Genomic DNA, 455,863 nt, shown 5'->3' with positions numbered 1-455,863 from the left:
CGCTCAGCTCGACGTTGATGCCCTTGACCTGCTTGATGACCTTCTTGATGACCTGGCGGTTGTCACCGCGTCCGAACGCGGCGTCGAGGTCGACCAGATGCAGCCACTCGGCCCCCTGGTTCTTCCAGTCGTCGGCCGCCGCGACCGGGTCGCCGTAGCCGGTCTCGCTGCCCGCCTCGCCCTGGGTCAGGCGGACGGCCTGACCGCCGGAGACGTCGACGGCCGGGAACAGGGTCAGGGACGGGGTGGTGCAGAAGTCGCTCATGTCGTCTCTCTCGCGGCGGTGCCGCGCGGATCGCGCCGGGAGCCTGCCGGGTCGCAGGCTCGGGTTCGGGAGTGTCAGAGGGTGCCGAGCCAGTTCGAGAGCAGGCGGATGCCCGGCCGCCCCGACTTCTCGGGGTGGAACTGAGTCGCCCACAGGGGGCCGTTCTCGACCGCGGCGACGAAGCGACCGCCGTGATCAGCCCAGGTGACGTGGGGCTCGGGGAACGGCGGGATCACGTCGAGGGTCCAGGACTGGGCCGCGAACGAGTGGACGAAGTAGAAGCGCTCGTCGGCCACACCCTCGAACAGGGTGCTGCCCTCGGGGACGTCGACGGTGTTCCAGCCCATGTGCGGCAGGACGTCGGCCTTGAGCTCGTCGACCACGCCGGGCCACTCGCCGAGACCGCCGGCCGTGGCACCGCGCTCGACACCGCCCTCGAAGAAGACCTGCATGCCCACGCAGATGCCCATGACCGGCCGCCCGCCGGCGAGACGCCGGTCGATCAGCTCACCGCCTCGGACCGCCTCGAGAGCGCTCATGACCGCGCCGAACGCACCGACCCCCGGGACGAAGAGACCGTCGGCCGCTTGCACTCGAGCGCGATCGGCCGTCAGCTCGACGTCGGCGCCGGCGAGCTCGAGGGCCTTGACCGCCGAGTGCACGTTGCCGCTGCCGTAGTCGAGGACGACCACCGAGGGGCGGGCCGTCACAGGGCGCCCTTCGTCGACGGGATGCCCACCACGCGCGGATCGGGCTGGACGGCCTGCCGCAGCGCTCGCGCGAACGCCTTGAACTCCGCCTCGGCGATGTGGTGCGGATCGCGGCCGCCGAGAACCCGGATGTGCACGGTGATGCCCGCGTTGTAGGCGATGGCCTCGAAGACGTGACGCACGAGCGAGCCGGTGAAGTGCCCGCCGATGAGGTGCAGCTCGAAGCCCTCCGGCTCGCCCGTGTGGACGAGATAGGGCCGACCGGAGATGTCGACGACGGCCTGGACCAGCGCCTCGTCGAGCGGCACGAGGGCGTCGCCGTAGCGGGCGATGCCCTTCTTGTCGCCCAGCGCCTGCCGCAGCGCCGTTCCGAACGCGATGCCGATGTCCTCCACGGTGTGGTGCGCGTCGATGTGGGTGTCTCCGCTCGCCGCGACCTGGAGGTCGACGAGCGAGTGCTTCGACAAGGCGGTGAGCAGGTGGTCGAAGAAGGGCACGGACGAGTCGATCGTCGACGAGCCGGAGCCGTCGAGGTCGAGGGACAGCGCGATGCGCGATTCGCTCGTCTCGCGCTCGAGGGAGGCCACGCGCCTCGGGGTCTGTTCGGTCACGAGGAGAGCCTAATGTCGCGCAGCGCCTCGAGGAACGCGGTCGTCTCGGCCTCGGTGCCGGCGCTCACCCTCAGGTGGTTCGGGATGCCGAGGTTCCGCACGATGATGCCGCGGGCGAGGAGGCGCTCGAACACGTCGGTCGGGTCGTCGACGCCGCCGAAGAGCACGAAGTTCGACCACGTGGGCCAGGGCTGGTAGCCGAGCTCGGTGAGGACCTGCACGATGCGATCACGCTGGACGGAGATCTCGCCGACCATGGCGAGCATCTCGTCGGCGTGGGCGAGGGCGGCGACCGCCGCCGCCTGGGTCAGCGACGACAGGTGGTAGGGGAGGCGCACCAGACGCAGCGCATCGGCGACCGCCGGGTGCGCCGCGAGGTATCCGACCCGCGCCCCCGCGAACGCGAACGCCTTGCTCATCGTGCGCGACACGATCAGGCGCGGGCGGCCGTCGAGCAGGGTCAGAGCCGTGGGCTGCCCCACCGGCATGAACTCGGCGTAGGCCTCGTCGACGAAGACGATGCCGTCCGTCGCGTCGTACGCGGCGCGGACGGTCTCGAGGTCGAGAGGAGTCCCCGTGGGGTTGTTGGGACCGCAGAAGAAGACGACATCGGGTCTCGTCCGACGGATCTCGGCCACGGCGGTCTCCGGCGAGATGCCGAACCCGGGATCGCGGGCCCCCTCGACCCAGACGCTGCCCGTGCCCGCCGCGATGATCGAGTGCATCGAGTAGGTGGGAGGGAAGCCGAGCACGCGCCGGCCCGGCCCGCCGAAGGCCTGCAGGATCTGCTGGATGACCTCGTTCGAGCCGTTGGCCGCCCAGATGTTGTCACGAGTCAGTCCGTGGCCGAGGTACCCGGCGAGAGCGTCTCGGAGGAGGGTGAACTCGCGGTCGGGGTAGCGATTGACCTGCAGCACCGCCTGGGCGATCGACGCCACGATGTCGCGAGCCACGTTCTCGGGGATGGGATGCGTGTTCTCGTTGACGTTGAGCGCGACGGGCACCTTCTTCTGGGGTGCGCCGTAGGGGGTCAGGCCGCGCAGATCGTCGCGGAGGGGGAGGTCGTCGAGACTGAAGGACACGCCACCATGCTAGATCGCGGACGGGTGGTGATCGAATCGCCGCTCGGCAGCGCCCGGGCCCGGGCCCGGGAAGTCAGTTCGAGTACTGAGCGGGGACGGCGAGGGACTGACCTACCGCCACCTCGGTGCTGCCGAGGTTGTTCAGTCGGACGATGTCGCTGATCACGTCACGAGGGTCTTTCGTGGGGGCGATCTCGGAGGCGACCTGCCAGAGCGTGTCGCCCCCGTCGACGGTGACGTACTCGAAGGAGGCGGAGCCGGCCGTGTCGGACGCCTGCGCGCCGGGCCCGGCGAGCAGGACGCCGCCGACGACGCCGGCGACGAGAAGTGTCACACCGGCGCCGACGACACGACGACCCCGGCGCGTGATCCGGAGGCGGACGCGCGGTGTCGCGCCGATGGGCGCGTTCGACGAGGTGGCGTTGCGGGAGATCGTGGTGGCGCTCATGAGGTGGTCCTTTCACCGCTAGAGAAGACGTCCGTGTTCGTGCCCGGCGATCGGCCGGGAACACCGGGCACGAAGACGTGTTCCGAACATATCTTCGATTGAGGGCGATATCAAGCCCGATGTTCGATTTTTCCGGACCCGATCGGCGACACACTCGAACATGTGTTTCGCCGAGCGGCACCCATCGGATACGGTTTGGCTCGGTGGTCCGAGTACAACACCGACCACCGACATCGACGGCAGGAGAGACATGACCGACCCGCAGCCCCGACGGTCCACGGACACGGGAACGGTCGCGCGCAAGGAGCTGACGGCCAAGCAGAGCTCGATCCTGACCGCGATCCAGCAGAGCATCGGTCAGCGCGGCTACCCGCCGAGCATGCGCGAGATCGGCGACGCCGTCGGCCTCAAGTCGCTCTCGAGCGTGACGCACCAGCTGAACCAGCTGGAGCTCGCCGGCCGCATCCGCCGGGACCCCAATCGCCCCCGGGCTCTCGAGGTCCTCAGCACCGAGGCCGCGCCCTCTGCGCCGGTGACGAACATCCTGACGACGAGCGACGACGGCGACACCGCCCACGTCCCCATGGTCGGGCGGATCGCCGCCGGGATCCCGATCACGGCCGAGCAGCAGGTCGAGGACGTCATGCCGCTCCCCCGCCAGCTCGTGGGCAAGGGGGAGCTCTTCATGCTCCGTGTCGTCGGGGACTCGATGATCGACGCCGCCATCTGCGACGGGGACTGGGTGGTCGTCCGCCAGCAGAACTCGGCCGAGAACGGGGACATCGTCGCCGCGATGCTCGATGACGAGGCGACCGTCAAGGTCTTCCGGCAGCGGGACGGCCACACCTGGCTGCTCCCCCGCAACAGCGCGTTCGAGCCGATCGTCGGTGACCACGCGCAGATCCTCGGCAAGGTCGTGGCCGTCCTGCGTTCCGTCTGAGTCGCTCGCGCACGACGAAGCCCCTCGCCGATCGGCGAGGGGCTTCGTCGTGACCCGGTGGTCTCAGCGGGACACGGCCGCGCGCGAGACGAACGGGGTCAACCACGCGACGTCGCTCGGGTACACGCGTGCGTGCACACGGGTGCCCTCCTCCTCGTAGGACGACTCGACCACCCGGCCCGAGTCGTGGAGCTGCGACACGACGTCGCCGCGGTCGTAGGGCACCAGCAGCTCGAGCTCGACGTCGGGAGTGGGGAGCGAACCGGCGATCCGCTCGAGGAGCTCGTCGATGCCCTCTCCGGTCCGAGCCGACACGAAGACCGCGTCGGGCACGAGCCCCTGGAGCACGAGACGCTGATCGGGATCGACGAGGTCGCTCTTGTTGAAGACCACGATCTCGGTGATGCCAGCACCATCGACCTCGCTCACGACCTGGCGCACGGTGGCGAGCTGCGCCGTCGGATCCGGGTGCGAGCCGTCCACGACGTGGACGATGACATCCGACGCCGCGACCTCCTCGAGAGTCGATCGGAACGCCTCCACCAGCTGATGGGGGAGATTGCGGACGAAGCCGACCGTGTCGGAGTACGTGAACGGGCGGCCGTCGGTCGTCGTGCTCTTCCGCACGGTCGCATCGAGGGTGGCGAACAGGGCGTTCTCGACCAGGACGCCGGCGCTGGTCAGCCGGTTGAGCAGACTGGACTTGCCGGCGTTGGTATAGCCCGCGATCGCGACGGAGGGGACCTCGTTGCGGTCGCGGTTCGCCCGTTTGGCGTCGCGCGCCGGCTTCATCTCCTTGATCTGGCGACGGAGGCGCGCCATGCGGGTGTGGATCCGCCGACGGTCGAGCTCGATCTTCGTCTCACCCGGACCGCGGCTGCCCATGCCGGCCCCCGCCCCGCCGACCTGACCACCGGCCTGACGCGACATCGAGTCGCCCCAGCCACGGAGCCGCGGAAGCAGGTACTCGAGCTGCGCGAGCTCGACCTGGGCCTTGCCCTCGCGGCTCTTGGCGTGCTGACTGAAGATGTCGAGGATGACGGCGGTGCGGTCGATGACCTTGACCTTGACCACGTCCTCGAGCGCGCGCCGTTGGCTCGGCGCCAGCTCGGTGTCGGCGATCACCGTGTCCGCGCCCAAGGCCGCGACCGTCATGCGGAGCTCCTCCGCCTTGCCGCTGCCGAGATAGGTGCTCGGATCGGGGTTGGGCCGCCGTTGCAGCAGCCCGTCGAGCACGACGGCACCGGCCGTCTCGGCCAGGGCGGCGAGCTCGCGGAGGCTGTTCTCGGCATCCGCGAGGGACCCCTGGGAGTAGACGCCGATGAGCACGACGTTCTCGAGCCGGAGCTGTCGGTACTCGACCTCGGTGACGTCCTCCAGCTCGGTCGAGAGACCGGCGACGCGACGGAGGGCCTGTCGGTCGTCACGGTCGAACTGGTCGCCGTCGGAGCCGGAATCGTGCAGGGACCGCGTCTGGATCGCTTGAGCGGGTGAGAAGACGGTGTAGGCGGATGCCCGGGACGCCGCACGGTCGAGCACGCGCGCGACGACGTCGTCGCCCTGCTCGGAACGCTCGGCATCGAGCGGGTTCGTGGGGAGGTCTGTCATCGGAGTGATACTAGCCCTTTCATCAGGCGAGGAGCGGGGAGCCGATTCGGCCCCCCTGGGGTTTGTCGATAGGTTGTCGCCATGGCGAGCGAGCACTACTTCTCTTCGGATCCGGAGAGCCGGATGCGGCGCCGGACCATCACGGTGACCCTGGCCGGTCGCGAGCTCGCGCTCACGACCGCCGCCGGGGTGTTCAGCCCCGATCGGGTGGACGCCGGGACGGCCGTGCTGCTCGCCGGCGCACCGACACCGCCGGCGACGGGTCATCTGCTGGATGTCGGGTGCGGTTGGGGCCCCATCACCGTGAGCCTCGCGTCAGCGTCACCCGACTCGACGGTCTGGGCCGTCGACGTGAACAAGAGAGTCCTGGAGCTCGTGCGCGAGAACGCCCGGGCCGCAGGCCTCGAGAACGTCAACGCCGTGGAGCCCGACGATGTTCCCGACGATTTGCGTTTCTCGACGATCTGGTCGAACCCTCCGATCCGCGTCGGGAAGAACGAGCTGCACGGGCTCCTCACCCGGTGGCTGCCTCGTCTCGAACCCGGCTCGGACGCGTGGCTCGTCGTCCAGAAGAACCTCGGTGCCGACTCGTTGCAGAAGTGGATGAACACCGAGCTGGCGGACGTCGTCGACGTGACCCGCGCCTCCACCAGCAAGGGCTACCGCCTGCTGACGGCCCACCGGCGCTGACGACCGAGTCGGTCTCGGACGACCGGGGCTCAGAGCTCGAGCGCCCCGTTGAACACCAGCTCGGCCGGGCCGCTCAGAGAGACGTGCTCGCCGTCGACCCCGGGGACGACGAGGACTCCCACCGTGCCGCCGGGGACCTCCACCCGCCACTGATCGGGCGCACCCGCTCCGGCCCAGTGGCGTGTCGCGAGAGCGGCCGCGGCCGCACCGGTGCCGCAGGAGAGCGTCTCACCGCTGCCCCGTTCGTGCACGCGCATCCGGATGTGCCCGATCCCGTCGACGACGAGGGGATCCGCCGGGACGACGAACTCGACGTTGGCTCCGTCGACCGGCTCCGGATCGAGCACCGGCAGGTACGTCAGGTCGAGCGCCTCGAGCTCGTCGTCGGAGGCGAGGGCGACGACGACGTGGGGATTGCCCACCGAGAGAGCGAGACCCGGGCGGGCCGCGTGGAGCTCGCGCGCCCTGACCGTCGGAGCGGCATCAGCCAGGGACCACGGACCGAGATCGACCTGGAACCCGGTGAGGCTGCGCTGCACGTGCCGGACACCGGCCCTCGTGCCGATGGAGAGGGTCTCCCCCGGCTCGAGCGTCGCGAGCCCCCTCTCGGTGAGATAGCGGACGAAGACCCGGACGCCGTTGCCGCACATCTCGGCGACGCTGCCGTCGGCGTTGTGGTAATCCATGAACCACTCGGCCGACGGGTCGACCTCGAGGACGCCGTGCCCGTCCGGCAGGTTCTCGGATCGGACCGCACGGATCACGCCGTCTCCGCCGACGCCGAAGTGCCGGTCGGTCAAGGCGCGGATGGTCGCCGGGTCGAGCACGAACTCGCCGTCGGGGTCGGAGAACAGCACGAAGTCGTTGCCCGTGCCCTGGCCCTTGGTGAACTGGAGAGTGGTGGTCACCCCTCGAGTGTATCGAGGGCCTCCTCGAGGCTCCGAGGGTCCCCCGACCGCACCCAGTGCGCATCCTGATACCGACGGAACCAGCTCACCTGGCGCCGTGCGTAGCGCCGGGTCAGCGCCGCCGTGGTCTCGACGGCCTCCGCCTCGGAGAGCTCGCCCCGCAGCTGCGCGGCGGCCTGGGCGTAGCCGATCGCCCGACTCGCCGTGACCCCGCGCTCGAGACCGTCGGCGACGAGACCGCGCACCTCGTCGAGGAGCCCGGCGGCCCACATGCCCTCCACCCGGGCGTCCAGTCGTGCGACGAGGTCGGCGCGCTCGTCGTGCACGCCGACGATGACCGACGGACGCCACCGCGGAGCCTCGTCGGGCAGGCGTGCCGAGAACGGCTCACCCGTGATCTCCCCCACCTCGAGGGCCCGGACCAGCCGGCGCACGTTGGTCGATCCGATCCTCTCGGCCGCGACGGGATCACGCTCGCGCAGGAGCCGGAAGAGCGCGCCCGGTCCGTGCTGCTCGGCCGCCGCCTCGTACCGGGCACGGACCGCCGGATCCGTGCCGGGGAATCGCAGATCGAACAGCACGCTCGACACGTAGAGACCGGAGCCCCCGACGAGGATGGCGTCGCCGCCCCGCTCATCGATCTCGTCGATGACGGAGCGAGCCCGGCCCTGATACCACTCGACGCTCGCCTCGTCGGTGACCTCGAGCTCGTCGAGCAGATGATGCGGCACACCCCGGCGCTCGGAGACGGCCAGCTTGGCCGTGCCGATGTCCATGCCGCGGTAGAGCTGCATCGCGTCGGCGTTGACGATCTCGACCGGGCGCCCCCGGGCACGCAGCCGTTCGGCGAGGTCGAGCGACAGCGCCGACTTGCCGGTGCCCGTGGCACCGACCAGAGCGATCAGCATGTCAGCGGAGACCGTCGCCGGCGTCGTAGATCGGCGTGGTCGACACCCGCAGCATCGGAAGCCCCAGAGACACCCGCGGAGCCCCGGAGGCGCGGGTCGATCCCGTCGAGGAGGCCGGCGCCCCGCAGGAAGCCGCCTGAGCCGCATCCCAGGCATCGCCGGCGCGGGTGCGACGGACCTCGAAGACCGAGCCCGGTGCCGCCTCGGCGAGGAGGTGGAACGGCGCGGCACCCGTGATGTCGACCGTGACGACATCACCGGGCCGAGGGGCCGTCCGCCCCTCGGGCACGTCGAGATGCACGAGCCGGCTGTCTTCCGCACGCCCGGAGAGCCGATGGGTCTCGGAGTCCTTCCGACCCTCGGCGGCCGCGATCAGCACCTCGACGCGGCGCCCGATCAGCGCACGGTTCTCGTCGAACGAGATGGAGTCCTGGAGCGCCGTGAGGCGCTCGTACCGCTCTTGCACGACCTCCTTGGGGACCTGGTCGGGCATGTCCGCAGCAGGCGTCCCCGGCCGGATGGAGTACTGGAAGGTGAAGGCGGAGGCGAATCGCGCCTCTGCCACGACTCGCAGCGTCTCGGCGAAGTCCGCCTCGGTCTCGCCGGGGAACCCCACGATGATGTCCGTGGAGATGGCCGCGTCGGGCATCGCGGCCCGGACACGGTCGATGATGCCCAGGAACCGGGCGCTGCGGTAGCTGCGACGCATGGCACGGAGCACCTGGTCGGAGCCGGACTGGAGCGGCATGTGCAGCTGCGGCATCACCGCCCGCGTCTCGGCCATCGCGTCGATCACGTCGTCGGTGAAGGCGGCCGGGTGAGGGCTGGTGAATCGGACGCGTTCGAGGCCCTCGATCTCTCCGACGGCGCGGAGGAGTTTGCCGAACGCCAACCGATCGCCGAACTCGACACCGTACGAGTTGACGTTCTGGCCGAGCAGCGTCACCTCGACGGCCCCCTCGTCGACGAGCGACCGCACCTCGGCGAGGATGTCACCCGGCCGCCGGTCACGCTCCTTGCCCCGCAGAGTCGGCACGATGCAGAAGGTGCAGGTGTTGTTGCAGCCGACCGAGATCGAGACCCAGCCGGAGCTCAGCGAGTCCCGCTTCGCCGGCAGGGTGGACGGGAAGACGTCGAGAGCCTCGAGGATCTCGACCTGGGCCTCGTCATTGTGCCGAGCGCGTTCGAGGAGGGTCGGGAGCGCTCCGACGTTGTGCGTCCCGAAGACCACATCGACCCAGGGGGCGCGATCGAGCACGGCTTCTCTGTCTTTCTGCGCGAGGCACCCGCCGACGGCGATCTGCATGCCCTGGCGACCGCGCTTCACACCCGCCAGACGCCCCAGGGTGCCGTACAGCTTGTTGTCCGCGTTCTCTCGGACGGCGCACGTGTTGATGACGACGACATCGGCCTCCTGGCCGACCGCCGGAACATAACCCGCCGCCTCGAGCGAGCCGCTCAACCGCTCGCTGTCGTGGACGTTCATCTGGCACCCGAACGTGCGCACCTCGTAGGTACGACGCTCGGGGAGGGAGTCGGCCGCTGCGCGACCCTCCGAGACCGGGGCGGGGAGAACCGTCGACATAGACGCAGAGTCTACGGCCGCCGCCCCGGACCACCGGTCACTCGAACCGGACGCCGCCCCGCGAACCGCCGCCTCGCGGAAGGGCCTTCTCCACCGCACGCCGGATGGTCTCGGAACGGTACCCGCGTCGCATGAGATAGCCGTTGAGGCGGCGTTCGGCGGTCGCCCGGTCGAGACCCTGCAGGGACGAAGAACGCTTGCGCGCCCATTCGTCCGCCCGAGCCTGCTCGTCGTCGTCGTCGATCTCGGCCATCGCCTGCTCGATGAGCTCGGGAGCGATACCGCGGCTGCGCAGCTCGCTCGTGACGGCGCCACGGCCCAGGCCCTTGCGCTCCTGCTTGGCCCGCACGAGGTTCTCGGCGAGCTCTCGGTCGTTGAGGAGCCCCACGCCCTCCAGGCGCTCGACCTCGTCGCGGACCACCTGAGCGTCGAGGTCTCGGGAAGCCAGGAGCGACGCCATCTCGGACGATGAGACACCGCGTCGGGACAAGGCGTGCATGCTCACGTTCTCGGCCCTGCTCCGCTGCGCCTCCAGGCCCTCGGGCTCCGGTTCGTCGTCGGCACCGCCATCGAACGACGTCTCGAGGGATGCGACGGCTCGGGGGCCCGCCCAGTGATCGCTGATGGCGGCCAAGGCGGCGGCCGTCGCCTCGACGGCGGCGGGGCGCTCCGCCGCCCGGTGGGAGTCGACCACCGGAGCTGTTCGAGACTCCGGACGTGGGGTGGCGGTCGCGACCGGCGCTACAGCGGGCGCCGCCTCGGTGTGCTCCGCCGTGCGGGGCTGCGCGGCGTCATCGCCTGGCGCGTCGTGCGCCTCGTCATCGACCCACGCGTCTTGAGGAGCAGCACCACCGTGCTCGGACTCGCCGTCGGCAGGGACCGGATCGGCCTCTGCTGCATCGCGACCAGCCACCTGCCGGCCCGCCCCGCGGCGCCCGAAGAGGGGCGTCACGGGCGCGAGGTCGTCAGACGACGTCATGCGCCCTTCCGTGCCGCGATCTTGGTCTCGATCGACGCCACGGGCTCTTCGACGGTCTTGGCCCCGCCGACACCGAGCTTGGCGAGGATCTTGTGCTCGATCTCGTCGGCGATCGGCTTGTTGTTGAGGAGGAAGTTGCGCGAGTTCTCTTTGCCCTGACCGAGCTGGTCGCCTTCGTAGGTGTACCAGGCACCCGATTTACGGACGATGCCGTGCTCGACGCCGAAGTCGATCAGGCTGCCCTCACGAGAGATGCCGACGCCGTACAGGATGTCGAACTCGGCCTGCTTGAAGGGCGGCGCCATCTTGTTCTTGACGACCTTGACGCGGGTCCGGTTGCCGACCGCGTCGGTGCCGTCCTTGAGGGTCTCGATGCGGCGGATGTCGAGGCGCACCGACGCGTAGAACTTGAGCGCCTTACCGCCGGCCGTCGTCTCGGGGCTGCCGAAGAACACGCCGATCTTCTCGCGGAGCTGGTTGATGAAGATCATGGTGGTGCCGGTCTGGCTCAGACCACCGGTCAGCTTGCGGAGGGCCTGCGACATGAGCCGCGCCTGCAGACCGACGTGCGAGTCGCCCATCTCGCCCTCGATCTCGGCACGGGGCACGAGCGCCGCCACGGAGTCGATGACGATGAGGTCGATGGACCCGGAGCGGACGAGCATGTCGGCGATCTCGAGGGCCTGCTCTCCGGTGTCGGGCTGCGACACGAGCAGAGCGTCGATGTCGACTCCGAGCTTCTTCGCGTACTCGGGATCGAGCGCGTGCTCGGCGTCGATGAACGCCGCGATGCCGCCGTTGCGCTGTGCGTTGGCGATGGCGTGCAGCGTCAACGTGGTCTTGCCGGACGACTCGGGACCGTAGATCTCGACGATGCGGCCGCGGGGGATGCCCCCGATGCCGAGCGCGACGTCGAGTGCGATCGACCCCGTCGGGATGACGGCGACAGGAGCACGCTCGTCGCTGCCGAGGCGCATGACGGCGCCCTTGCCGAACTGGCGGTCGATCTGGGCGAGCGCGGTCTCGAGGGCCTTCTCGCGGTTCTCTGCTGACGGCATGGTGTTCTCCTTCGTGGTGGTCGTTCGTGCGCCTATAGGCTGTCGCGTCGCCGTCGACCGATGGAGCAGGGTCGTCGCCGCTACGACAAGGCTGGTGCCGCCGGTGACTCCGGCGGCGGGAACGTCGATACGAGAAAGCTACGGGCGACCACCGACATCGGAGCCGGTACGGCAGGAGCCTGTGGCGTTCTCGGACCGATCAGGCCCTGTGGAGGACGCTATCACCGGTGCGAACACATGTTCGACCGTGGACGCGCGGCGTGTCGAACATCCGCGCGAGTCGGACGTCGAGGCCGGCGACCGGGCCGGGCCTCAGCGCTTGGGAGTCGGGAGCCCCGCACCATGACGACGGGACTCCGGCACGCCCTCGGCGTCGCACAGCGCGAGCCAGACGTCCCGGGGCGGGACGCCCGCCGACAGTGCCTGCTCGGCGGTCCGCTCGCCCACGGCGGACATGACCAGATCTCGGAGCAGGACACGGCCGTAGGCCTCGCCGAACTGGTCGTCGACGGCCCGGGCGAACTCGCTCTTACGCATCACCGGAGGCTACCGCGTGGTCGAGGTGGGCGGTGCGGATCACGAGCACGCGCCTCCTCGGAGCCGGGCAGCTGCCCGGACGCCGAACGCCCCCGGCGGAGGACCGGAGGCGTTCGGGACGAGGGTCGGGTCAGCGGACCGCGAGATCGGTGTCGAACTCGGCGACGAGGTCGTCGGGGAGCGTGTCGGGGATCGGATTGAGCCCCTCGATGACGGCCATCCGGTCGCCCACCTCTCGCATGATGACCGAGATGGGGGTCTCGAGAGCGTCGGCGACCGAGGCGAGGATCTCGGAGCTGGCCTCTTTCTGACCACGCTCGACCTCGCTCAGGTACCCGAGAGCCACGCTGGCCTTGCTGGCGACCTGTCGGAGCGTGCGCCCCTTCTGCAGGCGGAAGTCGCGGAGGACGTCACCGATTTCTTGTCGAACCAGAACCATGGGACCCTCCTCCGTACGAACGCCCACCCTGACGGGATTATCTGAGGTGGGATGGTGACACTGAAGCGCAGTTGGCTGTAACTGTAACCAGCAGGGACTGTGCGACTCTTGTGAACCTGTCAGATGTAACGAGACCGAAACGCGGACTATTCCCTCGTCTCGACGAGCCAGGAATACAGCGCCGAGAGTGATTCGGAGACGGTCGCCCGTCGGATGGCCTCGCGGTCGCCGGACAGGTCGAGTGCGACCACACGGCTCTCGTCGCCCCACGAGAGCCCCACGAAGACGACGCCGGGATCGTGGCCGCTCTGCGGTTCGGGCCCGGCGACCCCGGTCGTCGCCAGACCGATGTCGGTGCGGGTTCCGCCTGTCTCGACCGCTCGGCGCACGCCGACCGCCATGGAGCGGGCGACCTCGGGATCGACCGGGCCGCGAAGATGGAGCAGGGCCTCGTCGACGCCGAGGAGCGTGTGCTTGAGCTCCGTCTGGTAGGCCACGACGCCTCCGCGGACGACCGCCGACGCCCCGGGGACCGAGATGAGCTCCGCGACGAGGAGCCCGCCTGTCAACGACTCGCTCACTCCGAGAGTGAGCCGACGACGCGTCAGCTCGGCGACGATGTCGCTCGCGACGGTCACGACGAGCGACCGTGCTTGGCGGCGACGCGCAGGTAGTCGAGCCCCGAGACGACCGTCGCGACGACCGCGGCCGTCATGAGGACCCCGTTGACCCAGTGCATGCCCTCGCCGAGGAGGTTCCAGAGGGGGAAGAGCGCCAGGGTGACCGCGACGGCCTGGAGGACGGTCTTGAGCTTCCCCCCTCGCGAGGCAGGGATGACGCGGTCCCGGATCACGGCGAACCGGAAGACGGTGATGCCGATCTCGCGGACGAGGATCAGGACGGTGACCCACCAGGGCAGCTCGCCCAGGATCGAGAGCGAGACGAGGGCGCCCCCGATGAGGACCTTGTCGGCGATCGGATCGACGATCTTGCCGAAGTCCGTGACCAGGTCCAGCCCTCGCGCCAGCATGCCGTCGAGGCTGTCCGTGAGGATGGCGACCACGAAGAGGATCGCCGCGGCGATGCGGAGGGAGCCATCGGCCCCGTCGTCGACGAGGAGCCACGCCATGAAGAGCGGCGCCATGAGGATGCGCACCACGGTGATGATGTTGGCGATGTTGGCCGTGCTGGCGGGGCCCGGCCCCTTGCTGGCGATGCGCCCGCGGAAGGGGAAGGTCGCGCCTCGCGGTGCGCCGTCGGTGCGGTCGTCGTGGGTCACGTCAGTCTCGTCCCGTCAGGTTCCAGGCGTCTTCCGACCCCTCGTCGTCGTCGACCTCGGCGTACCCGCGCGTCATCGCCTCGACCGGATCGTCGTCGATCGCCGAAGAGGACGAGGAGGCGCCCGGGCGCCCGTGACCGCTCGGACCGGAGTCGCCGCCACGGATCTTCGCGAGCACGCCGGGCAGCTGCTCGGTGGTCACGAGGACGTCGCGCGCCTTCGAGCCCTCGGAAGGTCCGACGATGTCGCGGGACTCCATGAGGTCCATCAGGCGGCCGGCCTTGGCGAAGCCGACCCGGAGCTTGCGCTGCAGCATGGACGTGGAGCCGAACTGCGTGCTGACGACCAGCTCGGCCGCCGCGAGCAGGAGTTCGAGATCGTCGCCGATGTCGCCGTCGATCTCCTTCTTCTCGACGACGGCCGCGACGTCGGGTCGGTAGTCGGGTCGGGCCTGACGCGTCACGTGGGCGACGACCTGGGCGATCTCGCTCTCTTGCACCCAGGCCCCCTGGACGCGCATGGCCTTGGAGGCGCCCATGGGCAGGAAGAGACCGTCGCCCTGGCCGATGAGCTTGTCGGCGCCCGGCTGGTCGAGGATGACCCGGGAGTCGGTGACGCTCGACACGGCGAAGGCGAAGCGGGAGGGCACGTTGGCCTTGATGAGCCCCGTCACGACGTCGACGGAGGGGCGCTGCGTCGCGAGGACGAGGTGGATGCCCGAGGCCCGGGCCAGCTGGGTGATGCGGACGATGCTGTCTTCGACGTCGCGGGGCGCGACCATCATGAGGTCCGCCAGCTCGTCGACGACCACGAGGAGGTACGGGTACGGCTTGAGGGTCCGCGCGCTGCCGGCAGGCAGGACGATCTCGTCGTTGACGACGGCTCGGTTGAAGTCGTCGATGTGACGGAACCCGAAGCTCGCCAGGTCGTCGTACCGCATGTCCATCTCTTTGACGACCCACTGGAGGGCCTCGGCGGCCTTCTTGGGGTTCGTGATGATGGGCGTGATGAGGTGAGGGACGCCGGCGTAGATCGACAGCTCGACCCGCTTCGGGTCGATGAGGACCATGCGGACGTCGGCGGGCTTGGCCCGCATCAGCAGCGAGGTGATCATCGAGTTCACGAAGCTGGACTTGCCGGAGCCCGTGGCGCCCGCGACGAGGAGGTGCGGCATCTTCGCGAGGTTCGCGACGACGTAGCCGCCCTCGACGTCCTTGCCCACGCCGATGGTCATCGGGTGCGTGCTCTTGGCGGCTGCGGACGACCGGAGCACGTCGCCGAGCGCCACGATCTCCTTGTCGGTGTTCGGGATCTCGACGCCGATGGCGCTCTTGCCGGGGATCGGCGACAGGATGCGGACCTCGTTCGACGCGACGGCGTAGGCGAGGTTCTTCGTCAACGCCGTCACCCGCTCGACCTTGACCCCGGGGCCGAGCTCGATCTCGTAGCGGGTCACGGTCGGACCGCGCTTGAGGCCGGTCACCTTGGCGTCGACGTTGAACTGGTCGAGCACGGATGTGATGGAGGCCACGATGGCGTCGTTGGCCTCGCTGCGGGCCTTGGCCGGCTCGCCGACCGCCAGGGTGGTGACGGCGGGCAGCCGGTACGGTTCGACGTCGGCGGAGGAGGGGTCGGCCGTCTCGAGCGACGGGGGCGCGGCCTCGTCGGGGTCGGGAGCGAGGAACTCGGATGCGGCGTCGCTCTCGCCCTCGACCGGCAGCACCCCGGGGACGGGGAGGACGGTCGTGGCGGTGGGCTCCGGATCGAGGGGGATGTCGATCCCCTGGGCACGGACGGCCTCTTCGGCACGGTCGAGATCGGCGAGGAGATCCGTCGAGAAGACGTCGGTCTCGGCCGTCGCCGGGGAGTCACGGGGGGCCCTGGCCTCGGCGGGCGACGCGGGTTCGGCCTCTTCGAAGACGGGTCTGCGCTTCTTGCGACGCCCCAGGGTCTCGGTGGGAGCGGTGGCCGCCGCCGGACGGACGAGCGGAGTGTCGTAGGCGGGGTCGTCTTCTCGCTGGCCCGGGTTGCGCCGCCACCACGGCAGGGACTCGGGTTCGCCCTCGGCGTCGCCCGAGTCCGCGGCCTGCGCCGCCGACCGCTCGTCGACGGTCTCGCCGAAGAGATACCCGTACAGCTCGCCGAGGCGACGACCGATGCGGTTCGGCGGCGTCTTCGTGATGATGAGGATCGAGAACGCCAGGAGCACGACGACCAGCGGCACCGCCACCCACTCGGTCGCGAGGGCGACGAGCCACGACGCGACCACCCAGCCGAGGACCCCGCCGCCGGTGGCCAGAGCGGGCATCCCCTCGGACGCCTCGGGCTGACCGCCGAAGATGTGGCAGAGCGCGCTGATGGACACGAGCGAGAGGCCGAGGCCGATGCCGATGCGGGTGTTGTCGTGAACCGACGACGGGTGGCGGAACAGCCATCCCGCGAAGAGGATCATGATGACCGGGAGGGCGTACGCCACCCGCCCGAAGAGACCGCCGAAGGTGTAGGCGTCGAAGCCCATGGCGACGGGGCTCGTGGGGTTGAGCCATTCGACGACCCCGCCCGCGATCGCGAGCAGGACGAGGAAGAACGGCACGCCGTCGCGGCGCTCGCTCTTGTCGAGGGTCTCTCTGCCGAGGAGCCGGAACGCGGCGCCGGTCATGTGGGCGAGACCCATCCAGGCCGATGCGAGGGGGTTGGGCCCCTCTCGGACCGGAGCGGGAGCCGGGGCGGCGGGGAGCTTCTTGGTGGCCTTGGTCGCGTCACGCGCCGAGGACGCACGGGAGCCCGAGCGGGTGCGCGGGGTCGACTTCGTGGGCGTGGCCATGGGCTCCACGGTACAGTCCCCCACCGACGCCGGTCGGATGCGGTCGCGTGTGTCAGCCACGGGGCCCGCCCGCCGCGGCTCCGCCGGGGCCGTCGACCGGCTGGGCCGCGACCGGCCACGGCCTAGGCGCTGATGACCACCGGCACGATCATCGGGCGACGGCGGTGCTGGGTGTTGACCCACCGACCGACGGTCCGTCGGACGACCTGGCTGAAGGCGTGGGTGTCGCGGGTCCCGTTCTCGGCCGCCTCGGCGAGGGCGGCGACGATCTTCGGGGCGACGTCATCGAAGACCCGCTCGTCTTCGGCGAAGCCCCGGGACTGGATCTCGGGTCCGACGACCACTCGCCCGGTCGCCGCGTCGATGGCCACGAAGACCGAGATGAAGCCCTCCTCGGCGAGGATCCGCCGGTCTTTGAGGTCGGCGTCCGTGATCTCGCCGACGGTCGACCCGTCGACGTACACGTAGCCCAGATCGAGCTGACCCACGACACGGGCGACGCCGTCTCGCAGATCGACCACGACGCCGTCCTGCCCCAGGATGGTGCTCGCCTCGGGGACTCCCGTCCGGACGGCGAGGGCCGCGTTGGCGTACAGGTGCCGGTGCTCGCCGTGGACCGGCATGACGTTCTTCGGCCGCAGCACGTTGTAGCAGTAGAGGAGCTCGCCCGCCGAGGCGTGCCCGGAGACGTGCACCTTGGCGTTGCCCTTGTGCACCACCTTCGCGCCGAGCTTCGTCAGCCCGTCGATGACGCGGTAGACGGCGTTCTCGTTGCCGGGGATGAGACTCGAGGCGAGGATGACGGTGTCGTCGGCGCCGATCTCGATCTGGTGCTCGAGGTTCGCCATGCGGGCGAGGACGGCCATCGGCTCGCCCTGCGACCCCGTGCTCATGTACACGATGCGGTCGTCGGGGAGGTCGCGTGCCTTCTTGGCGTCGATGAGCACGCCGTCGGGCACGCTCAGGTAACCGAGATCGGCGGCGATGGCCATGTTGCGCACCATGGACCGGCCCATGAAGGCCACGCGCCGACCGTTGGCGTGGGCCGCGTCGAGGACCTGCTGCACCCGGTGGACGTGACTGGAGAAGCTCGCGACGACGACCCGCCTCGGAGCGCGCCGGATGACGTCGTCGAGCACGGGCCCGATGTCTCGCTCGAGGGCCGTGAAGCCCGGCACGTCCGCGTTCGTCGAGTCGGGCAGGAACAGGTCGACGCCCTCTTCGCCCAACCGGGCGAAGGCACGAAGATCGGTGATGCGCCCGTCGAGGGGCAGCTGGTCCATCTTGAAGTCGCCCGTGTGCAGCACGAGACCGGCGGAGGTCCGGATCGCGACGGCGAGGGCGTCGGGGATCGAGTGGTTCACGGCGACGAACTCGAGCTCGAAGGGGCCGAGGGTCTCGCGCCCGCCCTCCGCGACGGTCAGCGTGTAGGGGCTGATGCGGTGCTCTTTGAGCTTCGCCTCGATGAGGGCGAGCGTCAGCTGCGACCCGATGAGCGGGATGTCGGCGCGCAGTCGCAGGAGGTAGGGCACGGCTCCGATGTGGTCTTCGTGCCCGTGCGTCAGGACGACCGCGAGGATGTCGTCGAGGCGGTCTCGGATGGGCGAGAAGTCGGGCAGGATCAGATCGACGCCCGGCTGGTGCTCTTCGGGGAAGAGCACGCCGCAGTCCACGACCAGGAGCTTGCCGTCGATCTCGTAGACGGTCATGTTGCGACCGATCTCGCCCAGACCCCCCACGGGGATCACCCGCAGCGTTCCGCTCTCGAGCGCCGGCGGGATCTGGATCGTCGTGGACATCTGTTCCTTCGATGATGGGGAGAGGATCGCACCCGACGGGACGACGGGACCGAGGAGGCGCGGCTCAGCGGGTCGTGCCGTGCACCTTCGGCAGCGCCCCGCCCGCTGCGGCGTTGCGATCGGGTCGGAAGCGGCTGAGGTCGAGACCCGGGATGGCGCCCACGTGCGACAGCTCGTCTTCGATCAGCGCGGCCTCGCTGTCTTCGGGACCGACGAGCGGGAGGCGGACGCGCGGGCTCGAGATGCGGCCGAGGCCGTGGAGGATGTACTTGGCGGCGACGGTCCCGGGCACGTGCGTCATGACGGCGCGGACGAGCGGCTCGAGCATCTGGTGCGCCTGCGTGGCCGTGTGCAGGTCGCCGGCGTTCACCGCGTCGATGATCGTGCGGTACGGGGCGGCGGCGATGTTGGCGGTGACGCCGATGAGGCCCGACGCGCCGATGGCGAGATGCGGCAGCACGTTGGCGTCGTCGCCGGAGAAGTACAGCAGGTCGGTCTGGTTCAGCACCCGGCTGACCTCGGCGAAATCGCCCTTGGCGTCTTTGACGGCCACGATGTTGGGGTGCTTCGCCGCCCGGAGCAGGGTCTCGTACTTGATCGGGATGCCCGTGCGCCCGGGGATGTCGTAGAGGATGACCGGCAGGTCGGTCGCGTCGGCGATCATGCGGAAGTGGGTGAGAACGCCGGCCTGGGTCGGCTTGTTGTAGTACGGCGTGACGATCATGACGCCGTCGGCCCCGGCCTTCTCGCTGGCCTTGTAGAGCTGGATCGCATGGGCGGTCTCGTTCGACCCGCCCCCCGTGATGATCTTGGCGCGGCCGGCGGCCACCGACTTGCCGACCTCGACGAGCCGGAGCTTCTCGGGGTCGGTCAGCGTGCTGGTCTCGCCGGTGGTGCCCGTCACGACGATGCCGTCGGCCCCGGCCGTGATGCAGTCGTCGATGTGCTTCTCGACGGCGGGCCAGTCGACCTCGCCGTCGGCGGTGAAGGGGGTGACGAGGGCGACGAGTACTTGACCGAAGGGGTTGCTGATGTTCGACACGGAGACAGCGTACTGGCTCCGGTCGGACGACCGGCGGGTGCGGGCCGGTGCGTCGGCCCGCCCCCGCCGGGCCGGGTGTCAGGGTGCGACGCGTCCGTTGGTGCCGAAGGCCGCGTAGGTCAGGGGCATGAGCTCCGCCCAGATGTCCTCCATCTTCTCGGCGCACATCTCGATCTCGCGCTGGGGGAACGACGGGAAGTGCGTGCCCTCGCGCTTCGTGCGGAGACTCAGGAAGTTCATGAGCGAACGCGCGTTGACCGTCACGTACATCGACGAGTAGATGTTCAGGGGCAGCACGATGCGCGCGACCTCACGGGCGACGCCCGCGTCGAGCATGCGCTTGTACGAGGTGTACGCCTCGCGCGACGTCCGCTCGGTCTCGGCGCGGACCAGCGCGCTCTGCTCGGGCGTGCCGGGCAGGAAGTCGTAGGCGCCGGGCTTGCCGACCTGCTGCAGGTTGCGGTGCTCGGAGGGCACGTAGAAGACCGGGTTCAGCTCGCGGTAGCGCCCGCTCTCCTCGTTGTAGCTGGCCATGCGGTGCCGCATGAACTCGCGGAAGACGAAGATCGGCGCCTGGACGTAGAACGTCATCGAGTTGTGCTCGAACGGCGAACCGTGGCGATCGCGCATCAGGTAGTTGATGAGCCCGGCGCCCTTGGTCGCCTGAGCGCCGTCGGCGGAGGCCTGAGCGCCCTCGAGGGTCAGCTCCCCCATGGTCGACACGCGCGCGGCGAAGAGGACGTCGGAGTCGTGGGCGCTCGAGCGAACCAGCTCGACGGTCACGTCGGAGCGGAACTCGACGGCGGGCTCGGGGGCGGACGGGGCGAGGGGTTCTGCATCGGTCACGGCGTCGACTCTACAACCGGACCCGGGACGGGCCGGTGGCGCGCGAGCGACCGGCGCCGCGCCTCCTCGGCACCCGGTCGTCACCGAGGAGGCGCGCCTAGGCTCCCGAGGAGGGCGCGCCCGTGCGCCCCGCCGATCGAGAGCAGGAACCATGAACGACGCCCCCCGGACGGTCCTCGTCGCCGGAGCCTCCGGCCTGATCGGCACGGAGCTCGGCGCCCAGCTGCGCGCCGCCGGTCACACCGTGCTCTCACTGGTCCGCGGCGAGCCCCGAGACGAGTCGCAGTTCACCTGGATCCCCTCCGCCGGCGTGATCGACACGACCCTCCTCGACCGCGCCGACGTCGTCGTGAACCTGTCGGGCGCCTCCCTCGGCCGTCTGCCGTGGACGCACGGCTACAAGAAGCAGATCGCCGGATCGCGGGTCGACGCCACCCGCACCCTCGTCGCCGGCATGCGGGCGGCCTCGACGCCGCCCGCGACCTTCCTGAGCGGATCAGCCGTCGGCATCTACGGTGATCGCCCGGGCGACCGGCTGACCGAGGCGAGCGCCCGCGGGACGGGGTTCCTCAGCGACGTCGTCGACGAGTGGGAGCGCACCGCGCACACGGCGCCGGACGGCGTCCGCGTCGTCACCCTGAGGACGGGTCTCGTGGTGGGCCCCGGCGGCGCCCTCGCGCCCCTCCTCCCGCTCACCCGCCTCGGACTCGGGTCCCGTCTCGGCACCGGCGACCAGTTCTGGCCGTGGATCAGCCTCCACGACGAGGCCGCCGCGATCGTCCACCTCATGACCTCCGACCTCGCCGGGCCCGTCAACCTCGCCGGACCCACCCCCGCCACGAGCGACGCCCTCACCCGTCGCCTCGCGCACGATCTGAAGCGGCCCTACGCCTTGCGGGTGCCGGAGTCCGTCATCTCGACGGCGATGCGGGAGGCCGGACGCGAGCTGCTCCTGCCCAGCCAGCAGGTCGTCCCCGAGAAGCTGCTGGCCGACGGGTTCGCGTTCCGGCACACGACGGTCGACGAGGCCGTCGACGCGCTCACCGCTCGTCTCTGACCCGACCCGGTCCGCCGTCGTCGGACCCGAGGAGGCGCGGATCGCGACGACCCCGACCGGGGGGCCGACGCGTCAGGAGGGCCCGCGACGCCTCAGCGTCAGCGACCAGCGGATCGCCTGCCGTGCCCGGCGGCGGTCGCCGCAGGCGTCGTAGGCGAGACCGAGCCGGAACCACGCGCGGTAGTCGTCGGGAGACTCCTCGACCGCCTCGCGATAGGCCGGGAACGCGGCGTCGGCGGCGACCCGGTCGTAACGGCCGGACGGTCGCCGGGGGACGTCGTCGACGGGCAGCTCGCCGGCGTCACGCAGCTCGCGCACCATCGACTGCGTCGCGAGACCGAAGCGGATCTCGGCCACCAGGGCGAACACCCCGAGCAGCGGCAGGATGACGAGACCGACGCCCAGACCGATGGCGACCCCCTCTCCGGTGGCGAAGAGCGCCAGGGCGCGCTGACCGACCAGCACGATGTAGAGCACCAGCAGCGCGGCCATCACCAGGGCGCCGATACGACCCTTCACCGGGTGGCCTGCGGGGAGGCGAGCGCCGTCATCGGTCGAGCGGCAGCACGCTGTCGAGGCCGACGACGACCCCGCTGACGGAGGGGGCGGCACCCATCGCGACGAGCAGACCCTGCTCGTAGGCACGCTGCGAGAGCGTGTCGTGCGTGAGGGTGAGGGTCTCCCCCTCGCCGCCGAAGACGACCTCCTGACGAGCGGTCACGCCGCGCAGGCGGAGGCTGTGGACGGGGACGCTCGCGACCTGCTGTCCGCGGGCGCGCTGATCGGACGAGGGGGCCGACACCGGCCCGAGGTCGCGACGCGCCTCGGCGATCAGCTCGGCCGTGCGGACGGCCGTGCCCGAGGGCGAGTCGGCCTTCGCCGGGTGGTGGGTCTCGACGATCTCGACCGACTCGTAGAACCGGGCCGCCATCGTCGCGAAGCGGGTCGCGAGGACCGAGCCCAGCGAGAAGTTCGGCACGACGAGGACGCCCGGGCCCGCGACGTCCGCCACCACGGTGCGGAGTCGGGCGATGCGTTCGGCGCTCCACCCCGACGTGCCGACGAGCACCGGCAGCCCCGCGCGCACGACGTGCTCGACGATGCCGGGGCTCACCGCGGGGTGGGTGACGTCGACGACGAGATCGGCCCCGACGACGAGGTCGAGATCGTCTCTCGACGAGAGCCCGGCGTGGAGTTCGAGATCGGGCGTCCGCTCGATCAGATCGACGATGAAGCCGCCGAGCGTGCCCGTGGCCCCGACGACGGCGATGCGGGAAGTCATGAGCCAAACCTACCGGCGCGACGACCGCCGGGCCGTCGAATACGATCGGGGGATGCCTCGATTCCGCGAGATGCCCGTGAGCTCGACCACCGCCTCCTCGCTGCTGTCGGAGTACTTCGCCGAGCGCGCCGCGACGTTCCCGGTGACGCAGGGCAGCTATCACACGGCGAACCCGGTCAATGCGACCTTCACTCCCCCGGCCGGCGTCTTCGTGGTCGTGACGACCGACGACGACGCCGAGGCGCCGGACGAGGCCGTCCGCGCCCTCGCGTGCGGCGGCGTCCGCCGTCTCGAGAGCGGACCCGACGGACGCGTGCGCTACGAGGTCAAGCACCTGTTCGTGCGTCCCGACGCCCGCGGGCGCGGACTCGGTCGCCAGGTGCTCGTCGAGCTCGAGCGACGTGCGATCGCCTTCGGGGCCGACGAGCTCGTCCTCGACACGAACGACAGCCTCGAGGCGGCCGGCGGACTGTACCGCGCCGCGGGCTACTCGCTCATCGAGCCCTACAACGACAATCCGAACGCCACGTCGTGGTACGGCCGGCCAGTCCGCTGACGGGTCGCTGACGGACCGCCCGCGACGGGGTCAGATGGACTGATCGACCGGGAGGCCCGTGCGGAGCTCGACGGGCAGATGGCCGAGGTCGTTGTGGGTGACGAGCTCCGGCGGCTTGGCCGAGCGGACGCGGATGATGGTCAGACCGGCATTGGCCTGGTTGACGCCCATCCACCGCCAGGCCGGAGCGCCGAAGACCTCTCGGACGAACCAGCCGATGACGAAGTTGTGCGTGATCAGCAGGTCGTGACGGTCTTCGCGGGCCGGGGTCAGCCACTCGGAGACGGCGTCGGCCATCTGCGCCTGACCCGCCTCGATCTCCTCTTCGGTCACCCCGCCGAAGAACGGCTTGTACGACGAGGGCATGTCGGGGGTCGGCCCGGACGGGACGCAGTCGAACAGGAGCGTCGAGGGCTGCGACTCGAGCGCCGGGAGGCGCTCGGTCATGATGCGGGCCGTCTCGGCGGCGCGCTCGAGGGGCGAGTGCCAGGCTGCGTCGAAAGGCACCCCGCCGAGGCGCTCGGCGATCAGCCGCGCCTGCCGCTTGCCGCGTTCGGAGAGCGGACCGTCGGGCAGCCCGTGCTCGGCGTCCTGCTGTTCGCCGTGACGGACGAGGTAGAGGTAGTGGGACACCGTTGTCTCCTGATTCATGGAAGGACGGACGACGAGGCGGACGTCGTCGCGGGCACGGGCAGCGTCGACTCGTCGACCTCGCCCACGACCACGGTCGACAACGGCCCCGATCGCAGCGTGGCCGCCAGATCGCGGACGTCGTCGAGGGCTACGGCCGCGAGTCGCGTCAGGGAGGCGTCGAGGTCGACGAACTCACCCATCGACAGCTCGGCGCGCCCGAGGCGGTTCATGCGGGTGTCGCTGTCTTCGAGCGCCAGAGCCGCAGCACCGCCCAGCTGACCGAGGGCCCGACGGTGCTCGTCGGCGGTGATGCCATCGGTGGCGACGGCGTCGAGCTGCTCGAGCATGAGACGCGCGACGTCGCCGACGTTGGCCGGCGCGCACCCGGCGTACAGGCCGAACAGACCCGCGTCGGAGTAGCTGGGAGCGAACGAGTAGACGGAGTAGGCCAGACCGCGACGCTCGCGCACCTCTTGGAACAGGCGCGACGACATGCCGCCGCCGAGGACGGAGTTCAGCACGGCCATCGCCGAGCGGCGCTCGTCGGTCACGGGCAGACCCGGGACGCCGAGGAGGAGCGTGGTCTGCTCGAGGGGTCGACGCACGACGACGAGCGGCTCGCCCTGGCGGGGAGCCGCCTCGCCACCGGGGTCGGACGCCGATCGCCGCGCCACCGGGGAGGCGGCGTCGGTCGACCAGTCGGAGCGGGTCATGGCGACGCGGAGGCGATCGACGAGGCGGTCGTGGTCGACGGCCCCGGCGACCGTGACGACCAGGTCTCGGGGTCGGTAGGTGCGCAGGTAGTGGCGGTGCACCTCGTCACGCGAGGCCGCCCGGATGCTCTCGGGCGACCCGCCGATGGGTCGACCCAGCGCGTGGTCGCCGAAGACCGACTCGAAGAGACGCTCGCCGCCGACGTCGCTCGGGTCGTCGTCGGCCATCGCGAGCTCGTCGAGGATGACCCCGCGCTCGGTCTCGAACTCGCCGGGATCGAGGACGGACGAGGTGACCATGTCGGCGAGCGCGTCGACGGCGTCGTCGAGGTCGACGTCGCGGACCCTCGCGTAGTAGCAGGTGCTCTCTTTGCCGGTCGCGGCGTTGTGCTCGCCCCCGACCGACTCGAAGGCCACGGCGATGTCGAGCGCCGACCGGGTCGGGGTGCCCTTGAAGAGGAGGTGTTCGAGGAAGTGGGTCGACCCGCGGTCACCCTCGCCCTCGTCGCGACTGCCGACGGCGACCCAGAAGCCGACGGTCGCGCTGCGGGCCCCGGGCATGCTCTCGCTCAGGATGCGCAGCCCCGTCGGGAGGACGGTCCGTCGGACGAGGGAACCGCCCGTCGCGTCGAAGGAGAGCTCGACCTCGTCGAGGGGCAGCGGGACCGGTCCGTTCATCGGTGCGAGCCTACCGCTCGCCCCTGACACCCGAAGTGGGGGACGTGATGCGGACAAACAGACGGGTGCGTCTGTCCTCATCGGTGTTACAGTCGTGTCTACCGCGGTCGACCCGTCCCCCCACGAGAGACGACCGCGGCGGCTGGTCGGACATGTCATGCGGTCCGGAGCGCGCGTCCCCCACGCGGCTCTAAGCCGATATGTCCCAAGGAGCCACGCTGTGACGGTCGATTCCCCCCAACCGGCCGTCCAGCGTCTCCCTGGCCGCCCTCGTGCCGACCAGACGACTCCCGGCGCTCGGGCCCGCGTGCTCACGACCGCCGACCGCCTCTTCTACGACGAGGGCATCCGCGTGGTGGGCGTCGACCGTCTGATCGCCGAGTCGTCGGTGACGAAGGCCACGTTCTACAAGCACTTCGGCGCGAAGGACACGCTCGTCCTGCAGTTCCTGGCCGTCCGGCACGAACGCGACGTCGAGACCCTGGCGGCCATCGTCGCCTCGGCGGGCGACGGGGTCGACGCCGTGCGCCGCCTCGTCGACGCGTCCGCCACCCGTCTCCAGGATCCGCGGTTCCGCGGCAGCGCCTACGCGAACGCGGCCGCCGAGTTCAGCGACCCGACCCACCCCGTCCGGATCGCGATCAACGAGCATCGGGAATGGCTCACCGACGCACTCGTCGAGCTCTTCAAGAGCGCCGGCCACCCGATGCCCGGCGACGCCGCCGACGACTTCCAGCTGGCCCTCGACGGCGCCGAGGTCGGCGCGTACGCCGGTGACGCGATCGCCGCCTCCGCGGCCCTGAGGCGCACGGCGGAACGGCTGCTCTCCGCCTGACGCGCTCCGCGCCTCCTCGGCCCGCCCCGCTCCTACGCCGAGGCGCGATCGAGGTCGAGGACCTGGAGGCGCGTCAGCTGCACGCGCACGGCCTGCGTCAGCTCGAAGACCTGCTTGGCGTTGGTCGCGCTCGCGACCGGCGCGACGACGTTCGGCTTCGTCAGCAGCCACGCCAGCGAGATCGCCGCCGTCGACACCTCGTGCACCGAGGCGATGCGGTCGAGCTCGTGGAGGACCCGGAGTCCGCGCTTGTTCAGATGCTTCGCGAGGTCGGGACGGCGCTGCGAACCGGCGAAGTCGGCTCGTGTGCGGTACTTGCCCGACAGGAATCCGCTGGCCAGCGCGAAGCGCGGCATGACGCCGAGACCGAGCTGAGCGGCGACCCGGGCGAGGCCCTTCTCGTACTCGCCCCGGTTCAGCAGGTTGTACTGGTTCTGCAGCGCGACCATCGGCGCGACGCCGAGCATCCCCGCGGCGATCCGCGCCTCGTAGAGACGGTTGCCGGAGTGGTGCGATCCCCCGAAGTACCGGACCTTGCCGGCCCGGATGAGGTGGTCGACGGCGAGGAGGGTCCTCTCGAACGCCACCTCGGTGTCGTCGACGTGGAGGTAGAGCAGATCGATGCGATCGGTGCCGAGACGCTCGAGGGAGGCCTCGACGGCCCGCTCGATCGCCTTCGGCGTGAGCCCGGGGTGGTCGGCGCTCTTGCCCACCTTGGTCGAGACGACCATGTCGTCGCGGGACCGGCGCTCGCGCATCCACGAGCCGATCATGATCTCGCTCCGGCCGCCGGCGTACGAGTCGGCCGTGTCGACGAAGTTGCCGCCCAGATCGAAGTAGGTGTCGAGCACGGACCGCGTCTCGGTCTGATCCGCCGTCCAACCGAAGACGTTGCCGCCGAGCGCCAGGGGGAAGACCCGGAGATCGGACGTGCCGAGGCGACGGCGGGGCTGGATGACGCCGAGATCGACGGGCACGGTGGCCTGATCGACCGCGGGCGGTCGGCCGGGCGCCTGACCGCGGCTCGTCGCGACGGAACGCCCCGCGGCAGCCGCCTGCGCGGACGTGGCCGTCGAGTCGGTCACCGACGCTCCTCCTCCGCTGGCGCACCCCGATCCGTCTGAGCTGGACGGGCGCCGGGGTCTGCACCTCATCGTCAGAGTACGGCTCCGGCGCGCATCGCGTCCGTCGCCGCACCGAATCGTTACGCGAAGGATCGTCCGCGCCGCAGGGCGCCGGCCGGCCGGCCCGGTCGGCGCCCCGGACGCCGACGAGCCCGCCGCGACACGAGGTCGCGACGGGCTCGTCGGAGGGATGGACCCTAGATGTCGACCGAGGTGTCGTTGGACTCCTCGGCGGCACCGCTGGAGTCGGTGTCGGCCGTCTCGGCGATGACCGGGGCGAGCGACAGCTTGCCGCGGTCGTCGGTCTTCGTGATCTCGACGAGGATCTTCTGACCCACGCCGAGGACGTCCTCGACGTTCTCCACGCGCTTGCCGCCGGCGAGCTTGCGGACCTCGCTGATGTGCAGCAGGCCGTCCTTGCCGGGGAGCAGCGACACGAAGGCACCGAACGAGGCGATCTTGACGACGGTTCCGAGGAACTGCTCGCCGACCTCCGGGTTGGTGGGGTTCGCGATGGCGTTGACCTGGGCACGGGCCGCCTCGGCCGAGGGGCCGTCGACCGCACCGATGTAGACGGTTCCGTCTTCTTCGATGCTGATGTCGGCGCCGGTGGTGTCCTGGATCGAGTTGATCGTCTTGCCCTTCGGGCCGATCAGCTCGCCGATCTTGTCCTGAGGGATCTGGACCGAGATCACGCGGGGCGCGGTCGGGGCCATCTCGTCGGGCGCGTCGATGGCCGAGTTGAGCACGCCGAGGATGGCGGTGCGCGCCTCCTTCGCCTGCTTCAGCGCGGCGTCGAGGACGGCGGTCGGCAGACCGTCGAGCTTCGTGTCGAGCTGGATGGCCGTGACGAACTCGGACGTGCCGGCGACCTTGAAGTCCATGTCGCCGAGGGCGTCTTCCGCGCCGAGGATGTCGGTCAGCGCGGCGTAGCGCGTCTGGCCGTCGACCTCGTCGGAGACGAGACCCATGGCGATGCCGGCGACGGGGGCCTTGAGGGGCACACCGGCGTTCAGCAGCGACAGGGTGGAGGCGCAGACGGAGCCCATCGACGTCGAGCCGTTGGAGCCGAGGGCCTCGGACACCTGGCGGATCGCGTAGGGGAACTCCTCGCGGCTCGGCAGCACCGGCACGAGCGCGCGCTCGGCCAGGAAGCCGTGCCCGATCTCGCGACGCTTCGGCGAACCGACCCGGCCGGTCTCACCGGTCGAGTAGGGCGGGAAGTTGTAGTGGTGCAGGTAGCGCTTCTTGGTGACCGGGCTCAGCGAGTCGATCTGCTGCTCCATCTTGAGCATGTTCAGCGTGGTGACGCCCATGATCTGGGTCTCGCCGCGCTGAAAGATGGCGGAGCCGTGCACGCGCGGGATGACCTGGACCTCGGCGTCGAGCGGGCGGATGTCGGCGAGGCCGCGACCGTCCATGCGGATCTGCTCGGTGAGGATGCGGTCGCGGACGACCTTCTTCGTCGCCGACTTGTAGGCGGCGCCGACCTGGCCGTTGGCCGACTCGGGCAGCTCGCCCGCCGTGACCTTCGCCGCGATGGCGTCCTTCACGGTGGCCTTGAGCGCGTCGTCGGCGTCCTGGCGCTCGATCTTGCCGGCGATCTTGTAGACCTCGGCGAGCTCGGTGCCCGCGGCGGTCGTGACGGCCTCGAGGACCTCGTCGGTGTAGGGCAGGAAGACCGGGTAGTCGGCGATCTCCTTGGCGGCCTGGGCGGCCATCGTGGCCTGGGCCTCGACGAGCTGCTTCAGGAACGGCTTGGCGGCCTCGAGACCCTGGGCCACGACGGCCTCGTCGGGCTTCGTCGCGCCGCCCTGGATGAGACCCCAGGCGTGCTCGGTGGCCTCGGCCTCGACCATCATGATCGCGACGTCGTCGTTGCCCGCTGCATCGGTGACGACGCGACCGGCGACCGTGAGGTCGAAGACGGCGTCGGCCAGCTGCGAGGCCTTCGGGAAGGCGACCCACTGGTCGCCGATCAGCGCGAGGCGGACGCCCGCGATCGGACCCGAGAAGGGCAGACCGGAGATCTGGGTCGAGGCGCTGGCCGCGTTGATGGCCAGAGCGTCGTAGAACTCGTCGGGGGCGATGCTGAGGACCGTGATGACGACCTGGACCTCGTTGCGGAGACCCTCGACGAACGAGGGACGCAGGGGCCGGTCGATGAGACGGCAGACGAGGATGGCCTCGGTGGAGGGGCGACCCTCACGACGGAAGAACGAGCCGGGGATCTTGCCCGCGGCGTACGAGCGCTCTTCGACGTCGATGGTCAGCGGGAAGAAGTCGAAGTTGTCCTTCGGCTTCTTGCTGGCGCTGGTGGCGGACAGCAGCATGGTGTCGTCGTCGAGGTAGGCGGCGACGGCTCCCTGGGCCTGCTGGGCGAGACGGCCGGTCTCGAATCGGATGGTGCGCTTGCCGAACTTGCCGTTGTCGAGCACGGCTTCGCCGAACTTGATCTCTGGACCCTCCATGTGGGGGTTTCTCCTCTTTGTTTTGAATCGATGCCCCGTGTGGGCCTCGATGTCGTACCGGGAGCGGGCGGCGTGGACGGCATGAGGACATGCACGTGCAGCAACGCGACGGAGGCGGTGGCACGTCTGGCCAACAGTGAAGACGGTCGGACCCCGCCTCCGATCGCGACTCGATGCGCTGATCGGGGCATTCCGCCTGCCACCACCGGTGACCAGCAGCCGTACCGGCCTGCTCCGAGCGCGATCCTAGCACCCGGGCATGACGGGACCGCGGCTGCCGGCCGGGCGCGCCGGGGCGCGCCGACCGTCCGTCGACCGGCCCACGGCCCCGGAACGAGAGAACGGCCCCTCTCCGTGTACGGAGAGGGGCCGTCGTCGAGACGTACGGAGCGCGAAGACTAGCGGCGCAGTCCGAGGCGACCGATGAGCGTGCGGTAACGCTCGATGTCGACCTTGGACAGGTAACCCAGGAGTCGGCGGCGCTGACCCACGAGGAGCAGCAGACCACGACGCGAGTGGTGGTCGTGCTTGTGCTCTTTGAGGTGCTCGGTGAGGTCGAGGATGCGCTGCGTCATCATGGCGACCTGGACCTCGGGGGATCCGGTGTCGCCGGGGTGGGTCGCGTATTCTTCGATGATCCGGGTCTTGACGTCAGGTGCGAGTGCCATGGAGGGATCCCCTTTCAGTTCGTTGCGCGGTGCCCGTCACCGGATGTGCGAGCTCTCTTGTTCCGCGGCCGTTCAGACGGCAACCTGAGGAGCTTACCAGACGGGGGCCGCGGAACGGGCTCGGGACGCCCGACGACGACGGCCCGGTAGCGCCAGCCCGACGAACGCGGCGCCGATGACCGCACCCAGCGTGTTCATCACGAGATCCTGCGGGTCGGAGAACCGGGTCGCCGAAAGATACGTCGCCTGGTACCACTCGATCGCCACGGTCGCGGCGAAGCCCACGACGATGCCGGACCACCAGAGGCGCTTGGGCAGCAGCAGGGCAGGGAACATGCCCATCGGCACGAACATCGCGACGTTCGCGGCCGCCTCGACGCGGGCGAAGGTGATCCACGACGTCTCGTCGTGCCGGGCGAAGACGTCGAGCGCCCGCCAGAGCAGCTCGCTCGTGCCGGACCCGTACACGCTCGGCCGCAGGGTCATCCAGGCGACCCCGGCCAGATAGACGAGGGTGAGCAGGAGGAGGACGGCGCGACGCATGACCCCATGGTGACGGATGCGACCTGAGGAGCCGGGGTCCGCGGCGGGAGATCATCCCCGAGGACGACCCGGACGGACCGGGGGGTGGAGACGCGGACCGTGGGAGGCGCGGTGTCGGCGGGGCGCGCACCGCGCCTCCTAGGCTCGTCGCGTGGACCTCGTCACCGACCTCTGGACCCGCATCGCCCTCGTCGCGCCGCCGCTGCCCCTGCCGTGGCTGCTCGCGTCCGTCGCGGCCGGCCTCGTCGCCGTGCTCGTCCCCGGCGTCTGGCGGATTGTGCGGCACGCCGTCACCGTCGTGCACGAGGGCGGGCACGGTCTCGCGGCGGTGCTGACCGGTCGGCGGCTGTCCGGCATCCGCCTGCACTCGGACACGTCGGGGCTGACCGTCTCGAGCGGGCCGCGCACGGGTCCGGGCATGGTCGTCACCCTGCTCGCCGGCTACACCGCGCCGGCCCTCGCCTCGCTCGGGGCCGCCTGGCTGCTCTCGGCGGGGTACTCGGCCGGACTCCTCTGGGCGCTCCTGCTGCTGCTCGCCCTGATGCTCGTGCAGATCCGCAACTGGTTCGGACTGTGGGTGGTGCTGGTCGGGGTCGCGCTCGTCGTCGGGGTGACGTTCGCGGCGACGCCGCCGTGGCAGAGCGCCTTCGGGGTCGCCCTGACGGCTGTGCTCGGCTTCGGCGCCCTGCGCGCCTGCCTCGAGCTGCAGCGCAGCCGGCGACGATCGCGCACGACCGGGTCGGACGCCGATCAGCTCGCCGCGCTGACCCGGGTGCCCGGCGTGGTCTGGGTGGGCGTGTTCGTGCTCGTCTCGCTGGCCTGCCTCGGGGGCTCGGCGGCGCTGCTGTTCCCGCAGACCCTGGAGCTCGCCCGGTCGTTCGGCTGACGCGAGCGGATCAGGCGGGCGCGGATCCGAGCGCGTGGACGGGGAGGCGCGGGGCCAGCCGGTCGCGTCCGCCCAGACCGTCGAGCTCGAGGAGGACGGCCAGGCCGACGACCTCGTATCCGGCTCGCTCGAGCAGGGTGACGGTCGCCTCGGCGGTCCCGCCGGTGGCGAGGACGTCGTCGACGACGAGCACGCGGGTGCCCGCGGGGAGCTGACTCGGCCGCAGCTCGAGGGTCGCCTCGCCGTACTCGAGCGCGTAGCTCTCGCTGAGCACCTCGCCGGGGAGCTTGCCCGCCTTGCGGACGGTCAGCACGCCGACGCCCTGCTCGATGGCGATGCCGCCGGCGAGCGCGAAGCCCCGGGCCTCGATGCCGGCGACGGCCTGGAACGACCCGTCGAAGGGCTCGCTGAGCGCCGTGGTCACGGTGGCGAACGCGTCGGCGTGCGAGAAGAGCGGCGTGACGTCGCGGAAGAGGATGCCCGGCTTCGGGAAGTCGGGGACGACGGCGATGAGGTCGTCGAGGAGGGCGGAGACGTCGGAGGAGGACATTCGTCCGAGAGTACCGGGCGCGCTGTCGGTGGCCGGTGCCAGGGTGCTCCCATGACGCGCTTCATCGTTCCCCCGTATCTGCTCGCCCACCTCGCTGCGGCGGAGTCGCCGCGCCTGCACCGCGCACCCCGCGCCGCGCGGAACGGCCTGCTCGCGATGTCGGGGGTCGATCGCAACGCCGCTCCCCCGGTCGTCCGCTCGGCCGTCGACGCGCCGGGCAGGGCCGACGGACTCGACCGCTCGATCTCGGACGCCGAGGGCGCCGAGGAGCTGCCCGGACGCCGGGTGCGCGACGAGGGCGGGCCCGCCACCGGCGACGTGGCCGCCGACGAGGCGTACGACGCTCTCGGCGCGACGTACGCCCTCTTCGACGAGGTCTACGGGCGGTCGTCGATCGACGGCCGGGGACTGCCCCTCGACGCCACGGTCCACTACGGCCGGGATTACGACAACGCCTTCTGGAACGGCGAGCGCATGGTCTTCGGCGACGGCGACGGCGAGGTGTTCGGGCGCTTCACGGCGTCGGTCAGCGTGATCGGGCACGAACTCGCGCACGGCTTCACGCAGTACACGGCGAACCTCGTCTACCAGGGCCAGTCGGGCGCCCTCAACGAATCGGTCAGCGATGTCTTCGGCGCCCTCGTCGAGCAGCACCTGTTCCGCCAGACGGCCGACGAGGCCACGTGGCTGATCGGCGAGGGGCTGTTCCTGCCCGACGTGCAGGGTCGCGCTCTGAGGTCCATGAGCGCCCCGGGGACCGCGTACGACGACGACGTCCTGGGTCGCGACCCGCAGCCGGCCCACCTCGACGACTACGTCGACACGACCGACGACGACGGGGGCGTGCATCTGAACTCGGGCATCCCCAACCGGGCCTTCTTCCTGACGGCGCAGGCGCTCGGCGGCTTCGCCTGGGAGCGCGCCGGTCGGATCTGGTTCGACTCCCTCACGGGCGGCGGGCTGCCTCCGACGGCCACGTTCGCCGTGTTCGCGGCGGCGACCGTGACGGCCGCCGAAGCGCGTTACGGCGTCGACTCCTCCGAGGCCGCGGCGACCATCTCGGGGTGGCGCGGGGTGGGGGTCGAGCCCGTCGCGTGAAGGGCGGCGCCGCCCCGGCGGGATCCCCGACCCGGCGGAGTAGCATCGCGCCATGATCGTGACCGTGCAGCGCACCGGCGGCTTCGCAGGTCTCACCCGGACGTGGCAGGTCGACGTCGAGGCCGAGCCGGACACGGACGCGTGGCTCGTCCTGCTCGACCACGTGCCGTGGTCGTCCGCGGGCTCCCGGGTCGCCGGCGTGCAGCCCGATCGGTTCGTCTACCTGATCTCGGCCGACACGCGTCCGCGCCGCAAGGCGAGACTGCCCGAGAGCGAGGTGACGGGCCCGTGGCGCGAGCTCGTCGACCGGGTGCAGCAGACGGCGTCCGTCGACGCCGCCCGCCCGGAAGGCCGCTGAGCATGGTGGCGTCGGCCCGGGTGCTCGGCCTCGTCGCGGCGCTCGCGCTCGTGGGCGGCGGGGTGTCCATCGCGGTCGCGCAGTCGGGCCTGCCGAACCGGGTCTCGGGATCGGAGACCGCGCCTCCCTGGCCCGTCCCCGCCGTCGCGGACCGCCCCGAGCGCGCCGCCGAGGCCGGCCTGACGAACGTCTGGGGCGAGGATCTCGCGATGCACGTCCACAGCCACCTGTCGATCACGGTCGACGGCGAGTCCGTCACCGTGCCCGGCGACATCGGCCACGACGCCGACACGCGCTTCGCCGCCCCGCTGCACACGCACGATACGACGGGCATCGTGCACGTCGAGTCGCCTCGTCGTGAGACGCTCGTGCTCGGTCAGCTGTTCACCGAATGGGACGTCCACCTCGACGCGACGAGCATCGGTTCGCTCGGCGCCGACGACGGCTACACGCTGACCACCTTCGTCGGCGGCTCGCGCTACGGCGGCGATCCGGCCGGCATCCGCCTGGGCGACTTCGACGACATCGCGCTGGTTCTCGCCCCGACGGGCGAGGCCGTGACCGCGCCTCCCGCCTTCGACTGGCCGGACGACTACAGGTAGCGGTCGCCGGTCCCGTCAGAGACCGGCGGGCCAGCGCACCGGCACCGGGAGACGGAGGGGCGTCGACTCGGGCGGGGCGCCCGACGCGATCGCCGCGACGAGGCGCGACGCCGCCACCCGGCCCAGGTGCTCGCCGTCGACGTCGATCGCCGGGACGCCCTCGAGGCCGAGCGCGTCGACGACCATCCTCTCGGAGCTGATGATCACCGGGCTCGGGCCGCCGGGGCCCCGGCCCGTCGCCCCCTCCGGCGACCGGCCCCGGAGGACGAACATCAGCCCGAGACCGATCGCGGTGGCGTAGGGCACGACGACGTCGACGCCGGACGCGATCACCTCGGCCGCCGCACGCACCCCCGCCTCGAAGGTGGCCGGGTAGGGGCCGAGGACGATCAGCTCCGCCCTCCCCCGGGCGGCCTCGACGACGGCCGCCGTCCGCTGGAGGTTCTGCCACGAGCCGTCGGGCCCTCCGAGATAGGCGATGCGGCTACGGCCGTCGTCGACGAAGCGCGAGACGAGCGAGCCGAAGGCCGTGGCCGTGTCGGCGACCACCGAGGAGGCGCCGGTCACCTCCCGGTCGACCAGCACGGTGGGCTTGTGCGCGATGGCCGCCCGCACCACGTCGTCCGGCCCCCGGGGCGCGACGACGATGAACCCGTCGACCTGGTGCGACAGCCGCTCGAAGGCCGTCAGCTCGTCGACGCCGGCCAGCGGGTGCACGGACACCGTCAGCTGCAGGTCGGCCTCGCCCGCCGCCGCCTGCGCGCCGGCGATGATCGGGGTGAAGAACGCGTTGTCGAGGGTCGGGACGACGACGGCGACGACGCCGGTGCGACCCCTGGCCAGCTGGCGGGCGGCGCGGTTCGGCACGAAGCCGAGCTTCTGAGCCGCCGACAGCACCCGGGCGGCGGTCTCGGGCGCGACGAGCTCGGGGCGGCTGAGCACCCGCGACGCGGTCGCCTTCGAGACGCCCGCGAGCAGCGCCACGTCGGCGAGGGTCGACGACCGCCCCGCGCCGCTCATGCCCGGCCCTCGTCGTCTGGTCGGCACCCCGTCGTCATCCCGTCAGCCTAGGGCGTCGGGTGAAACCGGTCTCGCGGATCGTGCGGCGCTTTTTACATGTTGTTTACACGGACCGACCTGTTCGGTCGTCGAGCGCCCGTAGGGTCGATGTAACCGGTTTCACCCGATGGGGCCGGTCGGCGATCCGAACCCGCCGCCCCGATCGGAGGCACACCGTGACGTCCCGCAAGCCCGCGCTGCTCCTGCTGCTGCCGGGCCTCCTCCTGCTCGTCGTGGGGTTCGCCGTGCCGTCCCTCGCGATGCTGTTCGCGCCTCCCGGGGTCACCGCCGGCGAGATCGTCGGCCGGCTCGGACAGATGCTCACCGACCCCTTCGACCTCCGCATCATCGGCCGCACGGTCGGTCTCGGCCTGATCGTCACGGCGATCTGCGTCGCCCTGGGGTTCCCCGTCGCCTACCTCCTGGCGCGCTCGACGTCGCGGTGGTCGGGGGTCCTCCTGGCGCTGGCGATCTTCCCGCTGCTGCTCAGCAACGTCGTCCGCACGTTCGGATGGCTCGTGCTGCTCGGCAGGAACGGCGCGATCGGCCAGCTGCTCGTCGCCGTCGGCCTCGTCGACGAGGCGCCGCAGCTGCTCTACACCGAGCTCGCCATCGTGCTCGGTCTCACTCAGCTCTTCCTGCCGCTCGCGATCATCTCCTGCTACTCGGCCGTCGCCCAGGTCGACCCCGGGCTCGACGACGCCGCCCGCGGTCTCGGCGCCAGCCGGACCCGCACCTTCTGGAGCATCGTCGTCCCGCTCTCGCTGCCCGGCGTCGTCGTCGCCGCGACCCTCGTGTTCGCCGGATCGGTCACGGCGTACACGACGCCGTACCTGCTCGGGGGCTCCGGTCAGCGGATGCTCGCCACGCAGCTGTTCTCGTACTCGAGCGTCACGATCGACTGGGCCGGCGCCTCCGCGACCGCTCTCGTCATGACCGTGCTCGTGTTCGCCGTCTCGGGTCTCTCGAGCCTCGTCGCCCGGAAGGGAGCCACCTCGTGAGAACCCGCCGCCCCGTCGCCGGCTCCCTCGCCGTCGCCGGCTACGTCGTCATGATCGTCCCGATCCTGTTCGTCGTCGCCACCGCGTTCACCTCGGGCAGCACCCTGCGGTTCCCGCCGCAGGGCTTCTCGCTCCGCTGGTTCGAGGCCGCGCTCGGCTACGACCCCTTCGTGTCGGCCCTGCTGTCGAGCCTGCAGCTGGCCCTCGTCGCGACGGTGCTCGCCCTGGCCGTCGGGGTGCCGGCGACCCTGGCCATCCACCGCGGACGGCTGCCCGGCAAGGGCCTCGTCGAGGGGCTGTTCCTCTCGCCCCTCATCGTGCCCGAGCTCGTCGTCGGTCTCGCCCTGTACCAGCAGCTCGTCATCGGGTTCCGGCTCGACAACTTCCCGGTGCTGCTGATCGGGCACACCGTGCTGATGCTGCCCTACGCAGTCCGGGTGACCGGCGCCTCCCTCGCTCTGGCCGACCCCGCGCTCGAGGAGGCCGCCCGCGGACTCGGCGCCTCGCCGCTGCGCGCCTTCTTCACCGTGACGCTGCCGCTGCTGCGCCCCGGCATCTTCTCGGCCGCGCTGCTCAGCTTCGTCACCTCGTTCAACAACGTGCCCCTGTCGCTGCTCCTTCAGAGCCGCGACTTCCGCACCCTGCCCGTCACGATGCTCGACTACGTGCAGCAGAGCTACGACCCCATGGTCGCGGCGATGGCCACGCTCATCCTCGCGGGGACCGTCGTCATCGCCGTCATCGCCGAACGCACCGTCGGCTTCGCCAAGATCTTCGGAGGCATCAACAGATGAGCACCGCAGCAGAATTCGTCGCCGTGAGCCAGGTCTTCGGCGACTTCACCGCCGTCGACTCGATCGACCTCGCGATCGCCGAGGGCAAGCTCACCACCCTGCTCGGGCCGAGCGGCTGCGGCAAGACGACGAGTCTCCGCATGCTCGCCGGGTACGCCGCTCCGACGTCGGGCACGATCCGCATCGACGGCGTGGACAGCACCCGCACCCCGCCCGAGAAGCGCGACCTCGGCATGGTGTTCCAGTCGTACGCGCTGTTCCCGCACCTCTCGGTCGCCGACAACGTCGGATACGGCCTGAAGCTGCGCGGCGTCGACACGGCCGAGCGCCGGCGCCGCGTGATGGAGACGCTCGACCTGGTCGGTCTCGCCCACCTCGCGTCCAGCCGACCGAAGAAGCTCTCGGGGGGCCAGCAGCAGCGCGTGGCGCTCGCCCGCGCCATCGCGATCCGCCCGAAGCTCCTGCTGCTCGACGAGCCGCTGTCGAACCTCGACGCGCGCCTCCGCGTGCAGATGCGGGCCGAGATCCGGCGCATCCAGGGCGAGACCGGCCTGACCGTCGTGCTCGTGACCCACGACCAGGACGAGGCGCTCGAGATGAGCGACGACATGGTCCTCATGCGCGCCGGACGCATCATGCAGCAGGGCGCCCCGCAGCACGTGTTCCCGAACCCCGCCAACCGGTTCGTCGCGGAGTTCCTCGGCTACGAGAACTTCGTCACGACCGCCGACGGCACGGCGCTGGCCGTCCGCCCCGAGCACCTCACGGTCGCACCGGGCGCCCCGTCAGGAGGCGCGGCGCACGACGGCCTGCAGCTCGCGGCCCGCGTCACCGACGTCGCCTACCGCGGGGTCGACCTCCTGGTGACCGTGCAGGCCGTCGACGCGGCCGGTGCCGAGGTGCGCCTCGTCTCGGACGTCCGCAGCACCGGGGTCGAGTCGATCGCGATCGGCGACGCGGTGACCGTGGAGGCTCCGGCCGCACGGCTCGTCACCGTCGCCGACTGACCGCGGCCCGACGAGGCCGACCCGCGCCTCCTCGGCCGCTCCCCCTCGCCTCAGCAGCATCACCCTCCCGACCGGTCTCGCCGAGACCGCCCCGAAAGGACACCATCATGACCACGACCATCCGCACCCGCCTCGCGCTCGTCGCCGGCGTCGCCGTCACCACCCTGGTGCTCGCCGGCTGCTCGTCGAGCAGCGGAGAGGCCGACGCCGACACGATCACCGTGAGCACCTTCCCCTTCGGGGTCGAGGAGTTCCAGGAGGCGGTCATCGACCCGTTCACGGAGGAGACCGGCATCGAGGTCGTCGTCGACACGGGCTCGAACTCGGACCGCCTCTCGCAGCTGCAGCTCGCAGGCGGCGAGCCCGAGGTCGACGTGATGCTCATCTCGGACTACTACGCCGCCCTGGGCCAGGAGGACGAGCTCTTCCAGCAGGTCGACGCCTCGGACGTCCCGTCGCTCGACGAGATCGCGGACTTCGCGACCGAGGAGGAGTACGTCGGACCCGCCTACAGCTACCAGCTGAACGGCACCCTCTACTCGACCGACGAGCTCAGCGCCGACGAGGCCGCCTCGTGGAGCCTCTACGGCGACGACGCCCTCGCGGGCCGTGTCGCGTTGCCCGACATCTCGGTCACCGCGGGCCAGCTCATGGTCTCGGGCGTGGCCGACGAGTACGGCGACGGCCCGTACGACATCGACGCGGCCCTCGACCAGCTGGGCGAGTGGGCCCCCGGCGTGCTGCAGTTCTACAGCTCGTCGACCGAGGTCACGAACCTGCTGACCCAGGGCGAGATCGTCGCCGCGGACTCGCTGAGCGGCTTCGCCACCGACCTCGTCGCCTCCGGCGAGCCCGTCGCGTGGACCGCTCCCGAGACCGGCCGCTACATGGCGACCAACCGCGCCATGATCCCGACCGGCGCCGCGAACGTCGACGGCGCCGAGAGGTTCATCGACTACCTGCTCTCGGCCGAGGCCCAGACCGCGTCGGCCGAGATCGTGGGCGATCTGCCCGTCAACCCGGCGGCCACCGTGCCCGACACCATCGAGGCGGTCGTGGGCGACATCGCGGCCGACCCGGTCGCCGCCGGCTACTCCACGCTCGACCCGACCGAGCTCGTCCCCACGCGCTCGGAGTGGGTCGACCGCTTCGCCCGCGAGGTGACGTCGCGCTGATGGGCGACGAGACCACGACCGGTTCCGCCCTGCCCGGGGCGTACCTCGACCGGCTGCCGAAGGCCGATCTGCACTGCCACCTCATCGGCACGGTGCGGGCCGCCACCTTCGCCGAGCTGGCCCGTCGCGAGGGGCTCGCACTGCCCGACGAGCCCGAGCGGATCTTCGCGGACATCAACTCGCTGCCGCCCGACCCGGCGCTCTACCGCGACACGCGCATCCCCGTGCCGCAGGGGCGCAGCGCCGACGAGCCCGCGGTGTCGTACTCGCTGTTCCAGGCGTCGAACTGGGTGGTCGACGTGCTCCGCGACGCCGACGATCTGACCCGGATCGTCTACGAGGCGTTCGAGGACGCCCACAGGAGCAGCAGCACCCGCCACCTCGAGCTGTTCTTCGACGGCGTGCCCCCGCACCTCGAGTCGCTCGGCTACGTCGGCTCCGTCGAGGCGTACGCGGAGGGCATCCGGATGGCCGAGCGGGACTTCGGCATGACGGGTCGGATGATCCAGGGAATCGACCGCAGCCGGAGCGGCGAGCACGCCCTCGGTCTCGTGCGGCAGGTCGTCGACCACCCGCACGAGTACGTCGCGGGGATCGGCCTCGACAACCTCGAGACCTCGGGCCCGCCCGAGCGCTTCGCGGACGCCTACCGCCTCGCGGGCGAGGCCGGGCTGGGCCGCACCGCGCACTCGTCGGAGCACGCGCCGACGGCCGTGAACACCGTCACCTGCCTCGATCTGCTCGGCTGCGATCGCATCGACCACGGCTATTACGTGCTCGAGGACGACGAGGTCGTGGCCCGGATGCGCGATGAGCAGGTCGCGTTCACGGTCGTGTCGACGACGTCGCGGCGCTCCTGGCGGCCCTGGCGTCGCGCCTCCATCGAGGCGATGCTCGACGCCGGGCTCCGCGTCATCCCGGCGTCGGACGACCCGGGCATGTTCCCGACGACGCTCGCCGCCGAGTACCGCATCGTCCACGAGCGGATCGGCGCGACCGCGGAGCAGGTCCGCTCGATGGCCCTGGCCGGGGTCGACGCGAGCTGGCTGCCCCCCGCCGAGAAGGCGGAGCTGCGGGGTCGGTTCGAGTCCGAGATCGCCGCGCTCGACGCGGAGTTCGGGCTGACCCGCTCCTGAGCCGCGGGTCAGCCGACCAGCGTGAGCCGCTGGGTGGGGCGCGTCATCGCGACGTAGAGACTCGCGTTGCCGCGCTCCGACCCGGTGCGGATGCGCTCGGGGTCGACCACGACGACCGAGTCGAACTCGAGACCCTTCGACGTCGCGGGGCTCAGCACGGAGACGGGCCTGGTCAGGGACGACGTGCCGGCGGCCACCAGACCGGGGAAGGCCTCGGCCAGCGCGTCGACGAGCGCGCCGACCGCCTGCGCGGGCGCGATCACGGCGAGGGTCCCGTCGGAGTCGATCGCACGGTCCGCCCGGACGGCCTCGACCGTCGCGCGGACGAAGTCGTCCCGCGAGGAGGCGCCCGTCACCTCGCGCACGGGCCATTCGCTCGACCGCACCGAACGACTGGGAGTCACGTGGAGCCCGGAGGCCACGGCGATGCGCTCGGCGTACTCGACGATCTGCGTGGGAGTGCGGTAGTTGACCGTCAGCTCCTCGAGGGTCCAGGGTGCGCTCGTCGGCGCCTCCGTCCCCCGGCGGCGCCGCCCGAGGAGGCTCTGCAGGGCGCGGTCCCATGAGGTGGCCGAACCGGGGCTGGACGCCTGGGCGATGTCGCCGACGACCGTGAACGACCGCAGGGGGCAGCGCCGCGACAGCAGACGCCACTGCATCGGCGAGAGCTCCTGCGCCTCGTCGACGACCACGTGCCCGAAGGCCCAGGTGCGATCGCCCGCCGCTCGCTCCGCCGTGGTCATCGAGGCGGCCCGCTCGGCGAAGCCGCCTGCGATCTGCTCGGCGGACACCATGCCCTCGACCCCCATGTTCTCGATCGCGCGCTCCGCGTTCTCGATGTCGCGCTTGCGCTGCTGCTTGCGCGCCAGCTTGTCGGGGTCGACCCCGGCCTGGAACTCGCCGAGCAGCTCGGCCGCCTCGTCGAGGAGCGGGACGTCCGAGATGGTGAACTCCGACCCGCGGGGTCGCTGCAGCAGCGCGCGCTCGGCCGGGCTCCACCGCGGGGTCAGCGAGGCGAGCCAGTTCGGGCGCGCGAAGAGGTCTTCGACGAGCTTCTCGGCCGAGAGGGGCATCCACGCCGTGTTGAGCAGCACCCGGACGTCGTACGACTGCCGGATGTCCTCGCGGAGGACCGCCTCGTCGGACTCGTCGACGGTGGTGCCGTGCTCGCGCATCTGCGCGACGAGCAGTCGCGTGAGCGCCGACAGCGCGGCCTTGTTGAAGGTCACACGGCCCTCGTTGTGCGGCTTGCTGCGCTCCTGCGCCCGGCGCATCGCGTCGCCGATCAGGTCGGGGTGCACGACGAGCCGCTCGCCGTTGATGTCGATGGTCGTGGCCTCGGTCGGGCGGATCTGACGCGAGCGCACGGCGCGGCGGATGAGATCGGCCATCTCGGCCCGGCCCTTGACGGCCGCCGTCGCGGGTGCGTCGTCGAGCTGCGTCTCGAGCCCCGGGTAGAGGCCGCCCAGACTCGAGAGGACGACTCCGCTCTCGCCGAGCGACGGCAGGACCTGCTCGATGTACCGCAGGAACGACCGCGACGGCCCGACGACGAGCACGCCGGACCCCCGGAGGCGCTCACGGTGCGAGTAGAGGAGGTACGCGGCCCGGTGCAGGGCGACCGCGGTCTTGCCCGTGCCGGGTCCGCCCTGGACGACGAGGACCCCGTCGAGACCGGCGCGGATGATGCGGTCCTGCTCGGCCTGGATGGTCGCGACGATGTCGGTCATGCGGCCGGTCCGCTGCGCGGTGAGCGCCGCCATCAGCGCGCCCTCGCCCTGCAGCTGGACGTCGTCGCGGTCGAGGAGGTCGGGATCGAAGACCTCGTCCTCGAGTCGCGTCACGGTGCGCCCGTCGAGCGTCAGGTGACGGCGCGCACGCACGCCCTGCGGAGTCGCGGCCGTCGCCTGGTAGAACGCCGCAGCCCCCGGGACCCGCCAGTCGAGCAGGATCGGGTGGTGCACCCGGTCGCGGAGCCCGATGCGGCCGATGTACCGGTACCGGCCCCCGCCCCCGTCGCCCGCGGGGGCGTCGGGGTCGCCGCTCTGCCCGAGCTCGTCGGGGTGCTCGAGCTCGAGACGGCCGAAGGCGAGTCGCTCGTCGACGGCGCCGAGCTGCGCGATGGTGTCCTCGTACAGCCGCGCGTAGGCGTCCCGCTCGCTCCGGCTCTGGTGGTTGCCGCCGACGGTCTCGCGTCGCACGGTCTCGAGACGCCGTCGAGCGTCGGCTTTCAACTCGTCGAGTCGCGAGTAGAGCGTGCCCACGTAGGCGCGTTCGCGGTCCAGCTCAGAAGACAACAGTCACTCAACCCTTCGGGAAAGTCGGCGTGTCAGTCTACCCGTCGCCGACCGACCGAACGCCCCCCGCCGTGAGGCGAGGGGCGTCCGGGGGATCCGGCGAGGGTCGCTCAGAACTCCTCGTGGGTCTCGGGGTCGCCGTCCCACAGTCGTCCGCGTTCGAGACCGCTGATGGCCTCGACCTCGGCCGTCGTCAGCTCGAAGTCGAAGACGTCGAGGTTCTCGCGCTGCCGCCCGGCGTCCGCCGACTTCGGCACCGGCACGGCGCCCAGCTCGACGTGCCACCGGAGGACGATCTGCGTCGGTGTCCTGCCGTGAGCCGCCGCGATGTCGGTGACGACGCCCTCGGTGAGCAGCTCGCTCTGCTTCGCCAGCGGGCTCCAGCTCTCGGTCACGATGCCCATGCGCTCGTGGACGGCCCGGAGCGCCGCCTGCGGGAAGTACGGGTGCAGCTCGACCTGGTTCACCGCCGGCACGACCCCGGTCTCGTCCGCCAGACGCTGGAGGTGCGCCTCGGTGAAGTTCGAGACGCCGATGGACGACACGAGGCCCTCCTCCTGCAGCGCGACGAACGCCCGGAAGGCGTCGACGTACTTGTCGACGCGCGGCAGGGGCCAGTGGATGAGGTAGAGGTCGACCCGCTCGAGCCCCAGGTTCCCGAGACTCTCGCGGAAGCTGGCGAGGGTCTCGTCGTACCCGTGATGACGCCCGGGCAGCTTGGTCGTGACGACGAGCTCGTCGCGGGGGACGTCGACCCGGCGGATCGCCTCGCCCACGGCGCCCTCGTTGCCGTAGTTCAGCGCCGTGTCGATGAGGCGGTAGCCCGACTCGATGGCGGTCGCGATCTGCCCGGCCCCCTCGGAGCCGTTCATCCCGTAGGTGCCGAGTCCGAGAGCCGGGAGCAGGTGACCGTCGTTCAGTCCGATCGACGGAACCGGCATCAGCTGACGCCGAGCAGGTCGATGACGAAGATGAGGGTCTTGCCCGAGAGCGAGTGCCCTCCGCCGGCGGGGCCGTAGGCGAGGTGCGGAGGCAGGACGAGCTTGCGGCGACCGCCGACCTTCATGCCGGGGATCCCCTCCTGCCAGCCGCGCACGAGGGCGGCCAGGGGGAAGTTGATGGGCTCGCCGCGGTTCCACGACGAGTCGAACTCCTCGCCGGAGTCGTACTCGACGCCGAGGTAGTGGACGTTGACGGTCGAGCCGGCCTGCGCCTCGTCGCCGTCTCCGACGGTGATGTCGGTGATCTGCAGCTCGCTGGGCGCGGGGCCCTCGGGAGCGTCGATCTCGGGCTTGGTGCTGGAATCGTGAGTCATGTCGACCATCCAACCACCCGTCGCGTGCGGGTCGACCGGTCGAGCACCCCGCGGCCCCCGCCGAAGAAGGCGGGTCGACCGCTCGCGTCCTCCCTGCGAGGCCCGAGTGGTCGACCCACCGTCCATCCGCACCGAGATCCACTCATCGATGCGAACGAATGGACGATACCTCCGGTGCCGGGTCGTGCAAAATCGGCGATGATGGAGGCTTGTCCACTCCTCCCGGCTCCGCTCGGCGACCGCTCGTCGTCGATCTCTCGCCGCTCCGCGCCAGCCCGGCCTTCGCCCGTCTGTTCGTCGGCAACACGGTCAGCGGGATCGGCACGCAGCTCACCGTCGTGGCCGTGGGACTCGAGGTCTACGACATCACCCGGTCGACCTTCGCCGTCGCCCTCGTCGGCGCCTTCTCGCTCGTCCCGATGATCATCGCCGGGCTCTACGGCGGCATGCTGGCCGACGCCTTCGACCGCCGGAAGGTCGCCCTGATCGCCGCCGTCTTCGCCTGGCTCTCGACCGCCGCCATCGCGCTGCACGCCTGGCTGGGGATCCGGGAGGTCGCGCTGCTGTACGTGCTCGCCTGCGTGAACGCCGTCGCGGGGACGATGATCTCGACCTCCCGGGCGGCCATCGTGCCCCGCCTGCTGCCCCCGCGCCTCCTGCCCGCCGCAGCGGCCCTCGGCGGCATCGGCACGGGGCTCATGCTGACCGTCGGCCCGGCCCTCGCCGGCATCCTCGTCGCCGGCGTCGGGTTCCCCCTCACCTACAGCGTCGACGTCGTGCTCTTCTCCTTCGCCTTCGTCGGGATCCTCACGCTGCCGCCGATCCGACCCGAGGGTGCGACCAGCCGGCCCGGATTGTCGTCGCTCGCCGAGGGGATGCGGTTCCTCCGGCGCTCCCCCAACATCCGCACGACGTTCGTCGTCGACCTGATCGCCATGACCTTCGGGCAGCCGCGGGTGCTCTACCCCGTGGTCGGGACGCTGGTGATCGGAGGAGGCGCGGTGACGGTCGGAGCCCTCACCGCCTCCTTCGCCGTCGGATCGCTGCTCAGCAGCGTGTTCTCCGGCCGACTCGGGCAGGTGCGACTGCAGGGCCGCGCCGTCAACCGGTCCGTCGCGGTCTACGGCGCGTTCGTCGCGGCGTTCGGGCTCGTGCTGGCGCTCACCCCCCTGCGACCGGGAGGCGGTCTCGACGACGGGCTCGCCGCGGCCCAGCCCGTCGCACTCGTCGCTGCGGCCGTCGCCCTCGCCGGCGCGGGTGCGGCCGACAACGTCAGCTCGATCTTCCGGTCGACCATCCTGCAGGCCGCGGCTCCGGACTCGATGAGGGGGCGCCTCCAGGGGATCTTCATCGTCGTCGTGACCGGCGGACCGCGCCTCGGCGATCTGTTCGTCGGCCTCGTCGCGGCCGTCGGGGTCTTCTGGCCGCCGCTGCTCGGCGGGGCGCTCGTCGTCGTGCTGGTCGGCGTGGTCGCCCGGCTCACCCCGTCGTTCCGCCGCTACGACGCGGAGGCGCCGACTCCCTGAGCCGCCCGGCGGCCGGCGCCCGGCGTCCGGCGCCCGGCCTCACCACTGGGGCGGCAGCGCCCGCCCCCACTGGTCGTACATGACCGGGCGTCCGACCGCCTCCGGGGCGTCCCCGTCGTACCCGCCGCCCGTCGGCCGGCCCGAGCCGTCGACCCGGGGGGCGCCGTCGGGCCTCGGCGCATGCCCGACGAACGCGGTGGGCGGAGCCTGCAATGCGGCGCGACTCGCGCCGAGCGCCTGCAGCAGGAGGGCCTCGTCGCGACCGGCGACGGCGTCCATCTCGCGCCGCCCCTTGAGCATCCGCTGCCGCGTCGCCGCGAGTCGCGTGGCGTCCGACACGAACCGCCTCATGGCCGGGCCGAGCCCGTTCGCGGCGGCCCACCGACGTGCTCGGCGGCGACCCGCCGACGTCGACAGCATGGCGACCTCGTCGGCGCTGAACCAGCCGACCGCCGCGTACTCGGCGAGTCGCGCATGGGTCGTCCGCCTCTCGCTGCGTCGCAGGAACACCACGAGACCGACCATCGCGGCGAAGATCGGCACCTGCACGAGCAGGTAGTAGGCGAAGAACGCCCCGCCGACCACGATGAGCGCGCCGTTCCAGAGCGCGTGCAGGGCGATGGCGGGAACGAGCCCGACGAAGAAGAAGCCGATGGCGCCGAACGGCCCCGTGCGCCGCGCGGCGTAACCGAGCGCGACACCCGTGCAGGCGGTGTACATGACATGCGCGAAGGGCGACATCAGCGCCCGCACCAGGAACGTGAAGACGAGCCCCTGGCTGCCCGTGGCGAGGTCGTCGGCGACCTGCACGGCGAAGTACTGGATGTTCTCGACGAAGGCGAACCCGGCCGCCACGGTCGCGGCGTAGACGATTCCGTCGACCGGTCCGTCGAAGTGCCGTCGGAAGATCCAGAGGACGAGCAGCACCCCGAAGCCCTTGGCGCCCTCCTCGACGAGCGGGGCCTGCACCACGGCGCCGAAGAGATCGGCCGAGTCGCCGTCGGCGAGACCGACGACGGCGCGGATGTTGCCGACCACCACGTCGACGACGAGCGCCGTCCCGACCGCGACCGCGGCGCCCCAGAGGAACGCGAAGAGCAGCGCGACCCTCGGCTCGGGCTCCCAGCGGTCGACGAGCCAGATGCCGACGAGCACGATCACGAGCGGCACGAAGGCGAGGAGGGCCCCGGCGGCGATGAGCGAGGGCCGCAGGAAGATCAGGAAGTACACGACCACGGCGAGCGCGAACACCCCGATGACGGTGAAGCCGACCGCGAGCGCGACGGTGCTGGCGACGCGGGGCCGAGGAGGCGCGGGTCGGCTGAACACCGGCTGCACCGGGTACCACACCGGCTGCGGGTTCGGAGTGACGGTCGACGATCGGCGGGGATCGTGGCCGCGGGGCTCGTTCCAGGTCATGTCATGACCCTAGAGCCAGCCGTCGGCGGCCGACCGGGCGGGAGCCGCGCCTCCTCGGCGGTACCCTCGGCAGATGCCCTCGACCCGGTCCCTGCCCGAGGACCCGACGATGGTCCGCTACGTGGTGATGCGCGTCTGGCACGACTTCCTGCGGCATCGCACCATCGACGCCGCCGCGTCGCTGACCTTCTTCTCGCTGCTGGCGCTCGTGCCCACCGCGCTCGCCCTGGTCTCGGGCGTCGCCCTGTTCGTCGGCGACGGCGGCGACGCGGTGACCGACATCCTGGGGGTCGCCCGGTACGTCCTGACGGCGAACGCGGTCGAGTCGCTGCGGGGGCCGCTCGAGCAGATGCTCAGCCTCTCGAACCCCGGCGTCGCGTTCGGCATCGGCCTGTGGCTGACGCTGTGGTCGCTGTCGGCGTACGCGACGGCGTTCGGCCGCGCGATGAACACCGCCTACGAGGTCGAGGAGGGGCGGCGCATCTGGAAGTTCCGCGGGCACATGATGATCGTTACCGTCGTGCTGATGGTGTCGCTGGCTCTCATCGCCGTCATCCTGCTCGTCACCCCGACCCTCGTCGAGGCCATCGCGGGCCGGGTCGGCATCGGCCGGCCGTGGACCGATCTCTACAACGTGCTGAAGTGGCCGGTGCTCGTCGCACTCGCCGTGCTGTCGGTCGCGGTGCTGTACTTCTTCACCCCGAACGTGCGCCCGCCGCGCCTGCGGTGGGTGTCGTACGGCGCCATGGTCGCCCTCGGCGGCTGGGCCCTCGCCACCGCCGGGTTCGCGACGTACGTGCTGACGGTGTCGAACTACGACCGGTTCTACGGCTGGGTCGGCGGGGTCGTGGTCGTGCTGCTGTACGCCTACATCAGCAACTTCGTGCTCGTGATCGGCGGGGAGCTCGACAGCGAGATCCTCCGCATGCGTCAGCTCCGGCGGGGGGTCCAGGCCGAGGAGGTCATCCCGCTGCCGATGCGCGACACGGCCCGCAATCACATCCTCGCCCGGAACACCGCCTGGGACGTCCGGGTCGGCCGTGCGATCCGCGAGCGGTCGCTGCGCGAGAACGGCGGAGTGCTCGACCCGGACGAGTTGCGGCGGCTGCACGTCCGCACCATCAGCGACCGGACGGGCGACGAACGCGAGCGCGCGGCCGAGCGCTCCGAGCAGGTCGACCCCACCAGCCACGCGCCCTCGGCCCCCTGACGGCCGCCGGCGCCGAGGGCTGACGGCGAAGGAGGCGCGGTGCCGGTCGCAGCGGCGCCGCGCCTCCTCGACGGTCGGGCTCGCGTGTCAGCCGGCGGTCTCGTCGGCGGGGTTCCGCGCCCCGGCCGAGTTGGCCGCCCGGGCGACGGCGGCGGCGGGGTCGTCGACGTCGATGACGGGGATCGAGCTCGTGACCGCCTCGAGCCCGGAGAGACGGGCGGGCGAGAGGACCTTCTGCACCTGCGACTCGCTCATGAGCCCCGCCGCGACGACGAGCGCCGAGATCGAGCCGTTGGTCGTCAGCGCCGTGTGGGCGATCGCGGCCGCGGCCGCGTAGCCGATGTAGGGCGTCAGGGCGGTGACGCTGCCGACGTTGGTGTCGACCTGCTGACTGAGTCGCGCCCGGTTCGCCTCGATCCCGTCGACGCAGTTGACCCGGAGGGTGCGGCAGGCGTAGGTCATCCACTGCAGGCTCTGCATGACCGAGTGCGTGATGACGGGCTCGAACGCGTTGAGCTGCAGCTGCCCGGCCTCGGCCGCCATCGTGACGGTGAGGTCGGCGCCGGCCACCGAGAACGCGACCTGGTTGACGACCTCGGGGATCACGGGGTTGACCTTGCCGGGCATGATCGACGAGCCGGCCTGCCGCGGCGGGAGCGTGATCTCGCCGAGCCCCGCCTGCGGACCCGACGACAGCAGCCGCAGGTCGTTGCAGATCTTGGAGAGCTTGATGGCGCTCCGCTTGAGCGCCCCGCTGAGCGTCATGAAGACGCCCGTGTCGCTGGTCGCCTCGATCAGGTCGGGTGCCGTGACGAGCTCCATGCCCGACAGCTCGCCCAGGTGACGACGGACGGCCTCGGCGTACTGCGGGTCGGCGGTGATGCCGGTGCCGATGGCGGTCGCGCCGAGGTTGATCTCGCCGAGCAGGGGGATGACGTCGCGGAGTCGCTGCACGTCTTCGCCGAGGGTGTGGGCGAAGCCGACGAACTCCTGGCCGAGGGTCATCGGCACGGCGTCCTGCAGCTGCGTGCGACCGACCTTCAGCACGTCGTGGAACTCGGCGCCCTTCGTCGCGAACGCCGTCGCCAGGAGGTCGAGCTCGTCGAGCAGCCGACGGAGCGTGAGCACCATGGCGATCTTGACCGACGTCGGGTAGGTGTCGTTGGTGCTCTGGCTGCGGTTGACGTCGTCGATCGGGTGCAGCCGGGCGTAGTCGCCCTTGTCGTGGCCGAGCAGCTCGAGGGCCCGGTTGGCGATGACCTCGTTGCTGTTCATGTTCGTCGACGTGCCGGCGCCGCCCTGGATGACCCCCACGGCGAACTGGTCGTGCAGGGCCCCGCCGCGGATCTCGACGCAGGCGCGCTCGATCGCGTCGGCCTTGACCGGATCGAGCACGCCGATCTCGACGTTCGCCCGAGCGGCCGCCTGCTTCACGAGGGCGAGGCCGATCACGAGGTCGGGGTACACCGAGATGGGCCGCTGCGAGATCGGGAAGTTCTCGAGGGCCCGGGAGGTGTGGATGCCCCAGTAGGCGTCGGCCGGCACCTCCCGGCTGCCCAGCGAATCGGTCTCGGTGCGGGTGGCTGCTGTGTCGGTCGTCACGGGTGGTGCGCCTCCGGTCGTCAGTCGGGCCCGGTCGTCGTCGGCCGGGCGATGCCCTCGACCCTACCGGCGTGAGCGGGCGCGGGCCGGTCCGCCGAGGAGGCGCGGAGCGACGCCCGCAGGCCGCCTCAGCTGTGGAGGGCGGGGACGATCAGGTAGATGCCGAAGAGGACGCCGACGGCGCAGAGGACGAAGCAGGCCCAGCCGGCTGCCGTCCGGCCCGTCGTGCGGTCGTCGACGGTCAGCAGGCGGAGGCCGAGCGAGTAGAGCGAGACGAGCGCGGCGGCGGAGCACAGCGACACCAGCGCCACGACGAGGAAGGCGGACCAGTCGATCATGAGCGCACCTCGTCGTCGGGGGTGGAGCCGCCGCGGGTCGGGGCGGGGGCCGGCGGATCGTCCATCCGCACGAAGGGGGCCTCGACGCCGGCCGCCGGCGTGTCGACCCGGCCTCGGCGCTCGGCACGACGGGCGCGACGACGCGAGAGGACGGACGTCGCGGCGAGGTCGACCTCGATGGCCGCGCCCTGGTCGTGAGGACGACGGCGCGAGATCAGGAAGATGCCCCCGATGACCGCGACGCCGACGACCGCGTCGATCACGAGACCGACGACGCCGACCGAGGCGATGAGCGCCGCCAGGGCGCCGACCGCGGCCGAGGCCGGCAGGGTGATGAACCAGGCGACGACGATCTTGCCGGCCGTGCCCCACTGGATCTTCGAGCCGCGGCGCCCGAGCCCGGCGCCGATGATGGACCCGCTGGCGACCTGGGTCGTCGAGAGCGCGAAGCCGAGGTGGCTGGACGCGAGCACCGTGGCCGTCGTCGACGCCTCGGCCGAGAACCCCTGGGTGGGCTTGACCTCGGTCAGACCGCCGCCCATGGTCTGGATGATGCGCCAGCCGCCGGTGTAGGTGCCGAGCGCGATCGCGAAGGCGCACACGACCACGACCCAGAACGGCGGACCGGAGTCGGGGGTCAGGAGTCCGCCCGCGATGAGCGTGAGCGTGATGACGCCCATGGTCTTCTGCGCGTCGTTCGTGCCGTGGGCGAGCGCGACGAGCGACGACGTGAAGATCTGCCCGTACCGGAACCCCCCGCGCTCGCTCTTGTCGTCGCGGCGGCGGGTGATCGTGTAGGCCAGCCGCGTCGCGGTGTAGCCGACGACCCCGGCGATCAGCGGTGCGAGGAGGGCGGGCAGCACGACCTTCGACAGGACGACCCCGAAGTCGACCGAGCCGAGGCCCGCCCCGACCAGCGCGGCGCCGATCAGCCCCCCGAACAGCGCGTGCGACGAGCTGGACGGCAGACCGCGGAGCCACGTGAACATGTTCCACACGACGGCGCCGATGAGCCCGGCGAAGATCATCTCGGGGGTGATCAGCACGCCGCCGTCGCCCTCGCGGATGATGCCGCCGGAGACGGTCCTGGCCACCTCGGTGCTGAGGAACGCCCCCACGAGGTTCAGCACGGCGGCGACGGTGACGGCGACCTTGGGCTTCATCGCCCCGGTCGCGATCGGGGTCGCCATCGCGTTCGCGGTGTCGTGGAAGCCGTTGGTGAAGTCGAAGAAGAGGGCCACCGCGATGACCAGGACGACGATGAGCGTGATATCCACCGGCCTGAGTGTCACAGGTAGGTGAACGGCGGTCAACTCGGAGGGGGACGGCGGGTGTCCCGCCGGCGTCGCCCCGGGGTCGCCCCGCGTCAGACGTGGGGCACGAAGTCCTGCCAGGCGCGGCGGCGCTCGCCGCGCGGATCATGCTCGACGCGGTCCTTCGCGTCGATGATGAGGGTCCGGCGGCGGAACGGGTCGTAGGTCGGCCAGCCCTCGACCGAGCCCGTCCGGACGAACTCGAGCCACCGAGCCCGGGTGCGGGCCGATGCCCGGACGAAGGCGCGCCTCCCGCCCAGCAGGCTGAGCGCCCAGCCGAAGGGGGTCCGCATCCGGTCGTAGATGCCCCAGAGCTCCAGCCCGTGGAAGGCGTCGATGCCGGCCACCCGCAGGATGCGCGTGGCCGCGTCGAACCGGTAGAACCGGACCGGCTGATGGACGGCGTGACGCTCGGCCACCTTGACGCTCGGGTACCAGAACGCGAAGTCGCCGCCGAAGTCGAGCGCGGCCGGTCGGGCGGGCAGGCCGGGGTAGTGCTTCTTGATCTCGCGTCGGGCCTTCTTCCTCGTCGCGGCGAAGATGGCCCGGATGCGCGGCTTCGTCGTCGCGAGGATGTCCCGGCGACCGGTGAACACGGAGCCCTCGCGGTCGTTCGTCCCGATGATCAGCGGCACGGGGTGCGCGCGCCCGGCCTTGAACGCGTCGAGCGGCCGCTCGGGCAGGAAATCGCCGTCGATCACCGGGCTGAAGCAGATCGTCCCCGGATCCTCGTCGGGGATCCGGAGCTGCAGCCGGCTCGCGGCCCGGACGATGGCCGACGTGGGAGCCCGGACGAGCAGCTCCGCCGCGTCGTCGACCGAGGTCGATTCGAGGTCGTCGTCGTGCAGCGCGTGCGTCAGGATCTCGAGGAACTCCCCCGCCCACCGCTCGGTGACGTCGGGTGCGTAGATCGCGTTCGGCGGAGCGCTCTGGGCGATGGCCCCCGAGAACAGCCCCCGCGCCCGGGGCACGGTCATGAGCGTGGTGACGGCGTTGCCGCCGGAGCTCTCGCCCGACAGGGTCACCCGACCCGCATCGCCGCCGAACGACCTCACGCAGTCGCGCACCCACTCGAGCGCGGCGACCTGATCACGGAGCCCGAGGTTCGACTCGAGCGGGTGCTCGTCGGTGGCCCAGTGCGTGAAGTCGAGGTAGCCGAACGCCCCCAGCCGGTAGTTGAAGCTCACGTAGACCACACCGCCCTCGCGGACGAGCGTCTCACCCTGACGCGGGTGCTCGCGAGACGATCCGACGCTGTACGCCCCGCCGTGCACGAAGACGAGCACGGGGAGGTCGTCGCCCGGCCCGCTGCCCTCGGGCGCGACGACGTTGATCGTCAGGCAGTCCTCGCTGAGCGGCGTCGTGGCGTCGACCCCCACGAACTGCACGCGATCCTGCGGGGCCGCCGGGCCGAACCGCGTCGCGTCGCGGACGCCCGACCAGCCGGCGGCGGGCTGCGGCGCTCGGAACCGGAGGGGACCCACCGGAGGCGCGGCGAAGGGGATCCCGCGCCACGCGACCACACCGCGCTCGCGCAGGCCGCGGACCCGCCCCTGCGGGATGGTTCGGACGAGGTCGTCGGCGGGTGCGCTCACCCGATGATGCTACGAGCGTCACGCCTGACGGTCCGCCGCGTTCACCCGACGTTCTCCTAGCGCCGCGCTGCGAAGATGGAGGCGACATCTTGCAGTCGCTGCACCCGGCGCGACTGCCCGACACGACGGGACGCCACACGCCGCATGGAACTCGCCGAGCTCCTCATCATCCTCACCGGGTCGCTGATCGTCACGGCCTTCGCCCGGTGGCGGGGTCTGCCGGCCCCGCTTCTGACGGTCGGCGTCGCCCTGCTGGTGTCGCTCATCCCCGGCGTCCCCGACATCGAGATCGACTCCGAGGTGATCCTCACCGTCGTGCTCCCGCCGCTGCTCTACTCGGCGGCCCTCGACGTGTCGCTGCTGAACTTCCGCGAGAGCCGCGCGCAGATCGCCCGTCTCGGCGTCGGCGCGGTGGTCGTGACCGCCTTCGCGGTCGGCGGCGTCGCGTACGTGATGATCCCCGACATGTCGCTTCCCGCCGCGCTGCTCGTCGGGGCCGTGGTCGCGCCTCCCGACGCCGTCTCCGCCGCCGCCATCGGCCGGAGGCTCGGCCTGCCCCGCAAGGTCATGACCGTGCTGTCGGGCGAGAGCCTCATCAACGATGCGGCGTCGCTCACGCTCGTCAAGGTGTTCCTCGCCATCGTCGGCGGCGCGAGCCTCACCCTGTGGGACGACCTCGGCATCTTCGGGCTCGCCATCGGCGTCGGCGTCGCCGTCGGGCTCGTGCTCGGCTTCGTCGCGCACCGGGTGCGCATGCGCATCGACGACCCCGTCATCGAGAACGTCATCGGCCTGCTCCTGCCGTTCGTCGCCTACATCACCGCCGAGGAGCTCAGCGGCTCGGGCGTGCTCGGCGTCGTCGCCGCCGGTCTCTACGTCGGCTTCAACTCGCCCCGCACCGGCTACGCCACGCGCCTCCAGGAGCGCCCCTTCTGGTCCGCCGCCGACGTCGTGCTCGAGGGGTTCGTCTTCGCCCTGATCGGACTGCAGCTGCAGGCGGTCGTGCTCGACGTGGCCGAGAGCGAGCGGGGCCTCGGACAGAGCGTCGGGGTCGCGCTGGCCGTGCTCGCCGTCGTCATCCTCGTCCGCCCGCTCTTCGTGTTCGGCAGCCACTACGCCGCCCGCGCCTCGCGCTACGTGTTCCTGTCGCCGCTGCTGCGACGGCTCCGGCGGGTGCCGACGCTCCGGCGCGTCCGGGCCACCCGGGGGCTCCGGACCGTCCGCTACCGGCCACAGCCGCGCATGGACTGGCGTCAGCTGACCGTGATCTCGTGGACGGGCATGCGCGGGGTGGTCACGCTCGCCGCGGCGGTGTCGATCCCCGCTGTGACCGAGTCGAGCATCGCGGTCCCCGCGCGCGACACGATGTTCCTCATCGCGTTCATCGTGACGGTCGGCACGCTCCTGATCCAGGGGCTGACCCTGCCGGTCGTGATCAGGGCGCTCGGGGTCCGCGACGACACCCAGCGCGACCGGGACCTGGCCGCCGAGCTCGAGATCTTCGGCACCAGCACCGACGAGACCATGGCCTACGTCGAACGGCGCCGTCCCGTCTGGGAGGAGCGCTGGGGCGCGGAGCTCACCGACCGGGCCGTCCGGTCGACCACCTCCCGTCTGCTGCGTCAGAACGAGGCCCTGGAGCGCACCGCCGTCGACGACGCCGACGAGCGCGGCTCGGACGGACGGGACGCCGACGGCGAGCCCGGCGCCCGGGTCGCGAGCAGCCGCGAGGCCCCGCACGCGATCGGCGTCATCCGTCGCGAGCTGCTGGCCAAGCGGCGCGAGGTCGTGCTGCGCGAGCGCGACGCCGGCAACCTCGACGAGGAGGTCATGCGCCGGGTGCTGCTCGGGCTCGACGCCGAGGAGCTCGCCATGGACACCTCGGCGCTCGCCAGCAGGCGCTCGTGATCCGCGGGCGTACCGTGGGCGGGGCACGACGAAGCGAGAGGACGGCGGCGATGGACGCGACCGGGGCATCGATCACGGGCGGCTCGACCGGGGGCTCCGACGGCGATCCGACGTCCGACGGCGAGGTCGTGGCGGGTCATCCCGAACCCGGCCGCTTCCGTCGGTGGTACTCGACGCTGCACCCGTCGCTCCAGCTGATCGGGCTCCAGCTCTGGCTGCCGCTGTTCTTCATCGTCGGCTTCTGCCTCTGCTACATCGCCGCGTTCCACGCGCCGCACCCCCACGACGTGCCCGTCGCCGTCGTGGGGTCGTCCGCCCAGCTGCAGACGACCCTCGACGAGCGTCTGCCGGGCGTCATCGATCTGCGGGCCTACGACGACGCAGCCGAGGCCCGCGCGGCCGTCACGAGCGGGCGGGCGGCCGTGGCCTATGACCCCGGCGACGACCTGCTCTACACCGCGAGCGCCCACCAGTACCAGGTCGCGGCGCTCATCCCGGCGATGCTCACCCCCGTGATCGAGGCGTCCGGCGCCCCGGCGCCCGCCGTCACCGATCTGGCGCCGCTGCCTCCGTACGACGAGTACGGCACCGTCTCGCTGTACCTGATGCTCGCCTGGTGCATCGGCGGCTACATGGTCGCCATGTTCATCGGGCTGATGGGAGCCCCCCTGCGGCATCGCACCCGGACGACCGTGATCGTCGTGGGAGCGGCCGTGATCTCGCTGATCACCAGCACGCTGGCCGGGCCCGTGGTCGGCGCGGTGCAGGGGCACTTCGTCGAGCTGGTGCTGCTCGGCTGGGGCTGGATCATCGCGATCGGCCTGACGGTCAACGGCATCAGCTACTTCGTGGGCCGCTTCGTCGCGCTGCCCGCGATGATCGTGTTCGTCTTCCTGTCGATGCCCGCCTCGGGAGGCGCGTATCCGGCCTGGTTCATGCCCCAGCCCTTCGCGTGGCTCAACAACGTCGTGGTGGGCAGCGGCATCACCGAGATGCTCAAGAGGGCGCTCTACGACGTGGGGCCGGGCTACGGCCGGGGTCTGACGATGATGCTCGTCTACGCCGGGGTGGGCGTCGTCCTGATGATCACCGGCAAGGCGTGGTGGGAGCGTCGGCGGGTCCGCCGGATCGTGACGGGTCGCACGACGATGTTCCTCGACGCGCAGAACGCGAACCGGGACTTCCTGGCCGCGGAGCGCGACGACGTCCTGCGGCGCCACGGACTCGCGTCGAGCGACACCGGCACGATCAGGACCGTCGCCGTCGACGAGCGCGGGGAGCTCGACGACGGCACGTCGGGCGATCCCCTGCTGGGCTCGCCGGGCGGCCTGGAGGACGACGCCCTCGACACCCGGCCGATCCCGACCCGCCCTCGCGGGTAGGCTGACCGGTCGTGAACCGCCGCTCCTCGCACCGCCTGCTCGTCGCGATCGTCATCGCCCTCCTCCTCGCGGCCGCCGGCCTCTACGCGCTCAGCATCGTGCTCGCCCCGGGCGGGCGCGACGTCGCCGGGCTGTTCGTGGGCTACGCCTGGACGGCGCTCGCACTGGCCGTCGTCGCGGGGGTCGTCGACTTCTTCGTGCGGTCGAGCGGATCGCGGCGCGACGGGCGCTGACGCGGTTCAGCGGACCGGCGGCCGCGCGTCGAGCGCCCGGTCGGCGACGACGCTGGCGAGATCCTCGCCGAAGGTGAACTCGTGCGACACGCGCGCCCCGGCCAGCACGCCGGGCAGCCAGGCACGGGCGTCGCTCCACATCTCGTCGAGAGGGAGATCGTCCACGTCGAACCAGACGGGGGCGAGCTCGGCGCTCTCGGCCGGCTCGCCCGTCCACCGCGTCGTGACGAAGACCGCCGAGCTCTGGCTCCACGACTCCCGATGCGGGAACAGGTACATCAGGTCGCCGCGATGCTCGAGGTCGTCGGGCGCGACCGTCACCCCGGCCTCCTCCTCGATCTCGCGGACGACCGCGGCGAGCGCGGACTCCCCCGCTTCGAGCTTGCCGCCCAGCCCGACGTAGCGCCCCGTCCCGAGACCCCGCTTCTTGCGGCCGAGCAGGACCTCCGACCGGCCGTCGGTCTCTCTCAGCAGGTACGCGACGCAGACTCGGTAGACCATGCGCCGAGGGTAGCGGCCGGGGCGTCGTGGAGGCGCTCGCGCGTAGGCTCGTCGGCATGTCCGAGACACCCCCCGCGCCTCAGGGAGGCGTTCCGGGCTTCCGCGGCGCCGGACGGAGCCTCGAGGTGCTCCGGGCCGAGGCGCACGACGAGCTCTCGGCCCTCATCGAGCTGCGGTGCCGCAACGGGGAGGACCCGTGGGACGTCATCCCCGGGCTCCCGACGGTCGACGAGCAGGTCGTCATCTCGATCCGGGCCGCGGCCCGGGGCGTCGACGGCGTGCCCGTGGCCGGCGGCCTCGGCACGCCGGACGAGCTGCGCTTCCTCCGGACCGTCGCTCTCTGGCATCCCGAGCTCTCGAGGGCCGTCTGGTCGCTCATGGGGCGGATCGACGCGGCGTCGCGCTGACCCTCGGCTGACGGTGGTCGTCCGTAGTCTGGCGGCATGTTCTGGAGCGACGTGTTCACGGTCACGCTCGGCGCCTTCCTCGGCGCCGGGGCGGCCTTCGCGACCAATCTGCTCGTGCGTCGTCTCGAGTCCCGTCGGGCCGAGGCCTCGGCCCTGAACGAGCTCGTGACCGAGATCCACTTCCGGCGCGTGCTGCACCGGATCGATCCCACGTCGAGCCCCGACGCCGCCGCGAGCGACCCCGACTACGGGGCGGCGAGGCGCTCGGTGTCCGGGCTGCGGGGCGTCATCCGGACGGCGCGGCGGGGGACGACGCCGCGGTCGCCCGCACTGCCCGTCCTCAACGAGATGACGCTTGCCTGCAACGCATTCCTCGACGACAGCGAGACCGAGCCCGACGCCTACCGTCTGCACCTCATGCAGCTGCACGCCCGCCTGAACGCGGGGGTGCGGCGGCTCGCCAGCGATCGCCGGGCCATCGCCGACCTCGAGCCCGGCGAGGCGCACCTCGGCCCGACCGTCGCCGGGCTCCGACCGCCGGCCGCCCTGACGGGAGCGGCCCCCGCGGCGTCCGCCGCGCGTAGCCTCGCGGGCATGACGACACCCGACGACGCCACCCGCCTGCCCGACGACGACATGGACGGCCTGGTCACGCTGCCCGGCGTCCGCGCCGGCGCCGGCCCCGAGAAGGCCGGCACGCCCGAGCAGGCCGCCGACGAACGCCGCGAGGCGGAGGCCCCCGACCCCGCCGACGCGCACGCGGCATCCGACGAGTACCCCGCCGTCCCGCCGCGCGAACGGGGTGTCACCGACGACCGGAGGTCGTCTCAGTAGGCTGACGGGATGGCCTCCGTCCCCGCACCACGCGCTCCGAAGAAACCCGTCACCCGCAGCCACCACGGTCACGACTTCGTCGACGACTTCGAGTGGCTCCGAGCGAAGGAGGACCCCGAGGTCGTGGCGCATCTCGAGGCCGAGAACGCCCACACGGCCGCGGAGACCGAGCACCTCGCCGATCTGCGTCAGACCGTCTTCGACGAGATCAAGAGTCGCGTGCAGGAGACCGATCTCGGGGTGCCCGTCCGCGAAGGCGACTGGTGGTACTACTCGCGCACCGCCGAGGGCGCCCAGTACGGCATCCACTGCCGTGCCCCGATCTCGGGCTCCGACGACTGGACCCCTCCCACGATCGACGCCGCGCGGGCCGCCGAGGGCGAGCAGGTCCTGCTCGACGGCAACGTCGAGGCGGACGGCCACGACTTCTTCTCCCTCGGCAGCTTCGACGTCTCACCCGACGGCCGCCTCCTCGCCTACGCCGTCGACACCGAGGGCGACGAGCGGTACACGCTCCGTGTGCGAGACCTCGCCACCGGCGAGGACCTCGCCGACGAGGTCGCCGGCACCGCTCCCGGGGCCGTCTTCGACGCCACCGGCCGCTACGTCTTCTACCCCACCGTCGACGAGTCCTGGCGACCCGACACGATCTGGCGTCACGAGGTCGGTCAGGCGGGTGACGACGTCGTCGTGTTCACCGAGACGGACGACCGCTACTGGATCGGCGTGGGTCTCACCCGCAGCCGCCAGTACCTCGTCGTCGACATCGGCTCGAAGATCACCAGCGAGACCTGGCTGCTCGACTCGAGCGACCCCACCGGCGAGTTCCGGGTCGTCTGGCCCCGCCGCGAGGGCGTCGAGTACGAGGTCGAGCACGCGATCGTCGCGGGCAGCGACCGACTGCTCGTGGTGCACAACGACGGCGCCGAGAACTTCGAGCTGGTCGACGTGCCGGCCGACGACCCCACCTCGAGGACGGACCGACGGGTGATCGTCGAGCACCGCACCTCCGTCCGTCTCGAATCGGTCGACGCGTTCGCCGGACACCTCGTGGTCGAGTACCGCCGCGACGCGCTCCCCCGCTTCGCCGTCGTGCCCCTCGGCACCGACGGTTACGGCGATGTGACCGAGGTCGAGTTCGACGAGCCGCTCTTCGCCGCCGGCGCCGGCGGCAACCCCGAGTTCGCCCAGCCGACGGTCCGCTTCGGCTACTCGTCGTTCGTGACGCCGTCGACCGTGTACGACCTCGACGTCCGCACGGGCGAGCGCCGTCTGCTGAAACGGCAGAACGTGCTCGGCGGATACGATCCCGAGCACTACGAGCAGGCTCGGGACTGGGCGACGGCGGCCGACGGCACGCGCATCCCCGTCTCGCTCGTCTGGCGTCGTGACGCAGCCCCCGCGTCGGGCCCCGCGCCCGTGCACCTCTACGGCTACGGATCGTACGAGCACAGCATCGACCCCGGCTTCAGCGTCGCCCGGCTCTCGCTGCTCGACCGCGGCGTCGTGTTCGCCGTCGCGCACGTGCGGGGCGGCGGCGAGATGGGCCGCGCCTGGTACGAGGACGGCAAGACCCTGACCAAGAAGAACACGTTCACGGACTTCGTCGCGGTCGCCGATCATCTGATCGCCGAAGGGCGCACCAGCCCCGAGCTGCTCGTCGCCGAGGGCGGGAGCGCCGGCGGACTCCTGATGGGCGCCGTGGCCAACCTGGCGCCCGACCGCTTCGCCGGCATCGTGGCGGCCGTGCCCTTCGTCGACGCCCTGACGAGCATCCTCGACCCCGACCTGCCGCTGACGGTCATCGAGTGGGACGAGTGGGGGGACCCCCTGCACGATGCCGAGGTCTACGAGTACATGCGCGGTTACAGTCCCTACGAGAACGTGCGCGACGGGGTCTCGTACCCGCGCATCCTCGCCGTCACCTCGCTCAACGACACGCGGGTGCTCTACGTGGAGCCCGCGAAGTGGGTCGCTCGGCTCCGCGACGTCGGTGCGCCGGTGCTGTTGAAGACCGAGATGTCGGCCGGGCACGGCGGCGTCAGCGGACGCTACGAGTCGTGGCGCGAGCGGGCCTTCGAGATCGCCTGGATCCTCGACGTGCTCGGCCGCGCCTGAGCGACGGTGCGGACCGGATCGACCGTCGGCCGCGTCGGCCGCGTCGGCCGCGTCGGCCGCGTCGAGCGCATCGGGCGGGTCGTCGAGCCGCGACGCCGCTGACGCATCAGCCCTCGGCGCCGAGACCTCTGGCCAGCTTCGACCGCGATGTCGACGGGACGGCCCCGGCGGCTCGGACGACCTCCTCGACGGCGTCGAGGAGACCCTCTCCGGACGGGCCGTCGACCCCCGGCGCGAGCTCGACCTCCCACTCGCGCCACCGGCGCTCGACGCCCGACCCGAGCCGGGTCGCGACGACGTCGTCGTCGACGATCTCGGCCAGGGACGAGCCGTCGCCCCCGACGAGCGCGCGCACCGTTCGGGTCGTCTCGAGCCTCAGCACCGGCCCGAGGCTCCGATCGTCGACGACGTCGGAGACGAGTCCGAGCAGCTCGTCCGGCACCGGCTCGTCGGCCGCGCCGAGGGGCCGGTGCACCTCGCGGCGACCCGTCGAACCGGCCTCCGGCGGGAGCTTGAGGTGCCAACCCGCGTCGCCGCCGCCCTCGCGCCTCCTCAGGGTCGTCCGCGCGGCGACGAGCGCGTGGTCGTCGGTGTCCCAGTAGGTCGCCGCGAGCTCGACGACGACGGGGCTCTCGACGTGCGCGACGACGAGCCCGCCGCCGGCGACTCCGACGGGGTCGGGCACGGCCGCCGTCCCGTCGACGTCGTACTTGCGCTCGATCTCGGTCTGCTCGCTGCGGCTCATGACTCCAGTTGTAGCCGGTCCTCCCCGTCGTCCGGTGACGAGGTCGTCCCGGGCGGGCCGCATCGCCCGGGCGTAGGGTCGTCGCATGAGCGACGTGGCACCGAGTCTGGCCGGCTGGATGGCGCGACAGCGCTGGTATGCGACGAAGGGGCGGACCCCCGCGTTGCGGGTCATCGGGTCGTTCGAGTCCGACCTCGGCGATGCGCTGGCGCTCACCCTCCTCGTCATCGACGAGGCCGGAGACACCCCGGTGCTGTACCAGGTGCCCCTCGTGGCCCGCGACGCACCGCTCCCCGGCGGAGACAGGGCCTTCATCGGGTCCGCCGACGGCCGCTACCTGTACGACGGGCCGCACGACCCGGCCTACGCGGCCGAGCTCCTGCGCGTCATGACCGACGAATCCCGCGTCGAGGGGCCCGACGTGGTCGTCGAGGGGAGCCGCATCGTCGACCCCGGTCGGGTGCGCCGCTCGCGCGTGCTCTCGGGCGAGCAGTCCAACACGTCGATCATCTACGACGTCGAGGGCGGGCCCGTCGAGCACGTCATCGCGAAGGTCTTCCGCGTGCTGCACCACGGCGACAACCCCGACGTGACGACCCAGGCCTCGCTGACGCGCGGAGGGTCGACCCATGTCCCGTCGTCGTTCGGGTCGTTGCGCGCGACCTGGACCGACCCGGGGCGCGACGGGGGCACGGCGACCGGTCACCTCGCGTTCTCGCAGGAGTTCCTGCCCGGGCTCGACGACGCCTGGCGCGTCGCCCTGGCCGCGGCCGCAGCCGGCACCGACTTCACCGCGGAGGCCCGTGACCTCGGCGTCGCCGTCGCCGAGATGCACGCGACGCTCGCCGCCGAGCTCGGCACGGTCGCGGCCGGGCCGGACGAGGTCGGCGGCGCTCTCGTCAGCATGCGTCGTCGGATCACGACCGCCGCCCGAGAGGTCCCCGAGATCGCTGAGCACGAGGCGGCGATCAGCGCCGTCTACGACGCGGCCGAGCACCTCGCCTGGCCCGAGCTGCAGCGGATCCACGGCGACCTGCACCTCGGTCAGGCGCTGCTCTCGCCGGAGCGCGGCTGGATGCTCATCGACTTCGAGGGCGAGCCCCTCCGGCCGATGCCCGAGCGCTCGCGCCCCGACCTGCCCCTCCGCGACATCGCGGGCATGCTGCGGTCGTTCGACTACGTGGCCGGCTCCCTGGCCCACGAATCGACCCCGATCGACGCGAGCGGCTGGGCGCACGACGCCCGCCGGGCGTTCGTCGACGGGTACATCGCGTCGTCCGGCGTCGACGTCCGTGCCGAGCGCGCCCTGCTCGACGCGTTCGAGATCGACAAGGCCGTCTACGAGGCCATCTACGAGAGCCGCAACCGACCCGACTGGATCGGCATCCCGCTCGCGGCCGTCGCACGGCTCGCGGCACGGAGCACCCCCGCCGCCGGCTGACGCGGGCGGGGCATCGCGGCCTCGGACGCGCCTCCTGGGCGGCGCCTCCTGGGCGGCGCCGAAGCCGAGCCGAGGAGGCGCAGTGCGGGTGCGATCGACCCCCGCCGCGCCTCCTCGACGGCGACTACGGCCGGGGGACGTTCCGCAGGTTCGAGCGCGCCATCGCCACGGCCTCGCCGGCGCCGCCGTTCATGACGATCTTCGACATCGCGAGGGAGAACCCCTTGACCTGGGCCCCCGTGATCATGGGCGGCAGCGAGAGCGCCTTCGGATCGGTGGCGATGTCGACGAGGGCCGGGCCGTCGTGCTCGAAGGCCGCCTCGAGGGCGGTCCTCAGGTCGCGGGGATCCTCGACGTGGACGGCGTGGATGCCGATGGCCCGCGCAACGGCGGCGTAGTCCGTGTACGGCACGTCGACGCCGAAGTCGGGCAGCCCGTCGACGAGCATCTCGAGCTTGACGAGCCCCAGGGTGCTGTTGTTGAAGACCACGATCTTGACCGGCAGCTCGTACATCTTCGCCGTGACGAGCTCGCCCAGGAGCATCGACAGACCGCCGTCGCCCGAGATCGACACGACCTGCCGCCCCGGGAACGCCAGCTGCGCGCCGAGGGCGTGCGGCAGCGCGTTCGCCATAGACCCGTGCAGGTACGACCCGAAGATCCGCCGCTCGGCCGTCGGCGTCACGTAGCGCGCGGCCCAGACGTTGCCCATGCCGGTGTCGGCCGTGAAGACGGCGTCGTCGGCGGCGATCTCATCGACCAGCGAGGCCGCGTACTCGGGGTGGATGGGCCGCAGCTTCTCGACGTTCTTCGTGTAGGCGCCCACGGCACCCGTCATGAGCTTCCGGTGCTTCTTCAGGGTGCGATCGAGGAACCTCCGGCTGCGCTTCCGTCGCACGAGCGGCGTCAGGGCCCGCAGCGTCGCTGCGACCGATCCGTGGACGGGCACGTGCACGTCGGCGCGGCGACCGATCACCGCGGCGTTCACATCCACCTGCGCGATCGTCACCTTCTCGCCGTCGGGCAGGAACTGCGGATACGGGAAGTCCGTGCCGAGCAGCACGAGCAGATCGGCGTCGTGGATTCCCGCGTGCGCGGCCCCGTAGCCCAGCAGCCCGGTCATGCCGACGTCGAACGGGTTGTCGTACTGGATGACGTCCTTGCCGCGGAGACTGTGCCCGATGGGAGCGCCGATGAGATCGGCCAGCGCGATGATCTCGTCGTGCGACCCGCGGCCGCCCTCGCCGACGAAGAGCGCGACGGTGCCGGCGGCGTCGATGGCGGCGGCCAGGGCCTCGACGTCGGCGGCGGCGGGGACGAGCTCCGCCGCCCCGACGGTCACCGGGGTCGGCACGCGCCCGGCGGCGTCGAGCTCGGCGATGTCGCCGGGGAGCGTGATGACGCTCACCCCCTCGCCCGCGAGCGTGTGACGGATGGCCGAGGCGACGACCGACGGGGACTGCGCCGCGGTGGAGATCATCTCGCTGTAGCCCGAGCACTCGACGAAGAGGCGGTCGGGGTGGGTCTCCTGGAAGTACCCCGACCCGATCATCTCGCTCGGGATGTGACTGGCGATGGCGAGGACCTTCGCGCGGCTGCGGTGCGCGTCGTAGAGACCGTTGATCAGGTGCAGGTTGCCCGGGCCGCACGACCCCGCGCAGACGGCGAGCTCACCGCTCATCTGGGCGTCGCCCGAGGCCATGAACGCGGCGGCCTCCTCGTTGCGCACGTGGATCCAGTCGATGCCGCCCGCCGACGACCCTCCCGTCCGCCGCACGGCGTCGACGATCGGGTTGAGGCTGTCGCCCACGATGCCGTAGATGCGACGGACCCCCGCCGCGACGAGCTGGGCGATGATCTGATCGGCGACCGTGTCGGCCATGGTGATCCTCTCGTTCGGGTGCCGGGTGCGCCTCCCAGCCAACTCCCCCCTCGCTCACCGCCGACCGGGCCTAGCCTGGGGTCATGAGTGACACCGCCACCGCCTATGTCCCCGCCGCCGGCTCCATCACGATGTTCAGCACGTCGTGGTGCGGGTACTGCGCACGCCTGAAGCAGCAGCTCGGCAAGCAGGGGATCGCCTACACCGAGGTGAACATCGAGGAGGTGCCCGGCACCGCCGAGATCGTCCAGAGCGTCAACGACGGCAACCAGACCGTGCCGACGATCATCTACCCCGACGGCTCGACCGCGACCAACCCGTCGCTCGCCGACGTGCAGGCCAAGCTCGGCCTCTAGCCCGACGGCCCGGACGCCTCGACGGCCGCCCTGCAGGGATGCGGGGCGGCCGTTCCGTGCGTCCGGGCCGGGGCCCGGGCCTGGTCTCAGGCCTCGGCGGCGGGTGCGAAGAACTCGATCTGGTTGCCGTCCGGGTCCTTGACCATCAGGGCGTGACCGAAGTCGGCGTCCTGCAGATCGGAGTCGATGCCCGCCTCGGTCGCCTGGGTCTGCCACGCCACGACGCCTTCGCGGTCGGCGACGGCGAACCCGATGTGGTCGAGACCGGGCTTCGTCGGATCGGACACGTCGGCCGAGCCGTGCGTGTAGGCCGTCACACCGAGGATCTGCCCACCGCCGACGGGGAACAGGCGACGGTCGAGACCCTCGAGCTGGATGCGGCCGACCGGCGCCGTGCCGAGCAGCCGCTCGTAGAACGCGAGGCTCGCGTCGAGGTCGGACACGGTGATGGCGACGTGGGCGTAGCCCTGGATCTCGGGCATGGGGTGCTCCTCGGGGTCGGATGACGGATCGACCACCACAGAACTCGCCCTCGCTGGGAGGCGCCCCTCCCCCGCGCTCTGCGGCCAGGGCGTCGGAGGGCCGGCCGACCCGTCGACGGGTCGGCCGGCGAGCGGTCAGCCCCCGAGGGCCTCGGTGAGCAGGGCGACGAGCGCATCGAGCTGCACGTCCGTCGATGCCGCGATCTCGCTGTCGTCGCCGTCGAGGGCACGGGCCGCGAGCCCGGCCTTGCTGTCGATCAGCTCGGCGATCTTCGTGTCGATGGTCTGGGCGGCGATGACGCGCCACGCGGTGACCGGCTCCTCCTGTCCGATGCGGTGCACGCGGTCGATGGCCTGCGTCTGCTCGGCGTCCGTCCACGAGAGCTCGGCGAGCACGACGTTCGATGCGACCTGCAGGTTGAGGCCGACGCCGGCGGCCGTCAGCGAGCAGACCACGACGGCGACCTCGGGGTCGTTCACGAACGCGTCGATCTGACGCTGGCGCACGGCGGGCGTCTGATCACCGCGGATCGACGCGTACTTGAGGCCGCGCTTGGCGAAGGTCGCCTCGGCGGTGTCCATCACGTCGATGTGCTTCGCGAAGAACACGACCTTGCCGACGTTGCGGGCCAGCTGAGCGGTGTAGTCGGCCGCGAGGCCGGCCTTCGCCTGGCCGATGCGACGGACCATGCTGAACACGTTCTCGCCGGACGACGCCGAGCGGCTGTCCTCCAGCTCCCACTTGGCGACCTGGCGCACCAGATCGTGGTCGACCCCGTCGACGCGGACGCCGGAGGTGCGGGTCGCCAGAGCGGACCGGTAGCGCTCGACGAGACGGCGGGCCAGTTCGCGCTCGGCCTCGCGGATCGAGCGACCCACCTCGTCGTCGAGCTCGACCGGCAGGTCCGCCACGCGCCGGGCGGGGATGTCGGCGGCGACGTCGACCTTCCGGCGCCGGACGATGCCCATGTCGATGACGATCTCGCGGGCCGACGAGAAGAAGCCGGGGTCGGCCGGGGTCAGCCCCGCGTCCTCGAGCTGCTCGAGCAGCTCGGCGTTCGGCTTCTTCTCGCCGATCCAGCCGAGGAACTCCCAGATGGCCCGGAAGTCCTCGATGTCGTTGATCAGCGGGGTGCCGGTCAGAGCCATGAGCAGCGGGTGCGCGGTCCGCTGACGGATGCGCTGCGACAGCTGCATGACATGCCGTGAACGCTGCGACTCCTTGTTCTTGATGAAGTGCGCCTCGTCGACGATCATGCCCTTGAACCCGAGCTCGCCGAGCCAGCCGACGTGCCGGTCGAGCACCTCGTAGTTGACGATCACGACGTCGGCGAAGGCGTCGAGGTTCTCGCCGTCGCCGTGGATGACGGTCGCGCTGCGGGTCGGGGTCCAGAGCTGGACCTCGCGGGCCCAGTTGGTCTTGACGACGTTCGGCACGACGACGAGCAGCGGGTAGGCGTCGGCGGCCTGGGCCGCCAGGAGGGACTGGGCCGTCTTGCCGAGACCCGGCTCGTCGGCGAGCAGGTACGTGCGGTGACCCTGCCGGGCCGACTCGACGAGCTGCGCCTGGTGGTGCATGAGCGTCGCGCCGGCCGGCGCGTCGACGGTGGTCGGCTCGGGCAGCGGCATGCAGGCGGGCCCGCCGCCGGCGCCGTACTCGAACGACTTGAAGAGGGGGCCGAAGAGCTCCCAGTTCGCCAGGCGCACGGGGTGCACCTCGCGGGCGACCTCGGCGAGCGAGAAGTCCGGCGGCAGGAACGGGTTCGCGAGCTGCCGCGACACGACCGACTGCGGGACGACCTGACGCTCGGAGGCCACCGGGGCCGGGGCCTTCTCGGTGACGATGACGAGCTCCTCGGGCGCGAGCTCGAGACCGGCCGACATCTGCAGGTCGCGCTTGAGCGCCTTGGCGGTCTCGGACACGACGGCGTCCTCCGCGAGCAGCGCGATGAGCGACGTGTCGCGGGCGGCCGTCTTCGCGAGGATCTGCGCCACGCCGTCGAGGCGCTTCATCTGCTCGGCCCGCTCGGAGTCCGAGATGGTCTTGTCGACCTTGACGCGGGCGCGCTCCTCGCGCATCAGCAGGGCGATGACCTGGAACTTGGTGCGGGACGAGGGCTTCACCTGCCCCCGCTGAGCCGCCGCCTCGACCTCGCGCACGGCGCGGGCCAGCACGGGGATCAGCCCGTCGTTGTCGACCTCGCGTCGACGGTGCGAGCGTGCGGCGGTACGGGTGCCGCCCGATTGACGTTGGCCTGGTCGAGCCAAGGCTCCTCCTCGTGGTCGACGTGGACGTCGACGGTGCATGCGCCGCCGTGACGGCGACGGTGCGAGCCGGTCGCGCCCGATGCGCGCGGCCGTGCCCGCGGGTGGGGCTGGACGGGGTGCAGCTGTGGTGTCCGCGGAGAGACGGGCCACCCCGCCCCGGCGGGACCGACGGGCACGAGCGGACCGGACGAGAGCGGTGTCTCGTGGCGGGCCGGGTCGGTCGACGACGCGGGCGTTGATGCTGGGGTCAGTTTACGCGCACGGGAGGGACCGACGCCACCCGCGCCTCCTCGTGTGTCGCGGATGCCGGCCCACCAGGGCCGCAGCGGGTCAGACCGACTCGGGGCGGTCGACGGGGTCGGCAGCCGACGACCGCAGGGCGCCCGTCGCGGCGCCGATCAGCTGGACGGCCTTCCGGCGCCCGGTCTCGGTGCCGAGCGTCGCCTGCCCGCCCGCGTGGGCGAGCAGCTGCGACGCGACGGCCGGCGCGAGACGCTCGGCCCACTCGGGCGCGCGCTCGCTCCAGACGCCGGTGACCTCGTCGGCGAGGCGCTCGCAGGCACGGGCCTGGGCCTCGTCGCCGTTGCCGCGGTGCCACTGGCCGGTCACGACGAGGTGGGCGATCAGCGCCGCGGCGTCGCGGGCCGGATGCCCGACGCCCGCCGTGTCGATGTCGAGCACGCCGGTGACCCGCCAGGGCTCCGCCGGGTCGACGAAGAGCTGCTCGAGATGCAGGTCGCCGTGGATGACCGCGAGGGGGTCGCCGACCCAGCTCGCCCGACGGCGCTCGATCTCGGCGTAGAGGGCGTCGATCTCGGCCGCGTTCGACGGCAGCTGCCCGAGCAGCGTCGCCCGGTGCCAGTCGCCGTGATCGAGGGCGTCGGACTGGGCCTGCGAGACGACGGGCACCGTGGCCGTCCGCCGGCCGATCTCGACGAGCTGATCGATGAACCGCGGGTCGTCGGCGAGGGCGAGCACGTGCCGCCCCGCCGGCTCGCCGGCCACCCGTTCGAGCACGAGCAGCCCGTCGGCGCGCGACGCCAGCACGGCCGGGACCGGGACGCCCCGGCCGCGGAACGCGGCGTGGAGCTCGACGATGGGCGCCACCCGGTCGGGTCGGATCACCTTGAGGAACAGCGTCGCCTCCGCCGAATCCAGACGGATCACCGCGCGCTTGCCCGGCCGGTACGCCGCCACGGTGAGGGTCGGCGAGGTCACGACGATGCCGAGCGCGGCGAGCGACTCGACGACGCGGTCGGGGAACGTCACCCCGGCGAGCGCCGGCAGGAGGGGGTCGGCCGGGTAGGCCCAGACCGCGAGGGGCCGACCGGTGGCGGGGTCGGTCGTGAGGACCGACGACCCGTCGACCGCGCGGGCGTCCGTGTCGATGAAGGTCAGGACGGTGGCGGTGGTGCCGTGCGCGTCGACCGTGTCGACCTCGTAGCCGTAGAGGAATCCGGCACCCGAGGGCTCGACGGAGTGCGGTCGGAACGACACGACGGTCACGCCGGAGTTCGCGAACGCTGCAGGGAGGATCTCCGCCGAATCAGGCCACACCCCACCAGTGAACCAGCCGGCGCGCGAGCCGCCGTGCGCACGGCGGCGGGGAGACCGAATCGTGATCGTCGGTCCGGGCCGGTCGTTAGTCTGAGCGGGTGAGACCGTCGCGCGTGAGACCCCTCCCTCCGCGTCCCCCGCGTCTGCCGGGCGGAGCCGTCGTCTCGCGCATCCGGCAGTCGAAGCGGACGCCGCTGCTGCAGGTCGTCAAGACCTCGGTGGCGGTGATCGCCGCCTGGTTCGCCTCGATCGCGCTGCTGCAGCAGCCGCTGCCGATCTTCGCCGCGATCGCGGCGCTGCTCGTGGTGCTGCCGAGCGTCAACCAGTCGTTCGTCCGCGGGCTCGAACGGAGCGTCGGCGTCATGGCCGGCGTGCTCATCGCCTACGCCGCCGGCGTGCTGTTCGGCGACTCGACGTGGATCGTGCTCGTCATCGTCGTCGTCAGCCTGCTGGTGGCCTGGGCGTTCCGGCTGACGCCGAGCTCGGCGAACCAGGTGCCCATCTCGGCCATGCTGGTGCTCGCCATCGGCGCCCAGACCCCCGACTACGCCCTCGACCGGGTGCTCGAGACGATCATCGGGGCGGCGATCGCACTGGCGGTCAACGCCCTGATCGTCCCGCCCGTGCTGCTCGCGCCCGCCCATCTGGCCGTCGGGCGGCTCGCCCGCGACATCGCCGCCGTGCTCGACGAGACCGCCGCCGTGCTCGCCGAGCCGGTCGACGCGGACCGTCTCGCGGCGGGTCTCGAGAACGCGAGGGCCCTGCGCGCTACCCAGGCCCGCGCCTCCTCGGCCGTGACCGCCGGCGTCGAGAGCCTCCAGCTCAATCCGCGCGCGAGTCGCAACCGGTCGGTGCTCGAGGCCGACGGGGATCTGCTCGACCGGCTGACGGTGCTCGTCAACCGCGTGGTGGGCATGGTCCGCTCCGTGCACGACAACTACGACCCCGCCCTGGCCGACGACCCGGTCGTGCAGAGCATCGCCGAAGACCTCCGTCGCGCGGCTCACGACGTGAGACTGCTCGCCAGGACCACCGAGGAGGCGCGGCCCGGCACCGGGGGCCGGCCCGCCTCCTGGGCGTCGTCGCCCGAGGACTCCCCCGCGCTCACGGCGCCCGTGCAGGTCATGCTGCCCGATCCCGACAACTGGGTGCTCGTGGGGTCGCTGCTGGAGGATCTCCGCCGGGTGCGCGAGGAGATCATCGGCTGACGGCCTTCAGCCCCGTTCGACCTCGGCGATGATCATCGCCATGCAGCGCGGATGGCCGAGGGGACGGAAGTGCCCGTCGACGGGGAAGGTGCGGTTGACGGCCCCCGGCAGCACGCTGCCCTCGGTGACGTGGGCGTCGAAGCGCGACGCCATCGACGTGACCCGGGAGTTGGCCTCGAGCTGCTCGGCCAGCAGGAGCAGATCCGCATCTCGCGGCGAGAACGCCCGGAGCGCCGGGTTCGGCAGCACCCGCGACCATCGGGTGCCGGAGAACGGGCTGTTGACCGTCACCATGCGCGCGATGCGGCCCTCGACGTCGGTCGACACCATCATCGTCTTCCCGATCAGGCCGCCCTTGCTGTGCCCGAGCACGATCACGTCGCGGAGGTCGTGCGCGTCGAGCACGGCCTGGGCCAGCTCGGCGGTCGCCTTGATCGGTCGACGGTTGTGGCGGAGACCCGGCACCACGACGACGGGGTGGCCGAGGGCGCTGAGACGATCGGCCAGGGGCCGGAGGAACCGCCACGTCTCGTACACGCCCGGCAGCAGGAGCACGGGCGCCCGGGCGCCCTCGCGGTAGACCCGGGGAACCGATCGTCGCGAGGGCGGATCGAGGTGGACCCGCCAGACGAAGACGTAGTCGAGCACCAGGCACCGGACGAAGCGCGCCATGCCGACCCGCCGCCGCCCGGGTCGATCGCGGGAGGGGGCGTTCGTCATGACCTCAGGCTAGGCCGAGGGGCTCGCTCTCGGACCAGGCCGCGGCCTCGACGGCCTCGAGGGACATCGCCAGGGCGGCGTCCCACTTGCTGCAGATGCTCGCCCACGGCGGCGGGAACTCCGCAGCGTCGTGCAGCAGCTGACGGGCGAACTCGCCATGGCCCGCGCGGGAGGCGGCGCTGGCGGCGTCGGGCAGCGAGCCCACGATGCTCCGGACGACGAGGACCCGGTGGCTCCACTCCATCTGCTCGATGTCGTCGAACGCGCCCCAGGCGCTCTCGATCTCGCGTCGGAGCCGGACGATCTCCGTCGCCTCGGCCGACGTCGCCGTCGTCCTCGTGATCATGCGCCCCCCTCAGGACCTGCCCACCCCGCCATCGGGGTGGCGCCGCCGACCGATGCCGACGGGTATCAACTCGGTCGACACCCAGAAGATATCACCCGGGCGAGCGGGAGGGAACCGGTTCCCTCCCCGGCCGTCCCCCGAATGCTGAGAGCACTCACGGCGGAGGGTCTACCGTCCAGATCGCACCGCACCGGTGCACAGACTCGGCAACGAACCCACGACGAACGGGAGACATCATGTTCCAGGGATCCGACACACTCCGCACCAACATGCAGAAGGTCCTCGTCGACCTCATCGAGCTGCACCTCCAGGGCAAGCAGGCCCACTGGAACCTCCTCGGCTCGAACTTCCGCGACCTGCACCTGCAGCTCGACGAGATCGTCGACGCCGCCCGCGAGTTCTCCGACGAGGTGGCCGAGCGCATGCGCGCCGTGTACCTCATCCCCGACGGCCGCTCGTCGGTCGTCACGGCGAACACCAGCCTCGTGCAGTTCCCCGAAGGGCCGGTCGAGACGACGGCCGTGGTCGACCTGATCGTCGACCGCATGTACGCCGTCACCGAGACGATGCGCGCCGTGCACGACGAGGTCGACGACGAGGACCCGACGACGGCCGACGTGCTGCACGGGATCCTCGAGCGCCTCGAGCAGCTCGCCTGGATGACGGGCGCCGAGAACCGCCACCCCGCGAAGGACGCCGGTTCGGCCGACACCCGCGAGCGCGACGAGTCGGCCGCGGCCGAGGGCCTCGATCGCGTCGGCGCCGTCGCCAACTAGCTCCACCACCCCATGACGGCACCGTCCCGGAGCGCGCGACCCGCGCCTCCGGGGCGGTGCCGTCCGTCGTCGAGAGGACCGACAGCATCATGAGCACGAGCTACGACCACGTCATCGTCGGCGGGGGCATGACCGGCGACGCCGCCGCCAAGGCGATCCACGAGACGACCCCCGACGCGACGATCCTGATCATCAGCGCCGACGTCGACGCCCCCTACACCCGTCCGGCCCTGTCGAAGAAGCTCTGGATCGACCCCGACTACACCGAGAGCGACAACGACCTCGGCACGGTCGCGGAGTCGGGCGCCGACCTGAGGCTGCGCACCCTCGTCGAGTCCATCGACCGCGACGCGCGGACGGTCACCACGAGCGACGGCGTCACCGTCGGCTACGGGCGGCTGCTCCTCGCCACGGGCGGCAGCCCCACGGCCCTCGACCTGCCCGACGACGACCGCGTGCTGTACTTCCGCACGGCGGCCGACTACCGGCGGCTGCGCGAGTTGGCCGGGTCCGGGCGGCACGTCGCCGTCGTGGGCGGCAGCTACATCGGGACCGAGATCGCGGCCGCGCTCGCCCAGAACGACACCCGCGTGACCCTGGTGTTCCCCGACGACGTGCTCGGCGCCTCCCTGCTGCCGGCGCCGATCGCCTCCGTGCTCGACAGGACCTTCGAGGAGGCGCGGGTCGAGCTGGCCCGGGGACGCCGCGTCGAGAGCGGCACGGCCGACGACTCGGGCCTGCATCTCGTGCTCGACGACGGGTCGGCCCTCGACGCGGACGCCGTGGTGGTCGGGCTGGGCATCTCGCCCGACGACGGACTCGCCTCCGACGCGGGTCTCGACGTCGACGACGGGATCGTCGTCGACGAGACGCTCCGCACCTCCGACCCGCTCGTGTTCGCCGCGGGCGACGTCGCGAGCTACCCCGACGCCATCCTCGGGCGTCGACGGGTCGAGCACGTCGACAACGCGAAGTCGCAGGGCGCCACGGTCGGCCGGATCATGGCGGGCTCCGACGAGGTCTACGACCACACGCCCTACTACTACTCCAAGGTCTTCGACATCTTGTACGAGGCGGTCGGCACGCTCGACACGTCGCTCGAGACGGTGCTCGACGACAAGGGCGAGGGGCGCGCCGTGGCCTACTACCTCGGCGACGAGGGTGTCGAGGGCGTGCTGCTCTGGAATGTCGAGGGCGCCCGCGACGCGGCCCGCGAGGTCGTCCGCGACTGCACGCCCGGCGACATCGAGCTCGCGGGCCGCATCTGACGGACCCCGCTCCGGAGGCGGACGGCCCGGTCGACGCGGGCCGCCGGCCCGCCGGGCGGGCGGGCCGCTCCGCCGGACCGGCCCCCCGCTCGGGCGGGCGGACGGTCCGCTCAGCCGAACAGGGAGCTCTCGCGACCCCGGCGGTCCAGCTCGACGGTGAAGAGGCCGCCGCTCAGCGGAGCACGGGCCAGCTCGTCGTCGCTCATGTTCTCGCGCGCCGAACCGACGAGCAGCGTCGACATGTCGGGGCCGCCGATCGCGATGCCGGTCAGCTGCGGCGCCGGGAACTCGATGCGGTCGATGAGATCGCCGTCCTGGTCGAGGTGGACCACGACGCCCTCGCCGTAGATCGCCCCCCAGAACTCGCCCCGCTCGTCGCGCACGAGACCGTCGTGCATGCCGCCGCTGGTGAACGGCACGACCTCGGCCAGGTCGCCCTCGGGGCCCCACTGAGCCTGGAAGATCGTCTTCACCCCGGTGTCCGTGAACCACATGGTGCGGCCGTCATCGTTCCATTCGAGCCCGTTGAAGGTCGTGAACCCGCCCCGGAGGCGCGTCACGACCTCGTCGGGGCCGACCCGGTACATCAGGCCGTCGGGGGCCTCGTCGGTGACGTCCATCGCTCCGACGACGAAGGCGCCGAACGGGTCGCATTTGCCCTCGTTGAAGCGGATGCCGTCGTGTCGGTGGGGCAGGTGCGCGATCTCGCGGAGCCCGCCCCCCTCGTCGTCGGTCGAGACGATCCGGTCGCCGAGGGCCATGATGAGGCCTCCCCCGCGACGACGCTGGAAGCTCGCGAGCGGCGCGGGCAGCTGCGCGGCGCGGTCGTTCCGACCGTCGACGCTCGTCCGGTGCAGCACGCCCGGCGTGATGTCGCACCAGATCCACTCCTGGGCGTCGACGTCCCAGACGGGGCTCTCGACGAGCACCGCCTTCGCGTCGAGGAGGAGGCGGGGCTCGGTCAGTGTTCCGGTGGGCAGCGGCATCGGTCCGGTCTACCAGTCGGGTGCGGTGCGCCGCACGGTCGCCCCTCCACAGGGGTACGGCCTCGCAGCATCATCACAGAACCCTGCGAGGGGCGGGCACGAGGAGGCGCACCGGGCCACCGTAGACCGGGTGACCGATCTCCTCGACAGACCCGACGACACCGCCGCCCCCGCCGACCCCGGAGCCGCGCGTGCCGCCGGCGAGTGGCACCGGCCCGAACCCCGAGAGGACGGCTACATCGCGCTGCGCTCGTACGGGGCGATCGGCGACGGCCGGACCGTCGCCCTCATCGCCCGCGACGGGCAGATCGACTGGCTCCCGATGCCCGAGCTCGACACGGACCCCGTGTTCTCGGGCATCGTCGACGCCGGCAAGGGCGGTCGCATCGAGCTGCGCCCGGTCGACGACGACTTCGAGGTGCAACGCGAGTACGTCGCGAACACGAACGTCCTGGTGACCCGGTTCCGCACCTCGACGGGCGTCGTCGAGGTGACCGACGCCCTGGTCACCGGAATCGCCGGTCGACTTCCCTGGGCCGAGCTCGCCCGACGGATCGACGGGGTCGAGGGCTCGGTCGACATGCGCTGGGCCGTCGTGCCCGGCAACACGTTCGGAACCCACCCGATCCGACGGTTCGACACGCTGCACGGGCCCGTCCTCCGGGCGGCCGACATCAACATCGCCCTGGTCGGCTTCGGCCACGGCCGCATCGACTCGACCGAGCCCGGCGACGGCGAGACCCACGGGGGTCCGCACCGCTTCTGGGGCGAGTTCACGACGGAGCCGGGATCGCGCTCGCTCCTGTGCCTCTGCGGCGTCGAGGACGAACCTCTGCACCTGCCCGATCCGCGCGTCGTCGACCAGGGCATCGACCGCACCATCCGCAACTGGCAGACCTGGTCCGACGAGTTCAACTGGGACGGCCCCTGGGCCGAGCACGTCCAGCGCAGCGCCCTCGCCCTCAAGCTGCTGATCTACAGCCCCTCCGGCGCCATCGCCGCCGCGGCGACCGCCGCGCTGCCCGAGAACTTCACCGGCGACAAGAACTGGGACTACCGGTTCGCGTGGGTGCGCGACCTCGCCTACACGGTCAACGCCCTCGTCCGCTTCGGCCTCCGCGAGGAGACCCAGGCGGCCGTGTCGTGGATGCTCTCGGCCCTCAAGGCCAACGGGCGCACGATGCACATCTTCCTCAACCTCGACGGCACCGTGCCCTACGGCACCCACGAGACCGGATCGGAGGGCTGGCGGGGCATCGGACCGGTCTACAAGGGCAACCCGGCCGGTGAGCAGCTGCAGCTCGGCACGTTCGCCGACATCCTCTCGATCATGAGCCAGTACGCCGCCGACGGCAACATCCTCGACGTCTCGACCGGCGACCTCCTCGCGAGCTTCGCCGACGACGCGTGCCGTCGCTGGCAGGAGAAGGACTCCGGCATGTGGGAGCTCCCCGACGTGCAGCACTACGTCAGCAGCAAGATGGGCTGCTGGCAGGCGATCGACTCGGCGCTGCGGCTGACCGAGATCGGTCAGATGCACCCCGACCCGGACGACGTCGAGCACTGGAAGAAGAACCGCGACCTGATCGTCGAATGGATCGACGAGCACGGCTGGTCGGAGGAGCTCGGGGCGTACGTCATGTACCCGGGCAGCGAGAAGCTCGACGCCTCGGTGCTGCTGCACGCGCCGAGCGGCTTCGACCGCGGGGAGCGCATGTCGAGCACGATCGACGCCATCCGCCGCGAGCTCGGGGCGGGGCCGCTGGTGTTCCGCTACAGCGACGTCGACCAGGAGGAGGGCACCTTCGTGGCCTGCGCCTTCTGGATGGCGAGCGCCCTCGCCTGCGTCGGTCGGTTGGACGAGGCGGTGGCCCTGATGGACGAGCTCGTCGACCAGACCAACGACCTCGGCCTCCTGACCGAGATGATCAGCGCCGACGGCGGCGAGTTCCTCGGCAACATGCCGCAGGGGCTCAGTCACCTCGCGCTGGTCAACGCGGCCATCACCATCCACGAGCTGAGCAGCGACGACACCGACGGCCAGAAGGAGGCCCCATGAGCACACCCGCACCCGCCCCCGTCCCCGCAGCGACCGGAGACGAGCTCGCCCTCGTCGACGCGTGGTGGCGGGCCGCCAACTACCTCACGGTGGGGCAGATCTACCTGATGGAGAACGCGCTGCTCACGCGGCCGATCGCGCGCGACGACATCAAGCCGCGCCTCCTCGGCCACTGGGGCACGTCTCCGGCGCTGAGCTTCGTCTACGCGCATCTGAACCGCGTCATCCGCCGGGACGACCGCGATCTGCTCTACGTCTGCGGGCCCGGTCACGGCGGACCCGCCATGGTCGCCAACACGTATCTCGAGGGCACGTACTCGGAGCTGTTCCCCGACGTCACCCCCGATGCGCACGGGCTGCAGAAGCTCTTCAAGCAGTTCTCGTTCCCCGGGGGCATCCCCTCGCACGCGGCGCCCGAGACGCCCGGCTCGATCAACGAGGGCGGCGAGCTCGGGTACTCGCTGAGCCACGCCTACGGCGCCGTGCTCGACGACCCGGGTCTCGTGGCGGTCTGCGTCATCGGAGACGGCGAGGCCGAGACGGGGCCGCTGGCGGCGAGCTGGCACGCGAACAAGCTGCTCGACGCACGGCATGACGGCGCGGTGCTGCCGATCCTCAACCTGAACGGCTACAAGATCGCCAACCCGACCGTGCTCTCGCGCATCCCCGAGAGCGAGCTGCTCGAGCTGATGCGCGGGTACGGCCACGAGCCGATCGTCGTCTCGGGCGGGTTCGACGGTGAGGACCCGATGCTCGTCCACGAGCGGATGGCCGCGGCCCTCGACACGGCCTTCGCCCGCATCGACGAGCTGCAGCGCGGGGCCCGCACGGGCGATGGCGGCGAGCGCCCGCGCTGGCCCATGATCGTGCTGCGCACCCCGAAGGGCTGGACGGGACCGAAGACCGTCGACGGCGAGCGCATCGAGGGCACCTGGCGGGCGCACCAGGTCCCGCTCAGCGGCGTGCGCGAGAACGACGAGCACCGGGAGCAGCTCGACGCGTGGATGCGCTCGTACCGACCCGACGAGCTGTTCGACGAGGACGGACGCCCGGCCGCGCGCCTCGACGGGCTCCGCCCGCACGGCGCGAAGCGGATGAGTGCGATCCCCGCCTCGAACGGGGGGATCGTCCGCCGCGACCTCGAGCTCACCGACCACCGTCGTCACGCCGTCGAGACCTCCGACGACCGCCGCACGCAGGCCGAGGCGACGAGAGTGCTCGGCCGATGGCTGACCGAGATCGTGCGCGACAACCCGTCGACCTTCCGGCTGTTCGGACCCGACGAGACGGTGTCGAACCGCCTCGACCCGGTCTTCGACGTCACCGACCGGGTCTGGTCGGCCGACATCTGGCCCGACGACGAGCACGTCGCACCGAGCGGCCGGGTCATGGAGGTGCTCAGCGAGCATCTGCTGCAGGGGCTCATGGAGGGCTACCTGCTGACCGGTCGTCACGGCCTGCTCAACACCTACGAGGCCTTCGTGCACATCGTCGACTCGATGTTCAACCAGCACGCCAAGTGGCTCGAGAGCGCCGACGGCATCGAGTGGCGCGCCCCCATCTCATCGTTCACCTACCTGCTCTCGTCGCACGTCTGGCGGCAGGACCACAACGGCTTCTCGCATCAGGACCCGGGGTTCCTCGACGTCGTCGTCAACAAGCAGGCGCATCTCGTGCGCATCTACCTGGCACCCGATGCGAACACCCTGCTCGCCGTCGCCGACCACGCGTTCCGCACCACGGACACCGTCAACGTCATCGTGGCGGGGAAGCAGGAGTCGCCCGCCTGGCTGTCGCTCGCCGAGGCGGAGGAGCACGTGCGCCGCGGCGTGGGCGTCTGGGAGTGGGCCGGCACCGAGGGAGCGCCCGTCGCCGGCGTCGACCCCGACGTCGTCCTCGCCTGCGCGGGCGACGTGCCGACGCTCGAGACGGTGGCGGCGGCCGATCTGCTGCGCCAGGTGCTGCCGTCGCTCCGCACCCGCGTGGTGAACGTCGTCGACCTCATGCGCCTGCAGGACGTCCGGGAGCACTCGCACGGGCTCACGAGCGACGACTTCGACGAGCTGTTCACGACGTCCAAGCCCGTCGTCTTCGACTTCCACGGCTACCCGTCGCTCGTGCACCAGCTGACCTACCGGCGCACGAACCACGACAACCTGCACGTGCGGGGCTTCCAGGAGAAGGGCACCACGACCACGCCCTTCGACATGGCCATGCTGAACGACATCGACCGGTACCGGCTCGTGCTCGACGTGCTGCACCGCGTCCCCGGACTGGCCGACGAGCACCCCGACCTCGTCGCCGACTTCGAGTCGCGTCGCGAGGCCGCCCGCGCCTACGCGTACGAGCACGGCGAGGACCACCCCGACGTCGTCGGCTGGCAGTTCGGGGCCTGATACGCGGTTCGCACCCCGGGAATCCGCTCGGCCCCCTGCGCGCGCGGCAGGGTCCCGGCGGATCGCCGGGGTCTCGGGGTCGGTCTCGGGCTCGGGCTCGGTCTCGGTCTCGGGCTCGGTCTCGGGGTCGGTCTCGGCGAGGTGCGACAGCGTTCGCGCGACGGCGTACGGTCGGGCGCATGACGCCGAAGGACGACACTCCCCCGCAGCTGAAGAACCCCGAGATGTACGAGGCGCTCCGCGAGGAGGGGAATTCGAGGGAGAAATCGGCCCGCATCTCGAACGCCGCCGCCCAGAAGGGTCGCAGCGAGAAGGAGGTGGCCGCGAAGGGCGGCCGCTCGGGTTCGTACGACGACTGGACGGTCGACGAGCTGAAGGGGCGGGCCGCGGAGCTCGGCCTCACCGGCTACTCCGATCTGAAGAAGGCCGACCTCATCGAGGCGCTGCGCGACCACTGAGCGCGCCGCGGCGGCCTGTCCGAACGGTCAGCCGGCCTTCCGCTCGCCCTCAGCGGACTTCCGGGCGGGAGCCTTCTTCGCAGTCGGCTTCTTCGCGCTCGCCTTCTTCGCGCCCGACTTCGCCGAGACCGACTTCGCCGGGCCTGACTTCCCGTCGGCCGGCTTCTCGTCGACCGGTTCGCTCTTCGCTGCGGGCTTCCTCGCCGAGGCCTTCGCCGCCGGCCTCTTCGCGGACGCCTTCGCCGCCGGCTTCCTCGCGGCCGGACTCTTCGCCGCCTGCTTCTTCGGCGCCGACTCGCCGTCGTCGGTGTCGTCGCCGTCGTCGGCGTCATCCGCGTCGTCTGACGACCCCGCGCGAGCAGCCGCCCTCTTCGCGGGCTTGCGCCGCCCGCCCGACCGGTTCTTCTCGACCGACTGTCGCAGCGCCTCCATCAGGTCGATCACCTCACCGCCCTCTCCCTCGTCAGCGTCGTCCGACGACTCGCCGAAGGTCGCGTCGGTGTCGAGCGACTCGCCCTCCTCGAGCTTGGCGTCGATCAGCTGGCGGAGCTCCGCCTGGTAGTCGTCGCTGAAGTCGGCCGGCTCGAAGTCGTCGCTCAGCGAGTCGACGAGCGAGGACGACATGTCGAGCTCCTTGTCGGTGATGCGGGTCTGCTTCTCGAGCGCCGGGAACCGGGCCTCGCGCACCTCGTCGTCCCAGAGGAGCGTCTGCAGCATGAGCACGTCGCCGCGCACGCGCAGCGCGGCGAGACGGGTCTTCTGCCGCAGCGAGAAGTGCACGATCGCGGTGCGGTCCGTCTCCTCGAGGGTGCGCCGCAGCAGCACGTAGGCCTTCGGCGACGAGCCGTCCGGTTCGAGGAAGTAGCTGCGGTCGAACATGATCGGGTCGAGCTGGTCGCTCGGCACGAACTCGAGCACGTCGATCTCGCGCGACTTCTCCTCCGGCAGCGCCTTGAGGTCGTCGCCGGTGATGACCACCGTGCGATCGCCGTCGTCGTATGCCTTGTCGATGTGCTCGTAGTCGACGACGCGGCCGCAGATCTCGCACCGGCGCTGGTACCGGATCCGCCCGCCGTCGGCGTCGTGGACCTGGTGCAGCGAGACGTCGTGGTCTTCCGTGGCGCTGTACAGCTTGACGGGCACGTTGACGAGCCCGAACGTGATCGCGCCCTTCCAGATCGATCGCATGCCCGCCATCTTTCTCCGGGCTCGCTCCGAATGACCGCTCTCGGGGTACAGGAGGCCGGGCGGAGCGGGCGCGGCGGGGCCACGGTATGCGGCATGAGCCAATACGACAAGAAGAACCCCGTCGACCTCTACCCGGTGCCGCCGTTCCCCGAGCAGGAGCAGTCGATGCCCGGCGAGGCCCGCGCGATGGACCCGAAGCCCGACCACGGCGAGACCAGCTACGTCGGCAGGGAGCGCCTGACCGGCTTCCGCGGCGTCGTCACCGGCGCCGACTCCGGCATCGGCCGCGCCGCCGCCATCGCGCTCAGCCGCGAGGGCGCCGACCTCGTGCTCAGCTACCTGCCCGCCGAGCAGGCCGACGCCGAGGAGGTGCGCGACCTGCTCGAGGGCGAGGGCCGGAAGGCCGTCCTCGTGCCCGGCGACATCTCGGACGAGCAGTACTGCCGAGACCTCGTCCAGAAGGCCGTCGACGAGCTCGGCGGGCTCGACACCCTCGTCATGGTCGCCGGTCACCAGGAGAGCCACGACGACATCCTCGAGATGACCACCGAGGGCATCGACGAGACCATCAAGACCAACGTGTACTCGCTGTTCTGGCTGACGCGGGCCGCCCTGCCGCACCTCGAGCCCGGCTCGTCGATCGTGACGACGGGCTCGATCCAGGGAACGCAGCCCTCGCCCGACAAGCTCGACTACGCGCTGACGAAGGGCGCGATCGGCGTCTTCACCGCCGGCCTCGCGCAGCAGCTGGCGCCGAAGGGCATCCGCGTCAACCAGGTCTCGCCCGGCCCGATCTGGACGCCGCTGCAGCCCGGCTCGCAGGACGCCGAGAAGGTCGCCGAGTTCGGCGCGCAGGCGCCCTACGGTCGCCCGGGCCAGCCCGCCGAGCTGGGTGCCGCGTACGTGCACCTGGTCAGCCCCGAGTCGAGCTACACGAGCGGCGCCACCATCACGATCGCCGGCGGCACGCCCGCCGTCTGACACCGCGCCTCCTCGGCTCCTGCGGCCCGTCGCCCCCTCCCTGCGGGCGACGGGCCGCCGTCGTGCCGGGTAGAACAGGAGGCGACACGGACCGAGGAGGCGCGCGATGGCGGGCAGAGGACGCGGCGAGACCGTCGAGGTCGGCGGGCACCGGCTGCAGCTGACCAATCTCGACAAGGTGCTGTACCCCGAGACGGGGACGACGAAGGCCGATGTGCTCGGCTACTACGCAGCCGTCGCCGAGTGGATGCTGCCGCACGTCGAAGGGCGCCCGGCCACGCGCAAGCGCTGGGTGGACGGGGTCGAGGGCCAGGTCTTCTTCGAGAAGAACCTGCCCGACTCCGCGCCCGACTGGGTCGCCCGGCACGAGATCGAGCACAAGGACCACGCGAACGTCTACCCGATGGTCAACGACCTCGCCACGCTGACCTGGCTGGCCCAGGTCGCCGCGCTCGAGGTCCACGTGCCGCAGTGGCGCTTCGGCCCCCGCGGCGCCCGACGGAACCCCGATCGCCTCGTGCTCGACCTCGACCCGGGCGAGGGCGTCGGTCTCGCCGAGTGCGTCGCGGTCGCCCGCGAGCTGAGGCCGATCGTCGAGGGCATGGGTCTCGAGCTCGTGCCCGTGACCAGCGGCAGCAAGGGGGTGCACCTCTACGCGCGCCTCGACGGCCGGCAGACCGGCGAGCAGGTGAGCGCGGTGGCGCACGAGCTGGCCCGGGCCCTGGAGGCCGACCACCCCGATCTCGTGCTGAGCACGATGGGCCGGGCCGATCGCCGCGGCAAGGTGCTGCTCGACTGGTCGCAGAACAACGGCAGCAAGACGACCGTGGCGCCGTACTCGCTGCGCGGACGGTCACGGCCCACCGTCGCGATGCCGCGCACCTGGCGCGAGCTCGCCTCGCCGTCGCTGCGTCAGCTCGAGCACACCGAGGTGCTGTCGCGCCTGAGGCGCCGCGGCGACCCCCTCGCCGACGTGTCGAGCGGCACCCCGGTGCCGCCGGGCGAGCTCGGCGAGGACTTCCGCAACACGGACGACCCCGACCACGACCCGTCCGAGAAGCGCCGGGACCGCCTCGAGATGTACCGCTCGATGCGCGACCCGGCTCGGACGCGCGAGCCGGTGCCCGCCGAGGCCCCGCCCTCGACCGACGGCCGGAGCTTCGTCATCCAGGAGCACCACGCGAGCCGGCTGCACTGGGACTTCCGCCTCGAGCACGACGGCGTGCTCGTCAGCTGGGCCCTGCCGAAGGGCGAGCCCGACGACCCCGGCACGAACCACCTCGCCGTCCAGACGGAGGACCACCCGCTCGAGTACGGGACGTTCGAGGGCACCATCGCGAAGGGCGAGTACGGGGCCGGAGAGGTCACGATCTGGGACTCGGGCGAGTACGACCTCGAGAAGTGGCGCGACGGGAAGGAGGTCATCGTCGTGCTGCACGGCGAGCAGCGCGGCACCCGGCGAGTCGCCCTCATCCACACCGGGCACGGCGGCGGGAAGGCCGAGCGGAACTGGCTGATCCACCGCATGAAGGACGACGACGGCGGCGGGTCCGCGGTCGGGAACTCAGACGCCGAGGGGTCCGAGCGGCGCTCACCCCGCCGAGACGGCCGTCCTCCTGAGAAGCCGACCGGCCGAGGCGCGACGGGCCGCGGCTCGGGCGGCACCTCGTCGGCTCGGAGCACGGAGCGCGAGCCGACGGCGCCCGAGCCGGTGGCGCCGATGCTCGCGACGACGGGCGACGCGCACGACGTCGCCGAGGGCGAGTGGGCGTTCGAGATGAAGTGGGACGGCATCCGCGCGGTCGCGGTGGTCCACGACGGCGAGGTCACCCTGACGAGTCGCAACGGCAACGACCTCACCCCCGCCTACCCCGAGCTGCAGGAGCTGGCCGACCGGGTCGACAGCGAGGGAGGCGCGGTGCTCGACGGCGAGATCGTCGCCGTCGACGAGAAGGGTCGCCCCGACTTCGGCCTCCTGCAGAGCCGCATGGGCCTGACCCGCCCCCGCGACGTGGCGCGGGCCGCCGCCTCGGCACCCGTCCGGCTGCTGCTGTTCGACGTGATGCGGGCCGAGGGCCGCTCGCTCGTCCGCGAGCACTACGACGACCGGCGGGAGGTGCTCGAACGCATCGTCGAGGGCGGCGGCGCGATCGATGTGCCGCCCGCGTTCGACGGCGACCTCGACGCCGCCATGACGACGTCGCGACGACTGCGACTCGAGGGCGTGGTCGCCAAGCGCCGCGACGCGACCTACAGCGCGGGGCGGCGCTCGCGGGCCTGGCTCAAGATGAAGCACCATCGGACGCAGGAGGTCGTGATCGCCGGGTGGCGTCCGGGTGCCGGTCGCCGGGCCGACGGGGTCGGAGCGCTGCTGATGGGCGTGCCGGGCGACGCGGGCCTCGAGTACGTGGGGCGCGTGGGCACCGGGTTCAGCGACCGCGAGCTCGACGAGCTGCTGCCGATGCTCGAGGCCGCCGAGCGGAAGACGAGCCCGCTCGTCGGGGTCCCGCCGGTGGATGCGCGCGGGGCGCGCTGGGTGACGCCGTCGCGGGTCGGCGAGGTGTCGATCGCCGAGTGGACGTCGACCGGTCGCCTCCGGCAGCCGTCGTGGCGCGGCTGGCGCCCGGACAAGTCGCCGGAGGACGTCGTCCGCGAGGGGTGATCGGGCCCGTCGGCGAATCACCCGACCGACCGGGTATCGCCCGGGCTCCGACGGGTGTTGGCTGCAGCATGAGCGTCGACGCATGACCATCCCCGGATCCGAGACGGCCCCCTCCGCCGCGACCCTGCGCGGCCGCCGCGTGGTGCTCGCCGTGGCCGTGCTGGCGTCGTCCGTGGCGTTCCTCGACGGATCGATCGTGACCGTCGCCCTGCCCGCCATCGCCCGCGAGCTCGTGGGCCAGGGCGCGGCGCAGGGGCCGGGCGCCGCCGGGGCCGACCTCGTGCTGCAGCAGTGGGTGGTCGACGCCTACCTGCTCGCCCTCGGCTCGCTGATGCTCGTCGCCGGATCGCTCAGCGACACCTTCGGGCGGGTGCGGGTGCTCCGCATCGGGCTGGTCGCCTTCGCGGTCACGAGCGTGCTGGCCGCCCTCGCACCCGACCCCGGTCTGCTGATCGCCGCCCGAGCGCTGCAGGGCGTCGCGGCGGCGCTGCTCGTCCCGAGCAGTCTCGCGCTCATCACCTCGACCTTCACGGGTGCGGCGCAGGGCCGCGCGATCGGCGCCTGGACCGCCTGGACCGGGGTCGCGTTCCTCATCGGTCCGCTGACCGGAGGAGCCCTGGTCGACACGATCGGCTGGCGCTGGGTGTTCGCCGTCGTCGTCGTGCCCGTGCTGCTGACCCTGATGCTGATGACGCGCCTCCCCGGCGACGCCCATCGGGGCGCGGACGGAGCGCCCGCGCACGTCGACGTGATCGGCGCCGCACTCGCCGCCGTGGGCCTCGCGGGCCCGGTCTTCGCGCTGATCGAGGGGCAGCGCGTGGGGTTCGGCGCCTGGTTCGTCGTGGCCCCGCTGATCGTGGGCCTGGCGGCGCTCGGCGGCTTCGTCTGGTGGGAGCGCCGCGCACCCGCTCCGATGATGCCCCTGTCGCTGTTCCGCACCCGCGAGTTCACCGTCGGCAACCTCGCCACGGTCGGCGTCTACGCCGCGCTGAGCCTCGGGACCCTCACCATCCCCCTGGTCGTCCAGGAGCTCGCGGGTCTGCCGGCCACGCTCGCCGGGCTCGTCACCCTGCCCACCACGATCGTCTCGCTGCTGTTCTCGACCCTGTTCGGCACCCTCGCGGCACGCCACGGGCCCCGGCCGTTCATGACCGTCGGCCCGCTCATCACCGCCGCCGGTTTCCTCTGGATGCTGCTCGTCCGCGAGCCCATCGACGTCCGGTGGCAGATCCTGCCGGGAGTCGTGCTCTTCGGCCTGGGTCTCGCCGTGACCGTCGCACCGCTGACCTCGACGGTGCTCTCGCGGGTGCCCGCCGCGCAGTCCGGCATCGCCTCGGCCGTCAACAACGCGATCTCGCGGGTGGCCGGGCTGGTCGCGGTCGCATTCCTCGGCATCATCGCCGGAGGCGCGTTGACCGTCGATGGGTTCCATCGCGTCATCGTGGTGGTCGCGGTGCTCCTGGCGGCGAGCGCGGTGGTGTCGTCCGTCGGCCTGCGGGGCGCGCACCGCGCCTCCTGATCGACCGCGGCGAGGCGGACGCGCGGACGCGCGGGGTCAGACCCCGAACCGCCGCCAGGAGGCGTCCTGCTGCGCCAGTCGCCGGAGCGCGAGCAGCAGCGGCTCCACCAGCACCGTGCCCAGCACGACGTACTGCACGGCGGCGTCGACCGAGTCGACCGGGATGCCCTCGATCTCGGCCTCGGCGACCGTGGCCATCGCGCGGGCGTACCCGTCGAGCGTGCTCTCGGGCAGATCGAAGCCGGCCGCGTCGAGACCCGCGACGGCGACCTCGAGCGCCGCGAGGACGTCGTCGGAGTCGGGATCGATCGACCACCCCCAGTGCTCGACGAGCGCCCGGGCGCGACCGAGGTCGAGGCCCTCGTCGGCCGTCGGGGTCACCGCCGTCTGGGCGACGCCGAGCATCTCGGCGATCGACGCGTGCTCTCCGTCGAGCTGGGCGAGCACGGCGCGGGCCGTGGCGACGCTGAGACCGCCCACCCCGAGCAGGGCGCGGACGAGGCGCAGCCGTCGGACGTGCTCGTCGCCGTACTGCGCCTGGGTCGCGCTGGTGCGTTCGCCCTCGGGGACGAGCCCCTCGCGGAGGTAGTACTTGATCGTGGCGACCGCGACCCCGGTCGTCTCGGCGAGCTGAGAGATGCGCACGGGACCCCTTGACATTGGATAGTACTGCTCTCCAATATTGGAGAGCAGCACTATCCATCTAAGGAGAGACCATGTCACGAGTCAAGCCGAGACCGAGCCGGACCACCCACGAGCACGACGGGGAGCTCGTCGTCTTCCTGATCGGGATGCGCATCAACCGGTGGTGGCGACCCGACCAGTGGCTCCCGGTCTTCGGCGCGATGGGGCCGATGCTCACCGAGCTCTTCCGCGACCCCGACAGCGGCATCACGGGACTGCGGGTGACGATCGGCCGCGGCGGCCCGGTGCTCGTCCAGTACTGGACGTCGCTCGAGAAGCTCTACGCGTATGCGAGCTCACCCGACCAGGCCCACCGACCGGCCTGGAGCGCCTTCAACCGCCGCGCCCGCTCGGCGCCGGGCGCCGTCGGCATCTGGCACGAGACGTTCGTGGTCGAGCGCGCCGAGAGCATGTACGTCGACGTTCCCGTCTCGGGGCTCGCGCAGGCGACCCGATCGGTGCCCGTCGGGCCCCGCAGCGACACGGCCCGGGACCGGGTGGCGGACGGGCGGACCTCGCCACGCGCCTCCGGCTGAGACCCCGATGCCCGGCAGCGCCGACCGGGGGACGCCGCGCAGGGGCGGCGGCGTACGGTGGCGCTCGTGCCGCACTTCTCCATCATCGCCCCGATCGACGCCCTGGTCGTCGGCGACCGTCACGCGGTCGCGAGGTTCCCGCTGCACGCCACCGTCGTGCCCCCGTTCGGCGTCCTGTCGGGCCGCCACGCGGTCGTCGAGGCCGTCGCCGGGGTGGCGGCGGGCAAGCAGCCCATCCCGACGGCCATCGGGGCGACCGCACGATTCGGCCCGAACCGCGACGTGCCCGTCGCACTCGTCGAGCCGGAGCTCCTGACCGACCTGCACACGAGCCTCCTCGCGGCGCTCGAGCCGCTCGGCTGGGCGCCCGTCGACGCCGACGTCAACGGGACCGGCTACCGGCCCCACGTCGCGGCCACGCGTCAGGCCGCCCTCGCGGTGGGCGCCGTGCTGATCCTCGACCACCTCGCCGTCGTCGATCTCGACCGCGACGAGGCGACCGTGGTCTCCGTCGCCGCCCTCGCGGGCGCCCCCGCCTGAGTCGCCGGCGGGCACGGACCGCGCATCAGGCGCGGGTCAGCCCGAGCAGCCGGATCACGTCGGCGACCTCGTCGGCGGGTGCGCGGCCCGCGTCGACGACCACATGCCGCTCGTCGGCCTGCGGCGGCTCGAGCGTGGCGACCTGCGAGTCGAGCAGCGTCGTCGGCATGAAGTGCCCCTCGCGTGCGGCCATCCGGTCGCCGAGCAGCTCGCGCGTGCCGCGCAGGTAGACGAAGACGACGTTGTGCTCGCGCAGCACGTCGCGGTACCGCCGCTTCAGCGCCGAGCAGGTGATGACGCCGGGCACGCCCGCCAGGGCGTGCTCGATGATCCACGACGACACGGTGTCGAGCCAGGGCGCGCGGTCGTCGTCGTCGAGGGGCGTGCCCGCCGCCATCTTCGCGACGTTCTCGTCGGGGTGCAGATCGTCGCCCTCGGCGAGATCCCAGCCGAGCTCGTCGGCCAGCAGGGCGGCGAGGGTCGACTTGCCCGACCCCGACACGCCCATGACCACCAGCACCGGGTCGGCGGCGTACAGCCCCGAGGAGGCGCGGGTCGGGTTCTCGACGACGGCCATCAGACGGCCGCGCTCGCGAGCAGGACGCCGGCGTGGGCCGTCGAGGGCGTGGGGGCGGCGGTGGCCGAGGCGATCAGGTGCATGCTGTCGCATCCTCTCGAGGACGCGGCGATGCGACCTCTTCGTCAGGTGGATGGTGCGGGATCGATCGCGGACCCGGTGCGAGAACGGGTCTGGCAGTCTGGAGCACGCGATCGATCTGATCAGGTGAATAATCAGATTTATGGAGTGTGCCACACGGCGCCCCGACCGGCAAGACGGCCCGCCCCGACCCCAGGAACCCACGATGACGCTCCGACTCCCGCCCGCCCGCGAACGAGGTCTGCACGGCCGGGTCGTCGACGTCCTCGGCCAGGACATCGTCGACGGACGACTCGCCCCGGCCTCCATCCTGAACCTCGACGACCTGGCCCTGAGGTTCTCCGTCTCGCGCTCCGTGCTCCGCGAGTCGCTGCGCGTGCTGCAGTCGCTCGGCATGGTGGAGCCTCGGCAGCGGGTGGGCACGCAGGTGCTGCCCCGCGCCTCCTGGGATCTCATGAACCCGCAGATCATCCTCTGGCGCGGTCGGGGCTCCGAGTACCACACGCAGATGCGCGAGCTCCTCGAGCTGAGACTGGGCCTCGAACCCGTGGCCGCCCGGCTCAGCGCGACCCGACTGGACCCGCTCCAGGCCGCGCTCGTGCAGCAGGCCGCGAGCACGATGCTCGAGGCCGGGGCCGCCGGCGACGGGCGTCGGTACCTCGAGGCCGACATCGCCTTCCACACGGCGATCCTGCACGGATCGGGCAACTCCGTCATCGGGCACTTCGCCGGGACGGTCGAGGCCCTGCTGCGCACCCGCACCGAAGAGCGGCGCTTCACGATCACCGACTACACGCCCTCCAGCGCCGCCCGGCATCACGCCCTGGCCGACGCCCTCACGGCGCGCGACGACGAGGCGGCGCACGAGGCCGCCTACGCGCTCATCGCGGCCACGGTCGCCGAGTTCGACGACGAAGGGCGGGCCGCCGGGCGCTAGTCGCACCCGGCCGACCCGCCCCGTCCGGCGGTACGGCACGACGGGTCAGTCGACGACCTTCACGTCGGTGAAGGCGCCGGCCTCGACCAGCTGCGCCGCGCCTCCCTCGGGGGCGAAGCTCCACAGACCCGGGGTCGCACCGCCGGCGAGACCGACGAACAGGACGCCGTCGGCGTCGGCCGTGATGCTGCCGGGGCGCGACTCGCTCTGCAGGGCGACGCCCGTGGCGGGGACGACGGTGCGGACGCCCGACGCCGAGGTGACGACGATGTCCTTCGAGGCCAGGTCGACCGTGCACGGCGGTCGGTTCGGGCTGGGGAACGGCAGGCAGAACTGCGAAGCCTGCAGCGCGTAGAACGAGCCGTTCAGCCCGTAGCCGCCGGCGGCGTAGGTCGTGCGGTCCGTCGTGCTCGTGATGCCGCTCGAGACCCCCGAGCCGTCGTCGATGGACCAGAACTGCAGACCGACGGCGCCGCCGCTGTTGGCCTCGTAGTAGGTCGTCGTCCCGGCTCCGGCGATGATGTCGTTCAGGCGGGTGGTCCCCTGCGTGAAGACGCTCTCGGTCGGCGCACCGCCGGCGGCCGGGTAGGTGCGGAGGACGCTCGTGTACAGCACGACGACGTCGCCGTTCGGCCGCACGTCCAGCTGCAGCGGCGTCGAGGGGAAGGCCGCCTCGACCGTGCGACGCGTGCCGTCCGCGCCGAAGGCGACGAGGGAGCCGCCGGCCGTCAGCACGTAGGCCGTGCCCTTCGAGGCGACGTGCAGCTCGCGGGCTCCGACGAGGTCCGTCGCCAGGGTGACCGGACCGGCCTGCGTGGCGGGGTGGCGGACGAGCGTCCCGGCGACGGAGTCGAGGACGACCGCATCGCCGTTCGCGGCGACGTCGTAGCCACCGGGAGACGCGGGGGCGGCCGCGACGTCGACGGGCGCGGAGTCGACGGTCGGGAACGCGACGATGCGTCCGTCCGTGACTGCGAAGACCGCCGTGCCGAGGTCGACCGGGGCGGCGGCCGTCGTGTACGCGACACGCGCGGCGGGACTCGCGACGCCCCTGGTCCAGGCCCTCACCTCGAACCGGAACGTCGCGCCGGCGGCGAGGCCGTCGACGCGGGTGCTCGTGCTCGGCGTGCGGACCCAGACCGTGCGCCCGACGGGGCGCCCGTCGGACGAGACGACGGTGACCGTGTAGCCGGCCGGGGCCGGGCGACCGCTCGTCGCGGGCGCCTTCCAGGCGAAGACGACGGAGGTCGGGCCGGCCGCGGTCGCCGTCAGCTGACGCGGCGTGGACGCCGCGGTGGCGGCGGCCTGGGCGGCGGCCGCCTTCTTCGCGGCGGCGGCCTTCGCAGCCGCGGCCTTCTTCGCAGCGGCGGCCTTCGCAGCAGCCGCCTTCTTCGCAGCAGCCGCCTTCGCAGCAGCCGCCTTCTTCGCAGCGGCCGACTTCGAGGGGGCGGCGGATGAGCTGCTGACGACCGTGCTGCTCGTCGAGCCGGTGACGCCGGTCGAGCCGGTCGAGGCGGCGAGGGCCGGAGCCGACACCCCCAGGGTCAAGGCGGTCGCGAGCGCGACGATGCCGGTGATTCTCCGCATGCGGGTGTACTCCTGACAGGTGGCGGGTTCGGGTTCCGCCAGTCGTGACAGTACTGCCCGGGACCGGTGTCCCCCAAGAGGCGGACCGGGTGAGAGCGGGTGAGAGCGGGTGACCAGCCCGGCGCTCCGGCGCCCTCTCGGGAGCCGAGGGAGTCGTCACGTCCCGTTCATCCGGTGGACGCCTCGACCCGGCAGCATGCCGTCATGATCGCGATGAGCGCCCGGGTGAGGCCCACTGCCGGCATCGACTCGGTGCGCACCCTCGAGCGCGACCTCCGCAGTCGCTACGAGAGCCTGCCGATCAGCCCGCATCAGTACCTGGTCCGCTTCTCGGACGGACCGGTGCTCGTGACGGACGAGCTCGGCTCGCTCCGACTCGACGTCGTCGTGGCCGACGAGCGGTCGGCGCGGCACTTCGTCGACTCGTTCCGCTCGGAGCTCGACATCCGCACCCTCCGCGGCTCGCTGGCCGTGAGCTGGTCGCGCGACGCGACCGCCGCCGTCCCCCTCCGCTGACGCCGCTGCCACCGCCGAGGAGGCGCGGGTCAGCTCTCGGCCGCCGCGATCAGCTTCGACATGGTCCGGTGCAGCAGCACGAGCTCGTCGCGCTCGACGCCGAGGCGCCGCATCATGCGCGACGGGATCGATTCGGCCTCCCCCCGGAGGGCGGCGCCCGCGGGTGTCAGCGCGATGGCGAGGGTGCGCTCGTCGGCCGACCCGCGCCTCCTGGTGACGAGACCCTGGCTCTCGAGTCGCTTGACGAGCGGCGAGAGCGTGCCGGGGTCGAGCCGGAGCGTCTCGGCCAGCGCCCGGAGGGTCAGGGTCGGGCCCTGCCAGAGGGCCAGCATCACGAGGTACTGCGGATGCGTCAGACCGAGCGGCTCGAGCACGGGACGGTACGCCGCGACGACGCTCCGCGAGGCGACCGAGAGCGCGAAGCAGATCTGGCTCTCGAGCGCCAGCGGGTCGGCCGCCTCCAGCGGCGCCGCGTCCGGGGAGGTCACCGCTCGGCCTGCGGGGTCGGGCAGTGCAGCATCGTGCGCGGACCCGTCCGGTCGACCACGTGCTCGTCCATCGCACGGCCGCAGAGGGGGCAGGCGCCCCCGTGGTCGGGTTCGACGAGCGGCGCCTCGTTCTTGAGGCCGAGCTGCGCACCGCCGATGTACGGCCGCAGGCGGCGGTTCAGGCCCTCGACGAGGTCGCCGAAGCGGCTGCCGTGCTCGTAGGTACGGGGTTCTCTGTCGTCTCGTCTCGGGCTCACATCGATTAGCGTACCAACGATTGGTACACCAAGCGAGTGTCGGCGGCAGACGGACGGCCCGCCTCCCCGAGGGGTGGCGGGCCGTTCGAGTGATCTCGCGGGAGCCTACGGAGCGATGCCGCGCCCCCGCGCGAGCACCTGGTGCGCCTGGACGGCGAGCTCGCCACGGACGAGCACCTCGTAGCTGCCGGCCTCCATCGTCTTCGTCGACGCGAAGTCTCGACGACCCCGGAGCGCGGCGTGACCGACGAAGCCCCACAGCGCACCCCAGAGGGCACCGCCGCCGACGGCGATGAGGAGGATGCCGATGAAGGCGACGTTCGTGGCGAACAGACCGAAGAGGAGCCCCAGGAACAGGCCGAACCAGGCTCCTCCCCCGGCGCCTCGAGCCGCCGCACCGCCCTTGGTCAGTCGCCCGGTCACGTTCTCGACGGTGCGGATGTCATGACCGACGATCGAGACGCTCTCGACGGGGAACCCCTCGTCCGAGAGCAGATCGACGGCCGACTGGGCGTCCTCGTAGCGGGTGAAGGTCGCCAGGGTCTGCGGCTGACCGCCCCCGGCGAAGGCACCGGTGCCGCGGGGGCCGGGCGTCCCGTCGGTCGCGCTCGGGCGAGTCGCCGCGGGAGGGACGACTCCGCCCCTCGGCGGCGCCGGAGAGTCGTGGGGCGCCGCGGGGGGCGCCTGAGCGCCGGTCGCATCTGTCTCGCCGCCACCGACGGGCGTCGGGGCGTACTCGCCGTAGGCCGGACGCGGACGCTGATCGGGGGCCGCAGCGCCCGAGGCGGTCTCGCCCGGGGTCGTCCCCGAGGAGGCGGGGGTCGCGTGGGGGTCGGGGGTGCTGCCGGTGCCGGACTGATCGTCGCTCATGCATCAGTTCTACCGTCGCGGACGACCGCGTGGAGCTTATGCACAGAGCGCTCCCAGACACAGGCGGCGGCAGGCCGCGTGAGCGCCGCCGGACGACCAGCTGCCCACCGAGGGCTGGGATCGAGGGCTGGGAACGAGAAAAGGCACCCGCTCTGCGGATGCCTTCTCGTGAGGGTGGATCTGAGGGGACTCGAACCCCTGACCCCCTGCATGCCATGCAGGTGCGCTACCAGCTGCGCCACAGACCCGTATTCGTTTTCTCTTCGCTGCGTCTCTCGAAGCAACTCGTCAACCTTACTACACAAATCGCGCGAGGTTGAACACCCCCGCGACCGCGGCGGGACGAGCCGGGCTCGCACCCTCTGACGCGACCCGGACCCCGTCGCCGGACGGCGTCCGGTCCCCGCCGGGTGGCGGCCGAGACGACGAGACCGCGACGCCGATCATGCACGGAATGCGGGTCGGCGGTCGCGGTCGACTGTCGGAGGAGGCTCAGGCCTCGTTCTGCGCGGGCTGCGGCAGCTCGATCGGGATCGTCGGGCAGTCGCTCCACAGACGCTCGAGCGAGTAGTACTGACGGTCTTCATCGTGGAAGACGTGGACGACCAGGTCGCCGAAGTCGAGGAGGATCCATCGCCCCTCGGCACGGCCTTCGCGGCGGAGCGTCTTGACCCCGGCCTCGAGCATCTTGTCTTCGACCTCGCCGGCGATGGCGACGACGTTGCGCTCGCTGCGGCCGGAGGCCAGCAGGAAGATGTCGGTGAGGGGCAGCGGCTCGGAGACGTCGAGCGCGACGAGGTCGTCGGCCTGCTTGTCGTCGGCGGCGCGGGCCGCGATCTGCAGGAGCTCGATGGCGCGAGGGGTGGCTGTCACGGATGCCTTAGATGTCGGTGATGCAGAGGATGAGGAGGGTCACTGACCCAGGATGCCCGACGCGAAACCCGCGACGACCACACCGATGATACCTGCTCCGATGATACCGCCGCCGATCCCGAGGAAGAGCGGCAGCCGGCTCGCCTTCGGCTGCGAGGCCGCGAGCACCACCGCACGGGTGGAGGTGTGCGTGCTGATGGCCCGGCTGGCCCGCACGGGCACGGCGTCGGTCTCGGCGTTCTCGGCGTCGCCCTGCTCGAGCAGGCGGTCGATGTCGGCGCTGTCGACACGCGCCTGCGAGCCCGTCGCTCCGAGACTGCGCGGCAAGTCGATCGAGCCGGTGATGATGATCTCGCCCGTGGCGTTCAGGGCACCGGTCACGTCGGCGACCTGCTGGTCCGTCAGGATCAGCGCGTTCGTCTGACCGGTGTGGGTGCCGAGAGCGCGACCCGGGGCGGTGTCGCCGTCGGGCTCGCTGCTCTGGGTGGTCCAATGACCGACCGGCGGCACGAAGCCGTTCGACTCGGGCGCCGAGGCGGGGATCGTGGGCACGACCGGACGCACCGGGGCCGCAGGCGCCGCGGCGGCGGGGCCGCTCGGCTCGCGGCGGTCGAACGACGCCGGTCGCAACGCGGGGGTCGGAGCCGAGGAGGCGCTGGTCGCCTCGGACCCTGGTGTCTCGCCGGACGACGGCGCGCTCGTCACCCGGGGGATCTGCCCGGTGGGGGCGATGATCTCGTCGACGGCGCTGAATGCCTCGGACAGGGGCCGACGGGGCTCGGGGCCGGGGGGCTGGAGCGGGACGGGCTCGGCCGCCTTGCCCGACTGGGCCTCACGGAGAGCGCGCAGCTCGCGACGGGTCAGGCCGCGCTCGGATCCGGAGGCCGTCGCCGACGTGGGGATCGACGACGGGGCGGGCGTCGACCCGGGGGCGGGCGTCGAGGCCGGGGTCGGCGTGGACGCAGACGCCGCCTCGGGGGCGGGCGCGGACGCCGGGTCAGGCGCGGACGCCGGGGCGGGCGCGGACGCCGGGGCGGGCGCGGGGGCCGACGCAGGCGCCGCCGCGGATGCGGGCGCCGGGGCGGGAGCGGGCACCGAGGCCGGGGTGGGCATCGATGCGGGGGCGGACGCCGGGACGGGGATCGCGCCGGTGACCGCCTGACCGGCCTCGCGGGCACGCTCGAGGTCTCGAACCTGCCGTCGGGTCAGGGGCGGCTGGCCGTCGGACGAACTCATGCAACGCTCCGATACAGATGGTGCTTGGAGATGTACTGGACGACCCCGTCGGGGACCAGGTACCAGACCGGGAAGTCTCGGGCGACCCGGGCGCGGCAGTCGGTCGACGAGATGGCCAGCGCGGGGACTTCGAGCAAGCTTACGTCGCTCTCGGGCAGTCCGCTCACGGTCAGGTCGTGACCGGGGCGCGACACGGCGACGAAGTGCGCGAGGTCCCAGAGCTCCTGGACGTCTTTCCAGTCGAGGATCTGCGCGACCGCGTCGGCGCCGGTGATGAAGAAGAGCTGGGCGTCGGGCCGCTGAGCGCGGACGTCTCGCAGGGTGTCGATCGTGTACGTGGGGCCGTGACGGTCGATGTCGAGGCGACTGACCGTGAACATCGGGTTCGAGGCCGTGGCGATGACCGTCATGAGGTACCGGTGCTCGCCGTCGGTGACGCCCGTCTTCATGTAGGGCTGCCCCGTGGGGACGAAGAGGACCTCGTCGAGATCGAACGACTGGGCGACCTCGCTGGCCGCCACGAGGTGGCCGTGGTGGATGGGGTCGAAGGTGCCGCCCATGATGCCGACGCGGGGTCGCCGACCCGGCCCGGTGCCGGCCTGCGCCGACGACTCCGAGGTGCTGGCCGCGACCATGGTGTCCGTCTCTCGGGTCAGTGCGATTCGGGGTGGCCGAATTCGTCGACCGGGCCGGACTTGTGCTCCTGCGACTTGGCCTTGCGGGGGCTGCGGTTGGCGACGTCGCGGTAGCTCCACACGACGTACCCGAGGAACAGGAAGAAGACGCCGAACACCAGCGAGATCACGACCGGGGGCGCCAGCAGGGGCGCGAGTTCTTCGTGGGCCGCAGCGAGGAGGGTGACGTCGAGCATGGGTACTCCGTTTCGAGAGGACGATCCGGGCCAGTCTAGCCGCGCACCTGACCGCTGCCGCGCACGACCCATTTCGTGCTCGTCAGCTCGCCGAGGCCCATGGGCCCGCGCGCGTGGAGCTTCTGGGTGGAGATCCCGACCTCGGCTCCGAAGCCGAACTCGCCGCCGTCGGTGAAGCGCGTCGAGGCGTTGACCATGACGACGGCGCTGTCGACCTCGGCCAGGAAGCGCTCGGCGCTGACGAGATCGGCCGTCACGATGCTCTCGGTGTGCCCCGTGGACCAGCGGCGGATGTGCGACATCGCCGCGTCGAGGTCGTCGACGACGGCGACCGCCAGGTCGAGGCTCATGTACTCCGCAGCCCAGTCGTCGTCCGTCGCCGGCACGACGTCGGCGACGAGGGTGCTCGTGCGGGCGTCGCCGTGGACCGTGACCCCGGCCCGCCGCAGGGCCGGGACGATGACGGGCAGCAGCCGCTCGGCCGAGTCGGCGTGCACCAGCAGCGTCTCGAGCGCGTTGCAGACGCTCGGTCGGCTGGTCTTGGCGTCGAGGACGATGTCGACGCTCATCGCGGCGTCTGCCGACGCGTCGAGGAACACGTGGACGACGCCCGCACCGGTCTCGATCACCGGCACGGTGGACTGCTCCACCACGGTCCGGATGAGCTCCGCGCTCCCCCGAGGCACGAGCACGTCGATGAGTCCGCGCGCGGTCATCAGCCGGGCCGCCCCGTCACGACCGAACTCGTCGACGGTGACGACGGCGTCGGCGGGGAGACCGGACCGCACCAGCGCCTCCTGCACGACCTCCACCAGCACGGCGTTCGTGCGCTGCGCTGCGCTGCCGCCCCGGAGCACCGCCGCATTGCCGCTCTTGAGGGCGAGCGCGGCGATGTCGATGGTCACGTTCGGCCGGGCCTCGTAGATGGCTCCGACGACGCCGAACGGCACCCTGACCTGGTCGAGCCGCAGCCCGTTCGGCAGCACGCGCCCGCGGACGGTCTCGCCGACCGGGTCGACGAGGGTCGCCACGAGCTCCGTCGCCGCGGCCAGGGCGCGCAGCCGGTCGCCGTCGAGTCGGAGTCGGTCGCGCAGGGAGTCCGACAGCCCGGCCTCGGCACCCGCCCGGAGGTCGAGCTCGTTGGCCGCGGTGATCCGGTCCTCGGCGGCGACGATCGCGGCGGCGATCTCCCGGAGAGCCGCGTTCTTCGCGTCGGCGGTCGAGGTCGCGAGCGCCGACGCCGCCCGTTTCGCCGCGGTCAGCTTGTCATCGAACGAGGGGACGACGGCTTCTCGGGCTGACATGGGGTCGATCTTACGGTCCGACGGCCTCGAAGAACGTGCCCACGTCGTCGCCCGAGAGCGCCCGGGCGACGTTCGCGGTCGAGGTCACCAGCACCGGCGTGCCCGCCTCGGCCGCATAGCGCGCGGCGGCGACCTTCGTGCCCGCGCCTCCCGTGCCGACCCCTGCGGCGCCGACGTCGCCGAACGTCACGCCGCGCAGCTCGTCGCCGAAGGGGACGTCGACGATCTTGACGGCCCCGGCCTCGTGGGGCGGCCTCGTGTACAGCGCGTCGACGTCGCTCAGCAGCACGAGGGCGTCGGCGCCGATCAGCTTCGAGACGAGGGCGGCGAGGCGGTCGTTGTCGCCGAAGCGGATCTCCTGTGTCGCGACCGTGTCGTTCTCGTTGACGATGGGCAGGATCCGCAGGTCGAGCAGTCGCGACATCGCCCGCTGGGCGTTGCTGCGGTGCGTCGGGTTCTGGATGTCGCCCGCGGTGAGCAGCACCTGCCCGGCGACGATGGAGTACCGGCGGAGGCTCTGCTGATACCGGTAGATCAGCACGTTCTGCCCCACGGCGGCCGCCGCCTGCTGCGTCGCGAGATCGGTCGGCCGCGCGTCGAGTCGCAGATGGGGCATGCCGGTCGCGATGGCTCCCGACGACACGAGGACGATCTCGGCGCCGCGTCCGTAGGCCGCAGCCAGGGCGTCGACGAGCGGATCGATCTGACCGGCGTTGTCGCCGCTGATCGACGACGAGCCGACCTTCACGACGATGCGCCGAGCCGACGCGATGCCGGCCCGGTCGATCACGCGGGCGCCCTCCCGGCGGGGCGACGACGACGCCGTGTCGCTCATGCCTTGTCGTCGCCCTCTTTCACGAGGAACCCGTCGTCGTCGGTCCACATGCCCGAGGCGCGCTCGCGCTGCAGCTCGGCACGCGCCTCCGCCTTCGCGTCCATGCGCTCGAAGTACTCCTCGCGACGCTGGTTGCGCGTGGGCCGGTCGTTCTTGATGAGTCGGGGGTCGGTGCCTCGGGCGCTGGTCATCAGCTCGGCCGTCGAGGTCAGCGTGGGCTCCCAGTCGAAGACGATGCCGCCCTCGGGCCCGATCACGACCGTCGAGCCGGCCTGCGCCCCGGCCTTGAACAGGGCGTCCTCGACGCCGATGGTGTTGAGCCGGTCGGCGAGGTAGCCCACCGCCTCCTCGTTGTTGAAGTCGGTCTGCACGACCCAGCGCTCGGGCTTCTCGCCCAGGATCCGATAGACGTTGCCGTAGGTGCCGCCCTCGACGCGGATGATGAAGGGCTTCTCGTTGACGGCGCGGGGACGCATGACGAGTCGAGGAGGCGCGGGTCGGGCGGCGATCTCGGCCCGGCTCGCCTCGACGACGTCGGCCAGCGCGAAGGAGAGGTTCCGCAGCCCCTCGTGACTGACCGCGGAGATCTCGAAGACCTTGTAGCCGCGCGCCTCGAGCTCGGGGGTGACGAAGTCGGCGAGCTCGCGGCCGTCGGGCACGTCGACCTTGTTCAGGGCGATCAGCTGAGGACGCTCGAGCAGCGGCAGCTGCCCCTCGGGGACGGGGTAGGCCTCGAGCTCGCCGAGGATGATGTCGAGATCGGTCAGCGGATCGCGGCCCGGGTCGAGCGTCGCGCAGTCGAGGACGTGGAGCAGGGCCGAGCAGCGCTCGACGTGGCGGAGGAACTCGAGCCCGAGCCCCTTGCCCTCGCTGGCCCCCTCGATGAGCCCCGGGACGTCGGCGACCGTGTAGCGCGTCTCGCCCGACTCGACGACGCCGAGGTTGGGGTGCAGCGTGGTGAACGGGTAGTCGGCGATCTTCGGCTTGGCGGCCGACAGAGCGGCGACCAGGCTCGACTTGCCGGCCGACGGGTAGCCGACCAGGGCGATGTCCGCGACGACCTTGAGCTCGAGCAGGACGTCGCCCTGCCAGCCGGGCGTGCCGAGGAGCGCGAAGCCGGGGGCCTTGCGCTTGGTCGACGACAGAGCCGCGTTGCCGAGTCCGCCGATGCCGCCCTGGGCGGCGACGAAGCGCATGCCGGGCTCGACCATGTCGATGAGCTCGGTGCCGTCCTCGCTCTTGACGACCGTGCCGACCGGGACGGTCAGCTCGAGCAGCTCGCCGTTCGTGCCGCTGCGGTGGTCGCCCATGCCGAAGCCGCCGTTCTCGCTCGAGCGGTGCGGGGCGCGGTGGAATCCGAGGAGGGTCGTGACGCCGGTGTCGCTGACCAGCACGATGTCTCCGCCGTGCCCGCCGTTGCCGCCGTCAGGCCCGGCGAGGGGTTTGAACTTCTCGCGCTTGACGGACACGCAGCCGTTGCCGCCGTTGCCGGCGCGCAGGTGCAGGGTGACGTGGTCGACGAATGTGGCCATGGGGTGCAGTCATTTCAGTCTCTGGGGCCGGGGATGGACTCCCGGGTCGAACACGTATGGGCGAGCAACGCTCGCCCATACGGTGTGTCGCAGCTGACGCCGCGCCTCTGGTCGAGGCTCAGGCGCCGGCGACGATGTTGACGACCTTGCGGCCGCCCTTGGTGCCGAACTCCACCGAGCCGGGGGCGAGGGCGAACAGCGTGTCGTCGCCGCCGCGGCCGACGTTGGCGCCGGGGTGGAAGTGGGTGCCGCGCTGGCGCACGATGATCTCGCCGGCGAGGACGACCTGGCCGCCGAAGCGCTTCACGCCGAGGCGCTGGGCGTTGGAGTCGCGGCCGTTACGGGTGGACGATGCGCCCTTCATGATCTCGCCGGCGAGGACGACCTGGCCGCCGAAGCGCTTCACGCCGAGGCGCTGGGCGTTGGAGTCGCGGCCGTTACGGGTGGACGATGCGCCCTTCTTGTGTGCCATGAGCCGTGTCCCTTACTTGATCGAGGTGATCTTGACGCGGGTGAGGTCGGCACGGAAGCCCATGCGGCGCTTGTACCCGGTCTTGTTCTTGTAGTTCTGGATGACGATCTTCGGGCCGCGGNGAGGTGATCTTGACGCGGGTGAGGTCGGCACGGAAGCCCATGCGGCGCTTGTACCCGGTCTTGTTCTTGTAGTTCTGGATGACGATCTTCGGGCCGCGGAGGTCGCCGAGGACCTCGGCCGTGACCGTGACGCCCGACAGGGCGTCCGCCGCCGAGAGGATCGTGTCGCCGTCGACGTGGAGGACGGGCACGAGGGTGATGCTGTCGCCGACGGAGGCCTTCAGACGATCGAGGGTGACGATCGTGCCGACCTCGACCTTCTCCTGGCGACCACCGGCGCGCACGACTGCGTAGACCATGTGTGTTCCTTAATGTTGTTGGCTGTACGGGGCCGCCTCGTCGCACGCGAGGTGCGGTGACGGACGGAGGCGGTGACCGTACGGCTCGTGGTCTCCGCGGGTGACGACGCGACCATGGGCCAGCGCGCACCAACCGCTTAGATTACACGGCGGCTCCGACCGCCGTCAACGCATGCGGTCTACCATCAACGCGTGACCATCTTGATCGACGACCCCGTGTGGCCCGCCCACGACACGGTGTGGGCCCATCTCGTCAGCGACGAGTCGTACGACGAGCTGCATCGCTTCGCGGCCGCCAACGGGATCCCCCGTCGCGGCTTCGACCACGACCACTACGACGTCCCCGAGTCGCGTCATGCCGACCTCGTCGCGGCCGGCGCCCGACCGGTCGGCGGTCTCGAGCTCGCCCGGCGCCTGGAGCGCAGCGGGCTCCGGGTCTCGCAGCGCGTCAAACGGGGGCTGCCCGCCTGACCCCGTGACCCGGGCCGGACCCGCCCGGTCCCCTCACCAGGCGGCGGAGTGCCCCGAGAAGCTCGCCACGACCCCGCCCGAGGCGATGTCGACGACGGTCGTCGTCACCGTCGCCGGCACGGGGTCGATGGTGTACGTGAAATCGGTCTCCGCCGTGGCGTCGGCCGTCTCGACGGCGAGGTACTGCCCGTTGGGCGAGACCGAGAAGCCCTCGATCGTCGTCCCGGCGGTCGACGGCTCGTACAGGCTCCGCGCCTCCTTCTCGTCGTCGACGACGATGAGGTTCCGGTACGCGGCGCCGTCCGAGGTCGGGATGGCCACCTGCTGCACGTACGTGGTCTCGCCGATCGCCACGAGCTCCCCGCGGAACGGCGTGCCGCCCTCGACGGCGGAGAAGGGGATGGCGGTCTGCTCGCCGGTCTCGAGGTCGATGCGCGACGACTCGACGGCCGTCGCCGCGACGATCGTGCCGCCGTCGAGGGCGACGCCCTGCAGCGAGACGAAGGTGCCGTAGGGCCGCGGAGGCGCCACGCCGGTCAGATCGTAGGCCGCGACCGACTCGTCGGCGGACTGCACCACGACCGTGGCGCGACCCGGCACGAAGAACCAGTCGAGGGCCGTGAGCGGCTGCCCGGCGAGGGACTGGACCGGGGTCGCGGCGCGTTCGCCCTGAAGGGGCATCGCGTAGAGAGCGTCGGTCTCGGCACCCTGCGGACGCCACGAGAAGGCCAGGGTCGTCGAGGTGCGGTCGGCTCCGAACCGCGTGATGAGCCCCGGCCCGTCGGGGAGCGGCAGGTCCTCGACGGCGACGCCGTCGAACGCGACGAGGCTGAGCGTCGAGGTGGTGCCGTCGTCCGTGACGACGGCGACCGCGGTGTCGAAGACCTCGAAGGCCTGGATGCGCGGCGCCTGGTAGACGACGGTGCGGTCGGCTCCCCCGGTCAGAGGGGCCCGCTCGATCCGGTCGTCGGATCCGTCCACGCCGTGGACGATGCGCCACGTCTCGGCGGCGGCGGTGCCGAACGTCGTCGACAGCTCGGACGCTCGCGCCTGATAGACGCTGGAGACGCCCGTCACCGTCACCGTGTAGTCGGTCCCGTAGCGCAGGCGGTCGGTGAACCGCACCGCGATGACGTCCCCCGAGGTCGACACGGTGTGCGGTGCCGCCGGCGAGACGACGACCTGGTCGGCGTCGACGTGCGCGACGACCTGGTTGGCGAACATCCGCAGCTGCTGCCCGGGCTGCGCCACGGCGGCCTCGGTGTCGATCCGGGTCTCGGTCAGCTTGGGGCCCTGGAGGTTCGACAGCACGCCGAACAGGGCGCAGACCACGGCGAGCACGACGACGACCGCCCCGAAGCGGAGGCGCTGACGGCGGCCGAGCTCGGCGTCGTCGAGGCCTGCGCCCTCGCCCGGTGCGCGCCCGCGTCCGGCCGGCTGGAGGCGATCGCGGAGGGGTCCCGTCACCTGTCCGACTCGTTCGGGGCCGGAGGAGGCGCGTAGCGCGACCAGTCGTCGGCTCCTGTCGGTGCGGAGGGGGTCTCGCGGAGGCTGCGACCCGGTGCGGAGCCGTCGTCGGGGGTCGTCCGCGTGCCGACCCCCCGCGCCTCATGGGTGACGGGCGGCGTGGGGGCACCGGCGACCGCATCGACCTCCCCGTCTCGACCGGGCTCGTCGTCGGCGGGGTCGTCGGTCGTCGACCGGTCGTGGTCGGAGGCGGGCGAGGTGTCGCCGGCCCGGAGCCACCACCAGGCCAGCACGCCGCCGAGCGCGAGCACGGCGGTGTCGACCACGCCGGCCGAGAGCGGGATGGTCGTGAGGTACAGGGCGAGATTGGCCCAGGTGCCGCCCTCGTCCGACAGAGTGATCCCCGGCACGATGCCGACGACCGCCAGCGCCGCCGTGCCGACGGCTCCGGCGACGAGGGTGCTGCGGAGGACGACCCCGAGGCCGTCACGGGCCCGGATCGGCCTGGCCACCACGAGGGTCGCGAAGGCGGCCACGTAGAACGGGAAGGGGTAGAGGACGAAGCTCCCGAGGAACTGGCCCACCGGCGTCGCCGTGAAACCGCTCGGGAAGGCCGTCACCGAGTACCCGATGGCGGACCCCACCAGGGCGAGCAGGCCGAGCGCGAACCGGACGACGAGCAGGACGCCCAGCGCCGTCGCGGCGGTGAGGAACGCCTCACGGCCGTCCGCGCCGCGAGCCGAGACGACGACAGCCCGGAGCCGCGACCATGCGGTCGGGGTTCCGGGCTGGGTCGGGGTCACGCAGTCACCCTAGACGACTCAGAGGTCGTCGGAGCTGACCCCCACACCGAGGATGAACGGGCCGGACTCGTCGCTCGGCGTGGCCGCCGGTGCGGTCGCCGGGGCCGTCCCGGAGCTGGAGGCGCGGCGCGAGCGGCCACGCCCCTGACCGGGCTGCTTGGGCTCGGGCAGAGCCCCCAGCACCGAGTCGAGCAGCTGCTCGGCGTCGTCCCTGCTGAGGCGAGGGGCCTCGCGACGCGTCGTCGCGACGGGGATGTCGAGGATCGCCACCGTCGCGTCGGGCGTCGACACGGTGGCCCGCGATCGACGCGGCTCCGTGCTGCGCTCGGGCTTGTCCGCCGCTGCGGTCCGGTCCACCACGGGAGCGACCGCGACCGGAGCCTGTGCGGCGGGCGCCTCGACCTCGGTCGTGGTGGTGGTCGGCGCGGTCACGATGGCCGGACGGTCGGCGGAGTCGTCCGAGACGGACGGCGTCGGGGCCTCGGGCGTCGAGGTCGCCGACTCGACGGCCTGACCCTCGTCGCGCGATGCCCTGCCGCCGCGGCGACCCTTGCGAGCCCCCCGGGTGCGACGGGGCTCGTCGCCCGTGGTGTCGGCGCCGTTCGTCTCGCTGCCGGTCGCGGACTCCGAGCCGGGGGCCTGCGTGCCGGCCGCCTGCGCCGCGGCGTCGATGGCCGCCTCGACGGCCGCCGCAGCCTCGGTGGCGGAGTCCGTGCTGCGGTCGCCGTCCTCGGCCTGGGCGATGGTGGACGCCGCGATGCGCGACAGGGCGTTCTTGACGTCCTCGGTGATGGCGTGCGTGCCGGTCGACGGGCCGGCCGCCGGCGACGACGAGCCGCCTCGCCCGGAGGCCGCGGGAGCGCCGTTGCCCTGGTTCTGCCCGGCGCCACCGGTCTTGCCGGCCTGCGCCGCGCCTCCTCGGCGTCGCTGCTGGTCGTTCCTGCCCCGACCCTGCGGCTGCTGCTCCTGCACGCGAGCGGCGCTGCCGGCCTCGGAGAAGGACTCGGCGAGCCCCAGCCCGAGCTTCTTGCGGGTCATCTGCACGAGACCCAGGGAGGTGACCTCGGCGACCTGGTGCTTCGTGCGGTCGCGGCTGAGGCACTCGACCAGACGACGCAGCACGAGGTCGCGGTTCGACTCGAGGACCATGTCGATGAAGTCGACCACGATGATCCCGCCGATGTCGCGCAGCCGCAGCTGGCGCACGATCTCTTCTGCGGCCTCGAGGTTGTTCTTCGTGACGGTCTCCTCGAGGTTGCCGCCCGAGCCGACGAACTTGCCGGTGTTGACGTCGACGACCGTCATGGCCTCGGTGCGGTCGATGACCAGCGAGCCGCCCGAGGGCAGCCAGACCTTGCGGTCGAGCGCCTTCTCGATCTGCTCGTTGAGCCGGTACTCGTCGAACGCGTCCTTCTCGCCCTCGTAGCGCTTCACGCGATCCATGAGGTCGGGGGCGACCGCCGAGAGGTACGACTGGAGCGTGTCGAAGGCCTCGTCGCCGTCGATCACCATCTCGTGGAAGTCCTCGTTGAAGACGTCGCGGACGATCTTGATCAGCAGATCGGGCTCGGAGTGCAGCTGGTTCGGGGCGTTGCCCGCCTCGACCTTCTTCTGGATGTCGGCCCACTGGTTGAGCAGGCGCTTGACGTCGAGGGTCAGCTGCTCTTCGGTGGCACCCTCGGCGGCCGTGCGGACGATGACGCCGGTGTTCTCGGGCAGGGCCTCTTTGAGGATCTTCTTCAGACGCGCGCGCTCGGTGTCGGGGAGCTTCCGGCTGATGCCGTTCATCGAGCCGTTGGGCACGTAGACCAGGTACCGGCCGGGCAGCGAGATCTGGCTGGTCAGACGGGCGCCCTTGTGCCCCACCGGGTCCTTCGTCACCTGGACGAGAACCCGATCGCCGGGCTTGAGGGCCAGCTCGATGCGACGCGGCTGGTTGCCGTTGGCCAGGGAGTCCCAGTCGACCTCGCCCGAGTAGAGCACGGCGTTCCGACCGCGTCCGATGTCGACGAACGCCGCCTCCATCGAGGGGAGGACGTTCTGCACGCGACCGAGGTAGACGTTGCCGATCAGCGAGACGTTCTGCGCCTTGGCGACGTAGTGCTCCGCGAGGGTGCCGTCCTCCATCACGCCGATCTCGATGCGGTCGCCCGACGAGCGGACGATCATCTTTCGGTCGACGCTCTCACGACGCGCCAGGAACTCGGCCTCGGTGATGACGGTGCGGCGACGACCGGCGTCGCGTCCGTCGCGTCGACGCTGCTTCTTCGCCTCGAGGCGGGTCGAGCCCTTGATGCGCTGCGGCTCGGTGATGAGCTCCGCCTGGCGCTGGGGACGCTCGCGCGGCGAGCGGTCGGACTGCTGGCGCGGCTCGGAGTCGCGCTCCTCGCGATCGTGCGAGCGGCCACGCGACCGACGTCGCGAGGTCGGCTGCTGGGGCTCGTCGTCGCCGTCGTAGCCGTCGTCGTCGGCCTCGTCGCCGTCGTCGTATCCGTCGTCGTAGTCGTCGTCGCGTCCGGGGCGCCGACGGCCGGGCCGTGCCGGGAGCGGGACGATCTCGGGGGCGTGGAAGATGAGGCTCGTCGTCGTCAGCTGAGCCGGGATGGGCGACGACGGGGCGCCCTCGCGCTGACGCACCTCGTCGGCCGCCGCGAGCGCGGCATCGGCCCGCTCGACCGACGTGGTCTCGGTGGGGTCGTCGACCGCCGTCGGGTCGACGAGCGACCCGGTGACGGCGGAGTCGGTCGCGGTGGCGTCGGTCGGGGCGGTCGCCGGCTGCGCCGCGACCTCGTTCTCGTGAGTCACGGCTGATGCCTCCTGGGCGTCGTCTCGTCGGGTGGTCCGGAGGGTGGTGTCGTCTGCGGGCGATGCCGCCGCCAGGGCGCGCTGCCCCGAGGGGGCGGCGGCCTGACGGGCACGGAGCCCGCTGAACAGCCCCCGTCTCTTCTTCGGACCGTTCTCGTTGCTGGTGTCGTCTCTGTTGTTCACCACGGGTGGTGCGCTCCTCGCCCCGCCGAGGTCGAGCCGTCGGCGGGTGGTCTCGTGTCGTGGCCGGTCGGCGCCCTGCGCCTGCCCCGGTCACCGCGTCCTCTCACGACGCGCGGTGTCGGTCACGCGACGTTCGGTCACAGGGCCCACCGTCTCTGCGGTGGCGGCCGTCGTGTCGTTCGTCGTCGTGCGGTTCTTCGTTGCTGTTCGGAACTGGCCATCCGACGAGGGGCGGCTGCGCCCCGGCCCGGTTTCCGTCGCACCCGCGCGAGGCCCCCGGAGGGGATCGCGGGGTCGACACGGCCCGGCAAGTCTCGATCGCGGCTGTCACCCGGCGACTGAAGCGATTATCGCACGGTTGGCCGCAGACCACTCATCGGGACATGGAACAATCCCCGTGTGACGACCACTCCGACCACCCCGCGCACCCACCCGATCGGCCGCACCCCGGCGGTGACGGCCGTCCTGCTCGTCGTCGCCGGCGTCGTCGGGCTGATCGGGTCGTTCGCCCTGACCCTCGACAAGTTCCGGCTGCTCGAGAACCCCACCGAGGCGCTCGGCTGCGACGTCAACCCGTTCGTCGGCTGCTCCCCCGTCATCAACAGCTGGCAGGCATCCCTGTTCGGGTTCCCGAACCCCCTCCTCGGACTCGTCGGGTTCATGGCCCCCGTGGTGGTCGGCGTCGCCCTCCTGGCCGGTGCTCGCTTCGCCCGGTGGTTCTGGATCGCGTTCACCGCGGGCACGTTCCTGGCCTGGATCTTCGTGACGTGGCTCTTCACGCAGACCGTCTTCGTCATCGGCGCCCTCTGCCCCTGGTGCATGCTCGTCTGGTCGGTGACCATCCCGCTCTTCTGGCTGACGACCGTCTGGGGCCTGGCACGAGGCATCACCGCCCCCGCCGGCGGAGGGGTGCAGCGGGCCGCCGCGCGCCTCCTGCCGTACTCGTGGGTGCTCCCGGCGATCAACTGCATCGTCGTCCTGACCGTGATCGTCGTGAAGTTCCCCCTGCTGCTCCCGACCCTGTTCTGACCCGGCCGCCGTTCCCAGGCTCCTCTTGGAGGCCCCCGCGAGACTCGCCGGAGCCCACCCGAGAATCGAGGAACGATGACGCCGTCAGCCGGCACCGGAGACACCAAGCGCGAACGCCGGGACGCCGCCCGCGAGAAGGCCCGTGCGACCCGGGAGGCCGAGGCGCGACGGCGTCGGCGGAACCGCGTCCTGACGCAGGGCGGCCTCGTGGTCGGGGTCCTCGCCGTCATCGGCGTGATCGCCCTCGTCGTCAGCCGCTCGCTCGTGCCGGCGGGGCCCGGGCCGCTCAACATGGCGAGCGACGGTCTGCTGCTGACGGGCGACGGCACGACGATCTCCGCCGCGACCACCGATGCGCCGGCGGCCGATGCGGACCCCGTGGCCTCCCCCGCGGGCACGGCGCAGAAGCCGAGCATCGTCGTCTACCTCGACTACATGTGCCCCTTCTGCGGTCAGTTCGACACGACCAACGCCGAGCAGCTCGAGACCTGGGTGTCGCAGGGCGACGTCGACCTCGAGATCCACCCCCTGGGCTTCCTCGACAACGCCTCGCTCGGCACGAAGTACTCGACCCGGTCGGCCAACGCCTTCGCCTGCGTCGCCGAGCACCAGCCCGATGCGGCCCTCGACGTGAACACGGCGCTCTTCGCCCAGCAGCCGGCCGAGAACACGAGCGGCCTGACCGACGCCGAGCTCGTCTCGCTGGTCGAGGGAGCCGGGGCCGACGACCCGGCCGTCGCCGCCTGCATCACCGGCGGCGACTTCGACGACTGGGTCGCCGCCGCCACCCAGCGCGCGCTGAACGACCCGCTGCCGAACTCCGACGAGCCGAAGGTGACGGGCACCCCGACCGTTCTCGTGAACGGTCGCAAGTACGGCGGCTCGCTCACCGACCCGACCGTCTTCGCGCAGTTCGTCTCCGAGGTGGCGAGCGGCGCCTCCACCGACGACACGTCGTCGGGCGGAGCGGAGTCCACCCCCGCGCCGACTCCGTAGGAGCGCCGACGGAACCGGGCCCGCGCCTCCTCGGATCAGGAGGCGCGGGCCCGGTCGGTCACGCGCGAGGGCGGTCGTGGGGTCAGAACCAGAGCGCCAGCTCGCGGGCGGCGGACTCGGCCGAGTCGCTGCCGTGGACGAGGTTCTGCTGCACCTTGAGACCCCAGTCGCGGCCCAGATCGCCCCGGATCGTGCCGGGTGCGGCGGTCGTCGGGTCGGTGGTGCCGGCGAGCGAGCGGAAGCCGGCGATCACCGAGTGGCCGGCGACGCGGATCGCGACCGTGGGGCCGCTCTGCATGAACTCGACGAGGGGCTCGTAGAAGGGCTTGCCGACGTGCTCCTCGTAGTGCGAGGCCAGCAGGTCGCGGTCGGCCTGCACGAGGCGGATGTCGACGAGGGCGTAGCCCTTCGCCTCGATGCGGCGCAGGATCTCTCCGGTCAGGCCGCGGGCGACGCCGTCGGGCTTGACGAGGACGAGGGTTTCTTCGAGGGCGGTCACAGGTGCTCCTTCAGATCGGTGACGAGGGGGTCGAGGGGGTTGGGGGGCCGGGGAGGCGCGGGTCAGGCCGACTCGCCGGGGTCGCCGTAGCGCGCGGCGTTCAGGCGGTCGAGCTGCAGTCCTTTGATCAGGCAGTACGTCCACAGCGCGACGAAGACGGCGGCGACGACGTACATGACCGGGTCGAGCAGGCCGCAGGCGATGAGCCCGATCTGCACGAGGCAGCCGAGGACGATCCCCCAGCGGAACCTCAGCACGCGCGACACGAGCAGCATGACGACGATGGCGCCCAGCCCGCCGCCGAACGCGACGCCGGTGGGCAGGAGGTCGCGGCCGTTCACCACGAGCATGACGAAGAACATCGACATGGCCTCGAGCACGAGCACGATCGAGAGCAGGCTCTCGGCGGCTCCGCGTCGACGGCGGGGGCGGCCGGGGCTCGCGGCGACGCCCTCGGGCGGCGGCGGGGCGGCGCTCATGCGAGGCCCTCCGGACCCTGCGCGAGGGCGAGCACGTCGCCGACGAGCGTGATCGAGCCGGTGACGACGACGCCGCCCGGGCGGTCGCCCTCGGTCTCGTCGGCGATGTCCCGCGCTGTGCGGAGCGCAGCCGCGAGGTCGGTCTCGACGACGACGCGGTCGGCGCCGACGACCTTCACCGCGACCGCGGCGAGCTCGTCGGCCGGGACGGAGCGGTCGGAGTCGGACTGGGTCACGACGAACTGCTGCACGGTGCCCGAGAGCGCGCGGACGATGCCCGCGGCGTCCTTGTCGGCCAGCACGGCCAGGACGGCGACGACGCGTCCGAACGGGAAGTACGACTCGACGGCCTTCGCGAGGGCCCGCGCGCCGTGCGGGTTGTGCGCGGCGTCGACGAGGATCGTCGGGTCGTTGGCCACGATCTGCAGACGCCCCGGAGAGGTCACCTGAGCGAGCCCGTCCGAGAGGACGTCGAGATCGAGCGCCTGGGTGCCGCTCCCGAGGAACGACTCGACGGCGGCCACGGCCACGGCCGCGTTCTGCGCCTGGTGGTCGCCGAAGAGGGGCAGCACGAGATCGGGGTACCGACCGGCGAGGCCCCGGATGGTCACGACCTGACCGCCCACCGCGACCGTGGTCGACTCGACCCCGAAGCCCGTGCCCTCGACGACCAGGGTCGACTCGGTCAGCTCGGCCGCGCGCTCGAGCTCGGCGAGCGCCTCGGGCGCCTGCGACGCGCTGACGACCGAGGCGGAGTGCTTGATGATGCCCGCCTTGGTGCGGGCGATGGCGTCGACGGTCGAGCCCAGACGATTCTGGTGGTCGAGCGCGATGGGTGTGAGGACCGCCACCTGGCCGTCGGCGACGTTGGTGCTGTCCCATTCGCCGCCCATGCCGACCTCGAGCACGACCACGTCGGCGGGGGCGTCGGCGAAGCAGGCGAAGGCGAGCACCGTCAGAGCCTCGAAGAAGGTGAGGGCCTGCTCACCGGCGGCGCCGAGCTCGGCGTCGACCATGGCGAGGTAGGGCTGGATGTCGTCCCAGTTGGCGACCAGCCTCTCGTCGCTGATCGGCTCGCCGTCGATGACGATCCGCTCGTTCAGCCGGACGAGGTGGGGGCTGGTCAGCAGACCCGTCCGCAGCCCGTACGACCGGAGGATGCTCTCGATCATGCGCGACGTCGACGTCTTGCCGTTCGTGCCCGTGACGTGGATCACCGGGTAGGCGCGCTGCGGGTCGCCGAGCAGCTCGGCGGCCCGACGCGTCGCGCCGAGACGGGGCTCGGGCGCCTGCTCGCCCACGCGTCGGAGGAGCTCGTCGTAGACGCGGGCCGCACCCTCGGCGAACTCGCCGTCGTCGGCGGGCTCGGGATTCCTGCTCTTCTTGGGGGTCATGCGCGTCGCACCTCCACGGTCACGGCCGAGCCGGTGCCGACGGCGACCGCGCCCTCGCTGGTCGCGAGGTCGCCTCGCCGCTCGATGACGAGCTCGGTGGTCAGGGTCTCGGCCTGGATGAGGTCGCGGTGCGTCTCGACGGCGTCGGCGCCCGGGGCGTCGAGACCCAGGGTCGTCGCGATGCGGTCGCCGACGTCCAGCCCGGCGTTCTTCCGGGCCTGCTGCACGGCGCGGACCACGTCGCGGGCCAGGCCCTCGGCCTCGAGCTCGGGGGTGGTGGCCGTGTCGAGCAGCACGAATCCGCCGTCTCCGACGAAGCCGATGGCGGCGGACGCGTCGGCGACGGCCAGTTCGAGGGTGAACTCGCCCGGCAGCAGCTCGACGCCTCCGACGACGACGTTCTCGCCCGACGGCCGCCAGTCGCCCTTCTTGGCGGCGGGGATCACCTGCTGCACCTGCTTGCCGATGCGCGGGCCCGCCGCCCGGGCGTTGACGGTCAGCTTGCGGGTCACCCCGTAGTCGGCGAGGCTCTCCTCGCTCAGCGGCGTGAGCACGACGGACTTGACGTTCAGCTCGTCGCGGAGGATCGACGCGAACGGCTCGAGGGCGGCGGGGTCGGGGGCGACGACCGTGAGGCGCGCCAGCGGCAGCCGCACCCGCAGACCGGTCGACTTCCGGAGCGACAGACCCGACGACGCGATGGCCCGCACGGAGTCCATCGCCTCGACGAGAGCGTCGTCGGCGGGGAACGCCGTGGCGTCGGGCCAGTCGGCGAGGTGGACGCTGCGACCGCCGGTGAGACCCTTCCAGATCTCCTCCGAGACGAGCGGGGCGAGCGGCGCGGCGACTCGCGTCACCGTCTCGAGCACCGTGTGGAGGGTGTCGAACGCATCGCGGTCGTCGCCCGACCAGAAGCGGTCGCGCGAGCGCCGCACGTACCAGTTCGTCAGCACGTCGGCGAAGTCGCGCAGGGCCGCGGCGGCGAGCGGCGAGTCCAGCGCGTCGAGGTGACGCTCGACGTCGGTGACGAGGAGGCGCGTCTTCGCCAGCAGGTACCGGTCGAGCACGTCCGTGGAGTCGGTGCGCCATGTCGCGACGTAACCGTCGGCGACGTGGCGACCCGCGCCTCCTGAACCGGCGGAGTCCGCCGCGTTGGCGTAGAGGGTGAAGAAGTAGTAGGTGCTCCACAACGGGAGGAGGAACTGCCGGACCCCCTCGCGGATCCCCTCCTCGGTGACGACGAGGTTGCCGCCGCGGATCACCGAGCTCGACAGCAGGAACCACCGCATCGCATCGGCGCCGTCGCGGTCGAAGACCTCGGAGACGTCGGGGTAGTTGCGGAGGCTCTTCGACATCTTCTGACCGTCCGAGCCGAGGACGATGCCGTGGCTGATCACGTTCGAGAAGGCCGGGCGGTCGAAGAGCGCGGTCGACAGCGCGTGCATGACGTAGAACCAGCCGCGCGTCTGACCGATGTACTCGACGACGAAGTCGGCGGGCGCGTGCGTCTCGAACCAGTCCTGGTTCTCGAACGGGTAGTGCACCTGGGCGAACGGCATCGAGCCCGAGTCGAACCACACGTCGAAGACGTCCTCGATGCGGCGCATCGTGCTGAGGCCGGTGGGGTCGTCGGGGTTCGGACGGGTGAGATCGTCGATGTAGGGGCGGTGCAGGTCGGGTTCGCCCTGCTCGTTCAGCGGCAGCCGTCCGAAGTCCGCCTCGAGCTCGGCGAACGACCCGTACACGTCGACGCGCGGGTACGTCGGATCGTCGCTCTTCCAGACGGGGATCGGCGATCCCCAGTAGCGGTTGCGCGAGATCGACCAGTCGCGGGCTCCCCCGATCCACTTGCCGAACTGGCCGTCCTTCACATTCTCCGGCACCCAGGTGATCTGCTGGTTGAGCTCGCTCATGCGGTCGCGGAACTCGGTCACGCGCACGAACCAGCTCGAGACGGCCTTGTAGATCAGGGGGTTGCGGCAGCGCCAGCAGTGCGGGTAGCTGTGCTCGTAGCTGGCCAGGCGGACGAGGCGGCCGTCGGCCCGGAGCCGCTGGATCAGGGTCCTGTTGGCGTCGAACACCTGCTGCCCGGCGACGCCGAGCTCGTCGAACATCGGCAGGAACCGGCCGGCGTCGTCGACGGAGACGAGCACGGGGATCCCGGCGGCGGCGCAGACCTGCTGGTCGTCCTCGCCGTAGGCGGGCGCCTGGTGCACGATGCCCGTGCCCTCGCCGGTGGCGACGTAGTCGGCCACGAGGACCCGCCAGGCGTTCTCGGTCCCGTAGGTCTCGGTGTCGGCGTAGACGTCCCAGATGCGGTCGTACTCGACGCCCTCGAGCTCGGCGCCGGCGAACGTGGCCGTGACGGCGGCCTGCGCGGCCTCGGCCGAGTCGTAGCCGAGGTCTCGGGCGTAGGCGGCGAGCGTGTCGGCGGCGAGGAGGAACACGCTGCCGGTCAGCAGCTGCTGGTCGCCGGTGCGCTCGCCGGGCAGGAGCGCGTGGGGCACGGTGACGTAGTCGATCGCCGGTCCGACGGCCAGCGCCATGTTCGTGGGCAGGGTCCAGGGCGTCGTCGTCCAGGCGAGCGCCTCGACCCCGGTGAGCCCGAGCGATTCGGCCTTGGCCCCGACCAGGGGGAACGCGACGGTGACGGTCTGGTCCTGACGCATCTTGTAGACGTCGTCGTCCATCCGCAGCTCGTGGTTCGACAAGGGGGTCTGGTCGTGCCAGCAGTAGGGCAGCACCCGGAAGCCCTCGTAGGCGAGCGACTTGTCGTGCAGCTGCTTGAACGCCCAGATGACGCTCTCCATGAACGTGGAGTCGAGGGTCTTGTAGTCGTCGTCGAAGTCGACCCAGCGCGCCTGGCGGGTGACGTAGCCCTGCCACTCGTCGGTGTACTTGAGCACCGAGCTGCGGGCGGCGGCGTTGAACGCGCCGATGCCCATGTCGTCGATCTCGTGCTTCTCGGTGATGCCGAGCTGGCGCATGGCCTCGAGCTCGGCCGGCAGCCCGTGGGTGTCCCAGCCGAATCGGCGGTGCACCTGCTTGCCGCGCATCGTCTGGTACCTCGGGAAGACGTCCTTGGCGTAGCCGGTCAGGAGGTGCCCGTAGTGCGGCAGCCCGTTGGCGAAGGGCGGCCCGTCGTAGAAGACCCACTCGTCGCATCCCTCGCGCGCGCGGATCGACTCGCGGAAGGTGTCGTCGCCCTTCCAGAACGCGAGGATGCCCTGCTCGACGTCGGGGAATCGGGGCGATGCGGGTACCGGCTGGTAGGCCATGGGAGCTCCAGGTGGTGCGGATGTCCGTTCACGAGGACGCCTGCCGAGGGTTCTCGGTCGGCGCGGTACCACCCCGCTTGCCGCCCCGGACGGGGCGACCACTCTGCTTCGGCTGTGACGGGCCTGCCCCGCTCGGGTCTACTGACGTCTCGTGCCCTGTCGGGCCGGTCGACGCGTTCTGCCGAGAGCTCCCCGGTGATGGCCGGATCACAGCGGTCCCAATCGTACAAGGCGAGGAGGCGCGGCGCGATCAGGTGCAGAGAGTGCAGAATCGGGTCCATGACAACCGAGACCGGCGCGGCGACCCGAGGGGCGGCGAAGCCCGAGAGCTTCGTCACCGTGCTGGTCGCCTTCGTGGCCAATCTGCTCATCGCCGTCGCGAAGACGGTCGCGGCGCTCCTGACGGGCTCGGCCTCGATGGTCGCGGAGTCGGCGCATTCGTGGGCGGACACCGGCAACGAGGTGTTCCTCTTCATCGCCGACAAGCGCGGGGTGCGGCGGCGGGACGCCGATCATCCCCTCGGCTACGGGAAGGAGACCTACGTCTGGTCGATGTTCGCGGCGTTCGGCCTCTTCACCGTCGGCGCCGTGGTCTCGATCCAGCACGGCATCTCGCAGCTCGGGGCGGCCGAGGCCGCCGAGGACTACCTGGTCAACTACATCGTGCTGGGCGTGGCGTTCGTCCTCGAGGGCACGTCGTTCCTCCAGGCTCTCCGACAGGCCCGCGGCAGCGCCCGGGAACGCCGCCAGCCGACCCTCCGCTTCGTGCTCCGCAGCTCGAACCCCACGCTGCGGGCCGTGTTCGCCGAGGACGCCGCGGCCCTCGTCGGCCTCGTCATCGCCTTCCTGGGCATCCTCCTGCACCAGATCACCGGCTCGGCCGTGTTCGACGCGATCGGGTCGATCGCCGTCGGCGTGCTGCTCGGCGTCGTGGCGATCGTCCTCGTCGACCGCAACCGGAGGTTCCTCGTCGGCGAGAGCCCGAGCGACGAGCTCGAGTCGCTCGTGCTGGACCGCCTTCTGAGCCGACCCGAGATCGCCCGCGTGACGTATCTGCACACCGAGTTCGTCGGGCCCGGCCGCCTCTACCTCGTCGCCGCCGTCGACATGACCGGCGACGAGACGGAGGAGCACGTCGCCGTCGCCCTCCGTCGCGTCGAGCGCGAGATCGAGGAGCACGACGCGGTCGAGGAGGCGGTGCTCACCCTGGCCACGCCCGACGAGCCGAGCCTGCGGCTGCGGAGCTGATCCCCGAGCGGCCGTCCATCGTCGGCTGCGCCGTCCGTCGCCGGCTGTCCGTTGTCGGCTGTCCCGGCGCATCGTCACCACCCTGTCAGGTAGACGAGGGGCCGGGCGTCTAACGTGAAGCGGTGCGCGCAGTGATCCGGTTGGCCCGAGCCAACCCCTCAGCCCTTCGATTCCTCGTGGTCGGCGGCATCGGCTTCGTCATCACCATGGTGATCAACTACGGCCTCAAGCTGTTCGTCATCCCCCAGCATCCGGTCACCGCCCTCGCCGTCGGGATCATCGTGGCGACGGTCGTGTCGTACTGGATGAACAAGAAGTGGTCGTTCGACGACCGGGGCGACCGCCACACCGGCTACGAGATGCTGCTCTTCGTGATCGTCAGCGTCATCGGCGTCGGTCTCAACTCGGCACCGCTGTACTTCTCCCGCTACGGCCTCGGCCTCGAGGTGCCGAACGTGTCGTTCGCGACCCAGGAGGTCGCGGACTTCATCAGCGGACCGATCATCGGCACTCTGATCGCCATGGTCTTCCGCTACTGGGCCATGAACAAGTGGGTGTTCCCGAAGCGCGCCGAGATCGCCGACGTGCTGTCGCCGACCTCGCCGCCCACGCAGCCGACGCCGACCCGCTGACCGGCGCGCGCCTCCTCGGGGGCGGCGTCGCGCTGGTCGCGGCGGGGCATCCGGTCAGTCGACGATCGGGTCCGACCGGACCGCGTGTCCGGCGACCGACTCGAGCCCGTCGGCGACGGGGCGGATCGCCTCGGCCAGCACGTCGTCGAGCCCACGCCTGCCGACCCCGGAGCGCGCCCACCAGGTGATGGCCGTCGCCGCTGCGGCCACCAGCGCGGAGGCCGCCACCTCAGCGGCGAGCCCCCCGCGGGACCCTCCCGAGGCCTCGGCCAGATGGGTCGCCACCACCGCCTGCAGACGCATCACGCGCACCGCGGCCGAGGCGACGAGCTCGTCACCGAGCCCCATGGCCTCCGACTGGGTCAGGGCCCACGGCACCCGGCCCGGATCGTGCGCCCGCCCCACCTCGACGAGAGCGGCCTCGACGACCCGCACCGGCGAGCCGCCCCGGCCTCCGCCTTCGCGGAGCAAACCCGCGAGACCGGCGAGCCCCTCGTCGAGGTCGAGCCAGAAGAGATCCGACTTCGACTCGAAGTGGTTGAAGAACGTGCCGCGACTGACCCCGGCGCGCTGCGCGATCTGATCGACGGTCGTGTGCGACCAGCCGTTCTCGAGGAACAGCTCGGCCGCCGCGTCCGCGAGCGTCTCGGCCGACGAGCGACGCGGTCGGCCGATGGTGCGCCGGGACGGTTCTGACATGCCCCCATCATGTCGGTACACTCGGGGAGCCACTTGTTGTACTCAGTACAACAAGTGGCTCCCGCTGCCACGCACGACCGCACCCGACCCGGAGTCCCATGCGCACCCGCCTGTCCGCCCTCACCGCCCTCACCGCCCTCACCGCCGTCGGCAGCCTCGTGCTCGCCGGCTGCACCTCGGGCGGCGACGCCTCCGACGCCTCCGCTCCCCGCTCGGGCGGCACCCTCACCTACGCGACCGGCGACGCCGAGCCGACCTGCCTCGATCCCCATGTCGGCGGCAACTACCCGCAGGCGCTCGTGTCGACCCAGTACCTCGAGTCGCTCGTCTCGAAGGACTCCGACGGGGAGATCGTCCCCTGGCTCGCCACCTCGTGGGAGGAGTCCTCCGACGGGCTCAGCTGGACCTTCGACCTGCGAGACGACGTCGCCTTCAGCGACGGCACGCCCTTCGACGCCGCCGCGGTCGCCGCCAACGTCGCCCACCTCCAGGACCCGGAGACCCTCTCGTCGACCGGCTACCTCGCCCTCGGCAAGGTGACGGGCGTCGAGGCCGTCGACGAGCACACCGCGCGCTTCGACCTCAGCGCCCCCGACAGCGCCCTTCTCGAGTCGTTGACCCAGCCCTGGGTCGCCATGGAGTCCCCCACCGCCCTCGAGCGCAGCCAGGAGGAGAACTGCGAGTCGCCGGTCGGCACCGGCCCGTTCGTCGTCGAGTCGTGGACGAAGCAGGACCGCGTCGTCCTCACCCGCAACGACGACCACACCTCGCCCCCCGCCGATGCCGCCCACGACGGACCCGCGTACCTCGACGAGATCGTCTGGCGCTTCATCCCCGACTCCGCCGCCCGCTACGCGGCACTCCAGGCCGGGCAGGTCGACGTGATCGACAACGTGCAGCCCGACACGCTGGTCGCGGCCGGGAAGGACGACGCGCTCGCCGAGATCGACGCCCCCCGCCCCGGCGCGGCGAACCGCATCGAGTTGAACTCGGGCAAGGCGCCCTTCGACGACGAGCGCGTGCGCGAGGCCTTCATCACCGGGGTGGACGTCACGGACGGCATCGACTCCCTGTTCTTCGGCACGGCCGAGCGCTCCTACTCGCCGCTGTCGAGCGTCGAGCCCCTCGCGTACTCCGACCCGTCGCTGTTCGAGGTCGACGTCGACGCGGCGAACGCCCTGCTCGACGACGCGGGATGGACCGAGCGCGACTCCGACGGCTTCCGCACCAAGGGCGGCGAGCGCCTCACGCTCGAGTTCCCGGTGAGCACGAACCAGTCGATCCCCGCCGAGCAGTCGCTCTTCGAGCAGATCCAGGCCGGAGCCCGCGACCTCGGCTTCGACGTCGTCCTGTCACCCCTCGACGTGTCGAGCTGGTACGGGGCCCTCGCCGCGAACGACTACGACCTCGTGAGCGCGCCGTACACGAAGGTCGGTCCCGACGTGCTGCGGATCCTCTACGACACGGCGGGCATCACCCCGGCGCCGAGCGGCTACTTCGCGAACCTCGCCCAGCTGAGCGACCCGGCCCTCGACGACCTCCTGAAGCGCGCTTCCGAGACGTCCGACGCCGACGAGCGCGCCGACCTCTACGAGCAGGCTCAGACGATCGTGCTCGAGAGCCGCACCGTCCTGCCCCTCTACGACCAGCAGAACCACTACCTGGTCGGCCCGGCGGTCACCGGGGTGCGTGCGCTCCCGCCCGTCTCGGCGGTCACGCTGTATGACGCGTACATCGTCGACTGAGGCCGACGGCGCGGTCGACGGGCCGACGGGGGCGACCGTCCCGGAGCCGAGGAGGCGCGGGGTCGTCCCCGCACCGCTCCGGTGGGTCACGGGTCGCCTCGCCGGAGCCGTCGTCGTGCTCTGGGCCGTCGCGACGCTGATCTTCTTCGCCATCCGGCTGGTGCCGGGCGACCCGGCCGAGGCGATCCTGGGCGGGCCCGGCTCGCAGGCCTCCGCCGAGGCGCTCGCGCTGGTGCGCGAGCAGTACGGTCTGGATGATCCGCTCGTCGTCCAGTACCTCGCGCAGCTCGGCCGTCTGATGGTCGGCGACCTCGGCACGTCGTACTCGCTCCGCACCGACGTGTCGGGGCTGCTGCTCGAGCAGCTGCCCGGCACGGTGCTGCTCGCCGTGCTGTCGCTGGTCGTCGCCTGGGCGCTCGCCCTCGGCACCGCCTGGTGGGCGACGCTCGGCGGGCGGACGGCGGCGGCGGTCTCGTCGTCGCTCGAGATCGTGGCCTCCGCCGTTCCGCACTTCTGGCTGGCCGGCGTGCTCGTGCTGGTGCTCAGCACGCAGCTGGGCTGGCTGCCGCCGGTGAGCACGGGCACGCCCGTCGGCATCGTGCTGCCGGTCGTCACCCTCGCGATCCCGGTGGCCGGGTTCCTGGGGCAGGTCACGCGCGACTCCCTGCTCGACGCGGCGGCCGCCCCCTTCGCGCTCACGGCCCGGGCCCGAGGCGAGTCGCGGTCGGGGCTCTTCCGTCGTCATCTGCTGCGGCACGCCGCCCTGCCCGGCCTCGCGCTCTCCGGCTGGGCCTTCGGGTCGCTGCTGAGCGGCGCCGTGGTGGTCGAGTCGATCTTCGCCCGGCCGGGTCTGGGGCGGACCCTGCTGCAGGCGGTGACCCTGCGCGACATCCCGCTCGTGACGGGCGTCGCCCTGGCCTCGGCTCTGGCGTACGTCGTGGTCGTGGCGCTCGGCGACCTGGCCGAGCGCGCCGTCGACCCCCGGGAGCGTGCCGCGTGACCGTCATCGCCGAGCTGCCCCGGGTCCGGTCGCGGGCGAGGGCCCGCGTGCGTCCCCCCGAGGTCGCGGCCGCGATCGTCCTGGGCGCCGTCGTGCTCGCGGCGGTGGCCCCGCAGCTCCTCGCGCCCGGCGACCCCCTCGCCGTCTCCCCCGTCGACGCGTTCTCACCGCCCGGGCTCGCGCACCCGTTCGGCACCGACGAGTCGGGGCGCGGCATCTGGACCCGCGTCGTCCACGGGACCGGCGCCTCCTTGTCCATCGGGGCGATGGCGACCCTCATCGGCACGGCCCTCGGGGTCGTGCTCGGCGTCGCGGCCGGATTCGGCGGCGGTCGGCTGCCCGGGCGCATCGCCGACGCGGGGGTCAGCCGGCTCCTCGAGGTGCTCTTCGCCCTGCCCGGTCTGCTGCTCGCGCTGGTCGTCATCGCGTTCACGGGCCCGGGTGCGGTGCCCGCGACCATCGCGGTCGGGCTCGCCACCGCCCCCGGGTACGCGCGCATCGTGCGCAGTCAGGTCGTCCGGGTGAGGCGCTCGGCCATGGTCGAGGCCGCGGTCGTGCTCGGGAGGCGACCCGGCACGGTGCTGCTGCGTCACGTGCTGCCGAACGCGCTCGCCCCCGTCGTCGTCCTCGCCACCCTGGGGCTCGGCCAGGCCGTCGTCTGGGCCTCCTCGCTCAGCTACCTCGGGCTCGGGGCGCCTCCGCCCGCGCCGGAGTGGGGGGCCATGCTGTCGGCCGGGCGCACGTACTCGACGACAGCCTGGTGGATGACCGTGTTCCCGGGCCTAGCCGTCGTGGTGACCGCCGCGTCGGCGACCGTGCTCGGTCGAGCGCTCGCCCGCCGAGGGAGCGAGCTCCCGTGACGGCAGCCCCGCAGGCCCCCGGCGCTCCCGGCCCCCTCGAGCTGCAGGGCCTCCGCGTCGCGTTCGGTGCGACGACGGTCGTCGACGGCGTCTCGTTCTCGCTCGCGCCGGGCGAGTGCGTCGCCCTCGTCGGCGAGTCGGGCTCGGGCAAGAGCGTCACGGCCCGGTCGCTGCTCGGACTCAGCGGCGGGCGGGTCGAGGTCGACCGGCTGACCCTCGGCGGACGCGACCTCTCGGGGCTCGACGACCGCGCCTGGCGGCGGATCCGCGGCGCTCGCATCGGGCTCGTGCTGCAGGACGCCCTCGTCTCGCTCGACCCGCTGCGTCCGATCGGGCGCGAGATCGACGACGCCCTGCGCCTCCACAGCAGCCTCGGGCCTCTCGAACGCCGGGCCCGCGCCGTCGAGGTGCTCGCGGAGGTGGGGATGCCCGACCCCGAGGCCCGCCTCGGTCAGCGCTCGGGCGAGCTCTCGGGCGGACTGCGTCAGCGGGCCCTGCTCGCCGCCGCCCTCGTGCTCCGACCCGAGGTGATCGTGGCCGACGAGCCGACGACTGCGCTCGACGCCGAGGTCCAGCGTCTCGTGGTCGATCGCCTGGCAGCCCTGCGCGACGCAGGGACGGCCGTGCTCGCGATCAGCCACGATCTGGGCGTCGTGCGTCGACTCGCCGACCGGGTGCTCGTGATGCGCGACGGTCGCGTCGTCGAGCAGGGCGCCACGGCCGACGTGCTGGGCTCCCCCGAGACCGAGTACACGCGGCGACTGCTCGCGGCGCTGCCGGGCGGGGTCCCCCGCGGGCGCCGCCTGTCGCGGCCCGCCGACGCCGAGGGGCAGGAGGCGCGGGTCGCGTCGTCTCCCGAGCCCGACGCCGCCGTCGTCCTCTCGGCCGACGCCCTCCGCCGGGTCTTCCCCGCGGCCCGCGGACGGGCCGCCCGGGTGGCCGTCGACGGGGTCTCGCTCGAGCTGCGCGAGGGCGAGACGCTGGGCCTCGTCGGCGCGTCCGGGAGCGGCAAGACCACGACCGCGCGCCTCCTGCTCGGACTCGACGAGCCGGACGCCGGCACGGTGCGCCTCCTCGGCGGGCCCTGGTCGCCGGGCCGCGAACGCGACCGCCGCCCCCGCCGGGCGGGGCTCGGCGCCGTCTACCAGGATCCGGCGAGCTCGTTCGACCCCCGCCTGACCGTGGGGCAGCTGCTCGCCGACGCGGTCACCGCGGGTCGCAGCACCCGGCCGGGGACCGCCCGCTCCGAGGTGACGGCGCTGCTCGCGCGCGTGGGACTCGCCGACGACCTCGCCGCACGGCGTCCGGCCTCGCTCTCGGGCGGGCAGCGCCAGCGGGTCGCGATCGCCCGGGCGTTGGCACCACGGCCCCGCGTGATCGTCTGCGACGAGCCCGTGTCGGCGCTCGACGTGTCGGTGCAGGCCCAGGTGCTCGACCTGCTCGACGATCTGCAGCGAGACGACGGCCTCTCGTACGTGTTCATCTCGCACGATCTCGACGTGATCGGGCACATGGCCGACCGCGTCGCCGTCATGCACGACGGTCGCGTCGTCGAGCAGGGGCGCACCGCCGACGTCTTCGCGTCCCCTCGTCATCCGCACACCCGCGCCCTCCTGGCCGCGCGTCCCTGAACCCGCGCCACCCCTCCGAGGAGGCGCGGTGCGGCCCGCGTAGACTGGCCGTCGTCCCACAACCAGGCACCTCCACACCGACACGGTGCCGCCCACAGAACCGGAGAAGACCATGCCGTCAGCCATGCCCGAGAAGCCCGCACTCGAAGGACTCGAGGCCCGCTGGGGCCAGGTCTGGGAGTCCACCGGCACCTACCGGTTCGACCGCGCCGACGCGACCCGCGCCTCCGTCTTCTCGATCGACACCCCGCCGCCCACCGCATCGGGCAGCCTGCACATCGGCCATGTCTTCAGCTACACGCACACCGATGTGAAGGCCCGGTTCGAGCGCATGCGCGGCAAGCGCGTCTTCTACCCCATGGGCTGGGACGACAACGGCCTCCCGACCGAGCGTCGCGTGCAGAACTTCTACGGCGTCCGCTGCGACCCGTCGCTGCCCTACGAGGCCGACTTCACGCCGCCGTTCGAGGGCGGCGACAACAAGTCGTCGAAGGCCGCCGACCAGGTGCCGATCTCCCGCCGCAACTTCGTCGAGCTCTGCGAGCGGCTGACGATCGAAGACGAGAAGCAGTTCGAGGACGTCTGGCGGAAGCTCGGCCTCTCGGTCGACTGGACGCAGAGCTACCGCACCATCGGCGACGACTCGCAGGCCGTCGCTCAGAAGGCGTTCCTCCGCAACCTGTCGCGCGGCGAGGCCTATCAGGCCGACGCTCCGACCCTGTGGGACGTCACCTTCCGAACGGCCGTCGCCCAGGCCGAGCTCGAAGACAAGGACATGCCCGGGGCTTACCACAAGCTCGCGTTCCACCGCACGGACGGGCAGGGCGACGTGCTCATCGACACGACGCGCCCCGAGCTGCTGCCGGCCTGCGTCGCCCTCGTGGCGCACCCCGACGACGAGCGTTACCAGGCGCTCTTCGGCACGACGGTGCGCTCGCCCCTGTTCGACGTCGAGGTGCCCGTCGTGGCGCACCACCTCGCTCAGCCCGACAAGGGCTCGGGCATCGCCATGGTCTGCACCTTCGGCGACACCAACGACGTCGTCTGGTGGCGTGAGCTGCAGCTGCCGAACCGCGCCGTGATCGGCTTCGACGGCCGCTTCGTCAGCGAGGCCCCTGATGCGATCACCTCCGAGGCGGGTCGCGCCTCGTACGCGCAGCTGGCCGGCAAGACCGTGTTCAGCGCCAAGCAGTCCGTGGTCGAGCAGCTGACCGCCTCGGGCGAGCTGGTCGGCGAGATCCGCACGATCACCCACCCCGTCAAGTTCTTCGAGAAGGGCGACAAGCCCCTCGAGATCGTCTCGACCCGTCAGTGGTACGTCGTCAACGGCGCCCGCGACGAGTCGCTGAAGTCGTCGCTGCTCGAACGCGGCGCCGAGGTGGCCTTTCACCCCGAGTTCATGCGCGTGCGCTACGAGAACTGGGTGAACGGACTGAACGGCGACTGGCTCATCTCGCGTCAGCGCTTCTTCGGCGTGCCGATACCAGTCTGGTACCCCCTCGACGGCGACGGCAACCCCGTCTTCGACGACGTCATCGTGCCGACCGAGGCGCAGCTGCCCGTCGACCCGTCGTCGGACGCGGCGCCCGGATACGACGAGTCGCAGCGCGGCGTGCCCGGCGGCTTCGTCGGCGAGGTCGACGTCATGGACACCTGGGCGACGTCGTCGCTGACCCCTCAGCTGGCCGGCAAGTGGGAGACCGACCCCGAGCTGTTCGATCTCGTGTTCCCGTACGACGTGCGTCCGCAGGGCCAGGACATCATCCGCACCTGGCTGTTCTCCACGATGCTCCGTGCACAGCTCGAGGCGGGCACCGTCCCGTGGCGGAACGCCTCGATCTCGGGCTTCATCGTCGACCCCGACCGCAAGAAGATGTCGAAGTCCAAGGGCAACGTGGTCACCCCGGCCGCGATGCTCGACGACCACGGCTCGGACTCGGTCCGCTACTGGGCGGCCTCGAGCCGGCTCGGCACCGATGCGGCGTTCGACCCGCAGAACCCGAAGCAGATCAAGATCGGCCGACGTCTGGCGATCAAGGTGCTGAACGCCGCGAAATTCGTGTACTCGTTCGAGCTGCCCTCGGGCGAGCACGCCGTCACGGAGCCGCTCGACCGCGACCTGCTGGCCGCCTTCGCCTCGGTGATCGAGACGGCGACCGAGGCGCTCGAGAGCTACGACCACGCCCGGGCGCTCGAGACGACCGAGAAGTTCTTCTGGACCTTCTGCGACGACTACCTCGAACTCGTGAAGGAGCGCGCCTACGGGGCGACCACTCCGGCGGAGCAGGCCTCGGCGGTCCTCGCACTGCGCACGGTCCTCGAGGGTCTGCTCCGACTGCTCGCGCCCTACCTGCCCTTCGCCACGGAGGAGGTCTGGTCGTGGACGCACGACGAGTCGATCCACCGGGCGCCCTGGCCGTCGGTCGCCGAGCTCGGTCTCGCCGACGGAGAGAAGGCCACGGGCCTCGTCGGTCTCGTCGGACAGGCGCTGATCTTCGTCCGCCGCGCGAAGTCCGATGCGAAGGCCTCGCAGAAGACCCCCGTGTCGACGGCCGTCATCACGGCTCCGGCGGCCCAGCTGGCGCTGGTGCGTCTCGCCGCCGGCGACCTCGCCGCGGTCGGAAAGATCGCCGACCTGTCGTTCGCCGAGGGCGACGAGCTGGCCGTGGGCGACATCGTCTTCGCCGAGCAGCCGGCCGACACGGCGGCGGGCGCCTGATGCAGCTCGGAACGCGCTGGAACGTAGGAGGCACGGCTCCCGCCGATCTCACCCCTCCCGTCCTCGGGGCGATCGCCTCCGTCGAGCGCGAGCTCGCCGATCAGGGCGTCGACGCGTCGACCTGGCGCTGGACCCTCACCTGGCTCGAGCGGCGCCCGGTCGTCGAACTCGACGACGGCACGGTCATCAAGGTCGACGCCGTGACCGGCGAGGCCCACGTGCACGAGCCCGTCGACGCCGAGGGCGACGACGACTAGCCGGAGCCCACACCACGAACGACGACGTGCCGCTCACCTCCATCGGTGAGCGGCACGTCGTCTTCTGAGGTCAGACGGGGTCCGCCCCCGCGTGAGCCGGGACGACCTCCTCGGCGGGAAGAGCGACTTCGTTCGCCGGCGCCGGCCGAAGGGCCGAGACCACGAGCGCGACCAGGGCCGCGATCCGGACTGAGGCTCAGAACCAGGTCTGCGTCTCTGAGACTCCTGCCAGCACGGCATCGATCATCGAGACGAAACAGACGAGCACGAGCATGACGACCAACCAGACGCGAGACATGGTCACTTCATACTCAGCAGCCTTGCTCGCATCGTCATCATCTTCTCCGGTCCGGGATGCCTCGTCGCATCCACAGAGCCAGAATAGGTGTTATGCCAACAGCCGTCATAACAGATGTGCAACAGTGTCGAAGCGGTCGAAGGTGTCTCAGATCAAGGTCCGGGTTCTCCTGACTCCTGCCCGATGATCCTTCACTGCGAGGCATGCACATGAGTCGTCAGACGCGGCCGAGCACCTCGCCGTGCGGCATGACCAGCAAGCCGTCGGGGGCGTCTCGCCAGGAGCGCCAGGCGTCGGCGATCGCGTGCAGCTCGTCGTGGGTGGCCGCGCCCTTCGCGATGGCGTCGGCGTAGAAGGCCGACTCGGTCGCTCGGGCGGCCCAGCTGTCGCCCCACCAGGTGCGCTCGTCGTCCGAGGCGAAGCACCAGACGGAGGCGCTGCTCGCCACCTCGTCGAAGCCGGCCTCGAGCATCCAGCCCTTCAGGCGCCTCCCGGCGTCCGGCTCGCCGCCGTTGCCGCGGTGCACGGCCTGGTAGACGTCCATCCAGCTCTGCAGACCCGGATTCTCCGGTGCCCAGACGCAGCCGTGGTAGTCGACGTCGCGAGCCGCGACCACTCCCCCGGGGCGCGCGACGCGACGCATCTCGCGGAGCGCCGCGACCGGGTCGCCGACGTGCTGCAGCACCTGGTGCGCGTGCACGACGTCGAAGGAGTCGTCGGCGAAGGGCAGGTCGAACAGATCGGCCGTATCGAAGCGCACCCCGGACAGGCCTCGCTCGGCGGCCAGCCGCGTGGCCTGCTCGACGATCTCGGCCGACGAGTCGATCCCCACCACCGTGCCGGGTGCCACGCGCTCGGCCATGTCGACCGTGATCGTGCCCGGACCGGCGCCGACGTCGAGCACGCTCGCCCCCGCCGTGAGATGCGGCACGAGATAGGCCGCCGAATTCTCGACCGTGCGCCACGTGTGACTGCGCAGGACGCTCTCGTGATGACCGTGGGTGTAGCGGGCCGTGCCCTCGGGGCGTTCGCTCATGCGCCGACCCTAGCGCGCCTCCCCGGCTCACCTCCGGCCTCGTGAGGGCACGACCACCCGGCCTAGGCTCGGAGCATGACGAACCCGTTCCTCGCCCCCAGCACGCTGCCGTACTCGCTGCCGCCGTTCGAGAGCATCACCGACGACGACTACCGGCCCGCGTTCGACGCGGGTCTCGCCGAGCAGCTGGCCGAGGTCGAGGCGATCGCCGCCGACCCCGCCGAGCCGACCTTCGAGAACACCGTCGCCGCTCTCGAGCGCAGCGGAGCGACGCTCGCCCGGGTCGGTCACGTCTTCTTCAACAAGACGTCGTCCGACTCGAACCCGACCACCGATGCGCTCGAGCTCGAGCTCGCGCCCCGACTGGCCGCGCACTCCGACGCGATCCGCCTCGACCCCCGCCTGTTCGGGCGCCTCCGGAGCCTGCACGACCGACGCGACGCCCTCGCCCTCACGCCCGAGCAGCGCTACCTCGTCGAGCGGCTCGTGGACGAGGCGAAGCGGTCGGGTGCCGATCTCGGAGACGACGACAAAGCGCTGCTGCGTGATCTGAACGGGCGGCTCTCGACCCTGACGACCCGCTTCGAGAAGAACCTGCTCGCCGACACGAACGACCTCGCGGTCGTCGTCGACGAGGTCGCCGAGCTCGACGGTCTCGACGCCGGGGCGATCGCCGCCGCCGCCGAGGCTGCCCGAGATCGAGGGCTCGACGGCCGCCACGTCATCAGCCTCGTGCTGTTCAGCGGGCACCCCTACCTCGCGTCGCTGACGGACGAGCGCCTGCGCGAGCGGATCATGCGGGCCTCGCTCTCGCGCGGGCGCCGCGGCGGCCCGTTCGACAACCGCGAGCTCGTGCTCGAGATCGCTCGGCTGCGCGCCGAACGCGCCGAACTGCTCGGCTTCGCGAGTCACGCCGCCGCGGTCACCGCAGGCGAGACGGCCGGCACCCCCGAGGCCGTCGCCGATCTGCTCGGGCGACTCGCGCCTCCTGCGGCGCGCAACGCCCGCGCCGAGCAGGCGGAGCTCGAGAGGCGGGCCGGGCGTCCGATCAAGGCGTCCGACTGGGCCTTCGTGACCGAGCTCGTCCGCACCGAGCAGCACGACGTCGACACCGCGGCGATGAGACCCTGGTTCGAGGCCGAGCGGGTGCTGCACGACGGGGTCTTCTTCGCCGCCCAGCGGCTCTACGGACTGCGCTTCACCGAGCGACCCGACCTCGTGGCCTACCACCCCGACGCGCGGGTGTTCGAGGTCGCCGACGACGACGGGTCGCCGGTCGGCCTGTACGTGCTCGACCTCCACACGCGCGACAGCAAGCGCGGCGGGGCGTGGATGAACCCGCTCGTGTCGCAGTCGGCGCTGACCGGGCTGCCGAGCGTCGTCGTCAACAACCTGAACGTGCCGAAGCCGCCGACCGGGCAGCCGACCCTGCTGACGCTCGACGAGGTGACGACGTTCTTCCACGAGTTCGGCCACGCGCTGCACGGCCTCGTCGCCCGCGTGACGTATCCGACGTTCTCGGGCACGAACGTGTTCCGCGACTTCGTCGAGTTCCCGAGTCAGGTCAACGAGATGTGGATGCTGCACCCCGAGGTGCTCGCGAACTACGCAGTCCACCACGAGACCGGCGAGCCGCTGCCCTCCCGGCTGGTCGACGCGCTCGTGGCGTCGCAGGGCTTCAACCAGGGCTTCGAGACGAGCGAGTACCTCGCCGCCGCCCTGCTCGACCAGGCCTGGCACTCCCTGTCCGCCGCCGAGGCGGCGGCCGTCACCGACGTCGAGGCGTTCGAGCAGGAGGCGCTGGCCGCGGTCGGCCTCGATCTCGCGGCCGTCCCGCCCCGCTACTCGAGCACGTACTTCGCGCACACGTTCGCCGGAGGCTACGACGCCGGCTACTACTCGTACATCTGGAGCGAGGTGCTCGACGCCGACACGGTCGAGTGGTTCGACGAGAGCGGCGGGCTCGTGCGCGAGAACGGCGACCGGTTCAGGTCCCGCCTGCTCGGCGTGGGCGGCTCGAAGGACCCCCTCGAGGCGTACCGGGACTTCCGCGGTCGCGACGCGCGGGTCGAACCGCTGCTCGCCCGTCGCGGGCTCGCCTAGCCCCTACGGTTCGAGGCGCCCGTGTCGACGACGGAACGCCCCGGCCGCGGCGGCCGGGGCGTCGTCGTCGTCGTCGATCGACTAGGCGGACTTCTCGGTGCGGTGCTCGACGACGCGCGGCACGATGGTCGGCGCCGCGTTCTCGAGGACGGAGGCGCGGGTCACGACGACCTTTCCGACCGTCTCGTCGGAGGGCACGTCGAACATGATCGGCCCGAGGACCTCTTCGAGGATCGCCCGCAGCCCGCGGGCACCGGTCTGGCGCAGCACGGCGAGGTCGGCGATCGCCTCGAGGGCGCCGCGGTCGAACTCGAGCTCGACGCCGTCGATCTCGAACATGCGCTGATACTGACGGACGAGGGCGTTCTTCGGCTCGGTGAGGATCTGCATGAGCGCCGGCTGGTCGAGCTGGGTGACCGTCGTGACGACGGGCAGACGACCGATGAACTCGGGGATCAGACCGAACTTGTGCAGGTCTTCGGGCAGGACCTCGCTGAACAGCGCCGCCTCGTCCTCTTTGCTGTGCAGCGGGGCGCCGAAGCCGATGCCCCGCTTGCCCGCACGGTTCGAGATGATGTCTTCGAGCCCGGCGAACGCACCGGCGACGATGAACAGCACATTCGTCGTGTCGACCTGGATGAACTCCTGATGGGGGTGCTTGCGCCCTCCCTGCGGCGGCACGGACGCGACCGTGCCCTCGAGGATCTTCAGGAGAGCCTGCTGCACGCCCTCGCCCGAGACGTCTCGGGTGATCGACGGGTTCTCGGCCTTGCGGGCGATCTTGTCGATCTCGTCGATGTAGATGATGCCGGTCTCGGCGCGCTTGACGTCGTAGTCGGCGGCCTGGATCAGCTTGAGGAGGATGTTCTCGACGTCTTCGCCCACGTAGCCGGCCTCGGTGAGAGCCGTGGCGTCGGCGACCGCGAACGGCACGTTGAGCCGCTTGGCCAGGGTCTGAGCGAGATAGGTCTTGCCGCAGCCTGTGGGGCCGATGAGGAGGATGTTCGACTTCGAGATCTCGACCTCGTCGGCGAGGGACTCGGCCGCCGTGAGCGTGGACGCCGCACGGATGCGCTTGTAGTGGTTGTACACGGCGACGGAGAGCGCACGCTTCGCCGCGTCCTGACCGATCACGTACTCTTCGAGGAACGAGTAGATCTCGCGGGGCTTCGGCAGATCGAACTCGCTGGCGGGCTCTTCGCCGGCCTCGGCGAGACGCTCTTCGATGATCTCGTTGCAGAGCTCGACGCATTCGTCGCAGATGTAGACGCCGGGACCGGCGATGAGCTGCTGGACCTGCTTCTGGCTCTTTCCACAGAACGAGCACTTGAGCAGATCGGCGCTCTCACCTATACGTGCCATGCTCGGACCCTCTCGTGGCGTGCTGATCGGCGACCCTCGACGATCGTCGTGCTGAGAGCCTAACGCGATCCTCCGACAGCGTCGGACCCCCGCGCGGTCGCCCTCGGATCGGGGACGGCACGAAGCCCCGGGCCGAGGGCCCGGGGCTTCGCGTCGACCACGGTCGAGGTGCGGATCAGCGCGTGAGCGCCGGCTGGTTCTTCCGCGAGGTCAGCACCTGGTCGACGAGACCGTAGGCGAGCGCCTCGTTCGCGCCGAGGATGTTGTCGCGCTCGATGTCGCGGTTCACCTCTTCGGGCGTCTTGTTCGAGTGGAACGACAGCGTCTCCTCGAGCCAGGTGCGCATCCGCAGGACCTCGGCGGCCTGGATCTCGATGTCGGAGGCCTGGCCACCGCTGCTGCCGCCGGTCGCGGGCTGGTGGATCAGCACGCGGGCGTTGGGCAGGGCGAGGCGCTTGCCCGGCTGGCCGGCCGCGAGCAGCACGGCCGCCGCCGAGGCGGCCTGACCGAGGCAGACGGTCTGGATCTCGGGACGGATGTACTGCATCGTGTCGTAGATGGCCGTCATCGCCGTGAACGAGCCGCCGGGCGAGTTGATGTAGAGCGTGATGTCGCGATCGGGGTCCATGCTCTCGAGCACGAGCAGCTGCGCCATGATGTCGTCGGCCGACGCGTCGTCGACCTGCACGCCGAGGAAGACGATGCGGTCTTCGAACAGCTTGGCGTACGGGTCCTGGCGCTTGTACCCGTAGGCGGTGCGCTCTTCGAAGCTGGGGAGGATGTAGCGGGAGTCGGGGCTCTGCACCCGGCCCGCGCCACCCATCATCGGGAGTTCCATGAGTTCTTCTCTTTCTGTGATGACGATCGGGTGGGGGCTACGCCTGGTCGGTGCCGGCGCCGCCGACGACGTCGGTGGCCGAACCGCGGATGTGATCGACGAAGCCGTATTCGAGGGCTTCCTCCGCCGTGAACCAGCGGTCGCGGTCGCCGTCCTCGTTGATCTGCTCGACGGTCTTGCCCGTCTGAGCGGCCGTGATCTCGGCGAGGCGACGCTTCATCGAGAGGATCAGCTGAGCCTGCGTCTGGATGTCGGACGAGGTGCCGCCGAAGCCGCCGTGGGGCTGGTGCAGCAGCACGCGAGCGTTCGGCGTGATGTAGCGCTTGCCCTTGGTGCCGGCGGTGAGGAGCAGCTGCCCCATCGAGGCCGCCATCCCGATGCCCACCGTGACGATGTCGTTCGGCACGAACTCCATGGCGTCGTAGATCGCCATGCCCGCGGTGATCGACCCGCCGGGCGAGTTGATGTAGAGGTAGATGTCCTTCTCGCTGTCCTCCGCGGCGAGGAGCAGGAGTTTCGCTGCGATCTCGTTGGCGTTCTCGTCGCGCACCTCGGAGCCGAGCCAGATGATGCGGTCCTTGAGCAGTCGGTCAAAAACACTGTTGGGCAGTGTCACGTCGGCCATGGTGGAGCTCCCATTCGTTGTCGCTTGGTGTCGAATCTATAGGGTCCAACCCGCGTGTTCCGGGCTGTTCGCCCACGGCAGATAGTGGCCGGCGAGGGGGACGACGAAGGGCCGGGTGCGTTCAGCACCCGGCCCTCTCATGTCGACCTCCGGTCGAGTCGGTCGCGACCGTTATGCGTGGTCGTGACCCTCGTGGTCGTCGTCGTCCGTGCCGACGCCCGCGGTCGCGGTGAAGGCCGACAGGTCGACCGCCGCACCCTCGCCGTCGACGACCTTGGCCTTCGACAGCACGACCGCGAGGGCCTTGCTGCGCGCGACCTCGCCGACCATGGCCGGGATCTGGCCGTTCTGGTCGAGGACCTTGATGAACTCGCCGGGCTCCATGCCGTACTGGGCTGCTCCCTGGATGAGGTACTGGGTCAGCTCGTCCTGCTCGACCTTGACCTCTTCCTTCTCGGCGATGGCGTCGAGGAGGATCTGGTTGCGGAAGGCCTTCTCGCTGCTCTCCTTCACCTCGGCGCGGTGCTCGTCGTCCTCGAGACGGTTCTCCTGCTCGAGGTGACGGTGGACCTCGTCCTCGACGAGCTTCTCGGGGACGGGGATCTCGACCGACTCGAGGAGCTTCTCGACGACCTGGTCGCGAGCCTGGCCGCCCTGGCCGAACGACTTCGACTTGGCGAGCTGCTCGCGCAGATCCGACTTGAGCTCGTCGATGGTGTCGAACTGGCTGGCGATCTGAGCGAAGTCGTCGTCGGCCTCGGGGAGCTCGCGCTCCTTGACCGCGGTCACGGTGACGGCGATGAGGGCCGTCTCGCCCTCACGGTCGCCGCCGAGCAGCTTGGACTCGAAGGTCGTGCTCTCGCCGGCCGTGAGGGACTCGAGGGCCTCGTCGATGCCCTCGATGAGCTCGCCCGAGCCGAGCTCGTACGAGATGCCCTTGGCGGTGTCGACCTCGTCGTCGCCGATGGTCGCGGTCAGGTCGATCTGCGCGAAGTCGCCGGTGGTGGCCGGGCGGTCGACGGTCACGAGGGTGCCGAAGCGCGTGCGCAGGTTCGCGAGCTCCTCGTCGACCTCGTCGTCGGAGATCTCGACCGTGTCGACGGTGAGCTCGATGCCCTCGTAGTCGGGCAGATCGAAGTCGGGGCGCACGTCGACCTCGACGGCGATGGTGAGGTCGCCCGAGAAGTCCTTCACGTCGGGCCAGCCGACGACGTCCGCCTCGGGACGGCCGAGCACGCGGATCTGCGTCTCGGTGACGGCCTCGCGGTAGAACTTGTCGAGGCTCTCGCTCACGGCGTGGTTCAGGACCTCTTCGCGACCGACGCGCTGGTCGATGATGGGCGGCGGCACCTTGCCCTTGCGGAAGCCGGGGATGTTGATGGTCTCGGCGATGTGCCCGTAGGCGTGCGTGACGCTGGGCTTCAGCTCGTCGGGAGTCACGACGATGTTGAGCTTGACGCGCGTGGGGCTGAGCTTTTCAACCGTGGTCTGGACCAATGTGGGGCTTCTCCTGTGTTGACGACGCTGAACTCACATCCGAGACAGCAGGTAGACGATCGTCGGGGCGACAGGACTCGAACCTGCGATCTTCCGCCCCCAAAACGGACGCGCTAGCCACTACGCTACGCCCCGTGTATCACCTGGATCGGTCTCGCCCCGTTCGGTCCCGTTGAGGTCGGGTGGGGAAAAGGCCGCAGTCAGTCTAGCCGACGCGAGGGGCCGGTTACTGAACGAACCGGGGGATGGTTTATAGTGGTCTCACCCGTGCGGTGCGAACCGCTCCGGGGATGTAGCTCAATGGTAGAGCCTCAGTCTTCCAAACTGATGGCGCGGGTTCGATTCCCGTCATCCCCTCCACTCACTCCTCCGGCGTGACCGACTCCATGATCGCGTCGAGCCCGGTCTCCGGCAGCACGCGTTGCCCGAAGTACTCGGCTCCGTACTTCGTGAAGTGGATGCGATCCGGTGACAGGATCCGCCCCTCCTCGTCCGTGATCGGGATCCGCCCGCCCTCGGCGAGGTCGAGCCACGGCACGAGATGCTCGGCCGGCACGAGCTCGCGGGCGACGCGGTCCCGATCGACGATCTCCTCGGGCACGCGGTTGGTCAGCAGAGCGCGCTCGTCCGGGCCCTGGCGGATGATCCAGTTGGCGTTGTCTCCGAAGTTCTTCGCCCCTCCGACGAACATCTCCTTGCCGTCGGCCACGGCCCGGTCGAGATCGTCCCGCACGCACGGCTCGTAGGTCCGATCGGTCGCGTAGAGGATGAGATCGGCCTGCTCGTAGCGCTCGTCGAAGTGCGCGGGTCGGGGCTCGGCGTCGAAGCAGCCCAGCACGCCGGGCTGGTGGATCATCTCGAGCCTGGCGTCCGGGTACGTCTCGAGGACCGCGTTGCCGAGGTCGCGCGAGAAGCTGTTCCCCACCACGAAGACGTTCAACCGGTCGTCGTCGACGAAGCGCGCCGCGTCGGACTCGATGAGTCGCTGCACGTACATGACGTCGATGGCCCCGTCGGCCAGCACGTCGGGCCCGTACACCCGTCCGGGCAGCCCGTCGCCGGCGTTCAGCACGAGCCCGAACGCGGTGACGACGACGACCGTCGAGCCGATCACCGGCACGAAGACCCGGGGCCGGACGGCGCTCGGCGACCGGAACGGCGTCTCGACGAACCGCCAGGTGAGCCACGCCAGACCGAGAGAGGCGAACGACAGGGCGACGAACACGACGACGGGCGGCTGCTCGGGCGACCAGACCCGGGCGAAGGCGAAGAGCGGCTGATGCCAGAGGTACGCGCTGAAGCTGATCAGCCCGACGCCGACCATCACCGGTCGCGAGAGCACCCGGGCCGCGAGCGTCCCCTCGCGCGCGAAGGCGATCACCAGGGCGGTGCCGACGACGGGCACGGCCAGGACGGCCGGAGGGACGGCCGTGCTGCCGTCGACGAGGACGACGGCGCCGACGATGGCCGCGAGGCCGACCGCGGCGGCCGCGGCGGCGGACCGCGGGCCGAGGAGGCGCGGTGCGGCATCGCCCCGCCCCGCCATCCGCAGGGCGAGCCCGGCCCCGACGAGGAGCTCCCAGGCCCGCGACGGCAGCAGATAGAACCCCGCGTCGGGGTCGACGACCACGAGCCAGGAGGCCACAGCGATGCTGGCGACGGCGAGGACGGCGACGCCGAGCAGAGCCGTCCGGCGGCTGCGGGCGAGCAGCACGAGGAGGAGCAGGGGGAACACGAGGTAGAACTGCTCCTCGACCCCGAGGCTCCAGGTGTGCATGAGCGGCTTGAACTCGGAGGCGGTGTCGAAGTAGCCGCTCGAGACATAGAGCAGCAGGTTGTTGCCCGACAGGATCGTCGACACGAGCGACTGCCCGAAGCCCTCGAGCTCGTCGGGCATCATCCAGAGCAGAGCGAACGGGGTGCAGACGACCAGGACGACGAGGGTCGCCGGGAGGATCCGCCGGATGCGCCGCATCCAGAAGGACCGCAGGGAGAAGGCGCCTCGAGAGCGCTGGCCGACGATGATGCCCGTGATCAGGTAGCCGCTGATGACCAGGAACACGTCGACGCCGACGAGTCCCCCCGAGAACCCCGCCACCCCGGCGTGGAAGAGGATGACGCTGACGACCGCCACTGCTCGGAGGCCGTCGATCTCGGGTCTGTACGTCATCTCTCGGGGCCTCCGGGCTCGGAATTCAGTGAACAGATATCAACTTTAGCATATCAATATCGGCTGACCCAGGGCGATTAGACGTCGGGCGGCCGGGTGCCGCACAATGTCGCCATGACCCCGGGCCCGTCACTCCTCCGCCGCCGCCGACCCCGTGCCCTCGGGGTCGCCCTGCTCGGACTGGCGCTCGTCACGGGCCTCGGCCTCTCGGGCTGCAGCACGCCGAGCACGACGCCGCCGCGCGCCGAGGGCGGCGCGGCTCCAGCCGCCGCCGCGGGCGACCTGCGCGTGGCCGTCGTGGGCGACTCGCTCAGCGCCGGGCGGAGCAGGTTCCTCGGGAACGGCCTCGACGACAAGTCCTGGATGACCTACGCCCAGGGCGACGGCATCGAGTTCGCCGGGGGCTGGGCCAAGGCGGGCGCGACCGTCGAGGAGATGGCAGCCGCCGTCTCCCCCGTCGACGCCGACCTCCTGGTGCTCATGGGCGGCACGAACGACGTGCGCCTCGGGACGAGCTTCGCCCAGGCGCGATCGTCGTACGAGTCGATCATCGAGACCGTCGGCGCCGACCGCGTGCTCATCGCCGCCATCCCGCCCTACGAGCGGGCGCCCGAGGCCGCGACGACCTACGACGCCGATCTCGCCTCGTGGGCCTACGGCGAGGGATACGCCGTCGTCGACCCCTGGACCTTCGCGAGGGGCGACGACGGCCTCTTCGCGCCGGGTGCCAGCGCCGACGGCATCCACCCGACGTACAGCGGATACGCCCGTCTCGGTCGCGCGTTCCGTGACCTCATCCTCGAGACGATCGTGCCGAGCGACGCCATCACCTCGGGCCCCGAGGCGTCCGACGATCGCGGCGTCTCCGCGCCGTCAGCCGCGGGCGCGCTCGTCGGCTGACGGCGTCGAGCCGTCGGTGACGGCCTCGTCACCGGGCGCGGTCGCTCCGAGACCCGCGGGCCCCCCGCCGCGCGACGGCCGACCCGAGGGCTTCAGCCTGAGAGCCTGCTTCTCGACGGCCCAGTAGGTCGCGGTGGCCAGCAGCAGGGTGATCGTCACGGTCACGACCAGATAGAGCGCGTAGAGCGCCCGCCCGCCCTGCCCCGGATCGAGGAGATCCTGCATGATGCGGATGACCGGCATGTGCCAGAGGTACACGCTGAACGAGATGACGCCGAGATTCCGCACGGGCGACCAGTCGCAGAACCGCGCGATCCAGCCCAGACGATCGCCGTGAGCGGGCAGGACCATGAGCAGCAGCATCCCCGTGAAGCCGATCGAGGCGAAGGTGTCCTGGAACTCGGGGGTGGAGCCGATCCAGGCGACGACGAAGGCGGCGCCGATCACCACCATCAGCGTGCCGCGGAGGGCGGAGATCGCGATGGGGGTCGCCGACCCGCGTCGGACCGCGATGTACAGCAGCGCCGCCGCCATGCCGAAGGCGAAGAGGTCGGCGTGCAGCAGGAGGCTGCGGCTGACCACCGAGAACCAGTTGTCCGACCAGCTCAGCTCGCCCCCGCTGAGACCCGAGGTCTCGCCGACGGTGTGCTGCCAGATCTTGCCGCCCACCCCGGCGACGAACATGACCCCCACGGGCACGAGCGCGCCGATCCACCCCGAGGTGCGGAGCGCCACCCGGCGACCGAGCATCGCCAGGAACGGCAGCACGAGGTAGAAGGTCAGCTCGACGGTGAGGGTCCATGACACCTCGAGACCCGTTCGGAGGGTGCTCGGCAGGTACGAGTGCAGCAGAGTGAGGTCGGCGATCGTCTTCCACCACGGGAGCCGCCCGAACTCGTTCTGCGACAGGAACGACATCTGCAGTCCGAAGTTCACGATCAGGAGCACCACGACGTAGGCGGGCCAGATCCGCAGGAACCGGTTCGCCGTGTACCGCTTCAGCGACGGCAGCTCGCGCCCCTCGATGATCCGCGTCGCGAAGGGCCAGAACAGCAGGAACCCCGAGAGCACGAAGAACAGGCTGAGACCCTGGTGCATGAGGAAGACGAGCAGCGGAAGGGTCTCGTCCTCCACATCCCGGGTCAGCACGTGGGCCACGTGGTAAGCCAGCACGGCCATGGCCGCCAGCCCTCTGAGCCCTTCGAGTCCGACGATCCGGTCACCCCAGTGCCGACTCGTCGACGAGGTGGTCGAGGTCGGGATCGAGGCGGGCGCGGACATCGCCACAGGCTACCCGAGGCCTCCGGCGCGCGCCCCGTCGTCTCGCGCACCGGGGTCGTGACGGGGGATCCCGAGGAGGCGCGGGTCTAGTTCTGCAGGTACGCCAGCACCGCGAGCACCCGCCGGTGGTCGGTGCCGCTGTCTTCGAGGAGCAGCTTCTGGAAGATCGACGTGACGTTCTTCTCGACGGCGCCGGTGCCGATCACGAGCGCCGACGCGATCGCGGCGTTCGTCCGCCCCTCCGCCATGAGGGTCAGCACCTCGCGTTCCCGCGGCGTCAGGGCGGCGAGGGGGTCGCTGCGCCGACCGAGCAGCTGCGACACCACCTGCGGGTCGAGCACCGTGCCTCCGTTCGCGACCCGCTCGAGGGCGTCGCGGAACTCGTCGAGCGAGGCGATGCGGTCTTTGAGCAGATAGCCCACTCCCCCGGAGCCGGCTTCGAGGAGATCGCGGGCGTAGGCCACCTCGACGTACTGCGAGAGCAGGAGGATCGCCGTGCCGGGTCGGCGAGACCGGATCTCGATGGCCGCGCGCACCCCCTCGTCGGTGTGGGTCGGCGGCATGCGGACGTCGAGCACGGCCACGTCGGGGGCCGCGTCGTCGAGACCGGCCAGCAGCTGATCCGCGTCGCCGAAGGCGCCCACCACCGTGACCCCGAGCTCGTCGAGCAGTCGGACGAGCCCCTCGCGCAGCAGCACGGAGTCGTCGGCGACCACCACGCGGAGGGCGGGGTCGAGGGTGGTGTCGGGCATCCGCTCAGTCTACGAGCGGGACCGTGTCGACGGGCAGGGTCGCGGTCGTCGCCATCGGGATGCTCACCGTGACGATGGTCGGGCCGCCCGCCGGGCTCGAGATGTCGAGGAACCCGCCGAGACCGACGAGACGCTCCTGGACGCCGGCCAGCCCGTGTCCGTCGCGGAGCCCCGCTCCACCGCGACCGTCGTCCGTGACGACGAGCTCGAGGAGGAGCCCCGCGCCGTCCGGGGCCTGTCGGGTCCGGACCACCAGGTCGGCCGACGACGCCTCGGCGTGCTTGCCGATGTTGGTCACGAGCTCCGACGCGATGAAGTAGGCGTTGCGCTCGATGTCGCTCGAGACGACGACGTGGGCGGGGACCCGGTCGAGCAGGGTCGTGGGGATCACCGATCGGTCGACGAGCGACTCCAGGGCGGCGATGAGACCTCGGTCGAGCAGCAGCGGAGGCGCGAAGCCGCGGGACAGCGCACGCAGCTCCTCGAGGGCCTCCTGGGACTGCAGCCGCGCCTCCTCGATGAGGGTCCGGCTCCTGTCGGGGTCGGTCTCGATCGCGCGTGAGGCGGCGGCGAGATCCATCTGCAGACGCACGAGGCGCTGCTGCGGACCGTCGTGGATGTCGCGCTCGAGGCGGCGGAGGGCCGTGCCCTCGGCCGACAGGGCGGCGGTGCGTGAGATCTCGCGGTCGGCCAGCTCCACCTCGAGCTCGTCGGAGCGGAAGCCGCCGAGCATCGCCGCGGCGATGGCCTGGTGCATCACGACGAAGCCGTGGACGACGTAGGGCAGGAGGAGCACCACGGCCGTGAGCACGACCACGCCGAAGAAGAGGGCCAGGAGCCCGAACGACGTGCCGCCGATCGTCTCGGTGAACGAGTACGCGTCGGATGGGGCGATGGAGGTGACGAAGAGGACGCCGGCGAGGACGAGCCCGAGGGGCACGACGAGCGAGGCGACGGTCACGAACGCGGTGAATCCCGCGACGGCCGGGAACACGACGAGTGCATAGAGCAGGTAGAGCCAGTAGTGGGGGTTCGCGACGACGGACACGGCCCGGACCACCCGCTTGTCGGACCGACCCCAGACGGTGTTCGGGGTCCAGTCGACGGGGCGGATGGGCCGCTCGGAGGCCCACCGGAGCCTGATGACCTCGAAGGTGCCGAACCACCTGGCCAGCCAGAGCGAGGCGAAGACGAGGACGGCGAAGGCGATGAAGCCCGTGACCGTGTCGCCGACGCCCCGCAGCGCCGACAGGAAGATGCTCGCGCCGATGCCCACCACGACGACCAGCACCGCCGAGAGGGCGATGTAGCCGAGCTCGCGGGGAAGCCCCCGCCATCGGCGGGCGTAGCCGCCCGACTGCCGCGGCGGCGAGAGGTAGGGGTTGTGGGTGGCGATGACGCTCTCCTGGTTCATGCTGTCGAGCCTGGTCGACGACCGGCGCGCGACCCATGGTGCCAGCGACCGGAAGCCCGGTGGGGTTATCCCCCCCCCTCGGCGGCGACGATGAGGTCAGGCTGCCCTTGGTGAGCCGAGCCTCAGCTTGCTTGCGGAATCTTCTCAGACCTCTAGCGTTGTCCCCATCGTCAAGGAAAGGACCACGTCATGACCGACCTCACCCGCACCGTCCCCCAGGGATCCGTCGACCCCGACGTCGCTGCCGGCGTCGCCCAGTTCCTCAGCCAGATCGTCACCGACATGACCGCGCTCTCGGTCAACGGCAAGCAGGCGCACTGGCACGTCCGCGGCATCGCGTTCATCGCCGTGCACGAGCTCATCGACGTGGTCGTCGACCACGCCCGCGAGTGGGCCGACCTCGCCGCCGAGCGCGTCGTCGCCCTCGGCCTCCCGGTCGACGGCCGCATCGCCACCGTCGCCGCCAACACGGTCATCCCCCCGACGTCGCCCGGCTTCAACCAGATCGACACCACCATCGCCGAGCTCGTCGCCCAGATCGACGCCTCGCTGGTGGCCGTCCGCACGGCGATCGACGAGCTCGGCGAGCTCGACGCGTCGAGCCAGGACGTCGCCATCGAGATCTCGCGCGGCCTCGAGAAGGACCGCTGGTTCCTCGCCGCGCACGTCGCCGGCTGAGTCCGCTCCCCCGACGGACGGAGGCCGCCGCCCCTCGGGGCGGCGGCCTCCGTCGTCCGCGGGTGCCGCGCTCGTCGTCGATCCGGCGGTGGCCGGGTCAGTCCAGCGTGCCGTGCGTGAGACGACCGCCGAGCAGGGTCGCTGACACCGGCATCGAGCGCATCGTCTCGTCGTCGACGCTCAGCGGATCCGCCTCGACGACGACGAGGTCGGCGACCGAACCGGTCGTCACGGCCGAGCGCCCGCCGGTCGACGCCGCGAGGGCCGCCGAGGCGACGATGCGCTGCTCGGGGTGCCAGGGATCGCGGCCGTCGCGCGACCGCGAGACGGCCGCGGCCATCGTCACCCACGGGTCGAGCGGGGCGACCGGGGCGTCCGAGCCGAGCCGCAGCGCGACCCCGGCCGCCAGCAGGGTCTCGAGGGCGAAGGCCCGATCCGTCCGGCCGGCCCAGAGCAGGTCGGCGACGTCCCGGTCGTCCATCGCGTGCTCGGGCTGCATGCTCGCCACGACCCCCAGTCGTGAGAAGCGATCGACGTCGGCCGCGTCGACCAGCTGGGCGTGCTCGATCCCCCCGCCGCAGCCGACCTCCTCGAACGCGTCGAGGGCCATGGCGTTGGCCGCATCGCCGATCGCGTGGACCGCGGGGACGAGACCCGCCGAGGAGGCGCGGCGCAGCCAGTCGACGAGCTCGCGCGTCGTGTAGGCGGCCACCCCCCGATGGGCGGGCTCGCCGCCGACCGCCGGATACGGGTCGTGGCACCAGGCGGTGCGCGTGTTCAGCGAGCCGTCGGTGATGATCTTGAACGGCCCCATGGTGACGAGACCGTCGGTCCCCTCGATCGGATCGCCCGTCCGGAGGCCCCGGTCGACGACGCGATGGAGGTCGGCCGGGTAGACCCCGGCCGCGATCCGCAGGCTCCGCGCGCCACCTTTCACCCGCCGGACCCATCGGTCGAGCGAGTACGACATCTCGAGGTCGACGACCCCCACGACGCCGCGGCTCGCGGCCGCCGCTGCGGCGTCGGCGACCCAGCCGTCGAGCAGGTCGTCGTCGACGGCGCTCACCCGGACGCTCACGTCGAACGCCGCCTGCTCGCGCAGCAGGCCGGTCTCGTGGCCCGCGTGTCCGTACCGGGCGAGGGCCGCCGAGTCGAGCCAGGCCGCGTGGAGATCGTTGCTCACCAGCACGACGGGGACGTCCCCGCTGACCGAGTCGAGCACGCCGCGGGTCGGCGCGTCGGGCCAGAGGGCGTCCTGGAAGCCGTAGCCGACCAGGGTCTCGCCGGCCGCCGGCGGGTCGACGCGCAGTCGTTCGCCGACGAGGGAGGCCGCCTGGGCGGCCGACGCCGCACCCGAGAGATCGAGGCGACGTCGGGCCAGGGCCCACTGGTCCATGTGCACATGGGAGTCCCACAGCCCCGGCGCGAGCCAGCGCCCGTCGAGCTCGACGACCTCGGCCCCCCGCCCCGGCGTGATGCCGCGCGCGATCGACGACACCTCGCCCGACTCCACGAGCACGTCGGTCGGGGAGCCGTCGCCGCCGACGAGGCGGGCGCCCCTCAGGAGCAGACTCCGCGCCTCCTCGGTTCCCGGAGGGGTCATCGGTCCCGCACCCGGCGCATCTCGGCGGCCAGGGACGGCTGGGCGTAGTGCTCGCCGTGCTCGAGCTCGTCGATGATGCGGTCGACGACCTCCGGCGGTTTGTTCTGACTGAGTTTGAGCCGCGCGTCGAACCGGGTCACCCGGAGGCGGATGCCCACCGTGCCCTTCGCGACGCGCCGCGAGCCGGCCTCGTCGAGGGTGAGCGTCGACGGTTCGGGCATCACCTGCTCGAAGTGGTCGACGAGCTCGCCGAGCACTCGGAAGTTCTCGTCGTCGGAGAGGATCTCGGGCGTGCCCCAGAGATGGGCCGTCACGTGGTTCCAGGTCGGGATGATCTGCTCGGCCGGGTACCAGCCCGGCGAGACGTAGCCATGGGGCCCTTGGATGATGACCAGGACCTCGTGCTCGCCCAGCTCGTGCGACCGCTCGTCGGGGCGGCCGACATGGCTGACGAGGACGATCGCGTCGGGATCGTCGCCGGGCTCGAGCACGACGGGGTAGTGCGACGCGACGATGCCCTCGCCCGTGTGCGACACGATCGTCGCCCACGGGTTCTCGCGGATCAGCCGCCTGACCTCGTCGACGTCGGAGAGCACGAACCCTGGTGTGTGGCGCATGCGCTCAAGTCTGGTCGGTCGGGCACCAGTAGAGCTTCCGACCCGCGGCCATCTCCATGACGATGTTCGTGCCGCAGACCCGGCAGGGCAGTCCCTCGCGGTGATAGACCCAGTGCCGGTCGGCGCGGCTGCGGAGGGCCTTGGCGTGCTGCGCCTTCGTCAGACCGTCCATGGTCATCATCTGCCCCAGCTCGACGCCGCTCTTCAGGAGCTTCGTCCAGTCCTTGTAGAGGGCACGCAGGACCTCCTCGGGCACCTGGACACCCGGCGTGTGCGGGTCAAGTCTCGCCCGGAACAGCAGTTCGGCCCGGTAGATGTTCCCGATGCCGCTGACGACGCTCTGGTCCATGAGCAGCAGCCCGATCGGGGTGCGCTTCCTGCCGGCCACCGCGACGAAGCGGTCGGCGCCCTTCCTGGGCGAGTCGACCAGGGGGTCGGGGCCGAGCTTCGCGATCGCGAGATCGACGCCGGCCGCGTCGAGCACCTCGCACTTCGTGGGGCCGCGCAGGTCTCCGACGGCCGTGTCGGTCAGCAGACGCACGCGGACCTGTCCGACGGGCTCGGGCGGGAACGACTCGATGTCGTCCTCCGCCTTCTCCTGCTCGGCCATCCGGACCCGACTCGTGCGCGGCGCCCCGATGCTCGACATCGAGTGCTCGCCGTCGTCGTCGGGCGCGTTCTCAGCGCGCCGCGTCGCGGCCCGCCGACGACGCGACTCGGCCATCGAGTGACCCGTGGCGATCTCCCCCGCGAAGTCCCACGCGCCGTAGAGCCCCAGGTGGACGTGCAGCCAGAGCCCGTTGTCGAACTCGAGGAACATCTGCTTGCCGACGGCCTTGGCGTCGATCATCGTGGCGCCGTCGAGCTTCTCGGCGCCCGCGGCGAAGCGCCCCTGCGGCGAGCTCACCGCGGCTCGATGACCGACGAAGCTCTGCTCGAACTGATTCGCGATGCGATGGACGGAATGACCCTCGGGCACGATGCTCCCTCTCTCGGGGTGGATCCCGGCGACGGGGCCGGGACGACGAAGCGGCGGGACCCCGATCGGGGTGCCCGCCGCAGTCGACGTTACGTCGTCAGTCGACCGGGTGCCCGGCGATGGCCCCGGTGGTCTCGTACTCGCCCACCTGGGCGATGCGGCGGACGTGGCGCTCGTCGTGCGTGAAGGGCTCCGACACGAACGAGTCGATGAAGGCGAGCGCCTCGGCCTCGGTGTGCTGGCGCGCTCCGATGGCGATGACGTTGGCGTCGTTGTGCTGACGCGCCAGCTTGGCCGTCGAGTCGTTCCAGACCAGCGCGGCCCGGACGCCCTCGACCTTGTTCGCGGCGATCTGCTCGCCGTTGCCCGATCCGCCGAACACGACCCCGAGGGCCTCGTGGCCGGCGCGCTGGTCGCGGACGACCGCCCGGGCCGCCGCGATGCAGAACGACGGGTAGTCGTCGAGCGGCTCGTACGAGGCGGGGCCGTGGTCGGTCACATCGTGGCCCGCGTCGGTCAGGTGCTGGATGACGGTCTGGCTGAACTCGAGGCCGGCGTGATCGGTCGCCACGTGGATGCGCATGGTGATCATCTTAGAACCGGGGGCGCGCGGTGCCGACGACCCGCACCTCCTCGGCTCCGGGTCGCGGAGGCGCGGGTCGTCAGTCGAAGATCGGCCCGACCGTGCGTGTGCGCTTGATCTCGAAGAAGCCGGGATACGAGGCCACGGCGACGACGCCGTCCCAGAGGCGGGCGGCCTCGTCGCCCGTCGGCGCCGGCGAGATGACCGGCCCGAAGAAGGCGGTGCCGTTCACGGCGATCACGGGCGTGCCGACGTCCTGTCCGACGCGCTCGATGCCGTCGAAGTGGCTCGCGCGCATCTGCTCGTCGTACTCGTCGGAGTCGGCGTACCGGGCGAGGTCGGCCGGCAGACCGACCTCGGCGAGCGCCGCCGGGATCACGTTGTCGGCGTCGGTCTCCCCGCCGGCGTGGATGCGCGTGCCGAGGGCGTCGTAGAGCGGCTTGACGTGCGACTGACCGTGCAGCTCGCCGACCGCCGTGACGAGGCGCGTGTAGCGCAGCATGCGCGCGAAGTTGGCGCGGTACTCGTCGCTCACGTCGTTGTCCTCGTTCAGGACGGCGAGGCTCATGATGTGGAAGGTCACGTCGAGGTCGCGGTGGGCGCTGACCTCGTCGATCCACCGGCTGGTCATCCAGGCCCAGGGGCACGACGGGTCGAACCAGAAGTCGACGGCGGTTCGGGGGGCGGGGGCGACGGTGTCGGTCATCGCCCCAGTCAACACCCCGCGCCACGACGGCCGGTCTAGGCTCTCAGCGGACCACGAGTCCCCTCACTACCTACACGGATGGAGCAAGCGTGCCCGGAGAGAACCTCACCCGCGTCGAAGCGCAAGAGCGCAGGAGCATCGTCGACGTCCGGTCGTACGAGATCGACCTCGACCTGACCCGCGGCGACGAGGTGTTCGGCAGCTCGACCACCGTGCGCTTCACCGCCACCCCGGGCGCCTCGACGTTCATCGACGCCCTGACCCGCACCGTGCACTCGGTCGTCCTGAACGGCACGGCGCTCGACGCCTCGGCCGTCTCGGACGGCGTGCGCATCCAGCTCGACGACCTGGCCGCCGACAACGTGCTCGAGGTCGTCGCCGACGCCGAGTACACGAACACGGGCGAGGGCCTCCACCGCTTCGTCGACCCGGTCGACGGCGAGGTGTACCTCTACTCGCAGTTCGAGGTGCCCGACAGCCGCCGCGTCTTCGCGGTGTTCGAGCAGCCCGATCTCAAGGCGACGTTCCAGTTCACCGTCACGGCACCCGCCCGCTGGCAGGTCGTCAGCAACCAGACGACGCCCGAGCCCGTCGTCGACGGCGAGAACGGCACCTGGACCTTCGCGCCGACCCCGGTGCTCTCGAGCTACATCACCGCGATCATCGCCGGCCCCTACGACGTGGTGCGCAGCGATCTCACCAGCGCCGACGGCCGCACGATCCCCCTGGGCATCTTCACCCGGCGCTCGCTCACCGAGTACCTCGACGCCGACTACATCTTCGAGAAGACCCGTCAGGGCTTCGCGTACTACGAGGAGAAGTTCCAGTACGCGTACCCGTTCGAGAAGTACGACCAGCTCTTCGTGCCCGAGTTCAACGCGGGCGCGATGGAGAACGCGGGGGCCGTGACCTTCGTCGAGACCTACGTGTTCCGCAGCAAGGTGACCGACGCGATCAAGGAGCGACGCGTCGTCACGATCCTGCACGAGCTCGCCCACATGTGGTTCGGCGACCTCGTCACCATGAAGTGGTGGAACGACCTCTGGCTGAACGAGTCGTTCGCCGAGTGGGCCTCCACCATCTCGACGGCCGAGGCCACCGAATGGACCGAGGCCTGGACGACGTTCCAGGCGATGGAGAAGAGCTGGGCCTACCGCCAGGACCAGCTGCCGTCGACCCACCCCGTCGTGGCGACGATCAACGACCTGGAGGACGTCCAGGTCAACTTCGACGGCATCACCTACGCCAAGGGCGGGTCGGTTCTGAAGCAGCTCGTCGCGTGGGTCGGCATCGACGCCTTCTACGCCGGCGTCGCCGCGTACTTCCAGAAGCACCACCACTCGAACACCGAGCTGAGCGACCTCCTCGTCGAGCTCGAGGCCACCTCGGGCCGCGAGCTGACCAGCTGGTCGGAGCTGTGGCTCGAGACGGCGGGCGTCAACACCCTCCGCCCCGAGCTCGAGGTCGACGCCGACGGCGTCATCACCTCGTTCGCCGTGCTGCAGGAGGCCCCCGTCGACTACCCGACGATCCGCCCGCACCGCCTCGCGATCGGCCTCTACGCCCGCCGGGGCGAGAAGCTCGTCCGCACGGACCGCGTCGAGATCGACGTCGACGGCCCGCGCACCGAGGTGCCCGAGCTCGTGGGTCTGTCGCGGGGCGATCTCGTCCTGATCAACGACGACGATCTCGCCTACGCGAAGATCCGTCTCGACGAGGCCTCGCTCGAGACCGCTCTCGCGCACCTCTCCGAGATCGCCGACCCCCTGGCCCGCGCCCTCGTCTGGGGCTCCGTCTGGGACGCCACGCGCGACGCCGAGACCCGCGCCTCGGACTACGTTCGCCTCGTCCTCGACAACATCGCCACCGAGACCGAGTCGACGACGATCCGCACGACGCTGTCGCAGCTGCTGCAGGCGGCCCGCACCTACGTGGCCCCGTCGCGCCGCGCCTCCACCATCACCGCGGTCGGCGACGGCCTGTGGGCCCTGGCGCAGGGCGCCGAGGCCGGCTCGGACGCCCAGTTCCAGTTCGTCACGTTCTTCGCGGCCATCGCGTCGACCGAGACCCACCGGGAGGCGCTGGCCGGTCTGATCGATGGATCGACCACCCTCGAGGGCCTCACCGTCGACACCGACCTCCGCTGGCAGCTGCTCGAGGGCCTCGTGCTCGTCGGAGGCGCCGGCGAGGCCGAGATCGACGCGGCCCTGGCGGCCGACAACACGGCGAACGGGGCCCAGGCCGCAGCCCGCGCCCGGGCGACCATCGCGACGACCGAGGGCAAGCAGGCCGCCTTCGCCTCGATCGTCGACAGCGCCGAGCAGCCGAACGCGATCGTGCGCGCGACGACCCTCGGGTTCCAGCACGCGAACGACCCGGCGGTCCTGCAGCCGCTCGTCGAGCGGTACTTCGCCTCGTTGACCGGCATCTGGGAGTCGCGCAGCTACCACATCGCCGACACGCTCGTCTCGGGGCTCTACCCGGCCGGGCTCGCCGATCAGGCCCTCGTCGACGCGTCGTACGCGTGGCTCGAGGCCAACCCGGAGGTCCCTGCGCTCCGTCGCATCGTGAGCGAGAGCGTCTCGGGCGTCGAGCGGGCGCTGCGCGCACAGGAGACCGACGCGCGGTAACCCCTCGCACCTCGCCCGCTCGCCCGGGCGAGCGACTCGGACGGCGGATCCCTCACAGGGTCCGCCGTCCTCGCGTTCAGCCTCCGTCGAGTCGGGCTTGCGTGGGCGTGCTTGACTTGTCGCTCATATGGACCTCCTCCTCCTCGCGCAGACACCCGCCGCCACGCCCGCCTCGTTCGACTGGGACGCCTTCTGGCAGATGTGGGGTGTGCCCATCCGCATCGCGGGGATCCTGCTCGTGGCCGTGCTCCTCCGGGTGGGGCTGCACTTCACGATCCGACGCGTCGTCGATCAGGTGGTCAACGGGATCAAGCGCAAGCAGAACGTCGACGACACGCAGGCGCTGATGGCCTCGCCCCTCCAGGCCGTGCGGGTGGTCCAGCGCACCCGCACCCTGGGCAGCGTCCTCAACAACGTGGTGACGGTCGTCATCGCCGCGGTCGCGCTCGTGCTGATCATGGGCGAGCTCGACTTCAACGTCGTCGCGATCGTCAGCGCGGCGGGCGTCGTCGGGGCAGGCCTCGCCTTCGGTGCTCAGAACATCGTCAAGGACATGCTGAACGGCATCTTCATGGTCGCGGAAGACCAGCTGGGCGTCGGCGACGTGGTCGACGTCGGCCCCGCCGCGGGCGTCGTCGAGGCCGTCGGCATCCGGGTGACGCAGATCCGCGACGTCAACGGCGTGCTGTGGTTCGTCCGCAACGGCGAGATCCTCCGGGTGGGCAACATGTCGCAGGGCTGGAGCCGCGTCGTCATCGATCTCGCCGTGCCGTACTCGGCCGACGTCGACGAGGTGCAGGACGCCATGCAGAGGACCGCCGACGAGCTCGCCGCCATCCCCAAGTGGCGACGCGCGATCATGGATCAGCCCGAGGTCTGGGGTCTGCAGTCCGTCGCCGACGAGCACGTGGTCATCCGGATCGTGGTCAAGACCCGATCCTCCGACCGGGACACGGTCGACCGCGAGCTGCGGGCGCGACTGAAGAAGACCACCGACGCGATGGACATCGTCCTGCCGTCGCTCACGAGCGTCGTGCTGACCGGCTTCGACAGCGCCTTCTCCGTGCAGGGCGCCCGTGCCCCGCGCACCTCGCCGACACCGCACATCCCGAAGGGCAAGCGCAAGTGACCGGATCCCCTCTCACCCCCTCGTCGTCCGGCCCGAACGGCGGGGCCGGTCTGCCCGTCGGCCCGCCGAGCCCGGGAGGCGCGGGTCAGCCCGTCACCCTCCGCGCAGGCCTCGGGCAGGACGCCGCGCAGGGCAACTTCTGGCAGCAGATCGGCGGACGTCCGACCTTCGAGCGTCTCGTGCGCCGGTTCTACGAGGGGGTCCGCGAGGACGAGCTCCTCTGGCCCATGTACCCGGAGTCCGATCTCGAAGGGGCGATCCAGCGTCTGACCGGGTTCCTCGAGCAGTACTGGGGCGGACCGACGACCTACAGCCAGGAACGCGGACACCCTCGTCTCCGCATGCGGCACGCCCCGTTCACCGTCACGCCCGAGGCACGCGACCGCTGGCTGCTGCACATGCGGACGGCCGTCGACGAGCTGACGCTCTCGCCGTTGGACGACGCCACGCTCTGGGCCTACCTCGAGCGCGCCGCCCATGCCATGGTCAACGCGCCCTCCGCCTGAGGAGACGCCTCGACCGAGGGCGTCAGCCCCCGAGCAGGGAGGCGCGGCGCTTGACGAGCACGTGGCCCCGGCTGGTCGTCAGTCGCGTCCACGGGCCGGTCTCGAACAGCGCCACCCCGTCGCCCTCGACGAGGAACCCCAGGCTGAGACCGGCGAACGCGGCCCCGGCGGGGAGATGCTCGTAACCCGGGACGGAGCGCGACCAGACCTCCGATCGCACGCGGTGGACGATCTGCTCGCCCGCGTTCTCCGGCAGTGCGGCCGCGATCTCGTCGATGCCGGAGGTCGCCGTGGCGCGGAGGGTCGCCTCGTCGGCACCCGGCAGCGCGGACCAGCCGCCGCGCGGAGGCGAGATGGCCGCCCAGGTCACGGTGTTCACCTGCACCGGCAGCGAGACCGTCACGGGCGCGGTGGGGTCGACGACCTCGTTCTGGAGGCGCACGAGGCGTTCGGTCAGGGAGCGCACGGGCACGACGGCGTCGAAGACGGGCGCGTCGTCGAGCTGGAAGGTGCGGAGACCGAGCACGGTGGGGCTCTCGTCGAGCAGACCGAGGGGGTAGAACACGGCGGCGTAGACGGCGAGGACGCCGGAGCCGGCGATGAGCCGGACGGAGCCGTCTTCGACCCGGCCCGCCCGCCCGAGATAGGTCGCGAGATCGCTGAGGGAAAGGGAGTCGGGGAGGGTGAATGTCGTGCTCATCGGCCCCCTAAACTACATCGGATGACCGACGATCCGCTGCAGAGCCTGCTCGCCACCCTCGACCTCGCCCCCGCGGGCAACGTCGGCGGTCAAGACGTCTTCACCGGCACCTCGCAGTGGGAGCCCCTCGGCCGCGTCTTCGGCGGTCAGGTCATGGCGCAGTCGCTGGTCGCCGCTCAGCGCACCATCGGCGATGAGCGGGCCGTCCACTCTCTGCACGCGTACTTCCTGCGCCCGGGCGACCTGAGCATCCCGATCACCTTCACGGTCGATCGGATCCACGACGGTCGGTCGTTCGCCACCCGACGCACGCAGGCGTCGCAGGACGGCGTGCCGATCCTGTCGATGATCGCGTCGTTCCAGACCCTCGACGACGGCCTCGACCACCAGATCGACATGCCGTCGGATCTGCCCGGTCCGGACGACGTCCCGAGCGACGCCGAACTGCTGTCCGCCGTCGACCACCCGGTGGCGCGGGCCTGGGCGGACCGGCCGTTCGACATGCGACATGTGCCCTCGCCCGTCTACTTCTCGATCGACGGCGCGCGCGTCGCTCATCAGGCCGTCTGGATGCGGGCGACGTCGCCGTTGCCGGACGACCTCGATCTGCACCGGGCCGCTCTGCTCTATGCGAGCGACTACACCCTGCTCGAGACGATCTACCGGCGCCACGGCGTGCCGATGATCACGCCGGGGCTCAAGGCGGCGAGCCTCGATCACGCGATGTGGTGGCACCGACCCGGGCGCGCGGACGAGTGGATGCTCTACGTGCAGGAGAGCCCGAACGCCACGGGCGGACGTGGCCTGGCCCTCGGTCGGATCTACGACGTCTCGGGTCGGCTGCTGGCCAGCGTCGCCCAGGAGGGCATGATCCGGGTGCCGCGCGCCTGATCCCGTCGACCGCGCGGCCCTGGGGTCGGCCGCTGCGCTAACGCCGCGGGGCCGAACCCGTCGGATCGTCGGCGCCGTGGGGTCACGGGCGCCGGAAGACCAGCGGCGGCTCGATGTAGGGCTGCCAGGCGGCCCGTTCGACGTCGGAGATCCGCCGCGGCCGCCCGGTGGCCGCCTCGACCAGGACGATCGTGGTCGCCGCCTTCGTGAAGAGCTGCGCCGGTTCGGCACCGACGGGCGACCGGACCTCGTAGCAGATCTCGAGACTCGCGCCGCCGAGTCGGCCGACCCAGATCTGGATGTCGAGGGGCGCGCGCAGGTACGGGATCGGCAGGAGGTACTCGAGCTCCTGCCGGGCGATCAGCGTCATGGTGTCGGCGCCGGGGCTGCCGTCGAGCACGGCCGCCGTCGAGGTCTCGCCGGCGGACCCGCCGGCGGACCAGAACGCGTCGATGCGCGCCTCCTCGAGGAGGCGCAGCATCGACGCGTTGTTCACGTGCCGGTACCCGTCGAGGTCGCTCCAGCGGACCCGGGTCGGAACGTGCAGGCGGGTCATGTCAGTCGCGCGTCAGCTTGCGGTACGTCGCCGAGCTGGGCTTGGCGGCGTCGGCGCCGAGACGCTCGACCTTGTTCTCTTCGTAGGCCTCGAAGTTCCCCTCGAACCAGTACCAGTTCGGGGTGCCGTCGTCGTTCAGGCCCTCCCACGAGAGGATGTGCGTGGCGATCCGGTCGAGGAACCACCGGTCGTGGGTGATGACCACGGCGCAGCCGGGGAACTCGAGGAGCGCGTTCTCGAGGCTGCCCAGGGTCTCGACGTCGAGGTCGTTGGTGGGCTCGTCGAGCAGCAGCAGGTTGCCGCCCTGCTTCAGCGTGAGCGCGAGGTTGAGTCGGTTTCGCTCACCACCCGACAGCACGCCGGCCTTCTTCTGCTGGTCCGGCCCCTTGAATCCGAACTGCGAGACGTAGGCCCGCGAGGGGATCTCCGTCTTGCCCACCTGGATGTAGTCGTGCCCCTCGGAGACGACCTCCCAGAGGTTCTTGTTCGGATCGATGCCGCCGCGGCTCTGATCGACGTACGAGATGTCGACCGTCTCGCCGACCTTGAGCTCGCCGCCGTCGAGGGGCTCGAGACCGACGACCGTCTTGAACAGAGTCGTCTTGCCGACGCCGTTGGGGCCGATCACGCCCACGATGCCGTTGCGAGGCAACGTGAACGAGAGGTCGTTGATCAGCACGCGGTCGCCGAACGACTTGTGGAGCTTCGTCGCGTCGATGACCTGCGAGCCGAGACGCGGCCCGACGGGGATCACGATCTCCTCGAAGTCGAGGGTGCGCGTGCGCTCGGCCTCGTTCGCCATCTCCTCGTAGCGGGCGAGACGGGCCTTCGACTTCGCCTGGCGGCCCTTCGCGTTGCTGCGGACCCATTCGAGCTCGGAGGCGAGGCGCTTGGCGAGCTTGGCGTCCTTCTTGCCCTGGACCTGCAGGCGCTCGCCCTTCTTCTCGAGGTAGGTCGAGTAGTTGCCCTCGTACGGGTAGAGGCGACCGCGGTCGACCTCGGCGATCCACTCGGCGACGTGGTCGAGGAAGTACCGGTCGTGGGTCACGGCGAGCACGGCGCCGGGGTACTTGCTGAGGTGCTGCTCGAGCCAGAGCACGCTCTCGGCGTCGAGGTGGTTGGTGGGCTCGTCGAGGAGGAGCAGGTCGGGCTTCTGGAGCAGCAGCTTGCAGAGCGCGACGCGGCGCTTCTCACCGCCGGAGAGGTTCGCCACCTCGGCGTCACCGGGCGGCGTGCGGAGGGCCGACATGGCCTGCTCCAGCTGCGAGTCGAGATCCCACGCGTCGGCGGCGTCGATGTCCTCCTGCAGGGTGCCCATCTCGGCCAGCAGCGCGTCGAAGTCGGCGTCCGGCTCGGCCATCGCGGCCGAGACCTCGTTGAACCGGTCGAGCTTCTGCTTGATCGGGCCGACGCCCTCCTGGACGTTCTCGAGGACGGTCTTCGTCTCGTCGAGCTCGGGCTCCTGCATCAGGATGCCGACCGTGTAGCCGGGGCTGAGCTTCGCCTCGCCGTTGCTGGGGGTGTCGAGCCCCGCCATGATCTTGAGGATCGTCGACTTGCCGGCGCCGTTGGGCCCCACCACGCCGATCTTGGCGCCCGGGATGAACGACATCGTGACGTCGTCGAGGATCAGCTTGTCGCCGACCGCCTTGCGGGCGCGCACCATCGAGTAAATGTATTCGGCCATGGGATCCAGTCTATCGGGCGGGGCGCAGCGCCCCGGTGGGTGGAAGCGGAGAGGGGCGCGGCGCCGGAGAGGCGACGCGCCGGGTCACCAGTCGATCGTGCGGGTGGTGCCGATGAGGCACGCGCCGGTGCCGAGCACCGGGGCGACCTGACTCGCGTAACCCGTGGCGCCTGCCTGCCCGATGAGGCAGTCCGAGCCCCGCAGCACCGAGAACTGGATCGAGTCGGCCTCGCGCCCGATGGACGTCGTGTCGCTCGTCACCTGCATGGCCGTCTTGTCGAAGCCGGCCGCGACGAGGTTGTCCACGAGCGATCGACCGTCGGTCGCGCCGCCGCCGTCGAGGTGCTCGCGGTTGACCCGGTCGAAGTAGGCGAGGACCTCGTCGATCGAGGCGTCCGCCGCCGGCGTCGTCGGAGCCGCGGCGTCGGCGGACGGCGTCGGCGGGACGCTGGGCTGCACCGTGCCCGGCCCCGAGGTGCACCCAGCGGTGCCGAGCGCCAGGAGGAACAGCGCTCCGAGAGACGGGGCGAGGCGCGAGCGGATCACGGCGGGCCTTCCTCTGATCGGGCGGCGACGGACCCTGACGGAGCCGATGTCGATTCTAGGGGCCGTTCAGAACGGCGTCTCGACCCCGACGAGGTCCCGCCCCGGAGCGCCCGGGGTCGAAGCGGATGGCGCGCTGGACTCGTCGGGCCCGAGGGGTGCCACCGACCAGCCGACCGGGTCGGCGGGCGTCGGCGAGTCGACCCGCGCCTCCTCGGCGTCGGACTGCGTCGGCACGGCCCCGTCGCCCGATCGTGCGGCACGACCGTCGACGTCGCCGGTCGACTCGGCGTCACCGGCCCGCTCGTGCTCGTGGGTCGACGCGGATGCGGAGGCCGACGAGCGGATGAACGTCGAACGGCCCCATCTGAGGTCGTGCCCCAGCGCGTCGGCGTCGATCTCGACCGTGGTGCCGGATCGGTCGCCGTTCTGCCAGGGGCGCACCCGGAGACGGCCCGTCACGAGGACCCGATCGCCCTTCTTGACGCTGGCCGCGACGTTGCCCGCGATCGCCCGGAAGGCCGTGACGGTGTACCAGTTGGTCTCGCCGTCGGACCAGGTGTCGGTCGTGCGGTCGTACCGGCGGATGGTGCTCGCGAGCCGGAAGCTGGCGATGTCGAGCCCGGCCTCGGTGGTGACGGTGCGGGGATCGGTGGCGATGGTTCCCGTGAGGGTGATGGTGTCGGTCATGGGGCGAGTCTGGTGAGCACCCGCCCGCCGGTCGAGCCGCACCGCGCCTCGCTGTGGATGGCGCGAGCGACGGCTCGACCGGGGAGGGATGACGGGTCGCGAGCGGGTCAGTGCTCGCGGAACTCCGGGTACTCGGCCCCCGGGCCGAGCGCGGCGAAGAGCGCGCTCTTCGCGACCGCGAGCGTGGGGAAGACAGCCGAGCCGTCCGTCTCGCGAGACGGCAGTCGGACCGTGAAGCCCTCCGATGTCCGGTGGATCGATCCGACCGTCCCCGAGGGGCCGACGGCCACCCAGGTCTGTCGTGTCGTGGTCTGGTCGCTCATCGTCGAGCACCTCTCTCTTCTGTCGCCGTGCGCGGCTGCGCTGCGGCGGGAGATGCCGAGACGGCCGTCGATCACAGGGCCCCGATCTCCCTGAGCGGCAATGTACTCTCCGGCTCACGAGGCCGACCGGGAGGCGACCGCCGCGGCCTAGGGTGTTGCCATGAGATCACCCTTCACCCCCTACGTCGCCGACGACGCACGGTACTCGAAGCTCGACTACGTCCGCACCGGCCGCAGCGGCCTCAAGCTCCCCCGCATCTCGCTCGGCCTCTGGAACAACTTCGGCACCGACCGCGCGCTCGAGACGCAGCGCGACATCGTCCTCCGCGCCTTCGACCGCGGCGTCACGCACTTCGACCTCGCGAACAACTACGGACCTCCTTACGGCTCGGCCGAGGAGCAGTTCGGTCGCATCGTCGCGGCGAACCTCCGGCCGTATCGCGACGAGCTGGTCATCTCGTCGAAGGCCGGGTACGACATGCGTCCGGGGCCCTACGGCGACGGCGGCTCGCGCAAGTACCTGCTCTCGTCGCTCGACGCGAGCCTCGACCGCATGGGACTCGACTACGTCGACGTCTTCTACTCGCACCGCCCCGACCCCGAGACCCCCATCGACGAGACCATGGGCGCGCTCGCCACGGCCGTCCGCCAGGGCAAGGCGCTCTACGCCGGCATCTCGAACTACTCGGCCGAGCAGACCGTCGCCGCGGCCGACGCCCTCGCCGCCGAGGGCGTGCCGCTGCTGATCCACCAGCCGCGCTACAACATGTTCGACCGCAAGCCCGAGAACGACCTCTTCGACACCCTGCTCGACCGGGGCGTCGGATCGATCGTCTTCTCGCCCCTGGCGGGCGGGCTGCTCACCGACCGCTACCTGTCGGGCAGCGCACCCGCGGGCTCGCGGATGGCCGAGGGCCGGTGGTTCACGGAGGACGCGCTGAGCGAGACCTACCTCGAACGGGTCAGAGGACTGAACGGCATCGCGGAGGCGCGGGGCCAGTCGCTCGCGCAGCTCGCCCTCACGTGGGTGCTGCGACAGCCGGCCGTGACGAGCGCGCTGATCGGCGCGTCGTCGGTCGCCCAGCTCGACGACAGCCTCGACGCGCTGAACGGCACCTCCCTGACCGACGACGAGCTGACGGCGATCGACCCCCTCGCCGTCGACGGCACGGGACGCTGATCACGGGGGCCTGAGGCTGGACGGCGACGGCCGCGGTCGACCACCGGGATGTCGGTGGTCGGCCGTAGCGTCGGAGATGTTCTCGACAGCATCGGCCGGATGACCTCAGGAGCACTCCATGACCACCACCCTGCACTCCCCCGCACGACCCGTCGACACGGCGGGTCGGCACACGCACGACGAACCCCGTCTGCAGCTCGACGAGACCCGAGGCGGTCTGCGCCTCGTGCAGGTTCGCGACGATCTCGCCCGGGTCACCCGTCCCGGCGGCGAGGTGCTCGGATACGTCGAGCGATTCGCCGACCCCCAGGGCGACAAGTACCGAGCCAGGCGATTCATCGCGCGGCAACGGCGCTTCGTCGACATCGGCGAGTTCTGGAGCCGCAGCGACGCGACCGACTGCTTCCGCTTCGCCTGAGCGGACGGGGCGGGCGATCGGCGGCAAGGGCCTGTCGCACCCCGGACCCCGACCGCCGCCGAGATAGTGTGCGCCCCATGCAGTGGTGGAACAGTCTCGTGGAATGGATCTCGTCAGACGACGGATGGCGGATCGTGTCGGGGGCGATCATCCCCTTCGTCGCGATCATCGTGGCCGGCGTCATCGCGGCTCTGATCGGCCGGTCGGCCATCAAGCAGTCGATCGCCCGGCAGAACGACGCCGCCAAGGCGGCCGCTGTCTCCGGAATCGTGACGGCAGCGCGCAAGGCTGCGATCTGGAATTCGCTCGGCACGGAGGAACGCGAGTACTCGGACCACCTCGCGCACGAGAGCGAGGTCCGGTTGCGCCTCCTCCCCGTGAGCGGTGCGCGGAGCGCGGCCAGCTGGGCCGAGCACGAGCTTGCCGAGATCAAGCGCCATTCGGCGACCTTCAGCTTCCAGGCGGAGCAGTCGCTGGCGGACTTCCGCGACCGCATGGTCGAGTGGCAGGCCAAGCCGAAGCGGGCGAAGAAGCTGTTCCGCTACGACCTCGAGCGCTGGCGGTACGAAGACGTCGATGCCGACAAGACCGAGGGTCCACGCGATCATTCCGACGCTGACCGTCAGGCGGGTCGCCCGTCGTCGGCCCCCGAGCCGGCTCGGATGCCGACGCCCGCACCGCTCGTCCCCGCCGATCGCGCGCCTGCGGCCGGCCCCGAGTCGATCACGGTGCCGCCGGCGGCCGCCGCGTTCGCAAGGCCGCCGGTGGTGTCGGAGCCGCGCCCCGTCGTCGCCCCGGTCGCCGCCGACCTCGACGACGCACCTCAGCGCGACGCCTCGACGGCCCCCACCGTCGGAGCCGAGTCCGGGCAGCCCGAGAAACCCGACGCGTCGACCGCTGTGCAGACCGACACCGAGACGGATCTCGACCCCGACGAGGCCCGCTTCGGCGAACCGGTCAGCGCGCAGCAGGTGCGACGCCGCACGAGCCCCGACCCCCACGACGACTGAGAAGTCCGGTGAGAACGCCCCGAGCCCGCAGATGCGGCTCGGGGCGTTCGTCGTCTAGGGAGACCTGAGTCGTGGTGCCCCCGGCAGGAATCGAACCTGCGACCAAGAGATGAGAAGCACCGCGAGAGCCATGTCGTGGTACCTCTGGCGTTCGTGGTGCCCCCGGCAGGAATCGAACCTGCGACCAAGAGATTAGAAGGCTCCTGCTCTATCCGCTGAGCTACGGGGGCGGACCCGTCAACGATAGCGCGCGGGCGGACGCTCAGACGGCGAGCGCCAGCGCTCCGAGCAGCTTGTCGAGCGTGGGCGCACCGGTGGCGCGGAACGCGACCGATCCGTCGTCGCGGGTGACGACGATGGTCGGCGTGCTGCGCACGTCGCGCGCCTCGGCCTGGTCGGGTCGCTGCGCGACGTCGGCTTCGTCGATGCGGAGCCCGGGCACGAGCGCGGCCGCCTCGGCGACGACGGCACGGGCCGCGTGGCAGGGTCCGCAGAAGGCGGACGTGTAGAGCTCGAGCATCATGCCGGAGACAACGAGGAGGCGCGGGGGAATGTTCCCCGCGCCTCCTGGGTCGCCGTCGTGACGACGGGAACCGCCGTGACTAGTTGTCGCGGAGGTCGTTCCGGTCTTCGTGGTCGATGATCGGGTCGCTGTCCTTGAGGTCGAGCGAGTAGTGCACCTGCAGCTGCTCGCCGACCATCTTGGCCTCGCCGGCCTTGTAGACGATGCCGGTCTCCATGCCGTCGATGAGGACGAAGTCGGTGATCTCCTCGTCGTAGCTGCCGTCGGTGCTGATGCGGGTGTCGGTGGCGCCGTCGCTCGGTCCGCCCTCGAAGAAGACGACGTACTCGGATCCCTCGGCCACGGTGGGCTTGCTGTCTGTCATGCCCCAGGTCTACCAGGAGGCGCGGAGTCGGCGCCCAGTTTCGCTCGCCTCGGCAGGCACGGCCAGGGTGGAATCCCCCGACCCAAATTCTGTATAGCCAAGCTATATAGCTTGGCTATACACTGGTGCTCATGACTTCTCAGCCGACCGACATCCTGGAATCCCTCCTGACGTCGACCCATCGCCTGACGCGGATCGCCGCGCAGGAGACCGGCCGCACCACCTCCCCCGCCGTCTGGCGCACGCTCTCGATCCTGACGACCGACGGCAGCCTGCGGGTGGGCGATCTCGCCAAGGCGAGCCGCGTCAGCCAACCGACAATGACGAAGCTGCTCCGCGGCCTCGTCGACGACGAACTCGTCTATCGCATCGCGGATGACGACGACTCCCGCGCCTGGCTCATCGCCATCAGCGACAAGGGCACCCGGGCTCTCGTCGAATGGCGCTCTCAGCTGGCCGACGCCCTCGGGTCGCTCTTCGCCGATCTCGACGAGGCCGAGTGGGCGGTGCTCGATCATGCCGCGCAGCTGCTCGCCACCCGCGTGAGCACCGAGGCGGTGCCCGCATGAGCCGCGCATCGTCATCCTCCGTCACCGCACCTCCGGCGTCCGCGGCGAAGCCGAGCATCCTGCACCAGCCGACCGCGGTCTGGGCCATCGCGTTCGCGTGCGTCGTCGCCTTCATGGGCATCGGCCTCGTCGATCCGATCCTCCCCGCCATCGCCGAATCGCTGAAGGCGAGTCCCACGCAGACCGAGCTGCTGTTCACGAGCTACCTGGCGGTCACCGGCGTCGCCATGTTCTTCACCAGCTGGGTCTCGAGCCGCCTGGGTGCGAAGAGGACCCTGCTGATCGGACTCGCGCTGATCGTGGTCTTCGCCCTGCTCGCCGCCACGAGCGGCGACGTCTGGTCGGTCATCGGGTTCCGTGCCGGCTGGGGTCTCGGCAACGCGCTCTTCATCTCGACGGCGCTGGCGACCATCGTGGGCGCGGCATCCGGCGGCACCGCCTCGGCGATCATCCTCTACGAGGCGGCGCTCGGTCTCGGCATCGCGATCGGACCGCTGATCGGAGGTCTGCTCGGCTCGGTCAGCTGGCGCGGTCCGTTCTTCGGCGTGACGACCCTGATGGCGATCGCGTTCATCGCGATCGTGGTGTTCCTGAACTCGAGCAGCATGGAGAAGCCCGCGCCGACCCGGCTCTCGGCACCCTTCCGAGCGCTGGCCCGACCCGCCCTCGGAGCCCTCGCGGCGACGGCCCTCTTCTACAACATCGGCTTCTTCGTGCTGCTCGCCTACACGCCGTACCCCCTCGGGTTCGGGGCGCTCGGCATCGGCTTCACGTTCTTCGGCTGGGGCGTCGGACTCGCCGTCACCTCGGTCTGGGTCGCGCCGATGCTCACGGCTCGGTTGAAGCGGACCACCGTGCTCAAGATCGCCCTGCCCCTGCTGGCCCTCGACCTCGCCGCCGCGGCGATCGTCGTCGGCACACCGGCGGCCCTCGTCGTCTGCGTCGTCGTCGGCGGCCTCGTGCTGGGAGTCCTCAACACGGTGCTGACGGAGTCCGTGATGGAGGCCACCGACCTGCCCCGCTCGGTCGCCTCGAGCGCGTACTCGGGCGTGAGGTTCCTCGGCGGAGCGGTGGCGCCTCCCGTCGCGACCCTGCTGGCCGACACCATCGCGCCGAGCGCGGCCTACGTGTTCGCCGCCGCGAGCGTGGCCGTCGCGCTGATCGTCGTCGTCGCAGCCCACCGGGCTCTGCGCCGGATCGACGACGGACCCGAGTCCGCCCGGGTCGAGGCCGAGGCCATCGGGGCGGGCGACCTGACCTAGGGTCGCGACCCGCGCCTCCTCGGCTCCGGGTCGGGCCTGTGCGCCCGGCCCACCGCCCCGAGGAGGCGCGGTGCCGGGACACCGCGCGGCTAGACTCCCCCCATGGCTTCAGCGAACGACCGTCTGGTCTGGATCGACTGCGAGATGACCGGTCTCGACCTCAGCGTCGACGAACTGGTCGAAGTCGCCGTCGTGGTCACCGACTTCGACCTCACCCCCGTCCACCCCGGCTTCACGATCGTCATCAAGCCCGATCAGTCTGCTCTCGACAACATGGGCGACTTCGTCACCGAGATGCACACCTCGTCAGGGCTGATCGACGAGATCCCGAACGGGGTCAGCCTCGCCGAAGCCGAGTTCGAGGTGCTCGAGTACATCCTCAAGCACGTCCCCACGAAGCAGAACGCACCCCTGGCCGGCAACACCATCGGCACCGACCGGGCGTTCCTCGCGAAGTACATGCCCCGGGTCGACGGGCACCTGCACTACCGCAGCATCGACGTCTCGTCCATCAAGGAGCTCGCCCGCCGGTGGTTCCCCCGCGTGTACTTCAACGCACCGCAGAAGAACGGCGGGCACCGCGCCCTCGCCGACATCCTCGAATCGATCCGCGAGCTCGAGTACTACCGTCGCGCCGGCTTCGTGTCGGAGCCCGGACCCACCACCGACGAGGTGCAGGCGATCTCGAAGAGCGTCGTGGACGAATGGGCCGCCAGGCTGTAGTAGAGTCTTCTCGTTGCAACCGCTTCGGCGAGTGCACATGGTGGGTATAGCTCAGCTGGTAGAGCGCCTGGTTGTGGTCTAGGAGGCCGCGGGTTCAAGCCCCGTTACTCACCCCAGTAAAGAAGCGGTTGTTAGGCCTGTTAGGCGCATTTGCCTACATAACTCGCCTACAACCGCTTCTCTCGTCTTCGGCGGATGCCCACCGCTGGACGCATCGTGGCGAGTGTCCTACCCCGACGAATGGCAGACGGCAGAGTCTCCTGGCGGGTCCAACTCCGCGTCGGCCCGGCCATGTGATCGAAGTCGTTCGAGCATGAGGCTGGCGCACGGCAATTCGGCCAGCTCATCGATCGCGTCGGCGCGAGCGCGGCGCTCGCCGTGTGGGAAGCACCGGCGATCTGGCGGATCTGGCTCCAGAGTATGACAACTACTCGGCCGGCGTGAGAGGGGTCTACAACGCATGCGATGCTGGTGGCTCCCAAGTCAGCAACGTCACGGAGCTCGCCCCGGAACAACGACAAGACCCCCGTACCGCTCCACCGGGGAGGATACGAGGGACTTATTGCGCCGGCGGCTTACCCTCGTCGAGCTCCACGCGAGGTACGCGCGCAGCAGGCATAGCGAGATCAACAACAGAAATTATGACTGATCTCTTAGGGTCGAGCACCGCACACTACGAAGCACGCCGTGACCAGCTGGCGTCCAACACCGGCGCCAAGGCGAGCTCATCTGATCTGGCCTCACCATCGGCAGCGTCCTTGGCGGTTATAGTCACGACCTCCGTGAACAGAGCACTGAGACGAAGGAACTTGACGAGAGCCAGCAAAACGCCAGCTTCGAAGATCCACCGCACTGCGACTGCAGCAGCCGACGAAGTCACAATCGACGGGTCTACAAGCAACGCTAGGAGAGAGATGAGAGCTGAGAGCATCCCAGCGCGAAAAATACTGCGCCAGTTCCGTGCGAGAGCACCTGACGCCTCACCCTTGAGTGCAGCTGCGCGCCACCCTTTAGCAGATCCAAGCTGACTGATAGCAACAGAGCTTAGTGACCCAAGCAGAGAGACGACCACGGCTGTCGCTGAGTAAGTCGCCCTTCGGTCAGCTGGCAGCGCGTTGCCAAGGAGATCGGCGGCCGGGAGAGCAAGGACCAGGACAGCATGGACACCCACCGCGAGGGCAACGAGGACGAGATCAACCCAGAGACGGTCGATCCAGGCGTCCCGCAGCCGCGTTCGGAAAGCGAAAAATGACTTCAACGCGCACACCTCCTTCGTCATCTAGTCCATTGTGCATCGCACCACTGACCTTCAGGCCTGGGGGGCGACGATCGCGCGGAGCTCCTCGTCATGCTCTTGAGCAACTTGCAGGATCGCGCGCACAGCAGCCTCGTTGCGAATCGGACTACCGTCGTCCCCCGTCGTTGCGATTCTGCGCTTGGCAGTGATCTTCTGTTTGACGAAATTTACGTCCTCGGTGCGGGTGGTCTCATCCGCATCGATGTAAATCAACTTGGCGTTAGCCCGAGCAATCTCCTGCGCGTCTGAAGCATCGGCCAGGATCTTGGCCTCTGCCCTCAGCGCAGCTCGACCCTCGTGTTGGTCCCGGGAGCGGGAAGCTTGGAGGATGACCGTGACCTTCATGGGTCCGTAGTCGGCGTTGACCCGCCTCAACACCCCACTCAGCCCTGAACCTCGATTTTCGAGCGCATCAGCACGGTTGGTGTGCATTGTTACCTCGATCCGAGATGCCTCCGATGACTGACGCAGCATCTCTTGAGCCTCGTTCGAGACCATGGGGGAGGAATCGAGAGGGAAGTCGCCGAGCACTTTCAACCCCATGAGCCACTCCTCGAGAGCTCCAACGCCGGGCGCGCTAGGAGATCCCTGGATGAGCCCGATGACGTTCCCGAATGGCAAGAATGCAATGATGCTGATCTCAACGAGCTGGCTTGCCGGCCCAAGGTCAAGCTCCTCGATCGAGTCTTTCTCGGAACGGTAGATTGACAGCCACGCCCCTTGATCGCGGACCAGGAGCAACTTGAGGTGTAGACCTCCGTCGACCCTCATGACCTCCCCAATCAACGTCCTAGTGGGTCCGTTGTAGACCCGCTGGCTCAAAGGCTTCTCACGAATACCCTCAAGGATCTGGCCCCAGTCCGCCATTGCCATGCGCCTACCGACTCCGCGGCCGTCACCTCTGACGAGCTCGTAGAAGTTGATGGTTCGTTCGCGATCCTTAATGCCCGTGGCAGCGCCCACCTGTGCCATTTTCGATTCCATCTCTGGCTTGGGACGTCCATGCCTGCGCATACGATATCGACGCAAACTCCTGTCCCGGCAAGGAGGAGGGCGTGTCGTTGAACCGGTGTAGCCCTGGCTACAAGAATGAGCCTTCTGCGGCGGGGTCCGGTTTGCACTCCAACCGGCACCAAAACGCCGGCACTTTACATATGCGCTGGAGCCAAGGGGCAACAGCCTAGCTAGCGGACGAATTCGTCGCCTGTTTTTGCTAACGATGGAAAACCCCGCACCACTCCTTGAGGGAGGGTGCGGAAGTCTTCATTTTTTGGTCGTCAGACCTTGGCGAGCTGGGCGCGTGGGACGGCGCCGAGGCCTATGCGGACGAGCCACCGGTTCACGGTGGGGGTTGCCATCACGCGGCTGGCCGCGGCGCTCACGGCGGCCAGGGAGGCGATGGCGCTAGCGAGCCAGACGACAACAGAGCCGGCGAGGACGCTCTGCACGGCCTCGAGAATCTCGGGCGCGAGGGCGGCGATGCCGGCGAGGAGCAGGGAGACGGGGACCTGGACGCCTGTGCACAGCCAGCGCTGCGCCTTGAACCAGATGTCCTGGACATTGATGGGCGTGACGTGTGTCATGGGTCATCTCTCGGTGATGTAGGCAAGCTCGTCGACGAACGCCGTCGGCGGCATGGGGGTGTTTCGTTCGGCGCGACCCTGCTTCATCTCCCCGGCCTGCGGGGCGTCGCCTAACATGACGGAGGGGCTAGCCAACCGGTGGCCAGGTAGAGAATCAGGGGATTTGATGGCGACGAAGACCAAGGCTGAGGCAGCGGATGAGTCCGATGGTGCGGAGCCGAGGGAGGAGCTGAGGAGCTGCTTCGTCGTCGCTCCGATTGGCGCGGAAGGTAGCGAGACACGAAGGCGTTCTGATCAAGTCCTCCGGCACGTCATCGACCCCGTCATAGCCGAACTGGGATTCGCTAAAGCAGTCCGGGCCGACAAGATCAGTGACGGCGGGTTAATCACGCGCCAGGTCATCGATCAGATCTATTCGGCCGACCTCGTCGTGGCAGATTTGACGGGCAACAACCCGAACGTCTTCTACGAGCTCGCCCTGCGCCACACATTTGGCAAACCCTTCGTACAGGTCGCGGTTGGCACGGTGCAGGAGCCGCTCCCTTTCGATGTCGCCGACCAGCGAACCATCTTCTTCGATCACAAGGACCTTGACGCGGTGGAAGCCGCGAAGGATGCCCTGCGAGACTTCATCTCCGCGATCATGGCACCGGGCGCTGTTGTGGAGTCCCCAGTGAGCTACACGATGGATGTGATGCAACTGCGAAGCAGCAGCAACCCCGATGATCGTAATCAGGCCAGCATGATGGAAATGCTCGAGGACCTGCGCAGCATGATGATTCGAAGCAATCGCGGTGTTCCCGTCCACAACGCCTCTCATCACGACGTGGTCGTCCTCCGGCGAAGCATCGAGGAGCTTCTGCGGAGCGGCCGCATGCCTAACTCGGAGCTCATAGCCATGATGACGGACGCGACATCCAGCGATCACAACGAATGGATCGCAAGCCTTCAGGGTCGTGTCCCCCTATCCGGGCGACCAGGCAAAGCCCCAAACCTCGCAACGGTGACTGCCGCCAACGCACGCGCAGCGGAAACACTGGCCGCTTTGGAGGCGCGACATCAAACCTTCCACTTTGCCGCGGGTACGTCTGACCCTGTTTAGCCGCGGCTACATAGGACGGCATTTCGCGCCCTGTATCGGCATACACTGCGACCAGCACTAAAGGGCTTACAGCCCGCCTACTTACAGGGATTATGGGGTGGTGAGCCCAGTCATTGAGACTGGATGAAGCCCCGTTACTCACCCGAATGGAAAGGCCCTGCCCCTCCCGAATGGAAAGGCCCTACCCCCACCGAGCAGGGCTTCTTCCGTCGTGCCGCGGCCTCGCAGGCGGGGCATGGGAGAGTCGCAGGGTGGACGATGCGCAGCAGCCTCTTGACGCGGACCAGCCCGGCGACGGACCGACGGGCATCGATCCGGCATCGGTGAGCGCCGAGCGGTTCGATCAGATGGTCGTAGATCAGCTCGACCTGCTGCCCGACGACATGGTCGACGGGCTCGACAACATCGTCTTCGTCACCGAGGACCGGCCCGAGGACGGCTCGCTCGACCTGCTCGGCCTGTACGACGGCGTCGCCCTCACCGAACGCGGCCAGTACGGCTTCGGCGAACTGCCCGATCGCATCATCCTCTACCGCGAACCGCACCTCGCGGCCGTGGACGACGAGGAGGCGCTGGCCGATGAGATCCATGTGACCCTCGTCCACGAGATCGCCCACTTCCACGGCATCGACGACGAGCAGCTGCACGAGCTCGGCTGGGCCTGAGCCGCCCCGGCCGCACCGCTCGGAGCCCAGCGGGGACGCCGGACACCGGCCTCCGTCGGGCTCAGCCCACGACCTGATACCCGAAGACGATCTCGCCGCGCTCCCCCGCGGCGAGGGGTTCGACCACGCAGACCTCCACGTGATCCTTCGTGACGGACACGTAGGGTCGCGTCCGGGCGGCAGCCGCCGACTGCGGTGTCAGCATGACGGCCGGTGGGGTCGCGTAGGGCGCGGCGAATCGCAGGCGCACCTGCGGCCCGGCCGTCGCGCGCGCGCCCGGGGTGTACCGCACCACCCCGGCCGTGTCCGCGCCCGCCACGACGGGCGCCGCCGAACCCAGCGCCGCGCCGGCGAGGGCCACCGCGGTCGGCGCCGTCGTCCGTGCTGCGAGCAGGTGACGACCGACCTCGACGTCGGTCGTCGTGACGATGCCGCCGCCCCAGCGCCAGACCGGCAGCGCTCGCCCCACCCGCTGGTCGCTCAGGGCGATCCCCTTGGTCGGCAGCTGGATGCGCGTGGTGGGATCGATCAGCACGTTCGCCCCGTAATCCGCCCCGACGGCGACGGCCGCCCCGGTGAACCGACCGAGCCGTGTGCCGATCAGGGCGAAGTCGTCGCCGTTCGTCAGACGCACGAGGTGGTCGCTCGCGGTCGCCTTGGCCGGGTCGACCCCGAGCAGAGCCCCTCCCACGACTCGGACACCCCCTTCGAGCACGACGCCGCGCGGACGCTGCCGCCGGTGCTCGATCAGCGGTCCGCCGCCGCCGTAGAGGAAGGGGCTGACGAGCTCGACGTGACGCACGTTGCCGATCCGGACCACCGCCTCCGGAGCCGCCCCGGCCTGCAGGGCCTCGATGTGCGGCGCGACGAGCCGGACGAACTCCACGAAGTGCTCGCCCGACGGACCCCAGCCGAGGTCGAGCGCCGGCCCGGGACCGCCCTCGATGGTCAGGTCGACGCAGGTGAACGTGTTCGAGTTCGTCAACGACAGCTCGGCGGGCGGGGACTTCACCACCATCGCCGCGTCGGTCTCGGTGCCGCAGTTGTTGATGAACACGTCGGACCAGAACGCGTTGTTGACTCGCTGCGCGAGGAGGGCGGTGCCCGCGACGTTCGCGAGGTGCACGCGATCGAAGCGCGACTCGAACCCGTTGTCGACGCGCAGCAGCGGGGCGGACGACCCGTTGCCCTGCAGCGTCAGCCCCTCGAGGGTCGTGCCGGGTCCGGTGACGACGACCATCGGCGCGGTCGACGTCGGCAGGTGCCGCAGGTTGACCCCGCCGCTCGTGCCGGAGCCGTATCGGCTGATGTCGGCGCCGAGGCCCTGCACCTTGACGAGCATCGGGATCGAGACGGTGTCGAGCAGGTACGCGCCGGCGGGCACCACGACCCGCCCGCGGACCTTCGCCGCGAGGTCGAGGGCCTTCTGGAACGCCGCGGTGTCGTCGGTCCGCCCGTCGCCGCGCGCGCCGATCCGGCGGACGTCGACGGCGACGTGCGGATCGTCGGCGTCGGAGACGGCGGCCTGGGCGGGTCGACCACCGACGGTGCCACCGCCGATGAGCGCGGCCGCGGCCGCCGTCGCCCCGGCCGCCAGCAGGAGCCGCCGCCCGCCGTCCGGGCGCCCGTCGCGAGCCTCGGCGTCGTCTCGCGGTGCGCCCTGCCCTGCGTCTGCACGTCGGCCTGTGCCATATCGGCCGCTGCCGTTCTGTCCGCTGCCGTGTCGTCCACCGCCGTGTCGTCCACCGCCGTGTCGTCCGCCGGAATCAGCCGTGCTCACATGCCACCTGCTCTCGTATCACCAGGGCATTCATACCCTGGTCTCGCACAGGCTAACGGGCGTGAGGAGATCGCGCCACCGCGTCAGGCCTCGGCGACGACGTCGGCCAGAGACCGCGGCGACTCGCGATCGAGATGGCGCTCCTCCTGCGCCGCCCAGACGTCCCACCACGGCTCGTACGCGGCGCCGTCGCGACCGAGCGCGCGGCGCCGTCGCTCGTCGTCGTCGAGGTCGAGCCACACCCGCGTCGTCGCCAGAGCCGAGGAGGCGCGGGTCAGCGAGCCCGCCCCCTCCACGATCACCGAGACGGACGGGTCGAGCGTCGCCCACTCCCCCGGACGATCGAGCGCCCAGTCCCAGCGCCGCCACCCGGGGCGCTCCCCCCGGAGGATCGTCGCCGCGACGACCCGCGACGCCGTCTCCAGCCCGTGCCAGCCGGGATAGACGTCGTCGAGGTGGACGAGCCGGACGGGACCGAGGTGTGCGGGCCAGGCGGCGGCGAGCCGGCGACCGAGCGTCGTCTTGCCCGAACCCGAACGGCCGTCGATGAGGACGATGACGCGGTCGTCGCCGACCCGCGCCTCCTCGGCATGCATCAGGAGGCGCGTGATCAGCGGATCCGGCTGCTCAGGCAAGGACGAACGCCCATGTCCCGGCCACGACGGCCGCGGTGACGGCCGCGGCGGCCACCGCCGCGCCGAGGGCGACCAGCACGACGTCGCGGCCGCCGAGCACCGACGGGCGGGCCCAGGTGCGGGGCTCGTCCGAGCCGAAGCCCTTGGCCTCCATCGCGGTGGCCAGCTTGCTGCCCCGTCGCACCGACAGCACGAGCAGCGCGAACGCCTGCTGCCCGAAGCGCCTCAGGGCCCCGATCGGGCCGCCGGAGTCGGCGACGCCGCGGGCCCGCCGTGCGAGAGCGAGCTGTCGCCAGTCGTCCATGAAGAGACCGACGAGACGGAGACCGGCCAACGCACCGAGCACGAAGCGGGCCGGCAGGCGGAGGACCTGACCGAGACCGTCGGCGAGATCGGTCGGATCGGTCGTCGCGAGCAGCACGATGCCCGGGATCCCCACGGCGAGGATGCGCAGCCCGATCGCGGCGGCCAGCGACAGCGACCCCTCGGTCACGGAGATCACCTGCCAGTCGACGAGGATGGCGCCCTCGTCGCGCCCGTAGACGGCCGTGACCAGCACGGACGACGGAGCGGCGATCCAGAGCGGGAGCGTCCGGACGACGAGCTGACGAGCCGTCAGCCCCGCCCACGGCAGGAGGAGCAGCTCGAGCACGAGGGCCGTGCCCGCGGACACCCAGTCGATCGACAGCAGCAGCACGATCGCGATGACGAGGGCGGCGAGCAGCTTCGCGACCGGGTTGACGCGACTCACCACGCCCGTCGTCTCGATGGTGGCCAGGATGCTCATGCCGCTCCCCTCGACGAGAGGTCGAGGACGTCGTCGGCGAGAGCGCTCACGAGATCGGCGTCGTGCGTGACGGCCACCACGCCACGGCCGTCGTCGAGCAGCTCGGCCAGGAACGCGACCAGCTCGCGCCACGTGCGGGCGTCCTGACCGAAGGTGGGCTCGTCGAGCACCAGCACCGAGGGCCGCGACGCAAGGATCGTCGCCACCGAGAGCCGGCGCTTCTCGCCACCGGACAGCGTGAAGGGGTTCGCCGCGGCGAGATGATCGAGTCGGAGCCGTTCGAGGAGGGCGTCGACGCGGCCGTCGATCTCGGGCCCGGGAACGGCGAGGGCCCGAGGGCCGACCGCCAGCTCGCGTCGCAGCGTCGTCGAGAGGAACTGATGCTCGGGGTCCTGGAAGACGGTGCCGATGCGGGTGAGCAGTTCGCGTGGGCGCCACCGGATCGGCGACGTCCCCGCCCCGGCCGCGAGGGCGGGCGAGGCCGCGAACCGGCCGCCCACCGGCGGGAGGAGCCCCGCGACGGTGAGCGCCAGCGTCGACTTGCCCGCCCCGTTCGCCCCGGTCACGGCCACGGCCCGGCCCGCGACGACCCGGAGATCGATGTCGGCGGCGACGGCGGGACCGCGCGCACCGCGCCGCCCCACGGCGAGACCGGTCGCCTCGAGCAGGGGCTCCCCGACGACACGGCGACGGGACGGCACGGGCAGGTCGACGCCCGGCACCCAGACGCCGGCGGTCGTCAGGGTGTCCCGCTCAGCTCTCAGCACGTCGTCCGGGCGACCGTCGGCCAGGACTCCCCCGCCGGCGGCGAGCACGACCACCCGGTCGACGACGGGCAGCCAGACCGACACGCGGTGCTCCACCACGACGAGCGTCGCCCCGGTCGACTCGGAGACGCGCGCGACCGCGTCGCGCACCTCGACGACCCCGGCGGGATCGAGATTCGCCGTCGGCTCGTCGAGGAGGAGCAGACCGGGCCTCATGGCGAGGGCTCCGGCCAGCGCCAGTCGCTGCTTCTGGCCGCCGCTCAGCTCGGTGGTCGAGGCCCCGAGGGGCAGGTCGAGCCCGACGGCCTCGAGCGACTCGTGGACCCGCCGCCAGATCTCGTCACGGGGCACGGCGAGGTTCTCGCAGCCGAAGGCGACGTCGTCGCCCACGCGGGCGAGGACCACCTGCGAGTCGGGGTCCTGGAGCACGAGCCCGACGCGCCCGCGCTGCGACGCCGGCTCGCGCCCGTCGACGAGGAGCTCACCCTCGGAGTCTCCGTCCTCGTCGCCGCCGAGCACGCCGGCGAGCCCGGCCAGCAGGGTCGACTTGCCCGCCCCCGAGGCTCCGAGCAGCAGAACCCTCTCACCCGGCTCGATGACGAGATCGAGGGCCGAGACGGCGTGCGCCCGACGCCCGGCGTGCCGCCAACCCCAGCCGCGGGCGATCACCCGGGCCCCGGCCTGCGCGGACACCGACGGCACGCGTCGCCCCCGCTAGACCAGCGTCTCGGTCGTCCGACCGGAGGCGAAGCGGTTCAGCGCGCCGCTCCGGGCGAGCCCCCGGGCGGCCAGCCACGAGAGGAGTCCGGCGATGACGAGACCCGAGACGATCGACGACGCCACGTAGACGAACTGACGCTCGGGGGCCAGGGCCGCCGCGCTCGACGAGAACGTGATGTCCATCAGGCCGACCGCCAGCCCCGCGACCGTGCCGGCCAGCAGCACGACCCCGAGACGCCACGACTTGTAGAGGAACAGCGCGAGCACGATCTCGGCCGCGAGCCCCTGGACGATGCCCCAGATCAGCACCGAGAAGCCCCACTGCGTGCCGATCAGCATCGACACGACCGCGGCCACGACCTCGGTGTAGACGGCTGCGCCCGGCTTGCGGATGATGATGCCTCCGAGCACCCCGGCGAACAGCCACATCCCGTTGAAGATGCCCTGGAACCCGCCCGAGAAGCTCAGGAGGACGTCGGTGCCGTAGTACGCGACCCCCCAGGCCCAGAAGACGACGCCCGACGCGACTCCGATCACGCTCGCGACGACGATGTCGACGACCCGCCACCGGCGAGCCGGCGCCTTCGTCGCGGTCGAGGCCTCGCGGCCGGTGGCAGACGTGTGCACAGACATTTCTTCTCCTCCCTGCGCCGGCATGATCCGGATCAGGTTCGACGGTCGAAGCGTGGGTCGCTTCCTCTCAGCCCGGCATACCGGACTCCCGTGTGTTGTGCGACGAGCATAGCGCGGGCGCCGCACCCCGTGCGACGCCCGTGCGATGAACCCGACGTCAGAGCGCCGGGGCCAGCCTCTCGAGGATGTACGGCGCCAGCGACTTCTCGAACGTCGTCGTCAGGTGGTGTGCGTCGCGGTAGGCCATGACGTGACCGACGAGGGCGGCGCAGGCGGTCTTCGTGCACTGCCGGTCGCTCACATCGACGAGGGCGGCCCCGGGCACCGCCTTGACGGCCGCGCCCAGTGGGTCGCTCAGCGCGAAGGCCGTCGCGCGGCTCGTCTGGCATCTGGACGCCTGCGTGTAGGTCGTCGAGCGGTCGACGCAGTCGAGGACCGCCTGCGGCAGCGTCGGGTTGTCGGCGATCGCTGCGACCGTCGTGCCCTGCGCGGCGATCTTCTTCCAGGCCGCGGTGTAGCCGGCGATCTTCGGGTCCGCCGCGGGGGCGGCCTTGTTCTCGGCGCGCACCGCGGTGACGAGCACGAGGTCGTACTTCCCGCCGCCGAGCGACGACGCGAGACCCGTGGACCGGTTCTCGCACGTGTCGCCCTTGATCGGCGCACTGAGCACGCAGCCGCGGCCGATGTAGGTGTCGAGTCGCCAGTTGAGGTCGTTCAGACGGGGCAGCAGTCCGGTCTTCAGCATGGCCGCGTGCGAGTCGCCGGTCAGCGCCACGCGCAGCGCGTCGCCGCGCGTCGAGCCGTACGAGCAGGTGGGGACGCGCTGCGTCACGTCGGCCGAGTAGCACTCGAAGGCGCCCGTGCGGTCGCGTTCGTACGCTCCGCCCGAGATCGACGGCGTGACCGGGAGGCTGCTGTTGTCGCAGGGGCCGGGCAGGGCGGCCGCACCGAAGCAGGCACGGGCGTCGGCGTAGCGCTTGACGGTACCGCCGTACGATCCGACGTCGACGGGTGCCAGCTGCTTCGTGATGAGCCCCGACTGCGAGGGCATGACCACGCGGAAGCCCTGGTTGCCGAAGCGGGTCGTCGTGACGGGGATCGAGAACGATCCGCCCGTCTGCACGTACGCCTGCGCCGCGAGCACCCACCCGGAGGGCTCGAAGCGCTCGACCTTGATCCGCTTGCCGACCAGACCGCCGTGCACGCTGCCCGTGAACTGCCTCGTCGTCCCGGGGGCCGCGGTTCCGTCACCGCTCACGGCCGACCCGTAGATCTGCGGCTGGACGAAGAGCGCGGTCGACGGGCTGGCCGCCGCCGCGTGGGTCGTCGTGCGCGCCAGCTCCGCACGGACCGTGCGCCCCCAGGTCGGTGCGAACGAGTACGAGTAGGCGCCGGTCGCCGACGACGTGACCGCCCCGATGAGGGCCCAGCCCCCGCCGCTCGTGTACTGCACGATCTTGACGCGAGCGCCGACGAGCGGACGACCGCCCGAGGTCGCCGTGCCCGACACCGTGACGGACTTGCCGTAGGCGACGGTCACCGGCGCCGCCTTCGACGTCAGGACGGCCGAGGCCAGGGCCGCGGCCGGCGCCGTCGGCACGAGACCGCCGACGATCACGGCGAGGGCCAGGGCGACGGCGAGCCAGAGTCGACGTCCCGGCATGACGGCGGAGGACGGGTGGGCCGAGGAGGTGCGGGTCGTCATCGGGCGATCGCCTTCTTGATGTCGTAGGCGATGTACGGTCCGAGCGCCTGTGCGAATGTGCCGGTGAGGTGGTGCCGGTCGCGGTACACCACGACGTTGCCGATGACGAGCGGGCAGACGCCGTCCCAGCAGAGGTAGCGAGTGGGATCGACGAGCTGGGCGCCCGGCGTGTCGCGGACGGCCTCGATCAGGGGGTCGATCCCCTTCGTCGCCGCGGCCTGAGGCACCGAGCAGCCGAGGGCCCCCGTGCCGGAGGAGCCGGTGACGCAGGTGTTGGAGTCGAGCGAGGGCAGGTACGGGTGGTCGGCGATCGCGATGATCCGGACCCCCTGCTTGATCAGCGGGGCCCAGGCCTGCTCGCGCTGCAGGGCGAGCGCGGACGCCGCCTCGGGCGTGCCATTGGCGGGCTGGCGCAGACCGGTGTCGATGATGACGTCGTAGCCGCCCTTCTTGAGGCGGTTGTCGACATCGCGGGCCCGAGCCTCGCAGCCGTGACCCGACGGGAAGACCATCCACCGGCACGAGACGCCGATGAACGTGTCGAGCTTCCATCTGTTCGGCACGAGCTGCCCGCGCAGGGCGATGCCGTAGCCGGCCGCGTGCGAGTCGCCGACGAGCGCGATGCGGAGCGCCTTCGGGTCGGTCGAGCCGTAGCTGCACTTGGTGAGGAGCGTCTCGGGGCTGGACTGCCAGCACTTCGGGTCGTAGGCCCCGCCGGTGTCGTTCTTGAGGCGCGAGGCCTCGGTGGTGGGGGTGATGAGACCGGCGAGCGCGGGGTTCGAGCAGGCGCGATCGACAGCGGCCGCGGGGCCGTAGCAGGCCACACCGGCCTGCTGGAGGGCGAGCATCGAGGTCTTCGTGTCGAAGGCGAGGTTCGCGCCCATCTTCATGACGAGCCCGGCCTGCGACGGGAAGATCACCCGGTAGACCGGGGTGCCGGCCTTCTGCGTGCGGAAGGTCAGGACGAAGCGGCCGTCGCCGCCGATCCGCGTCGTCGCGACGTCGGTCCAGACGCGCCCGTCGGCCCGGGCGAGCTTGATGCGCTTGCCCGACAGCTGCGCCTGCACCGCCCCCTGCACGACCTTGTCGCGGTCGACGACCGCGAGCGACGACGCACCCGGCGAGACGCCGTAGAGCTGCGGCTGCACGGCGAGGTCCTTCGAGGCGCTCGCGGCCGCGTTCGTCGCCGACGTGCTGGCCATCTCGGCCTTGATGCGATAACCCGACCGGGGCGTGAACGCGAACGACCAGGTGCCGTTCGCGGCGGTCTGCACGGCCCCGAAGGTCTCCCATGCGCCCGTGCCGGTGTTCTTGCCGACCACCTTGACCCGGCCGTTCGCCAGCGGGCGGCCGGCGTTCTGCACGGAGCCCGAGACGGTCAGCTGCTTGCCGTAGGCGAGCGACGCGGTGCTCGTCGCCACGGAGATGACGGGCGTCGTCCTCGCTGCGGCGACGGCGGCCCCCGAGGGCAGGAGGGAGGCCGTCAGGGCCCCCACGCCGATCATGGCCGCGACGACGAGACGGAACGCCGGACGGCGCGAACGGACCTGCTGCATGCTTCTCCCCTGAAGCCCCACCGGCCTGATCCGGCCCGACTGATCCTGTCGCGGGGCTGATCGACGATACCTCGACTCGACGCCCCGGCACGTCGTCCGCACGGATGATCACGCCCCGTGCCCCGGACGGGGGACAACCGCTGTCCCGCGAAGTGCCCGCTGCGGGCCGCGCCCCGACTCCTTAGATTTCCCTATCAAAGGTCTGCCGACCCGCCGGCAGCCGACGAGGAGTCCCATGTCGTTCCCGAAGAACCCCCGGGGCGCGCGCCGCCGCGTGCTCGCCACCTGTCTCACCGCCTCTCTCGCCCTCGGTCTGACCGCCGTCGGCTCCGGAGCCGCCGTCGCCGCGCCTCCTGCGTCCGCGCCGGTCGGCAAGCCGGTCACGCCGACGCTCCCCGTCGTCGCCGGGCCGCTGATGAACTACACCGTCAACGTCGAGAAGGCGAACCGCGGTCAGGTCGACAAGATCGAGAGGGCCGTCGGAACGGCCGGAGGCGCGGTGATCGCCGCGTACGACGAGATCGGCGTGATCGTGGCGCAGTCCGACAACACGAACTTCGCCGCGTCCCTGCGGGCCACGCGCGGCGTCGACTCGGTCGGCGCGACCCGCACGGCACCGGTCGCCGAGACCGACCCGACCTTCGGCGTGGGCGTCACGCCCCCCGGCACCGGTCACGGACCGGGGCACGGGAAACCGGGCAAGCCCGGCAAGCCCGGTCGCGCCGACGCCGCCTCGCCCGAACGCCGACTCGAGGCGAAGACGACCGTCGTGGCCGACCCCCTCGAGGCCCAGCAGTGGGACAACAAGGCGATCAAGGCCGACCAGGCCCACCAGATCACCGACGGCAGCCGCAAGGTGCTCGTCGCCGTGCTGGACTCGGGCATCGAGGGCGACCACCCCGACCTGAAGCCGAACATCGACACCCGCGCCTCGGCGGGCTGCCTCGCCGGCACGCCCGACCGGTCGTACGACGCCTGGCAGCCGACGACGAGCGATCACGGCACGCACGTGGCCGGCACGATCGCCGCCGCCCGCAACGGCGTCGGCATCGTCGGCGTCGCCCCCGGCGTCCGCATCTCGGCCGTCAAGGTCGTCAGCGACGACGGGTTCATCTACCCCGAGGCCGCCATCTGCGGCTTCATGTACGCCGCCTCGACCGGCGCGTCGATCACCAACAACAGCTACTACGTCGACCCGTGGCAGTTCTGGTGCGACTCCGACGCCGACCAGCTCGCCGTCAAGACCTCGGTCGACCGGGCCGTGCAGTACACGCAGGACGAGAAGGGCGTCGTCAACGTCGCCGCCGCCGGCAACTCGTCGATCGACCTCGCGAACAAGACCGTCGACGACGCCAGCCCGAACGACACGACGCCGGTCGTCCGGCAGATCGACGCCGGCTGCGAGGACATCCCGACCGAGCTCGACGGCGTCGTGACCGTGTCGTCGACCACCTCGGCGGGTGCCAAGTCGAGCTTCTCGAACTACGGCGAGGGCGTCATCGACGTCGCCGCCCCGGGTTCGGCGATCCTCTCGACCGTGCTCGACGGCGGGTACGGCACGAAGTCCGGCACCTCGATGGCGTCGCCGCACGTCGCCGGAGTGCTCGCGCTGCTGAAGTCCACGCACCCGAAGGCCCAGGGCGCCGAGCTGACGCGCCTGCTCGAGAAGCAGGCCACCGACACGCCCTGCCCGACCGGCACCACGACCTGCACGGGCACGGCGGCCGACAACGGCTGGTTCGGCCAGGGCATCGTCGACGCGCTGGCCGCGGTCAGCAAGCGCTGACCACCGCCCCATCGCACGAAGCGAACGGGACATCGCCGGATCCGGCGGTGTCCCGTTCGCTTCGCGGCATCCGAGGAGGCGCGGTGTCAGACGGTCCGAGCCACCCAGTCGTCGTATCCCACGACCCCCGTGAAGTCCGGCTCGCCCGTCGGAGTCGCGGGCAGGTCGGCGCCGTCGGCGTACTTCGGCCACTGCAGGGTGAGGGGCGCACCGATCGCGGCGTAGGCCGCGGCCGGGGGCCTGAACCCGGGGACGGCGCCCGCCGGCGATGACGCCGCGTCCGGATGGACGGGTGCGAGCGTGCGGGTCCGGGCAGACGCCGGGGTGAAGAGCTGGTAGCCGAGCGGGATGAGGACGGTGCCCAGCGCATCCAGGACAGCCACGACGCCGAGGACCCGCCAGTACGCGCCGTCGAGCTCGAGAGGGCTGAACAGCACGGGTACGGACAGCATCACCGCGAGGATCGCGACGAGCGCGAGGGTGACCCGCGTCACGGCCGTGATCACGCGCGATCGCAGGCGCGCCTCGGTCGCCAGCACGACGTGCACGTGCGCCAGCGCCACCCGGGCGATCGCCGCGAGGATCAGCCAGCCGAAGAAGCCGTCGAAGATCGTGTCGGCGTGGTCGAGCGGCTGGATGATCCAGATCTTCGCCATGCCGGCGACGAACAGGTACACCGAGACGGCGAAGCCGACGAGAGCGAACCAGCTGCTCCGCGCCGACGAGATCGCGGCGTCGTACCAGGCGAACAGGGCGAACGCCGCGAAGACCGCAGCGGTCGCGATGAGGCGCCATGACGTGTCGCCGAACGTCGACGTCGCGATCGAGACGATGGCCACGGCGGCGGCGACGATCAGCGAGGCGATGACGACGCGCAGCATGACGGGGCGGACGCGGTCGAAGGGGAAGGCGGGGGGCATGGGGACTCCTCGGGTCGTGATGAAGCTACCGGAGTCCCGCGGCCGTCAGCGCAGCGTGAGCCGACCCTCCGCCGCCAGCCACTCGAGCCCCTCGACGACGGCCTCGACGGTCGTGTACCGCGGCGCGTAGCCGAGCAGCCGACGAGCCTTCTCGATGCTCATCGCGTGACTGCGCGAGGCGTGCTGCCACGACGCGTCCCCGGCCTCGTCCGAGACCAGTGCGCGGAACTCGTCGAACGGGACGAAGCGGAGCCGCGCCTCCCGCCCGTACTCTCGGGCCACCGCCTCGGCGAGGCCGCGCAGCGACACCGCGCGCTCGGACACGACATGGAACGCCTCGCCCGACGCCTGCCCGAAGCGCTCGACGGCGAGCTGGAAGGCCTGTGCGACGTCGTCGGCGTGCACGTGATGGACCGTGGCCGACCCCTGGTCGGGCAGCACGACCTCGTCGCCCGCGGCGAGGGCCTCCCAGACGCCGAGCTCGAGGTTCCCCTGCGGGTTGATCATCGGCCAGCCCGGACCGGTGATGTGGCCCGGGTGAAGCACGGTGGACGGCACGCCGCCGGGGAGCCGCGACTCGCGCAGCAGCAGCTGCTCGATGGCCGCCTTCTGCGTGCCGTACTCGCCGAACGGGGTGCGCCGCGCCTCCTCGGTGATGGGGACCTCGACGGCGGGACCGTGCACCCAGATGGTGCCGCAGCTGACCAGCACGGCGCCGGTGCCCCGGAGGGCGTCGAGCAGATGCGTGGCGCTGTCGACCGTGAAGCAGATCATGTCGACGACGACGTCGGCCTCGAGCGCGGCCACTCGCGGTCCGAACGTGCCGTCGGCCTCGGCGGCGTCGCGGTCGAGCACGACCCGTTCGACGGAGCCCCATGCGGCGTGCGGGCGATACGGCTCGGAGGTGCCGCGGCTGACGGCGACGACCTCATGGCCGGCGGCGACCAGTCGCGGGACGAGGTAGCCGCCGACGTGCCCGGTGGCGCCGAGCACGACGACCCTCACGAGCGGCCTCCGTTCGAAGCGGGGGACGAGGAGGCGCGGGTCGGGTGGGAGGGAACGACGATGTTCGACATGGTCGCCACCGTACGCGTTCCCCGGGGCCGGACGGTCCGCCCGTTCGCCCGTAGGCTGAGCGGGTCCCAATCGGAGGTTCGATGCATACCTGGCCCGGCAACCCCTACCCACTCGGCGCGACCTACGACGGCAGCGGAACCAATTTCGCGATCTTCAGCGAGTCCGCCTCGCGCGTGGTCCTCTGTCTCATCGACGACGCGGGGGTCGAGACGCAGGTCGATCTGACCGAGGTCGACGCCTACGTCTGGCACGGCTATCTGCCGACGGTCCAGCCGGGCCAGCGCTACGGCTACCGCGTGCACGGCGAGTACGACCCCGCGTCGGGCGTCCGGGCCAACCCGAACAAGCTGCTGCTCGACCCGTACGCGAAGGCGACCTGCGGCGAGATCGACTGGGACGAGGCACTGTTCGCCTACGACTTCGGCGACCCCGAGTCGCGGAACGATAAGGACAGCGGCCCGCACATGATGCTGGGCGTCGTCATCAACCCCTTCTTCGACTGGCAGGGCGACCGCCCGCCGCGCTACAGCTACGACGAGACCGTCATCTACGAGGCGCACGTCAAGGGGCTCACCGAGACGCACCCCGACATCCCCGAGGACGAGCGCGGCACGTACGCCGGCGTGGCGCACCCGGCGATCATCGACCACCTCAAGAAGCTCGGCGTCACGGCGCTCGAGCTGATGCCCGTGCACCAGTTCGTTCAGGACAACACCCTGCTCGAGAAGGGCCTCAGCAACTACTGGGGCTACAACACGATCGGCTTCTTCGCCCCGCACGCCGCGTACTCCGCCACAGGCGACATCGGTCAGCAGGTGCAGGAGTTCAAGACCATGGTGCGCGTGCTGCACCAGGCCGGCATCGAGGTCATCATCGACGTGGTCTACAACCACACGGCCGAGGGCAACCACCTGGGGCCGACCCTGTCGTTCAAGGGCATCGACAACGCCGCGTACTACCGGCTGATGGACGACGACAAGACCTACTACATGGACTACACGGGCACCGGCAACAGCCTGAACGTCCGCCACCCGCACTCCCTGCAGCTGATCATGGACAGCCTGCGCTACTGGGTCACCGAGATGCACGTCGACGGATTCCGCTTCGACCTCGCCGCGTCTCTGGCCCGCGAGTTCTACGAGGTGGACCGTCTGTCGACCTTCTTCGAGCTCGTGCAGCAGGATCCGATCGTCTCGCAGGTCAAGCTCATCGCCGAGCCGTGGGACGTCGGCCCCGGCGGATATCAGGTGGGGAACTTCCCGCCGCAGTGGACCGAATGGAACGGCAAGTACCGCGACACGGTGCGCGACTTCTGGCGAGGCGAGCCCTCGACCCTCGGCGAGTTCGCCAGCCGCATCACCGGTTCGGCCGACCTCTACGAACGCGACGGGCGTCGCCCGGTGGCGAGCATCAACTTCGTCACCGCGCACGACGGCTACACGATGCGCGACCTGGTCAGCTACAACGAGAAGCACAACGACGCCAACGGCGAGGACGGCAACGACGGCGAGAGCCACAACCGGTCGTGGAACTCGGGCGTCGAGGGCGAGACCGACGACGGCGAGATCCGCGCCCTGCGCGAGCAGCGTCAGCGCAGCTTCCTGGCGACGCTGCTGCTCAGCCAGGGCGTGCCGATGCTGCTGCACGGCGACGAGCTCGGACGCACCCAGCGCGGCAACAACAACACCTACGCGCAGGACAACGAGATCAGCTGGATCGACTGGCGGAACGCCGACCGCGACCTCATCGAGTTCGTCGCCGAGGTCATCAAGCTGCGCCACGACCACCCGACGTTCCGCCGCCAGCGGTACTTCAACGGTCGCCCGGTCACCCGCGGCGAGGGCGAGCCGCTGCCCGACATCGTCTGGCTGACGACCGAGGGCGACGCCATGCAGGAGGGCGAGTGGAACGAGTCCTACGCGAAGGCGATCGGCATGTTCCTGAACGGCGACGGCATCCGGGGGCGCGACGCCCGCGGCGGCCGCATCACCGACGTCAACTTCGTCCTGTACTTCAACGCGAGCGCCGACACGGTCACGTTCGTGCTGCCGCCCGACGAGTACGCCCAGGGCTGGGAGGTCGTGGTCGACAGCACGGTCACCGCACCGCCGCCGCCGGTCGGCGCCGCCCCGCGGACCCCGACGGCCACCCGGGCCGCCACCACCGCACAACCCCCCTCGATACCGCAGGCCGCCACGGCTCTGCGGGCGGGTGACCGGCTCCCCGTGGTGGGCCGCTCGCTCGTCGTCCTCCGAGCCACGGCCGAGGAAGAACAGTGACCCGAAACGACTCGACCCGACACCCCCGTTCGACGTACCGCCTCCAGATCCGCGCCTCCTTCGATCTGTTCGCCGCGGCCGACGTCGTGCCCTACCTCCGCGACCTCGGGGCCGACTGGGTCTACCTCTCGCCCGTGCTCGAGGCCGAGCCGGGCAGCGACCACGGCTACGACGTCGTTGACCACAGCCGGGTGGACCCCGCGCGAGGCGGCGAGGTCGGGCTGCACACGCTCTCGGACCGCGCGCACGTGCACGGTCTCGGCGTGCTGGTCGACATCGTGCCGAACCACGTGGGCGTGGCGACGCCGAAGGCGAGCGTCTGGTGGTGGGACCTCCTGACCCACGGCCGCCGCTCGCGGTACGCCGACGCCTTCGACATCGACTGGGCGGCCGGCGGCGACAAGGTGCTGCTGCCCGTGCTCGGCGAGCCCGCAGCGGCCGACGGCTCGATCGAGGGCCTCAGCGTCGTGGGCGACGAGCTGCACTACTACGACAACGTGTATCCGGTCGCGCCCGGCACACGCGGCGACGACGACGACGCGGCGACCGTGCATGCGCGGCAGAGCTACGAGCTCGTCCACTGGAAGCGCGCCGACTCCGACCTCAACTACCGCCGGTTCTTCGCGGTGAACACGCTCGCCGGCATCCGGGTCGAGGAGGGCTGGGTCTTCGACGAGTCGCACGCCGAGATCGGCCGATGGTTCCGCGACGGCCTCGTCGACGGCCTCCGGGTCGATCACCCCGACGGACTGGCCGACCCCAAGGGCTACCTCGATCGGCTCGCCGCCCTCACCGGGCGCGCCCACGTCCTGGTCGAGAAGATCCTCGAAGGCGACGAGCGCCTCCCGGAGGACTGGGCGACGGCCGGCACCACCGGCTACGACACCCTCGCCGACCTCGACCGGCTGTTCGTCGACCCGAGCGGCGCCGCGGCCCTCGACGGTCTCGACTCGCGCCTCCGCCGCTCCCTGTCACCCGACGCCGACGAGCAGGCCGCCGGAGCCGACGAGTCGACCGGCGACGAGGCCGTCGACTGGCACGAGATGATCCTCGGCACCAAACGCGGCATCGCCGACGGGATCCTCGGAAGCGAGATCAACCGGCTGGCGCGCCTGATCGCGGGCGGCGGCGAGATCGACCCCGAGGTCGTCGACGCCCTCGCCGAGCTGGCTGCCGCGTTCCCGGTCTATCGCAGCTATCTTCCGCAGGGCGCCGTGCAGCTGGCCGAGGCCGGCGCCGTCGCCACGAGGCACCGCCCCGAGCTCGCCGAGGCGATCGAGCGCGTCCTCGTCGTGCTGCGCGACGAGTCGCACCCCGCCTCCGTGCGGTTCCAGCAGACCAGCGGCATGGTCATGGCCAAGGGCGTCGAGGACACGGCCTTCTACCGGTACAGCCGTCTGGCGACCCTGACCGAGGTCGGCGCCGACCCGAGCGAGTTCTCGCTCTCCCCCGAGTCGTTCCACGCGCGTCAGCAGGCCCGGCTCGCCGAGCGCCCGTTCGGCATGACGACACTCTCGACCCACGACACGAAGCGGAGCGCCGACGTGCGCGCCCGCGTCTCGGTGCTGTCCGAGGTCGCCCACGAATGGGCCGCGACCCTCGAGCGCCTCCGCGACCTGGCCCCCATGGGCGACGGGCCGTTCGAGAACATCCTCTGGCAGACCGTGGTCGGCTCGTGGCCGGCGTCGCGCGAGCGACTGCACGCCTACGCCGAGAAGGCGTCCCGCGAAGCGGGTTCGTCGACCACGTGGACCGACCGCACCGACGAGGCCGAGGCCTTCGAAGAGCGGATGCACGCGGCCGTCGACGCCGTCTTCGACGACGACGAGGTGCGGCACGAGGTGGAGCGCATCGTCGACGTCCTGCGCGCGCCCGGGTACAGCAACTCGCTCGGGGTGACGCTCATGCAGCTCACCGGGCCGGGCAGCCCCGACGTCTACCAGGGCGGCGAGCTGTGGGACTTCTCGCTCGTCGACCCCGACAACCGTCGAGAGGTCGACTTCGACCTGCGTCGTCTCTACCTCGAGGCGATCCGCTCGGGCGCGACTCCCCCGGTCGACGACACGGGTGCCGCGAAGCTGCTGGTCACCCATCGAGCCCTCACCGCCCGTCGCGACCGCCCTGACCTGTTCACCCGCTACGCCGGGCTGCCGGTGTTCGGCGAGCAGGCGGCGTCCGCCGTGGCCGTCGACCGCGGGGGCGCGATCGCTATCGCCACGCGCCTCCCCGTCTCGCTCGAGCAGGCCGGGGGCTGGGACGACACGGTCGTCCTGACCGCGGGAGGCGCCTATCGCGACGTCCTCACGGGTCGCCGTCACGAAGGCGGCCGCCTCCGCCTGGCCGAGGTGCTCGACGTGTACCCCGTCGCCCTGCTGATCCCCGCAGAGGACTGACCCGGTCGGGCCGCGGCATCCCGCGCCCGACTACCGTCAACCCGTGCGAGCGGCCACGACCTGCCGCCCACCTCCCGAGGTGGGCGGCAGGTCGTGGCCGTCCGACACCGACCGACCACCGAACGACGAACCCGAGGAGACCGATGAGCGTCTACGACGTCTGGGCCCCGAAAGCGACCACCGTGCGGCTGCACCTCGACGGAGAGCTCCTGCCGATGACCGCCGAGCCCGAGACCGGCTGGTGGCGCGCCTCCGCCGATCTCGACCGCGGCCCCGGTCACCGGTACGGCTTCGTGCTCGACGACGGGGACACCCCCCTGCCCGACCCCCGGTCGCTTCGGCAGCCCGACGGCGTGCACGGTCTCAGCGAGACGTACGACCCGGCCGCCTTCGCCTGGAGCGACGACGACTGGACGGGTCGGCAGCTGGCCGGCTCGGTGATCTACGAGCTGCACATCGGCACGTTCACCCCCGAGGGCACCCTCGACTCGGCGATCGCGAAGCTGCCGTACCTCGTCGAGCTCGGCGTCGACCTCGTCGAGCTGCTGCCCGTCAACGGCGTCAACGGTCGCTGGAACTGGGGCTACGACGGCGTCGACTGGTTCACGGTCACCGACAACTACGGCGGTCCCGAGGCGTACCAGCGCTTCGTCGACGCGGCCCACGCGGCCGGGCTCGGCGTCATCCAGGACGTCGTGTACAACCACCTCGGCCCGTCGGGCAACTACCTGCCGCTGTTCGGCCCCTACCTGTCGGGCAAGCACGCCAACACGTGGGGCGACAACGTCAACCTCGACGACGACGGCGCCCACGAGGTGCGCGAGTTCATCCTCGACAACACGGCCCTGTGGCTGCACGACTACCACGTCGACGGGCTGCGCCTCGACGCCGTGCACGCCCTGAAGGACGACAGCGAGGTGCACCTGCTGCAGGAGCTCGCGGAGCGCACGGCCGCCCTCAGCGCGCACCTGCGCCGCCCGCTCTCGCTGATCGCCGAGAGCGATCTGAACGACCCGACCCTCATCACCCCGCGTGACGGCGGCGGCTTCGGTCCCGAGCACCGCCAGGGCTACGGTCTCGACGCTCAGTGGAGCGACGACTTCCACCACGCCGTGCACGTCGCGCTGACGGGCGAGACGACCGGCTACTACGCCGACTTCGAGCCCCTGGGCGCGCTCGCGAAGGTGCTGACCAAGGGGTTCTTCCACGACGGCACCTGGTCGTCGTTCCGCGAGGCCGACCACGGCCGGCCCGTGGACACCGAGCACATGCCCACCTGGCGGCTGGTCGTCGCGAATCAGAACCACGATCAGATCGGCAACCGCGCCATCGGCGATCGGCTCGCCGCCACGCTCGACGACGGTCAGCTGATCATCGCCGCGACGCTGACGCTCGCCGGCCCGTACACGCCGATGCTCTTCATGGGCGAGGAGTGGGCGGCGTCGACCCCGTGGCAGTTCTTCACCTCCCACCCCGAGCACGACCTGGGCGAGGCCACGGCCGAGGGCCGCATCGCCGAGTTCGCCAAGATGGGCTGGGACGAATCGTCGGTGCCCGACCCGCAGGAGCCCTCGACCTTCGAGGACTCCCGCCTGGACTGGTCCGAGCTCGAGTCGGGTCGCCACGCCGTGCTGCTCGGCGCCTACCGCCGCCTCGGCGCCCTGCGGCGCACCGAGCCCGACCTGACCGACCCGCGCTTCGCGTCCGTCTCGGTCGACTTCGACGCCGACGCGCGCTGGCTCGTGCTGACCCGCGGCGAGCTCCGCATCGCGATCAACTTCGCCGACGAGGAGGCGCGGGTCGCCGTGCCGAGCAGCACGATCCTCTTCGCCAGCGACGCGTCGATCGAGCCCGGGTCGAGCCTCCTGCTGCCGGCGCACTCGGTGGCGATCGTCCGCTGAGGCGCGGCGCACGGAGCGGGTGCCCGGGGCCACCGCCCCGGGCATCCGCTCCGTGCGGCCTCCGGCTAGCGGACCCCGACGCGCTGGGCGGGTCCGACCCGGTGGGACGTCGCTCGCACGCTCGGCAGGCGGCGGTGCCGCACGATCAGCTCGACGAGCGCGCGCGTCCGTCGTCGGAGACCCCACAGGGTCACCTTCGTGAGCGACTCGCGCACGATCGAGCCGCTCATCTTCGATGATCCGTGGACGCGCTCGGTGAACGTGATGGGGGTCTCGACGACGCGCAGGCCCGCCTGGAGCGCCCGCCAGAGCAGGTCGACCTGGAAGCAGTAGCCGCGCGACTCGACCCGCTCGAGGTCGATCCGCCGGAGGGCCGACGAGCGGAACACGCGGTAGCCGCCGGTGGTGTCGGCGACCCGGATGCCGAGGGCGCCGCGGGTGTACCAGCTGCCCCCTCGGCTGAGCAGCTCCCGCCGCATCGGCCAGTTCTCGACCCGGCCGCCCGGCACCCATCGCGAGCCGAGGACGAGATCGTTCTCGCCCAGCAGCGCGATCATGCCGGGCAGGTACTCGGGGTGATGCGAGCCGTCGGCGTCCATCTCGACGAGGGCCTCGTACCCGCGCTCGAGACCCCAGGCGAAGCCGGCGAGGTACGCGGCGCCGAGTCCGGCCTTCTCGGTGCGGTGCAGCACGTGGACGCGCGGGTCGCGCGCCGCATAGGCGTCGGCGAGGTCCCCGGTCCCGTCGGGCGAGCCGTCGTCGACGACCAGCACGTCGACGGCCGCGCCGGAGTCCAGGGTGCGTCCGACGATCCAGTCGAGGTTGTCCTTCTCGTCGTACGTGGGGATGATCACGAGCGTGTCGTTCATGGTGGGTTCCTCTCCCGTTCGGGTCGGGTTGGGGTCGCGGGTTCGCGGGTCGTGCGGGTCGTGCGGGTCGTGCGGGTCAGGAGACCAGGTCGGCGAAGACGATGAGGTTGTCCTCGTAGTGCCCGGTCGACGAGTCGAAGCGCCCGTCGCAGGTGATGAGACGCAGCGTCGGCGTCGGCGTGCTGCCGTAGACGTCGGAGGTCGGGAAGTTCGCCTTCGGGGCCGTCTCGCTGCCGGTCACCCGGAACGTGTGGACGTCGCCCGTCGAGAGGGTCACGAGCACCTCGTCGCCGGCCGTCAGCTCGGGCAGGTCGATGAAGACCGCGGGGCCCGTGGACGAGTCCACATGTCCGGCGATGATGGCGGGGCCCACTCCCCCGGGCACCACGCCGTCCTCGTACCAGCCGGCCGACATCCACTCCTCGGGGGCGTCCAGCTCGCCGGCGGCTCCGAGACCGAGGTCCTCGAGCCCCGAGTCGACGCCGATCGAGGGGATCCGCACCCGCACGGGCACGGCGCCCGCAGGAGGCGCGGTGTACGTCTGCGCCGCCGGGTCCTGGAAACCGTCGGTCGAGACGGACGGGGGCGACGCGACCCGCGCCTCCTGCGTGACCGAGGTCGTCGGAGGGGCCCCGTCGGGCCGGGCCGCGACGGCGGCGACGGTCGCACCGCCCAGCACGAGGACGGCGGCGACCGCGACGACGGGTCTCGCGTGCGCGCGGAGCCAGGTGGCGGGTGTCATGAGTCGCTCTCCAGGGGCGAGCACGCGCCGATCGACGTGCCGTCGAGCTGCAGGGCGGCGAGAGCCGCCCAGGCCGTGCCGTAGTAGGTGGGCGTCGACGTCGCGATCTCGTCGGCGCGGCGGAGGTCGTCGGCGGCCGCGCTGTGGTCGCCGGCCGCGGCTTCGGCGGCGGCACGCGCGGCGTAGGCGAGCGGGCTGCGGTCCTCGCCCGTCGACTGCCCGCCGAGGTCGAGCTGCATGGGCAGCTCGTCGTAGCGCTGCAGCACGGGCGCCAGTCGCGCGGCGAGGGCGACGTCGGCGGGGTCGCACGACTCGGCGTAGCGCAGCGGCAGGCGGGCGGCGTCGTAGCTGTAGCGGACGGAGCCGCTCGAGCCGTCGGCGCTCGGCAGCGGGACCACCGAGCCGTCGGCGGAGACCTGAGCCCAATCGCTCGGCAGGGCGGTCGAATCGAGTATGGCCGTGGTCACGGCCCGCGATCCGGCGGCCAGCTCGTCCCATCGGGGATCGCCGCTGGCGTCGCCGAGCTCCTGGAACGTCGCGGGCGACGCGTACGAGGGGTTGTACGACCAGGGGGCGTCGCCCTGGGCCCAGAGACCCGGCAGGAGGATGCGCCCGACGTCGGTCGACGCGGTCATCGTGTCGAGCACGACCTCGCCGAGCTCGACGCCCGCCGCCGTCAGGTCGGGGCGGTCGAACGCGTCGCCGGCGAGCACGAGGGCCCGGGCGGCGTCGACGTCGGCGTCGCTCGCCGGGCCGTCGTCGACGACCGCGCCGTCGGCCCACTGCCACGACAGGAGTCCGTCGTCGCGCACGAGGTTGTCGGTGGTCCACCCCCAGATGGAGTCGAAGGCGCTCTCGTCGTCGACGCCGACCGCGACGAGCAGCCCGTACGCCTGACCCTCGCTGACGGTGTCCCCGCCCTGATCGCGGCGGACGACCCGGCCGTCGGAGTCGACCCAGTCGTCGAGGAACGCCTCGCCGATCTGGTCGGGCGTCCTCTCGGGTGCCGAGGTGGGGGTGATGCCGGGGTCGCTGGTCGCGCCCGTCCGTCCGCCCGCCTCGTCCGACGATCCGCCGAACGGGCCGACGACGAATGAGGCGATCCCGGCCGTGACGGCCACTGCCACCACGACCGCCGCTGCGAGCAGCAGTCTCGTCTTCTTCGTCATGTCGTTCCTCACTGTGCTGTCATCGTCGTGCCGGTCGAGGAGGCGCGGTGCCCGGCGGCGCCGAGCCGCGCCTCCTCGTCCGTCGGTTCGCTCCGCCGCGGCGTCAGCCGATGCGGAGGAATCCGAGCACGGACGCCCAGAAGCCGCCCCGTGTCTCACCGGGGGCCTCGTCGGAGGCGTGCTCGGCCAGGTAGCCGCCACCGGTCTGCACTCCGCCCTGCGGGGTCTCGGCCGTCGACGCGCTGTCGACGACGGGCACGACGGTCAGGCCGCCGCTGGAGTTGTCGAGCACGAACAGGGTGTTGACGCTGCCGGCCGCGAGGTCGACGTCGGCCGATCCCTCGACGTCGTCGCCCGTGAGGTCGAGCGTCCAGGGGCCCGCGTCGACGCTCGCGTACCCGGTGGCGCTGCCGAAGGGCGCGTCGGCGGCGATGGTCGTGCCGGTGGTCGTGGCGACGTCGACCGTGTCGGTGACGTTGGCCGCCTGCACGAGGCGCAGCTTCGCCTCGCCGGGAGCCGGTGCGGTGAGGTCGTCGGTGAGGACCTCGGTCCGCAGATCGTCGTTGGGGCCGTAGGCGAGGGCCGTGAGGGGCTGACCGCTCTCGACCGTGACGTTGGTGCTGATCATCGGCTCGGCGTCGTCGGCCGGTGCGTCGGCCGCGGTCATCGAGACGACGTAGGTGCCGGTCGGCAGGGCCTCGTAGGGGCTGACCTGCCCGTACGTGACGTCGTCGAGGTCCATGACCACCTGGCCGCCCTTGAGCGAGGTGAGGGTGACGTCGACGGACTTGGTGTCGGGCGACAGGTGACCGACCCTGACCCAGCCGTCGCCGTCGGCGGCCTGGGCCGGCGAGGCGCCGACGACCGCGGCGGCGACGGCGGCCGTCGTGGCGACGCCGAGGGCCAGCACCGTGGTGAGACGGCGGACGGCGGGACGGGTGCGGGTGGTGCTGATGGCGTGTGCCATAAGGTGGTTCCTTTCCGGTGGGTGTCCGGCTCGTGAGGGCCGGCGGTGCCGAGGAGGTGCGGCGCGCGTCGTCGGGTCGGCGCGCGTCATCGGGTCGATCAGCCGAGCAGACCGCTCGGCGGGAGGGCGGACCAGGTGGCCACGAGCCGGTCGCCCGAGACGGCGGCGGAGGCCGGCGCGTAGGTGTCGCCGAGTCCGCCGACCACGGTCGCCAGATCGTCGGCAGAGCGACCGTCGGTCGGCGCGATCTCGAGCTGACGGAAGAGCCCCTCGGACTCCCCCGGCAGGGCCTCGGGGTCGCCGACGCTGATGCTGCCCGTCGCCGCGAGCTGACCGAGGACGATCATGGCCCGCGGGTCGACGCGACCGTCCGCGAGGGCCTGCCGGAAGACGTCGGAGACCTCGAGCGAGGGGTTCTGGGCCAGCTCGCGGCCGATCTGCGACCGTGCGGCGGCGTCCGCCCCGGCGTCGGTGGAGGCCTGCGCAGCCCCTCCCGGGTCGATGCGGCGCACGTCGACCTCCTGGTCGCCGGTGCCGAACGAGGCGACGACGGTGGAGTTGTCGAGGGCCTGGCGGATGCCCTCGGACGAGCCGCCCGAGGTGCGGACCGACTCGGTGGTGACGATGAAGTCGCTGTCGCGCCACCCGTTCGGCGACTGGGCCTGGACGGCGCCGTCGGTGTCGAGCTTGTAGAACCAGATGACGTTGTCCCGTGCGAAGCCGTCGTCGACCAGGTCGACCCACATCGCGTCGTCCACGAGCAGTCGGCTGTCCTTCGGCACGTTGTCCGAGATCCATCCCTGCGCGTCGCGCATGGGGGCGTCGAGGTCCGAGAGGAAGAACCCGCGGAGCTGGGACGTCCAGAGCGGCACGATGGCGACGGCGGCCACCGCGGTCACGGCCATCCAGACGACGGCGCCGGAGCGGCCGGCCGCCGTGCCGAGTCGGCTCTCGCGCCGGGCGCGGAGCGAGCGCACGGCCGAGTCCGTGACGGCCGCGATGAGCAGCGCCGCGAACGGGAGCAGCATGATCACGTAGGGGACGGGCAGGTAGCCGCCCGGGCGGAACATGAACGCGATGAGGAAGACCATCATCACGGCGATCGGCCGGACCCTCGTCAGGAAGACGCCGACGACCGAGGCGGCCGCGCCCAGCACGATGACGACCATGTCGAGCTGCCACCACTGCGACACGGTGGCGAAGAAGAGGCTGCCGGTGTCGAGGATCGAACCGCTCGACTCGCGGGTGCCGAGCTGGAACGTGATCCCCTCGAGCAGGCTGACGCGCCCGGCGCCGGGCAGCAGCTCGCCCTTGACGCCGGCGAGCGCGATGTACGAGAGGCCGATCAGCACGAGCAGAGCCGAGGCGATCGACAGGGTGTACCGACGCGTCGAGCGGTCGGCTCCCCGGAACATCGTCCAGGCGAGGAACGGCAGGGCCAGCAGGTACGTCTCCTTCGAGAGGACGGCGATGCCGAACGAGGCCGAGGCCGCCGCGTAGCCGGCCAGCTGGTGACGCCGGCTGAGGGCGAACAGGAAGGCGGCGAGGAGCCACGGGGTCGCGACGTTGTCGAGGTACACGGTGCGGTGGAACTGCACGGCGAGGGGCGAGACGGCGAACACGAGGGCCGCGATCGACGCGGCCGCGCGGCTCAGCCCGATCCTGCGGGCCAGCGCCCAGAGCAGGGCGACGGCGACGACGGTGAAGAAGACCATGGCCTCGCGGCCCGCCAGGACGGCGATGCTGTAGCGCGAGAAGGCGCCGGTCAGGGCCGTGTACGCCGAGATCTGCAGCCAGCCGACGGGCGGGTGGTCGTACCAGTAGGTGTAATGGGCGAGCTCGCCGAGGTTCTGCACGGCCCAGGCCTGGGCGACGTAGGTGCCCTCGTCGTCGATCCGCTGCGGCGAGCCGGCCATGTTGAGGCTCTGCACGACGGCGGCCACGGCGAGGACGGGCAGGAGCCAGAGCAGGGAAGCGCCGTGGCGTCGGAGCCACGACACCCGGGGAGCGCGGTCCGGTTCGGCCGCACGGGTGGGCCGGACCGGCGCGTCGGGAGCGACGGCGGGTCGGTCGAGGATGCTGGTCATCGGTCACCACCTCCGGTGAGGGCCAGGTCGTCGGTCGATCGGTCGGCCACGACGGTCGTCGGGGCCGGGGCGGCGTGCCCGAGCGGGGCGGGCACGGAGGCGGGACGGTGGGCACCCGTGTGCTCGGTCTTCTCCCACGCGTTCATCTTCCGGACCTGTCGCCAGACGGACCGGACGGCGGCCAGGGCGAGGAAGATCTGGTACGGCAGCAGACCCCAGACGAGTCGGAAGTAGTCACGCGCCCGGACCTTCTGGCCGTAGGTGCGGCCGAACTCGCGGAGCCCGGTGAACTCGACGGCCAGCAGCACGAGGGTCGGCGCGAGGGGGATGAACGAGACCAGGGCGATCGCGGTCGGCACCTTGACCGTGAGGATCAGCGCGATCGAGATCGGGATCATGAGCCCGGTCGCGGCCTGGATGAACGGCATGGTCAGCAGGTAGCGGGCCATGAGGCGCTGACGCAGTCGCGGCAGCTTCTTCCACTCGCCCTTGCCGTAGACCTGCATGAAGCCCTGGTTCCACCGCGTGCGCTGCTTGAGCAGCGAGACGAACGTGCCGGGGGTCTCCTCCCGGGTGACGACCTCGGGGCTGTAGGCCACGACGACCTTGGCGCCGGCGCTCGAGAGGCGGACGCCCAGCTCGCAGTCCTCGGCGAGGCACTCGGCATCCCAGCCCTGGGACCAGTCGAGCCACTCCTTGCGGACGAAGACCGTGTTGCCCCCGAGCGGGATGAACTTCTCCTTGGCGTGGAAGTGCAGTCGCGACCGGAACCAGAAGTAGTACTCGAGCACGTTCCGCAGGCTCCACCAGCTGCTCTGGAAGTTCATCAGCTGCACGCCGCCCTGCACCACGTCGGCGTCGGTCTCGCTGAATCGCGAGTCGACGAGCGTCAGGAGGCGCGGGTGGACCTCGTCCTCGGCGTCGAACACTCCGACGATCTCGCCCTTCGACGACTGCAGCGCCAGATTCAGCGCCTTGGGCTTGTTCTTGGGCACGCTCGAGTCGACGATCACGCGGATGAGCTCGGGGTGCCGGGCCGCGGCCTCGCGGGCGACGCGCTCGGTGCCGGGGTCGTCGTGGCCGACGATCGCGATGATCTCGAAGTCGGGGTGGTCCTGCAGGGCGAGGCGGTCGAGGGTCTGACCCATGACCTCCTCCTCGTGACGCCCCGGCACGAGCAGCGTGAACGAGTGCGCCGCGTCCAGGGGATCGTCGCTGAACTGGCTCCCCTCGAGGTTGTCCTTCGACCGCCAGGCGTGGAGCATCCACCACAGGGTCGACACGGCGACCGCCGTGAGCAGCAGCGAGATGACCACCAGCGACGAGTAGCCGATCCATTCGAGCGCGGACCAGTCGGGCAGCTGGAAGCCGGCGAGTCCGTCGCCGGCCGTCCCCGCGCCTCCTCGGTTGGGGACGAACGTCTCGGGTGATGCGGGCGCCTCGGGGGTGAGCAGCGGGGCGGGCTCACCGGCGGCCAGCAGGGTGGCGTGCTGCGTCGGGGCAGTCGACACGGGTCACTCTCCTGTCAAGAGGGTCGGGTTGATCGTGGGTGTCGTGGAGCAGAACGATGCTCAGCAGGTCGCGCGATCGGGTCGGCGCTCGGGCGGCTGTCGTCGGCGCCCTCGTCCGGGGATTCTCACCTCGGGGATGGCACCGGTTCGGGGGGTGCGGGCGGATCGGTTTGGTCGGGTCCGGGCGTTGTCCGGTGATTGCCAGGTTCCCGTCATCTCCCGTTAACGTCCCCCGGTCGGGGGCCAGCCCGTCGGCCGCCCGACGCGCGTAGTTTGGCGGCATGGACTTCAGATACCTGGGAAACAGCGGCCTCAAGATCTCCGAGATCACCTACGGGAACTGGCTCACGCACGCCTCGCAGGTCGAGAACGACGTGGCGACGCAGTGCGTCCGCGCGGCGCTCGACGCCGGCATCTCGACCTTCGACACGGCCGACGCCTATGCGAACACGGCGGCGGAGCAGGTGCTCGGCGACGCCCTGAAGGGCGAGCGTCGCGAGTCGCTCGAGATCTTCACGAAGGTGTACTGGCCGACCGGCCCCCGCGGTCACAACGACGTGGGCCTCAGCCGCAAGCACATCCTCGAGTCGATCGACGGCTCGCTCCGCCGTCTCGGGACCGACTACGTCGACCTCTATCAGGCGCACCGCTACGACGCCGACACCCCCCTCGAAGAGACCATGCAGGCCTTCGCCGACGTGGTCCGCCAGGGCAAGGCGCTGTACATCGGCGTCAGCGAGTGGAACGCCGACCAGATCCGCGCCGGTCACGAGCTCGCCGTCAAGCACGGCGTGCAGCTGATCTCGAACCAGCCGCAGTACTCCATGCTGTGGCGGGTCATCGAGCAGGAGGTCGTCCCGACGAGCAAGCAGCACGGGCTCGGCCAGATCGTCTGGTCGCCCGTCGCGCAGGGCGTCCTGACCGGCAAGTACAAGCCGGGCGCCGAGCTGCCCGCCGGCAGCCGGGCGACCGACGACAAGGGAGGCGCGAGCTCGATCCAGAGGTTCCTCACCGACGAGGTGCTCACCGGGGTCGCGAAGCTCGAGCCGATCGCGGCCGACCTCGGACTCTCCATGGCCCAGCTCGCCATCGCCTGGGTGCTGCAGAACGACAACGTCTCGTCGGCCATCATCGGGGCATCACGACCCGAGCAGGTCGCGGACAACGTCAAGGCCGCCGGCGTCACCCTGCCCGCCGAGGTCATGACCGCCATCGACGAGGCGCTCGGCGACCTGGCCGAGACCGATCCGTCGAAGACCGTCTCGCCCGACCAGCGCCCCGCCTGAGACCCGGCGCGGAGAAACCCGGCGTCACGGGAATTCGTCAGGGGTGGATGCACTTGCATATACTCGTACCGACCTTCGGTGACACGTCACCGAAACCCCAGACGTCATCGCACCACCGGACATCGTCACATCAGTCACCCAGACCAACAGGAGAACACCATGGCAATCACCACCGAGCAGATCCCCGCCGGCACCTGGAACCTCGACCCCACGCACAGCGAGGTCTCGTTCAGCGTCCGTCACCTCGCGATCAGCAAGGTCAAGGGCAGCTTCGAGTCGTTCGACGCGACCCTCGTCACCGCTGAGGACCACACGGCCAGCAAGGTCACCGCGTCGATCGACGTCGCGTCGGTCAACACGAACCAGAAGGACCGCGACGGTCACCTGCAGACCGGCGACTTCTTCCTCGCCGAAGAGCACCCCAAGATGACCTTCGTGTCGACCAGCATCGAAGAGCAGGGCGACGACGCGTTCCTCGTCCACGGCGACCTGACCCTCCGTGGCGTCACCAAGCCCGTCACCCTGAAGAGCGAGTTCGGCGGCCTCGTCGTCGACGGCTACGGCCAGACCAAGCTCGGCTTCTCGGCGACGACCAAGATCGACCGCACCGCCTTCGGCGTCACCTGGAACGCCGCGCTCGAGGCCGGCGGCTTCACCCTCGGCAACGACGTCACCGTCACGCTCGAGATCCAGTTCGTCCTCCCCGCGTAACCAGCGGCACCTCGAAGGGCCCGCCGCTCACCTCGAGCGCGGGCCCTTCGTCGCGCCCGCCGCAGTACCCTCGGGAACAACGCGGTACCTGCCGCGGTTGGGCCCGGCAGTCAGCCCCGCACCACCCGAGAGGACTCCCATGACCGTCGACTGGATCACCCTGCAGAAGACCGCCCACGACGAGTTCGCCCGGCGGGTCGAGGCCGTGGCCGACTGGGACGCCCCCACTCCGGACACCGACTGGAGGGTGCGCGACCTCGTGCGCCACGTCACGCGCGAGCAGCAGTGGGTGCCCCTCCTGCTCGAGGGCGGCGATCCGGCCGAGGCCGAGAACTCGATCGAGCCGCTCGGCGACGACCTCGTCGAGGCCTGGCACCGCTGGTCGACCGCCGCGACGGCGGCCTGGCGCGAAGCCGACCCGCACGCCGAGGTGCGTCTCAGCGCCGACGTCGTCCCCGTCCACGAGTACCTCGCGGAGCAGGTCGCCGACGTCACCATCCACACCTGGGATCTCGCGCGCGCCGTCGGTGCCGACGAAGAGCTCGACGACGCCCTGGTCGAAGCCGTCTGGGGCGTCTTCGAGCCCCAGAAGGACGCCCTCGAGGCGTCCGGGCTCTTCGCCTCGCCCGTCCCCGTCGGCGACGACGCCCCGCTGCGGATCCGGCTGCTCGCCCTGACCGGGCGCGACGCCCGCTGAGCCGTCGCGGCGACCCGCGCCCGACCCCGGGGGCCGACCCGCGCCTCCCGGGTGTTCATCACCCGACCCTGGCAAGCTCGGCGGCATGACCGATCCGATCGACCGCCCCTGGCTGCACAGCTACGCCCCCGACGTCCCCGCCGACATCGAGCCCGTCACCGGCAGCCTCGTCGACCTCATCGACGACGCCGTCGCCACGCACCGCGGCCGGCCCGCCCTCGAGTTCTTCGGTCGCGAGACCTCGTACCGCGATCTGGGCGATCAGATCTCCCGGGCGGCCGAGGGGCTCAGGAGGCTCGGTGTGCGTCGCGGAGACCGCGTCGCCCTGATCGTGCCCAACAGTCCGCAGCACGTGGTCGCGTTCTACGCCGTGCTGCGCCTCGGCGCGGTCGTCGTCGAGCACAACCCGCTCTACACCGACCGCGAGCTGCGTCACCTCTTCGAGGACCACGGCGCAACGATCGCCGTCGCGTGGGACAAGCTCGTCGACCGCCTGAGGGCGCTGCCGTCCGACCTGGGGCTCGCCACGGTCGTCTCGGTCGACGTCACGAAGGGCATGCCGCTCGCCACCCGTCTCGCCCTCACCCTGCCGATCCCCGCCGCCCGGAAGTCGCGGAGCGCGCTGACCGACGGCGCGACCGGCGACGCCACGTTCGACGACCTGCTGTCGAACCGCCCGATCAAGAGGAAGCACCCTCGGCCCGACGTCGACGACGTCGCCCTGCTGCAGTACACCAGCGGGACGACGGGCTCGCCGAAGGGCGCCATCCTCACGCACCGCAACCTCCGCAGCAACGCCGAGCAGGGGCGCGCCTGGGTGCCCGGGCTCGTCGAGGGGGCCGAGACCGTCTACGGCGTGCTGCCGTTCTTCCACGCCTACGGGCTGACGCTCTGCCTCACCTTCGCGATGAGCCTCGGGGCCCGGCTCGTGCTGTTCCCGAAGTTCGACGTGGACCTCGTGCTCAAGGCGGCCAGGAAGCACCCGCCGACCTTCCTGCCGGCGGTGCCGCCGATCTACCAGCGTCTCGCCGACGGCGCCCGCGAGAAGGGCGTCGACCTGTCGTCGGCCCGCTTCGCGATCTCGGGCGCGATGAACCTGCCGAACCCGGTCGTCACCGCCTGGGAGGGCGTGACGGGCGGCATGCTCGTCGAGGGGTTCGGGCTGACCGAGACCTCCCCCGTCGCGCTCGGCAACCCGATCGGCCCGACCCGCCGCGTCGGCACGGTCGGCGTGCCCTTCCCGTCGACGGAGGCGATCGTCGTCGATCGGGACTCCCCCGATCCGACCCGCCCCGTGCCTCCCGGGGCTGCTGGTGAGCTGCTGCTGCGCGGTCCGCAGGTGTTCCGCGGGTACTGGAACCGCCCCGACGAGACGGCTGAGGCGTTCCTCGAGGGCGGGTGGTTCCGCACCGGGGACATCGTCAGCATGAGCGCCGACGGGTACGTCACCATCGTCGACCGCATCAAGGAGCTCATCGTGACGGGCGGCTTCAACGTGGCGCCGTCCGAGGTCGAGGAGGCCGTGCTCGGCGCCGACGGCATCGCCGAGGCCGCCGTGGTCGGGGTGCCGCGCGCCGAGGGCGGCGAGGACGTCGTGGCGGCGGTCGTGCTCGAGCCGGGTGCGACCCTCGACGAGGCCGCCGTGCGGGATCACTGCCGCGGGCGTCTGGCCGCCTACAAGGTGCCCCGGCGCGTCGTCGTCGTCGACGAGCTGCCGAAGTCGCTCATCGGCAAGGTGCTGCGTCGCCAGGTGCGCGACGCCCTCATCGCGGCCCGCTAGAGGGGTCGAGCCGGTACGACTAGAGCCAGCGGGCCCGGTCGAACGGCCAGAACACGACGAAGGCCCGGCCGACGACGTTCTCTTCGGGGACGAAGCCGGCGTAGGGGCCGCTCTGGTGCGCCCGCGAGTCGGCGGAGTCCTCGCGGTTGTCGCCGAGGACCCACAGCGCCCCCTCGGGCACGGTGACGTCGAAGGGCGTCAGCGAGGCCGGATCGCCGTCGGGCACGGTGATGTACGGCTCGTCGATCGGCTCGCCGTTGACGAGGACGCGCCCCTCGGCGTCGCAGCACGAGACGGTGTCGCCGGGCAGACCGATGACGCGCTTGACGAGGTCCTGCCCGGGCGCCCCCGGCAGCCATCCGCCCGGGTCCTCGAAGACGACGATGTCGCCGTGGTGCAGCGGCATCACGCTGGAGGCGAGCACGTTGACGACGAGCCGGTCTCCGATCATCAGCGTGTTCTCCATCGACGCGGACGGGATGTAGAACGAGCGCACGAGGTAGGTGCGGACGCCCCACGACACGAGCAGGGCGATCAGCACGATCACGATCAGGTCGCGCACGAGGCGGAACGGCCGGTGGCGGCGAGGAGGCGCGGTGTCGGTCACGACGTCATCCTCTCAGGCCGTCGCTGACGGTCAGATCGACGACCACCCGAGTCGTTCGAGTCGGGCGAGCGCGTGCTTCTCGGCGACCGGGCGCGGTCCGAGGACGGCTCCGATCCCGTTCAGCATGACCTGCGCGGGGCCGGCGGCCGGCAGGGCGACCGGCCCGATGTGCGGGGGCCTGAGGTCGAGCAGGTCCCGGAACCGCGGCTGCAGAGTGCTGACCGCTCCGGTGAACAGCAGCGGGTAGCCGGCCCTGAGCACGGGGAACAGCGGCGGGTGCTTGATGAAGCGCACGACGTCGTCGGTGCGGGCCGTCCGCTCGAGGATCCCCCGGCGGTCGAAGTCCATCAGCTGCCGCTGCATCTCGGCGGCGCTGCGCGGCGGGTTCGGCACGCCCATCAGCTCGCCCGCGACGGCCCATTCGCGCACGTAGGCGTCCGGCCCACCGGGGATGGGAGCCTTCCCCCACTGCTGGTACGCGGCGAGGAAGGAGTCCGCGAAGGCCATGTGCACCCAGCTGAGCAGCTCGGGATCGTTGGCGGCGTAGTCGTGGGTGACGCCGTGGCGGTCGTCGTACTGCCCGACGACCTTCGTGTGCAGCCGCGAGACCCAGTTCGAGGCCTGGGTCGCGGCCTCCTGGCTGCCGTAGGTCACGGTGTAGATCCAGCGGATCGTCCCGGCCAGTCGCCCCAGCGGGTCCTCTCGGAACCGCGAGTGGTCGTGCACACCGGCGAGCGCCCCGGGGTGCAGCGCCTGCACGAGCAGCGCGCGCACCCCCGCGGCGATGGTCGACATGGCGCCGTGAACGGCCCAGACGGCGGAGCCGGGCAGGAAGAACCCCTCGTCGTCGCCCTTCTCCAGGTCGGTGATCCACTGCGGCGTGCCTGTGTACTGCCCGTTGAAGGTGTACTGCAGACGGGAGCGGAGCGGTTCGGTCAGAGCGGGCATGCCTCGATCATGCGCCTCGCGACCTGGGCGCGCCGTGCCGACGGACGCCGCGCCTCCTGACGGTCCCGAGAGACGCAGGAGGCGCGGCGCGCGTCGGCGACGGTGGGTCAGCCCCCGTGCGCCTCGACCGAGACGGACTGCCACTCGTTCCACGTCGCGAGGCGCGACTCGTAGTCCTTCGTGGCGATCTCGAGCGGGGCCTTTCCGAAGAAGATCCGGAGGGGCGGCTGCTCGGCGTCGACGACCTTGAGGATCGCGGCACGCGTGGCCTCCGGGTCGCCGGGGTCGGCGGCCGAGGGCCGCTTCGAGGCGGCCTCCCGCACGCTCGCGTACTCGTCGAGCTCGTCGCTGCGTGACGCGGAGGGGCCCGACCAGTCGGTGCTGAACCCTCCGGGCTCGACCAGGGTGACGCTGATGCCGAAGCCCGCCACCTCCTGCGCGAGCGACTGGCTGATGCCCTCGAGCGCCCACTTCGACGCGTGGTAGATGCCGACCGTCGGGAACGCGCTGATGCCGCCGATGCTCGAGACCTGCACGATGTGACCCGAGCCCTGCTCGCGCATGATGGGCAGAGCCGCCTGCGTCACCCAGAGGGCCCCGAACAGGTTCGTCTCGAGCTGCCCCCTGGCCTCGCTCTCGCTGATCTCCTCGACCATGCCGAAGTGCCCGTAGCCGGCGTTGTTGACCACGACGTCGAGGCGGCCGAACGTCTCGGCGGCCTCCTGCACGGCCGCGAAGTCGGCGGCGCGGTCGGTGACGTCGAGCTGCAACGGCAGGAAGGCGTCTCCGTGCTGCTCGACGAGACCGGCGACGTCGTCGAGGTTCCGTGCGGTGCCGGCCACGCGATCGCCTCGTTCGAGTGCGGCCTCGGCCCACTCGCGGCCGAAGCCCTTGGATGCTCCGGTGATGAACCAGACCTTGCTCACGGTGTTCCTCTCGTCGGGTGATGGTGTCTCCGATCCAACGCCCGCATGTCTGGACGGCGTCCGAACGCGCCCGCCCCGACCGACGCTGCACGGAGCGCACGATCGAACGGCCTCGTTCGCCCTAGAGTGAGGGGGTGACCATCGAGACCCCGCGTCCCTGGCTTGACTCCTACGCCCCCGGCGTCCCGCACGAGATCGAGCCCGTCACGGGCTCTCTCCTCGACCTGGTGGACGGCAGCGCGAAGCGCTACCCGAAGGCGGTGGCGCTCGAGTACTTCGGGGCCACGACCTCGTACACCGAGCTCGTCGAGCAGATCGCCCGGGCGGCCGAGGGACTGCGGAAGCTCGGCGTGGGCCACGGCGACACCGTGGCCCTCGTGCTGCCGAACGGCCCGCAGCACGTCGTCGCGTTCTACGCCGTCCTGCGTCTCGGCGCCGTGGTCGTCGAGCACAACCCGCTCTACACGCCCCGCGAGCTGCGTCACCAGTTCGAGGACCACGGCGCCAAGATCGCCATCGCCTGGAACAAGGTCGTCGACACGATCCAGGCGTTCCCCGACGACGTCGCCGTCGACCACGTGGTGTCCGTCGACGTGACGAAGGCCATGCCCTTCGGCACGCGACTCGCCCTCCGTCTGCCGATCGCCAAGGCGCGAGAGTCCCGCGAGCGCCTCTTCACGCCGGTCCGCGACACGACCCCGTGGGAGGACGTCGTCGGCTCGCGCCCGATCCGCTCCAAGCACCCCCGCCCCGAGACCGACGACCTCGCGGTCATCCAGTACACGAGCGGCACCACCGGCACGCCGAAGGGCGCGCAGCTGACGCACCGCAACCTGCTCTCGAACGCGGCGCAGTCGCGGGCCTGGGTGCCGACCATCGAGCAGGGCGCCTGCACCGTCTACGCCGTCCTGCCGATGTTCCACGCCTACGGTCTGACCCTCTGCCTCACCTTCGCGATGAGCATGGGGGCGCGCCTCGTGCTGTTCCCCGCCTTCGACCCGGCGCTCGTGCTCAAGGTCATGAAGAAGCGACCGCCGACCTTCCTGCCGGCCGTCCCGCCGATCTACACGCGCCTCCGCAAGGCGGCCGACGACGCCAGCGTCTCGCTCCGCGGCGTCGAGGTCGCGATCTCGGGCGCCATGCCCCTCTCGGCCGAGGTCGTCGAGCCGTGGGAGGCCGAGAGCGGCGGCTGGCTCGTCGAGGGCTACGGCCTCTCGGAGTGCTCCCCCGTGCTGATGGCCAATCCCGTCGGGCCCACCCGCCGCGCCGGGACGGTCGGACTGCCGCTGCCCAGCACCGAGGTGCGCGTCGTCGACCCCGACCAGCCGACGGTCGACGTCGCCGCCGGCGAGTCGGGCGAGCTGATCGTGCGCGGCCCCCAGGTGTTCACCGGCTACTACCGCAAGCCGCAGGCGACGAGCGAGGTGTTCGTCGACGGCGACTGGTTCCGCACGGGCGACATCGTGACGCTCGACGACGACGGCTTCGTCCGGGTCGTCGACCGCATCAAGGAGCTCATCATCACCGGCGGCTTCAATGTGTCGCCCTCCGAGGTGGAGGAGGTGCTGACGCGCTTCGACGGCGTCGTCGACGCCGCCGTCGTGGGGATGCCCAGCCCCGGGGGCGAGCAGGTCGCCGCGGCGATCGTCGTCGCACCGGGCGCGCAGGTCGACGTCGCCGAGCTCCGCGCCTTCGCCCGCAAGCACCTCACGCCCTACAAGGTTCCCCGTCGCATCGTCGTCGTCGACGCCCTGCCGACGTCGCTCATCGGCAAGGTCCTGCGCCGCAAGGTGCGGGACGAGCTGCTCGGGCACTGACCGACGCGAGCCGCCCCGCGGCGGGGCCCCGCGCATCGGGGCCCCGCGCGTGGTCCTAGTCGGTCGTCCCCTCGCGGTACCCCTCGGCCAGCCACCCCAGTCGACGGAGCGTCTCGCGGTTGCGCGGACCGAGCAGCAGCGCCTGGATCGCCCGGGGCACGAGCGCGCCCGGACCGGAGACGGCGTCCTCGGTCATCGTGACGTGGGTGCCGCCCGAGACGGGCTTCAGGGCGAAGGCGACCCGTGCCTCCCCCATGGGCCACCCGCGGGCGATCAGGACGACGCGACGGGGCGGCTCCCACTCGACGATGCTCGTCGTGTCGTCGATGACCGCCGGCCAGACGCCGAACGAGTGGCTGATCTTCGCCCCGGCCTCGGGCCAGGCCCGCTCGACGGCGCGGACGCGTGATGCGCCGACGACCCAGCTGGGATACGACCAGCCGTCGCCGAACACCCGGAAGACGTCGTCGGGCGACGCGTCGATGAACCTCTCCTCGATGCTCACTTCTTCTCCGTATCGTCGGGCCCCAGGCGGGGCAGGCGGGTGATGCCGAACTCGTGGCGCAGCGCGCTCCGGGCGGCGTAGGCGCCGCCCATGCCGTGCACGCTCGGGCCGGGCGGGACGGACGACGAGGCGAGGTACACCCCGGGCACGGGGGTCCGCCACGGTTCCGTCGAGACGACGGGTCGAGCGACCAGCTGGCGGAGGCTCGGCGCTCCCGAGGCGATGTCGCCGCCGATGTAGTTCGGGTCGTGGGCCTCGAGCTCGTCGGCGCTGAACGAGTGCGACGCCAGGACGACGTCGCGGAAGCCGGGGGCGAAGCGCTCGATCTGCGCGGTGATGACCTCGGTCATGTCCCGGGTGCTCCCCGACGGCACGTGCGCGTAGGTCCACAGGGAGTGCTGTCCCTCGGGCGCCCGGGTGTCGTCGACGACGCTCGGCTGGACGACCAGGACGAACGGGTCGTCGGACTCCCGCCCGTGGGCCACGTCGTGCTCGGCTCGCGCGACGTCGGCGCGATCGCCGCCGAGGTGCACGGTGGGCGACCCGCGCAGGGCGTCGACGGCCCAGGGCACCGGACCGCTGAGGGCGAAGTCGACCTTCGACGCGCCTCCTCCGTATCGGAACCGCTCGAGACGGCGGCGGTAGCCGTCGGGGAGGCGCGGGCCGGCCATCGAGATCAGCTGACGGGGCGTCACGTCGAGCAGGGCGACGTCGCTGTCGAGCTGTCCGAGGTCGGTGATCTCGGTGTCGGTCTCGATGACCCCGCCGTGCGCGAGCAGGTCGGCGGCCAGGGCGTCGGCGATCGACTGGCTGCCGCCGCGGGGCAGGGCCCAGCCCCGCCCGTGGCCGTGGACCGCGAGGGTGAGACCCGCGGCGGAGGCCGACAGGCTCGGCATCGGCCGGATGGCATGCGCCATGACGCCCGCCAGCAGGGCGCGCGCCTCCCGTGTGCGCAGCCCCGCGTCCCACCAGGGCCCGCCCTGCCCGAGGATCCTCAGGCCGAACTCGATGACGGCGCCGGGGTGTCTCGGCACCTGGAGGATCGGCGAGAGCGTGAACTGCGAGATCTCCGCCTCGAGCTCGACGAGACGCTCGAACATCAGGCGCCAGGTCCGCCCGTCGACGCCGAGGCCGTCGACGGTGCGATCGAGGTCGCGGTAGGCGACGCCGGCCGTGCCGCCGTCGACCGGGTGGGCGTACGAGATCTCGGGCACGATCATCTCGACCCGCTGCTCGAGACCCCACCGCCGGAAGAACCCGGACGCCATCGCCATCGGATGCACGGCCGAGCAGATGTCGTGCCGGAAACCGGGCAGCGTCAGCTCGGACGTTCGCGTGCCGCCCCCCAGCGTCGACGCCCGCTCGACGAGCTGGACCCTCAGCCCCGCCCGGGCGAGCACGACCGCCGCGGCCAGCCCGTTCGGGCCGGCCCCCACGACGGAGGCGTCGAAGGGACGACTCATCGGCTCCGCCCCGACACCGCCCGGACGGTCGCGAGACCCGCGCCCAGGGCGGCGGCGACGGCGATGCCCCGGCTCACCCCGCGGTTGCGCGTGTACCAGATCTGAGGGCTCGTCCTGTGAGCCATGTCGCTGAAGATCCCCCGCGCGCCGTGATCCCCGGCCGTGGGCTCGTAGAGGTTGTCGGGGAGCATCGGCTCCTTCTTCTGAGGCGCCTGCTGACCGGAGTACCCGGTCTTCGCGAGGAAGACGTCCATGAATCCCGCGGCGAAGCGGTTGCCGAGGATCGTCCCCAGGGTGGGCTCGCCGATCCACGACCGGCGGCGGGGCTTGTCGGCGACGTCGGCGATGGCCCGGGCCCCCACCTCGGGCTCGTAGATCGGCGCGACGGGCATGGGGTGCTCGGGCAGGGTCGTCCGCACCCAGTTGAACTGGATCGTGTTGAGGGCCGGCATGTCGACGGTCGAGATCCGGACGGCGCTGTCGTTGTGCAGCAGCTCGGTCGTGACCGACTCGGTGAACCCCTGGACGGCGTGCTTGGCCGCGCAGTACGCGGCCTGCAGGGGGATGCCCCGGTGGGCGAGAGCCGAACCGACCTGGATGACGTGACCGGCGTCTCGCGGGACCATCCGCGAGAGCGCGGCACGTGTGCCGTTGACGAAGCCGAAGTAGTTCACGGCGGTGGCGCGCTCGAAGTCGTCCGGGTCCGTCTCGAGGAACTCCCCGAAGACCCCGACCATGGCGTCGTTCACCCAGAGGTCGATGGGGCCCCACTCCGACTCGACCCGGTCCGCGGCGGCCTCGACCTGCAGACGGTCGGCGACGTCGGTCGGGATTCCCAGCGCGCGACGCCCTGCGGCCTCCACGTCGGCGACGGCGCCGTCCAGGCCGTCCTGGCCGCGAGCGAGGACGGCGACGTCCCAGCCGCGGGCGGCGAGCTCCCGGACCGTGGCCCGGCCGAGTCCGGCGGTTCCTCCGGTGACGACGGCGATCCTGCTGGTGCTCATGCTTCTCCTCGACTCATCCTCGCGTTCACGGGTCTCCGACGGTAGTCGTTCACGACCGAGGAGGCGCGACTCACGTGAGTCGCGCCTCCTCGGTGGTCACCGTGGCGCCGGCCGCTCGGTGCTAGATGTCGAAGCCTCCGAAGTCGCCCCCGCCGAAGTCGCCGCCGCCGAACCCGCCGCCGCCGAAGTCACCGCCGCCGAAGTCCCCGCCTCCGTCGCCCGCGCCGGAGTCGGCGCCCGCCGTCTCCGTTCCCGCGTCGGCGGAGTCCGCGCCGGTGTCGCCCTCGCCGCCGCCGTCGCCCTCGCCGCCCTCGGCCGTGGCCCCGGCGTCGGGCAGGAACGCGCTCACGAGGGCCGAGCCGATCACGAAGCCCGCGACCGTGCCGAGAAGCGATCCGCCGATCATCGACCCCATGCCCGGTCCGCGACGCCCGGCGCCGCCCTGCTGCCCCGGGCCACCGCCGCCGCCGAGCGTCCGCTCGAGCGTTCCGGGCTGACGGAGCTCCGAGCGGGTGGCGGCCTGCGCGAGCGAACCGGCGTCGTCGCCGCGCGGACGCTCACCCTCGGGCGACTGGGCGCTGAGCTCGTCGAACACGAGTCGTCGCTGCTCGGGCGTGAGCTTCTCGAACGCCTCGGCGTGCACCTGCTCGATGGTCTCGGGCGGCGCCGTTCGCAGCAGATAGCGGTAGCGCTCGACGGCGATCTCGTCGTCGCTGCGGGCGGGGGCCGCCGTGCCGGGCCGGGCAGGGGGCTGCTGACCGTACGGCTGGTCGTAGGACTGCTGACCGTACGGCTGGTCGTACGACTGCTGACCGTACGGCCGCGGGTCGGCCGCGGGTCGGCCGCCGGGCTGATCCGGTCGCTGGTCGTCTCGGCCGAGGAGCCTGTCGAGGAATCCCATCGATGCGTTCCGTTCCGTGTCGGTGTGCGCGGTGCGGAAGCAGCCGCACGCACGACAGTAGGACCCGGCGCCCCCCGCCGCCTGAGCGCGCCGTGCGGATCAGCCGTGGACGTCGTCGCGGGGCCGGGTCGGCCCGGCGTCCGCACCGCGCCGCCGTCGCCGGAGCAGGGCGCGGATCACGAGCCAGACGACGACCCCGGCGATCGCTCCGTAGACGATGTAGTCGAGGTACTTCGCGTACTGGTCGATCAGCTCGTACTGCGTTCCGAGGGCGGCGCCCAGGGCGATGAGGAGGGTGTTCCAGATGCCGCTGCCGACGATCGTGAAGAGCGAGAAGGTAGCCAGCGGCATGCGGTCGGCGCCGGCCGGCAGCGAGATGAGACTGCGGACGCCGGGGATGAAGCGCCCGAAGAACACGGCCGAGCGACCATGGCGGTGGAACCACCCCGCGGCCTTGTCGAAGTCCTCGCGCTCGACGAGCGGCAGCTTCGAGAGCCACCGGATGCTCCGCTCGAGGCCGAGCTTGGCCCCGAGCAGGTACAGCACGAGGGCGCCGACGTACGCGCCGAGCGTCGTGACGACGATGAGCAGCCCGATGTTCATGTCGCCGCTTCCGGCGAGAGCGCCGGCGAGCGGCAGGATCAGCTCGCTCGGGATCGGCGGGAAGATCGTCTCGATGAACGTCAGGAGGCCGACGCCCCACTCGCCGAGCGCGTCGATGACCCGTGACGCGATGCCGACGATGCCCCCGCTCTCGGTCAGCGATCCGGGGGCGGAGGCGGCGGACAGGAGGGCGCTCGGGGCGGCGGAGGAGGTCATGGATCCCTGGGTCGGTTCGGGTCCCGCTCGGGTCGGGCTCGGATCGGCAGGTCGAGTATGCCGGGCCTGCCTGGGAGGGGACCGCCCGCGTCAGGCCGAGCGGCCGCTTCCCCGGCGACGCCCGACGAGCCCCGCGACGAGCCGCCAGCCGACCAGGAGCACCCCGAGCACGACGGCCGTGACGACCACGAAGCTCGGCTCGATCCCCTGACCCGAGGCGACGCGCAGCAGGACGCCGACGACGACCGTGGAGACCCAGACGACGAGACCGGCCCGCGGACCCGCCGGCGGCCATCCGACGCCGAGGACGCTCGCCCAGCCGACGACGAGGCCGACGGCGAAGGGCCAGGTCGTCGTCAGGACCCCGAGCGGGTCGAGCGCCTCGGCGTGGCTGCTGCGCCCGATCAGCACGAACACCAGGACGAGCGCGAGATCGACGACGAGCGCCCACCAGGAGGCGCGGGGACGTCGGGTGCGGACCGGACGGGTGGTCATGGGAGCCTTCCGAGAGGGGACGGGGTCACGAGGGCTGCTCGAGGGTCTGCGAGAGCTCCGACAGCAGGTCGTCGATCTGCGGGTCGACCAGGCGCTCGACGGCGTCGCCGATGCGTCCCCGCTGCTCGACCAGGGCGAAGCACACGGTGGTGCCGACCGAGTGCGCGTGGTCGTCGGCCAGCGCCAGTTCCCGGCGCAGCGCCTCCTTCGCCTCGTCCGTGTACTCGACGGGGGTGCCGGGTCGGGACCCGGCAGGAGGCGCGTCCTCCTCGGCGAGGCCGGCCAGCGTGAACAGGAACGGCTGACCCGGATCGGGCTCGGGGTCCACGTCGAGTCCCTCGAACTCGAGATCGAGACCGACATCGGGTCGATACGCGCTCTCGTCGGCGCTCTCGGCGTCCCGGCGCAGCTCGCGATCGACGAGCGGCAGGTTGCGCGCCGTGTACGCCTCGACCTCGTCGTCGACGATGTGGCGGAGTCGGTTCAGCAGCGCGTGCTGGACGGCGTGGGGCACGTCGCGGTCGAAGCCGGCGGCCGTGGCGACCGGCGAGCCGAAGCAGAGGCGGCAGACCCGGGTCCGGCCGCGCGCGGTGCCGATGCGCCACCGGGGCAGCCAGCGCAGCCAGGCGTCGACGGCGCTCTGGACGCGCCCTTCGATCGAATCGGCCATGCCGTCGAATCTACGGGCATCCGCCGGAGATGGCGCGGTCCGCCCGGGCGATTCCCCGGGGCCGACGCCCGTCCGACGTCAGTCGACCGTGACGAAGTCGATGAGGCGCTCGACCGGACCGAGCAGGGCGGGCTCGAGGTCGGCGAACGTCCGCACGCGCGACAGGATCCGCTGCCAGGCGGCGGCGATGTCGGCCTGATCGTCGTGAGGCCAGCCGAGGGCGTCGCAGATGCCGTGCTTCCACTCGATCGAGCGGGGCACCGTCGGCCAGGCGGAGAGACCGAGCCGCGCGGGCTTCACGGCCTGCCAGACGTCCACGAACGGGTGGCCGACGACCAGCACGCTCTCGGCGGCGGGGCCCCGCATGACGGACTCGGCGATCCGGCTCTCCTTCGATCCGGCGACGAGGTGGTCGACGAGGACCCCGACCCGGCGCGTCGACGAGGGGCGGAATCCGGCCAGCACCTCGGCCAGGTGATCGACGCCCTCGAGGTACTCGACGACGACCCCCTCGATGCGGAGGTCCGAACCCCAGACCTTCTCCACGAGCTCGGCGTCGTGGCGGCCCTCGACGAAGATGCGGCTCTCGCGAGCGACGCGCGCGCGGGCGCCGTCGACGGCGAACGAGCCCGACGCCGTGCGGGCCCGGCCCGCCGGCGCGGCACGCGGCACGCGGAGCGCCACCGGCGCACCGTCGATCAGGAATGAGCCCGACAACGGGAACGCCCTCACCCGCCCCTTCCAGTCCTCCAGCTCGACGAGGCCGGAGGAGACCCGCACGATCGCGCCCGTGAATCCGCTGCCGAGCTCTTCGACGACGAGGTCGCGGACGGCGTCGGTCGGGGTCGCGACCGGACGCGCGGAGCGCTTCCAGTCGCCGCTCAGGACGTCGTCGCCGTATCGGTCGTCAGTCACGGGGAGGGAGGCCTCTCTGCTGTGGTCGGGGCTGGTACGGGCGCGGCGGCCCCTTCGTCGGAGGCGAGGACGCCTCGCCGGGGCGCGGGGCCGGGCGCGGTGCCGGAGTCCTGCCGGCGCCTCCCGCGACCTCGCGCGACCCGGCCCCCGGCGCCGACGTCGCGACGATCCCGCGCGGGCCCCTCGGCTCGTCGCGCGACGCCGACCGCTCGGTCGGGACCCGGCGCTCGGTCGAGCGCGGCGGGGTGAAGCCGGCGGTGAGCACCCAGGTGAACCAGACGAGCATGCCGACGACGTAGACGATCGACAGGGCCAGGGGGATCCACCACGACCCGGCGATCCCGCCGTCCTGCCCGAGGAGGGCGACGACGACGAGCGCTGCGACGAACCAGAGGGCCGCCGCCGTGCTGCGGGCCAGGTAGACGGCCAGCCTCCGGCGGAGCTCGCGACGCCGCGACGCGTGCTTCCAGTGGGTTCCGCGGGGCACGAGCAGGTGGCGCACCGGCGTCCATGCCAGCGCCGCCGCCGAGAGGAGATAGACGACGACGAGGGCGAGGACCGTGGCCGCTGTGACGAGCAGGAGGTCGTCTCGGCTGGCGAAGGCCGCTCCTCCCCCGCCGGGGGAACGGATGATCGTGACCCTGTCCGGCAGCAGCGACGACGCCGCCACGATGACCACGACCAGACCCGCCACCGCCACCCCGACGGGGGCGGCGGGGCGGATCCAGCGGGGCGCGCTCATCCGGCGGCTCCGCCTCGGGATCGGACGACGACGACCATGCCGCCGCGCGTCAGGCCTGCGCGCGCTCGAGCACCAGCTCGCGCACGCGGGCCGCGTCGGCCTGGCCCCTCATGGCCTTCATGACCGCACCGATCACGGCGCCGGCCGCCTGCACCCGGCCGTCGCGGATCTTCGCGAGCACGTCCGGCTGCCCGGCGAGGGCCTCGTCGATCGCGGCGATCAGGGCGCCGTCGTCCGAGACGACCTTCAGGCCGCGCTTCTCGACGACCTCGACGGGAGACCCCTCGCCGGCCACGACCCCTTCGAGCACCTGACGCGCCAGCCGGTCGGTCAGGTCGCCCGACTCGACCAGCGCGATGAGCTCGCTGACGTGGAGGGGCGAGACGAGGCTCGACGCCTCCACGCCCCGGGCGTTCGCCAGACGGGCGATCTCGCCCGTCCACCACTTGCGGGCCGCCTGCGGCGTCGCACCAGCCTGGACGGTCTCGACCAGCTCGGTCAGGAGACCCGAGTTGACGACGTCCTGGAACTCGAGGTCCGCGAAGCCCCACTCGGCCTTCAGGCGACGCCGCAGGGCGACCGGAGCCTCGGGGAGCGCGAGGCGGAGCTCCTCGACGAGCTCGCGCGGCGGCACGACCGGAAGCAGGTCGGGCTCGGGGAAGTACCGATAGTCGTCGGCGTCGCTCTTGGGGCGACCCGCCGAGGTCCGACCGGTGTCCTCGTGCCAGTGACGCGTCTCCTGGGTGATCGTCCCGCCACCGTCGAGGATCGCCGCCTGACGCTGGATCTCGTGCCGGATGGCGCGTTCGACCGAGCGGAACGAGTTGACGTTCTTGGTCTCGGTCCGGGTGCCGAGCTTCTCCTGGCCGTGCGGGCGGAGCGACACGTTGGCGTCGCAGCGCAGGTTGCCGCGCTCCATCCGCGCCTCGCTGACGCCGAGCGACCGCACGATGTCGCGGATGGTCGAGACGTAGGCGGCGCCGAGCTCGGGGCCGAGGGCGCCCGCGCCGATGATGGGCTTGGTGACGATCTCGACGAGGGGGATGCCCGCGCGGTTGTAGTCGACGAGCGAGTACTCGGCCCCCTGGATGCGACCCGTCGAGCCGCCGACGTGCGTCAGCTTGCCGGCGTCCTCCTCCATGTGGGCCCGCTCGATCGGGATCCGGAAGACGGTCCCGTCGGGCAGCTCGACCTCGACCTCGCCCTCCGAGGCGATGGGCTCGTCGAACTGGCTGACCTGGTAGTTCTTGGGGTTGTCGGGGTAGAAGTAGTTCTTGCGAGCGAACCGCGAGCTCTCGGCGATCGAGCACCCGAGCGCGAGTCCGAGGCTGATCGAGTACCTCACGGCCTGCTCGTTGACCACCGGCAGCGAGCCCGGGAGTCCGAGGTCGACCGGGGTGACGTTCGTGTTCGGGGCGCCGCCGAAGAAGTTGGGCGCATCCGAGAACATCTTCGTCTTCGTGGCCAGCTCGACGTGCACCTCGAAGCCGAGGACGACCTCGAACTTCTCGAGGGCCTCGTCGTAGTCCATCAGGTCTGCCTTGGCCATCAGATGACTCCTTCGGTGGCGGCGTTCTGCTCGGTGCTGCTGAGATCGGGGGCGCGCGAGATGAGGGTGCGCCCCCAGCTCTGCTCGAGCAGCTGCTCGAGGGCGGCGCCGTAGGTGTAGAGGCGGGCGTCCTGTCGGGCCGGCGCCATGAACTGGAGACCGACCGGGAGGCCGTCCTCCGGGGCGAGTCCCATGGGGACCGTGATCCCGGGGATGCCGGCGAGGTTCGCCGGGATCGTCGTGATGTCGTTCAGGTACATCGCCAGCGGATCGTCGATCTTCGAACCGAGCGGGAACGCCGTGGTCGGCGCGGACGGCGAGACGAGCACGTCAACGTCGGCGAACGCCTTCGCGAAGTCGCGCTGCACGAGCGTGCGCACCTTCTGAGCGCTGCCGTAGTAGGCGTCGTAGTAGCCCGCGCTCAACGCGTACGTGCCGAGGATGATGCGGCGCTTGACCTCGGGGCCGAACCCGGCCTCGCGGGTCGCGGCCATGACGTCCTCGACGGTTCCGCCGCCCTCGGGGACGACGCGCATGCCGAAGCGGACCGAGTCGAACTTCGCGAGGTTGCTCGACGCCTCCGCCGGGAGGATCAGGTAGTAGGCGCTGATCGCGTACTCGAAGCTGGGGGCCGACACCTCGACGATCTCGGCGCCGGCGCCCGTCAGCAGTTCGAGGGCCTCCGAGAAGCGCGTCTTGACTCCGCCCTGGAACCCCTCGCCGTTCAGCTCCTTCACGACGCCGATCCGCACGCCCTTCAGCGCACCGCCGGCGAGACCGGCACGGGCGGCCTCGGTGAACGAGGGCCACTCGTCGCGCAGCGAGGTCGAATCGCGGGGATCGTGCCCCTTGATGACGTCGTGCAGCAGAGCCGAGTCGAGCACGGTGCGGCTGACCGGACCGACCTGGTCGAGCGAGCTGGCGAGCGCGATCGCGCCGTACCGGCTGACCGAGCCGTAGGTGGGCTTGACGCCGACGGTGCCCGTCACGGCACCCGGCTGGCGGATCGAACCGCCGGTGTCGCTGCCGAGCGCGAGCGGAGCCTCGAAGGCCGCGACGGCCGCCGCCGAGCCACCGCCCGACCCGCCGGGGATGCGGTCGAGCGACCACGGGTTGTGGGTCGGACCGTAGGCCGAGAACTCGGTCGACGAGCCCATCGCGAACTCGTCCATGTTGGTCTTGCCGAGGGGCACGAGATCGGCGGCGCGGAGCTTCTGGACGACCGTCGCGTCGTACGGCGGGATCCAGCCCTCGAGGATGCGGCTGCCCGAGGTCGAGGGCATGTCGATGGTGCAGAGGACGTCCTTCACGGCGATCGGCACACCGGCCAGCGGGCCGAGCGCGTCGCCGGCGGCGCGACGACGATCGACGTCGGCGGCCGTGGCGAGCGCGGCGTCGCTGACGTGGAGGAAGGCGTGCACGTCGCCGTCGACGGCGGCGATGCGGTCGAGGTGGGCCTGCGTCGCTTCGACCGACGAGACCTCGCCCGTCGCGAGCTTCGTGGACAGGTCGGCCGCGCTGAGGCGGATGAGGCTTGCGGTGTCGGTCATCTCTACTGCTCTTCTCCGAGGATGGCGCTCACCCGGAAGCGCGAGCCGTCGTGGTCGGGGGCTCCGGACAGCGCCTGCTCGGCGGTCAGCGTCTCGCCGACGACGTCGGGGCGGAAGACGTTCTCGAGCGGGATCGGGTGGCTCGTCGCCGGCACGTCGTCGGTGGCGACCTCGGCCACCTTGGCGACGTTGTCGACGATCTGCCCGAGCTCCCGGGTCATGGTGTCGATCTCGTCGGCGGTGAGGGCGATGCGGGCGAGACCGGCGAGGTGCTCGACCTGCTCGCGCGTGATGTCAGACATGGTGCTCCGTCACAGATTCGTGTGGGGTACAGCGCTTGGGGGTCGCCGACGATTCTACGGGGCGGCGCGGACGGCCGACCCGCGCCTCCCCGGGGTCGCGTCAGTCGCGGGCGTAGAGGTCCTGAGGGCGAACCAGCGCGATGTCGGGCAGTTCGGGGCCGCCGGTGCCGGGGGTCCGCTCGTCGACGTCGACGAGCTCGCCGTGACCGAGCCCGATGAGGGCGATGCTCCGCAGCGACTCGGTCCCGGGGCGCAGGTAGTCGTTGTGCCCGAGGGCGGCCGAGAGCGCCTGACCGGTCAGACCGTCCGGGCCGCCGCCCGTGTGCATCAGCACCGCGCCGAAGGCCGCGGACCCCGGATCGGCCCCGAAGGCGCCGCTGCCCGCGACCGGGTCGAAGCTCCCCGCGGCGGCGTAGACGTCGCTGCCGACGACGGCCAGCTGCGTCGCGGTCTCGACGACGCTGCCAGGCGAGCCGAGGAGGACGAGCGAGTCGACGGTGACGCGACCGGACGACAACGCCATCGTCGCGGCCGTCGACCCGTACGAGTGAGCGACGACCGTGACCCGCGCCGGGTCGTCCGCTCGCACCGCGGCGAGTCCGGCGATCGCGTCGGCGAGGTGCGCGGCGCCCACCCGGGCGAGGTCGAGCGAGTAGACGTTCGTGAGATCGGGCGTGCGGTAGCCCATCCACGCCACCACGGCGGTCGTCTGCGGGGCGTCCGCCGACCGTCCAGCCAGCAGGGTGGCCCAGGCCGCCTGCTCGTCGTAGAGGTCGCCGGCCGTCTCCGACCAGTCGACGATCTGGCCGCTCACCGTGAAGAGCATGCCGGGGACGAGGACGCTGACGTCGTCGGCCGTGTCGAGGTCACCGACCACGACGGCGGCGCGACCCGGCATGACCGTGTCCAGCGCCACGAGATGCCGGTCGGCCGTGCCGCTGGTCCGGTCGGCGAGCGCGGCACCCACCTCGTCGAGCATCGCCGCCCGGGCGAGGTCGTCGGGGCTCGTCGAACCTCCCGCGAGACGGATGTCGAGCGCTGCGACCGCATCGGAGAGGAACGAGCGGTTGGCCGTGTCGCGCGCAGCGTACGGAACGCCCTCGAGATTCCCGACGAGCCCGGGGAGCGCGGTCGTCAGCCGATCCTGATGGACCCGGTCGAGCGACTCCCACCAGGCCAGCACGGTCGCGGGGGCGACGTCGGCGGTCAGCGCCGAGCTCGTGGTCCCGATGTCGTCGCCCGCGGGGTCGAGCGTCTGGCGCAGGACGTCGAGCGACGCCGAGGAGGCGCGGGTCAGCTCGCCGAGGCACCGCGCCCCGTCGAGCTCGTCGGCCTCGTCGACGACGCAGGCCCGCTCGAGGACGAGCGCGCTCGTCGACGCCGGGCCCGAGTCCGTGGCGGAGACGACGGTCGCGGAGGTCGCGGGTGGGGCCTCGACCACGCCGAAGACGTGGATCGAGGCACTCAGGATCGCTGCAGCGAGGAACAGCACGTCGGGTCTTCCCCCTCGAGGCGCATCTGTACCCCGGACTCCCTACAGTCCGAAGACGATGCGTGCTCATATCGTAGGGGCGACCGGTGACGCGTCACCAGACGGTCTAGCGATCTTCTGGCGCTTCGTCCCCCGTTTCGGGTACCGGGAGGGCCGCTGGGCCCTCCTTAATGAGGACTTGAAATTGCGCGGCATCGATGATTCGCACACCGAGGGCCTCCGCCTTCGCCAGCTTGGACCCGGCGCCCGGGCCCGCCGCGACGAAGTCCGTCTTCTTGCTCACGCTGTTCCCGGCCTTGCCGCCCGCCGCGAGGATCGCCTCCTGCGCCCCTTCGCGGCTGAATCCCTCGAGGCTGCCGGTCGCGACCACGGTCAGCCCGGCCAGCACTCCCCCGGCGGCCTCGGCCGCCCCCGGTCCCGGGTGACCCGGAGTGGTGAGCTGCACCCCGGCGGCAGCCCAGCGATCGATGATCTCGACATGCCAGTCGACGGCGAACCAGTCGCTGAGGGCGTCCGCGATGATCCCGCCGACCCCGTCGACGGCGGCGAGCGCATCGCGATCAGCCGCTCGGATCGCCTCGAGCGACCCGAAGTGATTCGCCAGAGCTCGGGCGGCGACCGGACCGACGTGGCGGATGCTGAGACCCACGAGGATCCGCCAGAGCGGACTCGTCTTGGCCTTCTCGAGGTTGGCGAGCATCTCGAGCGCGCTCTTGGACGGGACGTGGTCCGCGTCGCCGGAGAACTCCGACGCTTCGGGATCGAACGGGCCGTCGCGCTTGGCGCGCCGACGGCGGAACGGCGTGACGAGCTTGGGGGCGCCATCGGCCTCGAGGCGCTGCATGCCCGTCTCGGAATCGCGCACGACGACGCGCACCGGGAAGATGTCGGCGATGGTCAGATCGAAGAGACCGGCCTCGGTGCGCAGGGGCGGTGTCGCCGGCTCCGCCGGCTGGGTCAGGGCCGCCGCGGCGACCTCGCCGAGACCCTCGACGTCGAGCGAGCCGCGCGACGCGATGTGCTCGACGCGGCCCCTGACCTGCGCGGGGCAGCTCTCGGCGTTCGGGCAGCGGAGGTCGATGTCGCCCTCTTTGGCGGGCCGGAGGGGCGTGCCGCACTCGGGGCAGTCGGCCGGCATGACGAATTCGCGCTCGGTGCCGTCGCGCAGCTCGGCGACCGGTCCGAGCACCTCGGGGATGACGTCGCCCGCCTTGCGCAGCACGACGGTGTCGCCGATCAGGACGCCCTTCGCCTTGACCACCTGCTGGTTGTGCAGGGTCGCCTGGCGCACCTCGCTGCCGGCCACCTCGACCTTCTCCATGACGGCGAACGGCGTGGCGCGCCCCGTGCGGCCGACGCTGACGACGATGTCGAGGAGGGTCGTGTTGACCTCCTCGGGCGGGTACTTGAACGCGGTCGCCCACCGGGGAGCGCGACTGGTCGACCCGAGCTCCTCGTGCAGAGCCAGGTCGTCGACCTTCACGACGATGCCGTCGATCTGATGCTCGACGGAGGCGCGGCGGACGCCGTAGTCGTGGATGAACGCCTGGACCTCGGCGACCGTGTCGAAGACCCGGTGGTGGGTCGAGATGGGCAGACCCCAGCCGCCGAGCAGGTCGTAGACCTCCGACTGCGAACGCACCTCGGTGGCGCGTTCCAGATCGCCGACCGGCCACGCGCCGATGCCGTGCACCAGCATCCGCAGGCGACGGAGGCGCGCGTGCATCAGCTCGCGCTTCTCGGGGCTCTTGCCCTCCTCCTTCTGACGCAGCGAGCCGGCGGCGGCGTTGCGGGGGTTCGCGAAGACCCGTTCACCGGCCTCGCGCTGCCGGGCGTTGAGCTCGTCGAATTCGCTGACGGGGAAGAAGATCTCGCCGCGCACCTCGACGAGAGGCGGATGCCCCGTGCCCGAGAGCCGTTCGGGGATCGAGCCCATGGCGAGCACGTTGCCCGTGACGTCCTCTCCGACGACCCCGTCGCCGCGGGTGGCCGCCGTGACGAGCAGCCCGTTCTCGTAGCGCAGGTTGATGGCGAGGCCGTCGATCTTCAACTCGGTGAGGAACCGCACCCGCTCGCCGCCGGCGTCACGCTGCACCTTGCCGGCCCACTCGGCGAGCTCGTCGTCGCTGAAGACGTTGTCCAGGCTCAGCATGCGCTCGGCGTGCTCGACGGGCGCGAACTGCGTGGTCTCGGCGCGGCCGCCGACCGTCTGCGTCGGGCTGTCGTCCTTCTGCAGCTCGGGATGGGCGCGCTCGATGGCGTCGAGTCGGCGCACCAGCCCGTCGTACTCGGCGTCGGAGGCGGTGGACGCGTTGCCCTCGTAGTACTGGTCTCGCAGATCGAGGATGACGGCGGTGAGCCGCTCGGCCTCGTCGCGCGCGGAGGACAGGTCGGCGGGGACCTCGGTGTCGCTCATGACGGGGCTCAGGCGAGGGCGGTCGGGACCGGGACGGCGCTGACCGTGCGGTCGATCGTGCACTGGCCGAGCACGCGGGTTCCGACGTAGACGACGGCGGTCTGCCCGGGGGCCACGCCGTTGAGGGGTTCGCGAGGTGTGATCACGAGTTCAGTCTTACCCGCACCCTCCGACACGCGCGCCACCGCGGGCACCGGGTCGGCGTGGGCCCGGATCTGGACGTCGCACTCGAACTCGGTCGTCGGGTCGGCCGGGGGCAGTCCGGCCCAGGTGAAGGATCGTCCGGCGATCTCGGCGATGTCGAGGGCCTCCTTCGGCCCGACGACGACCGTGTTGTCGACGGGTCGCACCTCGAGCACGAAGCGGGGCTTGCCGTCGTCGGCCGGGAACCCGATGTTCAGGCCCTTGCGCTGACCGACCGTGAAGGCGTGAGCACCCTCGTGGCTGCCGATGACGGACCCGCTGCGGTCGAGGATCTCGCCGGTCTCGGCGCCGACCCGCTCGGCCAGCCAGCCCCGGGTGTCGCCGTCGGGGATGAAGCAGATGTCGTGGCTGTCGGGCTTCGTGGCGACGCTGAAGCCGCGCTCGGCCGCTTCGGCCCGCACCTCGGCCTTCGACGGGGTGGCTCCCAGCGGGAACATCGAGTGCGCGAGCTGCTCCGTGGTCAGGACGCCCAGCACGTAGGACTGGTCCTTCGCCCAGGCGGAGGCGCGGTGCAGCTCGCGGTTGCCCTGGTCGTCCGTGAGGATCGTCGCGTAATGCCCCGTGCACACCGCGTCGAACCCGAGGGCGAGCGCCTTCTCGAGGAGGGCCGCGAACTTGATGCGCTCGTTGCAGCGCATGCACGGGTTCGGCGTCCGACCGGCCGTGTACTCCGCGACGAAGTCGTCGACGACGTCGAGCTTGAACCGCTCGCTGAAGTCCCAGACGTAGTACGGGATGCCGATCTTGTCGGCCGCCCGCTGCGCATCCATGCTGTCTTCGATGGTGCAGCAGCCGCGGCTGCCGGTGCGGAGGGTGCCGGGCATCCGGCTGAGGGCCAGGTGGACCCCGACCACGTCATGGCCGGCCTCGACCGCCCTCGCCGCGGCGACCGCCGAGTCGACGCCGCCGCTCATCGCTGCCAGAACCTTCATCCGGCAAGTGTACGCAGCCATCGTCGCCGCGGCAGGGCCCCGCGGAGCGACCCGGGCATAGTCTGACCGACGACATGACCGACTCATCCCCCGACTTCAGCATGCGGTCGGTCGCTCTCGCGGCGTTCCTGCCCGCCGCCCTCTTCGCCATCGGCGAGGGGGCGATCATCCCGATCATCCCCGTGGTGGCGAGCGGCCTCGGAGCCTCGCTCCCGTTCGCCGCGTTCGTGGCAGCGCTCATCCTCGTCGGCGAGCTCGTCGGAGACATCCCGAGCGGGTGGCTCGTGTCGCGGGTCGGCGAGCGCAGCAGCATGATCGGCGCCTCGCTCGTGAGCATCGGCGGTCTCGTGACCTGCCTCCTCGCCCCCAACGAGGTCGTGCTGGCGGTGGGCGTGCTCGTGATCGGTCTGGCGACCGCCGTCTTCGCGCTGGCTCGTCACGCGTTCATGACGAGCTTCGTGCCGATCGCCGTCCGGGCGAGGGCCCTGTCGAGCCTCGGCGGCGTCTTCCGACTCGGGTACTTCGTCGGGCCGTTCCTCTCGGCGGGCGTCATCGAGCTCACCGGCAGCGTGCAGTCCGCCTTCGTCGTGCACATCGTCGGCTGCCTCGGCGCGGCGGTCTCGCTCCTCGTCCTCCGCGACCCGTCGGCGTCGTTCGGTCCGACGCCGGCCGCGCGTCGCAGCACGGCCGAGCCCGACCTCGTCGCCCTCGAACGTCAGGGGCTCTTCGCCACGCTCCGGCGCCATTGCGGCGTCCTCGTCAAGCTCGGCAGCGGCGCAGCCCTGATCGGGGCGATGCGCTCGGGCCGCCAGGTGATGCTGCCGCTCTGGGCCGTCAGCATCGGCCTCGGGGCGTCCGAGACCGCGATCATCATCGGCATCGCCGGGGCCGTCGACTTCGCCCTCTTCTACACGAGCGGGCAGATCATGGATCGGTACGGTCGACTCTGGAGCGCCGTCCCGTGCATGGTCGGTCTCGGACTGTCGTATCTCGCCCTCTCGCTCACCCACGATCTCGACGACCGCGTCGGATGGTTCATCGCCGTCGCGGTGGCCATGTCGCTCGCCAACGGCATCGGGAGCGGCATCCTCATGACCCTCGGCGCCGATCTCGCCGACCCGAAGGACCCGGCTCCGTTCCTGGGGGCCTGGCGCTTCACCGGCGATGCGGGCAGCGCGGGGGCGCCCCTCCTCATCTCGGCCGTGACGGCCCTCGTCTCCGTCTCGGTTGCGAGCGGCGTCATGGGTCTGCTCGGTCTCGTCGGAGCCGGCATCCTCCTCCGGTACGTTCCCCGCTACTCGCCGCACACGCCCCGCTCGAAGCGGTAGCGCCTCCCCGGCCGCCGACGCCGTCGAGCCGACGTCGACCCGGGGCTCGGATCGCTACACTGACCCTGCCGCGGGAGTGGTGGAATTGGCAGACACGCAGGATTTAGGTTCCTGTGCTTTCGAGCGTGAGGGTTCAAGTCCCTTCTCCCGCACCACCCGAGACCGGAGAACAACCCGATGCTGCCCCTCGCCGTCATCCCCTGGCTCGACCCCGAGTACCTCCTGTCGGCGTTCGGCCCCTGGGCCGTGCTCGGGGTCTGCGTGCTCGTCTTCGCCGAGACCGGGCTGCTCATCGGGTTCCTGTTCCCCGGCGACACCCTCCTGATCATCACGGGCATCCTGGCGGCGACGAACCCGGACGCCCTCGGCATGCCCATCTGGCTCATCGCGATCCTCATCAGCATCGCCGCCTTCGCCGGGGGCGAGCTCGGGTACCTGATCGGCCATAAGGTCGGACCCCGCATCTTCGAACGCCGGGAGAGCGGGCTGTTCAGCGTCGCGAACGTGAACCGCACCAACGCCTTCTTCGAGCGGTTCGGCCCGACGGCGGTCATCATCGCCCGCTTCGTGCCGATCGTCCGCACGTTCGCCCCGATCATGGCCGGGGTCGCGCACATGAGCTATCGCCGCTACTCGCTCTTCAACGCGATCGGCGCCGTGGTCTGGGGCACGGGGATCACCCTGCTCGGATTCGGCATCGGGCACATCCCCCCGGTCGCCGACTTCGTCAGCTCGTACATCGACCTGATCCTGCTCGGCGCCGTGCTGGCCACGGTGATCCCGATCGCCGGGCACTACTTCCACGGCGTGCATCAGGCGAAGAAGGCCGAGGCCGAGTCCGAACCGGCCGACCCGCCGGCGGCGTCCGATCTCCCGGGCCGGTCCCCCGGAGCCTGACCCCGAGGAGGCGCGGGTCGGCTCAGTCGGCCAGCGCCGCCACGAGGGGCGCGATCGCCCGGAAGGCCCGAGAGCGATGGCTGACCGCGTTCTTCTCCTCGGTCGTGAGCTCGGCGGCGCTGCGGCTCTCGCCCTCGGGCCGGAAGACCGGATCGTAGCCGTGTCCGCCGGAGCCGACCCGCGCCTCCAGCAGGGTCCCCCGCCATTCGCCGTACTCGACGTGCTCGCGGCGAGGCTCGCCGGGGACGACGAGAGCCGCCGCGCACGAGAACCACGCCGACCGGTCGTCGGCCCCGGCGACAGCGGCCAGGAGCTTGTCGATGTTGTCGTCGGCGTCGCGGGTGCCCGCGTAGCGCGCCGAGTGGATGCCGGGCGCGCCGCCGAGGGCCGTGGCCGAGATGCCGCTGTCGTCGGCGAGGGCGGGCAGGCCCGTGTGCTCGGCCGCGGCCCGCGCCTTGATCAGCGCGTTCGCCTCGAAGGTCGAGCCGTCCTCGACGGGCTCGGGTCCGTCGTAGGCGACGAACTCGACACCGGGCACGACGTCGGCCAGCAGCCGACGCAGCTCGGCGACCTTGCCGGGGTTGTGCGTCGCGATGACGACCCGGGTCACGAGCCGAGCACCTCGAGCTGCTTGCGCGTGAGGTCGGCCGCACCCGCCACGGCGAGGTCGAGCAGCTCGCCGAGCTCACGGCGGTCGAAGGGCGCGCCCTCGGCGGTGCCCTGCACCTCGACGAAGAGGCCGCGGCCGGTCACGACGACGTTCATGTCGGTCTCGGCGCGGACGTCCTCGACGTAGGCCAGGTCGAGCATCGGCTCGCCGTCGATGATCCCGACCGAGACCGCCGAGACGCTGTCGATGAGGGGGACGGCCTTCTGCGAGATGAACTTCCGCTCGCGGCCCCACTCGATCGCCTGCGCGAGGGCGACGTAGGCCCCGGTGATGGCTGCCGTGCGGGTTCCGCCGTCGGCCTGCAGCACGTCGCAGTCGAGCACGATCGTGTTCTCGCCGAGGGCCTTGGTGTCGACGACGGCCCGGAGGCTCCGGCCGATGAGACGCGAGATCTCGTGCGTGCGACCGCCGATCCTGCCCTTGACGCTCTCGCGATCGTTGCGGGAGTTCGTGGCGCGCGGCAGCATCGAGTACTCGGCCGTGACCCAGCCCTTGCCCTTGCCCGCCAGCCACCGCGGCACGCCGTTCGTGAACGACGCCGTGCAGAGCACCTTGGTGTCCCCGAACGAGACGAGGGCGCTGCCCTCGGCCTGAGAGCTCCAGCCCTTCTCGATCGTGACGGCGCGCAGGTCGTCGACGCGCCGCCCGTCGGCTCGGACGGTCGCGCTGGTGCCGGTCGTTCCGCTGGTCTCGCTCATGCTATTCTCCTGGGGCCGGTCGTCGGCCCGTGCTCGGTCGTTCGTGTGGGTCGTGCGGGAAGGTCGATCGCACCCGTCTCGAGGTGACCGACGCGGGAGATCTCGGGCCCGAGGAACCGCTTCGCGAGACGGAGGAAGGCCGGCTTGTCGTCGCCGGTCGCCTCGAACTCGTAGCGGGGGGTGTTGTCGCCCGGCGCCTCGAGACCGTGGTCGACGAGGGTGCGGTACACGTCGGCGGCCGTCTCGTCGGCGCTCGAGACGAGGCGGACGTCCGGTCCCATGACGTACTGGATGGCGGCCGACATGAGGGGGTAGTGGGTGCAGCCGAGCACGAGCGTGTCGACCTCGGCCTCACGGAGCGGTGCCAGGTACTCCTCGGCGACGGCGCGGAGCTCGGCGCTCGACGTGTCGCCGGCCTCGACGAACTCGACGAACCTCGGGCACGCGCGGGTGACGAGCTCGAGGTCGGCGGCCGCCGCGAAGGCGTCTTCGTAGGCCCGGGAGTTGATCGTGCCCTCGGTGCCGATCACGCCGATCCGCTTCGCCCGGGTCTGCTTGACCGCCGAGCGGACCGCCGGCTGGATGACCTCGACGACCGGGATGCCCCGACCGATCGTGTAGCGCTCCCTCGCGTCGCGGAGCACGGCCGCGGAGGCGGTGTTGCAGGCGATGACCAGCAGCTTGACGCCCTGCGCGACGAGGTCGTCCATGACGGCGAGCGCGTACTCGCGCACCGTCGCGATCGGCTTGGGGCCGTAGGGCGAGTGGACGGTGTCGCCGACGTAGAGGATCGACTCGCGAGGCAGCTGATCGATGATGGCCCGCGACACGGTGAGGCCGCCGACCCCGCTGTCGAAGACTCCGATGGGTGCGTCCGTCACGGTCGCCCAGCTTACCCGGCGCTCGGCCCACCGGGCCCTCACGGCCTAGGGTGGCGGGGTGACCAGTGCGCTGTTGACCGACCGCTACGAGCTGACGATGGTCGAGGCCGCGCTCCGCGCCGGCACGGCGCACCGCGACAGCGTCTTCGAGGTGTTCGCCCGCCGCCTGCCCGAGGGCCGCCGCTACGGCGTCGTCGCGGGCACGGGGAGGTTCCTCGACGAGCTGACGAGGTTCCGCTTCGGCGACGCCGAGCTCTCCTGGCTGCGCGACGAGCGCATCGTCGACTCCCCCACCATCGACTGGCTCGCCGACTACCGGTTCTCGGGCGACGTGCACGGGTACGCGGAGGGCGAGGTGTACCTGCCCGGATCACCGCTCCTCGTCGTCGAGTCGACCTTCGCCGAGGGCGTGCTGCTCGAGACCCTCGCTCTCAGCATCTTCAACTACGACTCGGCCGTGGCCGGCGCGGCAGCGCGCATGGTCTCCGCCGCCGACGGGCGGCCCCTGGCCGAGATGGGCTCCCGCCGCACCGGCGAGCGCAGCGCCGTCGCCGCCGCGCGCGCCGCCTACATCGCCGGGTTCGACGCCACGAGCAACCTCGAGGCGGGCCGCACCTGGGGCGTCCCGACGATGGGGACCGCCGCCCACGCCTTCACCCTGCTGCACGACAGCGAGGAGGAGGCCTTCCGGGCGCAGGTCGCCACCCTCGGCTCCGGCACGACCCTGCTGGTCGACACCTACGACATCGAGACGGCGGTCCGGACCGCGGTCGACGTGGCCGGGACCGGCCTGGGGGCCGTGCGCATCGACAGCGGGGACCTCCCCTCGCTCGTCGGCCAGGTCCGTCGTCAGCTCGACTCCCTCGGCGCGACGGGCACGCGCATCACGGTCACGAACGACCTCGACGAGTACACGATCGCGGCTCTGCGCGCCGCCCCGGTCGACAGCTACGGCGTCGGCACCTCGGTGGTCTCGGGCTCCGGGCATCCGGCGGCGGGGATGGTCTACAAGCTCGTCGCCCGCCGCGGCGACGACGGCGCCTGGCTGTCGGTGGCGAAGAAGTCCGCCGACAAGGCGAGCGTCGGGGGACACAAGGCGCCCGTGCGGGTGCTCGACGGCGGAGTGGCGACCACCGAGCTCGTGCGGGTCGGCGACCATGAGACGGCTGCCCATGAACGCGCCCTGCTCGTCCCGCTGGTCACGGGTGGAGTCGTCGACGAACGCTACACGGGGCACCACGGCGTCGAGCGGGCACGCGATCACCGCCGAGCGGCGGTGGCCGAACTGCCCGCCGGCGCGTTCCGCCTCGGGCGGGGCGAGCCCGTGATCCCGACGATCTACGCCTGACCCGCGGAGGGGACCCGCCAGGGCGTCTACTCGGACTTCATCTTCTCGTAGATGTCGCGGCAGGTCGGGCACACCGGGAACTTCTCGGGGTCGCGCCCGGGCGTCCACTTCTTGCCGCAGAGCGCCTTGACCGGTTTGCCGCTCAGAGCGGACTCCATGATCTTGTCCTTCTTGACGTAGTGCGAGAAGCGCTCATGATCACCCGGGTCGATGTTCTCCTCGTTGAGGAGCTTCTCGAGCTCGCGATCGAGGACGTCGAGGCCACCGCCGGTTTCCGTGTTGCTCATGGCGACCATGGTACGACGGCCGGAGCCGATCGCGCCGAGTCAGCTCCGCAGCGCGAAGGCGAGCAGCTCGGGCGCGCGCCGCGTGAAGATCCGGGAGCCGACGACGACGCCCACGACGAGGACGATCGCGCCGACGGCGACACCCGTCACGAGTGACCACGGACCCGCGGAGACGTCGCCTCCGAAGAGATCGCGTCCGGCGAAGTACGACGCGGGGACGGCCGCCACCAGCGCGCCCCCGATCATGACGGTCTGCGCCATGACGGACGACGAGCCGAGCGACTGCGGCTGCTGGAACGGATCGTCGTGGGGTCGGACGGTCGCATACGGCATGGCCGCCGACATGATGCTCGAGAGACCCAGCCCGCTGAGCAGGAGCGCCGAGCCGATCCCGATCTCGGACCACAGCGCTCGCCAGTCGCCGAACGCCCACACGGCCAGGGTCGAGCCCAGCACGACCAGGGGGACGCCGATGACGAGCGCCGGAGCGAGCCGGCCCAGCCGGTCCGCCGACCCCTTCGTGTCGGCGGCGACGTGGAGCCACAACGCCGTGCTGTCGTACGCGACGTCGTTGTGCGGCAGGAACCCGACGATGAGGCACATGAGCGGCACGGGTACGAGAGCCAGCCAATGCCAGCTGACGCCGGCGATCCCGAGCGGGACGACGAGCAGGGGGAGGATCGGGATGACGACGAGCGACATCCGGTACCGCGCGTCGCGCATCCAGTAGGTGAGGCTCCGGGCGGCGACCGCCCCGGCCGGCGTGGCCCGGACGAACTCGAACCAGCCGAGCGCGCTGGTGTCGTCGCCGACGGCGGGTGCCGGCCGGTCGCGGAACGCCCGGGCGACGAGGGCGCGCCACGCCCACCAGAGACCGGCGACTGAGGCGACGGCGATGACGACGTCGCCGACGACGCGGCCCGTGTCGCCGTCCGAGAGGTGTCCGGGGATCGCGAGCGCGGCCCCGAACGGGGTCCAGGCGAGAGCGTCGGCGACGACGCCGGTCGGCGACGAGCCCGTCCAGGTGGCCCGCACGAGATCGACGATCAGCGGCACGACCAGCACGGCGACGAGCACGCCCCCGACGAGGAGGAACTGCCGCGCCCGGCGGGAGGTCAGGACGACCGTGTTCAAGGTCGAGGCGACGAGCGACAGCAGGAACGCCGTGACGCCCGCGAGGAGCGCCGCCGCCACCGCGGCGATCGCCGGAGCCCCGGTCTCATCCCACGCCCGCACGTAGCCGGTCGAGAGCACGAGGAGGGCGAGGACGGGCAGACCCACGAGCGCCCCGAGGGCGAGACCCGTCGCGACGGACGACTCGGGCGCGCCGACGAGTGCGAGACGACGCGGATCCGCCCAGGGCGGACGGACTCGCGCGAAGGGCACGACGAAGTAGCCGAGGACGACGAGCGAGCCCGCGCCGACGACGAGCGCACGGACGTCGTCGACCGGCGATCCGCGGAGACCGCCGGCGAGGGCGGACAGGGCGGAGGACGAGAGGAGGACGACGAGGATCGAGACGACCGAGACCAGCAGAGCACGCGGTCCGAAGCGCACCGTGTTGGCGATCGTCTGGAGCCTCAGTCGGAGAAGCTCTGCAACCATTCCATGCCCTCCGTGACGGCACGCCCGCCGGCGAGTTCGACGAACGTCTGCTCGAGCGAGCGTCCGGCCCGGACCTCGTCGACCGTGCCGCTCGCCAGCACGTGGCCGTCGACGATCACGGCGACGCTGTCGCAGATGCGCTCGACGAGGTCCATGCTGTGGCTCGAGAGCAGCACCGTCCCCCCGCCGGCGACGTACCGCTGCAGGACGTCGGTCACGGTCTGAGCGGAGACGGGGTCGACGGACTCGAAGGGCTCGTCGAGCACGAGCACCCGAGGCGAGTGGATGATGGCCGCGGCGATGGCGATCTTCTTGGTCATGCCGACGGAGTAGTCGCTGACGAGTCGCCCGAGCGCGTCCTGGAGGCCGAAGGCCGTGGCCAGATCGGACGTGCGCTTGCGGGCCGTCGCCCCGTCGAGGCCGCGGAGCGTGGCGGAGTAGTACAGCAGCTGGGCGCCGGTGAGGCGGTCGAACAGCCGCAGGCGGTCGGGGAGGACGCCCAGGGCGCGCTTGGCCGCCGCCGGATCCGTCCAGACGTCCGATCCGAGCACGCTGACGCTGCCCTCGTCGGGACGCAGCAGACCCGTGACGATCGAGAGGGTCGTGGTCTTGCCGGCGCCGTTCGGTCCGACGATCCCGTAGAAGGATCCGGCGCGCACCTCGAGGTCGATCCCGTCGACCGCGGTCGTGGCTCCGTAGCGCTTCACGAGACCGGAGATCGCGAGGACGACCGGGGGCAGGTCCGGATCCGAGGAGGCGCGGGTCGGGTCCTCGACGACGGTCTCGACCGCGTCCGCTGACGGCTCCGCATCGTGGCCGCCGTCATCGGGGAGGTCGTCGTCCGGCCGGTCCCCGACGTCGAGGGCGGATCCGCCGGAGTCGGGTGCGGCCGGATCGGTCGCGTCGGCGTCCGCAGCGTCGACGGCGGGGTCGGCGTCGTCAGAGGGGTCGGCGTCCGCCTCGACGACCACGGAGGGACCGGCGTCCGCGTCGGCGACGACCGCGGGCTCGATGTCAGCGTCGTCGTCCGTCGCGGCGTCGATCGGCTCCTCGGCGACCGGCGCAGGCGCGTCGTCGTCGCGAACGCTGCCGGACGCGACGTCCGCCTCGGTCTCGGCCGCGGGCTGCTCGGCGGTCTCCTGCTCGGCGACCTGCTGCTCGGCGACCTGCTGCCCGGCGACCTGCTGCTCGGCCCGCTCGCGCTCGGCTCGCTCCTGGGCGACGGCGGCTGCAGCGACCTCGGATGCTCGGGCCCGGGCGTTGGCCGCCCGTGTCGCCGCGGCCTTCTTCGCGGCGGCCGAACGGTCAGCGGCCGATCGCGTCGCCGACGGACGCCGCGGCGCCCGTGCGCTCGGACGGGGCTTCGGGGTCGGAGTCCCCGCCGCGCTCTCGTCCGGCGTCGCCGCCACGTCTCCGTCGCCGCTCTCGTCGCCCTGCATGTCGGTCCCCGTCCCGCTGTCCGGCCGACCCCCGTCGACCTCCGTCTGCTCGGCGCGCTCGGCACCCTGTTCGTCGTCGGTCGTCGCAGCCATCGCTCAACCGTACCAACGAGCGTCGGCCCGGCCCGCCGCCCGGAGCTCATCACGAAAGGGAAACGAAGAAGTCTCGGACCCTACCCTCGAATGGGCCGCCGCGATAGACTCCCCACACACAACGATGTGTCCAGATCGATACCCCGCGGTGAACTCCGCTCGAACACGAGACGGACCCGCGACTTCGCGGGCCGGGTCGCACCGGCGGGGCCCCAGAGAGCCGGCCCGACCGGCCTCGCCCCGTAAGGAGACAGCACGTGAGCAGAACCGACGCGACAGCACCGCAGCAGGTCGTCATCCTGGCCGCCGGCCTCGGCAGCCGCCTGGGCCGTTCGCTGCCCAAGGCTCTGACCGAGCTGAACGACGGCCGCACGATCATGCAGCAGCAGTTCGACAACATCCACGAGGCATTCGGGCCCGACGCGCGCATCACGGTCGTCGTCGGCTACAAGTTCGAGCACATCGTCGAGGCCTTCCCGTCCGCCGCGTTCGTCTACAACGAGCAGTACGACCAGACCAACACCTCGAAGAGCCTGCTCCGCGCCTTGCGTGCGAGCGCCTCCGGCGGCGTCCTGTGGATGAACGGCGACGTCGTCTTCGACCCCGAGGCCCTGCGCCGTGCGGCGCGTCTCGTCCGCGCCGACCAGTCGTTCGTCACGGTCAACACGTCGAAGGTCTCCGACGAGGAGGTCAAGTACACGACCGACGCCGAGGGCTTCATCGCACAGCTCTCGAAGCAGGTCGTCGGCGGACTGGGCGAGGCCGTCGGCATCAACTACGTCTCGCGCGCCGACAAGGCCGTCCTCATGCGTCAGCTCAACAAGGTCGACAACCAGGACTACTTCGAGCGTGGCATCGAATTGGCGATCGAGCAGAACGGGCTACTCTGTGAGCCCGTAGACATCTCCGACCTCTACGCCGTCGAGGTCGACTTCGCCGAAGACCTGGAGCGCGCGAACCTCTTCGTCTGACCGACGTCGGTCCGAGGTCGGTCGGCCCGACCGACGAAGGACATCCGTGAGCACAGCCCCGATCGCACGCCCGCAGCGCAGTGCCTTCACTCGCTATCGGCAGACGTTGTGGCTGCTGACGACTCGCGACCTCCGGGTGCGGTACTCGACGTCGGCCCTGGGATACGTCTGGTCGATCCTCGATCCGCTGGTCATGGCCGGGATCTACTACTTCGTCTTCACCGTCGTCTTCCGGCGTGACGTGGGCGAAGAGCCCTACATCGTCTTCCTGCTCAGCGGACTCCTCGCCTGGATGTGGTTCAACGGGGCCGTGTCCGACAGCACCCGGGCCTTCATCCGCGAGTCCAAGCTGGTCCGTTCGACGAAGATCCCGCGGACGATCTGGGTGAACAGGCTGGTGGCCTCGAAGGGCATCGAGTTCCTTCTGAGCCTCCCGGTGCTCGCCCTGTTCGCGATCGTCGCCGGGGCCCAGCTCCACTGGCAGGTGGTCTACTTCCCGCTCGCGATCGTGATGCAGGCGATCCTGGTCACGGGGGTCGGCCTCATCGTGGCGCCGCTCGTCGTGTTCTTCCGCGATCTGGAACGCGCGACCAAGCTGGCGCTGCGGTTCCTCTTCTACGCCTCGCCCATCATCTACAGCACGAACAACCTGCCCGAGGGGCTGCATCTGCTCGCGGCGTTCAACCCGCTGAGCGGCATCTTCGGCCTCTACCGGTCGGCGTTCTTCCCCGACCAGTTCGATCTGCTCGAGGTGCTCGTCGGGGCGGGGATGAGCCTGGTCATCCTCGGCGTCGGCCTCCTCGTCTTCCGTGCCAGCGAACGCGCCGTCCTGAAAGAGATCTGAGATGACCGTCCAGCCTTCCGATCCTCCGACGGCCGAGCCCGTCATCCGCGTCGACGGCGTGGGCATCCGCTTCCGTCGGAACAGACGAGGGCGGCGTTCGTTCAAGGACCTCTTCGCCGACAGCAGCCGCCGATCCCGTCCTGGCGAGTTCTGGGCGCTGCGCGACGTCTCGTTCGAGGTCCGTCCCGGCGAGGCCATCGGCGTCGTCGGCCGCAACGGACAGGGGAAATCGACGCTGCTGAAGCTCGTCGCCGAGGTCATCCTCCCGGACACGGGCAGTGTCGAGGTCGAGGGCGGCGTCGCGCCCCTGATCGAGATCACGGGCGGATTCGTGGCCGACCTCACCGTCAGAGACAACGTCTATCTGACCGCCGGGCTGCACGGCATGACGAAGGCGGAGATCGACGCGCGCTTCGACGAGATCATCGAGTTCGCTGAGATAGCCGCCTTCGTCGACACGCCGTACAAGCATCTGTCGAGCGGTATGAAGGTCCGCATCGCCTTCGCGGTCATCTCGCGGCTCGAGGAGCCCGTCATCCTCGTCGACGAGGTCCTCGCCGTCGGAGACAAGGCGTTCCGTGAGAAGTGCTACCGCCGGATCGAGGAGATGCTCGCCGACGGCCGGACGCTCTTCCTCGTCTCGCACAACGAACGGGACCTCCGACGGTTCTGCAGTCGAGGGCTCTACCTCGACAAGGGCGCGCTCGTCTTCGACGGGCCGCTCACCGAGGCGCTGTCCCGGTACAACTCGGATCATCCTCCCCGGCCCGCGGCGTAGGGTCCGATGATGGCCTCGAAGCACGACTCCCCCCACCCCGTCGGCCCCGTCGAGCCCGGCTCGCGGGCTGTCCGGAATGACGACGGCGTTTCCGACGAGGTCTTCGCCGAGTCGCCGTGGCTCCGTCGACTCGACAAGCTGCTGGCCGTCCAGCGGCCGGTCGTCGTCCGCCACGTGCGAGCGCTCCGCCGTCGCCACAAGAAGGCCTCCCCCGAGAAGCTCATCCGCATCCTCGAGCGCGAGTACCTGACCGCCGTCACGACCGGGGGCGCGGCCGTCGGCGCCAGCGCCGTCGTGCCCGGCGTCGGCTGGGGCGTCTCGCTCGCCCTCTCCGGCGTCGAGACCGCCGGATTCCTCGAGGCCAGTGCGCTCTTCGCCCAGTCGGTCACCGAGGTGCACGGCATCGCGGTCACCGACCCCGATCGGGCGCGCGCCCTCGTGATGGCGATGATGATGGGCGCGCCCGGTGCGACGCTCGTCCGGCAGTTCGCCGGGGAGGCTCTCGGGACGGCGCCCGCGCGGTCGGCCTTCTGGGGTGAGCTGGTCACGCAGAAGCTGCCCAAGGCGGCGATCAGCGGCCTGACCGACTCCGTCCGGAAATCGTTCGTCCGCCGATTCGCGGCGACCCAGACGGCGACGGTGATCGGACGGGCGGTCCCCTTCGGCATCGGCGCCGTGGTGGGCGGCACGGGCAATCACCTGCTCGGCCGGAAGGTCGTCACGAGTGCACGCTCGGCGTTCGGGCCGGCGCCCGACGTGTTCGTCGTCGAGCTCGACGCCTGACACCCGAGACGAGGCGGATGCGGATGCGGAGGACGCTCCTGCTCGCCGAGGTCCGTCGTCGTCCATCCCTCCACAGGTAACGGTCGTCACGGAGATCCGCGCGGCGACGTCGGCGGGCGGTCGTACGGTGACGTCATGTCCGAGACAGCGACCGCCTACCCCGTGCCCTTCCAGATCGACCGCACCCGCGCACCCCGTGTCCACCGACTCGTGAACGTCGCCGACGAGTCCGTCCTCGGGATCCGCATCAGCCTGCTCGGCTGCGGTCTTCTCGTCCCCGTGGCGACGGACCGCCTCGAACCGGGCGAGGCGCTCTCGCTGAGCGTCATCGCGGCCGAGCTCACCCAGAACGCCATCGCCGTCGTGAGGTGGTTCCGGCCGACGCGCGAGGAGTTCCTCTGGCGCTTCAGCTTCTGACGCCCGGCCCCGTCAACCGGAGCGTCGGGCCGTGCGCTCCTTGACGTAATCGGCTGCGCTGAAGGTCTCGAGCACGGGCGGGAGGTGCTCGGCCGACATGCCGGTGACGAGCACGGCAGGGTCGACACCCACGACGACGGCCAGTCTCACGATCGTGTGCAGCACCGGGTTGCCGATGCCCCGCTCGATCTTGCCGTAGTTCGAGACGTTCATCCCGGCGAGGTGAGCGAGCTCGTCCTGCGTGAGGCCGAGTCGTTGACGCTCCTCGCGGACACGGTCTCCGAAGATGCGGGCAGCGGTCGATGTCGGCTCAGGCATACCTCATGGATACGCGGTTCAGCGTTGAGACTCCAGATGCCGGATACATCATGGCTGCAGCCCCGGTGCCTTCGAGCCTCATCGATCGAGATCGTCGTCCTCGTCGGGGCCCCCCTCGGACCCTTCGGCCATGATCGGTTGGGCAGCCGCGTAGTCGTCGCGGAGATCGACGAGCCGTTCGACCGCGCCCTCGAAACGGGCCGTGGCCGAACCGGGCGTCGTGTCCCCGAAGTGGTGATGCACCCAGTGATCGAGACGGCCCCGCGCCTCCGGGTCCGCCTGCACCCTGTCGACGAGGTCCGCCACGTCGCCGGCCCCGTCGGCGGTCAGCCACTCCGCATCCCCGAGGTACCCGCGCTCATCGACGTCCGCCTCGGATGACACCGGGCGCGTGACGATCAGGGGTCGACCCGTGGCCAGACGGTCGTAGACCATGGCCGAGATGTCGGTGATGGCGACGTCGGCGACGACGAGCTGCCATCCGAGCTCGGAGCCCGAGTCGTAGACGTGCTGCGCCGTCTCGTCCGCCTCGTTGGCATCCGAGATGGCCTTGACGATCGACTCGTGAGCGCGGCGGTACTCGCGATCGAGGACGCCGCTCCGGGGATGCGGCCGGTAGACCACCCGATGGCGACCGGTCGCGATGAGGGCGTCGACCAGGGCGACACCGTGGGTGGCGATCGAGCCGTAGGCCGCCGAGGCGCGATCCCCCTCCCAGGTCGGGGCGTACAGGACGACCGTCTTGCCGTCGTCGTCGAAGGGCACGACGCCCGCCACGTGATCGGCCTGGGGGCGGCCGATCGGCACGGCGCGCTTGGCCAGGTCGTAGTCCCACAGCTTCGCCGAGAGCCGCTCGAGCGCCGCGTCTCCGGCGACGAAGGCGTAGTCGTAGGCCTTGAACTGGTTCGTGGTCATGTACATCTTGTCGCTCTCGCCGTGGTTCACGAAGACGTGCCACATGCGGCCGTAGCGCATCATCTGGAAGTTCTTCGCGTTCTGGTTCACGTAGAGGGTCAGAGCGAGGGGATGCGCGGCGACGAACGCCTCGAGGTCGGCGACCTGCCGCGCGTAGACGACCGGCACAGGCGACTCCTCGAGGAGCTGGAGCATCGCTCCCGGCGACCGTGCCACGATCGCGACCGGATAGCGCTCGTTGAGATGCGCCAGCGGGCCGTACCACTGCCGGATCTGATACATGTTGACGGACGTGTCGGCGAAGTACACGGCCACGCGGATCGTCCCCTCCGCGGGGAGCCGCCGGGTCGGACCGGTCCTGTCGAGGGTGCGACGACTGCGTCGGGACCTCACCAGCCGACCGGCGAGACTCCAGGCGAGTGCGAGGTCACGGGTCAGGGCCACAGGGTCGTTCTCCGTTCCGAGGTGTGCTCCGCGGCGGTTCCGTCGCCACTCGTCCAGGCTAGATGACGGGTGGGCGGCCAGCCCGCGCCATCCGTCCGACCGTTACCCAACCGATGGACCGACGACCTGCGGGGCTCGTGCGCCAGCCCTCCCGCCATCCCCCCAGCCACGGGAGGAGCTTCGCGGGCGACCGCCCCCACCGGAGCAGCTGCACGAGCGTCCACGATCCGACGTAGACGGGGACGAGCGGCCACGGCAGGTTGCGCTTGGCCAGCCAGACCCGATTGCGGGCGTTCAGGCGGTAGTAGTCGTCGTGGCGTGCGGGGTCGATCGCCGGGTGGTTGACGACGAGACCGCCCTCGTAGTGGGCTCGGCGCCCCTGCGCCCAGACGCGCCAGGCCAGCTCGATCCCCTCGTGCGCGTAGAAGTAGGGCTCACCCCATCCTTCGCAGGCGTCGAAGACGTCACGCGGCAGCAGGGTCGCGCCCTCCCAGACGGAGAAGACGTCGCTCGAGTCGCGGGGATCGCCCTTTCGGAGCCGTGGGATCCACCGCCGGGGGTTCGCCGCGCCTCCTGCATCGACGACCCGGGGCTGGAGGAGCCCGATGCCGCGGTCACGTCGCAGGATCTCGACGGCGTCCGCCAGGAAGCGCGGCGACGGCAGCGTGGCGTCGTCGTCGAGGAAGAAGACGTACTCGCCGGTCACGAGGTCGGCCCCGCGGTTGCGCCCGGCCGGGATGCCGACGTTCTCGGGGAGGGTGATCCCCCGGACGCCGTCGGGCAGCGCGCCCGGACCGCCCCCGTTGCCGACGCAGACGATGTCGAGCTCGACGTCGGTCTGCGCGAGGAGGCTGGCGAGCCCCTCGGCCAGATCGGCCGGACGACGCCCCTGCGTCAGACTGACGACCCCGATGCGGGGCCGGACCGTCGCGGTCAGGACCGCACCCGCTTCGAGGCCATGATCGCCACGAAATGGCCGACGAGCGCGAGGAGCGCGAGCGGCATCAGGATCGACAGGAACACCCGGTCGGCGATCGGCTGGCCCACGACGAGGCCGACGATCGACACCGCGAACGCGAGGATCGTGAGCTCGACCGAGTGGTAGAGACGGTGGAACGGCACGAACCGAGCGGCGCTCCGCAGGCGGGACAGGACGCGGCTGCTCGGGGTCGTGACCCCGCCCCGCTTGTCTTCGAGACGGGTCAGCCCAGCGTGGGCTCTCGCGACGTGCACCATGTCGTTCAGCGACTTGTTGAGGACGATGACGAGGGCCAGAGCGAAGCCGAGCGTCGTCCAGAGGTAGTCGCTCGGAGCGTCGAAGGGGAGGCCGGCGGCCCGGAGGCCGAGCGCGATGGGGATCAGCGCCTCGGTCGTGTAGTGCCCCACCTTGTCGAGGAACACCCCGGCCGGAGAGCTCGTTCCGCGCCACCGGGCGACCTCGCCGTCGCAGCAGTCGACCAGCATCTGCAGCTGGCCGAGCACGAGCGCCAGGGCCGCCCCGCCCGCACCCGGGATGAGGAGGGCGGCCGCGGTCGCCCAGCCGGTGAGGATCATCAGCCCGGTCACGCCGTTCGCCGTGACGCTGGTCTTCAGCAGGAGCCAGGTGAGATACGGAGAGAGGTCCCGGAGGTAGAGCGACGCCGTCCAGTGCTCGGCGTTCGCACGGCTGCGTACCTCGGGGGGTTGGGCGACACGACGCAGCTCGGCGATCGACGACGGTCTCGTGGGCGGCGCGGTCATCGGATCGCCTATCTTCCGGTGTGTGCGGTGATGTTCTTCGTCAGGTTCGAGAAACCGAAGACGAATCCGAATCCCCAGCCGAAGTGGATGGAAGGCAAGACTACGAGAAACCACAGTCGCGTCCGCACGCTCTCGCCCCGGGCCGCGAACAGCGTCGCCGCCACGACGAACAGCAGATAGCCGCCGGGCGCCACGAGCCCCAGAGCGAGCCACGCCAGAGGACTCCCGACGACGGCGGCGGCGAGACCGACGAGACCGAGCAGAAGACCCGCCACCACGCCGATCACCATGGCCGGGGGCACGAGATAGCGCACCGTGTTCGACTTGGGGAACCGTCGCGCGAGCTCGCCGCGCCACAGCCCCGTGGCGACGAACTGCCGGGCGAGCTTGCTGATGCTCGGGCGGGGTCGGTAGGTCACGACGAGCTCCGGGGTGAACCAGACCGTGCCCCCCGTGGCGCGGAGCCGGCGGTTCAGCTCCCAGTCCTGTCCGCGCTTGATGCCCTCGTCGAACAGGCCGACATCGATCAGTCGGGACCGCAGGAACACGCCGAGGTAGGCCGTCTCCGTCGGGCCCTCCGCGCCTCCCACGTGGTGGGGGGTGCCACCGAGTCCGACTCGACTGCCGTAGGCGCGCGCGACGGCCTTCTCGAACGGCGTCCGGCCCTCGGCCTTCATGATGCCGCCCACGTTGTCGGCGCCGCTACGACGGAGCGCGGCGACGGCGAGGCGCGTGTAGTCGGAGGGCAGCACCGAGTGCGCGTCGACCCGGACGGTGATGGGGTGCACGGAGGCGCGGATCGCGACGTTCAATCCGGCGGGGGTCGACCCGACGGGGTTCGGGAGGCTCCGGATGCGCGGGTCGGCCGCCGACATCGCGGCGACCACGTCGTTGGTGCCGTCGACGCTCGGTCCGAGCGCCAGGAGGATCTCGAACGGACCCTCGTAGTCCTGGGCGACGAGACTCTCGACCGCGGAGCGGATCTCGCGCTCCTCGTTGAGGACGGGCATGACGTACGAGACACCCGGCAGAGGAGTGTCGAACGGTGCCATGTCGGTCGGGCCTCGGCTTCTCGCGGCGCCGGTGGGCGCGGTGGGTCGCGTCGGGTGCCCGACGATCGACAGCGAGCCTACCAACAGCGGAGGGCGGGACGCGGCGCTCTGCGCCACGACCCGCCCGGAGGAGGACCCCCCTCGCTCCGAGGGGGGACCCCTTACGTCGTCAGGGTGTCGAGCGACACCTCGGCGGTCGAGGTCCGGCCGTCGCGGACGTAGGTCAGCTCGGCGTCGCTGCCCCCGGCCAGGAACCGCACCTGAGCCGTGAGGTCGGTCCGGTCGCTGATGGGGATGCCGTTGAACTCCGTGACGACGTCGCCCTGTCGGAGCCCGGCGGACTGCGCCGCGCCTCCCTGGCTGATCTGCACGATGAGCGCGCCGACCTGCGTCGCGGCCGAATCGCTCGTGGCGTCGTCGACGCTGGCGCCGAGCAGGCCGTGCGACGCCGTACCCTCGTCGCGGATCTCGGTCGCGACCCGCTTGACGAGGTTCGACGGGATGGAGAAGCCGACGCCGATGCTGCCGGAGGACTCCCCCGAGCTGGCGATCGCGACGTTCAGGCCGATGAGCTTGCCGTCGGAGTCGAGCAGGGCACCACCGGAGTTCCCGGGGTTGATCGAGGCGTCCGTCTGGATCACGGGCAGCGAGATGACGCTGCTGGCCTGCGACTGCTGGTTCCCGTCGCCGTTGTTGAAGGAGAACGGGCCCTGGCCGTTGTTGTCGTTCGAGTCGCCCTGGTCCGAGCCGTCTGAGGGCGCCGCAGACGACTGCACCGTGATGCTCCGGTTGAGGGTCGAGACGATGCCGTCGGTCACCGTGTTCGACAGACCGAGGGGCGCGCCGATGGCCACGGCGGTGTCGCCGACGTTCAGCTTCGACGAGTCCGCGAACTCCATCGGCGTCAGGTCGGTGGCGTCCACCTTGAGCACGGCGAGATCGACGACGGGGTCGAGCCCGACGACCTCGGCCGGCAGGATGCTGCCGTCGCTCATCGTCACGCTGACCGCTCCCGACGCGCTGGCGCCGTCGAGGGTGACGACGTGCGTGTTGGTGACGATGTAGCCGTCGTCGGAGAGGATGACGCCCGATCCGGTGCCTCCGGACGAGCCGGATGCGACGTTGATGGTGACGACCGACTGGGTGGCCTTCGCCGCGACGGCCGTCACGACGGTCGCGTCGTCGTAGTCGTTCACGGTGAGGTCGCGCGCCGGACCCGCAGACGTCGATGCGCCCGCACCCCCGTCGGCGACGGAGCCGCCGACGGCACCGCCGACCACGCCACCGGCCAGGAGACCGACGGCCAGAGTCGCCGCCAGGACCCCGACACCCCGGTTCCGCTTCGCCTTCTGCGGTCCAGCCGGCCCCTGCCAGGTGCTCGCGTCGTACTGGCCTGGCGTTCCGTAGGGGTTCTGCTGCCCGAAGTGCGACGGGTACTGCTCCGTGGGTGAGTCCTGGCCGCCCTGCTGGGGGTGACCCTGCTGGTCGTAGCTCTGCTGCCGGCCGTACGCGTCGGGTCCGCCGTAGGACTGCTGACCCTGGTAGGCGCCGGGCGCTGCGTAGGCGCCGGGCTGCGAAAAGCTTCCCGGGGCCGAGTAGCTGCCGGGCGCCGAATAGCTGCCCGGCGCCGAGTAGCTGCCGGGCGCCGAATAGCTGCCCGGGGCCGAGTAGCTGCCGGGCGCCGAATAGCTGCCCGGCGCCGAATAGCTGCCGGGCTGCGGGTAGCCCCCGGGTTGCGAGCGGCCGGCCTCGTGCTGCGAGCCGGGCAGGGGCGGGGCCCCGTAGGTCACGTCGCCGCCGGTCGTCGAGTCGCCCCGACCCGCGGCGTCGTCTCGCGCCGCGGCGTCGTCGTGCTGTCCGCGCGTCGTGTCGTCGGCGTCATCGACGCCGTCGGCGCCCCGGGGGTTCTCGTTCATCAGCTGATGCTCCTTCCAAGCGGCTTCAGCCTGGTCCGTCCACCTGTGCAGAGCATTTGGCGAACCTGGGAGCGGGCTGGACACAGCGTAAGCGGCTCCTGGAGTCCCGCCGTCCGCGTCGACGAGCGGCGGCCCGAGCGGGTCTACGGTGAGGGACCATGACCTCATCGACACCGTGGCAGCGGACGGCCCGCGGAGCCGGCCTCCTCGACGCGACCGGCCACCTCAGGTCGACCGTCTTCGCCGAGATGTCCGCGCTCGCGACGGCCACGGGAGCGGTGAACCTCGGCCAGGGATTCCCCGACGAGGACCCTCCCGAGGCGGTGCTCGAAGCGGCCCGTGACGCCCTGTTCGGCGGGTCGAACCAGTACCCGCCGGGGAGGGGCGTGCCGACCCTGCTCGAGGCCGTGTCCGAACACCAGCAGCGCTTCTACGGCATCGACGTCGACCCCGGACGCGAGGTGCTCGTGACCGCGGGGGCCACCGAGGCCATCGCCGCGACCGTGCTCGCCTTCGTCGACCATGGCGACGAGGTGATCACCTTCGAGCCCTTCTACGACGCCTACGGAGCGGTCATCGGTCTCGCCGGCGGCCGACATCGGACGGTGCCGCTGCGCGGCCCCGACTTCCGCGTCGACGCCGACGAACTCCGAGCCGCCTTCTCGTCGCGGACGCGACTCGTCATCGTCAACGATCCGCACAACCCCACGGGAACCCTCCTCGACGACGCCACCCGCAGCTCCCTCGTCGCGCTCGCCCATGAGTTCGATGCTCTCCTGGTGACCGACGAGGTCTACGAGCACGTGGTCTTCGACGGGGTCCCTCACGTGCCCCTGTCGACTCTGCCGGGAGCCTCCGAGCGGACGATCACCGTCTCGAGCGGCGGCAAGACGTTCAATGCGACGGGCTGGAAGATCGGCTGGCTCTCGGGGCCGGCCTCGCTCGTCTCGCAGATCATGAGCGTCAAGCAGTATCTGACCTTCGTCAACGGCTCCGTCTTCCAGCCGGCGATCGCCGTGGGTCTCCGGCTGCCCCGCGAGCACTTCGACGACTTCACCGCCGATCTGCAGAGCAAGCGCGATCTGCTGTCCGCGGGGCTCCTCTCCGCAGGCTTCGACGTCTCCCCCGCGAGGGGGTCGTACTTCGTCGTCGCGGACGCCGCGCCGCTCGGCTACGACGACGCGGCCGAGTTCTGCCGTGCCCTGCCGCAGCTGGCGGGAGTCGTCGGCGTCCCGGTCAGCGCCTTCTGCGGGCCCACCCTGGCTGCCGAGCACTCGTCGCTCGTGCGCTTCGCCTTCTGCAAGCGCGCCGAGGTGATCGACGAGGCCGGACGTCGGCTGGCGGCCCTGCGCGCCTGACCGTCAGTCCCGTCGACGCGACGCCCTCTCTTTGGTCAGGTCGTGCCGCGCGAGCACGGCACCGGCGCGTTCGGCCCAGCTCTCGGGGTTCAGCAGGGACTCGCCCGCGCCTCCTGCGAGGTCCGACAGGGACACGGCCAGGTCGTGATCGCCGTCGGAGGTCTCGACCGAACCGGCGACGACGAAGACGGAGGCTCCGGCGTCACGGGCGACCCGCGTCACCCAGGACACCGCCTTGCCGTCGGCCGTCTGCTCATCGAGACGCCCCTCCCCCGTGATGACAACGTCGGCGCCCACGACGAGCCGCGGCAGCCCGACGAGATCGGACACGGCCCGGGCACCCGGGGCCAGCGACGCGCCCCAGACCAGCAGGCCGAAGGCGGCGCCGCCGGCCGCGCCCGCCCCGGCGGTGTCGGGATCGACGTCGACGAGCTGCGAGAAGCGCCGCAGACCGTCGTCGAGTGCGAGCACGTCGTCGCGCGAGGCGCCCTTCTGCGGGCCGAAGACCGCCGCGGCGCCATGCGGACCCGTGAGCGGATTCGTCACGTCGGCGAGCACCGTGACGCCCCGCGCCGGCAGGGGCCGGAGCGCGCCCAGGTCGATCCGCGCGGCGGCGGCCAGACCGTGGGCGCCATCGGGGACGACGTCGCCGACGGAGTCCAGGAGGCGCGCGCCCAGCTCCGAGAGCAGCCCGGCTCCTCCGTCGGTCGAGGCGCTGCCGCCGAGCCCGATGACCAGGGCGGTCGCGCCGGCGTCGAGGGCGGCGACGATGACACGCCCCACTCCGCGCGTGTGCGCGTCGTAGGGCCGCGGCTCGGCCAGGAGCGTCAGACCGCTGGCCGCAGCCAGCTCGACCACCGCCGTGCCGTCGGGCAGCAGCAGCCACGGCGCCTCGACGAGCCGATCGTCGGGGCCGGGGACCATCGTCGTCCGACGCTCGGCACCGGGTACGGCGGCCTCGAACGCATCGAGGGTGCCTTCGCCGCCGTCGGCCAGGGGCGCCTCGACGAGGACGTCGTCGGAGCGAGCGTCGAGCCAGCCGCGGGCTACCGCCGCGGCCACGGTGACCGCACTGGCGGAGCCCTTGAAGGAGTCGGGGGCGACGACGACCCGCAGAGGTGACATGCCGCCAGCTTCGCAGGGCCCGAGCCGCGTGTACACCCGCGGAGATGAAGAAAAGCCCCGGTCAGAAGACCGGGGCTTTTCTCTTTTGTTGCGGGGGCAGGATTTGAACCTACGACCTCTGGGTTATGAGCCCAGCGAGCTACCGAACTGCTCCACCCCGCGGCACAAGAAGAAACACTAGCACGGGATTCGAGGCCCGTCCAATCGGTGCAGCCGGATGGTGATTCGGACCCGCGACTCGCAGCCCGGAGAGCACGAGACCCCCGTCGGCAGGGACGACGGGGGTCTCGTGGATCACTCGGAACGAGTGCTACTGGCCGCTGGCCGCCACCGCGTCCTCGAGGGCCGTCTGCAGGCGAGCGTCAGCCTCGGCCGCCGAGACGAGGTCGTTGTCGGCGTACGCCGCCGCACGATCCTCGAGGGCGGACTGCGCGTCGGCCAGGGCCTGGTCGAGCGCCGCGTTGTCCGTGCCGGAACCGGTGCCCGGGTCGGTCGTGCCGGGGTCCGTCGTGCCGGTGTCTCCACCGTCCGCCTCACCGTCGCCGGCACCGTCGCCCTCCGTCGCCGGATCGGTCGTCGGCACGCCGTTGTCTCCGGCGGTCGCACCCGAATTGCCGCCGAAGAGCTCGTCCAGGGCACCGTCGAGGGTGTCCTCGAAGGCGATCTGGTCGCCGAACGACACGAGGATCCGCTGCAGCACGGGGTACGACGTCTCCGAGGTCGACTTCACGTAGATCGGCTGCACGTACAGCAGGCCTCCGCCGACGGGGAGCGTCAGCAGGTTGCCCCGCACGACGCTCGTGTCGCCCCGCGTGAGCAGCGCCAGCTGATTGGCGACCGCCGTGTCGGTGTTGAAGTTGTTCTGCACCTGGCCGGGGCCGGGCAGGGTGTCCGTCCGCGGCAGCGTCAGCAGCGTCAGCTCGCCGTAGCTGTCGGCGACCTCGCCGGGTGTCGAGCCGGCGTCGGCGTTCGCCGCCAGATAACCCGTCAGCACGTTCCGCGCGTTCTCACCCGACTGCTGGGGGATGTACGTCGAGTAGATCGAGAACGCCGGGTCCTTGTCGGGCAGCTGCAGCGTCAGGTAGTACGGCGGCTGGAGCGGCGGGGTCGTCGCGGTGCTCGTCGGCTCGTTGGGCGTGACCCACGCGTCGTCGCTCGAGTAGAACGAGTCGGAGTCGGTGACGTGGTACGTGCCGAGGATGGCGCGCTGCACCTTGAACATGTCCTGCGGGTAGCGGACGTGCTGCATGAGATCGACGGACATCTCGGAGAGCGGCGTCAGCGTCGAGGGGAAGATCTTCTGCCACGTCTTGAGCATCGGGTCCTCGGTGTCCCAGGCGTAGAGGTTCACCGAGCCGTCGTAGGCGTCGACGGTCGCCTTGACCGAGTTGCGGATGTAGTTGATCTCGTTCGAGGCGTAGGTCGGACGCTCCGTGTAGGTGTCGGCGATGGCGTCGCTGAGCGCCTGCGGCTTCGAGTAGGGGTAGTTGCGGGTCGTCGTGTAGCCGTCGACGATCCAGACGACCTTGCCGTCGACGACCGCCGGGTACGGCGCGCTGTCGATGGTCAGGTACGGCGCGACCTTCTGGACGCGCTCGGACGGGTCGCGGTCGTAGAGGATCTGCGACTCGTCGTTGACGGCGTCCGACAGGAAGATCTGCTCCGACTGGAACTTGATGGCGTAGATCAGCTTCTTGAACGGGTTGTCGAGCGTGGGCCCGCCGTCGCCCTCGAAGGTGGTCGTCTGGTTCGTGCCGTTGTCGTTGCTGCCCGACGGGTAGTCGAGCTCGATGTCGTTCTCGCCGTTCCCGCCGACGATCGAGTAGGCCGGGGACTCCTGACCGAAGTAGATGCGCGGCTCGTACTCGTCGGCGTCACCCAGCGCACCGGTGACGGGGATGCCCGACTCGAGGAACACGGGCTGACCGTCGGCCGAGCGCTGGTTGCCGTAGGCCGCCACCACGCCGTAGCCGTGGGTGTACACGAAGGTCGTGTTGTAGGGGGTCGCCGAGGCGCCGAGCTGATCCGTGTTGAGCTCGCGGACGGCGATGACGGTGTCCTGGGTGTTGCCGTCGATCGTGTAGCGGTCGACCGAGAGCTGCTCGGGGAAGCTGTAGTACTGGCGGTACTGCTGCAGCTGGGCGAAGGCGTCGGTCACGAGCGCGGGGTCGATGATGCGGATGTTCGCGGTCGTCACGGCGTCGCCGGCCAGCGCACCGGCCTCAGCGTCGGACTGCGCGTCGTACGTCTCTTCTTCGACGTCGGCGACGCCGTAGGCCTCGCGGGTCGCGTCGATGTTGTTCTCGATGAACGGCGCCTCGACCGTCCGCTCGCTGGGCTCGACCTGGAACCGCTGGACGATCCACGGGTAGATGCCGCCGACGATAATGCTCGCGATGATGAGGGCCGCCGTGCCGATGACCGGGAGCCGCCAGCGACCGATGATCGCGGTGACGATGAAGAGCACGGCGACGATCGCCGCGGCCAGCGCGAGGATCTGCTTGCCGGGGATGCCCGCGGCGTCGTCGGCGTACGTGACGCCGGTCAGGAGCTTGTTGGCGCCCTGGGTGAGCGTGGCGTACTGGTCGAGCCACAGGCTGACGCCCTGCAGCAGGAGGTAGACCGCCGCGGTGATCGCGAGCTGGATGCGCGCCACCTTCGAGATGCGAACCTCACGACCCGTGAACCGCAGGGCCCCGTAGAGGTAGCTGGTGGCCACGGCGGCGAGCCCGGAGATGAGGACGACCGCCGAGGCGAAGCCGACCACGCCCTGATAGAAGGGCAGCGAGAAGACGTAGAAGCCGACGTCGAGCCCGAACTTCGGATCCGTCGTGCCGAACGGCGTGCGGTTCAGCCACTGGAGGGCCACCTGCCAGCTGGTGGACGACGCGATGCCTGCGAAGAGGCCGAGGACGATGGGCACGCCCAGCACCACGACCCGGCGGAGCGGCTCGATGACCTGCTGGTAACGGTCGAGCTGCGAGTTGAGCTTGGCGTAGACCGGGCGGAACCGGAAGGCGATGTCGATGCTGACGTAGACCGGGACGGCCATGGCCAGGAATCCGATGAAGAACATCACCGCCGATGCGATCCACTGGGTCGTCAGGACGTTCGCGAACCCGAGCTGCTTGAACCACAGGAAGTCCGTCAGGAGCGACGAGAAGATGAAGAAGGCGATGACCAGGGCGGCGAGGATCGCCACCGTGACCAGGACGGGCAATCGGGGCGAACGTCGTGCGGATCGCGACGATGCAGGTGACGTCAAGGGTGTGCTCCTGGCATAGGGGTACGTGGAGGGGCCATCCTACGGGCCGCACCTGACCGTTCCACCCTGCCCGGGGTACCTATGCCCCGGCTGGGCGCCGGCCCTCAGTCGGCGGTGCAGGTGGGCAGAGCCGAGGTGTCCCCGTCGTCCGCGACGGTCTCGAGCGCGGTCACCGCGTCGTCGAGCGTCGTCACGGCGTAGACGTCCAGACCCGCCGGGACGTTGCCCACGACCTCGTCGCAGTTGTCGACGGGGGCGAGGAACACGGCCGCCCCGGCGTCGCGGGCGCCGTACAGCTTCTGCCGGATGCCGCCGATCGGGCCGACCTGACCGGAGGCGGTGATGGTCCCGGTGCCGGCGACCTGCTCGCCGCCGTTGAGCTCGCCCGGCGTCGTCTTGTCGATGATGCCGAGCGCGAACATCATGCCGGCGCTCGGGCCCCCCACCTGATCGAGCTTCAGGGTCACGTCGAAGGGGAAGTCGTAGTCGACGCTGACGCCCACCCCGAGCAGGGCCGTGCGCTGCACCTCCTGGGGGGTCACCTCGGTGGTGAGGGACGACCCGTCGCGCTCGACGACGACGACGGCCGGCTGATCGACGCCGTTCTCGGCGACGAGCCGGCGCAGCGTGTCGACGTCGCCGTCCGTCTCGAGGCTCGTGCCGTTGACGCTCGTCACGACGTCGCCCTCCTCCAGCACGTCCTCGGCCGGGCCCCCGGGCGAGACCTGGCTGATGGTGACGGTGCTCGGCACCGAGTACCCGTCGTGGATCATCGCGGCGGCGATGGCGGACTTCTGCGAGTTCTGCATGTCGACGGTGTTCTGCTCGTCGACCTGCTCGTTCGTGACGCCCGACGGGTAGATGGCCTCGACCGGGACGACGGCCCGGCTCGGGTCGAACCACGCCGAGACGACCTCGACCCACGACGGACGGACGGACTCGTTGCCCTGGACGCTCACCGTGAGGAGGTCGAGGGTCCCCGCCGTCGGATACGTCTCGGCGCCGGAGACGGTGATGAGCGGCTGCTCCGCCCCCTCGTACTCGGCGCTGCCGAGCGTGTCGAAGACCGGACCGGGCTGCTCGATCAGATAGGGGGACGGCAGGAACGTGAGCACGAGCCCCGAGGCCAGCGCGACGCCGAGCAGCGACCAGCCGACCCGGCCGGGTCGACGAGAGGAGAGGGAGGCGCGGGTCGGGGGCGTGAAGAAGGCCACGACGGTCCTTTCGATGTTCGCCACGGGCGGAGCGGGGAGGCTGGGGCGGAGGGCGTTTTCCCGGCTGTTCCCGTGGCCAGCAGTTAGCGTAGTTCGTATGACCGATGATTCGCAGCGCGAGCCGGAAGACGAGTTCCGCGACATGCTGCGCCAGTTCCTGTCCGGCGACTCCGAGATCGACCCCGCGCAGCTGGCCGGTGTGGCCGGGCTGCCCGACGACCCCGCGTTCATCGCACGCCTCATGAGCCAGCTGCAGAACGCCGTGGACAGCAGCGGCGACGGCATCGACTGGAAGGTCGCGACCGAGCAGGCCGTCGCGGCCGGGACGCAGTCCGCCGTGACGACGCCGCCCGCCGAACGGGCCGCCCTCGAGCAGGCCTTCCATGTGGCCGCCCTCTGGCTCGACGACGTCACCTTCGTCTCGGAGCTCACGGTCGCGCCCCGGCTCGTCACCCGCGCCGAGTGGTCGCGCCTCACGATGCCGGTCTGGAGCCAGCTCGCGGAGCCCGTCGCCACGTCCATCGCGGACTCGCTGACGGGCGTCCTGAAGGACCAGGCCCCGGAGGAGATGCAGTCTCTGCTGGCCGGCGCGAGCCAGGTCATGCGCAGCGTCGGCGGGACCCTGTTCGCCATGCAGCTCGGCCAGGTCGTCGGCCAGCTCTCGCGCGAGGTGGTCTCCGGGGGCGACGTCGGCATCCCGCTGCTCGACGAGCAGCAGGCCGCGCTCCTCCCCCAGAACGTCGCCGCATTCGGCGAGGGACTCGACATCGAGCCCGACCAGATCCAGATCTACCTGGCGGTCCGCGAGCTCGCTCACGCGCGTCTCTTCCGCCATGCGCGCTGGCTCAGGCTGCACCTCATCTCGTCGATCCGCGAGTTCGCGCAGGGCATCAGCATCGACACGGAGCGCCTCGAGGCGCTGGCGGTCGACTTCGACCCCTCCAGCCCGGACGAGCTGCGCGACGCCATGGCCAGCGGAGCGCTCATCCCGCCGAAGTCGGACGAGCAGCTCGCGGCCCTCGCCCGCCTCGAGACGACGCTTGCCCTGATCGAGGGATGGGTGGACGTCGTCACCGCGGCGGCGACCGTGCGACTGCCGAAGTCCGGGGCGATCGCCGAGACCGTCCGCCGACGGCGCGCCGCCGGCGGACCCGCGGAGTCGGCCTTCTCGACCCTGGTCGGGCTCGAGCTCCGCCCCCGGCGGCTCCGCGAGGCCGCGGCCCTCTGGGCGACCGTCACGGACGCCGTCGGCGCGGAGGAGCGCGACTCCCTCTGGTCGCACCCCGACATCGTCCCCACGAGCGCCGACATCGACGATCCTCAGGCCCTCGTCGCCCGGCTGACCGCCACCGAGCCCCAGCTCGACGACGTCGATCGTGCGATCGAGGATCTCCTGAACGACACGTCCGACGGACGCCCCCGCGAGGCGGACGACGGATCGGCCGACGAGCCCGGGTCCTCCACCGAGCGCTGACCGGGCGCCCGCGCTCGGGCCCCTGTGGAGAACCGTCGGCGCCTCCCTCACGGCGACGATGATCGTCGGATGCCCCGCCCACTCCGGTTCCTCCCCCACACCACCCTCGTCTGGCGTGACCCGTCGACCGTGCAGATCGGGGTCGAACGGGCCTACGTCGTCCTGCACGAGGTGAGCGCGTTCGACGAGAGATTCGTCTGGGCGGTGGCCGCCGGTCTCGGAGACGGCGGGGTGGGCGCGATCCTGGCGCAGATCGGCGGTGAGCGGGGGTCGGCTGATCGTCTCGTCGCGCGGCTCGAGCCCGCCCTCGATCCTCGACCGACCGAGGGCCCGCCGGCGCTCTCCGTCCTCCTCCACGGCGCCGGCCCGATCGCCGACGACGCCGGGAGGCTCCTCCAGGCCGAGGGCGTCCCCGTCCGCCTCGCCGCCGACCCCCTTCCGGCGAGGCGAGCCGCGGCTCCCGGTGCGCCGGTCGTGGGCCTACTCGTCGGCGGCCTGGCCCTCGACCCCGTCACCGCGTCCTCGTGGGTCCGAGACGACCTCAGCCACCTCCTCGTCAGGACGGGCGATCGCTCGGTGCGGATCGGCCCCCTCGTCATCCCGGGGCGCACCGCGTGCTCGCGGTGCCTGCATCTGACCGCGGGCGACGTCGACGCCGCATGGCCGGCCATCGCCGGTCAGCTCAGCGGACGACCCGTCGTGATCCCCCGCCCCCTCGTCATCCGAGAATCCGCCACCGTCGCCGTGCGCCGACTCCTCGACGCGGCGAGCGTCATCTCGAGTCGGCGCGAAGCCGACCCGGACCACGCAGCGCTGGTCACGCGGATCGATCTCGAGAGCGGGGCCGTCACGCAGGGGCGGAGTCGACCCCATCCCGACTGCGGATGCGCAGCTCTGCCAGGAACCTGCTCGGCTGACGCGCGCCTCCTCGGCCCTGCCCGCTCTGACTCCACGAGAGACGGAGACGTTCTCGAGCGCGGGTGACGCCGACGTACAGCAGACGGCGCTCCTCGTCGACGGCTTCGGGACCCTGGGCGTAGCTGATGGGCACCAGCCCCTCGCTGAGACCGACGAGGTAGACGCTCCGCCACTCGAGGCCCTTGGCCGAGTGCAGGGTCGCCAGGGTGACCGACGGCATGGTCGGCTCGTGCTGACCCGCCTGCCGCGCCATGAGCTCGTCGACGAACTGCCGGAGCGTCGTCTCGGCGGGCGAGGCCTCGGCGAGACCCATCAGGGCGTTCAGGGACTCCCAGCGATCACGGACGGCACCGCGCTGCTCGGGGGCCTCCTGAGTCCAGCCGAGCGACCGGAGGACGTCGCTGACGGTCTTGAAGAGCGGCTCGCCGACGATGCTGATCGCGGCGCCCTTCAACATCATCAGCGCCTCCTTGACCTCGCGCAGCTCGAAGAACCTCGTCGCACCGTGGATGCGGGTCGAGACGCCCACGTCCGCCAGGGCCCGTTCGATCAGCGCGGCCTGCACGTTGACCCGATAGAGCACGGCGATCTCCTCCGGGGCGACGCCCGACCTGATCTCGTCGGCGATGGTCTGCGCCACGCCCCGCGCCTCGGCGGAGTCGCTCGGGTACTCGATGACGGGGGGCACGGGGCCGGTCGTCTCGACGGCGGGATGGAGGTGCAGCGCCCCGGGACGACCGCGCATCAGCTGATTCGCCGTGTCGACGATCTGACGCGACGACCGGTAGTTCTGCTCGAGCCGGACCACCGTCGCGTCGTCGTAACGCGACCCGAAGCCGAGGAGGTAGTCGGCCGACGCCCCGGCGAACGAGTAGATCGTCTGACTCGCGTCTCCGACGACGCAGAGGTCGTTCCGATCACCGAGCCACAGCTCGAGGAGCTCCTGCTGGAGGGGCGAGACGTCCTGGTACTCGTCGACGACGAAGAAGCGGTACTGCTCGCGGACCTGCTGGGCGACCCGCGCCTCCAGCTGGAGCATGCCGACCGTGGCGAGGAGGACGTCCTCGAAGTCGAGCTGGCGGCGTTCGTCCTTGATGTCCTCGTAGGCGGCGTGCAGATCGACCGCGCGTTCGGGGCTGACGTTCTGCGGCAGCGACCGCTGCGGCAGGGCGGCGGCGTACGACTCGAGCGTCAGCCGCGAGACCTTCCGCCACTCGATCTCGCCGGCCATGTCGCGGAGGGACGCCGTGTCGAGCTTCAGACCGAGGCGCTCGGCCGCATGCGCGATCAGCTTGCCCTTGCCGTCGACCAGCCGCGGCATCTGACCGCCCATGGTCTGCGGCCAGAAGTACGACAGCTGCGAGAGGGCCGACGCATGGAAGGTCCGCGCGGAGACCCCCCCGGCGCCCAGCGCCCTCAGGCGCCCCCGCAGCTCGGCCGCCGCCCGGGACGTGAAGGTGAGCGCCATGACCCTGCTGGGCGCGTAGACGCCGGTGGCGACCCCGTAGGCGATGCGATGGGTGATGGCCCGCGTCTTGCCCGTTCCGGCGCCCGCGAGGAGGCAGACCGGCCCGAGCAGTCGACGTGCCGCCTCGCGCTGCTGCTCGTCGAGCCCGGCGATGAGTTCGGCGGCCTCGGTCACTGGTCGATCTCGCCGCCGAACCAGTCCTCGATGATGGCGCGGGCGATCGAGGTCCGACCGGGGAGGATCACGTCGTCGAGGCTGGCGGCCAGCTCGGCGCGGCTGAACCAGCGGAGCTCGAGGATCTCGGCGCCGTCGGGCTCGAGCACGCCCGGGTCGTCGGCGTCCACCCGGGCGCGGAACCCGAGCATGAGACTGGCGGGGAACGGCCAGGGCTGCGACCCCAGGTAGACCGGGTCGACGACCTTGACCCCGGACTCCTCGAAGATCTCCCGCTGCACCGCCTGCTCGAGCGACTCGCCCGGCTCGACGAAGCCCGCGAGCAGCGAGTAGCGGTTGTTCTCCCAGAGGGCGTTCGAGCCCAGGAGGAGCCGGTCGTCGGCGTCCGTGACGGCGACGATGATCGCGGGGTCGGTCCGCGGGAAGACCTCGTGTCCGTTCTCGGGGTCGCGACGGACCCAGCCGGCCTTGTCGCTCACGAGGGCGCGACCGCTGCGTGGTGAGAATCGGTGGGAGTCGTGCCAGTTGGCGACGGCGACCGCCTCGACGGCGAGGCCGGCGTCGCGAGCGCTGAGGACGCTGCCGAACGCCCGCAGGCCGCCCCAGGCGGACTCGTCGGGCTCGAGGGTCCGGGCCTGCTCGTCGCTCAGGAGAGCGGCCACGAGCGGGGTGCCCACCGGCTCCGCCTCGTCGACGGCCTGCGACAGCCCGAGATAGACGTAGTCGTCGGCCTGGGGGACGGCTCGGGCCGGGAGCAGCGCGAGCCGGTCGGACGAGGCCATGAGCGTGCGCCCGCGCCACAGCGGGAGCACCCGCGTGTCGTCGGAGGCGAGGAGCTCGGAGACGACGTCGGCGCGGTCCCGCGTCAGGTAGTCGCGATCGACCTGGTGACGCGCGAGCGGGAGGCGGTCCGTCAGGGGCGAGGACATGGAACGACCAATCACTACGGTTTGACAGCGTGGCGAACGACGAGGCACCACGCCGAGCGGCCTACCCTGAGGACATGGCCAGATCTCATCTCACTCTAGCCGCGTTGGCCACGGCGGCCGTCGCCGACCTGGACGTCTCCGCGGCCGCGCAGCACGGCTCGTCGACCGACGGCGACTACGACTCCGCCCTGCTCACCGGGCGGCTCGGCGAGCACTGGATCATCCGCGTGCCGCGCACGCAGCGCGCCGAGGCGCGCCAGTCCGCCGACCTCGTGGCCCTGCGCGCCCTCAGCGCCGGCGTCCGCGGGCGTCTGCCCTTCGCGGTGCCCCAGTACCGCGGCCAGGCGCCGCTCGGCCGCACCCGCGGCATCGTCTACGACTTCATCCCCGGCGAGCACCTCCCGGCGTCGCGGGTCACCCCCGACTCGGGTCTCCCCCCGGTCGTCGGACGCGGCGTCGCCGCGATCCACTCGCTGCCCACGAGCTTCGTCACGGACGCGGGCCTGACGAGCCACACGCCGTTCGAGGCGATGCGCTCGACCGCGTCGCTGGTCGACCGGGCCGCATCGACGCGCCTGCTGCCCGCCGCTCTGCTGGAGCGCTGGGAGGCGGCGATCCAGGATCACCTGCTCTGGCAGTTCCAGCCCACGGTCGTCAACGGCTCGCTCGACGCCGGGTCGATCCTCGTCACGGGCTCGGAGGTCACCGGCGTGCTCGGCTGGCACGATCTGCACGTCGGCGACCCGGCCCGCGACCTCGCCTGGCTCCTCGGCACGCCGTCGGCGGTCGACGACGCCTTCGAGGCGTACAACACCGCGCGCGGTTCGAGCGACCATCAGCTGCGGCACCGGGCGACCCTCTATCACGAGCTCGAGCTGGCGAAGTGGCTCCTGCACGGCACGAGCACGAAGAGCACCGAGGTCGTCGACGACGCCGTCGAGCTGATGGGCAGCCTGGTCGACTCGCTCCAGCTCGACCGCAGCGGAGCCATCGGCGCCGGTCAGACGGCTGCGCTCGACATCGACGGTGTCGAGAAGCTGCTTTCGTCCACCGAACGACGCCACAGCTAGCCGCCCGCCCCCTCTTCGACCCGGGTCCAGAGCCCGAGCAGCTCGTCGCGGTCGGCCACGTGCTCCGGCCGGAGCACGTGATCGTCCGCGACGAAGTAGAACGCGGCGTCGATGCCGTCGGCGTCGATGCCCCGATACGAGGCGTAGGCCTCTCGATACAGCGCCAGTTGCAGCTGCTTGAGCTCGAGGTCGTCGGCGTCGGCGGGTGAACGACCCGTCTTCCAGTCGACGACCTCGAAGCGATCGCCCCGAGCGAAGACGGCGTCGATCTTGCAGATGATCGTCCGGCCGCCGAGGGGCAGATGCACCTCGAGCTCGACGTCCACCGGGTCGAGGCCCGCCCACTCCGAACGCTCGAACGTCGCCTGGAGCTCCACCAGCCGGCGCGCGTCGTCCGGGTCGACGACCCCCCTGGTGCCGCCGATCCGCTCGTCGTCCTGATCGGTCTCGGCGGCGAAGGCGTCGAGCATCTCGACGCGCCCGGTCGGACGGTATCGCGACTCGACCCACTCGTGGAACAGCGTGCCCAGCCTCGTGGCCCGGTACGGCCGCTCGGGGAGGGGACGCCGCAGGGCCGCCGCGACGGCCGCCGGGTCGTCGACGTAGTCCTTGAAGCGGGAGGCGGGGATGCGCTGCGGCAGATCGAGCAGCCCCGCCCGCTCGCGCGCCGCGTCGCGCTCGAGCAGGAGCAGATCGATGTCGGCCGCCCAGAAGAGGGGCGTCTGCGGGGCGGGGGCCTCGCCGCCGTCCTGCCCCGCGCCTCCTGGGTGCTCTCGCCGATCGGCGATCAGACGCGAGACGCGCGCGGCTGCGTGCTCGACCGCACCGCGGCGAGCGCCCAGAGGGTCACCCGGCCACGGGAGCTCGCGAGACTCGTCGGCGAGGGGGTTCGCGTCGTCGTCGGGCCCGTCGGGCACCCGGGAGGGGTCGACGAGACCCGCGTCGACCAGATCGACGAGATACCGGCTCGGACGACGCGGCTTGACGGTCGACGACCAGAACGAGCCCGACAGCAGCAGCTCGTCTTTGGCCCGGGTGAAGGCCACGTAGGCCAGACGACGCTCCTCGCCCTCGTGACGGGCGACCAGTTCGGCCTTGAACTCGGCCAGGCGCCGGTCGAAGTCCTTCTGGTCGTCGACCCCGCGCCACGCCAGTTCGGGCAGCTCGGCCGCGTCGCCGCGGAACTCGTAGGGCAGCTCGCCGAAGCCGAGCCAGCCGACGCCGGCGCGTGACGTGCCGGGGAACTCGCCGTCGACGAGCCTCGGAACGCCGACGACGTCCCATTCGAGCCCCTTCGAGCCGTGCACGGTCAGCAGCTGCACCGTCCCGCGCTCGCCGGCCTCGGATCGCGGGCCCATGTCGTCCCGACGTTCGGCGGCCGTGAGCCACGAGAGGAAGCCGCCGAGCGACGCGTTCTCGTCCGTGGCGACGTAGCCGGAGAGCTCGTCGTCGAAGGCCTGGAGCCAGGCCCCGCCCGACCCGGCGCCGGTCGCGGCGGCGACCTCGACGTCGAGCAGCATCTCCTGCTGCACCAGGGTGACGAGGTCGACGAGGTCGAGCCCCGTCCGCCCGCGGAGGAACGCCAACTGCGCACCGAGTCGGCGGAGCCTCACGAGACCCTCGGGGCTGAACGCGCCGAGCTGCCGGTGGGTCGGCGGCGCCGTGGTGACGAAGTCGAGCGCGTCGACGATCGAGCCGTGCTCGCCGACGGCGACCGACGCGCGGAAGCCCGCGGCGACCTCGTCGGAGAGCGCCTGCTGCGCGTGGTCGTGCGAGAAGAGCCACGACGAGACGCCGCGGAGGGCCGCGACGTCGTGCACACCCACCCGCCAGCGCGCGCCGACCATCAACCGGATCAGCTCGGACCCCGCGGACGGGTCGTGCAGCACCCGGAGGCCCGCCACGAGATCGACGACCTCGGGCCGCTGGAGCAGACCCCCGACCCCGAGCACGTGGTACGGGACCCCTCGCGCAGCGAGCGCCTCGACGAAGACCGGCATCGTCTTCTTGGATCGGAAGAGCAGAGCCGCCGTGCGCTGCGCCGGTCGGCCGTCGACGAGCACCGGAACGGACAGCCGGTCGGCGAACCAGTCGGCCACGCGCGCGGCCTCGTCGGGCAGGGTCTGGTCGTAGGCGACCTCGACGTGACCGGGCGGCGCCGCGGGTCGTGGTCGGAGGACCCCCACCGCCTCGTCGCCGGTCGCCGTCAGGTCGGCCACCACGCGGTTCGCGGCATCGAGCACGGTCGACGCGTTCCGCCAGCTGGTCGACAGGCTGAACCGGCTGCCGGCCGGCGCCTCGAAGTCGACGGGGAAGCGACCGAGGTTGGCGGCGCTCGCACCCCGGAACCCGTAGATGGACTGATGGGGGTCGCCGACGGCCATCACGCCCGTTCCCCGGAACAGACGCGCCAGCAGCCGGGTCTGCACGACGCTGGTGTCCTGGTACTCGTCGAGCAGCACCACGCGGAAGCGCTGTCTGAGCTCGGCCACGACGTCGGGGGCCGTCTCGCAGACCTCGAGGGCGAGAGCGACCTGGTCCGAGTACTCGACGAACCCGCGTCGCGTCTTCTCGTCGGCGAAGGCCTCCGCCAGGACCAGCAGCGGCGGGAGCGCCGACACCGCGGCCACGGCGTCGGTCACCGATCGGTAGTCGCTGCCCTTGGTGGAGGGCAGACCGGCGAGATCGAGGAACCGATCCGCGAGAGCGGCCACGGGGGCCGCCGCCGTGACGTTCTCGCTGAGTGCGTGGCTCAGTCGCAGGACGGCCTCGGTGATCGAGTCGACGCTCCGAGCGAGACCGGCGAGACGCTCGTCGCGGCTCGAGACGACGAGGGACCGGGCGAGCTGCCAGGCCGAGGCGTCGCCGAGCACCTGCGACTCGCTCTCACGACCGACCCGGAGGGCGTTGTCGCGGAAGATCCCGTTGGCGAAGGCGTTGTAGGTCGACACCGTCGGCAGATCGAACGGGTCGAGGGCGTCGCCGAGCAGACCGGCCGCCTCGAGCTGCGCGATCCGCCTCTCGATCCGCTCGCCGAGCTCGCCCGCGGCCTTGCGGGTGAAGGTGAGGCCGAGCACCTCCGACACCCGGACGTGCCGGTTCGCGAGAAGCCACACGACGCGATTGGCCATGGTCTCGGTCTTACCGCTGCCGGCACCCGCGACCACGAGAGCCGGCGTGAGAGGCGCCTCGATCACCGACTGCTGCTCGGGGGTCGGCGGCGGCAGCTCGAGGACGTCGGCGAGCTGGAGAGCGGACAACCCGGGCGCGGACGACGCGGAGGGATCCGAGGAGGCGCGGGTCGACGCGGTCACGAGCTCACCTCTCCGACGATGTGGATGCGGCACGGCCCGCCGTGCCTCCCGGTGCAGTGGTCGTCGAGTCGCGCCAGGAACACCGGCCCCACCATCCTCTCGGCCGCCGTGCGGACGCGATCACGGAACCCCTGCAGCGTCTCGGCGTCGAAGGGAGCCTGGGTGGGCTCCCGGTACGGCTTGCCGCGGACGCCGGATGACACGATGACGAGCTTCGCCCCGCCGGGCGGCGTGCCCGGCGGCACCGACTCGATGGCGCCGTCGGCGAGCGCGACCTGGTAGCTGCCCAGCTGGGGGTGCTCGGCGACCGCGGCCGCCGAGGTCGGGGCCGATCGGCCGGTCTTCAGATCGACGATCACGGCGGCGCCGTCGCGGGTGCGCTCCACGCGGTCGATCGCGCCCCGGAGGCGGGCGACGCCGATGTCCAGCTCGAAGGTGGACTCGGCCCCGATCAGTTCGGCGCCGCTCGTCTCGAAGTCGCGGAGGTACGAGGCCAGGCTCTCGGTCATGTCCCGTGCCCGACGCTTCTCGGACTCCCCGATCCACGGGGCCTCGAACTCGAGCTCGCTCCACCGGGACTCGACCGCGGCCCAGAGCGACTCGACGTCGCTGTCGACGGCGTGCTCCATCACATCGTGCAGGACGGTCCCGAGTCCCATGGCGGAGTTCGGGGCGGAGCCGCCGAAGCGGTCGACGAACCAGTGCAGAGGGCACTCCTCGAAGGAGCCGAGCTGGGAGGGCGAGACGGGCACGTGCACCTCGGGGTCGGTGAGGTCGGCGAGGGGCGACGTGGTGGTCGGCTCGGCGAGGCCGTACCACTCGACGGGGTCGGCACCGGCGACCCCCGCCTCGGCCAGCCGGGCGAGACCGACCGTCGCCGCCTCGGCGCGAGCGCCCCGGGGAGACTCGACGAGCGCATGACGGAGATGCCCGACGAGCCCCCTCAACGACAGCGGGTGCCCCGCGGGCGCGGTCGGGGTGCCCGTCGGCAGCAGCCGATGGAAGACGGAGGGCCCCTCGTCGTCGCTCTCGGTGCAGGAGAGGACGACCTGCCTGGTCGCTCGCGACACCGTGAGCGCGAACATCCGCAGCTCGTCGGAGAGCACGGCGGCGCGCTCGTCGAGGGCGGAGGCGGGAGCGGAGATCTCGTGCGACGCGTCGACGAGCTCGTCCGGCCCGAGGAGGGCCCCGCGGAGGCGGAGGTTCGGCCAGACGCCGTCCTGCAGACGGGCGGCCACGACCACGTCGACCTCGAGACCGACGGCGCCGGACGGCGAGCAGACGAGCACGGACTCGGTGGAGGTCTGGGGCGACAGGGTGTCGTCGGGCACCTCGGCTCCGAGCAGCGAGTCGAGGAAGCCGATCGCGTCGGCCTCGGGGGTCCGTTCGACGAAGCGCTTGGCCGCCGTGAAGAGGGCGACGACGCCGTCGAGATGCCGGTCCGCCTCGGCGGCCACGATGCCGCGGCCCGCGGACTGCGCCGACCATTGCGCGGCCAGACCGCTGCGCTCCCACAGACCCCAGAAGACCTCCTCGATGCTGGCTCCCCCTGCCGCCGCACGCCTCGCGGCGTCGAGGCTGTCGGCGAATCGTCCGGCGCGAGCGGCGAACCGCGAGTCGATGGTGACGAACCGACCCGGGCCCTCCAGGGCCTCCACGAGCAGGGCGTCGGCCGAGCGGGATCCCCCGGCACCCAGCTCGTCGGCCCGGAGCGCGAGGCGGAGGCGACGGACGGCGAGCGCGTCGAGCCCGGCGAGGGGCCCCGTGAGGAGCTCGGCGACGTTGTCGGGGGTGAGCGCATCGCGGCCGACGGCCACGGACGCGGCGATGAGGAGGTGGCGGGCCGCATGCTCGTCTCGCACGGCTCGACCGGCGATGGAGGTGCGGGTGGGCACCTCGGCCGACTGCAGGCCTCGCGCGACGCTGGCGACCTGGCCGCCGCTCCGCACGACGACCATCATGCGGGCCCACGGGATGCCCCGGACGAGGTGGTGCTCGCGCAGCACCCGCGCGACGGAGGAGATCTCGTGGGCTGGGCTGTCGGCCCGCACGGTGAGGATCGGAGGGGCCCCCTCGGACCCGGCCGGCGGCGCACCCGCGACCGCCGCGTGCTGTCGGCCCGCGCCGGCAGTGCCTATCCGCGCCGTGATGCGCGACACGAGATCGCGGAGGGCCGGATCGTGCCGGTGCGCGGTGGACAGGAAGATCGTCTCGACGTCGTCGAGCCCGAGCCGCGCGCCGAGCCGGCCGAGCACGTCGGGGCTGCCGCCCCGGAACGCGTTCGTCGAGAGATCCGGGTCGCCGAAGGCGATCACGGCGACCCCTCGGCGGACCAGGGCCCGCAGGAGCGACACGGTGGATTCCGTCGCCTCGTGCGCGTCGTCCACCAGGACGAGCCCGAGACCGTCGACGACGGGGGCCGTCTCGCCGCGGTCGAGGGCGGCCACCGCGTAGTCGACGAGCTCGGCGGAGTCGAGATGCCGCCCCGGGAGACCGTCGACCACACGGCGGTACTCGTCGAGCAGGTCGCCGACCGCCGCCCATTCGGGTCGGTCGCGGGATGCGGCGAGCGAGCGCAGATCGACGGGCGAGACCCCCTGCTCGGTCGATCGCATGAACATCTCGCGGAGCTCCGTCCGGAAGCCGCGGAGTCGGCGGACCTGCGGCCCGAGGTGCTCGGGCCAGCGCGGACCCGTGCCGTCGGTCTCGTGTCCCTCGAGCAGCTCGCGGACGATGATGTCCTGATCGCCGCCGGTGAGCAGCGTCGGCGGCTCGGCTCCGGCCAGCAGGGCCGAGTGGCCGACCACGTCGAACGCGAGCGACGAGACCGTCCGGGCCATCGGACCGGGCGTCGGCACACCGAGGCGAGCGGCGATGACGTCGCGGAGGCGCGTGGCGGTCGATCGCGCGGGCGTCAGCACCAGCACCGAGCGGGGCCCCTGGCCGCGCCCTTCGACCCGGTCGACGACGGTCTCGATCAGAGTCGTCGTCTTGCCGGTGCCCGGTGCGCCGATCACGGCAGCGGAGACGCCGTCGGGCAGGCCGACGACCCGGGCCTGCGACTCGTCGAGACGAGCCGGGCGCGTCCCGCGCCGCGTGTCGCCCGGAGGTCGGAAGCCTGTCGTCGCCATGACTCCGACGCTACTGGCTTGCGCCGACAGTGAACGTGCCGCCCACGTTCGGCGGGGTCGGATATCGTGACGTCGTGGACATCAGAATCGGCATCACCAACAGCCCCCGTGAGATCAGCTTCGAGACGTCGCAGAGCGCGACCGAGGTCGAGAAGGTCGTCGCCGACGCTCTCGACGGCGGCAAGTCGTACGTGACCCTCGCCGACTCGAAGGGCAAGACCTACCTCGTTCCCACCGCGTCCCTCGCCTACGTCGAGGTCGGCTCGGAGGAGAACCGCCGGGTCGGCTTCGTCAGCTGAGCATGGAGCTCCTCTTCATCGTGCTGGGCGGGGCGATCCTGGGCGTGATCGCCCATCTCGCCCTGCCCGGCCGCCGCACACGCGGTGCGCTCCTGTCCCCCGCGGTGGGTGCCGCGTCGGCGGCGGTCCTCTGGGAGGCCCTGACCTGGCTCGGCTGGCCCGCCGACGGCGGGTGGATCTGGGTCGTGTCCCTGGTCGTGCCCGCCGTCGTCGCCGCAGTCGTCTGCCGGGTCACCGCGAAGTCGCGTCTCGCCCATGACGACGGGCTGGTCGCCCGACTCATGGCCTGAGGCCGTGACCGGTCGACGGCGAGCCCTCGTCGAAGGCGGCCGTCGGAGGTTCAGGCCGTCAGGCCGAGGGCGTCCATCCGCCGGGTGTGCGCCGCGATGAGCTCGGTGAAGACGGGCTCGAGGCGCTCGTCGTCGGCGGACTCGTGCGAAGCCGAGATCGCCGCCCGCGCGACCAGAAGCGTGTCGCCGACCAGCCGCCGGCCCCAGAGGGCCAGTCGGGACGCCAGCCGGGGGTCGGCCTCGATCGACGCCGACAGGATCTCCGCGACGGTCTCCGCGTCGTCCCCCGCCTCGAGGACGCTGACGATGCGGTCGCGATGATCCGCCGAGAGGCCGGCCGCGAGTCGGACGAAGACGTCGTCGAGGAGCCCGGCGCAGACGTGGTGCGCGAGCATCGTCTCGTGCCACGTCGAACCGGTCGTGCGGCGACGGAACTCGTCGATCGCGGCGACATGGGGCTCCATCGACGCCGCGGGATCACCACCGGATCGCTCGATCTCCGCGGTGAGGCCGCGATGGCGGTCGAGCGTGACACCGGCGACTCGCGCCGTGACCGCCTGCGCACGGACCGAGGGAGCCGCTTCGGTGGCGCGACCGAGCGCCTCGGAGAGCGCGAGCTGGAGATAGGCGGCCTGACCGAGGTAGACCTCGAGGTCGGGGGTGAAGGCCCCCAGCTCGACCCGGTTGACGGGGAGCTGCCTGGACGACGGACGCGGCCACTGCAACGAGGGAACGACGCGCTTCGACCCTCGGCCCATCCATGACACCACGCCGACAGCTTACGGGGTCCGGAGGCCCGCTCGGGGCGACGGGCTAAACTCGACGCATCCCCCTATATGAGACAGGGCAACAACAGTGACTTTCACAGACCTCTCGATCGACCAGGACATGGTCGACGCACTGGCCGCGAAGGGGATCGTCGAACCGTTCCCCATCCAGACCCAGACCATCCCGCTCGCGCTCGCCGGCCAGGACATCATCGGCCAGGCCAAGACGGGCACCGGCAAGACCCTCGGCTTCGGCCTCCCGATCGCCCAGCGCATCGGCCTCGACCCGACCCCCGGGGTCAAGGTCCTCGTCGTCGTCCCCACTCGCGAACTCTGCGTCCAGGTCGCCGAGGACCTCGAGGTCGCCACCTCGAACCGCGCGACCAAGGTCGTCAGCATCTACGGCGGCAAGGCCTACGAGGGCCAGGTCGAGCAGCTGAAGGCCGGCGCCCAGATCGTGGTCGGCACCCCCGGGCGCCTCCTCGACCTGGCCGGCCAGCGCCTCCTCGACCTGAAGGGCGTGCAGGAGGTCGTCCTCGACGAGGCCGACAAGATGCTCGACCTCGGGTTCCTCAGCGACATCGAGAAGATCTTCCAGCAGGTCCCCGAGACGCGTCACACGATGCTGTTCTCGGCGACGATGCCCGGCCCCATCGTGGCCCTGGCCCGCCGGTTCATGAACCGCCCGATCCACATCCGCGCGACCGACCCCGACGAGGGCCTGACGCAGGCGAACATCAAGCACGTCGTCTACCGGGCCCACTCGCTCGACAAGGACGAGGTCATCGCCCGCATCCTCCAGTCCGAGGGCCGCGGCAAGACGGTCGTCTTCACCCGCACGAAGCGCGCCGCCGCGAAGCTCGTCGAAGAGCTCAACGACCGGGGGTTCAACGCCGCGGCCGTGCACGGCGACCTCAACCAGGAGCAGCGCGAGCGGGCCATGGCCGCGTTCAAGGCGGGCAAGAAGGACATCCTGATCGCCACCGACGTCGCCGCCCGCGGCATCGACGTGAACGACGTCACGCACGTCATCAACCACACCGTGCCCGACGACCACGACACCTACCTCCACCGCGCCGGTCGGACCGGCCGAGCGGGCAAGACCGGGATCGCCGTCACCTTCGTCGACTGGGACGACCTGCACAAGTGGGCGCTGATCAACCGCGCCCTCGACATGGGTCAGCCCGAACCGGTCGAGACGTACTCGTCGAGCCCGCACCTCTTCACCGATCTCGACATCCCCGCCGGCGCGAAGGGCCGCCTGCGCTCCGCGCCGAAGGCGGCCGTCGAAGGCGGCGCCTCGGCCCCGCGCGAGCGCACCCCCGGGTCGCGCGGCCGCTCGCGCGGTCGCGGGGACGACGCCCCCCGTTCGTCCGGCCGCGACGGCTCGGGTCGTGGCGCGGCCACCTCGACGTCCGCCGCTCCGGCGGAGTCCGCGCCGTCGGCCGACACCGTCGGCGAGAACGGCGAGCCCCGCCGACGCAGCCGGAACCGCCGCCGACGTCCCAGCGGCGAGACCCCCGCGCAGAGCTGACCCTCGGCCTCCCGAGTCACCCGCGCGACCCCCTGACCCCACCGGGCCCGGGGGTCGTGCTCCGTCTGGGGCCGCCACCGGCGATCGCAGAGCACCCGGGAGCCTCGCTCCGTCGGTCGACCGGGCTCCGGACCCGCGCCTCCTGCCGTCAGCCTGCGACCGGTGCCCACCCCGTGGCGGCGGCGACGATGCGTTCGAGCTGCTCGGGGTCCGTGCTGTTCTCGCCCAGTCGGTTCGGCTTGCCCTCGCCGTGGTAGTCGCTCGAACCCGTCACGATGAGGTCGTGCTTCGCGGCCAGCTCGCGCAGGCGTTCGGCGCCGGCCCGCGTGTTCTCGCGGTGCGCGATCTCGACCCCCATCAGGCCGGCCTCGACGAGCGACGCGAACCCCTTCTCGGAGACGTTCGGCTCGCGGCCTCTGGTGGCCGGGTGCGCGATGACGGGCACGCCGCCCGCCTCGCGGATCAGGCGGATGCCGACGAGGGGGCTCGGCGCCTCGTGCGGCTCGTAGTACCCGGAGCGCCAGTGCAGGATGCCGGCGAAGGCGGCGCTGCGATCGGGTGCGAAGCCGCGGGCCACCAGCGCGTCGGCGATGTGCGGCCGTCCGAGGGTCGCCCCTCGGGTGGACTGGTCGAGGACGTCCTGCCAGGTGATGTCGTAGTCGACGGCGATCCGCTCGACGATGCGCTCGGCCCGGTGCAGCCTGCTGTCGCGCAGTCGGGCGGTCTCGGTGAGGATCGCCGCGTCCGTCGGGTCGAAGAGGTACCCGAGCATGTGGACGCTGTTCAGGCCGAAGCTCGTGCTGAGCTCCATGCCCGGGACGAGCAGGAGACCGGTGCCGACGACCGCCCGCGTGGCCTCGGCCCAGCCGGCCGTCGAGTCGTGGTCGGTCAGGGCGAGGGCGCCGAGACCGGCGTCCACGGCGGCGCGGACCAGCTCGGCGGGGGTCTCGGTGCCGTCGGAGACGCTGCTGTGGGCGTGCAGGTCGATCGGTCGTGACGGCATCCCCTCATCGTAGGCGGCGTCGCCTATGCTCGGTCGGGCCATGATCCGTCGTCTCGTCGCCCTCGTCCTCGTGCTCGCCGCCGCTGCGGTCCTGCTCATCGCCGTCTGGCCCCAGGCCCTCGACCTCCAGAGGAGCTGGCCGGCCGCCCAGGCGGTGTCGTTCCGTGTCGTCGGAGCGGGCGTCGCCGTCGTCGTCGCCGTCGTCCTCCTGGTCATCGGTCTGTTCGCCCGACGGATCCGATCCGTCACGGCGTCCGTGGCCGTCCTCGCACTCGTCGCCGCCGCCGTGTCGGCCGGCGTGCTCGCCTCGAGGGGCATCGGCCGCGACGACTTCACGGACGCCCTCGACACCGACGTGACCGTGCTGTCCTGGAACACGCTGGGCGGCGCTCCCGGCGCCCCGACCGTCGCCGAGCTGGCCGTCGAGGTGGGAGCCGACGTGGTGGCCCTGCCCGAGACGGACGCCGAGACCGCGAAGGCCATCTCGGACGCGATGAACGCCGCGGGTCTGCCGATGGCCTGGTTCACGTCGAGCTACGACGACGTGCCCACGGCCAAGCCGACGTCCCTGCTGGTCTCGACCGCCCTCGGCGAGTACACCGTGGCGACGGAGGACGACGGCACCTCGGTCACGACGACTCCGGGGATGCCCAGCATCATCGCCACCCCCGTCGACGAGGCGTCCCCCGTGATCGTGGCCGCCCACCCCGTCGCGCCCCTCCGCGAGGCGATGGAACCGTGGCGCGCCGGCCTCGACGTGCTGGCCGACGCCTGCGCCTCGGGCAACGTGGTCATGGCCGGCGACTTCAACGCGACCATCGACCACATGGCGGGCCTCGGCACGGCAGGAGGCGCGCTCGGGACCTGCCGCGACGCCGCCGTCGGCACGGCGAACGGCGGAGTCGGGACCTGGCCCACCGATCTCAGCCCGCTGCTCGGGACGCCGATCGACCACGTGCTGGCGTCGCGCCACTGGCTCGCCACCGGCTTCCGGGTCGTGACCGATCTCGACGAGGCCGGCAGCGACCACCGACCGGTCGTCGCTCAGCTCAGCCGCACCGGGGCCTGAGTCCCCTCGTCCGCCGTTCGGAACCCGGGACATCCCGGGGGTCGCGCGCGACGTCGGTCGTTCGCGCGAGAATGGACGGCATGGCTGAATCGAAGGCACCCCGCGCGACCACGAACCGCTCCACGACCCCCGGCTCCGACACCTTCAAGGACTACATCTCGTCGAACTGGGCCGAGAGACCCGGCGATCTGCCGGAGCCCCGTGAGCAGTCTCCGTTCGCCGCGGCGCGGCGCGCCGCGCTGTCGGCCCTGCACCCCGGCAAGCGCCTCGTGATCCCGGCGGGCCGCGCCAAGGTCCGCTCCAACGACTGCGACTACCCCTTCCGGGCGCACTCCGCCTTCTCGCACCTCACCGGCTGGGGATCCGACATCGTTCCGGGTTCGGTGCTGGTGCTCGAGCCCGTCGACGACGGGCACGAGGCGACGCTGTACTTCCGGGCCAGCGCCGGGCGCGACTCCGACGAGTTCTACGCGAACCCGGAGATCGGCGAGTTCTGGATCGGACCGCGGCCGTCCCTGGTGCAGGTGGGGGCCGACCTCGGTCTCACCACGCGCGACCTCGGCGAGCTCGATGCCGTCGTCAGCACCGTCGACGGCGACACCCTCCTCCTCCGCGAGGCCGACCCCGAGCTGACCCGGCGGATCGACGACGTGGACTCCGCGCGTCTGGCCGACTCCCCCGCCCGAGCCTCCGCCGAGGCGGACCGGGCCTCGGACACGGCCTCCTCCGACGACCTCGCCCGCGACCTCGGCGAGCTGCGTCTCGTCAAGGACGCCTACGAGATCGCTCAGATGCGCGAGGCCGTCCAGGTCACGGGCCGCGGGTTCACCGACGTCGTGGCGGACTTCGACGAGATCCTCGCGCATCCTCGTGGGGAGCGTCTGGTCGAGGGCACCTTCAACCGCCGGGCTCGGGCCGACGGCAACACGGTGGGCTACGACACGATCGCGGCGTCCGGAGACCACGCCTGCGTGCTGCACTGGACCCGCAACGACGGCGTCGTGCGCGACGGCGACCTCATCCTGATCGACGCCGGCATCGAGCTCGACAGCCTCTACACGGCCGACATCACGCGGACCCTACCCGTCTCGGGCCGGTTCACGGACGTCCAGCGCCTCGTCTACGAGGCCGTCCTCGAGGCGGCGGACGCGGCGTTCGCCATCGTGAGGCCGGGCATCCGCTTCCGCGAGATCCATGCGGAGGCGATGCGGGTCATCGCCGAGCGGACGGCCGAGTGGGGGTTCCTGCCGGTGAGCGCCGCCGAGTCCCTCGAGCCGGACCACCAGTACCACCGCCGGTACATGGTCCACGGCACCAGCCACCACCTCGGCATCGACGTGCACGACTGCGCCGCCGCTCGACGCGACCTGTACCTCGACGGCGTGCTCGAGCCCGGCATGGTCTTCACGATCGAGCCGGGCCTGTACTTCCAGCCCGACGATCTGACCGTGCCCGAGGAGTTCCGCGGGATCGGCGTCCGCATCGAGGACGACATCGTCGTCACGGCCGACGGAGCCGAGAACCTGTCCGTGGGGATCCCCCGCACGGTCGCGGACGTCGAGGCCTGGGTCGCGCGCGGCTGATCACCCTCGCGTGCCCCGTGCGGAGGGCCCGGACGACCGTGACGACGGTCGTCCGGGCCCTCCGCCCGTACTCGCCTCCGTGCCGAAAGGCCGAAGGGCCGAAGGGCCGGAGCCCGAGACGGGGCCGTGCAGTACCTAGCCCCTCGGCCCCTCCGGCTCGATCTCCTCGCCGGAGCGTTCTCCGGGGGGCGTCTCCGCGTCGACCGCACCGGAGCGGCGGCGGCTCGTCGCCAGCACGACCGCGACGGCGGCCAGCGCCACGACGACGATGCCGACCCCGAGGCCGATGACGAGGCCGAGGCCCGTCCCGTCGTCGTCGCCCGCGTCTCCCGCGCCGGCGTCGACCGGCGCGAGCGTCTGATCGGCGCCGTCCGACGCCGTTGCCGACGCCGAGCCGGTCGGGGCCGGGTCGGCCGTGACGACGCCGTCCCCGGGCTCGGCCGTCGCCGTCGCCGTCGGGTCGCAGACCGGCCGTTCGGCGGAGCCCTCGGCCACGGCGGCGTCGGCCGGCGGCTCGTAACGGAACGGCAGCGAGTCGGAGACCGTGTGCCCGTCGGCCGAGACGGCCTGATAGGTCATCGTGTAGTCGCCCGCGCCTCCCAGGGCCACGCCCGTGCTCAGGACGGAGCCCGCCGACGTCGAGCAGCCGTCTTCGAAGTGCCGACCGGAGGCGTCGGTGATCTCGATGACGTTCGACGACCCGGTGCCCGAGAGGTCGAGGACGACGTCGCTGAACGTGATGGCGGCTTCGTCGAGCGGAGCCGTCACCGTCGACCCCGCGGCGGGGTCGCTCGTCAGGACGGAGTCGTGCGCTTCCGCACCCGTGGCGGGCGCGAGCACGAGGGCGGCGATGGCGACGAGTCCCGCCGCCGACGCCGTCAGGCCGGCCCGGCGAGACACCCGGCCGTGACCCGCGGATGGGAGAGCGGCGCGGGTCATCGCGTCGATCCCTCGGACGAACCGGCGTCGCCGCGGCGGCCGGTGGACCGACGCGTCAGAGCGACGACGCTCACGACGAGGGCGACGGCCCCGAAGGCGAGACCGCCGATGCCGAAGGCGATCGCCGCCGTCGACCCTGCGTCGGAGTCGGACGACGCGACCACGGACGCGTCGTCGGCGGCGTCCTCCGACCCGTGGGCGCCCGAGTGCCCCTCGTCGGGCGCGGCGTCGTTCACGTAGAGCGTCGGAGCGGGGTGCTCCGGCTCCTCGCCCGACGCCGGGGTGGGCTCGTCCCAGTCGACGACCGTGCCGTCGCTGTACTCCTGGTGCGCCGGCAGCACGATCGACCCGGTGTCGGGCACCGCGCCGGCCGAGACGACGAATCGCTGGAACTGCCCGGGGGCGATCTGCGTGCCCTCGTCGGCCGTCCAGGTCACCGACACCGGCGCCTCGGTGACGGTGGCGCCCACGATGTCGACGGGCTCGGGCAGCTCGCCCGTGGTCACCTCGGCGCTCCACCCGGGCACGGGCTCGTACGACACCGAGGTGAAGGGCGTGTCGGTGGGGAGGTCCACGACGAAGCGGACGGTGCCCGCGTCGGCCGACTCGTTCGGCACTCGGAAGGTGAGCGTCGAGTACGAACCGGCCTCGGCCTGTCCCGGCTCGACGTGGACGTGGGCGGAGGCGGCGAGGGGCGCCGCGAGAGCGAGGAGGGCGGCGGCGCCGAGCGCGCTGCCCGCTCTGAGGGCGAAGGTGGTCGTGTTCATGGGCATGTCCTGTTCCGGACCGCGAGGTGGCGGTCGTCGTCTGATGGGTGGGGCCGGCGGGAGCGCTCGGCCGGGACCGCGGCCGGAGTCGGCCGCGGCGGGGGTCAGACGGGACGAGGGGGTCCGCGGAGCGGGGTCGCAGCCAGGAACGCGAGGGTCGCGGGTCGGCGGAGGGGCGAGGCGACGACGGGCAGGAGGCGCGGTGCGGCGCCGACCGCGCCTCCCGTCTCGAGGACCCGCGCGGCGGCCACCGCGCGGCGGGCGGCCGCACGCAGGGCGGCGCCGACGGCGCGTCGACCCCAGGCCATGCCCGCGAGGGTCACGGCCGCGGCGACGGCGTGGGCCAGCCACATGGCGGCGTGTCCCATCGCCATGCCCGTGGCGGCGGACCCGCTCGCCGACGCGGCGGAGACGATCAGCGGCGAGTGGTGCCCGCCGGAGGCGACGGCCCCGGCGGGCTCGGTCGAGCCGAGGGTGAAGAGCACGTGGAAGGCGAGCTGGCTGAGCACGACCGACACGGCCACCCGCGGCATCGACACGCGGCGTCCGGCCAGCCCGACGCAGACCGGCAGGGCGAACGCCATCGAGAGGATGACCCCGAGGAGGCCCGGCTCGGCGCCGCCGCCGGCCGCGTGCGAGAAGGCCGCGACGACGACGGACAGGCCGGCGGTCAGCCCGCCGCGGAGGAACCGCATCCGTCGGTCGTGCATCAGCGCTGCTGGTCGGGTCGCGCCAGGATCTCGTGGGCGCGCGACGACACCGAGGGGTCGACGACGATCTGGTAGCTCGTGGCGAGGACCTGGTGGGTCGAGGTGAAGTCACGGCGGCGACGGCTGACGGCGAAGCTGGCGATGCCGTAGAGCATTCCGAAGCCCGCGCCGATCAGGGCGGCGGCCACGACGGTCGTGATCGTGACCGTCGTCGGCGAGAAGACCAGCATCACGAGACCGAAGAAGACGCCGAGCCAGAGCCCCGTCACCGCACCGGCCAGCGCCGCACGACCGTAGCTCAGACGCCCGGTCACGCGCTCGACCGTCGTGAGGTCGTTGCCGATGATCGCGAGCTGCTTGATCGGGAAGTCCGCATGCGACAGCCGTTCGACCACGGCCTGCGCCTCGGGGTAGCTCTCGTACGTGCCGAGGACGTCGCCCCGCGGCACCGTGGGCACCGCGCGGGTGCGTCGGCCCAGGGGGCTCGGGTTCGTCATCCCCCCATTAAACACGGGGCCTCCGACACGAGAGACTAAATTGGTCGTGTGAGCGCCAACAGAGTCTTCATCGCCCGTCTGGCCGGGTGCTCCGTCTTCGACCCCGCCGGCGACAAGGTGGGCAAGGTCCGGGATGTCCTGGTCGTCTACCGCCGGAGCGAACCTCCCCGGGTCGTGGGGCTGATCGTCGAGGTCCCGGGCAAACGCCGGGTGTTCGTGGGCATCGGCCGCGTGACGAGCATCGGCTCGGGTCAGATCATCACGAACGGCCTGATCACCCTCCGCCGCTTCGACCAGCGGGGCGGCGAGACCCGCGTCATCGCCGAGATGCTCGGGCGCAAGGTGTCCCTCCGTCGTGACGGCGGCCGCGCCACGATCGAGGACGTCGCGATGGACGAGGTCAGCGAGGGCGACTGGGAGATCGGGCAGCTGTTCCTCCGCAAGCCCAAGACCACGCCCTCGCCCTTCGGCAAGGGGCCGACGACCTTCGCCTCGTGGCAGGACGTCCGCGAGGAGCACGAGGCGGGCGAGGCCCAGAGCGCCGAGCACCTCATCGCCGCCTACTCCGACCTCGTGCCGGCCGATCTCGCCAACACCCTGCTCGAGCTGACCCCCGAGCGTCGGCACGAGGTCGCGGCCGAGCTCTCCGACGACCGTCTCGCCGACGTGCTCGAAGAGCTGCCCGAGAGCGAGCAGATCGACATCTTCGGACAGCTCGACGACAACCGCGCCGCCGGCGTGCTCGACCAGATGCAGCCCGACGACGCCGCCGACCTCATCGCCCAGCTGACCGAGGAGCGGAAAGAGGAGCTCCTCGGTCTGATGGAGCCCGACGAGGCCGACGACGTCCGGATGCTCCTCAGCTACGACGCCGACACGGCGGGCGGTCTGATGACCACCGAGCCCGTCATCGTCTCGGCCGACGCGACCGTCGCCGAGGGTCTGGCCCTCATCCGTCGCCACGAGCTCGCCCCCGCCCTCGGGGCGGCCGTCTGCGTCACCCTGCCGCCGTACGAGCCGCCGACCGGCAGGTTCCTCGGCATGGTGCACTTCCAGCGCATGCTGCGGTACCCGCCGAACGAACGGCTCGGCACCCTGCTCGACCAGCAGCTCGAGCCCGTCCGGGTCGACGCGACGGCCCTCGAGGTCACTCGCGTGATGGCCACCTACAACCTGGTCTCGGTGCCCGTCGTCGACGCCGCTCATCGACTGGTCGGGGTGGTGACCATCGACGACGTCCTCGACCATGTGCTGCCCGACGACTGGCGCAGCCAGGATCCGGGCCAGCCCCTGAACCGGATCCGACCGCGCACCCGGCGCGCACCCGTGAACACCACCGCGAGGAGGGCCACCGATGGCACGCGATAACCGCAGCACGGTCCGCCTCGACGCGCCGAAGGGCCTCCGCACGCGGGTGCTCCCGGGCCGCCGCGGTCCCGGTCGTGACCGCTTCGGGCGCGCGACCGAGTCGATCGCCCGAGGGATGGGCACCCCGTACTTCCTGATCGCCCTGACGCTCTTCTGCGTGGCCTGGATGATCTTCAACACGGTCGCCCCCGAGGCGTGGCGCTTCGACAGCGCCGCCATCGGCTTCACCGCGTTGACGCTCATCCTCTCGCTGCAGGCCTCGTACGCGGCGCCGCTCATCCTCCTCGCGCAGAACCGCCAGGACGACCGCGACCGCGTGCAGTTCGAGCAGGACCGCCAGCGCGCCGAGCGCAATCTCGCCGACACCGAGTACCTCGCCCGCGAGGTCGTCGCCCTCCGTCTCGCGATGCGCGACATGGCGAGCAAGGACTTCATCCGCGCCGAGCTCCGTTCGATGCTCGACGAGCTCGACCGACGGGACGGCGACGAGTCCGGGGCGACCCGCGCCTCCTCGGCTCCGATCCGCCGCGAGACCCGACACGACGGACACCGTGGCTGACGCCGGGTCGACCACGGGGCCGCTCGTCGACGGGGTGCGCCGCGCCCTGGGGCGCGTCCTCGACCCCGAGATCCGCAGACCGGTCACCGAGCTCGACATGATCGGCGAGGTGTCCGTCGACGGAGCAGGGGCGGCGAGGGTGGGCGTGAAGCTCACCATCGTGGGCTGCCCCGCCGCCGACACGATCGAACGCGACGTCCGCGACGCCGCCGCGTCGGTGGCCGGCGTGACGACGGTCGACGTCGACGTCACGGTGATGACGCGCGACGAGCGACGCGCCCTGACCGAGAAGCTGCGCGCGGGTCGCGCCGCCCGGGGGATGCAGTTCGGGCCCGAGTCGCTCACGCGGGTCTACGCGGTGACGAGCGGCAAGGGCGGCGTCGGCAAGTCGACCGTCACGGCCAATCTCGCCGTCTCGCTCGCGGCCCGCGGTCTCGCCGTCGGCATCGTCGACGCGGACGTCTACGGCTTCAGCATCCCCGGCCTGCTCGGACTGGTGGGCGACGACGGGGCGTCGGTCAAGCCGACCCAGGTCGACGACATGATCCTCCCGCCGGTGGCGCACGGCGTGAAGGTGATCTCGATCGGCATGTTCGTCGACGACGCCTCGACCGCCGTCGCCTGGCGCGGACCGATGCTGCACCGCACCATCCAGCAGTTCCTCACCGACGTCTACTTCGGCGACCTCGACGTGCTGCTGCTCGACCTCCCGCCGGGCACCGGCGACGTCGCCATCTCGGTCGGCCAGCTGCTCCCCCATGCCGAGGTCCTCGTCGTGACGACGCCTCAGCCCGCAGCCGCCGACGTGGCGGAACGCAGCGGCGTGGTGGCCCGCCAGACCGGACAGCGCCTCCTCGGGGTCGTCGAGAACATGGCCGGGCTCGCCCAGGCCGACGGGACGGTGCTCGAGCTCTTCGGCTCCGGCGGGGGCGCCGAGACGGCGAGGCGGCTGTCGGCCGGGCAGGCCGAGCCGGTCGAGGTCCTCGCGAGCGTCCCGTTGAGCATGGCGCTCCGGGAGGGCGGCGACGACGGGGTCCCCGTGGTGCTCGCCTCTCCCGACGACCCCGCGGCGCGCGCCATCGGGACTCTGGCCGATCGTCTGGCCGTCCGCGCTCGGGGTCTCGCCGGGCGGAAGCTCGGTCTCAGCGTGGGCTGACCCCGCCGGGTGCGTGGAAGGGGCGCCTCGCGATGCGAGACGCCCCTTGCGCCGGTGCCGCCGCGACACGCGGCGGCGGAGGACCTAGCTCCAGCGGGTGTAGGTCTTCGTGGGGATCGCGTGGAAGCCGTCGCGCGCGACGGAGACGATCGACCCGGTGATGCCGACGACTGCGGCGATGGCGAGGACGATGATTCCGGTCAACATGATGTTTCTCTTTCTCGGCGCGATGCGTCGCGCGTTCTGATGGTGCGGACACGACGCGGTTCGACGTCGTGCGTGATGGGCGGAGCCGCTGTGCATCCAACGGGCACCCGAGCCTCGGGACCAGGTCGACCGAGGGGCCGGAGCGCATGGGGTCGCTCCGAGGACATGTCCATTCTGCGCCCGACAATGACTTAGATCAATCTCGCATTGCTACCGAGACACCGTAGATTGGCTACATGGACGTCAAGAGGCTGGAACTGCTGCGCGAGCTCGCCGAACGGGGCAGCATCGCGGCCGTGGCCCGGGCCACGCACCGCACCCCGTCGGCGGTGTCGCAGCAGCTCAAGATCCTCGAGAAGGAGGCGGGCGTCGCCCTGACCGAGAGGATCGGGCGCGGGGTCGTGCTCACCGGGTCGGGTCGCGTCCTGGCTCAGACCGCCACCGACGTGGCCGTGGCCCTCGAGCGCGCGCAGGCCGTCTGGGACGACTTCGTGGCGACGCCCCAGGGCGAGGTCACCCTTGCGACCTTCCCCACCGGAGGTCAGATGCTGCTGCCCGGTCTGCTGCGGACCGTCGCCGAGACGCCCGGGCTGGTGGTCGTCGCGACCGACCACGACCCCTCGATCCGCGAGTTCGCCGACCTGGCGGGTGATCACGACGTGGTCGTCGCGCACGCCTCCGAACGCCGGTCGTGGCGCGGTCGCGGGCTGGTCGAGGTCCCTCTGCTGACGGAGCCGCTCGACATCGCGCTCCCCGCCGATCACCGCCTGGCCGGCCGGGCGTCGCTCTCACCCTCCGACCTCGAGGGCGAGAACTGGATCGGCGTCCCGAGCGGGTTCCCGTTCGAGTGGGTCTACGCCGAGATCGAGAGGGTGACGGGCAGCCCCGTCCGCATCTCGCAGCGCTTCAGCGACACGAAGGTCACCGAGTCGCTGGTGGGGGCCGGTCTCGGCATCGCCGTGCTGCCTCGATTCACCGCCAAGGAGGCGCGGGACGACATGGTCCTGCTGCCTCTCGAGAGCATCCGGGCCGTCCGGTACGTCTCGGCGCTGATGCGCCGCGACCGCGCGGAGAGACCGAGCGTCCGCCGGGTGGTCGACGCCCTCCGCGCCGAGGCGACCCGTGTGGCGGGCCTGCACGGGGGCGTCTAGCCTCGCCCGCCCGGAGCGACGATCCTTCGGGCCGAGGCTCACGGTAGGTCGAGGCTCAGGGTGGTCCGAGGCTCTCGCCGGGCCGGAGTCCGGCTAGGTGGCCTCGGAGTCGTAGGGAGCGACCTCGCCCGCGGCGAGCGGCACGCCGGGCGACGGGGAGCCGCGCGAGGGCAGACCGGCGGACACGGCGCCGGCCGTGGCCATGGCGGCGGGAGCCATCGACGTCGTCGTCTGCGACGGCGGGTCGAGGAGCGCATCGCGGATGATGCGGCGCGGGTCGTACTGCCGCGGATCGAGCTTCTGCCATTCGACGTCGTCGAACTCGGGCCCCATCTCGCTGCGCATGCGCTCCTTGGCGCCGTTGGCCATGTTCTTGACGGACTTGACCAGCTGGGCGAGCTTCGACGCGTAGACGGGGAGTCGGTCGGGGCCGAGCAGGAAGACGGCGAGCACACCCACGATGAGCAGCTTGTCGAACGTCAGACCGGAGAGGGACACGCAAGCAGACTAACCGCTGCCGCCGAGGGCGACCCCCTAGAGTTGGCCTTTCGAGGAGTGAGTGTGTCGCAGATAGAGTCAAGCTGGAAGTTCGCCGAAGAGCTCGTCACCGAGAGCGGACCCCTCGCAGAGGCTCGTCAGCACTCGCTCGAGGTCGGGGTCGAACCGGTGTCCCCCGCGGTCGGCGCGCAGCTCGCCGTCGTCGCCGCGGCGTCGGGCGCCAAGAACATCATCGAGGTCGGCACCGGCGTCGGGGTGAGCGGTCTGTGGCTGCTGCGCGGCGCGCCCCGGGCGACGCTCACGTCGATCGACCGCGAGGTCGACCACCAGCAGGCAGCACGCGACGCCTATCTCGGCGCCGGCGTGCCCGTGAACAGGTTCCGGCTCATCACGGGCCGCGCGTCCGATGTGCTCCCCCGGATGAACGAGAACTCGTACGACATCGTCTTCGTCGACGCCGACCCGGGCTCGGTCATCGAGTACGTCGAGCACGGCCTGCGACTCGCTCGCCCGGGGGGCCTCGTGCTCGTCGCGCACGCGCTCTGGCACGGCTCGGTCGCGAATCCGGCACGACGCGACGCGACGACCACGCAGTTCCGAACGCTGCTGACCGAGGTGTCGACCTCCCCCGCGGTCATCAGCTCGCTGTCGACCGCCGGCGACGGTCTCCTGCAGCTCGTCAAGCTCTGAGCGACGCCGTCGCGGACGCACAGGACAGCCCCGCCGATCGGTGATCGACGGGGCTGTCCGAGGTGATGCTGGGAAGGTGGCCGACTAAGCGCCGACGACGCTCGCGAGGGCGTCGTGGAGCTCTCTGGCTTCGTCGTCGTTGACCGACACCACGAGGCGTCCCCCACCCTCGAGCGGAACACGCACGATGATGAGACGACCCTCCTTCACGGCTTCCATAGGTCCGTCGCCGGTCCTCGGCTTCATGGCTGCCATCAGATAGTCCCCTTTCGCAAAGATGCTCGTCCTATTATCCGTGATTTCTTCGCCCGCACCTAAACGTCGCCCGGGCGATGGCCGATCACGGCGGCGTCCAGTCGTATCCGTCCACCCACCAGCTGAAGTACAGCCAGGCGAACTGACCGGCGACGAACGCGACGAGCAGCCCGACCCGCCAGACCCGCGATCGCGGCACGGCGAGGATGCCCAGCAGGGGGAACAGCGGCATGAGCAGTCGCCAGGTGCTCGACTGGGGGAAGAACACGGCGAGGAGGTACAGCGCGTAGGCGAGTCCCCACAGGCGGAGGTCGACCCCGATGCGCCGACCCCACGGCCCGAGCAGGAGGGCGGCGAACCCGACCACGACGAGCACGAGCAGAGGGATGCCGAGCCCGCTCGGGAACCAGTAGCCGGCCCCCTGGATCCACGGCGTGAACGGGACGAGCGGCCCGTGGCCGACGTACGGGGCGCGCCAGGCGAGCTCCGTCGCCGTGTAGGCGTCGGGGCGCCCGGTCACGAGACCCGCGACTATCAGCCACCCCACGCCGAGCAGGGCCGTCGCCCCCGCGCTGACGGACACGGCGATCATCTCGCGCCGCGGGAAGGGATCGTCGGCCCGACGGAACCACCGGTGCACGGCGTGCAGACCGATCGCGAGGGCGAGGGCCAGAGCCCCGGGCCGCGTGAACGACAGCGCCGCCACGAGCGGCAGCATCGGGAGGTACTGCCGCCGCACGAGCAGCAGCAGGCACCCGCAGAGCAGCATCAGGAACATCGACTCGGCGTAGGCCACCTGCAGCAGGGGCGAGACGGGCGAGAAGCAGAACAGCGCGACCGTGAACAGCGCCGTGCCCTCGGGCAGCACGTGCCGCATGAGCCGGTACAGCAGCAGCGCCGTCGCCGCCGCGCAGGCCACCGAGACGGCGACGGCCATCGGGGCGAAGGGGACCCCGGTCAGCTCGGTCAGCGCCCGCACCGTGAACGGGTAGACGGGCATGAACGCCCAGGCGCTCTCGCCGACCCGCCCGTCGGCCGTCGTCGGCAGGGTGGTCGGGTAGCCGACCACCGAGATGATGTAGTACCAGTGGCCGTCCCAGATCGTGGCGAAGCTGGGGTAGTCCGGGCTCGGCAGGGTCCACGCGTTGGGGCCCTGCGCCCGGGCGAAGCCGAGCAGCAGCGTGGTGCTCACCACCCGCGAGAGGGCGAAGACGACCAGGACCCGCGCCCACCAGGGGGTGAGACGGTAGCGGACGACCAGGGCACGGCGCCCCCGCGGTCCCGCCGCGCCTCCGGCGGTCTCCGAGGAGGCGCGGGTCGGCTGCCTGACGCTCAGGCCGTCAGCCACGCCCGCAGTCCGCGCTCGTTCTCGACGATCTGGTCGACGGGCACCCGCTCGTCGTCGTGGTGGGCCAGGAGCGGGTCGCCCGGACCGTAGTTGACGGCCGGGACCCCGAGGGCCGAGAAGCGCGCGACGTCGGTCCAGCCGTACTTCGGCTTCGCCTCGCCGCCCACCGCGGCCAGGAACTGCGCGGCCAACGGGGCGTCGAGGCCCGGACGGGCCCCCTCCGCCAGATCGACGACCACGACGTCGAGATCGGGGAACAGCTCGCGCACGTGGGCCACGGCCTCGTCACCCGAGCGGCTCGGCGCGAACCGGTAGTTGACCGTCACGACGCATTCGTCGGGGATGACGTTGCCCGCGACCCCGCCCGTGATGCCGACGGCGTTCAGGCCCTCGCGATAGACCAGGCCGTCGACCTCGACCTCGCGGGCCTCGTAGGCCGCGAGCACGTCGAGCACCGCGGCGGCGCGGTGGATGGCGTTGTCGCCGATCCACGACCGGGCGCTATGCGAGCGGCGACCGGTCGTGCGGAGGTCCACCCGGAGGTTCCCGTTGCAGCCCCCCTCGATCTCGCTGCGCGTCGGCTCGCCGAGGATGGCGAAGTCGGCCGCGAGCAGCTCGGGGCGGTTGCGGACCAGCCGACCGAGGCCGTTGAGGTGGTCGGAGACCTCCTCGTGGTCGTACCAGACCCAGGTCACGTCGACGTTCGGCTCGGCGAGCTCGACCGCCAGGCGGAGATGGACCGCGCAGCCCGCCTTCATGTCGACCGTGCCGCGCCCCCAGAGGTAGTCGACGCCGCCGTCGCTCTCGAACCGCGTGGGCAGGTTGCGATTGAGCGGAACCGTGTCGATGTGGCCGGCGATCACGACGCGCTGGGACCGGCCCAGCCGGGTGCGGGCCACGATGGCGTCGCCGTCGCGCAGCACCTCGAGGTGATCGTGGCCGGCGAGGGTCTCGGCGATGGCGTCGGCGATGCCGGCCTCGTCGCCGGAGACGGACTCGATGTCGCAGAGCTGGCGGGTCACGTCGACGGCGGACACGCTGAGGTCGATCTTCGGCATGGCCCCGAGTGTACGGGGGCCGCCGCGACGGCTCCTGCCAGGCTCCGACGACCGTGACCACGGCGGTCGTGGACGATACGGTTGTCAGCATGACTTCCGACGACACCGCCGCCACCCACGCCCACGGTGACGGGCTGGCGACCGTCTCCGCCGACGGCACGACGCTCGACACCTGGTTCCCCTCCCCCTCCCTCGGCCGCCTGCCGACCGACCGCGACCCGGCGCTCGTGCCGTCCGAGATCGCCGACGCCGCCGGGCCCGATCCCCGCCGGGCCGTCGATCTCGTCCCCGTGACCGTCGAGATCGAGCTCAGCGCGCCTCCGGCGTCCACCTCCGACGCCTATCTGCGACTGCACCTGCTCAGCCACCTGCTCGTCGAGCCGAACACGATCAACCTCGAGGGCGTCTTCGGGCACCTGCCCATCGTCACGTGGACCAACGCGGGGCCCGTGCACCCGGCCGACTTCGCCCGACTGCGCCCGTCGCTCCAGCGCGCCGGCATCGCGACCACCGGCATCGACAAGTTCCCCCGGATGCTCGACTACGTCTCCCCCGACCGGGTCCGCATCGCCGACGCGTCGCGGGTCCGGCTCGGCGCCTACCTCGCACCGGGCACGACCGTCATGCACGAGGGCTTCGTCAACTTCAACGCCGGCACCCTCGGCACCTCCATGGTCGAGGGCCGGATCTCGCAGGGCGTCGTCGTCGGCGACGGGTCGGACATCGGCGGAGGCGCCTCCATCATGGGGACGCTGTCGGGGGGAGGCGCGCAGCGCGTCACCATCGGCGAGCGCGCCCTGCTCGGAGCCAACAGCGGCATCGGCATCTCGATCGGCGACGACACCGTGGTCGAGGCGGGGCTCTACGTCACGGCGGGCACGAAGGTCGTCGTCGTCGGCGGCACCGCCTCGTCGGACGGCTCGACGCAGACCGTCAAGGCCGTCGAGCTGTCGGGCCGCCCCGGGCTGCTGTTCCGCCGCAACTCGCTGACCGGCGCCGTCGAGGTCCTGCCCCGCAAGGGCCACGGGATCACGCTGAACTCGCAGCTGCACGCCTGACGCGTCGGCTCGAACGCGACGAGGGGCGACGCACCGTGCGGTGCGTCGCCCCTCGTCGTCGGGCCCGATGGGCCGCCGATGCCTCTAGCGCTCGGGCCAGTCCCGCTGGGTCGAGCCCAGGTACAGCTGCTGCGGGCGACCGATCTTGGTCGTCGCGTCGGCGTTCATCTCGCGCCAGTGCGCGATCCAGCCCGGCAGGCGCCCGATGGCGAACAGGACCGTGAACATGCGGGGCGGGAACCCCATCGCCTTGTAGATGACACCCGTGTAGAAATCGACGTTCGGGTAGAGCCTGCGCTCGGCGAAGTAGTCGTCGGCCAGCGCGATGCCCTCGAGCTCCATCGCGATGTCGAGCAGGTCGTCTTTGACGCCCAGCGCCGACAGCACCTCGTTCGCGCTCTCTTTGACGAGCTTCGCGCGCGGGTCGTAGTTCTTGTAGACCCGGTGGCCGAAGCCCATCAGCTTGACGCCCTCTTCTTTGTTCTTCACGCGCTCGACGAAGCGCTCGACGCCCTGGCCGCTGGCCTTGATGTCGGCGAGCATCGAGAGCACGGCCTCGTTGGCGCCGCCGTGCAGCGGACCGTAGAGCGCGCTGATCCCGGCCGAGATCGACGAGAACATGTTGGCCTGCGTCGAGCCGACGAGCCGCACGGTCGACGTCGACGCGTTCTGCTCGTGGTCCTCGTGGAGGATGAGCAGTCGCTCGAGGGCCTTCGACAGGACCGGGTTCACCTCGTACGGCTCGGCCATGGTGCCGAAGTTCAGCTTGAGGAAGTTGTCGACGAAGCTGAGCGAGTTGTCGGGGTAGAGGAACGCCTGACCGAGGCTCTTCTTGTGCGCGTACGCCGCGATGACGGGCAGCTTCGCCAGGAGACGGATGGTCTGCAGCTCGACCTGCTCGGGGTCCGAGGTGCTCATCGAGCCCTCGTAGAACGTGCCGAGGGCGCCGACGGCGCTCGAGAGCACCGACATGGGATGCGCCGAGTGCGGCAGCGCGTCGAAGAACCGTCTGAGGTCTTCGTGCAGCAGCGTGTGGCGGCGGATGCGGGCGTCGAATCCGGCGAGCTCGTCGGGGGTGGGCAGTTCGCCGTAGATCAGCAGCCAGGCCGTCTCGAGGTAGGTCGAGTTGGCGGCGATCTGCTCGATCGGATAGCCCCGGTAGCGCAGGATGCCCTGATCACCGTCGATGTAGGTGATCTTGCTCCGGGCGGTCGAGGTGTTCACGAACCCGTTGTCGAGGGTCGTGTAACCGGTCTGCTTGGTGAACGTCGAGATGTCGATCGACGAGGCACCCTCGGTGCTCGGCACGATCGGGAACTCGGCTGTTCCCCCCGGGAACTGCAGCGTGGCCTTCTGGGCGTCGTTGGCAGTGTCAGTCACTCCGCCAGCCTAGCGGTCAGTGCTCCAGGCGCTCCACGGCGGCGGCGATGCGCTCGTCGGTCGTCGTGAGCGCGACGCGCACGTGCTGCTCGCCGCCGATCCCGTAGAACGAGCCGGGCGCCACGAGGATGCCCCGCTCGGCGAGCCAGGCCGCGCTCCGCCATGCGTCCTCGCCTCGTGTCGCCCAGAGGTAGAGCCCCGCCTCGCTGTGGTCGATGCGGAATCCGGCTCGCTCGAGGGCCGGCGCGAGCGCCGCGCGTCGAGCACCGTACAGCTCTTTCTGCGCGATCACGTGATCCTCGTCGCCGAGGGCCACCCGCATGGCCTCCTGCACGGGGGCCGGCGGCATGAGCCCGGCGTGCTTGCGCACGGCGAGCAGCTGAGCGATCAGCACCGGGTCCCCTGCGACGAACCCGGCTCGATAGCCGGCCAGGTTCGACTGCTTGCTGAGCGAGTAGACGCTGAGGACTCCGTCGAGCCGGTCGCCGACGACCCGGGGGTCGAGGATGCACGGTGTCGGCCGCGTCGACCACTCGCCCTCCCAGCCGAGCTCCGCGTAGCACTCGTCGCCGGCGACCACCGCGCCGAGCTCGCGGGCCCGGGCCACGGCGGCTGCGAGGCGTCCGACGTCGAGCACGGAGCCGTCGGGGTTGCCGGGGCTGTTCAGCCACACGAGACGCGTCGTCTCGGGCCAGTCGGCCGGGTCGTCGGAGGCGAGGGCCTCGGCGCCGACGAGGGCCGCGCCGAGGGCGTACGTCGGGTAGGCGTTGGCCGGGTGGACGATCGTGTCGCCCGGGCCGAGACCGAGCCAGAGCGCCGACCCGGCGATGAGCTCCTTCGAACCGATCGTCGGGAGGACCGACTCGGTGCCGAGACCCGAGACGCCGCGTCGGCGCGAGTACCACTCGACGATGGCCTCGCGGAGGGCCGGGGTGCCCGCGACCTGGGGGTACGAATGCGCGTCGGTCGCCGCCGTGAGTGCCTCGCGGATCACCCGGGGCGTGGGGTCGACGGGAGACCCCACCGAGAGGTCGACGATCGAGCCCGGATGGGACCGTGCTGTGGCCGCGAGCTCCGAGAGGGTGTCCCAGGGGAACTCGGGCAGAGCGAGCGCCACGACCGACGGCCTCTACGCCTGGGGCGGGAGGACGGCGATGACGGGGTGGTCCTTCGCGATCACGCCGACCTTGGCCGCGCCGCCGGGAGAGCCGATCTCGTCGAAGAACTCGACGTTGGCCTTGTAGTAGTCGGCCCACTTGTCGGGCAGATCGTCTTCGTAGTAGATGGCCTCGACGGGGCAGACGGGCTCGCAGGCGCCGCAGTCGACGCATTCGTCGGGGTGGATGTAGAGCGAGCGTTCGCCCTCGTAGATGCAGTCGACGGGGCATTCGTCGATGCAGGCACGGTCTTTGACATCCACACAGGGAAGTGCGATCACGTACGTCACGTCTGGGGTGTTCCCTTCGCCTCGGGCAGAGCGTCCATCTTATCGCGGCCTCGCTGCACGTCCGCGCCGCGGTCGAGGAACGGCCACGCGAGCACGACCATGGCGACGAGCACCGGGCCGAAGGTCCACAGGTAGCCCGCGAGATTGGCCGGGACGAGCGCGGACCCGCCCGCACCGGGCTGCGACAGCAGCGCCGTGACGCCGAGCAGCCCCACGGCGACGGCCGCGACGATCGTGCGCGAGCGGAAGACCTGACGGAATCCGACCAGGAGAGCCGCGGCCATCGCCATCGACACCACGAGCCCGGTCGGCAGCACGGCTCCGGCGACCGACGACGTCCCCTGATGGGCCACCGTGCCGATCGCCCCGAAGACGGCCCCGGCGGCGACGGCCAGCAGATACGTGCCGATGCGACCTCCGACGCTCATGTCGCTGAGCTCGGACGTGCTCGCGGGCCGCGGCGGGAGCTCGTCGGGGTCGGGCACGAAGCGGAACGACTCGGACGAGGCCAGACGATCGACGCGGCCGTGGGGGTAGCGGATCCCGGCTGCGCCTCCGGGCAGGTCGACGACCTCGAGCTGGGTCCGGTACCGCCGGAGGGCGGCGACGACGCGCGGTGCGACGGGTCGGACGTCCATCGTCACGACCGATTCGTCGTCGCGGAGGGCGGCGGCCTCGGCTCCGGTCGCCTCGTCGGCGCCGGCGACGATGGCGAAGTAGGGCACGCCGGCCAGGCGGGCGGCCCGGACGGCGGCGCGATTGGCCCGGACGTGGTCGGGGTGGTGGTAGCCGCCGTCGTCGTCGTACGAGACGATCACCGTGGGTCGCACGGACTCGACCACCGCCGAGAGGTCCGAGACGATCTCGCCGAACTCGGCCGCGCAGAACGCCGCCGGGTGGAGGTCGTCGGTGGGGCCGGCGACCCCGTCCGCCCGCCAGACCATCCCGCTGTCGCGGTACGCCCGGGTCTCGAGCCCGGCCGTGCGGGCGCCCGCCTCGCCGAGGAACCGGTGATCGCGCACGCCCAGCTCGCGCAGCGCACCCGCGATCTCGCCCTCGCGGTGCACGGCGAGGGCCGCCTCGTCGCCGCGCAGGGCGGCGAGGTCGTCCGGGATGACCTCGCCGAGCTCGCCGCGCGTGCACGTCACGATCGTGACGCCGGCGCCGGCGTCGACCAGCGTCGCGATCGTGCCCCCCGTGGTGATCGTCTCGTCGTCGGGGTGAGCGTGCACGACGAGGACCCGCTCGACCCGGGGTGCCGGGGAGTCGGGGCCGTCGCCTCCTGGCGTGCCGAAGTAAGTCATCACTGGACAGGATAGGCCGCGCCGCACTATGGTCGGTCCTCGTTAGGCCGCCCTTAGCAAGGTTAGCCTAACCAAACCAATCGGTGCGGTGGTCGTCCGCCGCCACCAGGCGCCGCCGTCGACGCCCGCCGCCGACCGCCGCCGACCCGAAGGCTCCACCCGTGCTCGCCAATTACCTCATCGGACTCCGAGAGGGCCTCGAAGCCGCTCTCGTCGTCGGCATCCTCGTGGCCTACGTCGTCAAGGTCGATCGACGCGATGTCCTCGCCCGCCTGTGGCTCGGCGTCGCCGCGGCCGTGCTGCTCTCGCTCGGCGTCGGCGCGATCCTCACGTTCGGCGCCTACGGCCTGACGTTCCAGGCGCAGGAGATCATCGGGGGCGGCCTCTCGATCGTCGCCGTCGGGTTCGTCACCTGGATGGTCTTCTGGATGGCCCGCACGGCCCGCAGCCTGAAGTCCGAGCTGCAGACCGGCCTCGACCGCGCCCTCGAGGGCGGGGCCTGGGCCGTCGTGGCTCTGGGGTTCCTGTCCGTGGGCCGCGAGGGCATCGAGACGGCCCTCTTCGTCTGGGCCGCCGTGCAGTCCACAGGCGGCGGGCCCGTGCCGCTGCTCGGCGCCGTGCTCGGCATCCTCACCGCCTGCGCCGTCGGAGTCGCCGTCCACCGGGGCGTGATGACCATCGACCTCAGACGCTTCTTCACCGTCACCGGGTACTTCCTGGTCGTCGTGGCCGCCGGCGTCCTCGCCTACGGGATCGGCGACCTGCAGGAGGCCGGCGTGCTGCCGGGCCGCACCTCCCTGGCCTTCGACGTCAGCGGAGCCGTCCCGCCCACCAGCGTGCAGGGCGTCGTGCTGCAGGGTCTCGTGAACTTCACGCCGACCCCGAGCTGGCTGCAGCTGCTCGCCTGGCTCGCCTACCTCGCCGTTGTCATCCCCCTCGTCGCCCGGGCGACCAGGAGGCGCGGGCCGAGTCGGCCCGCCGCCCCGGCCCCCGAGTCCCCCACCTTCGCCACCCGCACCGCAGGAGCCCCCGAATGACCGCTCGCCCCCTCCGCCCCCTCGCCGTCGCCTCGGGCGTCGCCGCCCTCGCGCTCGCCCTCACCGGTTGCGTCGCGAACGCGCCCGCCGGCTCGTCGGCGGCCACCGCGGTGACGGTCGACGGCTCCGACGACGGCTGCGTGCTGTCGACGACGTCGGTGCCGAGCGGCCCCGTCACGTTCACCATGACGAACAGCGGCAGCGACAACAGCGAGTTCGAGCTCCTGGCCGAGGACGGACTCCGCATCATCAGCGAGAAGGAGAACATCGGACCCGGCACCTCCGGGTCGATGACCGTCTCCGTGCCGGCCGGCGAGTACTACACGGCCTGCGTCCCCGGCCTCGTCGGCGAGGGCGTCCGCGCCTCGTTCACGGTGACCGACTCGGGCACCGCCGTCGAGCCGACGGGCTCCGAGAAGGAGCGCATCGACGCCGCCGCCGCCGCGTACGTCGGCTACGTCGAGGACCAGACCGGTCAGCTCGTCGCCGCCACGGACGAGTTCCTCACCGCCTACACCTCGGGTGACGACGAGCGGGCCCGCGAGCTGTACCCGACCGCCCGCGCCCACTACGAGCGCATCGAGCCGGTGGCCGAGTCGTTCGGCGACCTCGACCCGAAGATCGACTTCCGCGAGGCCGACGTCGAGCCCGGCACGGAGTGGACCGGCTGGCACCGCATCGAGAAGGACCTCTGGCAGCCGTCGGCGGACGCGAACGGCGGCACGCCCTACGTCGCTCTCACGACCGCCGAGCGGCAGCGCTTCGCCGACCTGCTCACCGCCGACACCGCCGACCTCTACACCGCCGTCACGGCGAGCGGCTTCTCGGTGGGCATCGACACGATCGCGAACGGCGCCGTGGGGCTCATGGACGAGGTCGCGACCGGCAAGATCACCGGCGAGGAGGAGATCTGGTCGCACACCGACCTCTACGACTTCCAGGGGAACCTCGAGGGGGCCCGCGTCGCGTTCGACGGCGTGCGCGACGTCGTCGACGAGAAGGACCCGGAGCTGGCCACGTCGATCGACGACGAGATGACCTCGGTCGAGACGCTGCTGTCCGGCTACGGCAGCCTGGACGCCGGGTACCCCTCGTACACCGAGCTGACCGACGCCGACCGGAAGAAGCTGTCGGACGCCGTCAACGCGCTCAGCGAGCCGCTCAGCCGCCTGACCGCGGCCCTGGTCTCCTGACGGTGAGCGGCGGGGTGCCCCGTACCGGCGGGGCCGGCGCCGACGACCAGAGGTCCGGCCTGTCGCGACGGGGCCTCCTCGGGCTCGTCGGCACGGGCGTCGGCGCCGGCGTGCTCGGTCTCGGCGCCGGGATCGGCGCCGACCGAGCCGTCAGCGCCCGCACGGCGGGCGGCTCGGGCGCCGCAGCGTCGTATCCGTTCTTCGGACGTCACCAGTCGGGCATCGTCACCACCGCCCAGGACCGCCTCCACTTCGCCGCCTTCGACGTGGCCGACGGCACCACTCGGGCCGAGCTGATCGAACTGCTGCAGGACTGGAGCTACGCGGCGTCCCGCCTGACGGCCGGTCTCGACGTCAGCCCGACGGGGGCGACGGGCGGGCCCCTCGCCGCGCCTCCGGACGACACCGGCGAGGCTCTCGGGCTGCCGGCAGCGGGGCTCACCGTGACCATCGGATTCGGGCCCTCGCTGTTCACCGGCACCTCGGGCGTCGACCGGTTCGGTCTCGCCTCACGGCGGCCGGCGGCCCTGATCGATCTGCCGCACTTCCCGGGCGACCAGCTCATCGAGGCGGCGAGCGGCGGCGATCTGTGCATCCAGGCGTGCAGCGACGACCCGCAGGTGGCCGTCCACGCGATCCGCAACCTCTCGCGGATCGCCTTCGGCCGCGCCTCCCTCCGCTGGTCGCAGCTCGGCTTCGGACGGACGTCGTCGACGACCCGCGACCAGACGACTCCCCGCAACCTCTTCGGCTTCAAGGACGGCACGGCGAACGTCAAGGCCGAGGACACCCGCGCCGTCGACGAGGGGGTCTGGGCGACGGCCGACGACGGCGCGCCCTGGATGGCCGGCGGCTCGTACCTCGTCGCCCGCAAGATCCGCATGACGATCGAGACCTGGGACCGCGCCTCGCTCGCCGAGCAGCAGACGGTGTTCGGTCGTGACAAGGGCGAGGGCGCGCCGCTCTCGGGCGGGTCGGAGTTCACCGAGCCCGACTTCACCGCCGCGGCCGCGACCGGAGGGCCCGCCATCGCGCCCGACTCGCACGTGGCCCTCGCCCACCCGCAGAACAACGCGGGCGCGACCCTGCTGCGCCGCGGCTACAACTTCGTCGACGGCAACGACGAGCTCGGTCGGCTGAACGCCGGGCTGTTCTTCATCTGCTTCAACCGCGACAGCCGCCGCCAGTTCGTGCCGATCCAGCAGGCGCTCGCCCGCAGCGACCGCATGAACGAGTACGTGAAGCACGTCGGCTCGGCGATCTTCGCGGTGCCGCCGGGCGCGTCGCCGGACGGCTGGGTCGGCGATACGCTCTTCGCCTGACGCCGCCGTCGGTGCCGACGGGAGGACATGCAGGAGGCGCGGAGCCCGCCGGGCGGACACCGCGCCTCCGGCAGATGGTCGCCCCCGTGGCTCAGACCGGCGTGACGACGTAGGTCGCGGTCGAGACGCCCTCGGTGTCGGTCGAGACGGTCAGCAGGACCCGGTACGTCGAGCCGGTGAACGTGCCGAAGCCGCTGTCGGCGTCGGAGTCCACCCCGCTCGCGGTGTAGCCGGCCTGCTCGAGACGCTGCTGCGCGGCGGCGAACGCGTCGGGTGCGACGGTCACCTGCGCCACCCAGCCGGACCCCTCCGGCCCGGAGCCGCCCCCGCGGACCGTGCCCTCGACGAGCGGGACGTCCGAGGGGAACGACTCGGGCAACGTGCCGTCGGTCGTGACGCCGGCACCGCCGAGCACCTCGCCCGCGGCGTCCTCGACGGCCTGCTGGACGGTGCCCGTCAGGCCCTCGACGCTGCTGTCGATGGCTCCCCCGACGATGTTGTCGACGGGTGACCCCGAACCGCAGGCGGTCAGACCGCCGACCAGACCGGCGGAGAGGGCCAGAGCGGCGATCGGGCGGAGGAGGGACTTCGGAGACGTCAGCACCCGGTGAGGGTAGCCGCCGTCACTGGACACGCGCGCAGAAGGTGCAGGGTGCGCAGGCGGGCGGCGCTGCCGGACGTCCACCGCCGCCGGACACACCGGACACGCCGAAGGCGGCCCGCAGAGCTGCGAGCCGCCTTCGGATGGAGCGTGTGCTACGCGTTCTGCTTCTTCAAGCGGGCGGTGCTGCGCTGACGCGCGGACGCGTCGAGCTCGACCTTGCGGATGCGGATCGCGTCGGGCGTGACCTCGACGCACTCGTCGTCACCGGCGAACTCGAGCGACTCCTCGAGCGAGAGGATGCGCGACGGCGTCATCGACTCGAAGTTGTCGGCCGTCGACTGACGCATGTTGGTCAGCTTCTTCTCTTTGGTGATGTTGACGTCCATGTCGTCGGCGCGCGAGTTCTCGCCCACGACCATTCCCTCGTAGACCTCTTCGGTCGGCTGCACGAAGAAGGTCATGCGCTCCTGGAGGTTCTGGATCGCGAAGGGCGTCACGACGCCGGAGCGGTCGGCGATGATCGAGCCGTTGGTGCGGGTCGAGATCTCGCCGGCCCAGGGACCGTAGCCGTGGCTGATGCCGTTGGCGATGCCGGTGCCGCGCGTGTCGGTGAGGAACTGCGTGCGGAAGCCGATCAGACCGCGCGACGGGACGATGAACTCCATGCGGACCCAGCCCGAGCCGTGGTTCGCCATGTTCTCCATGCGGCCCTTGCGAGCGGCCATCAGCTGCGTGATGGCGCCGAGGTACTCGTCGGGGACGTCGACGGTCATGTGCTCGAAGGGCTCCTGCAGCTTGCCGTTCTCGTCACGACGTGTGACCACCTGCGGCTTGCCGACGGTGAGCTCGAAGCCCTCGCGGCGCATCTGCTCGACGAGGATGGCCAGGGCGAGCTCGCCACGACCCTGGACCTCCCACGCGTCGGGGCGTCCGATGTCGACGACCTTGAGGCTGACGTTACCGATCAGCTCGCGGTCGAGACGGTCTTTGACCATGCGCGCGGTCAGCTTGTGACCCTTGACCTTGCCGATCAGCGGCGAGGTGTTCGTGCCGATGGTCATCGAGATGGCGGGGTCGTCGACCGTGATGGTCGGCAGCGGCCGGACGTCGTCGGGGTCCGACAGCGTCTCGCCGATGGTGATCGTGTCGAAGCCGGCGACGGCGACGATGTCGCCGGGGCCCGCCGAGTCGGCCGGGTAGCGCTGGAGCGCCTTCGTGATCAGCAGCTCGGTGATGCGGGCGTTGACCGTGGTGCCGTCGGCCTTGACCCAGGCGACGGTCTGGCCCTTCTTCAGGGTGCCGTGGAAGACGCGGAGGAGCGCGAGGCGACCGAGGAACGGCGACGCGTCGAGGTTGGTGACGTGCGCCTGCAGGGGGTGCTCGTCGTCGTAGGTCGGCGCCGGCACGTGGGTGAGGATCGCGTCGAACAGCGGCTCGAGGTCGGCGTTGTCGGGAAGCGAGCCGTCGTCGGGCTTGTTCGTCGAGGCGGCGCCGTTGCGACCCGAGGCGTAGACCACGGGGACGTTGAGGATCGCGTCGAGGTCGAGATCCTCGACCTCTTCGCTGAGGTCGCTGGCGAGACCGAGGAGGAGGTCCTGCGACTCGGCGACGACCTCGTCGATGCGGGCGTCAGGCCGGTCGGTCTTGTTGACCAGCAGGATGACGGGGAGCTTGGCCGCGAGGGCCTTGCGCAGCACGAAGCGCGTCTGGGGCAGGGGGCCCTCGGACGCGTCGACGAGCAGGACGACGCCGTCGACCATCGAGAGGCCGCGCTCGACCTCACCGCCGAAGTCGGCGTGGCCGGGGGTGTCGATGACGTTGATGGTGATCGGGCCGTCGGTCGCGTGAGCACCGTTGTAGAGCACCGCGGTGTTCTTCGCGAGGATCGTGATGCCCTTCTCGCGCTCGAGCTCGTTCGAGTCCATCATGCGGTCTTCGGTGTCGAAGTGCGCGTCGAAAGAGTTGGTCTGCTTGAGCATGGCGTCGACGAGGGTCGTCTTGCCGTGGTCGACGTGGGCCACGATCGCCACGTTGCGCAGGTCGCTGCGGATGGCAGTCGCCATGGATGTATTCCTTACGAGAAGCGGAGGGGGAGGTGCGCGGGACAGAGCCCGGCGACGACAGTCTACGGCACGTGGTAAAGGGCCCCTCCCCCGTTCCGGTCGGAACGGCGGAGAGGCCCTCGGCCGAGGAGGGGCGGGTCGGCTACCGACCGAACTCGAAGTTCGCGCCGGGGATGGCCTCGAGCAGCTCGCGGGTGTACTGCTGCGCCGGGTTCGCGAAGATCTCGTCGGTCGTGCCGGCCTCGACGATGCGGCCCTTCTGCATGACGCAGACGTTGTCCGCGATCAGCCGGACGACCGCGAGGTCGTGCGTGATGAAGAGGTACGTGAGACCGAGCTCGGTCTGCAGATCGGTCAGCAGATCGAGGACCTGCCCCTGCACCAGCACGTCGAGCGCGGACACGGCCTCGTCCAGCACGATGACGTCGGGCTTGAGCGCGAGGGCCCGGGCCACGGCGATGCGCTGACGCTGACCGCCCGACAGCTCGCCGGGGTACCGGTTGACCATCGAGACGGGCAGCGACACCTGGTCGAGCAGCTCGTGCACGCGCTTCTGACGGCTCTTGCGGTCGCCGATGCCGTGGGTGACGAGCGGCTCGGCGATGGTGTTGCCGACGCTGTACATCGGGTCGAGCGAGCCGTAGGGGTCCTGGAAGACGGGCTGCACCCGACGACGGAAGTCGAAGAGGTCCTTGCCCTTCAGGGCCCCGACGCTCCTGCCGTCGATGGCGACCGTTCCCGACGTGATGGACTCGAGCTGGAGGACCAGCTTGGCCACGGTGGACTTGCCCGAGCCGGACTCGCCCACCAGCGCCATCGTCGTGCCGCGCGGGATCGAGAACGAGACGTCGTCGACGGCCCGCAGCTCGGTCGTCTTGAAGCCGCCCTGACGGATCTTGTACAGCTTGGTGAGGTTCTCGACCTGGATGTACGACGCGTTCCGCTTGCCGAGCTCCTCGCGCTGGTGCGCGCGCTTCATCAGCTCGGCGTCGTCGGCGCCCTCGTCGGAGATCTCGACGTCGTTGGTGTGCGTCGGGGCGATGCTCGACTGGATGCGCTGGCTCGCGAGGCTCGGCGCCGCGGCGACGAGACGCTGCGTGTAGGGGTGCTGCGGGTTCGCCAGGATCTCCTTCGAGGGCCCCGACTCGACGACCTGGCCCTTGTACATGACGACGAGCTTCTCGGCCCGCTCGGCGGCGAGACCGAGGTCGTGCGTGATGAACAGCACCGAGGTGCCGTAGTCGCGGGTCAGGGTCTCGAGGTGGTCGAGGATCCGCCGCTGCACCGTGACGTCGAGCGCCGAGGTGGGCTCGTCGGCGATCAGCAGCTTGGGGCGCGACGAGAGGCCGATCCCGATGAGCACGCGCTGACGCATGCCGCCCGAGAACTGGTGCGGGAACTGCTTCAGACGCTGGTCGGCGTCGCCGAGCCCCGCCTCCTTCAGCACCTCGATCGCGCGATCGCGCACAGCCTGCTTGCCGGTGGCCACGCCGTTGGCGCGGATCGCCTCTTCCACCTGGAATCCGATGCTCCAGACCGGGTTCAGGTTGGACATCGGGTCTTGAGGGACGTAGCCGATGTCCCGACCGCGGATGGCCTGCATCTCGGCGGGCGTCGCCTTCGTGAGGTCCTTGCCCTCGAAGAGGATCTGGCCCCCGGTGACCTCGCCGGCGCCCGGCAGGAGGTCGATGATCGAGGTGGCCGTGGTCGACTTGCCCGAACCGGACTCGCCGACGATGGCGAGGCGCTCGCCCGGCATCATCGTGAAGTCCACGCCGCGGACGGCGTCGACGTAGCCGGACTGGGTCTTGAACCCGATCTTCAGGCCCTTGATCTCGAGCAGGGGGGTCGCCGAGGAGGCGGTGCCCGCCGACTCGGGACGGGTGGAGGTGGAGGTCATCGACGGGCCCTCGCCTTCGGGTCGAGGGCGTCGCGCACGACGTCGCCCATCATGAGGAACGACAGCACGGTCACCGAGAGGGCGGCCGCCGGCCAGATCAGGGGCATCGGGGCGACCCGCAGGGAGGCGCGGGCGGCGTTGATGTCGTTGCCCCACGACATCACGGTGCCGGGCAGGCCGATGCCGAGGAACGAGAGGGTCGCCTCGGCGACGATGAACGTTCCGAGCGAGACCGTCGCCACGACGATCACGGGGGTGATCGCGTTGGGGATGACATGCCGGATCAGGATGCGGAACCGCGAGACGCCGAGAGCGGCGGACGCCATGACGTAGTCGCTGCTCTTGGCGCCGAGCACGGAGCCTCGCATGATGCGGGCGATCTGCGGCCAGGCGAAGAGCGACAGCACGAGGGCGACCGTCAGCGGCGTGCGCGACGGCAGGACCGACATGAGCACGATGGCGCCGAGCACGGTGGGGATGGCGAAGAAGATGTCGCCGAGTCGCGAGACGAGCGCGTCGAGCCAGCCGCCGTAGTAGCCGGCGAGGGAGCCGATGACGATGCCCACCAGGGTCACGAGCACCGTGGCCAGCAGGCCGACGGTCAGCGACGCCCGGGTGCCGTAGACGACACGCGCGTAGACGTCGAGACCCTGGAGCGTGAAGCCCATCGGGTGCCCGGACTCGGCCGGCCCGTTGCTGTCGGGGAGGCTGGCACCGGAGGTCGGCGAGGTGCTCGTGAAGAGCTGCGGGAACAGCGCCACGACGATCACGAAGAGGATCAGCACCGCGGAGATCCAGAACAGGGGACGCGTCTTCATGGCGTCCCATGCGTCGTTCCAGCTGGAGCGGGGCTTCTCGGTCTCGTCGACGGCGTCGACGGCCTTCAGCGGCGTCTCGTCGAGCGGGGCGACGTAGTGGTCGGGCGACAGGCCCGGTGTCGTGTTACTTGGCATAGCGGATCCTCGGGTCGAGAACGGCGTAGAGCAGGTCGACGAGCAGGTTGGCCAGCATGAAGATGATGACCATCACCGCGACGAACGACACGACGGTCGGCCCCTCGCCGAGCTGGATGGCCCGGTAGACCGTGCCACCGACGCCCTGGATGTTGAAGATGCCCTCGGTGACGATCGCACCGACCATGAGCGATCCGATGTCGACGCCGAGGTAGGTGATGACCGGCACGAGCGAGTTGCGGAGGATGTGCACCCCGACGACCCGACGACGGGTCAGGCCCTTCGCCGTCGCCGTGCGCACGAAGTCGGCGCTCATGTTCTCGGCGACGGAGGCGCGGGTGAGCCGGACGATGTACGCGAACGACACCGAGGCGAGCACGATCGCGGGCAGGACGAGCTCGCTCCACGGCGCCTGCGAGCTGACGGTGGTGCGGAAGAGGGCGAGCTGGATTCCGAAGACGTACTGCAGCACGAATCCGATGACGAACGTCGGGACCGAGATGAGCAGCAGCGAGACCACCAGGGCGCTGTTGTCGAAGATCTTGCCCTTGCGGAGACCCGCGTAGAGGCCGACGACGATGCCGGCGATCGATTCGAAGAGCAGCGCGAGCATGGCGAGACGGAACGTGATCGGGAACGCTCGGACGAGCTCGTCGATGACCGGACGACCGGAGAAGGTCGTGCCGAGGTCACCCGTGAACAGACCGCCGATGTAGAGCAGGTACTGCACGATGAAGGGCTTGTCGAGGTTGTACTGCGCCCGGATGGCCTCGATCACGGCCGGGCTGGGCTGCTTCTCGCCGAAGAGCGCGGCGATCGGGTCGCCCGGGAGAGCGAAGACCATGAAGTAGATGAGGAACGTCGCCCCGAAGAAGACGGGGATCAGTTGGAGGAGGCGCCGGCCGGTGTACCAGAGCATCAGGCCGCCTCGATTTTCTGCGCGTGCATGGATGTCGCAATCATGGAGAGAGAGTGGTGGACGCCCACCGAGGGGCCCGGAGCAGGATAACCCGCCCGGACCCCTCGGCAGTTGTGATCGAGGCCGAGGCCTCGCTCGATGCGTTCCTTACTGCTTGGTGACCTCGTAGAACAGCGGGACGGAGTTCCAGCCGAACTGGACGTTCTCGACCGTGTCGGCCCACACGCCGGTCACGTTCGAGTACCACAGCGGGACGACGGGGAGGTCGGTCAGGAGGACCTCCTGCGCCTCCTGGAACTTCGCGTTGGCGTCCTCGACGGAGGTCGACGCGGCGCCCTCGCTGAGGAGGCCGTCGAACTCGTCGCTGGTGTAGCGGCCGTAGTTCGAGCCGGCGCCGGTCTGGTACAGCGGCGCGAGGAAGTTGAACAGCGACGGGTAGTCGGCCTGCCATCCGGAACGGAAGGCGCCGGTCATGGCGTCGTTGTCCTCCTGGTCGAGGAGCTCGGCGAACGTCGGCTTGGGCTCGCCGGCCGCCTTGATGCCGAGGGTGTCGGCGATGCTGTTCGACGCGGCGTCGACCCAGTTCTGGTGTCCGCCGTCCGAGTTGTAGGCGATGGTGAAGGTGGTGTCGCCGTAGGGGGCGATCTCCTCGGCCTGAGCCCACAGCTCCTTGGCGCGGTCGGCGTCGTAGTCGAGCACGTCCGAGCCCTCGAGGTCTTCGGAGTAGCCGTCGATGACGGGCGACGTGAAGTCCTTGGCGGGGGTGCGGGTGCCCTGGAAGATGACGTCGGTGATGTCGTCGCGGTTGATCGCGAGCGAGATCGCCGCGCGACGCAGCTTGCCCTCTTCGGTCGTGCCGTCGAAGTGCTCGAGGTACTGGGGGATGGTGATCGACTGGAAGATCGCGGCCGGCTGGTTGGCGAAGCGGTCCGGGAAGTCGCTCTCGTACGAGGCGAACTGGGTGTCGGGCACCTGGTCGAGGATGTCGAGGTTGCCCGAGAGCACGTCGGAGTACGCGGCGTCCTGCGTCGTGTAGAACGTGATGGTCAGGCCGCCGTTGACGGGCGTGCGCGGGCCGTCGTAGTCCTCGTTGGTGACGAGCTTGATGTCCTGGTTGTGAGTCCAGGCGCCTTCGCCCTCGAGCTTGTACGGGCCGTTGCCGACGGGGTTCTCACCGAAGGCGTCGACGTCGTCGTAGAACGACTCGGGCAGCGGCGAGAACGCCGAGTAGCCGAGACGCAGGGGCCAGTCGGCCTCGGGGGCGTTCAGCATGACCGTGAACTCGGTGTCGCTGACGACCTCGAGCGACAGGTCGCTGTCGGCCTCGGCGTCGTAGCCCTCGATGTTGTCGAAGAAGTACGAGGCGCTCTGCGCGTTGCTGATCTGCGCGGCCCAGTTCCAGGCCTTCGTGAAGGACTCGGCCGTGACGGGGGTGCCGTCGGTGAAGGTCTGACCCTCCTTGAGCTTGACGGTCCAGAGCTGGTTGTCGTCGGACTCGATGGACTCGGCGACGTCCATCTCGGTGGCGCCCTCGGCGTCGTACGAGACGAGGCCGGCGAAGATCGAGTCGATGATCTTCCCGCCACCGGTCTCGGTGGTGTTGGACGGGACGAGCGGGTTCTGCGGCTCGCTGCCGTTGGTCGTGATGATGGCGTCGGCGTTGCCCGAGGGAGCTGCGTCGCCCGAGTCGCCACCGTTGCTGCTGCTGCAACCGGTGAGGACGAGTGCTGCCGCCCCCACGACGGCGACGGACCCGAGGCCCATGCGCGTCTTCTTCAATGTTCCTCCTGATGCAAGAAAGGACGCAGCACGATTCCCCATGAGCCGTGCCGCGTTGGATGAGACGACCCTAAGCACCGCCCTCAGGCATCTCCAAACCTGAGGCCGAACGGTTACACGACGGAAACCAATTCGGAGGATCCTTGCGTCGAGGCCCACAACGTTGCGTCCAGGCCCGCATCTACGCAGCTTTCCGTTGCGAGAATTCGGACACGTGGCAGGTATTATCCGGCCATGCCCCTCGAACCGGCGGTCGACCCACCCGGCCGCGCGCGCCTCCGGGTCGAGATCGCGATCGTCCTCGGCCTGTCGCTCGGCGCCTCCGCCGTGTACTCGCTCGTGTCGATCGTGAACCGCCTGACGCAGCCCACGAGCCTCTCGCAGCAGACCGCGACCCTCAACTCGTCACTGAGCGACCGGGCGGTGTTCGACCTCGTCTACCAGGTGCTCGGCGTGCTCGTGGACCTCGTGCCCGTCGCCCTCGTGGCCTACCTGCTCTGGCAGCACCGCCGACCGCACCTCGCGCGTCTCGGCGTCGACTTCTCGCGAAGCGGCCGCGACGTCCTCGGCGGTCTCGGACTCGCCCTCGCCATCGGCATCCCCGGCATCGGGCTCTACCTCGTCGGCAAGGCCCTCGACCTCACGGTCACCGTCGTCCCCACCGACCTCGCCGAGCACTGGTGGACGGCGCCGGTGCTCGTGCTCTCGGCGCTGCGGGCGGGACTCACCGAGGAGATCATCGTCGTGGCGTACCTCTTCGCCCGCCTCACCGATCTGCGCTGGCGACCCGCCGCCATCATCGTCGCCGCCGCCCTGCTGCGCGGCACGTACCACCTGTATCAGGGCTTCGGCGCGTTCGTCGGAAACGTCGTCATGGGCCTCGTCTTCGGCTGGCTGTACGCGCGCTACGGCCGCATCCTGCCGCTCGTCGTGGCCCACGTCGTCATGGACTCCGCGGTCTTCATCGGCTACCCGTGGGCGGCGTCGGCGTTCCCGGGGTTCTTCGGACTGCCGTCCTGACCACGACCGCCGGACGCCCGGGCCGAGCGGCGACTCGGGCCCGGGCGTCGGCGATCAGGCGAAGGCCTCGACCGGAGGGCAGGCGCAGAACAGATTCCGGTCGCCCCACGCCTGATCGATGCGGCGCACCGGCGGCCAGTACTTGGCCCGCTTGAGCGAGTCGACGGGGTAGACGGCCTCGTCGCGGCTGTAGCCCTTCGTCCACTCCCCCGAGATGACCGACTCCGCCGTGTGCGGGGCGGCACGCAGCGGGCTGTCCTCGACGGGATGGCGCCCTGCCGAGATCTGCTCCGCCTCGTGGCGGATGGCGATCATCGCGTCGACGAAGCGGTCGATCTCGGCGAGGTCCTCGCTCTCGGTGGGTTCGACCATGAGCGTCCCCGCGACGGGGAACGACATCGTGGGCGAGTGGAAGCCGTAGTCGACCAGTCGCTTGGCGACGTCGTCGACGGTCACCCCGGTCGCCTCACGCAGCGGACGCAGGTCGAGGATGCACTCGTGGGCGACGAGCCCGCCCTCGCCCGCGTAGAGCACCGGGTAGTGCTCGCGCAGTCTGACGGCCACGTAGTTGGCCGCGAGGACGGCCGCGCCGGTGGCCTGCACCAGACCCTCGTCGCCCATCATGCGGATGTAGGCCCAGCTGATCGGCAGGATGCTCGGCGAGCCGTACGGGGCGCTCGAGACCGGCACTCCGGCGTGGGCCGGGCGCTCCCCCGGTGCCGCCACGGCCGCACCGGTGCGCCGGTCGGCCTGCTGAGCCATCGGGTGCCCGGGCAGGAACGGCGCGAGGTGCGCCTTGGCCGCCACCGGGCCGACACCCGGGCCACCGCCCCCATGGGGGATGCAGAACGTCTTGTGCAGGTTCAGGTGCGAGACGTCTCCGCCGAACTCGCCGAACTTGGCGAAGCCCAGCAGCGCATTGAGGTTGGCGCCGTCGACGTACACCTGACCGCCGGCGTCGTGGACGGCGTCGGTGATGTCGCGGATGTCGTGCTCGTAGACGCCGTGGGTGGACGGGTAGGTGATCATCAGCGCCGCGAGATCGTCCGCATGGGCCGCGACCTGTCGGCGGAGGTCGTCGAGGTCGACGTTGCCCCGGTCGTCGCAGGCCACGACGACGACCCGCATCCCGGCGAGCACGGCGCTCGCGGCGTTCGTGCCGTGGGCGCTCTGCGGGATGAGGCAGACCGTCCGCGCGGCGTCGCCGTTCGCGAGGTGGTAGCCCCGGATCGCCAGCAGCCCGGCGAGCTCGCCCTGGCTGCCCGCGTTGGGCTGCAGGGAGACCGTGTCGTACCCGGTCAGATCGGCGAGCCAGCCCTCGAGCTGACCGATCAGGTCGAGGTACCCCTCGACGTCGTCGGCGGGCGCGAACGGGTGCACCGAGGCGAACTCGGGCCAGGTCACCGCCGCCATCTCGGTGGCGGCGTTGAGCTTCATGGTGCAGCTGCCGAGCGGGATCATGCCGCGGTCGAGGGCGTAGTCCTTGTCGGCCAGGTGCTTGAGGTACCGCATCATGCTGGTCTCGCTGCGGTGGGTGCGGAAGACCGGATGCGTGAGGTAGTCGCTCGTCCGCAGCAGCGCCTCCGGCAGCCCGGAGGGCCCGTCGCCGCCCCGACCCGGGCGGAGCTCGACCCCGAGGACGTCCGCGATCGTCACGACGTCGTCGCGCGTCGTCGTCTCGTCGAACGACAGCCGGACGCAGTCCTCGTCGACCGCGTGCACGAGATATCCGCGCCGGCGAGCCGAGGCGACGATCTCGGCCGAGCGCCCGGGGACGAAGACCTGGAGGGTGTCGAAGAACGTGTCGTTCTCGAGCTCGAGATCGGAGGCGGAGATCGCCTCGGCGAGGTCGGCGGCGTGGCCGTGCACCCGGGTGGCGATGTGCCGGAGGCCCCACGGGCCGTGATAGACCGCGTACATCGAGGCCATGACGGCGAGCAGCACCTGCGCGGTGCAGATGTTCGAGGTCGCCTTCTCGCGGCGGATGTGCTGCTCGCGCGTCTGGAGGCTGAGCCGATACGCCGGGCGACCGTCGACGTCTTGCGAGACCCCGACGAGTCGTCCGGGCAGCTGGCGCTCGAGACCGGTGCGGACGGCCATGTAGCCGGCGTGCGGGCCGCCGAAGCCCATCGGCACGCCGAATCGCTGGCTCGTGCCGACGGCGACGTCGGCGCCGAACTCGCCGGGCGCGGTGATCAGCGTGAGTGCCAGCAGGTCGGCCGCGACGACGACGAGACCGCCGTGGACATGGCTCGCGTCGGCGACCGCGCGCAGGTCGTGGACCGCGCCGGTGGCGGCGGGGTACTGCACGAAGACGCCGAACGACTCGGGCAGCTCGGCGGCGTCCGGACCGGTCAGGTCGAGTTCGACGAGCTCGATGCCGACGGCCGCGGCACGACCGGCGAGCAGGGCCTTGGTCTGGGGGAAGGCGTCCGCGTCGACGACGAACACGTCGGACTTCGCCTTCGAGGCGCGTCGGGCCAGCAGCATGCCCTCGACGACCGCGGTCCCCTCGTCGAGCATCGACGCGTTCGCCGTGGTGAGACCGGTGAGCTCGGAGACCATCGTCTGGAAGTTGATCAGGGCCTCGAGGCGGCCCTGCGAGATCTCGGGCTGGTACGGCGTGTACGCCGTGTACCAGCTCGGATTCTCGAGCACGTTGCGCTGGATGACGGCCGGGGTCACGGTGTCGTAGTAGCCGAGACCGAGGAGCGTCCGGGAGGCGCGGTTGCGGTCGGCGAGCCTCCGCAGCTCGGCGAGCGCCTCGGTCTCGCCGACGGGTGCCGGCAGAGTGCCTCCGTCGGACGTCGTATGGATGCTGTCGGGGACGGCGGCCCGGACGAGCGACTCGACGCTGTCGTGGCCCACGACGGCCAGCATGGCCGCCTGATCGGACGGCGTCGTCCCGATGTGACGGTCGACGAACCCGGCGGCCTCGCGGCCCGCCCAGTCGCCGAAGACGCCGCCGGAGCCGTTCTGCGCGCTCATTCGGCGGTCAGGGCGACGTACTCGTCGCGCGAGAGGAGTCCGACGCGGTCGGCCGAGGCGAGGGTGATCTTGATCAGCCAGCCGTCGCCGAAGGGGTCGCTGTTGACGAGGTCGGGGCTGTCGACGACGGCGTCGTTGATCTCGAGCACGGTGCCGAGCGCCGGAGCGTAGAGCTCGCCGACGGACTTCGTCGACTCGATCTCGCCGACGACCTTGCCGGTCTCGACCTCGGTGCCGGCCGCGGGCAGGTCGACGTAGACGACGTCGCCGAGCTTCTCGGCGGCGTAGTCGGTGATGCCGACGGTGGCGGTGTCGCCGTCGATGAGGAGCCACTCGTGCTCGGCGGTGTAGTGGAGCAAGGTGAGGTCGGTCATGCCGAGGCCTTTCGAGGAGGGGGGAGGTGCGGAGGACGAGCCGTCGGCTCGTGGACTGGCAGGGTGATCAGGAGCGCTTGTAGAACGGCAGCGGGACGACCGTGGCGGGCAGCGCCGTCCCGCGGACGTCCACCGCGAGGGCCGGGCCGCGGTCGACCACGTCGGGGTCGACGAAGGCCATGGCGACGGGGTGCCCGAGAGTCGGCGAGAGCGCCCCGCTGGTGACCTCGCCCACGACCGTGCCGTCGTCGGTGACGACCGGGTAGCCGGCCCGAGCCGCACGGCGACCCTGGAGGGTGAGGCCGACGAGGACGCGAGCCTCGGGCGAGGGCTCGACGCCGGCCCTGCCCACGAAGTCCTTCGACGTGTCGACGACGCGACCGAGACCCGCCTGGGCCGGTCGGACGTCGCGGCCGAGCTCGTGTCCGTAGAGCGGCATGCCCGCTTCGAGTCGCAGGGTGTCGCGACTGGCCAGCCCCGCCGGCACGAGGCCGCGCGGCGCACCGGCCTCGGCGATCGCCGTCCAGAGGTCGGCGGCGAGCTCGGGTGCGAGGTACAGCTCGAAGCCGTCCTCGCCGGTGTAGCCCGTGCGGGCGATGAGCACCGGAGCGTCGTCGAACGTGCCCTGCAGCACGCGGTAGTAGCGGAGGCTCGAGAGGGGGGCGTCCGGCTGCAGCCGGTCGGCGCTGATGAGCTCGTCGAGCACGCCCTCGGCCTCGGGGCCCTGGACGGCGATGAGCGCCGTGTCGTCGCTCTCGTCGTCGACCGTGACGTCGGAGCCCGAGGCCCGGGTGGCGAGGGCGGTGAACGCGGCCTCCCGGTTGCCGGCGTTCGCGACGACCAGGAAGTCGTGGTCGTCGAGCCGGTAGACGACGAGGTCGTCGATGATCCCGCCGTCGTCCGCCAGCAGCAGCGAGTACTTCGCCCGACCGACGGTCATGGTCGAGAGGGTGCCCGCCAGGGCGTGGTCGAGGAACGCGCCCGCGTCGGGACCGGACACGGCGATCTCGGCCATGTGCGACAGATCGAAGAGCCCGGCCGCCGTGCGGACGGCGTGGTGCTCGGCGAGGTCGGAGCTGTACCGGACGGGCATCTGCCAGCCGGCGAAGTCCGTGAAGGACGCACCGGCCGCCACGTGGATCTCGTGCAGGGGGCTGAAGCGCTCGTCGTCGCCCTCCGAGCCGACCGGGTCGGCGTCGGACGCTCCGAGCGGGTCGGAGCCGATGAGCTCGGCGTCGGTGGGGCCGGGGGCGGCGGGCAGATTCGAGGCTGCGTCGGACATCGGACTCCTGGGGGACGGCCCGGCCTCGAGCTGTCTCGACCGGGAGCGTGCCGTGCAGCACCTGCACGACGGGGCGGGCCCTGCACGACGGGCGTCGGGCGGGGCTCCCCCTCTGTCATGGGCCTGAGAGCTTCACCGACCGAGGTCGGCTTTCACCGTGGGCGAGAGGTCGCCGCGAGACGCCTCTGCTTTTCAGAGTGGCCAGTCCGTCGCGGTACGCGTACCTGAGAGATTGGCGGGGAGCTTGCTCCTTCGGTGCCCGGTGCTCGCACTGCGTGCGCACCGGGGCTCTCCCGCGACGTGTTCATGGCCCGATGTTCGTTTGTGGCGCTCAGCCTACAGGCGGCGTGTGTCCGACAGGTTTCGCCCCGGCGTCCTTCGCGGCCGGGGCGATGACGTCGGGAGTGCGGGTCAGGACTCGGAGGGACGCTCGACGGAGGCGGCCCCGTCGGCCTGGTGCGCCGCGACGAGCTCGCGCACGTCGTCGGCCAGCTGCGCGACGCCCTCGGGCAGCATCTCGAAGCCCTCGGGGTTGCCGGGGTTGATGACGAGGCCCGTCTGGGGCGGGATCGCCTGGACGAGCTCGGCCGCGTGGATCGTGGCGGAGTGCCCGGCGACCTCTCTCACCTGGTCGCCGATCATGTCGGCGTGGGTGAAGGCGGCGAGCATGGGGGTGCCCTCGCGGTCGAAGAGCACGGGCTGGAGTTCGTTCAGCGACTCCTCGGCCTCGACGGCCGTCGGCACGACGATCTCGGCGTTGACGAACTCGGCGAGCACCGAGTTCATGTCGCCCTCGCCCGCCTGGCCCTTGGCGATGGCCTGCTCGAGGGGGGTCGGTTCGCGGTTCTCTGAAGCGGTCATGGGACCAGCCTGCCCGCAGAACCTCCGTGTCGCCTCCGGAGCAGTATCCTGAGCGCGAAGCCCGCCACCGTGGCGGCCCGTGATCTCCCGAGGAGCCCTCGTGCCCCGCATGGCCGCCCCCCTGATCCTCAGCAGCCTCGTCGTCGTCCTCGCCCTCGCGGGGTGCGCGACGCCCACCTCGGAGCCCGGTGCGGCCGACACCACGGCCCTGGCCACCACCGGCGCCGACGCCTCGAGCACGCCGATCCCGACGACGACCCCTCCGGCGCCCGCCACGGCGCCGACCCGCGAGGCGCCTCCCGCCTGGGACGCCTGCGTGGCCGCCGTCGCCGCCGAGCACCCCGACCTCCCCTTCATCGACGACGTCTGGAACTACGAGGAGGACGACGTCCGCGACTCGGCCGACGGCGCCGTCGTCGAGGTCCGTTACGGGCATCTCGCCGACGGCCGCATCGAGGCGGCCTTCATGTGCGACGTGTCGGGCACTCCCGAGTCGCCCGTCGTGGCCCGCGTCTACCCCGTCGACGTCTGATCCGACCGAGGCGCTCAGCCGGCGGCCGCGAGCACCGGATGCCCCCCGGCCTCACCGTCGCGCGGGTCGACCCGACCCGTCACGCAGGGCGGACGCCGATCACGACCGTCGCGTCGAAGCCGTCGTCGTGCTCGCTGCGCGCGACGAGGCCGCTCGCGGTCAGGAGGGCGACGGCGGCGGGCGCCTGCGCGGCGCTCGCCTCGATCAGGACGGACCCCCCGGGGCGGAGCCAGGCCCGCGCCTCCTCGGCGATCCTCCGGTGCACGTCGAGACCGTCGTGGCCGCCGTCGAGCGCGGCGATCCTCTCGTGCAGCCGCGCCTCTGCCGGCATCGTCGCGAGCGCGGCCGTCGGCACGTAGGGCGCGTTGGCCGCGATGACGTCGATGAGGCCCCGGAGGCGCGAGGGGACCACCGCGAACAGGTCGCCGGCGACCACGAGGGCGTCGGCGGGGAGGTTCGCGCGGGCGCACTCCACGGCGACGGGGTCGACATCGGCGGCGACGAGCTCGAGCCGGGGGTGGTCGCGCGCGAGGACGGCGGCGACGGCGCCCACCCCGCAGCAGAGGTCGAGGGCGACGGCCGCGCGGTGCTGCGGGACGAGCGCCGAGGCCCGCCGCGCCAGCGCGACCGTGCGACGGCGCGGCACGAAGACGCCGGGCGCGACGCCGAGGCGGAGACCGTCGAACCCGGCCCAGCCGAGCACCTGCTCGAGGGGCTCGCCGGCGGTCCGGCGGCGCACGAGCCCCTCGAGAGCCGCGGGGTCGTCGACGGCCTCGGTCAGCAGCGCGGCCTCGTCTTCGGCGAAGACGCAGCCGGCCCTCCGGAGGCGCGCCACCAGCGCGTGCATCGCCTCCGCTCCCGACATGGCCCCAGGCTAGGCCCGCCGCCTCCTCGCGTCGGTGTCGGACGTGCCGCGTAGGGTGGCGGGACCGAGGCCCCGAGGGAGACCATGAAGCCGCTGACCGAGTCCGACATCCGATCGTCGTTCGTCAACGCCCAGCCGGGCGACCTCGACCGGCTGCCGATCCCGGGGCTGCACGAGATGCTGTGGTCCGAGCGCGAGTTCCTGGGGTGGCGCGATCCGCAGGCGCATCACCGCGGCTACATCGTGCACTGGATGGACGACCGGCCGGTCGGTCTCGTCGTCCGCTCGTCGAGTTCGTCGCTGCGACCCGGCATCGCGGCCATGTGCTCGCTCTGCCACTCGCCGCAACCCGCGACCCAGGTGCGTCTGTTCACCGCGCCGAAGGCCGGCGAGGCCGGGTTGAACGGCAACACGCTCGGCACGTACATCTGCGAGGACCTCGCGTGCTCCCTGCTCATCCGGGTGGCACCGCCGCACCTCAATCCGCCCGAGCAGATCGAGCGCCGCGCCGCGGGTCTGCGCGACCGCGTGCAGGGCTTCACGGCGACGGTCATGAAGACCGCCTGACGCGCACCCCGCCCCGTCCCATCCGAACGAGAGAGAGCACCATGTCCGTCGTCAAGATCAACGCCATCCACGTCCCCGAGGGAGCCGGCACCGAACTCGAGTCGCGCTTCGCCGCCCGCAAGCACTCCGTCGACGGAGCCGAGGGCTTCGAGGGCTTCCAGCTGCTGCGCCCGGTGAAGGGCGACGACCGCTACTTCGTCGTCACCACGTGGCGGAGCGAAGAGGACTTCGCGGCCTGGGCCGCGAACGGGGCCCGAGCCGCCCATGCGCGCCCCGAGGGCGCCGGCGACGCACCCCGCGGGCCCGTCGCCACGGGCGCCGATCTGCTCGAGTTCGAGGTCGTCGACCTCTAGCGGCGGCCGCCCGGCCCGGGCGTCTGCGGAACCGTCTCGACGTCGAACCGTCCGCCTCGGGTTCGCAGTGTTCTCCAGGGTTCACGCGTAATCTGCCGACCAGTCGTCGACCCGTCCACGGTCCGATGCGAGAGGCCATGATCACCATGAAGAAGTCAGCCCGCTGGATCCCCGCCGCAGCGATCCCCGTCGCCGTCATCGCCGCCGGCATCGTCGTGCCCTCGGTCGCAGCCAACGCCGAGGTCGACCTGCCCGACAAGACGCCGCAGCAGGTGCTGGCGCTCGTCGCCGGCAGCTCGGACGCGGCGTTCTCGGGCACGGTCGAGCAGACGTCCGATCTCGGTCTGCCCGATCTGCCCGCCGGCATGTCGTCCGGCTCGGGCGACGCGTCGTCGCAGGCCCTCGAGATGCTGACCGGCGACCACACGGCCCAGGTCTTCGCGGACGGTGCCACGAAGCAGCGCGTGCAGGTGGTCGAGGACCTCGCCGAGCGGAACGTCATCCGCGACGGCTCCGACGTCTGGACGTACGACTCCTCGTCGAAGGAGGCCACCCACCTGACCCTCCCCGACCGCTCCGCGAGCGACGCCCTCGAGACCTCCGTCGACGGCGCCGATCTGCCGCAGACGCCCGGTGAACTGGCCGACGCCGTCCTCGACGCCGTCGACGACTCGACGACCGTGACGAGCTCGGACGACGTGTCGGTGGCCGGGCGCGACGCCTACGAGGTGGTGCTCTCGCCGGACGACGCCGAGACTCTGGTCGGTCGCGTCGTCCTCACCGTCGACGCCGAGACCGGGGTCCCCCTCAAGGTCGTCGTCGAGGCACGCGGTCAGAGCGAGCCCGCGATCTCCGTCGGATTCACCTCGGTGTCGTTCGACGCGCCCGACGCATCCGTCTTCGCCTTCGCCCCGCCGGCCGACGCGACCGTCACCGAGGTCGACAAGCCCGCCGACGGTGCCCACGGCGACGGGGCACCCGGTCACGAGGGTGCGTCGACCGAGCACCCGGCTCGCACGGTCATCGGCTCCGGCTGGTCCGCCGTCGTCGGTCTGACCCCCGCGAAGGGCACCGCTCCGGCGGGATCCTCCGCGTCCGACCCCACCGGCGGGTCGGCGGCGCTGCTCGACCAGGTCATGACCCCGGTCGACGGCGGCAGGGCCCTGCAGACGTCGCTCGTCTCCGTGCTCCTGACCGACGACGGGCGCGTCTTCGTCGGGGCCGTCGATGCGGACGCGCTGGTCGCCGCTGCGTCGGCACCGGCCGAGTGACCTCCGTCGCGTGACGACGGCCCCGCCGGCGACCGGCTCGACCTCGAGCCTCGCCATCGAGACGTCGTCGCTCACGAAGTCCTTCGGCCGGCAGAAGGCCGTCGCCGATCTCGACCTCGCCGTGCCGACGGGGAGCGTCTACGGGTTCCTCGGACCGAACGGCTCGGGCAAGACGAGCACCATCCGCATGCTGCTCGGGTTGACGTCCGCGTCGAGCGGGGACATCCGCCTGCTCGGCGGGTCGATGCCGGGCGACGCCCGCGACGTCCTCCCCCGCGTCGGCGCGCTGGTCGAGGGCCCGGCGTTCTATCCGTTCCTGTCGGGCCGGGCCAACCTGCAGCGTCTCGACGCCGCCGATCGCTCGGCCCCGGCCTCGACGCGATCGTCGAGGGTCGACTCGGCCCTCGATCGCGTCGGCCTGAGCCACGCCGCGTCGAAGAAGGCGCACGCCTACTCGCTCGGCATGAAGCAGCGACTCGGCATCGCCAACGCTCTGCTCATGCCCCGCGACCTGCTCGTGCTCGACGAGCCGAGCAACGGTCTCGACCCGCAGGGGACCCGCGAGGTCCGGACCCTCATCCGCTCCCTGGCCGACGAGGGGACGACCGTGTTCGTCTCGAGCCACCTCCTGGCCGAGGTCGAGCAGATGTGCACGCACATCGGGGTGATGAGTGCGGGCCGACTGCTCACCCAGGGGACCCTCGACGATCTGAGGGCCCTCGGCCTGCACCGCGTCCGCCTCCTCACGCCGGATGCCGACGCCGCCCGCGACGTCCTGCGTCGGCTCGGCCTGTCGCCGGAGGCGGGCGTCCGATCGACGGATCCGCCCGACTCGCGCGCGGGCGCGGCCCGTGTCGAGGCCGACCTCGTGGTCGAGGGTCTGTCGCCCGAGTCGATAGTCGCCGCGCTCGTCGCCGCCGATGTCCGCGTGCGGGGCTTCGAGGTGGCGGGCGCCAGTCTCGAAGACCGTTTCGTCGATCTCACCGGGGAGGGCTTCGATGTCGCCGGCTGACCCCTCCCCCGCACTGCGGCCGTCCCGTGGCGCGGGGATCTCGCTCCTCCGGAGCGAGATCGTCGTGCTCTTCCGGCGGACCCGGACGATCGCCCTGCTGGGCGCCCTCGCCCTCATCCCCGTGCTCCTCGCCGTCGCCGTCCGCGTCGCGTCGGACGACTCCGACGGAGGCGGCGACGGCCCCGCCTTCCTCGGCGACATCACCCGGAACGGCCTGTTCGTCTCGCTGACGGCGCTCACCGTGGCCATCCCGCTCTTCCTGCCGCTCACGGTGGGCGTGGTCGCCGGTGACACGATCGCCGGCGAGGCCGGTCTCGGGACGCTCCGCTATCTGCTGGTCTCGCCGGTGGGCCGGGTGCGCCTCCTGCTCGTGAAGTACGCCGGGGCCGCTCTCTTCTGCCTGGCGGGGACGCTCGTCGTGGTCGTCTTCGGGGCGATCGCCGGGGCCGCCCTCTTCCCGATCGGTCCCGTGACGCTGCTGTCGGGGCAGACGATCGGCTACGGCGACTACGCGCTCCGCATGCTGCTGATGGCGCTCTACGTCACCGTCTCGCTGCTCGGGCTGAGCGCGATCGGGCTCTTCATCTCGACCCTGACGAGCGTGCCCGTCGGCGCGATGGCCGCCACGATCGTTCTATCGACCGTCTCGCAGATCCTCGACGCGCTGCCCCAGCTCGACGCGCTCGACCCGTGGCTGTTCACGCACCACTGGCTCGGCTTCGCGGACTTCCTGCGCGACCCGGTGGTGTGGTCCAATCTGGCCGACAACGCCCTGCTGCAGGGCGGCTACATCATCGTGTTCGGAGCGCTCGCCTGGGCCCGCTTCACGACGAAGGACATCCTGAGCTGACATCCCGCTCGACGTCGCGGACGCCGTGAGGGGGATCAGACGCCGAGAGCGCCGGTCGGCAGGACGGCGTGCACGCCCCAGGTCTGATTGGCGACCTGGGTGACCCTCAGGTCGACCACCGCGCTGGCGAACGCCAGGGCCGTGGCGCGGTCGACGTGGAGCAGCGGCGCGAGCCACGAGACCATGGCGTCGAGCGCATCCCCGGTCGCGACGTCGAGATCGGCGTCGAAGCCGAAGGTGATGCGCCCGGCCGGGGTCTCGGCATGGATCCCGTCGACGGGACGGTCGTCGACGAGCTCGAGCCGCACCTCCGTCGTCATCGGGCACTCCACGGCGGTGCCGCCGACCTCGCCGTCGCCCTGCGCCGCGTGGCCGTCACCGAGGTACACGAGCGCGTCGGGCACCTGCACCGGCAGATAGAGCGTGGAGCCGGCGACGAGCTCGCGGCAGTCGATGTTGCCGCCGGCCGAGGGGCGCGGCGGGGTCGTCGGGTGCTCGCCGGGTTCGGCCGGGGCGACGCCGGTCACCCCGAGGAACGGCGCCAGCGCCACGCGCGGCCCGCGGCTCTCGATCGCGGTGCCCGCCTCGACGTCGATCTCCCAGAGGAGCCACGACGGCGGCACGGAGTCGAGACCGAGACGGGTCGTGATCGGCGTCTCGCGTCCTCCCGCGACCGTCCATCCCCAGTCGCCCGGCCGGAGGCCGTCGAAGTGGACTGCGAGCGTCTGCCCGGGTCGAGCCCCGCGCACGGCGATCGGCCCGGTGAGGGCGTGCCCGCGGGCCTCGGCGAAGAGCCTCGGCCGCTGCTCGCCCGGCACCGTCTGGCGTTCGAGGTGCCCCGAGGCGTCGAGCGACTCGACGACGACGGCGTCTCCGCTGTCGACCGTCAGCACGGGGTCGTGATCGCGCGAGTAGACGTCGTTGGTCGTCTCGCGCGTCGCGTCGAGATGGTGCCGGGTCACGAGGCGACCGGCCCGTCCGCGCCGACGCGCGGCGCCCCGGACGGGGCCGAAGCGGTGGTCGGCGCGACGACGGGCGGCGTCGCGCGCAGGGCGTCGACCACCGCGGCCGGCACCGTGCGGCTCAGGTAGCCGATGCGCGACTCGCGCACGTGCCACCCCATCCGCTCGGCCGCCTGCTCCGGGTCGCCCGCGTCGATGGCCGCGAGGATGACGCGGTGGTCCGGCCACAGCCGCTTGCCCCGCGAGAAGGTGTCGAGAGCGTAGAGCCACTCGATCTTCCGCGACAACTGGCGCAGCAGGGTCGCGAGCGTGGTGCTGCCGCTCAGCTCGGCGACGCCGAAGTGGAACCGCTCGTTGAGGTCGACGAGTCGGTCGAGGTCGTCGTCGGCGACGGCACGGTCGCCGTCGGCGAGGATCCGCTCGAGCGAGCGACGGACGCGCCACCAGTCCTCCGGCGGCGCGTCGACGCTGAAGAGGGCCCGCGCCCGCGTCGCCGCGCGCCGGGCGGTCGCGATCTCGAGGGCCTCGCGCACGGCGAACAGATCGTCGGCCTCGTCGACCGGGATGGCGGCCACACGCGATCCGACGTTCGGGGTCGACTCGACGAACCCCTCGGCCTCGAGACCACGGAGCGCCTCGCGCACGGGCACGCGCGAGACGCCGTGCCGGTCGGCGAGCGAGGCCTCGGTCACGCGGGTGCCCGGCTGCAGGACGCCCGTCACGATCTCGCGCCGCACCGCGTCGAGCAGGCTGATCGGCGCCGGGGCGCCGGCCTCTCCGAGGGGGTCGGAGCCGGGGGCCGAGGAGGCGCGGGTCGTCCCGTCGCGTCGGTCGGACGGGTCAGACGGCCAGGCTGGCACCGGGGATCGCTCCTAGCAGTTCGTGGGTGTACTCGTCGCGAGGCGACAGGAACACGTCGTCGACGCTGCCGCGCTCGACGATGCCTCCCCGGCGCATCACCACCACACTATGGGCGATCTGCCGCACGACGGCGAGGTCATGCGTGATGAACAGGTAGCTGAGACCGAGACGGGTCTGCAGCTCGGCCAGCAGATCGAGGATCTGCTCCTGCACGAGCACGTCGAGCGCCGACACGGCCTCGTCGCAGATGAGGAGCTCGGGCTCGAGGGCGAGGGCCCGGGCGATGGCCACGCGCTGACGCTGACCGCCCGACAGCTCGTTCGGGCGGCTCTGCGCCACCGTGCGGGGAAGGGCGACCTGGTCGAGCAGCTCGGCGACGCGGCTCCGGCGCGTGGCGCGGTCGCCGACGCCGAAGATGCGCAGCGGCTCATCGATCAGCCGTTCGACGGAGTACGTCGGGTCGAGCGAGCCGTACGGATCCTGGAAGACCGGCTGCACCCGTCGCCGCAGCGCATGCCGGGCCGCCCCGCGACTGGCGGTGATGCTCTCGCCGTCGACCAGCGCCGTGCCTCTCGTCGCCGACTCGATGCCGAGCACGATGCGGGCGAGGGTCGTCTTGCCCGAGCCGGACTCGCCGACCACGGCGGTCGTCGTGCCGCGCGGCACGGCGAACGAGATCCCGTCGACCGCCCGGACCGTCTCGCCGCGTCGCCCGCGGAGGCGGTACTCCTTGACCAGATCGGTGACGACGAGGATGTCGTCGGCGGCGGTCGGCGCATCGTCGCCGACCGGCTCGTCGGCCCGGAGGGCGGCGGCCGCGGCGACCGTGGGCGCCGCCGCGACGAGGCGACGCGTGTACTCGTGCTGGGGGTCGAGCAGGATCTGCCGAGGGGTGCCGGTCTCCACCACGCGCCCGTCGAGCATGACGACGATGCGGTCCGTGCGGTCGGCCGCGACGCCGAGGTCGTGCGTGATGAACAGCAGCGACGTGCCGTGCGCGTCGACGAGCGTCTGCAGATGATCGAGGATCGTCCGCTGGACCGTGACGTCGAGGGCCGACGTCGGCTCGTCGGCGATGAGCAGCTCGGGTCGGCGCGCGAGCGCCACGGCGATGAGCACCCGCTGGCGCATGCCGCCCGAGAACTCGTGCGGGTACTGACCCGCTCGCCGGGCGGCGTCCGGGATGCCCGCCTCCGTCATCAGCTCGACGACCCTCTCGGTGACGGCCGAACGGCCCCGGGCTCCCCCGGCCCGCAGTCCGTCGGCGATCTGCGCCCCGACCGTCATCGACGGGTTGAGGTTGGTCGACGGGTCCTGGGGGACGAGTCCGATGCGGGCTCCGCGCACCGACCGCATCCGCGCCTCCCCGGCGGTCGTCAGCTCGTCGTCGGCGAGCCGGATCGTGCCCCCGGTGACGCGACCGGCGCCGGGCAGCAGGCCCAGCACGGCGGCGACGACGGTCGATTTGCCCGACCCCGACTGGCCGACGATGGCCACGCGCTCGCCTCGTCCGACGTCGAGGTCGACGCCGTGCACCACGGGCCGGTCGCCGAACGCGACCGTCAGGTCGCGGACGCTCAGGAGGGGCGCGCCGGCGGACGCGTCGGGGGTCGTCGTCGAGACGGTGCGGTCAGCGTCCTGCGGCATAGGCCTGTGCTCCTCGGGGGTTGGCGGCGGCGGACAGCACGCCCGTCGCGGGGTCTCGGGTGACGCTCGACAGGCGACCGAGCGACCAGTCGCCCGCACGGGTGACGCGGTGGCCCCGCGACTCGAGGTCGGCGATGACGTCGTCGCCCAGGCGGTCCTCGACGACGACGCCGCCGGGGGTCCAGGTACGCGGCCAGAACGAGCCGGGGAACGCGGTCGTGTGCAGCGCGGGTGCGTCGATGGCCTGCTGCGGCGTGTACCCGCCGACGATCGTGCGGAGCAGGTACAGCAGCTGCCACTGGTCCTGCTGGTCGCCGCCCGGCGAGCCGAGGGCGACGACCGGTCGGCCGTGGCGCGACACCAGGGTCGGGGTCAGCGTCGTGCGCGGGCGTCGACCCGGTTCGAGCGTCGAGGCGGTGCCCTCGTCGAGCCAGGCCATCTGCAGTCGGCTGCCGAGGCAGAAGCCGATGGCGGGGATCGTCGGCGACGACTGCAGCCAGCCGCCCGACGGCGTCGCCGAGACGATGTTGCCCCAGCGATCGACGACGTCGATGTGGCAGGTGTCGCCGCGCGTCGCCCCCGTGGCGTCGACGGCGGGCTCGGCCGACGCGGCGGCGAGGGGGTCGTCGTCGACGGGCGTCTCGGCGAACGAGCCGACGGTCGGCTCGCCGACTCCCGCGACGGCGCCGGAGGCCTCGTCGTCGGTGCGGAGCGCCGCGAGCGGACGCGCCCCGGGCACGAGATCGCCCGGTCGCAGCTCGAGCGACGCCCGCGGGCCGATCAGCGCCCGCCTCGCGTCGGCGTACTCGCTCGAGAGCAGCGCCTCGAGGGGCACGTCGCGGTCGCCGTAGTACGCCTCGCGATCGGCCATGGCGAGCTTCTGGGCCTCGATGATCGTGTGCGCGCCGTCGGCGGTCGAGGGATCGAGCAGCTCGTCGGGCAGCGGGTCGAGCAGGGCGAGCACCTGGAGCAGGGCGGGGCCCTGACCCCACGCGCCGGTCTTGGCGACGGTGTGGCCGCGGAACTCCACGGTGGCCGCCGGCTCGAACCCGGCGCGGAACGCGGCGAGGTCGGAGGCGCGGATCACCCCGGCGTGATCCGTGCCCGACGAGTGACGGTGCGGGCGGCGGACGAACTCGTCGATCGAGCGGGCGACGAGCCCCTCGGCCCACTCGGTCCGGGCCGCCTCGATGCGGTCCTCGCGACCGGTGGGGGCGTCCTCGGAGACCGGCGCCGCGCCTCCTCGGCCGGTGACGGTCGGACCCTCGCCGGCCGCGACGAGCCCCTCGAGCACGGCCGCGTAGGCGGGGTTGGCGACGAGGTCGCCGGGCGCGGGGGGACGGCCGTCGACGAGCCAGCGGTCGGCGGAGGTCGGCCAGTGCTCGGTGAACAGGTCGCTCACGGCGCCGATCGTCTCGGTTACGCGGGCGGTGATCGGGTGGCCGTCGCGGGCGTAGCCGATGGCGTAGGCGAGCACGTCGCCGAGCTCCCACGTGCCGTGGTCGCGCAGCAGCAGCAGCCAGGCGTCGACGGCCCCGGGGACGGCAGCGGCCAGGGCGCCCGAGCCGGGCACGAGGTCGAGGCCCTCGGCGCGGTAGTGCTCGACCGTGGCGCCGGCCGGTGCGGGCCCCTGACCCATCAGCACGGTCGGCGAGTCGGGGGCGTCGGCGGTCGCGAACACGGCGGTCAGGTCGCCGCCGGGCCCGTTGAGGTGCGGCTCGACGACGTGCAGCACGAAGGCGCCGGCCACGGCGGCGTCGAAGGCGTTGCCCCCGCGCTCGAGCACGGCCTGGGCCGACGCCGTCGCCAGCCAGTGCGTGCTCGCCGTCATGCCGAAGGTGCCGACGAGGTCGGGGCGGGTGGTGAACGCCGGAGGCGCGGTGTACGTCACAGTGATCGGTTCCGTTCGCTGGAGGTCGGGTCGAGCGCGTCGCGGAGGGCGTCGCCGAACAGGTTGAAGCCCAGGCAGATCGCGGCGATGGCCAGACCCGGCACCACGGCGGCGAAGGGCGCCCGCCCGAGGTACTGCTGCGCGTCGCTGAGCATGATGCCCAGACTGGCCGTCGGCGGCTGGATGCCCAGTCCGAGGAACGACAGCAGCGCCTCCCCGATGACGGCGACCGGCATGATCACCGTCGCCTGCACGATGATCGCCGAGACGCAGTTCGGCAGCACGTGGGTGAAGATCACCCGCAGCCCCGTCGCGTCCATCGTGCGGGCGCCGAGCACGAAGTCGGTCGACGCGACGCGCATCGTCTCGCCGCGCACGACGCGGATCATGGTGGGGATCTGAGCGATGCCGAGCGCGATGACGGCGTTGCCGAGACTCGGCCCGCTGATCGCCGCGAGCGCCACCGCGATGATCAGGAACGGGAACGCCAGCATGACGTCGGTCACCCGCGAGATCACGCCGTCGAGCCACCGCCAGTAGCCGGCGAGCAGACCGAGCGGGGTGCCGACGACCACGGCCAGCAGCACGCTGAGCACGCCGACGACGAGCGAGACGCGGATGCCGTGCAGCATGCGCGAGAGGATGTCGCGGCCGAGGTCGTCGGTGCCGAGGAGGTACCCGACCGTGCCGGGCTGCTGGAACGGTGCGGCGAAGTTGACCTCGGTGGGCCCGTGGGGGGCGATCAGCGGGGCGAGCACCCCGAGGAGGAGCACCACGAGCAGCATGACGCCGCCCGCGAGGCCGAGGCGGTTGCGTCGCAGCTGACCCCAGACCCGGCCGCGGGCCGAGCCGAGCTCGGGGGTGGTGGGCACGATGACGGTCATCAGGAGGCTCCTCCGACTCGGATGCGCGGGTTGAGGACGCTGTACAGCACGTCGACGACGAGGTTGATGACGATGTAGCCGAGGGTGATGACGAGCACGACGGCCTGGACCACGGGGTAGTCGCGGGTGAACACCGAGTCGAGCGTCAGCTTGCCGAAGCCGGGGAGGGCGAAGATGCGCTCGGTGACGACGGCGCCCGAGATGAGACCGCCGAGCTGCAGACCGACGATCGTGACGACCACGATCATCGAGTTCCGCAGGCCGTAGCGCATCAGCACCCGGCCGCGACCGAGCCCCTTGGCCCGGGCCGTCCTGACGTAGTCGGTCTTCATCGTCTCGATCATCGAGGCCCGGGTCTGGCGCATGATGACTGCCGCCAGGGACGTGCCGAGGATGAGGGCGGGCAGCGTCAGATGCACGAGGGCCTGGAACGGGTCGACGCTGACGGGCACGTAGCCGGAGGCCGGGAAGATCCCGAGCCCCACCGCCAGCCAGAGGATGGCCAGGATCCCGAGCCAGAAGTTCGGCACGCTGAGGCCGACGAGCGCCGCGGCGTTGGCCATCCACTCGGGCCAGCGACCCCGGTAGCGCTCGGCGACGACCCCGAGGGCCACCCCGACCGCCACCGCGACGACGATCGCGTAGAGCGAGAGCCAGAGGGTGACGGGCAGGGTCGCGCCGATCAGCTCGGACACCGGGGTGCCCGTGCGGGTCGACTCGCCGAAGTCGCCGGTGAGGAAATCGCCCGCGAACCGGAGGTACTGCACGACGATCGTGTCGTCGAGTCCGAGCTCGGTGCGGATCGCCGCGACGCGTTCGGGCGAGGCCTCCTCACCCGCCAGGGCGAGGGCCGGGTCGCCCGGCAGCTGCCGGACGCCGACGAACACGACGATCGAGGCGAGCACGAGCGTCAGGGCGGACTGCCACAGGCGGGTGAGGAGGTAGCGGGCCATCGGGTCAGTCCGCCTCGACGAATGCGGCGTTGCTCAGACGGACCACGCCGTCGGCGTAGGTCGACACCCCGGCGATCTCGTTCGAGAGCGCGGTGAGGCTGCGCACCCGGTACAGGTAGATGATCGGGTCGTCCTCCTGCACCTGCGCCACGGCCTGGCCGTAGAGGTCGGCGCGCTCGTCGACGTCGTTCGTCGCGGCCGCCCGGGTGAGCAGGTCGTCGACCTCGTCGGAGCTGTAGCCGCTGTAGTTGTTGCCGCCGCCCGTCGACAGGAAGTTGTACGTGTTGCCGTGCGGGTCGACTCGGCCCGACCAGCCGAGCTGGAGGGCCTCGAAGTCGCCGCGCGTCTGCACGTCGAGCAGGGTCGAGTACTCGACCGGCGTGATGGTCAGCTCGAAGCCGCCCTCGGCGACCTGGGCCTGGAGCGCCTGGGCGAAGCGGACCGTGTCGGGGTTGTTGCTCACCTGCATGTCGATGGCGTAGGGCGTCTCGACACCGGCGTCCTCGAGCAGCTGCCGTGCGGCCTCGGGGTCGTACTCGGGGCAGGCGTCGCTGGCCTCGGTCGCGAAGGGGCTCTCGGGCGAGATCGGCGAGCAGGCCGGGTCGTAGAGACCGCCGAAGATCGACGAGACGAGCGACTCGCGGTCGATCGACATCGAGAGCGCCTGGCGGACGGTCGCGTCGGAGGCGAGCGGGGTGTCGATCTGCACGGGGTCGGTGCCGACGCCGTCCTGGTTGCCGATGTTGACGGTCAGCCCCTGGTAGCCGAGCGAACCGACCTCGAGCACGGTCAGGGCGTCGTCCGCCTTGAGCGACTCGACGTCCTGGGTCGACATCGAGTCGGCCACCTGCACGTCGCCGGACTGCAGGTTCGCCGCGCGGATGCTCGCGTCGGTGATGATGCGGTAGGTGATCGAGTCGAAGTGGACGTCGTCGGCGTCGTAGTAGAGCGGATCGCGCTCGACGGTGATCGAGGTCTGCGGCACGCGGTCGGCGAACTTGAAGGGTCCGACGCAGACCGGGGCGTCGCCGAAGTCGTCGCCCTGGGCTTCGAGGGCGGCGGGCGACATGACCATTCCGGCCCGGTCGGCGAGCGCCGCCGTCAGCGGGGCGAAGGGCTCGGAGTAGTCGATCTCGACCGTGTCGTCGCCGACCGCGGTGATGCCGGTGATGGGGCCGAGCTCGCTGCGCCGCGACGAGTCCTCCTTGTCGAGTCCGCGCTGGAGGGTCGTGACGACGGCCTCGGCGTCGAGCGGCGTGCCGTCGGCGAAGACGGCGTCGGTGCGGACGGGGAAGCTCACGGTGAGTCCGTCGTCCGACACCTCGGGCAGCTCGGTCGCGAGCATCGGGACGATCTGACCGTCGGCGTCGATGTCGTAGAGCTTCTGGCACATCGTCTCCATGACGTACCGGGTGTAGAGCGACGACGAGGTCGTGGGGTCGAGGCGGTCGGGCTCGGCCGACAGCGCCATGACCAGGTCGCCGCCCTCGACGATCGTCTGGTCGCCGATCGCGGCGGTCGAGACGTCGTCTCGGGTCTCGTCGGAGGTCTCGGCGGTCTGGACCGCCTGGCAGCCGGTCACGGCGAGAGCGAGTCCGAGGGCGGCCGCGGGGAGGCCGAGCAGCCTGCGGCGGGAGTGCGGGGAGCGGGACATGCGGATCCAATGCTCGAGGTCGGAGGGGTCGGGGTGGATTGAATACAATCAGCCGCGATGACACCCCTTCGTATACATCTTGTTACGACCGTGTAAAACGTGCCGGAGCCGAGGAGGCGCGATCCGACTCGCATCTCCGGTCGGAACTGGGATCGATACCAGGCCGTGATCCTCGGTGGACGCACGCATTTAAAGGGCTCTGCCCTTTCACGAAGCAGACAGGTCGTGCTAGAACTGGGAGCGCACACAGTCTTGTGCGCCCCATCGTCAAGGAGGACGACCGATGTCACGAACCCATCGACCCCGCCGACCGCTCACCAGCCCGCGGAGGCGGCTCGGCATCGCCACCGGGGCGTTCGCCCTGACGGCCGCGCTCTGCGGAGGGATCGTGCCGACCGCCTCGGCGACGGCCGCGACGACGGACGACGCGACCCGCGCCTCCCGGGTGGCGGTCGCGAACCCCGGCTTCGAGGCCGGCTCGACGGGGTGGGTCTCGAAGGGCACGGGCACCGCCCGCCTCGAGTCCGGCGGCCACGAGTCGGCCACCCGTCTGACGCACCACCTGCCGACCGCCGGCCGCGCGACGACCACGCAGAAGGTGAAGAAGGTCTCCCCCGGCTGGTGGACCTTCTCGGCCTGGGTGAAGAGCGGCGGACCGGCCGGATCGAGCACCCTCTCGCTGACCGGCTGCGGTCAGGGCTCGAGCAAGGACGCCGCGGGCACCACGGTCATCCCCTCGACCGAGTCCGACGACGGCTGGCTGCGCCTCACGGTGTCGGCCGAGGTCACCCACAGCCAGTGCACGCTGACCCTCACCACCGCGGGCGACGCGGGCGCCTGGGCGAGCATCGACGACGTCGCCTTCGCGCCGGGGCGGGTGACCCGCGACATCCGGGGAGCCGACCTGTCGGGGCTCCCCCGCAACGAGGACCGCGGCGCGGTCTACCTCGACGCCTCGGGACGCCCCACCGACGCTGTCGAGCAGATCGCCGACGCCGGCGCGAACCTCGCCCGCCTGAAGGTCTGGGTCGACCCGACGGACGGCTACAACGACCAGGACGACGTCGTCGCCATGGCGAAGCGCATCGAGGCCTCGGGCATGGGACTGCTCGTCGACTTCCACTACTCGGACCGCTGGACGGACCCGGGCGCCCAGACGATGCCGAAGGCCTGGGCGGGGCTGTCGGCCCCCGAGGTCGCCACGCGCATCCACGACCACACGCGGAGCGTGCTCGACGCCCTCGCCGCCGAGGGCATCGTCGCCGACGCCGTCCAGGTGGGCAACGAGATCAACCCCGGCATGGTCTGGCCGCTCGGTCAGACCTGGGACGTCGACCCGAGCGACGGGGTCAGCGGCGCCCAGTGGGACAACCTCGCGATGTTCCTCTCGGCCGGCTCCGCCGCGGTGCGCGAGGTCTCGCCCGAGACCGACGTCATCCTGCACCTCACGAACATCAACAACGGCATCGACGGCCTCACCTGGTGGTTCGACCAGGCCACCGCCCGGGGCGTCGACTTCGACGTGATCGGACTCTCGTACTACTCGTACTGGCACGGGAGCCTCAGCGACCTGCAGCAGGCCGTCACCGTGCTGACGGACCGCTACGACCGTGACGCGCTCGTCGTCGAGACCTCGTACCCGTGGACCCTCGCCGACGACCCCGACCACACCTGGGAGAACGTCGTCGCGAGCGCCTCGATGCTGACGGCCGGCTACCCGGCGACCCCCGCCGGCCAGGCAGCGAACTTCCGCGCCGTGCAGGACGTCGTCGCCTCCGCCCCCGGCGGACGCGGCACCGGCGTCGTCGCCTGGGAGCCCGCGTGGACCGCCGTCGACGGCGCCGGCTGGGACCCGGACGACCCGACCTCGGGCAACGCGTGGGAGAACCAGGCCATGTGGGACTTCGACGGGCGGCCCCTGCCCGCCCTCGACGAGTATGCGGCCGACTGACGGCACCCGCCGACGGCCCCGAGGAGGCGCGGTGCGCGACCTCGCGCACCGCGCCTCCTCGGCCGCCCGGCCGTGCCTGCTCGGCCGCTCCCGCCCTGGCTGACAGCGGCCCCGGCGAGACTGGGGCATGATCGAGGCAACCCCGTGACTCGATTGGACCAGCGTGACCACCAGCGACGAAGTCGACCTGATCATCGACGCGTGGGCGCGGGTGCGACCCGACATCGACTTCGCCCCGCTCGACGTGTTCTCGCGACTGCGTCGCATCTCGAGGCGCCTCGACCGGTTGCGCGCCGAGGCGTTCCGTCACGCCGACCTCGAGATCTGGGAGTTCGACGTGCTGTCGACCCTGCGTCGCGCCGGCGACCCGTTCCAGCTCTCGCCGAAGGACCTCGTGGCCGCCACGATGGTGACCAGCGGCACGATGACCAACCGGCTCGACCGCCTCATGGAGCGACAGCTGGTCGAGCGCCACTCGGACCCGCGAGACGGCCGGGCCGCGCTCATCCGCATCACGCCGGTCGGCGTGGAGCGCGTCGACGCGGCGATGAGCCTGCTCGTGCAGGTCGAGCGGTCGCCCCTCGACTCGCTCACCGCGCACCAGCAGGCGGAGCTCGCCGAGCTGCTGCGCGTGCTCGGCGCCGAGTTCGCCTGAGAGCGGCTCGCCGCGCCCCGACCCGCCCCCCTTTTGGGGGATGCAGAGTTGAGAGTCCGTCACCATAACCTGTGGTGATCCCGGGGACGTGGCCGTCCACAGTCTTGACACCGGCGGTCGTCGCGACGAGGCACCCGACCGCCGTCGCGGAGGGAAGCCCATGTCCAAACGTCTCCGTTCCGTCGTCGTCCTCGTTCTCGCCGCAGCACTCACCGCGACCGTCGCCGTCCCGGCATCCGCCGCGGGACCCGCTGCGGGTGGCACCGGCAATCGCTACCTGCTCAACGACCGGTGGAGCGGCGCGGCGAACATCGATGTCCGCTACGGACGAGACACCGACGTCGTCTACACCGGCGACTGGAACGGCGATGGGAAGGACACCCTCGCCGTCCGCCGAGGGGGCACCTACTACTTATCGGACAAGGTCGGCGGTAAGGCGACCACGACCGTGAGCTATGGTCGCGCGAACGACGTCGTCGTCATGGGCGACTGGAACGGCGATGGCCGGGACACGCCGGCCGTGCGCCGCGGTAACGTCTACCTCTTCAAGAACAGCTTGTCGGCCGGTGCCGCCGACGCGACCATCCCCTTCGGACGTGCGAGCGACGACGTCGTCGTCGGCGACTGGAACGGCGACGGCAAGGACACCCTCGGAGTCCGGCGCGGAAACCAGTACTTCTTGAAGAACAGCATCCGGGGAGGCGCAGCCGACATCACCTTCAGCTTCGGCAAGACGACCGACAAGGTCTACTTCGGCGACTGGAACGGCGACCGGAAGGACACCCCCGTCGTGCGTCGGGGCAACACGTACTTCATCTCGAACGCCACGCGTGGCGGCGCTGCCGAGACCTCGCTCGTCTACGGCAAGACGACCGACATCACCCTGACCGGCGACTGGAACGGCGACAGGAAGGACACGCTCGGCGTCCGACGCGGCGTGGCGAAGCCCCCGGCACCGAAGCCCGCTCCCGCGCCGGCACCGGCACCGGCACCCAGCGGACCCAACGGCGACCTCGACTGCGGCGACTTCTCGAGCCAGGCCGCGGCGCAGGCGGAGTACGAGCGATGGATCCGGGCGGGCCTCGGCGACGTCCACGATCTCGATCGTGACGACGACGGCCTCGCTTGCGAGTCGTCCTTCTAGCCGGCAACGCGGGCCAGGCCATGCGAAACGGATATCGCGACGCTCTGCTCGCCGTGTGGATCTTCGCCCTCGTCGTGACGATCGGTTCGATCGTGCTGGTGGTGAGCGCCTCCGCGTCCCTCGACATCAGCGACGGGAAGATTCCTGCCCCACAGAACATCCTCATCGCCTACGGGGCGTGCTTCGGGGTGGTTCTCGGCGCCGGTGCGACCTTCTTCGCGGGGATCGCCTGGCTCGTCGTCGGGGCCATCGGGCGGGACGCGTCCTCGGGGGCACGTCCCCCTCGGGAGGCGCGGTGACCCGAGTCGCGGGCTAGCTGGAGGCCGTGAAGGCCGCGCTGGGGAGGTCCTTCTCGCCGTCGACGATGGCGCGCACGATGCGGGCGGCGACGTCGTCGGGGTCGAGGGCCGCGCCGAAGGCCGGGGCCGTGCCCGCGACGGCGCGGGTCGCGAGACCGGTGTCGGTGTGGCCCGGCCGCGCGTCGAGCACGCGGACGCCCTGTCGGCGGTATTCGCGCGACGCCGCCGAGACGAACGCCGCGAGACCCGCCTTCGAGGCCGAGTACGCGGCCATGCCGGCGGTCGGCGACTCGCTGACGACACCGCTGATGGTCACGACGAACGGGTCGCGTCCGTCCGCCGCCGACGCGGCGAGCGCGGACGAGGCGTCGCGCAGCACCCTGATCGGACCGAGCATGTTGACCTCGACGAGTTCGGCGAGCGTCTCGTCGGAGACCTCCGCCGCCGGCCCGAAACCCACGACGCCAGCCGCGATGACGACCCCGTCGAGTCGGCCGTGCGCCTGCAGCGCCGCGGCCACCAGGGAGGCGCCCCCCTGCTCCGCGCGGAGGTCGGCCAGGTACGCATCCGGCCCCGACAGCGCCTCCGGACGGCGAGCCGCTCGGACGACGGTGGCGCCCTCGTCGTCGAGCATGGCGGCGATGCGGGAGCCGAGGCCCCCGGAGGCGCCGAGGACGAGGACCACGGCGTCGGTCAGATCGGTCATGGGCCGGAGCCTACGCCGGGCGGCTCCGGCGGCGGACGATAGCGGCGGCCGACCGGGGGCGTCAAGGCGGCTCGACGTGCGTCGGCCGGGGTCGACGCGGTGGCACGATGGAGACCTCGTCGACGACGAGCGGACCGACACGGACGACGAGGGAGAGCCATGGACGACGATCCGATCGACCCCACGCGGATGCGGGATCAGCCCGCGCTCCGCACGTCGACGGGCACCGAGTGGATCGTCATCGGTCTGGTGCTGGCCGGCATCAGCAGCGCCGTCCTGCTCTTCCAGGACCACGCGACCTCCGACGTCGTCGCCGCCGTCGTCATCGCGCTCTTCGTCGCGATGCTCGTGGTCCGCTTCGCCGTGCCGCGCCGGCGGCCCCGGGTGACGACCCTCGCCGTGCTGCTCGCGCTCATCCCGGTCGTCACCATCGCCGAGCTGCTCGCCCTCATCGCCCTCTGAGCCCCTCCGAGGTCGAGGAGAGGGCTGCATCGTCGGCCGTGCGGGCGACCGCTCGGGCGGATCCGTACCATCGAGGGATGACCGCCTCAGCGAACCACGAGAGCCGATTCATCGCCGTCCTGCAGGGCGGCCCGTTCGACGGGCAGGAGCACGAGATCGACGTCGCCGACGGCATCCGTCACGACACGCTCTCGCTGCCGCAGAGCGACACCGAGGTGCTGGCGAACTATCGGCGCGACGGCTCGGACGGGGCCGACCGCGTGCTCTTCCGCTTCATCGACGACACGTTCGCCTGACCGCCACCGCTCGTGCCGGCGCCGGCCCTCAGACCGCGCTGAGCGCGAGCGCGCCCTGGCGTGCGCCCTCCGCGCCGAAGACGAGCCGCCGGTTCGCGACCTTCTCGCTGAAGAACCGGTCGTGGCTGACGACGACGACGGCGCCGGGGAAATGGACGAGCGCGCGCTCCATCACCTGGGTGCTCGCCATGTCGAGGTGGTTGGTGGGCTCGTCGAGCAGCAGCACGGAGGCCCCCGAGAGCAGGCACTGCGCCATGGCGACGCGGGCCCGCTGGCCGCCGGAGAGCGCGCCGATGCGCTGCTGCAGGTCGGCGTCCGAGAACTGGAACATCGCCAGGAACCGCGCCACCGACTTGCGGGTGGCCCGCAGGGCGAGACTGTCGGGCATCGCGTTGACCGAGTGGGTGACCGTGTCGGCGTCGTCCAGCTCGGCGAGCACCTGGTTGTACGAGACGACCCTGGCTCCCCCGGCCCAGTCGATCCGGCCCTCGTCCGCCTTCTCCTCGCCGGTGAGCACCCGCAGCAGGGTGCTCTTGCCGCTGCCGTTCGCGCCGACGACCACCAGTCGGTGGCCCCGACGGATCTCGAGGTCGAGACCTTCGAACAGGACCTTGTCGCCGTACGCCTTGCCGAGACCGTCGATGCGGCAGAGCACGTCCTTCACGTGGAGCCCGCCGTAGATCTCGGTGATGATCTGGTCGACGGGTCGGGGGGTGCGCTGCTTCTTGATCTTCGCGAGATCCTTCGTGAGCCCGCCCGCGCCTCCTGACTTGGCGTTCTTCGCCGCCTTGGCGGCCTCGCGGCGGTCGCTGATGCCCTCGGACTCGAAGGCGAGCAGCTCGGACTCGTGCGCGAACTGCTGCTCGAGGTTCTTCAGACGGAACTGCTTCTGGATCACGTACTCGCCGAAGTCGCCGGGGTACTCGTGCAGATGGAAGTTCTCGACCTCGACGATGCGGGTGACCACCTGGTCGAGGAACCGCCGGTCGTGCGAGACGACGATCGCCGCCCCCCGGAAGTCGCGGAACCACTGCTCGAGCCATTCGACGCCCGCCACGTCGAGGAAGTTCGTCGGCTCGTCGAGCAGCAGCACGTCGGGCTGCTGCAGCAGGATCTTCGCCAGCGCCGCCCGGTTGCGCCAGCCTCCGCTCAAGGAGTCGATCGGCGTGGTGCGATGCACCGGGTCGAAGCCGAGCACGGTGAGGGCGGTGTCGATGCGGCGGGGGTACTCCCACCCGTCGAGCCGGTCCATCTCGCCGAAGAGCTCGGACTGCCGGTCGATCAGACGACCGAGCTCGTCGCCCTGGTCGGGGTCCATCGCGGCGACGGCGATCGCGGCGTCGATGTCGGCGAGCTCGGTCTCCATCGCGCGGATGTCGGCGAAGAGCCCCTCGAGCACCTCGGTGACCGTCGCGGTGCCGTCGAGCTCGCTGAACTGCGAGAAGTAGCCGAGCGTCGTGCCGTCGTCCACCGACACGGTGCCCTCGTCGGGCTGCACCTGGTCGAGCACGAGCTTCAGGAGAGTCGACTTGCCCGATCCGTTGCGCCCGATGAGCCCCACCCGGTCACCCGTCTCGAGGCGGAAGAACGCCTCACGCAGCACGGGGCGGTTCTCGAAGCGGACGGTGACGTCGTTCAGGCGGATCAAGCTCATGCCCACCAGTCTCGCAGCCACGGTCGGAACACCCGCGCCCCGCCCGCTGTTGACCCCCCTGGAGCCGGCCTCACCGCACCTGTGGAGGAGGCGCTCCGAACAGGAGGAATGATGTCGAACGACTACCGCAGAGACCCGGCGGCCGTGGCGCGCCTGACGCCCGCACAGCGCCGTGTCACGCAGGACGGCGGCACGGAGCCCGCGTTCCGCAACGAGTTCTGGGACTCCACCGACGCGGGCATCTACGTCGATCTCGTCTCGGGCGAACCGCTCTTCGCGTCCGTCGACAAGTTCGACAGCCGCTCGGGCTGGCCGAGCTTCACCCGGCCGATCGACGCCGAGAACGTCGTCGAGAAGCGCGAGGGCATGTTCTTCCTCCGTCGCACCGAGGTACGGTCGGCAGCGGGCGACAGCCACCTCGGTCACGTCTTCGCCGACGGTCCGACCGCGACCGGCGGCCTCCGCTACTGCATCAACTCGGCGGCGCTCCGCTTCGTCCCCTACAGCTCACTCGAAACCGAAGGATACGGTGCCTACATGACGCTCTTCTCCCCCGAATCCACTCCCGCGCCCAGCGGCACCACCGAGACGGCGATCCTCGCCGGCGGCTGCTTCTGGGGCGCCCAGCAGCTGCTCCGCCGTCGGCCCGGCATCGTGTCGACCCGCGTCGGCTACTCGGGCGGCAGCGTGAAGAACGCGACCTACCGCAACCACGCCGGTCACGCCGAGGCCGTCGAGATCGTCTTCGACCCGGGCCTGACCTCGTACCGCGAGATCCTCGAGTTCTTCTTCCAGATCCACGACCCGTCGACGAAGGACCGTCAGGGCAACGACGTCGGCGACAGCTACCGCTCGGCGATCTTCTTCACGACCGACGAGCAGCGCGCGACGGCGCTCGACACGATCGCCGACGTCGACGCCTCGGGCATCTGGCCCGGCAAGGTCGTCACCGAGGTCGCCCCGGCGGGCGATTTCTGGGAGGCCGAGGAGGAGCACCAGGACTACCTCGAGAAGGACCCGTTCGGCTACACCTGCCACTTCATCCGCCCGGGCTGGGTGCTGCCCAAGCGCGACCAGGCGGTCGCCGCGGGCTGACCCCTGCGACGCCGAGGAGGCGCAGTGCCGGTCCGACCGGCACCGCGCCTCCGTCATGCGGTCGGGTCTCAGCCCCAGATCCGGCTGACGATCGAGCCCATCAGGTCGTCGGTCGGCTTGTTCGCCTGGCTGACGGTGATCACGACGTCGTCGCGGACGAGCACCGTGTCGGCCATCTCGACCCCGTACATCTCGTGCGTCGTCGTGTACTGGCAGAGGGTCCCCTCGTAGGCCTCCGAGCAGTCGTAGGCGACGCCGTCGAGGTAGGACTCCGTGACGGGCTCGCGCCTCCCGGCCAGCCAGCCCGGGTACGCCTCCGCCGTCGCCTCGTCGACGAGGGCGACGTCGACGCCGAGGCCCGTGATGTCGGCGCGGGGATCGCGCCAGCCGCAGCGGAGGACTCCGGCGGCGTCGACGACGGCGCGGAGATCGGCGTCGGCGGGCGGAGCCGTCGGGGTCACCCGGCCCATCGGACGCTCGCCGTACTGCTGCGGGTCGTTGAGGGGCGCGTCGCCCATCGTGGCCTCGTAGGCGGCCCGGTCGACGACGTCGGTGCAGTCGGTCGGGATCGAGGGCGGCACGGCGACGTCCGTGGCCGTCGGCATCGGCACGGGCGTCGGCGACGCGGAGCCGACGGCCGTCGGGCTCGTCGAGGCGGCGGGCGACGTCGACGGGGCGGACGATCCCGTCGCGCCGGGCATCGCGCCGCATCCGGCGAGCAGCACGACCCCCAGAGCGGCCGTCGCGACCCCGGTCAGAACACGCTTCATGATCATCTCCCCCGGCGCCGTCGTCGGCGCCATCCCCGCGGCCCGCGCGGCCGCTCCCCCACGGTATCCCGGGCGGAACGGCGCGCTCTCATCCGAGCGATCGAGGCTCGTCCTCCTCGGGTCTCGACATCGGGCGTCGCCTGCGGCGGGGCCGAGCACGGTCCCGGGAGCAGGATGGTCGCATGCCCTCCGCCTTCGACGCCGTCCTGCTCGCCGGCGGGCGCGCCTCCCGTATCGGCGGCGACGACAAGACGACATTCACGAGTCGGGGCGAGCGTCTCGTCGATCTCGCCGTCGCCGCGGCCGACGGCGCGGCATCCCTGATCGTCGTGGGTGCGCGCGACGGGTCGCCGCTGCCCGAGGGCGCGATCACGACCCGCGAGGACCCGCCCTGGGCCGGACCCGTCGCCGCGCTCGCCGCCGGTCTCGACGCCGTGGACGGCCCGTCGCCCGAGACCCTCGTGCTGGCGTGCGACCTGCCCCGCGCGCCCGAGGCCGTCCGAGCCCTCCGGGGGGCACGAGGAGGAGCGGGTCGCCGAGCCCCGAACGACGGCGACGAGGGGACCCCCGAGCCGGGATCCGGCCGCGACGGGCTCATCGCCGTCGACGCCGGCGGCCGCCGCCAACCCCTGCTCGCCCTCTACCGCACCGATGCCCTCCGCGAGCGGCTGGACGCGCTCCGCGCCGACGGTGCGCTCGACGGCCTCTCGATGCGGCGTCTGCTCGACGGGCTCGACCTCGTCGAGGCGCCCCTCCCCGACGAGCTCTGCGCCGACGTCGACACCCCCGCCGATCTCGAGCGGCTCGGCGTCGTCCGCCAGGCGGGTCCGCCCTCGCCGCAGCCGACCCCGCCGACTGCTGGTTGAGTGTGCTCATGACCACCACCCCTCCGGAGCTCGACGTCTGGGCCGCCCGTCTGATCGCCGCCCTCGATCTGCCCGACGGCACGGTCGTCGACGTGGCCACCGTGCTCGACCTCGCCCGCGACGCCGCGCACGGCGTCGCACGCCCGGCCGCTCCCCTCACCACGTATCTGGTCGGCTACGCCGCGGGTCTGGCCGGCGGCGGCGCGGCCGACGTCGATCGAGCGGTGCGGATCGCGACCGAGCTCGCGACCGAGCCCGCGACGGGCGATCCCACCCCGTGACGGCATGAGCCTCGTCCGCCCCGACTGGCGCGCCGCCCGCGACGCCGCGCACGCGGCCGGCTCCGCCCTCCGCGGCCCCGGGGAGCTCGTCGCGCTGAGCGACGCCGTCGGGCGCACCCTCGCCGCCGACCTCCACGCTCTCGCGAGGGTGCCCGGCTTCGACGCCTCGGCGATGGACGGCTGGGCCGTGCGCGGCGGCGGACCGTGGCGTCTCGGCGAGGCCATCGTGGCCGGTCCGGTCGATCCCGGCGCCCCCGGTCTCGACGTCGGCACGGCACGGCCGATCACCACCGGTGCGGCGATCCCCGAGGGCACCGATCGGGTGCTCCGCTCCGAGTCCGGTCGGGTGTCGGGCGGCGTCCTGACGTCGGTCGACGATCCCGCCGCACCGCCGCGCCATGTCCGGCGAGCCGGCGAGGAGGCCGCCCCCGGCGACCTGATCGTCTCCGCCGGCGCGCGGCTCACGCCGCCGCGGGTCGCCGTCGCCGCGGTCTGCGGTCTCGATCACGTCCCCGTCGTCATCCCCCCGCGGGCGGCCCTCGTCGTGCTCGGAGACGAGATCGTGGCCGCGGGGGTGCCCGCACCGGGGACGGTGCGCGACGTGTTCTCGGTCCCGGTGCCGCGCCTCCTCGGCTCCCTCGGGGTCGGCGACGTGTCGGCGACCCGCGTCGCCGACGACCTCGCCGCCACCGTCGCGGCGCTCGACCGGCCCGACGTCGCACTCATCGTCACGACCGGCGGAACCGCCCGCAGCAGCACCGACCACGTGCGGGCGGCCCTCCAGCGCCTCGGCGCCGAGCTGGTGATCGACGGACTGGCCCTGCGGCCCGGGCAGCCGCTGCTCGTCGCACGACGCGGCGGGACCCTGTACCTCTGCCTGCCGGGCAACCCGATGGCCGCCCTCGTCGGCCTGACCCTGATCGGGGCGCCCCTCGTCGACGGCCTCCTCGGGCGCCGACCCGCGCCTCCCGGCGCCGTGACCCTGGCCGTCGACGTGCCGCACGCCCGCTCCGGCGACCTCGTGCAGGCCTACCGCGAGACGCCCGACGGCGCGATGCCGACGGCGCGCCAGTCGTCGGCCATGCTGCGCGGGCTGGCCGACGCCGACGGGCTGCTCATCGTCTCCGCAGGCGGCGCGCGCGCGGGCGACACGGTGCCGACGATCGCCCTGCCATGGTGATCCGAGGCGATCGGGGGTAGACCTGACCCATGGCACGCATCACGTCACGGAAGCCCGTGACCCGGCTCACCGTCGACGACGACGGGGCGTCCGCCGTCCGACGGACGATGGACACCCTGGCCGTCGAGGAGCCGCTCGAGATCCGGGTGGGCGGGCGGTCCCTCGCGATCACCATGCGCACCCCCGGGCACGACTTCGATCTCGCCGCGGGGTTCCTCGTCTCCGAGGGCGTGATCTCGACCGGCGACGAGTACTTCGCAGCGCGCTACTGCGCCGGCGCCACCGCCGAGGGGCTCAACACCTACAACGTGCTCGACGTCACGCTCGCCCCCGGGGTGCCCGCCCCCGACCCGAGCCTCGAACGCGCCTTCTACACGACGAGCTCGTGCGGGCTCTGCGGCAAGGCCTCGATCGACGCCGTCCGCACGAGGTCGCAGCACGCCGTGCTCCACGACCCGCTCGAGATCGACCCGGCCCTGCTCGCCACGTTCCCCGACCGGCTGCGCGAGGGGCAGGACGTCTTCGAGAAGACGGGCGGCCTGCACGCCGCCGCCCTCTTCGACGGCGCGACCGGCGAGATGCTCGTGCTGCGCGAGGACGTCGGGCGCCACAACGCCGTCGACAAGGTCGTCGGCTGGGCCGTGAAGGAGGGGCGGCTGCCCTCGGCGGGGACCGTCCTGATGGTCTCGGGTCGCGCCTCGTTCGAGCTCACCCAGAAGGCGTCGATGGCCGGCATCCCGATGCTCGCCGCCGTCTCGGCCCCGTCGTCGCTCGCCGTCGACCTCGCCGACGAGCTGGGCGTGACCATCGTGGGGTTCCTCCGCGGGCGGTCGATGGTCGTGTACTCGCGACCGGACCGACTCGGCGCTCCCGACGAGACGACCCGCGCCTCCTCGGCGACCCCGGCCGCCGCCCCGGCGACGGCGGGTCCGGCCGAGACCACCTGCATCACCACCCCCGTGCCCCTGACGATCGGACCGAGACCGTGACCGAGAAGCCCCCCGTCGACGATGTGAACGACGACGACATCGAGGTCGGCCCGCCCCGCGAGTGGGCGGCCGGTGTGCCCGGCGTGCTGCACTCGATGGAGCCGGCGATCAAGCAGCTCGGACTCGCCCGCACGGTGAAGCTGATGACGTCGCTGAACCAGAAGGACGGCTTCGACTGCATGAGCTGCGCCTGGCCCGACCCGAACCACCGCAAGGTCGCGGAGTTCTGCGAGAACGGCGCCAAGGCCGTCACCTGGGAGGCCAACCCGGTGCTCGTGCCCGACGCGTTCTGGGCCGAGCACTCGATCGACGATCTGCTCGACAAGTCGGAGTACTGGCTCGGCATGCAGGGCCGCCTGACGACGCCGGTGCACAAGCCCCTCGGCTCCGACCACTACGAGCCGGTCAGCTGGGCGCGCGCCTTCGAGATCATCGGCGACAAGCTGAACTCCCTCGACAGCCCCGACGAGGCGTCGTTCTACACGTCGGGCCGCACCTCGAACGAGGCCGCCTTCGAGTACCAGCTCTTCGTCCGGGCCTTCGGCACGAACAACCTGCCCGACTGCTCGAACATGTGCCACGAGTCGACCGGCGCCGCCATGGGCGAGACCGTCGGGGTCGGCAAGTCGACGATCGCCTACGACGACTTCGAGCAGTCCGACCTGATCATCGTGCTCGGGCAGAACCCCGGCACGAACCACCCGCGCATGCTCACCGCCCTCGAGGACGCCAAACGGAACGGGGCGTCGATCGTCGCGGTGAACCCGCTGCCCGAGGCGGGGCTGCGCCGCTACAAGAACCCGCAGCTGCCGCGGGGGGTCGTGGGGCGCGGAACGAACATCGCCGACCAGTTCGTGCAGATCCGTCTCGGCGGCGACATGGCCCTGCTGCAGGCCGTCGCCAAGCGCGTGCTCGCGGCGGAGGACGCCGCGCCGGGCACGGTGCTCGATCACGCGTTCCTCGCCGAGCACACGGTCGGGCTCGAGGCGTTCCGCGAGCACATCGCCCGCGTCGACGACGACGAGGTGCTGCTCGCCACCGGCATCACGACAGCCGAGATCGACGAGCTGGCCGAGCGCTACATCGCCGCCGAGCGGGTCATCATCACCTGGGCGATGGGCATCACGCAGCACCGCAAGGCCGTCGACACCATCAAGGAGATCATCAACCTGCTGCTGCTGCGCGGCAACATCGGCAAGCCCGGTGCCGGCGCCTCGCCGATCCGCGGGCACAGCAACGTCCAGGGCGACCGCACGATGGGCATCTGGGAGCAGATGTCCGACACGTTCCTCGACGCGCTGCAGCGCGAGTTCCGCTTCGACCCGCCGCGTGAGCACGGCGTCGACGCGCTCAAGGGCATCAAGGCCATGCAGGAGGGGCGGATCCGGTTCTGGATGGGCATGGGCGGCAACCTCGTGGCCGCCATCTCGGACACGCAGCTGGCCGAGGCCGCCATGCGCGGCACCGACATGACCGTCCAGGTGTCGACGAAGCTCAACCGATCGCACGCCGTCGTGGGCGCCGAGGCGCTCATCCTGCCGACCCTCGGTCGCACCGAGATCGACGTGCAGAAGTCGGGGCCGCAGTTCGTCTCCGTCGAAGACACGGTCTGCTCGGTGCACGGCAGTCACGGTCAGGTGCCGCCGGTCGCCCCCGATCTGCTGTCCGAGGTGGCCATCGTCAGCAGACTCGCGCAGGCCACCCTCGGCGATCGCGCGGATCTCGACATCGACTGGCAGTCGTTCGAGGACGACTACGACACCCTGCGCGACCACATCAGCCGGGTCGTCCCGGGCTTCGAGCGGTACAGCGAGCGGGTGCGCAGCCGCGACGGGTTCGTCCTGCCCAACGGGCCCCGCGACTCGCGGACGTTCGACACCGCTGCGGGCAAGGCCATGATCACCGTGAACGAGCTCGAGCACGTCGAGCGGCCGGCCGGGCGCCTCCTGCTGCAGACCCTTCGCTCGCACGACCAGTACAACACGACGATCTACAGCCTGAACGACCGCTACCGCGGCATCAAGAAGGGACGAGAGGTCGTCTTCATCAACCCGGACGACCTCGCCGAGCTGGGCCTCGTCGACGGTCAGCGGGTCGACGTGTTCACCGAATGGACCGACGACGTCGAGCGCGTGCTGCGCGACTACCGGGTCGTGGCGTACCCGACGGCGCGCGGGTGCGCGGCGGCGTACTTCCCCGAGGCGAACGTGCTCGTGCCGCTCGACAGCGCGTCGATCGGCAGCAACACGCCGGTATCGAAGGCGGTGCTCGTGCGGGTGGTTCCGGCGGCGGTGCCCGCGACCGTCTAGCCGCGGCGGGCGGCGGCGCGCACGGCCTCGACGGCGGCGGTGACCCCACCGCTCCAGGGGGCGCCGTGGCCGGGGAGCACCCAGGTCGCGCCGGTCTCGACGAGCGCTGAGAGCGCGTCGAGGGCCTGCTCCGGCTCGTCGGTGAACGGCGCCGGCGCCGGACCGACCTCGCCGGTCAGCACGTCGCGGGTCGTCAGGGCGTCGCCCACGAACACGGCGTCGACGCCCGGCACGAACACCGCGATGCTGCCCTCGGAGTGACCGGGCATCGGGATGACCTGCGGCGAGCCCGGCAGGTCGAGCGTCTCGCCGCCGTGCAGCTCGACGACCTCGGTGAGCCAGTCCGTCTTCGCCCCGCCCTTCCGCAGCGTGTAGGCGAGGAACCCGAGCACCGCGCCGAGTCGCATCCGCTGCTTGGCGTTCTTCGGCTTGGCGCCGCCCTTCGCCCGGGCGACGTCTGCCGCGTGGATGAAGACGGGCACGCCGTGCTCGCGGCGGAGCCGCTCGGCGAAGCCGAGATGATCGCCGTCGCCGTGCGTCAGCACGACCCCCCTCACGTCGGCCGGCGTGCGACCGAGGGAGGCCAGCTCGGCGACCAGTTCGGCGTGCAGACCGGGCAGCCCGGCGTCGATCACGGTGACGCCGTCGGGCGTCACGACGAGGTAGGCGGCGACGACGTCGCTGCCGATGCGGTGGAGCGAGGGGGTGAGTTCCATGATGGCTACTGTAGATAGCCTTCATGGCTACTGTCAATAGCTATACTCGACGGATGCCGTCCCCTGAGCGCACCTCCCTCGACGCCATCGTCGCCGCCGCCCGCGAGCTGCTCGAGACCGACGGCCCCACCGGGCTCACCATGGCGGCGGTCGCCGCGCGGGTGGGCGTCCGCGCCCCCTCCCTCTACAAGCGCGTCGACAGCAGGGAGGCGCTGGTCCAGCTGGTCGCGGAGGCCACCCTCTCGGATCTGGCCGTCCACCTCGACGCGGCGGCGGGCGCCCGCCAGGTGCTCGACGGATTCCGCTCGTTCGCGCACGAGCGCCCGGCGGCGTTCCAGCTCGTCATGACGCCCGGCCCCGGCATGCCGCGAGCGCGAGCGGAGTTCGGGGCCGAGGCGAGCCGGGCCGCCCTCCGGGTCGGAGCGGAGCTCGCCGGCGCCGACAACGCCCTCGCGGCGGCCCGCACCCTCACGGCCTGGGTCGCCGGCTTCGTCGTGATGGAGCTGAACGGCGGGTTCCAGCTCGGCGGCGACGTGGACGACGCGTGGGAGTTCGGGACGGAACGGGTCATCGCGGCGCTCGCCGCGCCTCCTCGGCTCTGAGCACGCGACGCGCGGTGTGCTCAGGCGTCGAGAGGCAGGTGCGGGTACTGGGGCGACCGGCCCTGGAAGGTGAGGATCGCGTCGTTCTCGACCCGCCCCTCCTCGATCTCGATGGCACGGCGGATCGTGTCGGACTCGCGCCACGCGGCGGGGCCCTCCATCACGGTTCGGAGGAACGGCATCAGCGCTTCGCTGATCTCCCACGTGGTCGAGTTCCACAGCAGTGACGGGCTGTGGTCGACGGCGTAGTAGTTCGTCGTCTCGCCGACGGTAATCATCGGCTCGGCGAAGGTCGTCGCGCGGGCCCACTCGAAGCCCATGCCCTCGTCGACCGAGACGTCGACGATGAGGCTGCCGGGGCGGAAGGACTCGAGGTCGCTGGTGCGCAGGTAGGTGAGGGGCGCGTTCGGGTCCTGCAGGGTGCAGTTGACGACGATGTCGTTCGCCGCCAGGAACGGCGCGAGGGCCACGGGGCCCTCGGGGGTGTTGACGGTGCTGGCGCCGGGGGTCTCGGGGTCGTGCTCGAACCGGTGGATGTCGACCGAGGGGATGGGCGAGCCGACGGCCGCGATGTTCCGGTTGGTCAGCACGCGGACGTCGTGGATGCCGTGGGCGTTCAGGGCGGTGACGGCGCCGCGGGCTGTGGCGCCGAAGCCGATCACGACGGCGGTCAGGCGGCGACCGTAGTCGCCGGTCGAACCGCAGAGCTGGAGCCCGTGCAGCACCGAGCAGTAGCCGGCGAGCTCGTTGTTCTTGTGGAAGACGTGCAGGGCGTAGCCGCCGTCGGGCTGCCAGTGGTTCATGGCCTCCCATGCGATGAGGGTGAGCTTCTTGTCGATGGCGAGCTGGGTGATCTCGCGATCCTGCACGCAGTGGGGCCAGCCCCAGAGCGTCTGCCCGTCGCGCAGCTCGACGAGGTCGTCGGCCTGGGGCTTCGGCAGCAGCACGACGTCGCTGTCGGCGATGATCCGATCACGGTCGGCCAGGGCCACGAGCGGCTCGAGGTCGGAGTCGGGGATGCCGAAGCGGAGGCCGTAGCCGCGCTCGAGGGTCATGCTGGCGCGCAGATCGGCGTCGATCCGCTCGAGGTGCGCGGGGTGGATCGGCAGGCGCCGCTCGTCGGGCTTGCGGGAGGTCGCGAGGACGCCGAGGCGCAGCAGTGCGGGGGCGGGCGTGATTCGGCTCATGCCTGACCTTAGACGAGGCCGGCTCACGCCCGGGACCGGTGGTGCCGTGCGTGCACGTGCCACCATCGAGTCATGAGCCGAGAGACCGAGAGACCGGTGGCCGTGCGAGCCGTGGCGTTCATGGCTCGATCGTGGTGGGGCGGCCGGCCGCACCGCCGCGTCTCGTACGACGCCTGGTGGCCTGACGGTCGCATCGAGAACGGCGTCGGCCTCGCCTCGGTGCTGGACCTCCGTCACCCGGCCGACATCGCCGACGCCGAGACGGCCGTCCATGGCCGGTGCCCTGAGATCGGGCCGGGCGAGTGGTGCGACAGGTGGGGACGCGTGGTCGACGGGCCCGTCGACGGTTCGGCGGGGGTCTCGTCTTCGCGGCGCCAGCAGCGACCTCGTCGCCCGCGTCGCCTGATGAGCCAACGGCGCGAGTTCGACGCACCCCGGTACGACCCGACGAAACAGCCGAGCCGGACGGGCCGCCTGGTCGCAGGCCTTGTCGCTCTCGTCGTGGGCGTGGTGCTGCTGGTCACGACCTCGGGCGACGGGCCGCTCGCGCTCGTCGGCGTCCTGAGCGTCTTCTCCTCCGTGGGTCTGCTGGCCGGTCTCGTGCCGCGCCAGCGTCGGTGGTGGTGACGGCGATGATCAGGCCCGGGACCGGTGGCCCCGACACGTCTGCTCAGCCTCGGAGGACCTCTCCGCTCGACGAGACGCCACCGTAGGGCTTGGTCACGGCTTCGCCAGCTCGTCGGTGCTGACGGTGATGCCGGTCGGGTACTCGACCCAGAGGTCGCTGCCCTCGCGGAACAGCCGGGCGGCCGTCATGTCGCACTCCTGGAAGTCGCGACGCGACGTGGGTGACGCGCCCAGCGCTTCCCTCGCCTGTGACAACGGCACCGTCGGGTCACGCCGGGGCCGACATGACCTCGTACTCCGACTCTTCGCGCGAAAAGAGGAGCCACCGGGTCGGCGAGGCCACCTGACAGAAGTACCGGTAATCCTCGGTGAACACCACTGCCTCTCTTTGCATCTCTCACTTCAGCAGCCGTACGAACGGCACAAATTCCTTTTGTTGGCGTAAAGGTCACCAGTCGATGTCGAGGACTAATCGGCCTGGAGACTCGCTTACTGATCCCGACGTGCCGAAATCATGCCGGCAAGTGCTTAGACGTCCGGACATCAGCCTCGCGGGATCTCCTCGGTGGCACTCACGCTTCCGTATGGCCAGTTCACCCACGACTCCGTCTCAGCCTTCTCGAAGAGACGCCGGGATGTCGCGAAGAACTCCTGGAAGTCGCGGCGACCCGACTGCGTGACCCCGAGACGCGTTCGCAGTTCGCCGAGTCCTACCACGTGGTCGGACGAACCGGTCGAAGCGATGACATCGAACTCGTAGTCCCCCGACTTGAACACGAACCATCCGGTGGGGCTCGCAGTCATCCTGAAGAACTTCAGATAGTCGGGGCTCGGCTCGGTCAATTGAGATTCCAAGAGGACTGGTAATCTTGACGGTAATTCGGATAGTCGATCATCTGCGTTCGCTCCATGTCGTAGAAGTCACTTTGATCCAGTGGCTTCACCCAAGCAGGACGCAACTGCGGATCCGGGGCCCCGATGTCGACGAACGACCGCCCCTCAGCCTGCTGGTAGTTAATCCATTTCTTGTTGGCCCAGACGTGGACCTTATCGGTGGCATCGGGGAACAGCTTCGCTGGTCCGTCGTACGTCCAGTCTGGAAGGGCTTCATACGAGGCATAGCCATGTGTCTTGGCGTAGGGGTGCACGCGGTAGTCCATGCTCCGTCCCATGACGACCGTGTCTGCACCCGCATTCCGGGTGACCGAGTTCATCAGGCCCTCTCCGAGCTTGCGACCCGCCGCGCCGCCGACCAGACCGGTGACCGTGCCGGCGGCGGCGCTGCCGGCCGTCGCGGCGAGCGCACCGCTCACCGTGTGAGGACCCGGCCCGCTGTAGTAGCCGTAGGCGCCCTGGGCCGCGCCGCCGATGCCACCCGAGCTCGAGCCGGCGACCAGGGCCGCCTTCATGCCCGTCGCGCCGACCTTCGCGGCGATCGCCGCGCCGCCGAATCCTCCGAGGGCGCTGCTCATTATGACCTGCCCCACATCCACCTTGCCTGTCGTGGCTTTCTGGATGATGACATCGGCACCACCACTGATGAGCATCATGCCGATGGGCCCGCCGACGCCAGTCGCAATCATCAAGGCACCGCCCACCACCATGGCGCCGCCGACGATGTACTCCCAGTTGTCGGCGAGCTTCTGCCCGACCCAGGCGAGAGCCCCGCGCGACTCGGAGTCGTACGCCGTCAGCTCGGCGTCGGTCAGAGGTCGCAGACCCGTGGGGTCGATCGCGCCCAGCGGGTCGTTGCCCGCGTAGGCATAGGGATTGCCGTCCCACCCGGCGCCGAGCACCGGGGGCAGCGGGTCGGTCGACAGGAACCCTCTCGCGGCGGGGTCGTACGCCCTGGCGCCGAGCCATTCGAGTCCGGCGATGGTGAGTCCACCCGACGCGGTGATGCTCGGAGCGGAGAGCCCGCTGACGGCAGCGGCGCCATCCGGCCCCGCCGGTGCCCAGGGGTCCGCCTCGTCCGTCGTGCGAGCGCCGCGCCACGACGACGCCGCCCAGGAGCCGCCGACGCCGGTCAGACCACCGGGCACGCCGACGACCTGCCGGCCGCCGAGGCCGACGAGTCGCGGGAACGGCGACGCCGTGTCCCACCAGACCGACGCGTCGTCGACCTCGGCGAGCTCGCCCAGGGCGTCGACCCAGAGGCGGTGCGCGGCGACGACGCGCCCGCCGTCCCGCGACGTGACACCCGCGAGACCGCCGGTCGCGCCCCAGGCGTAGTCGATCTGCGTGCCGTCGCCGTGCTCGACGCGGACGCGGCGACCGAGGCCGTCGTACACGAACGCGGAGCGCGTGCCGTCCGAACCGAGCGTCTCCGCCAGCTGCCCCGCCGCGTCGTACCGGTACGACGTCGTCCCGACCGGCGAGCTCTCGCGGACGAGCCGCCCGCCCGCGTCGTACTCCCAGGTCGAACCGGTGCCGTCGTCGGTCGTGCTGGCGATCAGCTGCCCTGCGGCGTCACGCGTGAACCGCGTCACCGCGCCTCCGCGGTCGATCGAGGTGATCCGCCCGTCGTCGTCGCGGGTGATCTCGGTGGTGATGCCGTGAGCGGTGTGCGAGAGGACCGCGCCGTCGCGGTACGACCAGACCCGCGCCTCCTCGGCGATCGTGACGGCGACGCACCGACCCGCCGCGTCACGGGTGAAGTCGGCTCGGCCCAGCGTCGGGTTCTCGAGGGCGACGATGCGACCGGCGGCGTCGTGCAGCCAGGTCGTCCGCACACCCGAGGCGTCGGTCTGGGCCAGGCGCTCGCCGTCGGCGCCGTACTCCCAGGTGAGCGCGTGCCCGTCGCGCGACCGCGACACGAGCAGACCACGGCGGTCCGAGCGCAGCTCGTGCTCGACGACCCGGCCGTCGGGGCGGGTGCTGTCCGAGACGACCACGCGGCGGTTCACCGGGTCGTGGGTGATGGAGGCGAGGAGGCGGGCGTCCAGATGACGCGCGACCTCGCGACCGGCGTCGTCGTGGCTCCAGGTCGTCACGTGGCCGTCGGGATCGATGCGCTCGATGCGTCGCCCCGCGGGGTCGTACCGCTGCGTGGTGGTGCGCCCGAGCGGGTCGGTGACCGACGCGGTCTGGTCGAGTGCGGTCCACTCGCGGGTGGTGACACCGCCCATCGGGTCGACGGTGCGGACGACGCGCCCGCGCTCGTCGTACTCGAACCGCGTCGTGCCGCCGACGCCGTTGACCGTGCGGATCAGCTGACCCGCGGCGTCGTAGGCGAAGCGGCGGGTGCCCTGCGCGGCGCCCTGCACGAACGTGACGCGACCGGCGGCGTCGTAGCCGAAGCGCGTCGTGCCGAGACCTGGCACGGACTGGGCCGAGACCCGCCCGCCGTCGTCGTACTCGATGCGCTCGACGTCGCCCGTCGGCAGACTGCGGCGCACCACGCGCTGGTCGGCGTCGTAGGTCAGCTCGGTCGTGCCGCCGAGGGGGTCGATGGTGCGCCAGGGCCGACCGCAGTCGTCGTACTCGAGCCGGGTGGTGGCCCCCGAGGGTGCGACGACGGCGACGACGCGCCCGGCGACGTCACGCTCGAGACGCGTGAGCCCGCCCTCGCCGTCGATCAGCTCGACGGGATTGCCCGCGGCGTCGTAGACGGTCAGCTCGACCGAACCGTCGGCCGACTCGCGGCGGACGGGTCGACCCAGCTCGTCGAGCCGCACGGTGACCGACCCGAACGCGTCGGTCACCGAGGCGACCCCCGCGGATCGGTCGCTCTCGCCGCCGGCCCGGACGCCCGTCGGATCGATCGTGGCCGTCAGGGTGCCGACGGCGTCGTACACGCGGCGCCATTCGTGCCCGAGCGGGTCGGTGACGGTGGTCAGGCGGGACAGGGCGTCGTGCGCGAACGTCCACGCGTCGCCGCCGGGGAGGGTCGCCGCGGAGAGATTGCCGAGCTCGTCGAACGTGCGCTCGACGGCGCGGCCCAGCGGGTCGACGGTCCGCACGAGCTCGCCGTTCGGCGCGTACTCGAACGTGGTCCGCGCGCCGAGGGGGTCGACGACGGCCGTGGTGCGACCGGCGACGTCGTGCTCGACGGCCCAGACCGCGCCGTCCGGGTCGCGCCGCTCGACGAGCAGCCCCGCCGAGTCGTAGCGGTAGGCCGTCCGAGCGCCGAGGGGGCTGATCGCCGCCGTGGGCCGCCCGGCCTGATCGCGCTCGATGCGCGCCGTCTCGCCGCGCGTGTTGCGCGTCGCGACCAGGTCGCCGAAGGCGTCGTAGTCGAACTCGAGGCGGACCCCGACCGGGTCGACGACCGAGGCGAGCCGACCGCGCTGCCAGGCCAGCTCGGTCCGTCCGCCCAGCGCGTCGACGATGACCGAGGGGTTCCGTTCGACGTCGTCGGCGTACTCGTACGCGACGATCGCACCCGCCGCGGTCACGAAGGTCGTCACGCGATCGTGCTCGTCGTACCCGTAGGTCAGATCGGCGCCCTCGGGGGTGACCGTGCGGGTCCGCCGGCCCCGCTCGTCGTAACCGTGCACCGTGACGGAGCCGTCGCGCTCGGTGAACGAGACGAGGTTCCCGAAGGCGTCGTAGGCCATCGACTGCCGGCGGTCCTCGGTGTCGCGCACCCCGACGAGGCGGCCCTTGGCGTCGGCGATCCACGAGTTCGAGCGCGAGCCGTCCTCGTCCGACACCGCCGTCACGCGCCCGGGCAGGTACGCGAAGCGGGTGCGGCGTCCGTGCTGGGTCACCTGCGTGACGACGCGCCCCTGGTCGTCGTACGTGTTCTCGGCCTCGACGACGCCGGCGGCCGAGACGACGGCCTGGATCAGGCCCTGGCTGTTCCAGCGGTAGGTGCGGCTGCCGATCGGCGAGACCACCTCGACGAGGCGACCCTCGTCGTAGACGTACTCGCACCTCCTGCCGTCCGACGCCGCCACGACCGCGACACGGCCGTCGACGTGCTCGACGTCGACGAACCGACCGAGGGAGTGCAGGAGGCGCGTCACCGGACCGTCGTCGTCGCGCCCGACCGAGATGGTCCGGCCGCGACCCGAGCCCGTGCCGAGCCAGAGACCTGCGGCCGTGAAGGCCCACCAGCGACCGCCGTTGTCGCGGACCACCAGGAATTCGTCGGCGCCCTCGCGGGCGGACGTCAGCTCGCCGTGACCGGGTGCCACCGTCTCGCGGGCGAGCCACAGGCTCTCGCCGACGGCCCGGTCGAAGCCGGCACCGGCCCGCGGGAAGTCGACGGCGCGACCGTCCTCCCTGACCCAGCGCGCGCCCTCGTCGGAGAGCACGAGGGTCTGGTCGAGCACGGACGACCAGCCGACGCCGAAGACGCCCGCTTCGGCGTGGCCCGACGGCAGCGAGTTGTACATGCGGTCGAGGGCCAGCGGGTCGGCCCCGGGGAACGCGAGGTCGGTCTCGGGCTCGATGAAGTTGCCGGTCGCCGTGTTGACCGGGTCGTTGGCGTACCCGCTGGTGGGGACGGCGCCTGCAGCCGTCGGCGGGTCGATGGTGAGCGCCGAACGGGTGGCCGAGACCCCGGCGGCGGCGAGCGCGTCGGCCAGCGCGGCGTCGCTCAGGGTCGAGACGTCGCCGGTGCCGCCCGCCGACTCGAAGGCGGCGGCGACGGTGTCGGCCCACGACGCGTCGTTCGCGTTGGCGGCCAGGTACCGGCGGTAGGCGCTGACCACGCCGTCGGCGTCGATGCGTCCCCACGAGCACTGGCTCACGAACGTCGCCAGAGCACCCTCGATCGTGCCGGGGGCGGCGGCGAGCGAGTCGTCGAGGCCCCGCGAGCCGGTGGCGAACGACCTCAGATCGGCGGGCCGGGCCGACGAGGCGCCCCCGCCCCCTCCACCGCCGCTGCCCGGGGCGGGCGTCTCGCGCGAGCCGGTCGAGGTCGACTCCGACGGGAAGGTCGGCGCCGGGCCGGGGTCCGCGTTCGGGCGCTCCTCCTCGCCGAAGAAGAAGTCGTGCACCTCGTCGCCGAAGTCCTTGTCGTTGTGGCGACGCACCCACTCGTTGTTCTCGCGACGGCGGTCGTCCTCGTCGCGGGCGGCGGTCACCATCGTCCCGACGTAGCCCGCGACCGTGCGGAGCGAGCTCGCGAGGGCGGAGGCGTCGACGGCGGCGGTCGCGGCGTTCTGGGCGAACAGCTCGGAGAACCGCCCCGCGAAGTCCTGCTGACCCGTCGAGACGTACGAGGCCCGGGAACCGGCCTGGTCGTCGAGGCGACCGGCCTCGGTCTCGAGCGTCGACTTCAGGTCGGAGGCCGTCGAGTAGACGAACCTGCCCCCGTTCGACGAATCCGACTGCGGCAGCAGCGGCACCTCTGTGAACTCGGTCATGTGAGCACTCCCCCGGGCGGCGTCTCGACCGGCCGACCCCCGTCGACCGTCATCGCAGGCGACCCGCGACCTCCTCACGGTAGTCCCGCGGCGGGCGCCCGTCCACGCCCCGATCGGGGCGAGGCCCGTTCCGGCCGACCCCTGTTCTGGGTCGGCCCTGCACCCATCCGCCGACGAGGCCGCGTCCGAACTCACCATGAGGTCGGACGAATTCGTGACGTTTCGCTCAGTCGACACGTCCGATTGATGTACCGCCGCGTCCACCACCGCGGCGTCGCCGGACCGCATCGGACCAGGAGGATTCCATGACGAGCACCTACGCACCGCAGCACGAGGGCGACACCAGCCCGATCGCCGTGCAGGCCGACCCCTCCTTCCGCCGCACCGAGCAGGGCACCGACGACCTCCTCGACGCCTGCGCGCGCCTCCAGGACCTCTACGACGGGCGCCACTTCCGGGCCCGTCGCGCCGACGAGGCCTTCCTCTTCCGCTACGCGAGCGCCGGCGACGATCGGCTGAGCCTGCGCACCGCGACGTTCCTCGGGCATCTGCAGGGCGACGTGCCGTGGTCGAAGGACTACGTCGTGTCGTGGCTGCGGTCGGGCACCGCGACGATCGAGCACCACGGCGGCCAGCTGACGAGTCTCGGCGGTCAGCCGTTCCTCATCCCGTCCGAGACGTCGTTCTCGTTCATGATGACGCCGCACCGGAACAACATGGTCCACGCCGACGCGGCGTTCCTGGAGGACATCGCGACCGAGATCCACGGCGGGCCCTCGCAGCGCATCGTCTTCGACCACACCGCCACCCCGACCCCGGAGGCGCTGGTCGCCTGGCGATCGGCCGTCACCGCCGCCACCCCGGCCGTCGTCACCGAGAAGGTCGCGCCTCTCGTGCGGCACGAGGCCCAGGTCACGCTGGTGCGCGCCATGCTGGCGCTGTTCCCGTGGCAGGCCGTCGACGTGCCGAACAGTCTGCGGACCGAGCGCACGGCCCGCCTCCGTGTCGCGGTCGAGTACGTGCACGCGTCCGCCCATCAGCCGATCACCCCGGCGGACATCGCCCGGGCCGCCGGCATGCACACGCGCACGCTGCAGCAGGCGATGAACGACCACCTCGGCGCGAGCCCGATGAACTACCTGCGCCAGGTGCGGCTCGACAAGGCCCACGACGAGCTCGTGTCGTCGTCGCGCGACGAGGCCCTCGTCTCGGACATCGCCCGCCGCTGGGGCTTCGGCAACCTCGGCCGCTTCTCCGCCGCCTACGTCAAGCGCTTCGGCGAGTACCCCCGCGACACCCTGCTGCGCTGACGGGGTCTGCCGTCGCACGGCCGCGTCGGGGCTGTCGCATGGCCGCGTCGGGGCTGTCGCGCCGCCGAGCCGGGCCTGTCGCGCGGCCGAGCCGGGCTGAGGAGGCGCGGCGTCAGAGAGGCGCGACGCCCGGTTCCGTCTGCGGCAGCACCGCGGCGGTGTCGATGTCGAGACCGTCCTCGAAGCAGGTGCTCGTGGCGATGACGCTCGTCTTGGCGTCGGTGATCGTCACGAGCACCAGGAACCCGTCGTCGCGGGCGAGCAGGAGCTCCACGCTGCCGTCAGGGCGATCGGTCCGGACCACGTCGTCGCCGTAGGGCGCGAGCGACGAGCGCACTCCTCTCTCCGACTCCGCGCGGTCACGGGCCGGCTGCTGCTCGAAACAGCCGGCGAACTGCTCGCCGTCGGGGCACGAACCGAGGTCCGGATCCCAGCCGCCCAGCCAGTCACCACCCACGGCCTCGCGACCGGCGGCCACGGCTCCGACGATCTCGTCGGCGGCAGCCGGAGGGTCGACGGCTGCGGCGGCCGGACCGTCGCCCGGCGTGCAGCCCGCGAGCAGGGCGACCGTCGCCAGGGTGGTGACGCCGACGGCCAGAGCGCTTCGCGAGGCGGACATTCAGAGGACCGTGACGCCGGGCTCGGTCGCCGGCAGGTGGTCGGTCGGGTCCGCATCGACGTCGTCGGCGTAGCAGGCGCTCGTCGTGGTGAGACTGGTCTTCGCGTCGGTGACCGTGAGGAGCACGAGGAATCCGTCCTCGCGCACGAGCAGGACCTCGACGCTGCCGTCGGGGCGGTCGGTGCGGATCATGTCCCGCCCGTCGGCCCCCAGGGAGGCGCGGATCGCCGCCTCGGACTCGTCGCGATCCCGCGCTGGCTGCTGCTCGAAGTACCCCGCGAACTGGTCGCCGCCCTCGGGGCAGGGCCGGGTCGCGAGATCCCAGCCGCCCAGCCACGCGCCGCCGATGGCCTCGCGCCCCGCAGCGAGTTCCGCGACGACCTCGTCTGCGACGGCCTGAGGGTCGGCCCTCTCGGCGTCCGAGCTCTCGGCGCGACTGCAACCGCCCGAGGCTAGGAGCACCGTCATCAGCACGACAGCGGCGACTGCCCGTCCCGCGGAGCTCCTCCGACGTGCGCCGTCTCGCCTGCCCATGGTCCCCCCGGATCGCTGCGCCGTCATCGTCGCAGGCACCCCTGACGCTACCCCGCGCCGTCCACCCGGCGACGAGGCGCGAGCAGACCGGTCAGTTGTTGAAGCGGAACTCCACCGCGTAGCGAAGCCAAAGACCATCTGCGAGAACGATCATCTTCATGCCTGAACACACCGTCCGAGCAGCGATCTACCTGCGGATCTCGATGGACCGCGAGATGGACGGCCTCGCGATTGACCGCCAGCGGGCCGACTGCATGGCGATTGCCACCGCGCGCGGATGGTCGCTTGCGAATGAGTACGTCGACCAGTCATTGAGCGCGACCGACAAGACAAAACGACGACCGGCTTACGACCAGTTAGTCGAGGACTTCGCGTTGGGTCGCTTCGACGCAATTATCTGTTGGGATCTCGACAGACTTACTCGGCAGCCTCGCCAGCTCGAAGACTGGATCGACGCGGCCGAGGAACGCGGGCTCCGACTTGTCACAGCGAACGGTGAGGCAGACCTCACCACCGATGGCGGGAGGCTGTTCGCCCGCCTGAAAGCCGCCGTCGCGCGATCTGAAGTCGAGCGGAAGACAGCCCGACAGTCAGCTGCTCAGGCGCAGCGTGCAGCACAGGGGCGAGTGCCTAAGGGAATGCGACCCCTTGGCTACAAGGTGGCAGGAGACATTGTGCCCCGTGAAGCAGCTGCCGTGCGCGCGATGTACGTCGCATTTAACAACGGCACGTCCCTGCGAGCCATTGCGGCGGCTTTGTCGGGCGAAACGGGAGAGCGAGTGCCCACGACGGTGCCCGCGCTCGGAAAAGGTTCTCGGTCGTGCTCTCGGCCATGCCCGCCTACTCGCGGCCGCGGGAAGCTGGTTCGGAACTTAGCTCACGCGCTAACCAGCCACCGTTTCCGTCAGTTGGCCAAGTTCCGACTGGGGCCTGCGACACGTCACTGCTCATCGTCGGACTCCTCTAATTTGTCCGTGACGTTGCGCATGGCCCGATCTGAGTACTGAAGTACGACATCTCCATCGGCAAAGCTGGCAACACGACGGTCGAATCGCTCGCCATGCTTTACCTCGCGCCCACCGAAATAGTCGCCTGACTTCGTTCGCCAGACGAAGGTTTCAGACATTCCATACTGATAGATCTTCAGCAGCTGGGGCACGCCCCCGACTGTGCGCTCACTGGCATCTTCGATGACGTCCTGCACCACTTCAAGCGGCTCCCAGTTGAGGTTGGCCTTCTTCGCCTGTTCCGCTGAGTCCGGCTGACCGCGCAGAGGACGCGATGAGCCACGCTCCTCGAGAAGCTTCTGAAGGCGGATCTTGGCGGAATCGCGTGCGTCGCCCGCGAAATAGACGCCGTAGGGAACCGACTCTTCTAAGTCTCGGATCGTATGCATCCGCAGCACTCCTGTGGAGTCGTAACTGTAGGAGTACGCCTCAAATTGCAGCCGACGCCACGACCACCCGAAGAGAACGACATCGAGCACAGGAACATCAGGCTGATCTTGCCCCGTTGGGAGGTCGCTGACATCACGGCGGCTGTCCGCGTACGCGTCGCGGAGCTTCCGTGCCAGATAGCGAATGTCCGTTCGCCCTGCCTCGTTGCCGTCTAGCAGGAGGCACGCATTCATCGCTTGAAGTAGGAATGCGTAGGCCGTTGTGGCATCACCTGACATAGCGATAGCGGTCGCAGGTCTGGGTAGCGGAACGAGCTTCGGGCAACGATCCCAGGATTCCCCTCCGCTGAGTCGGGAGTCGCTGACTGCCACCAGTTCGCTGAGGGTTGCGTTACGTCGAACCCAAAGCGCGACCAGCGTCACTTCGACCCGCCAGATGTGCTTCCGATACGGAACTCCACGACGTCACCTTCGATTGATTGAGGTCGGTTCGGACTGGTGGGAAGCGGGAAGCGGGATAGCACTCTTGACGCCAACTCCTGTGTGCGGCGTTCAATGTCGGAACTTGTCCAGGAGTCGCGTGTTGCCAGCTCGGCATTCAGTGAAAGTCCGTTGCGATAACCGATCTGGCGTCCCTTTGAATCCTGACGGTCGCGCTTCTCCACGAAGGATTTGTTGCCCAGGTTGCTGTTATACGCCGTGACTGTCAGATTGCCGAGCCGGTGCTTGTGTTCCTCCTGAACCTGGGCAGCCACTTCCGCACCCCCGAGCATCTCCACCCATGCGTGAGGAAGATTCTCGCCTTGCGGGAGAATGTGCTCGATCGTCCAAACGAAGTGGTTCTTCTCCTGACGCCACAGATCGACCCTCGTCTCCTTGGTCATCTCGTCTTCGGCAAGTGTGGTCAAGGCAAACCTCGCGACGTCAGTGCTCTCGTCATAGATGCGGCCCAGAAGCCGCGCACGGAACTCGTCGTCGGATGCCGAGACTGTCGTCAATTTCTCGGCGACGACCCCGTAGACGTCTTCACCACGAACCGCGTCAATAGCGCCGATGGTCGTCATGAAGAGCTTTGCCAGCGCGTACGTGGGCGGATAGCCCGTCAGATTACGACGGACGAAGAAACTCGTGAGGAGTTCGGTAATCGCCTCAAGGTCGGCGTCGCGGAGCTTCAGATCATCCTGCTTCGCCATCAGCCACATCAGGAGGACGTAGGACGGAGCGCCTTGGGCTCGCATGAGCCTCTGGAATGCGCGGTCGAGCGCCGTCGGCTGGTCGAGCTCGACAACACAGTTGATGCGGCCGTAGACCCTGCTCGCGTCTACAAGGGCATCGGCGACCTTCTTCAAGTCCTGTTCGAGGAGCTTCTCGTAAATTCGGATCAGGTTGGATTTCGTGGCAACAGAAGCGTTGGGCACGTCGGGCAGCTCTGATTTGAAGGCGTTGTAGTAGTGCCGCAGGAACCGCTCCTGGGTGGAGTACGTGTCCCCGAGGCTCGTCAACATGTCGTTCCAGTGCCTGAACGCCTGGTCGACATTCATGATCTTCTTCTTTTCGGACTCGGCGAGCAGGTGGTTCTTGATCAGGTCCACCGGCGAAAGGGGCATGCCGCGGTTGTTCAGCGATTCGAAGAGAACGAAGGCGTCCGAATGGCTGGCGACTTCGATTTTCACGATGACCGCCTTCAATGCCGCCTCGTGGACGCGAAGCGCGGCCTCTGTCTCTGCGAGACCCTCCGTGTCGGCGAGCTTGAGTATGGCGGAGCGGAAGTACTGGTAGCACTTCGCGATCCGTCGACTTGGGAAGTACGGCTTCCACTCGCCTTCGACTGGCAGCCCGGCCTCCTCGAGAACCTTGAGGTAGTCGAAAAGGTTCAGGCCCTGCTTCTGGGGCGTGACCCTCGGCTGTCCGTCGCTCTTGCGCACCAGCTGGCGCCCGAGATTGGTGACGTCCGTCCGGGTGTCGTCGTCGAGGCTATCGCTGTGCTCCTTAAGTACTGAGTGCACGGCGGCCAAGAGGAGCGTCAGCGTCGTGAGGCGTTGTTGACCATCGACCACCTGAAGGATGTTGCCCTCAAGCGCGTCAGTGGTCTGGTCGAGCGTGATGATGGTGCCCAAGAAGTGTGCGCCGTCAGCGTCGATCAGGTCCTCGAAGAGATCCTCCCACTGAGCTTTGTGCCATGAGTACTCACGCTGGTACGGCGGGATCTTGTAGAGGACGTTGCCCTCATGGCTGAAGAGCGTGTGCACCGGGTGCTGGTTGGCCGACTTGATCATCCCCTTGGCACCTTCACTTCGCTCCAGCAGATGTTGATCCGATTCGGAACTCCACCACGTCGCCGTCCTGCATGACGTATTCCTTGCCCTCGATGCGGGCCTTGCCGGCCGAGCGCGCCTCCGCGATGGAGCCGGTCTCGACGAGGTCGTCGTACGAGATGACCTCGGCCTTGATGAAGCCCTTCTCGAAGTCGGTGTGGATCACGCCGGCGGCCTGCGGGGCCTTCCAGCCCTTGCCGATCGTCCAGGCGCGCGTCTCCTTCGGGCCGGCCGTCAGGTAGGTCTGCAGCCCCAGCGTCTCGAACCCGATGCGGGCGAGCTGGTCAAGACCGGATTCGTCCTGCCCGAGCGACGCGAGCAGCTCGGCGGCGTCATCGTCGTCGAGGCCGATCAGCTCGGACTCGACCTGCGCGTCGAGGAAGATCGCCTCGGCCGGCGACACGAGCGCCTGCAGCTCGGCCTTGCGGGCCTCGTCCGTCAGCACGGCCTCGTCGACGTTGAAGACGTAGATGAAGGGCTTCGCGGTGAGCAGCCCCAGCTCGCGGATCGGCTCGAGGTCGATGCTCGTCGACGAGAGCGCCTCGCCCCGCTGGAGGGCGTCGCGGGCGGCCACGGCGGTCTCGTGCACGACCGGCTCGACGCGCTTGAGCCGCAGCTCCTTCTCGTACCGCACGAGCGCCTTCTCGACCGTCTCGAGGTCGGCGAGGATCAGCTCGGTGTTGATCGTGCCCATGTCGCTCTCGGGGTCGACCTTGCCGTCGACGTGCACGACGTCGGGGTCGTCGAATCCGCGGACGACCTCGGCGATGGCGTCGGCCTCGCGGATGTTCGCCAGGAACTTGTTGCCGAGCCCCTCGCCCTCGCTCGCGCCCTTGACGATGCCGGCGATGTCGACGAACGACACCGGCGCGGGCAGGATCTTCTCGCTGCCGAAGATGCCGGCGAGCACCTGGAGGCGCGGGTCGGGCAGGCTGACGATGCCGACGTTCGGCTCGATGGTCGCGAACGGGTAGTTCGCCGCCAGCACCTGGTTCTTGGTCAGGGCGTTGAACAGGGTGGACTTGCCGACATTGGGCAGTCCGACGATCGCGATAGTGAGAGCCACGAGGGTCAAGCGTACCGGGCGTGCCGCGGCACCGGGGCGGAGCGGGACCCGAGGAGGCGCGGGTCGCCCTCCGCCCGGCCCTGTGGAGGGAGTGTCGGAGGCGCGTGAGACCATGAGTCAATGCCCATCGACTTCACCGCGATCGACTTCGAGACCGCGAACTCGAGCAGCGCCAGCGCCTGCTCCGTCGGCCTCGTCAAGGTCCGCGACGGCGTCGTCGTCGACAAGGTCGGGTGGCTGATCCAGCCGCCCGCGGGCCATGACGAGTTCTCGGAGTGGAACACGCGCATCCACGGGATCGTCGCCTCCGACGTCGTCGGCGCGTTCGGCTGGGCCGAGCAGTTCGACCTGATCGCCGACTTCGCCGGCGACGACGTCTTCGTCGCCCACAACGCCGGTTTCGACATGGGGGTCATCAAGTCGGCGTGCGCGGCGACGGGGCTCACTCCCCCGCCCTGGTCGTACCTCTGCAGTCTGCAGGTCGCCCGCAAGACGTACGCCCTCGACTCGTACCGACTCCCTCTGGCGGCCGCGGCCGCCGGTTTCACCGGCTTCTCGCACCACGACGCCCTGGCCGACGCCGAGGCCTGCGCCGCGATCGTCTCGCACGCCGCGCTCTTCCACGGCGCCGACGACCTCGCCGAGCTCGCGTCGATCGCGTCGGTCAAGGTCAAGGTGCTGAAGCCCGCTCCCCTGCCCGAGTCTCCCGAGGGCGCCGAGCCGGTCAAGCGCCGCCTCCGGGTCTTCTTCACCTGACCCGGTCCGTCGCCGACGGGCGGTGTCGGTGGCCGCTGCCACACTGCTCGACATGGTCTCCTCGCTCGTCGCCTTCCTCCTCGCCCTGACCGCGCTCGTCGTCGGAGCCCTCGTGGGCGCCCTCGCCGGTCGTTCCCGCAGCGCCGCCGCGACGGGTCGTCTCGCCGCCGAGGCGGCCGCGGCCCGAGCGACCGCGGACTCCTACCAGGAGCGCCTCCACGAGCAGGATCAGCAGTACCGTCGGCAGATCGCGGGGCAGGAGGCGCGGCTCACCGAGTTCCAGGATCGCCTCCGTGACATCCGCATCACCGAGGCCGAGCGCACCCGCTCCGAGGGGCATGTGCTGACGGCCCTCAGCCCCGTCGCCCAGAGTCTCGCCGCCGTGCAGAAGAAGGTCGCCGAACTGGAAGAGCAGCGCACCCATCAGTACGGCGCCTTGAGCGAGCAGCTCCGCAGCGCCGCCGCGTCGGAGGAGCGCCTGCGCAGCACGGCCGAGAGTCTCGCCTCCGCCCTGAAGTCGAACAGCACCCGAGGCGTCTGGGGCGAGACGCAGCTGCGCAACGTGGTGCAGGCGGCCGGCCTCGTCGAGAGGGTCGACTTCGACGTGCAGACGAGCATCCACTCCGACGCGGGGTCCGGTCGCCCCGACATGGTGGTGCACCTCCCCGGCGGCAAGAACATCGCCGTCGACGCGAAGGTGCCCTTCACCGCCTACCTCGAGGCGAGCGCGATCCCGGCCACGGCCGGCGGCGAGGAGGGGGCGCGACGCGAGACCCTGCTGCTCCAGCACGTGAAGGCCCTGCGGGCGCACGTCGACGCGCTCGCGTCGAAGAGCTACTGGGCCGGGCTCGAGTCGTCACCCGAGCTGGTCATCGCCTTCATCCCGAGCGAGTCCCTCGTGGCCTCGGCCCTCGAGGCCGACCCGTCGATCATGGATTACGCCTTCCAGAAGCGGGTCGCCCTGGCTTCCCCGGTGACACTCTGGTCCGTGCTCAAGACCATCGCGTTCAGCTGGCAGCAGGACGTCGTGACCGCCGAGGCGAAGTCGCTGTTCGATCTCAGCCGCGAGCTGTACGGCCGCTTGTCGACGATGGCCGGCCACGTCGACAAGCTCGGCCGGTCACTGCGGGGATCCGTGTCCGACTACAACCGCTTCGTGGGCTCGCTCGAGCGGACGGTGCTTCCGTCCGCCCGACGCCTGAGCATGCTCGACGAGACGAAGGTCCTGGCCGCGCCCGCGACCATCGAAGAGACGCCCCGCGACCTGACGGCCGCCGAACTGACAGCCGCCCTCGACGCCGATCGGGAACGACACGGCGCGAGGGCGGATATCGGGATGCAGCGAGAAGGCTAGGCGGTCTCTCCGTACCACTTCGACACGAGGTGGTCGGCCTCGACACGGCGGATCGTGCCCGAGTGCGATCGGAGCACGATGCTCGAGGTGCGGATCATGCCCTGCTTGCGCGTCACACCGGCGACGAGAGCGCCGTCGGTGACGCCGGTCGCGACGAAGTAGGCGTTGTCACCGGTGACCAGGTCGTCCTGGTCGAGAACGCGATCGAGGTCGTGCCCGGCGTCGAGGGCCTTCTGCCGCTCGGCGTCGTCCTTCGGAGCGAGTCGGGCGAGGATGAGACCGTCGAGCGCCTTGACCGCGCACGCGGTGATGATCCCCTCGGGGGTGCCGCCGACGCCGACGCACATGTCGATGCGCGAGTCGGGTCGAGCGGCGTTGATGCCGCCGGCGACATCCCCGTCGAGCAGCAGGCGGGTGGAGGCGCCGACGGCGCGGATCTCCGCGATCAGGTCGGCGTGACGGGGGCGGTCCAGGACGGCGATCTGCATGTCCTCGACGGCGATGCCCTTCGCGGCGGCGAGCGCCACGATGTTCTCGCCGATGGGCCGGTCGAGGTCGATGATGCCGCGACCCTCGGGGCCGGTCACGATCTTGTCCATGTAGAAGACGGCGCTCGGGTCGTACATGCTGCCGCGGTCGCTGACGGCGATGACCGACAGCGCGTTCATCCGGCCGGCCGCCGTGAGGCTCGTCCCGTCGATGGGGTCGACGGCGATGTCGCAGGCCGGCCCGAAGCCGTTGCCGACGTGCTCGCCGTTGAAGAGCATCGGCGCCTCGTCCTTCTCGCCCTCGCCGATGACGACGACGCCGTCGAAGGCGACCGTGCCGAGGAACTTGCGCATGGCGTCGACGGCGGCCTTGTCGGCCGCGTTCTTGTCGCCTTTGCCGATGAAGGGCGCCGAGCGGATGGCCGCCGCCTCCGTCGCCCGAACCAGCTCCATTCCGAGGTTGCGATCGGGGTGCGAGTACAGGGTTCCGGAGGGTGAGTCAGCCATCCCTGAAGCATAGTCCGGCGTCGCCGGGACGTGACGACGTGCGATATGTTCGTGGATCGTATGCAGAACACGTGTTCTACCGAAAGGCCCTCATGCAGCTCTCCCGTCGGCGACCCGCCGCGATCCTCGCCGCCGTCCTCAGCGCCGTCGCGGTCCTGGCCGGCGTTCCGTCGGCCTCCGCGTCCACGATCGCCCCGACCCTGAACGACGTCGAGATCGCTGTCCGGGTCACGAGCGACGGTCTCGGTCGCTTCACCGACCACGATCGCCCCGGCGGTGACAGCGGCCCCTCCAACGGGATCGTGCGGACGGGCGACGCCGTGGTCTACGGCGTCACGGTGGGCACGTCCCGCGGGACGGCGACCGGCGGCGAGTTCACCCTCACCGCGCCTCCCGGGCTCTCCTGGACGCGGCTGCCCTCGGAGTGCGCTCCCGACGGATCGACGATCACGGGCGATCAGCTGCGCTGCCGCCTCGGCACGTTGACGAGCGGCGCCCGGACGATCAGCGTCGCCGCCTCGGTCGCCGTGGCGCTCCCCCACGAGGCGATGCTGGCGGTCTCGGCCCAGGCGCGGGCCGAGGGCAACGAGCCCGTCGAGGCGCTCTCGCCCGCGGTGCGGGTCTCGGCCGTCCCCCGCTACGACGTCTCGATGGATCGGGCCCTCCCCGTGCTCGGCGCCGCCACCGGCCCGGACGGCGTGACGCCGGGCTTCCGGCTCGTCTACCCGCTGCTGGTGCACTGGAACGGCCTCGTCGACGGAGGGGGCCTCCTGGGCGCCGAGCCGCTCGGTGACCGCATGACCCTGGTCGACGACGTCTCGGCGATGTACGGCGGCGATGCGAGCCCCGCCGTCCTGTCTCCCCTCGACGGAGCTCCGGCCTGCGGTCCGAACTCCGGGCAGATCGAGTCGATGCCCGGGGGCTCCGGTGGCGGCACGCACGCCGTGGTCGACTCGGGCATCGTGACCTGCACCCAGACGGCTCCTGGCGAGCCCGTGACGATCGAGATCACCGGCGCGGACACCTCGATGTCGTCCGTCCCGACCAAGAGCGTCACCGGAGGGGACATCCTCGGAGGCGCGCTGCCGTACGTCGTGTCGGCCTACGTCTCGCTGTGGGTGCCCGAGCAGGGCGAGGCGGGGGCGTTCCGGGCGACCAACGCATACCGGGACTTCGTCGCCGAGTCGGTGAGCGGCCGGGACAACTACGACGGCGCGGGCGAACCGGTCGAGAACAACACGATCTCCCGCGATGTGGCGAGAGGCGCCGGGGCCGGCGGCTCGCTGCGCTACCTCGGCATCGACGCCGAGACGGGCGCGTCGTTCGATCTCTCGGGCAAGAACAACCTGCCGTACGTGACTCCCGCGCAGCCGGTGATGAGCATGCTCGGCGTCCGCAACTCGGGCACCGCGCCGTGGGATTCCGCGATCTCGTGCATCGTGTTCGACAACTCGATGCAGACGATCCGCGAGCACCCGTCCGGCGTGTGGGCCACCTCGACGAACACCGCGTTGACCGGTCGGCCGGAGTTCGCGGCGTTCGACGGATCGGATCCGTCGACGGCCCGCGACGCCCGGTGCGGCGACGACGACCTCGACTGGCAGGCTGACCCGCGATCGGTGACGGGCGGCGCGGACGCCGTGGGGGCCGTGCGGTGGACGTACGACCACCCGGCCACGTCGTCGATCACCTTCGGCGCGCATGTGCGCATCGCGCCCCGTCTCGAGAACGGCACGCGCCCCCGCACCTTCGCAGCGATCCGCACGTCGCCGACGGCCGCCTGGACGCACGACGTCGGAGACGCCGACTCGGCCAACGGCGGATGGGCGGACTTCCTCACCGTGACGAGCAACATGGCCCGCATCCGCGCCGCCGTCGTCGACGCCGGACACGACGCCGACAGCACACCCGACGAGACGACCTACGTCACCTCCGGGGGCACGGCGACCTACGCCCTGCATCCGAGCCTGACCAACGCCTCCGACGACCGAGTCGACGAAGCGCTCACCATCGAGGCCCGGCTGCCCGCGGGGACCTCCTACGTGCCCGGAAGCGCCTCGCGAGAGCCCGAGGTCGACGACGTCGTGATCGGCGGCGTCGTCCGCCAACGACTCGTCTGGCGCCTCGCACCCGTGTCCGTCAACGACGCCGTCGACCCCCTCACCTTCGACGTCCGCTTCGACACCGTGCCCCCAGGGGCCGAAGCACGACTCGAAGCGATCGTCGGATCGACCCGCGACGTCTCGGCCGAGTCGGCACGCGTCGCGCATCGCACCGTGACCGTCCTCGAGGGCGGCGGATTCGACGCCGAGGAGACCGTCGATCGGCCGGTCCGCGTGATCGGAGACGACGCGACCTACACCCTGACCTACCGCAACACCGGCAGCACGACGCTGCCGGGAAGCGCGCTCGTCACGGTCCTGCCGTACGACGGCGACGAGCGAGGCACCACGGGCGGCCGGGCCGTCGCCGTCCACGAGCTCACCGCCCACACGACGACGGACGACATCCGCTACACGTCCGCCGCCTCGGAGGACGTGTCCGACGACCCCGTCCACCCGTCGAACCTCGCAGGCGGAGAGACGGCCTGGTGCCCGGCCGGCGAGTTCGGCGTCGACGGCTGCCCCGACAGCCTGAGCGACGTCACGGCGATCCGGGTCGACCGCAGCGAACCGATCGCGCCCGGGGCGGAGGTCAGCCACGAGTTGACGATCGACGGCGCCGCCGCCGGTCTCGAGACCTGGGCGTCGACCTTCGGCCTCCGCGTGACCGGCATCGACTGGACGGCGACGTCCACCGTCGCCACGACCACGGGCGTGGCCGGTTCGATCGGCCGTCACGTCTGGCTCGACACCGACCGCGACGGCACGCGCGGCGACGATGAACCCGCCGCCGCCGGGCATCGGGTGGCACTCCACGGCGTCGACGATCGGGGTGCGGACGTGACGCGGACGACCGAGACCGGAGTCGACGGCCAGTACCGGTTCGAGGGTCTGCGACCGGGCGACTACGTCATCGACTTCGGCCGCGCGCCGCAGGGATGGACCCTCCGCGACGTCGGCGACGACGAGCGCGACTCCGACGTCGACGACGAGGGGGTCGCTCGGGCGGGACTCGAGACCGTGGTCGGATCCCGTGGACTGACGGGGGTGACGCGGCATGAGCACCTCGATGCCGGGATGCTGTCCGAGGCGGTCGTGGGCGGCCCGGGCGGCGACGACGGCCGTGACGACGGGGCCGATGCGGGCGACTCCACGGGCTCCGGCGGCTCCGATCGTCCGAGCGACGGAGCGGTCGGAGCCGGTGACGACTCGTCCGACGGCCGTCCCGCCTCGCCCGCCGCCGACCGGCTCGCATTCACCGGTGCACACCTCGTCGGCGCAGCGGTCGCCGGTCTGATGCTCACGACCGCGGGCCTCCTGCTCGTCGCACTCCGGCGCAGACGCTCCCGGGCCACGCCGTGACCAGACGGGCGCCCGTCCCGACGACGGAGACGTCGTCTCCCCCCGGGTCCGACCCGTCGAGCGTCGTCGGAGGCCCGCTGACTAGGGTGGTGGCTGCAGCCACCACCCGCAATCGAAGGAGATGCAATGCCCGTCGCAACCCCTGAGCAGTACGCCGAGATGCTCGACAAGGCCAAGACCAAGGGCTTCGCCTACCCGGCCGTGAACGTGTCGTCGTCGCAGACGATCAACTCCGTTCTGCAGGGTCTCACCGAGGCGGGCAGCGACGGCATCATCCAGGTGACCACGGGAGGCGCGGACTACTTCGCCGGTCACACCGTCAAGAACCGCGCGGCCGGCGCCATCGCCTTCGCCAGGTTCGCCACCGAGGTGGCCAAGAACTACCCGATCACGGTCGCCCTCCACACCGACCACTGCCCGAAGGACGCCCTCGACGGTTTCGTCCTGCCCCTCATCGCCGCCAGCGAGGAGGAGGTGCGCGCCGGTCGCAACCCGCTGTTCCAGTCCCACATGTGGGACGGCTCGGCCGTGCCGCTCGACGAGAACATCTCGATCGCAGAAGACATGCTGAAGCGCACCCGGGCGATCAACGCCATCCTCGAGGTCGAGATCGGCGTCGTCGGCGGCGAAGAGGACGGCGTCGAGCACGAGGGCACGAACGACGCCCTCTACACGACCGTCGGCGACGTCACCCGCGTGGTCGAGGCGCTCGGTCTCGGCGAGAACGGTCGCTACATCGCCGCGCTGACGTTCGGCAACGTCCACGGCGTCTACAAGCCCGGCAACGTCAAGCTGCGTCCCGAGCTCCTCGGCGAGATCCAGCAGGGCATCCGCGAGCGCTTCGACACGGCCGAGAAGCCGCTCGAACTCGTCTTCCACGGCGGCTCGGGCTCATCCGACGCCGAGATCCGCGAGGCCGTGGCCAACGGCGTCGTCAAGATGAACCTCGACACCGACACCCAGTACGCGTTCAGCCGGTCGATCGCCGACACCGTGCTGAGGAACTACGACGGCTTCATCAAGGCCGACGGCGAGGTCGGCAACAAAAAGCAGTACGACCCCCGCGCCTGGGGCAAGGTCGCCGAGTCCGCGATGGCGAAGCGGGTCGTCGAGGCGACCCGGCAGCTCGGCTCGTACGGTCAGTCGGGGAGCTGACCCGCGCCTCCTCGGCTCGGTCCGACCATGACGAAGGGCCCCGCAGCATCGGCTGCGGGGCCCTTCTCGTCGCTCAGAGCGAGGGACCCGACTCGATAATCGACTGGACGAAGCCCGCGTCGCCGAAGAGCACTCCGAGCACGAGGACCATCTGCACGATCGACATCACGACCCCGATCGACAGCGGGACCCAGAACGTCACCTTCCGGGCCGCCAGCCGGCGGAGGCTCCAGATCAACGTCACCGCGAACGCGGCGACCGTCGACACGGCGATGATGACGCCGACCCGCTGGAGGGCGTCCTGGCTCGTGAACTCGTCGGTCGAGTAGCCCGCGCCGCTCATGGCCGAGAGCAGCGCCGACGAGAACGACGACGCCATGACCACGTTGGACACCACGCTGTAGAGGCCGATGCCGAGAAGCACGAACGTCGCGACCCGGTCGAATCGGCGTCCGCCGGTCAAGTCGTTCACCGCAGGACGAGGAGGCGCGCCCCAGGTCCCCGCAGCGGGCGCGTCGGAACGGACTACCGGCGAGGGACCCTGCTGTGCCGTGCTCGGGGCGGACGACTCCGTGCTCGACTCGACCGGGGCGACCGGGTTCACCCAGCCCTCCGGCGCGTACTCGCCGTAGCGGGGGCGCGGACGCTCGTCGCGGGCGGCGGCGGGCACGTCGTGGCGATCGTCGGTCATCGGGTCCGACCGCCGAGCCCGCGGGCGTCGACCTGGCCGCTGGAGTCCTTGCGCAGCTCCTTGGGGAGCGAGAACATGAGGTCCTCTTCGGCCGTCACGACCTCGGCGACGTCGAGGTAGCCCGCGTCGGCCAGATCGTCGAGGACCTCCTTCACGAGGACCTCGGGCACGGAGGCGCCGGAGGTCACGCCGACGGTCTCGACGCCGTCGAGCCACTCCTGCCGGATCTCGGACGAGAAGTCGACGCGATAGGCGGCCTTGGCCCCGTGCTCGAGGGCGACCTCGACCAGTCGGACGCTGTTCGAGCTGTTGGCGGAGCCGACCACGATGACCAGGTCGGCCTCGGGGGCGACCTTCTTGATGGCCACCTGACGGTTCTGCGTGGCGTAGCAGATGTCGTCGCTCGGGGGGTTCTGGATGCTCGGGAAGCGCTCGCGCAGACGCCGCACGGTCTCCATGGTCTCGTCGACGCTCAGGGTCGTCTGCGACAGCCAGACGAGGTTCTCGGGGTCGTCGATGACGAGATCGTCGACCTCGCCGGGGTTCTGCACGAGGGTCGTGCGGTCGAGCGCGTGACCCATGGTGCCCTCGACCTCCTCGTGACCCTCGTGGCCGATGAGGATGATGTGCCGCCCCTGGCTGCCGAAGCGGACCGCCTCGCGGTGCACCTTCGTCACGAGCGGACAGGTGGCGTCGATCGCCTGGAGCTGCCGATCGGCGGCTCCCTGCACGACGGCCGGCGAGACACCGTGGGCGCTGAAGACGATGTGGGAGCCCTCGGGGACCTCGTCGACCTCGTCGACGAAGATCGCGCCCTGGCTCTCGAGGGTCGCGACGACGTGGACGTTGTGCACGATCTGCTTGCGCACGTAGACGGGCGCGCCGTAGTGCTCCAACGCCTTCTCGACGGCGATCACCGCTCGGTCGACGCCCGCGCAGTAGCCGCGGGGTGCCGCGAGCAGCACGCGCTTGTGTCCGGTGACAGGGGTATCCCTTAGCCTGTTACGCACCGCAGGAACACGCGGTGTCGGCAGGTCGATGGCAAGGGCGCCGTTGGTGATATGGCTCACCCGACGATTCTAGGTGCGGCGACTGGTCGCGTACTGAGAGCGGCCGGTCGAGTCCCGCCGACGCGGGCGCGAGCGCTCCCGCCCACCCTCACCGAGCATCCTCGACACCGGTCCACCACAGGAGACGAATGACGATCGTGCCCCCGCCGCCCACGGCCGACGCGCCCTGGCCCGTCGGCCTGCTGGCGAGCAAGGTGCGTGACTGGATCGACCGCCTCGGCACGGCCTGGGTCGAGGGCGAGATCACGCAGTGGAACGTCTCGGGGGGCAACGTCTACGGCAAGCTCCGCGATCTCGAACAGGACGCGACGGTCTCGTTCTCGATCTGGTCGAGCGTGAAGTCCCGGGTCCCCGCCGACCTCAAGCAGGGCGATCGCGTCATCGCCGCCGTCAAGCCCAACTACTGGGTCAAGGGCGGCTCGCTCACCATGCAGGTGTTCGACATGCGTCACGTCGGGCTCGGCGACCTCCTCGAACGGCTCGAGCGACTGCGCGTGGCGCTCACCGCCGAAGGGCTGTTCGCGCCCGAGCGCAAGCGGCGCCTGCCGTTCCTGCCCCAGTGCATCGGGCTCGTGACGGGCAGAGACAGCGACGCCGAGAAAGACGTTCTCCGCAACGCGCAGCTGCGGTGGCCGTCGGTCGAGTTCCGCGTGGTGCACGCGGCCGTCCAGGGCGACCGCATGGTCTCCGAGGTGACGACCGCGGTGCAGCAGCTCGACGCCGACCCCGAGGTCGACGTCATCATCGTGGCGCGGGGCGGCGGCGACTTCCAGAACCTGCTCGGCTTCAGCGACGAATCGCTCATCCGCGCCGTGGCCGCGTGCACGACGCCCGTCGTCAGCGCCATCGGTCACGAGGCCGACCGCCCGTTGCTCGACGAGGTCGCCGATCTGCGGGCCTCGACGCCGACCGACGCCGCCAAACGGGTGGTGCCCGACGTCAGCGAAGAGCTGTCGCGCGTGCAGCAGGCCCGGGCCCGCATCGGGCAGCGTCTGACCGCCCTCGTCGCGACCGAGGTCGATCGGCTCGAGCAGATCCGCAGCCGGCCCGTGCTGGCGTCCCCCCAGACCCTCGTCGACGTGCGGGCAGACGAGATCGTCCGCGCGGTCGCCCGGGGCGAAGAGCTCGTCTTCCGGGCGATCGAACGCGCCGACACGCGCGTCGCCGAGCTCACCGCCGGGCTCAGGGCGCTGTCGCCCCAGGGCACCCTCCGTCGCGGATACGCCATCGTCCAGGTGCCGGGGGGCGGCGTCCTCCACGACCCCGCCGAGGCACCCTCCGACACCGAGCTGACGCTCACCGTCGCCGGGGGCAGCCTCACCGCGGTGTCCGGCGGCCCGCGCGGAGGCCCTCTCGACGACCGTCCCTCCCCAGGAGGCACGGGGTCGTCCCGCACGACGGCCGCCGGTCGCTCGCAGCCCACCTCGGCAACCCCTCGTTAGGATCGACATCGTGGACAACACCCCCTCAGACACCTCCCCGGCCGGCGACTCGTCGCCCGCCGACGGCGCGGCGTCCGCTGCGGCCCTGCCCGCCGACATCGCCTCGCTGAGCTACGAGCAGGCCCGCGACGAGCTGGTCTCCGTCGTCGCCGAGCTCGAGCAGGGGGCGTCGACCCTCGAGCGGTCCCTGTCGCTCTGGGAGCGCGGCGAGGCGCTCGCCCGCCGCTGCGAGGAATGGCTGATGGGCGCCCGCGAACGCCTCGAAGCCGCTCGTCGTCAGGCCCCCACGTCATGAGCACGCCGAGACGCGGGCGCGGTCGCGGCCCGCAGGGCCCCCGGGTCGTCGCCGAGCTCGGCCGTCCCGAGACACCCGCCGAGACCGCGGCGCGCAAGGCCGAGAACACCCGCAAGCACTACGCGAACCAGACGGCCATCAACCTGAGCCTGTCGATCGTCGCGTCGCTCGGCATCGTGCTGTTCCTCGTCCTGGTCGTCGTCCGCCCCAACGGCACCGTCAACCGCCAGGACATCGCCTACACGGCCGTCGCCCGACAGGCGCAGGCCAGCGTCGATGTCCCGCTCGCCGCCCCGACGCTGCCCGACACCTGGACCTCCAACCGAGCGGACATCGACACCTCGACGCCCGACGGGGTCGACGTCTGGTATGTCGGGCTCATCACCCCCGACGAGCAGTTCATCGCCCTCGAGCAGGGCATCGACGCCAACGACACCTGGCTCGCCGCAGCGGTCGACAACCGCGCCGCGACGACCGCGCGGCAGATCGCCGGCCTCGACTGGACGGTCTACGACCGCCGAGACGACGACTCCGCCGGCAACTACGCTTATTCGCTGACGACGACGGTCGACCGCAGCTCGTACGTGCTGCACGGCACCGCCGACGACACCGATTTCGATGCTCTGGCGACGGCCCTGGCGGCCGACGTCGCCGACAGGACGGACGACTGACCATGACGACCCAGCCCCTCATCGAGACCGCGCCGCAGACCCCCGGGGACTCCTGGCGCCGTATGACGGACGGCAACGAGCGCTTCGTCGCCGGATCCCCCGATCATCCCCACCAGGACAGCGACCACCGCTCCAGCCTCGCCGGCGGACAGAAGCCCGTCGCGGCCCTGTTCGGCTGCGCGGACTCGCGGCTGGCCGCCGAGATCATCTTCGACGTCGGCCTCGGCGACCTCTTCGTCGTGCGGAACGCCGGGCAGGTCGTCGGCGACACCGTCATCGCCTCGCTCGAATACGCCGTCTCCGTGCTCAACGTCCCTCTCATCGTCGTCCTCGGGCACGACAGCTGCGGCGCCGTCGCGACGGCCATCGACTCGCTGACCTCCGAGGCGCCTCCCGGGTCGAGGTTCCTCGGCGGACTCATCGACATGATCGTCCCCTCCGTCCGGCGGGCGACGATCGATCTCGAACCGGGCGCCGTGCTCGACCCGCGCAGCGTCGGCAAGCTGCACATCGAGGCGTCCGTCCAGTCGCTCGTCGGCTCGTCCGCGCTCATCGCGACGGCCATCGCCGAGGGCCGCCTCGCGGTCGTGGGGGCCAACTACGCGCTCGCCAACGGGCGCGTCGACCCGTCCGTGGTCGTCGGCCGCCTCTGAGAACCACCCCGGGGCGGCCGCTCCGGGACGCCAGCGCCCCACGAGGGCAGAAGAAGGGACCACGACGTCGTGATCACATCCGAGTACCGCATCGAGCACGACACGATGGGCGAGGTGCGCGTGCCCGCATCGGCTCTGTACCGAGCTCAGACCCAACGTGCCGTCGAGAACTTCCCGATCTCGGGCACCGGCCTCGAGCCGGCGCAGATCGTCGCCCTGGCCCGCATCAAGCGCGCCGCCGCGATCGTCAACGGCGAGATGGGCATCGTCGCCCCCGCCGTGGCCGACGCCATCGTCGCCGCTGCCGACACCGTGATCGGCGGCCGGCACCACGACCAGTTCCCCGTCGACGTCTACCAGACGGGCAGCGGGACCTCGTCGAACATGAACATGAACGAGGTCCTGGCGACGCTCGCCGGCACCGTCGACGGCATCGCGGTTCACCCCAACGACCACGTGAACGCCTCGCAGTCCTCGAACGACGTCTTCCCGACCTCGGTGCACATCGCCGTCACCGGCGCGCTCCTCCACGATCTGGTTCCGGCGCTCACGCATCTCGCCGAGTCGCTCGAACGCAAGTCGGCCGACTGGGCCGACGTCGTCAAGGCGGGCCGCACGCACCTCATGGACGCCACCCCCGTCACCCTCGGGCAGGAGTTCGGCGGTTACGCGCGTCAGATCCGTCTCGCCGTCGAGCGCGTCGAGTCGACCCTCCCCCGCGTGGCCGAGGTCCCCCTCGGCGGGACGGCCACCGGAACCGGCATCAACACGCCCCTGGGCTTCCCGCAGCGCGTCATCGCCGCCCTCGCGGAAGACAGCGGTCTCCCCGTCACGGAGGCCCTCGATCACTTCGAGGCCCAGGGCGCCCGAGACGCCCTCGTCGAAGCATCCGGCGCTCTCCGCGTGCTCGCCGTCAGCCTCACCAAGATCAACAACGACATCCGCTGGATGGGATCCGGCCCGAACGCCGGTCTCGGCGAGCTGCACATCCCCGACCTGCAGCCCGGTTCGTCGATCATGCCCGGCAAGGTCAACCCCGTCATCCCCGAGGCCGTGCTCATGGTCTCCGCTCGGGTCATCGGCAACGACGCCACGATCGCGTGGGCCGGCGCCTCCGGAGCGTTCGAACTCAACGTCGCGATCCCCGTCATGGGCACGGCGCTGCTCGAGTCCATCCGTCTTCTGACCAACGCGAGCACAGCCCTCGCAGACAAGACCATCGACGGCCTCGAGGCGAACGTCGAGCACGCTCGAGCCCTCGCCGAGTCCTCGCCGTCGATCGTCACCCCCCTGAACCGGGTCATCGGATACGAGGCTGCCGCCAAGGTCGCCAAGCACGCCGTCGCCCAGAAGATGACCGTGCGCGAGGCCGTCGTCGATCTGGGCTTCGTCTCCCGCGGCGAGGTCAGCGACGAGCAGCTCGACAAGGCGCTCGACGTCCTCAGCATGACCCACCCGGGCTGAGCCGGGCACCTCGAGGAGGCGCGGCGCGGCAGCATCGCGCGCCGCACCTCCTCGACTCCCCACCCCGTTCGCAGCTCACACGGTCACCACCGTCCCCACCGTCACCGACCAGAAGGCCAGCAGCAGACACGGGCCGAAGGGGACGCCCCGGCCTCCTCTGTGTGGATCGGGGACCTCGGACGGCGCTGACTGCGACGCGAGGCGGCGATCCTGTCGTCGGTCGAGGGCCTCGTATGCCCTCGAGCCCACGGCTGCGACGAGACCGACGACGCCGGCCGCGGCCACGAGGGTGCCCACGGCGACGGCACCCGACGGGGCGGCGGTCCCGACGAGGACCGCGCCGAGCTTGACGTCGCCCATGCCGAGCAGACCTCCGACGGCGAGCGCGAATCCCACGACGAACCACAGCCCGGCCCACGCCCACGGCATCGCCGCCGCCACGGGCCCCTGCTCGGTCGCGACGACGACGCTCGTCGTGACGAGTCCGCCCGCGGCCAACCCGACCAGAACGTTCGGGAGCCGACGCGAGACGAGGTCGTGCCGGATGAGGGCGGGCGTGACCGCAGCCACGGCCAGGTGGGCGACGGCCCGCGGATCAGCGCCCACGGCCATGACGGCCGTCATGCCGAGGATCACGACGACCCCGAGCTCGAGCACCTGATCGCCGCCCTGACGATCGGGGATCATCGAGGTCGATCCGTGCGCAGACGGATGATCGTCCCCACCGCGGAATTCCGACCCGGTGATGTGCTGCGATCGCCCCGGCCGCCCTGTGCCTGGCCGACGCGATCGTCCGAACGTCGGGGTGTCCGCGGAGGCGGCAACCGCCACCGTGCTCCGTCGAGGCACGCCGCGTGCCGCGTCTCACGACACCGTCTCGCAGCCGTGCTCGTCGCATCGGATCTGGCGACGATCGCGTGCACGGCGTCGATGATGCGCTCTCGCTCGTCTCTCACCATCCGATAGCCGCATCGGAGGGGGATCCGACCTGCGATGGCCACCGCGACGTCCTTCCGACGATCGGCGTCGAACGTGTCGGCGTGGAACGCGCGGCCGTCGACCTCGATGGCGACGGCCTCGTCCACCACGACGTCGATCCGCCGCGCATCTCCTGGTGCCACGGGCACCTGGACCGTGACACGGTGCCCGAGGGCGGCGAAGGTCGCCCTGACGAGACTCTCGATGAAGCTCTGACTGCCGGCGTCAGCCCAGTCGACGATCGCAGCTCGCGCTGCCGAGACGCCCGCGAAGGCGTCCGCGAGCCCCGCACGGGTCATGCCGCCGCCGACCAGGGCCCAGTCCAGCACCGCGACCGCCTCGTCGAACGGGAGCTCCGTGACGGCCAGGACCAGCGCCTCCTCGAGGGAGTCCGCCCAGGGAGGCCTCGCATCGTCGGCGGGATCGGGCCTGCCCGCAGAGCCACGACGCCAGACCACGGTGGCACCGTGTCGAGGGCGGAGCCGGGAGGCGTTCTGAGGGACGACCACCGTCAGCCGCGGTGTGTTCCAGAGCCACGCCCCCGACAGCGCCAGCAGGGACGCACCCGTCAGACGACCGCCGATTCGGACGGCTTCGTGACGGGGGTCGCCCGGCGGGAAGACGGTGTACCAGCCACGCCGGGCGCGATGCACGGCTCCGCTTCGAACCGCGGCCGTCAGGAGCCTGTCCGTCGCGCCGTGGGCCGCGAGCCGGCTCTTGGATGCGACGCCGCCGAGGTCCGTGATCAGTGCTCTGATTTGCTCCATGCCGGCAGCCTGACGGCTCGCGGCGTTCTCGACCTCGCGACCCCGACCAGCTGGGGACGGAACCCGCGACGCCTGTCTGTGCAGGACTCGTCGAGTGCCGCCGCGAGCGACACCGTGGAGTGCGCGCGTCGGCACGCCGTCCGTCTGTGCCGACCCGTCGATGTCACGGGCCGGTCGGCGACTCAGGTCGGACGGCCCGCCAGCGGGCGCCCCGCCCGCCAACGAGCCCCCGCACCTGAGTCGCCGACCACGAACCGCGCACGGCACCTGAGTCGCCGACCACGCGGCGCGCGGCGTGCGGCGTGCGGCGTGCGGGACCCGGCCGCCAGGCGCCAGCAGGTCGGCGACTCAGGTCGAAGGGCCCGCCACCGGGCTCCGCACCCGCAAACGAGCCTCCGCACCTGAGTCGCCGACCACGAGCCACGCGCCGCACCTGAGCCACCAGCCACGAACCGCGCGGCACCTGAGCCGCCCGCGTGCCGCATCAGAGGGTGTCGGCGGACTCCAGCATCTGCGTCACGAGCGCGGCGATCGCCGACCGCTCGGACCTCATGAGGGTGACGTGTCCGAACAGGGGGTGCCCCTTGAGCGTCTCGATCACCGAGGCCACGCCGTCGTGCCGCCCCACCCGGAGGTTGTCGCGCTGCGCCACGTCGTGCGTCAGCACCACGCGCGAGTTCTGCCCGATGCGCGACAGCACCGTGAGCAGCACGTTGCGCTCCAGCGACTGGGCCTCGTCGACGATCACGAACGCGTCGTGCAGCGACCGCCCGCGGATGTGCGTCAGGGGCAGCACCTCGAGCAGCCCGCGTTCGACGACCTCGTCGAGCACGTTCTGCGACACGAGCGCGCCGAGGGTGTCGAAGACCGCCTGACCCCAGGGGTTCATCTTCTCGCCGGCGTCGCCCGGCAGGTAGCCGAGGTCCTGCCCGCCGACCGCGTAGAGGGGCCGGAAGACCATGATCTTCCGGTGCTGCTGCTTCTCGAGCACGGCCTCGAGGCCGGCGCAGAGCGCGAGGGCCGACTTGCCGGTGCCGGCGCTCCCGCCGAGCGACACGATGCCGACCTCGGGGTCGAGCAGCAGATCGATGGCGAGGCGCTGTTCGGCCGAGCGGCCGTGCAGCCCGAAGACGTCGCGGTCGCCGCGGACGAGACGGGCCTCGCCCCGTGACACGACCCGAGCCAGGGCCGATCCCCGGTCGGAGTGCACGACGACGCCGGTGTTCACGGGTGCGTCCGCGAGGGCTCGCGAGCTCAGTCGCTCGGTCTCGTAGAACGCCGACATCTGCTCGCTCGACACGTCGACGTCGATCTGGCCGGTGTACCCGCTGTCGACGACCTGCTCGGCGCGGTACTCCTCCGCGGCGAGGCCGATCGAGGCGGCCTTGACGCGCAGCGGCAGGTCCTTCGAGACCACGGTGACCGCGAGTCCGTCGCCCGCGAGGTTCGAGGCGACGGCGAGGATGCGCGAGTCGTTGTCGTTCAGCTGCAGACCCGAGGGCAGCACGGACATGTTCGAGTGGTTGAGCTCGACCCGGAACGATCCGCCGTCGCCCACCTCGACGGGGAAGTCGAGCCGTTCGTGCTGGACCCGCAGCCCGTCGAGCAGCCGCAGCGCCTGCCGCGCGAAGTAGCCGAGCTCGGGGTCGTGGCGCTTGCCCTCGAGTTCGCTGATGACGATGACGGGCAGCACCACGTCGTGCTCGGCGAAGCGGAACAGGGCCTGCGGGTCCGACAGCAGGACCGACGTGTCGAGCACGTAGGTGCGCTGCGCCACCGGGGCGGATCGCGCCTCCCGGGTCGCGTCGTCGGTGCGGGGCTTGCCGGTCTGGGGGGTGTCAAGCGCGGTCACGACCACTCCATCTCCGAGCGCGATGCGCTCGGTACCTTCGGCGAAGACGGCCGCGGAGCAGTTGCGAGGCGAACTTTCGTGGCCGTCTCGATCGGACCCTGTGCCCGATGCGTCGAACATACGTCGCGACGCGCGAGGTGGCGCGACCCGACGCCCCGTGTCGCGTGACGATCAGATGAACACGGACCAGGAGCCGGCCGAGAGCCGAGGAGGCGCGGCGCAGGAGCCGAGGAGGCGCGCCTCAGTAGTAGACGGTCGTCCCGAACGAGGTGAGCGCGCCGCGCAGCAGCTCGAACGAGTCGTCGCCGGTCGACAGGTGCGCGCTCAGGCGCACGGTCGTGTCGCGGACCGTGGCCGTGACGCCGTGGTTCCACAGCGCCGCCGTGAGCGTCGTCATCTGGTCGGGGGCCGGTTCGAGCACGACGATGCCCGCCCGCTCGGCCTCGTCACGCGGGGACACGACGGGGACGGCGTACTCGTCGGCGATGTCGATGAGTCGCGAGGCGCGGTGGGCGATCTCGCGTGACACGTCGGCTATGCCGGCCGAGGCGATGCCCTCGAGGGCGGTCGAGAGTCGCGCCTGCGCGATCGGATCGGGGTTCGTGATCTGGAAGGCCGCGGCGCCGGGCAGCGCGGGGAGGGCCTGGTGATACGAGCCGCCGAGAGTGAGCTCGCTGCCCGCGACGCCGCTGAAGACGGGGGTGAGCATCGTGGCGGCCCGCTCGCTGAGGGCGAGGAACCCCGTGCCCCACCCGGCGCGGACCCACTTCTGACCGCCGGAGGCGACGACGTCCGCCACGCCGTACGGGGCGTCGACCACGCCGAACCCCTGGATCGCGTCCACGATCAGCAGCCGGTCGCCGATCACCTGGCGGATGCCCTCGAGGTCGACGAGGTAACCGGTCCGGTAGTCGACGAGACTCACGGCGACCGCCGTCACCCGGTCGGTGAGATGACGCTGGACCACGGCGGGGGTCACCACGTCGTGGTCGAGGTCCATCCAGAGCGGTTCGAGCACGCGGAGGGCGGCCGAGGCCCGGGTCGCCGCGAGGGGCAGGCTGGGGTAGTCGCGCGGCGACAGGAGCACCTGCCCGGTGAGTCCGAACATCGCGTGGACGAGTCCGGCGCTCGTGTTCGGCTGGAAGACCACCTGATCCGCGGGGAACCCGATGAGGGCCGAGACGGCCCGCTGAACACGACCGGCCTGCTCGGTGAGCGCGACCTCCGACCCGAAGCGAGCCCGCGACTGGACGTCGACGAGAGCGCGCTCCTCTTCGACGACGGGTCGCGAGATCGGACCCCACTTGGCGAAGTCGAAGTACCCGGGTTCGTCGGTGTAACCCGAGATGAGGTCGGCGGTGCTGGTCACGGTGGTCTCCTCGACGGTGTCGCTGGCTGTCCACCTTAACGCGGACGACCCACGGCGGCCGCCCGCGTGGCCGGATGGCGCCGCCGGCGGCTCAGCTGCCGTAGCGGCGGTGGCGGAGCGCGAAGTCGCGGACGGCCCGGAGGAAGTCCACCTCGCGGAGGTCGGGGTAGAACGCCTCGACGAAGTAGAACTCGCTGTGCGCGCTCTGCCACAGCATGAAGTCGCTGAGCCTCTGCTCGCCCGACGTGCGGATCACCAGGTCGGGGTCGGGCTGCCCGCCCGTGTACAGGTGCTCGGCGATCAGCTCGGGGGTGAGGACCTCGGCCAGGGCGTCGAGGGTGCCCCCGTTCGCGTCGTGCTCGCGGACGATGCTGCGCATGGCGTCGGCGATCTCGCGTCGTCCGCCGTAGCCGACCGCCAGGTTGACGTGCAGGCCCTTCTTGTCGGCGGTGCGCTCGGCGGCCCCGCTCAGCGACCGGCAGAGCCCCTCGGGCAGGTCGTCGGTCGCCCCGACGTGCTGGACCCGCCAGTCCCGCTGATGCGAGAGCTCGTCGGCCACGTCGCCGATGATGCCGAACAGCTCGGTGAGCTCGTCGGACGCGCGGTTGCCGAGGTTGTCGGCCGACAGGAGGTACAGCGTGACGACGCGGATGCCGAGGTCGTCGCACCAGGTCAGGAACTCGCTGATCTTGGCGGCACCGGCGCGGTGGCCGTGAGCGGCCGTCTCGAGCATCCGCTGCTTCGCCCAGCGCCGGTTGCCGTCGACGATCATGGCGACGTGGTGCGGCAGGTCGGCGCCCTCGAGCTCCCGACGGAGTCGGCTCTGGTACAGCTCGTAGAGCACACCGCGGGCCAGCGGCGACCTCCGACGACTTTTCACATCGCTACGGTAGCCCACCCTCGGCCGAGTGCCGCCCGAGCGGCGTCGGCGACGCTCCCCTACGCTCGGACCATGACCCGACCCGTGAGCGAGGACGCCGGCGGAGCCGACATCCCGAACCTGCCTCTGCTCGACGACTCGCTCGAATACGCCTCGATCGAGCGCAAGCCCACCTGGCGCGGCTGGATCCATGCGGCGACGTTCCCGGTGGCCATCGCGACGGGCGTCATCCTGGTCGTGCTCGCCGACGGGGCCGCCGCGACCTGGGCCTCCGCCGTCTTCATGACGACGTCGCTCCTGCTGTTCGGCATCTCGGCGACGTATCACCGGTTCCCGTGGAGCCCGGGTGCGAAGCGGTTCCTGAAGCGGCTGGATCACGCCAACATCTTCCTGCTGATCGCCGGCACGTACACGCCCATCGCGGTGATCGCGCTGCCGCCGGCGACGTCGACGCTGCTGCTGACCCTCGTGTGGACCGGAGCCGGTCTCGGCATCCTGTTCCGCATCTTCTTCCTCGGCGCGCCGCGCTGGCTGTACGTGCCGCTGTACATCCTGCTGGGGGTGGGCGCGCTCGGCTTCACGGGCGATCTCCTGGCCGCGAGCGTCCCGATGACGGTGCTCGTGCTGACGGGCGGTGCGATGTACGTCCTCGGCGCGGTCTTCTACGCGCTCAAACGCCCGAATCCGGCCCCCGGGCGGTTCGGCTTCCACGAGCTCTTCCACGCGCTGACGGTCCTGGCGTACCTGTGTCACTGGACGGGGATCCTCGTGCTGGCGCTGAATCCGCCGAGCTTCTAGCCGCAGACGCACGCGACGCCCCCGCGCGAAGGCGGGGGCGTCGGGGACGACCGAGGAGGCGCGTGGCCGTCAGTCTCGCGGCACGGGCCCCCCGGACGCGTCGTCACCCGGTGCTCGGGGAGGCGCGTCGGTCGCCGATCCGGCCTCGTCGGCCCGTTCGGCCTCGATGCGTTCGCGCACCTCGCCGCGGTACCGCGTGCGACGGACCCGCCGCGTCATGTCGACGATGATCAGCACGGTCGCGACGGCGACGAAGGCGATCGCCACGAAGCCCCAGACTCCGGGCGTCACGTCGACGTCGGGCACGGTCGACGCCGGCAGCGTCGGATCGGGCGTGGACGGCTGGGCGAGGAGGCGCACCGCGACCGACAGGGTCGCGTCGCCGAGGGCGCTCATCGGAGCGCTCCGACCAGGCCGGTCTCGTCGTCGGTCACTCCGGCGAAGAGGTCGTTCTCGGGCATCGTCGTCTCGACTCTCGATTCGATGAGCTGGAAGTCCTCCGTCGGCCAGGCGGCGACCTGCAGCTCGTGGGGCCAGAAGAAGAAGGCGCTGTCGAGCGGCACCTGGCTGGCGTGGGCCCGGAGCGCGGCGTCGCGGTGGGGGAAGAACTCGGACGCGGGCACGTGGGTGGTGGCGAGATCGGGTCGTGCGCCCATCCATTCGAGCATCTCGGTCAGGCGCTCGATCAGGGGCGACTCGGCGTCCGCCTGCTGCAGGTGGGTCAGCATGGACTTCAGGCGCGCGGTGTTCATGATCCGGTCGTAGTAGACCTTGTCGATCCGCCACGGCTCTCCGGCCGACGGGTAGCGGTCGGGATCGGAGGCGGCGCGGTACGCGGCCATCGAGATCTCGTGACTGCGGATGTGGTCGGGGTGCGGGTAGCCGCCGTTCTCGTCGTAAGTGACGAGGACCTGCGGTCGGAACCGTCGGATGATCGCCACGAGGGGCTCCGCGCTGGTCTCGAGCGGGATCGTCGCGAAGCCGTTGACGGCCACGGGCTCGCCTTCGGGCGGCAGCCCCGAGTCGGCGTAGCCGAGCCACAGGTGGTCGACGCCGAGGGCCTCCTGGGCGCGCTTCATCTCGAGGACGCGCAGACCGGCGATGTCGCGCTCGGCGTGATGCCTGGCCTCGAGCTGCTCGTTGAGGATGGAGCCCTGCTCACCGCCCGTGCAGCTGACGACGAGCACCTCGACTCCGAGACTGCGGTAGAGGGCGTACGTCGCCGAGCCCTTGCTCGACTCGTCGTCCGGGTGGGCGTGGACCGCCAGCAGGCGCAGGGTCACATGTTCCTCGCAATTCGTGCAGGGCAGACGTTGCTACCCTGCCCTAAGGATAATCGGACGGAGATCCGCGTGGCGTCCATGCCCCCCGCACACCCGTCGACCGAGGCCCCGCAGGCCCCACCCGTCGACGACCATCTCGACGCGCGCTACGGGCGCAGCCCCCTCGTGACCCGACGTCGGCGCCTGATCGCGCTCGTCGTCGCCGCCGCGTTCGTCGTGGTCTTCGGCGCCTGGGTCGTGTTCGCCGCCTTCGACGGCGACGGCTCGAAGCTCGAGACCCGTGATCTCGGCTACACCGTGGGCAGCGACCGGCAGATCGACGTGCAGTACACGATCAGCGTCGAGGCCGGCACCCGGGTCAGCTGCGCGGTGCAGGCGCAGAGCGACAAGTTCGCGATCGTCGGATGGAAGGTCGTCGACCTGCCGCCCGCCGACCGCTTCACCTCGACCTACACGACGTCGCTCGCCACCTCGGAGCGGGCCGTGACGGGCTTGATCTACCAGTGCTGGCTTCCCTAGACTGCTCTGAATGACGAGACCGGCCAGTCGGCCGGTCTCCTTTTTTCGGTGGGCGCGCCTCCCGGTCGGCGTCGGCGTGACCCGCGGTCCGATCCCCAGCGCACCGGCAGGTCCGCCGCACGAACGGAGAACCCCATGACGAACGACAATCCCACCACCTGGCTCACCCCCGACGCCCGCGACCGGCTCGAGGCCGAGCTCGCGACGCTGAGCGGCGAGGGCCGGCGCGAGATCACCAGCCGCATCGAGGCCGCCCGCGAGGAGGGCGACCTGAAGGAGAACGGCGGCTACCACGCCGCGAAAGACGAGCAGGGCAAGATGGAGGCGCGCATCCGCACCCTCATCAACCTGCTGAAGAGCGCCACGGTCGGCGAGTCGACCGCCGCCGACGGCATCGTCGGACCGGGCACGGTGGTCACCGCCACGATCGCCGGAGACCCGAGCACGTTCCTCCTCGGCAACCGCGAGATCATCGCCGCCGACAGCGACCTCTCGGTCTACAGCGAGACCAGCCCGCTGGGTCAGGCCATCAACGGTCTCGCCGTCGGCACCGCGACGAGCTACACCGCTCCGAACGGCAAGGAGATCACGGTGGAGATCACCGCGGTCGAGGCCTACACGCCGTAGAGGCGGGGACCCCGGCGCCGACCTCGATCAGAAGTCGACGTCGGGGGTGAAGCCGGCGTCGCGCAGACGCTGCAGCACCTCCTCGACATGGTCGGGGCCCCGCGTCTCGACGCTCAGCTCGAGTTCGACCTCGCTGATCTGGAGACCCCGGCCGTGCCGGGTGTGCAGCACCTCGACGACGTTGGCGTTCGCGTCGGCCAGGATCTCGGACACCCGGGCGAGCTGACCCGGGCGATCGGGCAGACCGACGCGCATCTTCAGGTACCGCTCGGCCGCGGCGAGACCTCGTCCGATGACGCGTTCCATCATCAGCGGGTCGATGTTGCCGCCGCTCAGCACGATGACCGTCGTGCCCAGATCGCGGACCTGCTCGGTCATGACCGCGGCGACGCCAACGGCCCCCGCGGCCTCGACGACCAGCTTGGCCCGTTCGAGCATCACGAGGATCGCCCGGGCGGTGTCGTCGTCGCCGACCGTGACGACCTCGTCGACCGTCTCGCGGACGATCTCGAAGTTCAGCACGCCGGGACGGGCCACGGCGATGCCGTCGGCGATCGTCGGCTGCGTCTCGACGTCGGTGCGGACGCCTCGCTTCATCGAGACGGCGAAGGGCGCGGCGTTGACCGCCTGCACGCCGATGATCCGGACCTTCTTGCCGGTCTCGGCGCCCGACTGCGCCAGGGCGCTCGCGATGCCCGAGATCAGCCCGCCGCCGCCGATGGGCACGATCACCGTGTCGACGTCGGGGACCTGCTCGAGGATCTCGAGACCGACGGTGCCCTGGCCGGCGATCACGTCGGGATGGTCGAACGGCGGGATGAACACCGCGCCGGTCGAATCGGAGAACTCCTGGGCGGCCCGCAGCGCCTGCTCGACCGAGTGACCGCTCAGGACGACGTCGGCGCCGTAGTCCCGCGTGGCCTGCAGCTTCGGGAGCGCGACCCCGACCGGCATGAAGATGGTCGCCCGGACGCCCATCTCGCGCGCCGCGAAGGCGACGCCCTGGGCGTGGTTGCCGGCGGACGCGGCGACGACGCCGCGCGATCGCTCGTCGTCGCTGAGCTGCGTGAGCCGGTTGTAGGCGCCGCGGATCTTGTACGAGCCCGTGCGCTGCAGGTTCTCGCACTTGAGGTAGACCGGGGAGCCCAGCAGCTCCGCGAGGAACCGCGAGCTCTCCATCGGGGTGACCCGGGCGACCTGCGCGACCCGGGCGCGCGCCTCCTGGATCTCGGCGAGCGTCGGTCCTGCGAGGGTGAGATCAGACATCGGTGGCGCGTCTTTCCGTGACGACGACGCCCGCGGCGGGCACCGGCTCGCGCCAGGCCCCCCGGGCGACGTAGGTGATCATGACGTTGAGGACGGCGACGACGGGCACCGCGAAGAGCGCGCCCGGGATGCCGGCGAGGAGCGTGCCCGCCGCGACGGCGAACACGACGGCGAGAGGGTGGACCTTGACGGCGCTGCCCATGACGAACGGCTGGAGGAGGTGCCCCTCGATCTGCTGCACGAGGATCACGACCGCGAGCATCAGCAGCGCCACGACCCAGCCGTTGTAGACGAGCGCGATCACGACGGCGACCGCACCCGTGGCCACGGCGCCGACGACCGGGACGAACGAGCCGAGGAAGACCGCGATGGCGATCGGGACGACGAGCGGCAGACCGAGGAACAGCGCCCCGAGACCGATGCCGACGGCGTCGACGAACGCGACGAAGATCTGCACCTTGACGAAGTTGGTGAGGGTGAGCCAGCCCGCGCTGCCCGCGCCGTCGATGGCGCGCCGGGCCTTCGACGGGAACAGCCCGACGACCCAGTGCCAGATGTCCGAGCCGCCGACGAGGATGAAGATCGTCGCGAAGAGCATGAGGACGAGGCCGGCGGCGATGTGACCCGCGGTCGACCCGATCGAGAGGGCTCCCTGCAGGAGCGGCTGGCTGTCCTGCTGCAGAGCGGCCAGAGCGTCGCGCAGGTAGCCGTTGATCTGCGCCTCGGTGAGCTGCAGCGGCGACGCGAGCAGGAGGTCGCGGAGCTGCGCGTAGGAGGCGATGGTCCGGTCGCGGAGCTCGGGCGCGCCGTCGATGATCTGGACGACGACGGCGTAGAACAGGCCGGCGACGATGACCAGGAACCCCACGAGACTGACGACGACGGCGACCCACTTCGGCCATCGATGGCGTTGGAGCCAGCTCGAGAACGGCACGAGCAGCGCCGAGATCAGCAGGGCCACCATGAACGGGATCACGATGATCCGGAGCTGGATGACGAGCCAGACGAAGACCGCCACCGCGCCGACCACCACGAGGATGCGCCACGACCAGGCACCCGCGATGACCATGCCTCGCGAGACGGACGGGTCGGGGACCGCGCCGAACGCGGACGCGACGGGAGGAGGGGTCTCGACCGGACTGCGCGGGGGCCTGCTTCGCCGCATCATGCGCTCAGTGTAGGACCACGGACCTGGTGCCTCGTGACGCCGGATATACCCCTCGCGGCATACGGCCCGGCGGCCCGGCCCGCCCCGGGTGTCGGAGGGCCTGGCTACAGTCGACGGCGTGGCTCACGATCAGCTCTCCCCCGCCCTCGCGCGTCGCGTCGCCCTGGCCGCGCAGGGCTTCGGCGCGTCGACGACGACCCCCGTGGGCACCCGGCGGCTCACCGGCATGATCGGTCGTCTGGGTCTGCTGCAGATCGACTCGGTCAACGTCTTCGAGCGCAGTCACTACCTGCCGCTGTTCGCCCGACTCGGCGAGTACGACCGCGCGCACCTGGACCGACTCACCCTCGACGGACCGGGGCGGTACATCGAGTACTGGGCCCACGAGGCCGCCCTCGTGCCGATCACGACCTGGCCGCTCTTCCGATGGCGGATGGCCGACCACCGACGCCGCACGCTGGCCGACGACGACTCCTGGTCGTCGGCGAACCCCCGACTCGCCCGGTGGCTGCTCGACCTCGTGCGCGACGGGGGCCCGGTGCCCGCCAGCCTCGTCGAGCACGAGTCGAACGTCCGCACCGGTCCGTGGTGGGGATGGGGCTCGGTCAAGCAGGGGCTCGAGGCGCTCTTCCGCGTGGGCGATCTGGTCAGCGCCGGGAGGCGTCGCTTCGAGCGCGTCTACGCGCTGCCCGAGCAGGTGCTCCCCCGCGAGCTGCTCGACCTCGACGTGTCGCGACACGAGGCGCACCGCCGCCTGCTGGCCCAGGCGGCGGCGGCTCAGGGCGTCGCCACGACGAGCGATCTGGCCGACTACCACCGCCTCAAGACGGCCGACGTCGTGCCGGCGCTCCGCGAACTGCACGATGAGGGCGTGCTGGCGCCGGTGGAGGTCTCGGGGTGGGGCCGCCCGGCCTGGCTGCACAGGGATGCGCGCCGCCCCCGACGAGTCGGCGCCGATGCGCTGCTCTCGCCGTTCGATCCCGTGGTCTGGACCCGCCCCCGGGCCGAGCGCGTCTTCGGCTTCCGCTACCGCATCGAGATCTACACGCCCCTCGAGAAGCGCATCCACGGCTACTACGTCCTCCCCGTCCTCCAGGACGATCTGCTCGTCGCGCGAGTCGATCTGAAGAGCGACCGTCAGAGCGGCGTGCTTCGGGTGCAGGCCGCCTGGCGCGAACGGGATCTCGAGGTCGACTGCGATCGTCTCGCCGCCCTGCTCCGGCGAGCGGCCCGGTGGCAGGGCCTCGAGGCCGTCGAGGTCATGCACCGGGGCGACCTCGCCGCCGAGCTGCGACGCGCCGTCGGGTGACGGGAGATCCCCCCTCGGGCCCTCGCCGCGCCTCCTCGGCCGACGTCCGCCGCCGCGGCCGACACCCGTCCGTCTAGAAGCGACCGGCGCTCTCGCGGAGTCGGGAGACGCGATCGGCCAGAGGCGGGTGCGTGCTGAACAGGCGATCCATGACGCCCGGCTTCATGGGGTCGCTGATCCACAGATGCGACATGGACGTGTTCTGCGTCCGCATCGGCTGACCGTGCGAGCCCAGCTTCTCGAGCGCCCGGGCGAGACCCTCGGGGTACCGCGTGGTCAGAGCCCCCGTGGCGTCCGCGAGGTACTCGCGCTGCCTCGAGACCGCGGCCTGGACGCCCGCCGCGGCCAGCGGGGCCACGATCATCGCCACGAGGCCCAGGACGAGGAACACCGGGTTGGAACCGCCCCCGCCGTTGTTGCCGTTGGAGTTCCGGTTGCCGCCCGAGAGCGCGCTGAAGAACGACATGCGCAGGAGGATGTCGGCCAGGAACCCCACGGCGACGACCAGCCCGAAAACCATCATCGACACGCGGATGTCGTAGTTCTTCACGTGACCGAGCTCGTGGGCCATGACCCCCTCGAGCTCCGAGTCGTCCATGATCTCGAGGAGTCCCGTGGTCGCGGCGACCACGGCGTGCTCCGGGTCCCGCCCGGTGGCGAACGCGTTCGGCGCCGGATCGACGACGACGTAGACCTCGGGCATCGGGAGGCCCATGGTGATGCTGAGATTCTCGACCGTGCGGTACAGCCTCGGCGCCGAGGTTCCGTCGACGCGCTGGGCGTGGCTGAGAGACAGCGCCTGACGACCGGCGGCGAAGTACTGGATCAGCGCGTAGACCGCGGCCACGACCAGCACGATGAAGCCCACCGAGGGGTTGCCGTACAACGCCCCGGCCCCGAAACCCAGGGCGCCGACGATCACCAGGAAGATCAGGACGATGAGCACCGTGTTGCGCTTGTTGCGCGAGATGGCTGAGTACATGGGCCGGAGACCGATCTACAGGGCCGCGTCGGGCGGCGTCAGAACTGGACGCGAGGAGGCTCGGCGATCGCCGACGGCTCCGCGACCTCGAAGAAGTCGCGCTCGGTGAAGCCCAGGCGCTTCGCGAACATCGTGTTGGGGAACACCCGCGTCTTCGTGTTGAACTCGCGGACGCCGCCGTTGAAGAACCGCCGAGCGGCCTGGATCTTGTCTTCGGTGTCGACCAGCTCGGACTGCAGCTGCAGGAAGTTCTGGCTGGCCTGCAGCTGGGGGTAGGCCTCGGACACGGCGAAGATGCTCTTCAGGGCCGTCTGCATGTGGCCCTCGGCGGCGGAGGCCTCGGCGGGCGTCTGCGCCCCCAGCGTCTCGGCCCGCGCCTCCGTGACGTTCTGGAACACCTTCGACTCGTGAGATGCGTAGCCCTTGACCGCCTCGATGATGTTCGGGATCAGATCGGCGCGACGTTTGAGCTGGACGGTGATGTCGCTCCAGGCCTCGTCGACCCGGACCTTGAGGGTCACGAGCGAGTTGTAGGTCGCCCAGAGGTAGATGCCCGCGATGACGGCGAGCAGGACGATGATGCCGACGGCTACCAGGATGCCGATCGTGGCCGGTTGCATGACGTGTCACTCCTTGGGGTACGACGCGAACGACCCAGGGGATGACGGTCGTCTCAGGCGGTGTTCGGGCCGCCACGGTCAGGCTTTCACTATAAATGCGCCTGCCGTCGCCTCGCCGCGGTGGGCGGGTCTTCGGAGCCAACTCACGACCAGGCGCACGGAGATCCCCCCTCGAGCGGATTGACTTGACGGGTCCGACCGTGCTGAATGGGAGGCAGTGCCCGTTCTCTCGACCCCGTCATCATCGCGTGCCCCGACCGCCGTCGTGCGCCGTGCTATGACCCGTGCCGTCGTCTGCACGATGGTGCTGCTCGTGGCCCTCGGGCTCATGCTCGGTGCGCTCGGCGCCCTGCTCCCCGCGTCGTCGGCGCAGGCGGCCGGCGCCCCCACGGCCGAGCCGAGCGCCGCACCGGATCCGGCGCCCGATCGCGAGAGCGCCCCCACTCCGCCGGCGGGCCCGACCCCCACCCCCACCCAGCCGGGCGCCCCGACCGGGCCCACGTTCGACGCCGTCGGCTCCCGGGGCGTCAACACGTTCGTCGTCGGCGGCAGCGCGAGCCCCGGGTCGTCGCTGCGGGTGCTCGACCCGGAGGTCCCCTCCCGGTCCCTCTGCGAGACGGCGACCGCGTCGGCCGCGGCGGCGACGGTGCGCTGGTCGTGCACGGTGACCGTCTCGAACGGGGCGGGGATCAGCCTGACCGTGCGGGACACGACGCACCCCGCTCTGCCCGACGCGAGCAGCGCCTCCTTCTCGGTGCTCGGCGCCCCGACGGTGCGCGGCGGGCTCCTCCTCGGGGCGAAGGCCTCGGGAACGGGCGAGCCGGGCGCCGTCGTCACCGTGTCGTCGAGCTCGGGCGCTTCCGCCTCCGGCACGGCCGACGCCTCGGGCGAGTGGAGCGCCGTCCTCGACTCCACGTCGTTCCCCTCGGGTCGCTACACCCTGACGGCCACCCAGCGGAGCTCCGCCATCCCCGACGTCGACCGCTCCGGGTCGTCCGCCCCCGTCCAGGCCACCGTCGACCGCACGGGACCGACGGCGCCCGTCATCACGGCACCCGCGTCGGGCGACGTCGTCACCCGTCAGCCGGTCGTCGTGGAGGGCACGGGCGAGGACGGCGCGACCGTCACCGTCTACATCGACGGCTCTCCGATCTGCCAGGCCACGGTGGCCGAAGGGTCGTGGCGCTGCGACTCGGCGGGGTCGTCCCTCCCCTCCGGCGCACGGGAGATCACCGCGGCGCAGGTCGACGCCGCCGGGAACTTCGGGCCCGTCTCGGCGCCCTCGACCATCCGGATCGGGCCCGGCGGGGCGACGTCCGCACCGACCGCCTCGCCGAGCGCGCCGACGGCGCCGGGGTCCGCCGTCCCGTCCCCCTCCGCTCCGGAGCCGGGTGCGTCGCCCTCCCCCGACGCCCCGACGGACGCCCCCACGATCCCCGCCCCCACCGTGCCCGGGAGCGACGGCGGTGCCGGGGCCGCAGGCGGCGCAGGGGGATCCCATGCGACCGGTGGAGGCCGCGGAGGCGCAGGCGGGGTGACCGGGGACGCCGCCGCCCCGCAGACGGGCACCTGGGCCACGGCCACCTCCTTCGGCCGGGACCTCCCTCGTCTGACCCAGACCCTCGGCGGCCCGACCTGGCCGCTCGCCGTCGCCCTCGGTCTGCTCTTCCTCGCGATCGCCGCCGGCCCGGTGCGTCTGGCCGTCGCCGCCGCCGGTGCCCGCCTCCGTCGTCGGCCCCCTCGGCTGACCGGCCGCAACCGGGCGCTCGAGCCGCCGACCTCGTTCAGCGGCGGGAGCATCGACCCCCGCCTGGCCCTGGCGGTCTCCGTCGCCGTCGGTTCGGTCGCGATCGCCTTCTCCGCCGGCGTCGACGACCAGGTGCAGTACGCACGACTGCTGATCGCCATCGTGATCGGCGTGGTGGCGCTGAACGGCCTGGCGATCGTCCTGCCCGCCGTGCTCCTGGCCCGTCGTCTCGGATCGTCGTTCTCGATGCGCCTGTCGCCCGCTCTCGTCGTCGCCGCCCTCGTGGCCGTCGCGGTCACCCGGGTGCTGTCCCTCGATCCGCCGCTCGTCCTCGGGGTCCTCGTGACGGCCACGCTCGCGGCGCGGGCCGCCGACACGGCGCCGGATGACGAGTCCGCACCCTCGGACGCTGCTCGCGGTGTCGTCGCGGTCGCTCAGCTCGGCGCGCTCGTCGTCGTCTCGCTGAGCGCGTGGGCCCTCCTCGGCGTCGTCGGAGACGCAGGAACCGGGTTCCCGGCGCAGTTGACCCGGGAGGTGCTGGTCACCCTGTGCCTCGCGGGGCTGGGTTCGCTGGTGGTCTCGATGCTCCCCCTGGGATCCTCGCCCGGGCAGGCCCTGTGGTCGTGGTCACCCGTCGGCTACGGCGGGGTCGTGCTGATCGGCGCCACCGCCGCGGCGCTGGTCTTCGTCGGGGGGCCGGGCCCGGCCGGTGCCGGCACGACCGCGATCGGTGCGACGCTCGCGGCCCTGCTGCTCGCCGGGGCATCCGCGCTCTGGGCCCGCCGCGGAGACCGTCCTCGGCACGCTCAGGCGTACCGCCCACGGGGCTGACGCGAAGCGTCATGGGGTGCCCCCGCACGGGGACGACGCGCAGCGTCGTCGGGCCGCGTCAGGGTTCGGATCCCTGCGGGGGCCGACGCGAAGCGTCATGTGGTGCCCCCGCAGGGATTCGAACCCTGACTGAAGCGATTTTAAGTCGCCTGCCTCTGCCGGTTGGGCTACGGGGGCCCGCGTCTCAGCCTACAAAGAGCGTGGACGCGACGACGCCCGCCTCGCGGTGATCCGCGGGCGGGCGTCGTCGTGCGTCGAACGGCCTCGAAGCGCTACTTGGCCGCGGGGGCGACGGTCTCCGTCTCGGCGGCCGCACCCTTCTCGTCGGCCGGGTTGGCGTACACGGGGCCGGGCTCGCCGGCCGGCGTGCCGACCTCGGGCGCGGCTTCGACGGGAGCGGCCTCGGCAGCGGGCTTCGGACGGGAGGCGAACTCCTCGAACGCGGCGCGCGGACGCTCCCGGTTGTCGAGCGACACGATGTCGCGACCGAGCCAGAGGTTGTTCCACCAGCCGCCCACGACACGGAACTTGCGCTCGAACGACGGCATGGCCAGACCGTGGTACCCGCGGTGAGCGATCCAGGCGGGGAACCCCTTGACGGCGATCTTGCCGCTCTGGAACACGCCGACGTTCAGACCCAGGCCGGCGACGGCCCCGAGGTTCTCGTGTCGGTAGTCCGTGACCGCTTCGCCGCGCAGCGAGGCGACGATGTTCTTCGCGAGCTGCTTGCCCATGCGGACGGCGTGCTGGGCGTTCGGGACGCAGAAGCCGCCGACGCCCTTGCCCGTGAGGTCGGGGGTCGCCGCGACGTCACCACAGGCCCAGGCATCGGGGACGACGGTCTCGCCGTCCACGATTCGGAGGTCGGGCTTGACGGTGATGCGTCCGCGCTGCTCGAGCGGGAAGTCGGTGTTGCGGACCATGGGGTTGGCCATGACGCCGGCCGTCCACACGATCAGGTCCGACTCGAAGGAGTCGCCCGTCGAGAGCTCGATCTTCCCGCCGACGGCCGACTGGAGCTGGGTGTCGAGGTGGACGATGGCCTGCCGCTCGGCGAGGTTCTTCAGCACCCAGTGGCTCGTCTCGAGCGAGACCTCGGGCATGATGCGGCCCATGGCCTCGATGAGGTGGAAGTGCGTGTCGTCGACGGTCAGACCCGGGTAGTTCTTGAGCAGATCGCTGGCGAAGCTGCGGAGCTCCGCGAACACCTCGATGCCGGCGAAGCCGCCGCCGACCACGACGACGGTCAGGAGGCGGTCGCGCTCCGGGCCGGCCGGCAGGTTCGAGGCCTTGGCGAAGTTCGTGAGGAGCTTGTCGCGGATCGCCGCCGCCTCCTCGATGGTCTTGAGGCCGATGGCCTCGTCCGCGACGCCCGGGATCGGGAACGTCCGCGAGACGGCGCCGGCCGTCATGACGACCTGGTCGTACTCCATCGTCCAGGCGTCGCCGACCTCGGGCGTGATGGTGGCGGTCTTCGTCGCGTGGTCGACGTTCGTGACCTTCGCGGTGACCACGTTCGTCTTCTTGAGGTGGCGCCGCAGAGCGACGACCGCGTGACGGGGCTCGATCGAGCCGGCCGCGACCTCGGGCAGGAACGGCTGGTAGGTCATGTAGGGCAGCGGGTCGACGATCGTGACCTCGGCCTCACCCTTGCGCAGCCACTTCTCGAGCTTCCAGGCGGTGTAGAAACCGGCGTAGCCGCCGCCGACGATCAGGATTTTGGGCACGGGGAATGATCTCCTTGAGGTGGGTTGTCCGAGACGACCTTACTCCTGGTGGCGTCTTCTCCTGAATTGGCGCACGGCACCCCAGACGACCGCCGCGAGGGCCGAACCGAACAGGCCGTAGACGATCAGGGGGATGCCCGTCGATCGCATCGTCTCGACGGTCGGCACCAGCGCCTGCAGGCGATCGTCGCGGTCGACCCGCGGAGTGGGGACGGGCGCCGGCTCGGCGGAGGTCGAGGGCGTCGTCGCCGGGAGCTCCGCCCGCCGGTGCAGGCGGATCCACTCGGCGAGGTCTCCCATCGGATTGACGTCGACGCTCGGCACCGGGTCTCCGACCGCGGCCGCCGCATCGATGAGCCCGTGCCCGTAGAGCGGATCGGGCGTGACGGCCCCTCGCGGGGTCGCCGTCGAGACGACGCGGTTGATGACGTCGTCCGCGTCGAGGTCGGGGTGCGCACCGCGGACGAGTGCGACGACCCCGGCCACGATCGGCGTGGCGCCGCTCGTCCCGCTCCAGCTGTAGTGGACGTCGCCCGGCCCGACCCCGACGAGCTTCTCGCTCGGGGCCGCGACCCCGATGGTGATGCCCTGACTCGAGGCGTCGAAGCTGGCCGTGCCCATCCGGTCGACGCCGGCCACGGTGAGGACCCCGGGCATGGTCGCCGGCGCTCCGACCTCGGTGGTTCCGCTGCCGCGGTTGCCGGCGGCGGCGACCACGACCACGTCGTTCTCCATCGCGTAGAGGAACGCGTCGTCCCAGCTCGTGGGCCAGTCGAGGGTGTTCCGGGTGAGGGACATGTTGATGACGTCCGCCCCGTGATCGACCGACCAGCGGACCGCCTCGGCGATCTGCGTGTCGGAGTCGACCGCGTCGGAGCCGAAGCCGACCGAGACGGAGAGGAGCTCGGCCTCGGGCGCCACGCCGATGACGCCGTCGCCCGGGGCCGTCCCCCGACCGGCGAGGATCGATCCGACCAGCGTGCCGTGGGTCGGGTCGTCGGCCCCCACGGGCGTCTGCCCGTCGGCGGACCCCTCGCCCGAGACGTCGGTGCCGCCCACCACCGCGCCGTCGAGCTCGGCCACCGACGAGTCGACGCCGGTGTCGATGACCGCCACGGTCACGCCGGCGCCGCGACTCGTCTGCCAGGCCTGCTCGATGCCGTAGTCCGCGAGCCAGTACTGGTCGTCGCGGATGGCGTCCGCTCGGGCACCGGCGGCTGGGACGAGCACGACGCCCAGGACCAGCACGACGCCGACGGTCGCCGCACCCACGCCGCGGAGGGTGCGCACGTTCTCAGGCTCCCCCGCCGGAGGCGCGCTCGGCCTGGTCGCCCTCGGCCAGGTAGTCGGGGCATCGGCACACGTCGGGACTCCAGCCGGCACGCTCGAGAGCGAGGTCCCCGAAGGGGTTGACGCCGGGACCCGCTGCGAGCGTGTGCCCCACCAGGGCGTGGAGGCACTTGATGCGCTCGGGCATGCCGCCGGCGGTCACGTGCGCGATCTCGTCGACGTGCTCGATGCCCTCGCGGTCGGCGAGATACGCCTGATGGGCCGACCGGTACCGATCGGCCAGCTCGGGGTCCGTCGCCAGGGTCTCGGTGAACTCCGCCATGACGCCGTTCGCCTCGAGGGTCGACACGGCCGCCGTGGCGCCGGGGTGGCAGAGGTAGTAGAGCGTGGGGAACGGCGTGCCGTCGCCGAGTCGAGGCCTGGTCGCGACGACCGTCGGGTTGCCGCAGACGCAGCGAGCGGCGATGCCGATGACGTCGCGCGCCGGACGGCCGAGCTGCGCCGTCACGATGCGGACGTCGAGGTCGCTCACGGGATCGAACGGAGGAGTGCTCACGGGGTGCCGCCTGTCGGGGTGGTGGTCGGGAGTTCGCTGCCGTCGATGTCGGGCGCGATCAGCTCGGTCGCGGGGGCGTCGCTCAGCCCGGCGTCGACGACGGACGAGGTCATGGCGGCGATCCAGTCCACCTGGGGCGTCTGCAGCTCGTCGCTGATGGGAGCCTGCGTCCGCTCGGCGTCGGTGGTGGCGTCGCCCATTACGAGGTAGCTGTACTCGCCCGGGTAGACGTACAGCAGCCGGTCGCGGGCCTGCGCCTCGATGTACGCGGGGTCGCTCCATCGCGCGACGTCGCCCTGCAGATCGGTCACATCGTCCTGCTGACGTTCGACCTCGTCCTGGATCGCGGCGATCTGCTGCTGCTGCTGGACGAGCGTCCGCAGCGACGGCGCGAGCACCACGACGAACAGCACGAGGATCACGAGCATCAGCAGACTGAATCCGGAGAAGCGGATCGACCGGAGCCAGCCGCCGGCCGGGGAGTCCGTCTCGGGCAGGGCTACGGGCAGACGCCTGCTCTTCGACTCTCGGGGCATGCCTCCGAGGGTAGACGACGCCCCCGGCTCGTCGGTCACGGAACGCCGAGAGGCCCGCCCCGCTGATGCGGGACGGGCCTCTCGGACGACACGGCGACGAGGTCGCCGGAGTCGCTAGCCGCGGAAGCGGGGGAACGCCGAACGACCGGCGTAGACCGCCGCGTCGCCGAGCTCCTCCTCGATGCGGAGCAGCTGGTTGTACTTCGCGACGCGCTCGGAGCGGGCCGGGGCGCCGGTCTTGATCTGACCGGCGTCGGTCGCGACCGCGAGGTCGGCGATCGTGGTGTCCTCTGTCTCACCCGACCGGTGCGACAGGACCGTGGTGTAGCCGCTGCGCTGAGCGAGGGCCACCGCGTCGAGGGATTCCGTCAGGGTGCCGATCTGGTTCACCTTGACGAGGATCGAGTTGGCGGCGCCGGCCTCGATGCCCTTGGCGAGTCGCTCGGGGTTCGTGACGAAGAGGTCGTCGCCGACGATCTGGGTCTTCGAGCCGATCTCGCTCGTCAGGTGCGCCCAGCCCTCCCAGTCGTCCTCGTCGAGAGGGTCCTCGATGGTGACGAGCGGGTACGAGGCGACGAGGTCGGCGTAGTAGCCGGCGAGGAACGCCGAGTCCCGCTTCTCGCCCTCGAAGGTGTACGAGCCGTCCGTGAAGAACTCGCTCGAGGCGACGTCGAGGCCGAGGGCGATGTCCGTGCCGGGCGTGAAGCCGGCCTTGGTGATGGCCTCGACGAGCAGGTCGAGCGCGGCGCGGTTGCTGTCGAGGTTCGGCGCGAAGCCGCCCTCGTCGCCGAGGCCGGTCGACAGGCCCTTGCTCTTGAGCTCGCTCTTCAGCGCGTGGTACGTCTCGGCACCCCAGCGGAGGGCCTCGGCGAACGACGACGCGCCCACGGGGAGGATCATGAACTCCTGGATGTCGACGTTGCTGTCGGCGTGGGAGCCGCCGTTGATGACGTTGAGCATCGGGACGGGCAGCGTGTGAGCGTTCGGTCCGCCGAGGTAGCGGAACAGGGGCAGATCGGCCGAGTCGGCGGCCGCGCGGGCGACGGCGAGCGACACGCCGAGGATGGCGTTGGCGCCCAGGCGCTTCTTGTTCTCGGTGCCGTCGAGCTCGATCATGGCGGCGTCGATGATGCGCTGATCGGTGGCGTCGAGGCCCTCGACCGCCGGTCCGATCTCGTCGATGACGGCGGAGACCGCCTTCAGCACGCCCTTGCCGAGGTAGCGGCTCGAGTCGCCGTCGCGCAGTTCGTAGGCCTCGAAGGCCCCGGTCGATGCGCCCGAGGGGACGGCGGCCCGAGAGACCGTCCCGTCGTCGAGCAAGACCTCGACCTCGACCGTCGGGTTGCCCCGCGAGTCGAGGATTTCGCGGGCGCCTACGGCGTCGATTGCTGCCACGGAGAACTCCTTAGTAGTCGTTGTGTTCGCAGGACCGAGGTCCACGGCAATCCTAGCGACGCCCCGTGGCGTGACGGTCGGCCGGTGGTCAGCCCAGGGTCCGGACGTCGAGGTCGCCGACGCCCTCTCCGCCTCGGACCGACGCGAACCGCGTGTAACCGGCCGCCGCGAGGGTGTCGAGCTGCCTCGTGAGGTTCTTGACGCGGCGCTCCAGACGGACCCGCGCCTCCCCCTGTTCGAGCAGTCCGGCCCTCAGCGCCACGAGCTCGGCCGCGGGCACGGACGCGTCGTGCACCAGCACGAGCCCCTCACGACCGGCGTCGGCGTCGTCGACCAGGTCGACGATGCGCTCGAAGCCCAGCGAGAAGCCCGCTGCGGGGACGTCGACCCCGAGGAACCGGCCGATCATGCCGTCGTAGCGACCGCCGCCGCCGAGCGAGTACCCGAAGTCCGGGTGCGCGACCTCGAAGATCGTGCCCGTGTAGTAGCCCATTCCGCGCACGAGGGTCGGATCGAAGACGAGCCGCGCATCCGGCAGCGCGTCACGGAGGGCGACCAGATCGGCGGCCGCTTCGACATCGAGCCAGGCAGGAGGCGCGGTGCCGGTGATCGTCGACCACTCGGCCGTCGAGAGCTCACCCAGGGCGTCGTCGAGACCATCGCGCTCGAGGCCGATCTCGACGAGCCGGTCGACGACCCCGGTCACGCCCAGCTTGTCGAGCTTGTCGAGCTCGATCAGCGCCTGATCCGTGAGCTCCGCCGGCGTGCCCCAGTGGGCGAGCACCCCGAGGAGGATGCGCCGGTCATTGATGCGGATCGACGTGCCGTGGAGACCCAGCGACGACAGGACGGCCGTGGTGGCGGAGATCAGCTCGACCTCCGCCAGGGGGCCTGCCTCGCCGAGGATGTCGATGTCGCACTGGACGAACTGGCGGTAGCGGCCCTTCTGCGGCCGCTCGGCGCGCCAGACGGGGGCCACCTGGACGGATCGGAAGACGCCCGGCAGTTCGGAGCGGTGGGATGCATAGAACCGGGCCAGGGGCACGGTGAGATCGAAGCGGAGGCCGAGGTCGGCCAGCGCGAGCGCCGAGTCGGCGGCCCGGAGCGCCTCGACGTCGAGACCCCGCTTCAGGACGGCGAAGACCTGCTTCTCGTTGTCGCCGCCGAGACCCGAGTGGAGGTAGTCGGTGGACTCGACGACGGGCGTCTCGATCTCGTCGAAGCCGTACGAGCGGTAGACGTCGCGGATGGTGGCGAGCACCCGCTCGCGACGGCGCTTCTCGGCGGGGAGGAAGTCCCGCATCCCGCGGGGAGGGCTCACGTGTGACGGCATGACACCATCCTCCCAGAGGGGCGCGGGGTCGTGGCGGCGCGCGAGGTGGACTTGCGGATCATGTGAGATTCCACGTACGATATGAGCACCAGACGGGGTGAATCGGGTTGCATGCCGTCGGGTCACGGTGCCCTACCTTCCCTGCGGTGAGGGCGCTTGAACGGGCCGGATGCCGAGTGCATCCGGCCCGTTCTCCGTCTCGCGCCGGACCGATGGTCGACGACCGAGGTCCGAGGTCCTACGACCGACGTCCGACGACCGACGGCCGACGGCCGACGGCCGACGACCTGGCGACCTACGCGCCGACCGATTCGACGACGGCATCCAGGCGGCGCGTGAAGACGGCGCCGGGCTCGTCGGCGTGGCCCCCGATGACGGCGTCGTACAGCAACCCCTCGAGCTCCGCGACGAAGGCGCGTGCTCGGACGGCGGCGTCGTCGGACGAGACCCCCTGGGCGACGAGCCACGCCGCGACGGTCTCGCGCCACCGGTCCCCCGCGCGCCGTGCGACGCCGGGCTCGTCGCCGGCCACGACCTCGAGCAGCGCCGCCTCCATCTCGAGACGCTGGAGGTCGAGGCCCCGCTCGCTCGAGGCCTCGTCCCAGTACTGCTCGAGGTGACGCCGGAAGCCGGCGGCGTCGAGTCCGGAGGGATCCGCCGGGACCAGATGATCATGACGACCGACGACGGCGCGCACGATCTCGGCGATGAGCTCGGCGCGGTTCCCGAAGTGATAGACGAAGACGTAGGTGCTCACGCCGAGGGCCTCGGCGAGGGTCCGGAACGAGACGGTCGCGATGCTCCGCGACCGGAGGTGGTCGATGATCTGGCCCAGCAGTTCGGGCTTGCGTGTCGGATCGGGCTTACGAGGCATAGATGCCACTCCTTCGTGCGGACGGGTCGGGACGCCCTGCGCGGCCACGACCGTCGTCTCGCGACCATAACAGACGTCTGCCGACGCCGCTCGGGAGGCCACGCGGCGTCCGTGGATGCACCGGCAGGGTGCGATCCGAGCGATCACTTCGTGTTTCGTCGGATGACCCTTGACATTTTAGGTGCTGTAGCTCTACATTTGCCTGAGCGCGACAAGGCCCGCCGGGCCTGATCCCTCGGTGGAGTGCCGGTCGCGCGAACGTGACCACACCGACTAGGCCGACTCCTTCTTGCGATCGGAGTCGGCTCGGGGGCGGTCACGAGGGGCGCCCCGCCTATTCGGGTTGGCGGGGCGCCCCGCTCTCGGGCGACCGTCCTGCGAAGTGATCCGCGCCTCCTGCGTGCCCCTCCCGCGCGGAGCCGCGTCCGAGCGACTCGACCTCGCGCAGAGCCGACTCGCGCTCCCGGACCGCTCGCCGAAGAGCCCGCTCGGCGTCCACCCCCCGCGCCGTCGCGGCATCGACCAACCGGGCCAGCTCCCGTCCGATCAGCAGCTCGTCGTCGACCGGAGACGCAGCATCCGCACCGGCACCGGTGCGCTCCCCCGTCGCGGCGTGCTCCACGGACGCCAACCCCGCCGCCCGCCGTCGCCCGTCGATCTTCTGCGCCCGTGCCAGAGCGGGCAGTCCCCGGGGGACGCCGTCGAAGGCGCTCGTCCGCTGCGACTTCTCGCGAGCCTTCGCGGCCGACCAGAGCCGGATGATGTCGTCGACGCCGTGCGCCTCGTCGGCGGCGAAGACATGAGGATGGCGACGCACCGTCTTGGCCATCACATCGCGGACGACGTCGTCGAGGTCGAACGCCCCGGCCCTCTCGGCCAGAGCCGCGTGGAGGACCACCTGGTAGAGGACGTCGCCGAGCTCCTCGCGTCGGTCGGCGGAGGTCCCCTCCTCGATCGCCTCGACCAGCTCGGCGGTCTCCTCGACGAGGTAGGTCACGAGGCTCTCGTGCGTCTGCGCCCGGTTCCATTCGCACCCGCCCTCGTCGGCCAGGAGGGCGGCGACCACGCCGACCAGCTCGTCGATCGGGGCGCGGGGCTCGTCGCGATCGCTCACCCACGCCTCCTCGTGTCGCATCGTCGGCGGATCAGCCCGCGGCAGCCGCGGAGTCCGCGGCCGGGCGCGGAGCCTCGGCGCCGAAGATCGCCGACATCAGCTGCTCGACCCACCGGATCAGCTCGCCGTCGCGCAGCGCCTCCCCGTGCGGGCGGGGCAGCGGCACGCTGACCGACTTCGTCTGGGCGAACCAGCGGGCACCCGGGTACATGCGCTGCAGACGGACCTGCATGCTGTCGGCCAGATCGAGACCGGCCACCCGGAGGTTGCTGCCCATGACGACGACCTCGCTGAGACCGGCCTTCTGCGCCGCCCGGCGGAGGCGCGACACCTCGATGAGGGCGAGCACGGACGCCGGAGGCGCGCCGTACCGGTCGGTGAGCTCGTCGAGCACCGAATCGATCTGCTCGTCGGTCGAGGTCGGCGAGCTCGCGGTCGACAGCTTCTGATACGCCTCGAGTCGCAGTCGCTCGCTCTCGACGTACTCGTCGGGGATGTGCGCGTCGACGGGGAGCTCGAGACGCAGCTCGGTCTGCCCCTCGGCCACGTCGCCGCGGAACGCCCCGACGGCCTCGCCGATCATCCGCAGATACAGGTCGAAGCCGACTCCGGCGATGTGACCGGACTGCTCGCCGCCCAGCAGGTTGCCGGCACCGCGGATCTCGAGGTCCTTCAGCGCCACCTGCATGCCGGCGCCCAGCTCGTTGTTCGCGGCGATGGTCTCGAGCCGATCCTGAGCGGTCTCGCTCAGAGGACGCTCGGCGTCGTAGAGGAAGTACGCGTAGCCGCGTTCGCGACCACGACCCACCCGGCCGCGCAGCTGATGCAGCTGGCTGAGGCCGTACTTGTCGGCGCGATCGATGATCAGCGTGTTCGCGTTGGCGATGTCGAGACCGGTCTCGATGATCGTGGTCGAGACGAGCACGTCGAACTTGCGCTCCCAGAAGTCGACCATGACCTGCTCGAGCGACGACTCGGCCATCTGTCCGTGCGCGACCGCCACCCGCGCCTCCGGGACCAGCTCGGCGATCTGCGCCGCGACGCGGTTGATGCTCGAGACGCGGTTGTGCACGAAGAACACCTGCCCCTCGCGGAGCAGCTCGCGCCGGATCGCCGCCGCCTTCTGCCGGTCGCTCTCGGGCCCGACGAAGGTGAGGATCGGGTGGCGGTCCTCGGGCGGCGTGGTCAGGGTCGACATCTCGCGGATGCCCGTGACGGCCATCTCGAGGGAGCGCGGGATGGGCGTGGCCGACATCGCGAGGATGTCCACGTTGGTCTTGAGCTTCTTCAGGGCGTCCTTGTGCTCGACGCCGAACCGCTGCTCCTCGTCGATGATGACGAGGCCGACGTCCTTGTACGCGATGCCCTCGCTGAGGAGGCGGTGGGTGCCGATGACCATGTCGACGGTGCCGTCGCCGAGCCCCTTGATCGTCTCGCGGCTCTCCTTCGCGCTCTGGAACCTGCTGAGGCTCCGCAGGTGCACGGGGAACCCGGCGAACCGATCGGAGAAGGTGTCGAAGTGCTGCTTCACGAGCAGCGTCGTCGGGACGAGCATGACGACCTGCTTGCCGTCCTGGATCGCCTTGAAGGCCGCTCGGACGGCGACCTCGGTCTTGCCGTAGCCGACATCGCCCGAGAGGAGGCGATCCATCGGGATGGGGCGCTCCATGTCGGCCTTGATCTCGTCGATGGTCGTCAGCTGGTCCGCCGTCTCGGCGAAGGGGAAGGCCTCCTCCAGCTCGCGCTGCCACGGGGTGTCGGGCGGGAACGCATGACCCTTGCTCGCCATGCGCGCCGAGTAGAGCTTCACGAGCTCGACGGCGATGTCCCGCACCGCGCGACGCGCCTTGCTCTTCGCCGACGCCCAGTCGCTGCCGCCCATCTTGCTGAGCGACGGGGCCTCGCCGCCGACGTAGCGGCTGAGCAGGTCGAGCTGGTCGGTCGGGACGTAGAGCTTGTCACCCGGGTACCCGCGCTTCGAGGGCGCGTACTCGAGCACGAGGTACTCGCGGCTGTTCTTCACGGCGTTCTTGCCGCCCGTGCTCACCTCGCGGCTGGTGAGCTCGAGGAACTTGCCGATGCCGTGCGTCTGGTGCACCACGACATCGCCCGGCTTCAGCTGCAGGGGATCGACCACGTTCTTGCGACGACTGGCGAGCTTCGTGACCTGACGGGAGTCGTAGTTCGCGGAACGACCGTAGAAGTCGCTCTCGCCGAGCACCGCGAGCTTCGCCTCGGGGATCTCGAAGCCCGCCTCGACCCCGCCCGCCACGAGATGCGCCACCCCGGGCTCGAGGGTGTCGGGCAGCGACTCGTGCAGCCGGGCGGCGACGCCGCGTTCGGCCAGCACGTCGCGTGCCCTCTCGACGAGGCCGACCCCGCGGGAGGTCACGACGACGCTCCACCCGTCGCCGAGCCGCGACACGACGTGATCGAGAGCGCCCTCGGCATGACCGCTGAAGCTCGGGACCGCGTCGGCCGCCAGACGGACGTAGTCGCCGGCCGACGCGATCGCCTCGTCGTCCGTGAGCACCTCGCCGCTGTCGAACGTGCTCATGCTGAACCAGGCGCGATCGCCCGCCGAGTCGCGGAGGTCGCGGAGGGAGATGAAGTCGCCCGCGTCGAGGTCGATCGGGGCCTCGGCGCCGGCCGTCGCGGCGCTCCAGGCGGCGGACAGGAACTCGCGGTTCGTCTCCGCCAGGCTGCGGGCCCGCGAGACGACCCGCTCGGGCGACAGGACGGCGATCGAGGCGTCGGCGGGGAGGTAATGGGTGAGGGGCACCAGACCGTGCACGAGCGCGGGGGCCAGCGACTCCATGCCCTCGACGGGGATGCCCTCGCCGATCTTGGCGAGCATCTGCGCCAGGCTCGGGAACTCGTGCTGCATCTCGCGGGCACGCTGCCGCACCTGCTCGGTGAGCAGCATCTCGCGACTCGGCGGGAGGTCCACCGTCGTCACATCGCCGTCCAGGCTGCGCTGATCGGCCACCGAGAAGCGCCGCACCTGGTCGACCTCGTCGCCGAAGAAGTCGACCCGCAACGGGTGCTCCGCCGTCGGCGGGAAGACGTCGAGGATGCCGCCCCGCACCGCGAACTCGCCGCGGCGGGTCACCATGTCGACCCGGGCGTAAGCCAGATCGACGAGCCGGACCGCGATGGCCGAGAGGTCGTGACCCCGATCGCCGACCGTGAGCACCACCGGATCGATCGACGCGAGATTGTCGGCCAGCGGCTGCAGCGCCGCCCGGACGCCGGCCACGACGACGATCGGCCTGGTCGCCTGGGGCTCGGCCGCGGCCTGCGCCTGCCACGCGGCCAGACGGCGCAGCGCGTGGATCCGCTTCCCGACGGTCTCGGCGCTCGGGCTGAGACGCTCGTGGGGCAGGGTCTCCCACGCGGGGAACTCGATGATCTCGGCCTCGGGCAGGAAGCTCGACAGCGATCCCCGCACAGCCTCGGACTCGCGCCCCGTGGCCGTCACGACGAGGAGCGCCTGCGGCCCCTCCCGGCGGGACAGGAGCCCGGCGAGGAGCGGCACGCGCAGACCGTCGACGACGGAGAAGTCGGTGCTTCGGCCATGCCGGTCGAGGGCAGCCGAGAAGGTGGAGGCGCGCGAAAGCGCCGGAATCAAGCCCGCGAGTATCACCCGACAGATGGTACTCGTGCACGCTCCGAGCGGAGCGCCGCCCTCAGTCTCTGGCGGTGTGGAATCTGAGCTGCGCGGCGGTCAGCCCCTCGGACGCGATCATCTCGACCGCGTCGGCCGCATCGGCGAGGAGGATGGGCAGATTCTGCCGCTCGGCCGCCGCGAAGTCCTTCAGGACGAAGTCGGCGGCGGGCTGGCGCCCCGGAGGTCGCCCGATGCCGACCCTCACCCGGGTGAACTCGTTCGAGCCCGTCGCCGCGATGATGTCCCGCAGGCCGTTGTGGCCGCCGTGACCGCCGCCGTGCTTGAGCTTGATCGTGTCGAAGTCGATGTCGAGCTCGTCGTGGACCACGATCAGCCTCGACACGTCGAGGTCGTAGAACCGCAGGAGCGCCTGCACCGGCCCGCCTGACAGGTTCATGAACGTGTTCGGCTTCGCGAGAACGAATCGCGCCGCACCGGGCGCGAGGCGCCCTTCGGCCACGGTCGAGTCGGTGCGGTGCCTCGTGAAGCGGGCGGACAGACGGTGGGCCATCTCGGCCAGCACCATCTGCCCGACATTGTGCCTGTTGCCGGCGTAGCCGGGCCCGGGGTTGCCGAGCCCGACCACGATCCACTGATCGTCGGATGCCATCGTTCGTCGGTCGTCTCTTCAGTGGGTCTGCGCCGGCAGGGGGTGTTACTCGGAGCGCTCTTCGTCTTCGATCGAGTCGACGTCGCCCTCGGCCGGAGCGGCCTCGCCGTCCTCGTCGGACACGGCGTCGGTCGTCAGGTCGAGCTGGGGAACCGAGATGGCGAGCACGAGGGTCTCGGGCTCGCTGACGAGGTTCGCGCCCTTCGGGAGGACGAGGTCGGCGGCGGTGATCTGCGCACCCTCCTCGAGGCCCTCGATCGACACGACGACGCTCTGCGGGATGTGGGTCGCCTCGACCTCGAGCTCGACGGCGTTGAGCTCGAGCACGTGGATGGTGCCGGGGTACGACTCGCCCTCGACGTGCACGGGCACCTCGACGCTGACCTTCTCGCCCTTGCGGACGACGATGAGGTCGATGTGCTCGATGGTCTGCTTGACCGGGTCGCGCTGGATGTCCTTCACCAGCGCGAGCTGGTCGGTGCCCTCGATGTCGAGCGTGATGACGGCGTTCGCACGACGCGTGATCAGCATGGTCTCGTGACCGGGGAGGGTCACGTGCTGGGGGTCGGTGCCGTGACCGTAGATGACCGCGGGGATCATGTCGTTGGCGCGGATCTTGCGGGCGGCGCCCTTGCCGAAGCTCGTGCGGACGAGCGCGGACAGCTTGTTGTCGTCGGACATGTGTGTCTCCTTCTGTGGCCGCCGCGAGGGCGGACCGGATGTGTGGTCGGTTTCAACTCGAACGCGTATCGCGTGAGGAAAGACCCCGCAGCCGTGAGGTGACGGATTCTGTCGAACCCGCCCGTACGAGACTGAGCGCCTGCCTACCGCGTCGATAACGGATGCCTTCGCATCCCTCGCCGAAGTTCAGCTTCCGAGGTTACACGGGCCCCGGGCGTGTCGCCAACCCGCGCCTCCTCGGCTCAGGCGTCTGCGCGGGCGCCGTGCTCGCTCTCGAGACGCACGACGACATCGGCCACGATCCGGTCGGGCGTCGCGTCGACGTCGATGCCGAACCCGGCCTCGTCGTCGGCGAGGGGCTCGAGGGTGGCGAACTGCGACCGCATCAGACCCGAGGGCATGAAGTGCCCCTTGCGCGCCTTCTGCCGCCGCTCGACGAGCTCGTGCACACCCGTCAGATGGACGAAGAGGAGGCGCGGGTCGCCCTGACGGAGCACGTCGCGATAGCGCCTCGTCAACGCGGAGCACGCCACGACGACCGACTCGTCGCCGGCGTCGCGGATGCGGTCGGCGACGATCGTCAGCCACGGTGCCCGGTCGTCGTCGTCGAGCGGCCGCCCCTCGGCCATCTTGCGACGGTTCGCCTCGGGGTGGAGGTCGTCGGCATCGACGAACGGCGCCCCCGTGACCGAGGCCAGCAGTTCGCCCACGGTCGACTTGCCCGAGCCGGACACCCCCATCACGACGACGGGCGGGAACGGACGCGGGCTCAGGATGTCGGTCACGGGTGGCCTTCGGGCTCGGGGCGGTGGTCGCGACCAGCCTAGGCGCGGCCGCGTCACGGGGCCCTGACCGTACCCGTCGGGCACCCGGGCCGGAGGAATAGTCTGCGGACACCCACCCCCGAGAAGGAGTCGACATGACCGAACAGGGAACAGCAGAGACGTCCACCGCACAGGCGAACATCGGAGTCGTCGGACTCGCCGTCATGGGCTCGAACCTGGCGCGGAACCTCGCCAGCCGTGAGGGCAACACCGTCGCCGTCTACAACCGCTCGCCGGAGCGTACCGACACCCTCATGACCGAGCACGGCGACGCCGGATTCATCGCCTCGAAGACGATCGAGGACTTCGCCGCCTCGCTGCAGAAGCCCCGCACCGCCATCATCATGGTGCAGGCCGGGCGCGGCACCGACGCCGTCATCGACCAGCTCGCCGATCTCTTCGACGAAGGCGACATCATCGTCGACGGCGGCAACGCGAACTTCCAGGACACCCGCCGGCGGGAGGCAGCCCTGCGCGACCGCGGCCTCAACTTCGTCGGTGCCGGCATCTCGGGCGGTGAGGAAGGCGCCCTCAAGGGGCCCTCGATCATGCCCGGCGGCTCGAAGGAGGCGTACGAGACGCTCGGCCCCATCCTGTCGTCCATCGCCGCGGTCGCCGAGGGCGAGCCGTGCGTCACGCACGTCGGATCCGACGGCGCGGGGCACTTCGTCAAGATGATCCACAACGGCATCGAGTACGCCGACATGCAGCTCATCGCGGAGTCGTACGACCTGCTGCGGCGCGTCGGCGGCCACGAACCCGCCGCCATCGCCGCCGTCTTCGACGAATGGAACAAGGGCGAGCTCGAGTCGTACCTCATCGAGATCACCGCCGAGGTGCTCCGTCAGGTCGACGCCAAGACGGGCGGCCCGCTCGTCGACTCGATCGTCGACGAGGCCGGCTCGAAGGGCACCGGCGTCTGGACCGTGCAGAACTCGGTCGGACTCGGCGTCCCGGTCGGCGGAATCGCCGAGGCCGTCTTCGCCCGCGCCGTCTCGTCGAAGCCCGACCAGCGCGCCGCCGTGCAGGCGACACTGCAGGGCCGACCCGAGGTGCAGGAGGCCGGTGACGGGTTCGAGGACGATGTGCAGAAAGCGCTGTACGCATCGAAGATCGTCGCCTACGCCCAGGGCTTCGACGCCATCATCGCCGGCGCCCTCGAGTACGACTGGGACATCGACAAGGGGGCCATCGCCAAGATCTGGCGCGGCGGCTGCATCATCCGCGCGCAGTTCCTCAACCGCATCGTCGACGCCTACGAGAAGGACGCCACCATCGCGACCCTCCTCGAGGACGACTACTTCGCCGCGGCCGTCCGCGACGGTGAAGCGGCCTGGCGCCGCATCGTCGCCAAGGCCGCCCTCTCGGGCATCCCCGTGCCCGGGTTCGCCTCAGCGCTCAGCTACTACGACTCGCTCGCGTCCACGCGCCTCCCGGCGTCGCTGATCCAGGGGCAACGCGACTTCTTCGGCGCTCACACGTACGAGCGCGTCGGCGAGGACGGCGTGTTCCACACGCTCTGGTCGGGTGACCGGTCGGAGATCGAGACGGAGCCGTCGACCCACTGAGGGCGGGCGCGGGGCTGCGCCGCGCCTCCTGAGCTGCACCCAGGCGGGCGGGTCCCGCCGTCCTGACCCTGCGACCGCGGGGCGGACGGCGGGTCCGCCCGTCCGCACGCGTGGCCTGCGCTCGCCTCGGGCGTCGCGCGTCGCGCGTCGGCGACTCAGGCAGACCGGCGGCCGCGCGGGACAGGGCCACGCGCAAGCGCCACATCACCTGAGTCGCCGACCCGGGCCGCTGCGCGTCGGCAACTCAGGCTCGGGGGCGGTATGGCGGGACAGGGCCACGGTCGGGTGCCGCATCGCCTGAGTTGCCGACGGGGGGGGGGGCTGCGCGCGTGGCCTGAAGCGTCGATGCCGGGCGGGGGGGGTCAGGGGGTGGCAGCGGCGAGGACGAGAGGGTCCTCGCAGCCGCGGGCGAAGCCCTGGATGCGGTGGTCGATGTCGCGTTGCAGCACGACGGCTCCGATGCGCTCGGCGAGAGGGGCGAGCCAGCGCGGCCGGCAGGTGAAGTTGTAGCGCCAGATCGCCAGGGTGCTCTGCGGGTCGCCGTCGACCGCACTGAACCGCCAGCCGCCGCCCATGCGCTCGAAGAACCACGAGCCCTTCGTCATCTTCATGCCGACGTTCGTGGGCGGCGCGTACGAGACGTACTCGCTCTCCATCCGGAATCCGAACCGCTGCACCGTGAGGGTGCGGACGCCTCTGGCGGGCACGGTCGCTCCCCCGACGAGGTGCTGGTGGCGGATGAACGGGTCCCAGCGCTTGCGCGCCTCACCCTGCGTCTGCGACACCGCGAAGGCGACCTCCGGGCTCACCGGGACGACCACACGGGATTCGACGACGGGCATGGGCACATCGTGGCACGACGCGGGATCGACCGGGCGGGAGATGCCGAGAGGGGGCGCCCCTCCGCCGGATCGGGCGGTCGGGCGCCCCCTCGAGGCGGGTGCTCGAGGCCTAGGCCGCGCCGTCGAACATGCTCGTCACGGAGCCGTTGTCGAAGACCTCGTGGATCGCGCGCGCGATCAAGGGCGCGATCGGGAGGATCTCGAGCTTGTCGAACTTCTGGTGCTCGGTGAGCGGCAGGGTGTCGGTCACCACGACGGAGTCGATGAACTCGCTGTTGAGGATCTCGGGGGCCGGGTCGCTGAAGACGGCGTGGGTGGCGGCGACGACGACCCCGATGGCCCCTGCTGCCTTGAGGGCCTCGGCGGCCTTCACGATGGTGCGGCCCGTGTCGATGAGGTCGTCGACCAGGAGGCAGACACGACCGGCGACCTCGCCGACGATCTCGTGCACGGTGACCTGATTGGGCACGAGGGGGTCGCGGCGCTTGTGGATGATCGCCAGAGGGGCGTCGAGCTTCTCGCTCCAGATGTCGGCGACGCGGACGCGACCCATGTCGGGTGAGACGACGGTCAGCGTCGCGTTGTCGAGCTTGGCGCGGAAGTGCTCGAGCAGCACCGGCATGGCGAACAGGTGGTCGACGGGGCCGTCGAAGAAGCCCTGGATCTGCGGGGCGTGCAGGTCGACGCTCATGATGCGGTGGGCGCCGGCCGCCTTGAACAGGTCGGCGACCAGACGCGCCGAGATCGGCTCGCGGCCGCGGCCCTTCTTGTCTTGCCGGGCGTAGGGGTAGAAGGGCGCGACGACGGTGATGCGCTTGGCGGATGCGCGCTTGAGCGCGTCGACCATGATCAGCTGCTCCATCAACCACTCGTTGATGGGGGCCGAGTGCGACTGGATGACGAACGCGTCGGCGCCGCGCACGCTCTCGTCGAAGCGCGCGTACAGCTCGCCGTTGGCGAAGGTGCGAGCGTCGGTGGGGATGAGCTCCGACCCCAACTCGGAGGCGATCTGATCGGCGAGCTCGGGGTGCGCACGCCCCGAGACCAGAACGAGTCGGTTCTCGCCGGTGATCTTGATTCCGGACACGTCACTCGCTCTCCGGCCCCGAGGGGCCAACCCGACCGGGGTTCAGTCGGTCGTTCGTTCGGCGCGAGCGGCGGCCTCGGCAGCCGCGGAGCCGGGGCGGTTCGCCTCGACCCATCCGCTCGCATTGCGCTGTGGAGCGATGCTCAGCGCCAGGGCACCTGCTGGCACGTCTTTGCGGACGACCGTTCCCGCACCTGAGTACGCTCCGTCGCCAATCCTAACGGGGGCGACGAAGACGTTGTGTGACCCGGTGCGCACGTTCGACCCGACCTGCGTCCGGTGCTTGTTCACCCCGTCGTAGTTGGCGGTGATCGTGCCCGCCCCGATGTTCGAGTCGCGGCCGACCTCGGTGTCTCCGATGTAGCTCAGGTGCGGCACCTTCGACCCCTCGCCGATCTCGACGTTCTTGGTCTCGACGAAGGTGCCGATCTTGCCCCCCGTGCCGAGAACGCTGCCGGGTCGCAGGTAGGCGAACGGACCGACGGAGGCGCGGGCCCCGATGACCGCGAGGGTCGCGTCGGTGCGCTTCACGACCGCGCCCTCGCCGACCTCGGTGTCGACCAGCGTGGTGTCCGGTCCGACCACGGCGCCCGCGGCGATGTACGTCGCTCCGCGCAGCTGGGTGCCGGGCAGCAGCTCGACGTCGGGGCTGAGCGAGACGTCGCGGTCGATCCAGGTGGTCTGCGGGTCGATGATCGAGACGCCCTCGCGCTGCCAGTGCTCGACGATGCGGTCGTTCAGCCGGCGAGCAGCGGCCGCGAGCTGCACGCGGTCGTTGATGCCCTCGAGCCGCCACGTCTCGTCGACGGCGCGAGCGGCGACGATCTCGCCGGCACCCGTCAGCAGGCCGACCATGTCGGTCACGTACTTCTCGTTCTGGGCGTTGGCCGAGCCGATCCGCGGCAGGTGGGTTCGCAGGGCCGACACGGTGAAGACGTAGGTGCCCGAGTTGATCTCGCGGACCTCGCGCTCATCCGCCGTCGCGTCTTTGTGCTCGACGATGCGGTCGACGTCGCCGGACGCCCGGCGGACCACGCGCCCGTAGCCGGTGGCGTCGGGCAGCACTGCCGACAGGAGCGTGGCCGACGCGGCGGCCTCGCGGTGCTGGTCGAGCAGCGCCGACAGGGTCTCGTGGTCGAGGAACGGCACGTCGGCGCTGACGACCACCACGTCGCCCTCGAACTCGGCCGGCAGCGCCTCGACGGCCTGCTCGACGGCCCGCCCGGTGCCGGGGATCTCGTCTTGATCGACGATGACGGCGGCCGGTGAGGTGTCGAGCACGCTCGCCACGACGAGGTCGCGCTCGTGCCGCACGACCGCGACGAGGTGCTCGGGGTCGAGGGCGCCGGCCGATTCGAGCACGTGCTGGATGAGCGGCATGCCGGCCAGGCGGTGCAGCACCTTGGGTGTCGACGACTTCATGCGCGTGCCCTGTCCTGCTGCGAGGACGACGACGGCGAGGCTGCGTTCAGACATGGTGCTCCTTGGTGAGGTGGTGCGCGATCTCCGGCGATCCTCCCACGGGCGGCGAAGGAGGCGCGAAAGGGCCGACGGGTTCCGGTGCGATCCAGCGGACGGCCGGCCCCTGTGGAGGATTCAGCGGGAGCGCACCAGCGCGAACGCGCTCGAGACGGTCAGCGCGTCTTCGGCGAGCGCCACGACGGCATCGGGAAGACCGGTCCCGTCGACGGCGGTCTTGCGAGCCCGATAGAAGAGCCAGCTGCCCGCCAACGCGCCGAGGGCGCCCGCGACGGCGCCTGACACGCGGAGCCCTCCACGACCCGTGTCCGTGATGGCCAGGCCGACCACGGCGCCGGCGAGCGCGCGGCCGAACAGCGGCCCGGCCGCGACGCGGCTCGGGGTCATGGGGAGCTTGTCGCCGACCAGCTCGCCTGCCCCGGCCGCGACGAGAGCCGCCCGGCCGAGGGGCGCTCGGAACAGGGGCCAGCTCTGCCAGGCGCCCCGCGCCTCCTCGGCTCCCTGGTTCAGGGCGAGCACGGCGAGCGGTGAGGCGGAGCGGGAGCCGCTGAGGACTCCGAGCAGGGCGGCGCGGGCGAGGGGCGGGAGGGTGCGGGTGGTCGACATGGCGGGGTCCTCGTCGTCGGGGCGGTGCCGGCACGACCGGCGGGTGCGACCGCAGGCTATCGACGACCGCCGACGAGCGCCCGGCGCGACCGCCTACTCGCCTTGGTCCTTGAGCTCGACCGGGTCGCCGTCCGCGCACGGGGACAGGGCGTCGACGCTGTAGCCGCGCTCGTCGGCGAGGAAGTCGATGGACGTCGTCGGACCCCCGGACCCCCGGATGCCGAGGATGGGATCGCCGCCGCCGCTCTGATAGCGCTCAGTGGTGATGCCCTGGTCGTTCCAGAGCTTCTCGACGAACACCTGACCCGCCTGGAGGTCGTCGGCGCTGTCGAGCGCGTCGGGAAGCCCGGCAGACCCGATGCTCGTGAAGGTGTCGTCCCGCACTTCGTGCAGATCTGTCTGCCTGACGTGGATCCAAGTGGCGACGGCATGCCCGCGAGCATCTCCTGGGGCGAGATCCATGAGACCGAGGCAGACGCGCGCGCCCATGAGCTGAGCGCTCGCCCGCGCCCTCAGCTGCGTGATCGAGTCACTCGGCGATCGCCAGCAGCTGCGCGAGCCCGGCTACGAGGCCGAAGGAGGAAGAAGGCCGTCGGCGTGCCCCTGGCTCCGCCACCAGGATTCGAACCTGGACCTAACAGCTCCAAAGGCTGTCGTGCTGCCGTTACACCATGGCGGACCGCGCTCATGCGCCGTTCCAGTCTGCCAGACGGCGGTGACGGCACCGGTCGCCATAATGGTCGGATGCCCGAGCAGGACGAGGTCGACAGGATCGTCGAGGCGTGGCGCCACGAGCGGCCCGACCTCGACTTCGCGCCGCTCCATGTGCTCTCGCGCGTCGCGCGGCTCGCCAAGCACCTCGACCGTGCCCGCCGTGAGGCCTTCCAGGCGAGCGACCTCGAGTCGTGGGAGTTCGACGTGCTCTCAGCGCTCCGCCGTGCCGGCACCCCGTACCAGCTGAGCCCGAAGACCCTCCTGCAGCAGACGCTCGTCTCGAGCGGCGCGATGACGAACCGCATCGACCGGCTCGTCGACCGTGGCCTCGTCGAACGCCGCACCGACCCGGACGACGGCCGCGGCATCCTCGTCACGATGACGGCAGCGGGCCGACGGACGGTCGACGCCGCCATCGAACGCCTGCTCGCGGCCGAGGACGCCCTGCTGAGCGACATCGACGTCGCCGACCGCAGCCGCCTGGCCGAGCTGCTGCGCACCCTCAGCCTGACGCTCGGCGGCTGACCGCACGGCGACGCCTGACGATATGCAGAGCCGAGCCGAGCCGAGCCGAGGAGGCGCGGTGCGGCACGACCGATCGCCCAGGCCCCTGGAGCGGCTAGGCCAGCAGCTCGCTCAGCTCGAGCCAGCGCACCTCGAGCTCGGCGGTCTTGTGGTCGAGCGCCGTGAGCTTCGCCTGCAGCGCGGCCAGGCCGTCGAAGTCGGACTGGTCGAAGGTCGAGAACTGCGCCAGCAGCGACTCGCGCTCGGTCGCGGCCTTCGCCATCTTGCGGTCGATCGACCCGAGCTCCTTCTCGGCGTTGCGCTTCTCGGCGCCGGAGAGACCCGAGGCGGCAGCGGAGGCCGCGACGGATGCCGACGCCCCCTGGACGGCCGTCGGTCGGTCGGTCGCGCCTCCTTGGCTGTCCGTCGCCTGCTTGCGCAGCTGCAGGTACTGGTCGACGCCGCCCGGCAGGTGCCGGAAGCGGCCGTCGAGCACCGCGTACTGCTGGTCGGTGACCCGCTCGAGCAGGTACCGGTCGTGCGAGACGACGAGCAGGGTGCCCGGCCAGCCGTCGAGGAGGTCCTCCATGGCGGCGAGCATGTCGGTGTCGAGGTCGTTGGTGGGCTCGTCGAGGATGAGCACGTTCGGCTCGTTGAGGAGGATCAGCAGGAACTGCAGGCGACGCTTCTGACCACCCGAAAGGTCTTTGATCGGGGTCTGCAGCTGGGCGCTCGTGAACCCGAGGCGCTCGAGCAGCTGACCCGGCGTCATCTCCTTGCCGGCGGTGACGTACGAGGTGCGCTGGCGGCCGATCACGTCGTTGACGCGCTCGTGGGCGACCTCGTGGAGGTCGGCGAGCTGCTGGTCGAGGATCGCGAACTTGACCGTCTTGCCCTGCTTCACCCGACCCTCGGTCGGTGCGATGACCCCGGTGACGACCTTGAGCAGCGTCGACTTTCCGGCTCCGTTCACGCCGAGCACGCCGGTGCGCTCGCCGGGTGCGATGCGCCACTCGACGCCCTCGAGCACCCGCTTGTCGCCGAACGAGACGCCGACCTCGACGAGGTCGACCACGTCTTTGCCGAGTCGAGCGGTCGCCATCTGCGAGAGCTGCACGGCGTCGCGGACGGGCGGCTCGTCGGCGATCAGCTCGTTGGCGGCATCGATGCGGAACTTGGGCTTGGTCGACCGGGCGGGGGCGCCGCGACGCAGCCAGGCGAGCTCTTTGCGCATCAGGTTCTGACGCTTCGACTCGGAGGCCGACGCCATGCGGTCGCGCTCGACGCGCTGCAGCACGTACGCGGCGTAGCCGCCCTCGAAGGGCTCGACGATGCCGTCGTGGACCTCCCACGTGTCGGTCGAGACCTCGTCGAGGAACCACCGGTCGTGCGTCACGACGACGAGCGCGCCCGAGTTGGCCGACCAGCGGCGCTTGAGGTGCTGGGCCAGCCAGGCCACGCCCTCGACGTCGAGGTGGTTGGTGGGCTCGTCGAGGAACAGGACGTCCCAGTCGCCGACCAGCAGGGTCGCGAGGGCCACGCGGCGGCGCTGACCGCCGGAGAGGTCCTCGACCGCGGCCTCCCAGGGGATGTCGGTGGCGAGACCGGAGATGACGTCGCGGATGCGCGCGTCGCCGGCCCATTCGTGCTCGTCGCGGTCGCCCACGATGAGGCTGCCGACGGTGGCGCCCGTGGGCAGCACGTCGCGCTGGTCGAGCATGCCGATGGTCAGACCGCGACGCGTCGTCACGCGACCGTCGTCGGGCTGGAGTCGACCCGCCAGCACCGACATGAGGGTCGACTTGCCGTCGCCGTTGCGGCCGACGACCCCGATGCGGGAGCCCTCGTCGATGCCGAGGGTCACCCCGTCGAGGACGACCTTGGTCGGGAATTCGAGACGGAGGTTTTCTGCGCCGAGTAGATGTGCCACCCGAGAAGCGTAGTCGGCCCCGCCTGACGCCTCGACGAGCACGTCGGACGGGAGCACGGGCGAGCGCGTCAGACGGACGCGCACGGCGAGCGCGTCAGCCGAGCGAGTCGACCGAGAGCGCCGACCGAGCACGCCGACCGAGCGCGTCAGCCGGGAGAGTCAGCCGAGGGAGGCCGTCCACTCGTCGGAGCCGTCGGCGAACTCCTGCCGCTTCCAGATCGGCACGCGCGCCTTGACCTCGTCGACGAGGGCGGCGCAGGCCGCGAACGCCTCGGCGCGGTGGGCGGACGACACGGCGCAGGCCAGCGCGACGTCGCCGATCTCGAGGTCGCCGTAGCGGTGCTCGACGGCGACCCGCACCTCGGGATGCGCGGCGGCGATCGACAGGGCCACCTCGCGGATCACGTCGGTCGCGTTCGGATGCGCCTCGTAGTGCAGGGCCGTGACCCCGCGCCCCTCGTCGTGATCGCGCACCACACCCTCGAAGGTCACGACCGCCCCGGAGGCGCGGCTCGCCACGAGCGCCGAGCACTCGGTCACCGAGAGGGTCTCGTCGACGACCCGCGCCAGCAGCACGCGGTCGGCGGCGGGCGAGGCGGCCCGGCCGGCGGGCGAGGCGACGTCGTCAGTCATGCGATCCTCCGGCCAGCTGGTCGACCACGTGGTCGACGACGCCGCCGAGCACCTCGAGACCGTCGCGGACTCCCCCGCGCGAACCCGGCAGGTTGACGACGAACGTGCGACCGTTGACGCCGGCGACGCCGCGCGACAGGATCGCGGTCGGCGTGGCGGCGAGACCCCGGCGACGGAGCTCCTCGGCGACGCCGGGCAGCTCGCGCTCGAGCAGCGGGCGGGTCTGCTCGGGGGTCGCGTCGGTCGGCGAGACCCCGGTGCCGCCGGTCGTCACGATCACGTCGGGCGAGGTCGCGAGGGCCTCGGCGAGCGCGCGACCGACGGGCTCGCCGTCGGCGACGACGATCGGGGCGGGCACGTCGTAGCGTCGGGCCTCGAACCAGGCGCGGATGACCGGGCCGGTGAGGTCGTCGGCGCTCCCCGCGGCGGCGCGGGTCGAGGCGACGATGACGACGGCGCGGCGGACGGGCAGGGTCGTCATCGCGACCAGTCCCCCGATTTGCCGCCCTGCTTCGCGACCACCTTGACGTCGTGGATCTCGGCGAGCGGGTCGACGGCCTTGATCATGTCGTAGAGCGTCAGCGCGGCGATCGAGGCGGCGGTGAGCGCCTCCATCTCGACGCCCGTCTTGCCGTGGGTCTTGACGCGGGCGAGCACGACGATATCGGTCTCGCCGGGCTCGAAGTCGACGGTGACCGATCCGATCGGCAGCGGATGGCAGAGCGGGATCAGCGACGACGTCCGCTTGGCGGCCATGATGCCGGCGATGCGGGCGGTGCCGAGCGCCTCGCCCTTCGGCAGGGTGCCCTCGACCAGCCGGGCGAGCACGTCGGCCCGGGTCGTGAGGCGCGCCTGAGCGGTGGCGATGCGCGTGGTCTCGCTCTTGTCGGTGACGTCGACCATGTGCGCCGTCCCGTCGTCACGCACGTGGGTGAGCCGAGGAGGCGCGGTGTCGTCGGGCCGGTCGCGATCAGTCATCGAGCGCCCACACTACGACGTCGTCGCCCGCCTCGACCCGCTCGACGCCGACGGGCAGGTGCACCAGGAGGGTGGCCGCCGCATGGTTCGACAGCAGGTGGGATCCGGCGCCGCCGACGAGGGCGACCCGGCCGTCGGCGTCGAGACGCCCTCGGCGGAGCTGGTGCTTTCCGACGGGCGACTCGGCGGGTTCTGCCATCGGGGCGACCGTGCGCGCGCGCGGGCGGCCGACGCCGGTGGCCGCCTGCAGGAGCGGACGGAGGAAGACCTCGAACGAGACGAGAGCGCTGACCGGGTTCCCGGGGAAGCACACGGCCGGCAGCCGGCGGTCGCCGACGGAGAGGGGACCATGCCCCTGGGGGCCCCCGGGCTGCATGGCGACCGACCCGAACACGACGCCCGCGGTCTCGAAGGCGTCGCGGACCACCTCGTACGCGCCGGCGCTGACCCCGCCCGTCGTGACGACGAGGTCGACGTCGGCGGCGTGCCGGGCGACCAGCGCGGTCAGCGTGGCCGCGTCGTCGGTGACGCGCTCGGCGACGACCTCGACGCCGACCTCGGCGAGGGCCGCGGCGAGCGCGACGCCGTTCGCATCGTGGATCTCGCCCGGGCCCAGCTCGGCGCCGGGTGCGGCGAGCTCCTCGCCGGTCGAGACGAGCAGGAGGCGCGGTCGGCGTCGGACGGCGACCTCGCCGAGTCCGGCTGCCGCCAGCACACCCCAGCGCGCCGGGGTCATGATCGTGCCGGCCGGCAGCAGCACGCTGCCCGCGACGACGTCGGAGCCGGCCTCGCGGACGAACGCACCGGCCGCCACGGGACCGGTGACCGCCACACGGGCGTCGACGCCCTCGGCGGGGAACAGCGGAGGCTCGACCCGCTCGACCGGAACGACGGCGTCGGCGCCGTCGGGCACGGCGGCGCCCGTCATGATCGGCGCGGCCGTCCCGGGGAGCAGGGCCGGGCCCACGCGCCCGGCGGGGATGCGGTCGACCACGACGAGCGAGGCGTCGGCGACGACGTCGGACGACGACACGGCGAAGCCGTCCATCTGCGAGTTGGCGAACGGGGGGAGGTCGATGGGCGCGACGACGTCGGAGGCGAGCTCGCGCCTCCGGTAGCGGTCGGGGTCGGCCGCCACGGCGGCCGGATCGAGCGGGAGGCGCTCGCTCGGTCGCGACGCCAGGGCGGCCTCGACCAGCCCGGCCACGTCGTCCTGATGCTGATCGATGGTGCGCACGAGGCTCCTCCCGGCTGTCGTCGGTAGCGTAGCGGGGGTGACCGACACCACCCCCGCCTCCTCGTCCCCGCCCCGCGTCGACGTCGCCGTCATCGGCGGCTCCGGCCTCTACTCGCTCTTCGCCCCCGGCACGGCGACGAGCCACGTGGTCGCCACCCCCTACGGACCGACGTCGAGCGAGGTCTCGATCGGCGAGCTGGGCGGCAAGCGCGTCGCGTTCCTCACCCGTCACGGCAAGGGGCACTCCGTGCCGCCGCACCGCATCGACTTCCGGGCCAACGTCTGGGCGCTGGCGTCGCTCGGCGCCCGGGCCGTCGTGTCGTCGTCCGCCGTCGGCGGCGTCAGCCCCGAGTACCCGCCGGGGACGATGGTGGTCACCGACCAGTTCATCGACCGCACCTGGGGCCGGCCCGACACCTTCTACGACGTCGAGGGCTCGGTGCAGCATCTTGTGGCCGCCGACCCGTTCGACCCGGTGCTGCGCGCCGCCGCCGTTGCCGCCCTCGAGGCGCAGGGCGAGCCGTTCGCACCGACCGGCACGTGCGTGGTGATCCAGGGTCCGCGCTTCTCGACGCGAGCCGAGTCGCTGTGGTTCCGTGCCGCGGGGGCCCACACGATCAACATGACGATGTACCCCGAGGTGCCGCTGACCCTCGAGCTCGGCATGGGCGCCGTCAACATCTCGTTCGTCACCGACAGCGACGCCGGCATCTCCCCGGAGGAGGGCACCGACGACGACGCGGTCAGCCACCAGCTCGTCATGGACCGCCTCGCCGCCGCGCAGCCCCGCATCGTCGCCGCCATCGAGTCGATCGTCGCCGGCCTGCCGAGCGACTACGAGCCGCGCGAGCTCATCCCGGCCGACGCCGTCGCCGCGGTGCTCGCCCGCCCCGTGCTGTCGCGCCGGACCGCGCTGTGACCGCCGGCTCCGGCGGCGCGGCCGACCCGCGCCTCCTCGGCCGTCTGCTCGTCACGGGCGGAGCGGGGTTCATCGGCTCCGCGATCGTCGCGCAGGCCCTCGACCGCGGCTGGACCGTGCGCGTGCTCGACTCGCTGCGATCCGACGTGCACGGCGGCGAGCCCGAGCTCGACCCGCGCGTCGAGTTCATCCGAGGCGACGTCCGCGACGCCGACGTCGTCGACCGGGCGCTCGACGGCGTCGACGCGGTCTGCCATCAGGCGGCGAAGGTCGGTCTCGGCGTGGACTTCCAGGACGCCCCGGACTACGTCTCGTCGAACGAGCTCGGCACCGCCGTCGTGCTGGCCGCGCTCGACCGGGCCGGCATCGACCGCCTCGTCGTGGCCTCGTCGATGGTCGTCTACGGCGAGGGCAGCTACCGCACCTCGGCGGGCGCCACCGAGCGCCCCGCCCCGCGCCGCACCGTCGACCTCGACGCCGGCGTGTTCGACCCGCGCGACGAGACCGGCGCCCTGCTCGAGCCGCAGCTCATCGCGGAGGACGCCCCGCTCGACCCGCGGAACGTCTACGCCATCACGAAGCTCACCCAGGAGCACCTCGCCACCTCGTGGGCGCGCAGCACGGGTGGTCGCGCGGCCGCCCTGCGCTATCACAACGTCTACGGCCCCGGCATGCCCCAGAACACCCCCTATGCCGGTGTCGCGTCGCTGTTCCGCTCGGCGCTGCAGCGGGGCGAGGCGCCGCGGGTCTTCGAGGACGGCGCTCAGCGTCGCGACTTCGTGCACGTGCGCGACATCGCCGCAGCCAACCTCGCCGCCCTCGACTGGACGACCGAGCAGGCGCCCGAGACCTTCCGGGCGTTCAACGTCGGCAGCGGGGTCGTGCACACGATCGGCGAGATGGCGGCGGCCCTCGCCCGCGAGGCCGGCGGCCCCGAGCCCGTCGTCACCGGCCAGTACCGCGCCGGCGACGTGCGGCACGTCACCGCGTCGTCCGCACGGCTGCGCGACGAGCTGCGCTGGGAGCCCGCGGTCACCTTCGAGGCGGGCATGCGCGAGTTCGCCACGGCGCCGCTCCGCGCATCCGTCGCGCCCTAGACCGCCCCCTCCGAGGCCACCGGGGCGGCCGGGTCGGCTGTCCTCGATGCGCAGGCGGCGCGCCTCCCATCACCTTCATGGGATCGCATCCGTACAGTCGGGAGGATGACCACTCCTCCCGTCGGCGTCCCCCTCGTCGACGTCGTGCTGCCCTGCCTCGACGAGGAGGGCGCGCTCCCCTGGGTGCTGGGCCGCATGCCCGGGGGCTGGCACGGCATCGTGGTCGACAACGGCTCCACCGACGACTCGGCCCGCGTCGCCGCCGACCACGGCGCGACGGTGGTGCAGGAGGCGCGGCGCGGCTTCGGCAGCGCCGCCCACGCCGGTCTCCTCGCCGCCACCGCCCCCTACGTCGCCTTCTGCGACGCCGACGCCTCGATGGACCCCGCCGACCTCGTGGCACTCGCCGCGCCGGTCATCGCGGGCGACGCCGACCTGGTGCTCGGCCGCCGTCGGCCGACCACCCGCGGGGCCTGGCCCGTGCACGCCCGCATCGCCAACCTCGTGCTGGCGCGGCTGATGCGACGGGCCAGCGGCGTCGCGCTGCACGACCTCGGGCCCATGCGCGTCGCCCGACGCGACGCCCTGCTCGCCCTCGACCTGAAGGACCGCCGCAGCGGCTACCCCCTCGAGATGGTGCTGCGCGCCTCCGAAGCCGGCTGGCGCATCCGCGAGCAGGACGCCCCCTACTCGCCGCGCGTCGGGCGCAGCAAGGTGACGGGCACGATCCGGGGCACGAGCATCGCCGTGAAGGACATGTCGCGACTGCTGAGAGAGGTGGGCCGATGACCACCATCGTCGTGATCGCGAAGGAGACGATCGCCGGACGGGTCAAGACCCGCCTGCACCCGCCGCTCAGCCTCCAGCAGGCCGCGGACGTCGCGGCGGCGGCCATCCAGGACACCCTCGCCGTGGCGTCGGCGCTGCCCGCCACCCGGCGGGTGCTGCTCTTCGACGGCAACCGAACGCCCCCCGGCTCCGAAGAGTTCGATGTGATCCCTCAGATCGGTGGCGACCTCGACGCACGGCTCGGCGCGCTCTTCGACGAGGTCGACGGCCCCACCGTGCTGATCGGCATGGACACGCCCCAGGTCACCGTCGAGACGCTCTCGCCCGTCTTCACCGACTGGACCGACGACGTCGACGCGTGGTTCGGCCCCGCCAACGACGGCGGCTTCTGGGCCCTCGGACTCGCCCGCCCGACCGGCGATCTGCTCCGCGGCGTGCCGATGTCGCGTGACGACACCGGGGCGCATCAGCTCCGCCGCCTCGCCGAGGCCGGGCTGCGCGTGCGCATGCTGCCCGAGCTCGTCGACGTCGACACCATCGATGACGCCCGACTCGTGGCCGCCACCGCACCGGACAGCCGCTTCTCCGCGGCGCTCCGCCTCGCCCAGGCGAGCCCGGAGACCGACCCGGCCCGTGCCTCCTCGACCACCCTCGCTCCCCCCTCCGCCGCCGAGGCACCGTCGCCGGCCGACTCGACTCCGAAGGAGCCGCACTCGTGACGCTCACCGCCGACACCCGCCCTCAGCCCGTCGCCACCTTCGGATCGGGCGGGGCCGAGCCCTACGCCCGGGCGCTCCGCCGCGAGGGTCGACTGAGGCTCGTGCGGGCCGACGTCGCCCCCGAGACCGCCGGCGGGACGCCTCGCGCCGCCGCGACCGACGCCCCCGCCGACGAGCCCTTCGACGTCGCCCGCTGGAGCGCCGCGGCCGACGCCGCCGACCTCTCGACCCTCGCCGACGCGCGATCCGTCCTCGACATCGGCTGCGGCCCCGCCCGCATGGTGCGCGCCGCCGCCGCCCTCGGCATCGACTCGCTCGGCATCGACGTGTCGGAGACCGCGGTCGCCATGGCCCGCGACGCCGGTCTGCCGGTGGCCGCGGGTTCCGTCTTCGACCCGCTCGAGGCCGAGGGGCGGTGGCACGTCGCCCTGCTCCTCGACGGCAACATCGGCATCGGCGGCGACCCCACGGCCCTGCTGGCCCGATGCGCGGAGGTGATCGCGCCGAACGGCTCCGTCGTCGTCGAGACCGCCCCCGACGTCGACGCCGACGAGTTCTACGACGCCCGCGTCGTCGACGACCGCGATCTCGCGAGCGCGACGTTCCCCTGGGCCGAGGTGGGCCGCGCGGCCCTGCCGGCCCACGCGCGTCGCGCCGGCCTCCGCGTCGCTCAGACCTGGTCGGTCGACTCGCGCGACTTCTGCCGCCTCGTCCGCACGAGGTAGACCACGACGGCGAGCGCCGTCAGCACGACGATGACCAGCCACATGACCGATAGGCGCCCGGCGTAGTCGAACGGCAGCACCGTGTCGTTCTTCGGCCCCTTCGCCTGAGCCACGATCTCGGGCACGACGATCATCGTCATCACGACGCCCACGACGACGGCGCTCTGCACGAGGGCGACGACGACCCCCGGGATCCTCCGCCCCGTCCGACGCACCGCGAGGGCGGCCACCACGACGAGGGGCGCGATGATCGCGTCGTGCACGATCACCGACCCGAGCAGCCAGACGAGCAGTCCGCCGTACCGGGTCGGACTGACCGTCTCGGTCAGCACGTAGCCGCCGAGGCCGATCAGGGCGATGCCGAAGACGACCAGCAGAGCCCGGGTCGCTCGGACGCTGCGACCGGCGGCGGGGGGCGTGGCGGTCATCACAGCACCTCGATCGTGGTCAGCCATTTGGTCTGCAGCACCCCGGGCCTCCCCGGCGCGATCACCCGCGCCGGATAGCCGTGGTCGATGCTCAGCCGCTCGCCGTTGAGCTCGAGGGCGATCAGCGTCGCCGGGTCGGTCGCGAACTCGGGACCCATCAGCATCACGCGGTAGCCCCCGCGCTCCTCGAGACTGGTGAAGCGCAGCCGTCGCTCGGGCGGGGCGCCGACGGACGCCATCAGATCGACGAGCCGGACACCGCGCCACAGCCCCGTCTGACTCCAGCCCTCGACGCACGAGATCGGCAGCGCGCCCTCGTTCTGCGTCATCGCCATGAGGTCGTCCGCGCTGAACGAGCGGGAGCGGTCGCCGTTCGAGACGGTCAGGGCCCAGCCGGGCGCCATCGCGCTCTCGAGCACCCGCGCGGCGGCGGCGGTGCGGTTGATCGGCAGATCGTTCGGGCCGATGCCGCGCTGGCGCGGGGCGAAGGCGTTGAAGGGCTCGAACGCCGTGAACGACTGCCCCGCCGTCAGCACGACCGCGCCGCCCGTCGCGACCCCGATCGCCCCGAAGAACCCGCGCCGCGACACCCGGGCGTTCCGCGGCTCGTCGTCGCCCTCGTGCGCGGTGTCGATCCAGTGCACGATCCGGCCGACGATCCCGCGGGGCCGAGGAGGCGCGGTGCCGGTGGACTCGGCGACCCGCGCCTCCTCGGCCCTGCGCCTCGTGGCGAGCTCGCGGGTCGCCGCGAACTCGGCCCGTGCCGGGTCGAGCGCCCCGTGCGGCTCGACGAACACGCCGTCGGCGTCGTAGCTGTCGCGGGCCCGCCAGTAGCGGGTGATGAGGGGCAGCTTCACGGCGATGTGGATCGCCAGCGACCCGATGATGACGAACGACAGCGCGAAGTGCACCTGCCGGAACGGGAACGGCCACGGGTAGTACTGGAACGTGTTGAGCAGACCGGTGACGAGCTGCAGCACCGACGTGGCGATGAAGACGGCGATGGAGGCGCGCTCGAGCACCTGCACCGGGTGCCTCACCGGCGGGTACTGGAACAGCTGCGGGAACACCGCGTGGAGCTTGCCGAGCAGCAGCGGGATGCAGGCGATGCCCGCCGTGATGTGCACGCCCTGGCTCACCTGGTAGAGCCAGACGGGGCGGGTGGGGAACCGCATCCACTCGGCGGGCTCCTGCAGGAAGTGGCTGTAGAGACCGGTCAGCAGGCAGACGACGAAGGCGATGCCGAGCAGGCGACCGAGCACGGTGGCCGTCCGGGCGTTCCGCGTCGGCGACGACGCCGCGAGACGGAGTGTGAACAGCAGGCTTCTCATGGTGATGCGCCTCGGGGTCTGGCCCGACACATCGGACACCCGGGTGGGCGTCCGACAGACTGGCTCTCGTGCGTACTCTATTCGCGGCCGTGGCCGTCGGCGGTTTGGCCGTCGCCGTGGGTTGGGGGCTGCTGACCCTCGGATTCGTCGCGAAGGAGACCCGCGCCGACTTCGTCCACTGGACCGCCGTGTGCTGGGGGCTGTTCGTCGTCGCCCTGCTGCTGCTGCGCCGCGTGCCGGCGCGCGCGGTCACGGCCCTCGTGCTCGTCGGCGCCGCAGCCGTCGGCGGGGCGTCTCTGCTCAGCCCGCCGAACACCAGCACCGACCCCGCCCGCTACGCCTGGGACGGCATCGTCCAGACCGACGGCGTCTCGCCGTACGCGTACACGCCCGAGGCGGGCGAGCTGCGCGACCTGCGACCCGAGTGGATCTTCCCGCCCGCGGCCGAGTTCACCCGCGACGACGGCACCATCGGCCTGCGCTGCGGGCAGGAGACCCGGCAGATCCACCGCGGCTACGACACCGGGACCGGCGACGTGGTCTGCACGGCGATCAACCGGCCCGAGGTGCCCACGATCTACCCGCCGACCGCCGAGCTGTACTTCTGGGCCGTGCGCGCCGTCGTCGGACCCGACGCCGAGTTCGCACCGCTGCAGGTGCTCGGGCTCGTCATGGTCCTCGCCACCACCGCGGCGCTCCTCGTGGCGCTCCGCCGACGCGGACTCGACCCGCGCTGGGCGGCGCTCTGGGGATGGTGCCCCCTCGTCTACAGCGAGGGCGTGACGAACTCGCACGTCGACCTGCTCGGCGGCGTGCTCGTGCTCGCCGCGTCGCTGCTCGTCTCGACGCGGCGGCGGTGGCGCGGCGGGATCGCCCTGGGCGCGGCCATCGCGACCAAGCTCATCCCCGTGATCGCCGCACCCGCCCTGCTGCGCCGCCAGCCCCACAAGGTGATCGTCGGCGCGGTCGTGACCTTCGCGGTGCTCTACGTGCCCTACGTCGTCTCGACCGGGATCGCGGTGCTCGGCTACCTGCCCGGCTACCTCACGGAGGAGGGCTATGAGGACGGCAGCCGCTTCGCCCTCGTCTCGGCCTGGGTTCCCGACGCGTGGGCCACACCCGTCGTGGTGCTCGTCGTGGGCGTCACCGGTCTGCTCGTCTGGCTGAAGACCGACCCCGACGACCCCTGGCTCGGCCAGCTCGTCATGATCGGCGTGACCCTCGTCGCCGTCAGCCCGCGGTACCCCTGGTACGCCCTGCTGCTCGTGCCGTTCGTGGCCATGACGGGGCGGTGGGAGTGGCTGGCGATCCCCGTCGCGCTGCTCGTGCGGCAGTTCGAGCCCGGTCTCGCCCTGCAGCGGTCGTCACTCGCCACCGCCGTGCTGGTCATCCTGCTGGTGTCGCTCTGGCGCGCGCGGCCGGGCTTCGCCGACCGGCTGCTCGACGGGTTCGCGGACGACGCCCGACGGGTGCGCGCACTCGTCCCACGAGGCGGTCGGCCTTCCGGTGCGGCGACACGGAGGGCGGATGTCGGCCGCGGGGCTTAGCCTCGACAGATGACCGTCTCACTCGGACTGCCCACGATGCCCGGCCGGGCTCGTGACATCGCCGCGACCATCCCGCGGCCGTCGAGCGGGTCGGCACCCGGGCTGCTCGACCGGTTCGGTCGCACCGCCACCGACCTGCGTGTCTCGCTGACCGATAAGTGCAATCTGCGGTGCACGTACTGCATGCCCGCCGAGGGTCTGCCCGCCCTGCCCCGCGAACAGGCGCTCGACGCCGACGAGATCGTGCGGCTCGTCGAGATCGGGGTGCGCCTCCTCGGCATCCGCCAGGTGCGGTTCACCGGTGGCGAGCCGCTGCTGCGCGCCGACCTGATCGACATCGTCCGCCGGGTCTCGGCCCTGTCGCCCCGACCCGAGGTGTCGCTCACCACCAACGCGATCGGACTCGCGCACCGGGCGCAGGCGCTCGCCGACGCCGGTCTCGACCGCGTGAACGTCTCGCTCGACTCGCTGCACGCCGAGACCTTCATGAAGGTGTCGAGGCGTCCGTTCCTCGACAAGGTGCTGGCCGGGGTCGACGCCGCCGCCGCAGCCGGGCTCACCCCCGTGAAGATCAACGCCGTGCTGCTGCCCGGCGTGAACGACCACGAGGCGCCCGACCTGCTCGCCTGGGCGCTGCGGGGCGGGCACGAGCTGCGCTTCATCGAGCAGATGCCGCTCGACGCCGACCGGAGCTGGGACCGCGCCTCCTTCGTGACCTCGCGCGACATCCACTCGCTGATCGCCACGCGCTTCGATCTGCGTCCGACCGACATCGACCGCGACGGTGCACCCGCCGAGCTGTTCGACGCCGTCGGACGAGGCGACGACGCCGGCCTCCACGGCCGCGTCGGCATCATCGCCTCGGTCAGCGAACCCTTCTGCGCCGACTGCCGCCGTACACGGATGACCGCCGAGGGGGGCATCCGCAGCTGCCTGTTCAGCGAGGGTGAGACGGGGCTGCGCGATCTGCTGCGCGCCGGTGCGTCCGACGACGAGCTGGCCGACGCGTGGCGCGGCGCCATGTGGGCCAAGCCCCAGGGGCACGGCATCGACGACCCCGACTTCGTGCAACCCGCCCGCACCATGAGCGCCATCGGAGGCTGACATGTCGACACTCCTCGAACAGGCCGGAGAGCCTGCGCCCGACGTCCCCCGCACGCCGATCTCGGTCACGCTGAGGTTCTTCGCGGCGGCGCGCGCGGCCGTCGGCCGAGACGAGCAGCGCGTCGACGTCCCGACGGGCGAGCGACCCACCATCGGTCGCCTGCTGACCGAGGTGCGACCCGTCGAGGGGATGTCGGCGGCCGACTTCCGCGACGTGATGCTCCGCTGCTCGTTCCTGGTCGACGGGATCACCACCCGCGACCGCGAGCAGCTCGTCGACGACGGCACCGTCATCGACGTCATGCCGCCCTTCGCCGGGGGCTGACGCGGTGCCGCGCTTCGCCCCGGGGGCTCTGACCCGTCGCTGCGGTTCGCCGCTCGCCGACACGGCGCGGCCACTCGCCCCGGCGCTCTGACCCGGCGCTGCGGTTCGCCGCTCGCCGACGCGGCGCCGCCCTTCGCCCCGGGGGCTCTGACCCGTCGCTGCGGTTCGCCGCTGGCCGACACGGCGCGGCCCCTCGCCCGAGGTCGACACGGCGTCGCTCTTCGCCGGCGCTGACACGGCGCGCCCTCGACCAGGGGCTGCCGCGGTGTCGCCCTTGGCCGAAGGCTGTCGCGGCGTCGCGGTGCGGACTCAGCCGCCGGCGACCCGGTGGCCGGCGGTGCCCTGCGCCAGCTGCCATCCGATCATGCCGCCGTGCAGCACCGCTACGTCGAACCCGTCCCTGATGAGCAGCTCGGCGGCAGCGCGTGCCCGGGGTCCACGGGCGCAGTAAACGACGACGGGCAGCGTCGGGTCCAGCTCGGGTCGTTGACGCGTGCGCGTGCCGAAACCCGCCGCGAGGACGTCGCCGGTGATGTGCGCGAAGACGTGCTCGTCGACCTCGCGGACGTCGAGCAGCGTGAATCCCCGACCGCCGGCCCCGCGCGCCTCCAGCATCGTCGACAACTCAGGCGATCCCCGGGCCCCACCGACGCACGCCCACCCGTCGACAACTCAGGCGATCCGACGTCCRGYCGGGCCGAGCCCCGGTGCGAGGGCTCTGCGCCTGAGTYACCGACCGCGGGGGCGGTGGAGGCGGTGGAGGCGCGGCGCAGGGCGTTCGCGGCGGCCCGCTCCCCGGCTCGATGCGGCGCCCGGGCGACCCGGCTCTCACGCCAGGTCGCCTCGAGCGCGTCGACGGTGACCACGCGCCCCAGAAGCGGCTCGCCGATGCCGGCGAGGAGCTTGACGACCTCGGTCGCCATGGCCGTGCCGACCGTGCCGCACAGCGGTCCGAGCACCCCGACGTCGGCGCACGACTCGTCCCAGCCCGCGGCGGGAGGGGCCGGGTGCAGGTCGCGGTAGTCGACCGACCGGCCGTCGGGCGCATCGTCCCAGAACACGCTGAGCTGCCCGTCGAACCGGTTGACGCTGCCCCAGACGACGGGGAGCCCCCGGGCGGCGGCCTCGTCGGCCACGACGTAGCAGGTGTCGAACGAGTCGCTGCCGTCGACGATGAGGTCGTAGTCGTCGAGCAGCGCCGAGTTCTCGGCCGTGAGTCGCACAGGATGGACGACGACGCGGACGTCCGGTGCCGACGCTCGGACCCATTCCGCCGCCGCACGGGCCTTCGGCACCCCCACCTGGTCGGGGCGGAACAGGACCTGACGCTGTAGATTCGACAGGTCGACGACGTCGTCGTCGACGATCCCCAGCGTCCCGACACCGGATGCTGCGAGATACTCGATCACCGGTGCGCCGAGTCCCCCGGCTCCCACCACGAGCACCCGCGCGGCCAGCAGTCGGCTCTGCGCATCGAGGCCGAACCCCGGCAGTCGGACGCTCCGCGAGTAGCGGGCCGACACCTCGAGCGAGTCCGAGGCATCCGCACCGGTCGACGAATCCGGCACCGAGACGAGAGGGGGCAGAGACGACATGGCAGACCTCCAGACAACGCGTGCGGACCACGCGCCGTCCACTGTAACCGCGGGTCGGGCGCCCTCCTCGCGAGGTCTGCTCGGCCGACGGCACGCCGACGCCGTCCTCATCGGTCTTCTCGGCGCGCTCGTGTCGGGGGCCTTCCTCTGGGTTCCGTCGGTCTGGTACGACGAGGCCGCCACCGTCGTGTCGGCCACCCGCTCGTGGGGGCAGCTCTGGGCGATGATCCAGACCGTCGACCTGGTCCACGCGGCGTACTACGCGTTCATGCACCTGTGGTTCGACTTGTTCCCGTACTCCCCCGTGTCGCTCCGGGTGCCGAGCGCGATCGCGACGGGCGTCGCCGCGGGGCTGACCGTGGCTCTGACGCGCATCCTCGTCGACCGACGCACGTCGGTGGTCGCCGGCCTGCTGTTCTGCCTCCTGCCCCGCGTCACCTGGATGGGCGGCGAAGGCCGCTCGTACGCCCTGTCGGCCATGCTCGCGGTCGCGCTCACCCTCGTGCTCGTCGTCGCCGCCCGTCGAACGGCCGAGTCGGGTGCGGCGCGGACGCATCGCTCCGTCGTCGGCTGGTGGGTCGCCTACGCGGTGCTGGCGGTCGTGTCGGCCGCGTTCTTCCTGTATCTGGCCCTGCTCGTCGTGGGGCACGCGGTGACCATGCTGGTGCGGGTGCTGCGCGACCGGCACGACCAGCGCCTCCAGCGGGACCGGGTCGACGAGTGGGCGCGCACAGGCGCTGTCGCGGTCGTGCACGACCCGGAAGGAGGCGCCAGGCTGACGGTCCGCTCGTCACGTCGGGCGCTCGCCGGCTGGTTCGTCGGAGCCGCCGTCGCCGGACTCGCCAGCCTGCCGCTGGCCTGGTTCATCGCATCGCAGAACGGCCAGATCAGCTGGATCGAACGCCCCACGTTCGGGACGCTGCGCTCGGTGCTCGTGACGCAGTGGTTCTACCAGAACGAGAGCTTCGCGATCTTCGGTCTGCTCTGCGCCGGGGCGAGCATCGTGGTGCTGTCGCTGCGTCTGGTGCCCGCCGCGCGCGGCTTCGCCGAGGTCGTGCTGCCGTGGATGGTCGTGCCGACCGCAGGGCTGATCATCGTGTCGCTCGTCGGCAGCCCGCTGTACTCGCCTCGCTATCTGACCTTCGGCACGCCCGCGATCGCGATGACGATGGCGGTCGCCGTCGCCGCGATCCCGTGGCGGCGCGTCATCGCCCTCGTGCTGCTCGTCGCCGTCGGGCTGACCTCGCCCACCTACGTCGATCAGCGCCAGCCCGAGGCGAAGGACCGCTCGGCCTGGAACCAGGTCGCCGCCCTCGTGGCACGCGAACGCGCGGACGAGCCCGCCGACCTCGAGGAGGGGCTCGTCTTCGGCCCCGTGCGACGTCACCCGAAGGCGACCTCGCGGATCATCCAGGACACCTACCCGGACGCGTTCGAGGGCATGTCCGACTTCACGCTCGAGACCCCGGGCGCCGAGACCGACGGCCTCTGGGAGGTCCAGCGCCCCCTCGGCGACGTGCTCGACCGCACGGACGACCTCGACGTCGTCTGGCTCATCACGAGCGACCGGCAGGACTGGCGCCCCCGGGTGACCGAGCAGCTCGCCTCGAAGGGCTTCCGACTCGACCGCGAGTGGAACCTGACCCGGACGAACGTCCTGCGCTACGAGCGCTGACCACGACCGGCCGACCGCGGCCCGCTGGTCGGTCGCCGCTCAGTCGGAGACGACGCGGGCGCCGTGCACCGGACCGGTCGCGCGCACGACCGACAGCTTCGCCGAGCCGAGCGCGAGCTGCAGCTCGAGGGCGCCGTCGAGGTCGGGCGCCAGGAACGCGACGGTCGGACCCGAGCCCGAGACGAGGCCCGCCAGCGCGCCGTTGCCCTCGCCGAGCTCGAGCACCGCGGCGAGCCCCGGCTCGAGGTGCAGCGCGGGGGCCTGCAGGTCGTTGTGCATCGAGTCGGCGAGCATCCCGGCATCACCCGCGCGGAGGGCCTGGAGCACACCGGCGTCGACGACCGGTCGACGGACGGGCGAGATGTCGCTCGAGTGGCGCCGGCGGTGCTCGTCGAGCTCGCGGTACACGGTGGGCGTCGAGAGTCCGAAGTCGGCGAGGGCGAGCACCCACTGGAACGTGCCCTTGGCGAGGGCAGGGCTGAGCTCGTCGCCGCGACCCGTGCCGATGGCCGTGCCGCCGGCGAAGGCGAAGGGGACGTCCGCACCGAGCTCGGCGGCGAGGTGGAGCAGGTCGTCCCGGCCGAGACCGGTGCCCCACAGCGTGTCGCAGGCGAGGAGGGTGGCCGCCGCGTCGGCGGAGCCGCCGCCCATGCCGCCGGCGACGGGGACGTTCTTGTCGATGCGCAGGGCGACGCCGCCCCGATAGCCGGTCGTGGAGGCGAGGAGGCGCGCAGCCCGGATGGCGAGGTTGCTCCCGTCGGTCGGCACACCGCTGACGTCGACCGCCGGACCGCCGGCGACCTGCACCGAGAAGTCGTCGGACCGGCGCGCCCGGACGTCCTCGTAGAGCGACACGGCCTGGTACGCCGTGGCGAGCTCGTGGTAGCCGTCGTCCTGCAGATCGCCGACGGCGAGGAACACGTTGATCTTGCCGGGGGCCCGCGTGTGGACCACGGTCGGGGCGGCCTCGGTCGTCATGACACCAACCTAGTCAGTTCTGGCGATCGACCATGACGTCGAGGGCCGCGGTGAGCGCCTCGCGGACGGGTTGCACGCGCTCGGGAAGACGGAGTCGCCCCTGCGTGAGCGCGACGGCGCACTTGCCCCCGGTCGAGGGCGTGACCGTGATCGTCAGCACGTCGCCGTTCGACAGCGTCCACTCGGCCGTCGGACGACCGCCCGGCCGACTCGTGACCGGTGCCGCGCCTCCCGTGTACTCGGCCAGGCGCGCCACGAGCAGCTCCAGCAGCTCGGCGGGCTCGCCGCGGAGACTGCGCCCGAGGGTCACCGCGTACGACCCGTCGGGTTGCAGGCCGGGCGACGGCAGCCCCCTGGCCTGCTCGTATCGCACGGTGATGACCTGCGCCCACCAGGGGGCGACCTCGTGATCGACCATCAGGAGGTGCGCGATCCGCTCGTGGGAGAGTCGCGTCGCCCGCGCTCCGTCGAGGAGGGCGAACCAGTCGGCGGCGCTCCGCCCCGTGCCCGAGCCGAGTCTCGCGTCGCTCACCGAGCGGGCGGGAGGATCCCTTCGACGCGGCATGCGCTCAGTCGGCGTCGGACACCCGCGACCCGGACAGCGCGTCGAGGTCGCTCGCCCGGGCGATGGCCAGGAAGTCGTCGACGGTCAGCTGCTCGCCGCGGACGGTCGGCGCGATGCCGGCGCGTTCGAGGGCCTCGGTCGCCGCGGCGGACGAGCCGTAGAGAGACGACAGCGACTGCCGCATCATCTTGCGGCGCTGCTGGAACGCCGCGTCGACGAGGGCGAACACGGCGAGACGCTCGGTCTCGGTGCCCCGGGGCGCACGCCGGTCGAACGCCACGAGGATGCTGTCGACGTTCGGCACCGGCCAGAACACCTGGCGGCTGACCGGCCCGGCTGCGCGGAACTCGCCGTACCAGGCGGCCTTGATGCTGGGCGATCCGTAGATCTTCGAGCCGGGCTCGGCCGCGAGCCGGAGACCCACCTCGGACTGCACCATGACGAGACCGTGCTGCAGGCTGTCGAAGTGCTCGAGGAAGTGGAGCAGCACCGGCACGCTGATGTTGTACGGCAGGTTGGCGACGAGATGAGTCGGCTCGACCGGCAGCGACGTGACCCGCATCGCGTCGTCGACGACGACCGTGAGCTCGGCGGCCGGCTGCAGCAGCGCGACCGTCTGCGGCAGCTGCTCGGCGAGGCGCTTGTCGATCTCGACGGCGACGACCGAGCAGCCCGCCTCGAGCAGACCGAGGGTGAGCGAGCCGAGCCCCGGACCGATCTCGACCACCGACGTCCCGGCCGAGACGCCCGACGCGGTGACGATGCGGCGCACCGTGTTGGCGTCGTGCACGAAGTTCTGCCCGAGCTTCTTGGTCGGCTGGATGCCGAGCATCTCGGCGAGATCGCGGATCTCGGCGGGGCCCAGGAGGGTCGCTCGGGCCATTAGGCGTCGACCGTGACGGGTTCGTCGTCCCAGCCGCCGTAGACCAGCTCGGTGTTCGACGAGATCTGCGCCGCGAGCATCGAGACGTCGGTGCCGATCGTCTCGGCCATCGACCGGAGGGTGAACGGCACGAGGTAGGGCGCGTTGGGGCGACCGCGGTACGGCACGGGGGTGAGATACGGCGCGTCCGTCTCGACGAGGAGCAGATGGCGCGGCAGCTGCACGAGGGCGTCGCGGAGCGGCTGGGCGTTCGAGAAGGTCACCGTGCCGGAGAACGACGCGTACCAGCCGTTCTCGGCGAGGATGCCCGCCAGCTCGGGCCCGCCGCTGAAGCAGTGGAACACCGTGCGCTCGGGTGCGCCCACCTCGAGCAGCAGGTCGACGACGTCGTCGTGGGCGTCGCGATCGTGGATCTGCAGGGCGAGACCGTGTCGCTTGGCGATCTCGATGTGCGCTGCGAACGACTCGATCTGCGCGGCGCGCCCTTCGGGGCCGGTGCGGAAGAAGTCGAGACCGGTCTCGCCGATCGCCCGCACGCGCGGTCGCGCGGCGAGCTCGTCGATCACGGCGAGGGCGGCGTCGAGCCGCCCCTCGTCGGCCAGCCGGGGGGCCTCGTTGGGGTGCAGCGCCACGGCGGCGAGCACGCGGGGCTCTCGCGCCGCGATCTCGGCCGACCACCGCGAGGTCTCGACGTCGGTGCCGACCTGCACGACGCCGCGGATGCCCACGGCGGACGCGCGGTCGAGGTGCTCCCGGTAGTCGAGCGGGCCGCCGTCGGTGCCGGGCTCGCCCTCGCCGTCGGCGATCTCGAGGTGCGTGTGGTTGTCGTAGACCGGGACGACGAGCGGATTCGGCGGGGCCGGGTAGCTGAGGTCGCGCTTCTTGCCGCCGGATTCGCTGGAGGTGCGGTGCCGGACGTGGGTCGGCGTCGCCTCGCCCGTCGGGTCGGCCCCCGACCGGGCCTCGTGCTCGCTCACGCCGCGGGCTCCGGCTGCTCGATCCGCGGGAAGAGACCGGCGGCCAGCGGGGCGACCGTCGGGGCGCTCGACCACTCGGGGGCGCGGTCGACGGGCTGACTGGTCAGCTCGCCCTGGCCGATGCTCTGCCAGAGGGTGGTCGTCGCGGTCGGGATGAACGGCGAGAGGAGCACGGTGAGCGTGCCGAGACCGCGCAGCGAGGTCGCCAGGACCGTCGCGAGACGCTCGCGCTTCGAGTCGTCTTTCGCGAGTGCCCAGGGCTCCTGCTCGGTGATGTAGCCGTTGAGGGTGTCGACGAGCTCCCACACGGACGAGAGCGCCTCGTTGATCGCGAAGCGGTCGATGGCGGCATCGGCCTCGGCGGTGACACGCACCTCGGTCTCGCGCACGGCGAGGTCGGCGTCGGTCAGCTCGCCGGCGACCGGGACGGTGCCGTCGAAGTACCGGGTGATCATGGCGACGACCCGCGAGGCGAGGTTGCCGAAGCCGTTGGCGAGCTCGGCCTGGTACCGCGCCGAGATGTCCTCCCAGCTGAAGTTGCCGTCCTGACCGAAGGTGATGGCGCGCATGAAGTAGTACCGGAAGGCGTCCGAGCCGAAGACGTCGGTGATCTGCTGCGGCGCGATGCCGGTCAGCTTCGACTTCGACATCTTCTCGCCGCCGACCAGGAGCCAGCCGTGACCGAAGACGTTCTTCGGCACGGGCAGACCCGCGGCCATGAGCATGGCGGGCCAGATGACGGCGTGGAAGCGCGCGATGTCCTTTCCGACCAGCTGCACGGCGGGCCAGCGCCGGCGGAACTCGTCGTCGTCGACGCCGTAGCCGATGGCGGTGATGTAGTTCAGGAGGGCGTCGAACCAGACGTAGACGACGTGCTTCTCGTCCCATGGGACCTTGACGCCCCAGTCGAAGCTCTGCCGCGAGATCGACAGATCACGGAGACCCTGCTTGACGAACTGGACGATCTCGTTGCGCACCGTGTCGGGCTGGACGAAGTCGGGCTGCTGCTCGTACAGGTCGAGCAGGCGCTGCTCGAAGTCGCTCATGCGGAAGAAGTAGTTGCTCTCTTGCAGGAGCTCGACGGGCTTCGAGTGGATGGCGCAGACCTGCTGACCCTCGAACGGACCGGTGCCCTCGACGAGATCGCCCGGCTGCTTGTACTCCTCGCAGCCGACGCAGTAGAACCCCTCGAACTCGCCCTGATAGATGAAGCCGTCGTCGTAGAGCTTCTGGAGGAACGTCTGGACGCCCTTCTCGTGCCGCTCGTCGGTCGTGCGGATGAAGTCGTCATTGCGGATGTCGACCGTCTGCAGCAGCGGCTTCCAGGATTCGGTGACGAGCTTGTCGGCCCACTCCTGCGGGGTCACGCCGTTGCTCGTGGCCGTGCGGAGGATCTTCTGACCGTGCTCGTCCGTGCCGGTCAGCAGCCAGGCGTCGTCGCCCCGCTGCCGGTGCCACCGGGCGAGCACGTCGGCTGCGACCTCGGTGTAGGCGTGACCGATGTGCGGCACGTCGTTGACGTAGAAGATGGGCGTTGCGATGAAGAAGGAGTCGCCGGCGGGCATGGGGACCATCTTAGGTGCGGCCACCGACACGACGACGCGACCCGCGCCTCGTCGGCTCCGACCGCCGGGAGCCCAGGAGGCGCGGGTCGCGACGGCGACGCCGGGCGCGGCTCGACCGGTCGCTCAGGTCGCCTGTTCGGACCCCTCGTCGGTCCCGGCGCGCTCGCCCTCGTTCTCGCCCGGGTAGGCGACGACGTCGAGGCCCAGCACGTACTTGCCCCGGGCGTGGCCGTCCTCGAGGTCGCGGTAGGCGTCCCTCACCTCGTCGAGAGGGAAGACGCCGTCGATCGGCACCGTGATCTTCGCCTCGGCGATCAGCCCGAGCAGCTCGGTCAGCACCGCCTGGGTCGTGGCGTGCGCACTGCCCTCGGCCTTGACGCCGTGCCGCTCGACGGCGTCGAAGTCGGTGATCGTGTTGATGCGGTGCGGCGCCACCCCGAGCTCGAGCCCGTACTCGACGTTGCCGTGCCCGTAGCAGTCGATGAAGGCGTCGACGCCGGTGGTCGCGACGTCGCGGATGCGGCCCACGACGCCCTCGCCGTACTCGACCGGGATGACGCCGAGACTGCGGAGGAAGTCGTGGTTCTGCTCGCTCGCGGTGCCGATCACGGTGAGTCCCCCGAGCACCGCCAGCTGCGACACCAGCACCCCGACTCCCCCGGCGGCGGCGGAGACGACGAGGGTGTCGCCCTCGGTCGCCTGCACGGCGCGGAGGGCGGCGAACGCGGTGGGCCCGGTCACGCTGATGCTGCCGGCGACCTCCCACGCGATGTTGCTGGGCTTCCGAACGAGCTGGTCGGCCGGTACGACGACGAATTCGGCGTGCGACGACCTCGTGGCCCAGCCGACCACCTCGTCGTCGCGCGACCAGCCGTCGACGCCGTCTCCGACCTCGTCGACGATGCCGGCGAAGTCCGTGCCCTGCCCCGACGGGAACGACGCGGGGAACGCGTCGTGCAGCAGACCGGCGCGGATGGCGGCCTCACCGGGGTTCAGCCCCGCGGCCTTGACGGCGACGACGACCTGCCCCGGGCCCGCCTGCGGCTTCGCGATCTGCTCGACCCGCAGCTCGTCGATGTCGCCGTACTTCTCGAACCGGACCGCTTTCATGCCGTGCTCCTCACTCTGCCGAGCGCGCCCCGTGCAGACGCGTCGTCCTTCGAGCTTGCACCCCGGGGCCCGGGTCGGGTCCGGTCCGTCCGTCCGACCTCCCGCCCGCCCGCCCGCCGCGGATCGCATGACGGCGAGTATGCCGCGCGGAGGGCGCTAGGGTCGCGATGGGCGGGCCGCGAGGGCCGCCTGGTACAGGTCGCGCCGTGACAGACCGGTGGCCGCGGCCACGTCGGTGGTCGCCTCCTTCAGGCGGACCCCGTCGGCCACGAGCGACTGCACCTGCGCCAGCCCGGCCGCGAGATCGACGACGCGCTCCGGCGCACCCTCGACGACGAGGCAGATCTCGCCGCGCACGCCCTCGGCCGCCCACGACGCGAGCTCGGTCGCGGTGCCGCGCCGCACCTCCTCGTGCATCTTCGTCAGCTCGCGGCAGACGACGGCACGGCGATCGCCGCCCAGGGCGGTCACGAGATCGGCCAGCGAGTCGGCCAGACGATGCGGCGACTCGAAGAAGACCATCGTGCGGCGCTCGTCGACGAGCGCGCCGAGCACGCGCAGCCGGTCGCCCTGCTTGCGCGGCAGGAACCCCTCGAAGCTGAAGCGGTCGGTGGGCAGGCCCGACACGGCGAGCGCGGTGAGCACGGCCGACGGCCCGGGGATCGCGGTGACCGTGACGCCCGCCGCGGCCGCTGCCTCGACGAGGGGGAACCCGGGGTCGCTGATCGCGGGCATGCCGGCGTCGGTGAGCACCACCACGTCGGAGACCCGGGCCAGCTCGACGATCTCGGCCGCCTTCTCACGTTCGTTGTGCTCGTGCAGCGCGATCAGGCGCGGACGGTTCTCGACCCCGAGGGCGCGCATGAGATGGATCGCGGTGCGGGTGTCCTCTGCGGCGACCACCTCGGCGTTCGAGAGCGTCTCGACGAGGCGTCGCGAGGCGTCGCCGAGGTTTCCGATGGGGGTGGCGGCGAGCACGATCACCCGACCATTGTCCCCCGCCCGCTGCGCCGCTCATTACGATGGCCCGATGACGACCCCGCCCGAGCGCGACTCCGCCGTGCTCGCCGAGGTCGACGGGACGCCCGCCGAGCTGCACGACGGGACGCCCGCCGCACCGCACGACGGGCGGACGGCCGAGGAGGCGCGGGTCGACTCCTCCGCATCCGCGAGCGTCGCCGAGGGATCCGCCCCGAGCGAGCCCGCGCTGACCCGTCTCGACGCCTGGTGGGGGCGGCTGCTCTCGACGCCCGGCCGGCGCCGCGCCTGGGCGTTCGGCGGGCCGATCGCGGTCACCCTGCTGGCGGCCGTGCTGCGCCTGTGGCATCTCGGCCACCCGGGCTCGCTGGTCTTCGACGAGACCTACTACGTCAAAGACGCGTGGACCCTGCACGAGCTCGGCTACGAGGCCGCGTGGCCGGCCGACTACGACCCCAGCTTCGCCGCAGGAGGAGCCGACGGCTTCTCGACGGCGGCGTCGTTCGTGGCTCATCCGCCGCTCGGCAAGTGGCTGATCAGCCTCGGCATGGCGGCGCTCGGCCCGGACGATCCGGCGGGCTGGCGGCTCAGCACGGCCGTCGTGGGCATCCTCGCGGTCGCCCTCGTGGCCGTGATCGGCACGGTGCTGCTCCGGTCGACGCTGGTCGGCACGCTCGCGGGGTTCCTGCTCGCCATCGACGGGCACGCCATCGTGATGTCCCGGGTGTCGCTGCTCGACAACTTCGTCATGCTCTTCGGCCTGCTGGCCTTCGCCGCCGTGCTGCTCGACCGTCGGTGGACGGCGCGGCGGCTCGACGGCTGGGTGTCGCGGAGGCGGAGCGCGGGGCGCGATCTCGCGTGGGGGCCGGCCCTCTGGTCGCGGCCGTGGCTGCTGACGGCGGGTCTGCTCTGCGGCCTCGCCACGGGCGTCAAGTGGAACGGGTTGTACTTCCTGGCCGTGTTCGCGGTCTACACGGTCGTCGTCGACGTGCTGGCTCGCCGCCGCGCCGGGGTCGAGTTCTGGCTGAGGGGCACCCTGCTGAAGCAGGCGCCGGTGAGCTTCCTGCTCACCGTGCCCGTGGCGCTCGTCGCCTACCTCGTCACCTGGACCGGATGGTTCGTGACGGGCGGCGGCTACTACCGGAACTGGGTCGAGGAGGGCGGTCAGCGCTGGACGGGCGCGCTCGCGTGGGTCCCCGACGTGGTGCAGAACTTCTGGCACTACGAGGCCGGCGTCTACGCGTTCAACGTGGGTCTCGCGACGCCGCACTCGTATCAGGCGAACCCGTTCACGTGGCTGCTCATGCTGCGCCCGACGAGCATGTACTACCAGGGCTTCGACGAGGGTCAGGGCGGCTGCGAGGTGGCCCGCTGCGGCGAGGCGATCACCTCGGTCGCGAACCCGGTGATCTGGTACGCGGCAGTCGCGGCGTGCCTCTATCTGCTCTACCGGGTGGTCCGGCACCGCGAGTGGCGCCACGGCGCGATCCTCGTCGGCATCGCGGCCGGCTACCTGCCCTGGCTCGCCTTCTCGGATCGGACGGTCTTCCAGTTCTACACGATCGCCTTCGAGCCCTATCTCGTGCTCGGGCTCGCGGCGACCCTCGGCATCATCCTCGGCCGGCGCACCGATCACCTCGATCGCAGGCGGAGCGGGATCGCCGTCACCGCCATCGTCGTGGTGGCCGCCGTGGCGGTGACCGTCTTCTTCTACCCGCTGTGGACGGCGCAGCTCGCCGACTGGGAGTTCATCCGCATCCACTACTGGATCCCCAGCTGGAAGTGACACCGCTCCTCCTCAGCCGGGGAGGCGGGGGTCGTCATGTGTCGTCGGGTTACCTGCCGAGTCCCCCCGTGACGACCAGCGGCTAGCGTTGGCGCATGGCAGATCGTGAGTACGGCTTCCGCACGCGGGCTATCCACGCGGGCAACATCCCCGACGCGGTGACGGGCTCGCGGGCCCTCCCCATCTACCAGTCGAGCGCGTTCGTGTTCGACGACACGGAGGACGCCGCGGCGCGGTTCGCGCTGCAGAAGTACGGCAACATCTACAGCCGCCTGGCCAACCCGACCACGGCCTCGTTCGAAGAGCGCATCGCCAGCCTCGAGGGGGGTCTCGGCGCCGTCGCGACGTCGAGCGGGCTGAGCGCCCAGTTCATCACCTTCGCCTCGCTCGCCGGTGCGGGCGATCACATCGTCGCGAGCGCCAACCTGTACGGCGGCTCGATCACCCAGCTCGACGTCACCCTCCGCCGGTTCGGCGTCGAGACGACGTTCGTCCAGTCGAGCGACCCGGCCGACTACGCCGCGGCCATCACCCCGAAGACGAAGCTGGTCTTCGTCGAGACCGTCGCGAACCCGTCCGGCGAGATCGCCGATCTCGAGGGTCTCGCCGAGGTCGCCCACGCAGCCGGCGTGCCCCTCATCGTCGACTCGACCATCGCGACCCCGTACCTGAACCGCCCGATCGAGTGGGGCGCCGACGTCGTCATCCACTCGGCCACGAAGTTCCTCGGCGGCCACGGCACCACCCTCGGCGGTGTGGTCGTCGAGTCGGGCCGCTTCGCCTGGGACTCCGAGCGGTTCCCCCTCTTCGACCAGCCCGTCCCGAGCTACGGCGGGCTCAACTGGTCGGGCAACTTCGGCGAGTACGCCTTCCTGACCCGCCTCCGCGCCGAGCAGCTGCGCGACATCGGCCCCGCGCTGGCACCTCACTCGGCCTGGCTGCTCGCCCAGGGCGTCGAGACCCTGCCCTTCCGGATGCGCGCCCACGTCGAGAACGCCCGTCACGTCGCCGAGTGGCTCGACGCCGATCCTCGGATCGAGCGCGTCCGCTGGGCCGGGCTGCCCGGCCACCCTCACCACGACCGGGCGGCGAAGTACCTGCCCGAGGGGCCGGGCTCGGTGTTCACGTTCGAGCTCAAGGGCGGTCGCGCGGCCGGGAGGACGTTCATCGAGTCGGTCGAGCTGGCGAGTCACCTCGCGAACATCGGCGACGCGAAGACCCTCGTCATCCACCCCGGTTCGACCACCCACGCGCAGCTGAGCGAGCAGCAGCTCGTCGATGCGGGCGTGCTGCCCGGGTCGGTGCGGATCAGCGTCGGCATCGAGGACCCGGCCGACATCGTGCACGACCTCGACCAGGCGCTCCGCGCCGCGACGAAGGGCGAGTGACCCCGCCATGACCGACATCACCGAGACCGTCACCACGCAGCTGAGCAACGGGCTCACCTGCGAGCTCCCCTCGGGCTCGCCGCTCGCGAAGCTCCTGAAGTCGCAGCGGACCTGGGTCGGACCGAGTGCGAAGGAGCGTCAGGCGATCCTCCGCGGGGCGCAGTCCGTCGCCATCGTGGGCGCGTCGCCCAACCCGACCCGCTCCTCCTACTTCGTCGGCACCTACCTGCAGCAGTCGAGCGACCTGCGCGTGTACTTCGTGAACCCGAACGCCGAGACGATCCTCGGGCAGAAGGCCTACCCCGACCTCGCGTCGCTGCCCGAGGTACCCGACATCGTCGACGTCTTCCGCAAGGCGAGCGACATCCCCTCGGTCGTCGACGACGTGCTCGCCAGCGGCGCGAAGACGATCTGGGTGCAGCTCGGCATCTACAACGAGGAGGCGGCGAGGTACGCCGAGCAGAACGGGCTCACCGTGGTCATGGATCGCTGCATCAAGGTCGAGCACGCGAGGTTCCACGGCGGTCTCAACCTCATGGGCTTCGACACCGGGGTGATCTCGGCCAAGAAGACCGGTCGCTGACCCCGCCGGGGCGGCGGCTCGTGACGCCGTGTTGCCCGCCTGACGCCGGATGTCGGTCGTCGTGGCTACGGTGGGGCCCATGCCCCCTGTGCTGACCTCCCCTCTCGTCTCGACCCAGTGGCTCGCCGACCACCTGGGCGCCGACGACATGGTCGTGGTCGACACCACCGTGCGTCCCGTCGCGGGTGTCGACGGCACCCCGACCGGGCGCTTCACCACGGGTCGCGAAGGGCACCGGGCCGAGCACGTGCCCGGCGCCGTCTTCGCCGACCTCATCGGCGACTTCAGCGCCTCGGACGCCCATCTGCCCTTCACGCGCCCGGGTCGGGCGCGCTTCGAAGACGCCGTCGGCGCGCTCGGCATCTCGAACGAGACGACCGTCGTCGTATACGACGACGCCCGCAGCGAATGGGCGTGCCGCCTGTGGTGGCTGTTCCGTGCATTCGGGTACGACGACGTCGCCGTGCTCGACGGCGGAGCGAGCGTGTGGCGCGACGAGCGCCGCCCGGTCGAGCGCGGTCACGTCGAGCCCGACCCGACCCTCTTCGAGGCCGTCGAGCGACCCGATCTGTGGGTCGACAAGACCTTCGTCGAACGCGTCGTGGCCGGCGACGAGTCGGCGGCCCTGGTCTGCGCCTCGCCGGCGCCCGAGTTCGCGGGGCTCGACGGTCGACGCCCACGGCTGGGGCACATCCCCTCGAGCGTGTCGGTGCCGGTCGAGCGGCTGGTCGACCCCGACCACCAGTTCCGGGCCGAGAGCTCGATCGAAGCCGCGTTCGCCCCCGTGGCCGGTGCCGGCCGCGTCGTCGTCTACTGCGGCGCCGGCATCGAGGCGAGCGCCGACGCCTTCGCCCTGACCCTCATCGGCGAGCGGAACGTGGCCCTGTACGACGGTTCGCTCGACGAGTGGTCATCCGACTCCGAAGCACCCCTTCGGACTCTGGCCGCCTGAGGGCTCCGGGCGGCCCCGGGCGGGCGATCCGTGCCGGGCCGGCCGGACGCACATGTCGCGCGCACCTCCACGGCGTACGGTGCCGCGCATGCACGATGACGAGCAGGACACCCAGCCCAGCGACACCCAGGCGAGCGACTCGAGCAGCGACTCGACCGGCAGCACCTCCCCCGCGGCCGACGGCACGACGGAGAACGACGACCCGACGGCCGACTTCCCGCGCAGCGAGAAGACGACGGCCGAGATGCAGCGATCGGACACCACCGACTCGCCCGCGGTCGACGACGACATCGACGCCGACGCCGTCAAGACGCTCCCCGGCGAGGGCGGACCGGACGACGTCGGAGACATCGAGGTCGATCCCGCCGATCTGAACCTCTCGGGCGACTCGATCCCCGGTCACCCCAAGCCCGGCCCGCCCAAGCCCCGGGCCTGAGAGCCCACTCGCCCACCACGGGGTGGACGGGTCCCGCACGATCCTGCGGAGTCCCGTCCACCCCGTCGTGCTTCAGGCCCCGTCCACCGCGCCGGCCACGGACGTGGCACCGACCACGGCCGCGGTCGCCAATTCGCGCACGAGCGACCGCGAGTCGGTGACCGGCAGACGACAGACCGAGTCCCGGCAGACGTAGGCCGTCGGCGCCGGGCCGGCATCGGACCCCGCCGAGAAGGCACGACGCCCCTCGAAGAGCTCGAACCCGGCCTCCGCGAAGGCTCCCGCCCCGCCGTCGTCCACGACGACGACCACGAGTCCCGGTGCCACCTGACGCCGCGCCAGGTCGGCGAGGCCCACCTCGGCGTCGGCGCCACCGGCATCCGTCTCGGTGCCGGCGTCGGCAGCCGCACCGCCGTCGGCGGTGGCGGTGGCTCCCCTGCCGGCGTCGGCCGGGCCCACGCCCGCGCCGTCGTCCGCGCCTGCACCCGGCACCACGACGACGACCTGCGTCGCGCCCGCCGCGAGGTCGGCGAGGACCCCGAACGTCGTGCCGTACGCGGACGGCGAGCCGAGGGCGGCCGAGGCGGTCGGCGCGAGGGCGAGCTCGGCGGCGGTCCGGTAGCGCGCCAGCCCGGTGATCCGGTGGAGGGTCGCCGAGGCCGTCGCGATCGCGGCGGTGCCCGACGGGTAGGCGCCCTCCGACGGGTCGCTGACGAGGGCCGTGCCCTGGGCCGCGAGCACGGGGTCGACGCCGCCGGGGGCGACGAAGACGGGGTCGTCCGCACCCTCCCGACCCGCGCCTCCTCGGCTGCGGTCGCCGGCGTCGAGGCAGCGATCGACGAGTCTCCGCCCCTCGACGGCGTAGCGGGGCGTCCCGGACGCCAGGGCGAGCTGCAGCAGCCCCTCGGCGAGCATGCCGTGATCCTCGAGCGTCGCCACGGCGGTCGACACACCGGAGGACGTGGAGGCGCGCAGCAACCGCCCCTCCGCCGTCACGTGCTCGCGCAGCAGCACGTCCGCCGCCTCGCGTGCCGCGTCGATCCACTCGGGTCGACCGAGTCTCGATCCGGCCTCCGACAGTGCGGCGATGGCGAGCCCGTTCCACCCGGTGAGGACCTTGTCGTCGACCGGAGGCGCCTCGTGCCGTGATCGGCCGGCGGCGTCGAGCAGGTAGTAGCCGCCCTCGACGCGGCGCCCGTCGATCGTGCTCTCGCTGTCCTGAGCCGAGCCGAAGGCGCCGCGAGCGGTGCGCAGCCGCTCGAGCAGGAACGTCGCGACCCCCTCGGCGATCCGACGGGCGGGGACCGCGTCGGCGTCACGACCGAAAGCCGCGGCGGCACCGGCACCCGCACCCGCAGCACCGGCACCGGCACCCGCAGCACCGGCACCCGCACCGGAGCCCTCCAGCACGGCCAGCCGCGAGTAGGCGGTCAGCAGCAGCGCGTTGTCGTAGAGCATGCGCTCGTAGTGCGGGTCGGCCCAGTCGTGCCGGGTCGAGTAGCGGAAGAAGCCGCCCTCGACCGGGTCGCGGAGGGGCGACGCCGCCATGGCCCGCAGCGTCCGCGACGCGAGCCCGGCCGCCGTCTCGTCGCCGCCGGCGCCGAGTCCGAGCAGCGCGAGCTGCAGCGGCGCGGTCGGAAACTTCGGGGCCCCGCCCAGCCCGCCGTGCTCGGTGTCCTCGAAGGGCGCGAGTCGGCCGGCCGCCGCCCTCAGGTCGTCGGTCGACGGCAGCACGACCGACGTCTCGGGCACGATCGGCGACACGGCCCCGTCGGCGACCGCAGGAGGCGCGGCTCGACCGGACAGCGCCTCCTGGACCGCTCGGGCGGTCGCCTCGACCTCGGCGCGCCGATCGCGCCACGCCTCGGTCACGGCGTCGAGCACCTGGCCGAAGGCGGGGTGCTCGCCGACCGGGGTCGGCGGGTAGTAGGTGCCCGCGTAGAAGACCCGACCCTCGGGCGTCGCGAAGGCCGTCAGGGGCCACCCGAGACTCGGGGTGAAGGCCGAGGCGGCGGCGAGGTAGCTGGAGTCGACGTCGGGGTGCTCCTCGCGGTCGACCTTGACGGCGACGAATCGCGCGTTCAGCCCCTCGGCCAGCACCGGGTCCGAGAAGCTCTCGCGCGCCATGACGTGACACCAGTGGCACGTCGAGTAGCCGATCGAGACGAGCACGGGCACGTCGCGACGGGCGGCCTCGGCGAACGCCTCGGCGCCCCACGGACGCCAGTCGACGGGGTTCTCGGCATGCGAGCGGAGGTACGGGCTGACGGCGTCGACGAGGCGGTTGGTCATGCCCCCACGCTAGGCCGGGGCCGCACCCTCCGCGCGGGGCGGCACGTCGCGCAGCTCGGCGCCGTCGTAGTGGCTGAGCGGCCTGATCAGCGAGTTCGCCTCGCGCTGCTCGATCACGTGAGCGCTCCAGCCGAGCACGCGCGAGGCGACGAACAGCGGGGTGAACACGGCGGTGTCGAAGCCCATCAGGTGGTACGCCAGCCCCGAGGGGTAGTCGACGTTGGGCTTGAGGCCCTTCTTCTCGAGCACGCCCGCGGCCAGGACGTCGTAGGTGGCGGCGAGGTCCGCGATGCGGGCGTCTCCGGAGGCGCGGGCCCGGTCGACGAGACCGGCGAGCGCCTGCTCCATCGTCGGCACCCGGCTGTCGCCGTTCTTGTAGACGCGGTGCCCGAAGCCCATGATCTTCTCGCGACGGGCGAAGGCGCCGTCGAGCCATTCGCCCGCACCCTCGGCCCCGCCGGCGTCGGTGACTCGGGCCAGGAGCTCGAGGGCGGCCTCGTTCGCACCGCCGTGCAGCGGGCCCTTGAGCGCGCCGATCGCGCCGACGATCGACGAGTGGAGGTCGGACAGGGTCGACGCGATGACGCGCGCCGTGAACGTCGACGCGTTGAACGAGTGCTCGGCGTAGAGCACCATCGACGTGTCGAACGCCCGGACGTCGAGCGGGTCGGCCTCGCGTCCGAAGACCTGGTGCAGGAAGTCCGCGCTGTAGCCGAGGTCGTCGCGCGGCGGGACCGGCGGCAGGTCGTGGCGGCGACGCTGGTCGTAGGCGATGACGGCGGGCAGCACCGCGAACAGGCGCGTCGCGATCCGACGCGTGGCGTCGGCGTCGTATTCGCCGGGCGCGGTGCTCGGCTCGGGCTGAGCCGCGCCGAGCGCGCTGACGGCCGTGCGGACGACGTCCATCGGGTGCGCCGAGGTCGGGATCAGATCGATGACGTGCAGGAGGCCCGGTGCCAGCGGCCGGGCGGCCCGCAGCTCGGCGTCGAACGCGGCCCGCTGCTCGGCCGTCGGCAGCTCGCCGTGGATCAGCAGATGGGCGACGTCCTCGATGTCCCGCTCGGCCGCGAGCTGCTGCACGGGATACCCGCGGTAGAGCAGCGAGTTGCTGGCCGCGTCGACCTTCGACACCGCGGTGCGATCGACGACGACGCCGGCGAGTCCCTTGTGCAGCTCGACGGGCGGTGGGGAGGTGATGGTGTCGGTCATGGTCACTCCTTCGTGATCCTGTGGTCTCGGCGGGCCCGGCGCGGGTGCGTCGGGCCCCGCTGTCAGCGTTCGACGGTGAAGTCGAAGACGCTCGAGTCGAACGCCGTGTATCCGCGGTAGTCGATCAGGTCGTAGAGATCGCTGCGGTGCTGCATGGAGCCGAGCAGCGCCTCCTGGGTGCCCACCGTCGCGATCTCGTCGAGGCCGCGCGAGGCGGCGCCCATCGCGAGTCGCAGCAGCGTCACCGGGTAGATGACGATCCGCACCCCGGCGTCGCGCAGCTCGTCGGCGGTGTGGAGGCGGCCCTTGCCGAACTCGGTCATGTTGGCGAGCACGGGCACGTCGACGGCCCGGGCGACGGCCTCGAACTCGTCGAGGCCGGTCATCGCCTCGGGGAACACCGCATCGGCCCCGGCGTCGACGAGCGCCCTGGCCCGGTCGACCGCGGCGCCGAGGCCGTCGACGGCCCGGACGTCGGTGCGCGCCATGATCAGCAGATCGGGGTCGCGTCGACCATCGGCGGCCGCGCGGATGCGCTTGAGGGCGGTGTCGAGATCGACGACCGCCTTGCCGTCGAGGTGACCGCAGCGCTTCGGGTTGACCTGGTCCTCGATGTGGAGGCCGGCGACGCCGGCGTCCTCCATCGTCTGCACGGTGCGGGCGACGTTCATGGGCTCGCCGAATCCCGTGTCGGCGTCCACGAGGGTCGGCAGGTCGGTCATCCGTGCGATCTGAGCGGCCCGCTGCGCGACCTCGGTCAGCGTGGTCAGGCCGATGTCGGGCAGACCGAGATCGGCGCTGACGACGGCGCCCGAGACGTAGACGCCCTCGAAGCCCTTCTGCTCGATGAGGCGCGCGCTCAGGGGGTTGAACGCCCCCGGCAGGCGCAGCAGCTCGTCGGAGTCGTCCAGTCGGGCACGGAGCCGACGACGCTTCTCGGCCGGGGTCAGGGTCGAGTACAGCATCAGAACAGCCCGTCGGGCAGGGCGTCGTCGGCCGCTCGGAGCGACCCGGGAGGCGCGGCGAGGGTCAGCCCCTGCAGCTCGCCGGCCCGCAGGTCGGGGAGGCGCGCGGCCGTGTCGAGGAACCTCTCGATCTCGTCGTCGGCCAGCACGCCGGCGGCCAGGGTGCGGAACTTCCGCACGTAGTCCTCTCGACCGAAGGGGCGGGCGCCGAGCGGGTGGGCGTCGGCGACCGAGATCTCGTCGACCAGACGGCGCCCGTCGGCGAACTCGACCTCGATGCGACCGCCGAACGCCTTCTCGGCCGGATCGATCGAGTGGTAGCGCCGCGTCCACTCCGGGTCCTCAGCCGTGGTGATGCGGCGCCAGAGCGCGACGGTGTCGGGGCGGGCGGCGCGCTCGGGGGCGTAGCTGCGCTCGTGGTGCCACTCGCCGTCCTGGAGGGCGACGGCCACGATGTAGGGGATCGAGTGGTCGAGGGTCTCGCGGCTGGCCGTCGGGTCGTACTTCTGCGGGTCTCCGGCGCCCGAGCCGATCACGACGTGCGTGTGGTGACTCGTGTGCAGCACGATCGATCCGATCGCGGCGGGGTCGCGGAGCTCGGGGTGCTCGCGTCCGAGCCGACGGGCGAGGTCGATCCACGCCTGGGCCTGGTACTCGGCGCTGTGCTCTTTCGTGTAGCTGGCGAGGATGGCGCGCTTCGACTCGCCGGGGCCGGGCAGCGGCACCCGGTAGTGGGCGTCGGGGCCGTCCAGCAGCCAGGCGATGACGCCGTCCTCGCCCTCGTAGATCGGGCTGGGGCTCGTCTGACCGCGCAGAGCCCGGTCGACGGCCTCGACGGCCTGCTTGCCGGCGAACGCGGGGGCGTAGGCCTTCCAGGTCGAGATGAGGCCCTTGCGCGACTGCCGCGTCGCGGTCGTGGTGTGCAGCGCCTGCGCGATGGCCTGAGCCGTCGTCTCGGCGTCGAGTCCGAGCAGCGCGCCGATGCCGCCCGCCGCGCTCGGCCCGAGGTGCGCCACGTGGTCGATCTTGTGGGCGTGCAGGCTGATCGCCGAGACGAGGTCGATCTGCAGCTCGTAGCCGGCGGCGAGACCGCGCACCAGCTGCTCTCCGGTCGCGCCGACGTGCTGCGCGACGGCGAGCACGGGCGGGATGTTGTCGCCGGGGTGCGAGTACTCCGCCGCGAGGAACGTGTCGTGGAAGTCGAGCTCGCGGACGGCCACGCCGTTCGCCCACGCCGCCCACTCGGGCTGCACGCGGATCGCGGGGTCGAGGCCCACGACGGTGGCGCCCTCGCGACCGCGACCGGCGGCGCCGGAGCGACCCGCGCCTCCTCGGCGATCGTCGGGAGCCTGCCGACGGGCGGCGGCCTGGGCCCGGGCGGCCGCGACGGGTGCCCGCCCGAGGCTGGCGGCGGACACGGCGGCGTTGTCGATCACCCGGTTCACGATCATGTCGACCACGTCGGCGTCGACGGCCACGGGGTCGAGGGCGACGGCGGCCAGCTTGGCGGCCAGCTCGTCGGCCCGGGCGAGGGGGTCGTCGGAACGGTGGACGTGCACGTCGTTGAGCATCACGCCCTCGACTCTAGGCGCGACCGGCCGGGTCGCGCGACGGCCACGGCGACGACGCCCGCGAGCACCAGCGCGACGCCGAGCCAGCCGAGGGGCGACAGCCGCTCGCCCACGACCAGCACGGCCAGCAGCGTCGCGACGACGGGCTCGAGCAGCGTCACCGTCGTGGCCCGCGAGCCCGTCACCGTGCGGAGTCCCCGGCCGAAGGCGAGGTACGCGACGAACATCGGGCCGAGGGCGAGGTAGGCGGCGACCCCGACCGACGCCGTCGACTGCAGCAGGGGCGCGCCGGTCAGCAGCAGCACCGGAAGGAGCAGCAGGGCGCCGACGCCGAACTGGGCGGCCATCGAGCCTCGCGACGGATGCCCGTCGCGCATGAGGCGGCCGGCGGTGTCGGTGTAGACGGCGTAGGCCAGACCCGCGAGCAGACCGAGGGCGATCCCGGCGAGCAGGTCGGCGTCCGCGCCGGTCGTGGTGCCGAGCGGGCCGGCGACGGCCGCCCCGCCGTCAGCCGCCCCGTGCCCCGCGCCCCCGCCGACGAGCAGCACGACGCCGAGCACGGCCGCCCCGGCCGACAGGGCCCAGCGTCGGTCGAGCGGGCGCCCGGTCCCCCGCGTCACGACGAAGCGCTCGAGGAGCGCCGCGAACACCGGCGCCGTCCCGAGCGCGACGACGTTGCCGACCGCGACCCCGGCGAGCGACATGGACGAGTAGAACGCGAGCGGGTACGCGGCGACGGCGAGCGCCCCCGGGAGGATCCTGCGCCAGGCGGACGCGCCTCCTCGGAGGACGGCGACGGTCGCCCGAGGCGCCGTCAGCGCCAGCAGCAGACCGCCGACGCCCATGGTCGCGGCGCCGGTCGCCAGGGGGCTCACGTCGCCCGGCAGCAGGGTCGCGGCCGTGCCGGTCGTGCCCCAGAGGAGCGCGGCGAGCACGATGGCGGGCATGCCGTCATCGTAGGGCGCGGCGGGCCCGGATGCGTCGAGGAGGTGCGGGGCGGTTCCGCCGGGCCGCGCGGGTCAGGGGGCGGCCGGGTCAGGGGCGCTCGGGTCAGGGGGCGCTCGGCACGACCTCGGGCGCGGTGAAGCGGGCGACGAGCTCGCGCTTCAGGATCTTGCCGCTCGGCCCGAGGGGCAGCGACTCGACGATGTGCACGACGCGGGGGAACTTGTAGGCCGCGATCTCGTCCGAGACGAACGTCACCAGCTCGTCGGCGCCGACGGTCGCACCCTCGCGGAGCACCACGGCCGCCTCGATCTCCTGTCCGTGTCGCTCGTGCGGCACGCCGAAGACGGCCGCCATGGTCACGTCGGGGTGCGTCGCCAGCACCTCCTCCACCTGCCGCGGGTAGACGTTGTAGCCGTTGCGGATGATCATGTCCTTCGTCCGGTCGACGATGGTGAGGTAACCGTCGTCGTCCTTGGTGCCGAGGTCGCCGGTGCGGAACCAGCCGTCGACGATGGCCTCGGCCGTGTCGTCGGGGCGGTTGAGGTAGCCGTTCATCAGATTGTGGCCGCGGATGACGAGCTCGCCGATCTCGCCGTGGGGCAGCAGGGCGATGGAGTCGAGGACGCCGGGGTCGGCGATCTCGACGTCGACGCCCCAGATCGGGGTGCCGATGGTGCCCGGCCGCGGTGTGCGCCCGACGTGGTTGAAGGTCGCGACCGGCGAGGTCTCGGTCAGTCCGTACCCCTCGTGCAGCGGTGCGCCGAAGACCTGCTCGAAGCGCTGCAGCACGGCGAGCGGCAGCGAGGCTCCGCCCGAGACGGCGTACCGGAGGGTCGGTCGGGCGTCGGAGCGCGTGGCCGCGTCGAGGAGCGCCATGTACATCGTCGGGACGCCCATGAAGATGGCGCACTCGTGTTCGACCATGGCCGCGAGGGCGGCGTCGCCGTCGAAGCGCGGCAGCATGACGATGGTCGCGCCGGCTCGCAGACCGGTGTTCATGGTGCAGGTCTGACCGAAGGTGTGGAACAGCGGGAGGGCGCCGAGCAGCACGTCGCCGCGTCGCATGTCGAAGGTGCTCATCAGGTTGGTGTTGACCTGCTCGATGAGCGCGAAGTGCGACCCCTCGGCCCCCTTCGGCGTGCCGGTCGTGCCGCTCGTGTAGAGGATCGTCGCGGTGTCGAACGGGTCGCGGGGCACGTAGGTGTCGAGCGGCTCGGCGGTCTCGGCGAGCGCCTCGAGCCGGTCGTGCCCGGTGCCGTGCGGGTCGACGGGGCTTCCCGGGGCGAGCACGGTGACGACGTCGACGCCGGCGAGCGAGGCGCCGGCGGCGCCTTCGGCGAGCAGCGGGGCGGCGCAGACGAGGATGGTCGAGCCGCTGTCGCGGAGCACGTACTCGATCTCGTGGCGCTTCAGCAGCGCGTGGACGGGCACGGCGACGGCGCCGAGGGCGAGCGTCGCGTAGTACACGCGGGGGAAGTCCGCGACGTTGGGCACGAGCATGGCGACGCGGTCGCCCTCACGGACCCCCTTGGCGCGGAGGGCGCCGGCGTAGGCGAGGGTCTGCTGCCAGAGGTCGGCGTAGGAGGTGCGCTCGGCTCCCACGATCACCGCGATGTCGTCCGCGAAACGCGTCGCGGACTCGGACAGGATCGCGGCGACCGATGCGGTCGCGCGAGAGGGGGTGCTCATGTTCGGGTGTTCTCCGTCTCCGTTGACGAGTGATCCTCGCAGGATAGTACGTCCCCCCACAGACCCCCACCCGGGAGGCACGGCCTCCGCCATCACTCGGAACGCCCGCCCCGCGCGCCGGGGGAGGGTGTACGACCGCTTAAGCTGGAACGCCCATGATCCCCACCATCACGTACCCGGCCGAGCTGCCGGTCAGCCAGCGGCGCGACGACATCTCCGCCGCGATCCGCGACAACCAGGTCGTCATCGTCGCCGGCGCCACCGGCTCGGGGAAGACCACGCAGCTGCCGAAGATCTGCCTCGAGCTCGGCCGCACGAAGATCGGGCACACGCAGCCCCGCCGCATCGCCGCCCGCACCATCAGCGAGCGCATCGCGGAGGAGCTCGGCGACGAGGTCGGCGGCGTCGTCGGCTACCAGGTCCGCTTCGACGACCGGGTGGGCGCCGACACGCAGATCAAGCTGATGACCGACGGCATCCTGCTGAACGAGATCCATTTCGACCGCGACCTCGAGCGCTACGACACGATCATCATCGACGAGGCCCACGAGCGCAGCCTCACCATCGACTTCCTGCTCGGCTACCTCAAGCAGCTGCTGCCGCGTCGCCCCGACCTCAAGCTCATCATCACCAGTGCCACGATCGACCCGCAGTCGTTCTCGCGCCACTTCGGCGACGCCCCCATCGTCGAGGTCTCGGGGCGCACCTACCCCGTCGAGGTCCGCTACCGCCCCCTCGTCGCCGACGACGCGGCCGGCGACGACGACGACGACCTCGACGACGACGAGGACGACGACCGGCGGGAGGCGCGGCGCGGCCCGTCCGCCGGGTCCCGCTCCGGCCCCGGGCCCGGCTCCGGCCCCGGGCCCGGCTCCGGCGGACGGCAGCGCGCCGACGACAAGGACTACCTCCAGGGCATCAACGAGGCGCTCGACGAGCTCGCCGGCGAGAGCTCGGGCGACGTGCTCGTGTTCCTCAGCGGCGAGAACGAGATCCGCGACGCGGAGGAGAGCATCCGTGGTCGCAACCTCCCGCACACCGAGGTCCTGCCGCTCTACGGCCGCCTCAGCGCAGCCGATCAGCACCGGGTCTTCCGGCCCAGCACGACCGCGGGCACGCGGCGACGCATCGTCCTCGCGACCAACGTCGCCGAGACCAGCCTCACCGTGCCGGGCATCAAGTACGTGATCGACGCAGGCACCGCCCGCATCAGCCGCTACTCGACCCGTGCCAAGGTGCAGCGCCTCCCGATCGAGGCCATCTCGCAGGCCAGCGCGAATCAGCGCTCGGGCCGCTCGGGCCGCACGAGCAGCGGCATCGCGATCCGTCTCTACAGCGAGACCGACTTCGAGAAGCGCCCCGAGTACACCGAGCCCGAGATCCTCCGCACGAACCTCGCCGCGGTCATCCTGCAGATGATCTCGCTCGATCTCGGCGACATCGCGGCGTTCCCGTTCCTGCAGCCGCCGGACTCCCGCGGCATCAAGGACGGCCTCGACCTCCTCCGCGAGCTCGGTGCCGTGACCCAGGGCGGGCAGATCACCCGCGTCGGCAAGCAGCTGACCCGCCTGCCGATCGACCCCCGGCTGGCCCGCATGGTCGTCGAGTCGAAGACCCACGGCACGACCCGCGAGGTGCTCGCCATCGTCGCCGCCCTCAGCATCCAGGACCCTCGCGAGCGTCCGCTCGAGAGGCGCGCGCAGGCCGACGAGAAGCACGCGAGGTTCCGCGACCCGGCCGGCGACTTCATGACCCTGCTGAACCTCTGGAACCACCTCGAGGACAAGCAGAAGGAGCTCAGCGGCAACGCCTTCAAGCGCCTCTGCCGCGACGAGTTCCTGAACTACCTGCGGATCCGCGAATGGCAGGACGTCTACCGCCAGCTGTCGCGCGCCTCCCGCCCTCTCGGTCTGCACATCGGCGAGCGCAGCACGAACCCCGACGGCGTGCACCGCAGCCTGCTCGCCGGCCTGCTCAGCCAGATCGGCCTGTTCGACCCGCAGAAGAAGGACTACGTCGGCGCCCGTCAGTCGCGCTTCGTGGTGTTCCCGGGCAGCGCCCTCGCGAAGAAGCAGCCGGCGGCGATCATGAGCGCCGAACTCGTCGAGACGAGCCGCCTCTTCGCCCGCGTGAACGGCGCCATCGACCCCGCGTGGGCCGAGCCGCTCGCCCCCGACCTCGTCAAGCGCAGCTACGGCGAGCCCCACTGGGAGAAGAAGCAGGGTGCCGTCGTCGCCTACGAGCGCGTCACGCTCTACGGCGTCCCGATCGTGCCGAGGAGGCGCATCCAGTTCTCGCGCATCGACCCGGCCTACGCGCGCGAGCTGTTCATCCGGCACGCCCTGGTCGAGGGCGACTGGGAGTCCCGCCAAGCCTTCGAGCAGCAGAACCAGCGGCTGATCCGCGAGCTGACCGAGGTCGAGGAGCGGACGCGCCGCCGCGACATCCTCGTCGACGGCGACGCGGCGTTCGAGTTCTTCCAGCGCCGCATCCCCGCCGACGTCGCCAGCACGCGCGACTTCGAGGGCTGGTGGCGCAAGGCCAGGACCGAGACGCCCGACCTGCTGACCATGACCGCCGCCGACCTGCTGGGCGACGACGAGCCCGACGTCGACGAGCAGGGGTTCCCGAGCACCTGGCAGCAGGGCGACCAGACGCTGACGCTGCGCTACAAGTTCGAACCCGGCGCCGACGACGACGGCGTGACGGTCGTCGTGCCCCTGCCTCTGCTGCCGCGCCTGCGGCCGGTCGGCTTCGACTGGCAGGTGCCGGGCCTCCGCGACGAGCTGGTCACCTCGCTCATCAAGTCGCTGCCGAAGCAGATCCGCAAGAACGTCGTCCCCGCCGCCGACTGGGCGAAGCGGATCACCGACGAGCTGCCCGACGCTCCGCCGACCGACGTCTCCGAGCCGTTCACGGCGACCCTCGCCTCGGTCATCAAGAAGCTCACCTACACGCCGGTCTCGGCCGACGACTTCGATCTCGCCCGGGTGCCCGCGCACCTCCGGGTGACGTACGCGGTCGTCGACGACCGCGGGCGGGCCGTCGGCGCCGACGAGGACCTCGAGGCGCTGCAGCACCGTCTCCGCGACGCCACGCGCGACAGCGTCGCGCGGGTCACGCAGGGCGGCGGACGCGACGCGCGCGGCCGCGGGAGCCGAGGAGGCCCGGGTCGGGTCGCCGAGGCCGACCAGCGCCCCGCGAACTCGCTCGAGCGCGCCGGCATCACGTCATGGGACTTCGACGAGCTGCCCGCGGTCGTCGACACGCGGCACGGCGACACCGTCATCCGCGCCTACCCGGCCCTCGTCGACCACGGCGACTCCGTCTCGATCACGCTCATGGCCACCCCGGCCGATCAAGCCCTCGCGACGCCGAAGGGCGTCCGGCGGCTGCTCATGCTCGCGACACCCTCGCCGGTGGCGTACGTGCAGCAGCATCTGACGAGCCCCGAGAAGCTGATCCTCGCGACGAGCCCGTACCAGAACACGGCGGCGCTGTTCGCGGACTGCCTCGTCGCCGTCGTCGACGACGTCCTGTTCCGGGTGAAGCCCGACGGCATGGTGATGACGAAGAAGGAGTTCCTCTCGACCCGCGACCGGGTCTCGAGCGCGGTCATGGATCAGATGTTCCAGACCGTGTCGCTCGTCGCCCGCACCCTGACCGCCGCGCGCGACGCCGACAAGGCGCTGAAGAGCGCGACGTCGATGAATCTGCTCGCGGCCCTGACCGACATGCGCCAGCAGCGCGACCGGCTCGTCTACCCGGGCTTCGTGTCGGCGACCGGGCTGCAGCAGCTCCAGCGGGTTCCCGTGTACCTCGTCGGCATCGCCCGACGGACGACGAAGCTGCTCGAGAACCCCCAGCGCGACCGCGTCTGGTTGAGCGAGGTGCAGCAGGCGACCGAGCGGTACGAGTCGGCGGGCGGGACGTTTCCCCCGACCGGCACCGCGCCTCCTGCGCTCGTCCGGGCCCGGTGGATGCTCGAGGAGTTCCGGCTCAGCCTGTTCGCCCAGGACCTGCGGCCGAGCGAGAGCGTCTCGCTGCAGCGCATCGTCAAGGTGCTCGCCTCCGCCTGAGCGGCCAGTACGACGAGACCGTCCGAATCCGCCCGGACCCCGCCGCGCACGCCGGGGTCCGGGCGGGTTCCCGGGGTCTCGCGGCCGCCGCTAGCCTTGGCGCATGCGTGCGACGGTGAAGGACGTGGCGACCCTCGCCGGGGTCTCGCCGAAGACCGTGTCGAACGTGATCAACGGGGTCGTGTTCGTGCGACCCGAGACCCGCGAGCGCGTCGAGCAGGCGCTGACGGAGCTCGACTACGTGCCGAATCTCAGCGCGCGGGGGCTCCGCAACGGACGCACCGGGTCGATCGCGCTGGCGTTCCCGGACCTCACCACCCCGTACAGCGCCGAGATGTCGCACTGGTTCGTCGAGGTCGCGCACGAGCGCGGCTGGTCGGTGCAGCTCGAGCAGACCGGCATGCGACCCGAACGCGAGGGCGAGCTGCTGCTGCGCGGCAAGGAGCACCTCGTCGACGGTCTCGTGCTGAACCCGACCAGCCTCGACGAGAGCGCCATCGTCGGCGCCGAGAGCCTGCCGCCGCTCGTCGTGATCGGCGAGGTCGAGCAGACCCTCGTGGACCAGGTGCGCGTCGACAGCGTCTCGGCCGCCCGCGACATGACCGAGCACCTGATCGGACTCGGTCATCGACGCATCGCCGTGCTCGGCAGCTCGGGCCGCGACTTCGACACGGCGACGGCGCGCGCCCGCACCCAGGGCTGGACCGAGGCCATGGCCGCCGCCGGCCTCGCGGTCGACGAGGGCCTTCGCTGGTCGTGCGACGCGTGGTCGCCCGCCGCCGCCTCCGCCGCCGTGACCGAGGCCCTCGCCCGGCACGACGCACCCGACGCGCTCTTCTGCTTCACCGACTCGCTGGCCATCGGCGCCGTGCACGCGCTCTGGTCGGCGGGCCTCCGCGTGCCGGACGACGTGTCGGTCGCCGGATTCGACGACATCACCGACGGCCGCTTCGTCCTGCCGCCGCTCACCACCGTCGCCCTCGACAAGAGACTGTTCGCCGTCCGCACCCTCGAGCTGCTCGCCGCCCGCATCGCCGACCGCGATCGGCCGCCGGAGCTCGCGATCATCCCGCACACGATCGTCGCGAGAGCGAGCACGGCTCCGCGACGCTGACCGGCGGGACGAGCGCCCGGGTCGACCCGCGCCTCCGGCCGTTCCGTTCGTCGTCGGGATAGACGACGGCCGTTCTTCAGCGGCCCCTGACGAGGAGGCGCGGCGAGGCCTACCGTCGGACCTCCCCTGCCGAGATCGAGAGGCTCCACCATGTCCGCAGACCAGTACGCATTCGAAGACCCCACCAAGAAGTTCGCCGACATCACCCCGAAGGCCCAGTACCTCGAGGGCGCCGGCACCGACGAGGAGCTCAGCTCGCCCGCCGACCACGGCGAGGAGACCTATCGCGGCTCGGGTCGCCTCGAGGGCCGCAAGGCGCTCGTCACCGGCGGCGACTCGGGGATCGGCGCGGCCGTCGCCATCGCCTACGCCCGCGAGGGCGCCGACGTCGCCATCAGCTACCTCGCCGAGGAGGAGGAGGACGCCCAGCGCATCGTCGGACTCATCGAGGCCGCCGGCCGCAAGGCCGTCGCCCTGCCGGGCGACATCAAGGACCGCCAGGTCTGCCTCGACCTCGTGCAGAAGGCCGTCGACGGTCTCGGCGGGCTCGACATCCTCGTGAACAACGCCGGCAAGCAGCAGCACGTCGAGGACTTCGCCGACCTCGACGACGAGAACTTCGACGACACCTACAAGACCAACGTCTACGCCATGTTCTGGATCACGAAGGCCGCCCTGCCGCACCTCGCCCCCGGGTCGACCATCATCAACACGACGTCGATCCAGGCGTACCAGCCCGCCCCGATGCTCGTGGACTACGCCTCGACGAAGGCCGCGATCAACACCTTCTCGAAGGGCCTCGCGATGCAGCTGGCCCCCAAGGGGATCCGCGTCAACGCGGTCGCGCCCGGCCCGATCTGGACTCCCCTGCAGCCCGCCGGCGGTCAGCCGTCGGATGCGCTCCCCGACGTCGGCAGCCAGACGGCCCTGGGCCGCTGGGGTCAGCCGGCCGAGCTCGCCCCCGCCTACGTGTTCCTCGCGTCGGGCGAGTCGAGCTACGTCGTCGGCGAGACGCTTCACGTCGACGGCGGCATGCCCACGCCGTAGGCCCCGCGCGCCCTGCGGCCGGCTCGGGCGGGAGACGCCGGGAGTCATACGCCCGCTCCCACCCCTACGCTGGGAGCGTGTCGACGCCCGCAGCCCCTCTGCCGCTGCGCCGCTCCCCCGGTGTCCGGGTCGGCGTCTCGATCGCCGTCGCGACGGGACTCTACGGGGTCTCGTTCGGCGCCCTCGCCGTGGCCTCGGGTCTGACGACCGCGCAGGCCTGCGTGCTCAGCCTGCTGCTGTTCTCGGGCGGCTCGCAGTTCGCGTTCGTCGGGGTGATCGCCGGCGGGGGCGCAGGGTCCGCCGCCGCCGGGGCCGCCGCGCTGCTCGGCGTCCGCAACGCGATCTACGGCATGCAGCTGAACGCGCTGCTGCGCCCGCGCGGTCTGCTCCGCCCGCTGGCCGCCCAGGTGACCATCGACGAGTCGCTCGCGACGAGCACCGGTCAGTCCGACCCGGTCGAGCAGCGCCGCGGGTTCTGGGTCGCCGGCGTCGGCGTCTTCCTGCTCTGGAACCTCTTCACGCTGATCGGCGCCCTCGCCGGCGACGCGCTCGGCGATCCCCGTCGCTGGGGCCTCGACGGAGCGGCCGTCGCCGCGTTCCTGGCCCTGCTCTGGCCCCGCCTCCGCACGCGGGACGCGGGCGCGGTCGCCGTCGCCTGCGCGCTGGTGACCGTGATCGCCGTGCCCTTCGCGCCGCCGGGCGTGCCGATCGTGCTGGCCGCCGTCGTCGCCGCCGGTCTCGGCTGGTCCGGCGGCCGGGCCGGAAGCGGCCACGGCCGCGTGGTGGGCGCGGACGCGTCCGAGGGGCCGGCCGACGACGCCGGCGAGCACCGAGGAGGCGCGGTGTGAGCACCTGGATCTGGATCGGCGTCGCCTGCGTGGTCGCGTACCTGACGAAACTCAGCGGCTACCTCGTCCCGCGGTCGCTGCTGTCGGATCCTCGCGTCGCGCGGGTCGCCGGCACCCTCACGATCGGGCTCCTGGCCTCGCTGACGATCGCCAACACGGTGGCGACGGGCCAGCAGCTCGTGCTCGACGCCCGACTCGGGGCGCTGGTCGCTGCGGGGATCGCACTCGTGCTCCGTGCGCCCTTCCTCGTCGTGGTCGTCGCGGGGGCTGCGGCGGCGGCCGGGCTGCGCCTCCTCGGACTGCCCTGACCCGCGGCTCCTCGACCCGCGCCGCGGGGTGGACCGAACTCGCAGCCCGCTCTTGCGCATCGGTTACAACGATGTAATGCTGTCGGCAGTCGACGATTCACGAAGGAGTGACACCGATGACCCCACGTTCAGCGACGCCCGGCGCACCGAGCGAGACACCCCCGGCCCACGGCCTCAGCCGCCGGAACCTGCTGGTGGGCGGGGCCGCCATCCTCGGCGGCGCGTTCGCCGTCGGCGGCCTCGCCGGCTGCTCGACCGGCGCCGTCTCCGGCTCCGGCGCAGTCGCCGACCTCAGCTTCTGGCACCTGCTGAGCGGGGGCGACGGCATCAAGATGTCGGCCCTGATCGATCAGGCCAACGCCCAGAACCCCGAGTTCCGGGCGACCCAGACGGTGCTCGCCTGGGGCACGCCGTACTACACCAAGCTCGCGATGGCCTCGGCCGGGGGCCGCGCCCCCGACGTCGCGATCATGCACGCGTCGCGGGTCCCGGGCTACGCCCCCGGCGGGCTGCTCGACCCGTGGGACGTCGACAAGCTCGCCTCGTACGGCGTGCGCGAGCAGGACTTCGCCCCCGCCGTCTGGAAGGCCGGCTTCAGCGGCGACCGGCTCTTCTCGGTCGCGCTCGACTCGCACCCGTTCATCCTGCTGTACAACACGGAGATCGCCGAGAAGGCCGGGGCCCTCGGCGGCGACGGACGCCTCGTCGACATCACGAGCCCCGAGCAGTTCCTCGAGGTCGCGAACGCCATGCAGGCGGTCACCGGCAAGCACGGCGCCTCGTGGGGCTACCTCAACGACGGCGCCCAGCTCTGGCGCATGTTCTACACGTTCTACAAGCAGCAGGGCGCCGACATGGTGCTCACCGAGGGCGGCACGGTCGAGTACGACGAGGCCGCGGCGGTCACCGCGCTCGAGTTCATGCAGAAGATGACCGACGGCACGGCCATGGCCACCGCGAGCGACATCCAGTCGGGCATCGCCGAGTTCGTCAGCGGCGAGAGCGGGATGCTCTTCACCGGGGTGTGGGAGGTCCCGAGCGCCCAGAACGCCGGGATCCCCTTCGACGCCGGCATCATCCCGACCCTCTTCGGCACGCCGGCCGTCTACGCGGACTCGCATTCGTTCGTGCTGCCGCGGCAGAGCGAGGTCGACGACGTCAAGCGCGAAGACGTCTACAAGATGGTGTCGACCATCCTGAAGGACTCCATCTCGTGGGCCGAGGCCGGGCACATCCCCGCCTACGGTCCCGTCGTCGACAGCTCCGCGTACGCCGAGCTGCAGCCCCAGGCGAACTACGCCGAGGCGGCGCAGTACCTCAACTACGACCCGCCCGCCTGGTTCACGGGCTCGGGGTCGGACTTCCAGACGTACTTCCTCGACAACGTCCAATCCGTCGTGCTGTCGAAGAACGACGCCGCGGCGGGCATGCGCGCGTTCGTGAACCGCGTCAACACGCAGCTCTCGCGGCCGGCGCCGGTGTGATCGGGCCGACCCGCGCCTCCTCGGCTCCGGCCCTTCAGGAGGCGCGTCACCAGCGGACATCGCCCGTCGCGACACCGCACCACCCCATGACACACGACGACGAAGGAGTCGACCTGTGACCACCACGACGGTCAAGGCCCGCGGGGCCGGCGCCGGCACGACGACGCGATCAGCGGCGCCCGAGCGGGTGCGGACCGGTTCGCGCCTGAAGCCCGGCGCCCACAAAGACAACCGGATCGGCTGGGGGTTCGCCGCCCCGTTCGCCATCCTGTTCGGATTGTTCCTCGTCTGGCCCGTCATCCACGGGCTGTACCTCAGCTTCACCGGGCAGAGCCTCACCGGCTCGGGCGGCGAGCTGATCGGCGTCGCGAACTACGCCGAGGCCTTCGCCGACGGCGACATGTGGCGTTCGATGGCCAACACGCTGTGGTTCACGGTGCTGAGCACGATCCCGCTGGTCGTCATCGCCCTGCTGCTCGCCCTGCTGGTCAACACGGGGCTGCCGGGTCAGTGGCTCTGGCGGCTGAGCTTCTTCCTGCCGTACCTGCTCGCGTCGACCGTCGTCTCGCTGTTCTGGATCCAGCTCTACAGCCCGACCCTCGGGCCGATCAACACCGTCCTCGCCACCGTCGGCCTGCCGCAGCCGGCCTGGCTGCAGGATCCGAACACGGCCATGATCGCCGTCGTCGCGACCACCGTCTGGTGGACCGTCGGCTTCAACTTCCTGCTGTACCTGGCGGCGCTGCAGAACATCCCCGACCAGCAGTACGAGGCGGCGTCGCTCGACGGCGCCGGTCGCTGGCGGTCGCTGCTGTCGATCACCATCCCGCAGCTCGGCCCGACCACCGGCCTGATCGTCATCCTGCAGGTGCTGGCCTCGCTCAAGGTCTTCGACCAGATCTACCAGATGACCACCGGCGGACCGGCGGGCAGCACCCGCTCGGCGGTGCAGTACATCTTCGACACCGGCTTCACCGGCTACCGCTTCGGCTACTCGTCGGCCATCTCGTACATCTTCTTCGCCCTGATCATCGTCATCTCGGTCGCGCAGTTCGCCATCGCCGCGCAGCGCCGGAAAGGAGCCCAGCGATGACCGCCCCCGCCGTCGCCCCGGGCAGCGGACTCCGCGCCCCCACCGCCGAGCGCGCCCGGCGCCCGCACAAGCCGGGCCAGCGCCGCTTCGGCCCGCTCGCCGTCGTCAGCGTGGTGGTCCTGATCGTGCTGGCCGCGCTCTGGCTGCTGCCGTTCCTCTGGTCGCTGTCGACCTCGTTCAAGAGCGAGGCCGACGCCGCGGCGACACCGCAGACCTGGCTGCCCGCCGGGGGCTTCACGCTCGACGCCTACCGCGCCGTGCTGGCCCAGGGGAACATCCCCACGTGGCTCTTCAACAGCCTGTTCACGTCGATCGTCATCACGCTGATCGTCGTCGCGACGTCGGCGCTGGTGGCCTACGCCTTCTCGCGCCTCGACTTCGCCGGCAAGAAGTGGCTCTACGTCGCCACCATCGCGTCGATCATCATCCCGCCGCAGGTGCTGATCGTGCCGCTGTTCTACCAGATGCTCGCCTTCAACATGGTCGACACGTACTGGGGCGTGATCCTGCCGCAGGCCATCGCGCCGGCCATGGTCTTCGTGCTCAAGAAGTTCTTCGACCAGGTGCCCATCGAGCTCGAGGACGCCGCGCGGGTCGACGGCGCCGGCCGCATCCGGGTGTTCTTCACGATCCTGCTGCCGCTGTCGCGCCCCATCCTCGGGGCCGTCTCGATCTTCGTGTTCATCGGCGCCTGGAACAACTTCCTCTGGCCCTTCATCGTCACGAACGACGCCGCCCTGCTGACCCTGCCGGTCGGCCTGCAGACCATCGAGAGCGCCTACGGCATCCAGTACGCGCAGAACATGGCGTCGGCGATCCTGGCGGCGCTGCCCCTCATCCTGGTGTTCCTGTTCTTCCAGCGGCAGATCATCAAGGGCATCTCGACCACCGGCTTCGGGGGGCAGTGACCGACCCGCGCCTCCCCGTCCCCTCCCGACAGACCGCACCACCGACACCGCACGCCACGACCTCCTGAGGAGCACCATGTCCACCGCCCGCATCACCGTCGACCGCGAGTTCACGATCGGCGAGGTCCCCCGCCGCATCTTCGGCTCGTTCGTCGAGCACATGGGCCGCTGCGTCTACACCGGCATCTACGAGCCCGGTCACGCGACCGCCGACGAGAACGGCTTCCGCCACGACGTGCTCGAGCTCACCAAGGAGCTCGGCGCCACCGTCATCCGCTACCCCGGCGGCAACTTCGTCTCCGGCTACAACTGGGAGGACGGCGTCGGCCCCGTCGACCAGCGGCCTCGCCGCCTCGACGGCGCCTGGCACACGGTCGAGTCGAACGCGTTCGGCCTGCACGAGTTCGTCGAATGGTCGAAGCTGGCCGGCACCGAGGTCATGGAGGCCGTGAACCTCGGCACCCGCGGCGTCGACGCGGCCCGCGAGCTCGTCGAGTACTCCAACCACGCCGGCGGCACCGCGCTGAGCGACCGCCGCATCGCCAACGGCGCGAAGGACCCCTTCGACATCAAGCTTTGGTGCCTCGGCAACGAGCTCGACGGCCCCTGGCAGATCGGCCACAAGACCGCCACCGAGTACGGCCGCCTGGCTCAGGAGGCCGCGAAGGCGATGAAGTTCGTCGACCCGACCATCGAGCTCGTCGCGGTCGGCAGCTCGGGTCGCGGCATGCCCACCTTCGGGGCCTGGGAGCACGAGGTCCTGACGCACGCCTACGACGAGGTCGAGTACGTCTCGATGCACGCCTACTACCAGGAGCACGACGGCGACGCGAAGAGCTTCCTGGCGACGGCCGTCGACATGGACGCCTTCATCGACGAGGTCGTCTCGACCATCGACGGCGTCAAGGCGGCGGGCAAGCACACGAAGCAGGTCGACATCTCGTTCGACGAGTGGAACGTCTGGTACCAGACCGGCCTCGACACCGACGACCAGCCGCACAACGTCTCGAAGGGCTGGGTCGAGCACCCGCGTCTGATCGAGGACCAGTACAACGTCACGGACGCCGTCGTCGTCGGGACGTTCCTGAACTCGCTGCTGCGCCACGGCGACCGGGTCAAGATCGCGAACCAGGCGCAGCTGGTCAACGTGATCGCCCCCATCCGCAGCGAGCAGGGCGGGCCGGCGTGGCGTCAGACGATCTTCTGGCCGTTCGCGCGGATGGCCGCGCTGGCGTCGGGGCAGATCCTCCGCACGCTCGTGACGAGCGACAAGGTCGACACGGCCAAGTACGGCGACGCCGATCTCGTCGACGTGAGCTCGACCTACGACGAGGAGACGGGGCGCGTCGCGTTCTTCCTCGCGAACCGCGGGCTGGACGAGGCGGCCGACGTCGAGATCGCGCTGCGCGGGTTCTCGGGCGCACGCGTCACGCGCGCCGAGCTGCTCACCGTGCCCGAGGGCGGCGACCGCTTCACCTCGAACACCGAGCAGGCGCAGGACGCCGTCGGCCTCGTGCCCCTCGAGGGCGTCACCGTCGACGAGGGCTCGGCACGCCTGACGCTGCCGGCCCTGTCGTGGGCGGTCGTCGAGCTCGAGGTCGGCAAGGCGTAGCGCGCGCCGCGCGCCGCGAGACCCCGGTCGGTCGCCGAGACCCCTGTGCGCGCACGGGGGTCTCGGCGACTTCGCGGCGTCTCGGCGGACGCGGTGGCTGGGCCGCTCAGCCGCGGGGCCGGAACAGGCGCGAGATGCTGTCCCGCACCGACTCCTCGATGGTGTCCGTGAAGCTGTTGGAGTAGCCGAGGGCGTCCGACGATGCGGAGGCGGCCGTCATCGACGCGACGATCCGCTCGCCGTGATACGCCCGCGCCGCCTTGACCGACGCGAAACCGAGTCCGAACGACTCGGCCGCCTCGGCGAGCAGCGCAGCCCGTCGCTCGTCGGTGCTGGTCAGCGCACCCGCCAACACGGTGAGCGAGGGATGCTCGAGCCCGTCGGTCATCCACTGCTGCGCACGGGCGGGCAGCGTGCCCGCGGACAGCATGCCGAGCAGCCGCCGGGCCTCGTCGTCGCGGAGCTCGGCGCGGGCGACCGCCTCGTCGCGGGGAGTCGTCGGATCGGTCATGACAAGACGATACCGTCCGGCACAGACGGTTCCTCCCGCGCGCGGTCCACCACCGGCGCAGTCCTCAGCTGAACAGCCGGGTCGGCCCCGCCGCGGCCCCCTCGAGCTCGGGCGCGACCTCGTCGACCCGTTCGCCGAGCAGCTCGCGCTCGATGCGCTCCTTCTCGGCGATGCTCGAGCGGATGAGCGGCAGACCGCGGGCGATGGCGTTGCGGATGCGCTCCTGCAGCAGAGGCGCCGTCACCCGCCGATCCGTGAAGTCGCTGGCGTGCGCGTAGACCCCGAGCGGCAGGGTCAGCGCCTGGAAGAACCCGAAGAGCGGTCGCATCGAGTGCTCGAGGATCAGCGCGTGCCGCTCGCTGCCGCCGGTCGCGGCCAGCAGCACGGGCGTGTCGACGAGGGCGTACTGCTCGACGAAGTCGAACAGGTGCTTGAACAGCCCGGTGAAGGAGGCGCGGTAGACGGGCGAGGCGGCGATCAGCAGGTCGGCGGACTCGATGGCTCGCAGCTCGCGCTCGACCCGTTCGTCGAGCTGGTCGCGGGTGAGCGCCCCGGCGAAGAGCGGGCCCAGCTCGCTCACGCGGATGACGTGCCGCTCGATCGGCAGCACCTCGGCCAGCTCGTCCAGGATGGCGTCGACGAGGGCGTCGGTCTTGGACGGCGTGCTCAGGGTTCCCGACACGGCGACCACGCGGAGCGGTTGTGGAGAGGTCAGTGGTGGGGTCATTCGATACATGCTCCCCTCCACGCGACGTAACAGTCGCACTGTGACGCAATGAGTCGTGCGACAGTATGCCGGTGACGCATCAACCACTTCAGCACGGGTTCGACCCGGCTCACCCCGACTCCGATCTCGCCTCGTCGTTCGGCCTCGCGGCCGACGTGTACGAGCGCGGCCGACCGTCGTATCCGACGGCCGCCGTCGAGTGGCTCCTCCCGAGCGGCGCCTGTCACGTCGTCGACCTCGGTGCGGGCACGGGCAAGCTGACCCGGGTGCTGCTCGACACGGTGCCCTCGGTGACGGCCGTCGAGCCCTCGGAGGGGATGCGCGAACAGCTCGAGCGGGTCGTGCCGGCGGCGACGTCGGTCGCGGGCTCGGCCGAGTCGATCCCGCTCGACGACGCGTCGGTCGACGCCGTCTTCGTCGCGCAGGCCTGGCACTGGGTCGACCCCGTGCGGGCCGTCCCCGAGGTCGCGCGCGTGCTCCGCCCGGGCGGCACCCTCGCGCTGATCTGGAACATCCGCGACGAGAGCGTGCCCTGGGTGGCCGAGCTCAGCCGGGTCATGCGTCAGCCGCGCGAACGCGACCTGCAGTCGGACGCCCCTCCCGTCGGGGCGCCGTTCGGCCCGATCGAGCGGCACGACGTCGAGTGGGTGCACGAGATGACGCGCGAGGAGTTCCTCGACATGATCGCCTCGCGCAGCTACGTCATCACGCTGTCGCCGGCCGAACGCACCGAGCTCCTGGCCCGGGTCGAGCACCTGCTCGACACGCACCCCGACACCCGCGGCCTCGACGTCGTCCGCGTGCCGTACGTCGCGCGGTGCAGCCGCGCCGTGCTGCCCGGCTGAGTCGCGACCGGCGCGGGTCACGCGACCCGCGCCTCCTCCCCTGCCCGCCTGATCCGCCCGCTCCTGTGAATGGGGGCGGGCGGATCGCCGTTCGCGCACCCGGGCGGCATAGGGTCGACGCATGACTCGGGAGGCGCGGTTCGTCACGGTCGATCACGCCTGGTCGGGCGGGTGGTCGGGTCGCTCGCTCGTGCGTGTGACCGACGGCATCGACCTGCTCGGCCCTCCCCAGGCGGTGCACGCGGGGCTGCCGCATCTGCCCGGCACGCTGCTCGCGCCGTTCGCCGACTCGCACGTGCATCTCGGGCTGATCGACCCGACCGCTCTCGCCTCCGGCGGCATCGCGCGCGTCGACGATCTCGGCTGGGATCCCGACGAGGCCTCGCTCTGGCCCGAGCACGGGCGCCTGGACCAGCGGTGGCCCGAGGTGCGCGTGGCGGGCGGCCTGCTGTGCCCGCCGGGCGGTTATCCCAGCCGGTCCGAGTGGGCACCCGACACGGCGGCCGTCGTCGTCTCGAACCCGGCGGGCGCTCGGCGGGAGGTCGAGCGGATGCACGACCTGGGCGCGTCGTTCGTCAAGATCAGCCTCAACTCCGATGCCGGTCCGGTGTTCGACGACGTCACGCTGCGGACGATCGTCGACGCGGCGACCGATCGGCTGCTCGTGCCGGTCGCCCACGTGCAGGGCGCCGGGCAGGCGCGCCGCGCCCTCGACGCCGGCGTCGCCCGCCTCGCGCACACGCCCTTCAGCGAACGACTCGACGACGACCTCGTCGAGCGTCTGGCGGCACGCACCAGCTGGATCAGCACCCTCGACATCCACGGTCACGGCCGAGGAGGCGCGGTGCACGACGTCGCCGTCGCCAACCTCGCGAGGTTCCGGGCCGCGGGCGGGCACGTGCTCTACGGCACCGACCTCGGCAACGGCGACCTCCCCGTCGGCGTGAACGCGCGCGAGCTGCGGGCCCTGCAGCGGGCGGGCCTCGATCTCGAGCAGCTGCTGCACGCCCTCACGGCCGGCGCCGAACTCGGCGGCACGGGCGAGACCGGCCGCGCTCCGAGTCGCGCCACGTGGATCGCGACGCCGCCCCCGACCTCCGACCCCTCCGCGGTCGCCTCCGACTGGCTGGCCACCGCCACCGTCATCACCCCCGACACCCTGCTGGAGAAGACCACGTGACCCGCACCTCCTCGGCCTCCGCCGACTCGATCACTCCCCCGCCGTCCGAGCCGCCGGCCGAGCTGCCGTCCGAGCCGCTCGACGCCGCCGACCCGCTCGCGTCGTTCGTCGACCGGTTCATGCCGGCCGGCGACGTCGTGTCGTACCTCGACGGCAACTCGCTCGGGCGGCCGCTGCGGGTGACGCCCGAGCGGCTCACCGCCTTCGTGACGCACGACTGGGGCAGCCGCCTGATCCGCTCGTGGGACGAGCAGTGGATGGATCGCCCGGTGGCTCTCGGCGACCGGATCGGCGCTGCGGCGCTCGGAGCCGCCGCCGGCCAGACCGTGGTGGGCGACTCGACGACGGTCCTGCTCTACAAGGCGATCCGCGCCCTGCTCGCGGCACGGCCCGACCGGCACGAGATCGTCATCGACGACGACCAGTTCCCGACCGACCGCTTCGTGGTCGAGGGCATCGCCCGCGAACGGGGCGCCACGGTCCGGTGGGTGCACGTCGACCCGGCCCTCGGGGTGACCGTCGATCTGCTCGCCGACGTGGTCGGCCCCGACACGGCCGTCGTGCTCGTGAACCACGTGTCGTACCGGTCGGGGCATCTGGCCGACATGCCCGCGATCACGCGGCTCGTGCACGACGCCGGCGCCCTGGTGCTGTTCGATCTCTGCCACTCGGTCGGCGTCGTGCCGATGCGGCTCGACGAGTGGGGCGTCGACGTGGCCGTCGGCTGCACGTACAAGTACCTGAACGGCGGGCCGGGGGCGCCCGCGTTCGTCTACGCGCGGCGCGATCTGCTGCCGTCGCTCGATCAGCCGATCCAGGGGTGGATGGGTGCGGCCGACGTCTTCGCGATGGCCGACGGGTACACGCCGGCCGACGGGATCCGGCGCTTCATCAGCGGCACCCCTCCGATCGTCGGCATGCTGCCGCTGGGCGACATGCTCGACGTCGTCGACGAGGCCGGGATCGATGCGATCCGCGCGAAGTCGCTCGCCCTCACCGACTACGCGTTCGCGCTGGTCGACGCCTGGCTCGTGCCGCTCGGCATCGAGGTGGCGACGCCACGGGAGCCCGCAGCGCGAGGCAGCCACGTCACCGTGCGTCACCCTGCGTTCGAGCAGGTCGTGGCCGCTCTGTGGGAGGAGGGCGTCGTGCCGGACTTCCGCAACCCCGACGGGCTGCGCATCGGTCTGTCGCCGCTCTCGACCACGTTCGCCGAGGTGCGGGTCGGCATCGCCGCGATCCGTGCGGCGCTTCTCGCGGTCGGCTGAGGCCGGAGGCCGCCCTCCCTCTCGCCGCCGAGACCCGGGCGCGAAGACGGACCCGTCGTCGCGCGCTGCGTCGACGGGACCGATGCTCACGACGTCGAGGGCGCGACCCGCTCACCGTGGCGACGACGCCGCTCCAGCACCGGGCGACGCACGGCGAGCCCGATGCCCGCGAGCACGGCGGCGACGACCACCGCCCGCCAGGTCGCCGGCGACGCGAGGGCCGACGTGAAGATGCTCCCCGCGATCTCGACCATCTCGAACGGGTAGCTCGCATAGACGCGGCTCCCCGCGACGCTGGAGATGGCGGTGATCGCGGCGGGCCCGATCCACAGGCCGAGCAACGCGACGGTCGCACCGATCGCGCGCCCGATGGTGGAGACCCCGGTCCAGACGATGGCGGCGGCGACGAGCACGGCGGGCAGCCACCGCAGCACGGAGTCGGCGACGGCGACGTTCTCGGTCACGAGCGAGAACGGCGGGTAGACCAGCGCGTAGCCCCACTGAGCCAGGGCGATCGCCCCCACGGCGAGACCGACGACGGCCGCCCCTCGGCGCGCCCGGGCGATGAGCAGCAGCACGACGACCCCGAAGGCGATGCCGGCCACCGCGGCCCCGACCACGGCGCCGAGGTAGACGACCGACTCGACGCGGTCGGCGAGCCCACCGGTCACGGTAACGGAGCTCTGGACGAGCGCGACCGACTGCGCGCCGACCGTCCCGGCGAGGACCGCGATGACGGCGCCTCGGCTCCGCCGCGCGCCGGCTGCCCGGGCGACCAGGCCCGCGACGGCCGACCCTGTGATGAGCAGAGACGCCTGCAGGGTGAGCGCGTATTGGCTGAAGGGGAGGAGCGAGACGGGCATCGACTCGGGAGCGGCCGTCACCCCGTCCGCCTCGACGACGGGTGCGGCCCAGAGGTTCTGCAGCGGGAGGCGGGCGCCGGTCAGCAGCCACGGCGCCAGTCCGACGAGCACTGCCGCCACCCCCAGCCCGATGGCGAGCAGGATGACGCGTGCGTCTGCCGGTGTCCGTTCCCCCGTGGTCATCCTCCGACCCTAGCGGCGGCGTCGAACCCGCCCCGGCACCGCACGACGGTCGCCGGCACGCGGGGACGACGCGGGTCCGCGGTCTCGACGCCCCGCACATGACGAGAACCCCGAAGGCGAAGAGGAATCCCGTTCGACGGGGGTTCTCTCTCGCGTTCGGGGTTCTCGGCGACGGTGGCTTCGGGGGTTAGAAGTCCCAGTCCTCGTCTTCGGTGGTGACGGCCTTGCCGATGACGTACGACGAGCCGGACCCCGAGAAGAAGTCGTGGTTCTCGTCGGCGTTGGGCGAGAGCGCCGACAGGATCGCCGGGTTCACGTCGGTGGTCTCTTTCGGGAACATGGCTTCGTAGCCGAGGTTCATCAGCGCCTTGTTGGCGTTGTAGTGCAGGAACTTCTTGACATCCTCGGTCAGACCGACGCTGTCGTAGAGGTCCTGCGTGTACTGGATCTCGTTCTCGTAGAGCTCGAAAAGGAGGTTGAACGTGTAGTCCTTGATCTCCTGCTTGCGCTCCTCGGAGGCTCCCTCGAGGCCCTTCTGGAACTTGTAGCCGATGTAGTACCCGTGCACGGCCTCGTCGCGGATGATGAGGCGGATCAGGTCGGCCGTGTTGGTGAGCTTCGCTCGCGACGACCAGTACATCGGCAGGTAGAAGCCGCTGTAGAACAGGAACGACTCGAGCAGCGTCGAGGCGACCTTGCGCTTCAGGGGATCGTCACCCGTGTAGTAGTCGAGGACGATCTGAGCCTTCTTCTGCAGGTTCGGGTTCTCGACCGACCAGCGGAAGGCGTCGTCGATCTCGGGGGTCGACGCGAGGGTCGAGAAGATCGACGAGTAGCTCTTGGCGTGGACGGACTCCATGAACGCGATGTTCGTGTAGACGGCCTCCTCGTGCGGGGTGATCGCGTCGGGGATGAGGCTGATGGCGCCGACGGTGCCCTGGATGGTGTCGAGCAGGGTCAGACCGGTGAAGACGCGCATGGTGAGCTGCTGCTCTTCGGGCGTCAGGGTGTTCCACGACTGGACGTCGTTCGACAGCGGGATCTTCTCGGGCAGCCAGAAGTTGTTGACCAGGCGGTTCCAGACGTCGACGTCTTTCTCGTCGTGGATGCGGTTCCAGTTGATCGCGCTGACCGACTTGATCAGCGGGATCGACTTGCCGGTCGCGTGGACCGGGTCGGTGATGGTCATGACATGCCTTTCGAAGACAGAATCGGGAGTTCAGGAGGCGCGGGCCGGTGTTCGAGACCGGCCCGCGCCGGGTGCCGCGAGGGGTGCGTCGCCGAGGCGGCGCACGATCGGGGCACTAGAGCATGCAGCTGACGCAGCCGTCGACCTCGGTGCCCTCGAGCGCGAGCTGGCGGAGACGGATGTAGTAGATCGTCTTGATGCCCTTGCGCCATGCGTAGATCTGCGCCTTGTTGATGTCGCGCGTCGTGGCGGTGTCCTTGAAGAACAGCGTGAGCGAGAGACCCTGGTCGACGTGCTGCGTGGCCGCGGCGTAGGTGTCGATGATCTTCTCGGGCCCGATCTCGTAAGCGTCGGTGTAATACTCGAGGTTGTCGTTCGTCATGAACGGCGCCGGGTAGTACACGCGACCGAGCTTGCCCTCTTTGCGGATCTCGATCTTCGAGGCGATCGGGTGGATCGAGGACGTCGAGTGGTTGATGTACGAGATCGACCCGGTCGGGGGCACGGCCTGCAGGTTCTGGTTGTAGAGACCGTGCGCCATGACGCTGGCCTTGAGCTCGCGCCAGTCGTCTTGCGTGGGGATGGCTACCTGGGCGTCGGCGAACAGCGAGGCGCCGCGAGCGGTCGAGGGGGCCCACACCTGCTCGGTGTACTTGTCGAAGAACTCCCCCGACGCGTAGGTGCTGTCGGCGAAACCGCCGAAGGTGACCCCGCGCTCGATCGCGATGGTGTTCGAGGCGCGCAGGGCGTGGAACAGCACCGTGTAGAAGTAGATGTTCGTGAAGTCGATGGCCTCTTCGCTGCCGTAGTGCACGTGCTCACGCGCGAGGTAGCCGTGCAGGTTCATCTGGCCGAGGCCGATGGCGTGCGACTGGTCGTTGCCGACCTCGATGGAGCGGACCGACGTGATGTGGCTCATGTCGCTGACCGCGCTGAGGCCGCGGATGGCGGTCTCGACGGTCTTGCCGAGGTCGGGGGCGTCCATCGACAGCGCGATGTTCATCGAGCCGAGGTTGCACGAGATGTCTTTCCCGATCTCGTTGTACGAGAGGTCCTCGTTGAACGTGGTCGGGGTGTTGACCTGGAGGATCTCCGAGCAGAGGTTCGACATGTTGATGCGGCCCTTGATCGGGTTCGCCTTGTTCACCGTGTCTTCGAACACGATGTAGGGGTAGCCCGACTCGAACTGGATCTCGGCGATCGTCTGGAAGAAGTCGCGCGCCTTGATCTTTGTCTTCTTGATACGCGAGTCGGCGACCATCTCGCGGTACTTCTCGCTGATGGCCACGTCGCCGAAGGGGACCCCGTAGACCTTCTCGACGTCGTACGGCGAGAAGAGGTACATGTCCTCGTTGTTCTTGGCGAGCTCGAACGTGATGTCGGGCACGACGACGCCGAGCGACAGCGTCTTGATGCGGATCTTCTCGTCGGCGTTCTCGCGCTTGGTGTCGAGGAACCGCATGATGTCGGGGTGGTGGGCGCTGAGGTACACGGCGCCGGCACCCTGACGGGCGCCGAGCTGGTTCGCATAGCTGAAGCTGTCTTCGAGCAGCTTCATGACGGGGATGATGCCCGACGACTGGTTCTCGATCTGCTTGATCGGGGCGCCGGCCTCACGGATGTTCGACAGCGACAGGGCGACGCCGCCACCGCGCTTCGAGAGCTGGAGCGACGAGTTGATGCCGCGCGAGATCGACTCCATGTTGTCTTCGATGCGCAGCAGGAAGCAGCTGACGAGCTCGCCGCGCTGAGCCTTCGCGGTGTTGAGGAACGTCGGCGTCGCGGGCTGGAAGCGACCGGCGATGATCTCCTCGACCAGGTCGACGGCGAGCTTCTCGTCGCCCTGCGCGAGACCGAGGGCCGTCATGACGACGCGGTCCTCGAAGCGCTCGAGGTAGCGCTTCCCGTCGAAGGTCTTGAGCGTGTACGACGTGTAGTACTTGAACGCGCCGAGGAACGTCTGGAAGCGGAACTTCTTCGAGTACGCGAGGTCGTTCAGCTTCTCGACGAACGAGAAGTCGTACTGCTCGATGGTCGCGGCCTCGTAGTACTCGTTCTCGACCAGGTAGTCGAGACGCTCGCGCAGGTTGTGGAAGAAGACGGTGTTCTGGTTCACGTGCTGCAGGAAGTACTGCTTCGCAGCCTCACGGTCTTTGTCGAACTGGATCTCGCCCGACGGCCCGTAGAGGTTGAGCATCGCGTTGAGCGCGTGGTAGTCCATCCCGGTGGTGCCGGCGAGACCCTGTCCGGGTGCGGCGATCACTTCGAGATCATCGACTGCTGAAGCCAAAATTCTTCCAATCCTGTGTGTACTGCTTGTACGTCGTCCGGCGTTCCGAAGACCTCGAAACGGTAGAGAAGGGGAACCTCGCACTTGGCCGAGACGATGTCGCCGGCCAGGCAGTAGCCCTCTCCGAAGTTGGTGTTGCCCGCAGCGATCACGCCTCGGATGAGACGTCGGTTGCCCTCGTCGTTGAGGAACCGGATGACCTGCTTCGGGACGGCGCCCCGCCCTTCGCCGCCACCGTAGGTGGGGAGGACGAGGACGTAGGGGTCACTGACGTGGAGCGCTTGCTCTGACGGGAACAGCGGGATCCGCTCGGCCGGCACGCCCAGCTTCTCGACGAATCGCCGGGTGTTGCCCGAGACGCTGGAGAAGTAGACGAGGTTCGTCATGACCCGGGGCCCTCCTGCGTTGTCGGTGGATTCGCCGGGCTCCGTCGTGACGACGTCGACCCGGCGGACCCGAGTGGGTCAGGAGATGCGGGCGGCGAGGCCGGCGATCTTGTCGGGGCGGAATCCGCTCCAGTGGTCGTCGTCGGCGATGACCACGGGGGCCTGCAGGTAGCCGAGGGCCTTGACGGTCTCGAGCGCGGCGTCGTCGGCCGTGACGTCGAGGATGTCGTACTCGATGCCCTTGTTGTCGAGGGCGCGGTACGTGGCCGTGCACTGGACGCAAGACGGCTTGGTGTAGACGGTGATGGCCATGGGATCCCCTGTGTTCTGGCCGGCTTTCGAGGCCGGGTCTGGTGGTTCGCGGGCCACGGGGCGTAGTGCCCGTGGCGACTCTTCGATACTACATCTAGTGGCCGACGACGGCACCCATAACTACATGCGGTGTTACACCGGTGTAACTCTGACCGGTCCGACTTTCCACAGGGCAGCCCACAAGTTGCCAACAGTTATCGGGGTGTTCTCCCCGATTCCGGGTGGTTCTCCACATGCTTCTCCCCACCTCCGACATTCGAATCGGGTTGGCCCCATTTCGGGTCGTCGGCGTGTCGCGGGCGACGGGGCCGCTCCGTAGACTTGACCACTCGTGAGCACCTATTCGACCCTGCTGAAGACGCCCGGCGTCTCGCGCATCATCGCGGCGCAGCTGACCGCGCGGTTCCCCTTCGGCATGCTGTCGCTCGCGTTCCTGCTGCACGTCGAGCACGTGCACCACTCGTACGCCGCCGCCGGCCTGGTGCTCGCGGCCACGAGCATCGGTCAGGCCATCTCGGGTCCGCTCACGAGCCGGTGGATGGGCCGCTGGGCCATGCGCCCCGTGCTGACCCTCACGCTCATCGTCTGCTTCGCCTCGATGATGACCTTCACCCTGGTCGACTTCTCGGTGCCGGCGTTCATGGCCCTCGGCTTCGTGACGGGGCTCAGCGTCCCGCCCGTCCAGCCCGCGGTCCGCACCATCTACCCGAAGATGGTCACCTCGAACCAGCTGACCCCGCTGTTCTCCCTCGACGCCTCCGCCCAGGAGATCATCTGGGTCGCCGGCCCCGTGATCACGACCTTCGTCGGCACCCAGATCGGCACCCAGGAGGCGATCTGGCTCGCCGCGGCGTTCCTCGTCGGCGGCGGCGTCTGGTTCATCGCCTCGCCCGAGGTCGGCCGCGTCCGGATCCCCCGCAGCAAGCGAGCCTTCGGCAAGGTGCTCGCCCGCCCCACCGTGCTGCTCGCCACGGTCGCCGGATTCCTCCTCATCGGCGCGTGCGCCGCCGTCGAGGCCGGTGTCGTCGCTCTCTTCGGCGAGGGCAGCGCGGACTCCGGCATCGCGCTCGCGATCTTCGCCGCCGGCTCGCTCGTCGGCGGTCTCGCGCTCGGTCACGTGCCGGTCGGCCCGTGGGCCCTCGCCCGACGCCTCTCGATCGTCTTCGTCGGCATGACGCTGGCCGTCTTCATGACCGGCCTCTGGCCTCTCAGCGTCACGCTGCTCATCGCCGGCGTCGGGATCGCCCCCGCGCTGGCCGTCATGTTCGCGATCGTCTCGTCGAGCGTGAAGTTCAGCGACACCGCCGAGGCCTACGGCTGGGCGGGCACCGGGCAGCTGATCGGCTCGGCCCTCGGCTCCGCCATCGCGGGCTTCTACATCGACCGGATCGGCGGGCAGGGCGGCCTCATCGTCGCCGCCGCCTTCGCCCTCGTCGGCATGATCGTCGGGGTCCTGTTCCACCGCTCGCTGCCCGATCTGCGCGGTCGCGACGCCAGCCCGCTGCCGGACACCGAGCCGGTGGCCGTCCAGCCCAGCTGACCCGCGCCTCCTCGGCCTGGCAGGATCTCAGCATGTCCGACATCGAAGTCCCCCGGCTCGAGCTCACCGACGGCACGACGATCCCGCAGCTCGGCCTCGGCGTCTACAAGGTCGCCGACGACGAGGCCGAACGGGTCGTCCGCATCGCCCTCGACGAGGGCTACCGCCACGTCGACACCGCGACCCTCTACGGCAACGAGGCCGGCGTCGGGCGGGCGATCCGCGCCTCCGGGCTCGATCGCGACGACGTCTACCTGACGACCAAGGTGTGGAACACGGCGCACGGCTACGACGAGACCCTGCGCGCGT

At 71.4% G+C, this 455,863-nt stretch carries 415 protein-coding genes, 9 tRNA genes, 4 pseudogenes and 3 riboswitches (2 of these 431 cut by a window edge); of the genes and pseudogenes, 168 read left to right on the top strand and 260 right to left on the bottom strand.

Annotation, left to right across the window (positions count from 1 at the left end; translation table 11 throughout):
* From priA to ASF17_RS02620, 5 genes are all read right to left on the bottom strand, one after another.
* A protein-coding gene (gene priA / locus ASF17_RS02640; protein WP_055794934.1) for a bifunctional 1-(5-phosphoribosyl)-5-((5-phosphoribosylamino)methylideneamino)imidazole-4-carboxamide isomerase/phosphoribosylanthranilate isomerase PriA crosses the window boundary here: on the bottom strand, positions 1-265 show its start. The gene continues 482 nt to the left of window position 1, outside the view; the window shows 265 of its 747 coding nt (coding positions 1-265); the start codon lies at positions 263-265; the stop codon falls past the left edge of the window.
* A gap of 74 nt (positions 266-339) precedes the next feature.
* Positions 340-975 carry an imidazole glycerol phosphate synthase subunit HisH gene (gene hisH, locus ASF17_RS02635; protein WP_055794932.1) on the bottom strand — a complete coding sequence of 212 codons (636 nt, stop codon included), beginning with the start codon at positions 973-975 and terminating at the stop codon, positions 340-342.
* Positions 972-1,586 (bottom strand): imidazoleglycerol-phosphate dehydratase HisB, encoded by a 615-nt coding sequence (gene hisB, locus ASF17_RS02630; protein ID WP_055794929.1) that lies wholly within the window; start codon positions 1,584-1,586, stop codon positions 972-974. The genes hisH and hisB overlap by 4 nt, the downstream gene beginning before the upstream one ends.
* A complete protein-coding gene (locus tag ASF17_RS02625) occupies positions 1,583-2,668 on the bottom strand; it encodes a histidinol-phosphate transaminase (protein WP_055794926.1) in 1,086 nt (361 codons plus the stop codon). The genes hisB and ASF17_RS02625 overlap by 4 nt, the downstream gene beginning before the upstream one ends.
* A gap of 73 nt (positions 2,669-2,741) precedes the next feature.
* The gene (locus ASF17_RS02620; protein WP_082474983.1) at positions 2,742-3,116 is read right to left on the bottom strand and encodes a LysM peptidoglycan-binding domain-containing protein; all 375 of its coding nucleotides are present in this window, start codon (positions 3,114-3,116) and stop codon (positions 2,742-2,744) included.
* A gap of 250 nt (positions 3,117-3,366) precedes the next feature.
* Here ASF17_RS02620 and lexA point away from each other — a divergent pair, with 250 nt between their 5' ends.
* Positions 3,367-4,056, top strand: a complete 690-nt coding sequence (lexA, locus tag ASF17_RS02615; RefSeq protein WP_055794923.1) for a transcriptional repressor LexA — start codon at positions 3,367-3,369, stop codon at positions 4,054-4,056.
* 63 nt (positions 4,057-4,119) lie between these two features.
* Here lexA and hflX read toward each other — a convergent pair whose 3' ends face one another.
* A complete protein-coding gene (gene hflX / locus ASF17_RS02610) occupies positions 4,120-5,664 on the bottom strand; it encodes a GTPase HflX (protein WP_055794920.1) in 1,545 nt (514 codons plus the stop codon).
* 81 nt (positions 5,665-5,745) lie between these two features.
* On the opposite strand from hflX, the gene ASF17_RS02605 reads away from it, so the two are divergent.
* A complete protein-coding gene (locus ASF17_RS02605; protein ID WP_055794916.1) occupies positions 5,746-6,354 on the top strand; it encodes a class I SAM-dependent methyltransferase in 609 nt (202 codons plus the stop codon).
* A 29-nt stretch (positions 6,355-6,383) separates the two neighbouring features.
* On the opposite strand, the gene dapF is transcribed toward ASF17_RS02605, so the two are convergent.
* The 13 genes from dapF to thyX form a co-directional block, all read right to left on the bottom strand.
* On the bottom strand, positions 6,384-7,262 hold the full coding sequence (gene dapF, locus ASF17_RS02600) for a diaminopimelate epimerase (RefSeq protein WP_055794913.1): 879 nt from the start codon (positions 7,260-7,262) through the stop codon (positions 6,384-6,386).
* On the bottom strand, positions 7,259-8,170 hold the full coding sequence (gene miaA, locus ASF17_RS02595; RefSeq protein WP_055794911.1) for a tRNA (adenosine(37)-N6)-dimethylallyltransferase MiaA: 912 nt from the start codon (positions 8,168-8,170) through the stop codon (positions 7,259-7,261). The genes dapF and miaA overlap by 4 nt, the downstream gene beginning before the upstream one ends.
* Before the next feature lies 1 nt (position 8,171).
* Positions 8,172-9,755 (bottom strand): tRNA (N6-isopentenyl adenosine(37)-C2)-methylthiotransferase MiaB, encoded by a 1,584-nt coding sequence (gene miaB, locus ASF17_RS02590; protein ID WP_055794908.1) that lies wholly within the window; start codon positions 9,753-9,755, stop codon positions 8,172-8,174.
* A 37-nt stretch (positions 9,756-9,792) separates the two neighbouring features.
* Complete coding sequence (locus ASF17_RS02585; protein WP_055794905.1) at positions 9,793-10,449, bottom strand: regulatory protein RecX; 657 nt, start codon at positions 10,447-10,449, stop codon at positions 9,793-9,795.
* A gap of 281 nt (positions 10,450-10,730) precedes the next feature.
* Positions 10,731-11,792 carry a recombinase RecA gene (gene recA, locus ASF17_RS02580; RefSeq protein ID WP_055794902.1) on the bottom strand — a complete coding sequence of 354 codons (1,062 nt, stop codon included), beginning with the start codon at positions 11,790-11,792 and terminating at the stop codon, positions 10,731-10,733.
* Between the two features lie 312 nt (positions 11,793-12,104).
* On the bottom strand, positions 12,105-12,329 hold the full coding sequence (locus tag ASF17_RS02575) for a DUF3046 domain-containing protein (protein ID WP_055794899.1): 225 nt from the start codon (positions 12,327-12,329) through the stop codon (positions 12,105-12,107).
* Positions 12,330-12,459: 130 nt separating this feature from the next.
* Positions 12,460-12,768 carry a helix-turn-helix domain-containing protein gene (locus tag ASF17_RS02570; protein WP_055794896.1) on the bottom strand — a complete coding sequence of 103 codons (309 nt, stop codon included), beginning with the start codon at positions 12,766-12,768 and terminating at the stop codon, positions 12,460-12,462.
* Between the two features lie 146 nt (positions 12,769-12,914).
* A complete protein-coding gene (locus ASF17_RS02565) occupies positions 12,915-13,406 on the bottom strand; it encodes a CinA family protein (protein ID WP_055794890.1) in 492 nt (163 codons plus the stop codon).
* Positions 13,403-14,047, bottom strand: coding sequence for a CDP-diacylglycerol--glycerol-3-phosphate 3-phosphatidyltransferase (gene pgsA / locus ASF17_RS02560; protein ID WP_055794887.1), 645 nt, complete (start codon positions 14,045-14,047; stop codon positions 13,403-13,405). Before pgsA ends, ASF17_RS02565 begins: the two co-directional genes overlap by 4 nt.
* A gap of 1 nt (position 14,048) precedes the next feature.
* Positions 14,049-16,871, bottom strand: coding sequence for an FtsK/SpoIIIE family DNA translocase (locus tag ASF17_RS02555; protein ID WP_055794885.1), 2,823 nt, complete (start codon positions 16,869-16,871; stop codon positions 14,049-14,051).
* Positions 16,872-16,993: 122 nt separating this feature from the next.
* A complete protein-coding gene (locus ASF17_RS02550) occupies positions 16,994-18,670 on the bottom strand; it encodes a ribonuclease J (protein ID WP_055794882.1) in 1,677 nt (558 codons plus the stop codon).
* Between the two features lie 64 nt (positions 18,671-18,734).
* A complete protein-coding gene (gene dapA / locus ASF17_RS02545) occupies positions 18,735-19,712 on the bottom strand; it encodes a 4-hydroxy-tetrahydrodipicolinate synthase (RefSeq protein WP_055794879.1) in 978 nt (325 codons plus the stop codon).
* A 78-nt stretch (positions 19,713-19,790) separates the two neighbouring features.
* Positions 19,791-20,558, bottom strand: coding sequence for an FAD-dependent thymidylate synthase (gene thyX, locus ASF17_RS02540; protein WP_055794876.1), 768 nt, complete (start codon positions 20,556-20,558; stop codon positions 19,791-19,793).
* Between the two features lie 151 nt (positions 20,559-20,709).
* Here thyX and ASF17_RS02535 point away from each other — a divergent pair, with 151 nt between their 5' ends.
* Positions 20,710-21,615, top strand: coding sequence for a TIGR01777 family oxidoreductase (locus ASF17_RS02535; protein ID WP_055794874.1), 906 nt, complete (start codon positions 20,710-20,712; stop codon positions 21,613-21,615).
* Positions 21,616-21,687: 72 nt separating this feature from the next.
* On the opposite strand, the gene ASF17_RS02530 is transcribed toward ASF17_RS02535, so the two are convergent.
* Positions 21,688-22,134 (bottom strand): tetratricopeptide repeat protein, encoded by a 447-nt coding sequence (locus ASF17_RS02530; RefSeq protein WP_055794870.1) that lies wholly within the window; start codon positions 22,132-22,134, stop codon positions 21,688-21,690.
* Positions 22,135-22,162: 28 nt separating this feature from the next.
* Positions 22,163-22,897 carry a 4-hydroxy-tetrahydrodipicolinate reductase gene (gene dapB, locus ASF17_RS02525; protein WP_055794867.1) on the bottom strand — a complete coding sequence of 245 codons (735 nt, stop codon included), beginning with the start codon at positions 22,895-22,897 and terminating at the stop codon, positions 22,163-22,165.
* A gap of 52 nt (positions 22,898-22,949) precedes the next feature.
* On the opposite strand from dapB, the gene ASF17_RS02520 reads away from it, so the two are divergent.
* Complete coding sequence (locus tag ASF17_RS02520) at positions 22,950-23,453, top strand: GNAT family N-acetyltransferase (RefSeq protein WP_055794865.1); 504 nt, start codon at positions 22,950-22,952, stop codon at positions 23,451-23,453.
* A gap of 30 nt (positions 23,454-23,483) precedes the next feature.
* Here the strand turns inward: ASF17_RS02520 and ASF17_RS02515 are convergent, their stop codons facing one another.
* Together ASF17_RS02515 and ASF17_RS02510 are read right to left on the bottom strand one after the other, a co-directional pair.
* A complete protein-coding gene (locus ASF17_RS02515; RefSeq protein ID WP_055795584.1) occupies positions 23,484-24,086 on the bottom strand; it encodes a histidine phosphatase family protein in 603 nt (200 codons plus the stop codon).
* A 14-nt stretch (positions 24,087-24,100) separates the two neighbouring features.
* The gene (locus tag ASF17_RS02510; RefSeq protein WP_055794863.1) at positions 24,101-25,477 is read right to left on the bottom strand and encodes a M16 family metallopeptidase; all 1,377 of its coding nucleotides are present in this window, start codon (positions 25,475-25,477) and stop codon (positions 24,101-24,103) included.
* A gap of 220 nt (positions 25,478-25,697) precedes the next feature.
* Between ASF17_RS02510 and ASF17_RS02505 the strand changes: the two genes are divergently transcribed.
* Positions 25,698-26,312: a TetR/AcrR family transcriptional regulator gene (locus ASF17_RS02505; protein WP_055794860.1), complete on the top strand. Its 615-nt coding sequence runs from the start codon at positions 25,698-25,700 to the stop codon at positions 26,310-26,312.
* 32 nt (positions 26,313-26,344) lie between these two features.
* On the opposite strand, the gene ASF17_RS02500 is transcribed toward ASF17_RS02505, so the two are convergent.
* From ASF17_RS02500 to ASF17_RS02485, 4 genes are all read right to left on the bottom strand, one after another.
* A complete protein-coding gene (locus ASF17_RS02500; RefSeq protein WP_235476317.1) occupies positions 26,345-27,397 on the bottom strand; it encodes an aldo/keto reductase in 1,053 nt (350 codons plus the stop codon).
* Between the two features lie 236 nt (positions 27,398-27,633).
* Positions 27,634-29,907 carry a polyribonucleotide nucleotidyltransferase gene (locus ASF17_RS02495; RefSeq protein ID WP_055794857.1) on the bottom strand — a complete coding sequence of 758 codons (2,274 nt, stop codon included), beginning with the start codon at positions 29,905-29,907 and terminating at the stop codon, positions 27,634-27,636.
* Between the two features lie 398 nt (positions 29,908-30,305).
* Complete coding sequence (gene rpsO, locus ASF17_RS02490; RefSeq protein ID WP_055794855.1) at positions 30,306-30,575, bottom strand: 30S ribosomal protein S15; 270 nt, start codon at positions 30,573-30,575, stop codon at positions 30,306-30,308.
* A 93-nt stretch (positions 30,576-30,668) separates the two neighbouring features.
* Positions 30,669-31,118, bottom strand: coding sequence for a VanZ family protein (locus ASF17_RS02485; protein WP_055794853.1), 450 nt, complete (start codon positions 31,116-31,118; stop codon positions 30,669-30,671).
* A gap of 151 nt (positions 31,119-31,269) precedes the next feature.
* On the opposite strand from ASF17_RS02485, the gene ASF17_RS02480 reads away from it, so the two are divergent.
* Positions 31,270-32,004 (top strand): M50 family metallopeptidase, encoded by a 735-nt coding sequence (locus ASF17_RS02480; RefSeq protein ID WP_055794851.1) that lies wholly within the window; start codon positions 31,270-31,272, stop codon positions 32,002-32,004.
* Positions 32,005-32,014: 10 nt separating this feature from the next.
* Here ASF17_RS02480 and ASF17_RS02475 read toward each other — a convergent pair whose 3' ends face one another.
* On the bottom strand, positions 32,015-32,554 hold the full coding sequence (locus tag ASF17_RS02475) for an adenine phosphoribosyltransferase (protein WP_055794849.1): 540 nt from the start codon (positions 32,552-32,554) through the stop codon (positions 32,015-32,017).
* A 51-nt stretch (positions 32,555-32,605) separates the two neighbouring features.
* Here ASF17_RS02475 and ASF17_RS02470 point away from each other — a divergent pair, with 51 nt between their 5' ends.
* Genes ASF17_RS02470 through ASF17_RS02460 form a run of 3 tightly spaced genes read left to right on the top strand, consistent with a single transcriptional unit; the run spans position 32,606 to position 34,612 of the window.
* On the top strand, positions 32,606-33,652 hold the full coding sequence (locus tag ASF17_RS02470; protein WP_055794847.1) for a M4 family metallopeptidase: 1,047 nt from the start codon (positions 32,606-32,608) through the stop codon (positions 33,650-33,652).
* A 52-nt stretch (positions 33,653-33,704) separates the two neighbouring features.
* On the top strand, positions 33,705-34,010 hold the full coding sequence (locus ASF17_RS02465; protein ID WP_055794845.1) for a protealysin inhibitor emfourin: 306 nt from the start codon (positions 33,705-33,707) through the stop codon (positions 34,008-34,010).
* Between the two features lie 2 nt (positions 34,011-34,012).
* Complete coding sequence (locus ASF17_RS02460; RefSeq protein WP_055794843.1) at positions 34,013-34,612, top strand: hypothetical protein; 600 nt, start codon at positions 34,013-34,015, stop codon at positions 34,610-34,612.
* A gap of 15 nt (positions 34,613-34,627) precedes the next feature.
* On the opposite strand, the gene ASF17_RS02455 is transcribed toward ASF17_RS02460, so the two are convergent.
* Positions 34,628-35,632 carry a LacI family DNA-binding transcriptional regulator gene (locus ASF17_RS02455; protein WP_055794841.1) on the bottom strand — a complete coding sequence of 335 codons (1,005 nt, stop codon included), beginning with the start codon at positions 35,630-35,632 and terminating at the stop codon, positions 34,628-34,630.
* 215 nt (positions 35,633-35,847) lie between these two features.
* On the opposite strand from ASF17_RS02455, the gene ASF17_RS02450 reads away from it, so the two are divergent.
* From ASF17_RS02450 to ASF17_RS02430, 5 genes are all read left to right on the top strand, one after another.
* Positions 35,848-36,672: an ABC transporter permease gene (locus tag ASF17_RS02450; RefSeq protein WP_235476316.1), complete on the top strand. Its 825-nt coding sequence runs from the start codon at positions 35,848-35,850 to the stop codon at positions 36,670-36,672.
* Positions 36,669-37,466, top strand: coding sequence for an ABC transporter permease (locus ASF17_RS02445; protein ID WP_235476315.1), 798 nt, complete (start codon positions 36,669-36,671; stop codon positions 37,464-37,466). Before ASF17_RS02450 ends, ASF17_RS02445 begins: the two co-directional genes overlap by 4 nt.
* On the top strand, positions 37,463-38,473 hold the full coding sequence (locus tag ASF17_RS02440) for an ABC transporter ATP-binding protein (protein ID WP_055794839.1): 1,011 nt from the start codon (positions 37,463-37,465) through the stop codon (positions 38,471-38,473). Before ASF17_RS02445 ends, ASF17_RS02440 begins: the two co-directional genes overlap by 4 nt.
* Positions 38,474-38,580: 107 nt before the next feature.
* Positions 38,581-39,648 (top strand): extracellular solute-binding protein, encoded by a 1,068-nt coding sequence (locus tag ASF17_RS02435; RefSeq protein WP_055794837.1) that lies wholly within the window; start codon positions 38,581-38,583, stop codon positions 39,646-39,648.
* Positions 39,648-40,784 carry an adenosine deaminase family protein gene (locus ASF17_RS02430; protein WP_235476313.1) on the top strand — a complete coding sequence of 379 codons (1,137 nt, stop codon included), beginning with the start codon at positions 39,648-39,650 and terminating at the stop codon, positions 40,782-40,784. Before ASF17_RS02435 ends, ASF17_RS02430 begins: the two co-directional genes overlap by 1 nt.
* Before the next feature lie 8 nt (positions 40,785-40,792).
* Here ASF17_RS02430 and ASF17_RS02425 read toward each other — a convergent pair whose 3' ends face one another.
* The 3 genes from ASF17_RS02425 to ASF17_RS02415 all read right to left on the bottom strand — a co-directional run bounded on the left by ASF17_RS02425 (position 40,793) and on the right by ASF17_RS02415 (position 44,396).
* Positions 40,793-43,084, bottom strand: a complete 2,292-nt coding sequence (locus ASF17_RS02425; protein ID WP_055794835.1) for a HelD family protein — start codon at positions 43,082-43,084, stop codon at positions 40,793-40,795.
* Between the two features lie 107 nt (positions 43,085-43,191).
* A complete protein-coding gene (locus ASF17_RS02420; protein WP_156357291.1) occupies positions 43,192-44,025 on the bottom strand; it encodes an aldo/keto reductase in 834 nt (277 codons plus the stop codon).
* Positions 44,022-44,396, bottom strand: a complete 375-nt coding sequence (locus ASF17_RS02415; protein WP_055795575.1) for an FKBP-type peptidyl-prolyl cis-trans isomerase — start codon at positions 44,394-44,396, stop codon at positions 44,022-44,024. Before ASF17_RS02415 ends, ASF17_RS02420 begins: the two co-directional genes overlap by 4 nt.
* 209 nt (positions 44,397-44,605) lie before the next feature.
* Here ASF17_RS02415 and ASF17_RS02410 point away from each other — a divergent pair, with 209 nt between their 5' ends.
* Entirely contained in the window at positions 44,606-45,922 is a 1,317-nt protein-coding gene (locus ASF17_RS02410) for an MFS transporter (protein WP_235476310.1), read from the top strand.
* Positions 45,923-45,961: 39 nt separating this feature from the next.
* On the opposite strand, the gene ASF17_RS02405 is transcribed toward ASF17_RS02410, so the two are convergent.
* Positions 45,962-47,341, bottom strand: a complete 1,380-nt coding sequence (locus ASF17_RS02405; RefSeq protein WP_055794832.1) for a PrsW family intramembrane metalloprotease — start codon at positions 47,339-47,341, stop codon at positions 45,962-45,964.
* A 73-nt stretch (positions 47,342-47,414) separates the two neighbouring features.
* Between ASF17_RS02405 and ASF17_RS02400 the strand changes: the two genes are divergently transcribed.
* Positions 47,415-48,551 (top strand): YihY/virulence factor BrkB family protein, encoded by a 1,137-nt coding sequence (locus tag ASF17_RS02400; protein ID WP_082474979.1) that lies wholly within the window; start codon positions 47,415-47,417, stop codon positions 48,549-48,551.
* 87 nt (positions 48,552-48,638) lie between these two features.
* Here the strand turns inward: ASF17_RS02400 and ASF17_RS02395 are convergent, their stop codons facing one another.
* From ASF17_RS02395 to ASF17_RS02380, 4 genes are all read right to left on the bottom strand, one after another.
* A complete protein-coding gene (locus ASF17_RS02395) occupies positions 48,639-50,153 on the bottom strand; it encodes an aspartate ammonia-lyase (protein WP_055794830.1) in 1,515 nt (504 codons plus the stop codon).
* 128 nt (positions 50,154-50,281) lie between these two features.
* Positions 50,282-50,491, bottom strand: coding sequence for a hypothetical protein (locus ASF17_RS02390; RefSeq protein WP_055794829.1), 210 nt, complete (start codon positions 50,489-50,491; stop codon positions 50,282-50,284).
* On the bottom strand, positions 50,488-51,768 hold the full coding sequence (locus tag ASF17_RS02385) for an inorganic phosphate transporter (protein WP_082474978.1): 1,281 nt from the start codon (positions 51,766-51,768) through the stop codon (positions 50,488-50,490). Before ASF17_RS02385 ends, ASF17_RS02390 begins: the two co-directional genes overlap by 4 nt.
* An 89-nt stretch (positions 51,769-51,857) precedes the next feature.
* Positions 51,858-53,399 carry a carboxylesterase/lipase family protein gene (locus ASF17_RS02380; RefSeq protein WP_055794827.1) on the bottom strand — a complete coding sequence of 514 codons (1,542 nt, stop codon included), beginning with the start codon at positions 53,397-53,399 and terminating at the stop codon, positions 51,858-51,860.
* Between the two features lie 144 nt (positions 53,400-53,543).
* On the opposite strand from ASF17_RS02380, the gene ASF17_RS02375 reads away from it, so the two are divergent.
* From ASF17_RS02375 to ASF17_RS02365, 3 genes are read left to right on the top strand one after another with little or no spacing between them, the layout of a single operon-like run.
* Positions 53,544-55,307, top strand: coding sequence for a cation:proton antiporter (locus ASF17_RS02375; protein WP_055794825.1), 1,764 nt, complete (start codon positions 53,544-53,546; stop codon positions 55,305-55,307).
* A gap of 50 nt (positions 55,308-55,357) precedes the next feature.
* Complete coding sequence (locus ASF17_RS02370; protein ID WP_055794823.1) at positions 55,358-56,689, top strand: ABC transporter permease; 1,332 nt, start codon at positions 55,358-55,360, stop codon at positions 56,687-56,689.
* A gap of 11 nt (positions 56,690-56,700) precedes the next feature.
* Entirely contained in the window at positions 56,701-56,922 is a 222-nt protein-coding gene (locus ASF17_RS02365; protein WP_055794821.1) for a hypothetical protein, read from the top strand.
* A gap of 6 nt (positions 56,923-56,928) precedes the next feature.
* On the opposite strand, the gene ASF17_RS02360 is transcribed toward ASF17_RS02365, so the two are convergent.
* Entirely contained in the window at positions 56,929-57,423 is a 495-nt protein-coding gene (locus ASF17_RS02360) for an 8-oxo-dGTP diphosphatase (RefSeq protein WP_055794818.1), read from the bottom strand.
* 56 nt (positions 57,424-57,479) lie between these two features.
* Here ASF17_RS02360 and ASF17_RS02355 point away from each other — a divergent pair, with 56 nt between their 5' ends.
* The 3 genes from ASF17_RS02355 to ASF17_RS02345 are packed head-to-tail and all read left to right on the top strand — an operon-like array spanning position 57,480 to position 60,782.
* Positions 57,480-57,830 (top strand): hypothetical protein, encoded by a 351-nt coding sequence (locus tag ASF17_RS02355; protein WP_055794816.1) that lies wholly within the window; start codon positions 57,480-57,482, stop codon positions 57,828-57,830.
* A 36-nt stretch (positions 57,831-57,866) separates the two neighbouring features.
* Entirely contained in the window at positions 57,867-58,664 is a 798-nt protein-coding gene (locus ASF17_RS02350) for a hypothetical protein (RefSeq protein ID WP_055794814.1), read from the top strand.
* A gap of 9 nt (positions 58,665-58,673) precedes the next feature.
* A complete protein-coding gene (locus tag ASF17_RS02345) occupies positions 58,674-60,782 on the top strand; it encodes a S9 family peptidase (RefSeq protein ID WP_055794812.1) in 2,109 nt (702 codons plus the stop codon).
* Positions 60,783-60,888: 106 nt separating this feature from the next.
* On the opposite strand, the gene ASF17_RS02340 is transcribed toward ASF17_RS02345, so the two are convergent.
* A complete protein-coding gene (locus tag ASF17_RS02340) occupies positions 60,889-61,527 on the bottom strand; it encodes a CYTH domain-containing protein (RefSeq protein ID WP_055794810.1) in 639 nt (212 codons plus the stop codon).
* Between the two features lie 85 nt (positions 61,528-61,612).
* Between ASF17_RS02340 and ASF17_RS02335 the strand changes: the two genes are divergently transcribed.
* Positions 61,613-62,968, top strand: a complete 1,356-nt coding sequence (locus ASF17_RS02335) for a maltokinase N-terminal cap-like domain-containing protein (RefSeq protein WP_055794809.1) — start codon at positions 61,613-61,615, stop codon at positions 62,966-62,968.
* 124 nt (positions 62,969-63,092) lie between these two features.
* On the opposite strand, the gene ASF17_RS02330 is transcribed toward ASF17_RS02335, so the two are convergent.
* Complete coding sequence (locus ASF17_RS02330) at positions 63,093-64,850, bottom strand: pyruvate dehydrogenase (RefSeq protein ID WP_055794807.1); 1,758 nt, start codon at positions 64,848-64,850, stop codon at positions 63,093-63,095.
* A gap of 83 nt (positions 64,851-64,933) precedes the next feature.
* Here ASF17_RS02330 and ASF17_RS02325 point away from each other — a divergent pair, with 83 nt between their 5' ends.
* The gene (locus ASF17_RS02325; RefSeq protein ID WP_055794805.1) at positions 64,934-65,206 is read left to right on the top strand and encodes a mycoredoxin; all 273 of its coding nucleotides are present in this window, start codon (positions 64,934-64,936) and stop codon (positions 65,204-65,206) included.
* An 86-nt stretch (positions 65,207-65,292) separates the two neighbouring features.
* On the opposite strand, the gene ASF17_RS02320 is transcribed toward ASF17_RS02325, so the two are convergent.
* The 3 genes from ASF17_RS02320 to ASF17_RS02310 all read right to left on the bottom strand — a co-directional run bounded on the left by ASF17_RS02320 (position 65,293) and on the right by ASF17_RS02310 (position 69,513).
* Complete coding sequence (locus ASF17_RS02320) at positions 65,293-65,688, bottom strand: VOC family protein (RefSeq protein WP_055794804.1); 396 nt, start codon at positions 65,686-65,688, stop codon at positions 65,293-65,295.
* A gap of 135 nt (positions 65,689-65,823) precedes the next feature.
* The gene (locus ASF17_RS02315; RefSeq protein ID WP_055794802.1) at positions 65,824-67,956 is read right to left on the bottom strand and encodes a DEAD/DEAH box helicase; all 2,133 of its coding nucleotides are present in this window, start codon (positions 67,954-67,956) and stop codon (positions 65,824-65,826) included.
* A gap of 330 nt (positions 67,957-68,286) precedes the next feature.
* Positions 68,287-69,513: a phosphotransferase enzyme family protein gene (locus ASF17_RS02310; RefSeq protein WP_162236407.1), complete on the bottom strand. Its 1,227-nt coding sequence runs from the start codon at positions 69,511-69,513 to the stop codon at positions 68,287-68,289.
* A gap of 113 nt (positions 69,514-69,626) precedes the next feature.
* On the opposite strand from ASF17_RS02310, the gene ASF17_RS02305 reads away from it, so the two are divergent.
* Complete coding sequence (locus tag ASF17_RS02305; RefSeq protein WP_055794798.1) at positions 69,627-70,721, top strand: FUSC family protein; 1,095 nt, start codon at positions 69,627-69,629, stop codon at positions 70,719-70,721.
* Between the two features lie 6 nt (positions 70,722-70,727).
* On the opposite strand, the gene ASF17_RS02300 is transcribed toward ASF17_RS02305, so the two are convergent.
* Together ASF17_RS02300 and ASF17_RS02295 are read right to left on the bottom strand one after the other, a co-directional pair.
* Positions 70,728-71,441, bottom strand: coding sequence for an esterase/lipase family protein (locus ASF17_RS02300; protein ID WP_156357259.1), 714 nt, complete (start codon positions 71,439-71,441; stop codon positions 70,728-70,730).
* 4 nt (positions 71,442-71,445) lie between these two features.
* Positions 71,446-71,787 (bottom strand): hypothetical protein, encoded by a 342-nt coding sequence (locus tag ASF17_RS02295; RefSeq protein ID WP_055794794.1) that lies wholly within the window; start codon positions 71,785-71,787, stop codon positions 71,446-71,448.
* Between the two features lie 236 nt (positions 71,788-72,023).
* Between ASF17_RS02295 and ASF17_RS02290 the strand changes: the two genes are divergently transcribed.
* Together ASF17_RS02290 and ASF17_RS02285 are read left to right on the top strand one after the other, a co-directional pair.
* Positions 72,024-72,563 (top strand): Dps family protein, encoded by a 540-nt coding sequence (locus ASF17_RS02290; protein ID WP_055794792.1) that lies wholly within the window; start codon positions 72,024-72,026, stop codon positions 72,561-72,563.
* A gap of 89 nt (positions 72,564-72,652) precedes the next feature.
* Entirely contained in the window at positions 72,653-73,831 is a 1,179-nt protein-coding gene (locus tag ASF17_RS02285) for an NAD(P)/FAD-dependent oxidoreductase (protein ID WP_055795571.1), read from the top strand.
* Between the two features lie 110 nt (positions 73,832-73,941).
* Here ASF17_RS02285 and ASF17_RS02280 read toward each other — a convergent pair whose 3' ends face one another.
* A complete protein-coding gene (locus ASF17_RS02280) occupies positions 73,942-74,817 on the bottom strand; it encodes an SMP-30/gluconolactonase/LRE family protein (protein ID WP_055794790.1) in 876 nt (291 codons plus the stop codon).
* A gap of 238 nt (positions 74,818-75,055) precedes the next feature.
* On the opposite strand from ASF17_RS02280, the gene ASF17_RS02275 reads away from it, so the two are divergent.
* The 3 genes from ASF17_RS02275 (at position 75,056) to ASF17_RS02265 (ending at position 79,730) form a co-directional block, all read left to right on the top strand.
* Complete coding sequence (locus ASF17_RS02275; RefSeq protein ID WP_055795569.1) at positions 75,056-76,876, top strand: glycoside hydrolase family 15 protein; 1,821 nt, start codon at positions 75,056-75,058, stop codon at positions 76,874-76,876.
* On the top strand, positions 76,873-79,272 hold the full coding sequence (locus tag ASF17_RS02270; RefSeq protein ID WP_055794788.1) for a phosphoketolase family protein: 2,400 nt from the start codon (positions 76,873-76,875) through the stop codon (positions 79,270-79,272). Before ASF17_RS02275 ends, ASF17_RS02270 begins: the two co-directional genes overlap by 4 nt.
* 179 nt (positions 79,273-79,451) lie before the next feature.
* The gene (locus tag ASF17_RS02265) at positions 79,452-79,730 is read left to right on the top strand and encodes a DUF7218 family protein (protein ID WP_055794786.1); all 279 of its coding nucleotides are present in this window, start codon (positions 79,452-79,454) and stop codon (positions 79,728-79,730) included.
* Positions 79,731-79,757: 27 nt separating this feature from the next.
* On the opposite strand, the gene ku is transcribed toward ASF17_RS02265, so the two are convergent.
* Positions 79,758-80,918, bottom strand: coding sequence for a non-homologous end joining protein Ku (gene ku, locus ASF17_RS02260; RefSeq protein WP_055795567.1), 1,161 nt, complete (start codon positions 80,916-80,918; stop codon positions 79,758-79,760).
* Between the two features lie 93 nt (positions 80,919-81,011).
* Between ku and ASF17_RS02255 the strand changes: the two genes are divergently transcribed.
* The 3 genes from ASF17_RS02255 (at position 81,012) to ASF17_RS02245 (ending at position 86,080) form a co-directional block, all read left to right on the top strand.
* A complete protein-coding gene (locus ASF17_RS02255; protein WP_055794785.1) occupies positions 81,012-81,899 on the top strand; it encodes an SDR family oxidoreductase in 888 nt (295 codons plus the stop codon).
* 106 nt (positions 81,900-82,005) lie between these two features.
* Positions 82,006-84,561: an ATP-dependent DNA ligase gene (locus ASF17_RS02250; RefSeq protein ID WP_055794783.1), complete on the top strand. Its 2,556-nt coding sequence runs from the start codon at positions 82,006-82,008 to the stop codon at positions 84,559-84,561.
* Positions 84,562-84,643: 82 nt separating this feature from the next.
* Positions 84,644-86,080, top strand: a complete 1,437-nt coding sequence (locus ASF17_RS02245) for an MFS transporter (RefSeq protein ID WP_055794781.1) — start codon at positions 84,644-84,646, stop codon at positions 86,078-86,080.
* Between the two features lie 36 nt (positions 86,081-86,116).
* Here ASF17_RS02245 and ASF17_RS02240 read toward each other — a convergent pair whose 3' ends face one another.
* Positions 86,117-86,725 (bottom strand): MerR family transcriptional regulator, encoded by a 609-nt coding sequence (locus ASF17_RS02240; protein ID WP_055794779.1) that lies wholly within the window; start codon positions 86,723-86,725, stop codon positions 86,117-86,119.
* Between the two features lie 71 nt (positions 86,726-86,796).
* On the opposite strand from ASF17_RS02240, the gene ASF17_RS02235 reads away from it, so the two are divergent.
* Both ASF17_RS02235 and ASF17_RS02230 read left to right on the top strand, forming a co-directional pair.
* On the top strand, positions 86,797-87,300 hold the full coding sequence (locus ASF17_RS02235; protein WP_055794777.1) for a DUF4188 domain-containing protein: 504 nt from the start codon (positions 86,797-86,799) through the stop codon (positions 87,298-87,300).
* Positions 87,301-87,366: 66 nt separating this feature from the next.
* Positions 87,367-87,840, top strand: coding sequence for a 2'-5' RNA ligase family protein (locus tag ASF17_RS02230; RefSeq protein ID WP_162236405.1), 474 nt, complete (start codon positions 87,367-87,369; stop codon positions 87,838-87,840).
* A 25-nt stretch (positions 87,841-87,865) separates the two neighbouring features.
* Here the strand turns inward: ASF17_RS02230 and ASF17_RS02225 are convergent, their stop codons facing one another.
* Complete coding sequence (locus ASF17_RS02225; protein WP_055794773.1) at positions 87,866-88,417, bottom strand: gluconokinase; 552 nt, start codon at positions 88,415-88,417, stop codon at positions 87,866-87,868.
* 286 nt (positions 88,418-88,703) lie between these two features.
* On the opposite strand from ASF17_RS02225, the gene ASF17_RS02220 reads away from it, so the two are divergent.
* Positions 88,704-89,435 carry a FadR/GntR family transcriptional regulator gene (locus ASF17_RS02220; RefSeq protein ID WP_055794771.1) on the top strand — a complete coding sequence of 244 codons (732 nt, stop codon included), beginning with the start codon at positions 88,704-88,706 and terminating at the stop codon, positions 89,433-89,435.
* Positions 89,436-89,480: 45 nt separating this feature from the next.
* On the opposite strand, the gene ASF17_RS15470 is transcribed toward ASF17_RS02220, so the two are convergent.
* Entirely contained in the window at positions 89,481-91,022 is a 1,542-nt protein-coding gene (locus ASF17_RS15470; RefSeq protein ID WP_055794769.1) for a fibronectin type III domain-containing protein, read from the bottom strand.
* A gap of 204 nt (positions 91,023-91,226) precedes the next feature.
* Between ASF17_RS15470 and ASF17_RS02210 the strand changes: the two genes are divergently transcribed.
* Complete coding sequence (locus tag ASF17_RS02210) at positions 91,227-91,538, top strand: hypothetical protein (protein WP_156357258.1); 312 nt, start codon at positions 91,227-91,229, stop codon at positions 91,536-91,538.
* 29 nt (positions 91,539-91,567) lie between these two features.
* On the opposite strand, the gene ASF17_RS02205 is transcribed toward ASF17_RS02210, so the two are convergent.
* The 15 genes and pseudogenes from ASF17_RS02205 to rplU form a co-directional block, all read right to left on the bottom strand.
* Positions 91,568-92,026: a MarR family winged helix-turn-helix transcriptional regulator gene (locus ASF17_RS02205; RefSeq protein WP_055794765.1), complete on the bottom strand. Its 459-nt coding sequence runs from the start codon at positions 92,024-92,026 to the stop codon at positions 91,568-91,570.
* Complete coding sequence (locus tag ASF17_RS02200) at positions 92,023-92,283, bottom strand: hypothetical protein (RefSeq protein WP_055794762.1); 261 nt, start codon at positions 92,281-92,283, stop codon at positions 92,023-92,025. Before ASF17_RS02200 ends, ASF17_RS02205 begins: the two co-directional genes overlap by 4 nt.
* Positions 92,284-92,388: 105 nt before the next feature.
* On the bottom strand, positions 92,389-93,153 hold the full coding sequence (locus ASF17_RS15930; RefSeq protein WP_235476309.1) for a general stress protein: 765 nt from the start codon (positions 93,151-93,153) through the stop codon (positions 92,389-92,391).
* A 175-nt stretch (positions 93,154-93,328) separates the two neighbouring features.
* Positions 93,329-93,401, bottom strand: a tRNA-Ala gene (locus tag ASF17_RS02190).
* Between the two features lie 244 nt (positions 93,402-93,645).
* Positions 93,646-94,026 carry a ribosome silencing factor gene (gene rsfS, locus ASF17_RS02185; RefSeq protein WP_055794760.1) on the bottom strand — a complete coding sequence of 127 codons (381 nt, stop codon included), beginning with the start codon at positions 94,024-94,026 and terminating at the stop codon, positions 93,646-93,648.
* Positions 94,027-94,065: 39 nt separating this feature from the next.
* Positions 94,066-95,262 carry a hypothetical protein gene (locus ASF17_RS15465; RefSeq protein ID WP_156357257.1) on the bottom strand — a complete coding sequence of 399 codons (1,197 nt, stop codon included), beginning with the start codon at positions 95,260-95,262 and terminating at the stop codon, positions 94,066-94,068.
* The gene (nadD, locus tag ASF17_RS02170) at positions 95,259-95,897 is read right to left on the bottom strand and encodes a nicotinate-nucleotide adenylyltransferase (protein WP_082474975.1); all 639 of its coding nucleotides are present in this window, start codon (positions 95,895-95,897) and stop codon (positions 95,259-95,261) included. Before nadD ends, ASF17_RS15465 begins: the two co-directional genes overlap by 4 nt.
* A gap of 17 nt (positions 95,898-95,914) precedes the next feature.
* Complete coding sequence (locus ASF17_RS02165) at positions 95,915-96,133, bottom strand: hypothetical protein (protein WP_055794755.1); 219 nt, start codon at positions 96,131-96,133, stop codon at positions 95,915-95,917.
* Between the two features lie 35 nt (positions 96,134-96,168).
* Positions 96,169-97,437 (bottom strand): glutamate-5-semialdehyde dehydrogenase, encoded by a 1,269-nt coding sequence (locus ASF17_RS02160; RefSeq protein WP_055794754.1) that lies wholly within the window; start codon positions 97,435-97,437, stop codon positions 96,169-96,171.
* Positions 97,438-97,447: 10 nt separating this feature from the next.
* The gene (proB, locus tag ASF17_RS02155; protein ID WP_055794753.1) at positions 97,448-98,272 is read right to left on the bottom strand and encodes a glutamate 5-kinase; all 825 of its coding nucleotides are present in this window, start codon (positions 98,270-98,272) and stop codon (positions 97,448-97,450) included.
* Positions 98,269-99,804, bottom strand: a complete 1,536-nt coding sequence (obgE, locus tag ASF17_RS02150) for a GTPase ObgE (protein ID WP_055794750.1) — start codon at positions 99,802-99,804, stop codon at positions 98,269-98,271. The genes proB and obgE overlap by 4 nt, the downstream gene beginning before the upstream one ends.
* A 118-nt stretch (positions 99,805-99,922) precedes the next feature.
* On the bottom strand, positions 99,923-100,168 hold the full coding sequence (gene rpmA, locus ASF17_RS02145) for a 50S ribosomal protein L27 (protein WP_055795561.1): 246 nt from the start codon (positions 100,166-100,168) through the stop codon (positions 99,923-99,925).
* A gap of 9 nt (positions 100,169-100,177) precedes the next feature.
* Positions 100,178-100,276: pseudogene (locus ASF17_RS16140) on the bottom strand (50S ribosomal protein L27); the annotation flags it as partial.
* A 12-nt stretch (positions 100,277-100,288) separates the two neighbouring features.
* A pseudogene (locus tag ASF17_RS15920) lies at positions 100,289-100,397 on the bottom strand (bL21 family ribosomal protein); the annotation flags it as partial.
* Position 100,398: 1 nt separating this feature from the next.
* Positions 100,399-100,697: 50S ribosomal protein L21 (gene rplU / locus ASF17_RS15185; protein WP_082475041.1), on the bottom strand; the 299-nt coding region annotated here is incomplete at its 3' end.
* 192 nt (positions 100,698-100,889) lie between these two features.
* Between rplU and ASF17_RS02135 the strand changes: the two genes are divergently transcribed.
* On the top strand, positions 100,890-101,168 hold the full coding sequence (locus tag ASF17_RS02135) for a DUF4031 domain-containing protein (protein ID WP_055794745.1): 279 nt from the start codon (positions 100,890-100,892) through the stop codon (positions 101,166-101,168).
* A 33-nt stretch (positions 101,169-101,201) separates the two neighbouring features.
* On the opposite strand, the gene ASF17_RS02130 is transcribed toward ASF17_RS02135, so the two are convergent.
* From ASF17_RS02130 to ASF17_RS02120, 3 genes are read right to left on the bottom strand one after another with little or no spacing between them, the layout of a single operon-like run.
* Positions 101,202-102,635, bottom strand: coding sequence for a hypothetical protein (locus ASF17_RS02130; RefSeq protein ID WP_055794743.1), 1,434 nt, complete (start codon positions 102,633-102,635; stop codon positions 101,202-101,204).
* Positions 102,632-103,438 carry a hypothetical protein gene (locus ASF17_RS02125; RefSeq protein WP_055794741.1) on the bottom strand — a complete coding sequence of 269 codons (807 nt, stop codon included), beginning with the start codon at positions 103,436-103,438 and terminating at the stop codon, positions 102,632-102,634. Before ASF17_RS02125 ends, ASF17_RS02130 begins: the two co-directional genes overlap by 4 nt.
* An 18-nt stretch (positions 103,439-103,456) precedes the next feature.
* Complete coding sequence (locus ASF17_RS02120; protein ID WP_156357255.1) at positions 103,457-106,429, bottom strand: Rne/Rng family ribonuclease; 2,973 nt, start codon at positions 106,427-106,429, stop codon at positions 103,457-103,459.
* Between the two features lie 396 nt (positions 106,430-106,825).
* Between ASF17_RS02120 and ASF17_RS02115 the strand changes: the two genes are divergently transcribed.
* Together ASF17_RS02115 and ASF17_RS02110 are read left to right on the top strand one after the other, a co-directional pair.
* The gene (locus ASF17_RS02115) at positions 106,826-107,455 is read left to right on the top strand and encodes a vitamin K epoxide reductase family protein (protein WP_235476306.1); all 630 of its coding nucleotides are present in this window, start codon (positions 106,826-106,828) and stop codon (positions 107,453-107,455) included.
* Between the two features lie 75 nt (positions 107,456-107,530).
* On the top strand, positions 107,531-108,451 hold the full coding sequence (locus ASF17_RS02110) for a DsbA family protein (RefSeq protein ID WP_055794739.1): 921 nt from the start codon (positions 107,531-107,533) through the stop codon (positions 108,449-108,451).
* An 82-nt stretch (positions 108,452-108,533) separates the two neighbouring features.
* Here ASF17_RS02110 and ndk read toward each other — a convergent pair whose 3' ends face one another.
* From ndk to ileS, 4 genes are all read right to left on the bottom strand, one after another.
* Complete coding sequence (gene ndk / locus ASF17_RS02105; protein WP_055794738.1) at positions 108,534-108,950, bottom strand: nucleoside-diphosphate kinase; 417 nt, start codon at positions 108,948-108,950, stop codon at positions 108,534-108,536.
* 62 nt (positions 108,951-109,012) lie between these two features.
* Positions 109,013-109,429 (bottom strand): DUF4233 domain-containing protein, encoded by a 417-nt coding sequence (locus tag ASF17_RS02100; RefSeq protein ID WP_055794736.1) that lies wholly within the window; start codon positions 109,427-109,429, stop codon positions 109,013-109,015.
* Entirely contained in the window at positions 109,426-110,823 is a 1,398-nt protein-coding gene (locus ASF17_RS02095) for a bifunctional folylpolyglutamate synthase/dihydrofolate synthase (protein WP_055794734.1), read from the bottom strand. Before ASF17_RS02095 ends, ASF17_RS02100 begins: the two co-directional genes overlap by 4 nt.
* A complete protein-coding gene (gene ileS / locus ASF17_RS02090; RefSeq protein WP_055794732.1) occupies positions 110,820-114,101 on the bottom strand; it encodes an isoleucine--tRNA ligase in 3,282 nt (1,093 codons plus the stop codon). Before ileS ends, ASF17_RS02095 begins: the two co-directional genes overlap by 4 nt.
* Before the next feature lie 279 nt (positions 114,102-114,380).
* On the opposite strand from ileS, the gene ASF17_RS02085 reads away from it, so the two are divergent.
* Both ASF17_RS02085 and ASF17_RS02080 read left to right on the top strand, forming a co-directional pair.
* A complete protein-coding gene (locus ASF17_RS02085) occupies positions 114,381-115,349 on the top strand; it encodes a cation diffusion facilitator family transporter (protein WP_055794730.1) in 969 nt (322 codons plus the stop codon).
* 122 nt (positions 115,350-115,471) lie between these two features.
* Positions 115,472-115,981, top strand: a complete 510-nt coding sequence (locus ASF17_RS02080; RefSeq protein WP_200913410.1) for a GtrA family protein — start codon at positions 115,472-115,474, stop codon at positions 115,979-115,981.
* 54 nt (positions 115,982-116,035) lie between these two features.
* Here the strand turns inward: ASF17_RS02080 and ASF17_RS02075 are convergent, their stop codons facing one another.
* Positions 116,036-116,680: a TetR/AcrR family transcriptional regulator gene (locus ASF17_RS02075; protein ID WP_055794726.1), complete on the bottom strand. Its 645-nt coding sequence runs from the start codon at positions 116,678-116,680 to the stop codon at positions 116,036-116,038.
* 98 nt (positions 116,681-116,778) lie between these two features.
* Between ASF17_RS02075 and ASF17_RS02070 the strand changes: the two genes are divergently transcribed.
* The 6 genes from ASF17_RS02070 (at position 116,779) to ASF17_RS02045 (ending at position 124,892) form a co-directional block, all read left to right on the top strand.
* Entirely contained in the window at positions 116,779-118,425 is a 1,647-nt protein-coding gene (locus ASF17_RS02070; protein ID WP_055794723.1) for an ABC transporter substrate-binding protein, read from the top strand.
* Positions 118,403-119,425, top strand: a complete 1,023-nt coding sequence (locus tag ASF17_RS02065) for an ABC transporter permease (RefSeq protein WP_082474972.1) — start codon at positions 118,403-118,405, stop codon at positions 119,423-119,425. The genes ASF17_RS02070 and ASF17_RS02065 overlap by 23 nt, the downstream gene beginning before the upstream one ends.
* Positions 119,426-119,430: 5 nt before the next feature.
* Complete coding sequence (locus ASF17_RS02060; protein WP_369814538.1) at positions 119,431-120,285, top strand: ABC transporter permease; 855 nt, start codon at positions 119,431-119,433, stop codon at positions 120,283-120,285.
* The gene (locus ASF17_RS02055; protein ID WP_055794719.1) at positions 120,282-121,916 is read left to right on the top strand and encodes a dipeptide ABC transporter ATP-binding protein; all 1,635 of its coding nucleotides are present in this window, start codon (positions 120,282-120,284) and stop codon (positions 121,914-121,916) included. The genes ASF17_RS02060 and ASF17_RS02055 overlap by 4 nt, the downstream gene beginning before the upstream one ends.
* 112 nt (positions 121,917-122,028) lie before the next feature.
* On the top strand, positions 122,029-124,635 hold the full coding sequence (gene valS / locus ASF17_RS02050) for a valine--tRNA ligase (protein WP_055794717.1): 2,607 nt from the start codon (positions 122,029-122,031) through the stop codon (positions 124,633-124,635).
* Positions 124,635-124,892 carry a hypothetical protein gene (locus tag ASF17_RS02045; RefSeq protein ID WP_055794714.1) on the top strand — a complete coding sequence of 86 codons (258 nt, stop codon included), beginning with the start codon at positions 124,635-124,637 and terminating at the stop codon, positions 124,890-124,892. Before valS ends, ASF17_RS02045 begins: the two co-directional genes overlap by 1 nt.
* 515 nt (positions 124,893-125,407) lie before the next feature.
* On the opposite strand, the gene ASF17_RS02040 is transcribed toward ASF17_RS02045, so the two are convergent.
* The gene (locus ASF17_RS02040) at positions 125,408-126,226 is read right to left on the bottom strand and encodes a class I SAM-dependent methyltransferase (RefSeq protein ID WP_055794713.1); all 819 of its coding nucleotides are present in this window, start codon (positions 126,224-126,226) and stop codon (positions 125,408-125,410) included.
* 75 nt (positions 126,227-126,301) lie between these two features.
* Here ASF17_RS02040 and ASF17_RS02035 point away from each other — a divergent pair, with 75 nt between their 5' ends.
* Positions 126,302-128,329: a M3 family metallopeptidase gene (locus ASF17_RS02035; RefSeq protein ID WP_055794711.1), complete on the top strand. Its 2,028-nt coding sequence runs from the start codon at positions 126,302-126,304 to the stop codon at positions 128,327-128,329.
* Between the two features lie 81 nt (positions 128,330-128,410).
* Here the strand turns inward: ASF17_RS02035 and clpX are convergent, their stop codons facing one another.
* The 5 genes from clpX to ASF17_RS02010 all read right to left on the bottom strand — a co-directional run bounded on the left by clpX (position 128,411) and on the right by ASF17_RS02010 (position 132,786).
* Entirely contained in the window at positions 128,411-129,691 is a 1,281-nt protein-coding gene (gene clpX, locus ASF17_RS02030; protein WP_055794709.1) for an ATP-dependent Clp protease ATP-binding subunit ClpX, read from the bottom strand.
* Between the two features lie 175 nt (positions 129,692-129,866).
* Entirely contained in the window at positions 129,867-130,529 is a 663-nt protein-coding gene (locus ASF17_RS02025; protein ID WP_055794708.1) for an ATP-dependent Clp protease proteolytic subunit, read from the bottom strand.
* A gap of 37 nt (positions 130,530-130,566) precedes the next feature.
* Positions 130,567-131,154 carry an ATP-dependent Clp protease proteolytic subunit gene (locus ASF17_RS02020; RefSeq protein WP_043597035.1) on the bottom strand — a complete coding sequence of 196 codons (588 nt, stop codon included), beginning with the start codon at positions 131,152-131,154 and terminating at the stop codon, positions 130,567-130,569.
* A gap of 171 nt (positions 131,155-131,325) precedes the next feature.
* On the bottom strand, positions 131,326-132,651 hold the full coding sequence (gene tig / locus ASF17_RS02015; protein WP_055794706.1) for a trigger factor: 1,326 nt from the start codon (positions 132,649-132,651) through the stop codon (positions 131,326-131,328).
* A gap of 62 nt (positions 132,652-132,713) precedes the next feature.
* Positions 132,714-132,786 (bottom strand) — tRNA-Pro (locus ASF17_RS02010).
* A gap of 151 nt (positions 132,787-132,937) precedes the next feature.
* Between ASF17_RS02010 and ASF17_RS02005 the strand changes: the two genes are divergently transcribed.
* Positions 132,938-133,011, top strand: a tRNA-Gly gene (locus ASF17_RS02005).
* 1 nt (position 133,012) lies between these two features.
* Here ASF17_RS02005 and ASF17_RS02000 read toward each other — a convergent pair.
* Positions 133,013-134,821, bottom strand: a complete 1,809-nt coding sequence (locus ASF17_RS02000) for an acyltransferase family protein (RefSeq protein WP_055794704.1) — start codon at positions 134,819-134,821, stop codon at positions 133,013-133,015.
* Positions 134,822-134,935: 114 nt separating this feature from the next.
* Here ASF17_RS02000 and ASF17_RS01995 point away from each other — a divergent pair, with 114 nt between their 5' ends.
* A complete protein-coding gene (locus ASF17_RS01995) occupies positions 134,936-135,721 on the top strand; it encodes an SGNH/GDSL hydrolase family protein (protein ID WP_055794703.1) in 786 nt (261 codons plus the stop codon).
* Here ASF17_RS01995 and ASF17_RS01990 read toward each other — a convergent pair.
* The 3 genes from ASF17_RS01990 to ASF17_RS01980 form a co-directional block, all read right to left on the bottom strand.
* Positions 135,695-137,002, bottom strand: coding sequence for an acyltransferase family protein (locus ASF17_RS01990; protein ID WP_156357254.1), 1,308 nt, complete (start codon positions 137,000-137,002; stop codon positions 135,695-135,697). The genes ASF17_RS01995 and ASF17_RS01990 overlap by 27 nt on opposite strands.
* Before the next feature lie 86 nt (positions 137,003-137,088).
* A complete protein-coding gene (locus ASF17_RS01985; protein WP_055794699.1) occupies positions 137,089-137,754 on the bottom strand; it encodes a response regulator transcription factor in 666 nt (221 codons plus the stop codon).
* 4 nt (positions 137,755-137,758) lie between these two features.
* The gene (locus ASF17_RS01980; protein ID WP_055794697.1) at positions 137,759-139,168 is read right to left on the bottom strand and encodes a sensor histidine kinase; all 1,410 of its coding nucleotides are present in this window, start codon (positions 139,166-139,168) and stop codon (positions 137,759-137,761) included.
* Between the two features lie 189 nt (positions 139,169-139,357).
* Between ASF17_RS01980 and ASF17_RS01975 the strand changes: the two genes are divergently transcribed.
* The gene (locus tag ASF17_RS01975; RefSeq protein ID WP_055794695.1) at positions 139,358-139,846 is read left to right on the top strand and encodes a Dps family protein; all 489 of its coding nucleotides are present in this window, start codon (positions 139,358-139,360) and stop codon (positions 139,844-139,846) included.
* Positions 139,847-139,943: 97 nt separating this feature from the next.
* Here ASF17_RS01975 and ASF17_RS01970 read toward each other — a convergent pair whose 3' ends face one another.
* The 5 genes from ASF17_RS01970 to ASF17_RS01950 form a co-directional block, all read right to left on the bottom strand.
* Positions 139,944-141,449, bottom strand: a complete 1,506-nt coding sequence (locus ASF17_RS01970; RefSeq protein WP_055794693.1) for an amidohydrolase — start codon at positions 141,447-141,449, stop codon at positions 139,944-139,946.
* Positions 141,446-142,066 carry an FMN-binding negative transcriptional regulator gene (locus ASF17_RS01965; protein WP_055794691.1) on the bottom strand — a complete coding sequence of 207 codons (621 nt, stop codon included), beginning with the start codon at positions 142,064-142,066 and terminating at the stop codon, positions 141,446-141,448. The genes ASF17_RS01970 and ASF17_RS01965 overlap by 4 nt, the downstream gene beginning before the upstream one ends.
* 4 nt (positions 142,067-142,070) lie before the next feature.
* A complete protein-coding gene (locus ASF17_RS01960) occupies positions 142,071-143,045 on the bottom strand; it encodes an Fpg/Nei family DNA glycosylase (RefSeq protein ID WP_055794689.1) in 975 nt (324 codons plus the stop codon).
* Positions 143,046-143,142: 97 nt separating this feature from the next.
* The gene (locus ASF17_RS01955; RefSeq protein ID WP_055795553.1) at positions 143,143-143,628 is read right to left on the bottom strand and encodes a ribose-5-phosphate isomerase; all 486 of its coding nucleotides are present in this window, start codon (positions 143,626-143,628) and stop codon (positions 143,143-143,145) included.
* 79 nt (positions 143,629-143,707) lie between these two features.
* Entirely contained in the window at positions 143,708-144,334 is a 627-nt protein-coding gene (locus tag ASF17_RS01950) for a mycothiol-dependent nitroreductase Rv2466c family protein (RefSeq protein ID WP_055794687.1), read from the bottom strand.
* A gap of 89 nt (positions 144,335-144,423) precedes the next feature.
* Between ASF17_RS01950 and pepN the strand changes: the two genes are divergently transcribed.
* The 3 genes from pepN to ASF17_RS01935 all read left to right on the top strand — a co-directional run bounded on the left by pepN (position 144,424) and on the right by ASF17_RS01935 (position 148,599).
* A complete protein-coding gene (pepN, locus tag ASF17_RS01945; protein WP_055794685.1) occupies positions 144,424-146,964 on the top strand; it encodes an aminopeptidase N in 2,541 nt (846 codons plus the stop codon).
* A 127-nt stretch (positions 146,965-147,091) separates the two neighbouring features.
* Entirely contained in the window at positions 147,092-148,093 is a 1,002-nt protein-coding gene (locus ASF17_RS01940; RefSeq protein WP_055794683.1) for a mechanosensitive ion channel family protein, read from the top strand.
* Between the two features lie 50 nt (positions 148,094-148,143).
* Entirely contained in the window at positions 148,144-148,599 is a 456-nt protein-coding gene (locus ASF17_RS01935) for a globin (RefSeq protein ID WP_082475038.1), read from the top strand.
* Positions 148,600-148,621: 22 nt separating this feature from the next.
* On the opposite strand, the gene ASF17_RS01930 is transcribed toward ASF17_RS01935, so the two are convergent.
* Positions 148,622-149,299 carry a hypothetical protein gene (locus tag ASF17_RS01930; RefSeq protein ID WP_055794682.1) on the bottom strand — a complete coding sequence of 226 codons (678 nt, stop codon included), beginning with the start codon at positions 149,297-149,299 and terminating at the stop codon, positions 148,622-148,624.
* 21 nt (positions 149,300-149,320) lie between these two features.
* Here ASF17_RS01930 and ASF17_RS01925 point away from each other — a divergent pair, with 21 nt between their 5' ends.
* Positions 149,321-150,190 carry an acyl-CoA thioesterase gene (locus tag ASF17_RS01925; protein ID WP_055794681.1) on the top strand — a complete coding sequence of 290 codons (870 nt, stop codon included), beginning with the start codon at positions 149,321-149,323 and terminating at the stop codon, positions 150,188-150,190.
* An 82-nt stretch (positions 150,191-150,272) separates the two neighbouring features.
* Here ASF17_RS01925 and ASF17_RS01920 read toward each other — a convergent pair whose 3' ends face one another.
* The 5 genes from ASF17_RS01920 to ASF17_RS01900 form a co-directional block, all read right to left on the bottom strand.
* Positions 150,273-150,746: an acyl-CoA thioesterase gene (locus tag ASF17_RS01920; RefSeq protein WP_055794679.1), complete on the bottom strand. Its 474-nt coding sequence runs from the start codon at positions 150,744-150,746 to the stop codon at positions 150,273-150,275.
* Position 150,747: 1 nt separating this feature from the next.
* Positions 150,748-152,433, bottom strand: coding sequence for an energy-dependent translational throttle protein EttA (ettA, locus tag ASF17_RS01915; RefSeq protein ID WP_055794677.1), 1,686 nt, complete (start codon positions 152,431-152,433; stop codon positions 150,748-150,750).
* 84 nt (positions 152,434-152,517) lie between these two features.
* Positions 152,518-152,979, bottom strand: a complete 462-nt coding sequence (locus tag ASF17_RS01910; protein WP_055794674.1) for a DUF6993 domain-containing protein — start codon at positions 152,977-152,979, stop codon at positions 152,518-152,520.
* Positions 152,980-153,045: 66 nt separating this feature from the next.
* A complete protein-coding gene (gene ssb, locus ASF17_RS01905; protein ID WP_082474971.1) occupies positions 153,046-153,666 on the bottom strand; it encodes a single-stranded DNA-binding protein in 621 nt (206 codons plus the stop codon).
* A 107-nt stretch (positions 153,667-153,773) separates the two neighbouring features.
* Positions 153,774-153,989 carry a hypothetical protein gene (locus ASF17_RS01900; RefSeq protein ID WP_055794672.1) on the bottom strand — a complete coding sequence of 72 codons (216 nt, stop codon included), beginning with the start codon at positions 153,987-153,989 and terminating at the stop codon, positions 153,774-153,776.
* 160 nt (positions 153,990-154,149) lie between these two features.
* Between ASF17_RS01900 and ASF17_RS01895 the strand changes: the two genes are divergently transcribed.
* The 3 genes from ASF17_RS01895 (at position 154,150) to ASF17_RS01885 (ending at position 156,597) form a co-directional block, all read left to right on the top strand.
* Entirely contained in the window at positions 154,150-155,169 is a 1,020-nt protein-coding gene (locus ASF17_RS01895) for an aldo/keto reductase (protein WP_055794669.1), read from the top strand.
* A gap of 118 nt (positions 155,170-155,287) precedes the next feature.
* Positions 155,288-155,587 (top strand): hypothetical protein, encoded by a 300-nt coding sequence (locus ASF17_RS01890; RefSeq protein ID WP_235476304.1) that lies wholly within the window; start codon positions 155,288-155,290, stop codon positions 155,585-155,587.
* A 77-nt stretch (positions 155,588-155,664) separates the two neighbouring features.
* Positions 155,665-156,597, top strand: a complete 933-nt coding sequence (locus tag ASF17_RS01885) for a hypothetical protein (protein WP_055794667.1) — start codon at positions 155,665-155,667, stop codon at positions 156,595-156,597.
* 154 nt (positions 156,598-156,751) lie between these two features.
* Here ASF17_RS01885 and ASF17_RS01880 read toward each other — a convergent pair.
* The 3 genes from ASF17_RS01880 to ASF17_RS01870 all read right to left on the bottom strand — a co-directional run bounded on the left by ASF17_RS01880 (position 156,752) and on the right by ASF17_RS01870 (position 157,484).
* A tRNA-Arg gene (locus ASF17_RS01880) sits at positions 156,752-156,827 on the bottom strand.
* A 32-nt stretch (positions 156,828-156,859) separates the two neighbouring features.
* The gene (locus ASF17_RS01875; protein WP_055794665.1) at positions 156,860-157,120 is read right to left on the bottom strand and encodes a thioredoxin domain-containing protein; all 261 of its coding nucleotides are present in this window, start codon (positions 157,118-157,120) and stop codon (positions 156,860-156,862) included.
* 79 nt (positions 157,121-157,199) lie between these two features.
* Positions 157,200-157,484, bottom strand: a complete 285-nt coding sequence (locus tag ASF17_RS01870) for a hypothetical protein (RefSeq protein WP_055794663.1) — start codon at positions 157,482-157,484, stop codon at positions 157,200-157,202.
* Positions 157,485-157,615: 131 nt separating this feature from the next.
* Here ASF17_RS01870 and ASF17_RS01865 point away from each other — a divergent pair, with 131 nt between their 5' ends.
* The 4 genes from ASF17_RS01865 to ASF17_RS01850 all read left to right on the top strand — a co-directional run bounded on the left by ASF17_RS01865 (position 157,616) and on the right by ASF17_RS01850 (position 160,154).
* The gene (locus tag ASF17_RS01865; protein ID WP_055794662.1) at positions 157,616-158,053 is read left to right on the top strand and encodes a MarR family winged helix-turn-helix transcriptional regulator; all 438 of its coding nucleotides are present in this window, start codon (positions 157,616-157,618) and stop codon (positions 158,051-158,053) included.
* Complete coding sequence (locus ASF17_RS01860) at positions 158,050-159,315, top strand: MFS transporter (RefSeq protein WP_055794659.1); 1,266 nt, start codon at positions 158,050-158,052, stop codon at positions 159,313-159,315. The genes ASF17_RS01865 and ASF17_RS01860 overlap by 4 nt, the downstream gene beginning before the upstream one ends.
* Before the next feature lie 102 nt (positions 159,316-159,417).
* Entirely contained in the window at positions 159,418-160,038 is a 621-nt protein-coding gene (gene orn / locus ASF17_RS01855) for an oligoribonuclease (protein WP_055794657.1), read from the top strand.
* A gap of 40 nt (positions 160,039-160,078) precedes the next feature.
* A tRNA-His gene (locus ASF17_RS01850) sits at positions 160,079-160,154 on the top strand.
* 557 nt (positions 160,155-160,711) lie between these two features.
* On the opposite strand, the gene ASF17_RS15460 is transcribed toward ASF17_RS01850, so the two are convergent.
* From ASF17_RS15460 to ASF17_RS01835, 3 genes are all read right to left on the bottom strand, one after another.
* Positions 160,712-161,317: a hypothetical protein gene (locus tag ASF17_RS15460; RefSeq protein ID WP_156357253.1), complete on the bottom strand. Its 606-nt coding sequence runs from the start codon at positions 161,315-161,317 to the stop codon at positions 160,712-160,714.
* Positions 161,318-161,347: 30 nt separating this feature from the next.
* Positions 161,348-162,307, bottom strand: a complete 960-nt coding sequence (locus ASF17_RS01840; protein ID WP_162236403.1) for a hypothetical protein — start codon at positions 162,305-162,307, stop codon at positions 161,348-161,350.
* Between the two features lie 305 nt (positions 162,308-162,612).
* Positions 162,613-162,918 carry a hypothetical protein gene (locus ASF17_RS01835; protein WP_055794650.1) on the bottom strand — a complete coding sequence of 102 codons (306 nt, stop codon included), beginning with the start codon at positions 162,916-162,918 and terminating at the stop codon, positions 162,613-162,615.
* 166 nt (positions 162,919-163,084) lie between these two features.
* Here ASF17_RS01835 and ASF17_RS01830 point away from each other — a divergent pair, with 166 nt between their 5' ends.
* Both ASF17_RS01830 and ASF17_RS01825 read left to right on the top strand, forming a co-directional pair.
* On the top strand, positions 163,085-164,020 hold the full coding sequence (locus ASF17_RS01830) for a hypothetical protein (RefSeq protein WP_055794648.1): 936 nt from the start codon (positions 163,085-163,087) through the stop codon (positions 164,018-164,020).
* Positions 164,021-164,367: 347 nt separating this feature from the next.
* Entirely contained in the window at positions 164,368-164,685 is a 318-nt protein-coding gene (locus ASF17_RS01825; protein WP_055795547.1) for a metallopeptidase family protein, read from the top strand.
* Between the two features lie 61 nt (positions 164,686-164,746).
* Here ASF17_RS01825 and ASF17_RS01820 read toward each other — a convergent pair whose 3' ends face one another.
* The 7 genes from ASF17_RS01820 to ASF17_RS01790 all read right to left on the bottom strand — a co-directional run bounded on the left by ASF17_RS01820 (position 164,747) and on the right by ASF17_RS01790 (position 173,268).
* Positions 164,747-166,465 carry a glycosyl hydrolase family 28-related protein gene (locus ASF17_RS01820; RefSeq protein WP_055794646.1) on the bottom strand — a complete coding sequence of 573 codons (1,719 nt, stop codon included), beginning with the start codon at positions 166,463-166,465 and terminating at the stop codon, positions 164,747-164,749.
* Between the two features lie 83 nt (positions 166,466-166,548).
* Positions 166,549-167,100, bottom strand: coding sequence for an ATP-binding protein (locus tag ASF17_RS01815; protein WP_235476303.1), 552 nt, complete (start codon positions 167,098-167,100; stop codon positions 166,549-166,551).
* On the bottom strand, positions 167,093-167,887 hold the full coding sequence (locus ASF17_RS01810) for an energy-coupling factor transporter transmembrane component T family protein (protein WP_055794644.1): 795 nt from the start codon (positions 167,885-167,887) through the stop codon (positions 167,093-167,095). The genes ASF17_RS01815 and ASF17_RS01810 overlap by 8 nt, the downstream gene beginning before the upstream one ends.
* On the bottom strand, positions 167,884-169,356 hold the full coding sequence (locus ASF17_RS01805; protein WP_082474970.1) for an ABC transporter ATP-binding protein: 1,473 nt from the start codon (positions 169,354-169,356) through the stop codon (positions 167,884-167,886). Before ASF17_RS01805 ends, ASF17_RS01810 begins: the two co-directional genes overlap by 4 nt.
* A gap of 12 nt (positions 169,357-169,368) precedes the next feature.
* Positions 169,369-170,007, bottom strand: coding sequence for an ECF transporter S component (locus ASF17_RS01800; protein WP_082474969.1), 639 nt, complete (start codon positions 170,005-170,007; stop codon positions 169,369-169,371).
* Positions 170,000-170,108: riboswitch (TPP riboswitch) on the bottom strand. It overlaps the preceding gene by 8 nt.
* A 56-nt stretch (positions 170,109-170,164) precedes the next feature.
* Positions 170,165-171,712 carry an SGNH hydrolase domain-containing protein gene (locus ASF17_RS01795; protein ID WP_055794642.1) on the bottom strand — a complete coding sequence of 516 codons (1,548 nt, stop codon included), beginning with the start codon at positions 171,710-171,712 and terminating at the stop codon, positions 170,165-170,167.
* Positions 171,709-173,268, bottom strand: coding sequence for an SGNH hydrolase domain-containing protein (locus tag ASF17_RS01790; RefSeq protein ID WP_055794640.1), 1,560 nt, complete (start codon positions 173,266-173,268; stop codon positions 171,709-171,711). Before ASF17_RS01790 ends, ASF17_RS01795 begins: the two co-directional genes overlap by 4 nt.
* Before the next feature lie 235 nt (positions 173,269-173,503).
* Here ASF17_RS01790 and ASF17_RS01785 point away from each other — a divergent pair, with 235 nt between their 5' ends.
* Positions 173,504-175,054 (top strand): S8 family serine peptidase, encoded by a 1,551-nt coding sequence (locus tag ASF17_RS01785; RefSeq protein WP_055794639.1) that lies wholly within the window; start codon positions 173,504-173,506, stop codon positions 175,052-175,054.
* 86 nt (positions 175,055-175,140) lie between these two features.
* Here ASF17_RS01785 and ASF17_RS01780 read toward each other — a convergent pair whose 3' ends face one another.
* Complete coding sequence (locus tag ASF17_RS01780) at positions 175,141-175,974, bottom strand: hypothetical protein (RefSeq protein ID WP_055794637.1); 834 nt, start codon at positions 175,972-175,974, stop codon at positions 175,141-175,143.
* Positions 175,975-176,019: 45 nt separating this feature from the next.
* Entirely contained in the window at positions 176,020-176,979 is a 960-nt protein-coding gene (locus ASF17_RS01775) for an NAD-dependent epimerase/dehydratase family protein (protein WP_055794635.1), read from the bottom strand.
* A gap of 152 nt (positions 176,980-177,131) precedes the next feature.
* On the opposite strand from ASF17_RS01775, the gene glgX reads away from it, so the two are divergent.
* The 3 genes from glgX (at position 177,132) to treZ (ending at position 183,624) form a co-directional block, all read left to right on the top strand.
* The gene (gene glgX, locus ASF17_RS01770) at positions 177,132-179,330 is read left to right on the top strand and encodes a glycogen debranching protein GlgX (RefSeq protein WP_082474968.1); all 2,199 of its coding nucleotides are present in this window, start codon (positions 177,132-177,134) and stop codon (positions 179,328-179,330) included.
* A complete protein-coding gene (gene treY / locus ASF17_RS01765; RefSeq protein WP_055794633.1) occupies positions 179,327-181,723 on the top strand; it encodes a malto-oligosyltrehalose synthase in 2,397 nt (798 codons plus the stop codon). Before glgX ends, treY begins: the two co-directional genes overlap by 4 nt.
* 143 nt (positions 181,724-181,866) lie before the next feature.
* Positions 181,867-183,624 (top strand): malto-oligosyltrehalose trehalohydrolase, encoded by a 1,758-nt coding sequence (gene treZ / locus ASF17_RS01760; protein WP_055794632.1) that lies wholly within the window; start codon positions 181,867-181,869, stop codon positions 183,622-183,624.
* Positions 183,625-183,689: 65 nt separating this feature from the next.
* Here the strand turns inward: treZ and ASF17_RS01755 are convergent, their stop codons facing one another.
* The 6 genes from ASF17_RS01755 to ASF17_RS01730 all read right to left on the bottom strand — a co-directional run bounded on the left by ASF17_RS01755 (position 183,690) and on the right by ASF17_RS01730 (position 190,969).
* Positions 183,690-184,493, bottom strand: coding sequence for a polyprenol monophosphomannose synthase (locus ASF17_RS01755; RefSeq protein WP_055794629.1), 804 nt, complete (start codon positions 184,491-184,493; stop codon positions 183,690-183,692).
* Positions 184,494-184,569: 76 nt separating this feature from the next.
* Positions 184,570-185,235: a class F sortase gene (locus ASF17_RS01750; protein WP_055794627.1), complete on the bottom strand. Its 666-nt coding sequence runs from the start codon at positions 185,233-185,235 to the stop codon at positions 184,570-184,572.
* Positions 185,232-186,404, bottom strand: coding sequence for a glycosyl hydrolase family 8 (locus ASF17_RS01745; RefSeq protein WP_055794625.1), 1,173 nt, complete (start codon positions 186,402-186,404; stop codon positions 185,232-185,234). Before ASF17_RS01745 ends, ASF17_RS01750 begins: the two co-directional genes overlap by 4 nt.
* 103 nt (positions 186,405-186,507) lie before the next feature.
* Positions 186,508-187,371: a DUF4397 domain-containing protein gene (locus ASF17_RS01740; RefSeq protein WP_055794624.1), complete on the bottom strand. Its 864-nt coding sequence runs from the start codon at positions 187,369-187,371 to the stop codon at positions 186,508-186,510.
* Between the two features lie 98 nt (positions 187,372-187,469).
* On the bottom strand, positions 187,470-189,458 hold the full coding sequence (locus ASF17_RS01735; protein WP_055794621.1) for a glycosyltransferase family 39 protein: 1,989 nt from the start codon (positions 189,456-189,458) through the stop codon (positions 187,470-187,472).
* The gene (locus ASF17_RS01730; protein WP_235476302.1) at positions 189,455-190,969 is read right to left on the bottom strand and encodes a glycosyltransferase; all 1,515 of its coding nucleotides are present in this window, start codon (positions 190,967-190,969) and stop codon (positions 189,455-189,457) included. Before ASF17_RS01730 ends, ASF17_RS01735 begins: the two co-directional genes overlap by 4 nt.
* Positions 190,970-191,250: 281 nt before the next feature.
* Here ASF17_RS01730 and ASF17_RS01725 point away from each other — a divergent pair, with 281 nt between their 5' ends.
* The 4 genes from ASF17_RS01725 to ASF17_RS01710 all read left to right on the top strand — a co-directional run bounded on the left by ASF17_RS01725 (position 191,251) and on the right by ASF17_RS01710 (position 195,443).
* On the top strand, positions 191,251-192,255 hold the full coding sequence (locus ASF17_RS01725) for an aldo/keto reductase family protein (protein WP_055794619.1): 1,005 nt from the start codon (positions 191,251-191,253) through the stop codon (positions 192,253-192,255).
* 159 nt (positions 192,256-192,414) lie between these two features.
* Positions 192,415-192,966, top strand: a complete 552-nt coding sequence (locus ASF17_RS01720; protein WP_055794617.1) for a YceI family protein — start codon at positions 192,415-192,417, stop codon at positions 192,964-192,966.
* A 139-nt stretch (positions 192,967-193,105) separates the two neighbouring features.
* The gene (locus ASF17_RS01715) at positions 193,106-193,663 is read left to right on the top strand and encodes a TIGR03086 family metal-binding protein (RefSeq protein ID WP_055794615.1); all 558 of its coding nucleotides are present in this window, start codon (positions 193,106-193,108) and stop codon (positions 193,661-193,663) included.
* Positions 193,664-193,748: 85 nt separating this feature from the next.
* Positions 193,749-195,443 carry a long-chain-fatty-acid--CoA ligase gene (locus ASF17_RS01710; protein ID WP_055794614.1) on the top strand — a complete coding sequence of 565 codons (1,695 nt, stop codon included), beginning with the start codon at positions 193,749-193,751 and terminating at the stop codon, positions 195,441-195,443.
* Between the two features lie 19 nt (positions 195,444-195,462).
* Here the strand turns inward: ASF17_RS01710 and lepB are convergent, their stop codons facing one another.
* The 3 genes from lepB to ASF17_RS01695 form a co-directional block, all read right to left on the bottom strand.
* Positions 195,463-196,050, bottom strand: a complete 588-nt coding sequence (gene lepB, locus ASF17_RS01705) for a signal peptidase I (protein ID WP_055794612.1) — start codon at positions 196,048-196,050, stop codon at positions 195,463-195,465.
* A gap of 30 nt (positions 196,051-196,080) precedes the next feature.
* Positions 196,081-196,998 carry an oxygenase MpaB family protein gene (locus ASF17_RS01700; protein WP_055794609.1) on the bottom strand — a complete coding sequence of 306 codons (918 nt, stop codon included), beginning with the start codon at positions 196,996-196,998 and terminating at the stop codon, positions 196,081-196,083.
* A gap of 107 nt (positions 196,999-197,105) precedes the next feature.
* Positions 197,106-197,924: an SDR family oxidoreductase gene (locus ASF17_RS01695; RefSeq protein ID WP_055794608.1), complete on the bottom strand. Its 819-nt coding sequence runs from the start codon at positions 197,922-197,924 to the stop codon at positions 197,106-197,108.
* A 134-nt stretch (positions 197,925-198,058) separates the two neighbouring features.
* Here ASF17_RS01695 and ASF17_RS01690 point away from each other — a divergent pair, with 134 nt between their 5' ends.
* On the top strand, positions 198,059-199,741 hold the full coding sequence (locus ASF17_RS01690; RefSeq protein WP_055794606.1) for a long-chain-fatty-acid--CoA ligase: 1,683 nt from the start codon (positions 198,059-198,061) through the stop codon (positions 199,739-199,741).
* 55 nt (positions 199,742-199,796) lie between these two features.
* Here ASF17_RS01690 and ASF17_RS01685 read toward each other — a convergent pair whose 3' ends face one another.
* The 15 genes from ASF17_RS01685 to mnmA all read right to left on the bottom strand — a co-directional run bounded on the left by ASF17_RS01685 (position 199,797) and on the right by mnmA (position 215,700).
* Positions 199,797-200,246, bottom strand: a complete 450-nt coding sequence (locus ASF17_RS01685; RefSeq protein ID WP_055794604.1) for an SRPBCC family protein — start codon at positions 200,244-200,246, stop codon at positions 199,797-199,799.
* Entirely contained in the window at positions 200,243-201,709 is a 1,467-nt protein-coding gene (locus tag ASF17_RS01680) for a phytoene desaturase family protein (protein WP_055794602.1), read from the bottom strand. The genes ASF17_RS01685 and ASF17_RS01680 overlap by 4 nt, the downstream gene beginning before the upstream one ends.
* Complete coding sequence (locus ASF17_RS01675) at positions 201,706-202,713, bottom strand: SDR family oxidoreductase (RefSeq protein ID WP_055794600.1); 1,008 nt, start codon at positions 202,711-202,713, stop codon at positions 201,706-201,708. Before ASF17_RS01675 ends, ASF17_RS01680 begins: the two co-directional genes overlap by 4 nt.
* 121 nt (positions 202,714-202,834) lie before the next feature.
* On the bottom strand, positions 202,835-203,614 hold the full coding sequence (locus ASF17_RS01670; RefSeq protein WP_055794598.1) for a hypothetical protein: 780 nt from the start codon (positions 203,612-203,614) through the stop codon (positions 202,835-202,837).
* A 99-nt stretch (positions 203,615-203,713) separates the two neighbouring features.
* A complete protein-coding gene (locus ASF17_RS01665; protein ID WP_055794596.1) occupies positions 203,714-204,433 on the bottom strand; it encodes a DedA family protein in 720 nt (239 codons plus the stop codon).
* 90 nt (positions 204,434-204,523) lie between these two features.
* Positions 204,524-204,928: a DUF3054 domain-containing protein gene (locus ASF17_RS01660; protein ID WP_055794594.1), complete on the bottom strand. Its 405-nt coding sequence runs from the start codon at positions 204,926-204,928 to the stop codon at positions 204,524-204,526.
* Positions 204,929-204,953: 25 nt separating this feature from the next.
* Complete coding sequence (locus ASF17_RS01655; RefSeq protein WP_055794592.1) at positions 204,954-205,598, bottom strand: hypothetical protein; 645 nt, start codon at positions 205,596-205,598, stop codon at positions 204,954-204,956.
* Between the two features lie 78 nt (positions 205,599-205,676).
* Positions 205,677-206,513: a DUF3097 domain-containing protein gene (locus ASF17_RS01650; RefSeq protein WP_055794589.1), complete on the bottom strand. Its 837-nt coding sequence runs from the start codon at positions 206,511-206,513 to the stop codon at positions 205,677-205,679.
* Entirely contained in the window at positions 206,506-207,255 is a 750-nt protein-coding gene (locus tag ASF17_RS01645; RefSeq protein ID WP_055794587.1) for a hypothetical protein, read from the bottom strand. The genes ASF17_RS01650 and ASF17_RS01645 overlap by 8 nt, the downstream gene beginning before the upstream one ends.
* Before the next feature lie 49 nt (positions 207,256-207,304).
* On the bottom strand, positions 207,305-208,804 hold the full coding sequence (gene gatB / locus ASF17_RS01640) for an Asp-tRNA(Asn)/Glu-tRNA(Gln) amidotransferase subunit GatB (RefSeq protein WP_055794585.1): 1,500 nt from the start codon (positions 208,802-208,804) through the stop codon (positions 207,305-207,307).
* Entirely contained in the window at positions 208,804-210,354 is a 1,551-nt protein-coding gene (gene gatA / locus ASF17_RS01635; protein WP_055794584.1) for an Asp-tRNA(Asn)/Glu-tRNA(Gln) amidotransferase subunit GatA, read from the bottom strand. The genes gatB and gatA overlap by 1 nt, the downstream gene beginning before the upstream one ends.
* Before the next feature lie 2 nt (positions 210,355-210,356).
* Positions 210,357-210,656, bottom strand: a complete 300-nt coding sequence (gatC, locus tag ASF17_RS01630) for an Asp-tRNA(Asn)/Glu-tRNA(Gln) amidotransferase subunit GatC (protein ID WP_055794582.1) — start codon at positions 210,654-210,656, stop codon at positions 210,357-210,359.
* Between the two features lie 100 nt (positions 210,657-210,756).
* Positions 210,757-212,148 (bottom strand): alpha/beta hydrolase, encoded by a 1,392-nt coding sequence (locus ASF17_RS01625; RefSeq protein ID WP_055794580.1) that lies wholly within the window; start codon positions 212,146-212,148, stop codon positions 210,757-210,759.
* A gap of 106 nt (positions 212,149-212,254) precedes the next feature.
* The gene (ligA, locus tag ASF17_RS01620; protein WP_055795540.1) at positions 212,255-214,564 is read right to left on the bottom strand and encodes an NAD-dependent DNA ligase LigA; all 2,310 of its coding nucleotides are present in this window, start codon (positions 214,562-214,564) and stop codon (positions 212,255-212,257) included.
* A gap of 8 nt (positions 214,565-214,572) precedes the next feature.
* Positions 214,573-215,700: a tRNA 2-thiouridine(34) synthase MnmA gene (mnmA, locus tag ASF17_RS01615; protein ID WP_082474966.1), complete on the bottom strand. Its 1,128-nt coding sequence runs from the start codon at positions 215,698-215,700 to the stop codon at positions 214,573-214,575.
* A gap of 74 nt (positions 215,701-215,774) precedes the next feature.
* Here mnmA and ASF17_RS01610 point away from each other — a divergent pair, with 74 nt between their 5' ends.
* From ASF17_RS01610 to ASF17_RS01600, 3 genes are all read left to right on the top strand, one after another.
* Positions 215,775-217,028 (top strand): MFS transporter, encoded by a 1,254-nt coding sequence (locus ASF17_RS01610; protein WP_055794577.1) that lies wholly within the window; start codon positions 215,775-215,777, stop codon positions 217,026-217,028.
* 70 nt (positions 217,029-217,098) lie between these two features.
* Positions 217,099-217,183, top strand: a tRNA-Leu gene (locus ASF17_RS01605).
* A 22-nt stretch (positions 217,184-217,205) separates the two neighbouring features.
* A complete protein-coding gene (locus ASF17_RS01600; protein ID WP_055794576.1) occupies positions 217,206-217,925 on the top strand; it encodes a DedA family protein in 720 nt (239 codons plus the stop codon).
* A 22-nt stretch (positions 217,926-217,947) separates the two neighbouring features.
* On the opposite strand, the gene rdgB is transcribed toward ASF17_RS01600, so the two are convergent.
* The 3 genes from rdgB to murI are packed head-to-tail and all read right to left on the bottom strand — an operon-like array spanning position 217,948 to position 220,174.
* Positions 217,948-218,535 carry an RdgB/HAM1 family non-canonical purine NTP pyrophosphatase gene (gene rdgB, locus ASF17_RS01595; protein ID WP_055794574.1) on the bottom strand — a complete coding sequence of 196 codons (588 nt, stop codon included), beginning with the start codon at positions 218,533-218,535 and terminating at the stop codon, positions 217,948-217,950.
* Positions 218,532-219,293 (bottom strand): ribonuclease PH, encoded by a 762-nt coding sequence (rph, locus tag ASF17_RS01590; RefSeq protein WP_055794572.1) that lies wholly within the window; start codon positions 219,291-219,293, stop codon positions 218,532-218,534. The genes rdgB and rph overlap by 4 nt, the downstream gene beginning before the upstream one ends.
* Complete coding sequence (gene murI / locus ASF17_RS01585) at positions 219,290-220,174, bottom strand: glutamate racemase (protein ID WP_055794569.1); 885 nt, start codon at positions 220,172-220,174, stop codon at positions 219,290-219,292. The genes rph and murI overlap by 4 nt, the downstream gene beginning before the upstream one ends.
* A 58-nt stretch (positions 220,175-220,232) precedes the next feature.
* Here murI and ASF17_RS01580 point away from each other — a divergent pair, with 58 nt between their 5' ends.
* Positions 220,233-221,522, top strand: a complete 1,290-nt coding sequence (locus ASF17_RS01580; RefSeq protein ID WP_082474965.1) for a nicotinate phosphoribosyltransferase — start codon at positions 220,233-220,235, stop codon at positions 221,520-221,522.
* Positions 221,523-221,548: 26 nt separating this feature from the next.
* On the opposite strand, the gene ASF17_RS01575 is transcribed toward ASF17_RS01580, so the two are convergent.
* The 3 genes from ASF17_RS01575 to ASF17_RS15820 are packed head-to-tail and all read right to left on the bottom strand — an operon-like array spanning position 221,549 to position 224,946.
* Positions 221,549-221,809 (bottom strand): DUF3039 domain-containing protein, encoded by a 261-nt coding sequence (locus tag ASF17_RS01575; protein WP_156357251.1) that lies wholly within the window; start codon positions 221,807-221,809, stop codon positions 221,549-221,551.
* Positions 221,810-221,848: 39 nt separating this feature from the next.
* Complete coding sequence (locus ASF17_RS01570; RefSeq protein WP_156357250.1) at positions 221,849-223,414, bottom strand: ABC transporter permease; 1,566 nt, start codon at positions 223,412-223,414, stop codon at positions 221,849-221,851.
* Complete coding sequence (locus ASF17_RS15820) at positions 223,390-224,946, bottom strand: ATP-binding cassette domain-containing protein (RefSeq protein ID WP_235476300.1); 1,557 nt, start codon at positions 224,944-224,946, stop codon at positions 223,390-223,392. The genes ASF17_RS01570 and ASF17_RS15820 overlap by 25 nt, the downstream gene beginning before the upstream one ends.
* Positions 224,947-225,203: 257 nt before the next feature.
* Here ASF17_RS15820 and ASF17_RS01560 point away from each other — a divergent pair, with 257 nt between their 5' ends.
* From ASF17_RS01560 to ASF17_RS01540, 5 genes are all read left to right on the top strand, one after another.
* Entirely contained in the window at positions 225,204-225,917 is a 714-nt protein-coding gene (locus ASF17_RS01560; RefSeq protein ID WP_055794561.1) for a phosphocholine cytidylyltransferase family protein, read from the top strand.
* Positions 225,918-225,963: 46 nt separating this feature from the next.
* Positions 225,964-226,761 carry an ABC transporter permease gene (locus ASF17_RS01555; protein WP_082474963.1) on the top strand — a complete coding sequence of 266 codons (798 nt, stop codon included), beginning with the start codon at positions 225,964-225,966 and terminating at the stop codon, positions 226,759-226,761.
* A 1-nt stretch (position 226,762) separates the two neighbouring features.
* The gene (locus ASF17_RS01550; protein ID WP_055794559.1) at positions 226,763-227,539 is read left to right on the top strand and encodes an ABC transporter ATP-binding protein; all 777 of its coding nucleotides are present in this window, start codon (positions 226,763-226,765) and stop codon (positions 227,537-227,539) included.
* Between the two features lie 9 nt (positions 227,540-227,548).
* Positions 227,549-228,322, top strand: a complete 774-nt coding sequence (locus ASF17_RS01545; RefSeq protein ID WP_156357249.1) for a hypothetical protein — start codon at positions 227,549-227,551, stop codon at positions 228,320-228,322.
* A gap of 135 nt (positions 228,323-228,457) precedes the next feature.
* The gene (locus tag ASF17_RS01540; protein WP_055794555.1) at positions 228,458-228,739 is read left to right on the top strand and encodes a hypothetical protein; all 282 of its coding nucleotides are present in this window, start codon (positions 228,458-228,460) and stop codon (positions 228,737-228,739) included.
* 12 nt (positions 228,740-228,751) lie between these two features.
* On the opposite strand, the gene ASF17_RS01535 is transcribed toward ASF17_RS01540, so the two are convergent.
* The 6 genes from ASF17_RS01535 to ASF17_RS01510 all read right to left on the bottom strand — a co-directional run bounded on the left by ASF17_RS01535 (position 228,752) and on the right by ASF17_RS01510 (position 235,124).
* Entirely contained in the window at positions 228,752-229,057 is a 306-nt protein-coding gene (locus ASF17_RS01535) for a helix-turn-helix domain-containing protein (protein ID WP_055794553.1), read from the bottom strand.
* A 78-nt stretch (positions 229,058-229,135) separates the two neighbouring features.
* Positions 229,136-230,416 carry a CDP-glycerol glycerophosphotransferase family protein gene (locus ASF17_RS01530; RefSeq protein WP_055794551.1) on the bottom strand — a complete coding sequence of 427 codons (1,281 nt, stop codon included), beginning with the start codon at positions 230,414-230,416 and terminating at the stop codon, positions 229,136-229,138.
* A gap of 58 nt (positions 230,417-230,474) precedes the next feature.
* Positions 230,475-231,353, bottom strand: coding sequence for a glycosyltransferase family 2 protein (locus ASF17_RS01525; protein WP_055795533.1), 879 nt, complete (start codon positions 231,351-231,353; stop codon positions 230,475-230,477).
* Positions 231,350-232,156: a CDP-alcohol phosphatidyltransferase family protein gene (locus ASF17_RS01520; protein WP_055794549.1), complete on the bottom strand. Its 807-nt coding sequence runs from the start codon at positions 232,154-232,156 to the stop codon at positions 231,350-231,352. Before ASF17_RS01520 ends, ASF17_RS01525 begins: the two co-directional genes overlap by 4 nt.
* 8 nt (positions 232,157-232,164) lie before the next feature.
* Positions 232,165-233,208: a glycosyltransferase family 2 protein gene (locus ASF17_RS01515; protein ID WP_055794548.1), complete on the bottom strand. Its 1,044-nt coding sequence runs from the start codon at positions 233,206-233,208 to the stop codon at positions 232,165-232,167.
* A 161-nt stretch (positions 233,209-233,369) separates the two neighbouring features.
* Complete coding sequence (locus tag ASF17_RS01510) at positions 233,370-235,124, bottom strand: trypsin-like peptidase domain-containing protein (RefSeq protein WP_055794546.1); 1,755 nt, start codon at positions 235,122-235,124, stop codon at positions 233,370-233,372.
* Positions 235,125-235,282: 158 nt separating this feature from the next.
* On the opposite strand from ASF17_RS01510, the gene ASF17_RS01505 reads away from it, so the two are divergent.
* On the top strand, positions 235,283-236,482 hold the full coding sequence (locus ASF17_RS01505; RefSeq protein WP_055794544.1) for an aminotransferase class I/II-fold pyridoxal phosphate-dependent enzyme: 1,200 nt from the start codon (positions 235,283-235,285) through the stop codon (positions 236,480-236,482).
* 3 nt (positions 236,483-236,485) lie between these two features.
* Here the strand turns inward: ASF17_RS01505 and ASF17_RS01500 are convergent, their stop codons facing one another.
* The 4 genes from ASF17_RS01500 to ASF17_RS01485 all read right to left on the bottom strand — a co-directional run bounded on the left by ASF17_RS01500 (position 236,486) and on the right by ASF17_RS01485 (position 242,101).
* Complete coding sequence (locus ASF17_RS01500) at positions 236,486-237,607, bottom strand: glycerate kinase (RefSeq protein WP_055794541.1); 1,122 nt, start codon at positions 237,605-237,607, stop codon at positions 236,486-236,488.
* Between the two features lie 88 nt (positions 237,608-237,695).
* A tRNA-Met gene (locus ASF17_RS01495) sits at positions 237,696-237,769 on the bottom strand.
* Between the two features lie 148 nt (positions 237,770-237,917).
* Entirely contained in the window at positions 237,918-240,827 is a 2,910-nt protein-coding gene (locus ASF17_RS01490; RefSeq protein WP_442855732.1) for a UPF0182 family membrane protein, read from the bottom strand.
* 149 nt (positions 240,828-240,976) lie between these two features.
* Positions 240,977-242,101, bottom strand: coding sequence for a YlbL family protein (locus tag ASF17_RS01485; RefSeq protein WP_369814537.1), 1,125 nt, complete (start codon positions 242,099-242,101; stop codon positions 240,977-240,979).
* Between the two features lie 82 nt (positions 242,102-242,183).
* Here ASF17_RS01485 and ASF17_RS01480 point away from each other — a divergent pair, with 82 nt between their 5' ends.
* Together ASF17_RS01480 and ASF17_RS15915 are read left to right on the top strand one after the other, a co-directional pair.
* On the top strand, positions 242,184-243,560 hold the full coding sequence (locus ASF17_RS01480) for a zinc-dependent metalloprotease (RefSeq protein ID WP_055794536.1): 1,377 nt from the start codon (positions 242,184-242,186) through the stop codon (positions 243,558-243,560).
* A gap of 69 nt (positions 243,561-243,629) precedes the next feature.
* Positions 243,630-244,421, top strand: a pseudogene (locus tag ASF17_RS15915) (hypothetical protein); the annotation flags it as partial.
* Here the strand turns inward: ASF17_RS15915 and ASF17_RS01475 are convergent.
* Both ASF17_RS01475 and nudC read right to left on the bottom strand, forming a co-directional pair.
* The gene (locus tag ASF17_RS01475; RefSeq protein ID WP_055794535.1) at positions 244,408-246,120 is read right to left on the bottom strand and encodes an ATP-dependent helicase; all 1,713 of its coding nucleotides are present in this window, start codon (positions 246,118-246,120) and stop codon (positions 244,408-244,410) included. The pseudogene ASF17_RS15915 and the gene ASF17_RS01475 overlap by 14 nt on opposite strands.
* A complete protein-coding gene (nudC, locus tag ASF17_RS01470; protein WP_055794533.1) occupies positions 246,117-247,049 on the bottom strand; it encodes an NAD(+) diphosphatase in 933 nt (310 codons plus the stop codon). Before nudC ends, ASF17_RS01475 begins: the two co-directional genes overlap by 4 nt.
* Before the next feature lie 74 nt (positions 247,050-247,123).
* Between nudC and ASF17_RS01465 the strand changes: the two genes are divergently transcribed.
* Positions 247,124-248,119: a phosphotransferase gene (locus ASF17_RS01465; RefSeq protein ID WP_055794531.1), complete on the top strand. Its 996-nt coding sequence runs from the start codon at positions 247,124-247,126 to the stop codon at positions 248,117-248,119.
* Here the strand turns inward: ASF17_RS01465 and ASF17_RS01460 are convergent.
* Both ASF17_RS01460 and ASF17_RS01455 read right to left on the bottom strand, forming a co-directional pair.
* A complete protein-coding gene (locus ASF17_RS01460; protein WP_055794529.1) occupies positions 248,116-251,433 on the bottom strand; it encodes an ATP-dependent DNA helicase in 3,318 nt (1,105 codons plus the stop codon). The genes ASF17_RS01465 and ASF17_RS01460 overlap by 4 nt on opposite strands.
* Positions 251,430-254,564 carry an ATP-dependent helicase gene (locus ASF17_RS01455; protein ID WP_055794527.1) on the bottom strand — a complete coding sequence of 1,045 codons (3,135 nt, stop codon included), beginning with the start codon at positions 254,562-254,564 and terminating at the stop codon, positions 251,430-251,432. The genes ASF17_RS01460 and ASF17_RS01455 overlap by 4 nt, the downstream gene beginning before the upstream one ends.
* Before the next feature lie 74 nt (positions 254,565-254,638).
* Between ASF17_RS01455 and ASF17_RS01450 the strand changes: the two genes are divergently transcribed.
* On the top strand, positions 254,639-254,863 hold the full coding sequence (locus ASF17_RS01450; protein WP_055795529.1) for a DUF3107 domain-containing protein: 225 nt from the start codon (positions 254,639-254,641) through the stop codon (positions 254,861-254,863).
* 2 nt (positions 254,864-254,865) lie between these two features.
* Entirely contained in the window at positions 254,866-255,153 is a 288-nt protein-coding gene (locus ASF17_RS01445) for a hypothetical protein (protein ID WP_055794525.1), read from the top strand.
* 50 nt (positions 255,154-255,203) lie between these two features.
* Here ASF17_RS01445 and ASF17_RS01440 read toward each other — a convergent pair whose 3' ends face one another.
* Complete coding sequence (locus ASF17_RS01440) at positions 255,204-255,923, bottom strand: ferritin-like fold-containing protein (protein WP_235476295.1); 720 nt, start codon at positions 255,921-255,923, stop codon at positions 255,204-255,206.
* Positions 255,924-256,008: 85 nt separating this feature from the next.
* Here ASF17_RS01440 and ASF17_RS01435 point away from each other — a divergent pair, with 85 nt between their 5' ends.
* Positions 256,009-257,454, top strand: a complete 1,446-nt coding sequence (locus ASF17_RS01435) for a DEAD/DEAH box helicase (protein ID WP_055794521.1) — start codon at positions 256,009-256,011, stop codon at positions 257,452-257,454.
* Between the two features lie 148 nt (positions 257,455-257,602).
* On the opposite strand, the gene ASF17_RS01430 is transcribed toward ASF17_RS01435, so the two are convergent.
* On the bottom strand, positions 257,603-258,457 hold the full coding sequence (locus tag ASF17_RS01430) for a PHP domain-containing protein (RefSeq protein WP_055795527.1): 855 nt from the start codon (positions 258,455-258,457) through the stop codon (positions 257,603-257,605).
* Between the two features lie 40 nt (positions 258,458-258,497).
* On the opposite strand from ASF17_RS01430, the gene ASF17_RS01425 reads away from it, so the two are divergent.
* On the top strand, positions 258,498-259,526 hold the full coding sequence (locus tag ASF17_RS01425) for an endonuclease/exonuclease/phosphatase family protein (RefSeq protein ID WP_055794519.1): 1,029 nt from the start codon (positions 258,498-258,500) through the stop codon (positions 259,524-259,526).
* Positions 259,527-259,606: 80 nt separating this feature from the next.
* Positions 259,607-261,109, top strand: a complete 1,503-nt coding sequence (locus ASF17_RS01420) for an aminopeptidase P family protein (RefSeq protein WP_055795525.1) — start codon at positions 259,607-259,609, stop codon at positions 261,107-261,109.
* A gap of 135 nt (positions 261,110-261,244) precedes the next feature.
* On the opposite strand, the gene ASF17_RS01415 is transcribed toward ASF17_RS01420, so the two are convergent.
* From ASF17_RS01415 to ASF17_RS01400, 4 genes are all read right to left on the bottom strand, one after another.
* A complete protein-coding gene (locus ASF17_RS01415) occupies positions 261,245-262,048 on the bottom strand; it encodes a copper resistance CopC family protein (RefSeq protein ID WP_055794517.1) in 804 nt (267 codons plus the stop codon).
* Positions 262,045-262,815 carry a YcnI family copper-binding membrane protein gene (locus ASF17_RS01410; RefSeq protein ID WP_055794515.1) on the bottom strand — a complete coding sequence of 257 codons (771 nt, stop codon included), beginning with the start codon at positions 262,813-262,815 and terminating at the stop codon, positions 262,045-262,047. Before ASF17_RS01410 ends, ASF17_RS01415 begins: the two co-directional genes overlap by 4 nt.
* 104 nt (positions 262,816-262,919) lie before the next feature.
* Positions 262,920-263,525 (bottom strand): hypothetical protein, encoded by a 606-nt coding sequence (locus ASF17_RS01405; protein ID WP_055794511.1) that lies wholly within the window; start codon positions 263,523-263,525, stop codon positions 262,920-262,922.
* Complete coding sequence (locus ASF17_RS01400; RefSeq protein WP_055794509.1) at positions 263,525-264,022, bottom strand: general stress protein; 498 nt, start codon at positions 264,020-264,022, stop codon at positions 263,525-263,527. The genes ASF17_RS01405 and ASF17_RS01400 overlap by 1 nt, the downstream gene beginning before the upstream one ends.
* 48 nt (positions 264,023-264,070) lie before the next feature.
* On the opposite strand from ASF17_RS01400, the gene ASF17_RS01395 reads away from it, so the two are divergent.
* The 3 genes from ASF17_RS01395 to ASF17_RS01385 are packed head-to-tail and all read left to right on the top strand — an operon-like array spanning position 264,071 to position 267,105.
* Positions 264,071-265,390: a magnesium transporter MgtE N-terminal domain-containing protein gene (locus ASF17_RS01395; RefSeq protein ID WP_055794507.1), complete on the top strand. Its 1,320-nt coding sequence runs from the start codon at positions 264,071-264,073 to the stop codon at positions 265,388-265,390.
* Complete coding sequence (locus ASF17_RS01390) at positions 265,377-265,949, top strand: DUF1003 domain-containing protein (protein ID WP_055794506.1); 573 nt, start codon at positions 265,377-265,379, stop codon at positions 265,947-265,949. The genes ASF17_RS01395 and ASF17_RS01390 overlap by 14 nt, the downstream gene beginning before the upstream one ends.
* Positions 265,942-267,105 (top strand): Mrp/NBP35 family ATP-binding protein, encoded by a 1,164-nt coding sequence (locus ASF17_RS01385; RefSeq protein ID WP_055794504.1) that lies wholly within the window; start codon positions 265,942-265,944, stop codon positions 267,103-267,105. The genes ASF17_RS01390 and ASF17_RS01385 overlap by 8 nt, the downstream gene beginning before the upstream one ends.
* A gap of 84 nt (positions 267,106-267,189) precedes the next feature.
* On the opposite strand, the gene ASF17_RS16060 is transcribed toward ASF17_RS01385, so the two are convergent.
* Positions 267,190-267,312, bottom strand: coding sequence for a hypothetical protein (locus tag ASF17_RS16060; protein WP_255354969.1), 123 nt, complete (start codon positions 267,310-267,312; stop codon positions 267,190-267,192).
* A gap of 236 nt (positions 267,313-267,548) precedes the next feature.
* Here ASF17_RS16060 and ASF17_RS01380 point away from each other — a divergent pair, with 236 nt between their 5' ends.
* Positions 267,549-268,463 carry a LysR family transcriptional regulator gene (locus ASF17_RS01380; protein WP_055794502.1) on the top strand — a complete coding sequence of 305 codons (915 nt, stop codon included), beginning with the start codon at positions 267,549-267,551 and terminating at the stop codon, positions 268,461-268,463.
* Between the two features lie 93 nt (positions 268,464-268,556).
* On the opposite strand, the gene ASF17_RS01375 is transcribed toward ASF17_RS01380, so the two are convergent.
* Positions 268,557-268,961, bottom strand: a complete 405-nt coding sequence (locus ASF17_RS01375) for a hypothetical protein (protein WP_055794500.1) — start codon at positions 268,959-268,961, stop codon at positions 268,557-268,559.
* Positions 268,962-269,024: 63 nt separating this feature from the next.
* Between ASF17_RS01375 and ASF17_RS01370 the strand changes: the two genes are divergently transcribed.
* On the top strand, positions 269,025-269,651 hold the full coding sequence (locus ASF17_RS01370) for an O-methyltransferase (RefSeq protein ID WP_055794498.1): 627 nt from the start codon (positions 269,025-269,027) through the stop codon (positions 269,649-269,651).
* 84 nt (positions 269,652-269,735) lie between these two features.
* On the opposite strand, the gene ASF17_RS15175 is transcribed toward ASF17_RS01370, so the two are convergent.
* The 3 genes from ASF17_RS15175 to dapE form a co-directional block, all read right to left on the bottom strand.
* Complete coding sequence (locus tag ASF17_RS15175) at positions 269,736-269,906, bottom strand: DUF3117 domain-containing protein (RefSeq protein ID WP_082474961.1); 171 nt, start codon at positions 269,904-269,906, stop codon at positions 269,736-269,738.
* 85 nt (positions 269,907-269,991) lie between these two features.
* Positions 269,992-271,254, bottom strand: a complete 1,263-nt coding sequence (locus ASF17_RS01365; RefSeq protein WP_235476294.1) for a hypothetical protein — start codon at positions 271,252-271,254, stop codon at positions 269,992-269,994.
* Entirely contained in the window at positions 271,239-272,312 is a 1,074-nt protein-coding gene (gene dapE, locus ASF17_RS01360; protein ID WP_055795521.1) for a succinyl-diaminopimelate desuccinylase, read from the bottom strand. Before dapE ends, ASF17_RS01365 begins: the two co-directional genes overlap by 16 nt.
* 89 nt (positions 272,313-272,401) lie before the next feature.
* Here dapE and dapD point away from each other — a divergent pair, with 89 nt between their 5' ends.
* Positions 272,402-273,370, top strand: a complete 969-nt coding sequence (gene dapD / locus ASF17_RS01355) for a 2,3,4,5-tetrahydropyridine-2,6-dicarboxylate N-succinyltransferase (RefSeq protein WP_055795519.1) — start codon at positions 272,402-272,404, stop codon at positions 273,368-273,370.
* A gap of 84 nt (positions 273,371-273,454) precedes the next feature.
* Here dapD and ASF17_RS01350 read toward each other — a convergent pair whose 3' ends face one another.
* The 4 genes from ASF17_RS01350 to ASF17_RS01335 are packed head-to-tail and all read right to left on the bottom strand — an operon-like array spanning position 273,455 to position 277,501.
* Positions 273,455-274,750 carry a citrate synthase gene (locus ASF17_RS01350; RefSeq protein WP_082474960.1) on the bottom strand — a complete coding sequence of 432 codons (1,296 nt, stop codon included), beginning with the start codon at positions 274,748-274,750 and terminating at the stop codon, positions 273,455-273,457.
* Between the two features lie 16 nt (positions 274,751-274,766).
* Positions 274,767-275,867 carry a succinyldiaminopimelate transaminase gene (gene dapC, locus ASF17_RS01345; protein ID WP_055794496.1) on the bottom strand — a complete coding sequence of 367 codons (1,101 nt, stop codon included), beginning with the start codon at positions 275,865-275,867 and terminating at the stop codon, positions 274,767-274,769.
* Between the two features lie 12 nt (positions 275,868-275,879).
* Complete coding sequence (gene fdxA / locus ASF17_RS01340; RefSeq protein ID WP_055794494.1) at positions 275,880-276,197, bottom strand: ferredoxin; 318 nt, start codon at positions 276,195-276,197, stop codon at positions 275,880-275,882.
* Entirely contained in the window at positions 276,194-277,501 is a 1,308-nt protein-coding gene (locus ASF17_RS01335) for a PIG-L family deacetylase (protein ID WP_055794491.1), read from the bottom strand. The genes fdxA and ASF17_RS01335 overlap by 4 nt, the downstream gene beginning before the upstream one ends.
* Before the next feature lie 161 nt (positions 277,502-277,662).
* On the opposite strand from ASF17_RS01335, the gene efeU reads away from it, so the two are divergent.
* From efeU to efeB, 3 genes are read left to right on the top strand one after another with little or no spacing between them, the layout of a single operon-like run.
* Positions 277,663-278,538 carry an iron uptake transporter permease EfeU gene (gene efeU / locus ASF17_RS01330; protein WP_055794489.1) on the top strand — a complete coding sequence of 292 codons (876 nt, stop codon included), beginning with the start codon at positions 277,663-277,665 and terminating at the stop codon, positions 278,536-278,538.
* On the top strand, positions 278,535-279,731 hold the full coding sequence (gene efeO / locus ASF17_RS01325) for an iron uptake system protein EfeO (RefSeq protein WP_055794487.1): 1,197 nt from the start codon (positions 278,535-278,537) through the stop codon (positions 279,729-279,731). The genes efeU and efeO overlap by 4 nt, the downstream gene beginning before the upstream one ends.
* A gap of 14 nt (positions 279,732-279,745) precedes the next feature.
* A complete protein-coding gene (gene efeB, locus ASF17_RS01320; protein ID WP_200913406.1) occupies positions 279,746-281,053 on the top strand; it encodes an iron uptake transporter deferrochelatase/peroxidase subunit in 1,308 nt (435 codons plus the stop codon).
* 91 nt (positions 281,054-281,144) lie between these two features.
* On the opposite strand, the gene ASF17_RS01315 is transcribed toward efeB, so the two are convergent.
* The 6 genes from ASF17_RS01315 to ASF17_RS01290 form a co-directional block, all read right to left on the bottom strand.
* On the bottom strand, positions 281,145-281,657 hold the full coding sequence (locus tag ASF17_RS01315) for a hypothetical protein (RefSeq protein WP_156357247.1): 513 nt from the start codon (positions 281,655-281,657) through the stop codon (positions 281,145-281,147).
* Positions 281,658-281,809: 152 nt separating this feature from the next.
* Positions 281,810-283,720, bottom strand: a complete 1,911-nt coding sequence (gene typA, locus ASF17_RS01310) for a translational GTPase TypA (RefSeq protein ID WP_055794484.1) — start codon at positions 283,718-283,720, stop codon at positions 281,810-281,812.
* Positions 283,721-283,862: 142 nt separating this feature from the next.
* A complete protein-coding gene (locus ASF17_RS01305; protein WP_055794481.1) occupies positions 283,863-285,620 on the bottom strand; it encodes a dipeptide ABC transporter ATP-binding protein in 1,758 nt (585 codons plus the stop codon).
* Entirely contained in the window at positions 285,617-286,573 is a 957-nt protein-coding gene (locus ASF17_RS01300) for an ABC transporter permease (RefSeq protein ID WP_055794479.1), read from the bottom strand. The genes ASF17_RS01305 and ASF17_RS01300 overlap by 4 nt, the downstream gene beginning before the upstream one ends.
* A complete protein-coding gene (locus ASF17_RS01295) occupies positions 286,563-287,492 on the bottom strand; it encodes an ABC transporter permease (RefSeq protein WP_055794476.1) in 930 nt (309 codons plus the stop codon). The genes ASF17_RS01300 and ASF17_RS01295 overlap by 11 nt, the downstream gene beginning before the upstream one ends.
* 147 nt (positions 287,493-287,639) lie before the next feature.
* Positions 287,640-289,271, bottom strand: a complete 1,632-nt coding sequence (locus ASF17_RS01290; protein ID WP_055794474.1) for a peptide ABC transporter substrate-binding protein — start codon at positions 289,269-289,271, stop codon at positions 287,640-287,642.
* A 234-nt stretch (positions 289,272-289,505) separates the two neighbouring features.
* Here ASF17_RS01290 and ASF17_RS01285 point away from each other — a divergent pair, with 234 nt between their 5' ends.
* Positions 289,506-290,291, top strand: coding sequence for a CPBP family intramembrane glutamic endopeptidase (locus tag ASF17_RS01285; protein ID WP_055794472.1), 786 nt, complete (start codon positions 289,506-289,508; stop codon positions 290,289-290,291).
* A gap of 54 nt (positions 290,292-290,345) precedes the next feature.
* On the opposite strand, the gene gcvP is transcribed toward ASF17_RS01285, so the two are convergent.
* From gcvP to ASF17_RS01265, 4 genes are all read right to left on the bottom strand, one after another.
* The gene (gene gcvP / locus ASF17_RS01280; protein ID WP_082474959.1) at positions 290,346-293,279 is read right to left on the bottom strand and encodes an aminomethyl-transferring glycine dehydrogenase; all 2,934 of its coding nucleotides are present in this window, start codon (positions 293,277-293,279) and stop codon (positions 290,346-290,348) included.
* Positions 293,276-293,653 (bottom strand): glycine cleavage system protein GcvH, encoded by a 378-nt coding sequence (gene gcvH, locus ASF17_RS01275; protein ID WP_055794470.1) that lies wholly within the window; start codon positions 293,651-293,653, stop codon positions 293,276-293,278. The genes gcvP and gcvH overlap by 4 nt, the downstream gene beginning before the upstream one ends.
* A 67-nt stretch (positions 293,654-293,720) precedes the next feature.
* Positions 293,721-294,935, bottom strand: coding sequence for a glycine cleavage system aminomethyltransferase GcvT (gcvT, locus tag ASF17_RS01270; RefSeq protein ID WP_082474958.1), 1,215 nt, complete (start codon positions 294,933-294,935; stop codon positions 293,721-293,723).
* A 105-nt stretch (positions 294,936-295,040) separates the two neighbouring features.
* Positions 295,041-295,136, bottom strand: a riboswitch (glycine riboswitch).
* 1 nt (position 295,137) lies between these two features.
* A riboswitch (glycine riboswitch) is annotated at positions 295,138-295,241 on the bottom strand.
* A 105-nt stretch (positions 295,242-295,346) separates the two neighbouring features.
* A complete protein-coding gene (locus ASF17_RS01265; RefSeq protein ID WP_055794468.1) occupies positions 295,347-295,796 on the bottom strand; it encodes an SseB family protein in 450 nt (149 codons plus the stop codon).
* A 79-nt stretch (positions 295,797-295,875) separates the two neighbouring features.
* On the opposite strand from ASF17_RS01265, the gene ASF17_RS01260 reads away from it, so the two are divergent.
* Positions 295,876-296,328 carry a hypothetical protein gene (locus ASF17_RS01260; RefSeq protein ID WP_156357246.1) on the top strand — a complete coding sequence of 151 codons (453 nt, stop codon included), beginning with the start codon at positions 295,876-295,878 and terminating at the stop codon, positions 296,326-296,328.
* A 79-nt stretch (positions 296,329-296,407) separates the two neighbouring features.
* Here the strand turns inward: ASF17_RS01260 and ASF17_RS01255 are convergent, their stop codons facing one another.
* Positions 296,408-297,193 (bottom strand): putative protein N(5)-glutamine methyltransferase, encoded by a 786-nt coding sequence (locus ASF17_RS01255; protein WP_200913404.1) that lies wholly within the window; start codon positions 297,191-297,193, stop codon positions 296,408-296,410.
* 84 nt (positions 297,194-297,277) lie between these two features.
* On the opposite strand from ASF17_RS01255, the gene ASF17_RS01250 reads away from it, so the two are divergent.
* The 5 genes from ASF17_RS01250 to ASF17_RS01230 all read left to right on the top strand — a co-directional run bounded on the left by ASF17_RS01250 (position 297,278) and on the right by ASF17_RS01230 (position 301,246).
* Positions 297,278-297,760 carry an FBP domain-containing protein gene (locus ASF17_RS01250; protein WP_055794464.1) on the top strand — a complete coding sequence of 161 codons (483 nt, stop codon included), beginning with the start codon at positions 297,278-297,280 and terminating at the stop codon, positions 297,758-297,760.
* Positions 297,761-297,801: 41 nt separating this feature from the next.
* Positions 297,802-298,113 (top strand): antibiotic biosynthesis monooxygenase family protein, encoded by a 312-nt coding sequence (locus ASF17_RS01245; protein ID WP_055794462.1) that lies wholly within the window; start codon positions 297,802-297,804, stop codon positions 298,111-298,113.
* 146 nt (positions 298,114-298,259) lie between these two features.
* Positions 298,260-299,384, top strand: a complete 1,125-nt coding sequence (locus tag ASF17_RS01240; protein ID WP_055795507.1) for a LolA family protein — start codon at positions 298,260-298,262, stop codon at positions 299,382-299,384.
* Positions 299,385-299,394: 10 nt separating this feature from the next.
* The gene (locus tag ASF17_RS01235; protein ID WP_055795504.1) at positions 299,395-300,396 is read left to right on the top strand and encodes an ABC transporter ATP-binding protein; all 1,002 of its coding nucleotides are present in this window, start codon (positions 299,395-299,397) and stop codon (positions 300,394-300,396) included.
* Positions 300,383-301,246 carry an ABC transporter permease gene (locus ASF17_RS01230; RefSeq protein WP_055794461.1) on the top strand — a complete coding sequence of 288 codons (864 nt, stop codon included), beginning with the start codon at positions 300,383-300,385 and terminating at the stop codon, positions 301,244-301,246. Before ASF17_RS01235 ends, ASF17_RS01230 begins: the two co-directional genes overlap by 14 nt.
* Before the next feature lie 35 nt (positions 301,247-301,281).
* On the opposite strand, the gene ASF17_RS01225 is transcribed toward ASF17_RS01230, so the two are convergent.
* Genes ASF17_RS01225 through ASF17_RS01195 form a run of 7 tightly spaced genes read right to left on the bottom strand, consistent with a single transcriptional unit; the run spans position 301,282 to position 310,098 of the window.
* Entirely contained in the window at positions 301,282-302,208 is a 927-nt protein-coding gene (locus ASF17_RS01225) for an acetamidase/formamidase family protein (RefSeq protein WP_055794459.1), read from the bottom strand.
* Positions 302,205-303,068, bottom strand: coding sequence for a GntR family transcriptional regulator (locus ASF17_RS01220; protein WP_235476293.1), 864 nt, complete (start codon positions 303,066-303,068; stop codon positions 302,205-302,207). Before ASF17_RS01220 ends, ASF17_RS01225 begins: the two co-directional genes overlap by 4 nt.
* The gene (locus ASF17_RS01215; RefSeq protein WP_055794456.1) at positions 303,049-304,716 is read right to left on the bottom strand and encodes a dipeptide ABC transporter ATP-binding protein; all 1,668 of its coding nucleotides are present in this window, start codon (positions 304,714-304,716) and stop codon (positions 303,049-303,051) included. Before ASF17_RS01215 ends, ASF17_RS01220 begins: the two co-directional genes overlap by 20 nt.
* Positions 304,700-306,607, bottom strand: coding sequence for a gamma-glutamyltransferase family protein (locus tag ASF17_RS01210; RefSeq protein WP_055794454.1), 1,908 nt, complete (start codon positions 306,605-306,607; stop codon positions 304,700-304,702). Before ASF17_RS01210 ends, ASF17_RS01215 begins: the two co-directional genes overlap by 17 nt.
* Positions 306,604-307,491 carry an ABC transporter permease gene (locus ASF17_RS01205; RefSeq protein WP_055794453.1) on the bottom strand — a complete coding sequence of 296 codons (888 nt, stop codon included), beginning with the start codon at positions 307,489-307,491 and terminating at the stop codon, positions 306,604-306,606. The genes ASF17_RS01210 and ASF17_RS01205 overlap by 4 nt, the downstream gene beginning before the upstream one ends.
* Positions 307,491-308,444: an ABC transporter permease gene (locus ASF17_RS01200; protein WP_055794450.1), complete on the bottom strand. Its 954-nt coding sequence runs from the start codon at positions 308,442-308,444 to the stop codon at positions 307,491-307,493. The genes ASF17_RS01205 and ASF17_RS01200 overlap by 1 nt, the downstream gene beginning before the upstream one ends.
* Positions 308,445-308,448: 4 nt before the next feature.
* Complete coding sequence (locus ASF17_RS01195; protein WP_055794448.1) at positions 308,449-310,098, bottom strand: ABC transporter substrate-binding protein; 1,650 nt, start codon at positions 310,096-310,098, stop codon at positions 308,449-308,451.
* Positions 310,099-310,381: 283 nt separating this feature from the next.
* Here ASF17_RS01195 and ASF17_RS01190 point away from each other — a divergent pair, with 283 nt between their 5' ends.
* The 4 genes from ASF17_RS01190 (at position 310,382) to ASF17_RS01175 (ending at position 314,147) form a co-directional block, all read left to right on the top strand.
* Positions 310,382-312,049, top strand: coding sequence for a glycoside hydrolase family 53 protein (locus ASF17_RS01190; protein WP_082474955.1), 1,668 nt, complete (start codon positions 310,382-310,384; stop codon positions 312,047-312,049).
* A gap of 163 nt (positions 312,050-312,212) precedes the next feature.
* The gene (locus tag ASF17_RS01185; RefSeq protein WP_055794447.1) at positions 312,213-312,704 is read left to right on the top strand and encodes a MarR family winged helix-turn-helix transcriptional regulator; all 492 of its coding nucleotides are present in this window, start codon (positions 312,213-312,215) and stop codon (positions 312,702-312,704) included.
* Positions 312,705-312,864: 160 nt separating this feature from the next.
* Complete coding sequence (locus ASF17_RS01180; protein WP_055794445.1) at positions 312,865-313,848, top strand: excalibur calcium-binding domain-containing protein; 984 nt, start codon at positions 312,865-312,867, stop codon at positions 313,846-313,848.
* Between the two features lie 20 nt (positions 313,849-313,868).
* Entirely contained in the window at positions 313,869-314,147 is a 279-nt protein-coding gene (locus tag ASF17_RS01175) for a hypothetical protein (protein WP_055794443.1), read from the top strand.
* 13 nt (positions 314,148-314,160) lie between these two features.
* Here ASF17_RS01175 and ASF17_RS01170 read toward each other — a convergent pair whose 3' ends face one another.
* Positions 314,161-314,853 (bottom strand): SDR family NAD(P)-dependent oxidoreductase, encoded by a 693-nt coding sequence (locus tag ASF17_RS01170; RefSeq protein ID WP_055794441.1) that lies wholly within the window; start codon positions 314,851-314,853, stop codon positions 314,161-314,163.
* A gap of 159 nt (positions 314,854-315,012) precedes the next feature.
* Between ASF17_RS01170 and ASF17_RS01165 the strand changes: the two genes are divergently transcribed.
* Both ASF17_RS01165 and ASF17_RS01160 read left to right on the top strand, forming a co-directional pair.
* A complete protein-coding gene (locus tag ASF17_RS01165; protein WP_055794439.1) occupies positions 315,013-315,315 on the top strand; it encodes a hypothetical protein in 303 nt (100 codons plus the stop codon).
* Positions 315,316-315,392: 77 nt separating this feature from the next.
* Entirely contained in the window at positions 315,393-315,611 is a 219-nt protein-coding gene (locus ASF17_RS01160; protein ID WP_055794436.1) for a hypothetical protein, read from the top strand.
* A 28-nt stretch (positions 315,612-315,639) separates the two neighbouring features.
* Here ASF17_RS01160 and ASF17_RS01155 read toward each other — a convergent pair whose 3' ends face one another.
* Positions 315,640-317,265, bottom strand: a complete 1,626-nt coding sequence (locus ASF17_RS01155) for an ABC-F family ATP-binding cassette domain-containing protein (protein ID WP_055795498.1) — start codon at positions 317,263-317,265, stop codon at positions 315,640-315,642.
* Between the two features lie 108 nt (positions 317,266-317,373).
* Between ASF17_RS01155 and ASF17_RS15170 the strand changes: the two genes are divergently transcribed.
* A complete protein-coding gene (locus ASF17_RS15170; RefSeq protein ID WP_326933901.1) occupies positions 317,374-318,360 on the top strand; it encodes a bifunctional methionine sulfoxide reductase B/A protein in 987 nt (328 codons plus the stop codon).
* A 68-nt stretch (positions 318,361-318,428) separates the two neighbouring features.
* Here ASF17_RS15170 and ASF17_RS01145 read toward each other — a convergent pair whose 3' ends face one another.
* Positions 318,429-319,130 (bottom strand): hypothetical protein, encoded by a 702-nt coding sequence (locus tag ASF17_RS01145; protein WP_156357245.1) that lies wholly within the window; start codon positions 319,128-319,130, stop codon positions 318,429-318,431.
* A gap of 182 nt (positions 319,131-319,312) precedes the next feature.
* Here ASF17_RS01145 and mobA point away from each other — a divergent pair, with 182 nt between their 5' ends.
* The 5 genes from mobA to ASF17_RS01120 are packed head-to-tail and all read left to right on the top strand — an operon-like array spanning position 319,313 to position 324,755.
* Positions 319,313-319,996, top strand: a complete 684-nt coding sequence (mobA, locus tag ASF17_RS15450; protein WP_055794431.1) for a molybdenum cofactor guanylyltransferase — start codon at positions 319,313-319,315, stop codon at positions 319,994-319,996.
* Positions 319,997-320,004: 8 nt separating this feature from the next.
* Complete coding sequence (locus ASF17_RS15445; RefSeq protein ID WP_055795494.1) at positions 320,005-320,277, top strand: DUF6457 domain-containing protein; 273 nt, start codon at positions 320,005-320,007, stop codon at positions 320,275-320,277.
* Positions 320,278-320,281: 4 nt separating this feature from the next.
* A complete protein-coding gene (locus tag ASF17_RS01130) occupies positions 320,282-321,457 on the top strand; it encodes a molybdopterin molybdotransferase MoeA (RefSeq protein WP_055794429.1) in 1,176 nt (391 codons plus the stop codon).
* A gap of 29 nt (positions 321,458-321,486) precedes the next feature.
* Entirely contained in the window at positions 321,487-322,446 is a 960-nt protein-coding gene (gene fdhD, locus ASF17_RS01125; RefSeq protein ID WP_082474954.1) for a formate dehydrogenase accessory sulfurtransferase FdhD, read from the top strand.
* Positions 322,443-324,755, top strand: a complete 2,313-nt coding sequence (locus tag ASF17_RS01120; protein ID WP_055794428.1) for an FdhF/YdeP family oxidoreductase — start codon at positions 322,443-322,445, stop codon at positions 324,753-324,755. Before fdhD ends, ASF17_RS01120 begins: the two co-directional genes overlap by 4 nt.
* On the opposite strand, the gene ASF17_RS01115 is transcribed toward ASF17_RS01120, so the two are convergent.
* A complete protein-coding gene (locus ASF17_RS01115; protein WP_055794426.1) occupies positions 324,752-325,471 on the bottom strand; it encodes an MBL fold metallo-hydrolase in 720 nt (239 codons plus the stop codon). The two genes, ASF17_RS01120 and ASF17_RS01115, sit on opposite strands and share 4 nt — an antisense overlap.
* Positions 325,472-325,524: 53 nt before the next feature.
* Here ASF17_RS01115 and ASF17_RS01110 point away from each other — a divergent pair, with 53 nt between their 5' ends.
* Positions 325,525-326,073: a TetR/AcrR family transcriptional regulator gene (locus tag ASF17_RS01110; RefSeq protein ID WP_055794423.1), complete on the top strand. Its 549-nt coding sequence runs from the start codon at positions 325,525-325,527 to the stop codon at positions 326,071-326,073.
* 20 nt (positions 326,074-326,093) lie between these two features.
* Here the strand turns inward: ASF17_RS01110 and ASF17_RS01105 are convergent, their stop codons facing one another.
* Positions 326,094-327,260 carry a N(5)-(carboxyethyl)ornithine synthase gene (locus ASF17_RS01105; protein ID WP_055794421.1) on the bottom strand — a complete coding sequence of 389 codons (1,167 nt, stop codon included), beginning with the start codon at positions 327,258-327,260 and terminating at the stop codon, positions 326,094-326,096.
* 72 nt (positions 327,261-327,332) lie between these two features.
* Between ASF17_RS01105 and ASF17_RS15440 the strand changes: the two genes are divergently transcribed.
* Positions 327,333-327,887 (top strand): hypothetical protein, encoded by a 555-nt coding sequence (locus tag ASF17_RS15440; protein WP_055794419.1) that lies wholly within the window; start codon positions 327,333-327,335, stop codon positions 327,885-327,887.
* A gap of 543 nt (positions 327,888-328,430) precedes the next feature.
* Here ASF17_RS15440 and ASF17_RS01095 read toward each other — a convergent pair.
* Together ASF17_RS01095 and ASF17_RS01090 are read right to left on the bottom strand one after the other, a co-directional pair.
* Entirely contained in the window at positions 328,431-328,730 is a 300-nt protein-coding gene (locus tag ASF17_RS01095; protein ID WP_055794416.1) for a hypothetical protein, read from the bottom strand.
* Complete coding sequence (locus ASF17_RS01090; RefSeq protein WP_055794414.1) at positions 328,727-334,204, bottom strand: DUF6531 domain-containing protein; 5,478 nt, start codon at positions 334,202-334,204, stop codon at positions 328,727-328,729. The genes ASF17_RS01095 and ASF17_RS01090 overlap by 4 nt, the downstream gene beginning before the upstream one ends.
* Before the next feature lie 305 nt (positions 334,205-334,509).
* Here ASF17_RS01090 and ASF17_RS01085 point away from each other — a divergent pair, with 305 nt between their 5' ends.
* Positions 334,510-335,514, top strand: a complete 1,005-nt coding sequence (locus ASF17_RS01085) for a helix-turn-helix transcriptional regulator (protein WP_055794412.1) — start codon at positions 334,510-334,512, stop codon at positions 335,512-335,514.
* A gap of 112 nt (positions 335,515-335,626) precedes the next feature.
* On the opposite strand, the gene ASF17_RS01080 is transcribed toward ASF17_RS01085, so the two are convergent.
* Positions 335,627-336,133, bottom strand: coding sequence for a hypothetical protein (locus tag ASF17_RS01080; protein WP_055794410.1), 507 nt, complete (start codon positions 336,131-336,133; stop codon positions 335,627-335,629).
* On the bottom strand, positions 336,134-336,601 hold the full coding sequence (locus ASF17_RS01075) for a hypothetical protein (RefSeq protein WP_156357244.1): 468 nt from the start codon (positions 336,599-336,601) through the stop codon (positions 336,134-336,136).
* Positions 336,602-336,825: 224 nt separating this feature from the next.
* On the opposite strand from ASF17_RS01075, the gene ASF17_RS15155 reads away from it, so the two are divergent.
* Complete coding sequence (locus ASF17_RS15155) at positions 336,826-337,674, top strand: recombinase family protein (protein ID WP_082474951.1); 849 nt, start codon at positions 336,826-336,828, stop codon at positions 337,672-337,674.
* On the opposite strand, the gene ASF17_RS15435 is transcribed toward ASF17_RS15155, so the two are convergent.
* From ASF17_RS15435 to ychF, 3 genes are read right to left on the bottom strand one after another with little or no spacing between them, the layout of a single operon-like run.
* Positions 337,608-338,486: a hypothetical protein gene (locus ASF17_RS15435; protein ID WP_156357243.1), complete on the bottom strand. Its 879-nt coding sequence runs from the start codon at positions 338,484-338,486 to the stop codon at positions 337,608-337,610. The genes ASF17_RS15155 and ASF17_RS15435 overlap by 67 nt on opposite strands.
* Positions 338,483-340,339, bottom strand: coding sequence for a DUF262 domain-containing protein (locus ASF17_RS01065; RefSeq protein WP_082474950.1), 1,857 nt, complete (start codon positions 340,337-340,339; stop codon positions 338,483-338,485). Before ASF17_RS01065 ends, ASF17_RS15435 begins: the two co-directional genes overlap by 4 nt.
* A 13-nt stretch (positions 340,340-340,352) precedes the next feature.
* Positions 340,353-341,444: a redox-regulated ATPase YchF gene (gene ychF, locus ASF17_RS01060; protein ID WP_055794404.1), complete on the bottom strand. Its 1,092-nt coding sequence runs from the start codon at positions 341,442-341,444 to the stop codon at positions 340,353-340,355.
* Between the two features lie 120 nt (positions 341,445-341,564).
* On the opposite strand from ychF, the gene ASF17_RS01055 reads away from it, so the two are divergent.
* Positions 341,565-342,200 (top strand): exonuclease domain-containing protein, encoded by a 636-nt coding sequence (locus ASF17_RS01055; protein WP_055794402.1) that lies wholly within the window; start codon positions 341,565-341,567, stop codon positions 342,198-342,200.
* A gap of 52 nt (positions 342,201-342,252) precedes the next feature.
* Positions 342,253-343,554 (top strand): DNA recombination protein RmuC, encoded by a 1,302-nt coding sequence (locus tag ASF17_RS01050; protein WP_055795492.1) that lies wholly within the window; start codon positions 342,253-342,255, stop codon positions 343,552-343,554.
* Here ASF17_RS01050 and glpX read toward each other — a convergent pair.
* Positions 343,551-344,549: a class II fructose-bisphosphatase gene (gene glpX, locus ASF17_RS01045; protein WP_055794400.1), complete on the bottom strand. Its 999-nt coding sequence runs from the start codon at positions 344,547-344,549 to the stop codon at positions 343,551-343,553. The two genes, ASF17_RS01050 and glpX, sit on opposite strands and share 4 nt — an antisense overlap.
* Before the next feature lie 71 nt (positions 344,550-344,620).
* On the opposite strand from glpX, the gene ASF17_RS01040 reads away from it, so the two are divergent.
* Positions 344,621-348,013 (top strand): SdrD B-like domain-containing protein, encoded by a 3,393-nt coding sequence (locus tag ASF17_RS01040; protein ID WP_055794398.1) that lies wholly within the window; start codon positions 344,621-344,623, stop codon positions 348,011-348,013.
* 126 nt (positions 348,014-348,139) lie between these two features.
* The gene (gene fbaA / locus ASF17_RS01035; RefSeq protein ID WP_055794396.1) at positions 348,140-349,168 is read left to right on the top strand and encodes a class II fructose-bisphosphate aldolase; all 1,029 of its coding nucleotides are present in this window, start codon (positions 348,140-348,142) and stop codon (positions 349,166-349,168) included.
* Positions 349,169-349,241: 73 nt separating this feature from the next.
* On the opposite strand, the gene ASF17_RS01030 is transcribed toward fbaA, so the two are convergent.
* On the bottom strand, positions 349,242-349,859 hold the full coding sequence (locus tag ASF17_RS01030) for a DUF6264 family protein (RefSeq protein WP_055794394.1): 618 nt from the start codon (positions 349,857-349,859) through the stop codon (positions 349,242-349,244).
* Positions 349,856-350,920, bottom strand: a complete 1,065-nt coding sequence (locus ASF17_RS01025; protein ID WP_235476349.1) for a 4-hydroxy-3-methylbut-2-enyl diphosphate reductase — start codon at positions 350,918-350,920, stop codon at positions 349,856-349,858. Before ASF17_RS01025 ends, ASF17_RS01030 begins: the two co-directional genes overlap by 4 nt.
* A gap of 137 nt (positions 350,921-351,057) precedes the next feature.
* On the opposite strand from ASF17_RS01025, the gene xseA reads away from it, so the two are divergent.
* The 5 genes from xseA (at position 351,058) to ASF17_RS01000 (ending at position 355,454) form a co-directional block, all read left to right on the top strand.
* Positions 351,058-352,371, top strand: a complete 1,314-nt coding sequence (gene xseA / locus ASF17_RS01020) for an exodeoxyribonuclease VII large subunit (RefSeq protein WP_055794390.1) — start codon at positions 351,058-351,060, stop codon at positions 352,369-352,371.
* An 85-nt stretch (positions 352,372-352,456) separates the two neighbouring features.
* Complete coding sequence (locus ASF17_RS01015) at positions 352,457-352,666, top strand: exodeoxyribonuclease VII small subunit (RefSeq protein WP_055795490.1); 210 nt, start codon at positions 352,457-352,459, stop codon at positions 352,664-352,666.
* Positions 352,663-353,337: a DUF4245 domain-containing protein gene (locus ASF17_RS01010; protein ID WP_055794387.1), complete on the top strand. Its 675-nt coding sequence runs from the start codon at positions 352,663-352,665 to the stop codon at positions 353,335-353,337. The genes ASF17_RS01015 and ASF17_RS01010 overlap by 4 nt, the downstream gene beginning before the upstream one ends.
* 2 nt (positions 353,338-353,339) lie before the next feature.
* Positions 353,340-353,990: a carbonic anhydrase gene (locus ASF17_RS01005; RefSeq protein ID WP_055794385.1), complete on the top strand. Its 651-nt coding sequence runs from the start codon at positions 353,340-353,342 to the stop codon at positions 353,988-353,990.
* Between the two features lie 69 nt (positions 353,991-354,059).
* The gene (locus tag ASF17_RS01000) at positions 354,060-355,454 is read left to right on the top strand and encodes a class II fumarate hydratase (RefSeq protein ID WP_200913402.1); all 1,395 of its coding nucleotides are present in this window, start codon (positions 354,060-354,062) and stop codon (positions 355,452-355,454) included.
* A gap of 75 nt (positions 355,455-355,529) precedes the next feature.
* Here ASF17_RS01000 and ASF17_RS00995 read toward each other — a convergent pair whose 3' ends face one another.
* From ASF17_RS00995 to ASF17_RS00975, 5 genes are all read right to left on the bottom strand, one after another.
* Entirely contained in the window at positions 355,530-356,141 is a 612-nt protein-coding gene (locus tag ASF17_RS00995) for a hypothetical protein (RefSeq protein ID WP_055794382.1), read from the bottom strand.
* A complete protein-coding gene (locus tag ASF17_RS00990) occupies positions 356,138-357,199 on the bottom strand; it encodes a type IV toxin-antitoxin system AbiEi family antitoxin domain-containing protein (protein WP_055794380.1) in 1,062 nt (353 codons plus the stop codon). The genes ASF17_RS00995 and ASF17_RS00990 overlap by 4 nt, the downstream gene beginning before the upstream one ends.
* Before the next feature lie 484 nt (positions 357,200-357,683).
* Positions 357,684-358,976: a PhoH family protein gene (locus ASF17_RS00985; RefSeq protein WP_055795486.1), complete on the bottom strand. Its 1,293-nt coding sequence runs from the start codon at positions 358,974-358,976 to the stop codon at positions 357,684-357,686.
* A gap of 316 nt (positions 358,977-359,292) precedes the next feature.
* Positions 359,293-360,420 carry an aminotransferase class V-fold PLP-dependent enzyme gene (locus ASF17_RS00980; RefSeq protein WP_055794378.1) on the bottom strand — a complete coding sequence of 376 codons (1,128 nt, stop codon included), beginning with the start codon at positions 360,418-360,420 and terminating at the stop codon, positions 359,293-359,295.
* Positions 360,421-360,511: 91 nt separating this feature from the next.
* Positions 360,512-361,300, bottom strand: coding sequence for an isoprenyl transferase (locus ASF17_RS00975; RefSeq protein ID WP_055794376.1), 789 nt, complete (start codon positions 361,298-361,300; stop codon positions 360,512-360,514).
* 72 nt (positions 361,301-361,372) lie between these two features.
* On the opposite strand from ASF17_RS00975, the gene trhA reads away from it, so the two are divergent.
* Positions 361,373-362,098, top strand: a complete 726-nt coding sequence (trhA, locus tag ASF17_RS00970; protein WP_055794375.1) for a PAQR family membrane homeostasis protein TrhA — start codon at positions 361,373-361,375, stop codon at positions 362,096-362,098.
* Between the two features lie 69 nt (positions 362,099-362,167).
* On the opposite strand, the gene ASF17_RS00965 is transcribed toward trhA, so the two are convergent.
* Both ASF17_RS00965 and mca read right to left on the bottom strand, forming a co-directional pair.
* Positions 362,168-362,494: a hypothetical protein gene (locus ASF17_RS00965; RefSeq protein ID WP_055794373.1), complete on the bottom strand. Its 327-nt coding sequence runs from the start codon at positions 362,492-362,494 to the stop codon at positions 362,168-362,170.
* Entirely contained in the window at positions 362,491-363,381 is an 891-nt protein-coding gene (gene mca, locus ASF17_RS00960; protein ID WP_200913400.1) for a mycothiol conjugate amidase Mca, read from the bottom strand. Before mca ends, ASF17_RS00965 begins: the two co-directional genes overlap by 4 nt.
* A 78-nt stretch (positions 363,382-363,459) precedes the next feature.
* On the opposite strand from mca, the gene ASF17_RS00955 reads away from it, so the two are divergent.
* Positions 363,460-363,900, top strand: a complete 441-nt coding sequence (locus tag ASF17_RS00955) for a DUF4307 domain-containing protein (protein ID WP_055794371.1) — start codon at positions 363,460-363,462, stop codon at positions 363,898-363,900.
* A 135-nt stretch (positions 363,901-364,035) separates the two neighbouring features.
* A complete protein-coding gene (greA, locus tag ASF17_RS00950; RefSeq protein ID WP_055794368.1) occupies positions 364,036-364,527 on the top strand; it encodes a transcription elongation factor GreA in 492 nt (163 codons plus the stop codon).
* Between the two features lie 27 nt (positions 364,528-364,554).
* Here the strand turns inward: greA and ilvA are convergent, their stop codons facing one another.
* Both ilvA and ASF17_RS00940 read right to left on the bottom strand, forming a co-directional pair.
* Positions 364,555-365,793 (bottom strand): threonine ammonia-lyase, encoded by a 1,239-nt coding sequence (gene ilvA, locus ASF17_RS00945; RefSeq protein ID WP_055794366.1) that lies wholly within the window; start codon positions 365,791-365,793, stop codon positions 364,555-364,557.
* Positions 365,786-366,961, bottom strand: a complete 1,176-nt coding sequence (locus ASF17_RS00940; RefSeq protein WP_082474946.1) for an AI-2E family transporter — start codon at positions 366,959-366,961, stop codon at positions 365,786-365,788. The genes ilvA and ASF17_RS00940 overlap by 8 nt, the downstream gene beginning before the upstream one ends.
* Before the next feature lie 118 nt (positions 366,962-367,079).
* On the opposite strand from ASF17_RS00940, the gene ASF17_RS00935 reads away from it, so the two are divergent.
* The gene (locus tag ASF17_RS00935; RefSeq protein WP_055794364.1) at positions 367,080-368,270 is read left to right on the top strand and encodes a winged helix-turn-helix domain-containing protein; all 1,191 of its coding nucleotides are present in this window, start codon (positions 367,080-367,082) and stop codon (positions 368,268-368,270) included.
* Between the two features lie 73 nt (positions 368,271-368,343).
* On the opposite strand, the gene ASF17_RS00930 is transcribed toward ASF17_RS00935, so the two are convergent.
* The gene (locus ASF17_RS00930) at positions 368,344-369,252 is read right to left on the bottom strand and encodes a M48 family metalloprotease (RefSeq protein ID WP_055794362.1); all 909 of its coding nucleotides are present in this window, start codon (positions 369,250-369,252) and stop codon (positions 368,344-368,346) included.
* Positions 369,253-369,290: 38 nt separating this feature from the next.
* On the bottom strand, positions 369,291-369,872 hold the full coding sequence (locus ASF17_RS00925; protein ID WP_055794360.1) for a LemA family protein: 582 nt from the start codon (positions 369,870-369,872) through the stop codon (positions 369,291-369,293).
* Between the two features lie 277 nt (positions 369,873-370,149).
* Between ASF17_RS00925 and ASF17_RS00920 the strand changes: the two genes are divergently transcribed.
* Positions 370,150-372,450 (top strand): Ig-like domain-containing protein, encoded by a 2,301-nt coding sequence (locus ASF17_RS00920; protein ID WP_055794357.1) that lies wholly within the window; start codon positions 370,150-370,152, stop codon positions 372,448-372,450.
* Positions 372,451-372,550: 100 nt separating this feature from the next.
* Here the strand turns inward: ASF17_RS00920 and ASF17_RS00915 are convergent.
* The 13 genes from ASF17_RS00915 to ASF17_RS00855 form a co-directional block, all read right to left on the bottom strand.
* A tRNA-Leu gene (locus tag ASF17_RS00915) sits at positions 372,551-372,627 on the bottom strand.
* Positions 372,628-372,722: 95 nt separating this feature from the next.
* The gene (locus ASF17_RS00910; protein WP_055794355.1) at positions 372,723-374,177 is read right to left on the bottom strand and encodes an NAD(P)/FAD-dependent oxidoreductase; all 1,455 of its coding nucleotides are present in this window, start codon (positions 374,175-374,177) and stop codon (positions 372,723-372,725) included.
* Positions 374,178-374,216: 39 nt separating this feature from the next.
* A complete protein-coding gene (locus tag ASF17_RS00905; RefSeq protein WP_055794353.1) occupies positions 374,217-375,467 on the bottom strand; it encodes a S8 family serine peptidase in 1,251 nt (416 codons plus the stop codon).
* A 4-nt stretch (positions 375,468-375,471) separates the two neighbouring features.
* Complete coding sequence (locus ASF17_RS00900) at positions 375,472-376,023, bottom strand: DUF501 domain-containing protein (protein WP_055794350.1); 552 nt, start codon at positions 376,021-376,023, stop codon at positions 375,472-375,474.
* Positions 376,020-376,559, bottom strand: a complete 540-nt coding sequence (locus ASF17_RS00895; RefSeq protein WP_055794348.1) for a septum formation initiator family protein — start codon at positions 376,557-376,559, stop codon at positions 376,020-376,022. The genes ASF17_RS00900 and ASF17_RS00895 overlap by 4 nt, the downstream gene beginning before the upstream one ends.
* A gap of 114 nt (positions 376,560-376,673) precedes the next feature.
* Positions 376,674-377,954 (bottom strand): phosphopyruvate hydratase, encoded by a 1,281-nt coding sequence (gene eno, locus ASF17_RS00890; protein WP_055794346.1) that lies wholly within the window; start codon positions 377,952-377,954, stop codon positions 376,674-376,676.
* 88 nt (positions 377,955-378,042) lie between these two features.
* A complete protein-coding gene (hisS, locus tag ASF17_RS00885) occupies positions 378,043-379,287 on the bottom strand; it encodes a histidine--tRNA ligase (protein WP_055794343.1) in 1,245 nt (414 codons plus the stop codon).
* A gap of 295 nt (positions 379,288-379,582) precedes the next feature.
* The gene (locus tag ASF17_RS00880) at positions 379,583-380,161 is read right to left on the bottom strand and encodes a TetR/AcrR family transcriptional regulator (RefSeq protein WP_055794341.1); all 579 of its coding nucleotides are present in this window, start codon (positions 380,159-380,161) and stop codon (positions 379,583-379,585) included.
* A 334-nt stretch (positions 380,162-380,495) separates the two neighbouring features.
* On the bottom strand, positions 380,496-381,275 hold the full coding sequence (locus ASF17_RS00875; RefSeq protein ID WP_235476292.1) for a MazG family protein: 780 nt from the start codon (positions 381,273-381,275) through the stop codon (positions 380,496-380,498).
* A 31-nt stretch (positions 381,276-381,306) separates the two neighbouring features.
* A complete protein-coding gene (gene mfd, locus ASF17_RS00870; RefSeq protein ID WP_055794336.1) occupies positions 381,307-384,921 on the bottom strand; it encodes a transcription-repair coupling factor in 3,615 nt (1,204 codons plus the stop codon).
* Positions 384,922-384,964: 43 nt separating this feature from the next.
* Entirely contained in the window at positions 384,965-385,555 is a 591-nt protein-coding gene (gene pth / locus ASF17_RS00865) for an aminoacyl-tRNA hydrolase (RefSeq protein WP_055794334.1), read from the bottom strand.
* Positions 385,556-385,600: 45 nt separating this feature from the next.
* Positions 385,601-386,236 carry a 50S ribosomal protein L25/general stress protein Ctc gene (locus ASF17_RS00860; RefSeq protein WP_055794333.1) on the bottom strand — a complete coding sequence of 212 codons (636 nt, stop codon included), beginning with the start codon at positions 386,234-386,236 and terminating at the stop codon, positions 385,601-385,603.
* A 242-nt stretch (positions 386,237-386,478) separates the two neighbouring features.
* Positions 386,479-387,021 (bottom strand): gluconokinase, encoded by a 543-nt coding sequence (locus ASF17_RS00855; protein ID WP_235476291.1) that lies wholly within the window; start codon positions 387,019-387,021, stop codon positions 386,479-386,481.
* Positions 387,022-387,155: 134 nt separating this feature from the next.
* Between ASF17_RS00855 and gndA the strand changes: the two genes are divergently transcribed.
* Positions 387,156-388,628 carry an NADP-dependent phosphogluconate dehydrogenase gene (gene gndA, locus ASF17_RS00850; RefSeq protein ID WP_055794332.1) on the top strand — a complete coding sequence of 491 codons (1,473 nt, stop codon included), beginning with the start codon at positions 387,156-387,158 and terminating at the stop codon, positions 388,626-388,628.
* Positions 388,629-388,990: 362 nt separating this feature from the next.
* Here the strand turns inward: gndA and ASF17_RS00845 are convergent, their stop codons facing one another.
* From ASF17_RS00845 to ASF17_RS00820, 6 genes are all read right to left on the bottom strand, one after another.
* The gene (locus ASF17_RS00845) at positions 388,991-389,470 is read right to left on the bottom strand and encodes an SRPBCC family protein (protein WP_055794331.1); all 480 of its coding nucleotides are present in this window, start codon (positions 389,468-389,470) and stop codon (positions 388,991-388,993) included.
* Positions 389,471-389,579: 109 nt separating this feature from the next.
* Positions 389,580-390,557 (bottom strand): ribose-phosphate diphosphokinase, encoded by a 978-nt coding sequence (locus ASF17_RS00840; protein ID WP_055794328.1) that lies wholly within the window; start codon positions 390,555-390,557, stop codon positions 389,580-389,582.
* A gap of 42 nt (positions 390,558-390,599) precedes the next feature.
* Positions 390,600-392,033, bottom strand: a complete 1,434-nt coding sequence (gene glmU / locus ASF17_RS00835) for a bifunctional UDP-N-acetylglucosamine diphosphorylase/glucosamine-1-phosphate N-acetyltransferase GlmU (protein ID WP_055794326.1) — start codon at positions 392,031-392,033, stop codon at positions 390,600-390,602.
* Positions 392,034-392,153: 120 nt separating this feature from the next.
* Positions 392,154-392,642 carry a hypothetical protein gene (locus ASF17_RS00830; RefSeq protein ID WP_055794324.1) on the bottom strand — a complete coding sequence of 163 codons (489 nt, stop codon included), beginning with the start codon at positions 392,640-392,642 and terminating at the stop codon, positions 392,154-392,156.
* Positions 392,643-392,735: 93 nt separating this feature from the next.
* On the bottom strand, positions 392,736-393,026 hold the full coding sequence (locus ASF17_RS00825) for a hypothetical protein (RefSeq protein WP_055794322.1): 291 nt from the start codon (positions 393,024-393,026) through the stop codon (positions 392,736-392,738).
* A 220-nt stretch (positions 393,027-393,246) separates the two neighbouring features.
* Positions 393,247-393,321 (bottom strand) — tRNA-Gln (locus ASF17_RS00820).
* Between the two features lie 65 nt (positions 393,322-393,386).
* Between ASF17_RS00820 and ASF17_RS00815 the strand changes: the two genes are divergently transcribed.
* A complete protein-coding gene (locus ASF17_RS00815) occupies positions 393,387-393,881 on the top strand; it encodes a MarR family winged helix-turn-helix transcriptional regulator (protein WP_055794319.1) in 495 nt (164 codons plus the stop codon).
* Between the two features lie 94 nt (positions 393,882-393,975).
* On the opposite strand, the gene ASF17_RS00810 is transcribed toward ASF17_RS00815, so the two are convergent.
* From ASF17_RS00810 to ASF17_RS00790, 5 genes are all read right to left on the bottom strand, one after another.
* Positions 393,976-395,790: an ABC-F family ATP-binding cassette domain-containing protein gene (locus ASF17_RS00810; RefSeq protein WP_055795478.1), complete on the bottom strand. Its 1,815-nt coding sequence runs from the start codon at positions 395,788-395,790 to the stop codon at positions 393,976-393,978.
* A gap of 159 nt (positions 395,791-395,949) precedes the next feature.
* Positions 395,950-396,423: a molybdenum cofactor biosynthesis protein MoaE gene (locus ASF17_RS00805; protein ID WP_055794317.1), complete on the bottom strand. Its 474-nt coding sequence runs from the start codon at positions 396,421-396,423 to the stop codon at positions 395,950-395,952.
* Positions 396,416-396,904, bottom strand: coding sequence for a MogA/MoaB family molybdenum cofactor biosynthesis protein (locus tag ASF17_RS00800; protein WP_055794315.1), 489 nt, complete (start codon positions 396,902-396,904; stop codon positions 396,416-396,418). The genes ASF17_RS00805 and ASF17_RS00800 overlap by 8 nt, the downstream gene beginning before the upstream one ends.
* The gene (gene moaC, locus ASF17_RS00795; protein ID WP_055794312.1) at positions 396,901-397,401 is read right to left on the bottom strand and encodes a cyclic pyranopterin monophosphate synthase MoaC; all 501 of its coding nucleotides are present in this window, start codon (positions 397,399-397,401) and stop codon (positions 396,901-396,903) included. The genes ASF17_RS00800 and moaC overlap by 4 nt, the downstream gene beginning before the upstream one ends.
* The gene (locus ASF17_RS00790; protein ID WP_235476290.1) at positions 397,394-398,638 is read right to left on the bottom strand and encodes a molybdopterin molybdotransferase MoeA; all 1,245 of its coding nucleotides are present in this window, start codon (positions 398,636-398,638) and stop codon (positions 397,394-397,396) included. The genes moaC and ASF17_RS00790 overlap by 8 nt, the downstream gene beginning before the upstream one ends.
* Positions 398,639-398,675: 37 nt before the next feature.
* Here ASF17_RS00790 and ASF17_RS00785 point away from each other — a divergent pair, with 37 nt between their 5' ends.
* The 5 genes from ASF17_RS00785 (at position 398,676) to ASF17_RS00765 (ending at position 402,887) form a co-directional block, all read left to right on the top strand.
* The gene (locus ASF17_RS00785; protein WP_055794310.1) at positions 398,676-399,557 is read left to right on the top strand and encodes an MTAP family purine nucleoside phosphorylase; all 882 of its coding nucleotides are present in this window, start codon (positions 398,676-398,678) and stop codon (positions 399,555-399,557) included.
* Positions 399,554-400,654: an NAD-dependent epimerase/dehydratase family protein gene (locus tag ASF17_RS00780; RefSeq protein WP_055794309.1), complete on the top strand. Its 1,101-nt coding sequence runs from the start codon at positions 399,554-399,556 to the stop codon at positions 400,652-400,654. The genes ASF17_RS00785 and ASF17_RS00780 overlap by 4 nt, the downstream gene beginning before the upstream one ends.
* A gap of 105 nt (positions 400,655-400,759) precedes the next feature.
* On the top strand, positions 400,760-401,443 hold the full coding sequence (locus ASF17_RS00775) for a glycosyltransferase family 2 protein (RefSeq protein ID WP_055794306.1): 684 nt from the start codon (positions 400,760-400,762) through the stop codon (positions 401,441-401,443).
* Positions 401,440-402,162, top strand: a complete 723-nt coding sequence (locus ASF17_RS00770) for a TIGR04282 family arsenosugar biosynthesis glycosyltransferase (protein WP_055794304.1) — start codon at positions 401,440-401,442, stop codon at positions 402,160-402,162. Before ASF17_RS00775 ends, ASF17_RS00770 begins: the two co-directional genes overlap by 4 nt.
* A complete protein-coding gene (locus ASF17_RS00765; RefSeq protein ID WP_055794303.1) occupies positions 402,159-402,887 on the top strand; it encodes a class I SAM-dependent methyltransferase in 729 nt (242 codons plus the stop codon). Before ASF17_RS00770 ends, ASF17_RS00765 begins: the two co-directional genes overlap by 4 nt.
* Here ASF17_RS00765 and ASF17_RS00760 read toward each other — a convergent pair.
* On the bottom strand, positions 402,833-403,315 hold the full coding sequence (locus tag ASF17_RS00760; RefSeq protein ID WP_055794301.1) for a hypothetical protein: 483 nt from the start codon (positions 403,313-403,315) through the stop codon (positions 402,833-402,835). The genes ASF17_RS00765 and ASF17_RS00760 overlap by 55 nt on opposite strands.
* Positions 403,315-404,646, bottom strand: a complete 1,332-nt coding sequence (locus ASF17_RS00755; protein WP_055795475.1) for a molybdopterin-dependent oxidoreductase — start codon at positions 404,644-404,646, stop codon at positions 403,315-403,317. The genes ASF17_RS00760 and ASF17_RS00755 overlap by 1 nt, the downstream gene beginning before the upstream one ends.
* A 68-nt stretch (positions 404,647-404,714) precedes the next feature.
* On the opposite strand from ASF17_RS00755, the gene ASF17_RS00750 reads away from it, so the two are divergent.
* Genes ASF17_RS00750 through ASF17_RS00740 form a run of 3 tightly spaced genes read left to right on the top strand, consistent with a single transcriptional unit; the run spans position 404,715 to position 407,622 of the window.
* On the top strand, positions 404,715-406,193 hold the full coding sequence (locus ASF17_RS00750; RefSeq protein ID WP_235476287.1) for a glycosyltransferase 87 family protein: 1,479 nt from the start codon (positions 404,715-404,717) through the stop codon (positions 406,191-406,193).
* Positions 406,194-406,202: 9 nt separating this feature from the next.
* Positions 406,203-407,297: a GTP 3',8-cyclase MoaA gene (gene moaA, locus ASF17_RS00745; RefSeq protein ID WP_156357241.1), complete on the top strand. Its 1,095-nt coding sequence runs from the start codon at positions 406,203-406,205 to the stop codon at positions 407,295-407,297.
* Between the two features lies 1 nt (position 407,298).
* Positions 407,299-407,622, top strand: coding sequence for a hypothetical protein (locus ASF17_RS00740; RefSeq protein WP_055794297.1), 324 nt, complete (start codon positions 407,299-407,301; stop codon positions 407,620-407,622).
* Between the two features lie 309 nt (positions 407,623-407,931).
* Here ASF17_RS00740 and ASF17_RS16135 read toward each other — a convergent pair whose 3' ends face one another.
* Both ASF17_RS16135 and ASF17_RS16130 read right to left on the bottom strand, forming a co-directional pair.
* Positions 407,932-408,237 carry a rhodanese-like domain-containing protein gene (locus ASF17_RS16135; protein ID WP_442855731.1) on the bottom strand — a complete coding sequence of 102 codons (306 nt, stop codon included), beginning with the start codon at positions 408,235-408,237 and terminating at the stop codon, positions 407,932-407,934.
* Positions 408,238-408,494: 257 nt separating this feature from the next.
* Positions 408,495-409,217: pseudogene (locus tag ASF17_RS16130) on the bottom strand (HesA/MoeB/ThiF family protein); the annotation flags it as partial.
* Between ASF17_RS16130 and ASF17_RS00730 the strand changes: the two are divergent.
* The gene (locus ASF17_RS00730; protein WP_055794293.1) at positions 409,216-410,892 is read left to right on the top strand and encodes a glycosyltransferase family 39 protein; all 1,677 of its coding nucleotides are present in this window, start codon (positions 409,216-409,218) and stop codon (positions 410,890-410,892) included. The pseudogene ASF17_RS16130 and the gene ASF17_RS00730 overlap by 2 nt on opposite strands.
* A gap of 39 nt (positions 410,893-410,931) precedes the next feature.
* Here the strand turns inward: ASF17_RS00730 and ASF17_RS00725 are convergent, their stop codons facing one another.
* The 7 genes from ASF17_RS00725 to rsmI form a co-directional block, all read right to left on the bottom strand.
* Complete coding sequence (locus ASF17_RS00725) at positions 410,932-411,870, bottom strand: 4-(cytidine 5'-diphospho)-2-C-methyl-D-erythritol kinase (protein WP_055794290.1); 939 nt, start codon at positions 411,868-411,870, stop codon at positions 410,932-410,934.
* A 13-nt stretch (positions 411,871-411,883) separates the two neighbouring features.
* The gene (locus tag ASF17_RS00720; RefSeq protein WP_055794288.1) at positions 411,884-412,402 is read right to left on the bottom strand and encodes a hypothetical protein; all 519 of its coding nucleotides are present in this window, start codon (positions 412,400-412,402) and stop codon (positions 411,884-411,886) included.
* Between the two features lie 37 nt (positions 412,403-412,439).
* Complete coding sequence (rsmA, locus tag ASF17_RS00715; RefSeq protein ID WP_055794286.1) at positions 412,440-413,318, bottom strand: 16S rRNA (adenine(1518)-N(6)/adenine(1519)-N(6))-dimethyltransferase RsmA; 879 nt, start codon at positions 413,316-413,318, stop codon at positions 412,440-412,442.
* A complete protein-coding gene (locus ASF17_RS00710; RefSeq protein ID WP_055794284.1) occupies positions 413,318-414,295 on the bottom strand; it encodes a TatD family hydrolase in 978 nt (325 codons plus the stop codon). Before ASF17_RS00710 ends, rsmA begins: the two co-directional genes overlap by 1 nt.
* A complete protein-coding gene (gene metG, locus ASF17_RS00705) occupies positions 414,292-415,860 on the bottom strand; it encodes a methionine--tRNA ligase (protein ID WP_055794282.1) in 1,569 nt (522 codons plus the stop codon). Before metG ends, ASF17_RS00710 begins: the two co-directional genes overlap by 4 nt.
* A gap of 123 nt (positions 415,861-415,983) precedes the next feature.
* Positions 415,984-416,970: an NADP-dependent oxidoreductase gene (locus tag ASF17_RS00700; RefSeq protein ID WP_082474940.1), complete on the bottom strand. Its 987-nt coding sequence runs from the start codon at positions 416,968-416,970 to the stop codon at positions 415,984-415,986.
* A gap of 156 nt (positions 416,971-417,126) precedes the next feature.
* Positions 417,127-417,954 carry a 16S rRNA (cytidine(1402)-2'-O)-methyltransferase gene (gene rsmI, locus ASF17_RS00695; protein ID WP_055794280.1) on the bottom strand — a complete coding sequence of 276 codons (828 nt, stop codon included), beginning with the start codon at positions 417,952-417,954 and terminating at the stop codon, positions 417,127-417,129.
* A gap of 46 nt (positions 417,955-418,000) precedes the next feature.
* Here rsmI and ASF17_RS00690 point away from each other — a divergent pair, with 46 nt between their 5' ends.
* The 5 genes from ASF17_RS00690 to ASF17_RS00670 all read left to right on the top strand — a co-directional run bounded on the left by ASF17_RS00690 (position 418,001) and on the right by ASF17_RS00670 (position 423,093).
* Positions 418,001-419,734: a dolichyl-phosphate-mannose--protein mannosyltransferase gene (locus tag ASF17_RS00690; protein WP_055794278.1), complete on the top strand. Its 1,734-nt coding sequence runs from the start codon at positions 418,001-418,003 to the stop codon at positions 419,732-419,734.
* A 95-nt stretch (positions 419,735-419,829) separates the two neighbouring features.
* Positions 419,830-421,122 carry an O-acetylhomoserine aminocarboxypropyltransferase/cysteine synthase family protein gene (locus tag ASF17_RS00685; RefSeq protein WP_055794276.1) on the top strand — a complete coding sequence of 431 codons (1,293 nt, stop codon included), beginning with the start codon at positions 419,830-419,832 and terminating at the stop codon, positions 421,120-421,122.
* A gap of 7 nt (positions 421,123-421,129) precedes the next feature.
* On the top strand, positions 421,130-421,705 hold the full coding sequence (locus tag ASF17_RS00680; RefSeq protein ID WP_055794274.1) for a CoA-binding protein: 576 nt from the start codon (positions 421,130-421,132) through the stop codon (positions 421,703-421,705).
* Positions 421,706-421,784: 79 nt separating this feature from the next.
* The gene (locus ASF17_RS00675) at positions 421,785-422,657 is read left to right on the top strand and encodes a sulfurtransferase (RefSeq protein WP_162236399.1); all 873 of its coding nucleotides are present in this window, start codon (positions 421,785-421,787) and stop codon (positions 422,655-422,657) included.
* Between the two features lie 88 nt (positions 422,658-422,745).
* On the top strand, positions 422,746-423,093 hold the full coding sequence (locus tag ASF17_RS00670; protein WP_055794270.1) for a hypothetical protein: 348 nt from the start codon (positions 422,746-422,748) through the stop codon (positions 423,091-423,093).
* A gap of 72 nt (positions 423,094-423,165) precedes the next feature.
* On the opposite strand, the gene ASF17_RS00665 is transcribed toward ASF17_RS00670, so the two are convergent.
* The 6 genes from ASF17_RS00665 to ASF17_RS00640 all read right to left on the bottom strand — a co-directional run bounded on the left by ASF17_RS00665 (position 423,166) and on the right by ASF17_RS00640 (position 431,767).
* Complete coding sequence (locus ASF17_RS00665; RefSeq protein ID WP_055794268.1) at positions 423,166-425,385, bottom strand: thioredoxin domain-containing protein; 2,220 nt, start codon at positions 425,383-425,385, stop codon at positions 423,166-423,168.
* A gap of 9 nt (positions 425,386-425,394) precedes the next feature.
* Complete coding sequence (locus ASF17_RS00660; protein WP_055795471.1) at positions 425,395-426,594, bottom strand: bifunctional 2-methylcitrate synthase/citrate synthase; 1,200 nt, start codon at positions 426,592-426,594, stop codon at positions 425,395-425,397.
* 62 nt (positions 426,595-426,656) lie between these two features.
* Entirely contained in the window at positions 426,657-427,559 is a 903-nt protein-coding gene (prpB, locus tag ASF17_RS00655) for a methylisocitrate lyase (protein WP_055794266.1), read from the bottom strand.
* Positions 427,559-429,130: an MmgE/PrpD family protein gene (locus tag ASF17_RS00650; RefSeq protein WP_055794264.1), complete on the bottom strand. Its 1,572-nt coding sequence runs from the start codon at positions 429,128-429,130 to the stop codon at positions 427,559-427,561. Before ASF17_RS00650 ends, prpB begins: the two co-directional genes overlap by 1 nt.
* The gene (locus tag ASF17_RS00645) at positions 429,130-430,077 is read right to left on the bottom strand and encodes a DMT family transporter (protein ID WP_055794261.1); all 948 of its coding nucleotides are present in this window, start codon (positions 430,075-430,077) and stop codon (positions 429,130-429,132) included. Before ASF17_RS00645 ends, ASF17_RS00650 begins: the two co-directional genes overlap by 1 nt.
* Positions 430,078-430,180: 103 nt before the next feature.
* Positions 430,181-431,767 (bottom strand): long-chain-fatty-acid--CoA ligase, encoded by a 1,587-nt coding sequence (locus ASF17_RS00640; RefSeq protein WP_055794259.1) that lies wholly within the window; start codon positions 431,765-431,767, stop codon positions 430,181-430,183.
* Between the two features lie 155 nt (positions 431,768-431,922).
* Here ASF17_RS00640 and hrpA point away from each other — a divergent pair, with 155 nt between their 5' ends.
* From hrpA to arfA, 9 genes are all read left to right on the top strand, one after another.
* Positions 431,923-435,846 (top strand): ATP-dependent RNA helicase HrpA, encoded by a 3,924-nt coding sequence (gene hrpA / locus ASF17_RS00635; protein ID WP_055794257.1) that lies wholly within the window; start codon positions 431,923-431,925, stop codon positions 435,844-435,846.
* Positions 435,847-435,949: 103 nt separating this feature from the next.
* Positions 435,950-436,960, top strand: coding sequence for a LacI family DNA-binding transcriptional regulator (locus ASF17_RS00630; RefSeq protein ID WP_055794254.1), 1,011 nt, complete (start codon positions 435,950-435,952; stop codon positions 436,958-436,960).
* Between the two features lie 150 nt (positions 436,961-437,110).
* Positions 437,111-438,007: a glucose 1-dehydrogenase gene (locus ASF17_RS00625; RefSeq protein ID WP_055794252.1), complete on the top strand. Its 897-nt coding sequence runs from the start codon at positions 437,111-437,113 to the stop codon at positions 438,005-438,007.
* A gap of 77 nt (positions 438,008-438,084) precedes the next feature.
* Positions 438,085-438,855 (top strand): AzlC family ABC transporter permease, encoded by a 771-nt coding sequence (locus ASF17_RS00620; protein ID WP_235476286.1) that lies wholly within the window; start codon positions 438,085-438,087, stop codon positions 438,853-438,855.
* Entirely contained in the window at positions 438,852-439,163 is a 312-nt protein-coding gene (locus ASF17_RS00615) for an AzlD domain-containing protein (protein ID WP_055794250.1), read from the top strand. The genes ASF17_RS00620 and ASF17_RS00615 overlap by 4 nt, the downstream gene beginning before the upstream one ends.
* A gap of 116 nt (positions 439,164-439,279) precedes the next feature.
* Complete coding sequence (locus ASF17_RS00610) at positions 439,280-440,647, top strand: extracellular solute-binding protein (protein ID WP_055794247.1); 1,368 nt, start codon at positions 439,280-439,282, stop codon at positions 440,645-440,647.
* A gap of 187 nt (positions 440,648-440,834) precedes the next feature.
* Positions 440,835-441,740, top strand: coding sequence for a carbohydrate ABC transporter permease (locus ASF17_RS00605; RefSeq protein ID WP_055795467.1), 906 nt, complete (start codon positions 440,835-440,837; stop codon positions 441,738-441,740).
* Positions 441,737-442,648 (top strand): carbohydrate ABC transporter permease, encoded by a 912-nt coding sequence (locus ASF17_RS00600; protein ID WP_055794245.1) that lies wholly within the window; start codon positions 441,737-441,739, stop codon positions 442,646-442,648. The genes ASF17_RS00605 and ASF17_RS00600 overlap by 4 nt, the downstream gene beginning before the upstream one ends.
* Positions 442,649-442,724: 76 nt before the next feature.
* The gene (gene arfA / locus ASF17_RS00595) at positions 442,725-444,260 is read left to right on the top strand and encodes an arabinosylfuranosidase ArfA (protein WP_055794242.1); all 1,536 of its coding nucleotides are present in this window, start codon (positions 442,725-442,727) and stop codon (positions 444,258-444,260) included.
* 106 nt (positions 444,261-444,366) lie between these two features.
* Here the strand turns inward: arfA and ASF17_RS00590 are convergent, their stop codons facing one another.
* Positions 444,367-444,771, bottom strand: a complete 405-nt coding sequence (locus tag ASF17_RS00590) for a hypothetical protein (protein WP_055794240.1) — start codon at positions 444,769-444,771, stop codon at positions 444,367-444,369.
* A 64-nt stretch (positions 444,772-444,835) separates the two neighbouring features.
* On the bottom strand, positions 444,836-445,498 hold the full coding sequence (gene msuE / locus ASF17_RS00585) for an FMN reductase (protein WP_082474938.1): 663 nt from the start codon (positions 445,496-445,498) through the stop codon (positions 444,836-444,838).
* 71 nt (positions 445,499-445,569) lie between these two features.
* Between msuE and ASF17_RS00580 the strand changes: the two genes are divergently transcribed.
* The 3 genes from ASF17_RS00580 (at position 445,570) to kynU (ending at position 448,791) form a co-directional block, all read left to right on the top strand.
* Positions 445,570-446,343 (top strand): class I SAM-dependent methyltransferase, encoded by a 774-nt coding sequence (locus ASF17_RS00580; protein WP_235476285.1) that lies wholly within the window; start codon positions 445,570-445,572, stop codon positions 446,341-446,343.
* A 121-nt stretch (positions 446,344-446,464) separates the two neighbouring features.
* Positions 446,465-447,523, top strand: a complete 1,059-nt coding sequence (locus ASF17_RS15910; protein WP_055794235.1) for an amidohydrolase family protein — start codon at positions 446,465-446,467, stop codon at positions 447,521-447,523.
* A 29-nt stretch (positions 447,524-447,552) separates the two neighbouring features.
* Complete coding sequence (gene kynU / locus ASF17_RS15905; RefSeq protein ID WP_055795465.1) at positions 447,553-448,791, top strand: kynureninase; 1,239 nt, start codon at positions 447,553-447,555, stop codon at positions 448,789-448,791.
* A gap of 86 nt (positions 448,792-448,877) precedes the next feature.
* Here kynU and ASF17_RS00565 read toward each other — a convergent pair whose 3' ends face one another.
* From ASF17_RS00565 to nrdH, 5 genes are all read right to left on the bottom strand, one after another.
* Positions 448,878-449,837, bottom strand: a complete 960-nt coding sequence (locus tag ASF17_RS00565; protein ID WP_055794233.1) for a hypothetical protein — start codon at positions 449,835-449,837, stop codon at positions 448,878-448,880.
* Between the two features lie 187 nt (positions 449,838-450,024).
* Entirely contained in the window at positions 450,025-451,026 is a 1,002-nt protein-coding gene (gene nrdF, locus ASF17_RS00560) for a class 1b ribonucleoside-diphosphate reductase subunit beta (protein WP_055794231.1), read from the bottom strand.
* Positions 451,027-451,141: 115 nt separating this feature from the next.
* Positions 451,142-453,247, bottom strand: a complete 2,106-nt coding sequence (nrdE, locus tag ASF17_RS00555) for a class 1b ribonucleoside-diphosphate reductase subunit alpha (RefSeq protein ID WP_055795463.1) — start codon at positions 453,245-453,247, stop codon at positions 451,142-451,144.
* 38 nt (positions 453,248-453,285) lie between these two features.
* Positions 453,286-453,702 (bottom strand): class Ib ribonucleoside-diphosphate reductase assembly flavoprotein NrdI, encoded by a 417-nt coding sequence (gene nrdI, locus ASF17_RS00550; RefSeq protein WP_055794229.1) that lies wholly within the window; start codon positions 453,700-453,702, stop codon positions 453,286-453,288.
* 78 nt (positions 453,703-453,780) lie between these two features.
* The gene (gene nrdH, locus ASF17_RS00545; RefSeq protein WP_055794227.1) at positions 453,781-454,014 is read right to left on the bottom strand and encodes a glutaredoxin-like protein NrdH; all 234 of its coding nucleotides are present in this window, start codon (positions 454,012-454,014) and stop codon (positions 453,781-453,783) included.
* Between the two features lie 331 nt (positions 454,015-454,345).
* Here nrdH and ASF17_RS00540 point away from each other — a divergent pair, with 331 nt between their 5' ends.
* Together ASF17_RS00540 and ASF17_RS00535 are read left to right on the top strand one after the other, a co-directional pair.
* Positions 454,346-455,554: an MFS transporter gene (locus ASF17_RS00540; RefSeq protein WP_055794226.1), complete on the top strand. Its 1,209-nt coding sequence runs from the start codon at positions 454,346-454,348 to the stop codon at positions 455,552-455,554.
* Between the two features lie 32 nt (positions 455,555-455,586).
* Positions 455,587-455,863: the beginning of an aldo/keto reductase gene (locus tag ASF17_RS00535; protein ID WP_055794223.1), read on the top strand. 554 nt of this gene lie beyond the right edge of the window; 277 of the gene's 831 nt are visible here — the first part of the coding sequence; the start codon lies at positions 455,587-455,589; its stop codon lies beyond the right edge, outside the window.

The organism is Frigoribacterium sp. Leaf263 (assembly GCF_001422285.1).
In the GTDB taxonomy this organism is placed as follows: domain Bacteria; phylum Actinomycetota; class Actinomycetes; order Actinomycetales; family Microbacteriaceae; genus Frigoribacterium.
The sequence above is the reverse complement of the archived record's forward strand: the minus strand, read 5'-3'. Positions and strand labels throughout refer to the sequence as shown.

Excerpts from the sequence above, each read along its gene's own strand:
- ASF17_RS02620 (WP_082474983.1), bottom strand. The coding sequence starts at position 3,116 with ATGAGCGCCACCACGATCTCCCGCAACGCCACCTCGTCGAACGCGCCC.
- lexA (WP_055794923.1), top strand. The coding sequence starts at position 3,367 with ATGACCGACCCGCAGCCCCGACGGTCCACGGACACGGGAACGGTCGCG.
- hflX (WP_055794920.1), bottom strand. The coding sequence starts at position 5,664 with ATGACAGACCTCCCCACGAACCCGCTCGATGCCGAGCGTTCCGAGCAG.
- ASF17_RS02605 (WP_055794916.1), top strand. The coding sequence starts at position 5,746 with ATGGCGAGCGAGCACTACTTCTCTTCGGATCCGGAGAGCCGGATGCGG.
- miaA (WP_055794911.1), bottom strand. The coding sequence starts at position 8,170 with ATGCTGATCGCTCTGGTCGGTGCCACGGGCACCGGCAAGTCGGCGCTG.
- miaB (WP_055794908.1), bottom strand. The coding sequence starts at position 9,755 with ATGTCGACGGTTCTCCCCGCCCCGGTCTCGGAGGGTCGCGCAGCGGCC.
- recA (WP_055794902.1), bottom strand. The coding sequence starts at position 11,792 with ATGCCGTCAGCAGAGAACCGCGAGAAGGCCCTCGAGACCGCGCTCGCC.
- ASF17_RS02575 (WP_055794899.1), bottom strand. The coding sequence starts at position 12,329 with ATGCGTAAGAGCGAGTTCGCCCGGGCCGTCGACGACCAGTTCGGCGAG.
- ASF17_RS02570 (WP_055794896.1), bottom strand. The coding sequence starts at position 12,768 with ATGGTTCTGGTTCGACAAGAAATCGGTGACGTCCTCCGCGACTTCCGC.
- ASF17_RS02555 (WP_055794885.1), bottom strand. The coding sequence starts at position 16,871 with ATGGCCACGCCCACGAAGTCGACCCCGCGCACCCGCTCGGGCTCCCGT.
- ASF17_RS02550 (WP_055794882.1), bottom strand. The coding sequence starts at position 18,670 with ATGTCCACGACGATCCAGATCCCGCCGGCGCTCGAGAGCGGAACGCTG.
- ASF17_RS02535 (WP_055794874.1), top strand. The coding sequence starts at position 20,710 with ATGAACGACGCCCCCCGGACGGTCCTCGTCGCCGGAGCCTCCGGCCTG.
- dapB (WP_055794867.1), bottom strand. The coding sequence starts at position 22,897 with ATGACTTCCCGCATCGCCGTCGTCGGGGCCACGGGCACGCTCGGCGGC.
- ASF17_RS02520 (WP_055794865.1), top strand. The coding sequence starts at position 22,950 with ATGCCTCGATTCCGCGAGATGCCCGTGAGCTCGACCACCGCCTCCTCG.
- ASF17_RS02510 (WP_055794863.1), bottom strand. The coding sequence starts at position 25,477 with ATGAACGGACCGGTCCCGCTGCCCCTCGACGAGGTCGAGCTCTCCTTC.
- ASF17_RS02495 (WP_055794857.1), bottom strand. The coding sequence starts at position 29,907 with ATGGAGGGTCCAGAGATCAAGTTCGGCGAAGCCGTGCTCGACAACGGC.
- rpsO (WP_055794855.1), bottom strand. The coding sequence starts at position 30,575 with ATGGCACTCGCACCTGACGTCAAGACCCGGATCATCGAAGAATACGCG.
- ASF17_RS02485 (WP_055794853.1), bottom strand. The coding sequence starts at position 31,118 with ATGCGTCGCGCCGTCCTCCTCCTGCTCACCCTCGTCTATCTGGCCGGG.
- ASF17_RS02475 (WP_055794849.1), bottom strand. The coding sequence starts at position 32,554 with ATGTCCTCCTCCGACGTCTCCGCCCTCCTCGACGACCTCATCGCCGTC.
- ASF17_RS02470 (WP_055794847.1), top strand. The coding sequence starts at position 32,606 with ATGACGCGCTTCATCGTTCCCCCGTATCTGCTCGCCCACCTCGCTGCG.
- ASF17_RS02465 (WP_055794845.1), top strand. The coding sequence starts at position 33,705 with ATGATCGTGACCGTGCAGCGCACCGGCGGCTTCGCAGGTCTCACCCGG.
- ASF17_RS02460 (WP_055794843.1), top strand. The coding sequence starts at position 34,013 with ATGGTGGCGTCGGCCCGGGTGCTCGGCCTCGTCGCGGCGCTCGCGCTC.
- ASF17_RS02455 (WP_055794841.1), bottom strand. The coding sequence starts at position 35,632 with ATGAGCGGCGCGGGGCGGTCGTCGACCCTCGCCGACGTGGCGCTGCTC.
- ASF17_RS02440 (WP_055794839.1), top strand. The coding sequence starts at position 37,463 with ATGAGCACCGCAGCAGAATTCGTCGCCGTGAGCCAGGTCTTCGGCGAC.
- ASF17_RS02435 (WP_055794837.1), top strand. The coding sequence starts at position 38,581 with ATGACCACGACCATCCGCACCCGCCTCGCGCTCGTCGCCGGCGTCGCC.
- ASF17_RS02430 (WP_235476313.1), top strand. The coding sequence starts at position 39,648 with ATGGGCGACGAGACCACGACCGGTTCCGCCCTGCCCGGGGCGTACCTC.
- ASF17_RS02415 (WP_055795575.1), bottom strand. The coding sequence starts at position 44,396 with ATGACTCACGATTCCAGCACCAAGCCCGAGATCGACGCTCCCGAGGGC.
- ASF17_RS02405 (WP_055794832.1), bottom strand. The coding sequence starts at position 47,341 with ATGACCTGGAACGAGCCCCGCGGCCACGATCCCCGCCGATCGTCGACC.
- ASF17_RS02400 (WP_082474979.1), top strand. The coding sequence starts at position 47,415 with ATGCCCTCGACCCGGTCCCTGCCCGAGGACCCGACGATGGTCCGCTAC.
- ASF17_RS02390 (WP_055794829.1), bottom strand. The coding sequence starts at position 50,491 with ATGATCGACTGGTCCGCCTTCCTCGTCGTGGCGCTGGTGTCGCTGTGC.
- ASF17_RS02375 (WP_055794825.1), top strand. The coding sequence starts at position 53,544 with ATGGAACTCGCCGAGCTCCTCATCATCCTCACCGGGTCGCTGATCGTC.
- ASF17_RS02370 (WP_055794823.1), top strand. The coding sequence starts at position 55,358 with ATGGACGCGACCGGGGCATCGATCACGGGCGGCTCGACCGGGGGCTCC.
- ASF17_RS02360 (WP_055794818.1), bottom strand. The coding sequence starts at position 57,423 with ATGGTCTACCGAGTCTGCGTCGCGTACCTGCTGAGAGAGACCGACGGC.
- ASF17_RS02355 (WP_055794816.1), top strand. The coding sequence starts at position 57,480 with ATGTCCGAGACACCCCCCGCGCCTCAGGGAGGCGTTCCGGGCTTCCGC.
- ASF17_RS02350 (WP_055794814.1), top strand. The coding sequence starts at position 57,867 with ATGTTCTGGAGCGACGTGTTCACGGTCACGCTCGGCGCCTTCCTCGGC.
- ASF17_RS02345 (WP_055794812.1), top strand. The coding sequence starts at position 58,674 with ATGGCCTCCGTCCCCGCACCACGCGCTCCGAAGAAACCCGTCACCCGC.
- ASF17_RS02340 (WP_055794810.1), bottom strand. The coding sequence starts at position 61,527 with ATGAGCCGCAGCGAGCAGACCGAGATCGAGCGCAAGTACGACGTCGAC.
- ASF17_RS02335 (WP_055794809.1), top strand. The coding sequence starts at position 61,613 with ATGAGCGACGTGGCACCGAGTCTGGCCGGCTGGATGGCGCGACAGCGC.
- ASF17_RS02330 (WP_055794807.1), bottom strand. The coding sequence starts at position 64,850 with ATGGCCGACACGGTCGCCGATCAGATCATCGCCCAGCTCGTCGCGGCG.
- ASF17_RS02325 (WP_055794805.1), top strand. The coding sequence starts at position 64,934 with ATGAGTGACACCGCCACCGCCTATGTCCCCGCCGCCGGCTCCATCACG.
- ASF17_RS02320 (WP_055794804.1), bottom strand. The coding sequence starts at position 65,688 with ATGCCCGAGATCCAGGGCTACGCCCACGTCGCCATCACCGTGTCCGAC.
- ASF17_RS02300 (WP_156357259.1), bottom strand. The coding sequence starts at position 71,441 with ATGACGAACGCCCCCTCCCGCGATCGACCCGGGCGGCGGCGGGTCGGC.
- ASF17_RS02295 (WP_055794794.1), bottom strand. The coding sequence starts at position 71,787 with ATGATCACGAGGACGACGGCGACGTCGGCCGAGGCGACGGAGATCGTC.
- ASF17_RS02290 (WP_055794792.1), top strand. The coding sequence starts at position 72,024 with ATGTTCCAGGGATCCGACACACTCCGCACCAACATGCAGAAGGTCCTC.
- ASF17_RS02285 (WP_055795571.1), top strand. The coding sequence starts at position 72,653 with ATGAGCACGAGCTACGACCACGTCATCGTCGGCGGGGGCATGACCGGC.
- ASF17_RS02280 (WP_055794790.1), bottom strand. The coding sequence starts at position 74,817 with ATGCCGCTGCCCACCGGAACACTGACCGAGCCCCGCCTCCTCCTCGAC.
- ASF17_RS02270 (WP_055794788.1), top strand. The coding sequence starts at position 76,873 with ATGAGCACACCCGCACCCGCCCCCGTCCCCGCAGCGACCGGAGACGAG.
- ASF17_RS02265 (WP_055794786.1), top strand. The coding sequence starts at position 79,452 with ATGACGCCGAAGGACGACACTCCCCCGCAGCTGAAGAACCCCGAGATG.
- ku (WP_055795567.1), bottom strand. The coding sequence starts at position 80,918 with ATGCGATCGATCTGGAAGGGCGCGATCACGTTCGGGCTCGTCAACGTG.
- ASF17_RS02255 (WP_055794785.1), top strand. The coding sequence starts at position 81,012 with ATGAGCCAATACGACAAGAAGAACCCCGTCGACCTCTACCCGGTGCCG.
- ASF17_RS02250 (WP_055794783.1), top strand. The coding sequence starts at position 82,006 with ATGGCGGGCAGAGGACGCGGCGAGACCGTCGAGGTCGGCGGGCACCGG.
- ASF17_RS02245 (WP_055794781.1), top strand. The coding sequence starts at position 84,644 with ATGACCATCCCCGGATCCGAGACGGCCCCCTCCGCCGCGACCCTGCGC.
- ASF17_RS02235 (WP_055794777.1), top strand. The coding sequence starts at position 86,797 with ATGTCACGAGTCAAGCCGAGACCGAGCCGGACCACCCACGAGCACGAC.
- ASF17_RS02225 (WP_055794773.1), bottom strand. The coding sequence starts at position 88,417 with ATGGCCGTCGTCGAGAACCCGACCCGCGCCTCCTCGGGGCTGTACGCC.
- ASF17_RS02220 (WP_055794771.1), top strand. The coding sequence starts at position 88,704 with ATGACGCTCCGACTCCCGCCCGCCCGCGAACGAGGTCTGCACGGCCGG.
- ASF17_RS15470 (WP_055794769.1), bottom strand. The coding sequence starts at position 91,022 with ATGCGGAGAATCACCGGCATCGTCGCGCTCGCGACCGCCTTGACCCTG.
- ASF17_RS02210 (WP_156357258.1), top strand. The coding sequence starts at position 91,227 with ATGATCGCGATGAGCGCCCGGGTGAGGCCCACTGCCGGCATCGACTCG.
- ASF17_RS15930 (WP_235476309.1), bottom strand. The coding sequence starts at position 93,153 with ATGAGCGACGATCAGTCCGGCACCGGCAGCACCCCCGACCCCCACGCG.
- ASF17_RS15465 (WP_156357257.1), bottom strand. The coding sequence starts at position 95,262 with ATGAGTTCGTCCGACGGCCAGCCGCCCCTGACCCGACGGCAGGTTCGA.
- nadD (WP_082474975.1), bottom strand. The coding sequence starts at position 95,897 with ATGGTCGCGGCCAGCACCTCGGAGTCGTCGGCGCAGGCCGGCACCGGG.
- ASF17_RS02165 (WP_055794755.1), bottom strand. The coding sequence starts at position 96,133 with ATGCTCGACGTCACCCTCCTCGCTGCGGCCCACGAAGAACTCGCGCCC.
- ASF17_RS02160 (WP_055794754.1), bottom strand. The coding sequence starts at position 97,437 with ATGTCAGCCCGAGAAGCCGTCGTCCCCTCGTTCGATGACAAGCTGACC.
- proB (WP_055794753.1), bottom strand. The coding sequence starts at position 98,272 with ATGAGCGACACGGCGTCGTCGTCGCCCCGCCGGGAGGGCGCCCGCGTG.
- obgE (WP_055794750.1), bottom strand. The coding sequence starts at position 99,804 with ATGGCCACATTCGTCGACCACGTCACCCTGCACCTGCGCGCCGGCAAC.
- rpmA (WP_055795561.1), bottom strand. The coding sequence starts at position 100,168 with ATGAAGGGCGCATCGTCCACCCGTAACGGCCGCGACTCCAACGCCCAG.
- ASF17_RS02110 (WP_055794739.1), top strand. The coding sequence starts at position 107,531 with ATGACGCCGTCAGCCGGCACCGGAGACACCAAGCGCGAACGCCGGGAC.
- ASF17_RS02100 (WP_055794736.1), bottom strand. The coding sequence starts at position 109,429 with ATGAGCGCCGCCCCGCCGCCGCCCGAGGGCGTCGCCGCGAGCCCCGGC.
- ASF17_RS02095 (WP_055794734.1), bottom strand. The coding sequence starts at position 110,823 with ATGACCCCCAAGAAGAGCAGGAATCCCGAGCCCGCCGACGACGGCGAG.
- ileS (WP_055794732.1), bottom strand. The coding sequence starts at position 114,101 with ATGGCCTACCAGCCGGTACCCGCATCGCCCCGATTCCCCGACGTCGAG.
- ASF17_RS02085 (WP_055794730.1), top strand. The coding sequence starts at position 114,381 with ATGACAACCGAGACCGGCGCGGCGACCCGAGGGGCGGCGAAGCCCGAG.
- ASF17_RS02075 (WP_055794726.1), bottom strand. The coding sequence starts at position 116,680 with ATGTCAGAACCGTCCCGGCGCACCATCGGCCGACCGCGTCGCTCGTCG.
- ASF17_RS02070 (WP_055794723.1), top strand. The coding sequence starts at position 116,779 with ATGCGCACCCGCCTGTCCGCCCTCACCGCCCTCACCGCCCTCACCGCC.
- ASF17_RS02065 (WP_082474972.1), top strand. The coding sequence starts at position 118,403 with ATGACGCGTACATCGTCGACTGAGGCCGACGGCGCGGTCGACGGGCCG.
- valS (WP_055794717.1), top strand. The coding sequence starts at position 122,029 with ATGCCGTCAGCCATGCCCGAGAAGCCCGCACTCGAAGGACTCGAGGCC.
- ASF17_RS02045 (WP_055794714.1), top strand. The coding sequence starts at position 124,635 with ATGCAGCTCGGAACGCGCTGGAACGTAGGAGGCACGGCTCCCGCCGAT.
- ASF17_RS02040 (WP_055794713.1), bottom strand. The coding sequence starts at position 126,226 with ATGAGCGAACGCCCCGAGGGCACGGCCCGCTACACCCACGGTCATCAC.
- ASF17_RS02035 (WP_055794711.1), top strand. The coding sequence starts at position 126,302 with ATGACGAACCCGTTCCTCGCCCCCAGCACGCTGCCGTACTCGCTGCCG.
- clpX (WP_055794709.1), bottom strand. The coding sequence starts at position 129,691 with ATGGCACGTATAGGTGAGAGCGCCGATCTGCTCAAGTGCTCGTTCTGT.
- ASF17_RS02025 (WP_055794708.1), bottom strand. The coding sequence starts at position 130,529 with ATGGAACTCCCGATGATGGGTGGCGCGGGCCGGGTGCAGAGCCCCGAC.
- ASF17_RS02020 (WP_043597035.1), bottom strand. The coding sequence starts at position 131,154 with ATGGCCGACGTGACACTGCCCAACAGTGTTTTTGACCGACTGCTCAAG.
- ASF17_RS02000 (WP_055794704.1), bottom strand. The coding sequence starts at position 134,821 with ATGACGTACAGACCCGAGATCGACGGCCTCCGAGCAGTGGCGGTCGTC.
- ASF17_RS01995 (WP_055794703.1), top strand. The coding sequence starts at position 134,936 with ATGACCCCGGGCCCGTCACTCCTCCGCCGCCGCCGACCCCGTGCCCTC.
- ASF17_RS01990 (WP_156357254.1), bottom strand. The coding sequence starts at position 137,002 with ATGTCCGCGCCCGCCTCGATCCCGACCTCGACCACCTCGTCGACGAGT.
- ASF17_RS01985 (WP_055794699.1), bottom strand. The coding sequence starts at position 137,754 with ATGCCCGACACCACCCTCGACCCCGCCCTCCGCGTGGTGGTCGCCGAC.
- ASF17_RS01980 (WP_055794697.1), bottom strand. The coding sequence starts at position 139,168 with ATGAACCAGGAGAGCGTCATCGCCACCCACAACCCCTACCTCTCGCCG.
- ASF17_RS01975 (WP_055794695.1), top strand. The coding sequence starts at position 139,358 with ATGACCGACCTCACCCGCACCGTCCCCCAGGGATCCGTCGACCCCGAC.
- ASF17_RS01970 (WP_055794693.1), bottom strand. The coding sequence starts at position 141,449 with ATGACCCCTCCGGGAACCGAGGAGGCGCGGAGTCTGCTCCTGAGGGGC.
- ASF17_RS01965 (WP_055794691.1), bottom strand. The coding sequence starts at position 142,066 with ATGCGCCACACACCAGGGTTCGTGCTCTCCGACGTCGACGAGGTCAGG.
- ASF17_RS01955 (WP_055795553.1), bottom strand. The coding sequence starts at position 143,628 with ATGCGCATCCACGTGGCGACCGATCACGCCGGCCTCGAGTTCAGCCAG.
- ASF17_RS01950 (WP_055794687.1), bottom strand. The coding sequence starts at position 144,334 with ATGACCGACACCGTCGCCCCCGCCCCCCGAACCGCCGTCGACTTCTGG.
- ASF17_RS01940 (WP_055794683.1), top strand. The coding sequence starts at position 147,092 with ATGGACCTCCTCCTCCTCGCGCAGACACCCGCCGCCACGCCCGCCTCG.
- ASF17_RS01930 (WP_055794682.1), bottom strand. The coding sequence starts at position 149,299 with ATGAGCACGACATTCACCCTCCCCGACTCCCTTTCCCTCAGCGATCTC.
- ASF17_RS01925 (WP_055794681.1), top strand. The coding sequence starts at position 149,321 with ATGACCGACGATCCGCTGCAGAGCCTGCTCGCCACCCTCGACCTCGCC.
- ASF17_RS01920 (WP_055794679.1), bottom strand. The coding sequence starts at position 150,746 with ATGACCCGCCTGCACGTTCCGACCCGGGTCCGCTGGAGCGACCTCGAC.
- ettA (WP_055794677.1), bottom strand. The coding sequence starts at position 152,433 with ATGGCCGAATACATTTACTCGATGGTGCGCGCCCGCAAGGCGGTCGGC.
- ssb (WP_082474971.1), bottom strand. The coding sequence starts at position 153,666 with ATGACCGACACCATCACCCTCACGGGAACCATCGCCACCGATCCCCGC.
- ASF17_RS01900 (WP_055794672.1), bottom strand. The coding sequence starts at position 153,989 with ATGAGCGACCAGACCACGACACGACAGACCTGGGTGGCCGTCGGCCCC.
- ASF17_RS01895 (WP_055794669.1), top strand. The coding sequence starts at position 154,150 with ATGAGATCACCCTTCACCCCCTACGTCGCCGACGACGCACGGTACTCG.
- ASF17_RS01890 (WP_235476304.1), top strand. The coding sequence starts at position 155,288 with ATGACCACCACCCTGCACTCCCCCGCACGACCCGTCGACACGGCGGGT.
- ASF17_RS01885 (WP_055794667.1), top strand. The coding sequence starts at position 155,665 with ATGCAGTGGTGGAACAGTCTCGTGGAATGGATCTCGTCAGACGACGGA.
- ASF17_RS01875 (WP_055794665.1), bottom strand. The coding sequence starts at position 157,120 with ATGATGCTCGAGCTCTACACGTCCGCCTTCTGCGGACCCTGCCACGCG.
- ASF17_RS01870 (WP_055794663.1), bottom strand. The coding sequence starts at position 157,484 with ATGACAGACAGCAAGCCCACCGTGGCCGAGGGATCCGAGTACGTCGTC.
- ASF17_RS01865 (WP_055794662.1), top strand. The coding sequence starts at position 157,616 with ATGACTTCTCAGCCGACCGACATCCTGGAATCCCTCCTGACGTCGACC.
- ASF17_RS01860 (WP_055794659.1), top strand. The coding sequence starts at position 158,050 with ATGAGCCGCGCATCGTCATCCTCCGTCACCGCACCTCCGGCGTCCGCG.
- orn (WP_055794657.1), top strand. The coding sequence starts at position 159,418 with ATGGCTTCAGCGAACGACCGTCTGGTCTGGATCGACTGCGAGATGACC.
- ASF17_RS15460 (WP_156357253.1), bottom strand. The coding sequence starts at position 161,317 with ATGACGAAGGAGGTGTGCGCGTTGAAGTCATTTTTCGCTTTCCGAACG.
- ASF17_RS01840 (WP_162236403.1), bottom strand. The coding sequence starts at position 162,307 with ATGGCACAGGTGGGCGCTGCCACGGGCATTAAGGATCGCGAACGAACC.
- ASF17_RS01835 (WP_055794650.1), bottom strand. The coding sequence starts at position 162,918 with ATGACACACGTCACGCCCATCAATGTCCAGGACATCTGGTTCAAGGCG.
- ASF17_RS01830 (WP_055794648.1), top strand. The coding sequence starts at position 163,085 with ATGGCGACGAAGACCAAGGCTGAGGCAGCGGATGAGTCCGATGGTGCG.
- ASF17_RS01825 (WP_055795547.1), top strand. The coding sequence starts at position 164,368 with ATGGTCGTAGATCAGCTCGACCTGCTGCCCGACGACATGGTCGACGGG.
- ASF17_RS01810 (WP_055794644.1), bottom strand. The coding sequence starts at position 167,887 with ATGAGCATCCTGGCCACCATCGAGACGACGGGCGTGGTGAGTCGCGTC.
- ASF17_RS01800 (WP_082474969.1), bottom strand. The coding sequence starts at position 170,007 with ATGTCTGTGCACACGTCTGCCACCGGCCGCGAGGCCTCGACCGCGACG.
- ASF17_RS01795 (WP_055794642.1), bottom strand. The coding sequence starts at position 171,712 with ATGACGACCCGCACCTCCTCGGCCCACCCGTCCTCCGCCGTCATGCCG.
- ASF17_RS01790 (WP_055794640.1), bottom strand. The coding sequence starts at position 173,268 with ATGCAGCAGGTCCGTTCGCGCCGTCCGGCGTTCCGTCTCGTCGTCGCG.
- ASF17_RS01785 (WP_055794639.1), top strand. The coding sequence starts at position 173,504 with ATGTCGTTCCCGAAGAACCCCCGGGGCGCGCGCCGCCGCGTGCTCGCC.
- ASF17_RS01780 (WP_055794637.1), bottom strand. The coding sequence starts at position 175,974 with ATGCCCCCCGCCTTCCCCTTCGACCGCGTCCGCCCCGTCATGCTGCGC.
- glgX (WP_082474968.1), top strand. The coding sequence starts at position 177,132 with ATGCATACCTGGCCCGGCAACCCCTACCCACTCGGCGCGACCTACGAC.
- treZ (WP_055794632.1), top strand. The coding sequence starts at position 181,867 with ATGAGCGTCTACGACGTCTGGGCCCCGAAAGCGACCACCGTGCGGCTG.
- ASF17_RS01755 (WP_055794629.1), bottom strand. The coding sequence starts at position 184,493 with ATGAACGACACGCTCGTGATCATCCCCACGTACGACGAGAAGGACAAC.
- ASF17_RS01750 (WP_055794627.1), bottom strand. The coding sequence starts at position 185,235 with ATGACACCCGCCACCTGGCTCCGCGCGCACGCGAGACCCGTCGTCGCG.
- ASF17_RS01745 (WP_055794625.1), bottom strand. The coding sequence starts at position 186,404 with ATGACGAAGAAGACGAGACTGCTGCTCGCAGCGGCGGTCGTGGTGGCA.
- ASF17_RS01740 (WP_055794624.1), bottom strand. The coding sequence starts at position 187,371 with ATGGCACACGCCATCAGCACCACCCGCACCCGTCCCGCCGTCCGCCGT.
- ASF17_RS01735 (WP_055794621.1), bottom strand. The coding sequence starts at position 189,458 with ATGACCAGCATCCTCGACCGACCCGCCGTCGCTCCCGACGCGCCGGTC.
- ASF17_RS01725 (WP_055794619.1), top strand. The coding sequence starts at position 191,251 with ATGGACTTCAGATACCTGGGAAACAGCGGCCTCAAGATCTCCGAGATC.
- ASF17_RS01720 (WP_055794617.1), top strand. The coding sequence starts at position 192,415 with ATGGCAATCACCACCGAGCAGATCCCCGCCGGCACCTGGAACCTCGAC.
- ASF17_RS01715 (WP_055794615.1), top strand. The coding sequence starts at position 193,106 with ATGACCGTCGACTGGATCACCCTGCAGAAGACCGCCCACGACGAGTTC.
- ASF17_RS01710 (WP_055794614.1), top strand. The coding sequence starts at position 193,749 with ATGACCGATCCGATCGACCGCCCCTGGCTGCACAGCTACGCCCCCGAC.
- ASF17_RS01700 (WP_055794609.1), bottom strand. The coding sequence starts at position 196,998 with ATGCCCGCTCTGACCGAACCGCTCCGCTCCCGTCTGCAGTACACCTTC.
- ASF17_RS01680 (WP_055794602.1), bottom strand. The coding sequence starts at position 201,709 with ATGAGTCGTCCCTTCGACGCCTCCGTCGTGGGGGCCGGCCCGAACGGG.
- ASF17_RS01675 (WP_055794600.1), bottom strand. The coding sequence starts at position 202,713 with ATGAGCACCAGCAGGATCGCCGTCGTCACCGGAGGAACCGCCGGACTC.
- ASF17_RS01670 (WP_055794598.1), bottom strand. The coding sequence starts at position 203,614 with ATGGGATTCCTCGACAGGCTCCTCGGCCGAGACGACCAGCGACCGGAT.
- ASF17_RS01665 (WP_055794596.1), bottom strand. The coding sequence starts at position 204,433 with ATGACCTCCTCCGCCGCCCCGAGCGCCCTCCTGTCCGCCGCCTCCGCC.
- ASF17_RS01660 (WP_055794594.1), bottom strand. The coding sequence starts at position 204,928 with ATGACCACCCGTCCGGTCCGCACCCGACGTCCCCGCGCCTCCTGGTGG.
- ASF17_RS01655 (WP_055794592.1), bottom strand. The coding sequence starts at position 205,598 with ATGGCCGATTCGATCGAAGGGCGCGTCCAGAGCGCCGTCGACGCCTGG.
- ASF17_RS01645 (WP_055794587.1), bottom strand. The coding sequence starts at position 207,255 with ATGAGCGCGCCCCGCTGGATCCGCCCCGCCGCCCCCGTCGGGGTGGCG.
- gatB (WP_055794585.1), bottom strand. The coding sequence starts at position 208,804 with ATGGCCAAGGCAGACCTGATGGACTACGACGAGGCCCTCGAGAAGTTC.
- gatA (WP_055794584.1), bottom strand. The coding sequence starts at position 210,354 with ATGACCGACACCGCAAGCCTCATCCGCCTCAGCGCGGCCGACCTGTCC.
- gatC (WP_055794582.1), bottom strand. The coding sequence starts at position 210,656 with ATGTCTGACATCACGCGCGAGCAGGTCGAGCACCTCGCCGGTCTCGCC.
- ligA (WP_055795540.1), bottom strand. The coding sequence starts at position 214,564 with ATGAGCGACACCGAGGTCCCCGCCGACCTGTCCTCCGCGCGCGACGAG.
- mnmA (WP_082474966.1), bottom strand. The coding sequence starts at position 215,700 with ATGAAGGTTCTGGCAGCGATGAGCGGCGGCGTCGACTCGGCGGTCGCC.
- ASF17_RS01610 (WP_055794577.1), top strand. The coding sequence starts at position 215,775 with ATGACCGACTCATCCCCCGACTTCAGCATGCGGTCGGTCGCTCTCGCG.
- ASF17_RS01600 (WP_055794576.1), top strand. The coding sequence starts at position 217,206 with ATGCTGCCCCTCGCCGTCATCCCCTGGCTCGACCCCGAGTACCTCCTG.
- rph (WP_055794572.1), bottom strand. The coding sequence starts at position 219,293 with ATGAGCGAGACCAGCGGAACGACCGGCACCAGCGCGACCGTCCGAGCC.
- ASF17_RS01575 (WP_156357251.1), bottom strand. The coding sequence starts at position 221,809 with ATGAGCAACACGGAAACCGGCGGTGGCCTCGACGTCCTCGATCGCGAG.
- ASF17_RS01570 (WP_156357250.1), bottom strand. The coding sequence starts at position 223,414 with ATGGTTGCAGAGCTTCTCCGACTGAGGCTCCAGACGATCGCCAACACG.
- ASF17_RS15820 (WP_235476300.1), bottom strand. The coding sequence starts at position 224,946 with ATGGCTGCGACGACCGACGACGAACAGGGTGCCGAGCGCGCCGAGCAG.
- ASF17_RS01550 (WP_055794559.1), top strand. The coding sequence starts at position 226,763 with ATGACCGTCCAGCCTTCCGATCCTCCGACGGCCGAGCCCGTCATCCGC.
- ASF17_RS01545 (WP_156357249.1), top strand. The coding sequence starts at position 227,549 with ATGGCCTCGAAGCACGACTCCCCCCACCCCGTCGGCCCCGTCGAGCCC.
- ASF17_RS01540 (WP_055794555.1), top strand. The coding sequence starts at position 228,458 with ATGTCCGAGACAGCGACCGCCTACCCCGTGCCCTTCCAGATCGACCGC.
- ASF17_RS01535 (WP_055794553.1), bottom strand. The coding sequence starts at position 229,057 with ATGCCTGAGCCGACATCGACCGCTGCCCGCATCTTCGGAGACCGTGTC.
- ASF17_RS01520 (WP_055794549.1), bottom strand. The coding sequence starts at position 232,156 with ATGACCGCGCCGCCCACGAGACCGTCGTCGATCGCCGAGCTGCGTCGT.
- ASF17_RS01515 (WP_055794548.1), bottom strand. The coding sequence starts at position 233,208 with ATGGCACCGTTCGACACTCCTCTGCCGGGTGTCTCGTACGTCATGCCC.
- ASF17_RS01510 (WP_055794546.1), bottom strand. The coding sequence starts at position 235,124 with ATGAACGAGAACCCCCGGGGCGCCGACGGCGTCGATGACGCCGACGAC.
- ASF17_RS01505 (WP_055794544.1), top strand. The coding sequence starts at position 235,283 with ATGACCTCATCGACACCGTGGCAGCGGACGGCCCGCGGAGCCGGCCTC.
- ASF17_RS01500 (WP_055794541.1), bottom strand. The coding sequence starts at position 237,607 with ATGTCACCTCTGCGGGTCGTCGTCGCCCCCGACTCCTTCAAGGGCTCC.
- ASF17_RS01480 (WP_055794536.1), top strand. The coding sequence starts at position 242,184 with ATGACCGATGATTCGCAGCGCGAGCCGGAAGACGAGTTCCGCGACATG.
- nudC (WP_055794533.1), bottom strand. The coding sequence starts at position 247,049 with ATGTCCTCGCCCCTGACGGACCGCCTCCCGCTCGCGCGTCACCAGGTC.
- ASF17_RS01465 (WP_055794531.1), top strand. The coding sequence starts at position 247,124 with ATGGCCAGATCTCATCTCACTCTAGCCGCGTTGGCCACGGCGGCCGTC.
- ASF17_RS01455 (WP_055794527.1), bottom strand. The coding sequence starts at position 254,564 with ATGGCGACGACAGGCTTCCGACCTCCGGGCGACACGCGGCGCGGGACG.
- ASF17_RS01445 (WP_055794525.1), top strand. The coding sequence starts at position 254,866 with ATGGAGCTCCTCTTCATCGTGCTGGGCGGGGCGATCCTGGGCGTGATC.
- ASF17_RS01430 (WP_055795527.1), bottom strand. The coding sequence starts at position 258,457 with ATGCCGTCACGACCGATCGACCTGCACGCCCACAGCAGCGTCTCCGAC.
- ASF17_RS01425 (WP_055794519.1), top strand. The coding sequence starts at position 258,498 with ATGATCCGTCGTCTCGTCGCCCTCGTCCTCGTGCTCGCCGCCGCTGCG.
- ASF17_RS01420 (WP_055795525.1), top strand. The coding sequence starts at position 259,607 with ATGGCTGAATCGAAGGCACCCCGCGCGACCACGAACCGCTCCACGACC.
- ASF17_RS01415 (WP_055794517.1), bottom strand. The coding sequence starts at position 262,048 with ATGACCCGCGCCGCTCTCCCATCCGCGGGTCACGGCCGGGTGTCTCGC.
- ASF17_RS01410 (WP_055794515.1), bottom strand. The coding sequence starts at position 262,815 with ATGAACACGACCACCTTCGCCCTCAGAGCGGGCAGCGCGCTCGGCGCC.
- ASF17_RS01405 (WP_055794511.1), bottom strand. The coding sequence starts at position 263,525 with ATGCACGACCGACGGATGCGGTTCCTCCGCGGCGGGCTGACCGCCGGC.
- ASF17_RS01400 (WP_055794509.1), bottom strand. The coding sequence starts at position 264,022 with ATGACGAACCCGAGCCCCCTGGGCCGACGCACCCGCGCGGTGCCCACG.
- ASF17_RS01390 (WP_055794506.1), top strand. The coding sequence starts at position 265,377 with ATGGCACGCGATAACCGCAGCACGGTCCGCCTCGACGCGCCGAAGGGC.
- ASF17_RS16060 (WP_255354969.1), bottom strand. The coding sequence starts at position 267,312 with ATGTTGACCGGAATCATCGTCCTCGCCATCGCCGCAGTCGTCGGCATC.
- ASF17_RS01380 (WP_055794502.1), top strand. The coding sequence starts at position 267,549 with ATGGACGTCAAGAGGCTGGAACTGCTGCGCGAGCTCGCCGAACGGGGC.
- ASF17_RS15175 (WP_082474961.1), bottom strand. The coding sequence starts at position 269,906 with ATGGCAGCCATGAAGCCGAGGACCGGCGACGGACCTATGGAAGCCGTG.
- dapE (WP_055795521.1), bottom strand. The coding sequence starts at position 272,312 with ATGCCGAAGATCGACCTCAGCGTGTCCGCCGTCGACGTGACCCGCCAG.
- dapD (WP_055795519.1), top strand. The coding sequence starts at position 272,402 with ATGACTTCCGACGACACCGCCGCCACCCACGCCCACGGTGACGGGCTG.
- ASF17_RS01335 (WP_055794491.1), bottom strand. The coding sequence starts at position 277,501 with ATGACTTACTTCGGCACGCCAGGAGGCGACGGCCCCGACTCCCCGGCA.
- efeO (WP_055794487.1), top strand. The coding sequence starts at position 278,535 with ATGACCGCTCGCCCCCTCCGCCCCCTCGCCGTCGCCTCGGGCGTCGCC.
- typA (WP_055794484.1), bottom strand. The coding sequence starts at position 283,720 with ATGGCGACTGCCATCCGCAGCGACCTGCGCAACGTGGCGATCGTGGCC.
- ASF17_RS01305 (WP_055794481.1), bottom strand. The coding sequence starts at position 285,620 with ATGACCTCCACCTCCACCCGTCCCGAGTCGGCGGGCACCGCCTCCTCG.
- ASF17_RS01300 (WP_055794479.1), bottom strand. The coding sequence starts at position 286,573 with ATGCCAAGTAACACGACACCGGGCCTGTCGCCCGACCACTACGTCGCC.
- ASF17_RS01295 (WP_055794476.1), bottom strand. The coding sequence starts at position 287,492 with ATGCTCTGGTACACCGGCCGGCGCCTCCTCCAACTGATCCCCGTCTTC.
- ASF17_RS01285 (WP_055794472.1), top strand. The coding sequence starts at position 289,506 with ATGCCCCTCGAACCGGCGGTCGACCCACCCGGCCGCGCGCGCCTCCGG.
- gcvP (WP_082474959.1), bottom strand. The coding sequence starts at position 293,279 with ATGAGCGCGCAGAACGGCTCCGGCGGCGTCTTCGGCGACTGGGCGGGC.
- gcvH (WP_055794470.1), bottom strand. The coding sequence starts at position 293,653 with ATGACCGACCTCACCTTGCTCCACTACACCGCCGAGCACGAGTGGCTC.
- gcvT (WP_082474958.1), bottom strand. The coding sequence starts at position 294,935 with ATGTCCGACGCAGCCTCGAATCTGCCCGCCGCCCCCGGCCCCACCGAC.
- ASF17_RS01265 (WP_055794468.1), bottom strand. The coding sequence starts at position 295,796 with ATGACCGCTTCAGAGAACCGCGAACCGACCCCCCTCGAGCAGGCCATC.
- ASF17_RS01255 (WP_200913404.1), bottom strand. The coding sequence starts at position 297,193 with ATGTCGGGAGCGGAGGCGATGCACGCGCTGGTGGCGCGCCTCCGGAGG.
- ASF17_RS01250 (WP_055794464.1), top strand. The coding sequence starts at position 297,278 with ATGAAGCCGCTGACCGAGTCCGACATCCGATCGTCGTTCGTCAACGCC.
- ASF17_RS01245 (WP_055794462.1), top strand. The coding sequence starts at position 297,802 with ATGTCCGTCGTCAAGATCAACGCCATCCACGTCCCCGAGGGAGCCGGC.
- ASF17_RS01240 (WP_055795507.1), top strand. The coding sequence starts at position 298,260 with ATGAAGAAGTCAGCCCGCTGGATCCCCGCCGCAGCGATCCCCGTCGCC.
- ASF17_RS01230 (WP_055794461.1), top strand. The coding sequence starts at position 300,383 with ATGTCGCCGGCTGACCCCTCCCCCGCACTGCGGCCGTCCCGTGGCGCG.
- ASF17_RS01215 (WP_055794456.1), bottom strand. The coding sequence starts at position 304,716 with ATGCCGCAGGACGCTGACCGCACCGTCTCGACGACGACCCCCGACGCG.
- ASF17_RS01205 (WP_055794453.1), bottom strand. The coding sequence starts at position 307,491 with ATGACCGTCATCGTGCCCACCACCCCCGAGCTCGGCTCGGCCCGCGGC.
- ASF17_RS01200 (WP_055794450.1), bottom strand. The coding sequence starts at position 308,444 with ATGGCCCGCTACCTCCTCACCCGCCTGTGGCAGTCCGCCCTGACGCTC.
- ASF17_RS01195 (WP_055794448.1), bottom strand. The coding sequence starts at position 310,098 with ATGTCCCGCTCCCCGCACTCCCGCCGCAGGCTGCTCGGCCTCCCCGCG.
- ASF17_RS01190 (WP_082474955.1), top strand. The coding sequence starts at position 310,382 with ATGTCACGAACCCATCGACCCCGCCGACCGCTCACCAGCCCGCGGAGG.
- ASF17_RS01180 (WP_055794445.1), top strand. The coding sequence starts at position 312,865 with ATGTCCAAACGTCTCCGTTCCGTCGTCGTCCTCGTTCTCGCCGCAGCA.
- ASF17_RS01175 (WP_055794443.1), top strand. The coding sequence starts at position 313,869 with ATGCGAAACGGATATCGCGACGCTCTGCTCGCCGTGTGGATCTTCGCC.
- ASF17_RS01170 (WP_055794441.1), bottom strand. The coding sequence starts at position 314,853 with ATGACCGATCTGACCGACGCCGTGGTCCTCGTCCTCGGCGCCTCCGGG.
- ASF17_RS01165 (WP_055794439.1), top strand. The coding sequence starts at position 315,013 with ATGGACGACGATCCGATCGACCCCACGCGGATGCGGGATCAGCCCGCG.
- ASF17_RS01160 (WP_055794436.1), top strand. The coding sequence starts at position 315,393 with ATGACCGCCTCAGCGAACCACGAGAGCCGATTCATCGCCGTCCTGCAG.
- ASF17_RS01155 (WP_055795498.1), bottom strand. The coding sequence starts at position 317,265 with ATGAGCTTGATCCGCCTGAACGACGTCACCGTCCGCTTCGAGAACCGC.
- ASF17_RS15170 (WP_326933901.1), top strand. The coding sequence starts at position 317,374 with ATGATGTCGAACGACTACCGCAGAGACCCGGCGGCCGTGGCGCGCCTG.
- ASF17_RS01145 (WP_156357245.1), bottom strand. The coding sequence starts at position 319,130 with ATGAAGCGTGTTCTGACCGGGGTCGCGACGGCCGCTCTGGGGGTCGTG.
- mobA (WP_055794431.1), top strand. The coding sequence starts at position 319,313 with ATGCCCTCCGCCTTCGACGCCGTCCTGCTCGCCGGCGGGCGCGCCTCC.
- ASF17_RS15445 (WP_055795494.1), top strand. The coding sequence starts at position 320,005 with ATGACCACCACCCCTCCGGAGCTCGACGTCTGGGCCGCCCGTCTGATC.
- ASF17_RS01130 (WP_055794429.1), top strand. The coding sequence starts at position 320,282 with ATGAGCCTCGTCCGCCCCGACTGGCGCGCCGCCCGCGACGCCGCGCAC.
- fdhD (WP_082474954.1), top strand. The coding sequence starts at position 321,487 with ATGGCACGCATCACGTCACGGAAGCCCGTGACCCGGCTCACCGTCGAC.
- ASF17_RS01115 (WP_055794426.1), bottom strand. The coding sequence starts at position 325,471 with ATGGAACTCACCCCCTCGCTCCACCGCATCGGCAGCGACGTCGTCGCC.
- ASF17_RS01110 (WP_055794423.1), top strand. The coding sequence starts at position 325,525 with ATGCCGTCCCCTGAGCGCACCTCCCTCGACGCCATCGTCGCCGCCGCC.
- ASF17_RS01105 (WP_055794421.1), bottom strand. The coding sequence starts at position 327,260 with ATGAGCCGAATCACGCCCGCCCCCGCACTGCTGCGCCTCGGCGTCCTC.
- ASF17_RS15440 (WP_055794419.1), top strand. The coding sequence starts at position 327,333 with ATGAGCCGAGAGACCGAGAGACCGGTGGCCGTGCGAGCCGTGGCGTTC.
- ASF17_RS01090 (WP_055794414.1), bottom strand. The coding sequence starts at position 334,204 with ATGACCGAGTTCACAGAGGTGCCGCTGCTGCCGCAGTCGGATTCGTCG.
- ASF17_RS01085 (WP_055794412.1), top strand. The coding sequence starts at position 334,510 with ATGACGAGCACCTACGCACCGCAGCACGAGGGCGACACCAGCCCGATC.
- ASF17_RS01080 (WP_055794410.1), bottom strand. The coding sequence starts at position 336,133 with ATGTCCGCCTCGCGAAGCGCTCTGGCCGTCGGCGTCACCACCCTGGCG.
- ASF17_RS01075 (WP_156357244.1), bottom strand. The coding sequence starts at position 336,601 with ATGACGGTGCTCCTAGCCTCGGGCGGTTGCAGTCGCGCCGAGAGCTCG.
- ASF17_RS15155 (WP_082474951.1), top strand. The coding sequence starts at position 336,826 with ATGCCTGAACACACCGTCCGAGCAGCGATCTACCTGCGGATCTCGATG.
- ASF17_RS01065 (WP_082474950.1), bottom strand. The coding sequence starts at position 340,339 with ATGATCAAGTCGGCCAACCAGCACCCGGTGCACACGCTCTTCAGCCAT.
- ASF17_RS01055 (WP_055794402.1), top strand. The coding sequence starts at position 341,565 with ATGCCCATCGACTTCACCGCGATCGACTTCGAGACCGCGAACTCGAGC.
- ASF17_RS01050 (WP_055795492.1), top strand. The coding sequence starts at position 342,253 with ATGGTCTCCTCGCTCGTCGCCTTCCTCCTCGCCCTGACCGCGCTCGTC.
- glpX (WP_055794400.1), bottom strand. The coding sequence starts at position 344,549 with ATGGCTGACTCACCCTCCGGAACCCTGTACTCGCACCCCGATCGCAAC.
- fbaA (WP_055794396.1), top strand. The coding sequence starts at position 348,140 with ATGCCCGTCGCAACCCCTGAGCAGTACGCCGAGATGCTCGACAAGGCC.
- ASF17_RS01030 (WP_055794394.1), bottom strand. The coding sequence starts at position 349,859 with ATGACCGACGATCGCCACGACGTGCCCGCCGCCGCCCGCGACGAGCGT.
- xseA (WP_055794390.1), top strand. The coding sequence starts at position 351,058 with ATGACGATCGTGCCCCCGCCGCCCACGGCCGACGCGCCCTGGCCCGTC.
- ASF17_RS01010 (WP_055794387.1), top strand. The coding sequence starts at position 352,663 with ATGAGCACGCCGAGACGCGGGCGCGGTCGCGGCCCGCAGGGCCCCCGG.
- ASF17_RS01005 (WP_055794385.1), top strand. The coding sequence starts at position 353,340 with ATGACGACCCAGCCCCTCATCGAGACCGCGCCGCAGACCCCCGGGGAC.
- ASF17_RS00995 (WP_055794382.1), bottom strand. The coding sequence starts at position 356,141 with ATGATCCCCGATCGTCAGGGCGGCGATCAGGTGCTCGAGCTCGGGGTC.
- ASF17_RS00990 (WP_055794380.1), bottom strand. The coding sequence starts at position 357,199 with ATGGAGCAAATCAGAGCACTGATCACGGACCTCGGCGGCGTCGCATCC.
- trhA (WP_055794375.1), top strand. The coding sequence starts at position 361,373 with ATGACCCGACCCGTGAGCGAGGACGCCGGCGGAGCCGACATCCCGAAC.
- ASF17_RS00965 (WP_055794373.1), bottom strand. The coding sequence starts at position 362,494 with ATGAGCGCCCTCGGCGACGCGACCCTGTCGGTCGCGGTGCGCCTCCTC.
- ASF17_RS00955 (WP_055794371.1), top strand. The coding sequence starts at position 363,460 with ATGCCCCCCGCACACCCGTCGACCGAGGCCCCGCAGGCCCCACCCGTC.
- greA (WP_055794368.1), top strand. The coding sequence starts at position 364,036 with ATGACGAACGACAATCCCACCACCTGGCTCACCCCCGACGCCCGCGAC.
- ilvA (WP_055794366.1), bottom strand. The coding sequence starts at position 365,793 with ATGTCTGATCTCACCCTCGCAGGACCGACGCTCGCCGAGATCCAGGAG.
- ASF17_RS00940 (WP_082474946.1), bottom strand. The coding sequence starts at position 366,961 with ATGATGCGGCGAAGCAGGCCCCCGCGCAGTCCGGTCGAGACCCCTCCT.
- ASF17_RS00930 (WP_055794362.1), bottom strand. The coding sequence starts at position 369,252 with ATGTACTCAGCCATCTCGCGCAACAAGCGCAACACGGTGCTCATCGTC.
- ASF17_RS00925 (WP_055794360.1), bottom strand. The coding sequence starts at position 369,872 with ATGCAACCGGCCACGATCGGCATCCTGGTAGCCGTCGGCATCATCGTC.
- ASF17_RS00920 (WP_055794357.1), top strand. The coding sequence starts at position 370,150 with ATGACCCGTGCCGTCGTCTGCACGATGGTGCTGCTCGTGGCCCTCGGG.
- ASF17_RS00895 (WP_055794348.1), bottom strand. The coding sequence starts at position 376,559 with ATGCCCCGAGAGTCGAAGAGCAGGCGTCTGCCCGTAGCCCTGCCCGAG.
- hisS (WP_055794343.1), bottom strand. The coding sequence starts at position 379,287 with ATGCCGTCACACGTGAGCCCTCCCCGCGGGATGCGGGACTTCCTCCCC.
- ASF17_RS00880 (WP_055794341.1), bottom strand. The coding sequence starts at position 380,161 with ATGCCTCGTAAGCCCGATCCGACACGCAAGCCCGAACTGCTGGGCCAG.
- pth (WP_055794334.1), bottom strand. The coding sequence starts at position 385,555 with ATGGCATCCGACGATCAGTGGATCGTGGTCGGGCTCGGCAACCCCGGG.
- ASF17_RS00860 (WP_055794333.1), bottom strand. The coding sequence starts at position 386,236 with ATGTCCGACGACAACAAGCTGTCCGCGCTCGTCCGCACGAGCTTCGGC.
- gndA (WP_055794332.1), top strand. The coding sequence starts at position 387,156 with ATGACCGAACAGGGAACAGCAGAGACGTCCACCGCACAGGCGAACATC.
- ASF17_RS00845 (WP_055794331.1), bottom strand. The coding sequence starts at position 389,470 with ATGCCCGTCGTCGAATCCCGTGTGGTCGTCCCGGTGAGCCCGGAGGTC.
- glmU (WP_055794326.1), bottom strand. The coding sequence starts at position 392,033 with ATGTCTGAACGCAGCCTCGCCGTCGTCGTCCTCGCAGCAGGACAGGGC.
- ASF17_RS00830 (WP_055794324.1), bottom strand. The coding sequence starts at position 392,642 with ATGTCGACCACCCGCACCCTCCCGCCCCTCGCCCGCGCCGCCCTGCTC.
- ASF17_RS00815 (WP_055794319.1), top strand. The coding sequence starts at position 393,387 with ATGCCCGAGCAGGACGAGGTCGACAGGATCGTCGAGGCGTGGCGCCAC.
- ASF17_RS00805 (WP_055794317.1), bottom strand. The coding sequence starts at position 396,423 with ATGACTGACGACGTCGCCTCGCCCGCCGGCCGGGCCGCCTCGCCCGCC.
- ASF17_RS00800 (WP_055794315.1), bottom strand. The coding sequence starts at position 396,904 with ATGACGACCCTGCCCGTCCGCCGCGCCGTCGTCATCGTCGCCTCGACC.
- moaC (WP_055794312.1), bottom strand. The coding sequence starts at position 397,401 with ATGACTGATCGCGACCGGCCCGACGACACCGCGCCTCCTCGGCTCACC.
- ASF17_RS00775 (WP_055794306.1), top strand. The coding sequence starts at position 400,760 with ATGACCACTCCTCCCGTCGGCGTCCCCCTCGTCGACGTCGTGCTGCCC.
- ASF17_RS00770 (WP_055794304.1), top strand. The coding sequence starts at position 401,440 with ATGACCACCATCGTCGTGATCGCGAAGGAGACGATCGCCGGACGGGTC.
- ASF17_RS00760 (WP_055794301.1), bottom strand. The coding sequence starts at position 403,315 with ATGACCGCCACGCCCCCCGCCGCCGGTCGCAGCGTCCGAGCGACCCGG.
- ASF17_RS00755 (WP_055795475.1), bottom strand. The coding sequence starts at position 404,646 with ATGAGAAGCCTGCTGTTCACACTCCGTCTCGCGGCGTCGTCGCCGACG.
- moaA (WP_156357241.1), top strand. The coding sequence starts at position 406,203 with ATGACCGTCTCACTCGGACTGCCCACGATGCCCGGCCGGGCTCGTGAC.
- ASF17_RS00740 (WP_055794297.1), top strand. The coding sequence starts at position 407,299 with ATGTCGACACTCCTCGAACAGGCCGGAGAGCCTGCGCCCGACGTCCCC.
- ASF17_RS16135 (WP_442855731.1), bottom strand. The coding sequence starts at position 408,237 with ATGCTGGAGGCGCGCGGGGCCGGCGGTCGGGGATTCACGCTGCTCGAC.
- ASF17_RS00730 (WP_055794293.1), top strand. The coding sequence starts at position 409,216 with ATGGCAGACCTCCAGACAACGCGTGCGGACCACGCGCCGTCCACTGTA.
- ASF17_RS00725 (WP_055794290.1), bottom strand. The coding sequence starts at position 411,870 with ATGACGACCGAGGCCGCCCCGACCGTGGTCCACACGCGGGCCCCCGGC.
- rsmA (WP_055794286.1), bottom strand. The coding sequence starts at position 413,318 with ATGGCCCGAGCGACCCTCCTGGGCCCCGCCGAGATCCGCGATCTCGCC.
- metG (WP_055794282.1), bottom strand. The coding sequence starts at position 415,860 with ATGCCCGCCGGCGACTCCTTCTTCATCGCAACGCCCATCTTCTACGTC.
- ASF17_RS00700 (WP_082474940.1), bottom strand. The coding sequence starts at position 416,970 with ATGAAAGCGGTCCGGTTCGAGAAGTACGGCGACATCGACGAGCTGCGG.
- ASF17_RS00690 (WP_055794278.1), top strand. The coding sequence starts at position 418,001 with ATGACGACCCCGCCCGAGCGCGACTCCGCCGTGCTCGCCGAGGTCGAC.
- ASF17_RS00685 (WP_055794276.1), top strand. The coding sequence starts at position 419,830 with ATGGCAGATCGTGAGTACGGCTTCCGCACGCGGGCTATCCACGCGGGC.
- ASF17_RS00680 (WP_055794274.1), top strand. The coding sequence starts at position 421,130 with ATGACCGACATCACCGAGACCGTCACCACGCAGCTGAGCAACGGGCTC.
- ASF17_RS00675 (WP_162236399.1), top strand. The coding sequence starts at position 421,785 with ATGCCCCCTGTGCTGACCTCCCCTCTCGTCTCGACCCAGTGGCTCGCC.
- ASF17_RS00670 (WP_055794270.1), top strand. The coding sequence starts at position 422,746 with ATGCACGATGACGAGCAGGACACCCAGCCCAGCGACACCCAGGCGAGC.
- ASF17_RS00665 (WP_055794268.1), bottom strand. The coding sequence starts at position 425,385 with ATGACCAACCGCCTCGTCGACGCCGTCAGCCCGTACCTCCGCTCGCAT.
- ASF17_RS00660 (WP_055795471.1), bottom strand. The coding sequence starts at position 426,594 with ATGACCGACACCATCACCTCCCCACCGCCCGTCGAGCTGCACAAGGGA.
- prpB (WP_055794266.1), bottom strand. The coding sequence starts at position 427,559 with ATGCTGTACTCGACCCTGACCCCGGCCGAGAAGCGTCGTCGGCTCCGT.
- ASF17_RS00650 (WP_055794264.1), bottom strand. The coding sequence starts at position 429,130 with ATGCTCAACGACGTGCACGTCCACCGTTCCGACGACCCCCTCGCCCGG.
- ASF17_RS00645 (WP_055794261.1), bottom strand. The coding sequence starts at position 430,077 with ATGCCCGCCATCGTGCTCGCCGCGCTCCTCTGGGGCACGACCGGCACG.
- ASF17_RS00640 (WP_055794259.1), bottom strand. The coding sequence starts at position 431,767 with ATGAGCACCCCCTCTCGCGCGACCGCATCGGTCGCCGCGATCCTGTCC.
- hrpA (WP_055794257.1), top strand. The coding sequence starts at position 431,923 with ATGATCCCCACCATCACGTACCCGGCCGAGCTGCCGGTCAGCCAGCGG.
- ASF17_RS00630 (WP_055794254.1), top strand. The coding sequence starts at position 435,950 with ATGCGTGCGACGGTGAAGGACGTGGCGACCCTCGCCGGGGTCTCGCCG.
- ASF17_RS00625 (WP_055794252.1), top strand. The coding sequence starts at position 437,111 with ATGTCCGCAGACCAGTACGCATTCGAAGACCCCACCAAGAAGTTCGCC.
- ASF17_RS00610 (WP_055794247.1), top strand. The coding sequence starts at position 439,280 with ATGACCCCACGTTCAGCGACGCCCGGCGCACCGAGCGAGACACCCCCG.
- ASF17_RS00600 (WP_055794245.1), top strand. The coding sequence starts at position 441,737 with ATGACCGCCCCCGCCGTCGCCCCGGGCAGCGGACTCCGCGCCCCCACC.
- arfA (WP_055794242.1), top strand. The coding sequence starts at position 442,725 with ATGTCCACCGCCCGCATCACCGTCGACCGCGAGTTCACGATCGGCGAG.
- ASF17_RS00590 (WP_055794240.1), bottom strand. The coding sequence starts at position 444,771 with ATGACCGATCCGACGACTCCCCGCGACGAGGCGGTCGCCCGCGCCGAG.
- msuE (WP_082474938.1), bottom strand. The coding sequence starts at position 445,498 with ATGACCCCACCACTGACCTCTCCACAACCGCTCCGCGTGGTCGCCGTG.
- ASF17_RS15910 (WP_055794235.1), top strand. The coding sequence starts at position 446,465 with ATGACTCGGGAGGCGCGGTTCGTCACGGTCGATCACGCCTGGTCGGGC.
- ASF17_RS00565 (WP_055794233.1), bottom strand. The coding sequence starts at position 449,837 with ATGACCACGGGGGAACGGACACCGGCAGACGCACGCGTCATCCTGCTC.
- nrdF (WP_055794231.1), bottom strand. The coding sequence starts at position 451,026 with ATGACCATCACCGACCCGGTCCACGCGACCGGCAAGTCGATCCCGCTG.
- nrdE (WP_055795463.1), bottom strand. The coding sequence starts at position 453,247 with ATGGACTACCACGCGCTCAACGCGATGCTCAACCTCTACGGGCCGTCG.
- nrdI (WP_055794229.1), bottom strand. The coding sequence starts at position 453,702 with ATGACGAACCTCGTCTACTTCTCCAGCGTCTCGGGCAACACCCGGCGA.
- nrdH (WP_055794227.1), bottom strand. The coding sequence starts at position 454,014 with ATGGCCATCACCGTCTACACCAAGCCGTCTTGCGTCCAGTGCACGGCC.